Source organism: Streptomyces sp. JL2001 (genome assembly GCF_050917515.1).
Classification (GTDB): domain Bacteria; phylum Actinomycetota; class Actinomycetes; order Streptomycetales; family Streptomycetaceae; genus Streptomyces.
In genome coordinates, this window is the sequence record NZ_CP169421.1 from 2,954,161 (window position 1) to 3,402,858 (window position 448,698).

The 448,698-nt window shown below is 72.3% G+C and carries 425 protein-coding genes, 4 tRNA genes, 2 pseudogenes and 1 riboswitch (1 of these 432 only partly in view); of the genes and pseudogenes, 168 read left to right on the forward strand and 263 right to left on the reverse strand.

Annotated elements, in window-relative coordinates; all coding sequences use genetic code 11:
• The 14 genes from ACE1OA_RS12865 to ACE1OA_RS12930 all read right to left on the reverse strand — a co-directional run.
• On the reverse strand, window positions 1-129 hold the 5' portion of the coding sequence (locus tag ACE1OA_RS12865; RefSeq protein ID WP_384870733.1) for an OmpA family protein. Its footprint begins 489 nt before the window's first position; 129 of the gene's 618 nt are visible here — the first part of the coding sequence; its start codon is at window positions 127-129; its stop codon lies off the left edge, out of view.
• 12 nt (window positions 130-141) lie between these two features.
• On the reverse strand, window positions 142-720 hold the full coding sequence (locus ACE1OA_RS12870) for a hypothetical protein (RefSeq protein ID WP_384870735.1): 579 nt from the start codon (window positions 718-720) through the stop codon (window positions 142-144).
• A 21-nt stretch (window positions 721-741) separates the two neighbouring features.
• Window positions 742-1,350: a pilus assembly protein TadG-related protein gene (locus ACE1OA_RS12875; RefSeq protein ID WP_432752799.1), complete on the reverse strand. Its 609-nt coding sequence runs from the start codon at window positions 1,348-1,350 to the stop codon at window positions 742-744.
• A gap of 47 nt (window positions 1,351-1,397) precedes the next feature.
• On the reverse strand, window positions 1,398-1,643 hold the full coding sequence (locus ACE1OA_RS12880) for a Flp family type IVb pilin (RefSeq protein ID WP_356780705.1): 246 nt from the start codon (window positions 1,641-1,643) through the stop codon (window positions 1,398-1,400).
• Between the two features lie 111 nt (window positions 1,644-1,754).
• Window positions 1,755-2,453, reverse strand: a complete 699-nt coding sequence (locus ACE1OA_RS12885; RefSeq protein WP_356606735.1) for a response regulator transcription factor — start codon at window positions 2,451-2,453, stop codon at window positions 1,755-1,757.
• Complete coding sequence (locus ACE1OA_RS12890; protein ID WP_432752800.1) at window positions 2,450-3,682, reverse strand: sensor histidine kinase; 1,233 nt, start codon at window positions 3,680-3,682, stop codon at window positions 2,450-2,452. The genes ACE1OA_RS12885 and ACE1OA_RS12890 overlap by 4 nt, the downstream gene beginning before the upstream one ends.
• 5 nt (window positions 3,683-3,687) lie before the next feature.
• Window positions 3,688-4,575 carry a DUF5936 domain-containing protein gene (locus ACE1OA_RS12895; protein WP_356606731.1) on the reverse strand — a complete coding sequence of 296 codons (888 nt, stop codon included), beginning with the start codon at window positions 4,573-4,575 and terminating at the stop codon, window positions 3,688-3,690.
• A 13-nt stretch (window positions 4,576-4,588) separates the two neighbouring features.
• Window positions 4,589-5,527, reverse strand: coding sequence for a type II secretion system F family protein (locus ACE1OA_RS12900; protein WP_432752801.1), 939 nt, complete (start codon window positions 5,525-5,527; stop codon window positions 4,589-4,591).
• A 9-nt stretch (window positions 5,528-5,536) separates the two neighbouring features.
• Complete coding sequence (locus tag ACE1OA_RS12905; protein ID WP_432752802.1) at window positions 5,537-6,877, reverse strand: CpaF family protein; 1,341 nt, start codon at window positions 6,875-6,877, stop codon at window positions 5,537-5,539.
• A complete protein-coding gene (locus ACE1OA_RS12910; protein WP_432752803.1) occupies window positions 6,874-7,422 on the reverse strand; it encodes a TadE/TadG family type IV pilus assembly protein in 549 nt (182 codons plus the stop codon). The genes ACE1OA_RS12905 and ACE1OA_RS12910 overlap by 4 nt, the downstream gene beginning before the upstream one ends.
• Window positions 7,419-7,790, reverse strand: coding sequence for a TadE/TadG family type IV pilus assembly protein (locus ACE1OA_RS12915; RefSeq protein WP_384870748.1), 372 nt, complete (start codon window positions 7,788-7,790; stop codon window positions 7,419-7,421). The genes ACE1OA_RS12910 and ACE1OA_RS12915 overlap by 4 nt, the downstream gene beginning before the upstream one ends.
• Entirely contained in the window at window positions 7,787-9,064 is a 1,278-nt protein-coding gene (locus ACE1OA_RS12920; RefSeq protein ID WP_356606723.1) for an AAA family ATPase, read from the reverse strand. Before ACE1OA_RS12920 ends, ACE1OA_RS12915 begins: the two co-directional genes overlap by 4 nt.
• 7 nt (window positions 9,065-9,071) lie before the next feature.
• A complete protein-coding gene (cpaB, locus tag ACE1OA_RS12925; RefSeq protein WP_432752804.1) occupies window positions 9,072-9,779 on the reverse strand; it encodes a Flp pilus assembly protein CpaB in 708 nt (235 codons plus the stop codon).
• Between the two features lie 87 nt (window positions 9,780-9,866).
• Window positions 9,867-10,748: a hypothetical protein gene (locus ACE1OA_RS12930; RefSeq protein WP_356780717.1), complete on the reverse strand. Its 882-nt coding sequence runs from the start codon at window positions 10,746-10,748 to the stop codon at window positions 9,867-9,869.
• A gap of 402 nt (window positions 10,749-11,150) precedes the next feature.
• Here ACE1OA_RS12930 and ACE1OA_RS12935 point away from each other — a divergent pair, with 402 nt between their 5' ends.
• Entirely contained in the window at window positions 11,151-12,866 is a 1,716-nt protein-coding gene (locus ACE1OA_RS12935) for a chitinase (RefSeq protein ID WP_356606717.1), read from the forward strand.
• A 131-nt stretch (window positions 12,867-12,997) separates the two neighbouring features.
• On the opposite strand, the gene ACE1OA_RS12940 is transcribed toward ACE1OA_RS12935, so the two are convergent.
• Entirely contained in the window at window positions 12,998-14,407 is a 1,410-nt protein-coding gene (locus ACE1OA_RS12940; RefSeq protein WP_432752805.1) for a protein kinase domain-containing protein, read from the reverse strand.
• 117 nt (window positions 14,408-14,524) lie between these two features.
• On the opposite strand from ACE1OA_RS12940, the gene ACE1OA_RS12945 reads away from it, so the two are divergent.
• Complete coding sequence (locus ACE1OA_RS12945) at window positions 14,525-15,862, forward strand: M14 family metallopeptidase (RefSeq protein ID WP_384870752.1); 1,338 nt, start codon at window positions 14,525-14,527, stop codon at window positions 15,860-15,862.
• A 188-nt stretch (window positions 15,863-16,050) separates the two neighbouring features.
• Window positions 16,051-17,889, forward strand: a complete 1,839-nt coding sequence (locus ACE1OA_RS12950; protein ID WP_432752806.1) for a serine/threonine-protein kinase — start codon at window positions 16,051-16,053, stop codon at window positions 17,887-17,889.
• Window positions 17,890-17,993: 104 nt separating this feature from the next.
• On the opposite strand, the gene ACE1OA_RS12955 is transcribed toward ACE1OA_RS12950, so the two are convergent.
• The 4 genes from ACE1OA_RS12955 to ACE1OA_RS12970 form a co-directional block, all read right to left on the reverse strand.
• Entirely contained in the window at window positions 17,994-19,439 is a 1,446-nt protein-coding gene (locus ACE1OA_RS12955; protein ID WP_432752807.1) for a GntP family permease, read from the reverse strand.
• A gap of 111 nt (window positions 19,440-19,550) precedes the next feature.
• Window positions 19,551-19,961: a RidA family protein gene (locus ACE1OA_RS12960; RefSeq protein WP_356599206.1), complete on the reverse strand. Its 411-nt coding sequence runs from the start codon at window positions 19,959-19,961 to the stop codon at window positions 19,551-19,553.
• Window positions 19,958-20,725 carry an IclR family transcriptional regulator gene (locus ACE1OA_RS12965; RefSeq protein WP_432752808.1) on the reverse strand — a complete coding sequence of 256 codons (768 nt, stop codon included), beginning with the start codon at window positions 20,723-20,725 and terminating at the stop codon, window positions 19,958-19,960. The genes ACE1OA_RS12960 and ACE1OA_RS12965 overlap by 4 nt, the downstream gene beginning before the upstream one ends.
• Window positions 20,722-21,804 (reverse strand): sugar kinase, encoded by a 1,083-nt coding sequence (locus ACE1OA_RS12970; protein WP_432752809.1) that lies wholly within the window; start codon window positions 21,802-21,804, stop codon window positions 20,722-20,724. Before ACE1OA_RS12970 ends, ACE1OA_RS12965 begins: the two co-directional genes overlap by 4 nt.
• A gap of 308 nt (window positions 21,805-22,112) precedes the next feature.
• Between ACE1OA_RS12970 and ACE1OA_RS12975 the strand changes: the two genes are divergently transcribed.
• Together ACE1OA_RS12975 and ACE1OA_RS12980 are read left to right on the forward strand one after the other, a co-directional pair.
• On the forward strand, window positions 22,113-23,333 hold the full coding sequence (locus ACE1OA_RS12975) for an alanine racemase (protein WP_432754060.1): 1,221 nt from the start codon (window positions 22,113-22,115) through the stop codon (window positions 23,331-23,333).
• 16 nt (window positions 23,334-23,349) lie between these two features.
• On the forward strand, window positions 23,350-24,975 hold the full coding sequence (locus tag ACE1OA_RS12980) for an N-acyl-D-amino-acid deacylase family protein (RefSeq protein ID WP_384875521.1): 1,626 nt from the start codon (window positions 23,350-23,352) through the stop codon (window positions 24,973-24,975).
• A gap of 95 nt (window positions 24,976-25,070) precedes the next feature.
• Here ACE1OA_RS12980 and mptB read toward each other — a convergent pair whose 3' ends face one another.
• Window positions 25,071-26,564 (reverse strand): polyprenol phosphomannose-dependent alpha 1,6 mannosyltransferase MptB, encoded by a 1,494-nt coding sequence (mptB, locus tag ACE1OA_RS12985; RefSeq protein ID WP_432752810.1) that lies wholly within the window; start codon window positions 26,562-26,564, stop codon window positions 25,071-25,073.
• Window positions 26,565-26,716: 152 nt separating this feature from the next.
• Window positions 26,717-27,184, reverse strand: coding sequence for a hypothetical protein (locus tag ACE1OA_RS12990; protein ID WP_432752811.1), 468 nt, complete (start codon window positions 27,182-27,184; stop codon window positions 26,717-26,719).
• 138 nt (window positions 27,185-27,322) lie between these two features.
• Between ACE1OA_RS12990 and ACE1OA_RS12995 the strand changes: the two genes are divergently transcribed.
• Together ACE1OA_RS12995 and ACE1OA_RS13000 are read left to right on the forward strand one after the other, a co-directional pair.
• Window positions 27,323-28,534 carry a pyridoxal phosphate-dependent aminotransferase gene (locus ACE1OA_RS12995; RefSeq protein ID WP_356599218.1) on the forward strand — a complete coding sequence of 404 codons (1,212 nt, stop codon included), beginning with the start codon at window positions 27,323-27,325 and terminating at the stop codon, window positions 28,532-28,534.
• 80 nt (window positions 28,535-28,614) lie between these two features.
• Window positions 28,615-29,007 carry a hypothetical protein gene (locus ACE1OA_RS13000; protein ID WP_356778046.1) on the forward strand — a complete coding sequence of 131 codons (393 nt, stop codon included), beginning with the start codon at window positions 28,615-28,617 and terminating at the stop codon, window positions 29,005-29,007.
• Between the two features lie 196 nt (window positions 29,008-29,203).
• Here the strand turns inward: ACE1OA_RS13000 and ACE1OA_RS13005 are convergent, their stop codons facing one another.
• Complete coding sequence (locus ACE1OA_RS13005) at window positions 29,204-31,027, reverse strand: phosphoenolpyruvate carboxykinase (GTP) (RefSeq protein ID WP_356778044.1); 1,824 nt, start codon at window positions 31,025-31,027, stop codon at window positions 29,204-29,206.
• Window positions 31,028-31,244: 217 nt separating this feature from the next.
• On the opposite strand from ACE1OA_RS13005, the gene trhA reads away from it, so the two are divergent.
• Both trhA and ACE1OA_RS13015 read left to right on the forward strand, forming a co-directional pair.
• On the forward strand, window positions 31,245-31,940 hold the full coding sequence (gene trhA, locus ACE1OA_RS13010; protein ID WP_432752812.1) for a PAQR family membrane homeostasis protein TrhA: 696 nt from the start codon (window positions 31,245-31,247) through the stop codon (window positions 31,938-31,940).
• A gap of 35 nt (window positions 31,941-31,975) precedes the next feature.
• A complete protein-coding gene (locus tag ACE1OA_RS13015; RefSeq protein ID WP_432752813.1) occupies window positions 31,976-32,584 on the forward strand; it encodes a TetR family transcriptional regulator in 609 nt (202 codons plus the stop codon).
• 42 nt (window positions 32,585-32,626) lie between these two features.
• On the opposite strand, the gene ACE1OA_RS13020 is transcribed toward ACE1OA_RS13015, so the two are convergent.
• The 3 genes from ACE1OA_RS13020 to ACE1OA_RS13030 form a co-directional block, all read right to left on the reverse strand.
• Window positions 32,627-33,625: a glycoside hydrolase family 26 protein gene (locus ACE1OA_RS13020; RefSeq protein WP_432752814.1), complete on the reverse strand. Its 999-nt coding sequence runs from the start codon at window positions 33,623-33,625 to the stop codon at window positions 32,627-32,629.
• Between the two features lies 1 nt (window position 33,626).
• Window positions 33,627-34,181: a vitamin K epoxide reductase family protein gene (locus ACE1OA_RS13025; protein ID WP_432754061.1), complete on the reverse strand. Its 555-nt coding sequence runs from the start codon at window positions 34,179-34,181 to the stop codon at window positions 33,627-33,629.
• 106 nt (window positions 34,182-34,287) lie between these two features.
• A complete protein-coding gene (locus ACE1OA_RS13030; RefSeq protein ID WP_356599228.1) occupies window positions 34,288-34,791 on the reverse strand; it encodes a DUF5949 family protein in 504 nt (167 codons plus the stop codon).
• A 248-nt stretch (window positions 34,792-35,039) separates the two neighbouring features.
• On the opposite strand from ACE1OA_RS13030, the gene ACE1OA_RS13035 reads away from it, so the two are divergent.
• A complete protein-coding gene (locus ACE1OA_RS13035) occupies window positions 35,040-35,525 on the forward strand; it encodes a tyrosinase family oxidase copper chaperone (protein ID WP_356599230.1) in 486 nt (161 codons plus the stop codon).
• Window positions 35,509-36,375: a tyrosinase family protein gene (locus ACE1OA_RS13040; protein WP_384868338.1), complete on the forward strand. Its 867-nt coding sequence runs from the start codon at window positions 35,509-35,511 to the stop codon at window positions 36,373-36,375. The genes ACE1OA_RS13035 and ACE1OA_RS13040 overlap by 17 nt, the downstream gene beginning before the upstream one ends.
• A gap of 55 nt (window positions 36,376-36,430) precedes the next feature.
• On the opposite strand, the gene ACE1OA_RS13045 is transcribed toward ACE1OA_RS13040, so the two are convergent.
• The 5 genes from ACE1OA_RS13045 to ACE1OA_RS13065 form a co-directional block, all read right to left on the reverse strand.
• A complete protein-coding gene (locus tag ACE1OA_RS13045; protein ID WP_356599234.1) occupies window positions 36,431-36,697 on the reverse strand; it encodes a chaplin in 267 nt (88 codons plus the stop codon).
• 315 nt (window positions 36,698-37,012) lie between these two features.
• Window positions 37,013-37,477: a hypothetical protein gene (locus ACE1OA_RS13050; protein ID WP_356599236.1), complete on the reverse strand. Its 465-nt coding sequence runs from the start codon at window positions 37,475-37,477 to the stop codon at window positions 37,013-37,015.
• Window positions 37,478-37,693: 216 nt separating this feature from the next.
• Window positions 37,694-37,960 carry a hypothetical protein gene (locus tag ACE1OA_RS13055; RefSeq protein WP_356599238.1) on the reverse strand — a complete coding sequence of 89 codons (267 nt, stop codon included), beginning with the start codon at window positions 37,958-37,960 and terminating at the stop codon, window positions 37,694-37,696.
• A gap of 252 nt (window positions 37,961-38,212) precedes the next feature.
• A complete protein-coding gene (locus tag ACE1OA_RS13060; RefSeq protein ID WP_432752815.1) occupies window positions 38,213-38,749 on the reverse strand; it encodes a hypothetical protein in 537 nt (178 codons plus the stop codon).
• Window positions 38,750-39,006: 257 nt separating this feature from the next.
• Window positions 39,007-39,246 (reverse strand): chaplin, encoded by a 240-nt coding sequence (locus ACE1OA_RS13065; protein ID WP_356599242.1) that lies wholly within the window; start codon window positions 39,244-39,246, stop codon window positions 39,007-39,009.
• A gap of 397 nt (window positions 39,247-39,643) precedes the next feature.
• Here ACE1OA_RS13065 and ACE1OA_RS13070 point away from each other — a divergent pair, with 397 nt between their 5' ends.
• The 9 genes from ACE1OA_RS13070 (at window position 39,644) to ACE1OA_RS13110 (ending at window position 50,975) form a co-directional block, all read left to right on the forward strand.
• The gene (locus tag ACE1OA_RS13070; protein WP_432752816.1) at window positions 39,644-40,711 is read left to right on the forward strand and encodes a DUF3344 domain-containing protein; all 1,068 of its coding nucleotides are present in this window, start codon (window positions 39,644-39,646) and stop codon (window positions 40,709-40,711) included.
• A gap of 49 nt (window positions 40,712-40,760) precedes the next feature.
• Window positions 40,761-41,873 (forward strand): glycosyltransferase, encoded by a 1,113-nt coding sequence (locus ACE1OA_RS13075; RefSeq protein ID WP_393558522.1) that lies wholly within the window; start codon window positions 40,761-40,763, stop codon window positions 41,871-41,873.
• Window positions 41,870-43,330, forward strand: coding sequence for a sugar transferase (locus ACE1OA_RS13080; RefSeq protein WP_356599248.1), 1,461 nt, complete (start codon window positions 41,870-41,872; stop codon window positions 43,328-43,330). Before ACE1OA_RS13075 ends, ACE1OA_RS13080 begins: the two co-directional genes overlap by 4 nt.
• Window position 43,331: 1 nt before the next feature.
• Window positions 43,332-44,690, forward strand: coding sequence for an O-antigen ligase family protein (locus ACE1OA_RS13085; RefSeq protein WP_384868330.1), 1,359 nt, complete (start codon window positions 43,332-43,334; stop codon window positions 44,688-44,690).
• 895 nt (window positions 44,691-45,585) lie between these two features.
• The gene (locus ACE1OA_RS13090; protein ID WP_384868351.1) at window positions 45,586-47,304 is read left to right on the forward strand and encodes a lipid II flippase MurJ; all 1,719 of its coding nucleotides are present in this window, start codon (window positions 45,586-45,588) and stop codon (window positions 47,302-47,304) included.
• Window positions 47,201-47,995 (forward strand): polysaccharide deacetylase family protein, encoded by a 795-nt coding sequence (locus ACE1OA_RS13095; protein ID WP_432752817.1) that lies wholly within the window; start codon window positions 47,201-47,203, stop codon window positions 47,993-47,995. Before ACE1OA_RS13090 ends, ACE1OA_RS13095 begins: the two co-directional genes overlap by 104 nt.
• On the forward strand, window positions 47,992-49,125 hold the full coding sequence (locus ACE1OA_RS13100) for a glycosyltransferase (RefSeq protein ID WP_432752818.1): 1,134 nt from the start codon (window positions 47,992-47,994) through the stop codon (window positions 49,123-49,125). The genes ACE1OA_RS13095 and ACE1OA_RS13100 overlap by 4 nt, the downstream gene beginning before the upstream one ends.
• A 15-nt stretch (window positions 49,126-49,140) precedes the next feature.
• A complete protein-coding gene (locus ACE1OA_RS13105; protein WP_356599955.1) occupies window positions 49,141-49,830 on the forward strand; it encodes a lipopolysaccharide biosynthesis protein in 690 nt (229 codons plus the stop codon).
• On the forward strand, window positions 49,827-50,975 hold the full coding sequence (locus tag ACE1OA_RS13110) for a GNAT family N-acetyltransferase (RefSeq protein ID WP_356778038.1): 1,149 nt from the start codon (window positions 49,827-49,829) through the stop codon (window positions 50,973-50,975). Before ACE1OA_RS13105 ends, ACE1OA_RS13110 begins: the two co-directional genes overlap by 4 nt.
• A gap of 658 nt (window positions 50,976-51,633) precedes the next feature.
• Here ACE1OA_RS13110 and ACE1OA_RS13115 read toward each other — a convergent pair.
• Window positions 51,634-52,833: pseudogene (locus ACE1OA_RS13115) on the reverse strand (glycosyl hydrolase); the annotation flags it as partial.
• A 156-nt stretch (window positions 52,834-52,989) separates the two neighbouring features.
• On the opposite strand from ACE1OA_RS13115, the gene ACE1OA_RS13120 reads away from it, so the two are divergent.
• Window positions 52,990-54,276: an ATP-grasp domain-containing protein gene (locus ACE1OA_RS13120; protein WP_356599256.1), complete on the forward strand. Its 1,287-nt coding sequence runs from the start codon at window positions 52,990-52,992 to the stop codon at window positions 54,274-54,276.
• A 14-nt stretch (window positions 54,277-54,290) separates the two neighbouring features.
• On the forward strand, window positions 54,291-55,547 hold the full coding sequence (locus tag ACE1OA_RS13125; protein WP_356599959.1) for an FAD-dependent oxidoreductase: 1,257 nt from the start codon (window positions 54,291-54,293) through the stop codon (window positions 55,545-55,547).
• An 83-nt stretch (window positions 55,548-55,630) separates the two neighbouring features.
• On the opposite strand, the gene ACE1OA_RS13130 is transcribed toward ACE1OA_RS13125, so the two are convergent.
• From ACE1OA_RS13130 to ACE1OA_RS13140, 3 genes are all read right to left on the reverse strand, one after another.
• Complete coding sequence (locus tag ACE1OA_RS13130; protein ID WP_356599258.1) at window positions 55,631-55,864, reverse strand: chaplin; 234 nt, start codon at window positions 55,862-55,864, stop codon at window positions 55,631-55,633.
• Window positions 55,865-56,452: 588 nt separating this feature from the next.
• Complete coding sequence (locus ACE1OA_RS13135) at window positions 56,453-58,480, reverse strand: thioredoxin domain-containing protein (protein ID WP_356599262.1); 2,028 nt, start codon at window positions 58,478-58,480, stop codon at window positions 56,453-56,455.
• Window positions 58,481-58,624: 144 nt separating this feature from the next.
• Window positions 58,625-59,017 (reverse strand): rodlin, encoded by a 393-nt coding sequence (locus ACE1OA_RS13140; RefSeq protein WP_356599264.1) that lies wholly within the window; start codon window positions 59,015-59,017, stop codon window positions 58,625-58,627.
• A gap of 279 nt (window positions 59,018-59,296) precedes the next feature.
• Here ACE1OA_RS13140 and ACE1OA_RS13145 point away from each other — a divergent pair, with 279 nt between their 5' ends.
• On the forward strand, window positions 59,297-62,527 hold the full coding sequence (locus ACE1OA_RS13145) for a tetratricopeptide repeat protein (protein WP_432752819.1): 3,231 nt from the start codon (window positions 59,297-59,299) through the stop codon (window positions 62,525-62,527).
• A gap of 67 nt (window positions 62,528-62,594) precedes the next feature.
• Here ACE1OA_RS13145 and ACE1OA_RS13150 read toward each other — a convergent pair whose 3' ends face one another.
• Both ACE1OA_RS13150 and mca read right to left on the reverse strand, forming a co-directional pair.
• On the reverse strand, window positions 62,595-62,843 hold the full coding sequence (locus tag ACE1OA_RS13150; RefSeq protein ID WP_356778032.1) for a hypothetical protein: 249 nt from the start codon (window positions 62,841-62,843) through the stop codon (window positions 62,595-62,597).
• A complete protein-coding gene (gene mca, locus ACE1OA_RS13155) occupies window positions 62,836-63,717 on the reverse strand; it encodes a mycothiol conjugate amidase Mca (protein WP_356599270.1) in 882 nt (293 codons plus the stop codon). The genes ACE1OA_RS13150 and mca overlap by 8 nt, the downstream gene beginning before the upstream one ends.
• Window positions 63,718-63,816: 99 nt before the next feature.
• Between mca and ACE1OA_RS13160 the strand changes: the two genes are divergently transcribed.
• The 4 genes from ACE1OA_RS13160 to ACE1OA_RS13175 all read left to right on the forward strand — a co-directional run bounded on the left by ACE1OA_RS13160 (window position 63,817) and on the right by ACE1OA_RS13175 (window position 69,903).
• Window positions 63,817-64,218 carry a DUF4307 domain-containing protein gene (locus tag ACE1OA_RS13160; RefSeq protein ID WP_356599272.1) on the forward strand — a complete coding sequence of 134 codons (402 nt, stop codon included), beginning with the start codon at window positions 63,817-63,819 and terminating at the stop codon, window positions 64,216-64,218.
• 190 nt (window positions 64,219-64,408) lie between these two features.
• A complete protein-coding gene (gene greA, locus ACE1OA_RS13165) occupies window positions 64,409-64,906 on the forward strand; it encodes a transcription elongation factor GreA (protein ID WP_147980950.1) in 498 nt (165 codons plus the stop codon).
• 106 nt (window positions 64,907-65,012) lie between these two features.
• On the forward strand, window positions 65,013-67,400 hold the full coding sequence (locus ACE1OA_RS13170; protein WP_432752820.1) for a protein kinase domain-containing protein: 2,388 nt from the start codon (window positions 65,013-65,015) through the stop codon (window positions 67,398-67,400).
• 121 nt (window positions 67,401-67,521) lie between these two features.
• The gene (locus ACE1OA_RS13175; protein ID WP_432752821.1) at window positions 67,522-69,903 is read left to right on the forward strand and encodes a protein kinase domain-containing protein; all 2,382 of its coding nucleotides are present in this window, start codon (window positions 67,522-67,524) and stop codon (window positions 69,901-69,903) included.
• Here ACE1OA_RS13175 and ACE1OA_RS13180 read toward each other — a convergent pair.
• The 3 genes from ACE1OA_RS13180 to ilvA form a co-directional block, all read right to left on the reverse strand.
• Window positions 69,875-70,720 carry an ABC transporter permease gene (locus ACE1OA_RS13180; protein ID WP_356599278.1) on the reverse strand — a complete coding sequence of 282 codons (846 nt, stop codon included), beginning with the start codon at window positions 70,718-70,720 and terminating at the stop codon, window positions 69,875-69,877. The two genes, ACE1OA_RS13175 and ACE1OA_RS13180, sit on opposite strands and share 29 nt — an antisense overlap.
• Window positions 70,717-71,742 carry an ATP-binding cassette domain-containing protein gene (locus ACE1OA_RS13185; protein ID WP_356599280.1) on the reverse strand — a complete coding sequence of 342 codons (1,026 nt, stop codon included), beginning with the start codon at window positions 71,740-71,742 and terminating at the stop codon, window positions 70,717-70,719. The genes ACE1OA_RS13180 and ACE1OA_RS13185 overlap by 4 nt, the downstream gene beginning before the upstream one ends.
• Before the next feature lie 249 nt (window positions 71,743-71,991).
• The gene (ilvA, locus tag ACE1OA_RS13190) at window positions 71,992-73,221 is read right to left on the reverse strand and encodes a threonine ammonia-lyase (RefSeq protein WP_356599282.1); all 1,230 of its coding nucleotides are present in this window, start codon (window positions 73,219-73,221) and stop codon (window positions 71,992-71,994) included.
• A 146-nt stretch (window positions 73,222-73,367) separates the two neighbouring features.
• On the opposite strand from ilvA, the gene ACE1OA_RS13195 reads away from it, so the two are divergent.
• Genes ACE1OA_RS13195 through ACE1OA_RS13205 form a run of 3 tightly spaced genes read left to right on the forward strand, consistent with a single transcriptional unit; the run spans window position 73,368 to window position 74,624 of the window.
• Complete coding sequence (locus ACE1OA_RS13195; RefSeq protein WP_147980945.1) at window positions 73,368-73,883, forward strand: MarR family winged helix-turn-helix transcriptional regulator; 516 nt, start codon at window positions 73,368-73,370, stop codon at window positions 73,881-73,883.
• A 31-nt stretch (window positions 73,884-73,914) separates the two neighbouring features.
• Window positions 73,915-74,376, forward strand: a complete 462-nt coding sequence (locus ACE1OA_RS13200) for a sigma factor-like helix-turn-helix DNA-binding protein (RefSeq protein WP_356599285.1) — start codon at window positions 73,915-73,917, stop codon at window positions 74,374-74,376.
• A complete protein-coding gene (locus tag ACE1OA_RS13205) occupies window positions 74,373-74,624 on the forward strand; it encodes a hypothetical protein (protein WP_432752822.1) in 252 nt (83 codons plus the stop codon). Before ACE1OA_RS13200 ends, ACE1OA_RS13205 begins: the two co-directional genes overlap by 4 nt.
• A 204-nt stretch (window positions 74,625-74,828) precedes the next feature.
• Here the strand turns inward: ACE1OA_RS13205 and ACE1OA_RS13210 are convergent, their stop codons facing one another.
• Window positions 74,829-75,983, reverse strand: a complete 1,155-nt coding sequence (locus ACE1OA_RS13210) for a cystathionine gamma-synthase (protein ID WP_356599289.1) — start codon at window positions 75,981-75,983, stop codon at window positions 74,829-74,831.
• A 144-nt stretch (window positions 75,984-76,127) separates the two neighbouring features.
• Here ACE1OA_RS13210 and ACE1OA_RS13215 point away from each other — a divergent pair, with 144 nt between their 5' ends.
• Window positions 76,128-77,234 carry a hypothetical protein gene (locus ACE1OA_RS13215; RefSeq protein ID WP_356599291.1) on the forward strand — a complete coding sequence of 369 codons (1,107 nt, stop codon included), beginning with the start codon at window positions 76,128-76,130 and terminating at the stop codon, window positions 77,232-77,234.
• A gap of 94 nt (window positions 77,235-77,328) precedes the next feature.
• The gene (gene msrA, locus ACE1OA_RS13220) at window positions 77,329-77,997 is read left to right on the forward strand and encodes a peptide-methionine (S)-S-oxide reductase MsrA (RefSeq protein WP_356599293.1); all 669 of its coding nucleotides are present in this window, start codon (window positions 77,329-77,331) and stop codon (window positions 77,995-77,997) included.
• Between the two features lie 118 nt (window positions 77,998-78,115).
• Here the strand turns inward: msrA and ACE1OA_RS13225 are convergent, their stop codons facing one another.
• Window positions 78,116-78,466: a DUF1330 domain-containing protein gene (locus ACE1OA_RS13225; protein WP_432752823.1), complete on the reverse strand. Its 351-nt coding sequence runs from the start codon at window positions 78,464-78,466 to the stop codon at window positions 78,116-78,118.
• 122 nt (window positions 78,467-78,588) lie between these two features.
• On the reverse strand, window positions 78,589-79,632 hold the full coding sequence (locus tag ACE1OA_RS13230) for an NAD(P)-dependent alcohol dehydrogenase (protein WP_356599297.1): 1,044 nt from the start codon (window positions 79,630-79,632) through the stop codon (window positions 78,589-78,591).
• A 129-nt stretch (window positions 79,633-79,761) separates the two neighbouring features.
• Here ACE1OA_RS13230 and ACE1OA_RS13235 point away from each other — a divergent pair, with 129 nt between their 5' ends.
• Window positions 79,762-80,619, forward strand: a complete 858-nt coding sequence (locus tag ACE1OA_RS13235) for a helix-turn-helix domain-containing protein (protein WP_432752824.1) — start codon at window positions 79,762-79,764, stop codon at window positions 80,617-80,619.
• An 86-nt stretch (window positions 80,620-80,705) separates the two neighbouring features.
• Here ACE1OA_RS13235 and ACE1OA_RS13240 read toward each other — a convergent pair whose 3' ends face one another.
• Window positions 80,706-81,971, reverse strand: a complete 1,266-nt coding sequence (locus ACE1OA_RS13240; protein ID WP_356599301.1) for a L,D-transpeptidase — start codon at window positions 81,969-81,971, stop codon at window positions 80,706-80,708.
• 249 nt (window positions 81,972-82,220) lie between these two features.
• On the reverse strand, window positions 82,221-82,562 hold the full coding sequence (locus ACE1OA_RS13245; protein WP_356599303.1) for a hypothetical protein: 342 nt from the start codon (window positions 82,560-82,562) through the stop codon (window positions 82,221-82,223).
• 109 nt (window positions 82,563-82,671) lie between these two features.
• Between ACE1OA_RS13245 and ACE1OA_RS13250 the strand changes: the two genes are divergently transcribed.
• The gene (locus tag ACE1OA_RS13250) at window positions 82,672-82,959 is read left to right on the forward strand and encodes a hypothetical protein (protein WP_356599305.1); all 288 of its coding nucleotides are present in this window, start codon (window positions 82,672-82,674) and stop codon (window positions 82,957-82,959) included.
• Between the two features lie 126 nt (window positions 82,960-83,085).
• Here ACE1OA_RS13250 and hutH read toward each other — a convergent pair whose 3' ends face one another.
• The 5 genes from hutH to ACE1OA_RS13275 all read right to left on the reverse strand — a co-directional run bounded on the left by hutH (window position 83,086) and on the right by ACE1OA_RS13275 (window position 89,195).
• A complete protein-coding gene (gene hutH, locus ACE1OA_RS13255; protein WP_147981332.1) occupies window positions 83,086-84,627 on the reverse strand; it encodes a histidine ammonia-lyase in 1,542 nt (513 codons plus the stop codon).
• A 121-nt stretch (window positions 84,628-84,748) separates the two neighbouring features.
• Window positions 84,749-85,864 carry a GGDEF domain-containing protein gene (locus tag ACE1OA_RS13260; protein ID WP_356599307.1) on the reverse strand — a complete coding sequence of 372 codons (1,116 nt, stop codon included), beginning with the start codon at window positions 85,862-85,864 and terminating at the stop codon, window positions 84,749-84,751.
• 153 nt (window positions 85,865-86,017) lie between these two features.
• Entirely contained in the window at window positions 86,018-86,815 is a 798-nt protein-coding gene (locus ACE1OA_RS13265) for an enoyl-CoA hydratase/isomerase family protein (protein ID WP_356778012.1), read from the reverse strand.
• Window positions 86,816-87,024: 209 nt separating this feature from the next.
• Window positions 87,025-88,164 carry an adenylate/guanylate cyclase domain-containing protein gene (locus ACE1OA_RS13270; RefSeq protein ID WP_356599311.1) on the reverse strand — a complete coding sequence of 380 codons (1,140 nt, stop codon included), beginning with the start codon at window positions 88,162-88,164 and terminating at the stop codon, window positions 87,025-87,027.
• A 179-nt stretch (window positions 88,165-88,343) separates the two neighbouring features.
• Window positions 88,344-89,195, reverse strand: coding sequence for a biotin--[acetyl-CoA-carboxylase] ligase (locus ACE1OA_RS13275; protein ID WP_386544153.1), 852 nt, complete (start codon window positions 89,193-89,195; stop codon window positions 88,344-88,346).
• Window positions 89,196-89,329: 134 nt separating this feature from the next.
• Here ACE1OA_RS13275 and ACE1OA_RS13280 point away from each other — a divergent pair, with 134 nt between their 5' ends.
• Window positions 89,330-90,922: an acyl-CoA carboxylase subunit beta gene (locus ACE1OA_RS13280; RefSeq protein ID WP_356599315.1), complete on the forward strand. Its 1,593-nt coding sequence runs from the start codon at window positions 89,330-89,332 to the stop codon at window positions 90,920-90,922.
• 18 nt (window positions 90,923-90,940) lie between these two features.
• The gene (locus tag ACE1OA_RS13285) at window positions 90,941-91,153 is read left to right on the forward strand and encodes an acyl-CoA carboxylase subunit epsilon (RefSeq protein ID WP_147980928.1); all 213 of its coding nucleotides are present in this window, start codon (window positions 90,941-90,943) and stop codon (window positions 91,151-91,153) included.
• A 76-nt stretch (window positions 91,154-91,229) separates the two neighbouring features.
• On the opposite strand, the gene ACE1OA_RS13290 is transcribed toward ACE1OA_RS13285, so the two are convergent.
• Complete coding sequence (locus ACE1OA_RS13290) at window positions 91,230-92,618, reverse strand: MFS transporter (RefSeq protein WP_432752825.1); 1,389 nt, start codon at window positions 92,616-92,618, stop codon at window positions 91,230-91,232.
• 37 nt (window positions 92,619-92,655) lie between these two features.
• On the opposite strand from ACE1OA_RS13290, the gene ACE1OA_RS13295 reads away from it, so the two are divergent.
• The 3 genes from ACE1OA_RS13295 (at window position 92,656) to ACE1OA_RS13305 (ending at window position 94,321) form a co-directional block, all read left to right on the forward strand.
• The gene (locus ACE1OA_RS13295; protein ID WP_386544159.1) at window positions 92,656-93,324 is read left to right on the forward strand and encodes a TetR/AcrR family transcriptional regulator; all 669 of its coding nucleotides are present in this window, start codon (window positions 92,656-92,658) and stop codon (window positions 93,322-93,324) included.
• Between the two features lie 138 nt (window positions 93,325-93,462).
• Window positions 93,463-93,591, forward strand: a complete 129-nt coding sequence (gene mmpB / locus ACE1OA_RS13300) for a morphogenic membrane protein MmpB (protein WP_356599322.1) — start codon at window positions 93,463-93,465, stop codon at window positions 93,589-93,591.
• Between the two features lie 124 nt (window positions 93,592-93,715).
• Entirely contained in the window at window positions 93,716-94,321 is a 606-nt protein-coding gene (locus ACE1OA_RS13305) for a Maf family protein (RefSeq protein WP_356599324.1), read from the forward strand.
• A 57-nt stretch (window positions 94,322-94,378) separates the two neighbouring features.
• Here the strand turns inward: ACE1OA_RS13305 and ACE1OA_RS13310 are convergent, their stop codons facing one another.
• Window positions 94,379-94,792, reverse strand: coding sequence for a hypothetical protein (locus ACE1OA_RS13310; protein ID WP_384868301.1), 414 nt, complete (start codon window positions 94,790-94,792; stop codon window positions 94,379-94,381).
• 386 nt (window positions 94,793-95,178) lie between these two features.
• Here ACE1OA_RS13310 and ACE1OA_RS13315 point away from each other — a divergent pair, with 386 nt between their 5' ends.
• A complete protein-coding gene (locus ACE1OA_RS13315; protein WP_432752826.1) occupies window positions 95,179-96,933 on the forward strand; it encodes an acetyl/propionyl/methylcrotonyl-CoA carboxylase subunit alpha in 1,755 nt (584 codons plus the stop codon).
• A 125-nt stretch (window positions 96,934-97,058) separates the two neighbouring features.
• The gene (locus ACE1OA_RS13320; RefSeq protein ID WP_356599330.1) at window positions 97,059-97,604 is read left to right on the forward strand and encodes a TetR/AcrR family transcriptional regulator; all 546 of its coding nucleotides are present in this window, start codon (window positions 97,059-97,061) and stop codon (window positions 97,602-97,604) included.
• 19 nt (window positions 97,605-97,623) lie between these two features.
• On the opposite strand, the gene ACE1OA_RS13325 is transcribed toward ACE1OA_RS13320, so the two are convergent.
• The gene (locus ACE1OA_RS13325) at window positions 97,624-98,547 is read right to left on the reverse strand and encodes a DeoR/GlpR family DNA-binding transcription regulator (protein ID WP_384868348.1); all 924 of its coding nucleotides are present in this window, start codon (window positions 98,545-98,547) and stop codon (window positions 97,624-97,626) included.
• Between the two features lie 213 nt (window positions 98,548-98,760).
• Window positions 98,761-100,200, reverse strand: a complete 1,440-nt coding sequence (locus ACE1OA_RS13330; RefSeq protein WP_356599332.1) for an NAD(P)H-quinone dehydrogenase — start codon at window positions 100,198-100,200, stop codon at window positions 98,761-98,763.
• A gap of 193 nt (window positions 100,201-100,393) precedes the next feature.
• Between ACE1OA_RS13330 and ACE1OA_RS13335 the strand changes: the two genes are divergently transcribed.
• From ACE1OA_RS13335 to ACE1OA_RS13350, 4 genes are all read left to right on the forward strand, one after another.
• Entirely contained in the window at window positions 100,394-100,831 is a 438-nt protein-coding gene (locus ACE1OA_RS13335; RefSeq protein ID WP_147980919.1) for a gamma-glutamylcyclotransferase, read from the forward strand.
• A 260-nt stretch (window positions 100,832-101,091) separates the two neighbouring features.
• Window positions 101,092-101,895, forward strand: coding sequence for a purine-nucleoside phosphorylase (locus tag ACE1OA_RS13340; RefSeq protein ID WP_356599334.1), 804 nt, complete (start codon window positions 101,092-101,094; stop codon window positions 101,893-101,895).
• A gap of 176 nt (window positions 101,896-102,071) precedes the next feature.
• Entirely contained in the window at window positions 102,072-103,724 is a 1,653-nt protein-coding gene (locus ACE1OA_RS13345; protein WP_386544164.1) for a phospho-sugar mutase, read from the forward strand.
• Window positions 103,725-103,895: 171 nt separating this feature from the next.
• On the forward strand, window positions 103,896-105,086 hold the full coding sequence (locus ACE1OA_RS13350) for a hypothetical protein (protein ID WP_386544166.1): 1,191 nt from the start codon (window positions 103,896-103,898) through the stop codon (window positions 105,084-105,086).
• A gap of 145 nt (window positions 105,087-105,231) precedes the next feature.
• Here ACE1OA_RS13350 and ACE1OA_RS13355 read toward each other — a convergent pair whose 3' ends face one another.
• The gene (locus ACE1OA_RS13355) at window positions 105,232-105,867 is read right to left on the reverse strand and encodes a PH domain-containing protein (protein WP_356599340.1); all 636 of its coding nucleotides are present in this window, start codon (window positions 105,865-105,867) and stop codon (window positions 105,232-105,234) included.
• Between the two features lie 136 nt (window positions 105,868-106,003).
• On the opposite strand from ACE1OA_RS13355, the gene deoC reads away from it, so the two are divergent.
• Genes deoC through ACE1OA_RS13370 form a run of 3 tightly spaced genes read left to right on the forward strand, consistent with a single transcriptional unit; the run spans window position 106,004 to window position 109,288 of the window.
• A complete protein-coding gene (gene deoC / locus ACE1OA_RS13360; protein ID WP_432752827.1) occupies window positions 106,004-106,963 on the forward strand; it encodes a deoxyribose-phosphate aldolase in 960 nt (319 codons plus the stop codon).
• Window positions 106,964-106,968: 5 nt separating this feature from the next.
• On the forward strand, window positions 106,969-108,405 hold the full coding sequence (locus tag ACE1OA_RS13365; protein ID WP_356599344.1) for an aldehyde dehydrogenase family protein: 1,437 nt from the start codon (window positions 106,969-106,971) through the stop codon (window positions 108,403-108,405).
• Complete coding sequence (locus tag ACE1OA_RS13370; RefSeq protein WP_356599346.1) at window positions 108,398-109,288, forward strand: aldehyde dehydrogenase family protein; 891 nt, start codon at window positions 108,398-108,400, stop codon at window positions 109,286-109,288. The genes ACE1OA_RS13365 and ACE1OA_RS13370 overlap by 8 nt, the downstream gene beginning before the upstream one ends.
• Before the next feature lie 141 nt (window positions 109,289-109,429).
• Here the strand turns inward: ACE1OA_RS13370 and ACE1OA_RS13375 are convergent, their stop codons facing one another.
• Window positions 109,430-109,828 (reverse strand): hypothetical protein, encoded by a 399-nt coding sequence (locus ACE1OA_RS13375; RefSeq protein ID WP_356599348.1) that lies wholly within the window; start codon window positions 109,826-109,828, stop codon window positions 109,430-109,432.
• A gap of 61 nt (window positions 109,829-109,889) precedes the next feature.
• Here ACE1OA_RS13375 and ACE1OA_RS13380 point away from each other — a divergent pair, with 61 nt between their 5' ends.
• Window positions 109,890-110,585 (forward strand): hypothetical protein, encoded by a 696-nt coding sequence (locus ACE1OA_RS13380; RefSeq protein WP_356599350.1) that lies wholly within the window; start codon window positions 109,890-109,892, stop codon window positions 110,583-110,585.
• 132 nt (window positions 110,586-110,717) lie between these two features.
• Here the strand turns inward: ACE1OA_RS13380 and ACE1OA_RS13385 are convergent, their stop codons facing one another.
• On the reverse strand, window positions 110,718-111,455 hold the full coding sequence (locus ACE1OA_RS13385) for a SigE family RNA polymerase sigma factor (protein ID WP_356599352.1): 738 nt from the start codon (window positions 111,453-111,455) through the stop codon (window positions 110,718-110,720).
• 160 nt (window positions 111,456-111,615) lie between these two features.
• Between ACE1OA_RS13385 and afsQ1 the strand changes: the two genes are divergently transcribed.
• From afsQ1 to ACE1OA_RS13410, 5 genes are all read left to right on the forward strand, one after another.
• Entirely contained in the window at window positions 111,616-112,293 is a 678-nt protein-coding gene (gene afsQ1, locus ACE1OA_RS13390; RefSeq protein ID WP_175439295.1) for a two-component system response regulator AfsQ1, read from the forward strand.
• The gene (locus tag ACE1OA_RS13395; protein ID WP_356599354.1) at window positions 112,290-113,774 is read left to right on the forward strand and encodes a HAMP domain-containing sensor histidine kinase; all 1,485 of its coding nucleotides are present in this window, start codon (window positions 112,290-112,292) and stop codon (window positions 113,772-113,774) included. The genes afsQ1 and ACE1OA_RS13395 overlap by 4 nt, the downstream gene beginning before the upstream one ends.
• Window positions 113,771-114,451: a hypothetical protein gene (locus ACE1OA_RS13400; RefSeq protein ID WP_356777996.1), complete on the forward strand. Its 681-nt coding sequence runs from the start codon at window positions 113,771-113,773 to the stop codon at window positions 114,449-114,451. The genes ACE1OA_RS13395 and ACE1OA_RS13400 overlap by 4 nt, the downstream gene beginning before the upstream one ends.
• A gap of 58 nt (window positions 114,452-114,509) precedes the next feature.
• Window positions 114,510-115,091 carry a VanZ family protein gene (locus ACE1OA_RS13405; RefSeq protein ID WP_356599358.1) on the forward strand — a complete coding sequence of 194 codons (582 nt, stop codon included), beginning with the start codon at window positions 114,510-114,512 and terminating at the stop codon, window positions 115,089-115,091.
• Window positions 115,092-115,183: 92 nt separating this feature from the next.
• Entirely contained in the window at window positions 115,184-115,384 is a 201-nt protein-coding gene (locus ACE1OA_RS13410) for a PspC domain-containing protein (RefSeq protein ID WP_356599360.1), read from the forward strand.
• Between the two features lie 83 nt (window positions 115,385-115,467).
• Here the strand turns inward: ACE1OA_RS13410 and ACE1OA_RS13415 are convergent, their stop codons facing one another.
• Both ACE1OA_RS13415 and ACE1OA_RS13420 read right to left on the reverse strand, forming a co-directional pair.
• Window positions 115,468-115,836 carry a hypothetical protein gene (locus ACE1OA_RS13415; protein WP_147980905.1) on the reverse strand — a complete coding sequence of 123 codons (369 nt, stop codon included), beginning with the start codon at window positions 115,834-115,836 and terminating at the stop codon, window positions 115,468-115,470.
• Between the two features lie 162 nt (window positions 115,837-115,998).
• The gene (locus ACE1OA_RS13420) at window positions 115,999-117,153 is read right to left on the reverse strand and encodes an adenosine deaminase (RefSeq protein WP_356599363.1); all 1,155 of its coding nucleotides are present in this window, start codon (window positions 117,151-117,153) and stop codon (window positions 115,999-116,001) included.
• A 128-nt stretch (window positions 117,154-117,281) separates the two neighbouring features.
• On the opposite strand from ACE1OA_RS13420, the gene ACE1OA_RS13425 reads away from it, so the two are divergent.
• Complete coding sequence (locus ACE1OA_RS13425) at window positions 117,282-118,067, forward strand: dienelactone hydrolase family protein (protein WP_356599365.1); 786 nt, start codon at window positions 117,282-117,284, stop codon at window positions 118,065-118,067.
• An 83-nt stretch (window positions 118,068-118,150) separates the two neighbouring features.
• On the opposite strand, the gene ACE1OA_RS13430 is transcribed toward ACE1OA_RS13425, so the two are convergent.
• Window positions 118,151-119,104 carry a LysR family transcriptional regulator gene (locus tag ACE1OA_RS13430; RefSeq protein WP_147980903.1) on the reverse strand — a complete coding sequence of 318 codons (954 nt, stop codon included), beginning with the start codon at window positions 119,102-119,104 and terminating at the stop codon, window positions 118,151-118,153.
• Between the two features lie 62 nt (window positions 119,105-119,166).
• On the opposite strand from ACE1OA_RS13430, the gene ACE1OA_RS13435 reads away from it, so the two are divergent.
• From ACE1OA_RS13435 to ACE1OA_RS13445, 3 genes are all read left to right on the forward strand, one after another.
• The gene (locus ACE1OA_RS13435) at window positions 119,167-120,441 is read left to right on the forward strand and encodes an MFS transporter (RefSeq protein ID WP_432752828.1); all 1,275 of its coding nucleotides are present in this window, start codon (window positions 119,167-119,169) and stop codon (window positions 120,439-120,441) included.
• Window positions 120,442-120,518: 77 nt separating this feature from the next.
• Window positions 120,519-121,214 (forward strand): L,D-transpeptidase family protein, encoded by a 696-nt coding sequence (locus ACE1OA_RS13440; RefSeq protein ID WP_384868287.1) that lies wholly within the window; start codon window positions 120,519-120,521, stop codon window positions 121,212-121,214.
• 80 nt (window positions 121,215-121,294) lie between these two features.
• Complete coding sequence (locus ACE1OA_RS13445) at window positions 121,295-122,281, forward strand: sigma-70 family RNA polymerase sigma factor (protein ID WP_356599371.1); 987 nt, start codon at window positions 121,295-121,297, stop codon at window positions 122,279-122,281.
• Here ACE1OA_RS13445 and ACE1OA_RS13450 read toward each other — a convergent pair whose 3' ends face one another.
• The 12 genes from ACE1OA_RS13450 to ACE1OA_RS13505 form a co-directional block, all read right to left on the reverse strand.
• Complete coding sequence (locus ACE1OA_RS13450) at window positions 122,282-122,557, reverse strand: STAS domain-containing protein (RefSeq protein ID WP_356599373.1); 276 nt, start codon at window positions 122,555-122,557, stop codon at window positions 122,282-122,284. It lies immediately after the preceding gene.
• 100 nt (window positions 122,558-122,657) lie between these two features.
• On the reverse strand, window positions 122,658-123,935 hold the full coding sequence (locus ACE1OA_RS13455) for a thymidine phosphorylase (protein WP_432752829.1): 1,278 nt from the start codon (window positions 123,933-123,935) through the stop codon (window positions 122,658-122,660).
• 81 nt (window positions 123,936-124,016) lie between these two features.
• A complete protein-coding gene (locus tag ACE1OA_RS13460) occupies window positions 124,017-124,421 on the reverse strand; it encodes a cytidine deaminase (RefSeq protein ID WP_356599377.1) in 405 nt (134 codons plus the stop codon).
• Window positions 124,418-125,707, reverse strand: a complete 1,290-nt coding sequence (locus ACE1OA_RS13465) for an ABC transporter permease (protein WP_356599379.1) — start codon at window positions 125,705-125,707, stop codon at window positions 124,418-124,420. The genes ACE1OA_RS13460 and ACE1OA_RS13465 overlap by 4 nt, the downstream gene beginning before the upstream one ends.
• Window positions 125,704-126,816: an ABC transporter permease gene (locus ACE1OA_RS13470; RefSeq protein ID WP_356599381.1), complete on the reverse strand. Its 1,113-nt coding sequence runs from the start codon at window positions 126,814-126,816 to the stop codon at window positions 125,704-125,706. Before ACE1OA_RS13470 ends, ACE1OA_RS13465 begins: the two co-directional genes overlap by 4 nt.
• Window positions 126,813-128,456, reverse strand: a complete 1,644-nt coding sequence (locus ACE1OA_RS13475; protein ID WP_386544631.1) for an ABC transporter ATP-binding protein — start codon at window positions 128,454-128,456, stop codon at window positions 126,813-126,815. The genes ACE1OA_RS13470 and ACE1OA_RS13475 overlap by 4 nt, the downstream gene beginning before the upstream one ends.
• A gap of 145 nt (window positions 128,457-128,601) precedes the next feature.
• Entirely contained in the window at window positions 128,602-129,639 is a 1,038-nt protein-coding gene (locus tag ACE1OA_RS13480) for a BMP family lipoprotein (RefSeq protein WP_356599383.1), read from the reverse strand.
• Window positions 129,640-129,963: 324 nt separating this feature from the next.
• Window positions 129,964-131,184: an amidohydrolase gene (locus ACE1OA_RS13485; protein WP_432752830.1), complete on the reverse strand. Its 1,221-nt coding sequence runs from the start codon at window positions 131,182-131,184 to the stop codon at window positions 129,964-129,966.
• Window positions 131,185-131,300: 116 nt separating this feature from the next.
• Entirely contained in the window at window positions 131,301-132,521 is a 1,221-nt protein-coding gene (locus ACE1OA_RS13490; protein ID WP_432752831.1) for a hypothetical protein, read from the reverse strand.
• The gene (locus tag ACE1OA_RS13495; RefSeq protein ID WP_432752832.1) at window positions 132,518-133,411 is read right to left on the reverse strand and encodes an N-acetylneuraminate synthase family protein; all 894 of its coding nucleotides are present in this window, start codon (window positions 133,409-133,411) and stop codon (window positions 132,518-132,520) included. The genes ACE1OA_RS13490 and ACE1OA_RS13495 overlap by 4 nt, the downstream gene beginning before the upstream one ends.
• A gap of 14 nt (window positions 133,412-133,425) precedes the next feature.
• Window positions 133,426-134,613, reverse strand: a complete 1,188-nt coding sequence (locus ACE1OA_RS13500) for a cytidylyltransferase domain-containing protein (RefSeq protein ID WP_432752833.1) — start codon at window positions 134,611-134,613, stop codon at window positions 133,426-133,428.
• Window positions 134,613-135,899 (reverse strand): DUF6716 putative glycosyltransferase, encoded by a 1,287-nt coding sequence (locus ACE1OA_RS13505; RefSeq protein ID WP_356777982.1) that lies wholly within the window; start codon window positions 135,897-135,899, stop codon window positions 134,613-134,615. Before ACE1OA_RS13505 ends, ACE1OA_RS13500 begins: the two co-directional genes overlap by 1 nt.
• Window positions 135,900-136,086: 187 nt before the next feature.
• Here ACE1OA_RS13505 and ACE1OA_RS13510 point away from each other — a divergent pair, with 187 nt between their 5' ends.
• Together ACE1OA_RS13510 and ACE1OA_RS13515 are read left to right on the forward strand one after the other, a co-directional pair.
• On the forward strand, window positions 136,087-137,100 hold the full coding sequence (locus ACE1OA_RS13510) for a glycosyltransferase family 2 protein (RefSeq protein WP_384868277.1): 1,014 nt from the start codon (window positions 136,087-136,089) through the stop codon (window positions 137,098-137,100).
• Complete coding sequence (locus ACE1OA_RS13515) at window positions 137,097-138,455, forward strand: alpha-2,8-polysialyltransferase family protein (protein ID WP_432752834.1); 1,359 nt, start codon at window positions 137,097-137,099, stop codon at window positions 138,453-138,455. Before ACE1OA_RS13510 ends, ACE1OA_RS13515 begins: the two co-directional genes overlap by 4 nt.
• A 22-nt stretch (window positions 138,456-138,477) precedes the next feature.
• Here the strand turns inward: ACE1OA_RS13515 and ACE1OA_RS13520 are convergent, their stop codons facing one another.
• The gene (locus ACE1OA_RS13520) at window positions 138,478-139,299 is read right to left on the reverse strand and encodes a MerR family transcriptional regulator (RefSeq protein WP_432752835.1); all 822 of its coding nucleotides are present in this window, start codon (window positions 139,297-139,299) and stop codon (window positions 138,478-138,480) included.
• Window positions 139,300-139,389: 90 nt separating this feature from the next.
• Entirely contained in the window at window positions 139,390-140,040 is a 651-nt protein-coding gene (leuE, locus tag ACE1OA_RS13525) for a leucine efflux protein LeuE (protein WP_356599401.1), read from the reverse strand.
• Window positions 140,041-140,263: 223 nt separating this feature from the next.
• On the opposite strand from leuE, the gene ACE1OA_RS13530 reads away from it, so the two are divergent.
• On the forward strand, window positions 140,264-141,217 hold the full coding sequence (locus tag ACE1OA_RS13530; RefSeq protein WP_432752836.1) for an IS481 family transposase: 954 nt from the start codon (window positions 140,264-140,266) through the stop codon (window positions 141,215-141,217).
• Window positions 141,218-141,378: 161 nt separating this feature from the next.
• Here the strand turns inward: ACE1OA_RS13530 and ACE1OA_RS13535 are convergent, their stop codons facing one another.
• Window positions 141,379-142,959, reverse strand: a complete 1,581-nt coding sequence (locus ACE1OA_RS13535; protein WP_356599403.1) for an acyl-CoA mutase large subunit family protein — start codon at window positions 142,957-142,959, stop codon at window positions 141,379-141,381.
• A 195-nt stretch (window positions 142,960-143,154) separates the two neighbouring features.
• Here ACE1OA_RS13535 and ACE1OA_RS13540 point away from each other — a divergent pair, with 195 nt between their 5' ends.
• Complete coding sequence (locus tag ACE1OA_RS13540; RefSeq protein WP_356777974.1) at window positions 143,155-144,015, forward strand: L,D-transpeptidase family protein; 861 nt, start codon at window positions 143,155-143,157, stop codon at window positions 144,013-144,015.
• A 178-nt stretch (window positions 144,016-144,193) separates the two neighbouring features.
• Here ACE1OA_RS13540 and ACE1OA_RS13545 read toward each other — a convergent pair whose 3' ends face one another.
• From ACE1OA_RS13545 to ACE1OA_RS13555, 3 genes are all read right to left on the reverse strand, one after another.
• Window positions 144,194-145,249: a hypothetical protein gene (locus tag ACE1OA_RS13545; RefSeq protein WP_432752837.1), complete on the reverse strand. Its 1,056-nt coding sequence runs from the start codon at window positions 145,247-145,249 to the stop codon at window positions 144,194-144,196.
• Complete coding sequence (locus ACE1OA_RS13550) at window positions 145,249-145,911, reverse strand: RNA polymerase sigma factor (protein ID WP_361311172.1); 663 nt, start codon at window positions 145,909-145,911, stop codon at window positions 145,249-145,251. Before ACE1OA_RS13550 ends, ACE1OA_RS13545 begins: the two co-directional genes overlap by 1 nt.
• Window positions 145,912-146,182: 271 nt before the next feature.
• Window positions 146,183-146,878, reverse strand: a complete 696-nt coding sequence (locus tag ACE1OA_RS13555) for a DinB family protein (protein WP_356599409.1) — start codon at window positions 146,876-146,878, stop codon at window positions 146,183-146,185.
• 74 nt (window positions 146,879-146,952) lie between these two features.
• Here ACE1OA_RS13555 and ACE1OA_RS13560 point away from each other — a divergent pair, with 74 nt between their 5' ends.
• Complete coding sequence (locus tag ACE1OA_RS13560; protein ID WP_386544628.1) at window positions 146,953-147,690, forward strand: Clp protease N-terminal domain-containing protein; 738 nt, start codon at window positions 146,953-146,955, stop codon at window positions 147,688-147,690.
• A 171-nt stretch (window positions 147,691-147,861) separates the two neighbouring features.
• Here the strand turns inward: ACE1OA_RS13560 and ACE1OA_RS13565 are convergent, their stop codons facing one another.
• The 3 genes from ACE1OA_RS13565 to ACE1OA_RS13575 form a co-directional block, all read right to left on the reverse strand.
• Entirely contained in the window at window positions 147,862-148,437 is a 576-nt protein-coding gene (locus ACE1OA_RS13565; protein WP_356599413.1) for a hypothetical protein, read from the reverse strand.
• Window positions 148,438-148,496: 59 nt separating this feature from the next.
• The gene (locus ACE1OA_RS13570) at window positions 148,497-149,144 is read right to left on the reverse strand and encodes a DUF4328 domain-containing protein (RefSeq protein WP_384868270.1); all 648 of its coding nucleotides are present in this window, start codon (window positions 149,142-149,144) and stop codon (window positions 148,497-148,499) included.
• A gap of 140 nt (window positions 149,145-149,284) precedes the next feature.
• The gene (locus ACE1OA_RS13575) at window positions 149,285-150,904 is read right to left on the reverse strand and encodes a beta-N-acetylhexosaminidase (protein ID WP_356599415.1); all 1,620 of its coding nucleotides are present in this window, start codon (window positions 150,902-150,904) and stop codon (window positions 149,285-149,287) included.
• A 174-nt stretch (window positions 150,905-151,078) separates the two neighbouring features.
• On the opposite strand from ACE1OA_RS13575, the gene ACE1OA_RS13580 reads away from it, so the two are divergent.
• The 6 genes from ACE1OA_RS13580 to ACE1OA_RS13605 all read left to right on the forward strand — a co-directional run bounded on the left by ACE1OA_RS13580 (window position 151,079) and on the right by ACE1OA_RS13605 (window position 155,914).
• A complete protein-coding gene (locus ACE1OA_RS13580) occupies window positions 151,079-151,657 on the forward strand; it encodes a 2-oxo-4-hydroxy-4-carboxy-5-ureidoimidazoline decarboxylase (RefSeq protein WP_432754062.1) in 579 nt (192 codons plus the stop codon).
• 172 nt (window positions 151,658-151,829) lie between these two features.
• The gene (gene sdhC / locus ACE1OA_RS13585) at window positions 151,830-152,210 is read left to right on the forward strand and encodes a succinate dehydrogenase, cytochrome b556 subunit (RefSeq protein WP_123954581.1); all 381 of its coding nucleotides are present in this window, start codon (window positions 151,830-151,832) and stop codon (window positions 152,208-152,210) included.
• Between the two features lie 8 nt (window positions 152,211-152,218).
• Entirely contained in the window at window positions 152,219-152,695 is a 477-nt protein-coding gene (locus ACE1OA_RS13590) for a succinate dehydrogenase hydrophobic membrane anchor subunit (protein WP_147980874.1), read from the forward strand.
• Window positions 152,696-152,719: 24 nt separating this feature from the next.
• Window positions 152,720-154,474, forward strand: a complete 1,755-nt coding sequence (gene sdhA, locus ACE1OA_RS13595) for a succinate dehydrogenase flavoprotein subunit (RefSeq protein WP_356599418.1) — start codon at window positions 152,720-152,722, stop codon at window positions 154,472-154,474.
• A complete protein-coding gene (locus ACE1OA_RS13600; protein ID WP_030318427.1) occupies window positions 154,474-155,232 on the forward strand; it encodes a succinate dehydrogenase iron-sulfur subunit in 759 nt (252 codons plus the stop codon). Before sdhA ends, ACE1OA_RS13600 begins: the two co-directional genes overlap by 1 nt.
• A 139-nt stretch (window positions 155,233-155,371) precedes the next feature.
• Entirely contained in the window at window positions 155,372-155,914 is a 543-nt protein-coding gene (locus tag ACE1OA_RS13605) for a hypothetical protein (protein ID WP_356777968.1), read from the forward strand.
• 44 nt (window positions 155,915-155,958) lie between these two features.
• On the opposite strand, the gene ACE1OA_RS13610 is transcribed toward ACE1OA_RS13605, so the two are convergent.
• On the reverse strand, window positions 155,959-156,255 hold the full coding sequence (locus tag ACE1OA_RS13610) for a hypothetical protein (RefSeq protein ID WP_384868267.1): 297 nt from the start codon (window positions 156,253-156,255) through the stop codon (window positions 155,959-155,961).
• Window positions 156,256-156,327: 72 nt separating this feature from the next.
• A complete protein-coding gene (locus tag ACE1OA_RS13615; protein WP_384868265.1) occupies window positions 156,328-156,867 on the reverse strand; it encodes a MarR family winged helix-turn-helix transcriptional regulator in 540 nt (179 codons plus the stop codon).
• Window positions 156,868-156,953: 86 nt separating this feature from the next.
• Between ACE1OA_RS13615 and ACE1OA_RS13620 the strand changes: the two genes are divergently transcribed.
• Window positions 156,954-158,195, forward strand: coding sequence for an MFS transporter (locus ACE1OA_RS13620; protein WP_356599425.1), 1,242 nt, complete (start codon window positions 156,954-156,956; stop codon window positions 158,193-158,195).
• 45 nt (window positions 158,196-158,240) lie between these two features.
• Window positions 158,241-160,724 (forward strand): DUF4132 domain-containing protein, encoded by a 2,484-nt coding sequence (locus ACE1OA_RS13625; RefSeq protein WP_432752838.1) that lies wholly within the window; start codon window positions 158,241-158,243, stop codon window positions 160,722-160,724.
• Here ACE1OA_RS13625 and ACE1OA_RS13630 read toward each other — a convergent pair.
• Complete coding sequence (locus ACE1OA_RS13630) at window positions 160,696-161,517, reverse strand: alpha/beta fold hydrolase (RefSeq protein ID WP_432752839.1); 822 nt, start codon at window positions 161,515-161,517, stop codon at window positions 160,696-160,698. The two genes, ACE1OA_RS13625 and ACE1OA_RS13630, sit on opposite strands and share 29 nt — an antisense overlap.
• A gap of 135 nt (window positions 161,518-161,652) precedes the next feature.
• Here ACE1OA_RS13630 and ACE1OA_RS13635 point away from each other — a divergent pair, with 135 nt between their 5' ends.
• From ACE1OA_RS13635 to ACE1OA_RS13645, 3 genes are read left to right on the forward strand one after another with little or no spacing between them, the layout of a single operon-like run.
• Window positions 161,653-162,090, forward strand: coding sequence for a hypothetical protein (locus ACE1OA_RS13635; protein ID WP_147980858.1), 438 nt, complete (start codon window positions 161,653-161,655; stop codon window positions 162,088-162,090).
• A gap of 7 nt (window positions 162,091-162,097) precedes the next feature.
• Window positions 162,098-162,529, forward strand: a complete 432-nt coding sequence (locus ACE1OA_RS13640; protein ID WP_356599432.1) for a thiol-disulfide oxidoreductase DCC family protein — start codon at window positions 162,098-162,100, stop codon at window positions 162,527-162,529.
• An 11-nt stretch (window positions 162,530-162,540) separates the two neighbouring features.
• The gene (locus ACE1OA_RS13645; RefSeq protein ID WP_356599434.1) at window positions 162,541-163,356 is read left to right on the forward strand and encodes a TetR/AcrR family transcriptional regulator; all 816 of its coding nucleotides are present in this window, start codon (window positions 162,541-162,543) and stop codon (window positions 163,354-163,356) included.
• Between the two features lie 141 nt (window positions 163,357-163,497).
• Here ACE1OA_RS13645 and ACE1OA_RS13650 read toward each other — a convergent pair whose 3' ends face one another.
• The 3 genes from ACE1OA_RS13650 to ACE1OA_RS13660 form a co-directional block, all read right to left on the reverse strand.
• The gene (locus ACE1OA_RS13650; RefSeq protein WP_356599436.1) at window positions 163,498-165,054 is read right to left on the reverse strand and encodes an ABC transporter substrate-binding protein; all 1,557 of its coding nucleotides are present in this window, start codon (window positions 165,052-165,054) and stop codon (window positions 163,498-163,500) included.
• 193 nt (window positions 165,055-165,247) lie between these two features.
• Complete coding sequence (locus tag ACE1OA_RS13655; protein ID WP_432752840.1) at window positions 165,248-166,768, reverse strand: metallophosphoesterase; 1,521 nt, start codon at window positions 166,766-166,768, stop codon at window positions 165,248-165,250.
• Window positions 166,769-166,780: 12 nt separating this feature from the next.
• Window positions 166,781-167,026: an SCO4848 family membrane protein gene (locus tag ACE1OA_RS13660; protein WP_356599440.1), complete on the reverse strand. Its 246-nt coding sequence runs from the start codon at window positions 167,024-167,026 to the stop codon at window positions 166,781-166,783.
• Between the two features lie 109 nt (window positions 167,027-167,135).
• Here ACE1OA_RS13660 and ACE1OA_RS13665 point away from each other — a divergent pair, with 109 nt between their 5' ends.
• Window positions 167,136-168,404, forward strand: a complete 1,269-nt coding sequence (locus tag ACE1OA_RS13665) for a D-alanyl-D-alanine carboxypeptidase family protein (RefSeq protein WP_356599442.1) — start codon at window positions 167,136-167,138, stop codon at window positions 168,402-168,404.
• On the opposite strand, the gene ACE1OA_RS13670 is transcribed toward ACE1OA_RS13665, so the two are convergent.
• The 3 genes from ACE1OA_RS13670 to ACE1OA_RS13680 form a co-directional block, all read right to left on the reverse strand.
• On the reverse strand, window positions 168,334-169,236 hold the full coding sequence (locus ACE1OA_RS13670; RefSeq protein WP_356599444.1) for a YihY/virulence factor BrkB family protein: 903 nt from the start codon (window positions 169,234-169,236) through the stop codon (window positions 168,334-168,336). The genes ACE1OA_RS13665 and ACE1OA_RS13670 overlap by 71 nt on opposite strands.
• A 169-nt stretch (window positions 169,237-169,405) precedes the next feature.
• Window positions 169,406-170,368 (reverse strand): decaprenyl-phosphate phosphoribosyltransferase, encoded by a 963-nt coding sequence (locus tag ACE1OA_RS13675; RefSeq protein WP_384868251.1) that lies wholly within the window; start codon window positions 170,366-170,368, stop codon window positions 169,406-169,408.
• A complete protein-coding gene (locus tag ACE1OA_RS13680; RefSeq protein WP_432752841.1) occupies window positions 170,361-170,915 on the reverse strand; it encodes a phosphatase PAP2 family protein in 555 nt (184 codons plus the stop codon). The genes ACE1OA_RS13675 and ACE1OA_RS13680 overlap by 8 nt, the downstream gene beginning before the upstream one ends.
• Window positions 170,916-171,074: 159 nt before the next feature.
• Between ACE1OA_RS13680 and ACE1OA_RS13685 the strand changes: the two genes are divergently transcribed.
• Complete coding sequence (locus tag ACE1OA_RS13685) at window positions 171,075-172,499, forward strand: FAD-binding protein (protein ID WP_432752842.1); 1,425 nt, start codon at window positions 171,075-171,077, stop codon at window positions 172,497-172,499.
• A 22-nt stretch (window positions 172,500-172,521) separates the two neighbouring features.
• On the forward strand, window positions 172,522-173,277 hold the full coding sequence (locus ACE1OA_RS13690) for a decaprenylphospho-beta-D-erythro-pentofuranosid-2-ulose 2-reductase (protein WP_432752843.1): 756 nt from the start codon (window positions 172,522-172,524) through the stop codon (window positions 173,275-173,277).
• A 14-nt stretch (window positions 173,278-173,291) separates the two neighbouring features.
• Here ACE1OA_RS13690 and ACE1OA_RS13695 read toward each other — a convergent pair whose 3' ends face one another.
• The 3 genes from ACE1OA_RS13695 to glyA all read right to left on the reverse strand — a co-directional run bounded on the left by ACE1OA_RS13695 (window position 173,292) and on the right by glyA (window position 176,545).
• Window positions 173,292-173,882 (reverse strand): 2'-5' RNA ligase family protein, encoded by a 591-nt coding sequence (locus ACE1OA_RS13695; protein WP_356780591.1) that lies wholly within the window; start codon window positions 173,880-173,882, stop codon window positions 173,292-173,294.
• Between the two features lie 116 nt (window positions 173,883-173,998).
• Window positions 173,999-175,012, reverse strand: coding sequence for a tryptophan--tRNA ligase (trpS, locus tag ACE1OA_RS13700; protein ID WP_356599454.1), 1,014 nt, complete (start codon window positions 175,010-175,012; stop codon window positions 173,999-174,001).
• Between the two features lie 246 nt (window positions 175,013-175,258).
• Entirely contained in the window at window positions 175,259-176,545 is a 1,287-nt protein-coding gene (gene glyA, locus ACE1OA_RS13705) for a serine hydroxymethyltransferase (protein WP_432752844.1), read from the reverse strand.
• Between the two features lie 145 nt (window positions 176,546-176,690).
• Window positions 176,691-176,779: riboswitch (ZMP/ZTP riboswitch) on the reverse strand.
• A 273-nt stretch (window positions 176,780-177,052) separates the two neighbouring features.
• Between glyA and rocD the strand changes: the two genes are divergently transcribed.
• Complete coding sequence (gene rocD / locus ACE1OA_RS13710; RefSeq protein ID WP_432752845.1) at window positions 177,053-178,258, forward strand: ornithine--oxo-acid transaminase; 1,206 nt, start codon at window positions 177,053-177,055, stop codon at window positions 178,256-178,258.
• Window positions 178,259-178,328: 70 nt separating this feature from the next.
• On the opposite strand, the gene ACE1OA_RS13715 is transcribed toward rocD, so the two are convergent.
• A complete protein-coding gene (locus ACE1OA_RS13715; protein WP_384868242.1) occupies window positions 178,329-179,513 on the reverse strand; it encodes a glutathionylspermidine synthase family protein in 1,185 nt (394 codons plus the stop codon).
• 7 nt (window positions 179,514-179,520) lie between these two features.
• On the reverse strand, window positions 179,521-179,808 hold the full coding sequence (locus tag ACE1OA_RS13720; protein ID WP_147980841.1) for a hypothetical protein: 288 nt from the start codon (window positions 179,806-179,808) through the stop codon (window positions 179,521-179,523).
• Between the two features lie 179 nt (window positions 179,809-179,987).
• Between ACE1OA_RS13720 and ACE1OA_RS13725 the strand changes: the two genes are divergently transcribed.
• Window positions 179,988-180,851, forward strand: coding sequence for a hypothetical protein (locus ACE1OA_RS13725; RefSeq protein ID WP_356599463.1), 864 nt, complete (start codon window positions 179,988-179,990; stop codon window positions 180,849-180,851).
• An 87-nt stretch (window positions 180,852-180,938) separates the two neighbouring features.
• On the opposite strand, the gene ACE1OA_RS13730 is transcribed toward ACE1OA_RS13725, so the two are convergent.
• On the reverse strand, window positions 180,939-182,348 hold the full coding sequence (locus ACE1OA_RS13730; RefSeq protein WP_432752846.1) for a PLP-dependent aminotransferase family protein: 1,410 nt from the start codon (window positions 182,346-182,348) through the stop codon (window positions 180,939-180,941).
• Window positions 182,349-182,394: 46 nt separating this feature from the next.
• Between ACE1OA_RS13730 and ACE1OA_RS13735 the strand changes: the two genes are divergently transcribed.
• A complete protein-coding gene (locus ACE1OA_RS13735) occupies window positions 182,395-182,943 on the forward strand; it encodes a carboxymuconolactone decarboxylase family protein (RefSeq protein WP_432752847.1) in 549 nt (182 codons plus the stop codon).
• The gene (locus tag ACE1OA_RS13740) at window positions 182,940-183,668 is read left to right on the forward strand and encodes an isocitrate lyase/PEP mutase family protein (RefSeq protein ID WP_432752848.1); all 729 of its coding nucleotides are present in this window, start codon (window positions 182,940-182,942) and stop codon (window positions 183,666-183,668) included. Before ACE1OA_RS13735 ends, ACE1OA_RS13740 begins: the two co-directional genes overlap by 4 nt.
• 93 nt (window positions 183,669-183,761) lie before the next feature.
• Here the strand turns inward: ACE1OA_RS13740 and ACE1OA_RS13745 are convergent, their stop codons facing one another.
• The 6 genes from ACE1OA_RS13745 to ACE1OA_RS13770 form a co-directional block, all read right to left on the reverse strand.
• Window positions 183,762-184,682, reverse strand: coding sequence for a serine/arginine repetitive matrix protein 2 (locus ACE1OA_RS13745; RefSeq protein WP_384868238.1), 921 nt, complete (start codon window positions 184,680-184,682; stop codon window positions 183,762-183,764).
• A 1-nt stretch (window position 184,683) separates the two neighbouring features.
• Window positions 184,684-185,064, reverse strand: a complete 381-nt coding sequence (locus ACE1OA_RS13750; protein ID WP_356780602.1) for a hypothetical protein — start codon at window positions 185,062-185,064, stop codon at window positions 184,684-184,686.
• Entirely contained in the window at window positions 185,057-186,772 is a 1,716-nt protein-coding gene (locus ACE1OA_RS13755; RefSeq protein WP_432752849.1) for a hypothetical protein, read from the reverse strand. Before ACE1OA_RS13755 ends, ACE1OA_RS13750 begins: the two co-directional genes overlap by 8 nt.
• Before the next feature lie 222 nt (window positions 186,773-186,994).
• Window positions 186,995-187,984 carry a malate dehydrogenase gene (locus tag ACE1OA_RS13760; RefSeq protein WP_356599477.1) on the reverse strand — a complete coding sequence of 330 codons (990 nt, stop codon included), beginning with the start codon at window positions 187,982-187,984 and terminating at the stop codon, window positions 186,995-186,997.
• Between the two features lie 451 nt (window positions 187,985-188,435).
• Complete coding sequence (locus ACE1OA_RS13765; protein ID WP_432752850.1) at window positions 188,436-189,149, reverse strand: DUF3017 domain-containing protein; 714 nt, start codon at window positions 189,147-189,149, stop codon at window positions 188,436-188,438.
• Between the two features lie 2 nt (window positions 189,150-189,151).
• Window positions 189,152-190,012: a bifunctional methylenetetrahydrofolate dehydrogenase/methenyltetrahydrofolate cyclohydrolase gene (locus ACE1OA_RS13770; RefSeq protein WP_356599481.1), complete on the reverse strand. Its 861-nt coding sequence runs from the start codon at window positions 190,010-190,012 to the stop codon at window positions 189,152-189,154.
• 246 nt (window positions 190,013-190,258) lie between these two features.
• Here ACE1OA_RS13770 and ACE1OA_RS13775 point away from each other — a divergent pair, with 246 nt between their 5' ends.
• Window positions 190,259-190,849, forward strand: a complete 591-nt coding sequence (locus ACE1OA_RS13775) for a DUF4064 domain-containing protein (RefSeq protein ID WP_356599483.1) — start codon at window positions 190,259-190,261, stop codon at window positions 190,847-190,849.
• A 98-nt stretch (window positions 190,850-190,947) separates the two neighbouring features.
• Here ACE1OA_RS13775 and ACE1OA_RS13780 read toward each other — a convergent pair whose 3' ends face one another.
• The 3 genes from ACE1OA_RS13780 to purN all read right to left on the reverse strand — a co-directional run bounded on the left by ACE1OA_RS13780 (window position 190,948) and on the right by purN (window position 194,759).
• Window positions 190,948-192,408 carry a DUF2079 domain-containing protein gene (locus ACE1OA_RS13780; protein WP_356775971.1) on the reverse strand — a complete coding sequence of 487 codons (1,461 nt, stop codon included), beginning with the start codon at window positions 192,406-192,408 and terminating at the stop codon, window positions 190,948-190,950.
• Window positions 192,409-192,585: 177 nt separating this feature from the next.
• The gene (purH, locus tag ACE1OA_RS13785) at window positions 192,586-194,148 is read right to left on the reverse strand and encodes a bifunctional phosphoribosylaminoimidazolecarboxamide formyltransferase/IMP cyclohydrolase (RefSeq protein ID WP_356599487.1); all 1,563 of its coding nucleotides are present in this window, start codon (window positions 194,146-194,148) and stop codon (window positions 192,586-192,588) included.
• The gene (gene purN, locus ACE1OA_RS13790; RefSeq protein WP_356599489.1) at window positions 194,145-194,759 is read right to left on the reverse strand and encodes a phosphoribosylglycinamide formyltransferase; all 615 of its coding nucleotides are present in this window, start codon (window positions 194,757-194,759) and stop codon (window positions 194,145-194,147) included. Before purN ends, purH begins: the two co-directional genes overlap by 4 nt.
• A gap of 264 nt (window positions 194,760-195,023) precedes the next feature.
• Here purN and ACE1OA_RS13795 point away from each other — a divergent pair, with 264 nt between their 5' ends.
• A complete protein-coding gene (locus tag ACE1OA_RS13795; RefSeq protein ID WP_356599491.1) occupies window positions 195,024-195,740 on the forward strand; it encodes a hypothetical protein in 717 nt (238 codons plus the stop codon).
• On the opposite strand, the gene ACE1OA_RS13800 is transcribed toward ACE1OA_RS13795, so the two are convergent.
• Window positions 195,737-197,233: a cell division protein PerM gene (locus ACE1OA_RS13800; protein WP_432752851.1), complete on the reverse strand. Its 1,497-nt coding sequence runs from the start codon at window positions 197,231-197,233 to the stop codon at window positions 195,737-195,739. The two genes, ACE1OA_RS13795 and ACE1OA_RS13800, sit on opposite strands and share 4 nt — an antisense overlap.
• 128 nt (window positions 197,234-197,361) lie before the next feature.
• Between ACE1OA_RS13800 and ACE1OA_RS13805 the strand changes: the two genes are divergently transcribed.
• The gene (locus tag ACE1OA_RS13805) at window positions 197,362-198,735 is read left to right on the forward strand and encodes a helix-turn-helix domain-containing protein (protein WP_432752852.1); all 1,374 of its coding nucleotides are present in this window, start codon (window positions 197,362-197,364) and stop codon (window positions 198,733-198,735) included.
• 124 nt (window positions 198,736-198,859) lie between these two features.
• Here ACE1OA_RS13805 and sucD read toward each other — a convergent pair whose 3' ends face one another.
• From sucD to ACE1OA_RS13840, 7 genes are all read right to left on the reverse strand, one after another.
• Window positions 198,860-199,744 (reverse strand): succinate--CoA ligase subunit alpha, encoded by an 885-nt coding sequence (sucD, locus tag ACE1OA_RS13810; protein WP_147980828.1) that lies wholly within the window; start codon window positions 199,742-199,744, stop codon window positions 198,860-198,862.
• 20 nt (window positions 199,745-199,764) lie between these two features.
• Complete coding sequence (gene sucC, locus ACE1OA_RS13815) at window positions 199,765-200,943, reverse strand: ADP-forming succinate--CoA ligase subunit beta (RefSeq protein ID WP_147980827.1); 1,179 nt, start codon at window positions 200,941-200,943, stop codon at window positions 199,765-199,767.
• A 568-nt stretch (window positions 200,944-201,511) separates the two neighbouring features.
• A complete protein-coding gene (locus ACE1OA_RS13820) occupies window positions 201,512-202,444 on the reverse strand; it encodes a hypothetical protein (protein WP_432752853.1) in 933 nt (310 codons plus the stop codon).
• 61 nt (window positions 202,445-202,505) lie between these two features.
• Entirely contained in the window at window positions 202,506-203,522 is a 1,017-nt protein-coding gene (locus tag ACE1OA_RS13825) for a hypothetical protein (protein ID WP_384868222.1), read from the reverse strand.
• Between the two features lie 97 nt (window positions 203,523-203,619).
• Entirely contained in the window at window positions 203,620-204,783 is a 1,164-nt protein-coding gene (locus tag ACE1OA_RS13830) for a VWA domain-containing protein (RefSeq protein ID WP_386545650.1), read from the reverse strand.
• Window positions 204,780-207,116 carry a DUF5682 family protein gene (locus ACE1OA_RS13835; RefSeq protein WP_384868218.1) on the reverse strand — a complete coding sequence of 779 codons (2,337 nt, stop codon included), beginning with the start codon at window positions 207,114-207,116 and terminating at the stop codon, window positions 204,780-204,782. Before ACE1OA_RS13835 ends, ACE1OA_RS13830 begins: the two co-directional genes overlap by 4 nt.
• Window positions 207,113-208,273: an ATP-binding protein gene (locus ACE1OA_RS13840; protein ID WP_356599502.1), complete on the reverse strand. Its 1,161-nt coding sequence runs from the start codon at window positions 208,271-208,273 to the stop codon at window positions 207,113-207,115. Before ACE1OA_RS13840 ends, ACE1OA_RS13835 begins: the two co-directional genes overlap by 4 nt.
• 127 nt (window positions 208,274-208,400) lie before the next feature.
• Between ACE1OA_RS13840 and ACE1OA_RS13845 the strand changes: the two genes are divergently transcribed.
• Together ACE1OA_RS13845 and ACE1OA_RS13850 are read left to right on the forward strand one after the other, a co-directional pair.
• Window positions 208,401-209,771 carry an SWIM zinc finger family protein gene (locus tag ACE1OA_RS13845; protein WP_386545658.1) on the forward strand — a complete coding sequence of 457 codons (1,371 nt, stop codon included), beginning with the start codon at window positions 208,401-208,403 and terminating at the stop codon, window positions 209,769-209,771.
• A gap of 58 nt (window positions 209,772-209,829) precedes the next feature.
• The gene (locus ACE1OA_RS13850) at window positions 209,830-211,455 is read left to right on the forward strand and encodes a DUF5691 domain-containing protein (protein ID WP_356775993.1); all 1,626 of its coding nucleotides are present in this window, start codon (window positions 209,830-209,832) and stop codon (window positions 211,453-211,455) included.
• A 149-nt stretch (window positions 211,456-211,604) separates the two neighbouring features.
• On the opposite strand, the gene ACE1OA_RS13855 is transcribed toward ACE1OA_RS13850, so the two are convergent.
• The gene (locus tag ACE1OA_RS13855; protein ID WP_147980822.1) at window positions 211,605-212,012 is read right to left on the reverse strand and encodes a cobalamin B12-binding domain-containing protein; all 408 of its coding nucleotides are present in this window, start codon (window positions 212,010-212,012) and stop codon (window positions 211,605-211,607) included.
• 305 nt (window positions 212,013-212,317) lie between these two features.
• Here ACE1OA_RS13855 and ACE1OA_RS13860 point away from each other — a divergent pair, with 305 nt between their 5' ends.
• Together ACE1OA_RS13860 and ACE1OA_RS13865 are read left to right on the forward strand one after the other, a co-directional pair.
• Window positions 212,318-213,133, forward strand: a complete 816-nt coding sequence (locus ACE1OA_RS13860; RefSeq protein ID WP_356775995.1) for a lipase family alpha/beta hydrolase — start codon at window positions 212,318-212,320, stop codon at window positions 213,131-213,133.
• Between the two features lie 303 nt (window positions 213,134-213,436).
• Window positions 213,437-214,999, forward strand: coding sequence for a M23 family metallopeptidase (locus ACE1OA_RS13865; protein ID WP_384868211.1), 1,563 nt, complete (start codon window positions 213,437-213,439; stop codon window positions 214,997-214,999).
• Between the two features lie 95 nt (window positions 215,000-215,094).
• Here ACE1OA_RS13865 and pcrA read toward each other — a convergent pair whose 3' ends face one another.
• Window positions 215,095-217,575 (reverse strand): DNA helicase PcrA, encoded by a 2,481-nt coding sequence (gene pcrA / locus ACE1OA_RS13870; RefSeq protein ID WP_432752854.1) that lies wholly within the window; start codon window positions 217,573-217,575, stop codon window positions 215,095-215,097.
• Between the two features lie 277 nt (window positions 217,576-217,852).
• Here pcrA and ACE1OA_RS13875 point away from each other — a divergent pair, with 277 nt between their 5' ends.
• Window positions 217,853-219,007 carry a C40 family peptidase gene (locus tag ACE1OA_RS13875; RefSeq protein WP_356599514.1) on the forward strand — a complete coding sequence of 385 codons (1,155 nt, stop codon included), beginning with the start codon at window positions 217,853-217,855 and terminating at the stop codon, window positions 219,005-219,007.
• A 172-nt stretch (window positions 219,008-219,179) separates the two neighbouring features.
• On the opposite strand, the gene ACE1OA_RS13880 is transcribed toward ACE1OA_RS13875, so the two are convergent.
• Complete coding sequence (locus ACE1OA_RS13880) at window positions 219,180-219,533, reverse strand: hypothetical protein (RefSeq protein ID WP_356599516.1); 354 nt, start codon at window positions 219,531-219,533, stop codon at window positions 219,180-219,182.
• A 348-nt stretch (window positions 219,534-219,881) separates the two neighbouring features.
• Here ACE1OA_RS13880 and ACE1OA_RS13885 point away from each other — a divergent pair, with 348 nt between their 5' ends.
• Window positions 219,882-220,961, forward strand: a complete 1,080-nt coding sequence (locus ACE1OA_RS13885; protein WP_432752855.1) for an NlpC/P60 family protein — start codon at window positions 219,882-219,884, stop codon at window positions 220,959-220,961.
• A gap of 84 nt (window positions 220,962-221,045) precedes the next feature.
• On the forward strand, window positions 221,046-221,450 hold the full coding sequence (locus ACE1OA_RS13890) for a DUF3291 domain-containing protein (RefSeq protein ID WP_356599520.1): 405 nt from the start codon (window positions 221,046-221,048) through the stop codon (window positions 221,448-221,450).
• A gap of 49 nt (window positions 221,451-221,499) precedes the next feature.
• On the opposite strand, the gene ACE1OA_RS13895 is transcribed toward ACE1OA_RS13890, so the two are convergent.
• Both ACE1OA_RS13895 and ACE1OA_RS13900 read right to left on the reverse strand, forming a co-directional pair.
• Window positions 221,500-222,207 carry a LuxR C-terminal-related transcriptional regulator gene (locus tag ACE1OA_RS13895; protein ID WP_147980814.1) on the reverse strand — a complete coding sequence of 236 codons (708 nt, stop codon included), beginning with the start codon at window positions 222,205-222,207 and terminating at the stop codon, window positions 221,500-221,502.
• Complete coding sequence (locus ACE1OA_RS13900; RefSeq protein WP_384868204.1) at window positions 222,204-223,472, reverse strand: PspC domain-containing protein; 1,269 nt, start codon at window positions 223,470-223,472, stop codon at window positions 222,204-222,206. Before ACE1OA_RS13900 ends, ACE1OA_RS13895 begins: the two co-directional genes overlap by 4 nt.
• 156 nt (window positions 223,473-223,628) lie before the next feature.
• Between ACE1OA_RS13900 and ACE1OA_RS13905 the strand changes: the two genes are divergently transcribed.
• Window positions 223,629-224,981, forward strand: coding sequence for a PspC domain-containing protein (locus ACE1OA_RS13905; protein ID WP_384868202.1), 1,353 nt, complete (start codon window positions 223,629-223,631; stop codon window positions 224,979-224,981).
• Complete coding sequence (locus ACE1OA_RS13910; RefSeq protein WP_356599526.1) at window positions 224,968-225,228, forward strand: hypothetical protein; 261 nt, start codon at window positions 224,968-224,970, stop codon at window positions 225,226-225,228. The genes ACE1OA_RS13905 and ACE1OA_RS13910 overlap by 14 nt, the downstream gene beginning before the upstream one ends.
• Here ACE1OA_RS13910 and ACE1OA_RS13915 read toward each other — a convergent pair.
• From ACE1OA_RS13915 to guaA, 4 genes are all read right to left on the reverse strand, one after another.
• On the reverse strand, window positions 225,138-225,623 hold the full coding sequence (locus ACE1OA_RS13915) for a DoxX family protein (RefSeq protein WP_384868343.1): 486 nt from the start codon (window positions 225,621-225,623) through the stop codon (window positions 225,138-225,140). The genes ACE1OA_RS13910 and ACE1OA_RS13915 overlap by 91 nt on opposite strands.
• A 144-nt stretch (window positions 225,624-225,767) precedes the next feature.
• Window positions 225,768-226,997 carry a hypothetical protein gene (locus ACE1OA_RS13920; protein ID WP_361317254.1) on the reverse strand — a complete coding sequence of 410 codons (1,230 nt, stop codon included), beginning with the start codon at window positions 226,995-226,997 and terminating at the stop codon, window positions 225,768-225,770.
• A 134-nt stretch (window positions 226,998-227,131) separates the two neighbouring features.
• Entirely contained in the window at window positions 227,132-227,920 is a 789-nt protein-coding gene (locus ACE1OA_RS13925) for a class II aldolase/adducin family protein (protein WP_356599532.1), read from the reverse strand.
• A 104-nt stretch (window positions 227,921-228,024) separates the two neighbouring features.
• Window positions 228,025-229,626, reverse strand: coding sequence for a glutamine-hydrolyzing GMP synthase (gene guaA / locus ACE1OA_RS13930; protein WP_356599534.1), 1,602 nt, complete (start codon window positions 229,624-229,626; stop codon window positions 228,025-228,027).
• A gap of 327 nt (window positions 229,627-229,953) precedes the next feature.
• On the opposite strand from guaA, the gene ACE1OA_RS13935 reads away from it, so the two are divergent.
• Window positions 229,954-230,244, forward strand: coding sequence for a chorismate mutase (locus ACE1OA_RS13935; RefSeq protein ID WP_356599536.1), 291 nt, complete (start codon window positions 229,954-229,956; stop codon window positions 230,242-230,244).
• 653 nt (window positions 230,245-230,897) lie between these two features.
• Here the strand turns inward: ACE1OA_RS13935 and ACE1OA_RS13940 are convergent.
• The 6 genes from ACE1OA_RS13940 to ACE1OA_RS13965 all read right to left on the reverse strand — a co-directional run bounded on the left by ACE1OA_RS13940 (window position 230,898) and on the right by ACE1OA_RS13965 (window position 244,233).
• Window positions 230,898-232,742, reverse strand: coding sequence for a GMC oxidoreductase (locus tag ACE1OA_RS13940; protein WP_432752856.1), 1,845 nt, complete (start codon window positions 232,740-232,742; stop codon window positions 230,898-230,900).
• Between the two features lie 51 nt (window positions 232,743-232,793).
• A complete protein-coding gene (locus ACE1OA_RS13945) occupies window positions 232,794-234,422 on the reverse strand; it encodes a succinic semialdehyde dehydrogenase (RefSeq protein WP_386545739.1) in 1,629 nt (542 codons plus the stop codon).
• Between the two features lie 210 nt (window positions 234,423-234,632).
• Window positions 234,633-236,276, reverse strand: coding sequence for a serine/threonine-protein kinase (locus ACE1OA_RS13950; RefSeq protein WP_432752857.1), 1,644 nt, complete (start codon window positions 236,274-236,276; stop codon window positions 234,633-234,635).
• 270 nt (window positions 236,277-236,546) lie between these two features.
• Complete coding sequence (locus tag ACE1OA_RS13955) at window positions 236,547-239,345, reverse strand: protein kinase (protein WP_432752858.1); 2,799 nt, start codon at window positions 239,343-239,345, stop codon at window positions 236,547-236,549.
• Window positions 239,346-239,508: 163 nt separating this feature from the next.
• Window positions 239,509-241,938, reverse strand: a complete 2,430-nt coding sequence (locus ACE1OA_RS13960; protein ID WP_432752859.1) for a serine/threonine-protein kinase — start codon at window positions 241,936-241,938, stop codon at window positions 239,509-239,511.
• Between the two features lie 588 nt (window positions 241,939-242,526).
• A complete protein-coding gene (locus tag ACE1OA_RS13965; protein ID WP_356599548.1) occupies window positions 242,527-244,233 on the reverse strand; it encodes a glycerol-3-phosphate dehydrogenase/oxidase in 1,707 nt (568 codons plus the stop codon).
• Window positions 244,234-244,458: 225 nt separating this feature from the next.
• Here ACE1OA_RS13965 and ACE1OA_RS13970 point away from each other — a divergent pair, with 225 nt between their 5' ends.
• On the forward strand, window positions 244,459-245,700 hold the full coding sequence (locus ACE1OA_RS13970) for a nucleotide sugar dehydrogenase (RefSeq protein WP_384874897.1): 1,242 nt from the start codon (window positions 244,459-244,461) through the stop codon (window positions 245,698-245,700).
• 93 nt (window positions 245,701-245,793) lie between these two features.
• Window positions 245,794-246,291: a hypothetical protein gene (locus ACE1OA_RS13975; protein ID WP_432752860.1), complete on the forward strand. Its 498-nt coding sequence runs from the start codon at window positions 245,794-245,796 to the stop codon at window positions 246,289-246,291.
• 67 nt (window positions 246,292-246,358) lie between these two features.
• Here the strand turns inward: ACE1OA_RS13975 and ACE1OA_RS13980 are convergent, their stop codons facing one another.
• The 4 genes from ACE1OA_RS13980 to ACE1OA_RS13995 form a co-directional block, all read right to left on the reverse strand.
• Complete coding sequence (locus ACE1OA_RS13980; protein ID WP_147980800.1) at window positions 246,359-247,483, reverse strand: GuaB3 family IMP dehydrogenase-related protein; 1,125 nt, start codon at window positions 247,481-247,483, stop codon at window positions 246,359-246,361.
• 106 nt (window positions 247,484-247,589) lie between these two features.
• The gene (guaB, locus tag ACE1OA_RS13985; protein WP_356599554.1) at window positions 247,590-249,092 is read right to left on the reverse strand and encodes an IMP dehydrogenase; all 1,503 of its coding nucleotides are present in this window, start codon (window positions 249,090-249,092) and stop codon (window positions 247,590-247,592) included.
• Window positions 249,093-249,257: 165 nt separating this feature from the next.
• On the reverse strand, window positions 249,258-249,860 hold the full coding sequence (locus tag ACE1OA_RS13990) for a sigma-70 family RNA polymerase sigma factor (RefSeq protein ID WP_315986617.1): 603 nt from the start codon (window positions 249,858-249,860) through the stop codon (window positions 249,258-249,260).
• Between the two features lie 488 nt (window positions 249,861-250,348).
• The gene (locus ACE1OA_RS13995) at window positions 250,349-250,960 is read right to left on the reverse strand and encodes a response regulator transcription factor (protein WP_003948568.1); all 612 of its coding nucleotides are present in this window, start codon (window positions 250,958-250,960) and stop codon (window positions 250,349-250,351) included.
• A 451-nt stretch (window positions 250,961-251,411) separates the two neighbouring features.
• Between ACE1OA_RS13995 and ACE1OA_RS14000 the strand changes: the two genes are divergently transcribed.
• The gene (locus tag ACE1OA_RS14000; RefSeq protein ID WP_356599557.1) at window positions 251,412-251,753 is read left to right on the forward strand and encodes a WhiB family transcriptional regulator; all 342 of its coding nucleotides are present in this window, start codon (window positions 251,412-251,414) and stop codon (window positions 251,751-251,753) included.
• Window positions 251,754-251,985: 232 nt separating this feature from the next.
• Here the strand turns inward: ACE1OA_RS14000 and ACE1OA_RS14005 are convergent, their stop codons facing one another.
• Window positions 251,986-252,879 carry a LysR family transcriptional regulator gene (locus ACE1OA_RS14005; RefSeq protein ID WP_356599559.1) on the reverse strand — a complete coding sequence of 298 codons (894 nt, stop codon included), beginning with the start codon at window positions 252,877-252,879 and terminating at the stop codon, window positions 251,986-251,988.
• Between the two features lie 79 nt (window positions 252,880-252,958).
• Here ACE1OA_RS14005 and ACE1OA_RS14010 point away from each other — a divergent pair, with 79 nt between their 5' ends.
• The 3 genes from ACE1OA_RS14010 to ACE1OA_RS14020 all read left to right on the forward strand — a co-directional run bounded on the left by ACE1OA_RS14010 (window position 252,959) and on the right by ACE1OA_RS14020 (window position 256,054).
• Window positions 252,959-253,639: an MOSC domain-containing protein gene (locus tag ACE1OA_RS14010; protein ID WP_386545474.1), complete on the forward strand. Its 681-nt coding sequence runs from the start codon at window positions 252,959-252,961 to the stop codon at window positions 253,637-253,639.
• A 116-nt stretch (window positions 253,640-253,755) separates the two neighbouring features.
• Window positions 253,756-255,270 carry a multicopper oxidase family protein gene (locus ACE1OA_RS14015; protein ID WP_432752861.1) on the forward strand — a complete coding sequence of 505 codons (1,515 nt, stop codon included), beginning with the start codon at window positions 253,756-253,758 and terminating at the stop codon, window positions 255,268-255,270.
• 10 nt (window positions 255,271-255,280) lie between these two features.
• Window positions 255,281-256,054 (forward strand): SDR family NAD(P)-dependent oxidoreductase, encoded by a 774-nt coding sequence (locus tag ACE1OA_RS14020; RefSeq protein WP_147980794.1) that lies wholly within the window; start codon window positions 255,281-255,283, stop codon window positions 256,052-256,054.
• A gap of 243 nt (window positions 256,055-256,297) precedes the next feature.
• Here ACE1OA_RS14020 and ACE1OA_RS14025 read toward each other — a convergent pair whose 3' ends face one another.
• On the reverse strand, window positions 256,298-258,136 hold the full coding sequence (locus ACE1OA_RS14025) for a DUF2264 domain-containing protein (protein ID WP_386545480.1): 1,839 nt from the start codon (window positions 258,134-258,136) through the stop codon (window positions 256,298-256,300).
• A gap of 177 nt (window positions 258,137-258,313) precedes the next feature.
• On the opposite strand from ACE1OA_RS14025, the gene ACE1OA_RS14030 reads away from it, so the two are divergent.
• The 6 genes from ACE1OA_RS14030 (at window position 258,314) to ACE1OA_RS14055 (ending at window position 264,483) form a co-directional block, all read left to right on the forward strand.
• Complete coding sequence (locus ACE1OA_RS14030) at window positions 258,314-259,414, forward strand: substrate-binding domain-containing protein (protein WP_384874910.1); 1,101 nt, start codon at window positions 258,314-258,316, stop codon at window positions 259,412-259,414.
• Window positions 259,415-259,524: 110 nt separating this feature from the next.
• Window positions 259,525-260,856 (forward strand): ABC transporter substrate-binding protein, encoded by a 1,332-nt coding sequence (locus ACE1OA_RS14035; protein WP_386545484.1) that lies wholly within the window; start codon window positions 259,525-259,527, stop codon window positions 260,854-260,856.
• A gap of 4 nt (window positions 260,857-260,860) precedes the next feature.
• Window positions 260,861-261,757 carry a carbohydrate ABC transporter permease gene (locus ACE1OA_RS14040; protein WP_361309069.1) on the forward strand — a complete coding sequence of 299 codons (897 nt, stop codon included), beginning with the start codon at window positions 260,861-260,863 and terminating at the stop codon, window positions 261,755-261,757.
• On the forward strand, window positions 261,754-262,608 hold the full coding sequence (locus tag ACE1OA_RS14045) for a carbohydrate ABC transporter permease (protein WP_384874917.1): 855 nt from the start codon (window positions 261,754-261,756) through the stop codon (window positions 262,606-262,608). The genes ACE1OA_RS14040 and ACE1OA_RS14045 overlap by 4 nt, the downstream gene beginning before the upstream one ends.
• 17 nt (window positions 262,609-262,625) lie before the next feature.
• Window positions 262,626-263,696, forward strand: a complete 1,071-nt coding sequence (locus ACE1OA_RS14050; protein WP_356599577.1) for a hydroxyacid dehydrogenase — start codon at window positions 262,626-262,628, stop codon at window positions 263,694-263,696.
• Between the two features lie 88 nt (window positions 263,697-263,784).
• On the forward strand, window positions 263,785-264,483 hold the full coding sequence (locus ACE1OA_RS14055; RefSeq protein ID WP_356599579.1) for an ester cyclase: 699 nt from the start codon (window positions 263,785-263,787) through the stop codon (window positions 264,481-264,483).
• 240 nt (window positions 264,484-264,723) lie between these two features.
• Here ACE1OA_RS14055 and groL read toward each other — a convergent pair whose 3' ends face one another.
• The 3 genes from groL to ACE1OA_RS14070 all read right to left on the reverse strand — a co-directional run bounded on the left by groL (window position 264,724) and on the right by ACE1OA_RS14070 (window position 268,354).
• Complete coding sequence (gene groL / locus ACE1OA_RS14060; protein WP_356599581.1) at window positions 264,724-266,352, reverse strand: chaperonin GroEL; 1,629 nt, start codon at window positions 266,350-266,352, stop codon at window positions 264,724-264,726.
• Window positions 266,353-266,471: 119 nt separating this feature from the next.
• Window positions 266,472-266,780, reverse strand: coding sequence for a co-chaperone GroES (groES, locus tag ACE1OA_RS14065; RefSeq protein ID WP_010471835.1), 309 nt, complete (start codon window positions 266,778-266,780; stop codon window positions 266,472-266,474).
• Between the two features lie 650 nt (window positions 266,781-267,430).
• The gene (locus ACE1OA_RS14070) at window positions 267,431-268,354 is read right to left on the reverse strand and encodes a polysaccharide deacetylase family protein (RefSeq protein ID WP_384869536.1); all 924 of its coding nucleotides are present in this window, start codon (window positions 268,352-268,354) and stop codon (window positions 267,431-267,433) included.
• A 127-nt stretch (window positions 268,355-268,481) separates the two neighbouring features.
• Between ACE1OA_RS14070 and ACE1OA_RS14075 the strand changes: the two genes are divergently transcribed.
• On the forward strand, window positions 268,482-269,666 hold the full coding sequence (locus ACE1OA_RS14075; protein ID WP_384869538.1) for a THUMP-like domain-containing protein: 1,185 nt from the start codon (window positions 268,482-268,484) through the stop codon (window positions 269,664-269,666).
• Here the strand turns inward: ACE1OA_RS14075 and ACE1OA_RS14080 are convergent.
• The 8 genes from ACE1OA_RS14080 to tsaB form a co-directional block, all read right to left on the reverse strand.
• Window positions 269,611-270,273, reverse strand: a complete 663-nt coding sequence (locus ACE1OA_RS14080) for a hypothetical protein (protein WP_356599588.1) — start codon at window positions 270,271-270,273, stop codon at window positions 269,611-269,613. The two genes, ACE1OA_RS14075 and ACE1OA_RS14080, sit on opposite strands and share 56 nt — an antisense overlap.
• 62 nt (window positions 270,274-270,335) lie before the next feature.
• Complete coding sequence (locus ACE1OA_RS14085) at window positions 270,336-271,589, reverse strand: RNA polymerase sigma factor (protein ID WP_432752862.1); 1,254 nt, start codon at window positions 271,587-271,589, stop codon at window positions 270,336-270,338.
• Between the two features lie 38 nt (window positions 271,590-271,627).
• Entirely contained in the window at window positions 271,628-271,984 is a 357-nt protein-coding gene (locus ACE1OA_RS14090; RefSeq protein ID WP_356599592.1) for a YciI family protein, read from the reverse strand.
• Between the two features lie 99 nt (window positions 271,985-272,083).
• Window positions 272,084-272,890, reverse strand: a complete 807-nt coding sequence (locus ACE1OA_RS14095) for a polysaccharide deacetylase family protein (RefSeq protein ID WP_432754063.1) — start codon at window positions 272,888-272,890, stop codon at window positions 272,084-272,086.
• 118 nt (window positions 272,891-273,008) lie between these two features.
• The gene (locus ACE1OA_RS14100; RefSeq protein ID WP_356599596.1) at window positions 273,009-273,278 is read right to left on the reverse strand and encodes a hypothetical protein; all 270 of its coding nucleotides are present in this window, start codon (window positions 273,276-273,278) and stop codon (window positions 273,009-273,011) included.
• On the reverse strand, window positions 273,275-274,381 hold the full coding sequence (tsaD, locus tag ACE1OA_RS14105) for a tRNA (adenosine(37)-N6)-threonylcarbamoyltransferase complex transferase subunit TsaD (protein ID WP_356599598.1): 1,107 nt from the start codon (window positions 274,379-274,381) through the stop codon (window positions 273,275-273,277). Before tsaD ends, ACE1OA_RS14100 begins: the two co-directional genes overlap by 4 nt.
• The gene (gene rimI / locus ACE1OA_RS14110) at window positions 274,381-274,845 is read right to left on the reverse strand and encodes a ribosomal protein S18-alanine N-acetyltransferase (protein ID WP_147981313.1); all 465 of its coding nucleotides are present in this window, start codon (window positions 274,843-274,845) and stop codon (window positions 274,381-274,383) included. Before rimI ends, tsaD begins: the two co-directional genes overlap by 1 nt.
• 50 nt (window positions 274,846-274,895) lie before the next feature.
• Complete coding sequence (gene tsaB, locus ACE1OA_RS14115) at window positions 274,896-275,549, reverse strand: tRNA (adenosine(37)-N6)-threonylcarbamoyltransferase complex dimerization subunit type 1 TsaB (protein ID WP_432752863.1); 654 nt, start codon at window positions 275,547-275,549, stop codon at window positions 274,896-274,898.
• Window positions 275,550-275,793: 244 nt separating this feature from the next.
• Here tsaB and ACE1OA_RS14120 point away from each other — a divergent pair, with 244 nt between their 5' ends.
• Window positions 275,794-276,333, forward strand: coding sequence for a hypothetical protein (locus ACE1OA_RS14120; RefSeq protein WP_386545993.1), 540 nt, complete (start codon window positions 275,794-275,796; stop codon window positions 276,331-276,333).
• 95 nt (window positions 276,334-276,428) lie between these two features.
• Here ACE1OA_RS14120 and ACE1OA_RS14125 read toward each other — a convergent pair whose 3' ends face one another.
• The 8 genes from ACE1OA_RS14125 to ACE1OA_RS14160 all read right to left on the reverse strand — a co-directional run bounded on the left by ACE1OA_RS14125 (window position 276,429) and on the right by ACE1OA_RS14160 (window position 284,710).
• Window positions 276,429-276,587, reverse strand: coding sequence for a hypothetical protein (locus tag ACE1OA_RS14125; RefSeq protein WP_356599602.1), 159 nt, complete (start codon window positions 276,585-276,587; stop codon window positions 276,429-276,431).
• A 122-nt stretch (window positions 276,588-276,709) separates the two neighbouring features.
• The gene (tsaE, locus tag ACE1OA_RS14130; protein ID WP_356776049.1) at window positions 276,710-277,210 is read right to left on the reverse strand and encodes a tRNA (adenosine(37)-N6)-threonylcarbamoyltransferase complex ATPase subunit type 1 TsaE; all 501 of its coding nucleotides are present in this window, start codon (window positions 277,208-277,210) and stop codon (window positions 276,710-276,712) included.
• A 10-nt stretch (window positions 277,211-277,220) separates the two neighbouring features.
• A complete protein-coding gene (locus ACE1OA_RS14135; RefSeq protein ID WP_356599974.1) occupies window positions 277,221-278,450 on the reverse strand; it encodes an alpha/beta fold hydrolase in 1,230 nt (409 codons plus the stop codon).
• A gap of 145 nt (window positions 278,451-278,595) precedes the next feature.
• Window positions 278,596-279,774, reverse strand: a complete 1,179-nt coding sequence (alr, locus tag ACE1OA_RS14140) for an alanine racemase (protein WP_386542729.1) — start codon at window positions 279,772-279,774, stop codon at window positions 278,596-278,598.
• Window positions 279,775-279,959: 185 nt separating this feature from the next.
• Complete coding sequence (locus ACE1OA_RS14145) at window positions 279,960-281,393, reverse strand: NAD(P)H-hydrate dehydratase (protein ID WP_432752864.1); 1,434 nt, start codon at window positions 281,391-281,393, stop codon at window positions 279,960-279,962.
• Window positions 281,394-281,461: 68 nt separating this feature from the next.
• Window positions 281,462-281,830, reverse strand: coding sequence for a holo-ACP synthase (locus ACE1OA_RS14150; protein ID WP_356599610.1), 369 nt, complete (start codon window positions 281,828-281,830; stop codon window positions 281,462-281,464).
• Window positions 281,831-281,908: 78 nt separating this feature from the next.
• Complete coding sequence (gene glmS, locus ACE1OA_RS14155; protein ID WP_356599612.1) at window positions 281,909-283,756, reverse strand: glutamine--fructose-6-phosphate transaminase (isomerizing); 1,848 nt, start codon at window positions 283,754-283,756, stop codon at window positions 281,909-281,911.
• 201 nt (window positions 283,757-283,957) lie between these two features.
• The gene (locus tag ACE1OA_RS14160) at window positions 283,958-284,710 is read right to left on the reverse strand and encodes a hypothetical protein (protein ID WP_356599614.1); all 753 of its coding nucleotides are present in this window, start codon (window positions 284,708-284,710) and stop codon (window positions 283,958-283,960) included.
• 602 nt (window positions 284,711-285,312) lie between these two features.
• On the opposite strand from ACE1OA_RS14160, the gene ACE1OA_RS14165 reads away from it, so the two are divergent.
• From ACE1OA_RS14165 to ACE1OA_RS14175, 3 genes are all read left to right on the forward strand, one after another.
• The gene (locus ACE1OA_RS14165) at window positions 285,313-286,380 is read left to right on the forward strand and encodes an acyltransferase family protein (protein WP_432752865.1); all 1,068 of its coding nucleotides are present in this window, start codon (window positions 285,313-285,315) and stop codon (window positions 286,378-286,380) included.
• A 131-nt stretch (window positions 286,381-286,511) separates the two neighbouring features.
• Window positions 286,512-287,513 carry a type I pantothenate kinase gene (coaA, locus tag ACE1OA_RS14170; RefSeq protein ID WP_356599618.1) on the forward strand — a complete coding sequence of 334 codons (1,002 nt, stop codon included), beginning with the start codon at window positions 286,512-286,514 and terminating at the stop codon, window positions 287,511-287,513.
• Between the two features lie 21 nt (window positions 287,514-287,534).
• Window positions 287,535-288,494, forward strand: coding sequence for a DUF389 domain-containing protein (locus ACE1OA_RS14175; protein ID WP_384869550.1), 960 nt, complete (start codon window positions 287,535-287,537; stop codon window positions 288,492-288,494).
• Between the two features lie 19 nt (window positions 288,495-288,513).
• On the opposite strand, the gene glmM is transcribed toward ACE1OA_RS14175, so the two are convergent.
• The 4 genes from glmM to ACE1OA_RS14195 all read right to left on the reverse strand — a co-directional run bounded on the left by glmM (window position 288,514) and on the right by ACE1OA_RS14195 (window position 292,902).
• Window positions 288,514-289,872 (reverse strand): phosphoglucosamine mutase, encoded by a 1,359-nt coding sequence (glmM, locus tag ACE1OA_RS14180; RefSeq protein WP_356599622.1) that lies wholly within the window; start codon window positions 289,870-289,872, stop codon window positions 288,514-288,516.
• Window positions 289,873-290,035: 163 nt separating this feature from the next.
• Window positions 290,036-290,563: a 30S ribosomal protein S9 gene (gene rpsI / locus ACE1OA_RS14185; RefSeq protein WP_147980767.1), complete on the reverse strand. Its 528-nt coding sequence runs from the start codon at window positions 290,561-290,563 to the stop codon at window positions 290,036-290,038.
• Window positions 290,564-290,607: 44 nt separating this feature from the next.
• A complete protein-coding gene (gene rplM, locus ACE1OA_RS14190) occupies window positions 290,608-291,051 on the reverse strand; it encodes a 50S ribosomal protein L13 (RefSeq protein WP_356599625.1) in 444 nt (147 codons plus the stop codon).
• A 219-nt stretch (window positions 291,052-291,270) separates the two neighbouring features.
• The gene (locus ACE1OA_RS14195) at window positions 291,271-292,902 is read right to left on the reverse strand and encodes an ATP-binding cassette domain-containing protein (RefSeq protein WP_356599627.1); all 1,632 of its coding nucleotides are present in this window, start codon (window positions 292,900-292,902) and stop codon (window positions 291,271-291,273) included.
• A 47-nt stretch (window positions 292,903-292,949) separates the two neighbouring features.
• On the opposite strand from ACE1OA_RS14195, the gene ACE1OA_RS14200 reads away from it, so the two are divergent.
• Window positions 292,950-293,855: a hypothetical protein gene (locus ACE1OA_RS14200; protein ID WP_356599629.1), complete on the forward strand. Its 906-nt coding sequence runs from the start codon at window positions 292,950-292,952 to the stop codon at window positions 293,853-293,855.
• On the opposite strand, the gene truA is transcribed toward ACE1OA_RS14200, so the two are convergent.
• The 32 genes from truA to ACE1OA_RS14360 all read right to left on the reverse strand — a co-directional run bounded on the left by truA (window position 293,826) and on the right by ACE1OA_RS14360 (window position 312,668).
• On the reverse strand, window positions 293,826-294,683 hold the full coding sequence (gene truA, locus ACE1OA_RS14205) for a tRNA pseudouridine(38-40) synthase TruA (protein WP_384869556.1): 858 nt from the start codon (window positions 294,681-294,683) through the stop codon (window positions 293,826-293,828). The genes ACE1OA_RS14200 and truA overlap by 30 nt on opposite strands.
• Before the next feature lie 88 nt (window positions 294,684-294,771).
• Entirely contained in the window at window positions 294,772-295,257 is a 486-nt protein-coding gene (gene rplQ / locus ACE1OA_RS14210; RefSeq protein WP_147980763.1) for a 50S ribosomal protein L17, read from the reverse strand.
• 209 nt (window positions 295,258-295,466) lie between these two features.
• A complete protein-coding gene (locus ACE1OA_RS14215) occupies window positions 295,467-296,489 on the reverse strand; it encodes a DNA-directed RNA polymerase subunit alpha (protein ID WP_003956430.1) in 1,023 nt (340 codons plus the stop codon).
• 127 nt (window positions 296,490-296,616) lie between these two features.
• A complete protein-coding gene (gene rpsK / locus ACE1OA_RS14220) occupies window positions 296,617-297,021 on the reverse strand; it encodes a 30S ribosomal protein S11 (protein WP_003956432.1) in 405 nt (134 codons plus the stop codon).
• Window positions 297,022-297,087: 66 nt separating this feature from the next.
• Window positions 297,088-297,468, reverse strand: coding sequence for a 30S ribosomal protein S13 (gene rpsM / locus ACE1OA_RS14225; RefSeq protein ID WP_005313488.1), 381 nt, complete (start codon window positions 297,466-297,468; stop codon window positions 297,088-297,090).
• Between the two features lie 186 nt (window positions 297,469-297,654).
• Entirely contained in the window at window positions 297,655-297,768 is a 114-nt protein-coding gene (rpmJ, locus tag ACE1OA_RS14230; RefSeq protein WP_003956441.1) for a 50S ribosomal protein L36, read from the reverse strand.
• A gap of 62 nt (window positions 297,769-297,830) precedes the next feature.
• Window positions 297,831-298,052, reverse strand: a complete 222-nt coding sequence (gene infA / locus ACE1OA_RS14235) for a translation initiation factor IF-1 (RefSeq protein ID WP_003956442.1) — start codon at window positions 298,050-298,052, stop codon at window positions 297,831-297,833.
• Between the two features lie 183 nt (window positions 298,053-298,235).
• Window positions 298,236-299,072 carry a type I methionyl aminopeptidase gene (map, locus tag ACE1OA_RS14240; protein WP_147981311.1) on the reverse strand — a complete coding sequence of 279 codons (837 nt, stop codon included), beginning with the start codon at window positions 299,070-299,072 and terminating at the stop codon, window positions 298,236-298,238.
• A 96-nt stretch (window positions 299,073-299,168) separates the two neighbouring features.
• Complete coding sequence (locus tag ACE1OA_RS14245; RefSeq protein WP_356599634.1) at window positions 299,169-299,819, reverse strand: adenylate kinase; 651 nt, start codon at window positions 299,817-299,819, stop codon at window positions 299,169-299,171.
• Window positions 299,819-301,138: a preprotein translocase subunit SecY gene (gene secY, locus ACE1OA_RS14250; RefSeq protein WP_356599636.1), complete on the reverse strand. Its 1,320-nt coding sequence runs from the start codon at window positions 301,136-301,138 to the stop codon at window positions 299,819-299,821. Before secY ends, ACE1OA_RS14245 begins: the two co-directional genes overlap by 1 nt.
• Window positions 301,139-301,350: 212 nt before the next feature.
• Complete coding sequence (gene rplO, locus ACE1OA_RS14255; protein ID WP_147980760.1) at window positions 301,351-301,806, reverse strand: 50S ribosomal protein L15; 456 nt, start codon at window positions 301,804-301,806, stop codon at window positions 301,351-301,353.
• 1 nt (window position 301,807) lies between these two features.
• Window positions 301,808-301,990, reverse strand: a complete 183-nt coding sequence (gene rpmD / locus ACE1OA_RS14260) for a 50S ribosomal protein L30 (RefSeq protein ID WP_015035589.1) — start codon at window positions 301,988-301,990, stop codon at window positions 301,808-301,810.
• On the reverse strand, window positions 301,990-302,592 hold the full coding sequence (gene rpsE / locus ACE1OA_RS14265) for a 30S ribosomal protein S5 (protein WP_015035588.1): 603 nt from the start codon (window positions 302,590-302,592) through the stop codon (window positions 301,990-301,992). The genes rpmD and rpsE overlap by 1 nt, the downstream gene beginning before the upstream one ends.
• A gap of 45 nt (window positions 302,593-302,637) precedes the next feature.
• Complete coding sequence (gene rplR / locus ACE1OA_RS14270) at window positions 302,638-303,021, reverse strand: 50S ribosomal protein L18 (protein WP_147980759.1); 384 nt, start codon at window positions 303,019-303,021, stop codon at window positions 302,638-302,640.
• A 3-nt stretch (window positions 303,022-303,024) separates the two neighbouring features.
• Window positions 303,025-303,564: a 50S ribosomal protein L6 gene (gene rplF, locus ACE1OA_RS14275; RefSeq protein ID WP_147980758.1), complete on the reverse strand. Its 540-nt coding sequence runs from the start codon at window positions 303,562-303,564 to the stop codon at window positions 303,025-303,027.
• A gap of 21 nt (window positions 303,565-303,585) precedes the next feature.
• Complete coding sequence (gene rpsH / locus ACE1OA_RS14280) at window positions 303,586-303,984, reverse strand: 30S ribosomal protein S8 (protein WP_015035585.1); 399 nt, start codon at window positions 303,982-303,984, stop codon at window positions 303,586-303,588.
• A gap of 222 nt (window positions 303,985-304,206) precedes the next feature.
• Window positions 304,207-304,392, reverse strand: a complete 186-nt coding sequence (locus tag ACE1OA_RS14285; protein WP_003948630.1) for a type Z 30S ribosomal protein S14 — start codon at window positions 304,390-304,392, stop codon at window positions 304,207-304,209.
• Window positions 304,393-304,397: 5 nt separating this feature from the next.
• Window positions 304,398-304,955, reverse strand: coding sequence for a 50S ribosomal protein L5 (gene rplE, locus ACE1OA_RS14290; RefSeq protein WP_147980756.1), 558 nt, complete (start codon window positions 304,953-304,955; stop codon window positions 304,398-304,400).
• Window positions 304,952-305,263, reverse strand: coding sequence for a 50S ribosomal protein L24 (gene rplX, locus ACE1OA_RS14295; RefSeq protein ID WP_015035583.1), 312 nt, complete (start codon window positions 305,261-305,263; stop codon window positions 304,952-304,954). Before rplX ends, rplE begins: the two co-directional genes overlap by 4 nt.
• Before the next feature lie 2 nt (window positions 305,264-305,265).
• A complete protein-coding gene (gene rplN / locus ACE1OA_RS14300; protein WP_003956455.1) occupies window positions 305,266-305,634 on the reverse strand; it encodes a 50S ribosomal protein L14 in 369 nt (122 codons plus the stop codon).
• 97 nt (window positions 305,635-305,731) lie between these two features.
• Entirely contained in the window at window positions 305,732-306,013 is a 282-nt protein-coding gene (gene rpsQ / locus ACE1OA_RS14305; RefSeq protein WP_147980755.1) for a 30S ribosomal protein S17, read from the reverse strand.
• Window positions 306,013-306,237 (reverse strand): 50S ribosomal protein L29, encoded by a 225-nt coding sequence (gene rpmC, locus ACE1OA_RS14310; protein ID WP_147980754.1) that lies wholly within the window; start codon window positions 306,235-306,237, stop codon window positions 306,013-306,015. Before rpmC ends, rpsQ begins: the two co-directional genes overlap by 1 nt.
• On the reverse strand, window positions 306,237-306,656 hold the full coding sequence (gene rplP, locus ACE1OA_RS14315; RefSeq protein WP_015035580.1) for a 50S ribosomal protein L16: 420 nt from the start codon (window positions 306,654-306,656) through the stop codon (window positions 306,237-306,239). Before rplP ends, rpmC begins: the two co-directional genes overlap by 1 nt.
• A gap of 5 nt (window positions 306,657-306,661) precedes the next feature.
• Window positions 306,662-307,510, reverse strand: a complete 849-nt coding sequence (gene rpsC, locus ACE1OA_RS14320) for a 30S ribosomal protein S3 (RefSeq protein WP_017239578.1) — start codon at window positions 307,508-307,510, stop codon at window positions 306,662-306,664.
• A complete protein-coding gene (gene rplV / locus ACE1OA_RS14325) occupies window positions 307,510-307,857 on the reverse strand; it encodes a 50S ribosomal protein L22 (protein ID WP_004571827.1) in 348 nt (115 codons plus the stop codon). Before rplV ends, rpsC begins: the two co-directional genes overlap by 1 nt.
• 42 nt (window positions 307,858-307,899) lie before the next feature.
• Complete coding sequence (gene rpsS, locus ACE1OA_RS14330; RefSeq protein ID WP_015035577.1) at window positions 307,900-308,181, reverse strand: 30S ribosomal protein S19; 282 nt, start codon at window positions 308,179-308,181, stop codon at window positions 307,900-307,902.
• A gap of 12 nt (window positions 308,182-308,193) precedes the next feature.
• A complete protein-coding gene (gene rplB, locus ACE1OA_RS14335) occupies window positions 308,194-309,030 on the reverse strand; it encodes a 50S ribosomal protein L2 (protein WP_147980753.1) in 837 nt (278 codons plus the stop codon).
• A 40-nt stretch (window positions 309,031-309,070) separates the two neighbouring features.
• Window positions 309,071-309,394, reverse strand: coding sequence for a 50S ribosomal protein L23 (rplW, locus tag ACE1OA_RS14340; RefSeq protein ID WP_147980752.1), 324 nt, complete (start codon window positions 309,392-309,394; stop codon window positions 309,071-309,073).
• Complete coding sequence (rplD, locus tag ACE1OA_RS14345) at window positions 309,394-310,044, reverse strand: 50S ribosomal protein L4 (protein ID WP_147980751.1); 651 nt, start codon at window positions 310,042-310,044, stop codon at window positions 309,394-309,396. The genes rplW and rplD overlap by 1 nt, the downstream gene beginning before the upstream one ends.
• A gap of 7 nt (window positions 310,045-310,051) precedes the next feature.
• Window positions 310,052-310,696, reverse strand: coding sequence for a 50S ribosomal protein L3 (gene rplC / locus ACE1OA_RS14350; protein ID WP_147980750.1), 645 nt, complete (start codon window positions 310,694-310,696; stop codon window positions 310,052-310,054).
• A 13-nt stretch (window positions 310,697-310,709) separates the two neighbouring features.
• Window positions 310,710-311,018: a 30S ribosomal protein S10 gene (gene rpsJ, locus ACE1OA_RS14355; RefSeq protein ID WP_003948644.1), complete on the reverse strand. Its 309-nt coding sequence runs from the start codon at window positions 311,016-311,018 to the stop codon at window positions 310,710-310,712.
• Between the two features lie 492 nt (window positions 311,019-311,510).
• Window positions 311,511-312,668 carry a hypothetical protein gene (locus ACE1OA_RS14360; RefSeq protein WP_384869563.1) on the reverse strand — a complete coding sequence of 386 codons (1,158 nt, stop codon included), beginning with the start codon at window positions 312,666-312,668 and terminating at the stop codon, window positions 311,511-311,513.
• A gap of 187 nt (window positions 312,669-312,855) precedes the next feature.
• Here ACE1OA_RS14360 and ACE1OA_RS14365 point away from each other — a divergent pair.
• A pseudogene (locus ACE1OA_RS14365) lies at window positions 312,856-313,692 on the forward strand (RNA repair domain-containing protein); the annotation flags it as partial.
• A 141-nt stretch (window positions 313,693-313,833) separates the two neighbouring features.
• A complete protein-coding gene (locus ACE1OA_RS14370; protein ID WP_432752866.1) occupies window positions 313,834-315,903 on the forward strand; it encodes a PIG-L family deacetylase in 2,070 nt (689 codons plus the stop codon).
• 34 nt (window positions 315,904-315,937) lie between these two features.
• Here the strand turns inward: ACE1OA_RS14370 and ACE1OA_RS14375 are convergent, their stop codons facing one another.
• The 6 genes from ACE1OA_RS14375 to ACE1OA_RS14400 all read right to left on the reverse strand — a co-directional run bounded on the left by ACE1OA_RS14375 (window position 315,938) and on the right by ACE1OA_RS14400 (window position 324,026).
• Window positions 315,938-318,583, reverse strand: coding sequence for an N-acetylmuramoyl-L-alanine amidase (locus ACE1OA_RS14375; protein ID WP_386542749.1), 2,646 nt, complete (start codon window positions 318,581-318,583; stop codon window positions 315,938-315,940).
• A gap of 245 nt (window positions 318,584-318,828) precedes the next feature.
• Window positions 318,829-320,022, reverse strand: a complete 1,194-nt coding sequence (tuf, locus tag ACE1OA_RS14380) for an elongation factor Tu (protein ID WP_147980746.1) — start codon at window positions 320,020-320,022, stop codon at window positions 318,829-318,831.
• 151 nt (window positions 320,023-320,173) lie between these two features.
• Entirely contained in the window at window positions 320,174-322,303 is a 2,130-nt protein-coding gene (gene fusA / locus ACE1OA_RS14385) for an elongation factor G (protein WP_356599648.1), read from the reverse strand.
• Window positions 322,304-322,341: 38 nt separating this feature from the next.
• Window positions 322,342-322,812, reverse strand: coding sequence for a 30S ribosomal protein S7 (gene rpsG / locus ACE1OA_RS14390; protein ID WP_003966970.1), 471 nt, complete (start codon window positions 322,810-322,812; stop codon window positions 322,342-322,344).
• 2 nt (window positions 322,813-322,814) lie between these two features.
• On the reverse strand, window positions 322,815-323,186 hold the full coding sequence (gene rpsL / locus ACE1OA_RS14395) for a 30S ribosomal protein S12 (protein WP_003948652.1): 372 nt from the start codon (window positions 323,184-323,186) through the stop codon (window positions 322,815-322,817).
• A 390-nt stretch (window positions 323,187-323,576) separates the two neighbouring features.
• Window positions 323,577-324,026 (reverse strand): helix-turn-helix domain-containing protein, encoded by a 450-nt coding sequence (locus ACE1OA_RS14400; protein WP_356599650.1) that lies wholly within the window; start codon window positions 324,024-324,026, stop codon window positions 323,577-323,579.
• A gap of 238 nt (window positions 324,027-324,264) precedes the next feature.
• Here ACE1OA_RS14400 and ACE1OA_RS14405 point away from each other — a divergent pair, with 238 nt between their 5' ends.
• The 7 genes from ACE1OA_RS14405 (at window position 324,265) to ACE1OA_RS14435 (ending at window position 328,011) form a co-directional block, all read left to right on the forward strand.
• Entirely contained in the window at window positions 324,265-324,669 is a 405-nt protein-coding gene (locus ACE1OA_RS14405; RefSeq protein ID WP_432752867.1) for a WhiB family transcriptional regulator, read from the forward strand.
• Window positions 324,662-325,429 (forward strand): hypothetical protein, encoded by a 768-nt coding sequence (locus ACE1OA_RS14410; RefSeq protein ID WP_356599654.1) that lies wholly within the window; start codon window positions 324,662-324,664, stop codon window positions 325,427-325,429. Before ACE1OA_RS14405 ends, ACE1OA_RS14410 begins: the two co-directional genes overlap by 8 nt.
• Entirely contained in the window at window positions 325,423-325,626 is a 204-nt protein-coding gene (locus tag ACE1OA_RS14415) for a hypothetical protein (protein WP_356599656.1), read from the forward strand. Before ACE1OA_RS14410 ends, ACE1OA_RS14415 begins: the two co-directional genes overlap by 7 nt.
• Before the next feature lie 449 nt (window positions 325,627-326,075).
• Window positions 326,076-326,483 (forward strand): hypothetical protein, encoded by a 408-nt coding sequence (locus tag ACE1OA_RS14420; RefSeq protein ID WP_147976236.1) that lies wholly within the window; start codon window positions 326,076-326,078, stop codon window positions 326,481-326,483.
• A 132-nt stretch (window positions 326,484-326,615) separates the two neighbouring features.
• Window positions 326,616-327,227 carry a phage tail protein gene (locus ACE1OA_RS14425; protein WP_356599659.1) on the forward strand — a complete coding sequence of 204 codons (612 nt, stop codon included), beginning with the start codon at window positions 326,616-326,618 and terminating at the stop codon, window positions 327,225-327,227.
• An 86-nt stretch (window positions 327,228-327,313) separates the two neighbouring features.
• Window positions 327,314-327,604, forward strand: a complete 291-nt coding sequence (locus tag ACE1OA_RS14430; protein ID WP_432752868.1) for a hypothetical protein — start codon at window positions 327,314-327,316, stop codon at window positions 327,602-327,604.
• A 113-nt stretch (window positions 327,605-327,717) separates the two neighbouring features.
• Window positions 327,718-328,011, forward strand: a complete 294-nt coding sequence (locus ACE1OA_RS14435; protein WP_356599663.1) for a hypothetical protein — start codon at window positions 327,718-327,720, stop codon at window positions 328,009-328,011.
• Window positions 328,012-328,049: 38 nt separating this feature from the next.
• Here ACE1OA_RS14435 and ACE1OA_RS14440 read toward each other — a convergent pair whose 3' ends face one another.
• Complete coding sequence (locus ACE1OA_RS14440; RefSeq protein ID WP_432752869.1) at window positions 328,050-328,907, reverse strand: hypothetical protein; 858 nt, start codon at window positions 328,905-328,907, stop codon at window positions 328,050-328,052.
• Between the two features lie 304 nt (window positions 328,908-329,211).
• Here ACE1OA_RS14440 and ACE1OA_RS14445 point away from each other — a divergent pair, with 304 nt between their 5' ends.
• The 14 genes from ACE1OA_RS14445 to ACE1OA_RS14510 all read left to right on the forward strand — a co-directional run bounded on the left by ACE1OA_RS14445 (window position 329,212) and on the right by ACE1OA_RS14510 (window position 341,173).
• Complete coding sequence (locus ACE1OA_RS14445; protein WP_147976231.1) at window positions 329,212-329,424, forward strand: hypothetical protein; 213 nt, start codon at window positions 329,212-329,214, stop codon at window positions 329,422-329,424.
• An 82-nt stretch (window positions 329,425-329,506) separates the two neighbouring features.
• Window positions 329,507-330,322 (forward strand): hypothetical protein, encoded by an 816-nt coding sequence (locus ACE1OA_RS14450; RefSeq protein ID WP_386544864.1) that lies wholly within the window; start codon window positions 329,507-329,509, stop codon window positions 330,320-330,322.
• A gap of 29 nt (window positions 330,323-330,351) precedes the next feature.
• Window positions 330,352-331,554, forward strand: a complete 1,203-nt coding sequence (locus ACE1OA_RS14455; protein WP_356599669.1) for a phage tail protein — start codon at window positions 330,352-330,354, stop codon at window positions 331,552-331,554.
• Window positions 331,551-332,804: a tape-measure protein gene (locus tag ACE1OA_RS14460; RefSeq protein WP_432752870.1), complete on the forward strand. Its 1,254-nt coding sequence runs from the start codon at window positions 331,551-331,553 to the stop codon at window positions 332,802-332,804. Before ACE1OA_RS14455 ends, ACE1OA_RS14460 begins: the two co-directional genes overlap by 4 nt.
• A gap of 43 nt (window positions 332,805-332,847) precedes the next feature.
• Window positions 332,848-333,771, forward strand: coding sequence for a phage distal tail protein (locus ACE1OA_RS14465; protein ID WP_356599673.1), 924 nt, complete (start codon window positions 332,848-332,850; stop codon window positions 333,769-333,771).
• Between the two features lie 73 nt (window positions 333,772-333,844).
• Window positions 333,845-335,032 (forward strand): hypothetical protein, encoded by a 1,188-nt coding sequence (locus tag ACE1OA_RS14470; RefSeq protein ID WP_356599675.1) that lies wholly within the window; start codon window positions 333,845-333,847, stop codon window positions 335,030-335,032.
• 37 nt (window positions 335,033-335,069) lie between these two features.
• A complete protein-coding gene (locus ACE1OA_RS14475; RefSeq protein WP_356599677.1) occupies window positions 335,070-336,284 on the forward strand; it encodes a hypothetical protein in 1,215 nt (404 codons plus the stop codon).
• A 52-nt stretch (window positions 336,285-336,336) separates the two neighbouring features.
• Window positions 336,337-337,479, forward strand: a complete 1,143-nt coding sequence (locus ACE1OA_RS14480) for a hypothetical protein (RefSeq protein WP_384869581.1) — start codon at window positions 336,337-336,339, stop codon at window positions 337,477-337,479.
• 11 nt (window positions 337,480-337,490) lie between these two features.
• Window positions 337,491-338,591: a hypothetical protein gene (locus ACE1OA_RS14485; protein ID WP_356599681.1), complete on the forward strand. Its 1,101-nt coding sequence runs from the start codon at window positions 337,491-337,493 to the stop codon at window positions 338,589-338,591.
• Window positions 338,591-339,220 carry a hypothetical protein gene (locus ACE1OA_RS14490; RefSeq protein WP_356776089.1) on the forward strand — a complete coding sequence of 210 codons (630 nt, stop codon included), beginning with the start codon at window positions 338,591-338,593 and terminating at the stop codon, window positions 339,218-339,220. The genes ACE1OA_RS14485 and ACE1OA_RS14490 overlap by 1 nt, the downstream gene beginning before the upstream one ends.
• Window positions 339,221-339,243: 23 nt before the next feature.
• Window positions 339,244-339,645, forward strand: a complete 402-nt coding sequence (locus ACE1OA_RS14495) for an ATP-binding protein (RefSeq protein WP_356599685.1) — start codon at window positions 339,244-339,246, stop codon at window positions 339,643-339,645.
• A 95-nt stretch (window positions 339,646-339,740) separates the two neighbouring features.
• Window positions 339,741-340,661, forward strand: coding sequence for a peptidoglycan-binding protein (locus ACE1OA_RS14500; RefSeq protein WP_356599687.1), 921 nt, complete (start codon window positions 339,741-339,743; stop codon window positions 340,659-340,661).
• A 28-nt stretch (window positions 340,662-340,689) separates the two neighbouring features.
• A complete protein-coding gene (locus tag ACE1OA_RS14505) occupies window positions 340,690-340,923 on the forward strand; it encodes a hypothetical protein (RefSeq protein ID WP_356776095.1) in 234 nt (77 codons plus the stop codon).
• The gene (locus ACE1OA_RS14510) at window positions 340,910-341,173 is read left to right on the forward strand and encodes a hypothetical protein (protein WP_356599691.1); all 264 of its coding nucleotides are present in this window, start codon (window positions 340,910-340,912) and stop codon (window positions 341,171-341,173) included. The genes ACE1OA_RS14505 and ACE1OA_RS14510 overlap by 14 nt, the downstream gene beginning before the upstream one ends.
• Before the next feature lie 78 nt (window positions 341,174-341,251).
• Here ACE1OA_RS14510 and ACE1OA_RS14515 read toward each other — a convergent pair whose 3' ends face one another.
• From ACE1OA_RS14515 to ACE1OA_RS14555, 9 genes are all read right to left on the reverse strand, one after another.
• Window positions 341,252-345,151 (reverse strand): DNA-directed RNA polymerase subunit beta', encoded by a 3,900-nt coding sequence (locus tag ACE1OA_RS14515; RefSeq protein ID WP_147980741.1) that lies wholly within the window; start codon window positions 345,149-345,151, stop codon window positions 341,252-341,254.
• Between the two features lie 100 nt (window positions 345,152-345,251).
• Window positions 345,252-348,734 carry a DNA-directed RNA polymerase subunit beta gene (rpoB, locus tag ACE1OA_RS14520; RefSeq protein ID WP_356599693.1) on the reverse strand — a complete coding sequence of 1,161 codons (3,483 nt, stop codon included), beginning with the start codon at window positions 348,732-348,734 and terminating at the stop codon, window positions 345,252-345,254.
• A 542-nt stretch (window positions 348,735-349,276) separates the two neighbouring features.
• Entirely contained in the window at window positions 349,277-349,660 is a 384-nt protein-coding gene (rplL, locus tag ACE1OA_RS14525) for a 50S ribosomal protein L7/L12 (RefSeq protein WP_384869586.1), read from the reverse strand.
• 114 nt (window positions 349,661-349,774) lie between these two features.
• The gene (rplJ, locus tag ACE1OA_RS14530) at window positions 349,775-350,305 is read right to left on the reverse strand and encodes a 50S ribosomal protein L10 (RefSeq protein ID WP_147980740.1); all 531 of its coding nucleotides are present in this window, start codon (window positions 350,303-350,305) and stop codon (window positions 349,775-349,777) included.
• 597 nt (window positions 350,306-350,902) lie between these two features.
• Complete coding sequence (rplA, locus tag ACE1OA_RS14535; protein ID WP_147980739.1) at window positions 350,903-351,631, reverse strand: 50S ribosomal protein L1; 729 nt, start codon at window positions 351,629-351,631, stop codon at window positions 350,903-350,905.
• Window positions 351,632-351,709: 78 nt separating this feature from the next.
• Entirely contained in the window at window positions 351,710-352,144 is a 435-nt protein-coding gene (gene rplK / locus ACE1OA_RS14540) for a 50S ribosomal protein L11 (protein WP_030318720.1), read from the reverse strand.
• A 158-nt stretch (window positions 352,145-352,302) separates the two neighbouring features.
• The gene (gene nusG, locus ACE1OA_RS14545) at window positions 352,303-353,220 is read right to left on the reverse strand and encodes a transcription termination/antitermination protein NusG (RefSeq protein WP_384869588.1); all 918 of its coding nucleotides are present in this window, start codon (window positions 353,218-353,220) and stop codon (window positions 352,303-352,305) included.
• 42 nt (window positions 353,221-353,262) lie between these two features.
• Window positions 353,263-353,550 carry a preprotein translocase subunit SecE gene (gene secE, locus ACE1OA_RS14550; protein WP_187282868.1) on the reverse strand — a complete coding sequence of 96 codons (288 nt, stop codon included), beginning with the start codon at window positions 353,548-353,550 and terminating at the stop codon, window positions 353,263-353,265.
• Between the two features lie 103 nt (window positions 353,551-353,653).
• Window positions 353,654-353,726 (reverse strand) — tRNA-Trp (locus ACE1OA_RS14555).
• 203 nt (window positions 353,727-353,929) lie between these two features.
• Here ACE1OA_RS14555 and ACE1OA_RS14560 point away from each other — a divergent pair.
• A complete protein-coding gene (locus tag ACE1OA_RS14560) occupies window positions 353,930-355,156 on the forward strand; it encodes a pyridoxal phosphate-dependent aminotransferase (RefSeq protein ID WP_356599700.1) in 1,227 nt (408 codons plus the stop codon).
• Between the two features lie 128 nt (window positions 355,157-355,284).
• Window positions 355,285-356,328 carry an adenosine deaminase gene (locus ACE1OA_RS14565; RefSeq protein ID WP_356599702.1) on the forward strand — a complete coding sequence of 348 codons (1,044 nt, stop codon included), beginning with the start codon at window positions 355,285-355,287 and terminating at the stop codon, window positions 356,326-356,328.
• Window positions 356,329-356,347: 19 nt separating this feature from the next.
• Here the strand turns inward: ACE1OA_RS14565 and ACE1OA_RS14570 are convergent, their stop codons facing one another.
• Entirely contained in the window at window positions 356,348-356,950 is a 603-nt protein-coding gene (locus tag ACE1OA_RS14570) for a TetR/AcrR family transcriptional regulator (RefSeq protein ID WP_356599704.1), read from the reverse strand.
• Window positions 356,951-357,036: 86 nt separating this feature from the next.
• On the opposite strand from ACE1OA_RS14570, the gene ACE1OA_RS14575 reads away from it, so the two are divergent.
• Window positions 357,037-357,669 carry an NAD(P)-dependent oxidoreductase gene (locus ACE1OA_RS14575; RefSeq protein ID WP_356599706.1) on the forward strand — a complete coding sequence of 211 codons (633 nt, stop codon included), beginning with the start codon at window positions 357,037-357,039 and terminating at the stop codon, window positions 357,667-357,669.
• A gap of 31 nt (window positions 357,670-357,700) precedes the next feature.
• Here ACE1OA_RS14575 and ACE1OA_RS14580 read toward each other — a convergent pair whose 3' ends face one another.
• The 10 genes from ACE1OA_RS14580 to ACE1OA_RS14625 all read right to left on the reverse strand — a co-directional run bounded on the left by ACE1OA_RS14580 (window position 357,701) and on the right by ACE1OA_RS14625 (window position 364,052).
• The gene (locus tag ACE1OA_RS14580) at window positions 357,701-358,627 is read right to left on the reverse strand and encodes a hypothetical protein (protein WP_432752871.1); all 927 of its coding nucleotides are present in this window, start codon (window positions 358,625-358,627) and stop codon (window positions 357,701-357,703) included.
• The gene (locus tag ACE1OA_RS14585; RefSeq protein ID WP_147980731.1) at window positions 358,627-359,145 is read right to left on the reverse strand and encodes a SigE family RNA polymerase sigma factor; all 519 of its coding nucleotides are present in this window, start codon (window positions 359,143-359,145) and stop codon (window positions 358,627-358,629) included. The genes ACE1OA_RS14580 and ACE1OA_RS14585 overlap by 1 nt, the downstream gene beginning before the upstream one ends.
• A 137-nt stretch (window positions 359,146-359,282) precedes the next feature.
• Entirely contained in the window at window positions 359,283-360,341 is a 1,059-nt protein-coding gene (locus ACE1OA_RS14590) for a UDP-N-acetylmuramate dehydrogenase (RefSeq protein WP_356599710.1), read from the reverse strand.
• Between the two features lie 92 nt (window positions 360,342-360,433).
• The gene (locus ACE1OA_RS14595; RefSeq protein WP_356599712.1) at window positions 360,434-361,879 is read right to left on the reverse strand and encodes an MFS transporter; all 1,446 of its coding nucleotides are present in this window, start codon (window positions 361,877-361,879) and stop codon (window positions 360,434-360,436) included.
• A 103-nt stretch (window positions 361,880-361,982) separates the two neighbouring features.
• Window positions 361,983-362,552: a TetR/AcrR family transcriptional regulator gene (locus tag ACE1OA_RS14600; RefSeq protein WP_356776108.1), complete on the reverse strand. Its 570-nt coding sequence runs from the start codon at window positions 362,550-362,552 to the stop codon at window positions 361,983-361,985.
• Between the two features lie 91 nt (window positions 362,553-362,643).
• A complete protein-coding gene (locus tag ACE1OA_RS14605; RefSeq protein WP_356776110.1) occupies window positions 362,644-363,072 on the reverse strand; it encodes a MaoC family dehydratase in 429 nt (142 codons plus the stop codon).
• Window positions 363,073-363,074: 2 nt separating this feature from the next.
• Complete coding sequence (locus tag ACE1OA_RS14610) at window positions 363,075-363,527, reverse strand: MaoC family dehydratase N-terminal domain-containing protein (protein ID WP_147980726.1); 453 nt, start codon at window positions 363,525-363,527, stop codon at window positions 363,075-363,077.
• Window positions 363,528-363,609: 82 nt separating this feature from the next.
• Window positions 363,610-363,774, reverse strand: a complete 165-nt coding sequence (gene rpmG, locus ACE1OA_RS14615; RefSeq protein WP_003956487.1) for a 50S ribosomal protein L33 — start codon at window positions 363,772-363,774, stop codon at window positions 363,610-363,612.
• A gap of 89 nt (window positions 363,775-363,863) precedes the next feature.
• Window positions 363,864-363,936, reverse strand: a tRNA-Met gene (locus tag ACE1OA_RS14620).
• A gap of 43 nt (window positions 363,937-363,979) precedes the next feature.
• A tRNA-Thr gene (locus tag ACE1OA_RS14625) sits at window positions 363,980-364,052 on the reverse strand.
• Between the two features lie 205 nt (window positions 364,053-364,257).
• Between ACE1OA_RS14625 and ACE1OA_RS14630 the strand changes: the two genes are divergently transcribed.
• Both ACE1OA_RS14630 and ACE1OA_RS14635 read left to right on the forward strand, forming a co-directional pair.
• On the forward strand, window positions 364,258-365,538 hold the full coding sequence (locus tag ACE1OA_RS14630) for an amidohydrolase family protein (protein ID WP_432752872.1): 1,281 nt from the start codon (window positions 364,258-364,260) through the stop codon (window positions 365,536-365,538).
• 2 nt (window positions 365,539-365,540) lie between these two features.
• Window positions 365,541-366,197, forward strand: coding sequence for an NAD(P)H-binding protein (locus ACE1OA_RS14635; RefSeq protein ID WP_356776116.1), 657 nt, complete (start codon window positions 365,541-365,543; stop codon window positions 366,195-366,197).
• A 162-nt stretch (window positions 366,198-366,359) separates the two neighbouring features.
• Here the strand turns inward: ACE1OA_RS14635 and ACE1OA_RS14640 are convergent.
• Window positions 366,360-366,441: transfer RNA gene (locus tag ACE1OA_RS14640), tRNA-Tyr, on the reverse strand.
• A 180-nt stretch (window positions 366,442-366,621) separates the two neighbouring features.
• Between ACE1OA_RS14640 and ACE1OA_RS14645 the strand changes: the two genes are divergently transcribed.
• The 3 genes from ACE1OA_RS14645 to ACE1OA_RS14655 all read left to right on the forward strand — a co-directional run bounded on the left by ACE1OA_RS14645 (window position 366,622) and on the right by ACE1OA_RS14655 (window position 368,355).
• Complete coding sequence (locus tag ACE1OA_RS14645; RefSeq protein WP_147980723.1) at window positions 366,622-367,110, forward strand: YajQ family cyclic di-GMP-binding protein; 489 nt, start codon at window positions 366,622-366,624, stop codon at window positions 367,108-367,110.
• Window positions 367,111-367,217: 107 nt separating this feature from the next.
• Window positions 367,218-367,724 (forward strand): methylated-DNA--[protein]-cysteine S-methyltransferase, encoded by a 507-nt coding sequence (locus ACE1OA_RS14650; RefSeq protein WP_356599722.1) that lies wholly within the window; start codon window positions 367,218-367,220, stop codon window positions 367,722-367,724.
• Between the two features lie 7 nt (window positions 367,725-367,731).
• Window positions 367,732-368,355 carry an alpha-ketoglutarate-dependent dioxygenase AlkB family protein gene (locus ACE1OA_RS14655; RefSeq protein ID WP_356599724.1) on the forward strand — a complete coding sequence of 208 codons (624 nt, stop codon included), beginning with the start codon at window positions 367,732-367,734 and terminating at the stop codon, window positions 368,353-368,355.
• A gap of 28 nt (window positions 368,356-368,383) precedes the next feature.
• On the opposite strand, the gene ACE1OA_RS14660 is transcribed toward ACE1OA_RS14655, so the two are convergent.
• On the reverse strand, window positions 368,384-368,653 hold the full coding sequence (locus tag ACE1OA_RS14660) for a GlsB/YeaQ/YmgE family stress response membrane protein (protein ID WP_147980720.1): 270 nt from the start codon (window positions 368,651-368,653) through the stop codon (window positions 368,384-368,386).
• An 82-nt stretch (window positions 368,654-368,735) separates the two neighbouring features.
• On the opposite strand from ACE1OA_RS14660, the gene ACE1OA_RS14665 reads away from it, so the two are divergent.
• The gene (locus tag ACE1OA_RS14665) at window positions 368,736-369,971 is read left to right on the forward strand and encodes an APC family permease (protein ID WP_361308953.1); all 1,236 of its coding nucleotides are present in this window, start codon (window positions 368,736-368,738) and stop codon (window positions 369,969-369,971) included.
• A 33-nt stretch (window positions 369,972-370,004) separates the two neighbouring features.
• Here ACE1OA_RS14665 and ACE1OA_RS14670 read toward each other — a convergent pair whose 3' ends face one another.
• The 13 genes from ACE1OA_RS14670 to ACE1OA_RS14730 form a co-directional block, all read right to left on the reverse strand.
• On the reverse strand, window positions 370,005-370,397 hold the full coding sequence (locus ACE1OA_RS14670) for a YccF domain-containing protein (RefSeq protein ID WP_356599728.1): 393 nt from the start codon (window positions 370,395-370,397) through the stop codon (window positions 370,005-370,007).
• Window positions 370,394-371,257 carry a zinc metalloprotease HtpX gene (gene htpX, locus ACE1OA_RS14675; protein ID WP_432752873.1) on the reverse strand — a complete coding sequence of 288 codons (864 nt, stop codon included), beginning with the start codon at window positions 371,255-371,257 and terminating at the stop codon, window positions 370,394-370,396. The genes ACE1OA_RS14670 and htpX overlap by 4 nt, the downstream gene beginning before the upstream one ends.
• A gap of 189 nt (window positions 371,258-371,446) precedes the next feature.
• The gene (gene mscL, locus ACE1OA_RS14680; RefSeq protein WP_356776124.1) at window positions 371,447-371,899 is read right to left on the reverse strand and encodes a large conductance mechanosensitive channel protein MscL; all 453 of its coding nucleotides are present in this window, start codon (window positions 371,897-371,899) and stop codon (window positions 371,447-371,449) included.
• Window positions 371,900-371,933: 34 nt separating this feature from the next.
• Window positions 371,934-373,484, reverse strand: a complete 1,551-nt coding sequence (locus tag ACE1OA_RS14685; RefSeq protein WP_432752874.1) for an NADH-quinone oxidoreductase subunit N — start codon at window positions 373,482-373,484, stop codon at window positions 371,934-371,936.
• Window positions 373,481-375,034, reverse strand: coding sequence for a complex I subunit 4 family protein (locus tag ACE1OA_RS14690; protein ID WP_432754064.1), 1,554 nt, complete (start codon window positions 375,032-375,034; stop codon window positions 373,481-373,483). The genes ACE1OA_RS14685 and ACE1OA_RS14690 overlap by 4 nt, the downstream gene beginning before the upstream one ends.
• Before the next feature lie 27 nt (window positions 375,035-375,061).
• On the reverse strand, window positions 375,062-377,050 hold the full coding sequence (locus ACE1OA_RS14695; RefSeq protein WP_356599736.1) for an NADH-quinone oxidoreductase subunit 5 family protein: 1,989 nt from the start codon (window positions 377,048-377,050) through the stop codon (window positions 375,062-375,064).
• Window positions 377,047-377,421, reverse strand: coding sequence for an NADH-quinone oxidoreductase subunit NuoK (gene nuoK, locus ACE1OA_RS14700; protein ID WP_356599738.1), 375 nt, complete (start codon window positions 377,419-377,421; stop codon window positions 377,047-377,049). Before nuoK (ACE1OA_RS14700) ends, ACE1OA_RS14695 begins: the two co-directional genes overlap by 4 nt.
• Entirely contained in the window at window positions 377,421-377,975 is a 555-nt protein-coding gene (locus ACE1OA_RS14705) for an NADH-quinone oxidoreductase subunit J family protein (RefSeq protein WP_147980712.1), read from the reverse strand. The genes nuoK (ACE1OA_RS14700) and ACE1OA_RS14705 overlap by 1 nt, the downstream gene beginning before the upstream one ends.
• The gene (locus ACE1OA_RS14710; protein WP_356599740.1) at window positions 377,975-378,562 is read right to left on the reverse strand and encodes a NuoI/complex I 23 kDa subunit family protein; all 588 of its coding nucleotides are present in this window, start codon (window positions 378,560-378,562) and stop codon (window positions 377,975-377,977) included. The genes ACE1OA_RS14705 and ACE1OA_RS14710 overlap by 1 nt, the downstream gene beginning before the upstream one ends.
• A complete protein-coding gene (locus ACE1OA_RS14715) occupies window positions 378,562-379,530 on the reverse strand; it encodes a complex I subunit 1/NuoH family protein (RefSeq protein ID WP_356599742.1) in 969 nt (322 codons plus the stop codon). Before ACE1OA_RS14715 ends, ACE1OA_RS14710 begins: the two co-directional genes overlap by 1 nt.
• A complete protein-coding gene (locus ACE1OA_RS14720; protein WP_432754065.1) occupies window positions 379,527-380,978 on the reverse strand; it encodes an NADH-quinone oxidoreductase subunit C in 1,452 nt (483 codons plus the stop codon). The genes ACE1OA_RS14715 and ACE1OA_RS14720 overlap by 4 nt, the downstream gene beginning before the upstream one ends.
• Before the next feature lie 68 nt (window positions 380,979-381,046).
• The gene (locus ACE1OA_RS14725; RefSeq protein WP_356599744.1) at window positions 381,047-381,640 is read right to left on the reverse strand and encodes an NADH-quinone oxidoreductase subunit B; all 594 of its coding nucleotides are present in this window, start codon (window positions 381,638-381,640) and stop codon (window positions 381,047-381,049) included.
• Window positions 381,631-382,032 (reverse strand): NADH-quinone oxidoreductase subunit A, encoded by a 402-nt coding sequence (locus tag ACE1OA_RS14730; RefSeq protein ID WP_384869610.1) that lies wholly within the window; start codon window positions 382,030-382,032, stop codon window positions 381,631-381,633. The genes ACE1OA_RS14725 and ACE1OA_RS14730 overlap by 10 nt, the downstream gene beginning before the upstream one ends.
• Before the next feature lie 236 nt (window positions 382,033-382,268).
• Here ACE1OA_RS14730 and ACE1OA_RS14735 point away from each other — a divergent pair, with 236 nt between their 5' ends.
• From ACE1OA_RS14735 to ACE1OA_RS14755, 5 genes are all read left to right on the forward strand, one after another.
• A complete protein-coding gene (locus ACE1OA_RS14735) occupies window positions 382,269-383,435 on the forward strand; it encodes a sensor histidine kinase (RefSeq protein WP_356599746.1) in 1,167 nt (388 codons plus the stop codon).
• Between the two features lie 238 nt (window positions 383,436-383,673).
• Window positions 383,674-384,960 carry a sensor histidine kinase gene (locus ACE1OA_RS14740; protein ID WP_432752875.1) on the forward strand — a complete coding sequence of 429 codons (1,287 nt, stop codon included), beginning with the start codon at window positions 383,674-383,676 and terminating at the stop codon, window positions 384,958-384,960.
• A 265-nt stretch (window positions 384,961-385,225) separates the two neighbouring features.
• Window positions 385,226-385,885, forward strand: a complete 660-nt coding sequence (locus ACE1OA_RS14745; protein WP_187282906.1) for a response regulator transcription factor — start codon at window positions 385,226-385,228, stop codon at window positions 385,883-385,885.
• Window positions 385,886-386,158: 273 nt separating this feature from the next.
• Window positions 386,159-388,111 carry a 2-oxoacid:acceptor oxidoreductase subunit alpha gene (locus ACE1OA_RS14750; protein ID WP_356599750.1) on the forward strand — a complete coding sequence of 651 codons (1,953 nt, stop codon included), beginning with the start codon at window positions 386,159-386,161 and terminating at the stop codon, window positions 388,109-388,111.
• Window positions 388,104-389,156, forward strand: a complete 1,053-nt coding sequence (locus tag ACE1OA_RS14755; RefSeq protein WP_384869613.1) for a 2-oxoacid:ferredoxin oxidoreductase subunit beta — start codon at window positions 388,104-388,106, stop codon at window positions 389,154-389,156. The genes ACE1OA_RS14750 and ACE1OA_RS14755 overlap by 8 nt, the downstream gene beginning before the upstream one ends.
• Window positions 389,157-389,226: 70 nt before the next feature.
• Here the strand turns inward: ACE1OA_RS14755 and ACE1OA_RS14760 are convergent, their stop codons facing one another.
• The 4 genes from ACE1OA_RS14760 to ACE1OA_RS14775 all read right to left on the reverse strand — a co-directional run bounded on the left by ACE1OA_RS14760 (window position 389,227) and on the right by ACE1OA_RS14775 (window position 394,982).
• Entirely contained in the window at window positions 389,227-391,410 is a 2,184-nt protein-coding gene (locus tag ACE1OA_RS14760; protein ID WP_432752876.1) for a bifunctional serine/threonine-protein kinase/ABC transporter substrate-binding protein, read from the reverse strand.
• A 4-nt stretch (window positions 391,411-391,414) separates the two neighbouring features.
• The gene (locus tag ACE1OA_RS14765; protein WP_432752877.1) at window positions 391,415-393,676 is read right to left on the reverse strand and encodes a bifunctional serine/threonine-protein kinase/ABC transporter substrate-binding protein; all 2,262 of its coding nucleotides are present in this window, start codon (window positions 393,674-393,676) and stop codon (window positions 391,415-391,417) included.
• Window positions 393,673-394,491: a hypothetical protein gene (locus ACE1OA_RS14770; protein ID WP_386542772.1), complete on the reverse strand. Its 819-nt coding sequence runs from the start codon at window positions 394,489-394,491 to the stop codon at window positions 393,673-393,675. The genes ACE1OA_RS14765 and ACE1OA_RS14770 overlap by 4 nt, the downstream gene beginning before the upstream one ends.
• A gap of 83 nt (window positions 394,492-394,574) precedes the next feature.
• Complete coding sequence (locus ACE1OA_RS14775; RefSeq protein ID WP_384869619.1) at window positions 394,575-394,982, reverse strand: winged helix-turn-helix transcriptional regulator; 408 nt, start codon at window positions 394,980-394,982, stop codon at window positions 394,575-394,577.
• A gap of 107 nt (window positions 394,983-395,089) precedes the next feature.
• On the opposite strand from ACE1OA_RS14775, the gene ACE1OA_RS14780 reads away from it, so the two are divergent.
• Both ACE1OA_RS14780 and rarD read left to right on the forward strand, forming a co-directional pair.
• Complete coding sequence (locus ACE1OA_RS14780) at window positions 395,090-395,956, forward strand: NmrA family NAD(P)-binding protein (RefSeq protein ID WP_356599762.1); 867 nt, start codon at window positions 395,090-395,092, stop codon at window positions 395,954-395,956.
• A gap of 93 nt (window positions 395,957-396,049) precedes the next feature.
• Window positions 396,050-397,075, forward strand: coding sequence for an EamA family transporter RarD (gene rarD / locus ACE1OA_RS14785; RefSeq protein ID WP_356776142.1), 1,026 nt, complete (start codon window positions 396,050-396,052; stop codon window positions 397,073-397,075).
• Between the two features lie 135 nt (window positions 397,076-397,210).
• On the opposite strand, the gene ACE1OA_RS14790 is transcribed toward rarD, so the two are convergent.
• Window positions 397,211-398,671, reverse strand: coding sequence for an MFS transporter (locus tag ACE1OA_RS14790; RefSeq protein ID WP_432752878.1), 1,461 nt, complete (start codon window positions 398,669-398,671; stop codon window positions 397,211-397,213).
• Window positions 398,672-398,764: 93 nt separating this feature from the next.
• On the opposite strand from ACE1OA_RS14790, the gene ACE1OA_RS14795 reads away from it, so the two are divergent.
• Window positions 398,765-399,229: a winged helix-turn-helix transcriptional regulator gene (locus ACE1OA_RS14795; protein ID WP_432752879.1), complete on the forward strand. Its 465-nt coding sequence runs from the start codon at window positions 398,765-398,767 to the stop codon at window positions 399,227-399,229.
• A gap of 154 nt (window positions 399,230-399,383) precedes the next feature.
• On the opposite strand, the gene ACE1OA_RS14800 is transcribed toward ACE1OA_RS14795, so the two are convergent.
• Both ACE1OA_RS14800 and ACE1OA_RS14805 read right to left on the reverse strand, forming a co-directional pair.
• Entirely contained in the window at window positions 399,384-399,743 is a 360-nt protein-coding gene (locus ACE1OA_RS14800) for an SRPBCC domain-containing protein (RefSeq protein ID WP_432752880.1), read from the reverse strand.
• Window positions 399,743-400,360 carry a CGNR zinc finger domain-containing protein gene (locus tag ACE1OA_RS14805; protein ID WP_432752881.1) on the reverse strand — a complete coding sequence of 206 codons (618 nt, stop codon included), beginning with the start codon at window positions 400,358-400,360 and terminating at the stop codon, window positions 399,743-399,745. Before ACE1OA_RS14805 ends, ACE1OA_RS14800 begins: the two co-directional genes overlap by 1 nt.
• Window positions 400,361-400,381: 21 nt before the next feature.
• Between ACE1OA_RS14805 and ACE1OA_RS14810 the strand changes: the two genes are divergently transcribed.
• Window positions 400,382-400,834, forward strand: coding sequence for a VOC family protein (locus ACE1OA_RS14810; protein WP_356599774.1), 453 nt, complete (start codon window positions 400,382-400,384; stop codon window positions 400,832-400,834).
• A gap of 1,413 nt (window positions 400,835-402,247) precedes the next feature.
• A complete protein-coding gene (locus tag ACE1OA_RS14815; RefSeq protein WP_356599776.1) occupies window positions 402,248-403,549 on the forward strand; it encodes a M28 family metallopeptidase in 1,302 nt (433 codons plus the stop codon).
• A 121-nt stretch (window positions 403,550-403,670) separates the two neighbouring features.
• Here ACE1OA_RS14815 and ACE1OA_RS14820 read toward each other — a convergent pair whose 3' ends face one another.
• Together ACE1OA_RS14820 and ACE1OA_RS14825 are read right to left on the reverse strand one after the other, a co-directional pair.
• Window positions 403,671-404,807: a LolA family protein gene (locus ACE1OA_RS14820; RefSeq protein ID WP_384875586.1), complete on the reverse strand. Its 1,137-nt coding sequence runs from the start codon at window positions 404,805-404,807 to the stop codon at window positions 403,671-403,673.
• 117 nt (window positions 404,808-404,924) lie between these two features.
• Complete coding sequence (locus ACE1OA_RS14825; protein ID WP_147976039.1) at window positions 404,925-405,935, reverse strand: polyprenyl synthetase family protein; 1,011 nt, start codon at window positions 405,933-405,935, stop codon at window positions 404,925-404,927.
• Between the two features lie 588 nt (window positions 405,936-406,523).
• On the opposite strand from ACE1OA_RS14825, the gene ACE1OA_RS14830 reads away from it, so the two are divergent.
• The gene (locus ACE1OA_RS14830) at window positions 406,524-408,524 is read left to right on the forward strand and encodes a CocE/NonD family hydrolase (protein WP_356599780.1); all 2,001 of its coding nucleotides are present in this window, start codon (window positions 406,524-406,526) and stop codon (window positions 408,522-408,524) included.
• Between the two features lie 76 nt (window positions 408,525-408,600).
• Here the strand turns inward: ACE1OA_RS14830 and ACE1OA_RS14835 are convergent, their stop codons facing one another.
• Entirely contained in the window at window positions 408,601-409,869 is a 1,269-nt protein-coding gene (locus ACE1OA_RS14835; protein WP_356599782.1) for a peptidase, read from the reverse strand.
• 288 nt (window positions 409,870-410,157) lie between these two features.
• Between ACE1OA_RS14835 and fahA the strand changes: the two genes are divergently transcribed.
• Window positions 410,158-411,393, forward strand: coding sequence for a fumarylacetoacetase (gene fahA, locus ACE1OA_RS14840; protein WP_384875577.1), 1,236 nt, complete (start codon window positions 410,158-410,160; stop codon window positions 411,391-411,393).
• A 67-nt stretch (window positions 411,394-411,460) separates the two neighbouring features.
• On the opposite strand, the gene ACE1OA_RS14845 is transcribed toward fahA, so the two are convergent.
• Together ACE1OA_RS14845 and ACE1OA_RS14850 are read right to left on the reverse strand one after the other, a co-directional pair.
• The gene (locus tag ACE1OA_RS14845) at window positions 411,461-412,285 is read right to left on the reverse strand and encodes a carbohydrate-binding protein (protein ID WP_386545454.1); all 825 of its coding nucleotides are present in this window, start codon (window positions 412,283-412,285) and stop codon (window positions 411,461-411,463) included.
• Between the two features lie 39 nt (window positions 412,286-412,324).
• Entirely contained in the window at window positions 412,325-413,254 is a 930-nt protein-coding gene (locus tag ACE1OA_RS14850) for an AraC family transcriptional regulator (RefSeq protein WP_432752882.1), read from the reverse strand.
• A 260-nt stretch (window positions 413,255-413,514) separates the two neighbouring features.
• Between ACE1OA_RS14850 and ACE1OA_RS14855 the strand changes: the two genes are divergently transcribed.
• The 6 genes from ACE1OA_RS14855 (at window position 413,515) to ACE1OA_RS14880 (ending at window position 420,214) form a co-directional block, all read left to right on the forward strand.
• Window positions 413,515-414,285, forward strand: a complete 771-nt coding sequence (locus tag ACE1OA_RS14855) for a GntR family transcriptional regulator (protein WP_432752883.1) — start codon at window positions 413,515-413,517, stop codon at window positions 414,283-414,285.
• 68 nt (window positions 414,286-414,353) lie between these two features.
• Complete coding sequence (locus ACE1OA_RS14860) at window positions 414,354-414,581, forward strand: 4Fe-4S dicluster domain-containing protein (protein ID WP_356599791.1); 228 nt, start codon at window positions 414,354-414,356, stop codon at window positions 414,579-414,581.
• Window positions 414,582-414,596: 15 nt separating this feature from the next.
• Window positions 414,597-415,952 carry an ABC transporter substrate-binding protein gene (locus ACE1OA_RS14865; RefSeq protein ID WP_432752884.1) on the forward strand — a complete coding sequence of 452 codons (1,356 nt, stop codon included), beginning with the start codon at window positions 414,597-414,599 and terminating at the stop codon, window positions 415,950-415,952.
• Entirely contained in the window at window positions 415,949-416,794 is an 846-nt protein-coding gene (locus ACE1OA_RS14870) for an ABC transporter permease (RefSeq protein ID WP_384875569.1), read from the forward strand. The genes ACE1OA_RS14865 and ACE1OA_RS14870 overlap by 4 nt, the downstream gene beginning before the upstream one ends.
• Window positions 416,791-417,477: an ABC transporter ATP-binding protein gene (locus ACE1OA_RS14875; protein ID WP_384875567.1), complete on the forward strand. Its 687-nt coding sequence runs from the start codon at window positions 416,791-416,793 to the stop codon at window positions 417,475-417,477. The genes ACE1OA_RS14870 and ACE1OA_RS14875 overlap by 4 nt, the downstream gene beginning before the upstream one ends.
• A gap of 22 nt (window positions 417,478-417,499) precedes the next feature.
• The gene (locus ACE1OA_RS14880) at window positions 417,500-420,214 is read left to right on the forward strand and encodes a fumarate reductase/succinate dehydrogenase flavoprotein subunit (RefSeq protein ID WP_432752885.1); all 2,715 of its coding nucleotides are present in this window, start codon (window positions 417,500-417,502) and stop codon (window positions 420,212-420,214) included.
• Window positions 420,215-420,303: 89 nt separating this feature from the next.
• Here ACE1OA_RS14880 and nuoN read toward each other — a convergent pair whose 3' ends face one another.
• The 14 genes from nuoN to ACE1OA_RS14950 form a co-directional block, all read right to left on the reverse strand.
• The gene (nuoN, locus tag ACE1OA_RS14885; protein WP_356779330.1) at window positions 420,304-421,953 is read right to left on the reverse strand and encodes an NADH-quinone oxidoreductase subunit NuoN; all 1,650 of its coding nucleotides are present in this window, start codon (window positions 421,951-421,953) and stop codon (window positions 420,304-420,306) included.
• Entirely contained in the window at window positions 421,950-423,536 is a 1,587-nt protein-coding gene (locus ACE1OA_RS14890; protein ID WP_356599803.1) for an NADH-quinone oxidoreductase subunit M, read from the reverse strand. Before ACE1OA_RS14890 ends, nuoN begins: the two co-directional genes overlap by 4 nt.
• A 3-nt stretch (window positions 423,537-423,539) precedes the next feature.
• Window positions 423,540-425,435, reverse strand: a complete 1,896-nt coding sequence (gene nuoL, locus ACE1OA_RS14895) for an NADH-quinone oxidoreductase subunit L (RefSeq protein WP_356599805.1) — start codon at window positions 425,433-425,435, stop codon at window positions 423,540-423,542.
• 11 nt (window positions 425,436-425,446) lie between these two features.
• A complete protein-coding gene (gene nuoK / locus ACE1OA_RS14900) occupies window positions 425,447-425,746 on the reverse strand; it encodes an NADH-quinone oxidoreductase subunit NuoK (protein ID WP_030214504.1) in 300 nt (99 codons plus the stop codon).
• The gene (locus tag ACE1OA_RS14905; RefSeq protein ID WP_356599807.1) at window positions 425,743-426,570 is read right to left on the reverse strand and encodes an NADH-quinone oxidoreductase subunit J; all 828 of its coding nucleotides are present in this window, start codon (window positions 426,568-426,570) and stop codon (window positions 425,743-425,745) included. Before ACE1OA_RS14905 ends, nuoK (ACE1OA_RS14900) begins: the two co-directional genes overlap by 4 nt.
• The gene (gene nuoI, locus ACE1OA_RS14910) at window positions 426,567-427,163 is read right to left on the reverse strand and encodes an NADH-quinone oxidoreductase subunit NuoI (protein ID WP_356599809.1); all 597 of its coding nucleotides are present in this window, start codon (window positions 427,161-427,163) and stop codon (window positions 426,567-426,569) included. The genes ACE1OA_RS14905 and nuoI overlap by 4 nt, the downstream gene beginning before the upstream one ends.
• Window positions 427,138-428,535 (reverse strand): NADH-quinone oxidoreductase subunit NuoH, encoded by a 1,398-nt coding sequence (gene nuoH, locus ACE1OA_RS14915; protein WP_356599811.1) that lies wholly within the window; start codon window positions 428,533-428,535, stop codon window positions 427,138-427,140. Before nuoH ends, nuoI begins: the two co-directional genes overlap by 26 nt.
• 112 nt (window positions 428,536-428,647) lie before the next feature.
• The gene (locus tag ACE1OA_RS14920; protein ID WP_356599813.1) at window positions 428,648-431,146 is read right to left on the reverse strand and encodes an NADH-quinone oxidoreductase subunit G; all 2,499 of its coding nucleotides are present in this window, start codon (window positions 431,144-431,146) and stop codon (window positions 428,648-428,650) included.
• Window positions 431,143-432,495 (reverse strand): NADH-quinone oxidoreductase subunit NuoF, encoded by a 1,353-nt coding sequence (gene nuoF, locus ACE1OA_RS14925; protein ID WP_356599815.1) that lies wholly within the window; start codon window positions 432,493-432,495, stop codon window positions 431,143-431,145. Before nuoF ends, ACE1OA_RS14920 begins: the two co-directional genes overlap by 4 nt.
• Entirely contained in the window at window positions 432,492-433,241 is a 750-nt protein-coding gene (gene nuoE, locus ACE1OA_RS14930; RefSeq protein WP_356599817.1) for an NADH-quinone oxidoreductase subunit NuoE, read from the reverse strand. The genes nuoF and nuoE overlap by 4 nt, the downstream gene beginning before the upstream one ends.
• The gene (locus tag ACE1OA_RS14935) at window positions 433,238-434,560 is read right to left on the reverse strand and encodes an NADH-quinone oxidoreductase subunit D (protein WP_147976060.1); all 1,323 of its coding nucleotides are present in this window, start codon (window positions 434,558-434,560) and stop codon (window positions 433,238-433,240) included. Before ACE1OA_RS14935 ends, nuoE begins: the two co-directional genes overlap by 4 nt.
• Window positions 434,557-435,288 carry an NADH-quinone oxidoreductase subunit C gene (locus ACE1OA_RS14940; protein WP_356599819.1) on the reverse strand — a complete coding sequence of 244 codons (732 nt, stop codon included), beginning with the start codon at window positions 435,286-435,288 and terminating at the stop codon, window positions 434,557-434,559. Before ACE1OA_RS14940 ends, ACE1OA_RS14935 begins: the two co-directional genes overlap by 4 nt.
• Window positions 435,285-435,839, reverse strand: coding sequence for a NuoB/complex I 20 kDa subunit family protein (locus ACE1OA_RS14945; RefSeq protein WP_356599821.1), 555 nt, complete (start codon window positions 435,837-435,839; stop codon window positions 435,285-435,287). Before ACE1OA_RS14945 ends, ACE1OA_RS14940 begins: the two co-directional genes overlap by 4 nt.
• A gap of 17 nt (window positions 435,840-435,856) precedes the next feature.
• Complete coding sequence (locus ACE1OA_RS14950) at window positions 435,857-436,216, reverse strand: NADH-quinone oxidoreductase subunit A (protein ID WP_147976063.1); 360 nt, start codon at window positions 436,214-436,216, stop codon at window positions 435,857-435,859.
• A gap of 708 nt (window positions 436,217-436,924) precedes the next feature.
• On the opposite strand from ACE1OA_RS14950, the gene ACE1OA_RS14955 reads away from it, so the two are divergent.
• From ACE1OA_RS14955 to ACE1OA_RS14965, 3 genes are all read left to right on the forward strand, one after another.
• Entirely contained in the window at window positions 436,925-437,734 is an 810-nt protein-coding gene (locus ACE1OA_RS14955) for a C40 family peptidase (RefSeq protein ID WP_356599823.1), read from the forward strand.
• Window positions 437,735-438,010: 276 nt separating this feature from the next.
• Complete coding sequence (locus tag ACE1OA_RS14960) at window positions 438,011-438,253, forward strand: hypothetical protein (protein ID WP_432752886.1); 243 nt, start codon at window positions 438,011-438,013, stop codon at window positions 438,251-438,253.
• Window positions 438,250-438,696 (forward strand): DNA-binding protein, encoded by a 447-nt coding sequence (locus ACE1OA_RS14965; protein ID WP_432752887.1) that lies wholly within the window; start codon window positions 438,250-438,252, stop codon window positions 438,694-438,696. Before ACE1OA_RS14960 ends, ACE1OA_RS14965 begins: the two co-directional genes overlap by 4 nt.
• Before the next feature lie 60 nt (window positions 438,697-438,756).
• On the opposite strand, the gene ACE1OA_RS14970 is transcribed toward ACE1OA_RS14965, so the two are convergent.
• The 5 genes from ACE1OA_RS14970 to ACE1OA_RS14990 all read right to left on the reverse strand — a co-directional run bounded on the left by ACE1OA_RS14970 (window position 438,757) and on the right by ACE1OA_RS14990 (window position 444,541).
• Window positions 438,757-440,040: a geranylgeranyl reductase family protein gene (locus ACE1OA_RS14970; protein ID WP_384871322.1), complete on the reverse strand. Its 1,284-nt coding sequence runs from the start codon at window positions 440,038-440,040 to the stop codon at window positions 438,757-438,759.
• A 134-nt stretch (window positions 440,041-440,174) separates the two neighbouring features.
• Window positions 440,175-440,870 carry a demethylmenaquinone methyltransferase gene (locus ACE1OA_RS14975; RefSeq protein WP_147976065.1) on the reverse strand — a complete coding sequence of 232 codons (696 nt, stop codon included), beginning with the start codon at window positions 440,868-440,870 and terminating at the stop codon, window positions 440,175-440,177.
• Window positions 440,871-440,956: 86 nt separating this feature from the next.
• A complete protein-coding gene (locus ACE1OA_RS14980; protein WP_384871318.1) occupies window positions 440,957-441,604 on the reverse strand; it encodes an amidohydrolase family protein in 648 nt (215 codons plus the stop codon).
• A 7-nt stretch (window positions 441,605-441,611) separates the two neighbouring features.
• The gene (mqnC, locus tag ACE1OA_RS14985; RefSeq protein ID WP_147976067.1) at window positions 441,612-442,811 is read right to left on the reverse strand and encodes a cyclic dehypoxanthinyl futalosine synthase; all 1,200 of its coding nucleotides are present in this window, start codon (window positions 442,809-442,811) and stop codon (window positions 441,612-441,614) included.
• A 59-nt stretch (window positions 442,812-442,870) separates the two neighbouring features.
• Window positions 442,871-444,541, reverse strand: a complete 1,671-nt coding sequence (locus ACE1OA_RS14990) for a serine/threonine-protein kinase (RefSeq protein ID WP_432752888.1) — start codon at window positions 444,539-444,541, stop codon at window positions 442,871-442,873.
• A gap of 150 nt (window positions 444,542-444,691) precedes the next feature.
• Here ACE1OA_RS14990 and ACE1OA_RS14995 point away from each other — a divergent pair, with 150 nt between their 5' ends.
• Window positions 444,692-445,735, forward strand: a complete 1,044-nt coding sequence (locus tag ACE1OA_RS14995) for an alpha/beta hydrolase (protein ID WP_356599834.1) — start codon at window positions 444,692-444,694, stop codon at window positions 445,733-445,735.
• 44 nt (window positions 445,736-445,779) lie between these two features.
• Here ACE1OA_RS14995 and ACE1OA_RS15000 read toward each other — a convergent pair whose 3' ends face one another.
• Window positions 445,780-446,646 carry a menaquinone biosynthetic enzyme MqnA/MqnD family protein gene (locus ACE1OA_RS15000; RefSeq protein WP_356599836.1) on the reverse strand — a complete coding sequence of 289 codons (867 nt, stop codon included), beginning with the start codon at window positions 446,644-446,646 and terminating at the stop codon, window positions 445,780-445,782.
• A gap of 258 nt (window positions 446,647-446,904) precedes the next feature.
• Here ACE1OA_RS15000 and ACE1OA_RS15005 point away from each other — a divergent pair, with 258 nt between their 5' ends.
• Window positions 446,905-447,108 carry a cold-shock protein gene (locus ACE1OA_RS15005; RefSeq protein ID WP_003967102.1) on the forward strand — a complete coding sequence of 68 codons (204 nt, stop codon included), beginning with the start codon at window positions 446,905-446,907 and terminating at the stop codon, window positions 447,106-447,108.
• Between the two features lie 109 nt (window positions 447,109-447,217).
• Here the strand turns inward: ACE1OA_RS15005 and ACE1OA_RS15010 are convergent, their stop codons facing one another.
• The gene (locus ACE1OA_RS15010) at window positions 447,218-448,060 is read right to left on the reverse strand and encodes a M23 family metallopeptidase (protein ID WP_432752889.1); all 843 of its coding nucleotides are present in this window, start codon (window positions 448,058-448,060) and stop codon (window positions 447,218-447,220) included.
• A gap of 203 nt (window positions 448,061-448,263) precedes the next feature.
• Between ACE1OA_RS15010 and ACE1OA_RS15015 the strand changes: the two genes are divergently transcribed.
• Window positions 448,264-448,692 (forward strand): DUF1992 domain-containing protein, encoded by a 429-nt coding sequence (locus tag ACE1OA_RS15015; RefSeq protein ID WP_356599840.1) that lies wholly within the window; start codon window positions 448,264-448,266, stop codon window positions 448,690-448,692.
• The last annotated feature ends 6 nt before the right edge of the window (window positions 448,693-448,698 follow it).

The window sequence follows — 448,698 nt, forward strand, 5'->3', positions numbered from 1 at the left end:
GGGCGGCGATGCGGAGGAGGTGGACCCGGGGGGATCGTCGGCGAGGGCGGGGCCGACGGTGAGGGTGGACACCGTGACGAGGGTGGCGGCGGCGAGGACCGCGAGGCGGTGGGGAGTGGTGGTGGTCATGGCGGCAGCACCTCAGGAGAGTTTGATGGTGCCGGGGTCGAAGGTGGGTAGCTGGAGGGAGACTTGAGTGGTGCTGGCAGGTGGCGCGGGGAACTGCATGAAGACGGCGGCGGACTCCCCGGCTCCGATGATGCTCAGTCCGGTGGTCGTGAGGGGGCGTCCGTCTGTGTCACGTAGGACGTAGTAGCGCTTCTTCTCGGCGGAGTCCACGAGGGTCGCTCCACCGAGGGAGTTGCCGTGCTTCAGGACTTCCGTCTCGTTGCCCTGGACTGCCACAGGAACAGCACGGCTCTTGTCCGAGGCGTTCTTGAGCGATCCCTTGACGGTGACGAAGCCACCCGGATCACGCTGGGCCGAGTTGATGGTCAGCTCGAATCCCTCCGGCCCCTTGATGACGGCCAGCACTTCGGCCGGCTCCTCGGTCTGGGCTCCCTTGCCCTCTTCCGTGGGCTTCGGGGCGCTCTTACTCGCGGAAACCTTGTCCTTCGGGGGCTCGTCCTCGCTGCCGCAGCCGGCGACGCCGAGGACGAGAGCCGCAAGGACGACGGCGATCGTCCCCCTGCGGGTCTGCGTTGCGTACCGAGCGCTCATGAGTCGGGGTTCCTTCGCTTGTCAGTCGGCCAGTCGAACGGTGAAGAGATCGGCGGCGCTCGGCAGTCTCGGGTCCTCCGGGTCGATCTCCCAGGCGACGCCGTGACAGGTGAGTCCGAGAATGGGGCTGGGCTCTGTCGGGGTCGGCGTGGGTGTCGGATCCGGATCGGTGGGGTCCGGCGACGGTTCTTCCGGCTCCGGTGTGGGCTCGGGCGCCTCGAAGGTACAGCGGGGTTCGATGACCGCCGAAGCCGTTGCGATGGCGTGTTGCTTCTCCGTGCCGGGGACGACGGACGCACCGACGGTGTTCAGGGTGCGGACTTCCACGCTGAAGCCTTCTTGGTCGGGAAGGGGCCCGCAGCCTTCGCCCGAGAGCGTTGCCCGGTTCTTGGTCGCGAAGGTGGCCGCCTGTTGGCAGGCGGCCGTTCCGTCGTAGCTTCTGCCGTCGATGAAGTCGTCCCACTGTGCGGGGTCGAGGATGACGTCGAGCCAGCCGTCCCTGAGCTGGTCACGCGCGTCCTGGGCCGCTGCGAGAGCCGCGGCGTCGGCGGCTGTCTGGGCGCCGTTGCGGGTAGAGGCGGCCTGGCCGACGACGAAGTAGGCGAGCGCGAGGAAGAGCAGGCCCGCCACCACCGTGATGTAGATGGGGAACGCCTGCCCTGAGTCCCCGCAGATCGTTACTTGCTGGTCAACTCCGCAATCTTGTTGGTGATCGCGCCCTTGATCGTCTGCCCGATGTCCGTACCGGTGATCGCCACCACGATCGCCACCACCACCACGATGATCCCCAGGTACTCGACCGCCGTCTGTCCCCGGTCGGCGCCCTGTGCCCGTCGTCGTCCCCCGTGCCGCGCCGTGTCGCGCGCCCAGCTCGACAGGTGAACCTTGGCCTTGGTCACGGCCCTCAGTAGCGTGTCGTTCATCCTGACCTCCTCTGGGTTCCTGCTTGTCGGTGCCGTTGTCGGCTCCGGCACGGTATGCCCGGGGTCGCGGGGGCGAACAGGGTCCAGGGGCCCAAAGGTGGTGGGGGGTGGTCATGTTGCCGTCCTTGTGCCGAGCCAGGCTGCTATGGCTTCGCTGCGGGTGCGGCTGTGGAGTTTGGCGAAGATGCGGTTGATGTGGTTCTTGACCGTCTTCTCGCTGATGAAGCAGGTGTCGGCGATCTGGCGGTTGCTCATGCCCGATGCGATCAGGTCCATCACTTCCGCCTCCCTCACACTCAGTCCAAACTGTGCCACATTCCGTTGCGCTTGCGAAGATGGAATCCCAAAACGCAATGAATTCGCGATGCTTGGCAAGGGCAAACCGTGTGCAGTCGCACCCCTGACCACTCCCAGCAGGGCGTTGGCTGCCGTCGGGGTGAAGTGGGCGCGGCCGGCTCGGACGTCGCGGACGGCGGTCACCAGTTCCTCGGCGGTGAACTCGCCGTGGACCAGGTAGCCGCCCGCCCCCAGGCGCAGTGCCTCGCGGACCACGGCGCTCTCGCCGGTGTAGGTCAGCATCATCACGGGGGCGAGGCGGACCAGTCCGGGCAGGGCGGCGAGGCCGTCGAGTTCGGGCATGCGGACGTCGAGGAGGACGACGTCCGGGCGGAGGCGTTCGGTCTCGGTGACCGCGGTGCGGCCGTTGGTGGCCTCGGCGACGACCTCGATGTCGGGGCGGCCGCCGAGGAGGGCTGTCAGGCCCGCGCGGACGACCGGGTTGTCGTCCGCGACCAGCACTCTGAGTGTCATACGCCGACCGTCCTCCCTACCGGGAGCTCCAGGCGGACCTCCGTGCCCGTCGCGGCGGCGCCGCGTCCGATCCTGATGCGGGCTCCGACGCCGGCGGCTCGTTCCACCATGCCGACGAGGCCGAAGTGGCCGGTTCTGCGCAGTTCGTCGAGGGTGGTGCCGGGTGGGAGGCCGGGGCCGTCGTCGCGGACGCTGATGCGCAGCAGGCCGTCGTGGACGCCGGCGGTGACGTCGATGCGGGTGGGGTGGGCGTGCCGGCCGGCGTTCTCCATCGCTTCGGTGGCGATGGTGAGCAGTTGTCGTGCCACGGGGTACGGGACGGGTGGCGCGGTCTCGTGGCCGCTGCCGCGGTAGGCGGCGGTGATGCCGGAGCGGCGGGTGAAGTCGCGTACGCGGTCGGCGAGTTCCGCGGTGACGTCGACGTCGCCGGTGCCGTGGCCGGTGTAGGTCTGGCGGCGGAGGTCGGCGAGGAGTTCGCGGGTTTCGGCGGCGGCGCGGCGGGCGGAGCGGGCGACGAGGCCGGCTTGGTCGCGGAGGGCGGGGGGGCCGTCGGTGGCGGCGAGGCCGTCGGCGGCGAGGGCGAGGCCGTGGAGGGTGGTGGCCACGGAGTCGTGCATCTCGCGGGCGAGGCGGGCGCGTTCCTCTTCGACGGCCTGGGCGGCGGCGAGGCGGGTGCGGACGTCGGTGAGGGCCTGGCCGGCGGCGCCGAAGCGGAGGAGGAGGTTGCCGAGGGTGACGCCGAGGGCGCCGGTGATGACGCAGAGGCCGGGGAGGAGGGTGGCTTCGCCGAGGCCGACGTCGGTGTGGTGGGGGTCGGCGGCGTGGATGGCGAGCAGGATCAGGGACTGGAGGCTGGCGAAGACGGCGGCTCCTCGCCAGCCGTAGCCGAGGCCGGCGAGGAGGGGGGTGCAGACGCTGACGTAGCCGAGGGTGCTCTGGGGTCCTGCGGTGACGAGGAGCAGGGAGCCGAGGAGGGTGTCGGCGGCGAGCAGGGTGGGGTGGCGCAGGAGGAGGGGGCCGAAGCGTTCCCAGTCCCGGAAGAGGGCGTAGGAGGCCATGAAGGTGATGAGGACGGCGGTGCCGACGAGTTTCTGGGGGAGGCCGGGGGCGGCGTTGAGGAGGGCGGCGGGGGTGGCGAGGGCGATCATGGCGAGGCGGAAGCCGAAGACCTGGCGGCAGAGCGCCTGGAGGGCGTTGACCTGGATGTCGGGGGTGGGTGCCGGTCCCATGGGTGTCATTCCCCGGTGAGGGAGCCGAAGTCGGTGCCTGTTCCGAGGAACAGGCCGGCGCCGAGCAGGATCATCGTGGCGGGGACCATCAGGGTGGTGATGACCATGGTGGCCTTGGGTACGGCTTTGGCGGCCTTCCTGCGGGCGTTCTGGGCGTCGGTGCGTCGCATGTCGTTGGCGATCTGTATGAGGGTCTCGACGATGGGGGCGCCGAGTTCCTCGCCTTGCTGGAGTGCGGTGACGAACTGGGCGACCTGTTCGCTGTCGTTGCGGCGGCGGAGTTCGTCGAAGGCCTGGCGGCGGCTGACGCCCATGTCCATCTGGCGCAGGGTGATGCGGAGTTCGTCGGCCCAGGGGCCTTCGTACTTGTCGGCGACGCGGTCGAGGGCCTGGCGGAAGCCGAGTCCGGCGGAGACGACGACGGCGAGGACGTCGAGGAAGTCGGGGAGGGTGCGTTCGATCTGGTCCTTGCGGATGCGGATGGCGGACCAGATGCCGACTTCGGTCCAGAAGGCGGCGAAGGCGAAGAGGAGGAGGGCGACGAGGATGTCGCCGTTGGAGAGCATGACGAGGCCGCCGAGGCCGCCGAGGAAGCCGTAGACGGCGCGGCGGGCGCCGTAGCGGTCGATGGTCAGGCCGCCGGGGTTTCCGGCGAGGTCGATGCGGCGTCGGACGGCGTTGACTCGTTTGGGGCCCATGAGGCGGAGCACGGTGGCGGAGTAGCGCATGCCGAGGCGGTCGACGGCGGAGTCGACGGCGCCGGTGCGGGTGGCGCCGACTTCGAGGGCGAGTCGGAGGTCGCCGGGGAGTCTGGCGTCCGCGCGGTAGAGGCGGATGCCGTGGAAGATGCCGGCGACGGCGAGGCCGGCGGTGAGGGCGAGCAGCAGGTCCACGTCGTCCTCCTCCTCAGACGTCGATCTTCGAGAAGCGGCGGATGACGGCGAAGCCGACGACGTACAGGGCGAAGGCGATGACGACGGCGAACTGTCCGAGGCCGGAGCCGGTCATCCGGTCGAGGGCGCCGGGTTGCATGTTGTCGATGAGCAGGAGGGAGCCGATGCCGATCACGGGGACGGCGTAGGCGGTCATGCTGACCTGGGACAGCTGGGTGCGGACTTCGCGCCGGGTCTCCTTGCGTTCCTCCAGGGTCTCGGTGAGGTTGCGCAGGGAGGAGACGACGGTGCCGCCGGCCTTGTTGGCGAGGACGAGGGTGGTGACGAGGACGACGAGTTCGCGGGAGGGGAGGCGTTCGGCGAGTTCGCCGAGGGCGTCGTCGAGGGAGGTGCCGACGGCGAGTTGCTGGGCGACCTTCTCGAGTTCGTCTCCGGCGGGGGCTTCCATCTCGTCGGCGGCCATGCTGAGGGCCATGCGCAGGGCGAGTCCGGCCTGGGTGGCGTTGGCGAGGATGCGGGAGAGTTCGGGGAGTTGGTTGATGAACTTCTCGATGCGTTTCTGTCTCTGCCAGCCGAGGAATCCGAGGGCGGCCCAGATGCCGAGGAGGCCGCACAGGGGGCCGAAGAAGGGGGACAGGGCTGCCTGTCCGATGGCCCACAGGGCGGCGACGGCGGCGGTCATGGCGGCGACGAACTCGCCGGGGGTGAGGTCGAGGCCGGTGGCGGAGATCCGCAGTTCGAGGCGGCGGCCGAACCGGGTGCGGCGGAGGCGTCTGTCGAGGGTGCGGAAGCGGCGGCGGCGTCCGGTGGTGTGCGGGGTTCCGGTGTCGCTGAGGCGGGCGACCAGGGCGGCGCGTTGGGCGGCGCCGTCGGCGTACAGGCGCAGGCCGGTCACGCCGAGGAGGCAGGCGAGCAGCGTGACGCCGATCGTGAGCAGGGCCGGATCGTTCATCGTCGCTTCCTACTTCGCTTCTCGGGTGGCGAGCTGGTCGTCGGTCGCGGCGACGCCGAATGCCTGGGGGATGGGCTGACCCGCCATGTAGAGCCGGTCGGCGACGCGGCGCGGGAGGGGGTGGTAGCGGAACTCGCCGTGGACCCGGCCGTCGGCGGTGAGCGGCTGGGCGAGGAAGCGGCAGACGGTGGCGATGGTGAACCGTTCGCGTCCGTGGGAGGCGAGGATGGCGATCTCGGTGATCCGGCGGGTGCCGTCGGGGTGGCGGGTGAGCTGGACGAGGACGTCGACGGCGCTGTTGATCTGGTCGCGGAGTGCTTCGAAGGGGACTTTCACCTCGGACATCGAGGCGAGGGTCTGGAGGCGGGTGAGGGCGTCCTCGGCGGAGTTGGCGTGGACGGTGGCGAGGGAGCCGTCGTGGCCGGTGGACATGGCCTGGAGCATGTCGAGGGTCTCGCCGCCGCGGACCTCGCCGACGATGATGCGGTCGGGGCGCATGCGCAGGGAGTTGCGGACGAGGTCGCGGATGGTGACCTGGCCGCGGCCTTCGATGTTCGGGGGGCGGCTTTCGAGGCGGATGACGTGGGACTGCTGGAGCTGGAGTTCGGCGGAGTCCTCGATGGTGATGACCCGTTCGCCTTCCGGGATGAGTCCGGAGAGGGCGTTGAGGAGGGTGGTCTTCCCGGTGCCGGTGGCGCCGGAGACGATGATGTTGAACTTGGCCTGGACGAGTCCGGCGAGCAGGAACAGCATCTGGTCGTCGAGGGAGCCGAGCGTGATCATCTCGTGGAGGGTGTACGCGCGGGGGAAGCGGCGGATGGTGAGGGTCGCGCCGGTGAGGGACAGCGGCGGGATGACGACGTTGACGCGCTCGCCGGAGGGGAGCCGGGCGTCGACCATGGGGTTGGACTCGTCGACGCGGCGGTTGACGGTGGAGACGATGCGTTCGATGGTCTGCATGAGCTGGTCGTGGGAGGCGAAGCGCAGCGGCAGCAGTTCGACGCGGCCGGCTCGTTCGATGAAGATCTGGTCGGGGCCGTTGACCATGATCTCGGTGATGGAGGCGTCTTCGAGGAGGGGTTCGAGGACGCCGAGGCCGAGGGCCTCGTCGACGACGCGGCGGATGAGCTGGGCGCGTTCGGCGGTGGAGAGGACGGGTCCCTCGCGGCTGATGATGTGGCCGAGGACGCGTTCGAGGCGGGCCCGGCGCTCGGCGGCGGCGAGCGCGGACATCTCGGTGAGGTCGATCTCCTCGAGGAGTTTGGCGCGGAAGGTGGCGACGAGGTGGCCGTCCTCGCGGCCGCCGGGGCCGGTCTCCTCGGGGGCGCTGATGCGGGACCGCAGACTCATGACGCGTCCTCCTCGGTCAGTGGCATGGTCGCGGACTTGCGTACGTCGCCGAAGGTCCAGAAGGGGACGACGGACGGGATGCGGACGGTGACGGAGGCGACGGCCTCGGTCGTCCCGGGGTCGACGGAGACGCGGCTGCGGTCGGCGATCCAGCCGCTCATGGCGGACCGGCCGGCGGTTTCCGGGTCGAGGGGGGAGTCGTCCTGGGTGGCGGCGCGGGCGGCGGCGCGGGCGCCGGTGCCGGCCTGCTGGGCGGCGTAGGCGGCGAGTCCGAGCTGGATGCCGGCGAGGGCGACGAGGAGCAGGACGGGCAGGAAGCCGAGGTACTCGATCGCGACCTGGCCGCGGTCGCGGCGGCGGCCGGTACGGGTCGGGCCGCCGGGCGTGGGGGTTCGGCGGGCGTGGGTACGCCCCGGGGCGGCGGGCGTACGGGTCCCCCCGCGGGCGGCGGGCGTACGGGTCCCCCCGCGGGCGGCGGGCGTACGGGTCCCCCCGCGGGCGGTCTCGGTCCCGGCCCCGGCACCGGGGCCCCTGTCGTGTGTCACGGCCGCTCCCTGTCCTCCCGTACGGCTCCGGCGTCGGCCTCGACGTCGAAGGGGAAGCTGATCGCGCCGGGGAAGAGCACCGGGACGCGCAGGGTGACCGTCGCGTGGGCCATGCCGCCTTCCGGGGCGCACGTGACCTTCGCGCCGCTCGCCCATGCCCCGTCGAGATTCCGTGTACCGGCCTCGTGGCAGTCGTCCCCGACCGCGTACGCCCGTGCCGCCTCGTCCGCCGCGTTCCCGGCGAGCGAGAAGGTGTAGCCGACCAGGACGCACTGCCACAGCAGCACCAGGGTGAGCAGGATGAGCGGCACCATGCCGAGGAACTCGATCGCCACCTGTCCTTCGTCGTCCCGGTACCGTCCGGTCATCGCTCCCGCCCTCCCGCGCGTCGGCGGAGCCCCAGCGAGCCGCGGTCGTTGCCCCGGGTGACGCGGGCGAGCTGCCCGCCCGGCCGGGTTCCGGTGCCGTCGGGGGCTTTGACCAGGCCGAGTTCCCCCGCGAGCGACCACAGCGCCTGCTTCACCGAGGAGCGGGCGTCGAGGTCGTGCAGCCGGCCCGCGTCGACGACGCCCTGGAGTTCCTTGAAGTTGGCCGGTACGGCGACGCCGGCCATCCGGGTGCCGGTGATCTTCTGGATGAGCGCGGGCTGGATCTCGGTGGAGCGGTGGTAGCGGTTCACGAGCGTGGTGCTCTCCTCGGCCTTGCGGATCTGGAGGCGGTCCCACATGCGGACGGTCCGCTTGGCCGCGCGGACCGCGACGACGTCGGGGGTGGTGACGAGGAGGGCGGTGTCGGCCGTCTCGACGGCGGCGGCGTTGGCGCCGGTGAGGTAGGTGCCGCAGTCGACGACGACGACGTCGTACCGGGTGCGCAGGGCGCCGATGATCTGGCGGGCGGAGCGGTCGGCGACCTCCTCGCCGCGTTCGCCGTCGCCGGGGGCGAGGAGGAGCGCGAGGCCGGTCTCGTGGGTGTAGACGGCGTCCTGGAGGACGCGGGGCGAGATGTCGTCGACGGCGGCGAGGTCGGCGAGGGAGCGGCGGAACTGGACGTCGAGGTAGGAGGCGACGTCGCCGCCCTGGAGGTCCATGTCGACGAGGGCGACGCTGCGGCCGGAGGCGCGGGCCGCGAGGGCGAGCTGGACGGCGGTGACGGTGGTGCCGACGCCGCCCTTGGCGCCGCTGACGGTGACGACGGTGCCGCCGGGGCCGGCGAGGGTCTCGGCGCCGCTGCCGAGGTGGCGGCGGACGCCGGCGGACCACTGGGCGGCGGCCTGGACGCGGCTGGCGAGTTCCTCGTAGTGGAGCGGGAGGGTGACGAGTCCGCGGGCACCGGAGTCCATGGCGGCGGAGAACAGGACGGGGCTGGCGTCGGAGGTGATGAGGACGACGCCGACGGCGGGGAAGCGGAGGGCGACCTCGCGGATGAGTTCGAGGGCGGGTACGGGCCCGATGCGTTCGTGGACGAGGACGACCTCGGGGAGTTCGTCGAGGGAGGTGGCGGCGAGCCGGGCGAGGGTGTCGACGAGGTGGGTGGAGTCGGCGACGGGCGGGGCGGGTTCGGCGTCGGGGAGCTGGCTGAGCAGGCTGATGACGGACCGGGCGGCGTCGGGGTCGCCCACGGCCGGCAGGATCCTGGTGGTCATACCGGCCTCACTTGTCCTTGTCGAGCGTGTAGGTGCGGTCGCCGGGGGTGAGGGTGTCCTCGCTGCCGGGTGCGACGAGCGCGAGGCGTACGTGCTCGGCGAAGGACTCGGCGTAGGCGACGCGCTGGGTGTCGAGGGTGGAGAGGGCGAAGGTGATCGGGACGGCTTCGGTGGCGCGGTTGCCGCGGTCGTCGCCCTTGGCGTCGATCGGGGTGAGCGTGCCGACGTCCAGGACGCGGGCGTTGCTGACGATGACCTTGGACTGGGCGGGTGTGCCGCCGCGTTCGGCGGCGAACGTGGCGTAGATGTTGACGGTCGCGCCGGGGGTGATCTTGCCGGCGACGCCGGTGGCGGCGTCGATCATGATGGCGATCTCCTGCTGGCCGGGGCGGAGCGCGGGCCGCTTGACGATCATGTCGGTCTGCAGGAGGGAGCCGCCCTGGAGGGTGGTGACGGCGATCTTGCCGCGGATCTGGGAGAGGTCGGTGACGGCGTTGGCCGAGAGCCATCGCCGGGGCATCGAGATCTTCTCGAACTGGCCCTCGTCCAGGGCGGTGTAGGGCGGGACGTCCTTCCTGATCCGGTACGCCGTGACCTCGGGTCCGACCTTGGCGTTGGCGTCGCTGATCACGGAGAGGACTCCGGCGAACGCGCCGAGGGCGCACAGGACGGACAGCAGGAGCAGGAGGACGCCGCGGCGCTGGCGGGAGTTCATGGCCGTACAACCTCGATCGGATGGGTGTGACGCGGCGGACGGGGGACGCGGGGCGGGGACGGCTGGGGCGGCGGGGTGGTCGCGCGGTTACGGGACACGGCTCGCGGGGCCGTGGCGTCCGGCCGGCGGGGCGGTGGCCGTGGCGGGCGCCGTGGGCACGGGTGCGGAGCAGAAGCCGCAGCGGTCGCCGATGAGTTCCATCCGGCACCAGTGGCAGGTCTCGCGCCGTACGGAGGAGACCAGTTGGTGGAGGATGGCGATGTCCGGCAGGTAGGCGGCGAACTCCACGAGGCGCCCGGTGCCCCACCAGCGGGGCGATTCGGCGGGCAGGGGGGCTTCCTGGACGCCCTGGACCTGCCAGCGGGGTACGAGGCTGCCGGCCGGCCAGTCGGTCTGCAGTTGGCCGCGGGCCAGGACGAGTTGGGTCACGAACTCGGGTCCGGCCGGTGGTTCGGCGCCGGGGCCGATCCGGATGAGCTGGGGTACGGGTCCGGCGAGGACGGCGAACTGCGCCCCGGGCATCCAGCCTTTGACGTGGGATTTCAGGGTGACGGGGACGCGGTCGAGCTTGGCGACCGAGCCGAGGACGGCGCCGGCGTAGATGTAGTGGGCGAGCAGCCGGGCCGCGGTGGCGACGACGCCGGGGCTGAAGTCGCAGGCGGACAACTGGCGCAGTTGCCGGGCCAGTACGGCGACTCCCAGCGGTGGCAGGTCGGACTTCACCAGGGCGATCCGGTCGCTCTCCAGGAGGGAGCGGACGGCGTGCAGACGGCGGGCGGTGGCGGTCGGCACCGAGGAGGGGCAGACCACGATCACATGGCCGTAGCGGTCGAGGAGGAGTTGCAGGTCGGCGACGGCGGAGGCGAGTGGCTGGGTCTCCGGGGCGGGGAGGACGACGGCGTCGGGTGTCTGCTGGTCGGTCGGTGGCAGCACCAGGTCGGCGCTGGTGACCGCGATCGCTGTCGGCACGTCAGGCTCCCCGTCGACGTCACTCTGCGTTCACCGCGCCATCGCGCAGCGCGGTTGCCTCTGCACTTTATCCACGAGGCCCGGGGTGGTGAACAGACAATCCGCTAAGCGAGGGGGAGTTTCTTGGGTCCGCGGTGGGCCCGTCCTGGGTCTTCGGTGGGTCCGGGTGTGGGCCCGCATGGGCCCGGCGGTGGGCCCGGTGCTGGGTCCGCGCGTGGGTCCGGGGGCCCATGCGTCAACTCCCATTCCTTCCAGAGGTCTTGACAACTCAATTGGTCTGGACCAACTTGTTCCCTCAGCGGTGGCCACCGTTCCGTACACCTCCCGTACGACCTCCCCGGACGACGACGTACGACGACGTACGAACCTCCACATCCCCGACTCCCCCACCGGAGGCTCCCAGTGGACCGCACCACCACACGCTCCCGCGCTCGCCGGCGCCGAGGGATCGGCGGCGTCCTCGCGCTCGCCGTCGGATCCGGTCTCGTACTCGTCGGCGGGGCGGGCACCGCCCAGGCCGCGGACGTCAACGTGGCCAAGAACGCGGGCTTCGAGTCAGGGCTCACCAACTGGACCTGTTCCGCCGGCAGCGGCGCCGCGGTCTCCTCGCCCGTACGGACCGGCGCCGGCGCCCTGCGCGCCACCCCGGCCGGCCTCGACAACGCCAAGTGCACCCAGACCGTGGCCGTGAAGCCCAACTCCACCTACACGCTGAGCGCCTGGGTGCAGGGCGGCTACGCCTACCTCGGCGCGAGCGGCACCGGAACCACGGACGTGTCCACCTGGACGCCCGACAGCGGCTCATGGAAGCAGCTGACCACCACCTTCACCACCGGCGCGAGCACCACGTCCGTGCAGGTCTACACGCACGGCTGGTACGGCACCGCCGCCTACTCCGTGGACGACGTGAGCGTCTTCGGCCCGGACGGGGGCGGCGGCCAGGACCCCGACCCGGTCGTCCCGGCCACCCCGGCCGGCCTCGCCGCGGGCACGGTCACCTCCTCCTCCGTGGCCCTCAACTGGGGCGCGGTCTCCGGTGCCACCGGCTACAACGTCTACCGCAACGGCACCAAGGTCCTCTCCGTCGGCGGGGCCTCGGCGACCGTCACCGGACTCGCCGCCAACACCACCTACCAGTTCCAGGTCACCGCGACGAACTCCGCGGGCGAGTCCGCGAAGTCGGCCACCGTCTCCGCGAAGACCGGCACCGTCACCGACCCGGGCCCCGGCCCGGCCGTGCCCAAGCACGCGCTGACCGGCTACTGGCAGAACTTCAACAACGGCGCGACCGTCCAGAAGCTGCGCGACGTGCAGTCCCAGTACGACATCATCGCCGTCTCCTTCGCCGACTCGACCGCCACGCCGGGCCAGATCACCTTCAACCTCGACCCGGCCGTCGGCTACGCCTCGGCCGCCGACTTCAAGGCGGACGTCGCGGCCAAGAAGGCGGCCGGCAAGTCCGTGATCATCTCGATCGGCGGCGAGAAGGGGAACGTCACCATCAACAGTGACGCCTCCGCGACCGCCTTCGCCGACAGCGCCTACGCCCTCATGCAGGAGTACGGCTTCAACGGCGTCGACATCGACCTCGAGCACGGCATCAACTCCACCTACCTGACGAAGGCGCTGCGCCAGCTGTCGGCCAAGGCCGGCTCGTCCATGGTCCTGACGATGGCCCCGCAGACCATCGACATGCAGTCGACCGGCACCGAGTACTTCAAGACGGCGCTCGCCGTGAAGGACATCCTCACCGTCGTCAACATGCAGTACTACAACAGCGGTTCGATGCTCGGCTGCGACGGCAAGGTCTACAGCCAGGGCTCGGTGGACTTCCTCACCGCGCTCGCCTGCATCCAGCTCCAGGGCGGCCTCGACGCCTCCCAGGTCGGCCTCGGCGTCCCCGCCTCCACCCGCGGCGCGGGCAGCGGCTACGTCGACCCGACCATCGTGAAGAACGCCCTGGACTGCCTGGCCCGCGGCACCGGCTGCGGCACCTTCAAGCCGGCGCAGACCTGGCCGAACCTGCGCGGCGCGATGACCTGGTCGACGAACTGGGACGCGACGGCCGGCAACGCCTGGTCCAACGCGGTCGGCCCGCACGTGCACAACCTCCCGTAGGGACGACCACCCCCGGGCGACCGGGCCGGCCGGACGCCTGACGCCCGGCCCGGTCGCCGGACCCCCTCAGGGGGCGTCCCCCGCAGCGCCGCCGTTCCCCCGGCGGCGCTGCGCGCGTTTCCGGCCCCGCGTCAGCGGGACCCGTTCGGGCCGGACCCCGCCGGCCCCGGCATGCAGCGGTCGAGCACGCGCTCCAGCTGGGCGATCCACTCGGTCACCCGCGCCGCCCGGCCGTTGATCTCGCAGGTGTAGGAACTGCCGTCGTACAGGGCGACGTGCACGGCCAGCTGCCGACCCCGGTGGGCGGTCTCGTAGACCAGCGAGCCGATCTCGGCCCAGTCGAACTCGGCCTCCTCGCCGAACAGCTCGAAGACGACCCCGTCGGCGTCGGCGACCATCCCGCACTCCCCGTCGGAGGCGACCACGGCCGGCACCGGAAGCGGCGGCTCCGCGGGCATCGGCGGCGGGACCACGTCCCGTACGGGCGGCGCGGAGACGGGGGCCACGGGGGCGGGCAGCGCGGGGGCGGGCAGCGGCGGCACCGCGTCGCGCACGGACGGCTCCGCACCCGGCGGCACCGCGTCGCGCACGTCGCCGGGTGCCTCGCCGGCGCGGGCACGGGCGATCCGCGGGTCGGCGGTCACCGTGGGGGCCAGGGAGTCGGCCGGGGCCGTCGGTGTCGGTACGTCCGCCGCGACCGGCGGGACGGCCGGCGAAGCCGCCTCGCGTCCGGCCGGCGCTCCCCGCGGCACGTGCGGCCGGGCCGGCTGCGCGGCCAGCGCGTCCAGGATCGCGCCCGGCGTCGGCCGCCGGGCGGGGTCCTTCGCCAGACAGGCGCCCACCAGTTCCCGCAGCCCGGCCGGGACCGTCGCCAGGTCCGCCGACTCGTGCACGGAGCGGTACATGAGCCCCATCGGGGTGCCGTCGCCGAAGGCGCGCCCACCGGCCGCCGCCACCAGCACGGCGCCGAGCGCGAACACGTCGGCGGCGCCCGTGACCTCCTGGCCGAGGGCCTGTTCGGGCGCGAGGTAGCCGGGGGTGCCGAAGGCCGTACCGGTGGCCGTGAGCCGCGTCGACTCCAGGGCGCGGGCGATGCCGAAGTCGAGGACGCGGGGCCCGTCGGCGGCCATGACGATGTTGCCGGGCTTGAGGTCCCGGTGGACGAGACCGCAGGCGTGGATGGCCTCCAGCGCCTCCGCGAGCGCGGCGCCGAGCGCGCGCAGCCGGGGCTCGGGCAGCGGCCCCTCGGCGGCGAGCAGCCCGGAGAGCGTGGGGCCGGGGATGTAGGCGGTGGCGAGCCAGGGAGCCTCGGCGTCCGGGTCGGCGTCCACCACCTGGGCGGTGTGGAAGCCGCCGACCCTGCGGGCGGCCTCGACCTCGGCGCGGAAGCGCTCCCGGAAGGCCGGATCGGTGGCGAGTTCCGGCCGTGCGACCTTGACCGCGACCGCGCGTCCGCCGCGCGAGCGCGCCAAATACACGGTGCCCATGCCGCCTTCGCCTAGCTTGTGCTCGACCTCGTACGTGCCGATCAGCGTCCCCACGCGGACAGTATGGCCGAAGTCCGCTTCTTGACCGGTGCATGCCACGGCTTCACCATGTGGCCGGACACCCGCACCAGTTTCGTCGCACACCCCCACACTCCCCACCCAGGAGACAGCATGCGACTTCGCATTCGCGGAAGAAGGTCCGCCACCCTCGCGGCCTTGCTGGCGCTCGCCGTGGCGGCGCCGCTCTCCGTCAACGCGACACCCGCCGGGGCCGACCCGGCGCCGACCGCCGCCGCCGAGGAGGTGATCCGGCAGTACGAGATCGCCGGACCCTCCACCCCCGCCGCCCGCACCGCGCTGGCGGCCACCGGGGTCTCGGTGGACGAGGTCGACGCCCGCTCGGTCGTGGTCAGCGCCAACGCGGAGCAGCTGCGGCGGCTCAAGGCCCTCGGCTACACCCCGAAGGCGCTGCCGGGCCCGCCCGCCCGCACCCTCGACGGTCTCGTCGCCGGGCCCCTCGACTTCCCGTCCGCCGACGCCCGCTACCACAACTTCGCCGAGATGAACGCGGAGATCGACCAGCGCATCGCCCAGTACCCGGGCATCATGAGCAAGCGGGTCATCGGCCGGACCTACCAGGGCCGGGACATCATCGCCGTCAAGGTCAGCGACAACGTCGGCACGGACGAGGCCGAACCCGAGGTCCTCTTCACCCACCACCAGCACGCGCGCGAGCACCTCACCGTGGAGATGGCGCTCTACCTGCTGCGCGAGCTCGGCGCGGGCTACGGCTCCGACTCCCGGATCACCAACGCGGTCAACGGCCGCGAGATCTGGATCGTGCCTGACCTCAACCCGGACGGCGGCGAGTACGACATCGCGACCGGCTCCTACCGCAGCTGGCGCAAGAACCGGCAGCCCAACTCCGGATCCAGCTACGTGGGCACCGACATGAACCGCAACTGGGACTACAAGTGGGGCTGCTGCGGCGGCTCCTCGGGCTCCAAGAGCTCCGAGACCTACCGGGGCACGGCACCCGAGTCCGCGCCCGAGGTGAAGGTCGTCGCCGACTTCGTCCGCTCCCGGGTCGTGGGCGGCAAGCAGCAGATCAAGGCCGGCATCGACTTCCACACGTACAGCGAGCTGGTGCTCTGGCCGTTCGGCTGGACCAACGCGGACACCGCCCCGGGCATGACCCAGGACGACCGCAACGCCTTCGCCGCGGTGGGCCAGAAGATGGCCGCGAGCAACGGCTACACCGCCGAGCAGTCCAGTGACCTGTACATCACGGACGGCTCGATCGACGACTACCTGTGGGGTGCGCAGAAGATCTTCGCGTACACCTTCGAGATGTACCCGACCTCGTCCTGGAACGGCGGCTTCTACCCGCCCGACGAGGTGATCGAGCGCGAGACGAGCCGCAACCGGGACGCCGTGCTCCAGCTCCTGGAGAACGCCGACTGCATGTACCGCTCGATCGGCAAGCAGAGCCAGTACTGCACCGCCTGACCCCCAGGAGGCATGGACGCGCCGCGGACCGTACCGGTACGGTCCGCGGCGCGTCCATGCCCGCGGGCGGGTATCGATTCCGTGAAGGCCCTGTCCCGGTCGTGTCCGGGACGGGAAGGGCCATGGCCAGTGCGTCCGCGGCATGCCACTGTGGGTGACGGGACGGGTACCCACGGGGGAGGTACGGGATGACGGGGGCACGCCTTCAGCCGCTGAGCGGGGACGATCCGCGGCAGCTCGGCCGCTACCGGCTGCTCGGCCGGCTCGGATCGGGCGGCATGGGCCGGGTGTACCTCGGCCGCACCAGCGGCGGACGGCTGGTCGCCGTGAAGACCCTGCTCGCCGAGGGCGTCGTCGCCGAGACCGACCGCCGGCGCTTCGCGCGCGAGGTGGCGCTCGCCCAGCGGGTCGACAGCGTCTACACCGCGCGGGTCCTGGACGCGGACGCCGGCGCCGACCGGCCGTGGATGGCGATCGAGTACATCGCGGCGCCCGCGCTGTCCGAACTGGTCCGCGCCAAGGGCGTGCTGCAGGCGTCCGCCGTCCGGTGGGTGGCGGCGGGGACGGCCGAGGCGCTGGTCGCCCTGCACGGCATGGGCATCGTCCACCGCGACGTGAAGCCGCACAACATCCTGCTGCCGCTGGACGGGCCCCGGCTGATCGACTTCGGCATCTCGCACGCCAGCGACCTGACGCGGACCCAGCTCACCCTGGGCACGATCGCGTTCACCTCCCCCGAACAGGCCCGGGGCGAGGTGTCCACGGCCGCGGCCGACGTGTACTCGCTGGGTGCCACCCTCTTCCACCTGGCGGTGGGCCGGCCCCCGTACCCGGAGGACGGCGACACCCTGCGGCTGCTCTCCCGGGTCCAGCGCGGTGATCTGGACCTGGGCGGCCTGCCCAAGGAGCTGACCCCGCTGATCCGGCCGTGTCTGGCCGCGGATCCCGGCCGGCGGCCCGCGCCCGCCGACGTGCTGGCGCAGTTCACGGCGTCGACGGCCGGGCTGCCGCACTCGCCGAGCGGCACCCGGTGGCTGCCGCCGCGCTGGACCGAGCTGATCGGCGCGTACGAGAGCCAGGGCCGTCTGTTCCGGGAGGCGGAGGTCCGGGACGCCGAGGCCCCGACCGCGGACCAGCGGACCGGTCCCGTGCCGCCGCCTCCCCCGACCCGGGTGATCCCGGAGAACCGGCCGCCCGAGCCGCCGCCGGAGAGACCCCGGGCACCCCAGCCGCCTCCCGTGAGACCGCGGGCCGCCTCACCGCAGCCCGCCCCCCGGCAGGCCCCGCCGCCCCGGCCCGCGCCCCCGCCGCAGGCGCCGCCGCCCCGCACCCCGTCCACGGGCGGTGGCGGCGGCGGTACGGCCGGCTGGATCGGTGCGGCCGTCCTCCTGGTCGTCGCCTTCCTGCTCTACCAGAACACCCTCGACGACGGCGGATCGGGCAGTGGCGGTACGAGCGGCTCCCGCACCGGGGCGAGCTCCTCATACTCCCCTCCGACGACTCCCCCGACCCCCACACCCGACGCGCGGGACCAGGCCTTCCGCGCCGTCGACAGCGGCGACTGCCTCACCGCGTACGACGACGGCTACGGCTCCTGGTCGACGACCACCCCGCAGACCGTCGGCTGCTCCGCCGCCAACGCCCACCTGCGGGTGACCTCGGCGAGCCGGGGCATCGACTTCGCCGACTGCCCCTCGGGCAACGGGCGCAGCTACTGGTACCACTCCGGATCGCGCTACGACTTCGCCACGACGCTCTGCGTGGAGCGCCAGTACCGCAAGGGCGAGTGCTTCGTCGCCAAGCGCAGCGGACGGACCATCACGTCCTCGCGGACCATGAACCTCTGGAGCTGCGAGGCGGACGAGGTGCCCCGCGGCTACGACACGATCCTCCAGATCACCGGCTACTACCGGGCCGAGAAGTCCTATCCGGCGGGCTACTGCTCGCGCGGCAGCGGGGACCGGAACGTGTACTGGACGTACGAGGTCGACGGCGGGCGGAACGTGCTGTGCACGGCGGCGGTCTGAGACCGCCGGCACCGGGTCCGGGCCGGCGCGGCCCCGCCGCGTGCGCCGGCGCGGGGGAAGGCCGGGCCCGTCCGCGGGGACGGGCCCGGCCGGACCGCGGGCCGTCAGACGGCGAGGCTGAGCGCCGCCGCGACGGCGAAGCCGGCCAGCGAGAGCACCGATTCCAGGACCGTCCAGGACTTCAGGGTGTCGCGCTCCGAGATGCCGAAGTACTTCGACACGATCCAGAAGCCGCCGTCGTTGACGTGCGAGGCGAAGATCGAGCCGGCCGAGATCGCCATGATGACCAGGGCGAGGAATGCCTGGGAGTGGCCGGCGCCCTCGACCAGCGGGACGACGATGCCGGCCGTGGTGACGATGGCGACCGTGGCCGAGCCCTGGGCGACCCGCAGGACCAGGGAGATCAGGTAGGCGAGGACGATGACCGGCAGGCCGACGTCGCTGAAGGTGTCGGAGAGCGCCTGGGCCACTCCGCTGGCCTTGAGGATCGCGCCGAACACGCCGCCGGCGCCGACGACGAGCAGGATGTTGCCGACCGGCTTCAGCGACGAGGTGGACACCTGCTCCAGGGACTTGCGGGTCCAGCCGCGCCGGATGCCGAGGAGGTAGTAGGCGAGGAGCAGCGCGAGGGTCAGCGCGACGAACGGGCTACCGAAGAACTCGACGACGGAGCGGGGCGTCGAGGGGTCGAGCGCGATGGAGGAGAACGTCGCGGCCAGGATGAGGATCAGCGGGGTGCCGATGATGAGGAGCACGGTGGACAGGGCGACCGGTGCCTCGGGGGCGCCCTGCCGTTCGGACTCCACCTGCGCCCGGGCGTCCTCGGCGGCCTCCACCATGTCCTGCGGGACCTCGACGAAGAGGCGCTTGCCGATCCAGGCGGCGTAGCCCCAGGCCGCGAGGACGGCGGGGATGCCGACGGCGAGGCCCATGAGGATGACCCAGCCGAGGGAGACGTGGAACAGGCCGGCGGCGGCGACCGGGCCGGGGTGGGGCGGCAGGAACGCGTGGGTCATGGAGAGACCCGCGAGGAGCGGCATGCAGTAGAGCAGGATCGATTTTCCGGACCGCTTGGCGGCGGCGTAGACGATCGGCGCGAGGACGAAGATGCCGACGTCGAAGAAGACCGGGATGCCGAAGACGAGTCCGGTGAGGCCCATGGCGAGCGGGGCGCGCCTCTCGCCGAAGAGGGCGAGCAGACGGCTGCTCAGCACCTGGGCGCCGCCGGAGACTTCGAGGATCGCGCCGAGCATGGTGCCCAGCCCGATGATGATGGCGACGTGTCCGAGGATGCCGCCCATGCCGGTCTCGATGACGGAGGTCGCGGCCGACTTCTGGACGGTGCCGAAGAGTTCGGTGACGGACAGGCCGGCGGCGAGGCCGACGGTGATGGAGACGGCGAGCAGGGCGACGAACGGCTGCAGCCGGACCTTGATGATCAGCAGGAGCAGCAGGGCGATGCCGAGGGCGGCGACGGTCAGGAGTCCGGCGGTGCCGGGTATGAGGAGCAGCAGGCCACCGGTGTGGGGTGGCGGAGCGGTCGGGGGCATGGCAGGCGGACCTCGCGAAGGGTAGGGGGGAGCGCGGCACGGCGCTCCGGGGGTGGGCGCCGTGCCGTGAAGCGGCGGTCGGGGTGGTGACAGCGTGATCAGTCCGGCAGGTCAGTCGAGGACCGCGAGCGCGTCGATCTCGATGAGGAGGCCCTGGGGCAGGCCGACGTAGACGGTGGTGCGGGCCGAGGCGGGGGCCTTGAGGCCCTGCTCCTCGAAGTAGGCGTTGTAGATCTCGTTCATCTCGGCGAAGTGGTCGACGTCGGTGAGGTAGACGCGCATCATCATCACGTCGTCCCAGCTCGCGCCGCCTTCCTCGAGGATCGCCTTGACGTTGGCGAAGGTCTGGAGGGTCTGCTCGCGCAGGGTGGGGCCGGCCGGGGTGGGGGCCTGGCCCTCGACGGCGGGCAGGAAGCCGACCTGGCCGGCGACCTGGAGGATGTTGCCCTTCCTGACGCCGTGCGAGAACTTCGCGGGCGGGGCGGTGTGGGTGGCGGGGGTGATCGCGGTCTTCTCGCTCATGAGGTGCTTCCTTGTGAGGGGTGCGGCTGGCCGGAGTACTCCCGGCTGATGGCGTCGGCGGTGCGGCGCACCAGGGGGAGCAGGGTGAGGAGTTCCTCGGCCGTCACGACCACGTTGGGCGCCGAGACCGACATGGCGGCGACGACACGGCCGTCCGCGCCGCGGACGGGGGCGCCGATGCAGTTGATGGACTCCTCGTGGCCACCGAGGTCGGTGGCCCAGCCCTGTTCGCGTACGGTCGCCAGTTCCTTGAGGAAGGCGGCGGCGTTGGGGGTCGAACGGGGCGTGTACATGGGGTAGTCGAGCTTGGCGGCGAGGGCGCGGCGCTCGGGCTCGGGGAGGTCGGCGAGGAGGAGTTTGGCGACGGCGGCGACGGTGATGGCGACGGGCTTGCCGATGCGGGAGTACATCCGGACCGGGTAGCGGCTCTCGACCTTGTCGATGTAGAGGACCTCGCCGTCCTCGTGGACCGCGAGGTGGATGGTGTGGCCGATCTGCTCGCCGAGGGCGATGAGGTGGGGGTGGGCGATCTCGCGGATGTCGAGGTTCTCGACGGCCTCCTGGGCGAGGGCGAAGAGGCGGGCGCCGAGGCGGTAGCGCTGGTCCTGCTGGCGGTAGACGAGTCCGTGCTCGTGCAGGGTGCGCAGCAGGCGCAGGGCCGTGGACTTGTGGACCCCGAGCCGGTCGGCGACCTGTCCGAGGTCGGCGGGGCCCTGTGCGAGCAGCGGCAGGATGCTCAGCGCGCGGTCGACGGTCTGGCTCATGGCGTACGTACCTCCTGGTCCTCCCCCGTCCAGCCGGGGCCGAGGTGCAGTCTCCCCCAGGCGTCGTCGTCGAGGGCGACGAGGCGGTCGGCGTGTGCGCGGCGGGGCGGGGCGGCGAGGTCGCCGGGTGCGGTGAGGGCGGCGGCGGCCATGAGGTGGCCGTGCCGGGCGCGTTCCCGGGCGCCGAGTCCGCGGAGGGTCGCCGACAGGAATCCGGCGGCGAAGGCGTCGCCGGCGCCGACGGGGGCGACGATGTCGACGGTGGGGGCGGGAGCGGCGGTGACCGTGTCGCGGCCGACCGGGGCGGGGGCGTCGTGCGGGGCGGGGGCGGTCCGCGCCGGGCCGCCTCGTTCGAGGACGACCGCGCCACCGCCGCCGCGCTTGACCACCAGCACGGCCGGCTCCGGCAGGGCCGCCCGGACGGCGGCCGGGCCGCTCAGGCCCCAGGCGTCCTCCGCCTCGTCCTCGCCGACGAAGACGAGGTCCGCGCGGCGCGCGAGTTCCAGGAGGACTCCGGCGCCGTTCCCGTCGCGCCAGAGTCCGGGACGGTGGTTGACGTCGAACGACACGAGCGGCCGGTTCGCGCGGGGCGCGGTGAGGGTGCGCATCAGGGCGAGGCAGTCCGCGGAGAGGGCGGCGGTGATGCCGGAGAGGTGCAGGATCCGGCCGTCGGCGACGGAGTCGTAGGGCACGTTCGCCGGTGACATCGCCGAGGCCGCGGAGCCCGCCCGGTAGTAGACGACCTCGTGGGCGTCGGTGGCGCGGTCCGTCGCGGTGCGGAAGTAGACGCCGGTCGGCCGCGCGGGGTCCCGGCCGACCCCGGAGACGTCGACGCCGTAGCCGGCGATGGCGTCGACGAGGTGGTCGCCGAAGCCGTCGCGGCCGACCCGGCCGACCCATTTCGTGCGGTGTCCGGCGGCGGCGAGGGCGCAGGCCACGTTGGACTCGGCGCCGCCGATGGTGCGGGTGAAGGACGGGACGTCGGCGAGGCTGCCCGGCCGGGAGGGCAGGAAGGTGACCATGGACTCGCCGAGGCAGACGACGTCAACGGGAGCGTCCTCGGGCGGGGTTCCGGTCACGCTCGCGCTCCTCGTGGGTCGTGCGGGTCCATTGACCCGCCGTCGGCCCGGATGTTAGACAGCATCAAGCGATATACGCAATGACTGTTGCGCATGATGCAACACGCAAGCCCAACGCCACTGATGGAGGAGGCCCCGTGCCCGCCGACCAGACCGCCGACCCGGCCGCCGACGACGCAGGCCGGGAGGCCGCGGCAGACGTCGCCGGAGCGCCGGCCGCCGATCCGGCCCTCGCCCGGGCCGTCGCCCGGGCCGTCCGCGCCGCCGAGACGCTCGCCGACGAGCGCGTCGACCACCGCTTCAAGGCCCTGCCGCCGGACGCCGAGGGTCTGACCGTCCGTGAGCTGGCCGCGCAGCGCCGCAACCTCTTCAGCGGCGGCTTCACCACGCCCGTCCTCGCCCTGTCGGCCGAGTCCCTGGAGCACAACCTCCGCCTCCTGGAGACCTACGCCGAGCGCCACGGACTCGCGTTCGCCCCGCACGGCAAGACCTCGATGGCCCCCCAGCTCTTCGCCCGCCAGCTGGTCCACGGCGCCTGGGGCATCACCGCCGCCGTCCCCCACCAGGCCCGCGTCTGCCGGGCGCACGGCATCGCCCGGATCTTCCTCGCCAACGAACTCGTCGACGCCGCCGCGCTGCGCTGGCTCGCCGCCGAACTCGACGCCGACCCGGACTTCCGCTTCCTCTGCTACGTCGACTCCGTACGCGGGGTCGAGCTCATGGACGCGGCGCTCACCGAGGCCGGGGCCCGCCGCCCCGTCGACGTCGTCGTCGAGCTCGGCGCCGGGGACGGAGCCCGGACCGGGGCCCGTACGGAGGCCGACTGCACCGCCGTCGCCGACGCGGTCGCCGCCACCCGCACCCTGCGCCTGGCGGGCGTCGCCGGCTACGAGGGCGAGGTCCCCGACGCCACCGCCGCCCGCGTCCGCGCCTGGCTGGACCGGCTCGTCGCGCTCGCCGCCGCCTTCGACAAGGCCGGCCGCTTCGCCCCCGAGCTCGGCGAGATCGTGATCAGCGCGGGCGGCAGCGCCTGGTTCGACACCGTCGCCGACGCCTTCGCCGGGATCCCCGCCCTCTCGCTCCCCGTCCTCAGGCTGCTGCGCTCGGGCGCGTACGTCTCGCACGACGACGGCCACTACCGCCACCTCACCCCCTTCAACCGGATCCCCGAGGAGGGGGCGCTCCAGCCCGCCTTCCGGCTCTGGGCCCAGGTCGTGTCCCGGCCCACGCCCGAGCAGGCCTTCACCAACGCGGGCAAGCGGGACGCGGCCTACGACCTGGACCTGCCCGAGGCCCAGGTGGTCCGCTCCGGACGGGACGGATCCCGGCGCCCCGCCACCGGTATCACCGTCACCGGGCTGTCGGACCAGCACGGCTGGTTGCGGACCGGACCGGAGGCCGAGCTGGAGGTCGGCGACTGGCTCGGCATGGGCCTGTCCCACCCGTGCACGTCGTTCGACAAGTGGCAGCTGATCCCGCTGGTCGAGGCGGACGGCACCGTCGTCGACTACATCCGCACCTTCTTCTAGGACCCAGGAGCCCGTCATGGATCTCGTCTTCCGCGACGCGGAGGTCGTCGACGGCAGCGGAGGCCCGTCCTACCGCGCCGACGTCGCCGTCGAGGGCGGCCGGATCGCCGCGATCGTCAAGGAGGGCGCGGCGGCCGGCTGCCAGCGCCCCACCGCCCGGCGGGTGGTGGACGCCGAGGGCCTCGCCCTGTCACCGGGGTTCATCGACATGCACGCCCACAGCGACCTCGCGCTGCTGCGCGACCCCGACCACAGCGCCAAGGTCGCGCAGGGCGTGACGCTCGAGGTGCTGGGCCAGGACGGCCTGTCGTACGCGCCGGTGGACGACCGGACGCTCGACGAGGTCCGCCGGACGATCGCGGGCTGGAACGGCGACGGCTCCGACGTCGACTTCGACTGGCGCACGGTCGGCGAGTACCTGGACCGGCTCGACCGCTCCCACGGCGGACAGGGCATCGCGGTGAACGCCGCCTACCTCGTCCCGCAGGGCACGGTCCGGATGCACGTGGTCGGCTGGGAGGACCGCCCGGCCACCGACGCCGAACTGGACCGGATGCGGCGGCTCGTCGCGGAGGGCCTGGAGCAGGGCGCCGTCGGCATGTCGTCCGGCCTCACCTACACCCCGGGCATGTACGCGGCGGACTCCGAACTGACCGAACTGTGCCGGGTGGTGGCCCGGTACGACGGCTACTACTGCCCGCACCACCGCTCGTACGGGGCCGGGGCGCTCCGGGCGTACGAGGAGATGGTCGCCCTCACCCGCGACGCCGGCTGCGCGCTCCACCTGGCCCACGCCACGATGAACTTCGGCGTGAACAAGGGGAAGGCGCCCGACCTGCTGGCGCTCCTCGACGAGGCGCTGGACGGCGGAGCGGACATCAGCCTCGACACCTACCCGTACACCCCCGGCTGCACCACACTCGCCGCGATGCTGCCGAGCTGGGCGAACGAGGGCGGCCCGGCGGCGGTGCTGGCGCGGCTGCGGGACGACGGGACGGCGGAGCGGATCCGCCACCACCTGGAGGAGACAGGCTCCGACGGCTGCCACGGCGTGCCGATCGAGTGGGACACGATCGAGATCTCCGGCGTGGGCGATCCCGGCTTCGCGTCGTTCGTGGGCAGGACGGTCCGGGAGTCGGCGGACGCCCTGGGCGAGGCCCCGTGGACGACGGCCCGCCGGCTGCTGCTCGGCGACCGGCTGGCCACGTCGATCCTCCAGCACGTCGGCCACGAGGAGAACGTCCGCGCGATCATGCGGCACCGGGTGCACACGGGCGGCTCCGACGGCATCCTCCAGGGTTCCAAGCCGCACCCGCGGGCGTACGGCACCTTCCCGCAGTACCTGGGCCGGTACGTGCGCGAGCTGGGCGTGCTGTCGCTGGAGGAGTGCGTGGCCCATCTGACCTCGCGCCCGGCGGCCCGGCTGCGGCTGCCGGACCGGGGTCTGGTCCGCGAGGGCCACCGCGCGGACCTGGTGCTCTTCGACCCGTCGACGGTCGCGGCGGGCTCGACCTACGCGGACCCGCGGACGCTCCCGGTGGGGATTCCGCACGTGCTCGTCGACGGCAGGTTCGTCGTCGAGGACGGCCGGCGCACCGACGTGCTCGCCGGGCGCGCGATACGGCGCACGCCGACGGCCTGATCGTCGGAAGACGGCGTTCCGCCGGCCCGTCCGCGGCGGCGGTCCTGGCCGGACGCGGCGCGGCCCCGGCCGGGTCCCGTCCGGGCGGACGGGACCTACGCGGTCCGCCGCTCCGGGACCCCGGTCGGGACGGGCGTCGCCGGTTCCGGCCCGGGGGCCGCGGGCCAGGGCTCGCGCCGCATCCACAGCAGGCCGAGGGTCAGCACGGCACCCGCGAGGACGAAACCGTAGGCGGGCGTGTGCCCCGAGGGCTGGGTCTCGTACGTCAGGGCCGCCGACAGCACGGCGAGGAACTGTCCCAGGCGGCTGTGCCAGGCGACGGCGGCCACGACGGCCGTGCCCCACAGCAGGTACCAGGGCTGCACCATCGGGGAGAGCGCGACCAGGGCGAGCAGCGAGATCCCGAGCCCGCGGACCGGGTCGGTCCGCCCCTGCCAGGCCCGGCGGGCCAGGACGGCGATGACGGCCAGGGCGGCGGCCAGACCCAGCTTCTGCACCGCGCCCTTGACCGGTTCCGGGTCGTCCGCGACGAGCAGGCCGAGACCGAGACCCAGGTCGCTGGTCACCGAGAGCGCGGTGTGGATGGTCCCGGCGACGCTCTGGGTGCGCAGCCAGCCGAACCCGGTGCCGGCCGCGAGCGTCGCCGCGGCGGCCACCCCGGCCGCCGTCAGGCCCGGCAGGACGAGGCCCTTGAACAGCCCGCGCGCGCCGTGGCCGCGGGCCGTCGTCGCGCCGACGAAGAGCAGGGCCACCGCGGCCGGCGATTTGATCATCATGGCGAGTCCGACGAGCACGCTGCCGAGCACCCAGCGGCCCCGCGTCGCGAGGACGACGCCGCCGAGCATCAGGCCGATCATGAGGCCGTCGTTGTGGAGGCCGCCCACGACATGGATCAGGAGCAGCGGGTTGAGCACGGCCAGCCACAGGGCCCCGGAACCGTGGTCGCCGGCGCTCTCGTCGGCGCGTTCCGCGGGGCGGCCGTCGGCGGCGGCGCGCCCGGCCGCCGTCACGGCCCAGGCGATCAGCGCCACCGCGCCGAGCGCGAGCAGCCGCATGCCGAGGACCGCGGGGACGACGGCTCCGCCCGTCAGCCGCACCACGGCCTGGGCGAGGACCAGGAAGACCGGGCCGTACGGGGCCGGTGTGTCGGTCCAGTGGCCGCCGACGCTCGCCGCCGCGTCCGCGCCGAGGTCACCGGGTCCGAGGACGGAGGGGCCGGCGCCGTAGACGTCGTGGCCTTCGAGGACCATCGCGCCCTGGGCGATGTAGCTGTACACGTCGGCGCTGTGGAGCGGTGGTGCGAGGAGGAGCGGTGCGGTCCAGGCGCCCAGGGTGCCCAGGGTCCGCCGGGTGCCGGGCACCTCGCCCGCGGCGAGGAGGCGGCCGTACCGCCACCAGGCGGCGAGCAGCAGCGTCAGGCCGAGGTACGCGAGGACGGCGCCGGCCACGGTGGGCAGGGATCCGCGCGGTTCCCACAGTCCCGCCCCGCCGCGTGCGGGCAGGGTCCCGGCCGTCCATCCTCCGACGGCTACGGCGAGCGACCCGACGGCTCCGAGCCATCGGGTTCCGGTCGCGCTGAAAGCCCACATGACGGGTCAACCTATCCTGGCGGCCGCCTCCGGGCCGGAGCCGAGGGGCCGCGGGACGGCTCCCGGTCCGGCGTGGTGCCGGTCGCGGCCGGCGGGGCGCGACAGGTCGGGACGCGTGTCCCGGTCCGGCCGGGTGCGGGGCGCGGGAGCCGCTACCTCGGCCGCTTCGTGGCGCCCGGCGCCGCGCCCGACTTGCCGGGCCGCCCGTCGGAGTCGGCCGTCGCCGTGGCCGTCGTGGATCCGCCCGTGGCCCCGGACCCGGCCGGGGCGGAGGCCGTCGCGCTCGGCGTGGTGGCAGCCGGCGCCGAGGAGCTCGGCGTGCCCGGCGTCCCGGGGGTGCCCGTGCCCGCCTCGTCCGCGGAGCCGGAGTCCGAGCCGTCGTCGCCGGCACCCGAGACGTCCGGCTGGATCAGCGCCGGCGCTCCGCCGCGGTCCCCGTCCGGGATCGCCGTGCCGTCGGCGGGCGCGGAGCGGAAGGCGCCCGAGACGAAGGCGCCGAGGAGGCCGAGGCCCACGACGGCCCCGCCGCCGAGCACCCACGGCAGGCCCGGCCCCCGTCGCGTGGAGGCGTGCCGGCCCCGGGGTCTTCGCGCGCCGTCGACGCCGTTGTCCTGACTCATGAGGGCGGATTCTAGGGAGAGGGGAGCCCGCGGTGCGAGCCGCGTCACATTCCGGACAAAGGGCCGACGCCCGCCCGCACCGCCCGACGTGTCCCAAAACACGAGGCGCCCCGCCCCACCCGGCCGTAAGCTCTCGACATGCAGGTGATCCAGTCCACGAAGCTCGCCAACGTCTGTTACGAGATCCGGGGCCCGGTGCTCGAAGAGGCGATGCGGCTGGAGGCTGCCGGTCATCGCATCCTCAAGCTGAACACGGGCAATCCCGCGGCCTTCGGTTTCGAGTGCCCGCCCGCGATCCTCGAGGACGTCCTGCGCAACCTCGCCGACGCCCACGGCTACGGGGACGCGAAGGGCCTGCTCGCGGCCCGGCGCGCCGTGATGAGCCACTACGAGACCAAGGGCATCCCGCTCTCCGTCGAGGACATCTACCTCGGCAACGGCGTCTCCGAGCTGATCCAGATGTCGATGCAGGCGCTGCTCGACGACGGTGACGAGGTGCTCGTCCCGGCGCCGGACTACCCGCTGTGGACCGCCTCCGTCTCGCTCGCCGGCGGCACGGCCGTGCACTACCGCTGCGACGAGCAGGCGGACTGGATGCCGGACCTGGCCGACATCGAGCGGAAGATCACCGACCGCACCAAGGCGATCGTGATCATCAACCCGAACAACCCCACGGGCGCCGTCTACGACGACGAGATGCTGCGGTCGCTGACCGAGATCGCCAGGCGCCACAACCTGGTGGTCTGCTCCGACGAGATCTACGACAAGATCCTCTACGACGGCACGACGCACACCCCGACCGCCGCCATCGCCCCGGACCTGCTCGTCCTCACCTTCAACGGCATGAGCAAGAACTACCGGGTGGCCGGCTTCCGGTCCGGCTGGCTCGCGGTCTGCGGCCCCAAGGCCCACGCGTCCTCGTACATCGAGGGGCTGACGATCCTCGCCAACATGCGGCTGTGCGCCAACATGCCGGCGCAGCACGCGGTGGCGGCGGCCCTGCAGGGCCGGCAGTCCATCGAGGACCTGGTCCTGCCCGGCGGGCGGCTGCTGGAGCAGCGGGACACGGCGTACGAGCTGCTGACGCGGATTCCGGGCGTGACCTGCGTGAAGCCGAAGGGCGCGCTGTACCTCTTCCCGCGTCTGGACCCGAGCGTCTACAAGATCAAGGACGACCGCCAGATGGTGCTCGACCTGCTGCGGGCCGAGAAGATCATGGTGGTCCACGGGACCGGCTTCAACTGGCCCGAGCCGGACCACTTCCGGATCGTCACGCTGCCCAGCGCCCCGGACCTGGCGGACGCGGTGACCCGGATCGGGAGCTTCCTCGACGGTTACGGGCAGCCGTGACCGCCCACCATTCGGACCCGGCTCAACTTTAGACTGAATCCAAGCTAGGATGGCTCCAGAGCTACTCAGGAGGCCGTCCCATGTACGAACCGATCCGCACCAAGTCGGTCCACCGGATGGCCGACGACGCCCCCGACGCGTACCCGCACCGCTCCCGCGAGGAGGAGCTGGACATCCAGCTCGCCGGACACCTGGCCGCCCTGCTCGCCGTCACGGACGAGCTGGGGGACGCCGAGGCCGGCGACCTCGTCGCCGCGCAGGTGGCCCGGCTGCGCGGGGCGCCGCCGGCCCGCCACGCGGGCCTGACCGGCTCCTCCACCGCGGCCCTGCACCGCCGCGCGCACGCGCTGGCGGGCCGCGCCCTGGTCGTCGCCGCCTCCCGGGCGGACACGGCCGCCGCGATCCTCGCCGCCGAGCGCATGGACGCGCACACCGCGGCGCTGGCCTCCACCCCGCTGGTCGGCGCCCCCTGACGGCCCCGGTCCGCGCGCCCCGGAGGCCCGCGGACCGGGCGCCACCCACCCCGCCGGCGGTGCCGTCCCGGAAAGGTCACCGGCCCCCGAAGCCGTGAGGGGGCTTCGGGGGCCGGTATGCATCGTGACGAGCCGTTCGTGACCCCACTGGTCAGGGCGGTGTTCGGGGCGACCCGCCACGAGTCTGTGCGGGGATCTAGCCCAGGCGCTCGACCAGCGCGCGGTACTCGTCCCACAGTTCCTTCGGCGTGTGGTCACCGAAGGTGTTCAGGTGCTCGGGGACCAGGGCGGCCTCCTCGCGCCAGACCTCGCGGTCGACCTTGAGCAGGAACTCCAGGTCCTCGTCCGCCAGGTCCAGGCCCTCGGTGTCGAGGGACTCCTTGGTCGGCAGGATGCCGATCGGGGTCTCGACGCCCTCGGCCTTGCCCTCCAGGCGCTCCACGATCCACTTCAGGACGCGGCTGTTCTCGCCGAAGCCCGGCCACACGAACTTGCCCGCGTCGTTCTTGCGGAACCAGTTCACGTAGTAGATCTTCGGGAGCTTGGCCGCGTCGGCGCCGGCGCCGACCTTGACCCAGTGGGCCATGTAGTCGCCCATGTTGTAGCCGCAGAACGGCAGCATGGCGAAGGGGTCGCGGCGCAGCTCGCCGACCTTGCCCTCGGCCGCGGCGGTCTTCTCGGAGGCGACGTTCGCGCCGAGGAAGACGCCGTGGTTCCAGTCGAAGGACTCGGTCACGAGCGGGACGGCGGAGGCGCGGCGGCCGCCGAAGAGGATCGCCGAGATCGGCACGCCCTTCGGGTCCTCCCACTCCGGCGCGGCGATCGGGCACTGCGCGGCGGGGACGGTGAAGCGGGCGTTCGGGTGGGCGGCCGGGGTCTCGGACTCCGGCGTCCAGTCGTTGCCCTTCCAGTCCGTGAGGTGCTTGGGCGCCTCTTCGGTCATGCCCTCCCACCACACGTCGCCGTCGTCGGTGAGCGCGACGTTCGTGAAGACGGCGTTGCCCCAGAGGGTCTTCATGGCGTTGGCGTTGGTGTGCTCGCCGGTGCCGGGCGCGACGCCGAAGAAGCCGGCCTCGGGGTTGATCGCGTAGAGGCGGCCGTCCTCGCCGAAGCGCATCCAGGCGATGTCGTCGCCGATGGTCTCGACGGTCCAGCCGGAGATCGTGGGCTCCAGCATGGCGAGGTTGGTCTTGCCACAGGCGGACGGGAAGGCGGCCGCGACGTACTTCGCCTCGCCCTGCGGCGGGGTGAGCTTGAGGATCAGCATGTGCTCGGCCAGCCAGCCCTCGTCACGCGCCATGACGGAGGCGATGCGCAGGGCGTAGCACTTCTTGCCGAGCAGGGCGTTGCCGCCGTAGCCGGAGCCGTAGGACCAGATCTCGCGGGTCTCGGGGAAGTGCGAGATGTACTTGGTGCTGTTGCAGGGCCACGGCACGTCGGCCTCGCCCTCGGCGAGCGGCGCGCCGAGGGTGTGGACGGCCTTGACGAAGAAGCCGTCGGTGCCGAGCTCGTCGAGGACGGCCTGTCCCATGCGGGTCATGGTGCGCATGGAGACGGCGACGTAGGCGGAGTCGGTGATCTCGACGCCGATCGCGGAGAGCGGAGAGCCGACCGGGCCCATGCAGAAGGGCACGACGTACATCGTGCGGCCCTTCATGGAGCCGCGGAAGATGCCCTTCTCACCGGCGAAGATCTCCTTCATCTCGGCCGGGGCCTTCCAGTGGTTGGTCGGCCCGGCGTCCTCCTCCTTCTCGGAGCAGATGAAGGTCCGGTCCTCGACGCGCGCGACGTCGGTGGGGTCGGAGGCGGCGTAGTACGAGTTCGGGCGCTTGACCGGGTCGAGCTTCTTGAAGGTCCCCTTGGCGACGAGTTCCTCGGACAGACGCTCGTACTCGGCCTCGGATCCGTCGCACCAGACGATGTCGTCCGGCTGCGTGATCGCCGCGATCTCGTTGACCCAGGAGACGAGCTCCTGGTGCTGGGTGGGGACGGTGGTGGGAGCCGCGTTGTCGCGCGCCACGATTGCTCCTTGATGAGGGGTTTTTAGATATATGCCCCTTGGGGGCTGCGACCCGGATGCTTCAGGGGATGACCCTTTTGCCACGCGTCCGCTCATCCGGTGCCGACCGCACTCATTTGATCATCCGATGGAAGTGCCCATATGTCCAGAGGGCCGCACACGTGAGCATCGCCACTCTCATCCGGGACCTACGGGGCCGTAGGTAGCATTCGGTCTCATGACTGCAGCGACGCCGGAAGCGAACCGGACAGAGCAAGCGGAGCTGACCGCGCCCTTCCCGCTGAAGCCCCGGCTCAGGGGCTGGCTGCACGCGGGGATGTTCCCCGCCGTGGTCGTCGCCGGGCTCATCCTGGTCGCCCTGTCGGACACCCCCCGCGCCCGGCTCGCCTGCGGCGTCTACGTCCTCACGGCCTGCCTGCTCTTCGGCATCAGCGCGATCTACCACCGTGGCACCTGGGGCCCGCGCGGGGAGGCGATCCTCCGCCGGCTCGACCACGCGAACATCTTCCTGATCATCGCGGGCACCTACACCCCGCTCACGCTGCTGCTCCTGCCGGACTCCACCGGGCGGCCCCTGATGTGGGCGGTCTGGGCCGCGGCGACGGCGGGCATCGCCTTCCGGGTCTTCTGGGTGGGCGCGCCCCGCTGGCTGTACACGCCCTGCTACATCGCGATGGGCTGGGCGGCCGTCTTCTTCCTGCCGGACTTCATGCGGGCCGGCGGCGTCGCGGTACTGGTCCTCGTCGTCGTCGGCGGACTGCTCTACAGCGCGGGCGGCGTGATCTACGGGATCAAGCGGCCCAACCCGTCCCCGCGGTGGTTCGGCTTCCACGAGGTCTTCCACTCGCTGACCCTGGCGGCCTTCATCGTGCACTACGTCGGCATCTCGCTGGTGGCCTACCAGCACGCGTAGCGACGTCCGGTGGATCATGGCCCACAATGACGGCCATGGCCGCCGAACCCGCCCCCACACGACCGCTCAACCTGCGCGAACGCAAGAAACTGCGCACCCGCGCGGAGATCCGGAAGGTCACCTACCGGCTCGCCGCCGAGCAGGGCTGGGACGCCGTCACGATCGAGCGGATCGCCACGGCCGCCGAGGTCTCGCCCTCGACGGTCGTGCGGTACTTCCCGGTCCGGGAGGACATCGTCCTCACCGACGAGAAGGACGCCGTCCTCGCCGCCCGGCTGCTGGCCCGCCCCGCCGCCGAGCCTCCCCTGGAGTCGCTGCGCGCCATCCTCCTCGACGCGGTCCGCACGGCACTGACCGAGGAACCGGCGGAGACCCGGCTGCGGGCCCGGCTCATGGTGGAGATCCCGGCCGTACGCGCCCGGCTCACCGAGACCACCGCCGAGACCGCGCAGATGCTCGCCCGCGCCCTCGCCGAGCGCACCGGCCGCGACGCCGACGACCTGGAGGTACGGGTCTTCACGGCGGCGGTCCTGGGCGCGCTGCGCGAGGCGACCGTCTTCTGGGCCGAGCGCGGCCAGGCGGACGACCTGGTCCCGCTGCTCGACCGCACCGTCGACACCCTCCGGGACGGCCTGTCCCTCTGACCGCCCGCCGGACCCCGCCGCCCCGCGCCGGGAACGGCGTCCTCAGAGTCCGGCCCGGACCACCTCGGCCGACGCCGGGTTGTCCGGACAGCCCCACACGCCGTGCGGGCAGTAGTCCGTGAACGTCTGGTAGACGGGCCGGTGCCGGGCGAACCAGTCGAGCATGCCCCGGACGTACGCCGGGTTGTCGCCGTTGCGGAAGAGCCCCCACTCCGGATACGACACGGGCTTGCCGTGGGCCGCCGCGAACCGCACGTGGTCCGCGAGCCCGAGGTCCTCCGACACCTGCCCGGCGAAGCTCAGCCCCTCCGGCTGGTCGTAGGCGTCCATCCCGATGATGTCGACGTGGGAGTCGCCCGGGTAGCACCGCGTCCAGTCCACCGCGTCCCGCCCGCGGCTCACCGTGAAGTCGAAACGGAACCGCTGCCCCGGCACGGCCCGCAGCACGTCCACGACCCGCCGCCAGTACGTCCGCCAGGTCTCCGGGTCGGGTCCGCAGCGGTGGCTGTACGTAGTGCCGTTCATCTCCCAGCCGAGCACCAGGATCGCGTCGCCCAGCCGGTGCGCGACGAGCCGCTCCCCCAGGGCGCCGAAGTGACCGTCGTACTCCCCGGCCGCCCCGCGGCCCAGCCCCGCCTTCACCTCCTCGTCCGGCAGGCCCTCCTCGCTGCGGTCGAGCAGAGGGACGTTCAGCACGAACAACCGCCCCGGCCGCTCCTCCTTCCAGCGCGCCCACGGCTCGAACAGGGCCGGGTGGCCCTCGATGTTGGACCAGCGGTCGCCCGGCAGGTAGGTGTGCCCCACGGTCAGGGGCTCACCGCCGAGCCAGGTCTGCAGCTCGTCGAGGCGACGTATGCCGGCCTCGTCGGAGCCGGTGAAGAAGCCGGAGGGGACGTTCACCGGCCCCCGGACGGCGGGTCCGTCCGGTGTGTCCGAGGCCCGCCTGTCGTGGACCAGCACCAGGAGCGCCGCCACGAGCGCGAGAACGACCGCGAGCAGCACCATGGCCGGTGCCGCCCGCGGCCGGGAGAAGGGGGTCACGTCAGCTGGTCCAGAAGTCCCACCAGCGGGTCAGGATGAGCATCCCGATCACCCCGGCGTGCAGGACGGGCAGCGCGAAGGTGAAGTCCTCGAAGAACCCCTTCAGCGCGGCCGGGGCGGGCAGCACGCCGGAGCGGACGTTGTGCGACGTCACGTACCAGAACATGACGAGAGTGGCGGTCCAGGCCAGGCAGCACCACAGGCACAGCGAGTTGATCTCGTACAGCGACTGGTACATCAGCCAGGTGCAGAAGCCGACGCCGAAGAGCATCCCGGCGTTCAGCCCCAGCCAGAACCAGCCCCGGTAGCGGGCGCCGGCCAGCAGCCCGGCGCCCACGGCGACGACCACCGCGTACGTGGCGAGGCCGAGCATCGGGTTCGGGAAGCCGAACACCGCCGCCTGCTCGCTCTTCATGATGTTGCCGCAGGAGACGACCGGGTTCAGGCTGCAGCCCGGCGTGAAGTTCGGGTCCTCCAGCAGCTTGAACTTGTCGATCGTGATGACCCACCCGGCCAGCACGCCCGCCGCGCCGGTGACCATCAGCAGCCAGGCCATGCCCCGGCCGGCGCCGACGCCTCCGTCGCCCTCCCGGGCCCGTTCCCGCCGCCGGAGCGGTGCCTCCCGTACGTTCGCCGTCGCCATGACGCCGCCCCCTGTCCGCTCAGCCCTGCAGTCGTCGCACCGGGAGCTGGATGTGCGCCGCGGAGGCCACGACCTCGTCGTCCGTGACGAAGGCCCGCAGCCGCTCCGGCGAGACGGGCTCACCCGGCGTCGCGTCCGGCCAGGGGCGCACGGGAAGGATCAGGTAGACGTACCCGTGGTCGTGGGCGGCCGCCTCCCACTCCGCCGGAACGGGGCACTGCGCCTTCATGAAGGGCAGCGTGAGCACGGCCCGCCGGGCCTCGACGAGCAGGTGCGCGCCGGTCCCCCGCTCCTCCGAGGCGTCGACCACCCGGTCCCCGAGCGGCAGGCCCATGCCCGCCAGGGCCGCCCGCAGCGCCTCCTCGCCGGCCGCGGGTCCGTCACTGCCGTCCCCGAGCGAATACACCATCAGGAAAGGGGTGACGGGCGCGTCGTCGGTGGGCCCGGTGGTCCACGGAACGACGGTGAGCGTCCCGAACGGAGAGGCACTGCGCGCCGGGGAAACGACATTGGGTGTGGTCATGAATCCGGATGCTAATGGCCCACGAGCCCTTCTCCGCAGCGGCGTTCACTCGATCGGCCGACACCAGAGCAGGAGAATTTCGGTGCGCCCCCTCCAGAACACGTGTGCACGGAAACCAATCGCCGGCGGAGTCGTTGAGCCCACAGGGCATTCGCTGCCCTTCGCCGATTCCGTCGATTCAGTCGATTCCGTCGATTCCGTCGATTTCGTCGATTCCGTCGATTCCGTAGACACCAGGGAGTTCACCCGTGATCGCCGACGAGCCGGTCAGCCGCCTCTCTCGCCGTACCGCACTGCGCGCCCTGTTCACCGTGGCCGTCGCCGCCTTCACCGGCGGGGCGCTCGCGCGGATCGCCGGGACGCCCTCGTCACCGCGCGGCGGGCGCGCCCCGGCCGGTGCGGCGGGATCCGTCGCCGCCACCGGGGACGCCGGTGCGAGGGGCGACGCCGTCGGGGCCCTCGCCTTCGACGAGATGTACCGGGGGCGCCGCATCCAGGCGCGCCGGATCCCCCGGATCGGCCCCGTCGAGGTCCTGGTCGACGGCCGGCCGCTCCACCTGATGCGGCGCGCCGACGGCAGCTACCTCAGCGCCGTCGACCACTACGAGTCATGTCCGACGCCCCTGGCGGCCACCCGGGCGGCCGTGGACCAGCTGGGTTCCGCCCCGCTGTCCCGGTACGCCGCCGGCCACGGCGTCCACCCGGGAGGGAGCCCGCGTGACCTACACGCGTAAGAACCAGCGCGATCTGACCGGCGCCGAGCGGCGGAAGTTCGTCGCCGCCGTCCTGGAACTCAAGCGCCGGGGAACGTACGACGACTTCGTCCGCACGCACATCGACTACTACTCCACCGACGGCGACAACCGGCTCCGCCTGGCCCACATGGCCCCGAGCTTCCTGCCCTGGCACCGCCGGTTCCTGCTGGATTTCGAGCGGGCGCTGCGCCGGATCGACCCGACGGTGACCGTGCCGTACTGGGACTGGACCCGGGACAACACCCCGGCGGCGTCGCTCTGGGGCGAGGACTTCCTGGGCGGCAACGGCCGCCGTGGCGACCTCCAGGTGACGACCGGACCGTTCGCCTACTCCGGCGGGCGCTGGACGGTGACGCACGCGATGACCGAAGGCAGGTTCCTGACCCGGGACTTCGGGCGCCCGCAGAGCCCGATCGCACTGCCCACCCGCGCCGAACTGGACGCGGTCATGCGGGAGACGGTGTACGACGTGGCGCCGTGGAACTCCACGAGCCGCTCGGGATTCCGCAACGCCCTGGAGGGCTGGGGGCAGGGGCGCGGCAACGACCGCTTCCGCATCCACAACCGGGTGCACCGCTGGGTCGGCGGCCTGATGCTGGGCGGCGCCTCGGTCAACGACCCGGTCTTCTGGCTGCACCACTCGTTCGTCGACCTGCTCTGGTCCCGCTGGCAGGCGCGCAACCCGCGGGCCGGCTACCTGCCGGCGGAGCCGCCGAAGCTGGGCGATCCCCAGTACCGGCGCGTCGCCGCCCGCGACGAGCCGATGGGGCCGTGGAACGTCACCCCGGCCTCGATGCTCGACCACAGCGCGCTGTACCGCTACGCATGACGAGAGCGTCCCCCCGGCCGGTGGCCGGGGGGACGCTCCGAGGGTGCGGGCCGGCTCAGCCGCCGTAGCCACCGTCGTGGTGGTCGATGTTCGCGCAGCTGTTGCCGAACGTCGGGTTGAGCAGCCCGATCACGTTCACGGTGTTGCCGCAGAGGTTGACCGGCACGTGGACCGGAACCTGCACGACGTTGCCGGACGCGACACCGGGCGAGTGGGCGGCGGCGGCCTGGGCACCCGAGTCGGCGACGGCCATGCCGGCTCCGCTGAGGGCAACGGCACCCGTGCCGGCGAGGACAGCGGCAGCCTTCGCGATGCGAGACATCAAGAACTCCTTGGACGTGGAAAGCCGACCGCGAGTACCACGGCCGTCATTCCCCTTCAACGCCTCACTTGCGCCCGAGTCACGGCCGTTACGCCGGATGATGAAGAGGCGCAAGTGAAAGCCCGCAGAATCGTTGTCCGCCCACCGTCGGATACGGCGGAGCGAGCATGCGATTCTGCGGGCCGCGGCCATGCGACAAGCCTTCCGGTGTAACGAGCAACGACCCCTCGGGTGGCGGGGAAGAATCGTGCCTTCACCCGCCGGGTCATTGGTCGTACAAAAGACCACACCGCCGGAGGACGTTCCGGACGGCTCTCAGGACTGCGCCAGGCCCAGCCGGGAGTCCAGTGCGCCGGTCGCCGCGGGGGCCAGGACGCCGATCTCCGGGACGGCGAGGTCCGGCAGCCCGAGGCGGTCACCGCGGGGCGCGACGACGGGGTTGCCCACGGTGGCACCCGGGGTGGCCGCGGCCATCTCGGAGCGCGGGGTGGTGAACAGCGCCTTCCCCGGCTCGCTGCCTTCGAGGACCTCGGGCAGCGGGGCGGCCACGACGGTCTCCGGCAGCGTGCTGCCGACCGGCAGGCGCGGCAGGGTGACGTCCGGCAGGCCGGCGCCCTGCTGGAAGCCGGTGGGTGCGCCCGGCACCGGCAGCGGGACGCCGGTCGCCACCGTGGGGGCGTCCATCGGGATCACCGGCTCCAGACCCTGGAGCGGGACGACCACGGGTGCGTCCGCGGCCACGGCCGGGGCGGCCATGGCGGCGGAGGCGAGAGCGGTCATGAGGATTCCCAAGCCGGCATGAGATCGCAGGTTCATTACTGCGTACGCCCTTCAGAGCAGGTGGAGACGGAGCGGTGGAGCTGTGGATCGGTCAACGAGGCCCATGGAGGCCACGTCGCGGGGATTCGCCTGAGTGCAGCAACGTCAAGGGCCCCCGACGGTGAGAGCGAGGGGCCCTGGTTGACACTGCGTCAGCACGGCTTGCCGTGGCAGGTGTCAGCCGCCGAGCGGGAGGCCGCCGAGGAGCGGCGCGGCCTTGCCGGTCTCGTTCAGCTGGTTCGCGGTGTCCTGCACGGTCTTGACCACGGAGCCGTCGGTGGTGCTGCTCAGCGAGTCGGTCTTCAGCCCGTGGCTGGTGAGCGCCCCGAGACCGCCGTCGAGGCTGGTGGGGGTCGCCATCGTCTCGGCGGCCATGGCGGGGGCACCGGCGCCCAGGGCCATCACGGAACCGGCGACGATCGCGGCAACCTTCGTGGGCTTCATGGGGAGTCCTTCCTGATCTTGCGTCACAGAGCGAACAAGTCACGTGCCGTGCAGGCCTCTTGGCCGATTCCTGCACGTCGTTCCGCTTTCTGTAACGAGAGGTGTGCTCCCCGGAAACTCCGGGAGGAGGGTTTTCTCGACACTGCACCCGAATGACGGGAGTCGGTGTGATGTCCCGATCGGACGTACGGCCGCGCCGCGCCGGCCCAGCGGGACTGGGACCGGCGCGGCGCGGGACCGCGGGCGGGACGGCTACCCGACGGGCAGCGGCGGCGGTGTGACGGGCAACTGCGGAGGCGCCACCGGGGGCGCGGCCGGCAGTTCGGGAGTCGTGACCGGAGGCGTCGCGGGCAGCTCCGGGACCGTGACGGGCGGCGCGGCCGGCAGCTCGGGAGCCGTGACCGGAGGCGTCGTCGGCAGCTCCGGGGTGGTCACCGGGAGCGTGGGGAGCGTCGGCAGGCCGGGCAGGTCCGGCGCGGGCAGCCCGCCGAGCACCGTGGCCACGACCGAGTCGACCAGCGAGGTCAGGGTCGCCGTGACCTGCGGCACGAGGCCGCCGGAGCCGACCGCGGCCAGCAGTGCGGCGACCGCCTTCTGGACGGTGGCCAGGGCGTCGGCGACGGCGTCCGCCGGCGCCGCGGCGGCAGGGGTGACCGGCGCGGCGCGACCGGTGACGACGGCCGAGGGGGACGTGTGGTGTGTGTCGGCGAAGGCGGGTCCCGCCGTACCGAGGGTGATCGCGGCGGATATCGCCAGGGCAGTGATGTGGCGTGATGCCAGGGGACGCATATGTGTTCCTTTTCCGCATGCGTCGGACAACTTCCCCCTCACCGTGCCTGCGGCGATAGCGCTCCGCAACGGGAGAACTACGGAACGACATCCCTCCGTTCGGGTGAATCCGCCTCCCCGACCTGCTCCTCCGGGGGGCGTACGCCGTTGCACCGAACGGCGCACGAGGGTGCGTCCGAACGAGCAGAAGGCCGGCGCGCCACACCCGGGAAGGGGGGCGCGCCGGCCTCGGAAGGACCGCGATCCGGCGTGCGAGGTCAGGCGTTGACGCAGGTGTTGCCGAAGGTCGGGTTCAGGGCGCCGATGACGCTGACGGTGTTGCCGCAGAGGTTGACCGGCACGTGGACCGGAACCTGCACGACGTTGCCGGACAGGACGCCCGGGGACTTCACGGCCGCGCCCTCGGCGAGGGAGTCGGCGGAGGCGACACCGGTCGCACCGGCCACGGACGCGGCGACACCGACGGTCAGGACGACAGCCTTCGTGATACGGGACATGGAGAAACACTCCTCGATTGGTTTCAGACCACTTGGAACGGTTGACCCGGACGGTCGGTGCGGGCGGATTCACCCGACTCCCTCAACAACGCGCCCCCAATTCATTGGTTGCTCTCCCGAACGGGTGACGTTCAGCCGATCTTTGGGTCGGCACTGGGCCATCGGAGCGAGTGGACGCGGAAAGGCGCAACACGCCCAACGAGGAACCTGCCTCATGGATACGGAAGTTAGCGTTCGCGAGCATCTAATGCTTAGTATCGCCCGGCATCGGGGTTATAACGTTCCCGAACGTCGCTTCCGGTACGACCGCGCGGACATCATTTTCGCGAGGCCGAATCCTCACTCTTCCCCGGTCTTCACGGGTGTCTTGCTTCTCTCATCAAAGCGGAGAACCTGTATGCGGAATTCAGCGGTTCGTGCTGTACGCCGCGGCCTGATGTGCGCGCTGACGTGCGCGGCCCTGTCCGCCGCGCTGCCGGCCGCCTCCGCCGTGGCACCCCGGCCGCGGGAAGCCTCCGAACTCCCCTTCACCGCGCGGTACCGGGCGGTCCAGCACGGCGGGATCGTCCGCGCCGCGAACTCCTCGGCCGCGGCGGGCAAGGGCGCCAAGGGCCCCGCGAACGCCAACGACGGCTACGACATCGGGTACGTGGACGTCGACGACAACCCGGACACGTACAACTCCAGCCGCGCCGCGGTGCCCCTGCCCGCCGGGGCCCAGGTCACCTACGCGCGCCTCTACTGGGGCGGCAACCTGCGGGTCGGCGAGCAGAAGCCGCCCGCGGACAACGGCCGCGTGCTGGTCGCCGAGCCGGGCGGCTCGTACAAGGCCGTGCTCGCGGACACCACGGTCGGCCATCGCACGGCGGACGGCGCGGACGCCTTCCAGGCGTCCGCCGACGTCACCGACCTGGTCCGCTCGGCCGGGCCGGGACTGTGGACGGTCGCCCAGGTCAATGTGGCCATGGGCCGTTCCCCGGTGGGCGGATGGGGCGGCTGGACGCTGGTCGTCGCGTACGAGAACACCGTCGAGCCGCTGCGGCGGCTGACGATCTGGGACGGCTTCGAAACGCTCGGACCCGGCGACACGACTCTCCGGGTGCCTCTCGACGACTCGTCATTCGCGAAGGGCTCGGGCGGAAAACTCGGCGTGCTCGCCTATGACGGTGACCGGGGAACTCCGGGCGATTACCTGGCGGTGGAAACGGGCTCGTCGAAGGGTGTTCCGCTCTCCGATCACGCCAATTCCGCGGACGACGTGATGAACTCCAGCATCACCGATTTCGGAACCAGTCGGATCGAACGACTTCCCGCTCATCAGAACACCCTGGGGTACGACTCCGACGTCTTCGATCTGGGGGGTCCGCTGCGCCATGGAGCCGACCGAATCCACGTCCGTTTCGGCACCCGGCGGGACACCGTCTGGCTCGGGGCACTCTTCCTCCAGGCGGACGCCCGGGGCTGACGTGCGGACTTCACGGGGACCCGTCCTGCCCCCCTCCACCGTGCTGCACGTGGTCCAGCCCGGCGACGGCGGCGTGGCCCGGGTCGTCACCGACCTGGTGCGGGCCCAGCTCGGCGCGGGACTCCGGGTCGCCGTCGCCTGCCCTCCCGGGACGCCGCTCGACGCGGCCGTCCGGGCCGAGGGCGCCCCGGTGCACGCCTGGCGGGCGGGACGCGATCCCGGCCCGGGGCTGGTCCGGGAGTCCCGCGACCTGGCCCGGCTGATCCGCGCCGCCCGCCCCGCGCTCGTGCACGCGCACAGCGCGAAGGCCGGGCTGTGCGCCCGGCTGGTCCTGCGGGGGCGCGTCCCGACGGTGTACCAGCCGCACGCCTGGTCCTTCGAGGCGGCCGACGGCGCGGTGGGCGCGCTGGCCCGCCGCTGGGAGCGGTGGGCGTCCCGCTGGACGGCGCGGATCGTCTGCGTCAGCGAGGCCGAACGGGATACCGGGGAGCGCGCCGGTGTCCGGGCGCCCTGGTCGATCGTTCACAACGGTGTGGACGTCGCCCGGTTCGCGTCCGGAGATCCCGGCCGGACCGAGGTACCCGCGCCCCGGGAGACCCCCGGGCCGACCGTCGTCTGCGTCGGCCGGCTCTGCCGCCAGAAGGGACAGGACACGCTGCTCGCCGCCTGGCCAGCCGTGCTGGCCCAGGCGCCGACGGCGCGGCTGGTGCTGGTCGGTGACGGTCCGGACGCCGCCCGGCTGCGGGCCGCCGCGCCCCCGTCGGTGCGCTTCACCGGAGCCGTCGAGGACACGGCGCCCTGGTACCGGGCCGCCGACCTGGTCGTCCTGCCCTCCCGCTGGGAGGGCATGGCCCTGGCGCCGCTGGAGGCCATGGCGAGCGGGCGGCCGGTCGTGGTCAGCGATGTGGACGGGGCACGCGAGAGCCTGCCGCCCGGCCATGCCCCCGTGTGCCTGGTCCCGCCCGAGGACCCGGCCGCGCTCGCCGCCGCCGTCGGCCGCCTTCTGGGCCGGCCGGGGCTGCGGGAGTCCCTGGGCCGGGAGGCCCAGGAGCACGTACTCAGCAGATTCGATGTGCGGCGCACCGGCGCGGCCGTCGCGGACGTGTACCGCGAGCTGGCCGGAGTGCGGTGCACCGAGCACAGAGAGCCGATGTCGCAGTGACCACGGAAAGCACCAGCATCCCCTCCTCGCCGGGCCCCTGGCCCTCGGCGGGTCAGGGCTCCGCCCCCTCTCTCGCCTCCCTCGCGCCGCAGCGCGGCGCCCCGGGCCGCACGGCGACGCGCCCGCGCCGCCGGGTCCCCCGGCGGCGGTTCACCGCGCTGCCGCTGGTCGCGGCCGACGTGATGGCCGTCCTGGTCGCCGCCGGGCTGCTGCCCGACACGCGGAACGGGACCAGGCTGCTCCTGCTGGTCACCGGCTGCGTTCTCGTCCTCCACGGCCACGCGGGGATGTACCGGCCCGGCACCCTGGCCGTGGCTCTCGACGAGCTGCCGGCGCTGGCCGCCCGCGCCGGGTTCGCCTGGTGCCTGGCCGCGGCCGCCGTCGCCGCGTACTCCCCCGCCACGGCGATCGGCCCGGTGCCGCTCGCCACCGCGTTCGCCGCGCATCTGACCGTGGTGTGCCTGCTCCGCGGCCTGGTGCACGCCCGCAGGCGGCGGACGTACCGGGCGCATCCCCGGTCGGCGCTGGTGATCGGCGGGGCGGCCGCCGCGCGCCGGTTCGCGGCGGCGGTCGGCCAGCATCCGGAGTACGGCATGCGGCCGGTCGGGATCGTCGGCACCCGGCCCGACATCGGGGCGCCCCAGTCGGGCGCGGAGCCCGGGCTGCCGGTCCTGAGCACCACGGAGGAGGTCCACCGGGCCGTCATCCAGAACGCGGTCCGCGACGCGGTCTTCCTCACCGACGACCCCGGTCTCGTCACGCTCTTCCAGCAGTACGGGTGCACGACCTGGCGGGTGGGCGGGGACCGGCACGGCGGCCCGATGAGCGACCATCTGTGGGGCTACGGCTGCCGGCGGCTGGTCCCGACGTCCGAGCGGCGCGGGCGGGCCGCGAAGCGCGCGCTCGACCTGGCCGTGGCGGTCCCGGCGTCGACGCTGGTGCTGCCCGTGCTGCTGGTGTGCGCGCTGGCCGTGCGGCTCTCCGACGGTCCGGGGGTGCTCTTCCGGCAGGAGCGGGTGGGGCAGAACGGCCGGCTGTTCACGCTGCTGAAGTTCCGCACCCTGCGCCCGTCCGACGAGACGGAGTCGGCCACCCGGTGGAGCGTCGCCAACGACCGGCGGATGAGCGCGGTGGGCAACTTCCTGCGGCGTTCCTCGTTGGACGAGCTGCCCCAGCTGTGGAACGTGCTGCGGGGTGACATGAGCCTGGTCGGGCCGCGGCCCGAACGGCCCTACTTCGTCGCCCAGTTCAGCCGTATCCACGCCGGCTACGCGGCCCGGCACCGGATGCCCGTCGGGCTCACCGGTCTGGCGCAGGTGCACGGCCTGCGCGGCGACACCTCGATCGAGGACCGCTGCCGCTTCGACAACCACTACATCGATCACTGGTCGCTCTGGCAGGACGTCCGCATCCTCCTGCGGACCGCGGCCGGGCTCGTCCGACCGGCGGGGAGCTGACATGGCGACGGTGACGACCACCGCGACCGGGCCCACGGGCCCGGTGACGCGGCAGGCGACGGCCCGGCACGCGGCACCCGCGCCGACGGTGCGCGACTGGGCGCACCGGACCGGCCGGCTGTCCCCGGTCCTCGCGGTGCTGGCCCTGCTGCTGGTGCCGGGCGGGGGCGGTGCGGAGGGCGGCACGGGCGGTACGGGCACGCTCGCGGACGCGGCCTCGGGACTCCTCGTCCTGATCTGCCTGGTCCGGGTCATACGCGAGGGCGCGCGGCCGCTGACCCGCGCGGCCGCGGTGGTGCTCGGGCTGCCGGTCCTCGGGATCTGCCTGGCCGCGATCACCTCGAACGACCCGGCCGCCAGCCTGCCCGGCGTCCCCCGCTACGTACAGATCTTCGTCCTCGTCCCGGCGGCCGTGCTCCTGATGATCCGCGACCGCCGGGACTTCGCCGTGGTGGCCTGGTCGCTGGTCGGCCTGGCGCTGCTGCAGGGCGCGGTCGGGGTCGTGCAGTTCCTGACGGGCACGGGCGCCTCCTACATGGGCGAGGACATCCGCGCGGTGGGCACCTTCGGGCCGACCGACGTGATGGGCATGGCGACCGTCGTGTCGTACGGGCTCGTGATCGCCACCGGGATCGCGCTCGGCAGCGCGGGCGGACGGGTAAGGACGGCCGCGCTGGTCTGCGCCGGGCTGCTCTTCGTCCCGCTCGTGGTGTCGTTCAGCCGGGGCGCGTGGATCGCGACGGTCCTCACCTGCGCGGTCCAGCTGCTGCTCTCCGGGCTGCGGCGGGCCGGCCGGGTGGCGCTCGTGGTGGGCGCCCTGGCCGTGGTCCTGGTGGGCGGCTTCGGGATCGGCTCGGCGATGGTGCAGGAGCGGCTCTCCAGCATCACGCAGGTGACGGCCGCGCCGGACCAGTCGGTGACGGACCGGTACACGATGTGGGCGGCGGCCGGGCGGATGTGGCGGGCGGATCCGGTGACGGGCGTGGGCCTGAAGGGCTTCCCGCAGTACCGCGACGCGAACGCCTCGCTCGCACTGTCCTCGGGCAGCGACACGGCGGGGGCGGGGGCCGGGTTCCAGCGCCAGCCGCTGCTCTCCCCGCACAACATGTACCTGCTGGTGCTGAGCGAGCAGGGGCTGGTGGGGCTGCTGGCCCTGGCGGGCAGCTGGGTGGCGCTCCTGGTCGGCGCGCTGCGCCGGCGCGGGCGGGGCACGGACTGCGCGCTGGTGGCGGTCGGTCTGCTGGGCTGGCAGCTCGTCGACTTCTTCTACGCGGACATCGGCGGCCCGTCCACGGTCCTGATGTCGGTCGTCCTCGGTCTCGCGGCCTGGTGGTCGCTGGCGGAGGTGAAGCGTGCGTGATCCCTGGGGTGGGGAGCCGGAGTCCACGGACGGCGGGCCGGGCCGGGACGCCGCCGGCGCGGGGGCGGGCACGGGGCGCGGCGCGGCGGAGGACCTCGTACGGGTCGACGCGCGCGACCCGTGGACGGCGCAGGAGCAGTCGGGCGGGGCACCCGGTCCGGTCCGGGACCCGGCGTGGGACGCCGGCCGCGCCGCGTGGCGGTGGGCCGGCACGGCGTCGGCCGCGCCGGGCGACGCGCCGCCGGCTCCGGAGACACGCCGGGCTGAGCCGGAACCGTACGGGGGCTGGCGGCCGTCGGGGGGCCCTCCGTCCCCGGCGGGTGCGCGCCCCTCGGCGGGTCCGGTGCCGCCGGCCACCCCCCCGCCCGGGGCGGGGGCGCGCCGGGCGGACGGACCGCCGTCGTTCTCGACGGGCCGTCGGCAGCCGGGCGCGGCGCCGTACGGGGCCGACGCGCCGTACGGCACGGGCACCCGGTCCGCGCCCCCGTACCCCGGCGCGGCGCCGTACGTCTCCGGGCCGCAGCCGTCCCCCGGACCGCCCTACGCGCCCGGCGCGCCGTCCGGCGCGGGTGCGCAGGGCGAGCGGTCGTACGGGGCGCCGGCGCACCAGCCCGTCGCCGAGCACCGGGCGGCGGCCGCCTCGACGGGTGGCGGCCGGGCCGTCGCCGTGCCGCCGCACGCGCCGTGCGGGGGCACGGGGGCGGCCGGGGCCGAACCGGCGGGCCCCTGCGGGGACCGGTGCGCCACCCACGGGGTCCGGCACCGGGCGGTCCCCCTCGACACCGTCGCCGCGCCGGACGCGCCGCGTCCCGGGCCGGTGGCCCCCGGGCCGGAGCGTCGGCACCGGGCCGCCACCCGCACGTGCGGGCTCGGTCGCGGGCGGCCGCACCGCAGAGTGTCCTCCGGGGCACCCCGGCACCGGGCGGGCCGAGCCGCGCACGCCCGGCAGACCGGCCCGCGGACGGCCTCGGGACGGTTCCTGGCGCGGGCCGCCGCCGTCACCGCCGCGCTGACCGCCGCCGGTGCCCTGCTCGGTCTGGTGCGCGACCAGATCCTGGCCCGCTTCTTCGGTGCCGGGGCGGAGACCGACGCGTTCCTGGTCGCCTGGACCGTGCCGGAGTTCGCGTCGACGCTGCTCATCGAGGACGCGATGGCGCTGATCCTGGTGCCGGCGTTCAGCCGGGCCCTCGCGCGGCGCGGCGGCCTGCTGTCCGGGGACCCGGTCCGCGCCCTCGTCCGCTCCACCCTGCCCCGGCTCGCGCTCACCGTCAGCGCCGTCTCCGTCCTGCTGATCGTCGCCGCGCCGCTGCTCGTCGGCGCGCTGGCACCGGGTCTGCCCGACCCCGGGCCGGCGATCGACTGCACCCGGCTGACCGCGACCTGCGTGCTCACCTTCGCGCTCGCGGGCTACTGCTCCGCCGCGCTGCGCGCCCACGGCTCCTTCCTGCCGCCGGCCGCCATCTACGTCGCGTACAACGTCGGGATCATCGGCACGATCCTCGTGCTGCGCGAGCCCTTCGGCGTGCGTTCCGCCGCCGCCGGGGTCGCCGTCGGCGGGGTCCTGATGGTGCTGGTCCAGGCGCCCTCCCTGCTCCGCGAGCTGCGCACCAGGCCGCTGCCCAAGGAGGCTCCCGCGGCGACGGCCGGCGGCGACGGCCGGCTGCTCGTCCTCGGCCTCATCGCCCCCGTGGTGGCCTTCGCGCTCACCCGCCAGTCACAGATCCTGATCGAGCGGTTCCTCGCCTCGCCGCTGCCCGCCGGCGCCATCTCGCATCTGAACTACGCGCAGAAGGTGGCGCAGATGCCGATGATCCTCTCCCTGATGCTGTGCACGGTCAGCTTCCCCGTCGTCGCGCGGGCGATGGCCGCGGGCGACGTCGAGGAGGCCAGGCGCCGGGTCGAGCGCGATCTGCTGCTCGCCGCCGTCGTCGTCCTCGTCGGCGCGTCGGTCGTCGTCGCCGCGGCCCCGCAGATCGTCGAGATCCTCTTCCAGCGCGGCGCCTTCGACCGCGCGGACACCGCCGCGACCGCCGCCGTCATGCGGGTCTACGCCCTCGGGCTGCTCGGCCAGACCATGGTCGGCACGCTGGTCCGCTGCTACTTCTCCGCCGCGCGGCCGCTCTGGTACCCGGCCGCCGCGATGGCCACCGGCCTCCTCGCCACCGCCGTCGCCGGTGTCCCCGGCGCCCGTCTGTGGGGGGCCGTCGGCATCGCCGTCGCCAACGCCCTGGGCATCACGCTGACCGCCGTCCTGCTGCTGTGCGGCGCGCGCCGCCAGTCCATCCCGGTCCGCATCCGCCGGCTCGGCGAGGGGCTGCTGCGACTGGCCGCCGCGGCCGCCGTCGCGACCGGGGCCGGCTGGCTCGCCGCGCTCCCCGTCGGACCGGCCGTCGGCTCCCTGGCCGTCACGGGCCTCGTCGCCACCACCGTCTTCCTGCTCCTCCTGGCCTGCGCGCCCCAAGCGCCGGACATCCCACCCCTCACCCGCACCGCTTCCCGAAGGCTCGCCCATGACCGTTGCCACGGCGCCCCGCAACGCCGCGATCCGTCGTCTGCTGCCGAAGCCGCCCCCGTGGGTGGCGATGTACCACTCGATCGCGGACACCCCGGATGATCCGTACCGGGTGACCGTCTCCCCCGTGCGCTTCGCCCGGCAGCTGCACTGGCTGAACGACCGCGGGCTGCGCGGCGTCTCGGTGCGCGAACTGCTCGCCGCCACCGCCGCCGGCCGGGCGAAGGGCCTGGTGGGGCTGACCTTCGACGACGGATACGCCGACTTCGTCGAGTCGGCCGTGCCGCTGCTGCGCCGGCACGGATTCACCGCGACCGTCTACGTGCTGCCCGGTCGCCTCGGCGGCGAGAACGCCTGGGACGCGGACGGCCCCCGCAAGCCGCTGCTGACCGAGGACGGCGTCCTGCGCGCGGCCGAGGCCGGCATGGAGATCGGCTCGCACGGTCTGCACCACGTCACGCTGACGACCGCCGACGACCGCACCCTCGCCGAGGAGACCCGGCGCAGCCGCGCCGTCCTCGAGGAGATCACCGGTACGCCGGTGGAGGGCTTCTGCTACCCGTACGGCCAGATCGACACCCGCACCGTCCGGGCCGTACGGGAGGCGGGCTACCAGCACGCCTGCGCCATCGACCCGGGCCCGCTCACCAGCAGGTACGCGCTGCCGCGCATCCACATCGGCGAGCAGGACACGTCCTGGCGGCTGACCGCGAAACGCGCCCTGCACCCGCTGCGCCGGCGCGGGCCCGTCGATCTCCCGGGGACGCGGCGGGCGGAGGCGGGTGTCTCGTGAGGGTCCTGCACGTCATCACCGGGCTCGGGATCGGCGGGGCCGAGCAGCAGCTCCGGCTGCTGCTGCGCCACCTGCCGGTGCGCGGCGAGGTCGTCACGCTCACCAACCCGGGCGCGGTGGCGCGCGGCATCGTGTCCGACGGCACTCCGGTCACCCCGCTGGGCATGGCCGGCAACCGGGACCTGGGCGCGCTGCCGCGGCTGGCCGGCCTCGTCCGCCGTGGCGGCTACGACATCGTCCACACCCACCTGTACCGGGCCTGCCTGTACGGCAGGATCGCCGCACGGCTCGCCGGGGTCCGGGCGGTCGTCGCCACCGAGCACTCGCTCGGCGAGCACCAGATCGAGGGCCGCCGGCTGTCGGCCGGCACCCGCGCCCTCTACCTCGCGGGCGAGCGCCTGGGCACCACGACCGTCGCCGTGTCGCCCAGCGTCGCGCACCGCCTGGAGCGGTGGGGCGTCGCCCCGTCCCGGATCCGGGTGATCCCGAACGGCATCGAGACGGGACGGTTCACGTTCACCGAGGACGCGCGGCGCATGACGCGGAAGGTGCTCGGCCTGCCCGACGACGCGTTCGTCGTCGGCGGGGTGGGACGGCTCACGCCGGGGAAACGCTTCGACCGTCTCGTCCGGGCGGTGGCGTCCGTGCCCCGGGCCCGGCTGTTCCTCGTCGGGGAGGGCACGGAACGCGCGGCGTTGCTGCGGGCGGCCGAGGAGTGCGGGGCCGCCGGCCGCGTCCTGCTCCACGGCGCCTGCGGCGACCCGCCGGGCGCGGAGGACACGGGGCCGGATCTGCCGTCGCTGCTGGCCGCCATGGACGTCTTCGTCTCCACCTCCCCCGACGAGACCTTCGGGCTCGCGGTCGTCGAGGCGCTCGCCGCCGGTCTGCCGGTGCTGTACGTGGCCTGCCCCGCGATCGACGACCTGCCGCCGGAGTCGGCCCCCGGTGCCCGGCGGATCGGCGGGTCGGTGTCCGAACTGGCCGCGGCGCTACGGGACGTCGAGGCGGCCCGGCCCGGGCGGCTGCCGCAGCCCGAAGCCGCCCGGCACTACGACATCGCCCACAGCGCGCGGCAGCTGATGTCCCTCTACGAACAGACCGTCCACGGCACCCCTCTTCGCACGAAGTGAGACCCCATGAGTCAGATGAGCAAGTCGAGCCCACGCGCCCTGCCCCCGCAACGCTCCCGCGCGCTGACGGCGCTGCACACACGCCGCCGCTGGTGGGTGCTGCCCGCCTCGGTCCTGCTCGGCGCGGCCCTCGGCGGCGGCTACGGGGCGCTGAAGACCCCGCAGTACGCGGCCACCAGCTACGTCATCGTGGTCCCCGCCGCGAAGTCCGACCCGGCCGCCGCGCTCGGCTTCGCCCAGGCGTACGGCAGGGTCGCCACGGACATCGCGGTGACCGGCGACGCCCAGGTGTGGGCCGGCGTCTCCGCCGCCACCCTGCGCGCCGGGGTGGAGACCGCGACCTCCCCCGACGCGCCGATGATCTCGATCACCGCCCGCTCGGCGAAGCCGGCCAAGGCCGTCTCCATGGCCGACGGGGTCGCCCGGGCGCTGGTCCTCAACAGCTCGCAGGTCTCGGGCAGCACGGGCGTGAAGGTCGTCCAGTTCTCCCGGGCGACCAAGCCCTCCGCCCCCGTCTCGCCCTCCGCCCCGCTCTCCGCGCTGGTGGGCGGCTGCGCGGGCGGTCTGCTCGGTGGGCTCGGGCTGCTGGTCCGACCGCGGCGGGCCGCCGCTCCGGCGGAGTCGCGTGGCGCGCGTCAGCCGTCCGGCGCCGTGCCCGGGCCGTCGGCCGGGGCCGCGCACCAGCCGGAACCGGAGTCGGTGTGACGGCGGGCCGCCCCGAGGTGCTGCGGACCGAGATCTGCCGCGACGGCGCGGAGTTCGGACGTCTCGGCGCCCGCTGGGCCTCGCTGTACGCGCGCTGTTCGACGGCGACGCCGTTCCAGTCCCATTCCTGGCTGCACTCCTGGTGGGTGTCGTACGGCAGGCCGGGCGCGCTGCGCGTGGTCCTGGTGCGCCGGGAGGACGGCGAACTGGTCGCGGCGGCGCCGCTGATGCGCGCCCGCGGTCCGCTTCCGGTGCTCACCCCGCTGGGCGGCTCGATCACCGACTTCACGGACGTCCTGCTCGACGACGCGTGCCCGCAGGCGGCGCCCGCGCTGGCCCGGGCGCTGGCCCGGGCGGCCCGCGGCGCGGTGGTAGACCTGCGCGAGGTACGCCCCGGCGCGGCGGCCGAACGGGTCCACGCCTGCTGGCGCGGTCCGCGGCGGCGGCTCGCCGACTCCCTGTGCCTGGAGCTGCCGGCAGTCCCGATGGACGCCCTCCTGGAGCGGATCCCCTCGGGGAAGGCCCAGCGGGTGCGGGCCAAGCTGCGCAAGCTGGACGCGCTCGGCATCGACGAGCGCGTCGTGTCGGGCGAGGAGGTGCCGGCCGCCCTCGACCGGCTGCTGAAGCTCCATCAGCTCCAGTGGCAGGGGCGGGGGGTGACCGTCGAGCACACCAGCGCGCGGTTCGCCCAGCACCTCGCCCGGGCCGTGCGGCCGATGGTGGAGTGCGGGGACGCGCGGGTCACGGAGTTCCGGCTCGGCGGCGATGTCGTGGCGGCCGATCTGACCCTGATGTCGCCCCGGCTCGCGGGCGGGTACCTGTACGGCGCCGATCCCGTCCTGCGGGCCCGGAAGGTCGACGTGGCGACGATGCTGCTGCGGCACGGGGCGCGCGAGACGAGCGCGAGCGGACGGGCGACGCTGAGCATGCTGCGGGGCACCGAGCCGTACAAGCAGCACTGGCGGCCCGAGACCGTACCCAACCAGCGGCTGATGCTGGCGGGTCCGGCGGCGGCGCCGCTGCTGTGGCTGCGGGCGGGGGCGGCGGACGGACGGCGCTGGGCGGCGCGCCAGGCGCGGGAGCGGGCCTGGGCGGGCCGGTTGCTCGAACGGCTGCGGGGACGGACGAACGGCGGCGGAGGCTGATCTCCTCCGCCGCCGTGGCGGGCCGTCGCTCCGGTCAGAACGGCCAGGCGCCGTCCAGGACGTCCTTCCAGTCGTCGTCGCGGTCTTCCTTCCCGATGTCCTTCGGGACGCAGACCGGACCGCCGATCCAGCTCTCCACCCACGAACCGAGGTTCACGGTCCAGCACGCGGGCTTCGGCTCAGGCTTCGGGACCGGAACCGTCGGGACCTCGGGCTTCGGCTCAGGCTTCGGGACCGGAACCGTCGGGACCTCGGGCTTCGGCTCAGGCTTCGGCACCGGAACCGTCGGGACCTCGGGCTTCGGCTCAGGCTTCGGCACCGGAACCGTCGGGTCCTCCGGCTTCGGCACCGGAACGGTCGGGACCTCCGGCTTCGGCTCAGGCTTCGGCACCGGGACCGTCGGGTCCTCCGGCTTCGGTACCGGAACGGTCGGGTCCTCCGGCTTCGGGACCGGAACCGTCGGGTCCTCCGGCTTCGGGACCGGAACCGTCGGGTCCTCCGGCTTGGGCTCAGGCTTCGGCACCGGAACGGTCGGGTCCTCCGGCTTGGGCACCGGGACCGTCGGGTCCTCCGGCTTGGGCACCGGGACCGTCGGGTCCTCCGGCTTCGGTACCGGGACCGTCGGGTCCTCCGGCTTCGGCACCGGAACGGTGGGCACTTCGGGCAGGCCCGGTACCTCCGGCTCCTCCGGCAGCTCCGGCTCCTCCGGCAGCTCCGGTTCGGTCGGGACCTCGGGCAGCTCGGGTGCCGTGCCGTACAGCGTCTGCCGGAACACCTGCGCCGCGTTCGGATTGTCGTCGCACTGCCAGACGCCGTGCGGGCAGTAGTCGGTGATCGTGTGGTACAGCGGTTTGTGCTGTTCGATCCATGCGAGCATCCGCCGCATGTACTCGGCGTTGTCCCCGTTCCGGAAGAGACCCCATTCCGGATAGGAGATCTGCTTGCCGTGCTCGGCCGCGAAATCCACCTGCTTCTGCAGCCCGTACGGCTCACTGACGTGGCGGTCGAAGGACGCCCCCGACGGCTGGTCGTAGGAATCCATTCCGATGATGTCGACGACATCGTCACCCGGATAGCATTCCGTCCACGGAATGGCGTCCGTGCCCCGGCTCGGGTTGAAGTCGAAGCGGAAGTTCTGGCCGGGTACCGACCGCATGGCGGCGACGATCCGCTTCCAGTAGAGCTTCCACGAGGCCGGATCCGGCGCGCACCGGTGCGTGTAGGTGGTCCCGTTCATCTCCCAGCCGAGGACGATGACGGTGTCGGTCGCCTCCAGATCGACCAGCCGCTCGGCCAGCCGCCGGAAGTGGTGGTCGTAGTTCCCCGCGGCGCCGAGCCGGAGCTGCCGGCGGACCTCGGCGTCGGAGACCCCGGCCTCGTTGCGTTCCAGCATCGGTACGTTCAGGACGAACAGCCTGTCCTCGCGCTCGTTGCGCCAGTCCGCCCAGGCGTCCAGGAAGCCCGGAGGGCTCTCGATGTTCGACCAGCGGTCCCCCGGGAGGTACGTGTGGCCGACGCGGAGCTCGCGGCCGCCCAGCCACTGCTGCAGCTGGGCGATCCGGCCCACACCGGTGGGGCCGGACTCGAGGAAGGCGCCCAGGGCGGTGGCCGCGGCGGGCTTCGGGGTCGGAGTCGGTGCCGCGGCGGACTCCGTCACGGGAAGCGCCGCCACGGCGGGCTTCGTGATCGGAGTCGGCGCCACGGCGGGCTTCGTGGTCGGAGTCGGTGCCGGGTCCCGTGTCGTCACGGAATCGGCGGCGTGAGCAGGAGAGGACAGCACGACGGAACCTGAGGCAAGGAGCCCTGCGGTGAACACCCCCAGCCACGCCCTCGACACCTTTCGCTTTCGATCGGTCATGACCACTCCTTCTCCGCTCGCGCCACATGATGGGTCGTCAGTCTGATACTCCGAAAGTATTCCTAATGACCCGACCGTGAACTCCACGCCATCTGATCAGTAGTCCGTTCGTGTAATTCATCGCCCAGTTGGGGCACTCGAAATGAAGGATCTGCCGTGCCGAGCTTCGACACCCGCGTTCCCGCGCTTCTCGTGCGGCTCGACCGAAACCCCTTTCATCACGGCACACTCGGCGCCGCCCGCTCCCTGGGACGGGCCGGAATCCCGGTCCACGCGCTGATCGAGTCGCCGGACAGTCCGGTCGCCCGCTCCCGCTACGTCCGCGACGTACGCGTGCGGCCCGCGGATCCCTCCCCCGAGGCACTGGTCCGGGAGCTCGGCGAGCTCGCCGCGACGTTGTCCGCGCCTGCCGTGCTCGTGCCCCTCGACGACGTAAGCGCCCTCGTCCTCGCCCGGCACCGGAGCGAACTGACGGACCGCTACCTCCTGCCCGAGCAGCCCGTCCGGGAGCTGGACCGGGTCGCCGACAAGGCCGCCCTCGTGGAGACCTGCCGGGCCCTGGCGCTTCCCCATCCGCGGACCGGGATCCCCGGCAGCGCCGACGAGGCGGCCACCATGGCCTGGTCGCTGGGGCTGCCGGTCGTCGCCAAGTGGAGCCGCCCCTGGCTCCTGCCGCCCGGCGCCGGTCTGCGCAGCACGTCGATCGTCCGCTCGCTCGCCGAGGTGCGCGCCCTCTTCGCCCGCTCCCCCCAGGCCGGCAGCCGGCTGCTGCTCCAGGAACTCCTGCCCCCGGGGCGGGATCTGGACTGGTTCTTCCACGCCTACGTGGACACCGCCGGCCGTTGCCGGGCCGGGGCGACAGGACGCAAGGAGCGGTCCTGGCCGGACGGAGCCGGGCTCACGGCGGTCGGCCGCTGGGTGCGGAACGCGGAGGTCGAGCGGACGGCGCACGCCCTCCTCGACGCGCTCGGCTACCGGGGCGTGTGCGATCTCGACTTCCGGCTCGACCGGTCGACCGGGGCGTACCACCTGCTCGACTTCAACCCGCGGCCCGGGGCGCAGTTCCGGCTCTTCGCGGACTCCGGCGGTCTCGACGTGGTCCGGGCGCTGCACCTCGACCTGACCGGGCGTCCGGTCCCGGACCACGCCCCCGCGTACGGCCGCCGGTTCGTGGTCGAGAACTACGCGGCGCTCTCCGTTCTCGCCTCCCCGCGCCGGCGGGGCCCGGGTCCCTGCCGCTCCGGGCGGCGGGGGACCGAGACGGCCTGGTTCGCCGCCGACGACCCCGTGCCCGCGCTCGCGATGGGACGCGCCTGGTTCTCCCACGCCCTGCGCAAGGGGTCGGTGACGCTCCGTCGGATCCTCGGGTCCGGCCCCCGTCGGATGTCCTCCGCGGCCCCGCCCGCGCCACGGACCTCCGCGCAGCACATGTCCCGACGATGAAGGCGGAAGTGACGATGTACGACCTGGTGATCGTGGGAGCAGGGCCCTACGGGCTGTCCGTGGCCGCCCACGCGGCGGCGCACGGGCTGCGCGCCCGGACCTTCGGCCGCTCCATGGCGTCCTGGCACGCGATGCCCTCGGGCATGTTCCTGAAGTCGGAGCCCTGGGCCTCCCATCTCTCGGATCCCGCCGGGGCGTACGGGCTGGACGCCTACGCCGCCGGCCTGGGGGTCCGCGCCGAGCACGGCGTCCCGCTCCCGGTCGGTCTCTTCGCCTCGTACGGCGACTGGTTCGCCCGCCGGGCGGTCCCCTCGCTCGACGAGCGCCTGGTCGCCTCGGTCGCCCCGGCCGCCGGAGGGTTCGCCGTGGTCACGGAGGACGGCGAGACGCTGCGCGCCCGCACCGTGGCGCTCGCGGTCGGCGTCCTGCCGTTCATGGAGGTCCCCGCCCCGCTGCGGGGTCTCCCCCGCCGGTTCGTCACCCACAGCAGCCACCACGGCGAGCTCGACGGCTTCGCCGGCCGGGACGTCACGGTGGTCGGCGCGGGCCAGGCGGCGCTCGAGACGGCCGCGCTGCTGACCGAGCAGGGAGCGAAGGCCCGGATCGTCGCCCGCGCGGACCGGCTGAACTGGAACACCCTGCCGCCGGCCCTGCACCGCGGCCCGTGGCAGTCCTTCCGCGCCCCGCACACGGGCCTGGGCTGCGGCTGGCAGAACCGCCTGTACGCGGACACCCCCGGTGTCTTCCGGCGGCTGCCCGCGCCCACCCGTGAGCGGCTCTTCGGCTCGGCCCTCGGCCCGGCGGGCGCCTGGTGGCTGCGGGACCGGTTCGCCGCCGTCACGGACGTACGGCTCGGCTCGCGCGTCGTCGCGGCGGCGCCGACCCCGGACGACCGGCTGCGGATCGACGTGGCGGGGGCGGACGGGACGGAGACGTGGGAGACCGACCACGTGATCGCGGCGACCGGGTTCACGCCGAGCCTGGACCGGACGGAGGTCCTCGCACCCGGGCTGCGGGGGTCGCTGCGCCGGACCGGTGCCTCGGGCGCGCCGGAGGTGGGGGCGCTGTTCGAGTCGTCCCACCCGGGCCTGTTCCTCGCGGGGCTGCTGACGGCGCCCTCGTACGGCCCGTCGATGCGGTTCGTCTTCGGCGCCGGCTACACGGCCGGGCGGCTGGTGCGGGGCGTGCGGCAGCGGCTGCGGGCTTCGGCGCGCGGCGGGATCGGCCGGCCGCGTACCGGGGGCGGGCGGCCGGCTGCGGTCCAGGCGTGACGAAGGCCGGTCCCCGGGCGCCGGCGACGCCGTACGGGACCGGCCCTGTCAGTGGCGCGCCCGTGCGGGGCGCGCGGGCCGCGTCAGTAGTTGGCGCAGTAGTTGCCGACCGCCGGGTTCAGCACGCCGATCACGTTGACGCTGTTGCCGCAGACGTTGATCGGGGCGTGGATCGGGATCTGGACCACGTTGCCGGACAGGACGCCCGGGGAGCCGATGGCCGCACCGTAGGCGTCGGCGTCCGCCATCGCGGGAGATGCGGCGCCCAGGGCCATGACCAGTCCGGCGAAGACGACCGCAGCCTTCTTGCACTTCATTTCGTCTGGATCCTTTCTGCGGCGGAAGACTATTCACGGATTTCGTGATGCGCGGGCGCACTTCATGCCCCGGCCTCCGCTGCACACATCACAACGACCATGCCGCGAAAAGGAAACCGACTGATCGTCCGACCGACGGTAATCACTCCATTGCGCCAGTCGAATTGCGCCGGACGGCCGGTATTCCGACACGAAAGAGGGGCCGTCCGCCCGGACGGCCCCTCTTTCGCGCTCGATGCCGCGGATGGCGGCCGGCCCGCTCAACGCGGCCAGATCGGCGTCTTGGTCAGGCGTTCCCACTCCAGGTCCGGGACTCCCGGCACCGTGCGCCCGGCGCTGGCCCAGCGCTGGGCGAGTGAGGAATAGACGGGGAATGCCCCTCGGTCGGCAGGTGGCGGCGGCGGGTCCGCCACATAACGGCTCTTCGGAATGAAGGCCATCCGCTCCCATTTACCGGGATCGGGCGCCATCGCTTCCCTCCCATCCGCTGCGGTTCCCGCATCATTCCACAGTCGGCGCGGCGGCGGGATTCACTCCGCCCACGTCGCACCCCGTACTGGTGTGCGACGGGCGGGGTTTTCGTGCGGGTCAGCGGGAGAGTTTCCGGGCGAGTTCCGCCGGGTCCGTCGTCGGCGCGTCGCAGGTGAACCGGCGGCACACGTAGGCGGCCGCGCCGCCGTCGACGAGCGGCCGGTCGCGCAGCAGGGGGAACTCCTCGCCGCCCGGCGCGCCGAAGGCGAGGACCGCGCCGGGAGCGGTGCCGAGCAGCGCCGCGCGGCGCAGTTCGCTCGTGGCGGCGTCGTCCGGCTCTCCGACGACGGCGACCTCGCGCGGTCCGTCGAGCAGCGCCTCCGCGGTGGCCAGGCCCCAGCCGATGAAGCGGGGAGCGCGCGGTCCGAGTGCCTTGACCACGCCGAGCGCGCCCTCGGCGGCCTCGCGGTGGGCGGTGGAGCCGGTGTGGGCGGCGTACGAGAGCAGGGCTCCCGCGGCGGCCGACCAGCCGGACGGGGTGGCGTTGTCGGTGGGGTCCTGCGGGCGGCGGATCAGCGCCTCGGCGTCGTGGGCGGTGTCGTACAGCGCCCCGCCCTCGGCGACGAACTGGTCGAGGACGATGTCGAGCAGGAATCCGGCGAACTCCAGCCAGACGCCCTCGCCCGTGACGCCCGCGAGCGCGAGGAAGCCCTCGGCGACGTCGGCGTAGTCCTCCAGGACGCCGGCGTTGGCTCCGGCCCGGCCGTCCCGTGAGGTGCGGGTGAGCCGGGCACCGGCGTCCATGTGCAGCCGTACGAGCAGGTCGGCGGCCTCCGTAGCGCGCTCGACCAGGTCGGGGCGGTCGAAGAACGCGCCGGTCTCGGCCAGCGCGGCGATCGCGAGCCCGTTCCAGGCGGCGACGACCTTGTCGTCGCGGCCGGGGCGCTCCCGCAGGTCACGGGCGGCGAGCAGGCGCGCCTTGATGGAGGCGATCCGCTCCGCGTCCGCCACTCCGGCGTCCTGCGGCAGCTGGAGCACGGAGGCGCCCTCCTCGAAGGTGCCCTCCTCCGTCACGCCGTAGTGGCGTGCCGCGTACCGGGCGTCCTCCTCGCCGAGGACCTCCGCGAGCCGGGCCGGGGTCCAGACGTAGTACGCGCCCTCGACGTGGCGGCCGGTGCCGTCGTCGGAGTCGGCGTCCAGCGCGGAGGCGAACCCGCCCTCGGAGGTGCGCAGTTCGCGGACCATGAAGTCCGCGGTCTCCAGCGCGACCCGGCGGGCCAGGTCGCTGCCGGTGGTCCGCCACAGACGGGCGTACACCCGGCACAGCAGGGCGTTGTCGTACAGCATCTTCTCGAAGTGCGGCACGACCCAGTCGCGGTCCACCGCGTAGCGGGCGAAGCCGCCGCCGAGCTGGTCGTAGATGCCGCCGCGGGCCATCGCCTCGCAGGTGTCGGCGGCCATCTGGAGGGCGCCCTCGGCGCCGGTGCGCGCGTGGTGCCGCAGCAGGAACTCCAGCGCCATCGACGGCGGGAACTTCGGCGCGCCGCCGAAGCCGCCACGGGTCGCGTCGTACTCCCGGGTCAGGCCGAGGAGCGCCTGGGCCAGCTCCTCCTCGCCGGGGACGCCGTCGCCTCCGTACGCCAGGGAGCGGGCCGCCAGGTCCGTCACGATCTTTCCGGCGACCTCGCCGACCTCGTGGCGGCGCTCGGTCCAGGCCCGGGCGACGCCGTCGAGGACGTCGCCGAAGGAGGGCATGCCGTGCTTGGCCTCGGGCGGGAAGTACGTGCCGAAGTAGAACGGCTCGGCGTCCGGGGTGAGGAAGACCGTCATGGGCCAGCCGCCCTGGCCGGTCGCCGCCTGGACGGCCTCCATGTAGACGGCGTCGACGTCGGGGCGCTCCTCGCGGTCGACCTTCACGGCGACGAAGTGCTCGTTGACGTAGGCGGCGGTGGTGTCGTCCTCGAAGGACTCGTGGGCCATCACGTGGCACCAGTGACAGCTGCTGTAGCCGACGCTGAGCAGCACGGGAACGTCGCGCCGGCGCGCCTCGTCGAAGGCCTCGGCCGACCACGGCCACCAGTCGACCGGGTTGTCCGCGTGCTGGAGGAGATAGGGGGACGTCTCATGGGCCAGTCTGTTCGGCATGCTTCCCATCCTCGCCCACTCGGCGGACCCCCGGCCATGCGCCACGGGTGAGCGGCCGGCGAACGGGGCAGTGATGCGGGAAGCGGCCCCGTTCCTCGCACTGGCTCTGCGAGGAACGGGGCCGCTTCAGTGGAGCGGGTGGCTTCAGCCGCCGACGTTCCCGTTCTGGGAGAGGACCTCGCCCAGGATGTGCGACAGGGCGTCGTCGCCCTTCTGCTGCACGGAGTTCTGGGTGCAGGTCTGGTTCGAGATCGGGTTGCCGAGCACGTCCTGGACGGCGACCGGGACGGCGATGACGCCGATCGGCACCTGGGCCTGGACCTTCTGGATGTCGAAGCAGTGCAGGACGCCACCGTTGATGAGACCGAAGTTCGGGCTCATGTAGCCACCGGTGTGGTTGCTGCCGATCGACTGGTGCGACGTGTTGCCGATGATGTTGGCGCTGCCACCGTCGTTGCCGGCCGCCATCGCGGTCGTCGCAGACATACCGGCGACCGAGGCCGCGACTGCCGCCGTAGCAAGAACCTTCTTGATCACGAGTCTTCCTTCTTGAGCTCGAGGGCCCTGTAACGCTCCGTTACCCGAAGCACGCTGATCAACTGCGGGCGGGAGGATTGGTTCCGGGGGGTCACTCGGACGCGGTATTCGGCAGATGAACGCCATCGGACGGGAGGTCTACGGCCGCCCGTTCGGCCCGGTCCGGAGTGCCGTACGGGGCCCGGCAGCGCCCGGCCGATCGCGTCGCTCCCTCGCGCCGACGCGCGTCACGCAGGACACTTGTTCCCGGAAAGCGGAAGCTCTCGGAGGGGGACGCACATGCGGGACAGCCACCGGGCCGATGCCGAACGGCTGCTGGCGCGCGCCGTGGAGGAGGAGGTGCGCCGCTCCGGGGGCCGCACCGACTCGGCGGCACTGCTGGCGCGCGGCCGGGCCGCGCTGGACACCATGGCGGCGGGTGCGGGCGAGGAGTACGGGGCCTATCTGCGGGCCCTCGAGGAGACGGAGGCGGAGATCCCGCCGGCCGCCGGGCGGCCGGCGGCGGGAACTCCCGCGCTGGTCGCGGCCGTCGCGGCGGTCGCGGCCGTCGGCGCGGACCTGGCCCTGGGCACACCGGCAGGTACGGCGCTGGGCGCCGGGGCGGTGGTGGCGGTGGCGGGCGCGGCGGCGACCGTCCTGAAGGTGACGGCCGCTCAGTGGCCGGCCGCGCGCCGCCGCGCCGGGGCGCTCGGCCGGCCCGGCGGGCCCGAGCAGCTCCGGCTGCAGTGGCTGACCGCCCTGGAGGTGCGGGGCGTCCGGCCGTTCCTGGAGCAGCAGCGGGTGCTGCTCGCGACCGCCGCGCAGCCGCCGCAGAAGGTGGTCGCGCAGCTGCGCGGCGCGGACCGGAGCGCGGCGGCCCGCCGACGCACGGTGCTGGAGCAGTCGTTCGGCCATCTGCCGGACCCGGGCGGGCCGTTCGCGGGCCGGCGGGCGGAGCTGGCGCAGATCACCCAGTGGGTGCAGGCCGGCCGGGTGGCCACGACGTCCCGGCCGACGGTCGTGGTGCTGCACGGCGAGCCGGGTTCGGGCCGCACCACGCTGGCGGTGCGGGCGGCGCACGCGCTGCGGGACCAGTTCCGCGGTGCGTGCGTGGTGGACCTGCGGGGCGGCGGGACGCGCGGCGAGAAGCCGTTGTCGACGCGGGAGGCGCTGCTGCACCTGCTGAACCGGCTGGGCGCCCCGCGCGAGCAGCTGCTGTTCCGCGAGCGCACCTCGGCCGAGCAACAGGTGCGCAGGCTGGCGGAGTTGTACCACCAGCATCTGACGGGTCTGCCGGTGACGGTGATCCTGGACGACGCGGTGGACGCCGAGCAGGTCCGCACGCTGCTGCCGGAGCGCTCGGACAGCCTGGTCCTGGTCACCTGCCGGGAGCCGCTGGACCTCGGCGAGGGGGTGCCCGCCGCCCTGCACCAGCTGCCGGTGGCGGCGCTCGACGCGGCGGGGGCGGAGGAACTCCTGCGGGAGGCGGCCGAGACGCCCGACCCGGGACCGTACGACTCCGAGGCCTTCGAGCGGATCCGGGACCTGTGCGGGGGACTGCCGCTGGCACTGCGGGTGGCGGGCTCCTCGCTGGGCCGCCGCTCGATGAGCGACCTGGCACACCTGCTGGAGCGCCCCGGCTGGGGCGGGCATCCGCTCGACCGGTCGCTGTCGGTGCGGTACTTCACCGACCTCGACGACGACGGGCGGCGGCTGCTGCGCCGGCTCGCGCTCGCCGGGCGGGCCTCGCTGGGCGCGGCCGCGGCGGCCGCGCTGCTCGGCGGGAACGGGCCGGACGGGGCCCGGCTGCTGCGGGAGCTGGCCCGGACCGGGCTCCTCGACCACGTGCGCGGCGAGCGGTACCGGCTGCACGACGCGGTGCGCGGCTTCGCCGCGGCCCGGCTCCTCGACGAGGAGGACGCTGCGGAGATCGCGGCGGCCCAGGAGCGGCTGATCCAGAACTACGCGGAGCTGGCCGACGCGGTGATCCGGATGGTCGACGGCAAGATGTCGACCCGCGCCGACCGGTTCGGCGGCCACGGCTTCGGTTCACTGGACGCGGCGCTGCGCTGGCTGGACGACGAGTCCAGCTTCATCACGGCCGCGCTGCGGCACGCCGAGGGCGTCGACCAGCAGACGGTGCTGAACCTGCTGGGCGCCCTCTGCGACTACTGCCTGCTGCGCGGCGACCTCTACCGTCTCGGCGAGATCAACGAGCTGACCGACGCGGTCGGGCAGGGCCTGCTGTCCCGTTCGGTGCAGTGGCGGACCGGCATCGCGGCCCGCCAGCTCGGCGAGCTCGACAAGGCCCGCACCACGCTGACCTCGGTGGTCTCCCTCTACCAGGAGGCGCACCAGGACGCGGGGGCGGCGCTCGCGCTCTGCTCGCTCGGCATCACGCTGCACCACCAGGGCAACCTGACCGAGGCCGCGGCGAAGCTGCGCGAGGCGCTCGCGCTGCAGGAGCCGGCCTCGCTCGCGGCGGACCGGGGCTGGACGCTGCACGCGCTGGCCGCCGTCGAACGGGACCGGGCGAACCTGGCGGAGGCGCTCGTGCTGCTCGGCAGGGCGCTGGAGCTGCACCGGGAGAACGAGTCGCTGCACGGCGAGGCCTGGGCCCACTTCCAGCTGGGCCAGGTCTGCCTGCGCATGGGCGACGTGGAGCGTGCCGACTCCGAACTGCGCCAGGCCCTCGAACAGTACGGCCGCACCCACGACGGGCGCGGCGAGGCGTGGGCGCTCACCCAGCTCGCCCGGGCCCGGCTCGTCGAGGGGGACGCCTCGCCCGCGGTCGACGGGCTGCGGCAGGCGCTGTCCCGCCACCGGGAGCAGGAGGACGCCCGGGGCGAGGCCTGGACGCTGTACTACCTGGGGCAGGCGCTGGAGGAGCGGGGTGACCGGAACCAGGCGGTCCGGGAGCTGGAGCGGGCGCGCACGATGTTCTCCCGGATGCGGGACGTGTACGGGCTGGCCTGCGCCCGCCACCACTCGGGCCGGGTGACCCGGGACCAGCGGGCGGCCCAGACCGGGAACCTGCGCAACTCCGGGTTCGCCCGGCAGCTCCTGGTGGACGCCCGGGCGGACTTCCACCGCATCGGGGTCGCGCACGGCGAGGCGTGGACGTGCCTGGAGCTGGCGATCGTGGACGCCGGGAACGGCAAGGCCGTGCAGGCCCTGGAACTGTGCGAGGAGGCGAGCCGGCTCTTCCTGTCGTACGGGGACCGGCGGGGCTCCGACTGGGCGCGGTTCCTGCGCTGCACGCTGCTCCCGTACGCGTCGCCGGGGGACGTGGAGGCGGCGACGGCGCTGGCCCGGGAGGAACTGGCCCGGCTCGTCGAGGAGCGCCATCCGAGCCGTGACGGGAAGCTGGAGGACTGCGCGGAGGCGTACGCCCTGGTGCTGGAGCGCGGGGTCCACGCGTCGGCCGGCTGGCAGGCGTGGACGCTGGGGATGGTCCCGAACCGTCACGCCCGCGAGGTGATGGGCGTGCCGGTGCCCGGGCGGGAGCCGGAGCCGGACCAGACGGGCTGACCGGGTACGCCCGGGCGCGGGCTCCGCCGTCTCCGAGGAGGCGGGAGCCCGCGCCGGGCGGCCGCGGTCACTTCTCCGGGGTGCCCGTGCCCTGCTGCGGGGACGCCGCCGGGCCGCCCGAGGGGCCGGGGGCCTCCTCGAAGGAGACCTTGCCCATGTGGCGGTTCATCGACTTCATCAGCAGCCAGACGGCGACGGCCATCACGGCGAAGACGACGAACCCGAGGACGCCGGGGGTCACCTTGTTCTTGTCCAGCTCTTCGGCGGCGAAGGGGACAAGCTGGGTCAGTGCCAGGTGTGCGCTCATGTCAGGCATTGTCGCGGATGCCCGCGAAGAGGTCGCTCTCGGGGAGGGAGGTGTCGACCAGCGCCTTGCTGAGCTCGTACTCCTCCGTCGGCCAGACCTCCTTCTGGATCTCCATCGGGACGCGGAACCAGCCGCCGTCCGGGTCGATCTGGGTGCGGTGGGCGATCAGCGCCTTGTCGCGGGTCTCGAAGAAGTCCGCGCAGGGCACGAAGGTGGTCAGCGTGCGCTCGGCGCGCTGGAACTCCTTCCAGCGCTCCAGCCACTCGCCGTACGGGGACTCCATGCCGCGTTCGAGCAGCGCCTCGTGCAGGGCGAGGGTGCGGGGACGGTTGAAGCCCTGGTTGTAGTAGAGCTTCTGCGGCTGGAAGGCCGGGCCGTACTCCGCCTCCGGGTACTTCTCGGTGTCCGCCGCGGCGTCGAACGCCACCATCGTGATCTTGTGGGTCATGATGTGGTCGGGGTGCGGGTAGCCGCCGTTCTCGTCGTAGGTCGTCACGACCTGCGGACGGAACGCCCGGATCTTGCGGACGAGCTCGCCCGCCGCCACGTCGACGTCCTCCAGGGCGAAACAGCCCTCGGGCAGCGGCGGCAGCGGGTCGCCCTCCGGCAGGCCGGAGTCGACGAAGCCCAGCCACTCCTGCGAGACGCCCAGGATCTCGCGGGCCTCGTCCATCTCCTTGCGGCGCACCTCGTGGATGTTCGCCTCGATGTAGGCGTCGCCCTGGAGCTGGGGATTGAGGACGGAGCCGCGCTCGCCGCCCGTGCAGGTCACCACAAGGACCTCCACCCCCTCGGACACGTACTTGGCCATCGTGGCCGCGCCCTTGCTCGACTCGTCGTCGGGGTGGGCGTGAACGGCCATCAGTCGCAGCTGCTCAGTCAAGACTCGATCCTCAGTGATTGGTCGCGGAGGGAGGTCTCTATAGTGACGGAACCGGGGGGCCGAATATTCCGGGCACCCCCGGCGTCGAGAGGAACGATCATGAGCGCGGTCCAGGGCCGGCTGCCCGACGGGCGCTACGGCCGCTCCGCGGACGAGCGCGCCGACCGGAAGCTCAGGATCGCCGGCGCCGTGCTCGGCGTGATGTTCCTCGGCCTGATGAGCTGGTTCGGCTGGCACTACGTCGTCGACAGCAGGATCAGCGCCGAGATGATCAAGTTCGACGTCGTCAGCGACACCGAGGTCCAGGTGCACCTCGAGGTGCGCAAGGACGGCGACGCCCACGGCGTCTGCACCCTGCGCACCCGCTCCGAGGACGGGGCCGAGGTCGGCCGCAAGGACGTCCGCGTCGACGACGCCGCCGACCGGGTCGACCGCGTCTGGTCGGTCCGCACGACGGCCCGGGCGACCAGCGCCGAGCTCCTGGGGTGTACCGCACGGTAGCGGCGGGTAGTGACCGGGCGGCGCGTCGATCTCCGATTCACGGGCTCACCTGGGACGACGACATCCTGATGGTTTTTGTCCTCCCCCTTTTCGCCACAAATTGTTAGGCTCGTGGTTTCGCCCACCCAGGAAGGACGATCCTTCAGGGTAGGGCGATGCTTTGTATTCCCAGTACCTACGAGGAGCACCTGTGACCCAGACCAGCGACAACGTCACCTGGCTCACCCAGGAGGCGTACAACCAGCTCAAGGCCGAGCTGGAGTACCTGTCTGGTCCCGCGCGAACCGAGATCGCCGCCAAGATCGCCGCGGCGCGCGAGGAGGGCGACCTGCGCGAGAACGGCGGGTACCACGCGGCCAAGGAGGAGCAGGGCAAGCAGGAACTCCGCGTGCGCCAGCTCACCCAGCTCCTGGAGCACGCCAAGGTCGGCGAGTCCCCGGCGGACGACGGTGTCGTCGAGCCCGGCATGGTCGTCACCATCGCCTTCGACGGCGACGAGGACGACACGATGACCTTCCTCCTGGCCTCCCGCGAGTACGCCAGCGGCGACATCGAGACCTACTCGCCGCAGTCCCCGCTCGGCGTCGGCGTCAACGGCAAGAAGGCCGGGGACGACGCCGAGTACGAGCTGCCGAACGGCAAGAAGGCCGCGGTGAAGATCCTCAGCGCCAAGCCGTACACCGGCTGAGCCGCCGTCCGCACGTCCGGGCCGGACCCCTCGGGGTCCGGCCCTTCGTCTTGCATGCACATGCAATGATGCGATGCTGACGACGTGTCACAGGGGGGACGACAGCGTGCTGGGACCGCTGCGCGAGGGCGCGCCACGGCAGATCGGACCGTACGAGGTCCTGGCGCGGCTCGGCGCCGGAGGCATGGGCGAGGTCTTCCTGGCCCGGGACACCCGGGAGGGCGCCGCGGACGGCGTCCACGTCGCCCTGAAGACGGTACGGCGGGACTTCGCCGGCGACCCGGGCTTCCGGGACCGCTTCCGGCGCGAGATCAAGGTCGCGGGCGTGGTGCGGAGCGCGTACGCCGCCGCACCCGTCGGCGGGGACGCCGACGCCGAGGTGCCCTGGCTCGCCACCGCGTACGTGCCCGGCCCCAGCCTCTCCCAGGCCGTGCGGCGGGAGGGCCCGCTGCCCGTGGCGACGGTGCGGGAGCTGGGCGCGGGAGTGGCCCGCGCACTCGCCGACCTGCACGCGGCCGGGGTCCTGCACCGTGACCTCAAGCCGGGCAACGTGATGCTCGACGTCACCGGGCCGCGCCTGATCGACTTCGGGATCGCCCGCAGCAGCGGGGCCACCACCATGACCGCGACCGGGATGATGGTCGGCACCCCGGCCTTCATGTCGCCCGAGCACGTGGCGGGCGCCCGGAAGGTGACCGCCGCCTCGGACGTCTTCTGCCTCGGCTCCCTGCTCTGCTACGCGGCGACCGGCGAGGACCCCTTCGGCGACGGCCCGCTGGCCGCCGTCCTCTACCGGGTCTCGCAGGCCGAGGCGGACCTGGGGCGGGTCCCGGAGGAGCTGCGCGAGGTGATCGGCGCGTGCCTGGCCCTCGACCCCGCGGCCCGGCCGACCCCCGAGCGGCTGGTGGAGCTGCTCGGCGGGGAGCGGGCGCCGTCCTGGCCGCAGGGCGTACGGGAGCACATCGGGGAGTACGGGGCGGAGCTGGCGCGGCTGGTGGCCTCGGGAGGGCCGCTGCTGCCGCTGCCGGGCGGGCCCGTGGTGACGTCCGGGCCGCCCGGACCGCACTCCGTACCGACCCAGGCACCGGTGGCTCCGGCGCCTGCCGCCGCCCCGCGCCGGGGACGCCGGGCGCTGATCGCGGCCGTGGTGGCGCTCGCGGTGGCCGCCGGCGGGATCGGCGCCTACCTGCTGTGGCCCGAGGGCGCCGGGCCGAAGCGGACGCCGCCGCCGAAGGCGGCGCCGCCGGCGCCCGCCGGGCTGCGGATCCCGGGCGTGGACGACCGCGGCCTGGCGGACGCGTCGGGGGTGGTGCCGCAGAACGCGGCGCAGCGGCCGGCGGGCTGGAAGCCCTGGCGGACGAGGCTGGGCGCCCCGGCGTTCGGATGCTCGGCCGGGGAGCGGGTGCTCGTGTGCCGGAGGACGGACGGACGCTTCGAGGCGCTGGATCCGGCGACGGGCAGGAAGCTGTGGGAGGCGGCCGGCACCGAGGGCAACCGGAACGGCTTCAGTTACATCACCGCGAACGGCGAGACGTGGATCGCCGGCGGGGCGACCCGGCCGACGGTTCACGACACGTCCGTCGTCCTCGCCTCCTCGGACGGGCTGGAGGTCCGGGACGCCGTCACCGGCGCCGTCCGCTGGAAGAAGGACGCGTGGGACGCGCAGGGGACCGGCACGCGCCCGATCGTCGCGGACGGCGTGGTCTTCGCGACGACGGCCGAGGGCGAGGACGCCGGGTCGAGCCGGGTGGGCATGACCGCCTTCTCCCTGGCCGACGGCCGGGTGCTGTGGAGGAAGGCGTTGACGAACAACACGCTCGCCGACTCCGAGAAGCGGCCGTACGAGCCGGTGGCCTACGCGAAGGGCCTGGTGTACGCGCTCACCGACGGCGGTCTCACCGCCTTCGACGCGAAGACCGGCGCCGTGCACGGCCAGGTCGACCCGAGCGCCCAGCAGTGCTGGGAGCTGATGGTCCTCGGCCCTTCGGCCTACTGCGCGGACGTCTCGCGGCCGAAGGGGCGGCTGCACGCCCTCGACTCCGCCACCCTGGCCGAGAAGGGCAGCGTCCCCGCCGCCGTGGCGGAGCCGGCCCCCTCCGTGATCGGCCCGAACGCCGTCGTCGTCCTGGACGGCAGGCTCACGATCCGCGATCCGCGCGACGGCCGCGTCCTCGGGTCGTACCCGACCGGGGCCGCCCCCGCGGGGCTGAAGCAGGGCCTGTCCCGTCCGCTCCTCGCCGGCGACCAGGTGGTGTGGGCCGACTACTCCGCTCTCCACACCGTGCGCCTCGGCGCGGACGGCAGGCCCGCGGGCCTGCGGACGACGCCCGTGCCCGGCGCTCCCGGCCCGCGGGCCGAGGAGGACGCCTACGACCTGAACTGGGGCGTCCTCTTCCACAAGCAGATCCGGCAGCCCGAGGTGCTCCCGGTCGGCGGGATCGCCTACGTCGTCTTCGACCGCGGCGTCGTGTCCGCGGTGGAACTTCCCCGTTAAGGGCTGTCCCGCCGGGGATTGCGGGACAGCCCTCAGGGGGTGTCCCGCCGATCCGGGCTGATCGGCAGGACACCGCAAGATCGGCAAGCCACCCTTGGCACCCCCCGAAAGGACGTGTTCGGTGCTGGAAGCACTGCCCCCCGGCCCGCCCCGGCTGGTCGGCCCCTACCGGCTGCTCGCCCGCCTCGGCGCGGGCGGCATGGGCGAGGTCCACCTGGCCTGCCGGGCGGACGAGCCGACGGCCGATCCGCACCGGATGGTCGCGGTGAAGACGGTCCGCGGGGACCTGGAGGTCGACGGGGACTTCCGGACCCGGTTCCGCCGCGAGATCACGGCGGCCCGGGCGGTGAGCAGCCCGTACGCGGCGCGCCTGGTCGACGCCGACGCGGACGCGCCGGCGCCCTGGCTCGCGACCGAGTACGTGCCCGGGCCCTCGCTCGCCGAGGCCGTCGTGCGGTCCGGTGCGCTGCCGGCCGGGGCGGTACGGGCGCTCGGCGCGGCGCTCGCGCGGGCGCTGCGGGCGGTCCACGAGGCGAAGGTGCTGCACCGGGACCTGAAGCCGGCGAACGTGCTCCTGGGACCGGGCGGGCCGAAGCTGATCGACTTCGGCATCGCGCAGGCCTTCGAGGCGACCGCGCTGACCTCGACCGGCCTGGTGGTGGGCTCGCCCGGGTTCATGTCGCCGGAGCACCTGACGGGCAGCCGGGCGGTCGTCCCGGCGTCGGACGTGTTCTGCCTGGGCGCGGTGCTGGCCTTCGCCGCGAGCGGGCGCGGGCCGTTCCACGACGACGAGATGGCCGCCGTGATCTTCCGGATCAGCCGGGCGGAGGCCGACCTGTCCGGTGTGCCGGAGGAGCTGCGGCCGGTCGTGGAGCGCTGCCTGCGGCCGGATCCGGCGGACCGGCCGACCGCGGCGGAGCTGGTCGGCCTGCTCGGCGCCGAGGCACCGGAGGTGTTCCCGTGGCCGGGCGGGGTGCTGTCCCTGCTCGCCGAGCACGGGGAGGCGGCCCGTGGCATCGGGGAGGCGGCCGCCTCGGGCGCGGGCGTGGCGGACCTGCCGACGCTCGCGCCGGTGGTGCCGTACTCCCCCACGGCTCTCGGGCAGCGGCCCGCCGCCGCCGCCGTGCCGGAGCCGCGACGGCGGCCCTGGGGCCGGTGGGTGGCCGCCGCCGTCGCGGTGGCGGTCGTGGCCACGGTCGGTGCGGTGCTGGTCGACCGGCAGGGCGGGCGGGGGAACACGGCGGGCGGGACGGCCGGAGGGGCGGGCGCCACGGCCGGGCCGGCCGGCGGATCCTCGCCGAGCGCCGGCTCCCCGGCGCCGAGCACGCCGAGGACCCTGAGCCAGGTCGTGCAGCCGTACGGCGGCGAGGGCCGCTCCGGTGACTTCGGCACGGTGGGTACCGACCGCGCGTACCGACCGGCGGGCTGGTCTCCCTGGACGACCAAGGTCGACACCGATGTCACCGGCTGCGCCCTCTCCCCCGAGGTGCTCCTCTGCCCGGGCACGGCCGGCTCGGCCGTCGCGCTGAGGGCGGCGGACGGCGAGAAGCTGTGGTCGGTGCCCGGGCGGGAGCTGACCGACGCCGAGGGCATCCGGTCGCCGGCCGGCTATCCGGCCGTCGTCGGCGACACGGCGTACGTCACCGGCCCGGACGGTGTGGTCGCCTACGGCCTGAAGGACGGCAGGCAGCGGGGCAGGATCGCGGCGCCGGGCGGGCGCTGGGCCCTGAAGAGCACCGACCTCGTCGACGGCGTCCTCTACTCCGGCTACCTCGACCCGGGCGACGAGACGAAGGGTCTGGTCACGGCCGTGAAGCTCGCCGACGGGGGCAGGGAGCTGTGGAGGGCGCGGCTGGACGGCGTTCCGGAGCAGCTGGTCGCGGGCGGGGGCCGGGTGATCGTCCCGCTCGGGGTCAGGCCGGTGGCCCTCGACGCCGCGACGGGCAGGGAGACGGCCCGCGGCGCCGCCGACCTCGTCTGCGGAGAGGTCGTCGTGCACGGGGAGAGCGTGCTCTGCGGTGCGGGACCGGACGACGGCGTCACGGTCCTCGACGCGGGGACCCTGCGCCCCCGGCGCACCCTGGGAGCGGATCTGACGATCACCGCGGGGCCGGCGGTCAACGCGGACGGCGTGGTGGCGCTGGTCGACGGCGGGAGCCGGGTGGTCACCTACGACCTGGACAGCGGGCGGGAGCGCTGGCGCGCGCAGAAATGGGTGACCCAGGCCGGTGCCCCTCTCGGGCGGGTCTGGTTCGCCGGGGACCAGGTGCTGGCGGGAGGGAGGCAGGAGGTCCTGGCCGTCCCGGTGTCCGGGCCGCCCGCGAGGCCGCAGGACATCCCGGTCCTCAGTCCCCCCGTGCCGGACGGTGTCTCCCTGACCGGCGACGCCGAGGCCGTGGCCGCCGGAGGGGCGGTCTTCCTCTCCCTCTCCGACGGCCTGGTCGTCTCGGGTTACCTCCCCCGCGCGGGTGGCGTCACGCCGTCGCCGACCGGTACTTCCTGACCGCCAGCGTCCGGAACACCACGATGATCAGCACCGACCAGAGGATCGAGGCCCACACCGGGTGCTGCATCGGCCAGGCGTCGGACGTCGAGACGCCCGGGTTGCCGAACAGGACGCGGCACGCCTGGACGGTGGCGCTGAAGGGGTTCCACTCGGCGATGGGCTGGAGCCAGGACGCCATCTGGCTGGAGTCGACGAAGGCGATCGAGATGAACGTGACCGGGAAGAGCCAGATCAGTCCGCCCGAGGTGGCGGCCTCCGGGGTGCGCACGGACAGGCCGATGAGGGCGCCGATCCAGGAGAAGGCGTAGCCGAGGAGCAACAGGAGGGCGAAGGCGCCGAGGGCCTTCGGGATGCCCTCGTGGATCCGCCAGCCGACCAGCAGGGCGACGACCGCGAGGACGACGACGGTGAGGGCGGTCTGCACGAGGTCGGCCAGGGTCCTGCCGGTGAGGACCGCGCCGCGGGCCATGGGCAGCGAGCGGAAGCGGTCGATCAGGCCCTTGTGCATGTCGTCGGCGATGCCGGCGCCCGCACCCGCCGTGGCGAAGGTGACGGTCTGGGCGAAGATGCCGGCCATCAGGAACTCGCGGTAGACGGCCGGGGAGTTCGTGCCGCCGATGGTCATCGAGCCGCCGAAGACGTAGCTGAACAGCACCACGAACATGATCGGCTGGATGAGGCCGAAGATGACCATCTCCGGGATGCGGGTCATCCGGATCAGGTTGCGTTTGGCGACGACGAGCGAGTCGCTGACGGACTGTGTGAGGGCGCCGCGCTGCTTCGGGGCGGCGGCCGCGTCGGTCAAGGTGGTCACCTGGCCGTCTCCTTCCGGTGCTGCTTGCGGCCCTCGGCCGCGACGCCGTTCTCCTCTTCCTCCGCGAGCTCGGCCGCGTGGCCGGTCAGCGAGATGAAGACGTCGTCCAGGGTGGGCCGGCGCAGACCGATGTCGTCGATCTCGACGCCGCGGGTGTCCAGTTCGCGGATGACCTCGGCGAGCAGCTTGGCGCCGCCGCTGACCGGCACGGTCAGCCGCCGGATGTGGTGCTCGACGGAGACCTCGGCCTGACCGCGGCCGGACACGCCGTAGTGGGCGAGGACCTCCCGGGCGTCCGGGATCATCTCCGGCTCGTGCACGACGACCTCGACCCGTTCGCCGCCGGTCTGGGCCTTGAGCTGGTCGGAGGTGCCGCGGGCGATCACCTTGCCGTGGTCGACGACGCAGATGTCGTGGGCCAGGTGGTCGGCCTCCTCCAGGTACTGGGTCGTCAGGAGCAGGGTCGTGCCGCCCGCGACGAGTTCCTGGATGACCTCCCAGAGCGACTGGCGGTTGCGGGGGTCGAGGCCGGTCGTGGGCTCGTCCATGAACATCACGGGCGGCGAGACGACCAGGGCCGCGGCGAGGTCGAGCCGGCGGCGCATGCCGCCGGAGTACGTCTTGGCGGTGCGGTCCGCGGCGTCGGCGAGGTGGAAGCGTTCGAGCAGCTCGTCGGCGCGGACCTTCGCCCGCTTGCCGTCCATCTGGTAGAGCCGGCCGACCATCTGGAGGTTCTCCCGGCCGGTCAGGTACTCGTCGACGGCCGCGAACTGACCGGAGAGGCCGATCGCGCGCCGGACCCGGTCGGGGTGCTCGACGACGTCGATCCCCGCGACCAGGGCCCTGCCGCTGTCCGGCTTCAGGAGGGTCGTCAGCACGCGCACGGCGGTCGTCTTCCCCGCGCCGTTCGGGCCGAGCAGGCCCAGGACCGTGCCCTCGGGTACGTCGAGATCGACGCCGTCCAGAGCTCGTACGTCGCCGAAGGTCCTCACCAGACCTTCGGCGTAGATCGCGCCTGGCATGTGGGTTCTCCCAGGGGATTCGGGCGTTTTCCACCCAAGTTTAGGTTTGAAGGGCCGGCCGCGCCCAGCGAATGTGTGACTCGGGCCACACCGTAACGCGATACATCGCGACACACAAGACACCCCTCCGGGAAAGCGCGAACGGCGGGCGCCGAAGACCTGGAGGGTCTTCAGCGCCCGCCGCTCGGAGCGTGCCCGGCGTGAGCCGTTCGGACCGGGCCGTCGCCCGCCGCTCGGCACGTGCCGGTGTCAGCCCAGCACCACGTACCCCGCGTCCCGCAGCGCGTCCCGCACCTCCACGCAGTGCTCCGGCCCCTTCGTCTCCAGGTGCAGCTCGACCTCCGCCTCCGTCAGACCCAGCCGGGGGTCGGTCCGCACGTGGCCCACGTCCAGCACGTTCGCGTCGACCACCGTCAGCACCGCGAGCAGCGTCGCCAGCGCCCCCGGCCGGTCCGTGACCCGCAGCCGCAGGCTCAGGTAGCGGCCCCCGGCCGCCATGCCGTGCCGGAGGATCCGCTGCATCAGCAGCGGGTCCACGTTCCCGCCGGACAGCACCGCCACCACCGGCCCCTGGAACGCCTTCGGATCACTCAGCAGCGCCGCCACCGGACTCGCGCCGGCCGGCTCCACCACCAGCTTCGCCCGCTCCAGGCAGAGCAGCAGCGCCGAGGAGAGGGCGTCCTCGGAGACGGTCCGCACCTCGTCGACGAACTCGCGGACGAGCGCGAACGGCACGTCGCCGGGACGCCCCACCCGGATCCCGTCCGCCATCGTCGACGGCGCCTCGATCGCCACCGGATGCCCGGCCGCCAGCGACGGCGGGTACGCGGCCGCGCCCTCCGCCTGGACACCGACCACCCGCACGTCCGGGCGCACCGACTTCACCGCCAGCCCCACACCCGCCGCGAGCCCGCCACCACCCACGCCGACCAGGATCGTGCGCACCTCCGGGCACTGCTCCAGGATCTCCAGGCCCACCGTGCCCTGCCCGGCGATGATGTCGGGGTGGTCGAAGGGGTGGATGAACACCGCGCCGGTCTCCGCCGCGTACCGCTCCGCCGCCGCCAGCGTCTCGTCCACGACATGACCGTGCAGCCGGACGTCCGCCCCGTACTCCCGGGTCGCGGCGACCTTCGGCAGCGGGGCGCCGACCGGCATGAAGACGGTGGAGCGCACCCCGAGCAGCGAGGAGGCCAGCGCGACGCCCTGCGCGTGGTTGCCGGCGGAGGCCGCCACCACCCCGGCCGCGCGCTGCTCGGGCCGCAGCCCGGAGATCCGCACGTACGCGCCGCGCAGCTTGAACGATCCGGTCCGCTGGAGGTTCTCGCACTTGAGGTGCACCGGCGCCCCCACCAGGGAGGACAGGTGGCGGCTGCCCTCCATCGCGGTGACCCGGGCCACCCCGGAGAGCATCTTCTGCGCCCCACGCACGTCGTCGAGGATCAGGGAGTGCAAGGGGCGAGTGACACGGAAGCTCATGACACCAAGTCTCGCAGCTCACCGGCACCGTGGCCGCCCGGAACCCGGGCCGTCCATCGGGTTTGCGCAGCGCCGGTACGCACCAGCGCCCGTCCGCGTACTCTGTCCCCCACCAACCGACCACCGGACGAGAGATCCCCACAGCCATGCCCACATCTCAGGACATGACGACTGAGCTTGACCCCGGTCTCCTCGATGCCCTCCAGCACCAGGTGGCCGTCTTCGCCCGCCGGGCCGAACAGACCCGGCTGGGCGGCACCGGCCAGCTCCGCAACTCCATGGACCGCGCCGCCTACCTGCTGCTGAACCGCCTGGACCAGGAGGGTCCGATGGGCGTCAAGGCACTCGCCGCGGGCATGGGCATCGACTCGTCCACCGTCACCCGCCAGGTCGCCCCGCTCGTGGACACCGGCCTGGTCAAGCGCACCTCCCACCCGGAGGACGGGCGCGCGGTCGTGCTCCAGCTCTCCCCCCGCGGCCTGACCCGCCTGGAAGAGGTCCGCTCCTCCCGCCGCCAGCTGATGGCCGAGGTCACGGACGGCTGGACCGAGGACGAGCGCGACTCCTTCTGCACGCTGCTCACCCGCTTCAACTCGGCGCTGTCCGCGCGCCAGTCGGGTCTCCCGCCCGCCTCCGACACGGAGTCCGCCACCACCTCTTGACCTGGGGCGCGCCCTGTCCTCATATGAGGACGTGGCAGATCGGCAGGAGGGTCACAGAGGCGAACAGCACCGTCGCACCCGGCAGTTCGAGGCATTCGTCGCGGGAGCCGCGGGGCGGCTGCTGCATGCCGCGACCCTGCTCACCGCCGAGACCCGCACCCGCAACCCGTACGCCCAGGCCCTGCTGACCGCGTCCCTGGCGCACACCTACGCCCAGTGGGACCGGATGCGCGGCGAGGACCCCTACGACCGCACCCGCGCCGACCTGGCCGCCCGCTTCGCCCGGGCCGCCTGGCGTCATCACCGGGGCCGGGGCGGTGTCCTGGCCGCGCTCACCCCGCAGGAACGCCTCGTCGTGGTGCTCCGCCTCTACGAGGGCGTGGCCGAGGAACAGACGGCGGCGCTGCTCGGACTGCCGGAGGAACGGGTCCGGGCCGTCTGCGCCCGCTCCGTCTCCGCGCTGCGCGCCGGGACCGGGAGGATCGCGTCATGACCCGGCACGAACAGAAGGAGGACGAGGTCCGGCGGATGCTGGAGACCCCGCACCCGCAGGTCCCCGGCGACCTGGCGGCGCAGGCCGTCGAGCGCGGGACCCGGCTGCTGCGCCGGGACCGGGCGGTACGCCGGACCCTGTGGGCGCTGCTGGCCGCGGCCGTCGTCGTGTTCGTGGTGTGGGCCTCGGTCGTACGGCCCTGGGAGGTCCCGCCCGCAGGGACGACACCGCCCCTCGAAGGCTGGTGACGCCCACTCCCCGGCCGCGGGCGGTCGCGTACGGGGGACGGACCAACGGACCCGTACAGGGACCGTCGCGTTCGCGCACGGGCCGTCCGGGGACGGGCGCCGGCGCCGGAAGCGCGCGGTGCGCGGCCCGGAACCCCTCGACGGGGGTCCCGCACCGCGCACCGTGACGCGCGTGCCCCGGACAGCGCCCCGGGGCCGGGTCGGCTAGCCCAGCGCCTGGCGCAGGTCGGCCAGCAGGTCGTCGACGTTCTCGATGCCCACGGAGATCCGGACCAGGTCCGCCGGGACCTCCAGGGCGGAGCCCGCCACGCTCGCGTGGGTCATCCGGCCCGGGTGCTCGATCAGCGACTCGACGCCGCCCAGGGACTCGCCCAGGGTGAAGAGCTCGGCGCGGTTGCAGACCTCGACGGCCGCCTCCTCGCCGCCCTCGACGCGGAACGACACCATGCCGCCGAACGCCTTCATCTGCTTGGCGGCGATCTCGTGCCCCGGGTGCTCGGGCAGCCCCGGGTAGAGGACCTGGGTGACCTTCGGGTGCTGGACCAGCATCTCGACGATCTTGCCGGCGTTCTCGCTGTGCCGGTCCATGCGGACGGCGAGCGTCTTGATGCCGCGGAGCACGATCCACGAGTCGAAGGGACCGGCGACCGCGCCCATCGCGTTCTGGTGGTAGGCCAGTTCCTCGCCGAGCGCCTCGTCCGCCGTCACCAGCGCGCCGCCGACGACGTCCGAGTGCCCGCCCATGTACTTGGTCAGCGAGTGGACGACCACGTCGGCGCCGAGCGAGAGCGGCTGCTGGAGGTACGGGCTCGCGAAGGTGTTGTCGACGACCAGCTTCGCGCCGGCCGTGCGGGCCACGTCCGCGACCGCGGCGATGTCGGTGATGCCGAGCAGCGGGTTGGACGGGGTCTCGACCCAGATCACCTTCGTGCGGTCGTTGACCGCCGAACGCACCGACTCCAGGTCGGAGGTGTCCGCCACGGAGAAGTCCACGCCCCAGCGCTGCACGACCTTGGCGAACAGCCGGAAGGTGCCGCCGTAGGCGTCGTTCGGGATGACCACGTGGTCGCCGGGGGCCAGCAGCGTGCGCAGCAGGCAGTCCTCGGCGGCGAGACCGGAGGCGAAGGCGAGACCGCGCCGGCCGCCCTCCAGGGCCGCCAGGTTCTCCTCCAGCGCGGTACGGGTCGGGTTGGCGCTGCGGCTGTACTCGTAGCCGCCGCGGAGCCCACCGACGCCGTCCTGCTTGTAGGTGGACACCTGGTAGATGGGCGGCACGACCGCGCCGGTCAGCGGGTCGGCGGTGTTGCCCGCATGGATGGCGCGGGTCTCGAAGCTCTGATGGGAGTGCTGGTCGCTCATGAGGCAGGAGCGTAGTCCTGCGGACGGCCCCGCGCCGCACGCGTCTCACCCGGTGTCTCACCCTCCGTACCGCGGGGCGCGTCCCGCACGGCGGCGGCCTCCCGGGGCACGGGCTCCCACGGGACGTACGGGACAATGGGACGTATGGAGATTCTCTGGTTCCTGCTCGCGATGGGCCTGCTGTTCGCGGTCGTCGCCCCGTACGTGAGGCGCCGGCGCGGCGCCGGCATCCGGCAGGTGGCCCCCGGCTCACCGGACGCCGCGGACCCGGCGGCGTACGGCTTCGTCCTCCAGGAGGAGCAGGACGTACGGATGCCCGGCCCGGACCACGACCTCCTCGACGTCCTCGACGTGGTGCAGGCGACCCGGGACTGGCGGGCGGCCTCGCAGCTCCTCGCCGGCACCGAGAAGGAGGGCGAGGTCCGCTGGCAGCGGATCCAGGCCTTCGCCGGCGCGGCCTCGCTGGAACTCCAGCAGCAGCCCGGTGTCGGCGGCGCCTGGCTGCGGGCCTGGCGCGCCGAGGCGCCCAAGGACGCGGGCGGCGCGGCCGTGCACGCCGAGTTCCTGGTGCAGCAGGCGTGGCGCTCGTCCACGACGGGCAGCGACGAGTTCCGGATCATCCTCGAAGAGGCCCGCAAGGTCTGCGAGGAGGCGGCTCTGCTCGCCCCCGGCGACCCGGTGCCGTACATCGTCGAACTCGCGGTCGCGCGCGGTCTGGGCGACAGCCACGAACAGTTCGACCGGATCTGGGCCAAGATCATCGACCGGGCTCCGCAGCACATGGGCGCGCACCTGGCGGCACTGCACTACTGGTGCGAGAAGTGGCACGGTTCGCGCGCCGACGCGGACCGTTTCGCCACCACCGCCGCCGCACGCGCGCCGCAGGGTTCGCTGCTCGCCGCGCTGCCGCTGTTCGCGGTGTACGAGCACCTTCCCGAGATCGCGCTCGTCCAGGACTTCTACCGGACCGCGGTGGTCTCCAAGGCGATGGACGGCGCCCTGTACGCGGTCCACTCGGCCCGCCCGGACGACCCGATGCTCGCCCACGTCCGCCACCTGCTGGTCCTCTTCCTGATCCGCGCGGAGCGGTGGACGGAGGCGATGCGTCAGCTGGTGCACGTGGACGGCCACGTGGGTGCGCTGCCGTGGACGATGAGCGGGGACCCGGCGGCGGAGTACACGGTGTACCGGAACCTCGCGGTGGCGGCCTTCGAGGCGAACGGCGGCAGCCCGGCGACGCTCGCGCACTGACCGCGCGCCGACCGCGCGGGGACGGGGGCCGGGAGGGGAATCCCTCCCGGCCCCCGCGCGTTGTGGAGAGGGCCGACCGTCGAGGAGATGCTTCATGTTCCTGTCACGCACCCCCGTCCTCCCCACGCCCGAGCAGGCGCTGAAGGGCCGCCCGACGCCCGAGTTCGCCGTTCCGGAACGCCACACCGTCCTCGGCAACCCGCTGCTCGGCCCGTACCCCGAGGGGTTCGAGGTCGCGGACTTCGGGCTGGGCTGTTTCTGGGGCGCCGAGCGCAAGTTCTGGCAGACCGAGGGCGTCTGGACGACCCTGGTGGGCTACCAGGGCGGCCTGACGCCGAACCCGGTCTACGAGGAGGTCTGCTCGGGCCTCACCGGCCACACCGAGGCCGTCCGCGTCGTCTTCGACCCGGCCAAGGTGTCGTACGAGCGGCTGCTGAAGCTGTTCTGGGAGTCGCACGACCCGACCCAGGGCTTCCGCCAGGGCAACGACGTGGGCACCCAGTACCGCTCGGCGGTCTACACCCACTCCCCCGCCCAGGCGGAGGCGGCCGAGGCCTCCCGGGCCACGTACCAGAAGGTGCTGACCGGGTCGGGCCACGGCACGATCACCACGGAGATCCTCCCGGTCGAGGGACGCACCTTCTTCCCCGCCGAGGGATATCACCAGCAGTATCTGGACAAGAACCCGGCCGGCTACTGCGGCATCGGCGGTACGGGCGTCTCCTGCCCGATCGGCGTCGCCGAGGCTCCCGGGGTCGCGTAACTCCGGGCGGGCGGGGCGCGTCGCCCCGGGAGGCCGGACCCCCGGCAGCACGTCATCGCACGAGGACCCGCCCGGCTCGGAAGCCGGGCGGGTCCTCGTCGTCCGTCCCCTCGGCCGCTCAGCGGTTCCGGGCCTCGCGCAGGCCGCGCGCGGTGGCGGCGGCCTCGTAGCCGGGGGCGACCCCGTCGATCAGGAGCACGTCGCCCGGGATGTGCCGGGTGCGCAGCGGGATCAGCTCCCGGTAGGCCGGGGAGTCGTACCAGGCGCGCGCCCGGTCCATGGACGGGAAGCCGATGACGACGACGGCTCCGGGCCACTGCCCCTCGCGCACCTCGCGCTCGGGCGCGCCGTGGACCAGGAAGCGCCCGTCGTAGGGGTCCAGGGTCTCCTGGATCCGCTCCATGTAGGTGAGGACCTCGTCGTCGAGGACGGGACCGGGGTGCAGGTTGCCTATCGCGTATGCGGTCATGACCCCAGCGTGCCGGGGCACGGCCCGGGGGTCGATTACCCCGCGGGTCATGCCCCGGCGTCCGGCGTCCGGCGTCCCGGTTCGGCCGTCCGGTCGGATCGTCCGGTCGTCCGGTCGTCCGGTCAGATCGTCGACGCGTCGATGACGAAGCGGTAGCGGACGTCGCTGGCGAGCACCCGCTCGTACGCCTCGTTCACCTGGTCCGCGCGGATCAGCTCGATCTCTGCGCCCAGCCCGTGCTCGGCGCAGAAGTCGAGCATCTCCTGGGTCTCGGCGATACCGCCGATCATCGAGCCGGCCAGCGTCTTGCGGCCTCCGATGAGGGAGAAGAGGTTGAGCGAGACGGGCTCCTCGGGGGCGCCGACGTTGACCAGCGCGCCGTCGGTCTTCACCAGGCTCAGGTAGGCCCCGAAGTCGAGCGGCGCCGAGACCGTCGAGACGATCAGGTCGAAGGAGCCGGCGAGCGCGGTGAAGGTCTCCGGGTCGCTGGTGGCGTGGTAGTGGTCGGCGCCGAGCTTGAGGCCGTCCTCCTGCTTCTTCAGGGACTGGCTGAGCACGGTCACCTCCGCGCCCAGGGCGTGGGCGATCTTGACGCCCATGTGTCCCAGACCGCCGAGGCCGACGATCGCGACCTTCTTGCCGGGGCCCGCGTTCCAGTGCTTGAGCGGGGAGTACAGCGTGATGCCGGCGCAGAGCAGCGGGGCGGCCTCGTCGAGGGCGAGCCCCTCCGGGATCCGCAGGGTGAAGTGCTCGTCGACGACGATGTGGGTGGAGTAGCCGCCGTAGGTCGGCTCGCCGTTCTTGTCGAGGGCGTTGTACGTGCCGGTGCCGCCCTTGAGGCAGAACTGCTCCTGGCCGCGCAGGCAGGACTCGCACTCCCGGCAGGAGTCGACGAAGCAGCCGACGCCGACGCGGTCGCCGACCTGGTGCCGGGTGACCCCCGGGCCGACCTCGGTGACGATTCCGGCGATCTCGTGACCGGGCACCATCGGGAAGATGCCCTCGCCCCAGCCGTCACGGGCCTGGTGGATGTCGGAGTGGCAGATGCCGGCGTACTTGATCTCGATGAGGACGTCGTGCTCGCCGACCGCGCGGCGCGGCACGGTGGTGCGCTCCAGCGGTGCGTGGGCGGCGGGTGCGGCGTAGGCGGAAACGTTCGTGGTCATGGCGTCCAGCCTGCCCGAAGGCCGCCGGGTCACCCAGGCCCCTGTCCTGCCTATGTCCACCGTGCCTACCACTGGCAGGGACAGGAACATCCGTCCGTCCGGTCGTACGACCTGGGATAATCGGTCCGCATGGACCTCAGTGCCGAACTCAGCGAATTCCTGCGCTCGCGCCGGGCCCGGCTGAAGCCCGAGGACGTGGGCCTGCCCTCGTTCGGGCGTCATCGGCGGGTCCCCGGGCTGCGCCGCGAGGAGCTGGCGCAGCTGGCGGGGGTGTCCGTGGCCTACTACACCCGGCTCGAACAGGGCAACGGCCGCAACGTGTCACTGGAGGTGCTGGACTCGATCGCGCGGGCGCTGCGGCTGAGCGAAACGGAGCGGGCCCATCTGACGCACCTGGCGAAGCCGACCACGAAGAAGAAGCAGCGGGCGTCGATCACGCGGCCGCAGCAGGTGCGGCCGGGACTGCAGCACCTGATCGACGCGATGGACACGGTGCCCGCGTTCGTGCTGGGGCGGCGGGGCGACATCCTGGCGTGGAACCGGATGGCCCGGGCGCTGCTCGGGGACCTCGCGGCGATGGATCCGCAGGAGCGGAACATGGCGCGGATGGTTTTCCTCGACCCCAACACACGCGATCTCTACCTCGACTGGGAGTGCAAGGCGACCGAGGTGGTGAGCGTGCTCCGGCTGTACGCGGGCTGCTACCCGGACGACCAGCAGCTGCTCGCCCTGGTCGGCGAACTGTCGGTCAGGAGCGAGGAGTTCCGCTCGTTGTGGGCGGCACACACGGTGACCGACAAGGGGCACGGGACCAAGCGGCTGCGGCATCCGCTGGTGGGCGAGATGACGCTGGGCTACGAGACGATGAAGGTGTCCGGCGGGGATCCGGACCTGGTCCTCGTGACGTACCAGGCGGAGCCGGGCACGGCCTCGGCGGACGCGCTGCGGCTGCCCGCCCACTGGGGCGTGGAGGAAGTCGTACGGTGACGCACGACGGCGGCCCCCCTCGGACATCGAGGGGGGCCGCCGTCGTGTGCGGGTGGCGCGCCGTCAGGGGTGGCGCCGCGGTCCGGTCAGACGGCCGAGCCGGCCTTCCAGGCCGACCAGCTCAGGTTCCAGCCGTTGAGGCCGTTGTCGGGCGCGATCGTCTTGTCCTTGGAGTTCTTGACGATGACGACGTCGCCGACGAGGGAGTGGTCGTAGAGCCAGGCGGCCATCTGGTTCGGGTCGCCGGCGCCCTTGACGTCGTTCAGGCCCACGCAGCCGTGGCTGGTGTTGACGTTGCCGAAGACCGAGTCGGAGCCCCAGTAGTTGCCGTGGATGAACGTGCCCGAGGTGGACAGCCGCATGGCGTGCGGGACGTCCTTGATGTCGTACTCGCCCTTGCCGTCGTCGTCCGTGAAGCCGACGGTGGCGCCGTTCATCCGGGTCTCCTTGAACTTCTCGGAGATCACCATCTGACCGTTGTAGGTCGGGTTCTCCGGGGAGCCGGCGGAGATCGGGATCGTCTTGATCGTCTTGCCGTCCTGCTTCACCGTCATGGTCTTGGTGGCGACGTCGACGGTGGAGACCTGGTTGCGGCCGATCTTGAAGGTGACGGTCTTCTGCTGGACGCCGAAGACGCCGTCGGCGCCCTCGACGCCGTCGAGCTCCAGCTTCAGCGTGACGGTCGAGCCCTCGGTCCAGTACGTCTCGGGCCGGAAGTCCAGGCGCTGGGAGTTGAACCAGTGGCCGACGACCTCCTGGCCGCTGCTGGAGGTCACCTTGATGCCGCCCTGGACGGCCTGCTTCTTGGTGATCGCCTTGTTGAAGCTGATCGAGACCGGCATGCCCACGCCGACGGTCGAACCGTCCTCGGGGGTGAAGTTGCCGATGAAGCTGTTGGCCGCGGAGACGGTGGTGAAGGAGGAGTTCTCGTGCGCCTCCAGGCCGTCCGCGTCCTTGGCGGTCGCGGCGATCTTGTAGACCGTGGCGCGGTCGAGGCGCTCGGTGGGCGCCCAGCTGAGCTTGTCGGCCGAGATCTCGCCCTGGACGCTCTTGCCGTCCTGGGTGGTCATGGTCACCTCGGTCAGGGTGCCGTCGGTGACGGTGACCTTGGTGTCCTTGTTGATCGACGCGTTGGTGGCGCCGTTCTTGGGCGAGATGGCTATCTGGGCCTTGGACGTCTTCTGCGCCGCGGCCTCGTCGACCTGAGCCTGTGACTGTGGCGTCTTGGCGCCGGCGCCGTCCTTGTCGCCCCCACCGCACGCCGAGAGCACCAACACGCCACCGAGCACCGCGGCCGCGGCCGCCAGGCTCTTGCGGCGGCGCCTGCTGTCCGTCATCACACGCTTCTCCATCGTCGCCGGTTCCCCTGCCAACTTCTCAACTCAACAAGAACAACTCTGCCGGGTCCGCGGTTCCGGAACCGACCCCTATGTGGGCAACGCCACTGATCGACACGCACACGCGGAGCGTCCGGTTCCCGCTCCTGCCCCGCTCTGCGGCCGTCATTCCCCCCGTACGCCCCCGGGCACGGAAGAGCCCCGGGACGCGTCACCTGTGACGACGCGGGCCCCGGGGCTCGGGAGGCGGCCTGCCGCCCCCTCCTACTCCGGTTCCTCGTCGTCGGTGTCCGCCTCATCTTCCTCGTCGAGGTCCCACTCCTGTGCATCGGGGTCGAAGTCGACCTCCTCGCTGCTCCAGGACGCCTGGACGAGTTCGATCCCCGGCACCTCCTTGACCAGGTCGAAGGGCTCGACGAGGTAGGCCAGGGCCTCGGCGCTGTCCTCGTGGACCGCGGACCGGGCGTGGACCCGCTCGTCCTCGGGCAGGAACTCGTCGGCGTCGATCCGGCCGACCGCGGCGCGGGTCAGCTCCTCGGGGTCGTCGATCTCCAGGACGACTTCCACCCGGAGCCGCACAAAGCGTGATGTCTCGGAAGTGCTCATACGACGGAGCGTAGGCTCCGCGGGGGTCTCGGCTTTCCTGCGACCCGCTGTGTTCATTAGCATCGGCGCACACACCAATTCGCGGTTGCCGCAAGGGGGATCGAAATCTGTGTCCGTCGCACGCCGCCCGCTGCTGACCGCCACCGCTGCCGGAACGCTGCTGTGTGCCCTGTGGTTCGTGCCGTCCGCGAACGCCACCGATGAACAGCGGCCGAACGGCCCGCGGACGTCCCTGACCCAGGAGGGCGGGACGGACGCCGGGACCGGCGGGGACCGCCTGGCGGACACCGGCGCCGGCCTGGACACCACGCCGTACCTGATCGGTGCGACGGGCTTCCTCGGGGTCGGCGCGGGGTTCGTGACGCTGGCGATGAGACGCGGCGGCCGGGCCTCCTGACGCGACGGGGAGCGGCCCGCGGTCACCCCCCGCCGGACGACTCCCCCACCCTGCGGCGAAGGGCCGCCCCCGTGACGGGGGCGGCCCTTCGTGCCGTCCCGGGCGCGGAGGGCCCGGGACGCGCGGTCAGGCGAGCGGGCCGGTGACCGGCTCGACGGCGGCGACGAGCGCGCCCTCGCGGACGAAGGCGTCGGCGGCCTCCAGGTCGGGGGCCAGGAAGCGGTCCGGGCCCGGGCCCTGGACGCCGGCCTCGCGCAGCGCGGTGATGGCGGCCTGCGAGGCGGGGGCCGGGGTCAGGCCGCGGCGGAGCTCGATGCCGCGGGTGGCGGCGTACAGCTCGACGGCGATGATCCGGTTGAGGTTGCCGATCGCGGTGCGCAGCTTGCGGGCGGCGGACCAGCCCATCGAGACGTGGTCCTCCTGCATGGCGGAGGACGGGATCGAGTCGGCGGAGGCCGGGACGGCGAGCCGCTTCATCTCGCTGACCAGGGCGGCCTGGGTGTACTGGGCGATCATCAGGCCCGAGTCCACGCCGGCGTCGTCGGCGAGGAACGGCGGCAGCCCGTGGGAGCGGTTCTTGTCGAGGAGCCGGTCGGTGCGGCGCTCGGCGATGGAGCCGAGGTCGGCGGCGGCGATGGCCAGGAAGTCCAGGACGTAGGCGACGGGCGCGCCGTGGAAGTTGCCGTTGGAGGCGACCCGGCCGTCGGGGAGCACCACCGGGTTGTCGACGGCGGCGGCCAGCTCGCGCTCGGCGACCAGGCGGGCGTGGGCCATGGTGTCGCGGCCGGCGCCGGCGACCTGGGGGGCGCAGCGGACGGAGTAGGCGTCCTGGACGCGGGGGGCCTCCTCCTCCTGGAAGTGGCCGGTGAGCCCGGAGTCCTTGAGGACGGCGAGCATGTTGGCGGCGGAGGCGCCCTGGCCCGGGTGGGGGCGGATGGCGTGCAGCTCGGGTTCGAGGACCTTCTCGGTGCCGAGGAGGGCTTCGAGGGAGAGCGCCGCGGTGATGTCGGCGGACTTGTACAGGTTGTCGAGGTCGGCGAGGGCCATGACCAGCATGCCGAGCATGCCGTCGGTGCCGTTGAGGAGGGCGAGGCCCTCCTTCTCGCGCAGCTCGACGGGCTCGATGCCGGCGGCGGCCAGCAGCTCGCCGGCGGGCCGGACGGTGCCGTCCGGGCCTTCCGCGTCGCCCTCGCCCATCAGCGCGAGCGCGCAGTGGGAGAGCGGGGCGAGGTCGCCGGAGCAGCCGAGGGAGCCGTACTCGTGGACCACCGGGGTGATGCCGGCGTTGAGGAGGTCGGCCATGGTCTGGGCGACCTCGGGGCGGACGCCGGTGTGCCCGGAGGCGAGGGTCTTGAGCCGCAGGAACATCAGCGCGCGGACGACCTCGCGCTCGACGCGGGGGCCCATGCCCGCCGCGTGCGAGCGGACGATGTTGCGCTGGAGCTGGGCGCGCAGCTCGGGGCTGATGTGCCGGGTGGCGAGCGCGCCGAATCCGGTCGAGACGCCGTAGACGGGCTCGGGCTTGGCGGCGAGGGCGTCTACGACGGCCCGCGCGGCGGCCAGGGCCTGCACGGCCTCGGGCGACAGCTCGACGCGGGCGCCGTGCCGGGCGACGTCGACGACGTCCTGCGCGGTGGTGCCGGACGTCCCCAGAACGACGGTGTGCATATCCATATTCAGCAGCCTACGGACTGAATCCCAACGTGTCACTAGGGGGCGGCCGGACGGGCCGGCAGGGCCACGCAGCGCCCCGGCGGCGGGCGCCCGCCGCCGGGGGTCCGCCGGCCCCTCACCGAGGCGGCGCGTCGCGGAAGCGCCGGCGGTCCCGGCCGCCGGGGGGCGCGTCCGCGAGCTGGATGACCGTGCCGTCCCGGCCCGCCACCACCGGTTTCGCCGACCTCGCCGCCTTGGCCTGGTACTGCGCCGCGTCCGCCAGGCGGAAGAGCCGGCGCGCCGACTTCAGCGGCCCGATCGGGTCGCCGGTGGACGCGACCCCGCAGGCCACGCCCTCGCCGAGCTCCAGCTCCCCGGCCCGTACGCAGAGCTCGTCGGCGACCGCCACCACCTCGTCGGCGGTCGGCCCGACCGAGAGCAGGCAGAACTCGTCCCCGCCGAGCCGCGCCGAGAGCGCTCCGGGGAGCATCGCGCCGCAGCGCGAGAGCACCGAGCCGAACCGTTCCAGCAGCCGGTCGCCGACGGCGTGACCGTGGGTGTCGTTCACCCGCTTCAGGCCGTTGAGGTCACAGACCACCAGGCTCACCACGGATCCGTCCACGCGGTAGCGCTCGATGGCCTCGTCGAGCCGGGTGTCGACCGCCCGCCGGTTGGCGAGGCCGGTCAGGGGATCCGTGAAGGCCAGCTTGCGCACCTCCTCCAGGCGCTCCGCCTGGGCGATGCCCGCCGCCACGACGGCCGCGAGGACGGCCGCGAAGTCCGCGTCGTCGCGACCGAAGACAGGTGCCCCGGTCGGCCGGGCCACGTAGAGCTCGCCCCAGGCGCGCCCGTGGAGCACGATCGGCGCGACCACGCAGCAGCCGCGGCCGCGCCGGCGGAGGCCGGCGACGCGGCCGGTGGAGACGGGGTCGTCCGCGGTCTCCACCCAGGCGTCCGGCTCGCCGCCGCCGGCCCAGCGCTCGTGCAGGAACTCCGTGATCTCGGGGAACTGGTGCACGGGGTAGGTCTCGGCGTCGGGGAACTCCTCCTCCCCGGGCGCCCGCTCCCCCGCGTTCACCAGCACCCTGAGGCGTCCGCGGTCACGCTCCCAGACCGACAGGGCGGCGAAGGCTCCGTCGAGAGCCCGGCAGGCGCCGAGCGCCGCCGCCCGCCAGAACTCGCGTGGTGTGTGGGCCGCCGCCATCGCCTGCGCCAGCGCCACCACGGCCCGAAGCCGCGCATCCTCTCCCATTCCTCCAGCTTAGGGAGGTTTGGTCCATTTTCACTGGTGAGGCATCACGGAAAGTGACATGACCGGACATATGGGCGAATTCCCAAGGCGCCCTCGGTGGCGCGCCCGGGCACCCTCGGACGGCGCCCCTACGGGGTCCCGGGCGCGGCCCGGTCACTCACCGGGCCACTCGGGCTTCCGCTTCTCGTTGAAGGCCGCGACACCCTCCGCCCGGTCCCCGGAGAAGGCCACCGCACGCCAGGCCGCGTCCTCGACCTCCAGGCCCGCCCGCAGGTCCAGGCCCTGGCCGAGACGCATGGCCCGCTTCGCTGCGCGCAGGCCGACGGGCGAGTTCGCCGCGATGCGCCCGGCGAGCTCCAGCGCGGCCGTCCGGGCGTCCTCCTCCAGGAGGTCGACCAGCCCGAGGGCGTGCGCCTCGGCGGCCTCGACCCGGCGGGCCGTGAAGACCAGCTCGGCCGCGCGGGCGGCGCCCACCCGGCGCGGCAGCAGCTGCGTGCCGCCACCGCCCGGGATCACGCCCACGGAGACCTCGGGCAGACCGACCACGGCCGTGGCGTCGGCCACGATCACGTCGCAGGCGAGCGCCAGCTCGAAACCGCCGCCGAGCGCGAAGCCGTGCACCGCGGCGATCGTCGGCATCGGCAGCTCCAGGACGCCGGTGTAGCCGGCGCGCGAGGTGGGGCGCTGGCGGAGCATGTCGGCGTCGGTGAAGGAGTTGCGCTCCTTGAGGTCGGCACCGACGCAGAACGCCCGGTCGTTGGACGAGGTCAGCACGGTCACCCGGACCGACGCGTCCTCCGCGAGCGCCGCGCAGGCGGCGGTGATGGAGCGGGCCATCTCCAGGGAGACCGCGTTCATCGCCTTGGGCCGGTCGAGGACGAACTCCGCGACGTGCCCCTGCCTGCGTACCGCCACGAACTCGCCAAAGCGCTGCTCGGCCTGCTCGGTCATGATCGCTCCCTCCCGGTTAACGAGTGTTCACCGGGGATCCTAGGCGGTGTCCCGCCGATCGCGCCGGGGCCCGGTCCGACCGGGCCGGATACCGCGCACGGCGGCCCGGACGGGAAGGGCTCAGGACGGCAGGCGGCCCCGCCGAGGGGCGTCGGCGCGCCGGCTCGGGGCGGTCGGCGCCGTGGCCGAGTACGGCCGTCGGCGCCGGCTCAGGACGGCCGGCGGCTGAGCTGCCAGGGCTCCACGACCCCGAGACCACGCACCGGCCGCTGCCACATCGGCTGCAGCGCGAAGCGGTAGGTGGGCGGTTCCTCGCCCTCCTTCTCGGCCCGGGCGGCCTCCTCGGCGGCCCCGGTCTCGGAGACCGGGGCGTCCCCGGTCCGGGTGAGCTCCTCGGCGAGCGCGCCGTCGACCAGCACGGCGTCCTTGGGCGCTATCGACGTGAGCCGGCTGGCCAGGTTCACGGTCGTGCCGAAGACGTCGCCCATCCGCGTCGTCACGGTGCCGAAGGCGATGCCGACGCGGAGGGAGGGCATGGTGTCGTCGTGGCCGAGCGTCTCGATCAGCCGCAGGGCGATCTCGGCGGCGGTGCCGGCGTCGTCGGCGCAGTACAGCACCTCGTCACCGAGCGTCTTGATCAGGCGTCCGCCGTGCGCGGCGACCAGGTCGGCGCAGGTGGTCTCGAAGGCCTCGACCAGCTCGCCGAGCTCCTCCTCCTCCAGGCGGCGGGTCAGCCGGGTGAAGCCGACGAGGTCGGCGAAGCCCACGGCGAGCCGGCGGTCGACCATCTCCTCGTCGTCCGCGGCCTGCACGACCCGGCCGGTGGCGGCGGCGAGCTGCCGGCGCCAGACGTAGATGAGGAACTCCTCCAGCTCCGGCAGGAGCAGCTCGACCAGGGGGTACGTGACCTCGGTCCGGGTCATGCCGGGCTCGGGCGGCTCGGTCAGGCCCTCCAGGAACGAGTCGATCTGCCATTCGGCCAGCCGGGCGGTGGTCTGCCCGGTGGACCGGGCGACTTGCACGGCCATCGGCTCGCTCAGCAGCCCGGCCTCGACGAGGCCGGCCAGCCGCCGCAGGGCGAGCACGTCGGCCTCGGTGAGGGCCTTGGCCTGTCCGATGTCGGCGAAGCCCATGGCCCGCCAGAATCGGGAGGCCAGCTCCATGGAGACGCCGGCCGTGCGGGCGGCCTGGAAGGGGGTGTAGCGCCGGTCGGCGCCGAGGATCAGCTGTTCGAGGCGGATCGCCAGGGGGTCGTCGCTCGGCTCGGCGGTGTGGTCGACGACATGGTGAGGAGTGGGGTACGTGGGTGGCTCGACCGTGCCGCCGTCGCCCGCGTCGTCGACGGTCACCGGCCGCCTCCTGCCCGTTCCCTGCCCACTGCCCTGCCGATCTGTCGCCTGGATCGCGCTCCACGATACGACAGGTGTGTGCTGGCTCACGCCCGAACCGTCCCCGGACGTCGCATCCTGGCGTCGGGGACACGTGTTCCACGGAAGCGGACACCCGTCCCCGACGTCCTGCCGGGAGGCTACGACTCCGCGCGGACGTGCACGATGTCGCCGGCGGAGACGGCTTCCGTTCCGCCGCCCTCCGTGGCCACCACCAGACGGCCGTCGCCGTCCAGCGTCACCGCCTCCCCTTCCAGCATCCGCTCTCCGGGCAGCTCCGCGCGAACGCGGCGGCCCAGGGTCGCGCAGCCCGCGGTGTACGCGGCCTGGAGTCCGGAGGCGACCGGGTCGCCGCCGGCCCGCACCCACTGGCCGTACCACTGCTCCAGGGACCGGAGGACGGCCCTCAGCAGCGGGTCACGGTCCGTGGAGACGGCGTCCGCCAGCAGCAGCGAGCCGGCGGCGGGTACCGGGAGTTCGGCCTCACTCAGGGTGACGTTGATGCCGAGGCCGACGACGATCCCGTCCTCGCCGGCCCGCTCGGCGAGGATCCCGCCGGCCTTGCGCTCCTCGCCTCCGACGGAAATCAGCAGGTCGTTCGGCCATTTGAGGGAGATGTCCACGCCGGCCGCCTTCGTGAGCCCGGTCGCCGCCGCCACGCCGGTGAGCAGCGGCAGCCAGCCCCAGCGGTGCACCGGCACCGCGGGCTTGAGCAGGACGGAGACGAAGATCCCGGACCGCGCGGGGGCGACCCAGCTGCGGTCGAGCCGGCCGCGCCCGGAGGACTGCTCCTCGGCGACGAGCACCGCGCCTTCGGGGAGGTCACCGGCGCGGGCCGCGAGGTCGGAGTTGGTGGAGCCGGTCGTGGGGACCACGTCGAGAGAGGTCCACAGACCGTCGGGGGTCACGAGCGCGCGGCGCAGGGCTGCGGCGTTGAGCGGGGGCCTGTCCAGGTCGGACCAGGGCCCTCCTGAGCCATGAGAGGACGTCATGCAAGTCAGCCTAGGTGTGGCAAACACCGCAGTGCCGAACCGTATCGGCGTCGATACGCTACGGGTCAGTAGGCAGGCAGTAGCCCATTGGTAGTCAACGAACCCCCCGTGACCAGGCAGGGAGCCGCATCCCGATGTCCGAGTCGGTACAGCCACAAGAAATCGACATTCACACGACCGCGGGCAAGATCGCGGATCTGCAGCGCCGTATTGACGAGGCGACCCATGCCGGTTCCGAGCGCGCCGTGGAGAAGCAGCACGCGAAGGGCAAGCTGACTGCGCGTGAGCGGATCGCCCTGCTGCTCGACGAGGGCTCCTTCGTCGAGCTCGACGAGCTGGCCCGGCACCGCTCGACCAACTTCGGCCTGGAGAAGAACCGTCCGTACGGCGACGGTGTCGTCACCGGCTACGGCACGGTCGACGGCCGCCCCGTCGCCGTCTTCTCGCAGGACTTCACGGTCTTCGGCGGCGCCCTCGGCGAGACCTTCGGCCAGAAGATCATCAAGGTGATGGACTTCGCGCTGAAGACCGGTTGTCCGGTCATCGGCATCAACGACTCCGGCGGCGCGCGCATCCAGGAGGGTGTCAACGCGCTGGGCATGTACGGCGAGATCTTCCGCCGCAACACCCACGCCTCGGGCGTCATCCCGCAGATCTCGCTGGTCGTCGGCCCGTGCGCGGGCGGCGCGGTCTACTCCCCCGCGATCACCGACTTCACGGTGATGGTGGACCAGACCTCGCACATGTTCATCACCGGTCCCGACGTCATCAAGACGGTGACCGGCGAGGACGTCGGCTTCGAGGAGCTGGGCGGCGCGCGGACGCACAACACCACGTCCGGGGTCGCCCACCACATGGCGGGCGACGAGAAGGACGCGATCGAGTACGTCAAGTCGCTGCTGTCGTACCTTCCTTCGAACAACCTGTCCGAGCCGCCCGCGTTCCCCGAGGTCGCCGACACCGAGGTGACGGACGAGGACCGCGAGCTGGACGTCCTGATCCCGGACTCAGCGAACCAGCCGTACGACATGCACACGGTCATCGAGCACGTCGTCGACGACGGCGAGTTCCTGGAGACCCAGGCGATGTTCGCCCCGAACATCCTCACCGGCTTCGGCCGGGTCGAGGGCTTCCCGGTCGGCGTCGTCGCCAACCAGCCGATGCAGTTCGCCGGCTGCCTGGACATCGACGCGAGCGAGAAGGCCGCGCGTTTCGTCCGCACCTGCGACGCCTTCAACATCCCGGTGCTGACCTTCGTCGACGTGCCCGGCTTCCTGCCGGGCGTCGACCAGGAGTACGGCGGCATCATCCGCCGCGGCGCCAAGCTGATCTACGCCTACGCCGAGGCGACCGTCCCGCTCATCACGGTCATCACGCGCAAGGCCTTCGGCGGCGCCTACGACGTCATGGGCTCCAAGCACCTGGGCGCCGACCTCAACCTGGCGTGGCCCACCGCGCAGATCGCGGTCATGGGCGCGCAGGGCGCGGTCAACATCCTGCACCGCAGGACCATCGCCGCCGCGGACGACCAGGACGCCGAGCGCGCCCGGCTCATCCAGGAGTACGAGGACACCCTGCTCAACCCGTACACGGCGGCCGAGCGCGGCTACATCGACGGCGTGGTCATGCCGTCGGACACCCGCCCGCAGATCGTGAAGGGCTTGCGTCAGCTGCGCTCGAAGCGGGAAAGCCTGCCTCCGAAGAAGCACGGCAACATCCCTCTCTAGGCCTGCAGGAGGGTCGCCATGATCAAGGTCGTACGAGGAAACCCGACCCCGGAGGAGCTGGCCGCCGCCCTGGCGGTGGTCCAGGCCCGGGCCGCGGCGACGGCGGCGGCGTCCGCCGCCGGCAGCGGCCCGGAGGTCCCCGAGGGCTGGTCCGACCCGTCGCGGATCGCCCGCGGGGTGCGCCACCGGCCCGGGCCGCGCTCCTGGGCGCGGTCCTACTGGCCCGCGTAGCGGACGAGAAGACGAACGAGCGGGAGGGAAGGCCGGACCCCATGTGCGGGGGGTCCGGCCTTCTCGTCGTCCCGGGTCACGCGCGGCGCAGGAAGAACCCGGCCAGGACCGCGCCGGTGAGCACGATCGCCGCGTTGACCAGGACCGCGAGGCCGATGCCGTCGAGAACCGTGGTCGAGGTGACGACGACGGCGCTCATGATCGGCGTGCCCATGGTGATGCCGATCTGCTGGGTCATGGTGGCCAGGCCGGTCGCCATGCCCTGCTCGGAGTCCGGCAGCCCCGAGGTGGCCGTGACCATGAAGCCGACGATGGCGAGCATGTTGCCGACCCCGCCGAGGAAGGTGGCGGTGAGCAGCAGCCAGAGCCCGCTCCGGTCGTCGCCGAGGGCGTAGAGGGCGACGGTCGCGGCGGCCTGGAGGAGTCCGCCGGCGACGAGGGCCGTACGGGCGCCGTGGCGGCCGATGAAGCGCGGCGCGAGGACTCCGCCGACGATGGTTCCCGCGCCCAGGACGCCGAAGGAGAGCCCGGCGGCGAGCGGCGAGAAGCCGAGGACGTCCTGGAGGTAGAGCGTCATCAGGAAGACCAGCGAGGTCTCGGTGACGAAGGCGACGAGCCCGGCGAGGTTGCCCCAGACGACCGTGCGGCGCCCCAGGATGCGCAGGGGCACGAGCGGGGAGGCGGCGCGCTTCTCGACGGCCCGGAAGGCGGTCAGCAGCACGGCGCCGGCACCGAGGGCGGTCAGGGCGACGGGGTCGGTCCAGCCGCGCTCGCCGGCCGCGGTGAGGCCGGAGACGAGGGCGAGCAGGCCGCCGGTGACGGTGATCGCGCCGGGGACGTCGAGCCGCGGCCGGACCTGGGGACGGCTCTCCCGGAGGACGGCGGGGGCGACGAGGAGGACGGCGAGCGCGACCGGCACGTTGATGAAGAAGGCCCAGCGCCAGGAGAGCAGATCGGTCAGGACGCCGCCGAGGACGGCGCCGGTGGTGAACCCGGCCGACATCAGGGCGCCGTTGAGCCCCAGCGCCTTGTCGCGCAGCGGGCCCTCGGGGAAGGACGAGGTGAGCAGGGACAGGCCGGCCGGGGTGACCGCGGCGGTGGCCAGGCCCTGGGCGACCCGGGCGGCCATGAGCATCTCGGGGCCGGTGGCCAGGCCGCCCACCAGGGAGGAGAGGCCGAGGACGCTCATGCCGCCGAGGAAGAGCCGGCGGCGGCCGACGATGTCGGCGACGCGCCCGAACAGCAGGGTGAATCCGGCGGCCGCGAGGGCGAAGGCGGTGGCGATCCACTGCAGGTGGGCGAGGGAGAAGCCGAGTCCTTCGCCGATGACGGGCAAGGCGACGTTCAGGATCGAGAAGTCGACGGCCAGCATGAACTGGGCGACGAGCAGGACGAGGAGGACGAGCCGCATCCGCCCGTCCATGCGGGTGGACGCGGGTGCGGCGCTGACATCGAGGGCAACCATCGGCGGGACCCCTTAATGGGATTCTGGTTCCGTTAGGATGTCCAGGACCGTAGCAGACTGGAGAGCATTAATGGAACAGGAGACCCGTTTGAGCGAGAGCCGACCGGCCGTGCCCGGCACCGTGCGCCCCGGCGGCCGCACCGCGAAGGTGCGGCAGGCCGTACTCGAAGCCACCGAGGACGCCCTGGCCGCCGCGGGCTTCCACGCGCTGAACATGGACCACATCGCCGCCAGCGCCGGCGTCGGCAAGACCACCGTCTACCGGCGCTGGGGCTCGCCCGTCGGGCTCGTCACGGACCTGCTGCGCGACATGGCGGACCGCTCCCTGCCCGCCTCGGACACCGGCAGCCTGGCCGGGGACCTGCGGGCCAACGCCACGCTCGTGCTCAGGACGCTCACCGACAGCCGGATGGGCGCGGTCTTCCGCGCCGTCATCGCGGCGGCCGCCTGCGACGAGGAGTGCGCCGCGGCACTGAACGGCTTCTACCGGGCCCGCCTGGAGGAATGGGCCCCGGTCGCCGGCCGGGGCGCCGCGCGCGGCGAGATCTCCCCGGACACGGACGGCACGGAGCTGCTGCGCGCGGTCTCGGCCCCGCTCTACTACCGCTTCATGATCACGCGCGAGCCGCTGGGCCCGGCGGACGCGGAACGGGCGGTGGCGGCCGCCCTGGCGGCGGCGGAGGCCGGGGCGTTCGCCGCGCACTGACCGGCGGCGGGGGACGGGGCGGCCGGCCGGGCAGCGGCGAACCGGCGGCCCGCGGGCGCGGAAATGGTCCGTCGGCACCGGCGCGCCTGAGTACGGGTACTCAGGCGCGCCCGCCCTCGCGCGCGCAGGATCGACCTCATGCTGTGGTCCGACCCGGAGAACGAGCCGCCGAAGGAGATGCGGGACATGCAGGCGATGCTCCGGCGCGCCTCCATCCTGCTGGCGCTGGCGATGCTGGTCGCCATGCTCGCGGCCGGCCTGCACTGACACGCGCGCCGCGTCCCGGCCCGCCCGGACACGCGCCGCGCCCCCGCCCGCACGGACACGCGCCGCGTCCCGGCCCGGCCGGACACGCCCCGCACCGGGGGCCCGTACTGGCTACGCTGCCCCCATGACTGCTGATCGCCGCCGTGTCGTGCTCGCCTCCGCCTCCCCCGCCCGTCTCGGACTGCTGCGGCAGGCCGGACTCGCCCCCGAGGTCATCGTGAGCGGCGTCGACGAGGACAAGGTGCACGCCCCCACCCCGGCCGAACTCGCACTCTCGCTCGCCGAGGCCAAGGCCGCCCACGTGGCCGCCCGCCCGGAGGCCTTCGGCGCCCTCGTCATCGGCTGCGACTCGGTCCTCGAACTGGACAAGCAGGCCCTCGGCAAGCCCGCGGACGCCGAGGAGGCGACGGCCCGCTGGCACGCGATGCGCGGCCGGGTGGGCATCCTGCAGACGGGGCACTGCGTCTACGACACCGCCGCCAAGCGCTACGAGTCGGCGACCGCCTCGACCGTCGTCCGCTTCGGCGATCCGACGGACGCCGAGATCGCGGCCTACGTGGCCAGCGGCGAGCCGCTGCACGTGGCGGGCGCGTTCACCCTCGACGGACGCTCGGCGCCGTTCATCCAGGGGATCGACGGGGACCCGGGCAACGTGATCGGCCTGTCCCTGCCCCTGCTGCGCACCCTGCTCGGGAAGCTGGGCGTCTCCATCACCGACCTCTGGGAGTGACGGGCGGTCCCCGCCGGAGGCCGGGCCCGGCCGGGACTCCGCCGCGCCCGGAGGGACCTACGCGGGCGTCGGCGACGCCCCGGGCTCCCGCTCCGGCGCCTCGGTGTCCTTCCCGTAGGCCACCAGGGTCAGCACGATCAGCCCGAGCACGAGCACCATGAACGCGAACGCGCCCCACCCGATCAGACCCACCGTCACGGCGCCGAGCACACCGTGCACGACCGCGCAGCCGACGAGCAGGATCCGGCCCGCCCGGCCGGGACGCCGGTCCCGTACGCCCGCGAGCAGGGCGACGAGCGCGCACAGGGCGAGCAGGACGCCCGAGACGATGCCGAGCGCCCACGTGCCGGTGACCATCGCGTCCGGGTCCATCCCGTCCAGGGACATGGACTGGACCTCCAGGAAGCGCGCCATGACCGCGTTGAGGGCGACGATGCCGGGTGCCTCCAGAAGGAGCACCGCCGCCGTCACGAGTGCTATCGGTCTCCGGGCCACCTGGGCCACCCCCTGTTGACGGCTGTTACCTGCAGTACGGACGACAGCGCGAAGGCTACTGACTGGTAAACCCGGGGACAAGGGTTCGTGCGGCGGAACGGAACGGCAAAGAATCACTAGGCCATTCGTAGGGACTCCACAAAGAAACCCGTTCGGCGACTGGCTCCAGGAACAGAGACCTGCGCCACACCTCGGAGCTACTGTGCCGTAAAGGAACCCTGCGTACCGTGGTACGACAAGGGATTTCACGACCCGAGCAGGCCTCGTATCACGCTCCGTGTGGGCAAGCTCACCACTGGGGACGGGTCGAAAGGCCGTGTCGGCAGTCCCTAAACTCAGCTTGTTTCAAGGAGGGAGCCATCGTGCGCAAGGTGCTCATCGCCAACCGTGGCGAAATCGCTGTCCGCGTAGCCCGGGCCTGCCGGGACGCCGGGATCGCCAGCGTAGCCGTCTACGCCGACCCGGACCGGGACGCTCTGCACGTCCGCGCGGCCGACGAGGCGTTCGCTCTGGGCGGTGACACCCCGGCCGCCAGCTATCTGGACATGGCCAAGGTGCTGCAGGCGGCGAAGGACTCGGGGGCGGACGCGATCCACCCCGGTTACGGCTTCCTGTCCGAGAACGCCGAATTCGCCCAGGCCGTTCTCGACGCCGGTCTGACCTGGATCGGCCCGCCGCCGCAGGCCATCCGCGACCTCGGCGACAAGGTGGCGGCCCGTCACATCGCCCAGCGCGCGGGCGCCCCGCTCGTCGCGGGCACGCCCGACCCGGTCTCCGGCGCCGACGAGGTCGTCGAGTTCGCCAAGGAGAACGGCCTGCCGATCGCCATCAAGGCGGCGTTCGGCGGCGGCGGTCGCGGCCTCAAGGTCGCCCGCACGCTCGAAGAGGTCCCCGAGCTCTACGACTCCGCCGTCCGCGAGGCGGTCGCCGCCTTCGGTCGCGGCGAGTGCTTCGTCGAGCGCTACCTCGACAAGCCGCGCCACGTCGAGACCCAGTGCCTCGCCGACTCGCACGGCAACGTCGTCGTCGTCTCCACCCGTGACTGCTCGCTGCAGCGCCGCCACCAGAAGCTCGTCGAGGAGGCGCCCGCGCCGTTCCTGACCGAGGAGCAGAACGCGGAGCTGTACGCCGCCTCGAAGGCGATCCTGAAGGAGGCCGGCTACGTCGGCGCCGGCACGGTCGAGTTCCTGGTCGGCCTCGACGGCACGATCTCCTTCCTGGAGGTCAACACCCGTCTGCAGGTCGAGCACCCGGTCACCGAAGAGGTCACCGGCATCGACCTGGTCCGCGAGATGTTCCGGATCGCCGACGGCGAGGAGCTCGGCTACGACGACCCGGCCATAAGGGGTCACTCGTTCGAGTTCCGGATCAACGGCGAGGACCCGGGCCGCAACTTCCTGCCCGCCCCGGGCACCGTCACCACCTTCGCCGCGCCGTCCGGCCCCGGTGTCCGTCTGGACGCGGGCGTCGAGTCCGGTTCGGTCATCGGCCCGGCCTGGGACTCGCTCCTGGCCAAGCTGATCGTCACCGGCGCCACCCGCGAGCAGGCGCTGCAGCGCGCCGCCCGCGCGCTGGCGGAGTTCCAGGTGGAGGGCATGGCCACGGCCATCCCGTTCCACCGCGCCGTGGTCGTCGACCCGGACTTCACCGCGGACCCGTTCCGGGTCCACACCCGGTGGATCGAGACCGAGTTCGTCAACGAGATCAAGCCGTTCGCGCCGGCCGGTGCCGACGCGGACGAGGACGAGGCCGGTCGCGAGACCATCGTCGTCGAGGTCGGCGGCAAGCGTCTCGAGGTCTCCCTGCCGTCCTCGCTCGGCATGACGCTGGCCCGTACGGGTCTGGCCGCGGGCGCCAAGCCGAAGCGCCGTGCCGCGAAGAGGTCCGGCCCGACGGCCTCCGGTGACACCCTCGCCTCCCCGATGCAGGGCACCATCGTGAAGGTGGCCGTCGAGGAGGGCCAGGAGGTCAAGGAGGGCGACCTCATCGTGGTCCTGGAGGCCATGAAGATGGAGCAGCCGCTCAACGCGCACCGCGCGGGCACCGTGAAGGGCCTGTCCGCCGAGGTCGGCGCGTCGATCACCTCCGGCGCCGCGATCTGCGAGATCAAGGACTGATCCGCACCCGGATCCGGTCCGAAGGGCCCGCAGGCGCATCCGCCTGCGGGCCCTTCGCCGATCCGCCCCGGCCGGCACCCGGCCCGGCCGTCCCGCCCGATCCACGCGCCGACCCGAGGAGTCCCATGCGTGCCGACGCGCGCCGCAACCACGAGCGCCTGCTCGCCGAGGCCCGCGCCGCCTTCGCGGAGCACGGCACCGACGCCTCCCTGGAGGACGTCGCCCGACGCGCGGGCGTCGGGATCGGCACGCTCTACCGGCACTTCCCGAACCGGGACGCGTTGATGAGTGCGGTGTTCCAGGAGGCCCTGGCGGCCCTCCTGCAGCGCTCGCACGACCTGGCGGAGGCCGAGGACCCGTGCCGGGCGCTCGTGGAGTGGCTGCGGGCCCTGATCACCCACGCGGGTGAGTACCGGGGGCTCGCGCGTGCCCTGATGTCGGCTTCGTACGACGGGAGCTCGGCGCTCTCCCGGTGCAGCGTGCCGTTGCGCGCGGCCGGCGAGCGGCTGCTCGCCCGGGCCCGGGCGGCGGGCACGGTCCAGGACGACGTGTCGATCGGCGATCTGATGCAGCTCACCAACGCGATCGCGCTGGCGGCCGAACAGACCCCGGAGGACCCGGACCTGGCGGACCGTCTGCTCATGCTGACCCTGCGAGGGCTCAGCAGGTGAGGCGGCGGCCGGACCCGCCTCAGCGCCGGCGCATGTCCGCGACCCGTGCCGTGCGCTCCGGTACGAGCGCCTCGGCGGCCAACGCGGCCGTCGGACCGCGGAACTGACCGCCCGGATGCCTGGCGCGCTGCCCCGGGAGCGGGACGTCACGACGGGGCCGGCCGCCCGGGGGGACCGTGTCACCCGCGGGTCCCGTCCCCGTACCGGCCACCGCGATCTGGACGCCCTGGTCGGCCAGGGCCTGCAGTTCGGTGGCGGCCCGGTCGTCGTGCGCCGGGGGTTCGTCGGTCACCAGTCGCGTGATCACGTCCGTCGGCACCGTCTGGAACATGGTGTCGGTGCCGAGCTTGGTGTGGTCGGCCAGCACCACGACCTCCGCCGCCGCCTGCACCAGCGCCCGGTCCACGCTCGCGGAGAGCATGTTGGAGGTGGACAGGCCGCGCTCGGCGGTCAGGCCGCTGCCGGAGAGGAAGGCACGGGAGACCCGCAGGCCCTGCAGGGACTGTTCGGCCCCGCTGCCCACGAGCGCGTAGTTCGAGCCACGCAGCGTGCCGCCGGTCATGACGACCTCGACGCGGTTGGCATGGGCGAGCGCCTGGGCGACGAGCAGCGAGTTGGTGACGACGGTCAGGCCCGGCACACGGGCGAGCCGTCGGGCCAGCTCCTGAGTGGTCGTCCCCGCGCCGACGACGATGGCCTCGCCCTCTTCGACGAGGCTCGCGGCGACGTCGGCGATGGCCGTCTTCTCGGCCGTGGCCAGATGGGATTTCTGCGGGAAGCCGGATTCCCGGGTGAAACCGCCCGGCAATACGGCACCGCCGTGCCGGCGGTCGAGGAGTCCTTCTGCCTCCAGCGCCCGCACGTCCCGCCGTACGGTCACTTCTGAGGTCTGGACGACGCGGGCGAGCTCACGGAGCGACACGGCCCCGTTGGCGCGCACCATTTCGAGGATCAACTGACGACGTTCTGCAGCGAACACGAAACTGACAGTAACCTGACCGGCCGATACTTTTCAGCACTATGCGCCGAATTGCAGAAGATGCACACAGACGGGGCCTCCAGGTGGTATGGGAGGCCCCGTCGTCGATCGTCGCGCGCGGCGACTTGCCCGGGGGTGCCGGGGGTTGTCCGGATCGGTGCAGGCCGGGGGGCCGTACTAGCCCTCGCCGCCCGCCTTTCGGGTGTGCAACTGCCGTGCCACTTCCGCGATCGAGCCCGACAGGGAGGGGTACACGGTGAAAGCCTTTGCGATCTGTTCCACCGTCAGATTGTTGTCGACCGCGATCGAGATGGGATGGATCAGCTCGCTCGCGCGGGGGGCGACGACACAGCCGCCCACCACGATGCCCGTACCCGGCCGGCAGAAGATCTTGACGAAGCCGTCCCGGATGCCCTGCATCTTCGCGCGCGGGTTGCGCAGCAGCGGCAGCTTGACGACCCGGGCGTCGATCTTGCCCGCGTCCACGTCGGCCTGGGTGTAACCGACGGTGGCGATCTCGGGGTCGGTGAAGACGTTCGAGGAGACCGTCTTCAGGTTCAGCGGGGCCACCGCGTCGCCGAGGAAGTGGTACATCGCGATCCGGCCCTGCATGGCGGCGACCGAGGCGAGCGCGAAGACTCCGGTGACGTCGCCGGCCGCGTAGACGCCGGGGGCGGAGGTGCGCGAGACCTTGTCGGTCCAGATGTGACCCGAGTCCTTGAGCCGGACGCCGGCCTCCTCCAGACCCATTCCGGCCGAGTTGGGGATCGCGCCGACGGCCATCAGGCAGTGGGTGCCGGAGATGACCCGGCCGTCGGCCAGCGTGACCTCGACCCGGTCGCCGACCCGCTTGGCGGACTCGGCGCGCGAGCGGGCCATGACGTTCATGCCGCGGCGGCGGAAGACGTCCTCGAGGACGGCCGCGGCGTCCGGGTCCTCGCCGGGCAGCACGCGGTCGCGGGAGGAGACGAGGGTGACCCGGGACCCGAGGGCCTGGTAGGCACCGGCGAACTCGGCGCCCGTCACACCGGAACCGACCACGATGAGCTCCTCGGGGAGCTCCTTGAGGTCGTAGACCTGCGTCCAGTTCAGGATCCGCTCGCCGTCGGGCTGCGCGTCGGGCAGCTCGCGCGGGTGGCCGCCGGTCGCGATCAGCACGGCGTCGGCGGTCAGCGACTCCTCGGTGCCGTCGGCGGCGGTCACGATCACCTGTCGCGAGCCGTCCACGGCCTGCCGGCCGGAGAGCCGGCCGCGGCCGCGCAGGACCCGGGCGCCGGCCCGGGTGACGGAGGCGGTGATGTCGTGCGACTGGGCGAGCGCGAGGCGCTTCACCCGTCGGTTGACCTTCCCGAGGTCGACGCCGACGACGCGGGCGGCCTGGTCGATGTGCGGGGTGTCGTCGGCGACGATGATGCCCAGCTCCTCGTACGAGGAGTCGAAGGTGGTCATCACCTCGGCCGTCGCGATGAGGGTCTTGGAGGGGACACAGTCGGTCAGGACGGACGCGCCGCCGAGGCCGTCGCAGTCGACGACGGTCACCTCCGCGCCGAGTTGGGCGCCCACCAGGGCCGCCTCGTATCCGCCGGGTCCGCCGCCGATGATCACGATCCGGGTCACGTGGGTTACGCCTCGCGCTCTCGTTCTGCCGGGGGGTCCCCCGCTGGGCTGCAGTGCGTACGCCATTGTCCCGCACGCTTCAAGTGCGTACCCCATTGTCCCGCACGCCGCGGGTGTCCTCGCGCCGGGGCCTCCATACGGCCCCACCACGGACTTCCGCGACCACCCCTCCCCCTCCCGTACCCTCGACCTCATGTCGCTCTACGCCGCGTACGCCGGCAACCTCGACGCGCGGCTCATGACCCGCCGCGCCCCGCACTCCCCGCTGCGCGGCACCGGCTGGCTCAACGGCTGGCGGCTGACCTTCGGCGGCGAGCAGATGGGCTGGGAGGGGGCGCTGGCCACGATCGTGGAGGCGCCGCGCTCCCAGGTCCTCGTGGCCCTCTACGACATCGCGCCGATGGACGAGGACTCGATGGACCGCTGGGAGGGCGTCGGACTCGACATCTACCGGCGGATGCGGGTGCGGGTGCACACCCTGGACGGCGAGGAGCCGGCCTGGGTCTACGTGCTCAACGCCTATGAGGGCGGACTGCCCTCGGCCCGCTACCTCGGCGAGATCGCGGACGCGGCGGAGTCGGCGGGCGCGCCGCACGACTACGTGATGGAGCTGCGCAAGCGCCCCTGCTAGGGAGTGGACCGGCCCCGGCGAGGCGCCCCGCCCGATTGCGCCCGTGACGGGCGTCACGCGCCGGCTCGTGGCGGTATCGGTGTGGCGGAAGGCATCGACCCGTCACCACCTCGACGTTCGTCGGAAACGACAAGACAACGATCGCATGTCCGTCAGCATCGTCATCTACGCGCGTAGGAATTCTCGGGCTACGCTTCTGCGCGTAGGAAATCCGTCCGGGGCTCCCCCCTCGGACCCCCCTCCCCGAGGCGAGAGAGTCAGTGAACGCAACTGCCACCCCGTACGAGGCCGCCGAGGCCGCTGCCACGCGCCTTCGCGAGCTGACCGGCACCGAGACCCACGACGTCGCACTGGTGATGGGCTCCGGCTGGGCCCCCGCCGTCGACGCGCTCGGCGCCCCGGAGGCCGAGTTCCCGGTCACCGAGCTCCCCGGCTTCCCGCCGCCGGCCGTCGAGGGACACGGCGGCAAGGTCCGCTCGTACAAGATCGGTGAGAAGCGGGTCCTGGTCTTCCTGGGCCGTACGCACTTCTACGAGGGCCGGGGCGTCGCCTCCGTCGCCCACGGTGTGCGCACCGCCGTCGCCGCCGGCTGCAAGACCGTCGTGCTGACCAACGGCTGCGGCGGCCTGCGCGAGGGCATGCGCCCCGGTCAGCCCGTGCTGATCAGCGACCACATCAACCTGACGGCCGCCTCCCCGATCGTCGGCGCCAATTTCGTGGACCTCACCGACCTCTACTCGCCGCGGCTGCGCACGCTGTGCAAGGAGATCGACGAGACCCTCGAAGAGGGCGTCTACGTGCAGTTCCCCGGGCCGCACTACGAGACCCCGGCCGAGATCAACATGGTCCGCGTCCTGGGCGGCGACCTGGTCGGCATGTCCACCGTCCTGGAGGCCATCGCGGCCCGCGAGGCCGGCGCCGAGGTCCTGGGCATCTCGCTCGTCACCAACCTGGCCGCGGGCCTGTCGGGCGAGCCGCTGAACCACGAGGAGGTCCTCCAGGCCGGCCGCGACTCCGCGGCCCGGATGGGCGAGCTGCTCACCCGGGTGCTCGACCGCATCTGATCACCGGCGCAGGCCGCCGCGCGGGACTCCTCCCCCGCCCCTTCCCGAACCGGCCCCGACGGCGCCCGAGACGCGGGGGCCGGGACGGAGCACCCGGTTACGGGAGGGGCCGGGGCGGGGAAGAGAAACTCCCGCCCCACCCGTCGCACCCGCCCGTACCCCGAAAGGCACCCACCGTGACGCAGGACGACCTCATCGCCCGGGCCCAGGCCTGGCTCGCCGAGGACCCCGACAGCGAGACCCGCGACGAGCTCGCCAGGCTCATCGAGTCCGGTGACCGCGCCGAGCTCGCCGACCGGTTCGCCGGCACCCTCCAGTTCGGCACCGCCGGCCTGCGCGGCGAACTGGGCGCGGGCCCGATGCGGATGAACCGCTCCGTGGTGATCCGCGCCGCGGCCGGCCTCGCCGCGTACCTCAAGGCGAAGGGCCAGGAGGGGGGCCTCGTCGTCGTCGGCTACGACGCCCGCTACAAGTCGGCCGACTTCGCCCGTGACACGGCCGCCGTCATGACCGGCGCCGGGCTGCGCGCGGCCGTGCTGCCGCGCCCGCTGCCGACGCCCGTGCTCGCGTTCGCCATAAGGCACCTGGGCGCCGTGGCCGGCGTCGAGGTGACCGCCAGCCACAACCCGCCGCGGGACAACGGCTACAAGGTCTACCTCGGCGACGGCTCGCAGATCGTGCCGCCGGCCGACGCGGAGATCGCCGCCGAGATCGCCGCCGTGCGCGCGCTCGCCGACGTGGCCCGCCCGGAGGAGGGCTGGGAGACTTTGGGCGACGAGGTCCTGGACGCCTACCTGGCCCGTACGGACGCCGTGCTGACCCCCGGCTCGCCCCGCACCGTGCGGACCGTCTACACGGCGATGCACGGCGTCGGCAAGGAGGTCCTGGCGGCCGCCTTCGCCCGGGCCGGGTTCCCGCCGCCGGCGCTCGTCGCCGAGCAGGCCGACCCGGACCCGGCGTTCCCCACGGTGGCGTTCCCGAACCCGGAGGAGCCGGGCGCCATGGACCTCGCCTTCGAGGCGGCCCGTGCCGTGGACCCCGACATCGTGATCGCCAACGACCCCGACGCCGACCGGTGCGCGGTGGCCGTCCCGGACGCCTCCGTCGAGGGCGGCTGGCGGATGCTGCGCGGTGACGAGGTGGGCGCGCTGCTCGCCGCGCACCTCGTGCACAAGGGTGCCCGGGGCGTGTTCGCCGAGTCGATCGTGTCGTCCTCGCTGCTCGGCCGGATCGCCGAGGCCGCGGGCGTCGGCCACGAGGAGACCTTGACGGGCTTCAAGTGGATCGCCCGGGTGGAGGGTCTGCGGTACGGCTACGAGGAGGCGCTCGGCTACTGCGTCGACCCCGAGGGCGTCCGCGACAAGGACGGGATCACGGCCGCGCTGCTGGTCGCCGAGCTGGCCTCGGTCCTCAAGGAGCAGGGCCGGACCCTGACGGGTCTGCTCGACGACCTGGCCGTGGCCCACGGACTGCACGCCACCGACCAGCTGTCGGTGCGGGTCGACGACCTGAGCGTCATCTCCGACGCGATGAGCGCGCTGCGCGAGCGCCCGCCGGCCTCGCTGGCGGGCCTGACCGTGACGACGGCGGAGGACCTGACGAAGGGCACGGAGTCGCTGCCCCCGACCGACGGTCTGCGCTACTACCTGGAGGGCGAGTTCCGCGCCCGGGTCATCGTCCGGCCCAGCGGCACGGAGCCGAAGCTCAAGTGCTACCTGGAGGTCGTGATCCCGGTGGCCGACGCCGGCGAGCTGACGACCGCCCGCGCGAAGGGCGCCGAGGTCCTCGCCGCGATCAAGCAGGACCTGGCGGCCGCGGCCGGGCTCTGAGCCCGGGACCCGCCCGAGGGGCCCGTACGGAGACGCCTCCGTACGGGCCCCTCGTGGCGTTCCCGTGCGGGTGAATTCGGTACGGCAACGGACCTAAGGCGCGTCGCGCGGCCACGGGGTCCGCGCCAGGGTGACCCCGGTATCCCACCGCGCATCCCTGGAGCCGCCGCCGTGCCCCCGGTCCTGACCGCCCGACCGACCGTCCCCGCCTCGCGGCGGCCCCTCCCGTCGCGCGCGCCCCGGGTTCCCCCGCAGGTGCGCGGCACCCTGCGGCACGCGGCCCCGGCGCTGCTCGGCTACGTCGCCGTGCGGCTGGTGGGCCTGATCGTGCTGGCACGCTGGTCGCACCTCCAGGGGCACGGCGTCTGGCCCGTGCTCGCCTCCTCCTGGGACTCCCACTGGTACCTCGGGATCGCCGACCACGGCTACACGCACGAGTCCGGCGACCCCGCGGGCACTCCGCCGCGCAGCCTGGCCTTCTTCCCGCTCTACCCGTTCCTGGTGAAGGCCGTCGCGGCCGTCACCCCCGGTTCGCGCGCCTCCGTCGGCCTGGTGATCGCCGTGGTCTGCTCGCTGGCCGCCGCCTGGGGCGTGTTCGCGGTCGGCGACCGGCTGCACGGGCGCCGGGCGGGCGTGGTCCTGGCGGTGCTGTGGGGCGCGCTGCCAGTGGGCGTCGTCCAGTGGATGGGGTACACGGAGTCGCTGTTCACCGCGCTGGCGGCGTGGGCGCTGTACGCGGTCCTGGACGGGCGCTGGGCGTGGGCCGCGGGTCTGTGCGTGGCGGCGGGGCTGACCCGGCCGACCGGTGTGGCGGTCGCGGCGGCGGTGGTCGCCGCCGCCCTGCCGGCCGCGCGCCGGGGCGACCGCGGGGCCCTGGCGGCGGCCGCCGCCGCGCCGCTGGGCTGGCTCGGCTACGTGGGCTGGGTGGCGTGGCGGGAGGGCCGCGCGGACGGCTATTTCGCCGTCCAGCGGGTGTGGGGCAACGAGTGGGACGGCGGCGCGGTGACCCGCCGGGAGCTGCGCGACCACCTGGTCTACAACAAGGACCCGCAGTTCTTCCTGGCGGTCGTGTCGGTGGTGCTCCTCGTCTCGGCCGGCCTGTACCTGCTGTGCCTGGCCGACCGCCAGCCGGCCGCGCTGCTGGTGTTCACGGGCGTCCTGCTGCTGGTGGTGCTCGGCAGCGGCGGCGTCTACTTCCCGCGCGCCCGGTTCCTGGTCCCGGCGTTCCCGCTGCTGCTCCCGATCGCCCTGGCGGTCTCCCGCGCCCGCCGCCCGGTGGCGGTCCTGACGCTGACCGCGGCGGCGCTGTCGTCGGCGTGGCTGGGCGGCCACATGCTGCTGGTGTGGCCGGGACCGCCGTGACGGGTGCGCGCGGTCCGGTGGCCGGGTCCGACGGCCGGGTCCGAGCGGCGCGTCCCGAGGGGCGGGAGGAACGGCGGAAACAACGGCGAAGGGGCCGGGCGACACCCGAGGGTGTCGCCCGGCCCCTTCGTCCGTACGGGAGGGGTCAGCCCGTCGCCAGCAGGATCACCAGCAGCACCAGGCCCGCCGCGGCCGGGGCGATGACCTCGTAGGCCCAGCGCACCCGGGGCTCGCCCTGGGCACCGGGGCGGCCGGCGCAGCGTTCGGCGAGTTCGCGGAGGTCGGCGATCGTCTGGTCGGCCGGGGCCACCCGCGACTGGGAGTCCCGTACGTCCGCGGTGACGGAGGTGCGGCGGTGCGGGTCGTCCTGCGAGGCGCGGGCCTGGCGGCGGGCCGCCGCCTTGCGCTGGCGCAGCGAGACCGGGATCGACCAGAGCTGGTACTTGGCGCCGGACTGGGTGAAGACCTCGCTGGAGTAGCCGGCGCGGACGTCGGCGACGGCCGCCCACGGCAGCGTGATGTTGCGGAAGGGGTTGCGGATCCGGAGCCGGTCCTCGTTCGCGTAGACCGCGGGCCGGATCGTGAAGGCCACGACCAGCGGCACCACGAGCAGCAGCCCCGCCAGCGCCACCCACGGCGTCCTGCCCTCGCCCCGCACCATCGCGTCGATGCAGAACCAGGCGGCGAGGCCGATCAGCAGGACACCGCCCGCGATCCCGAGGGGCGAACGGAAGACGCGGTCGGCGTAGGCCGGCTCGGCGGGCGGCTGGGGGGTCGTCATAGGGCCGATTCTGCCTCACGCGCGCGCGGGCGCCTCGGCGGTCGCTCCGGCCTCCGGGGACAGCTCGGACGAGCGGGTCGGAATCGACCGGGGCTGTACAGGTCGCTACGCGCGTAGATATGCTCGACTGGTGACCATGCCCACCACTGCATCCGCAGCACCCGCATTCGCCGACGTGACCACGTCCGAGAGTGCGCTGCGCCGCTTCCTCCACGGGCTGCCCGGCGTCGACGCCGTCGGCCTGGAGGCGCGCGCCGCGTCCCTCGGCACCCGCTCGATCAAGACCACGGCCAAGGCGTACGCCATCGACCTGGCCATCTCGATGATCGACCTGACGACGCTCGAAGGCGCGGACACCCCGGGCAAGGTCCGGGCGCTCGCCGCCAAGGCCGTCAACCCCGATCCGACCGACCGTACGACCCCGACGACCGCCGCGGTCTGCGTCTACCCCGACATGGTGGCGACCGCCAAGGCCGCCCTCGCGGGCTCCGGCGTCAAGGTCGCCTCCGTCGCCACCGCCTTCCCGGCCGGCCGCGCCGCGCTCCCCGTGAAGCTCGCGGACACGGCCGACGCCATCGCGGCGGGCGCCGACGAGATCGACATGGTGATCGACCGCGGGGCCTTCCTCGCCGGCCACTACCTGGAGGTCTTCGAGCAGATCTCCGCGGTCAAGGCGGCGTGCGGCGACCGTGCCCGCCTCAAGGTGATCTTCGAGACCGGCGAGCTGTCCACGTACGACAACATCCGCCGCGCCTCCTGGCTCGGCATGATGGCGGCCGCCGACTTCATCAAGACCTCGACCGGCAAGGTCGCGGTCAACGCCACCCCGGCCAACACGCTCCTCATGCTGGAGGCGGTCCGCGACTTCCGCGCGCAGACCGGCGTCCAGATCGGCGTGAAGCCGGCCGGCGGCATCCGCAACACCAAGGAAGCCATCAAGTTCCTGGTCCTGGTCAACGAGACCGTAGGCGAGGACTGGCTGGACAACCACTGGTTCCGCTTCGGTGCCTCCAGCCTGCTGAACGACCTGCTCATGCAGCGTCAGAAGCTGGCGACCGGCCGCTACTCCGGCCCCGATTACGTGACGGTGGACTGATCAACATGGCATCTGCATTCGAGTACGCGCCGGCTCCCGAGTCCCGGTCCGTCGTCGACATCGCCCCCTCCTACGGCCTGTTCATCGACGGCGAGTTCGTCGACGCGGCCGACGGCAAGGTCTTCAAGACCGTCTCCCCCTCCTCCGAGGAGGTCCTCGCCGAGGTCGCCCAGGCGGGCGCCGAGGACGTCGACCGCGCGGTGAAGGCGGCCCGCAAGGCCTTCGCGAAGTGGTCCGCGCTGCCGGGCTCCGAGCGCGCGAAGTACCTCTTCCGCATCGCCCGGATCATCCAGGAGCGCAGCCGCGAGCTGGCCGTCCTGGAGACCCTGGACAACGGCAAGCCGATCAAGGAGACCCGCGACGCGGACCTCCCGCTGGTCGCCGCGCACTTCTTCTACTACGCGGGCTGGGCCGACAAGCTCGACCACGCGGGCTACGGCGCGGACCCGCGCCCGCTGGGCGTGGCCGGTCAGGTCATCCCGTGGAACTTCCCCCTGCTCATGCTGGCGTGGAAGATCGCCCCGGCCCTCGCGACCGGCAACACGGTCGTCCTGAAGCCGGCCGAGACGACCCCGCTGTCCGCGCTGTTCTTCGCGGACATCTGCCGCCAGGCCGGCCTGCCCCGGGGTGTCGTCAACATCCTGCCCGGTTACGGGGAGACCGGCGCCGCGCTGGTCGAGCACCCGGACGTGAACAAGGTCGCCTTCACCGGCTCCACCGCCGTCGGCAAGGCCATCGCGCGCTCGATCGCCGGCACGGACAAGAAGGTGACCCTGGAGCTGGGCGGCAAGGGCGCCAACATCGTCTTCGACGACGCCCCGATCGACCAGGCCGTCGAGGGCATCGTCAACGGCATCTTCTTCAACCAGGGCCAGGTCTGCTGCGCCGGCTCCCGCCTGCTGGTGCAGGAGTCGGTCCAGGACGAGCTGCTCGACTCGCTCAAGCGCCGGCTGTCGACGCTGCGGCTGGGCGACCCGCTGGACAAGAACACCGACATCGGCGCCATCAACTCGGCCGAGCAGCTGTCCCGGATCACCGCCCTGGTGGAGCGGGGCGAGGCCGAGGGCGGCGAGCGCTGGTCCCCGGCCTGCGAGATCCCGTCCGCCGGCTACTGGTTCGCCCCGACGCTCTTCACGAACGTCACCCAGGCGCACACCATCGCCCGCGACGAGATCTTCGGCCCGGTCCTCTCCGTGCTGACGTTCCGCACGCCGGACGAGGCGGTCGCCAAGGCGAACAACAGCCAGTACGGCCTGTCGGCCGGCATCTGGACGGAGAAGGGCTCGCGCATCCTCGCGGTCGCGTCCAAGCTCCGGGCGGGCGTCGTCTGGGCCAACACGTTCAACAAGTTCGACCCGACCTCGCCCTTCGGCGGCTACAAGGAGTCGGGCTTCGGCCGCGAAGGCGGCCGTCACGGTCTGGAGGCCTACCTCGATGTCTGACGCGACCCGTCTGAGCGTCTTCAAGACCTACAAGCTGTACGTCGGGGGCAAGTTCCCCCGCTCCGAGAGCGGCCGGGTGTACGAGGTGACCGACTCCAAGGGCAAGTGGCTGGCCAACGCGCCGCTCTCCTCCCGCAAGGACGCCCGTGACGCGGTCGTCGCGGCCCGCAAGGCGTTCGGCGGCTGGTCGGGCGCGACGGCGTACAACCGCGGTCAGATCCTCTACCGCATCGCCGAGATGCTGGAGGGCCGGCGGGACCAGTTCGTCGCCGAGGTGGCGGACGCCGAGGGCCTGTCGAAGTCCAAGGCGGGCGCCGTCGTGGACGCGGCGATCGACCGCTGGGTCTGGTACGCGGGCTGGACGGACAAGATCGGCCAGATCGTGGGCGGGGCGAACCCGGTCGCGGGGCCGTACTTCAACCTGTCGACGCCCGAGCCCACCGGTGTGGTGACGGTCATCGCCCCGCAGGACTCGTCCTTCCTCGGTCTCGTCTCGGTGATCGCCCCGGTGATCGCGACCGGCAACACCGCGGTCGTGATCGCCAGCGAGAAGGCACCGCTGCCGGCGCTGTCCCTGGGCGAGGTGCTCGCCACCTCCGACCTGCCGGGCGGTGTGGTCAACATCCTGTCCGGCAGGGCCGCGGAGATGGGCCCGCACCTGGCGAGCCACCAGGACGTCAACGCGATCGACCTGACGGGCGCGGACGCCGGTCTCGCCCGGGATCTGGAGATCGCCGCGGCGGACAACCTCAAGCGCGTGCTGCGCCCGCGTCCGGTGGACTTCACCCGGGACCCGGGCACGGACCGCATGACGGCCTTCCTGGAGACGAAGACGGTCTGGCACCCGACGGGTTCGCTGGGCGCCGGCGGCTCGACGTACTGAGGCGCGTCGGGCGGGTGCTCCCCGCCCGGCGACGGAACCCCCACGAGCGACGGCCCCCGGGTGACCCCGGGGGCCGTCGCTCATTCCCTCCCGCGTTCCACGAGGCCCGCGAGATCCCGCTGGGGTCGTCGCCCGGCTCCGTCAGCCCGGCAGAAGACCCTGCGACAGCGGGCCGGCCACCGGAAGATCGGCCAGCGCCCCGCCCTTCGTGACGTGGTCCGTGACGAGGTTCGTGCCCACCGGCTTGAAGTCGGCGACCTGGGTGCCCAGGCCGTTGTCCAGGGGGTCGACTCCGGTGTTGGCCAGCGGGTCGAGCTGCAGCCGCGTCAGCGGGCCCACGCCGTGGCCGACGGCGTCGACCAGGCCCGACCCCGCCGCGGTGGCGTCCGTGCGGCTGAGCCCGTCCAGCGGCAGCTGCGGTGCAGCGGCCTGCGCCGCCGCCGCTCCCGCGCCGAGCACGGCGCCGGCCGCGGTGAGGGTCAGGCCGGCCTTCAGCAGCGCGCTGCGGCGGGGGGTCCGGGTATCTGCGTGACGCGCCATGAGGGTCCTTGTCGCTCGCACTTCGGGTGATCGGATGGGCACCGACAGTAGTGGAGGTGTGATGCTCGATACCAACGCCCTCCCTCGGGGGTCCCCTGCGCGGGGGAATGCTTCACACTGGTGTCCCGTGAGTTCCCAAGCGATCCCGACACGCGTCGTCCTGCTCGCGGGCCCCTCCGGCTCCGGCAAGTCGTCCCTCGCCGCCGTCACCGGCCTCCCGGTGCTGCGCCTCGACGACTTCTACAAGGAGGCCGACGACCCGACACTCCCGCTCGTCCCGGACAGTGCCGACATCGACTGGGACTCCCCCGGCTCCTGGGACGCGGACGCCGCCGTCGCGGCGATCGTCGAACTGTGCCGCACGGGCCGGACCGCCGTCCCGGTGTACGACCTCGCCACCAGCTCCCGCGTGGACCGCGAGACGCTGGACATCGAGCGCACCCCGCTCTTCGTGGCCGAGGGGATCTTCGCGGCGGAGATCGTGGCGCGCTGCCAGGAGCTGGACGTCCTGGCCGACGCGCTGTGCCTGCGGGGCCGCCCCTCGACGACCTTCCGCCGCAGGCTCCTGCGGGACCTCAGGGAGGGCCGCAAGTCGGTCCCCTTCCTGCTGCGCCGAGGCTGGCGCCTGATGCGTGCCGAGCGAGCCATCGTCGCCCGCCAGACCGCCCTCGGCGCCCACCCGTGCGCCAAGCAGGAGGCACTCGGCCGCCTCGCCTCCGCGGCGGCCGGCCGGCACCGCGCCCCCGCGGGCCTCTGACCGCGCCACGGCGGACGGTCGCGCACACGAGAAACGCGGGTCGGACAAGCCCCCCCGGCTTGTGCGACCCGCGCCTTTTCCCCGTACCCCCGTACGTTCCCCCGTGGTACTTCCCCCGTGTTCCCCCTGCCTTCAGGCCACCAGCTCGCCGAAGGACTCCTCCTCGTCACGGCCGAAGCTCAGGACCTCGTCCTCGCGCAGCCGGCGCAGGGAGCGCCAGATGCTCGACTTCACCGTGCCGACACTGATGTCCAGGATCTCCGCGATCTCCGGATCCGTACGGCCCTCGTAGTAGCGCAGCACCAGCATCGTGCGCTGGAGCTCGGGCAGACGGGCCAGCGCCTGCCACAGCACCGCGCGCAGCTCGGTGCCCCGCATGGCGTCCGTGTCGCCCGCCGTCTCCGGCAGTTCCTCGGTCGGGTACTCGTTGAGCTTCCGCCGGCGCCACGCGCTGATGTGCAGGTTGGTCATGGTGCGACGCAGATAGCCGCCCACGGCCGCCTTGTCGCTGATCCGGTCCCAGGCGCGGTACGTCGAGAACAGCGCGCTCTGGAGCAGGTCCTCCGCCTCGAAGCGGTCACCGGTCAGGTGGTAGGCGGTGGCGTACAGGGAGGCACGACGCTCCTGCACGTAGGCGGTGAACGCCGCTTCGGCGTCCCCCGTCTCCGGCGTCGTCCGTCGCTCCCCCGAGACCTCCCCGTACGCCGCTCCCCCGTCAGCCACGGCCACCATGTACGGCGCCTTGTGCTGACGCCCGACGCTGCGAACGCACCCCCGCCCGTTCACCGCGCCGGACTTCTCCGTGCTCCGTACGACGTCGTGGAGACGCGTGACAACTGCGCTTGAAGTGGTGCTGTGCAGTGCGTTCATCTCGCGCCCCCCGTCGGTTGGAGTCTGCTTCGTTCGGTATGACGAGAAGCTTGCCCGGCCCACTTCATCGCGGTGTCCGCCGACTGTCACAGCCGTGTCACAGGGGGAGGTGTCACCGCACAGTCGAACTCCGACGGCCGCATGCGACAGAATGACGTCCGTGCCTTTCCTGTTGCTGATCGAGGACGACGACGCCATCCGCACGGCCCTCGAACTCTCCCTGTCACGCCAGGGCCACCGTGTGGCCACCGCGGCGACGGGCGAGGACGGCCTGAAGCTGCTGCGCGAGCAGCGCCCCGACCTGGTCGTGCTGGACGTGATGCTGCCCGGGATCGACGGTTTCGAGGTGTGCCGGCGCATCCGGCGCACCGACCAGCTGCCGATCATCCTGCTGACCGCGCGCAGCGACGACATCGACGTGGTCGTCGGCCTGGAGTCCGGGGCCGACGACTACGTCGTGAAGCCCGTGCAGGGCCGGGTGCTCGACGCCCGCATCCGGGCCGTACTGCGGCGCGGCGAGCGGGAGTCGACGGACTCGGCGACCTTCGGCTCGCTCGTCATCGACCGTTCGGCGATGACGGTGACGAAGAACGGGGAGGACCTGCAGCTCACGCCGACCGAGCTGCGGCTCCTCCTGGAGCTGAGCCGGCGGCCCGGACAGGCCCTGTCGCGCCAGCAGTTGCTGCGCCTGGTGTGGGAGCACGACTACCTCGGCGACTCGCGCCTGGTCGACGCCTGCGTCCAGCGGCTGCGCGCCAAGGTGGAGGACGTGCCGTCCTCGCCGACCCTGATCCGTACCGTGCGCGGCGTCGGCTACCGGCTGGACGTCCCTGCGTGAGAAAGGGGATATTCGCGGGGCTGCGCTTCACCAGCCTGCGGTTGCGTCTGGTCGTCGTGTTCGCCCTGGTGGCGCTCACCGCCGCCGTGTCCGCCTCCGGCATCGCCTACTGGCTGAACCGCGAGGCGGTCCTGACCCGTACCCAGGACGGTGCGCTGAACGACTTCCGGCAGGAGATGCAGAACCGGGCGGCGACGCTGCCGCTGCATCCCACCCAGGACGACCTGCGGCGGACCGCCGAGCAGATGGCGGGCGGCAGCGCCGGGTACAGCGTGCTGCTGCTCGGCGAGCGGGAGGCGGGCAAGCCGATCGTCGGGGCCTCCGACCCGGACACCTTCACGCTGGCGGACGTGCCGCGCGAGCTCCAGGTGGCCGTGGAGACCAGGCGGCCGGTGACGGACGGCAACGCGCACCCGTACCACCTGTTCTGGCAGCGGACGCAGCGCGGGCAGACGCCGTTCCTGGTCGGCGGGACGAACATCGACGGCGGCGGTCCGACCGGCTACATGTTCAAGTCGCTGGACGCCGAGCGGCAGGACCTGAACTCGCTCGCCTGGTCGCTGGGCATCGCCACCGCGCTCGCGCTGATCGGCTCGGCTCTGCTCGCGCAGGCCGCCGCCACCACCGTCCTGCGGCCGGTGCACCGGCTCGGCGAGGCGGCCCGGCAGCTGGGCGAGGGCAAGCTCGACACCCGGCTGCGGGTCTCCGGCACCGACGAACTGGCCGATCTGTCACGGACGTTCAACAGCGCGGCCGAGTCCCTGCAGAAGAAGGTCGCGGACATGAGCTCCCGGGAGGAGTCCAGCCGGCGCTTCGTCGCCGACATGTCGCACGAGCTGCGGACCCCGCTGACCGCGCTGACGGCCGTCACCGAGGTGCTGGAGGACGAGCAGGACTCGCTCGACCCGATGATCGCGCCCGCGGTGGCGCTGGTGGTGAGCGAGACGCGCCGCCTGAACGACCTGGTGGAGAACCTGATGGAGGTGACCCGCTTCGACGCGGGCACCGCCCGGCTGGTCCTGGACGACGTCGACGTCGCCGACCAGGTCACCGCGTGCATCGACGCGCGGGCCTGGCTGGACGCGGTCGAGCTGGACGCCGAGCGCGGGACCGTGGCGCGCCTCGATCCGCGCCGGCTGGACGTGATCCTGGCGAACCTCATCGGCAACGCGCTCAAGCACGGCGGTTCGCCGGTGCGGGTGTCGATCCGCGACGAGGGGGACGAGCTGGTCATCGCCGTGCGGGACCACGGTCCCGGCATCCCCGAGGACGTCCTGCCGCACGTCTTCGACCGCTTCTACAAGGCGAGCGCGTCCCGGCCCCGGTCGGAGGGCTCCGGTCTGGGTCTGTCGATCGCCATGGAGAACGCGCTGATCCACGGCGGTTCGATCACGGCGGCGAACTCGCCGGACGGTGACGGCGCGGTGTTCGTGCTGCGGCTGCCGCACCAGAGCGAGCCGGGAGAGGGGTCGGAGAAGTGAGCCGGTTTCGCCGGACGGACCGCGCGGGCGGCCGGGAGCGCACGGGACGCACGCGTCGTGCCGGGCGTACGGGTGTGACGGCGGCGGCCCTCGTGGGGATCGCGTTCGCCTCGGGCTGCGGGATCAGGACGACCTCGGTGCCCGTCGACGCGGGGGCGGCCCCGACGCGGGTGGCGTGCAGCGTCGACGGCGAGGACGTGGCCGCGCAGGCCGCGGGGGTGCCGGTCCGGGTCTTCCTGGTCTGCGGTTCGCAGCTGGAGGCCGTGGAGCGCAGCGCGCCGCTGCCGGACGAGAAGACCGGCGGGGATCCGGTGCGCACCGCGTCGGCGCTGCTCGCCCAGTTGCAGGGCGAGACGTCGGAGAGCGAGCAGCAGGCCGGCTTCTCCACCGCCGTGAAGGGGCCGCTGGTGGTCACCGGCGGGCACCGGGGCGACCCGGTGGGCACCCTGCGGCTCAGCCGGCAGCCGGAGGACCTGACGACGACCGCGCTGTCGCAGATCGTCTGCACCTTCGCCGGGAGCTCGGCGGGAGCGGGCGGCGACACGGTCGTCCTCGGCGGTCCCGGTGCCTACCCACCGCGGCGCTACCACTGCACGGCGGAGTTGCGGGAGCGCCCCGACTCGGCGCCGCCGACGGTGTCCCCGTCGGCCGCCGCGGCGTCCCCGTCGGGCACCTGACGGGGACGTCCGGCGAAGCGGCGGAACCGATTCCCTCCGATGACGCGTCTTGGGGGGCGTGCAGCGTCAAGGTTCGGGCGGCAGCGCCGCCGTGGTCGTACGCGTGGCGGGGTTCGCCCTCCTCCTCGCGCATCTGCTGCTCGTCGCCTGGGTGGCGCTCCGCCCACTCGACGTGGCCTGGGTGACGGCGCCGAACCTGACACCCCTGGCCGGCATCAAGGCGGATCTGGCCCTGGGCCCGGCCGAGGCGGCCCGGCGGATCGGCGAGGGACTGCTGCTCCTGGCCCCGCTCGGGGTGCTCCTGCCGATGGCCGACGGGCGGCTCCACGTGTCGCCGTGGGCCTCGCTGGCCCGGACCGCGGCGGCGGGGGCGCTGGTGTCCCTGGCGGTCGAACTGCTGCAGACCGCCGTACCGGGACAGGTCGTCGACATCGACTCGCTGCTGCTGAACACCGCCGGGGTGGCGCTGGCCCATCTGTTCGTGGTGCCCGCCGGGCGGGCCCGGCTGCGCCGCCGGCGGGACGCGGGCGTCGGCCGCTCCTCCTCGGGGACCAGGCGGGGCAGGGGTTCCGCCCTGCTGCGGGACGAGCACTCTCAGGGACCTACCCCGACGATTCCCAGGGTCGGGATCGCCCCGTAGACCGACGCTTTGTCCCCCGGTGCGCGGCGAGCATGGAGTCATCGGGAGCCCGACGGAGCGGCTCCCGGAGACACCTTCCGAAGGAGCCCACCATGGCCGCACTTGCCCGCCCCCGTGACGGACGCATGATCGGCGGAGTGTGCGCAGCGCTGGCACGGCGCTTCGGCACCTCGGCCACCACCATGCGGGTCATCTTCCTCGTCTCGTGCCTGCTGCCCGGGCCGCAGTTCCTGCTGTACCTGGCGCTGTGGCTGCTGCTGCCGGCGGAGAAGCCGGTGAGCGCGGCCTGGTAGCCGGACCGTACGGCGGACGAGACGCGAGGGGGCGCCCACCCGGTGCGGGTGGGCGCCCCCTCGGGCATGCCGGGGGGCCGTGCTCAGCCGCCGAGCGGAAGGCCGTTCAGCGGCAGGCCACCGAGCAGGCCGCCGACCGGGGTGCTGGCGAGGGGGCCGGAGGCGGCGTCGAGGGGGAGGCTCTGGGTGGCCTGGCCGGCGGCGGCCGGGAGGGTCTTGACGCCCTGGTCGACGCTGGTGCCGACGGCGCCCTGGCCGGCGAGGACGGACTCGGCCGCACCGTCGGGGAGCTCGGTGAGGCCGTCGCCCAGCGGCACGGTCTGGGTGACCAGGCCGAGCGCGTCGGGGGCGGCGGGCAGGGCCGGGGCCGCGGAGGCCGTGCCGGCGGCGGCGGCGGCGAAAGCGGCACCGAGAGCGGCGACACCGAGCTTCTTGGCGGCAGTCTGCTTCATCAGAAAATCATCCTTGGGATCTCGGGAATCGAGCGGGGCGGGGACGCGGGGAATGCAGAGGGGCTCTGCAGACCGGCCGGCGAATGACACTTCCGCAAACACTGCAAAGCGGCCGGGGGTTACGCTCCCCGGCCGCCCCGTTTTCCGCGAAGATCCCTCGGATCAGCCCGCCCGGCGGGAGGAATCGCTGGTCGTGGCGGTCTGCTGGAACAGCCATTCGGACTTCAACTCGGCATATCCGGGCTTGATCACGTCGTTGATCATGGCCAGCCGTTCATCGAAAGGAATGAACGCCGACTTCATCGCATTGACGGTGAACCACGCCATGTCGTCGAGCGTGTAGTCGAACGTCTCGACCAGCAGCTCGAATTCGCGGCTCATGCTGGTCCCGCTCATCAGCCGGTTGTCGGTGTTGACGGTGGCCCGGAAGTGCAGCTTGCGCAGCAGGCCGATGGGGTGCTCGGCATAGGAGGCGGCGGCACCGGTCTGGAGGTTGGAGGTCGGGCACATCTCCAGCGGGATGCGCTTGTCCCGGACGTACGCGGCGAGCCGGCCCAGCTGCACCGACCCGTCGTCCGCCACCTCGATGTCGTCGATGATGCGGACACCGTGGCCGAGCCGGTCGGCGCCGCACCACTGGAGCGCCTGCCAGATCGACGGAAGCCCGAAGGCCTCGCCGGCGTGGATCGTGAAGTGGTTGTTCTCCCGCTTGAGGTACTCGAAGGCGTCGAGGTGGCGGGTGGGCGGGTAGCCGGCCTCGGCGCCCGCGATGTCGAAGCCGACGACTCCGGAGTCACGGTAGGAGTTGGCGAGTTCGGCGATCTCCAGCGCCCGGGCCGCGTGCCGCATCGCGGTCAGCAGGGCGCCGACGCGGATGCGGTGGCCGTTGGCCCTGGCCCGGCGCTCGCCCTCCCGGAAGCCCTCGTTGACGGCCTCGACGACCTCTTCGAGGGTGAGTCCGCCCTCCAGGTGCTGCTCGGGGGCGTAGCGCACCTCCGCGTAGACGACACCGTCCTCGGCGAGGTCGACCGCGCACTCGGCGGCGACGCGGACGAGCGCCTCGCGCGTCTGCATGACGGCGCACGTGTGCGCGAAGGTCTCCAGGTAGCGCTCCAGCGAGCCGGAGTCCGCGGCTTCGCGGAACCAGATGCCGAGCTTGTCGGGCTCGGTCTCGGGGAGTTGGTCGTAGCCCTGGGCGGCCGCGAGTTCGACGATCGTGCCGGGGCGCAGTCCGCCGTCGAGGTGGTCGTGCAGGAGCACCTTCGGGGCACGGCGGATCTGGTCCGCGGTGGGGGCGTTCGGGATCTGGCTCGTCATTTCGGCACTCTAGCGCCTACGCGCGTAGATCGCCCCCTCTCCCTCCACTTGTCGGCAGGGGACGTCGATACGTAACAGTGACCGCACGTACGGATGGCGTACACCTCGGCTTCTGAGACTGTTCCGTCATGGCGTACTACGCACTCGTGGGGACGGCCGGCATCCGGAGATCCCGGACACCCCGGCTCGGACGGCCCGTCGGAATCTCTCCTTCGGTCACGGCGGTGGGCGGGGTGGTGCTGCTGCTGCCGGACGGCGAGGCGGTGTCGGGGCGAGGCCCCTCGGCCCGCGCCCACGCGGCGGCGCTGTCCCTGGGACGGCGGCTGGCCAGGGCCGGGCACACGGAGGGACTGGTCGCCCACGTGGTGCACTACCGCGGGCGGGGCTGGAACGGTGCGGACGCCCAGCCGGCCGCGGACGCCTCCTGGGCGGTGACGGAGGCGGTACGGCGCTACGGCGACGTGCCGATCTGCCTGGTGGGCCACGGGATGGGCGCCCGCGCGGCCCTGCGGGCGGCGGAGGACCCGGCGGTCGACGCCGTCCTCGCCCTGGCCCCCTGGCTGCCGGAGGAGGACGTGGCGGCCGAGCCGGAGCCGGTGCGGCACCTGCTGGGGCGCCGGGTGCTGATCGTGCACGGCACCAACGACGCCCGGACGGATCCGGAGCTGTCGTACCGCCTGGCGGAGCGGGCCAAGAAGTCCAACCGCGACGTCTGCCGCTTCGAGGTCCACTCGGACGGCCACGCGCTGCGCCAGTACCGCGACGAAGTCCACGCGCTGGCCGCCGACTTCGTCCTCGGCTCGCTCTTCGCCCGCCCCTACGCCCGCCCCGTCGCCGACGCCCTGGCGGCCCCTCCGCCGCTCGGGCTGCGGATGCCCCTGGCGGCGGGCTTCGGCAGCGCGCCGGGCCGCTGACGGGGCCGCGCCGGGCCGACCGGACCGGGACGCCCGGGCGGCCGGCGGGGCGGCCCCGGGCCCCGTACGGGGAGTCCGGCGGGTCAGTCCGGCAGCAGGCTGCCCCGCTTGCTCAGCAGGAACTTCTTGAAGGCCGCCACCGGCGCCGTGTCCGGGTGGCCGTCCAGCCAGGCGACGCCGATCTCGCGGACGGCGCGCGGGGCCGTGACGCCGAGTTCCACGACGCCCGGGCGCGGGACGGCCGGCGGGGGCAGCAGGGCGACCCCGAGACCGGCCGCCACCAGGCCGCGCAGGGTCTCGGCCTCCTCGCCCTCGAAGGCGACGCGCGGGGTGAAGCCGGCCTCGGCGCACAGGTCGTCGGTGATGCGGCGCAGACCGTAGCCGGGCTCCAGGGTCACGAAGGTCTCCTCGGCCGCCTCCGCCAGCCGGACGCGCTTGCGCCCGGCGAGCCGGTGGTCGTCCGGGACGACCAGGCGCAGCCGCTGCTCGTCGATGCGGCGGGCCACCAGGTCGGGGGCGTCGGGGACCGGCGAGGTCAGGCAGAGGTCGAGGTCACCGGCCCGCAGTCGCTCGATCATCGCCTCGCCGTAGTTCTGCACGAGGGTGAACCTGACCCGCGGGTGGTCGACCCGGAAGGCGCGGATGAGCCCGGGGACGGTCTCCGAGCCCATGGTGTGCAGGAAGCCGAAGGCGACCCGCCCGGCCGCCGGGTCCGCGTCGGCCCGGACGGAGTCGGCGGCCCGCTCCACCTCCGCGAGCGCCCGCTCCGCCGAACGCAGGAAGGTCCGTCCGGCGGGGGTGAGCGAGACGGTGCGCCCCCGGCGGGCGAAGAGGGAGACGCCCAGGTCCTGTTCGAGCCGGACCATCGCCCGGGAGAGCGTCGACTGCGGCACCCCCATCTCGGCGGCGGCCCTGGTCACGTGTTCGTGGCGGGCCACCGCCGCGAAGTACGCGAGCCGCGGCGCGAGCAGCAGTCCCATGTCTTCTTCGTTACTGTTCGGTGACAGGCGAGCCTGTGACCTGTACTCATGCACCATGGGAACGATTACAGCAGTTCCGTGCATTGGACGCATGAAAGCCGGCGGCCTACGTTCGAGGCATGCCTTCCGCCAGTACCAAGGCGGCCGACACGCACCCGGCCGCCGACACCCGCCTCGCCCCCGGCGCACCCGGCCACCGCCGCATGAGCTTCGCGCTCTTCGCCGCCGGACTGGCCGCCTTCGCCCTCCTCTACTCCACCCAGGCCCTGCTTCCCGCCATCTCGGCGGAGTTCGGCGCCACCGCCTCCGCCGCCTCCTGGACGGTCTCCGCCGCCACCGGCGCGCTGGCGCTGTGCGTGCTGCCGCTGAGCGCGTTCTCGGAGCGTTTCGGCCGACGCACGATGATGACCGCCTCCCTCGCGGTCGCCGTCGCCGTCGGACTGCTCGTTCCGTTCGCGCCGAACCTGGAGTGGCTGGTCGCGCTGCGCGCGGTGCAGGGCGCGGCGCTCGCCGGTCTGCCGGCCTCGGCGATGGCGTTCCTGGCCGAGGAGGTCCGGCCGAAGGCGCTGATCGCCGCGATCGGGCTGTTCGTGGCGGGCAACTCCATCGGCGGCATGAGCGGCCGGATCGTGACCGGCTGGGCGGCGCAGGCATGGGGCTGGCGCGCGGGGCTCCTCGCGGTCGGTCTGACGGCGGCCGTCAGCGCGGTGGTCTTCCGCATGCTGATCCCCAAGGCCCGGCACTTCACGCCCGGTTCGCTCAACCCCAAGGCGCTGGCCTCGGCCGTCCGCACCCATCTCGCCGACCCGCTGCTGCTGCGCCTGTACGTGATCGGCGCGCTGTTCATGACGGTCTTCGGCGCGGTCTACACCGTGATCGGCTACCGGCTCGCCGAGGCGCCGTTCTCCCTCCCGCAGGGCGTGATCGGCTCGGTCTTCCTGGTCTACCTCGTCGGCACGGTCTCCTCCGCCGCCGCGGGCCGGCTGGTCGGCCGGCTCGGCCGCCGCGGGGCGCTCTACCTGGCCGTCGGGACGACGGCGGCCGGACTGTGCCTCTCCCTGGCCGACGCCCTGGTCGCCGTCCTGCTCGGCCTGGTCCTGATCACGGCCGGCTTCTTCGCCGGACACGCGGTCGCCTCCTCCTCGGTGAGCCGCACCGCCAAGACCGGCCGCGCGCAGGCCTCGGCGCTCTACCAGTCCGCGTACTACCTGGGCAGCAGCGCGGGCGGCACGCTCGGCGCGATCGCCTTCCACGCGGGCGGCTGGGCCGGGACGGTCCTGCTGGGTCTGGTGGCGGTCCTCGGCGTCGTGTCGGTCACCCTCTACGGCAGCCACAGCGCGCGGACGGCGGCCCGCGCCGAGGCGGTCCGGCTCCGGGTCCGCGCCTCCTGCTGATTTCCTTCGGGACCCGTACAACCGCACCGCTCCCCCGCTCGTCCTAAGCGATAGGAATCGACGGGGAGTTGGTGATCATGAGAGCCATACGCAAGCGGGCCGGGATCGTCCTCGGCATCACCTCGATGGTGGTGCCGCTGACGGTCGCCCTGGGCGCCGCACCGGCGCAGGCGGCGTCCTGCAACGTGACGACCGGGCCGTACCAGAAGCAGGTCGAGAAGTTCCTCGGCCGCCCGGTGGACGGCCGGCAGTCACGGGCGGACTGTCTGGCCATCCAGTCCTTCCAGCGCAAGCACGGCATCACCCCCACCCAGGGGTTCGCCGGGCCGCTGACCTGGCGGACGATGAACACGATGCTGGCGCAGAAGGCGGCCGGCACGAACCCCAACCGGGCGGGCAAGTGCCCCACCAACCGGGGGCGGATCGCCTGTGTGGACCTGACGCGGCAGCTGAGCTGGATCCAGGACGGCTCCCGCCTCAAGTACGGGCCGGTGCCGGTGCGTACGGGCAAGAACGGCACCGAGACGCGCACGGGGTCGAAGAAGATCTACTGGCGCAGCATCAACCACTGGTCGACGCTCTACCACGTGAGCATGCCGTACTCGCAGTTCTTCGACGGCGGACAGGCCTTCCACTCCACGACCAAGTCCATGTGGAACCCGCCGGGTTCGGGCGGCTGCGTCAACATGCGGCAGGCCGACGCCAAGGCGTACTGGAACCTGCTGCGCAACGGTGACGACGTGTACATCTACGGGCGCAAGCCGGGAACCTGACCCGGACTGTCGGTCCCCTGCGATAGCTTCCCCTCACCGGCACCGGACGGGTGCCGGTGAGGGGCGAGTGGGGTGGACGGATGAGTGACGTCGTGGCGACCAACGACACCGAGGCGCTGGACTCCCGGCTGGAGAAGTACCGCACGGAGCTGACCGGTTACTGCTACCGGATGCTCGGCTCCGCCTTCGAGGCGGAGGACGCCGTCCAGGACACGATGGTGCGGGCCTGGCGGTCCATCGACTCCTTCGAGGGACGCTCGTCCCTGCGCTCCTGGCTCTACCGCATCGCGACCAACGTCTGCCTGGACTCGCTCAACGCGGGCAACCGCAGGGCCCGCCCGATGGACCTGACGGCCGCCACCCCGGTCGCCCAGGCCCAGCTGAACGCGCGGCCGGAGATCACCTGGCTGGAGCCGGTGCCGGACGGGCGGGTCCTGCCGTCCGTCGCCGACCCGGCGGAGACGGCGGTGTCCCGCGAGACCGTGCGGCTGGCGTTCGTGGCGGCGCTGCAGCACCTCCCGCCCAAGCAGCGGGCGGTACTGATCCTGCGCGAGGTGCTGGCCTGGAAGGCGAGCGAGGTGGCCGAACTGCTCGGCTCCACCGTCGCCTCGGTCAACAGCGCGCTCCAGCGCGCGCGGGCGACGCTCGCCGAGAACGAACCGACGGCCTCGGACACCGTGGACCCGCTGGACGAGGACCAGAAGGAGCTCCTGGAGCGCTACGTCGCCGCCTTCGAGGGCTACGACATGAAGGCGCTGACCGCCCTCCTCCACGAGGACGCGACGATGTCCATGCCGCCGTACGACCTGTGGCTGCGCGGCCACGACGACATCGTCGGATGGATGCTCGGCGTCGGCGAGGTCTGCTCGGGCTCGAAGCTGGTGCCGACCGTGGCGAACGGCTCGCCGGCCTTCGCGCAGTACCACCCGGACCCGGACGGCGGGTACTCCCCGTGGGCGCTGATCGTCCTGGAGCTGTCGGACGGGAGGATCGGCGAGATGACGTTCTTCCTGGACACCAAGCGCTGGTTCCCGCTGTTCGGCCTGCCGGAGCGGCTGGAGGCCTGATCAGAGCAGCTCCTCCGCCAGCCCGACCAGGTCGAGGAGGCGCGTCAGCTCCGGTCCGGCGCCCTGGTACCGGAGCCGGTGGCCGAGGCGTCCGGCGGCCAGTCTCAGACGGGCCAGGGCGTCGACGGCGGCGAGGTCGGCGGACGTGAGGGCGCCGACCTCGCAGACGACGTCCCGCCCGGGCGGGACGTCCGCCAGCTCGGCGCAGAGCCGGGGCACGTCGTCTGGGGTGACGCGTCCGGCGAGGGTGAGAACGATCGGTCGAGTGGTGTCCACGTCAGGAAGACCCCCACCGCGGCCGGAACTCATCGCGCCGCGCCCGCGGCCGTGCGGGGCCGGTGGGATCCACCGCCCCCGCACGGCCGCGGGGCCGCCCTTACGCGATGCGGTCGAGGACGATCGGGTTCGCCGTGAACGCCGTGCCCGCGGGGGACACGTCCCACGCGCCCTCCAGGGACTTCAGCGCGTAGTCGAACTTCTCCGGGGTGTCCGTGTGCAGGGTCAGCAGCGGCTGGCCCGCGGTGACCGTGTCGCCGGGCTTGGCGTGCAGCTCGACGCCCGCGCCCGCCTGGACCGGGTCCTCCTTGCGGGCGCGGCCGGCGCCGAGGCGCCAGGCGGCGATGCCGATGTCGTACGCGTCCAGGCGGGTGAGGACGCCCGAGGACGTGGCCGTCACGACGTGCTGCTCGCGGGCGACCGGGAGGGTCGCGTCCGGGTCGCCGCCCTGGGCCGCGATCATGCGGCGCCACACGTCCATCGCCGAGCCGTCGGCCAGCGCCTTCGCCGGGTCCGCGTCCTTGATGCCGGCCGCGTCGAGCATCTCGCGCGCGAGCGCGACGGTCAGCTCGACGACGTCCGCCGGGCCGCCGCCCGCCAGCACCTCGACGGACTCCCGCACCTCGAGCGCGTTGCCCGCCGTGAGGCCGAGCGGGGTCGACATGTCGGTGAGCAGGGCCACGGTCCGCACGCCGCTGTCGGTGCCGAGGCCGACCATGGTGGAGGCGAGCTCGCGCGCGTCCTCGACGGTCTTCATGAACGCGCCGGTGCCGACCTTCACGTCCAGGACGAGCGAGCCGGTGCCCTCGGCGATCTTCTTCGACATGATCGAGGAGGCGATCAGCGGGATCGCCTCGACCGTGCCGGTGACGTCGCGCAGCGCGTAGAGCTTCTTGTCCGCCGGGGCGAGTCCGTCACCCGCCGCGCAGATCACCGCGCCGGTGGTGTCCAGCACGTGCAGCATCTCCTCGTTGGAGAGCAGCGCCCGCCAGCCGGGGATCGACTCCAGCTTGTCCAGCGTGCCGCCGGTGTGGCCGAGACCCCGGCCGGACAGCTGCGGCACGGCCGCGCCGCAGGCGGCGACGAGCGGGGCCAGCGGGAGGGTGATCTTGTCGCCGACGCCACCGGTGGAGTGCTTGTCCGCGGTGGGACGGGACAGCGAGGAGAAGTCCATCCGCTCGCCCGACGCGATCATCGCGGCGGTCCAGCGGGCGATCTCGCCGCGGTTCATGCCGTTCAGCAGGATCGCCATGGCCAGGGCCGACATCTGCTCGTCGGCGACCTCGCCGCGGGTGTAGGCGTCGATGACCCAGTCGATCTGCTCCGGGCTCAGCTCACCCTTGTCCCGCTTGGTACGGATGACGGAGATGACGTCCATGTGGTGCCTCTTTCTACGCGCATAGAAGGGGGGAAAGGAGGAGCGGCCCTCCCATCGTGCCGGAAGGGCCGCTCTCGGGTCTTACCTGGCGAGGTGTCCGGGGCCGAACGCCTGCGGGAGCATCTCGGCCAGCGTCAGCCGCCCGGCCGGGGTCTCCAGGACGAGCGCGGGGCCGCCGAACTCGTACAGCAGCTGCCGGCAGCGCCCGCAGGGCACCAGCGTCTCGCCCTTGCCGTCCACGCACACGAAGTGCGTCAGCCGGCCGCCACCGGTCGCATGGAGCTGCGAGACCAGCCCGCACTCCGCGCACAGGCCGAGGCCGTACGAGGCGTTCTCGACGTTGCAGCCGGTGACGGTGCGCCCGTCGTCCACCCGCGCGGCCACGCCGACCGGGTAGCCCGAGTACGGGGCGTACGCCCGGGACATCGCGTCCCGGGCCGCCTCGCGCAGGGCGTCCCAGTCCGCCTCGGTCACGGGCGTGGTCACTTGCCCTCGCCCTTGCGGTAGCGCATGCCGTCCGCCTTGGGCATCCGCAGACGCTGCGCGGAGAGCGACAGCACCAGCAGGGTCACCACGTACGGGGTCGCGCTGACGAACTCGACCGGGACCGTCTCGGTACCGAGGTACCAGATGAAGACGCCGACGCCGATGACGATGGCGATCGAGGAGGTGATCCAGCGCTTCTTGTACGCCTTCCACGCGGCGATGGCCACGAGCGCGGCGAACAGCAGCAGGAGCAGCGCGTGCACGGAGTCACCGCCGCTGCGCAGCTGGAGCGCGTCGGCGAAGCCGAACAGGCCCGCGCCCATCGCCAGACCGCCCGGCCGCCAGTTGCCGAAGATCATCGCCGCGAGGCCGATGTAGCCGCGGCCACCGGTCTGGCCCTCGTTGTAGATGTGCGAGGTGACCAGCGACAGGAAGGCGCCGCCGAGACCGGCCAGGCCGCCGGAGACGATCACGGCGATGTACTTGTACTTGTAGACGTTGACGCCGAGGGACTCGGCGGCGATCGGGTTCTCGCCGCACGAGCGCAGGCGCAGACCGAACGCGGTCTTCCACAGCACGAAGAACGTACCGATCACCAGCAGGACGGCGATGATCGTGACCACCGAGACGTTGGTGACCAGGCCGCCGAGGATGCCGGCGATGTCCGAGACCAGGAACCAGTGGTGCTTCTCGATGTCGGCCAGCCAGTCGGACAGGCCCGGGACCGTGACCGAGGTGATCTCCTCGGCCGGCGGTGACTGCTTGGGGCTGCCGCCCTTCGCCGCCGCCTCACCGCTGTTGAACCACAGCTTGGCGAAGTAGGTGGTGAAGCCGACCGCCAGGATGTTGATCGCGATACCGGAGATGATGTGGTCGACACCGAAGGTGACGGTGGCGACCGCGTGCAGCAGACCGCCGAGCATGCCGCCCAGGACGCCGGCGAGGATGCCGAGCCACGGGCTGGTCTGCCAGCCGGCCCAGGCACCGAAGAAGGTGCCCAGGATCATCATGCCTTCGAGGCCGATGTTGACCACGCCCGCGCGCTCGGCCCACAGACCGCCGAGACCGGCGAGGCCGATCGGCACGGCGAGCGAGAGCGCGGCGCCGATCTGGCCGGCCGAGGTGAGGTCCTGCGCGCCGGTGATGGCGCGGACGGCGGAGAGGGCGAGGAGCCCGCCCGCCACGATCAGCAGGATCCAGGGCAGGGAGAGGCGGGTGCGGCCGCCCTTGCCGCCGGCCGCACCGGGCGCGGCGGGCGGCGGGGTGGAAGTCGCCGTGGCGCTCACGCCGACACCTCCGTCGTGTTGTTGGAACGGGCCTGGGCCGCGAGCTTCTCGCCGACCTGACGCTGCTGACGCTTGAGGCCGTAGCGCCGGACGACTTCGTAGGCGATGACGACGCAGAGGACGATGACGCCCTGCATGACGCCGACGATCTCCCGGTCGTAGTCCTCGAACTCCAGCTGCTGGCCGCCACGCTCCAGGAAGGCCCAGAGGATCGCGGAGAGCGCGATGCCGATCGGGTGGTTGCGGCCGAGCAGGGCGATCGCGATACCGGTGAATCCGATGCCGACGGGGAAGCCGCCGCCGTACTCGTACGATTCGTTGAGCAGCGTCGGCATACCGATCAGACCGGCCATGCCGCCGGAGATCAGCATGGAGGTGACGACCATCTTCTTGACGTTGACACCGCTGGCCGCGGCGGCCGTGTCGGACTGGCCGACGGTGCGCAGGTCGAAGCCGAAGCGGGTGCGGGAGAGCGTGAACCAGTACGCGACGCCCGCGATGGCCGCGACGACGACGAAGCCGTAGATCGGGGTCGGCGTGGTCGGGAACTCGAAGAAGTGCGAGGACTCCGGGAGCGCGCTCGTGGCGACCTCGGTGCCGGCCGCGTCCAGGTGGCCGAGGCGGCCGGGCTGCAGCAGGTAGCCGATGATCGCGGTCGCGATGAAGTTCAGCATGATCGTGGAGACGACCTCGCTGACACCGCGGGTGGTCTTCAGGACACCGGCGATGCCCGCCCACATGGCGCCGACGATCATCGCGGTGATGATGATCAGCGGGATCTGGACGATGCCCGGCAGGGTCAGCGCGCCACCGACGGCGGCGGCGAAGAAGGCCGCGAGACGGTACTGGCCGTCGACACCGATGTTGAACAGGTTCATGCGGAAGCCGATGGCCACCGCGATGCCCGCCAGGTAGTACGTCGTCGCCTTGTTGATGATGTAGACCTGGCTGTCCGACTTGATGCCGTAGTCGAACATGATGCCGAAGGCGCTGAACGGCTCCTTGCCGGTGGCCGCGAGCACCAGGGCGGTGATCAGGAAGGCGGCGACGATCGCGAGCAGCGGTGCCGCGATGCCGAGGAGCAGCCGCTCCTTGTCGAACTTCTTCATCGGGCCTCGTCCTCCGGGCCGTCGGTGCCCTCAGGGCTCTCGGGGTGCTCAAGGTGGCCGGCGGCGGCGCCGGTCATGGCCGAGCCCAGCTCCTCCGGGGTGATGGTCGCCGGGTCGGCGTCCGCGACGAGCCGGCCGCGGTACATGACGCGCAGGGTGTCGGAGAGGCCGATCAGCTCGTCCAGGTCGGCGGAGATCAGCAGGACCGCCAGGCCCTCCCGTCGCGCCGTGCGGATCTGGTCCCAGATCTGCGCCTGCGCGCCGACGTCCACGCCACGGGTGGGGTGCGCGGCGATCAGCAGCTTGGGGTCGTGGCTCATCTCGCGGCCGACGATCAGCTTCTGCTGGTTTCCGCCGGAGAGGGAGGCCGCGGTGACCTCGATGCCCGGGGTACGGACGTCGTACTCGCGGACGATCCGCTCGGTGTCCTTGCGGGCGGCCTTGAGGTCGAGGACGGCGCCCTTGGAGTTGGGCTTCTCGGTGACGTGGCCGAGGATGCGGTTCTCCCAGAGGGGGGCCTCCAGGAGCAGACCGTGCCGGTGGCGGTCCTCGGGGATGCAGCCGATGCCGCCCTCGCGCCGCTTGCGCGTCGGGGCGGACGAGATGTCGGCGCCGTCGAGGGTCACGACACCCCGGTCGGCGTTGCGCATGCCCATGATCGTGTCGACGAGCTCGGACTGGCCGTTGCCCTCGACACCGGCGATGCCGAGCACCTCGCCCTTGTGGATGGTGAAGGTGATGCCGCCGAGGACCGCGCGGACCACGCCGTCGGGGTCGACGGCGCTGAGCGACAGGTCCTGGACCGTCAGCATCGGCACGTCCGTGACCGTCGACTCGCGGGTCTCCGGCGAGGGCAGCTCGGCGCCCACCATCAGCTCGGCGAGCTGCTTGGTGGTGGTGTGCTTCGGGTCGGCGGTGCCGACCGTGGTGCCGCGCCGGATGACGGTGATCTCGTCGGCGACCGAAAGGACCTCACCCAGCTTGTGCGAGATGAAGATGACGGTCAGGCCCTCGGCCTTGAGCTCGCGCAGGTTGTCGAAGAGCGCGTCGACCTCCTGCGGGACGAGCACGGCGGTCGGCTCGTCGAGGATCAGGGTGCGGGCACCGCGGTAGAGGACCTTGAGGATCTCCACGCGCTGACGGTCGGCCACACCGAGGTCCTCCATGAGGGCGTTCGGGCGGATACCGAGGCCGTAGGCGTCGGAGATCTCCTTGATCTTGGCGCGGGCCTTGTCGCCGATCCCGTACAGCTTCTCGGAGCCGAGGACGACGTTCTCGAGGACCGTGAGGTTGTCCGCCAGCATGAAGTGCTGGTGCACCATGCCGACACCGCGGGTGATGGCATCGCCCGGGCTGTTGAACGTCACCAGCTCGCCGTCGACCGTGATGGTGCCCTCGTCCGGCTTCTGCATGCCGTACAGGATCTTCATCAGGGTCGACTTGCCCGCGCCGTTCTCGCCCACGAGGGCGTGCACGGTGCCGCGGCGCACGGTGATGTCGATGTCGTGATTGGCCACGACTCCGGGGAAACGCTTGGTGATGCCGCGGAGTTCTACGGCGTTGGGACTGCTGGGGCTGGAGGCTTTGATGACGCACTCTCCTAGGCAGGGAGCGTGAGGAGGGGATGAGGCGGTGCGCAGGCGCTGTCGGTGGCGAAAAATACCCTGTACGGCGCACGCTACGCGCGTAGCATTTCGAAAATCGTTCAACTGCCCGCGGGCAGACGCGTGAAGGGGGCCCGGAGTGTCGGCCGAAGCCGCTCTCCGGGCCCCTGTCCGACGGAGGTCAGAGGGTCGTGTTGACCTTGATCTGGCCGTCGATGATCTTCTTCTTGGCCTCGTCCAGCTTGGCCTGGATGTCGTCGAGGTGGCCACCGGTGGTGGTCAGGGAGACACCGTTCTCAGCCAGCGAGTAGACGTGCGTGCCGGTCGCCGGCTTGCCGTCCTCGACGGACTTGATGAGCTCGAAGACACCCGTGTCGACGTTCTTGACCATCGAGGTCAGGATCGAGCCGGCGTACTTGGACAGGGCCGGGTCCTTGGCCTGGTCCGAGTCGACGCCGATCGCCCAGGTGCCCGGCTTGGCGGCGACGGCCTCGATGGCACCGGCACCGGAGCCGCCCGCGGCGGCGTAGATGACGTCGATGCCCTTGTCGAGCATGCCCTTGGCGGCGGCCTTGCCCTTGTCCGGGGCGCCGAAGCCGGAGAAGTCCGTGCCGGTGGACAGGTACTGGACGGTGACCGAGGCGTCCGGCTTGGTGTCCTTGACGCCCTGCTGGAAGCCGGCGGCGAACTTCTTGATCAGCGGGGTGTCGACACCGCCGATGAAGCCGATCTTGCCGTCCTTGGACTTCAGCGCGGCGGCGACACCGGCGAGGTACGAGCCCTGCTCCTCGGTGAAGACGATCGAGTCGACGTTCTTCACGTCGGAGACCGAGTCGACGAGGCCGAAGGTGGTCTTCGGGAACTTCGCGGCGACCTTGTCGATGGCGTCCTTGTAGGCGAAGCCGACACCGATGACCGGGTTGAAGCCACCCTCGGCGAGGGAGGTGAGGCGCTGCTCACGGTCGGCCGGGGTCTCACCGGTCTTGGCGGTGAGCTCCTTGGTCTCGACACCGAGGTCGGCCTTGGCCTTGTCGAGGCCACGGGCGGCGGAGTCGTTGAACGAGTTGTCGCCACGGCCACCGACGTCGTACGCCATGCCGACCTTGATGTTGTCCGAGTCGGATCCGGACTCGGTGGACGACTCACCACAAGCGGTGGCGGTGAGCGCGAGGGCCGCGGTCGCGATGGACGCGGAAACGATCTTGGATACCCGGCGCAAGAGGAGGGTCCCTTCGAGACTGACCGAAAGCGCCTCTTCCGGCGCTGGTTTCGCGGCGATCGTAACGCGCGTAGATGTCAGTTAAAGACCCGTTCATGAGTCGTTATCGGATCGTCGCGAACCAGCCAGAGCGACGATCCGCGGCGTCCGGCCCCGCAGAGCCGGTTATACACCCGCGCACGGGCGTTCGAGGGCGGTACGGGCGGGGACACGCGGACCGCTGGTCCGGACGGGCGACCCCGCCCCGCGGCGGTCACGGGGCGGCCCCGGAACCCGACACGGGCCCGTCGCGGACCCGGGCTCGGCTTTCCGGGGCCGTCCTGCTCAGCGTGTCGGCGCGGCGTCCAGCAGGGCCGCGGCGGTGAAGAGCTCCACTCCGACCTCGATGGCGTGCTCGTCGACGTCGAAGTCCCCGCAGTGCAGGTCCCGGCGCGTCGTGTCGCCCGGGACCCGGACGCCCAGGCGGGCCATGGCGCCCGGGACGTGCTCGAGGTACCAGGAGAAGTCCTCGCCGCCCAGGCTCTGCTCGGTGTCCTCGATCGCATACGGTCCGCGCCGGGCCGTCATCGCGTCGCGGAGCAGTTCGGTGATCACCGGGTCGTTGACGACCGGCGGCACCCCGCGGACGTAGTTGACCGTCGACTTGGCGTGGTGCAGGGCCGCGACCTCGTCGATCGCGGCGTGCACCAGGTCGGGGGCGTCCCGCCAGCCGGGCAGGTCGAGGCAGCGGACCGTGCCGGACAGCTCGGCGTGCTGGGGGATGACGTTGCAGGCGTGGCCCGCCTCGATCCGGCCCCAGGTGACGGCGAGGCCGGAGCGGGCGTCCACCCGGCGGGCGAGGAGGGCGGGGACGTCGACGGCCACCCGGGCGGCGGCCGTGACCAGGTCCGTGGTCAGGTGCGGGCGGGCCGTGTGGCCGCCGGGCCCGTCCAGGGTGACCTCCAGCCGGTCGCAGGCGGAGGTGATGGGACCGGGGCGCAGCCCGATCCGCCCGGCGTCCACCTTCGGGTCGCAGTGCACGGCGATGATCCGGCCGACACCGTCCAGCACGCCGGACTCGATGGCGTCGGTGGCGCCACCGGGCAGCACCTCCTCGGCGGGCTGGAAGATCAGCCGCACCGCGTTGGGGAGCAGGCCCTGACGGTCGAGTGCGGCGAGGACCAGGCCGGCACCCAGGACGGTCGTGGTGTGGACGTCGTGGCCGCAGGCGTGCGCGCGGTTGGGCACGGTGGAGCGGTACGCGACGGTCTTGACGTCGGGAATGGGCAGGGCGTCGATGTCGGCCCGGATCGCCAGCATGGGCCGCAGGCCGTCCCAGGTGCCGATGTCACAGAGAAGTCCGGTGCCCGTCGCGAGTACCTCGGGCGCGAGTCCGGCCGCCTCCAGGCGGGCCTTGAGCGCTGCGGTGGTACGGAACTCCTGGTTGCCGAGCTCGGGGTGCATGTGCATGTCCCTGCGGAACGCGATCAGTTCGGCACGCAGGGTCGTGGACAGCTTTCCGGGCAGGACGACGGAGTCGGGCTCGCGGGACTTCAACTGGTTCACCTTTTGAAGGGTAGGCCCCCAGAGAGATCAACTGCCCGTTGATCACGAAAAGTTCAGCCCGATAGGGGAAAGAAAGTCGGTTCACGAGGCATGACGACCATCCCTTGTGGGTAAGCTCACCCGAATTCGAGCCGTTCGACCGAGGGCCCGGCACACGCCGTGAGCCGGTCGACCTCGTGGGCCGCCGTGCCCGCGACGCCCGACAGGAAGCCCTGCGCGCGCGCCGAGACGTTCTCCCGCAGCCACTCCGGCGCGATCGCGCACACGGCCACCTTCACGCCCGTGTCCGCGAGGGCGAGCGGCAGGGTGTGCACGACGGTGGAGGGGAAGCTCACGACGGTACGGCCGATCGGGCCGCGCCGGGCGATCAGCTCCAGCGGCAGGTCCGGGCGCACGATCTCCAGGCCCGTCTCGACGGCGATCCGGTGCAGCTTGTCGGTGCTCTCCCGGCGGTGGGCGAAGTAGCGGGTGGCGCCGTGGGCACCGGCCAGGCCGGCGACCGCCCGGACGTACCGGTCGGGGTCGACGACACCCGTCTCGACCAGCGAGGTCCCCACCAGGTCGGCGCCGCGCGTCAGGCGGGGCGGACCGAAGCGGGCCCGGGTCCAGGCGAAGGTGTGCGGGGTGACGGTGGTGCCCTCGGGCGGGTCGACCGGCAGCGAGGTGAAGATCTCGACCGTGCGGCGGCGGCCGGGGGCGAGCCTGCGCCGGGCGAGGGCGGAGACCGGGGCGAGCACGAGCTCGCGCGGGCCGAGGCCGCCGCGCCGGTGCCAGCGCACCAGGCGCTCGCCCCGGGCCAGCTGGGCGGCGAACTCCATGGTGGCGGTGCCGTCGTCCACGACCGTCAGGTGCTTCGGGCCGAACAGGGTCAGCAGCAGCTGCACGTAGCGGGAGAACGGGTCCCCCACGATGATCCGCTCGGCCGCCCGCAGCAGCGGCGCGAGGTCACGCAGGGTCCGCGGCAGCGAGCCGCGTCCGCCCCGCGCCTCCTGCCAGCGCACGGTGAGGCCCTCGTCCCGGGCCAGCTGCGCCATCCGGCGCAGCTGGCCGCGCGACATGGGGTCGGTCGGCGAGAGCACGACGACGGTGAGGTCCCCGGCGGCCGGGGAGCCGCCGGCCGTACGGCCCGGGTCGCCGGACCGCTCCGGCCCCGGCCGGCCGGCCGCGGTACGGGACGGGGTGCGCGGCCCCGGCACCGCGGCGAGCACGCCCGGGGCGGCGCCGGACGGTCCCGGGGCGACGGAGGTGCCGGCGGCACCCGTGACCTGGGCGTGGGCCCATTCCAGGACGTTCAGGAGCTGGACCGGGCTCTCGACGAACGCCAGCCGGCCGGTCATGCGGCGACGAGGCCCTGGACCCGGCGGAGCTTCTTCATCGGGCCGAGCTCGGAGTCGTAGACCTTCTTGACCCCGTCGCCGAGCGCGGCCTCGATCGTGCGGATGTCGCGGACCAGACGCTGCAGGCCCTGCGGCTCGACGGAGGCGGCCTGGTCGGAGCCCCACATCGCGCGGTCGAGGGTGATGTGCCGCTCGACGAAGGTGGCGCCCAGGGCGACCGCGGCCAGCGTGGTCTGGAGGCCGGTCTCGTGGCCGGAGTAGCCGATCGGGACGTTCGGGTACTCCTCCTTGAGCGTGTCGATCACCCGGAGGTTGAGCTCCTCGGCCTTGGCGGGGTAGGTCGACGTGGCGTGGCACAGCAGGATGTTGTCGCTGCCCAGCACCTCGACGGCGTGCCGGATCTGCTTCGGGGTCGACATGCCCGTCGACAGGATCACCGTGCGGCCGGTGGCGCGCAGCGCGCGGAGCAGCTCGTCGTCGGTCAGCGAGGCCGAGGCGACCTTGTGGGCCGGCACGTCGAACTTCTCCAGGAAGGCGACGGCCTCGGTGTCCCACGGGGAGGCGAACCAGTCGATGCCGCGCTCGCGGCAGTGCTCGTCGATGGCGCGGTACTCGTCCTCGCCGAACTCGACGCGGTGGCGGTAGTCGATGTACGTCATGCGGCCCCACGGGGTGTCCCGCTCGACGTCCCACTGGTCGCGCGGGGTGCAGATCTCCGGCGTGCGCTTCTGGAACTTCACCGCGTCGCAGCCGGCGTCGGCGGCGACGTCGACGAGCGCGAGGGCGTTGTCCAGGTCGCCGTTGTGGTTGATCCCGATCTCGCCGGTGACGTAGACGGAGTGGCCGGGGCCGGCGGTCTTGTTGCCGAGGGTGCGGATGCGGGTGCTCATGGGGGTGCCGTTCCTTAGGAGTCGGTGGTGTGGAGTTCGGGGCCGAGAAGCCAGGCGGCGATCTCGCGGATGGCTCCGGAGCCGCCGGGGGTGACGGTGACCGCACGGGCGGCGGCCCGTACGGAGTCGTGGGCGCTGCCCACCGCGACGGGCCAGCCGACGAGGTGGAAGCAGGGCAGGTCGTTGACGTCGTTGCCGGCGTAGAGAACGCGCTGGGGGTCGATCCGCTGCTCCTCGCACCACTGCTTGAGGGCGAGGTCCTTGCGGTCGACGCCGTGCAGGACGGGGATCCGGAGCTTGCGCGCGCGGGCGGCGACGACCGGGTTCTGCTCGGTGGACAGGATCAGGAGCGGGACACCGGCGCGGCGCAGGGCGGCGATGCCGAGGCCGTCGCCGCGGTGGACGGAGACGAACTCGCGTCCGTCGGCGTCGATGTGGACCCGGTCGTCGGTCTGGGTGCCGTCGAAGTCCAGGACGATCGCGTCGACGTCGTCGAGGCGGGGCGTGGCCGGGGTGTCGAGCAGGGGCGCGAGCGCCCGGGCGCGGGCGAGGTCGTGCGGGTCGTCGACCTCCAGGACCCGGGCGGGGTCCGTGACGACGAGCGCGGTGCGCCCGAAGAACCGGTGCCGGTGGGTGCGGAAGCCCTCGGCGTCCATCGCGTAGACGGCGCCGGTCTCCAGGTACTCGGGCTCCCGGTCCTGGCGGCGGGGGCGGTGCGCCCTGTCGTGGTTGACGCCGGTGGCGCCGCCCTCGGCCTCCCGCCAGAGGAAGCCGTGGCTCGGGGCGACGGTGAGGGCCGTGGCGGCCTCGCCCGAGAGGATGCGCCCGACGGCGCCGTTCACCTCGTCCGGGGTGAGGAAGGGGCTGGTGCACTGGACCAGGAGGACCACGTCGACCGTGCGGCCGTGGGTGGCCTCGAAGGCGTCCATCGCGTGCAGCACCGCCGACTCGCTGGTGGCGGTGTCGCCGGCGAGGGCGGCCGGCCGGCGCACGGCCTCGGCGCCGGCCGCGCGGGCGGCCGTCGCGATCTCCGCGTCGTCCGTGGAGACGACGACGTCGGTGACCAGCCGGGCACCGCGGCAGGCGTGCACGGTGCGGGCGACGAGCGGGAGCCCGGCCACCGGGGCCAGGTTCTTGGCGGGCACGCCCTTGGAGCCTCCCCTGGCGGGGATCACGGCGAGCACGGTGGGGGCGGCGGTCATCAGAGTTCTCCCAGGCGGCGGATGACGGGGGCGACGCGCTGCACGCCGTGGCGGTAGGCGCCCCGGGCCGCCTCGCGGACGATCCGCCGCAGTCCGCCGGGGCGGGTTTCCGGCGCGTCGACGTCGAGGCGGTGGCGGGCGAGGATCCCGGGCAGGTAGCCGGGGGCCGTGTCCGCCGTGTAGTAGGGCGAGACCGGGGGCAGCACCGGGCGGGCGAGCAGTTCGGCGACCCGCTCCCGGGCGGCGTCGAAGGCGGACGCGTACGCGTCTCCCCCCGCGGCGACGCCCTGGCGGTCGAGCCACTCCTCGTCCGGCTTCGGGCGGACGTCGGCGTCGAGCCGCTCGAAGGAGGTCAGCAGCCCCGAGCCGACGAAGTGGTGGTTGCCGAGCACCTCGCGTACCCCGAGGTCGGTGAGGACGGCGGTGGGGACGCGCCGGTGCAGCGCTTCGAGCGCGGCCGTCGAGGAGACGGTGACCAGCAGGTCCGTACGGTCCAGGACCTCGCCCATGTGTCCGTACACGAGGCGGAAGTTGGGCGGGGCGGCGAGATCGCGCACCAGCCGCTGGTACGGCAGCTCCTCCAGGTGCGTGGTGTGCTCGCCGGGCTTGGAGCGGAGCTTGAGGAGCACCTCGCGCCCCGGGTGCTGCCGGGCGTGGCCGATGAGGCGGCGCAGCAGGTAGACGCGCTCGGCGCGGGTCGCCGGGACCGAGGGCTGGGCGGCGAAGACGAGGGTGTCCCGGCCCTCCTCGGGGGCGTAGGGGGCACCGCCGAGGAAGGGCAGCGCGGCCTCGACGACGGCGGAGGCGTCGGCGCCCACCCCCTCGTACACCGCGCGGAACCGCTCCGCGTCGTGCCGGGAGTTGGCGAGGACGACGTCCGCGCCGTGGCGCAGCAGCAGCCCGTCGGCGAGCTTCTCGTAGACGACGCCGACGTAACCGGTGACGACCACCGGCCTTCTTTCCAGGGCGAGTTCGGACAGGCCCTGCAGGACGGCGCGGACGGTGCCGCCGACGAGGGCGAGGACGACGACGTCGTATCCCTCCCCGCGGGCCGCCGCGTCGCGCACCTCGCGGAGGAACTCCGCCCCGGTCACCTCGCGCGGGGGCGTCGTGGACACCCCGGTCTCGGCGAGCTGGCGTGCGGTGGGGGTGGCGCGGCCCCGCAGGACGAATCCCGCGGGCTCGGCGGCCACGATGCGGCGAGCGGTGAGCGCGCCCCATTTCCACCGGGTGTCGGAATCGGCGAGTACGGCGACGCGCACCGCCTGTTCGGTACTTGCTGGCACGTCGAGGACGCTAGAGAGGCATTCCGGTTCTCGGCCCAACTGCTCCGCAACAAAGGGTGAACAGCGCTGTGACGACTTCTGAAAAAGGCCGGGATCGGGGGTGCTTAAGCACTCCGCCGCCTCGTGTTCACCGGACATCCCTCTGCCGGCCAGAACGAATGCCGGGGCGGCGCCTAGCGTCGGCCGCGTGGTCAAGCTCTCCGTCGTCGTGCCGTTCTTCAACGTGCAGACATACGCCCCTGACACCCTCACCAGCCTGCGTGCCAACGCCCGCGAGGACTTCGAGTTCCTGCTCGTCGACGACTGCTCGACGGACGGCACCTCGGCGCTCCTCGAACGGGCGGCCCGCGAGATCCCGGGGGCCGTCCTGATCGGACACGCCCGCAACGAGGGTCTGGCCACCGCCCGCAACACGGGACTGGACGCGGCACGCGGCCGCTATCTCGCCTTCCTGGACGGCGACGACTGGCTGGCCCCCGGGTTCTACGACCGGCTGGTCGCCGCCATGGAGGCGCTGGACTGCGACTTCCTGCGCACCGACCACGTCCGCTGCACGGGCCGGACCCGCACCGTCCGCCGCGCGCCGATCGGGCGGCGCGGCGAGGTCCTGCGCCCGCGGGACGCGATCCTGCCGGCCGACCGGACCACGTCGGTGGACTACCCGTACGCCTGGGCCGGGATCTACCACCGGCGGCTGCTGGACCGCGGGCTGCTGCACTTCACGCCGGGGCTGAGGACGGCCGAGGACCGGCCGTGGATCTGGCGGCTGCACCGGGAGGCGGAGTCCTTCGCGGCGGTGAGCACACTGGGCCTCTTCTACCGGCGCGGAGTGTCCACGTCACTGACGCAGATCGGCGACGTGCGGCAGCTGGATTTCATTCGCGCATTCGACCGGGTGATCGACGAAACCGCGAACGACCGTGATGCCGAACGACTCCTCCCGAAAGCCGTCCGCACCTATTGCGCGCTCATTTCCCATCACGTCGGCAATATCTCGCGATTCGAACCGGCGGTGGCGAGGGAATTGCGGGCGAGGAGTGCTGCGGCGCTGCGGCGGATGCCGCAGGACGTGCTCGGTGGGGCGCTGTCCTCGATGGACGAGGAGCGGGCCGCCGTCCTGCGCCGGCTGCGCCGCCGGGGCACCGGGGTCCTCGTCCCGGCGCGCGCCGTCCGCACGGCGGGAGCGGGGGCCGCCGCGTGAGGACCACCCAGATCTTCTACGCGTCCACCCTGTACGGCGCCTCGACGCTGGCCGCCGCGCTGGACAGCGGCCTGTTCGAACCGGCCGACCGCCGGCTGCTGCTGGTGGCCAACAACGCGGCCGTGCCGGAGACCACGCCGTCCCTGGACCGGATGCCGGGCTTCGAGGCGCTGCGCGGGCGTTTCGACTCCGTGCTGTCCTGGAACGAGGCCGTCTCCCCCCTCCATCCCTCCGGCTGGACGCCGCGGCCGGACGACCTGCCCCTGCTGGAGCGGCATCTGCGGCGGCTGTGGGGGCTCGGCGACGACCGGATCGAACTGGCCGTGGAATCGGTGCAGGTGACGCCCGCCCTGACGATCGCCCGGCTGTTCCCGGACGCGGCCCTGGACGTGTACGCGGACGGGCTGATGAGCTACGGCCCCACCCGCGACAGGCTCGATCCGCTGGTGGGCGAGCGGGTCCGGCGCCTGCTCCATCTCGACCTGGTGCCGGGGCTCACGCCGCTGCTGCTCGCGGAGTTCGGGGCGGAGCCGGTGGTGGTGCCGACGGAGGCGTTCACCAAGGTGCTCGACGAGTCGGCGGGCGGCGCGCCCGGCGAGCGGGACGCGGCGCGGGACGACGGCACGGGGCAGGAGGCGCCGGCGCTGCTGCTCGGCCAGTACCTGGCGGCCCTGTCCCTGCTCACACCCGCCGAGGAGGAGGAGCTGCATCTGCGGATGGTGCGCGGCGCGGTGGCCCGCGGGCACCGGCGGCTCGTCTTCAAGCCGCATCCGACGGCGCCCGACGCCTGGACCCGGACCCTGGCCCGGGAGGCCGAGCGGCTCGGCGCCGCGCTGACCGTGGACGACCGGCCCGTGCTCGCCGAGGTGCTCTACCGGGAACCGCGGCCGGCGCTGGTCGTCGGCTGCTTCTCGACGGCCCTGATGACCGCCCGCGCCTTCTACGGGATCCCGGTGGCCCGGGTGGGCACGCGGACCCTGCTGGACCGGCTGACCCCGTTCCAGAACAGCAACCGCGTGCCGCTCGTCCTCGTCGACGCGCTGGTGCCGGACCTGGAGGAGGCCGACGGGAACGGCGTCACCGCCCCGCCGGCCCCCGGCCCGCCGGCCGGCCTGATCGCGGCGGTCGGTTTCGCGATGCAGCCGAGGATCAGGCCGGACCTGCGAGAGGCGGCGGTGCGTCAGCTGTCGGGCCCGCTCGGCGAGCGGACCCGGGCCTACGTCACGCGCCGCCGCCTCACCGTCCTGGGCCTGCCGGGCGGCCTCCCGGTCCCCCGGCACCCCCGGGTCCGCCGGCTGGCCCGGCGCGCGCTCCGGCTGAAGCGCGCGCTGCGCCGCCGGCTCCTGTCCGGGTGATCCCCGAGGACCGGCCCGCGGATCAGGCGCGGGCGACCGGCTCCTGGAGTTCCGTCACCCAGCCGGCGCGGTCCTCGGGGCACTCCAGGTACAGCTCACGGGCGTAGCCCGTCGATCGGTAGCCGTTGGCGTCGATCCAGGTGGCCAGAGTCTGGACGGTCGGCAGGAGGGCGTCCATCGGACCCCGGTGCACCACGGTCGCCGCCTCCTCCAGACCGGGCAGGAGGACGAAGTCGACCCCGTCCGCCGTCGCGTCGGCCGGGACGGTCATCCCGGCGTGCACGACGATCGAGCCGTCGCCCGAGCCCGCGTCCTCGTAGTACGCGATCCCCGGGCCGACCCCGGTGACGCCGGCGCGCTCCAGCAGGCCGCACAGCTTCTCGTACAGGGGCTGGATGACCGGGCCGATGTCCTCGGGGCCGAACCCCGCGGCCGGCGCGCTCAGCTCGGCCAGGCGGACCGGCGGAACCTTCTTGATGACGACGTCCTGCGTGGACATGTGTCCCTCGCTCTCGATGGCTCGGAGCCGCGCGCCGACCTGGGCCAGCCGTCCCGCCGCCTCCGCCAGGGCCGTCTCCAGCTCGGCCTGGCGCAGCCTCAGCATCCCGCGCAGCTCGTCCGCTCCGAGCTGCTCGTCGAGGATCGACCCCACCTGTTCGAGGGTGAAGCCGAGTTCCTTGAGCGCGATGACGCGGTTGAGCCGGGCGAGCTGGTCCGCCTCGTACTGGCGGTAGCCGCTGTGCGGGTCGACGTGGGCCGGGCGCAGCAGTCCGATGGCGTCGTAGTGGCGCAGCATGCGGACCGACACCCGCCCGTGCCGGGCGAAGTCTCCGATGGTGAACATGACGACTCCTACGGAACGGCCTCACACGGTGTCAGGGTCAAGCCGTGACGGGCGCCGGGACAGGGGACGCCGTCCCCGGCGCCGGGTCGGTCAGGCGCTGCTGAGCGAGAGCTTCGCCGCGAAGCCGAGGAACAGCGCGCCGGCCGCGGAGGTCGCCCCCGCGGACAGCCTGCGGCGCCGGCGGAAGGCGGCGGCGAGACGCGTGCCGCCGAATATCAGCGTCGTCAGGTACAGGAAGCTGCCGATCTGGAGCAGGCCGCCGAGCACCAGGAAGGACAGCGCCGGGTAGGCGTATCCGGGATCGACGAACTGCACGAAGAAGGAGATCAGGAAGAGGATGGCCTTCGGGTTGAAGAGGCTGATGATCAGCGCCCGCCGGTACGGGTTCTCCCCCGCGACCGGTTCCCGGTCCGGCTCGTCGGCCCGCACCTCGCCGCGGGAGCGCCACATGGCCCAGGCCGCCCGCAGCATGCCGATCGCCATCCAGGTCAGATAGCCGGCGCCCGCGTACTTCACGATCATGAAGAGGAGCGGCGTGGTCTGGAGCAGCGAGGCGGCGCCGAGCGCGGCCAGGGTCATCAGGACCGCGTCGCCGGTGAAGACGCCGGCCGCGGCCCGGTAGCCGGTCCGGGTGCCCTTGCGGGCGGCGACGGACAGCACGTAGAGCGAGTTCGGCCCCGGCAGGAGGATGATGAGGACGAGGCCCGCGAGATAGGTCGGCAGATCGATGACACCCAGCATGAAGCGGAGTGTCGCACACCGGTGCGACACTCCGCTTTCGGGTTTCGCGGGGCGGACGGCGACATTCCGCATCGGCGCCGCCGGGGGGCCCGGCCGGGCCGAACGGCCCTGACAGGACCTAGGTGTATTGATCACGGACGTTGTTGACACGGTTGGGTCTTGAACATGGCGAAGGCCCCCGTGTGTGGTGGAGGTGTCGAATCTTCACCGCACGGAGGCCTTCGTGTCCCACCGTAATGCCCGACTGACCGTCTTCGGGAGACGACTGCTGGTCGAACGTGTCGAATCGGGCCGTCCGGTCGCTCATGTCGCGGCCGAGATGGGCATCTCCCGGGCCACCGCCCACAAATGGATCCGCCGTTGGCGAGCCGAGGGACAGGCCGGGCTGCACGACCGTTCCAGCCGCCCGCACTCGACACCGCACCGGACCCCGCCGGCGATCGAGGCCCGGGTCTGCGACCTGCGCCGGGACCGCAAACTCGGACCCGCCCGGATCGGCCCGATCCTGGGCCTGCCCGCCTCCACCGTCCACCGCATCCTCACCCGCCACCACCTGCACCGGCTCACATGGCTGGACCGGCCGACCGGCACGGTGATCCGCCGATACGAACGCGACCGGCCCGGCGAACTGATCCACGTGGACGTGAAGAAACTCGGCCGGATCCCCGACGGCGGCGGCCACAAGACCAACGGCCGCGAGGCCGGCCGGCCGATCCGCGGCATGGGCTTCGACTACGTGCACTCCGCCGTCGACGACCACTCCCGCCTCGCCTACAGCGAGATCCACGCCGACGAGAAGGTCGCGACCTGCGCAGGCTTCCTGACCCGCGCGGCCGCCTTCTTCCACAGCCACGGCATCGACCACATCGAGCGGGTCCTGACCGACAACGCCTGGGCCTACCGCAAGGGCCTGGCCTGGAAAAACGCCCTCGCCGAGCTCGGTGCGACCGGAAAGCTGACCCGTGCCTACCGGCCGCAGACCAACGGCAAGGTCGAACGCTTCAACCGCACCCTGCTCGACGAATGGGCCTACCTGAAGCCCTACACCTCAAACAACGAGCGCACCGAAGCCCTGGCAGACTTCCTCCACACCTACAACCACCACCGCTGCCACACCGCACTCGGCGGCAAACCGCCCATCACCCGTGTGAACAACCCTGCGAGTCAATACACCTAGGTCCTGTCAGGGCGATCTTCGAGGATCGGCCCGCGGCGTCGGATGTGGTGTATCGCAAGGCGGAGGATCGCCCTCGTACTGGGCGTACTCGGGCGACTCCGACAACGCCGCGAGACGCCGCAGCCGTCGTCGCGGGCCCGAGAAGATCGCCCGGACAGGACCTAGAAGGCGTCGGTGGGGACGTAGGTGCCCCAGACCTCCCGCAGTGCGTTGCAGACCTCGCCGACCGTCGCCCGCGCCCGCAGCGCGTCCTTCATCGGGTAGAGCACGTTGTCCGTGCCCTCCGCGGCCTTCTTCAGCTCGGTCAGCGCCGCGTCCACGGCCGCCTGGTCGCGCTCGGCGCGCAGCTTGGCGAGCCGGTCGGCCTGCTGGGCCTCGATCGCCGGGTCGACGCGCAGCGGCTCGTAGGGCTCCTCGACGTCGACCGTGTAGCGGTTGACGCCCACGACGACCCGCTCGCCGCTGTCGGTCTCCTGCGCGATGCGGTAGGCGGAGCGCTCGATCTCGTTCTTCTGGAAGCCGCGCTCGATCGCGCTGACCGCGCCGCCCATGTCCTCGACCTTGGCCATCAGTTCCAGGGCGGCGGCCTCGACGTCGTCGGTCATCTTCTCGACGACGTAGGAACCGGCGAAGGGGTCGACGGTCGCGGTGACGTCCGTCTCGTACGCGAGGACCTGCTGGGTCCGCAGCGCGAGGCGGGCGCTCTTGTCCGTCGGCAGGGCGATGGCCTCGTCGAAGGAGTTCGTGTGCAGCGACTGCGTGCCGCCGAGGACCGCGGCCAGACCCTGGACGGCCACGCGCACCAGGTTGACCTCGGGCTGCTGGGCGGTCAGCTGGACACCGGCGGTCTGGGTGTGGAAGCGGAGCATCAGCGACTTGGGGTTCTTCGCGCCGAACTCCTCCTTCATCACCCTCGCCCAGATCCGGCGGGCGGCACGGAACTTGGCGACCTCCTCGAGGATCGTGGTGCGGGCCACGAAGAAGAAGGAGAGGCGGGGCGCGAAGTCGTCCACGTCCATGCCCGCGGCGACGGCGGTACGGACGTACTCGATGCCGTCGGCCAGGGTGAACGCGATCTCCTGCGCGGGCGAGGCACCGGCCTCCGCCATGTGGTAGCCGGAGATCGAGATCGTGTTCCACTTCGGGATCTCGGTCCGGCAGTACTTGAAGATGTCCGCGATCAGCCGCAGCGACGGCTTGGGCGGGAAGATGTACGTCCCGCGCGCGATGTACTCCTTGAGCACGTCGTTCTGGATCGTGCCGGTCAGCTTGTCCGCCGCGACGCCCTGCTCCTCGCCCACGAGCTGGTACAGCAGGAGCAGCAGCGCGCCGGGGGCGTTGATGGTCATCGACGTCGAGACCTTGTCCAGCGGGATCCCGTCGAAGAGCACGCGCATGTCGTCGAGGGAGTCGATGGCCACGCCGACCTTGCCGACCTCGCCGTGGGCGATCGGGGCGTCGGAGTCGTGGCCCATCTGGGTCGGCAGGTCGAAGGCGACCGACAGGCCCATCGTGCCGTTGTCGATCAGCTGCTTGTAGCGGGCGTTGGACTCGACGGCGGTGCCGAAGCCGGCGTACTGCCGCATGGTCCAGGGCCGGCCGGTGTACATCGAGGGGTACACACCGCGGGTGAAGGGGTACGCACCCGGCTCGCCCAGCTTCCCGGCCGGATCCCACCCGTCGAGCGCGTCCGGTCCGTAGACCGGCTCAATGGGCAGCCCGGATTCCGACTCGCGCGCCATCTGCTGTGCCTCCCGATAGACCTACTGGTGGGTACCGACCCCCGCGACGGACTGTAGCCGTGGCCGTGCGGCGGGTGGAGAGCCGCTCGCTGGGACCTTCCTCACAGCATGCTCCGTACTTTGCGGGGGTGCGCAACCAAGCGGCCCCGGTAAGCATCCAATAAGTACACACACACGTCTCGGGGGGCATGTCCGATGCAACGTTCGTCCGTCATTCGCAGAGCACTCGTGGCCGCGGTCGCCGTGGCCGTCGTCACCGGCTGCAAGGCACAGGCAGCCGGTCCGGAGGAGACGGCGCGTCCGTCGGCGCCCTCCTCCTCGGCCTCGGCCCCCGCCTCGCCGTCCGGCGAGGCGTCGACCCCGTCGGACGACAAGCCGTCCGACGCACCCACGACCGCCTCCCCCAGTTCCTCGGCGCCCGCCGCCAAGGTGCTGATGAAGGACGGCGACGAGAACAAGCAGGTACGCGAACTCCAGGCGCGACTGCGCCAGATCGGGTACTTCGACCGTGCCCCCACCGGCTTCTACGGCACGATGACCGGCGGCGCGGTGAAGGGCTTCCAGAAGAAGCGGGAGCTGCCGGAGACCGGCTCGGTGGACGAGACGACCTGGCAGAAGCTGGTCGCCATGACCCACGAGCCGACGGCGGACGAGCTGAAGCCGTCCACCACCAACAAGCTGGACAAGCCGGACGCCCGCTGCATGACCGGCCGGGTGCTGTGCATCAGCAAGGAGAGCAGGACGCTCGCCTGGATGATCGACGGCAAGGTCGTCTCGTCGATGGACGTCCGCTTCGGTTCGGAGAACACCCCCACCCGTGAGGGCACCTTCCAGGTGAACTCCAAGAGCCGCAACCACGTCTCGACGATCTACCACACGCCGATGCCGTTCGCGATGTTCTTCAGCGGCGGCCAGGCCGTGCACTACTCGGCCGACTTCGCGGCCCGGGGCTACAACGGCGCCTCGCACGGCTGCGTCAACGTCCGGGACCGGGGCAAGGTCTCCTCGCTCTTCGACCAGGTGAAGGTCGGCGACAAGGTCGTCGTCCACTGGTAGGACGCGACCCGCGACAGCGGGGAGGAGAGGGCGCGGGTGGGACCGGGGGAACGTGTCCCACCCGCGCCGTGCGCGGAGCCGAAGGTACGGGGGGAACCCCGGCTCACTCGCGCGGCCGATGACCAGTCGGCTCACTCAGTACTGCGCCGGGCGGCCGAAAAGTGTCACACCCCGCGTCTCACACGGGCGCGGAGGCGAGCGTGAGGACCGGCGCGGGGGCCGTCCGGAGGGTCTCAGCCGAGAGGGAACCGCCGTCCGGGGCACCGGCCGCGGTGCGGCTCACCCCGCCGACGCGCCCGGTGGTTCCGCCCGACTCCCGGGAGTCGCCCCGGTCGCCGCTCCCCGTGGAGCCGTCGCCGCCCGTACCGCCGGACGCGCGTCCCGAACCTCCCTCGGCGGTGCCCGGGGAACCGCCGGCCAGGATGCGGTCGCAGTAGCGGCGCACGGTCTCGCCCGTCTCCGCGGAGTCCGTGAGCCGGCGCCGGTCGCTGTCGGAGATGCGTCCGTCCTTGAGGTCCTGACAGGCCTTGAGGATCCGGGTGCGCAGGACGCCGGCGTCCCACTCCGCGCCCTTGCTGCTCGCCCCGGGCTCCGGGGTGTCCCGGCTCGGCGTGCCGCTCACCCCGGGGGTCTCGGTCACGCCGGGCGCGGCCGGCGAGGAGGAGGGGCCGGGCCGCAGGTCGTCGGTCGAGGGCGGCGCGGACGGGGTGACCGTGCCGAAGCCGTCGTCCGGGCCGCCGGAGACCAGCGGCTCGGGGCTGTCCGCGACCGTGACCGAGCCGGCGGGCGCGGGGGCCTCGTCGAAGGGCGTCGGGATGAGGCCCGTACCGGACGCGACGGCGACACCGCCGACCGCGACGGCCGCCACCGCGGCGGCCAGCCCGTAGCGGACCGAGCGTCCCCACCGCCGGGCGGCGGGCAGCCGCCCGATCCGCACCCCGTGCAGCTCGGCGGCGCCGGACGCGGGCAGCGGCCCCGCGAGGTCCGCCGCGGCGGGGAGGGAGGCGGCGGCGCGTGCCGCCGTCGCCCGGCGGAAGGCGGCCAGGGCCGCCGCCTCGCCGGGGAGCTCCTCCCGCGCCGCGGGGTCGACGGCCGGCTGCCGGGCCGCGTCGAGGGCGTGGGCGAGTCGTTCGGCCTGGTCGCGGGCGTCACCGTCGAGGGGGTCGACCGGCAGGCCGCGGAGCAGCCGCTCCGCGGCCTCCTGGTCGAGCCACTGGTACCGCTCGTCGGCCATCACATGTCCTTCTGCGTCCGCGCGCGCGATTGCGTCACACCGCCGGGGGCCGGGGCCTCCGGCCTGCGACCGCGCTGCGGAGGTACGCCACCCAGCTGACCTGCGGCCGGATCGTCGGCGCCCAGGAGTTCGGCGAGTCTCTTCAGACCGCGGTGCGCCGCGGTCCGTACGGCTCCGGGGCGCTTCCCCAGCGTGTCGGCGGCGCTCTTGGCGTCCAGGCCGACGACGACCCGCAGCACCACGGCCTCGGCCTGGTCCTGCGGCAGTTGTGCGATCAGGTTCATGGTGTGGCCGGTGGCCAGCGCTTCCATGGCCTCGTCCGCCGTGTCGGACAGGGCCGGCTTGTCGGTGAGTTCGGTCTCGTCGCCCCCCACGGCGGGCCGCCTGCCCCTCATCCGGAGGTGGTCGAGCGCCCGGTTGCGGGCGATGCGCGCCGCCCAGCCGCGGAAGCGGTCCGCGTCGCCGCTGAAGCGGTCCAGGTCACGGGCGATCTGGAGCCAGGACTCGGAGGCGACGTCCTCGACGTCGGTGTCACCGACGAGCGTCCGTATGTAGCCGAGCAACCGGGGATGCACGGCGCGGTACACAGTACGGAACGCGTCCTCGTCCCCGTTCTGCGCAGCGAGCACAGCGGCCGTCAGCTCCGCGTCGTCCCCCAGCACTCCCCACAACCTGTTCGTCATCGCGGCTGGTCACCACCGCCACGCCGCCCGGCGCGCAGCAGCACGCTACGTCCTACCCGGTCATCCCGTCCATGTGCGTCCGGTCCATGTTCGTCCGGTCTTCGTACAACCTGCAACCTTCTGCGGTTGCCGTGCGGTGTGACAGAAAACGCATGCGCGGCGCTGATAGGAGTACGGGGCCGTGCTGCGGCCCCGGCGGACGGCGACCGGGGCCTCTCCTGTGGGGGGTGGCGGCCCCGGTCGTCCTCCTTCACGACCCGGGACGCGTGTCCCTGACCTCGCCGTACCAGCGCCAGGACGTGAGTCGCTCCCGGCCCGGCAGCTCGCCGCGCCCCGTCGCCCACAGCAGGGTGGCCCAACGGTCGGTGTCCGCGGGAGCGTCGGGGAAGAGCCGGGTCAGGACCCGGCCGCACAGCCCGGCGGGCGGCGTCCAGGCGATTTCGAGTCCGGTCGCGATGTCGTGGGTGTGCACGAGGGTCTCCACGATGCCCATGGCCGCGAACCCCTCCGCGTCCGAGATCCCGAACCCGTGGTACGAGCGCCGGTCCGCCGGCGTCGTGCGGACCAGGGCGGTCAGCATCGCCCCGCACGCCTCGAGGACCTGGAGCAGACCCGGGAGCCCGGCGGCGGGGTCGGCGAACGTGACGTTGGCGGGTCCGCCCTCGCGCCGGCGCTCCCAGCGGAAGGGCACCTCCCCGTCGAGCGGCGGGCTCTCGGGGCCGAGCTGCGCCGCGTAGGCGAAGAGGTCGTCGGCGAGGTGCTCGACCGTCTCCCAGCAGCTCCAGGTCAGCGGTCCGGCCGGCCGGTCCCAGCCGGCGGTGGTGCCGGCGGCGGCAGCGGCCCGGAGGGTGGTGAGGGAGAGACGGACGGCGTGCTGGAGGTCGTCGGCGGTGATGGCCGGCGCGGTGGCGCCCTCTGCGTACTCGGCGTTCTCGGTCGTCGTCATGGTGATCATCATGGCGGGCGATCCACTGTCAACCGAAGGTTGACACCCCTCTACTGTCAACCTAGGGTTGCATCATGACGAAACCAGTCGGCATGAGCCACCCCGTCCGCCTCGACGACCTCATCGAGGCGATCAAGAAGGTCCACACGGACGCGCTGGACCAGCTCTCGGACGCCGTCATCGCGGCGGACCACCTCGGAGACGTGGCCGACCATCTGATCGGCCACTTCGTGGACCAGGCCCGGCGCTCGGGCGCCTCCTGGACCGACATCGGCAGGAGCATGGGCGTCACCCGGCAGGCGGCCCAGAAGCGGTTCGTCCCGAAGGACACGGACGCGGCCAGGATGGACCCCGACGCGGGGTTCAGCCGGTTCACCCCGCGGGCCAGGAACGTCGTCGTGGCCGCGCACAACGAGGCCCGGGCCGCGGGAGGCACCGAGACCCTCACCGGCCACCTCGCCCTCGGCCTGCTCGCCGAGCCCCAGGGCCTCGCCGCACGCTGGATCGACGGACGCGGCGTCACCCCGGAGCGGCTGCGCGAGGCCGTCGAGGCCACGCTGCCGGCGGCCGCCGAGGAGGTGCCCGAGCTCATCCCGTACGACGCGGGCGCGAAGAAGGTCCTGGAGCTGACGTTCCGCGAGGCGCTGCGCCTGGGCCACAACTACGTCGGCACCGAGCACATCCTGCTGGCGCTCCTGGAGTTCGAGGACGGCAAGGGGGTCCTCTCCGGACTGGGCCTCGACAAGGGGCAGGCGGAGCGGGACGTCGCGGAGACGATCGCCTCGATCGAGGCGAAGGGTCCGGAGGCGTAGCAGCCCGGAGGCGCAGGGTTCGGAGGCGTAGCAGCCGGGAAGTGCGGGAGCCCGGAAGTGCGGCGGCCCTCCGCGGAGGATGTCCGGGGAGGGCCGCCGCCTCGGGCGTTCGGGCCGTTCGGGCCGTTCGAGCGGGGCTCCGTGCCGGAAGACGTGCGCCCGGGAACTCCGTCAGGAGGTGCGGGCCCGGCGGGAGACCACCGCGCGGAGCACGCGGCCGCCCTCGGTGGAGAGCTCGCGGGCCCGACGCAGACCGGTCGGGCCGTGGGCGACGGATTCGAGGACGGTGTGCTGGCGGCGCAGTTCGCCGGCGAGCAGCGGGCCCGCCCCGTCCGCGTCGCCGGCCCGGCAGCGGTCGACCAGTTCGGTCGCGCCGCCCGCGCCGTCGTACCGCCCGTGCAGCGCGAGGGCCGCGTGGGAGCAGGAGGAGGCCCACTCGCGCAGCGGCTCGGCCGACCACTCGGCGGGAGCCTCGGCCAGCATCTCCCGGACACCCTGGGCCGCCTCGTCGCCCGCGGGGACCTCGTCCAGTTCTCCCCGGGCCTTGGCGAGCGACTCGCACCAGGCGCCGCCGTCGCCGCGGGCCACCGCCGCCCAGACGGGCCGCAGCACCTCCGCCCCCTCGGGGGCGAGCAGGGGCAGACACCGGTCCAGGCAGGCGAGTCCGGCCGCGGCCAGACTCCGTTCATCGGCCCGGTCGATCAGTTCCAGCACGCTTCGGCTCGTGGCCGAGGTTGCCGACGCCATGGACGCCTCCCGTTGCGGACGCAGTACTGACTCTTACTGCGCCACCTGGCGCGATTACGTCACTGCGAGGCCGGAATCATGCCAGTCGCCTTGACGTGCTGCATAGAGGTCAGACGCCGCACGAAGAGAATCGCCAGGACGGCGGCGGCGAGGTTCGTCGCGTCGCTCGCCAGGAGCCATCCCGTGGCGTCCACGAGCCCGTCCACGGTCTCGGCCATGTCGAACATCCGCGCCGCGACCCTGCCCATGACCGCGTCGACGGCGAACAGGGTCCACCAGGCGTTGAGCAGCACGAACTCGCCGCTGCGGTCGGGGCCGTACGGGTCCGGGCGGCTGGCACGCCAGATGTCGGCCGCGATCCCCCGCGGGATCCACAGGTTGGCGACCGGGACGAACCAGGCGCCGATCGCCCAGCCCGGCCCCCTGCCCTGGAGGTCCGGGGTCCACACGTCGGCGTTCCGCCTCAGCCGGTGGAACCAGACGATGAAGACAATTGCCGTGGCCACGAGCAGCAGGCCCTGCGCGAACCACGCCGCCGCGAGGGCCAGGGAGCCTTCGTAGCCGGCCGGGTCGGGGTGGTCGGCGAGGCCGCCTCGGAGGTCGGACCGGACGCCGAAGGTCGCGACCAGGGCGAAGACGTCTGCGGCGGCGGTCACGCCGAGCAGGGACATGACGGCGTACGACAGGCCGTTGGGATTGCGGAGCAAGGTGAGCGGATCCCCCCAGGGACGAACGGGGCACCTCCCCCGAGGCCCCGGCGCGGCCGGGCGGCCGCAGCGAGTGGAACCTAAGGGGAGGGCGCCCACGACGTCCACGGAAATAGCACCGGGCCCGGCCGCCGGCCGGGTCAGCGCACCTGCGCGGCGAGCGTCCGGAACTGCTCCCAGGTCAGCGTCGGCTTCCGCGCGTCCCAGAGCTTCTGCGCGGTCGCCGTCAGCGGCATCCGGATCCCGGTCGCCACCTGGGCCTGTGTCTGCGCCCCCGCCAGGTCGCACCAGACGGCGAACCGGCCGCCCAGGATCTGGGCGTCGTAGCGCGCGGGCACCGCCGTCGTGCCGCGCAGGACGCGCGGGGTCCACTGCTCGTAGATGCGGCGGCCGGTCGGGTACACGAAGTCGTTCGGCTGGCCGAGGACGTAGTAGAGGTACTCGTCGTTCAGGTTCACGACCTTGCGGCCCTCGGCCAGGTACTCGGCGGGCGGCCGGGCCCCGATCTCCTTGCCGGTCCAGTACTCGACCTCGATGTCCTTGTCGGCGGTGACGATCCCGCCCCGGAAGAAGCCGTCGTTCCATGCCTTCGCGGTCTTGCCCGCGTCGCGGACCACGGCCGCCCGGTCGTCGAGCCAGCCCTCCGCGAGGTCCTGGACCCGGGCCTGCGGGCCGTACTTCTGCCGTGCGGCGGTCGCCAGCTGCGGATAGGAGGTCTCCGGCGAGCGGACCGTCAGCGCCTGGTACTCGTCGGCGCCGACGTGGAACCAGCCGCCGGGGAAGAGGCCGGCGTACTCGCGCAGCAGCTCGTCGACGAGCCGCGCGGAGCCGGGCTTGGAGATGTCGATGGCTCCCTGGCGCGGGACGCCCTGCACGTTGAGCAGCCGCAGGTCCGGGTGGGCGCGCAGGACGGCGCCGAGGTGCCCGGGCGAGTCGATCTCGGGCACGACCGTGATGTGCAGGCTCTTCGCGAGGGCGAGGATCCGGCGCACCTCGGCCTTGCTGAGGTGCTGCGCCGAGACGACCTCGGGGTGGGTGTCGGACTCGATCCGGAAGCCCTGGTCGTCGGAGAAGTGGAGCCCGAACTGGTTGAGCTTGAGGTCGGCCATCTCGCGGAGCCGGCCCTCGATCCAGCTCGCGGTGAAGAACTTGCGGGCGATGTCGACGTTCAGCCCTCGCTGCGGCTTGGCGGGCGCGTCGTCGACGACGCCCTCGGGCATCGCGCCGGTGCCGCGCACGGACTGCTTGAGGGTGCGGGTGCCGTAGAAGACCCCGGCCTCGTCGGGGCCGGTGATCCGCACCCGGTTGTCGCGGGTGGTCAGCCGGTACGACTCGGCGGCACCCGCGCCGCCGAGGGCGAGCTCGACGTCGCCGGGGCGGGCGCCGACGGCGCCGCGGTACTGGATCTTCAGCTCGCCGGCGAGCAGGCGGCCCTCGTCGGCGAGGGCCTCGCTGCCCTTGGCGACGACGACGCCGGCGGCGGGCACGGGACGCCAGCCGGGACCGCGGGCCGGCTCGTGGGCGCGGACGGCGGGCACCGTGCGCGGGGCCGTGGAGAGGGGATAGGTCCGGGTGGGCGTGGGGGTGGGCGTAGGGGTGGGGCTCGGCGGCGCCGAGGTGGCCGGAGCCGCGTCGGCCGAGGAGGGTGCGCCGCTCGTGGCGGAGCCGGACGGGGAGGAACAGGCGGTCACGACGACCAGGGTCGCCGCTGCCGCCAGCAGGGTCGGGCCCCGGTGGGGCCCACGTATGGAGTACCGCATCACCCGAAATACTCCCTCATACGAACGAACAGGTCCATTCGGGCACGGTCAATGACGTCCATCAGGTGTTCCGAAACTCTCCCTTCCGGGTGAAATTCGCGCATCCTTCGGACACTTCTTTCCTCCCGTCGATAGCGTGGCGACACAGCCACCCCACCCTTCACGGAGCCCACGCTGACCCGCGAGACCCCTGCCCCCTCCCGTTCCCCGGGCTCCCCCGCCATACCCGCCCAGAACACGGGCCCCACCCCACTCACCGCGCCGACCGGGCTGGCCCGGTTCAACACGGCGACGCCGGGCGCGGCCGTGGCACTCCTGCTGACCTGCTGCGGGAGCCATCGCTGGGCCGAGCGAATGGCCGCCCATCGCCCGTACCCGACCCTCGACGCGCTGCTCGCCGCGGCGGACGAGGCCGGCTACGACCTGTCCGTCGCCGACGTCGAGGAGGCCCTGGCGGGCGAGTCCTCCGCGGCCCCCCACCCCGACGCGCCGCAGGCCGCGCACACCGCGCTGCGGGCCGCCCACGCCGCGTACGAGAGCAGGTTCGGGCACGCGTTCGTGATCAGCCTCGACGGCGTGCGGCCGGCGGAACGGCTCGACCGGGTCCTGGCCGGCATCCGGTCACGGCTCGGCAACGAACCGGACGAGGAGCGCGCGACGGCCGCCGACGAACTGCGCCGGTTGACCCGCTCCCGGCTCGCGCACCGGGTCGGCGCGCCTCCGACCCCCGTACGGGCGTCCGGAATGCGGTGATTCGGGCGTACGCGATAGCCCGTCCGTGCCTCTTTGATCACACCTATGGACCCCGCGCGAGCGAACCGACGAGTCGTCGCTACGATGACCAGGGCCGGTGGACCGTACCCGGCCGGGTCAGACCGACACTGAAGCCGGCCGACCCTGATCCCCGCTCCCGGAGGGTTTTTCCGTGCCGGCTGGAACGCTGTACCGCGGCCGGGAAGGAATGTGGTCCTGGGTGGCTCATCGAGTCACCGGCGTCCTCATCTTCTTCTTCCTGTTCGTACACGTGCTGGACACCGCTCTCGTCCGCGTCTCCCCCGAGGCGTACGACGATGTCGTCGCCACGTACAAGACGCCGATCGTCGCACTCCTCGAGTACGGCCTCGTCGCCGCCATCCTCTTCCACGCGCTGAACGGCCTCCGGGTCATCGCCGTGGACTTCTGGTCCAAGGGCCCGCGCTACCAGAAGCAGATGCTCTGGACCGTCGTGGGCATCTGGGTCGTGCTGATGGCGGGCTCGCTGTACCCCGTCCTCGGCCACGCCGCACGTGAACTGTTCGGGAGCTGAGGCCGCACATGTCCGCTGACACCCAGTCCGCGATCGGTCCCGTCGAGGGCGCGCCCCACTACGACGTGGACAACCCGGCCCCGTTCATCGAGGCCCCCCGCAAGCGCACCGGCAAGACGCCGCGGGCGACCCGGGGCAACTTCGAGATGATCGCATGGCTCTTCATGCGCCTCTCGGGCGTCGTCCTGGTCGTCCTGGTCCTCGGCCACCTGCTGATCCAGCTCTTCCTGGACGGCGGCGTCTCCAAGATCGGCTTCGCCTTCGTGGCCGGCCGTTGGGCGTCCCCGTTCTGGCAGGTCTGGGACCTGCTGATGCTCTGGCTGGCCATGCTGCACGGCGCCAACGGCCTCCGCACGGTCGTCAACGACTACGCGGAGCGCGCGAACACGCGCCTGTGGCTCAAGGGCCTGCTGTACACCGCCACGGTGTTCACCATCCTTCTGGGCACGCTGGTGATCTTCACCTTCGACCCGAACATCCGCTAGGCACGGGGCTGAGGTAACCACGTCATGAAGATCCACAAGTACGACACCGTCATCGTCGGCGCCGGTGGCGCGGGCATGCGCGCCGCCATCGAGGCGACGAAGCGCAGCCGCACCGCCGTGCTGACGAAGCTCTACCCCACCCGCTCCCACACGGGCGCCGCGCAGGGCGGCATGGCCGCCGCGCTGGCCAACGTGGAGGAGGACAACTGGGAGTGGCACACCTTCGACACGGTCAAGGGCGGTGACTACCTGGTCGACCAGGACGCCGCCGAGATCCTGGCGAAGGAGGCCATCGACGCCGTCCTCGACCTGGAGAAGATGGGCCTGCCGTTCAACCGGACCCCGGACGGCACCATCGACCAGCGCCGCTTCGGCGGTCACTCCCGCAACCACGGCGAGGCCCCGGTCCGCCGGTCCTGCTACGCCGCGGACCGCACCGGCCACATGATCCTCCAGACGCTGTACCAGAACTGCGTCAAGGAGGGCGTGGAGTTCTTCAACGAGTTCTACGTCCTGGACCAGCTGATCACCGAGGTCGACGGCGTCAAGAAGTCCGCCGGTGTGGTGGCCTACGAGCTGGCCACCGGCGAGATCCACATCTTCCAGGCCAAGGCCGTGATCTACGCGTCCGGCGGCACCGGCAAGTTCTTCAAGGTGACCTCCAACGCGCACACCCTGACCGGTGACGGCCAGGCGGCCTGCTACCGCCGCGGCCTGCCGCTGGAGGACATGGAGTTCTTCCAGTTCCACCCGACGGGCATCTGGCGCATGGGCATCCTGCTGACGGAGGGCGCCCGTGGTGAGGGCGGCATCCTCCGCAACAAGGACGGCGAGCGCTTCATGGAGAAGTACGCGCCGGTCATGAAGGACCTCGCGTCCCGTGACGTCGTCTCGCGCTCCATCTACACGGAGATCCGCGAGGGCCGCGGCTGCGGCCCCGAGGGCGACCACGTCTACCTCGACCTGACGCACCTCCCGCCGGAGCAGCTCGACGCCAAGCTGCCGGACATCACCGAGTTCGCCCGCACGTACCTCGGCATCGAGCCCTACACGGACCCGATCCCGATCCAGCCCACCGCGCACTACGCCATGGGCGGCATCCCGACCAACGTCGAGGGTGAGGTCCTCAGCGACAACACCACCGTCGTGCCGGGTCTGTACGCGGCCGGCGAGGTCGCCTGTGTCTCCGTGCACGGCGCCAACCGCCTGGGCACGAACTCGCTGCTCGACATCAACGTCTTCGGGCGCCGTTCGGGCATCGCCGCCGCCGAGTACTCCGCCAAGGCCGACTACGTCGAGCTGCCGGAGAACCCGGAGGCCCTCGTCGTCTCCATGATCGAGAAGCTCCGCAACTCCACGGGCAGCGAGCGGGTCGCCGACCTGCGCCGCGAGCTCCAGGAGACGATGGACGCCAACGTGATGGTGTTCCGCACCGAGCAGACGATCAAGACGGCCGTCGAGAAGATCGCCGAGCTCCGCGAGCGCTACGAGAACGTGTCCATCCAGGACAAGGGCAAGCGCTTCAACACGGACCTCCTGGAGGCCATCGAGCTGGGCAACCTGCTCGAACTGGCCGAGGTCATGGCCGTCTCGGCCCTGGCGCGCAAGGAGTCCCGCGGCGGTCACTACCGCGAGGACTACCCGAACCGCGACGACGTCAACTTCATGCGTCACACCATGGCGTACCGCGAGGTCGGCGAGGACGGCTCCGAGACCGTCCGTCTCGACTACAAGCCGGTCGTCCAGACCCGCTACCAGCCGATGGAGCGTAAGTACTGATGGCTACCCCCGTACTGGACAAGGTCGAGGCGGAGTCCGCCGCCTCCCCGTACATCACGGTCACGATGCGCATCCGCCGCTTCAACCCCGAGGTGTCGGACGCGTCGGTCTGGGAGGACTTCCAGATCGAGATCGACCCGAAGGAGCGCGTGCTCGACGCCCTTCACAAGATCAAGTGGGACGTCGACGGCACGCTGACCTTCCGCCGCTCGTGCGCGCACGGCATCTGCGGCTCGGACGCGATGCGGATCAACGGCAAGAACAGGCTCGCCTGCAAGACGCTGATCAAGGACATCAACCCCGAGAAGCCGATCACGGTCGAGGCCATCAAGGGCCTGACGGTGCTCAAGGACCTCGTGGTCGACATGGAGCCCTTCTTCCAGGCGTACCGGGACGTCATGCCGTTCCTGGTCACCAAGGGCAACGAGCCGACGCGCGAGCGCCTGCAGAGCGCCGAGGACCGCGAGCGCTTCGACGACACCACCAAGTGCATCCTGTGCGCCGCGTGCACGTCGTCCTGCCCGGTCTTCTGGAACGACGGCCAGTACTTCGGTCCGGCCGCGATCGTCAACGCGCACCGCTTCATCTTCGACTCGCGCGACGAGGCGGGCGAGCAGCGCCTGGAGATCCTGAACGACAAGGACGGCGTGTGGCGTTGCCGCACGACGTTCAACTGCACGGACGCCTGCCCTCGTGGCATCGAGGTCACGAAGGCGATCCAGGAGGTCAAGCGCGCGCTGATCACGCGTCGCTTCTGACCCGCTGACCCGGCCGCGCGCCGCGTCCGCTCGCGCAGGGAAGGCCCCGACTCCCCCGAGGAGTCGGGGCCTTCCGCGTACGCGGTGCTCATGTGCCAGGATCTGAGGCAGCGTTGGCGGCCCAGGAGAGCGGGGATTGATGAGCGAGCCGAACCCTTATGCGGACGGGGAGTACCAGTGGGGGCCCGACGGACGGTCGGGGACGCCTCCCTACGGCTATCCGCAGGCGGGAACGCCCGGTTACGGGTACCCGCAGCCGGTCTCGGGCGCCGGCTACCAGCCGACCCTGCCGGGCGGTGTCCCCGTGCCGCCGCAGCACGCGCCGATGGGGCAGGGCGGCGGTGCGCAGCTGAGCCTCGGCGACATCACCGTGGTCGGGGACCAGATCATCACTCCGGCCGGGTCGATGCCGCTCAAGGGCGCGGTGTGGAACGCGATGGACATGTCGCGGACCGAGGAGAAGATCCCGACGGTCGCGATCGTGCTGGCCATCATCTTCGCGCTGCTGTGCCTGGTGGGTCTGCTCTTCCTCCTGATGAAGGAGAAGAAGACGACCGGCTTCATCCAGGTCACGGTGACCAGCGGCGGCCGACACCACGCCACGATGATCCCGGCCACCGGACCGGACACCATCCACTGGGTGATGGGCCAGCTCAACTTCGCCCGTTCGCTGAGCGTCTGACGGCCACCCCTCGCCGGCGGCGGCAGGCGTACCGGTCGCCTTCCTCAACCCCCGGCCAGGGGAACGAGCCTGAGGAAGGTGACCTCCGTGTCCCGGCCCAGCTCCACCGTCTCGTCCAGCTCCTCGACCTGACGGTCCCCCACCAGCACCAGGAAGCCGTTGCGCCCGAAGGCCGCGACGGCCCGGGCGTACGCGCCCTCCGCCTCGCCCGGCGCGACCTCGCAGGCGACCCGACGGCGGATCAGTTCGCGCAGGGTGAGCCGCTGTTCGGTGGCGTGGAGGCCGCCGGCCTCGCGCCGCTCCCCCGAGGTCGCCTCGTCGACGAAGGTCACCTTTCCCATGCCCGCACGGTAGGGGGCGCCACCGACATCCGCTGGTCCGGCCGTGCCTCCGCCGCCGGCGGCGGCCGGGGATCAGCCGTGCCAGGGCTTCGGGCCGCCCGGCTCCTCCGCGACGAGCATGATCCTGCGGAGCATGTCGTTGAGCAGGGTCCGCTCGCCCTCGTCGAGGACGCCGAGCAGCCGGTACTCCTCGTGACCGAGGACGTCCATCGCCCCCCGCCAGGTCTGGCGGCCGGTGTCCGTGAGCTCGACGACCACCCGGCGCCGGTCGGTCGTGGACTGCGTGCGGCGCACCAGTCCGCGCTTTTCCAGCGCGTCGAGGCGGCCGGTGACCGAGGCGGGCGCCAGGTCGAGGTCCTGGGCGAGTTCCGAGGGGGCGGCGCTGCCGCCGCGCCCGGCGAGCTTGTGGAGCGTGTCGAACTCGTGGCGTTCCAGGTCGAAGTCGACGAGGGACTGCTCGCGCACGCGGCGCAGGTGGACCGAGAGCTTCTTCATGCGCGTGACCGCGCCCTCCACGACCGGGTCGAGGTCCGGCAGGACGGGCTGCCAGCGGTCCACGTGCTCGTCGGTCCAGTCCCGCTGCGTCGGCCCGGTGGGCTCGGTCGGCTCCATGGGGCGATCGTACGTCCCCGCCGTTGATTCTTCGGTTCCAAATATTTCGTTGACGAATTATTCGGAACCGAAATACCTTCCCTCCCATGTCTGCCGCCCCTTCCGACACCGCTCCCGCGTCCCCGCCCGCGCCCGTCCCGCACCCCCTGCGCACCCGCCCCTTCCGGCTGCTGTTCACCGGCCGCACACTCTCCCTGCTCGGCGACTCCGTCATCCCGGCGGCGCTCGCCATCGCCGTCTGGGAGGCGACCGGTTCGGCCTCCGCGCTCGCCCTCGTGCTGGCCTGCGCGATGGTCCCCAAGCTGCTCCTGCTGCCCCTGGGCGGTGTCGTGGGCGACCGCTTCGACGCCCGGACGATCGCCCTCACCACGGACCTCGTCCGCTGCGCCACCCAGCTCCTCGTCGGAATCCAGCTGCTCGGCGGCGAACCCACCCTGTGGCTCATCGCCACCGTCGAGTTCGTCGGCGGCGCGGCCGGCGCCTTCGCCATGCCGACCGGCGCGCCCCTGGTGACGGGGACCGTCGCGCCCGGGGCCCTCCGGCGGGCCAACGCCGCGATGGGCATCGCCCGCAGCGCCACCCGCCTCGGCGGCCCCGCCCTCGCCGGCGCGCTGATCCTGACCGTCGGACCCGGCTGGGCCTTCGTCCTGGACGCGGCCACCTTCGCCGCGAGCGCCGCCCTGCTGTCGGCCGTACGCGTCCGGCGCGTCCCGATCCCCCGCCGCTCGCTGCGCGCCGACCTCAAGGAGGGATGGCGGGAGGTCCGCACCCGCGACTGGTACTGGACCAGCCTCGTCGGGCACAGCGCCTGGAACGGCGCCGCGGCCGTCCTGATGACCCTCGGCCCGGCCCTCGCCCTCTCCCAGCCCGGCGGCCGGGGCACCTGGGTGGCCTTCCTCCAGGCCGGCGCGATCGGGCTGCTGGCCGGCTCGCTGCTGGCCCACCGCGCCCGCCCCCGGCGGCCCGTCCTCACCGCCAACCTCGGCCTCGCCGTCTACGCGCTGCCGCTGGTGCTGCTCGCCGCCTCCGCGCCCGCCCCGCTGACGATCGCCTCCTACGGGGTCGCCCAGGCCGGCCTCGGATTCCTCTCCCCCGTCTGGGAGACCGCCGTCCAGCAGGCCGTGCCCGCCCACGCCCTGGCCCGGGTGACGTCCTACGACTGGCTCCTCTCGCTCGCCGCCATGCCGCTCGGCTACGTCCTGGCACCGCTCGCCGCCTCGGCCTGGGGCCCGGAGGTCCCGCTCGTCGTCGCCGCGGTGGCCGTGAGCGGCTGCTGCCTGGGCACGGCGCTGGTACCCGGCGTCCGGCGGTTCGGCACCGAACGCTGAACCCGCGCGCGGACGTTGTCGGCGCCGTCGCCTACCTTCGTACCCATGGTGGGGACGACGGGCCTGGCGAACAGGCTGGACGAGGCCGTGCGCGACGGGCGAGCCGGGGAGCTGGTGGACTCCCTGGACGCGGCGGGGCGGCGGGAGTGCGCGCTGCTGCTGCAGGCGAGGATCTGCCGGCGGGGGGACCGGGACGCCGCGGCGGTCCTGACGGAACTGGCCGGGCAGCGGCTCGGCTGGTCCACGGCCGAGTCGGATGTGCTGCTCGCCCGGCTGGTGGGCCCGGACGCCGCCGTCGCCCCCCACGAGCTGCGCGAGGGCTTCCTCGCCCTGGTGCCGATCGCCCTGTCGGCGGCGGAACAGTCCGAGGAACCCGACCGGGCACGGCTGCGCGCGCTGCACCGGTGCGCGACGGACCTCGTCACGTACCAGGGTGACGCCCACCGGCCGGTCCGCGACCGGCTGGCCGCCCTGCTGGCCCGCGAGGTGCCGCTCGTCGACGGCAGGCTGCCGCGCCATCTGCTGGACTCCCTCGACGCGTTCGGCCCGGCGATGCGGTCCGCGCACGCGGACCTGCTCGACGGCGAGGGTGTGGCCGCCTTCCTCGGGCACTGCGTGCTCATGGACCGGCCCCGGGCCACCCGGGCCTGGCGGAGGACGGCCGCCGTCCTCCTGGCGCGGACCGAGTCCGGCCCGGAGCTGGTGCGTCGGCTGCTGGAGGGGATCGCCGTCCAGCCCGAGCACCGGGTGTCCGACCTGAACCCCTGGGGGATGAGCCTCACGGGCATCGCGGGCGACACCAACACCTGCCTGGTCCGCGGACTGCTGTGGGCGGCCCTGGACGCGGACGCCGACCGGGCCGTCCCGCTGGCCGGCGCGATCGCGCTGCACGCGGGGACGGGCATCGGAGGCTCCGGAGGCATGTGCCGCAACCAGCCGCTGGCCACCACCGCCGTCGCCGTCCTCGGCGCCTGCGAGGGGCGGGCCGGCGAGCAGGCCGTGCAGTGGCTCGGCCGGCTGCCGAAGCAGGTCCGCAACCGGACGGTGCTCAAGGGGATCGCCACGGCCCTGGAGGCCGTCGCGGCACGCTCCGGCCTCACCCCGTCGATGCTGCGGGAGCGGGGCGTGCCGACGCACGGCCTGGACGGGCGCGGGATGCGCGAGGAGCAGCTCGGCGCCTACACCGCGGTGCTGTCGGTACGGGAGCCGGGCACGGCCGTGCTGTCGTTCCTCGGCCCCGGCGGCCGGGTCCTGAAGTCCCCGCCCAGGACGGTCCGGGACGAGCACGGCGAGCGGCTGGCGCCGCTCCGGGCGGCCCTGAAGGGGCTGCGGGCCGAGCTGACCGCCGAGCGCACCCGGCTGGAGGAGCACCTGGCGGCCGGCACCACCTGGGCCGCGGAGGACTGGGAACGGTACTGCGTCGACCACCCGGTCACCGGCGCCGTCGCCCGCGCCCTGCTCTGGGAGGTCGCCGCGGACGGCGAGCCCTGGAGCGCGGGGCTCGTGGAACGCACCGGCGGCGGCTGGGCGCTGGCCGGGGCGGGCGGCACGGCCACCCCGGTGGGGCCCGGCTCGCGGCTGCGGCTGTGGCATCCGGTCCGCGCCGCGGGCGAGGACGTGTCCGAGTGGCGGGACGAACTGACCGGGCGCGAACTGCGCCAGCCGTTCAAGCAGGTGTTCCGGGAGGTCTATCCGCTCACCCCGGCCGAGGTGGCGACGGGCGCCTACTCCAACCGGTTCGCCGGGCACGTCCTGCGCTACGGCCAGGCGCGGGCGCTGATGACGGAGCGGGGCTGGCGGGGGAACCACCTGGGGTACTTCGGGGAGGGGTACTCCTCCGAGATGGTCCGGGAACTGCCCCGGCCCGGCGGGCTCCCGGCGGCCGAGGGCGCCCACTGGCGGGCCCGGTTCTCCGTCGAGCTGGTCGACGAGGGCGCGCGGGGCGACGGCGTCGCCCGGCTGTGCTCGACCGACCAGGTCCGCTTCGAGCGCCGTGCCGCGGCGGGCCGGGGCGCCTGGGAGCGGGCCGCGCTGCCCGACGTGCCCCGGCTCGTGCTGTCCGAGGCGCTGCGGGACGTCGACCTGTTCACCGCGGTGGCGTCGATCGGCGCCGATCCGCGGTGGCGGGACCGCGGCGAGGAGCGGGCGTACGACGGGTACTGGGAGAGCTGGTCGTTCGGGGAGCTCACGGAGTCGGCACGGATCCGGCGGGAGACCCTGGCGCGGCTGCTGCCCCGCACCCGGATCGCGGACCGGGTGGAGCTGACCGACCGCTTCCTCCGGGTCCGGGGCGAACTGCGCGCGTACCGGATCCATCTGGGCTCGGGCAACGTCCTGATGGAGCCGGAGGACGCCTATCTGTGCATCGTGGCCGACCGGGGCGCGGCGGGCGGCCACGACAAGGTGTTCCTGCCGTTCGAGGAGGACGGCGGACCGCTGTCGGTGATCCTGTCGAAGGCGTTCCTGCTCGCCGCGGACACGGGGATCACCGACCGGACGATCACCGACCAGATACGCCGGGGGCTGTGAACCCCTCCGTCATGTAGGGCGGCCGCGCCCCCGCCGGAGCGGCCAGGAAGGCGGCGAGCAGCGCGGCCGTCTCCTCCGGGCGCTCCAGGGCGGGGAGATGGCCGGCCCAGTCCAGCTCGACGTGCCGGGCGCGCGGCAGCAGGCCGGCGAGCCGGACGGCGATCTGCCGGAAGTCGGCCACGTCGTGGGCGCCGGAGACGACCAGGCACGGCACGTCGACGCGGGCCAGGGCGGCGGCGTCGGCCTCCGGACCGTCCGGGAAGTACGCGTCGGGCGCGGCGAGCTGGAGGTCGAAGGCACGCCGCTGCATCTCCCGCACCCGCTCGCGGGTCTCGGTCCCGGCCTCCGGGCCCAGCCAGGTGTCGACGTTGAGCGCGACGGCGCCGTCGATGTCACCGCTCTCCAGGAGCGCGTCCTCCCGTCCGCCCCAGGCCCGCAGGTCCGCGCTCGGCTCGTGCCCGGGCATGCCGGCGCACAGGAGCGCGAGCGCGGAGACGCGCCGGGGGTGACGGGCGGCGAGGTCCAGGGCGACCCGGCCGCCGAAGGACGAACCGACGAACGCCGCGCGCTCGATGCCGAGCGCGTCGAGGAGGGCCAGGACGTCCTCGCCGTGGTGGTGGGGCGCGTCGACCGGGGACTCGCCGAACCCGCGGAGGTCGCAGCGCACCACCCGGTGGCCGGCTTCCGCCAGGCGCGCGAACTGCCCGTCCCACATGCGCCGGTCACAGACCCCGGAGTGGAGCAGGACGACTGCGGAGGGGCCGTCGCCGGCCACGTCGTGAAGGAGCGTCATCCGGACGACTGTAGGCGGCGGGCCCGGCGGCCGCCCGCGGTTTTCCGGACCCCCGACACAGGACTTGAACATGTTCAGTCGAAGCCCTACAGTCAGGATCGCCAGCTTTTGAACATGTTCAAGGGAGGGTGGGGCATGGACCTCACTGTCGTCGCCTACATCGTCTACCTGCTGATCAGCGTGGCCCTGACCGTCTGGGTCGCCCGCACGCTCAGCCGCAACGGAAAGATCTTCCTGGCAGACGTCCTGCACGGGAACGAGAAGCTCGCCGACGCCGTCAACCACCTCCTGGTGGTCGGCTTCTACCTGGTCAACTTCGGCTTCGTGGCCCTCTACCTGAGCCAGGACGACGCCGTCCTCGACGCCCGGGCCCTCTTCGAGGCCCTGTCGGTCAAGCTCGGCGTGGTCCTCCTGGTCCTCGGCGTGATGCACCTCGGCAACGTCTACGTCCTCAACAAGATCCGCCGCCGGGGTGTCATGGAGCGCGAGCAGATCCCGCCGGTGCCGCCGCAGGGCTGGACCGCGCCGGCCAAGGGTCCCTGGGCCCCGCCCGCGCCGGGCGCCGGGGCGTGAGGCGGCCGTGACGACGCCCGCCGTCCGGCCGACCACCCCCGTACACCGCCTCACGGTGCTGTACGACGCCCAGTGCTCGCTCTGCGTCCACCTGCGGCACTGGCTGACGCGCCAGCGGCAGCTCGTCCCGCTCGACCTGGTGCCGGCCTCCTCCCAGGAGGCCCGGCGCCGCTTCCCGGACCTCGACCACGCCTCCACCCTGCGGGAGATCACCGTGATCGGGGACCGGGGACAGGTCTACCGCGGCGCCGCCGCCTGGATCGTCTGCCTCTGGGCCCTGGCCGAGCACCGGCCCCGCGCCCACTGGCTGGCAACCCCGGCCGGGCAGCCCCTCGCCCGCGCCACGGTCCTCGCCGCCGCCCGCTGGCGCGAGGCGGTCAGGGCCCACGGACCGGCCTGTGAGGACGGACGGTGCGAGACACCGGGCACACCCGGCTAGGCTCGGGCACTGTGAAGGACGTGAAGGAAGAGCAGCCCGCCGAGCCCGCCGCGACCGGTCCGGCCAAGGCCCCGGCCAAGCAGCCCAAGAGCGAGCAGACCCGCACCCTCATCCTCGAGACCGCCCTCCGGCTCTTCAAGGACCGCGGCTACGACAAGACGACGATGCGGGCGATCGCCCAGGAGGCCGGGGTCTCGGTCGGGAACGCGTACTACTACTTCTCGTCCAAGGAACACCTCGTCCAGGGCTTCTACGACCGGATCGCCGAGGAGCACCAGGCGGCCGTCGCGGACATCCTCGACAGCGACGAGAAGGACCTCACGGCCCGTATCCGCGGGGTCCTCCTCGGCTGGCTCGACATCGCCGAGCCGTACCACGAGTTCGCGGCCCAGTTCTTCAAGAACGCCGCCGACCCGGACAGCCCGCTCAGCCCCTTCTCCCCCGAGTCCGAGGGTCCGCGCGAGGCCGCCATCGAGGTCCACCGCCGCGTGATCTCGGGCGCCTCGGTGAAGATCGATCCCGAACTCGCGGAGCCGCTGCCGCAGTTGCTCTGGCTCCAGCAGATGGGCCTGGTGCTGTTCTGGGTGTACGACCGCTCCGAGGGCTGCGCCAACAGCCGGCGGCTGGTGGACCGGCTGGCCCCGGTCACCGCGCGGGCGATCCAGCTCTCCCGTTTCCGGCTGCTGCGCCCGCTGGTGCGGGAGACCCACGACCTGCTCGCCGACTTCATGCCGACGGCGGCGGGAATGGCGGCCTCGGGCATGCCCGAGCCCAAGTCGGAGAAGGCGCCCAGGGCGTCGAGGAAGGCGCGGCAGCCGGAGGAGTAGGCCCGCGGGGCGTCCCCGGCGGGCATCGGGGCGGAATGCCCCCGCGAACGGCGAGGGGCCCGGTCCGTGCGATGCACGGACCGGGCCCCTCGGAGCGTCCGGAGCGCCTTCCCCGGCACGGTGGCCGGGAAGGCGGGCGGCTCAGATCCAGCCGAGCTCCCACAGGCGCCAGATGCCGGTGCCGTCGGTGAGGTACTGCGAACCGGCCACGTCGTCCGTCGCCAGCACGTAGTCCTTCTTCTGCCACAGCGGCACCAGCGGGACGTCGGTGGCGACCTCCGACTGGATCGCCTCGAAGTCACTGGCGGCGGCGGCACGGTCGCTGTACTGCTGCGTGGCGAAGATCAGCGAGTCGATCTTCCGGCTCGCGAACCCGTTGTGCATGGCGTTGTCCGTGCCGACGAGCGGAGCGGTGAAGCTGTCGGAGTCGGGGAAGTCGGGGAGCCAGCCGACCGGGTACGCGTCGTAGTCGCCCTTCGCGTACGCCTTCTGGAAGTCCTTCCACTCCGCCGCCACGAGCTTGACCTTGAAGAGCCCGGTCTTCTCCAGCTGCCGCTTCAGCTCGGCCGCCTCGGCGCCGTAGGTGGCGTCCTTGCGGTAGCCCAGCGTGAAGGACACCGGCGTCTCGACGTCGGCCTTCGCGAGGAGGCTCACGGCCTTCGCCCGGGACGGCTCGGGGTAGAGGTCGTAGAACGACGTGCTGTGCCCGTTGAAGCCCTGGGGGATGAGCGAGTACAGCGGCTCGACCGTGCCGTGGTAGGCACCGGTGACGATCGCCGGGCGGTCGATGACGGCGGCGACGGCCTGCCGGACCGCCTTCTTCGCCATCGGGGAGCCGGACTTCACGTTGAAGTAGAGGTTGCGGATCTCGGCGGTCTGCGCCTCGGTGATCCGCGCGGTCTCCTTGCCGCTGCCCAGCTGGGACAGGAACTCCGGAGGCATCTGCCGGTGCGTGACGTCGACCTGCTTGGTGTTCCACGCGGAGGCGAGCTGCTCGGACTCGGTGAAGTACTTGACGACGACCGCGGAGCCCTTCCTGGCGATCGCACCGCGGTAGTTCGGGTTGGGCTCCAGCCGGGCGCTCTCGCCGGGCTTGAACTCCTTGAGCACGTACGGCCCCGAGCCGTCGACCGCGTTGCCCTGGCGCAGCTGCTTCGCCGGGTACTGGTTGCGGTCGACGATCGAGCCGGCGCCCGTGGCGAGCTTCAGCGGGAAGGTCGCGTCCCGGCCGCCGAGGTTGAACGTGACGGTCTGGCCGTCGGCCACGACGTTCTTCAGGGTCGGGAAGAGCGGGGCCGGACCGACGTCCGCCTTGATGGCGAGCATCCGCTCGAAGGAGTACTTGACGTCCTCGGCCGTGACCTTGCGCCCGTTGGAGAACGTGAGGTCGTCCCGCAGCTTGCACTGGTACGTGGTCAGCTTCGCGCCCACGAACTTGCAGTTGTCGGCGGCGTCCGGGACCGGCGTGGTGAAGCCCGGCTTGAAGGTCAGCAGCGACTGGTAGACGTTGCTGTACATCGCCCATGAGCCGGCGTCGTACGCGCCGGCCGGGTCGAGGGAGGTCACTTCGTCGGTCGTGCCGACGGTGATCGGGTCGGTCCGGACGTCGTCGGACGGCAGCAGCTGCCAACCTCCGACCCCGGCGGCCACGAGAACTCCACAAGTGATGAGGATCCGTAGACGGACCTTCGACCGCATCGCCGTGCTTCCTTTTTTAGAGCCCACCCCTGCCGCGGCGGCACCCTGGCCATGCCGCGATGGCGTCACCCAATCACACGCAATTCACAAGTGGAAGAGTAAACCTTCACACCGCAGGTATATGTCCGGGATATGGGACTTCAGGGGACTGAGCAGCATGTATCGGCCTCTGTGCGTTGAGTGACACGTTCCGCTACGTCTGCGTCGATGCGAGCTGGACGAGGGTGATGTCGGAGGGCGCCCCCACGCGGACGGGGGGTCCCCAGGCGCCGGCGCCCCGGGAGACGTAGAGCTGGGTGTCCCCGTACCGCTCCAGACCGGCCACGGTCGGATTGGCCAGCTCGGCGATGTGGTTTCCGGGCCAGAGCTGCCCGCCGTGGGTGTGACCGGAGAGCTGGAGGTCGACGCCGTGGCGGACGGCGTCGTGGATCACGATCGGCTGGTGCGCGAGCAGGACCGCCGCCCGCGCGCGGTCCCGGTCGCCGAGGGCGCGCCCGAAGTCGGGCCCCTGGCCCTCGCTCTCGCCGGCGACGTCGTCGACGCCTGCGAGGTCGAAGCCGGCAGCGATCTCGACGCGCTGGTTGCGCAGGGGGTGCAGCCCGAGTTCGCGGACGTGGTCGACCCAGGCGTCCGCACCCGAGAAGTACTCGTGGTTGCCGGTGACGAAGAAGGAGCCGTGGCGGGCGGTGAGCCGGGCGAGCGGCTCGGCGGCCGGTCCGAGGTTCTCCACGCTGCCGTCGACGAGGTCGCCGACGACGGCGACGAGGTCGGGCTGGGCGGCGTTGATGGAGTCGACGATGCGCTGGGTGTGGGCGCGCCCGAGGATCGGCCCGAGGTGGATGTCGGAGACGACGGCGATCCGGTAGCCGTGGGCGGCGCGCGGCAGCTTGGCCAGCGGCACGACCACCCGCTTCACCCGCGGCCCGCGGAGCACGCCGTACGTCCCGAGGCCCACGGTCCCGACGGCGGCCGCGGCCGCCGCCCCGCCGACGACCCGCGACACGAACAGCCGCCGCGACACGGCCGTGGCGCCGGCCGGGGACTCCTCGGTGCCGCCGGCCGGGACGTCGGGCGTGCCGGGGCCGCCGGGCGCGTCGGCGGCAGCGGGGGAACGGCCGTCCGCGTCCGCCCCGGCAGGCGCGGACGACGGGCCGTCGGACACGTCACGGGCGGAGGCCCCGCCGCCCGCCGACGGGGCGTCGGGGTGGTCCGTGAGGAGGTTGCCGTCGGCCGGCACGGCAGCCGTGCCCGGCACGGCACCGCGCCGGTCGGCGGGAGCCGGGGAGACGGGCTTCCCGCCGCTCCCGGAGGGCGCGGCCGGGCCGGCCCCGGTCGCGCCGGGCGCCTCGGCCGCGGGGCCCGCCGCGGCCGTGCGCGCGGCCTCGGCGGACGCCGCGCGACTGTCCAGCACGCGGCGCAGCAGCGGGCGGACGGCCTCACCGACGACGAGGGCCAGCGTCAGGTACAGCAGCAGAGCCAGCCACAGGAAGCCGGGCCAGGCCACCGCCTGCTGGAGCACGAAGGGGGCCCCGGCCCGCGCGGAGACCAGGGCGGCGAGCGAGAGCAGCGGCAGCACGAAGGCCGCGGCCGTACCCAGGCGGCGCGCCACGCTCCCGCGCACCGTCACATCGCGCACCAGGCGCCGCCACACGTACCAGTGGACGCCGCCCAGCAGGGCGAGCACCACGATGAGCACCAGCAGGAAGACCAGCACGCGCCGTGACTCCTATCCGTGTGCGCGGCGCAATGCGCGCACCCCACGCAACCCGATCACGCCGACCACCGTCCCCAGGACAAAGGACGTGATGGCGAGCAGCAGATGAACCCAGAAGTAGGCCGTCGGGTCGCCCGCGTCGTCGAAGGCGAGACCGCTCCCGTCGTTCCAGAGGTTCTTAGCGAAAGTGATCCAGATGAACCAAGACCACACCCCGAACGCGAGCAGGAACCAGGAGACCGGCCGGCTGAGCTTCATGCCCCCAGTATCACCAGGCGCCCCGCAGACCCCGCGTCCGGGTGGACGACCCCGGACGAACAGCCTGGCGGGGTTCGGTTCGCTGATCGGTACCTGTACGTTCTCGACCGTGTCTGCTTCAAAGAAGACCGCTTGGGCGGTCACCACTGCCGCACTGCTCCCCGTCCTCGTCGCCTCCCCTGCGCACGCGGACGACAAAGAGGAGCAGCAGCCCAAGCCGCCCGCCGTCATGTCCACCGTCGGCGGCTCCCTGCTCGGGCGGCCCGGTACCCAGGTCCAGCTCGGCCCGGGCGCCCCGGTCCTGCCCAAGGAGCTGAGCGGCCGGTCCTGGATCGTCGCGGACGCGGAGACCGGCGACATCCTGGCGGCGCACAACTCCCACTGGCGCCTCCCGCCCGCCTCCACCCTCAAGATGCTCTTCGCGGACACGGTCCTGCCGAAGTTCCCGAAGACGACGAACCACACCGTCACCCCCGAGGACCTCAAGGACCTCGGTGCCGGCTCCAGCCTCGTCGGCGTCAAGGAGAAGCAGACCTACACGGCGCACGACCTCTGGCTCGGCGTCTTCCTTCGCTCGGGCAACGACGCCGTGCGGGTGCTGTCCGCCATGAACGGCGGCATCCCGAAGACCGTGGCGGACATGAACGACCACGCCGCCGAACTCCAGGCGCTCGACACGTACGCCGTCTCCCCGGACGGCTACGACGCCCCCCGCCAGGTCTCCTCCGCGTACGACCTCACCCTGATCGCCCGCAGCGGCATGCAGAAGGCGGACTTCCGGGAGTACTGCTCCACGGCCCGCGCCGCCTTCCCCGGCGAGCTGAAGCCGGGGAAGAAGCGCGAGACCTTCGAGATCCAGAACACCAACCGGCTGCTCACCGGCGACTTCGGCGTCGCGCCCTACCAGGGCATCGCCGGCGTCAAGAACGGCAACACCACGCATGCCGGCGCCACGTTCACAGGCGTCGCGGAACGCAACGGCAAAGTGCTGCTCGTGACGGTGATGAACCCGTCGTCCAAGGAGCAGCACGCGGTCTACAAGGAGACCGCCCGGCTCCTCGACTGGGGCTTCGCGGCCTCCGGCAAGGTGACCCCGGTCGGCGAGCTGGTGCCGCCGAAGTCGGCCGGCACCGGGACGGGCGGGGACGCCGGCGCCGGCTCGGACGGGACGGCGCCCGCCCCCGGCAAGAACGCACCTGACCCGGGCACCGCCCAGACCGTCGCCCAGGAGAAGTCGGGCGGGGTCGGGGTCGCGCTCGGCGTGGCCGGCGGGGTCCTGGTGCTGCTCGCGGGCGCGGCCTTCCTCGTCAATCGCCGCTGGCCGCTGCCGGAGCTGGTGCGTCGTCGTCAGTCGCGGGACGAGAGCGTGAACCCGTAGCGGTCCAGGAGGCGCAGAACAGCAGCAGCTTCGCGGTGAAGTTGATCCACAGGAGCAGGGCGACCGGAACGCCGAACGCCCCGTACATCGACTTCGCCGCGACGCCGCGCATGTAGCCGCCCAGGAGCAGTTTCAGCAGCTCGAACCCGATGGCGCCGATCACCGCCGCCACCACCAGGCGGCGGCGCGGGGGATGGACGCCCGGCAGCAGCGTCAGCAGGTACAGCAGCATGAGGAAGTCGGCGAGCGCGGCCACGGCGACGGCCGCGGCCTGGAGCAGGATCCCGCCGGCCCCGCCGTGCGAGATGCCCAGCCGGTCCGCGCTCCAGTCGACGGCGGTGGAGCCGAGCCAGGACGCGGCGAGCGAGCAGAGCCCGACGGCTCCGAGCCCGAGCAGCACGATCGCGTCCTTGCCCTTGCGCGCGACGGGGTTGCCTTCCAGGTCGTCGAGCCCCCACACCGCGCGCAGGCACTCCCGCATCGAGCCGATCCAGCCGACGCCGGTGACCAGCAGCAGGGCGCCGGCCACCAGACCGATGGTGCCCGCGTTGGCCACGAGACCGTCGATGTTCAGCTGGTCGGAGATACCCGGGACCTGCTCGGCGACCTTGTCCTGGATCTTGTCGAGCTGCTCGGTGCTGAGCAGGGCGGCGCCGACGGCCGCGGCCACCGTGATCAGCGGGAAGAGCGCGACGAAGCTGATGAAGGTGATGGCGGCGGCGAGCCGGGTCCAGTGGGCCTCGTCGAGGGTCTCGTAGGAACGCCAGGCATGCGTCCGCATGAGCCTGGTGACCCAGGGGCCGATGACGGGGAGCTTGGTCAGCCAGTCCATGTCGTACGCGTACCCCTTGAACCGTCGTTTGAGCGGAAGGCGAGGGTCCGGGTTCCTCGGAACCTCGGACGGGTGGCGACCGCCCTGCCGGCACCGCGTCCTGACAGGGTGTCGGAGCGCGCGGAGGCGAACCCGAGGGCCGGCCGGAGTCCCAGGGCGGGCAGGCGGCTCACAGGTCGGTGACCGCCATCCCGTACATCGCCGCCCACACCAGGCCGATGACCGCGAGCGGCCGGTCGCGCAGGACGACGTCCTCCGGGGCGCCGGCGGCGCCGCGGTCGGCGAAGACGGCGTAGCGCAGCACGGCGAGGATGAAGGCGACCATCGAGAGCTGGCGCCAGGGCAGCAGTGCGCCGTCGGCGACGCCGCCGCTCTCCAGCGCCCACAGGCAGTAGCCGAGGACCGCCACGCCCGCGGCCAGCTGCCACACGAAGCGCAGGTAGCCGGTCGTGTACTGGGTGAGCAGGGCCCGGGTCGCGCCCCCCGCGCCCTCCGGCTGGACGGCCTCGGAGTACCGCTTGGCGGCGACCATGAAGAGCGCGCCGAAGCCGGTGGTGATCAGGAACCAGCGCGACAGCGGGATGCCGAGCGCGACTCCGCCGATCATGGCCCGCATCAGGAATCCGGTGGTGACGACCGCGAGGTCGACCACCAGGACGTGCTTGAGGCGCACGCAGTACGCGACCTGCATGGCGAGGTAGGCGATGAGGAGGACGGCCGTCATGGGGTTGCACAGGACCGCGCTCGCGAGGGCGGCACCCAGGCCGAGGAGCGTGCCCGCCGCGTAGGCGAGCGGCACGGGCACGAGTCCGGCGGCGACCGGCCGGCGGCGCTTCACGGGGTGGGCGCGGTCCGCGGCGGCGTCGCGGGCGTCGTTGACGAGGTAGACGGCGGAGGCGGAGGCCGTGAACAGGGCGAAGACCAGGGCGAGCCGGGTGGCCGAGTGCCAGGACACGAGCTGTCCGGCGGCCGCGGGCGCGGCGACGACGAGGACGTTCTTCACCCACTGGCGGGGGCGTGCGGTCCGTACGAGTCCCCCCACGAGTGCCAACCCGGTCCGTCTCGGGGGCCGTTGCCGCTGCCGCGCGACACCGGGCTTGTCCAGCAGTGCGGTTCCCGCGCGCTCAGCCACGGACGCCGCCCCCACCGGTGCGGGCGGGCTCGGCGCGCAGCCAGCGGCGGCCGAGGGTGGCGGTGGCCGCGCCCAGGGCGGCGCCCGCCGCGACGTCCGTCGGGTAGTGGACGCCGACGACCAGGCGGGAGAGGCACATCGCCGTGGCCGCCGGGGCGGCGAGCCGGTGGGCCGCCGGGTGCAGGGCGCCGAAGACGACGGCCGCGGCCGCGGCGGAGCTCGCGTGGGAGCTGGGGAAGGAGTGCCGGCCGGCCGTACGGACCAGGGGCGCGAACCGGTCGGCACCGGGCCGCGGTCGGCGCACCACCCGCTTGACGCCCATGCTGGCCAGATGGGCCGCGCCGACGAGGGCCGTGGCTCGCAGCCATCCGGTTCGCCGCGCCGGGTCCACGGCCGCGCCGGCCAGTCCGGCCGCGAGCCACACGGCGCCGTGTTCGCCGCCGAAGGACATGGCGCGGGCGAGCGCGGCCACCGACGGCCTTCGCCCGCAGCCCCGCAGCAGGACCAGCAGCCGCTGATCGGCGCGGGTCCAGTCCCCGTATCGCATGGGCTCGCCTCCCCGGTTCTCGGTCGACCCGGGGCGACTCTGGCCCGGCGGGCCGCCGACCGCACGGCAATCTTTCCTGACACTCCTTTAATCACCCATTTCGACGAGCCGAACGGCAATCCCGGCAAAGCAGACAGGTAGGGCGATACGGTCGCCTCCATGGCCGCCGAGACCGACGTCGAGCCCCGTATCGCCGCCGTCGCACCCCCCACCGCCGTCGCACCCGTCACCATCCCCGACGAGCCCGACGAACCCCTCACGGGCTGGGGCCGCACCGCGCCGACCCTCGCGCGCGTGCACCGTCCCCGCACGCCCGAGGAGGCCACCGAGGCGGTCCGCTCCTGCGGCGCCCGCGGCTCCATCGCCCGGGGCCTCGGCCGGGCCTACGGCGACGCCGCGCAGAACGCCGGCGGCTCCGTCCTCGACATGACCGGCCTGGACCGCATCCGCGCCGTGGACGCCGACGCCGGAGTCGTCGTCTGCGACGCCGGAGTGAGCCTGCACCGCCTGATGGAGGTGCTGCTGCCGCTCGGCTGGTTCGTGCCCGTGACGCCGGGCACCCGGTACGTCACCGTCGGCGGCGCCATCGGCGCCGACATCCACGGCAAGAACCACCACGTCTCGGGCTCCTTCGCCCGCCACGTGGCCTCGCTCGACCTCCTCACCGCCGACGGACGGATCCGCACCGTCCTGCCCGGCACCGACCTCTTCGACGCCACCGCGGGCGGCATGGGCCTGACCGGGGTGATCCTCTCCGCCACCCTGCGCCTGCTCCCCGTCGAGACGTCGCTCGTCCTGGTCGACACCGAACGCGCCCACGACCTCGACGACCTGCTGGCCCGGCTCACCACCGGCGACCACCGCTACCGCTACTCCGTCGCCTGGATCGACCTGCTCGCCCGCGGCCCCGCGACCGGCCGCTCCGTGCTGACCCGCGGGGACCACGCCCCGTACGACGCGCTCCCCCGCCGGGCCCGCCGCGCGCCCCTCGCCTTCCGCCCGGGACGGCTGCCCGCCGCGCCCGCGTTCCTGCCCGAGGGGCTCCTCGGGCGCACCACCGTCGGCCTCTTCAACGAGCTCTGGTACCGCCGGGCCCCGAGTCGGCGCACCGGCGAGCTCCAGCGGATCCCCGCCTTCTTCCACCCGCTGGACGGCGTCCCGCACTGGAACCGCGTCTACGGCCGGGGCGGCTTCGTCCAGTACCAGTTCGTGGTCGGCCACGGCCACGAGGAGACCCTGCGCCGGATCGTGCGGCGGATCGCGCGCCGCGGCTGCCCCTCGTTCCTCGCCGTCCTCAAGCGCTTCGGGGAGGGCGACCCCGGCTGGCTGTCCTTCCCCATGCCCGGCTGGACGCTCGCGCTCGACATCCCGGCCGGCATCTCGGGGCTCGGCGCGTTCCTCGACGAACTGGACGAGGAGGTGGCGCAGGCCGGCGGCCGGGTCTACCTCGCGAAGGACTCCCGGCTGCGGCCGGACGTGCTGCAGGCGATGTACCCGCGGCTCGCCGACTTCCGGGCGCTGCGGGCGGCCCTCGACCCGCGTTCCGTCTTCACCTCGGACCTCGCGCGCCGTCTGGCGCTGTGATCCCGCACCAAGGAGACCCTCCATGAAGGACGCCTTCGGCATCCCGCAGTCCCTGCTCCTCCTCGGCGGCACCTCCGAGATCGGTCTCGCCACCGCCCGCCGGCTGATCACCCGCCGGGTCCGTACGGTCTGGCTGGCCGGACGCCCCTCCCCCGCGCTCACGGCCTCGGCCGACTCGCTGCGCCGGCTCGGCGCGGACGTGCACACCGTGCCCTTCGACGCGCTGGACACCGCCTCGCACGCCGAACGGCTCGGGAAGATCTTCGCGGAGGGCGACATCGACCTGGTGCTGCTCGCCTTCGGGATCCTGGGCGACCAGGCCCACGACGAGGCCGATCCGACGGCCGCCGTCCGGGTCGCCCAGACCAACTACACGGGCGCGGTCTCCGCCGGCCTGGTCTGCGCGCAGGCCCTGCAGGCCCAGGGTCACGGCTCGCTGGTGGTGCTCTCGTCGGTGGCCGGCGAACGGGCCCGGCGCGCGAACTTCATCTACGGCTCGTCCAAGGCCGGGCTCGACGCCTTCGCGCAGGGACTCGGGGACGCGATGCACGGGACCGGGGTGCACGTGATGGTCGTACGGCCCGGCTTCGTCCGGTCGAGGATGACCGAGGGGCTCGACGAGGCGCCGCTCGCGACCACCCCGGAGGCGGTCGCGACGGCGATCGAGCTCGGTCTGCGGCGCAGGACGGAGACCGTGTGGGTGCCGGGCACGCTGCGGGTGGTGATGTCCGCGCTGCGGCACGTGCCGAGGGCGGTGTTCCGGCGGCTGCCGGTGTGACGGGCGGAGGGGGGTCAGCCCGCCGCGGGCGTCGGGGTGTCGACCGGGGAGCCTTGGACCGGGACGCCGGCGACCGGGCGGCCCCGGCCGAACTCGTACGCGTGCAGCTTGCGCCACACCGCGTCCGCGCCCTGCTCGTAGAGCGCGAAGGAGCGGCAGGTCCAGGCGGCCTCGTAGCCGGACAGCTCCTGGAACGCCCGGTCCATCGCCTCCTCGGAGATGCCGTGGGCGACGGTGACGTGCGGGTGGTACGGGAACTGGAGCTCGCGCACCAGCGGCCCGGCCTCGTCCCGGATCCGCTGCTGCAGCGCGTTGCAGCCGGAGACGCCCTGGGTGAGCTTGACGAAGACCACCGGGGACAGCGGGCGGAACGTTCCGGTACCGCGCAGCCGCATGGCGAAGGGGGTGCAGTCGGCGGCGACGGCGGCGAGGTGCGCCTCGATCAGCGGGAGGCGCTCCGCGTCCACCGCGGTCGGCGGGACCAGGGTCACGTGCGTGGGGATGCCGTGCGCGGCCGGATCCCCGAAGCCGGCGCGCCGCTCCTGGAGCAGGCTGCCGTAGGGCTCCGGGACCGCGATCGAAACGCCGAGCGTTACGGTCCCCACGTCGTTCTCCTCCGTCGTCGAGCTGCGGGTGTCGGATGGTGGTGCAGCCGCCAGTGTGCGGCCTGCACCACCCCTGTGGCCAGGGTCCTCGGACCCGGCCTTCGACCGGTCCTCGGTCAGTGCTTCGCGGGCAGGAACCCCACCCGCTCGTACGTCTGCGCCAGGGTCTCCGCGGCGACCGCGCGGGCCTTCTCGGCTCCCTTGGCCAGGAGAGAGTCCAGCGTCTCCGGGTCGTCCAGGTATTCCTGCGTCCGGGTCCGGAAGGGCGTGACGAAGTCCACCATGACCTCGGCCAGGTCCGTCTTCAGCGCGCCGTACATCTTGCCCTCGTACGACTGTTCCAGCGCGGCGACGGAGGTCCCCGTGAGGGTGGACAGGATGGAGAGCAGGTTGGAGACGCCCGGCTTGTTCTCGGGGTCGAAGCGGATGACCGTGTCGGTGTCGGTGACCGCGCTCTTGACCTTCTTGCCCGTGGTCTTCGGGTCGTCGAGCAGGTTGATCAGGCCCTTGGGCGTCGACGCCGACTTGCTCATCTTGATCGTCGGGTCCTGCAGGTCGTAGATCTTCGCCGTCTCCTTGAGGATGTACGGCGACGGGATCGTGAACGTCTCGCCGAAGCGGCCGTTGAACCGCTCCGCGAGGTCGCGGGTCAGCTCGATGTGCTGCCGCTGGTCCTCGCCGACCGGCACCTCGTTGGCCTGGTACAGCAGGATGTCGGCGACCTGCAGGATCGGGTACGTGAAGAGGCCGACGGTGGCCCGGTCGGCACCCTGCTTGGCCGACTTGTCCTTGAACTGGGTCATGCGGGACGCCTCGCCGAAGCCGGTGAGGCAGTTCATGACCCAGCCGAGCTGCGCGTGCTCGGGGACGTGGCTCTGGACGAACAGCGTGCAGCGCTCGGGGTCGAGTCCGGCGGCGAGCAGCTGGGCGGCGGCGAGCCGGGTGTTCGCCCGCAGCTCGGCGGGGTCCTGCGGAACCGTGATCGCGTGCAGGTCGACGACCATGTAGAAGGCGTCGTGGGTCTCCTGCAGGGCGACCCACTGGCGGACGGCGCCGAGGTAGTTGCCGAGGTGGAACGAGCCTGCGGTGGGCTGGATTCCGGAGAGCACACGGGGACTGTCAGAGGCCATGCTCACCATTCTCTCAGGTGTGGGACCCGATCCCGGACTGCCGGTGTACCAGAGGGGCGAGGACCCCGGAGACGTGGTGCGGCCGGCGTTCTCGGGGGTCTGCGGCCCGCCCGGCCGGTCCGGGCCGGGGCAGCGCCGCCCTGCCGTGACGGCCGGGAGGCGCGGCCGATGAGACGAGGAACACAGTGCGCCCCGCCGGGTCCCGGCCGGGGACGCCCCCGGCCGGGACACCTCCAGGGCCGGCCCTCAGACCGGCAGGCCCGGCGCGGGGAAGGCCGACATCAGTTCGGCGACCTCGGCCCGGACCGCGAGGAGGGTGTCCTCGTCCCCGGCGCCCGCCGCCTTGACGGCCCGGTCGATCCAGTCGGCGACCTGGGCCATGTGCGCGGTGCCCAGGCCGCGCGAGGTGAGCGACGGCGTACCGATCCGGATGCCGGAGGGGTCGAAGGGCTTCCGGGTGTCGTAGGGGACGGTGTTGTGGTTGACGACGATCCCGGCCCGGTCCAGGGCCTTGGCGGCGATCCTGCCCGGGACGTCCTTCGGCGTGAGGTCGATCAGGATCAGGTGGTTGTCGGTGCCGCCGGAGACCAGGTCGAAGCCGCGGGCGAGGAGCGCCTCGGCCAGCGCCCGGGCGTTGGCGACGACCGCGTGGGCGTAGTCGCGGAAGGAGGGCCGGCCCGCCTCGCGCAGGGCGACGGCGATCGCGGCGGTGGTCTGGTTGTGCGGGCCGCCCTGGAGACCGGGGAAGACGGCCCTGTCGAGGACCTTGGCGTGCTCGTCGCGTGACATCAGCATGGCGCCGCGCGGGCCGCGCAGGGTCTTGTGGGTGGTCGTGGAGATCACGTCCACGTGCGGCACAGGTGAGGGGTGGGCGCCGCCGGCGACGAGGCCGGCGATGTGGGCGATGTCGGCGACGAGCACGGCCCCGGCCTCGCGGGCGATCTCGCCGAAGGCGGCGAAGTCGATCGTGCGGGGCAGCGCCGTCCCCCCGCAGAAGATCACCTTCGGGCGTTCCTTCAGGGCGAGTTCGCGGACCTGGTCGAGGTCGACGAGCCCGGTGTCCGGGCGGACGCCGTACTGCACGCCGCGGAACCACCGGCCGGTCGCCGAGACGCCCCAGCCGTGCGTGAGGTGGCCGCCCATCGGCAGGGCCATGCCCATCACGGTGTCGCCGGGCTCGGCGAAGGCCAGATGGACGGCGAGGTTGGCCGGGGAGCCCGAGTAGGGCTGGACGTTGGCGTGCTCCACGCCGAAGACGGCCTTGGCGCGCTCGACGGCGAGGGTCTCGACCAGGTCGATGTTCTGCTGGCCCTCGTAGTAGCGGCGGCCGGGGTACCCCTCGCTGTACTTGTTCTGCAGGACGGTGCCCGAGGCTTCGAGCACCGCCGTCGAGACGTAGTTCTCACTGGGGATCAGGCGCAGGGTCTCGGCCTGCAGCCGCTCCTCGGCGCCGACGAGCGCGGCGAGTTCGGGGTCGGTGGCGGCCAGGGCCGGGTGGCGGACGGGAAGCTGCTCGGCGTTCGGGATCGTCACGGCGGTTCCTCCGGGCGTTCGGCGGGTCCCGGGCGCGGCCCCGGCGGGGCGCACGACACGGGACGGATCGGGTCCCGTGCTGCGGACGAGGGCTCACCCGCCGAAGGCGGGAGGCGGGCGGCATCCACACGGGGACTTGTCGGTCCCGTGATGCCCAGGCGGGCGGCATCGCGTGTACAGCCGCGCGCGGCTCCCCCGGGGTCGCTTCCCCGTACGCCAGTCGCCGCGCGTGTTCTCAGACTACGGGCTGTCCGGGCGATCTCCGAGGATCGGCCCGCGGCGTCGGATGCGGTGCAGCGCACGGCGGAGGGTCGTCCTCGTACCGGGCGTACCCGGGCAACTCCGACCACGCCGCGAGACGCCGCGGCCGTCGTCGCGGGCCCGGGAAGATCACCCGGACATGACCCGGCTGGCGCGTCGTCATCGAGGTTTCCCCGTCCGGCATCCGAGCGACGATAAGAAAGGGGCGCCACACCCGCCCCAGGCCGCAGGACGAACGGAGACCCCGTGTCGAGGACGCAAGACGCGATCGCTTCCGCGGAGGCGCACAGCGCTCACAACTACCACCCCCTGCCCGTCGTCGTCGCCTCGGCGGACGGCGCCTGGATGACGGATGTCGAGGGCCACCGCTACCTCGACATGCTCGCCGGGTACTCGGCCCTCAACTTCGGGCACGGCAACCGGCGGCTGATCGACGCCGCGCGGGCCCAGCTGGAGCGGGTGACGCTCACGTCGCGGGCGTTCCACCACGACCGCTTCGCGGAGTTCTGCGCACGCCTCGCGGAACTGTGCGGCAAGGAGGCCGTGCTGCCGATGAACACGGGCGCGGAGGCGGTCGAGACGGCAGTGAAGACCGCCCGGAAGTGGGGGTACGAGGTCAAGGGCGTGCCGGACGGGCACGCGAAGATCGTGGTGGCGGCGAACAACTTCCACGGCCGTACGACGACGATCGTCAGCTTCTCCACGGACCACGAGGCACGGGACCACTTCGGCCCGTACACCCCGGGGTTCGAGATCGTCCCGTACGGCGACGCGACCGCGCTGGAGGCGGCGGTCACGGAGAACACGGTGGCGGTGCTCCTGGAGCCGATCCAGGGCGAGGCCGGGGTGCTGGTGCCGCCCGCCGGGTACCTGCGCGAGGTGCGGGAGCTGACCCGCGCGCGGAACGTGCTGTTCATGGCGGACGAGATCCAGTCGGGCCTCGGCCGGACCGGGAGGACCTTCGCGTGCGAGCACGAGGGCGTGGTGCCGGACGTGTACATCCTGGGCAAGGCGCTGGGGGGTGGTGTCGTCCCCGTCTCGGCGGTGGTGGCGGACCGCGACGTGCTCGGGGTGTTCCGGCCCGGTGAGCACGGTTCGACCTTCGGCGGGAACCCGCTCGCGTGCGCGGTGGCCCTGGAGGTGATCGCGATGCTGCGGTCCGGCGAGTACCAGCAGCGCGCGACCGAGCTGGGCGAGCACCTGCACGCCGAGCTGGGGCTGCTGGTGGGCGGCGGCGCCGTGGAGGCGGTCCGCGGGCGCGGGCTGTGGGCGGGCGTGGACATCGCGCCGTCCCTGGGCACGGGCCGGGAGATCTCGGAGAAGCTCATGGAGCGCGGTGTCCTGGTGAAGGACACGCACGGGTCGACGATCCGGATCGCTCCCCCGCTGGTGATCACCAAGGAGGACCTGGACTGGGGCCTGGAGCAACTGCGGGCGGTGCTCTCGGCCTGACCCCCCCCCGTCCGGCGTCGGCGCCGGCCCCACCGGGCCGGCGCCGTCACCGGAGCCGTCACCGGAGCCGTCAGAGGATGACGTGGGGCAGGAAGCGGGCGTACTCGTCGGTGATCAGGCCGGCCGACTCGCGGATGCCGAGCCCCGCCGCCTCGTCCTCGACGACCCACGCGCCGAGCACCACCCGGTTGCCGTCGAAGTCGGGCAGCGGGGCCAGTTCCTGGTAGCAGCACGGCTCCTCCCGCACCGCGGCGGGGGCGCCCGGCTCGTGGACGGTGACCCCGGCCCCCTCGCGGCCGAGCAGCGGCTTGGCCACGTAGCCGGCCGCCGAGGCCAGCTCGCGAGGGCCGTCGAGGTAGGCGGGCAGCAGGTTCGGGTGCCCCGGGTGGAGCTCCCACAGGACGGCGAGCAGCGCCTTGTTGGACAGCAGCATCTTCCAGGCGGGTTCGATCCAGCAGGTCGTGCCGGTGCCACCGCCGTTGTCGAGCGTGTCCAGCACGTGCGGGCCGAAGCGGTCGGTGGTCAGCCACTCCCACGGGTAGAGCTTGAAGCAGCTCCGGATGAAGCGCAGCCGGTCGTCCACGAACCGGCCCGACAGCCGGTCCCAGCCGATCCGTTCGACGGACAGCGCCTCGGTGTCGAGCCCGGCCTGCTCGGCGGTCTCGCGCAGGTACGCGACCGTCATCAGGTCCTCGCCGAGCTCGTCCCCGTCCGAGTGGACGAAGTGGACCGGGCTGCCCGGCGGCAGCAGCCGCGCCTGCCGGCGCCAGGCCTCGACCAGCCGCTCGTGGAGCGAGTTCCACTGGTCGGCGCCGGGGAACCGGTCCTCCATCCAGAACCACTGCGGACTCGCGGCCTCGACGAGGGAGGTGGGCGTGTCGGCGTTGTACTCCAGCATCTTCGCCGGCCCCGTGCCGTCGTAGCGAAGGTCGAAGCGGCCGTAGAGGGTGGGGAGTTCGTCCCGGCGCCGCCAGGACTCGGCGACGAGGGAGGCGAGCCGGGGGTCGGTGAGGCCGAGATCGGCGAAACGATCCTTCGCCACGATGTGGGCGGCGGCCTCCAGACACATGGCGTGCAGCTCCTCGACCACCTCCTCCAGGGCCTCGACCTCGGGCAGCGTGAAGGAGTAGTAGGCGCTCTCGTCCCAGTACGGGCGCAGTGAGCCGTCGGGGTAGCGGGTCAGGGGGTAGACGAGCCCCTGCTCCTCGACGGTCCGCTGCCAGCCGGGCCGGGGGTCGATGGTGTGCCGTCGCATGGCGTGATCAGCCGCCGCCCGAGCCCGAGCAGCCGAAGCCGCCGGTGTCCACGGCGGACTTGTCGAAACTGCCGCCGCTGAGCCGGCCGTCACGCACCGTGCCGCCGTAGTAGTACGAGCCGCGGGCGGTGGTGCTGCTGCCGCCCGTGCCGCTGTCGCACTCGTAGCTCGGCAGCTTCTCGCGGGTCAGCGGGTCCACGCACCGCTTGTCCGGCTCGGAGCCGCACGCCGTGATCGTCGCCGCGAGCACACCCATCCCGCCGAGTATCACCGTGCTCGACCTCAGTCTGCGCATCTGCGCCGCCCTCCCCGATCTCCCTAGCCTGGTGCGACCGCACAGTGTAGGCCGGTCCTTTTCGGCCGCCGCACGAGGTCCTGTACGGGGAGCTCCGGGGATCGGGCCACGGCGCCGGACGCGGTACGCCGCCAGGAGCTTCCGGAGACACCCCCTAAAGTCGTTTCGTGCTCTTCGGGATGGTTTGCGCGCTCGGTTCCGCCCTCTGCTACGGCACGGCCTCGGTCCTGCAGGCGCTCGCCGCGCGGGCGACGGAGCCCGGCTCGGGCAGCGGGGTCGACGTCGCCCTGCTGTGGCGGGCGTTGCGGCAGTGGCGCTACGCGGCGGGACTCGCCCTGGACGGCCTCGGCTTCGTCCTCCAGGTGGTCGCGCTGCGCACGCTGCCGATCTACACGGTGGGCGCGGCCCTCGCGTCGAGTCTGGCGGTCACCGCGGTGGTCGCCTCACGACTCCTCGAGGTCCGGCTGAGCCGGGTGGAGTGGACGGCGGTGGCGGTGGTCTGCGGGGGACTCGCGACGCTGGCGCTCGCCTCGGGCCGGGAGGGGGACGAGGGCGGCCCGCCGGCGCTCGGCTGGGCGATGCTCGGCACCGCGTGCGCGGTGCTCGCGCTGGGTGCGGCCGTCGGCCGGCTGCCCGACCGGCCGCGGGCGCTGGCGCTGGGACTGGGCTCGGGGTTCGGCTTCGGCGTGGTGGAGGTGTCGGTCCGGCTGATCGACGGCGTGGACTTCGCGAACCCCGCCCTCTACGCGCTCCTCGTCGGGGGCGGGGCGGGCTTCCTGCTGCTGACCTCGGCGCTGCAACGCGGCTCGGTGACGACCGCGACCGCGGGCATGGTCGTCGGGGAGACCGTCGGCCCCGCCCTGGTGGGGGTGGTCTGGCTGGGCGACCGCACCCGTGAGGGGCTGGGCTGGCTCGCGATTCTGGGCTTCACGGTGGCCGTCGCCGGCGCGCTGGCGCTGGCCCGTTTCGGTGAGGCACCCGCTCCCGCGGAGGCCGGGGCGGAGGCGGCGAGGCCGGCGCCGCCACCGGATCCCGCGGCCTGACCTCCGTCCGGCCGGGCATCACGCCGGGGCGCGGTCCCGGCCCCGGCCCGAACGACGCCCCGGACCCCGGGACCCCGGACCCGGGCCTTAGGGCAGCACCCGGCACAGGGCCTGCAGTGCTCCGTTCCATCCGCTGTCCGGCGGAGTCGCGTAGCCGACGACCAGACCGTCGAGCGTCGGGGGCACCTCGGGGTGGCGGAAGCGGTTCAGGCCCAGCAGGGCGAGTCCCTGCCAGGCCGCCGAGCGCAGCACCTCGGGTTCCGTGCCCGACGGGAGCTCCAGCACCGCGTGGAGGCCGGCGGCGATCCCGCTCACCCGGGTCTGCGGCGAGTGCGCGGCGACGGCCTCCACCAACTGGTCGCGCCGCCTCCGGTAGCGCAGCCGCATGGCCCGGACATGGCGGTCGTACGCCCCCGAGGCCAGGAACTCCGCGAAGGTCAGCTGGTCGAGCGCGCTGGACACCCAGTCGACCGTGCCCTTGGCCGCCGTGACCTCGTCCACCAGGTCCTCCGGCAGCACCATCCACGCCAGCCGCAGCCCGGGCGCCAGCGACTTGCTCGACGTGCCCAGGTACACCACCCGTTCGGGGTCGAGTCCCTGGAGCGCGCCGACGGGCTGGCGGTCGTAGCGGAACTCGCCGTCGTAGTCGTCCTCCAGGACCAGACCGCCCGACGCCCGCGCCCAGTCGACGACGGCAGCGCGCCGGTCGGGCGGCAGCGCGCCGCCGAGCGGGAACTGGTGGGCGGCGGTCAGCAGCACGGCGCCCACGCCGCCCCGCATGTCCTCCAGGGCCTCGGTCCGGGTGCCCCGGGCGTCCAGCGGCAGCGCCGGCAGCCGCAGTCCCGCGCGCGTCAGCAGGTCCCAGTGGACGTCGAGCCCGTACGACTCGACCGCCACCTCCCGCGCCCGGCGTGCCCGCAGCACCTGTCCCATCAGCATCAGCCCGTGCACGAACCCGGAACAGATCACGATCCGCTCCGGACGGGCGTACACGCCCCGCGCCCGGGCCAGGTACTCCGCGAGCGCCGTGCGCAGCTCGATCCGGCCGCGCGGGTCGCCGTAGCCGAAGGCCTCGTGCGGCGCGGCCGTCAGCGCCCGCCGGGACGCCTTGAGCCACTCGGCGCGCGGGAAGGACGCGAGGTCGGGCACGCCCGCCTTCAGGCTGTACGTCGGCCGGCCGGACACCGCGCGGGCCGGGGCGCCGCCCCTCGGCGCGGGCCCGCGGCGTGGGGCGGCCCGGCGGGCGACCCGGGTGCCCGATCCCTGGCGCGCCGTCAGCCAGCCCTCGGCGACCAGTTCGGCGTAGGCGTCGGCGACGGTGTTGCGGGCCACCCCCAGGTCCACGGCGAGCGAGCGCGAGGACGGCAGCCGGGTGCCCGCCTCCAGGCGCCCGCTGCGCACCGCCTCGCGCAGGGCGTCCATCAGGCCCGTACGCAATGTCGCGCCGCGCAGTTCGAGGTGCAGGTCGGCGCCGAAAGTGGCCCAGTCGTTCGCCATGAAAATGGACCATACTCCCCAGCCACCCGGACCGTACGGTGAAACCATGACGACGACGAAAGCCCCGGCCCCCACGACCGCGGCCCCGCATCCGACCGGCGACGACGCGACGACCGGGTACGCGCACGAGCACGCACCCCGGCTCCCCTTCGCGGAGCGACTCCCCGAGTTCTACCGGGCCATGCTCCGGCTGGAGACGGCCGCCGCCCAGGGCGTCGACCCGACCCTCTACCACCTGATCAAGATCCGCGCCTCGCAGGTCAACCACTGCGCCTTCTGCATCGACATGCACACCAAGGACGCGCTCGCGGAGGGCGAGTCGGTCGAGCGGATCGTCCAGCTCTCCGCCTGGGAGGAGTCCCGGCACTTCTACACCGAGCGGGAGCTCGCCGCCCTCGCGCTGACCGAGGCGGTCACCGTCCTCACCGACGGCTTCGTCCCCGACGCGGTGTACGCCCGGGCCGCCGCCGTCTTCGACGAGACCGAACTGGCCCGCGTCATCGCCGCGATCACCGTCATCAACGCCTGGAACCGGATCGCCGTCTCCACCCGTATGACGCCCGGTCACTACACCCCCGGGATGTACAAGAAGTGACCGCCGGGGCGCTCCGCGCGCTGCACCGCGACCGGGCCGCGGAGGATCCGCTGGTGGTGCCCGGCCCCTGGGACGCGGCCTCGGCGCGGGTGTTCGAGGAGGCAGGCTTCGCCACGCTCGCGACGCCGAGCGCGGGGATCGCCGCCGCCCTCGGACACGCGGACGGGCAGACCCCGGCGGAGGAGATGTTCGCCGCCGTGGCCAGGATCGTGCGGGCCGTGTCCGTACCGGTCACCGCGGACCTGGAGGACGGCTACGGCCTGTCGCCGCGTGAACTGGTGGCACGGGTCCTGGAGACCGGCGCGGTGGGCGTCAACCTGGAGGACTCCGTCCGGTCCGGCGGGCTCGGGGATCCGCGGGCCCAGGCCGACCGGCTCGCGCAGGTGCGGGAGGCCGCGGGCGGGGAGCTCTTCGTCAACGCGCGCACGGACACCTACCTCGCCGCGTCCGCGTCCGGGGATCCGGCCGCCGACGCGATCGAGCGCGGCCGGCTCTACGTGGCGGCCGGGGCGGACTGCGTCTATCCGATCGCCGCCCCCGCGTCGGATCTGCCCCGGCTGAGCGCCGGGATCGGCGCACCGCTCAACTTCCTGTCCCGGCCGGGCGGTCCGTCCGCCGCCGACGCCGGACGGCTCGGCGCGACCCGGATCACCTTCGGCCACGGCCTCCTGCTGCGCACCCTGCACGGCGTCGCGGACCTGGCCCGGGAGCTGAGGACGGCCTGAGGACGGCCCGCGGGCGGCCCGGGCCCCGGGTCGCCCGGAGCTCGCGCGTCCGGGGCCGGCCGCCCCGGACGCGCGGACGGCCTCGCGCCGGAGTCAGGGCGGCCCGGGCCGGAAGAAGTCCAGCGCGATGCGCAGGGTCTCCTTCTGCTGGGGCCAGTCGGCCACCGGGCCGGCGACCAGGATCGCGTACTGGCGGCCGTCCGTGGCCGTGAAGGCCCGGTCGACGACCTGCCGGCGTCCGCCCTCCCGGTCGTAGGCGTACACCAGCTCGGCGGCGTCGGCCGGAGCGCCGGCCTCGCCGGAGACCGGGCCGAGGCTGATCTCGCGATAGCCCGGGTTCTTCCCGGCCAGGTCCCGGGACGCCTGCTGCAGTGCCGTGTACGGCGTGACGTCGGCCCCTTCGAGCAGGAAGATCTGCACCAGGCTCGTGTCGTCGGGCGAGTGGTAGAAGATCCCACCGGCGCCCTCGTCGGTACGGGTCCAGTTCACCGGGACGGCGATGGTGAAGCCCCGCGCGTCCTCGACCGCGTGGTAGCCCGGCGGAGGCAGGTCGTCCATCGGGGCGCCGCCTGCCGAGGGTGAGCCCGACGACGGGCCGGGGTCCGTCGGGGAGCCGGGGTCCGTCGGGGCGCCGGAGGCCGACGCCGGGTCCGTCGCGGTCACCGTGGCGCCCGGGGCGCCGCCCTGGGCCCCGCGCCCCTCGTCATCGCCGCCCCAGACCAGCAGGCCGCCGACGGAGCCGGCCGCCAGTACGGCCACGACGACACCCGCCACCAGCGCGTTGCGCGAGCGGGAGGCAGCGGGCCCGGGTTCGTGCGGAGGCGGGCCGGGGGCGTACCCGGGGGGAGGCGGGACGAGCGGGCCGCCGGCCGGCCGGCCGGTTCCGCCGCCGGGCCCCGGCGCGGCGGGGCCGGGCACACCGGCACCGCCGCCGGGGTCCGCCGTGCCGCCCGGACCCGTCTCCCAGCTCTGCGTCTCGTCGTTCCAGCGGGCTCTGTCCCCGATACCGCCCACCTCACCCTCCGAGGAGCGCGGCGACAGCCTGGCCGACGGCGACGCCCGAGGCCAGGATCCCGGTCACGGCGCCCGCGTCGCCGAGGGCCTGGCGCAGTCGCGCCAGCCGCCCCCGGCCCGCCTCGCCGGTGCCCTCGATCTCGTCCTCGGCGTCGGACAGTTCGGCGTCGAGCGCGGCCGTCTGCTCCGAGGCGACCACGTTCCCCAGATCCGCGCGGAGCCGGCGGATGGCCTGGAGCAGTTCCTCCTGCGCGGGGTCGCGCACCGGCTCGCCCGCACCGCCCTCGTGCTGCGTCACGGTGTTGTTGTCGCCGATGGCGAACGCGCCGTGCACACTGCCGATGTGGATGCCGCCGGCACGGTCGTTGTTCGGGTCAGCCACGGTCGCCTCCGGCCTTGGACGTGAAGGTCTTCTGGGTGATGGTGTTGTGGTTGCCGACGCCGACGGCTCCCTTGGCGGTCTCGATGAAGACGCCGCCCTCGGCCACGTTGACGATCTTCTGCTCGAACTCGCCGGTCTCGTAGCCGGCTTCGCGCAGCGCGACGGTCACGCCGCCCGCCACCCGGTCCTGGATGCTCTTCAGATAGCGGCTGACGTCCATCTCCTGGAAGAGCGAGGCCTCGTCGTCCGAGCCGAGTTCGCGTACGGAGTGCAGCGGCCCCTCCGGCAGCGCGCCGGCGTGTCCGCCGGTGGCCAGTCGCCACAGGTGGCCGGCGGCCCTCCAGAGCGTGGCCAGGGCGTGTCCCGCGGAGCCCGGCACCTGGGCCAGTGCCCAGACGGCCTTGCCGAAGTGGTGGTTGTGGCGGTAGCGGTGGGCGATCCGGTCGGCGTGCCGGAAGAGCGGCTTCACCGGACGCAGGACGTGCGGGGCGACCTCCAGCATCAGCATGCCGCCCTGCGTGTGCACCCGGACGAAGACGGTGGTGACGATCTCCTCGCCCCAGCCTCCGACCCGGATGCGCAGGAAGTGCCGGCGGGCCTCGCCGCCCTCCTCGATGGCGCCCGAGCGGTGCTGCTCGAACTCCTCGGCGGTGGAGGGCGCGTGGGCTCGGCTCGGCAGTCCGTCGACCGGCAGGAAGACGGTCTCGTCGAGTTCCAGATCGCGCAGCCGGTCGCGCACCGCCGCCTGGAGCTGCGGAGATCCGTGGGCGGAGGGGACCCGCAGCGCCTCGACGAGCGGGACGATGTGCCGCATGATCGCGCTGTTGTCCAGCGGCTCGGGGGTGCGGTCCTTGCGCGGGCGCAGTTCGACCGAGAGCGACCACGGCTCGTACGGGCTGCCGGCACCGCAGAAGGGGTTGTCGGAGCGGTACAGGACGAGCCGGGAGTGCTGCTCGGTCCTGATGCGTTCGCGCAGCCGGCGGAAGCGGACGCCTTCGGCCCGCTCGGCCGGGTCGGACGAGGTGTCGGCGAAGCGTCCCCTGGACAGCTCACCGGTGAGCGCGCGGGCGAACTGGCCGCGCTGCACCGCCACCGCCCAGGCGAGGAGGAGCGGGATCGCGATCGTGATCCAGACCTCCAGCGCGCCGATGCCCCAGATCTCGGACGACGCCAGGTCGAGCGCGAAGCCCAGCAGATCGCCCACGTCGCCGAGTTCTCCGAACAGATCCCACCGGGTCTCCTCGTCGCCGAAGGCGAGGACGAGCAGGACGACGGCGGTCTGGAGGAGGCTGAGGCGGCCGTACCAGCGGAGCAGGAAGGCGGCGACGAGCCGGTGGACGGGCGGGTGGGCGGATCGTCCGCGGACCCAGCGGGCGATGCCGAGGATCAGGAAGGGCGCGATCAGCAGGGCGGCCAGGCCCTTGGTGAGCGGTACGGCGACGATCCAGAGGCCGAGGATCGCGGCGGACCAGCCGATCTCGACCCGGCGGGCGCGCAGGGCGTGGGCGAGGACGCGGGTGGCGTCCACACCGAGCGAGGGCGCGGCGACGCGCTCCTCGTGAACGTAGAGCTCGTCGATGACGGCGTCCCGGAAGGCGTCGTCGAGGTAGGTACCGGCACAGAGCAGTCGGGTCGCCTCACTGGCGGAGGGTAATCCGCGTGGATCGACGACCGGCGGACCGCCGGTGGGCCCCGGCTGACGGGGCACGAACGACTGAGTCAAAACTCCCCCGAAATACTCAACTGTCCGTATTCTCGCCCGACTTGTGCGTCGAGACGGAGTGGACAGCATAAGGGAGCGGAGGCGGTGCCGTCGGCCCCACGAAGACGGCGCCCCCGGCCGTGCAGGCCGGGGGCGCCGTCGTGTCGGTGCGGGGGCGGGTGCCGGACGGGATGCGTCCGGTCACCGGCCCGGGGGCACGCGGTGGGCTCAGATGAGGCCCAGCTCGCGGACCGCGTCGCGCTCCTCGGCCAGCTCCTGGACCGAGGCGTCGATGCGGGTGCGGGAGAACTCGTTGACGTCCAGACCCTGGACGATCTCGTACGCGCCGTCCTTGCAGGTGACGGGGAAGGAGGAGATCAGGCCCTCCGGGACGCCGTAGGAGCCGTCCGACGGGATGCCCATGGAGGTCCAGTCGCCCGCGGCGGTGCCGTTGACCCACGTGTGGACGTGGTCGATGGCGGCGTTGGCGGCGGAGGCGGCGGAGGACGCGCCACGGGCCTCGATGATCGCGGCGCCGCGCTTGGCGACGGTCGGGATGAAGGTGTCGGCCAGCCACGCCTCGTCGTTGACGACCTCGGCGGCGTTCTTGCCGGCGATCTCCGCGTGGAAGATGTCGGGGTACTGGGTCGCCGAGTGGTTGCCCCAGATGGTGAGGCGCTTGATGTCCTCGACGGAGGCGCCGGTCTTGGCGGCCAGCTGGGAGAGCGCGCGGTTGTGGTCCAGGCGGGTCATCGCGGTGAAGCGCTCGGCCGGGACGTCCGGGGCGGCGGCTTGGGCGATCAGGGCGTTGGTGTTGGCCGGGTTGCCGACGACGAGGACCTTGATGTCGTCCGCGGCGTGGTCGTTGATGGCCTTGCCCTGCGGCTTGAAGATGCCGCCGTTGGCGGCGAGCAGGTCGCCGCGCTCCATGCCCTTGGTGCGGGGGCGGGCGCCGACGAGCAGCGCGACGTTCGCACCCTCGAAGCCCTGGTTCGGGTCGTCGAAGATGTCGATGCCCTTGAGCAGCGGGAACGCGCAGTCGTCGAGCTCCATGGCGGTGCCCTCGGCGGCCTTCACGCCCTGCGGGATCTCGAGGAGGCGCAGTTTGACCGGCACGTCCGCGCCGAGCAGGTGGCCGGAGGCGATGCGGAAGAGCAGCGCGTAGCCGATCTGGCCGGCCGCGCCGGTCACGGTGACATTCACGGGAGTGCGGGTCATGGCGATCTCCGTAAGACAGCTGGCGGTGGGGGTCCCTGCCCCTGGTGCGGGATACCCCTCTTGATCGATCGGTGTCTCGACATGAAGAGATATCCAGCGGTCAGGCTATCCGACCCGGGACCCCTCCAATCTCCACCCCCTTGTGGTGCGGCTCACTGCCACCCGGTCGCACCCGGTCCGCGACCACCCGCCGCCGGGGCGGACCGCGGCCGTCGCCCCGCGCCGCGCGCACCCCGGCAGGCAGCCGTACGGAGGTGCCGGAATGGTCACTTCCGTGCCACAAGCAGCGGGCGGCCCTTGAACCTCATTGGCACGTACATGACGCTGAAATGCAGGCGGCGCCCGTCCTCCCACGGGGGAGAGGACGGGCGCCGTCGCACCGGTGACTCCGACAACGCCGCGAGACGCCGCAGCCGTCGTCGCGGGCCCGAGAAGAGCGCCCGGACAGGACCTAGGTCACCGTGAGATGGAGGATGTCCTCCAGGAACGGGATCCGCAGCCAGGGGTCCGGCTGCACCATCAGCGCGAGCAGCACGATCAACGCGCCCATCAGGCCGTACGTGACGAGGTCGGTGAAGCGCGACCGCACGGCGAGCATCCCCACGGACGGCAGCGCCCGCCGCAACGCGGCACCGGTCAGCAGGGCGACCCCGACGAGGATCGTGCCGACCCGGAACGACTGCGGGAAGAGGTCCGCCCCCACCACGAGCAGCCCCAGCCCGGCCAGGCCGAGCACGGTGAGCAGGGGCCACTGGCGCGCCGGAGCGGGCGCGTCCCCGGGGGCCGCCCGGCCGCCGCCCTCGGGACGGACGGTGCCGGTGGTCATCGCCGGGGGGCGCCGCGACCTGCCGCGGGCACCGGCCTCGTCCTCCGTACCGTCGGCACCGTCCGCCGGAGCGTCGGAGTCGGCGGAGTCGGTGGGGTCGCCGGAGCCGCCGGAGGCATCGGGGGCGTCGGAGGCGGTGGAGGCATCGGGGGCGGCCGGGGCCGTCACGTCCGCTCCGGCCTCCGCGTCCGACGCCGCGCCGCGCCCGGAGGCGTCCGCCGGTGCCGCCTCCCGCTCGTTGGCCGGACGGCCCGGGACGTCGGCCGGCCCGCCGGCGCCCTCGCCCGGGGCCCGGTCCGCCGTCGGCCTCTCGGCGCCGGAGGCGCCCACCGTGGTCACGGTCAGAGCGCCGCGGCCGCGCGCTCCGCGGCCTCGACGACGTTGACCAGGAGCTGCGCCCGGGTCATCGGGCCCACGCCGCCGGGGTTCGGCGAGATCCAGCCGGCCACCTCGGCGACGTCGGGGTCGACGTCGCCCAGGATCTTGCCCTCGCCGTTGCGGGAGACACCGACGTCCAGCACCGCGGCGCCCGGCTTCACGTCCTCCGCCTTGATCAGGTGGGGCACACCGGCCGCGGCCACGATGATGTCGGCACGCCGCAGGTGGGCGGAGAGGTCGCGGGTGCCGGTGTGGCACTGCGTGACCGTCGCGTTCTCCGAGCGGCGGGTGAGCAGCAGCGGCATCGGACGGCCGATGGTGACGCCGCGGCCGACGACCACGACCTCCGCGCCGTTGATCTCCACGCCGTGCTCGCGCAGCAGCTGGATGATGCCGTAGGGGGTGCAGGGCAGCGGCGCCGGCTCGTTCAGGACGAGGCGCCCGAGGTTCATCGGGTGCAGGCCGTCCGCGTCCTTGGCCGGGTCCATCAGCTCCAGGATGCGGTTCTCGTCGATGCCCTTGGGAAGCGGCAGCTGCACGATGTACCCCGTGCACGCGGGGTCCTCGTTGAGCTCCCGTACGACCGCCTCGATCTCCTCCTGCGTGGCGGTGGCGGGCAGCTCGCGCTGGATCGAGGCGAGCCCGACCTGCGCGCAGTCGCGGTGCTTGCCCGCCACGTACTTCTGGCTGCCCGGGTCGTCGCCGACCAGGATCGTGCCGAGACCGGGGGTCAGGCCCTTCTCCTTCAGGGCCGCCACACGGACGGTCAGATCGGACTTGATCGCGGCTGCGGTGGCCTTGCCATCGAGAATCTGGGCGCTCATGGCTCCATCCTCCCGGATGACCCCCGCGTTGTTCCAATTCGTCGGCACGGGGACGTCCACCGGCCGGAACAAGGCATTGCATGTGCACAACTCCCCCGCATACCGACTGGACAAGGAGTCGACGCTCCGACGACGATGGCCGCGCAGAACCGCGGGCAGTGCCGGGGGGCAAAACCGCACATAAGCTGTGAAAATCCTCCGCTCGGGCCGCGTCGTCCCCGCACAACCCCACGGAGGAATCCCGCGATGAGCTTCGGCGAACCGAACAACCCCTACGGACAGCAGCCCCAGGGCGGCCAGCAGCCCGGCTACGGCTACCCGCAGCAGGCTCCGCAGGGCGTCCCGTCGCAGTACGGCTACCCGCAGGCTCCGCCGGTCCAGCAGCCCTACGGCGGCGGCTACCCGGGCGCCGCCATGGAGATGCCGGGCGGCGTGAAGGCGGCCCGCGTGATGCTGTGGATCATCGGCGGCCTCAACCTGATCGGCGCGCTCGCGATCATCGTGATGGCCCTCGTCGCCTTCGACGAGCTCGACACCTCCGGCGCCTCCAGCGCCGACGCGCAGGCGTTCCAGGACTTCGGCCAGGGCGTGCTCGTCGGCATCGGCGTCTTCGCGCTGATCTTCGCCGTCCTCGGCATGGTGCTGGCCGCCAAGTTCAAGTCTGGTGGCAACGGCGTGCGCATCTGCTCCATCGTCTACGCCGCCTTCATCGTGCTGTTCGCCCTGTTCTCGCTGCCCCTGGGCATCATCAGCCTCGCCCTCGGCGTCCTGATCATCGTCTTCTGCGCGAAGGCGGACGGCTCGGCCTGGTTCAACCGGTACAAGCAGCAGTACTGATCCGGTCACGCCGAAGGGGCCCGGTTCCGTCTCGGAACCGGGCCCCTTCGGCGTGACGGGGGCCCGGACGGGAACCGGGCCCCTCGCGTGTGCACACGTCAGGCTCGCCGCATCACCACGAACTGGCCGGCCCGCGCCGAGACCTCGTAGCGCGCCTCCGGATGGAGCTGGGACGCCAGCTGCACCGGGTCGGTGATCGGCTGGGACCAGCCCGAGTCGAGGTCGAGCGCGAGGTAGTCGGGGCTGACGCCCTTGGCGCCACCCACCCAGTACACCGTGTGGTCGGCGGTGAGGTGGGCCATGAGCGTCACGTTGGTCTCGACGCTCGTCCCCTCCGGGACCGCGTCGACCGCCCGCCGGGCGTCGAGCGTGCGGACGTCCGTCCGGTACGTCTCCGAGCGCAGCAGTTCGCGCAGCGGCAGGTCCAGGGCCAGCACGATCGCGACCGCCGTGACGACGGGGACGACGACCTTCCCGTACGACACCAGCCAGGCCTGCGGGGAGGTGCGCACGGAGCGGACGCCGTCCACCAGGGCGAGGAAGACGACGGGCATCAGGATCGCGCTGTAGTGCCAGAGCATCCCCCAGTGGTTGGGGTCCTGGGACAGGAAGCGCCAGCCGAGCGTCGGCAGGACCAGCAGCAGCAGCGGGGAGCGCAGCGCGAGGAATCCGGTGATGCCGACGAGGAAGAGGAGCATCTCCCACTTCACGTCGGAGCCGAGCGAGTTCAGCAGGACGTCCGTGAACGAGACCTGCGTGCCGGCGCTCGACTTCTCGATCTTGGCCCAGTAGTCGTACTGGCCGACCCGGCTCGCGGTCGGGATCAGCACCAGGACCGTCAGGGCGAAGGCGCCGACGCCGAAGCCGGCCAGGGCGCCGCCGAGGCGCTTGCGCCCCCGCAGGAAGAGGACGGCGCCGACCATGGCGACCGTGAGCCCCATGTCCTCCTTGACCAGGACGAGGGGGGCGGCCCAGGCGGCCGCGGCGGTCCAGCGCGAGAGCAGCAGGGCCCGGCAGGTCAGGGCGAGCAGCGGGACGGCGAAGGCGATCTCGTGGAAGTCGGACTTGACCGCCTCCTGCAGACCCCAGGACAGCCCGTAGGCGACCGTGATCCCGAGTCCCGCGGCACGGCTGCCGAGGACCTGCTGGGCGGTGTGGCCGACGACGACGGCGGAGGCGGCGAACAGCGCGGCCTGGGCGAAGAGGAGGGCGAGGGGGGAGGACCAGATCCAGTACAGCGGCGCGAGCAGGGCGGTGACCGGACTGAAGTGGTCCCCGAGTATCAGGAATCCGGGGCCCTTGATGTCGACGATCGGCGCGCGGAGCTCGGAGTAGGCGCGGACGGACTGCTCGAAGATCCCCAGGTCCCAGGACGGCGTACGGAAGCGCTCGTACTGGACGTAGGAGTAGAGGAAGTACAGCCCGCAGAGCACGGCCGCCACGGCGACGTACGGGCGCAGCGGTGTCCCGGGTCCGGCCTCCGGGCGGCCCTTCTCCGTGTCGACGACGGCGTCGGCGGCGACGGTGGTCTCCGCCGCCCCGCTCTGTACATCCAACACCGCGCCCCCACTACCAGCCGCCGACGAAAGAGCAACCCATTAGACCAGAGACCACCCGAACGGCGGGATGGCCGGCGAGGGCGGGCTCCCGTGCCGGCCGAGCGCCGCCCGCCCCCGGGAGGGAGTACGGCGAAGGCCCGCCGGTCGGGTGACCGGCGGGCCTCCGCCCCGTGCCCGTCAGTGGAAGAAGTGGCGCGTACCCGTGAAGTACATGGTCACGCCCGCCTTCTTCGCGGCCTCGACGACCAGCTCGTCGCGGACCGAGCCACCCGGCTGCACGACCGCCCTGACGCCGGCCTCCAGCAGGATCTCCAGGCCGTCGGGGAAGGGGAAGAACGCGTCGGAGGCGGCGAAGGAGCCGCGCGCCCGCTCCTCGCCCGCCCGCTCGACGGCGAGCTTCGCGGAGTCGACGCGGTTGACCTGGCCCATGCCGACGCCGACCGAGGCGCCGCCCTTGGCGAGCAGGATGGCGTTGGACTTGACCGCGCGGCAGGCCTTCCAGGCGAAGCCGAGCTCGGCCAGCTCCTCGGCGGACAGCGCCTCGCCGGTCGCCAGGGTCCAGTTCCCCGGCTCGTCGCCGTCGGCCTGGAGGCGGTCGGTGACCTGGAGGAGCGCGCCGCCGTCGATGGGCTTGACCTCGACCGGGTTGGCCGGGGCGCCCTCGGCGCGCAGCACGCGGATGTTCTTCTTCTTGGCGAGGACCTCGACGGCGCCGTCCTCGTAGCCGGGGGCGACGATGACCTCGGTGAAGATCTCGGCGACCTGCTCGGCCATCGCGACCGACACCGGGCGGTTGACCGCGATCACGCCGCCGAACGCGGACAGCGGGTCGCACGCGTGCGCCTTGCGGTGGGCCTCGGCCACGTCCGCGCCGACGGCGATGCCGCACGGGTTGGCGTGCTTGATGATCGCGACACACGGCTCGGCGTGGTCGTAGGCGGCGCGGCGGGCGGCGTCGGTGTCCGTGTAGTTGTTGTAGGACATCTCCTTGCCGTGCAGCTGCTCCGCCTCGGCCAGGCCGCCGGTGCCGTCGACGTACAGCGCGGCGCCCTGGTGCGGGTTCTCGCCGTAGCGCAGCACGTTCGAGCGCTCGTAGGTGTGGCCCAGGAAGTCGGGGAAGCCGGAGTCGTCGGCGGCGGCGTAGTCGTCGGCGAACCAGGAGGCGACGGCGACGTCGTACGCGGCGGTGTGCTGGAAGGCCTCGGCGGCCAGCCGCTTGCGGGCGGCGAGCTCGAAGCCGCCCTCACGCGCCGCGGTGAGCACGTCGGCGTAGCGCGCCGGGCTGGTGACGACCGCGACGGAGGGGTGGTTCTTGGCGGCGGCGCGGACCATGGAGGGGCCGCCGATGTCGATCTGCTCGACGCACTCGTCGGGGGTGGCGCCGGAGGCGACGGTCTCCCGGAACGGGTAGAGGTTCACGATCACCAGGTCGAAGGGCTCGACGCCCAGCTCGGCGAGCTGCCGCCGGTGGTCCTCCAGGCGGAGGTCGGCGAGGATGCCGGCGTGCACGCGCGGGTGGAGGGTCTTGACCCGGCCGTCCAGGCACTCGGGGAAGCCGGTGAGCTCCTCGACCTTGGTCACCGGGACACCGGCCGCGGCGATCTTCGAGGCGGTGGAGCCGGTGGAGACGAGGGAGACACCCGCCTCGTGCAGGCCGCGGGCCAGCTCCTCCAGGCCGGTCTTGTCGTAGACGCTGACGAGTGCGCGGCGGATGGGGCGCTTCGTACCTTCGGCGGTCACGGGATTGTTACCTTTCGTCCCTCAATGCGGTAGCCGTGCCGGGCCAGACGCCCCACGACCTCGACGAGCAGCGAACGCTCGACTTCCTTGATGCGCTCATGGAGAGCGGCTTCGTCGTCCTCGTCCCGGATCGCGACCACGCCCTGGGCGATGATCGGGCCGGTGTCGACGCCGTCGTCGACGAAGTGGACGGTGCATCCGGTGACCTTCGCGCCGTACGCGAGTGCGTCCCGCACGCCGTGGGCACCGGGAAAGCTGGGCAGCAGCGCCGGGTGGGTGTTGACGAACCGGCCACCGAAGCGGGCGAGGAACTCCTTGCCGACGATCTTCATGAAGCCGGCCGAGACGACCAGGTCCGGCTCGTGCGCGGCGGTGGCCTCGGTCAGCGCGCGGTCCCACTCCTCGCGGGTGGCGAAGTCCTTCACCCGGCATACGAAGGTGGGAAGCCCGGCGCGCTCGGCGCGCTCCAGTCCGGCGATGTCCCCGCGGTCGGCGCCGACGGCGACGATCTCGGCGCCGTACCCGTCGGGGTCGGCGGCGATGGCGTCGAGCAGGGCCTGGAGGTTGGTGCCGGACCCTGAGACCAGGACGACGAGGCGGGCGGCGGCCACGGTGGGGACTCTTTTCGCGTTGCGGCGGAGGCGGCTTGGTCGACGGGCTGCGTCTTTGTGCGGTCGTACGAATGAATCGTGTCCCCGGATACGGGGAACCCTACGAAGGGCTCGACCGTCAGCAACGATACCGGCACACCGGACGGCCCCCACGGGACGGGGGCGTGACCGGGGGGTAGCGTCGGGGTTCGACGGCCGCCTCCAGCGCGGCCGGTACAACGGTCGACACCGCAGTCGCGACGACAGAGGGAAGACGTTCAGCAGATGCCGGAACGCCAGTCCACGGACGACAACAACCCGTTCGCGCCGCCGCCCGAGGGGCAGCCGGACCAGCCGTGGCAGCCACGGCGGCCGGAGGGCTCGGACGACGACGCGTCGTCCGGCCCGCCCTCGGACTCCGGATCCTCGGGCGGCTCCGAGGGGCGCTGGAGCAGCCGCCAGCCGGGCCGCTCCTCCGACGGCTTCGGCCGCCGCCCCGAGCGCCCCTCCGGCCAGGGCGGCCCCGACGGCGGCCAGGGCCCCGGCCTGAAGTGGGACCCGACGGACCCGGCCCAGCGGCGGGCGCGGTACGCGCTCCTCTCCGGCATGTGGGCGTTCTTCTTCGCGATCTTCGAGATCCAGGAGCTCGCCCTGCTCCTGGGCGCGCTCGCCCTGTACTGGGCCGTCAGCGCCCTGCGTGCCAAGCCGAAGCCCGCGACCGCGGACCTGACCGCTCCGCCCGCGCCCGTCCCCGCCCCCGCCGCGGCGGCGGGACCCCCCGGCGCGCGGCCCGGAGCGGCCCGCTCGCAGCGCACGGCGGCCGTCAGCGGGCTGGTCGCCGGGGCCCTGGCCCTGCTGATCGTCGCGGGCAGCTTCACCATGCAGCTGGTCTACCGCGACTTCTACACCTGCGTCGACGACTCCCTGACCAAGTCCGGCCAGATGGCATGCAACGACCTGCTGCCCAAGCAGCTGCGGGACGTCTTCGGGGTGCGCGACTAGGTCCTGTCCGGCTCTTTCCAGGCCGGATCCCGGTCCGGATCCGGTTTCGGCGCCGGGGGCTGCGCGGACGTGGCGGACCGTGCGGATCCGAGGGAGCCCGCCGGCGGCGCCGGCTCCCAGGCCGCCGGCAGGAGGCCGTAGGCCTCGAACCCGAGCTCGTCCCCTTCCCCGTCCCCGTCCTCGTCGCGAACCGGCTCGGGCCCCGGCGTACGGGCCGCCTCCTCCGGCATCCCGGCGCGGTCCGGCGCCGCCACCGCGGCCGGTTCCGGCGCACCGGCCGCCGCGGGCGTCCGGTCACGCCGGGCCCAGGCCCGTACCCCCAGCGCCGTGGGAACGCCCACCACCGCGCACCACAGCACCGCCGCCGCCCCCGTCTGCCACCACACCGGGCCGAACGCGGACAGTCGGCCCGAGCCGAGCGGACCGCCCGCGAGCGCCGCGAGCACGGCCAGCGCCGCCCCGCACGCCCACGACGCCACCAGGGCCGTCAGCACCGTCTCCTTGGCCGTCCACCGCCGCGCCGACCGGCCCGCACACCACCCCAGCAGCAGCGCCGCCACGGCCGGGACCACCGCCGCGGTCCAGTGCGGCCAGGAGCCCCGGCCCGCGGCCGGCAGCGCGGCCAGCAGCGGGAAGGGCGGCACGGCCGCCGCCCCGGGGAGCCCCAGCGGGGTCGCCCACGCGCCGCTGCCGAGCGCGAAGCCGGGGCCGAGCCCGTACGACGCGGCCCACACCGCCGCGTTCGGCACCAGCGTCAGGGCCAGCAGCAGCACCGACACCCGGCCGGACCAGTCGTCGGCCAGCCCGTCGAAGGACGCGTGCGCCGCGCCCGCGTGCCAGGCCAGCGAGACCGTGACCAGCAGGGCCCCGCCGGCGAGCAGGGCCACCACCGCGAGCACGGCCGCACGCAGCCCCACCGCCGCGTGCTCCTGCCGGGGCAGCGGCCGCCCGGCAGCCGTCCAGACCCCCAGACCGGCCGAGGCGACCACCGTCACGGGCAGCCACAGCGCCGCCGCGAGCGGGTCGGCAGGCAGCGGACCGTTCGCCGCCGAGGCCACCACACCCACCGCGACCAGCAGGTATCCCCCGGAGACCGCGCCCACCGCACCGGCCGCCGTGAGCCTGGGCCGGCCCTCCTCCGCATCGGAGGTGTCCCGGGCGGCCCGGTGCGCCAGCCAGCCCGGCAGGGCCATGAGCAGCATCGGGGCCACTCCGAGCGGGGCGGCCACGCCGGACAGGGTGTCCGTGCGGACCAGGTCCACCCCGTGGGCCAGCAGCCACAGGCCGGCGGCCAGGTGGAGCGCCCCGCCGGGCCCGCCGTCGGGGTACGGGGAGGTGATCCACGCGGCGGTCACCAGGACCGCCAGTCCGCCGATACCGAGGCCCGCGGCGGCACCTCCGCGCACGCACGCGTCGACCAGCGTGGCGGAACGGCCGCCCCTGACCAGCGGATCGGGCGACAACGGCGGGGTGTGCTCGGTCACTTGGCTCACGCGCCCATGCTGCCCCCGACACGCGCTTTTCTCGCGTAACAGGCAAACCGCCGTTGTGTCGCTCAAGATACGTTTATGTACTTTTCCGCCCGGAGTAGCTCTGCGGGAGGTCGTCGCCGATGAGTCCGATGAGCCGGAGTGCCGCCGATTCCGCGTCCGCAGCCCCGCTGCCCTCCCCCAAGGAGCGCCGCCGACTGCGCGAGGCCAGGGCCCTCAGCGAGGCCCAGGTCGCGGAGGCCGTGGGCGTCACGCGGGCCACCGTCCGGTCCTGGGAGACCGGTCGCACCGATCCGCGGGGACGCAAGCTGGAGGCGTACGTGAAGCTGCTCGGTGCGCTCGACGAGGGTCCCGACGAGGAGCCGGGCGACGGGCAGCGGCCCGGCGCGGAAGGACCGTGTCACCCGTCCGGCGGTACGGCTCCGGCCGGGACCGCGACCACCCCGGACACCCCGGCACGTGGCCGGCCGGCCGGGCCCCCGCCCGCGACCACCCCCGCCGCGGGCACCCGGCCCAGGACGGCGGCCAAGCGCGCGGCCAAGCCGCCCCGGAGTCCCGCGGCTGCCCCCGTCGGCCGCAGGGGCCTCCAGCAGCCGCAGGAGCGGCTGAAACCGGTCGACGCGGCCCGGCAGGCCCGTACGACGGCCCTCGCCGACGCGCCGCCCCGGCCCGCGGGCGAGCCCGGCACCCGGGACACGGAGCCCGCCCTCACCCCCGAGGAGGCCTTCGACGCGCTGTACGCCCACGCCGCCGCCGGCCTCGTCCACCAGGCGTACCTGCTCACCGGACGCCGTCGGCTCTCCCGGGAGTCCGTGGAGCACGCCTTCCTGCTCGCCTGGCAGCGCTGGCCCGAGGTCGCGGTCGACCGCGACCCGGTGGGCTGGGTCCGGGCGGCGGCGTACGAGTACGCGCTCTCCCCCTGGCACCGGCTGCGCCGGGCCCACCGGCATCCGGACGGCCCGCCCGCCGAGCCCGACCGAAGGGCCCTGCTGGGCGCCCTGCTGGAGCTGCCGCCGCCGCACCGGCGCACGGTGCTGCTCTACGACGGACTCGGTCTCGACCTGCCGGAGACCGCCGCCGAGACCGAGGCGAGCACCCCCGCCGCCGCCAACCGGCTGCTGCACGCCCGTACGGTCATCGGGACGCACGTCCCCGAGCTCGCCCATCCCGACGACCTGCACCACCGGCTGGGCCGGCTGGTCGCGGACGCGCCGGCGGCCACGCTCGCGGAGCCCGCGGCGGTCCGCACGCTGGGCGAGCGGCGCGGCCGGATGTGGACCCGTACGGCCTTCGGCGTGACGGCGGCGCTCATCGCCATGACCGCCTTCACGGTCGCCACGGCGCCGACGGAGTACATCCCGGTGAACGCTCCCGGCCAGACCGTCGAGGGCGTCCCGGTCCGCGGCGGCTCGCCGCAGCTCACCCCGGGGGACAAGCAGCTGCAGGAGCTGCTGCGCAATCAGCCGCACCACGGGCCGGAGCGGCTCGTCCCCGACTCGCACTGACCCGCCGGGACGGCCCCGGGCGGTACGCACGAGGGCCCGGGCCCGTGAAGGGCCCGGGCACATGAGAGGGCCCCGCCCCCGGTCTCCCGGGTGCGGGGCCCTCTCAGCTGCGGAGATCCGCTGGTCAGCCCGCGAGGATGGCGCGCGCCAGCTTGGCCGTCTCGGTCGGCGTCTTGCCGACCTTGACGCCGGCGGCCTCGAGGGCCTCCTTCTTCGCCTGGGCGGTGCCGGAGGAGCCGGAGACGATGGCGCCGGCGTGGCCCATGGTCTTGCCCTCGGGCGCGGTGAAGCCCGCGACGTAGCCGACGACCGGCTTGGTGACGTTGGCCTTGATGAAGTCGGCCGCACGCTCCTCGGCGTCGCCGCCGATCTCGCCGATCATGACGATCAGGTCGGTGTCGGGGTCGGCCTCGAACGCCGCGAGGGCGTCGATGTGCGTCGTGCCGATGACCGGGTCGCCACCGATGCCGACGGCGGACGAGAAGCCGATGTCACGGAGCTCGTACATCATCTGGTACGTCAGCGTGCCGGACTTCGAGACCAGGCCGATGCGGCCCGGCTTCGTGATGTCGCCCGGGATGATGCCGGCGTTGGACTGGCCGGGGGTGATCAGACCCGGGCAGTTCGGGCCGATGATCCGGGTCTTGTTGCCCTTCGACTGCGCGTACGCCCAGAAGGCGGCGGAGTCGTGGACGGCGATGCCCTCGGTGATGACGACGGCGAGGGGGATCTCGGCGTCGATCGCCTCGATCACGGCGGCCTTGGCGAAGGCCGGCGGGACGAAGAGGACCGAGACGTTGGCGCCGGTCTCCTTCATCGCCTCGGCGACGGAGCCGAAGACCGGGACCTCGGTGCCGTCGAAGTCGACGGACGTGCCGGCCTTGCGGGGGTTCACGCCACCGACGATGTTGGTGCCGTCACCCAGCATGAGCTTGGTGTGCTTCATGCCCGTGGCACCGGTCATGCCCTGGACGATGACCTTGCTGTCCTTGGTGAGGAAGATAGCCATGGTGTGCTTGACCTCGTCCCTTACTTCGCAGCCGCGAGCTCGGCGGCCTTGTCGGCCGCGCCGTCCATGGTGTCCACGCGCTGCACGAGCGGGTGGTTCGCGTCCGACAGGATCTTGCGACCCAGCTCCGCGTTGTTGCCGTCGAGGCGCACGACCAGCGGCTTGGTGACCTCTTCGCCCTTCGAGGCGAGGAGCTCCAGCGCCTGGACGATGCCGTTGGCGACCTCGTCACAGGCGGTGATGCCACCGAAGACGTTGACGAACACGGACTTGACGTCCGGGTCGCCCAGGATGATCTCCAGGCCGTTCGCCATGACCTCGGCGGAGGCGCCGCCACCGATGTCGAGGAAGTTGGCGGGCTTCACGCCACCGTGGTTCTCACCGGCGTACGCGACGACGTCCAGGGTCGACATGACCAGGCCGGCGCCGTTGCCGATGATGCCGACCTCGCCGTCGAGCTTGACGTAGTTGAGGTTCTTGGCCTTGGCGGCAGCCTCGAGCGGGTTGGCTGCGGCCTTGTCCTCGAGCGCCTCGTGGTCGGGCTGACGGAAGTCGGCGTTCTCGTCGAGAGACACCTTGCCGTCCAAGGCCAGGATGTCGCCGGAGGCGACCTTGGCCAGCGGGTTGACCTCGACGAGGAGCGCGTCCTCGGCGACGAAGGTGTCCCACAGGGTCACGAGGACCTCGGCGACCTTCTCGGCCACCTCGGCCGGGAACTTCGCCAGGGCGACGATCTCGCGGGCCTTCTCGATGTCGACGCCCTCGACGGCGTTGACGGGCACCTTCGCGAGCTTCTCGGGGGTCGTCGCGGCGACCTCCTCGATGTCCATGCCACCGGCCACGGAGGCCATGGCGAGGAAGGTGCGGTTGGTGCGGTCGAGGAGGTACGAGACGTAGTACTCCTCGAGGATCTCCGGAGCGGTCTCCGCGATCATCACCTTGTGGACCGTGTGGCCCTTGATGTCCATCCCGAGGATGTCCGTCGCGCGGGCGACGGCCTCGTCCGGGGTCGCGGCCAGCTTCACGCCGCCGGCCTTGCCGCGGCCGCCGACCTTCACCTGCGCCTTGACGACCGACTTGCCGCCAAGACGCTCGGTGGCCTCGCGCGCCGCCTCAGGCGTGTCGATGACTTCACCGGCCAGCACCGGTACACCGTGCTTGGCGAAGAGGTCCCTCGCCTGGTACTCGAACAGGTCCACGCGCGTCCGTCCCTTTTCTGATGATCGCGGTTCGTTGTCTGCGTGGGCGTGCCGCGAAGGGCAACGTGACTGCGCTGTCACAAGGGAGGCGTACACGGTGTCCGTGGACGCGGCATGTCCGTCTCGCAGGTTATCCCCGAGGGGCGTGGGTCCCTAAATCGCAGGTCACAACCGAGCGGTGATACGGGTCACAGATCGTAGGGGACACGGGGCGTTCCGTAGGGGTGGGGGCGGGCGGCCCCGTGGCCCGGGAGGCAGGCGGGAGCAGGGCTCCGCGCCCCTCACGACGCGCCCGGCCGCGAGGTGAGGGGCACGCGGGCGGGTGTGTGATATGGACCTCAGTCTCCCCCGGGGCACCCGGCCGGGTGGCGGCCGGGCGACGGAATCCGCACCTGAGCGGGCGAGGGGGAGGGGCCGACGGGCGCGGGGAGACGCGGAGCGATCGGGCTCGGGAAGGGGTGGCCGGGGCGGGGGCGGCGCGGGTGGGTGGGTGCGCGCCGTGGGGCGGGGGAAAGGGGGCGCCCCCGGGCCGAGGTCGGACCGGGGGCGCCTGGTGGGTCGGGTGTGGTCAGCCCGCGTAGTTCGGGACGTAGTCCGGGGTGACCGTGCCGGCCGCGCCCTGGACACCGGTCACGGCGTTGCCCGCGAGCGGGCGGACGCCGTCGGTGACGGATCCGGCCAGGCCCGCGGCGCTGCCGCCGACGCCCTGGACGACCGGCTGGACCTGGTCGACGACCGCGCCGACGAGCGGCTCCACGGAGTCGGTGACGCCGTGGGCGAACTGCGGCACCTCGGTGACGACCCCGCCGCCCAGCAGTCCGGCGTCGCCGACGACCTGGCCGACGACCGGCAGCACCGCCTCGACCGCGGTGGCGGCGAGGGGCGGCAGCACGTCCTGGGAAGCGCCGGTCACGACCGGGGTGACCTGGGCCTCGGCCCCGGTGACGTACCCGGGCGTCCGCTCCAGCTCGGGCGCGAACGCCGAGAGCGGACCGAAGAGGTAGTCCACCTCCGTGTCCGGCGCCTGGACCTCGGGGGCCTGGAAGGCAGGAGCCCGGAGGTCGAGCGCGTGGAGGTCGGGAGCCTGCGGGGCGGCGGGCGCCGTGAGGTCCGGGGCCTGGAGGTCGAGGGCCTGGAGGTCGGGGGCCTGGAGGTCGGGAGCCTGGAGGTCGGGAGCCTGGAGGTCGGGGGCCTGCGGGGCGGCGGGCGCCGTCAGGTCCGGGGCCTGGAGGTCGAGGGCCTGCGGAACCGTCGGGGCCTCCAGGTCCGGGGTCTGCGGCGCCGACGGGGCCTGGAGCTTGCCCTGGACGGCGTCCCTGACGGTGTCCTCGGCGCCCGTGGCCGCGCCCTGGACGTCGTCCACGGCGTCGACGACCTGGTCCGGCGTGGACAGCGGGACGGGGAGGGGCTGCTCGTCCGCGCTCGCGACGGCGGTGCCCAGGGCCCACACACCGGTGGCGGTGGCGGCGACGGCGAGGGAACGGCGGAGGTTCTTGTTCATGGGTGGATCGATTCCTTCGAATGCTTCGGCGTGAGAGGAAAGGCGGGGACGACCGCCCGGCCTAGCCGGGGAATTCGAGGACTTCGAGAGCTCTGTCGAGCGGTACGGCGACGGTCGCGGGCAGCGTCGCGCCCCGCACGGACCCGCCGTGGGGCGCGGCCGGGTGCACCGCCGCCTCGTGCTGGTCGGCGCCACGGGGCGCCTGGACCTGTCCCGTGCCGGATCCCCCGCAGGGCAGCGAAGGGGCGTGCGCCGGTACCGGGAGGCCGGCGGCCCGTCCGGGTCCGGCCGAGTCGTGCCGCTGCGCCGCCACGTGGCCGGAGCCGCGGAGCGGAGCGTCGGCGGGTGCCGCCTCGGCGGCGCCGCGCGTCGGCGCGCCGGGGTCCTGGGCCGCCGGCTCGGCGGGGGGTGCGGGCCGCGGTGCCGGTTCCTGCGGCGCCGGGACCGGATCCGGGTTCGGCAGGGGCAGCGGGAGCGGGAAGGCGCCGACGACGGGCCGGACGAGTTCGCCCACGAGCGGGGTCTCCGCGGCCCTGCGCACGACTTCCCGGACCGTGTCCCGCACGGTCCCGGCCACCTGCTCGACCGGACGCTCGGCGACGCGCCCGACCTGACGCGCGGCCGCCGTGGCGGACGCGCCTCCCGCTGCCGCCCGGTCGACCGGGCGCTCGGCGGCCGGCGCGGACACGCGCTCGCCCACCCGTCCGGCCGGGCCGGTCGACGATCCGGTCACGCCCCGCGTCAGCCGCTCGCCCGACCCCTCGGCCACGCCCGGCTCGGGCGCCACAGGCGCCTCGGGCACGTCACGCACCGCGGGCACCAGGTTCGCCTCGGGGACGACGGGCAGCTCGGGCACGGCCTTCGGCTCGGACTGCCCGACCCCGTCGGTGCCCGGGGTCGCCGGAGACGTCGTCCCGGGCAGTGGCAGGCTCTCCGCCGCCTGTGCCCGGTCGCCGAGGATCACCCCGAGGGCCAGCAGGCCCCCGAGGAACACCAGCACGCCCAGCGCGCGCCGGACCGCCGTGCCGCGCGAGGAGCGCGGGACGGCGACGGGCTGCACGAGGGCGGCTGTGGTCACGAGGGAGGAGCCTCCGGAGGGGGCGGGCGGAACTATGGCTTCCGCGTACGTCGCCCCGATGCTTGCACGATCCTCCCCCCGTGACGCAAGTCCCCTGTTACTGATGAGTCGCCATGTCCGGTATGGGCAGTGGTCGTTTCTCGATGGCGGCCGCCATCACGTCGGGGAAGAGGTCGGGCGTGCAGGCGAACGCCGGTGCCCCCAGCGCCGCGAGGGCCGCCGCGTGCTCCCGGTCGTACGCGGGGGCGCCCTCGTCGGAGAGTGCGAGCAGGGCGACGAACTGCACACCGGAGGCCTTCATCGCGGCGACCCGCTTCAGCATCTCGTCCCGGATGCCCCCTTCGTAGAGGTCGCTGATGAGGACGACGACGGTCTCGGTGGGCCGGCTGATCTGCGACTGGCAGTAGGCCAGGGCGCGGTTGATGTCGGTGCCGCCGCCGAGTTGTGTGCCGAAGAGGACGTCGACGGGATCGTCGAGCTGGTCGGTCAGGTCCACCACCGCCGTGTCGAAGACGACGAGCCGGGTCGCGATCGACCGCATCGAGGCGAGGACCGCCCCGAACACCGAGGCGTACACCACCGAGGCGGCCATCGAGCCGGACTGGTCGATGCACAGGACGACGTCCTTCTTGACCGACTGCGCCGCGCGGCCGTGGCCGACGAGCCGCTCGGGCACGACCGTGCGGTGCTCCGGCAGGTAGTTCTTGAGGTTCGCCCGGATCGTGCGGTCCCAGTCGATGTCCCGGTGCCGGGGGCGGCTGACCCGGGCCGAGCGGTCGAGCGCGCCGGTGAGGGTGGCCCGGGTACGGGTCGCCAGACGCTTCTCCAGGTCCTCCACGACCTTGCGCACGACGGCGCGGGCCGTCTCCCTGGTGGTGTCGGGCATCGCCTTGTTCAGCGAGAGCAGCGTCCCGACGAGGTGGACGTCCGCCTCCACCGCCTCCAGCATCTCGGGCTCCAGGAGCAGCGTGGACAGCCCGAGCCGGTCGATGGCGTCGCGCTGCATGACCTGGACGACGGAACTCGGGAAGTACGTGCGGATGTCGCCGAGCCAGCGGGCCACGGAGGGGGCCGAGGCGCCCAGGCCCGCGGAGCGCTCGCGGCCGGCCGGCCGGCCCGGTCCGCGGCCGTAGAGCGCGGTCAGGGCGCCGTCCATCGCCGCGTCCGTGCCCGCGAGGGAGCAGCCCGTGCCGTCCGCCTCGCCGCCGCCGAGGACCATGCGCCAGCGGCGCAGCCGCTCGTCGTGTCCGGTGTCGTTCATCGGCCCGCCTTCTCCGGCTCGTCGTGTCCCAGGAGCAGCCGCAGGAGCGGCAGCACCCCGTCCGCCCGCGCCTCGTCGAGGTCGGGGGCGAAGCCCGGCGTGCCCGCCCCCGGCCGGGCCCCTCCCCCGCCCGACGGGCCGCGTGCGACCAGTTCGCCGAGCGTGCGGCGCACGCCGGGTTCGTACGCCGAGAACGTGCGGCGCAGCAGCGGCAGGACGTCGGTGAACGCCCCCGCGGGCACCGACGTCAGCCAGTCGTCGACCAGGGCGAGGAGGCGCTCGTCGTGGACGAGGAGCATGCCTCCGCCCGAGGCGCCGCCCACGAAGCCCTCGATCCAGGCGGCCGCGTCGGCGGGTGGGGTGCCGGGCGAGAGTGCGAGGCCCATGAGCCGGGCGGCCTCGTCCTCGCCGAGCCGCCCCTCGTCGAGGAGGAGCCGGGCCGCCCGGCCGCGGATCACACCGGGGACGCCGTCGCGGTCGGCGAGTCGGCGCAGGACCCCGCTCCAGCGATCGGTGAGCCCTTCGGTGTCGGGCAGCAGGCCGAGTGCGGTGTGGACGCCGTCGAGATGGCCGCGCATCTCCGCGGCGGCGTCGGCGTCCAGCCCGGTGCAGGCGGGTGGCAGCCCGACGCAGATCCGTTCGGCGATCCCGGCGGCGACCTCGCCGAGGGCGGCCGTGTCGGTGGCCCGCACGTCCCCGTAGCGCAGGGAGCGGGCGAGTGCGGGCAGCGCCTGGGCGAGGTGGCCGACGTCGGCGTCGAGGGCGGCCCGGTCGGCGAGTGCCGTCATGACGACGGGCAGGGCCTCGGAGAGGCCGGCGAGCAGGCACTGCTCGGCGAGCGCGGTGACCTCCGCGAGGGCGTTCGCCTCCAGGGCCCGGCTCTCGGCCTTGGCCGTGGCGGCGGAGGCCACGGTGGTGCCCCAGACTCCGGCTTCGGCAATGCGGACGTGCAGCTCGGGCTCCCAGCGCAGCCGCCAGGTCTCGCGGAAGGTGCCGGTGCTGCCGCGTCCGGCGACCGCCTCCCCCCAGCCGACGGAGAGCAGCCGCAGCCGGTGCAGCAGCCGGCTGCGGGCCGCGTCGTTCTCCTTGCGCAGGTCGAGCTCCAGCTCCCGCTCCAGCGCCTCCGGCTTGAGGCGCAGACTGCGCTGGAGCCGGGTCAGGTCGCGCTGGAGCGGGACGGCGGGGGCACCGGCCGGGACCTCGCCGAGGACGTCGCCGACGACCAGCCGGTCGCGCACGAGGTCGATCGGGACGTCCGAGCCGTCGCACATCACGGCACGCACCGCGTCGGTGGTCTCGCCGAGTCCGGCGAGCGGGCGGCCCCGCATCGCCGCGAGGGTCTCCGCGAGCCGCACGGCCTCGATGACGTGGGCGGAGGACACCAACCGGTCCTCCGCCCTGAGAAGACCGGCGACCTTCGTCATCCAGCGCTCGACGGGCCGGTCGGGGGCGGCGAAGAGGTGCCCGTACCAGCCCGGGGCGTCGATGCCGGCGCCGTAGCCCGAGCGGCGGGCGAGCCGGCGGTGGGTCCAGGGGACCCAGGTCGCCTCGGTCTTCACCTTGGGCAGGCCCTTGAGCAGGGCCCGGTCGGCGGCGACCGTGGTCTTCAGGGACAGCGCGGGCACGTGCCAGGCACCGCAGACGACGGCCACGTCGTCCGCGAACTCCCTCCGGGCCGCCCTCAGTTGCAGTCTCATGTACGCCTCGCGGACGAGGTCGCGCGGGTGGCCGCCGTGCCCGTGTGCCTCGCGCAGCACGCCCATGGCCTCGGCGAGCGCCTCGAAGGGGGCGTGCGGATCCGCGGCCCCGCGCAGTTCGACGGCGTCCTCCCACCAGCGCTCGGGGTCCTCGTGGCCGGCGGCCCGGGCGAGTTCGGCGATCGGGTCGACGCGCGTGTCCCGGTCCGCTCCGTCCACCTCCTCCCCGTCGTCCCAGGTGGGGTCGCCGGCGGCGAGGGTGTGGGCGGCGGGCAGGTCGATGAACCGCACGGCGGCGCCCGCGGCCAGCGCCCACCGGATCGCCACCCACTCGGGGGAGAAGGCCGCGAAGGGCCAGAAGGCGGCCCGGCCGGGATCGTCCACGGCGTGCGCGAGGAGCGCGACCGGCGGGCGCATGTCCTCGTCGCCGGCCAGCGACAGGAGCTTGTCCGCCTCGGGCGGTCCCTCGATCAGCACCACCGCCGGCCGCGCAGCCTCCAGGGCCGCCCGCACGGCGCGGGCCGAGCCGGGGCCGTGGTGGCGCACACCGAGGACGAGCGGCCGGGGGCCCGGCGCACGGGCCTCCGCGGCCGGGGCCTCGTCCGGGGCGGCGGGGGCCGCTCGCAGCGCCGTCACGCGCTCGCCTCGCGGCAGGCGCGGTAGAAGTCCTTCCAGCCGTCGCGCTCGCGGACGACCGTCTCCAGGTACTCCTGCCAGATGACACGGTCCGCGGCCGGGTCGCGGACGACCGCGCCGAGGACGCCCGCCGCGACGTCGGCGGGGCGCAGCACGCCGTCACCGAAGTGGGCGGCGAGGGCCAGGCCACCGGTGACGACGGAGATGGCCTCCGCCGTCGACAGCGTCCCCGACGGGGTCTTGAGCTTGGTCCGGCCGTCCGCCGTGACGCCGTCGCGCAGCTCGCGGAAGACGGTGACGACCCGGCGGATCTCCTCGACACCCTCCGGGACGGCGGGCAGGTCGAGGGAGCGGCCGATCTGGTCGACCCGGCGCGCGACGATGTCGACCTCGGCCTCCGGTGTGGCGGGCAGCGGCAGCACCACGGTGTTGAACCGGCGGCGCAGCGCGCTGGAGAGGTCGTTGACCCCGCGGTCCCGGTCGTTGGCGGTGGCGATCAGGTTGAAGCCGCGTACGGCCTGCACCTCCTGCCCCAGCTCCGGAATCGGCAGCGTCTTCTCGGACAGGATCGTGATGAGCGTGTCCTGCACGTCGGCGGGGATGCGGGTGAGCTCCTCGACGCGGGCCGTCATGCCCTGGGACATCGCCCGCATGACGGGGCCCGCCACGAGCGCTTCCCGGCTGGGGCCGTGGGCGAGCAGCCGCGCGTAGTTCCAGCCGTAGCGGATGGCCTCCTCGGGCGTTCCCGCGGTGCCCTGGACGAGCAGGGTCGAGTCCCCGCTGACGGCGGCGGCGAGGTGTTCGGACACCCAGGTCTTGGCGGTGCCGGGCACTCCGAGCAGCAGCAGCGCCCGGTCGGTGGCGAGCGTGGTGACGGCGACCTCGACGATGCGGCGCGGTCCCACGTACTTGGGTGTGATCACCGTCCCGTCGGGGAGCGTGCCGCCGAGCAGATAGGTGGCGACGGCCCACGGCGAGAGTTGCCAGCGGGCGGGCCGCGGCCGGTCGTCCGCGGCCGCGAGCGCCTTGAGTTCGTCGGCGAAGGCGTGCTCGGCGTGCGGCCTCAGCACCTCGGGCGCGGAGCCGGCTCCGACGCCGGGAACGGTGCTCCCGGCGGCCTCGGACACGGCACTCGTCGTGCTTTCGGGCACGGTCATGGATCCCCCTCCAGATCGTTCGACCTGATGTGTGATCCACCGTGCACCACGCCACTGACAATCCATCGACTCCCCTGCTCAGCAGGGTTTCAGAGGCGTTGTCAGTGGCTCCGCCTACCTTCGGGGCATGGACACACAGGGGGTGCGCTGGACGGCGGACCAGGTGCTGGCACTGGCTCCTGACGACGCCTCGCGCAGGGCGGGGAGCAAGCTCGGCACGGCCGGTCCGTGGTCCGGCGCGGGCAGCAGCGGCGACGGGGCCGTCTGGGGCCTGTGCCGCGGCAGCGGCAGCAAGCCGTACCGGACGGTGGTCGACGTCACGGGCCCGGCGTACAGGTGCAGTTGCCCCAGCCGGAAGTTCCCGTGCAAGCACGCGCTGGGGCTGCTGCTGCTCTGGTCGGCGGACGAGGAGGCCGTCGGGGTGGCCGAGGTCCCCGACTGGGCGGCGGAGTGGCTGGAGGGGAGACGGGAACGCGCCGCGGCGGCCGCCGCCCGCGGCAGCGACGGCGGTTCGGACGCCCCGGCCGACCCGGAGGCGGCGCGCCGCCGGGCCGAGCGCCGGGCGGCACGGATCACCGCGGGCACACAGGAGTTGGAGCAGCGTCTCGCCGACCTGGTGCGCGGCGGACTGGCCGCGGCGGAGCAGTCCGGGTACGCCCTCTGGGAGGAGACCGCGGCCCGGATGGTCGACGCCCAGGCGCCGGGACTCGCGGGCCGGGTGCGGGAGCTGGGGGCGATTCCCGGCTCGGGCCCCGGCTGGCCGGTACGGCTCCTGGAGGAGTGCGCGCTGACCCATCTGCTCGACCGGGCCTGGCTGTCGGTCGACCGGCTGCCGGACCCGCTCGCGGCGACCGTCCGCACCCGGGTCGGACTGCCCGCGGCGGTGGACGGGCCTTCGATCCGGGACCACTGGCTGGTCCTCGCCCAGTACGACTCCTCCGACGGCAGACTGACGACGCGGCGGATCTGGCTGCACGGCCGGCGGACCGGGCGCGCGGCCCTCCTGCTCTCCTTCGGAGCGGCGGGCCGGGCGCCGCGCCTGGCGCTGCCCGTGGGCGTCGTCCTCGACGCCGCGCTCACGCCGCACGCCGGCGCGGGTGCGCTGCGGGCCGAGCTGGACACGCAGTTCTCCGCCCCGGTCCCGCTCGACACCCCGCCTCCGGGCGGCACGGTCGGCGAGGCACTCGCGGCCTACGGCCGGGCCCTGCGGGACGATCCGTGGCTGGACGCGTGGCCCGTGACCCTGACCGGGGTCGTGCCGATACCGACGGAGTACGGCTGGCAGCTGGCGGACGCCGGAGCCGGGCACGGCCCGGACGGGCCGGGGGAGGCTCTGCCGCTCAGCGCCCCGGCGCTCGCGCGGCCCGGCCTGTGGCGGCTCGCCGCGCTCTCCGGGGGCCGGCCCGTGACGGTGTTCGGCGAGTGCGGGCACCGGGGCTTCACCCCGCTCGCCGCCTGGTCCCCGGACGCGCCGGGCGAGACCGTCCCGCTCCACTGACGCCCCCCATGAACCGACACGTGACGAGAACGGCCCGACGAGAGCCTGGAGGACTGTGATGGATGCCTGGGAAGAGCTCGTCACCACCGCGCTGCTCGGCACCGACCGCCGACCGCCCGCACCACGCGGCGCCGACTCCGGATCCCGGGCCGGAACCGGGCCCGCCGGGGATCCGCCGGTCGCGCTGCTGGACGCGGCCGCGCTGCACACCGTGCGGCGCAGGGCGGGGCTGCGGCCGGGGCCCGCCGCCCCGGTGCCCGACCCCGCACCGGAGGACGGCCGCCGCCCGCTGCCCGAGGCCGCCCGCCACCGGCTCGGCCTGCTGCTCGCGGGCCGTGCCGCCCCCGCGCCGTCCGGGGGGCGGCGCGGGGCGACCCCCGATCTCGCCGAACTCCTCCCGCAGTGGCTCGCCGTCGCCAACGAGCACGGCTACCGGGCGCCCGCCTCCGCGCTTCCCGCTCTCCTCGACGCCGCCCGCGCCCGCACGGACCTGCGCCCGCAGGCACTCGCCCTGGCCGGGCCGCGCGGCCTCTGGCTCGCCGGGCTCAACCCGGAATGGCGGTTCGCGCTGCGCGGCACCGGCGGCGCGGGGGTCGCGCTGCCGGACGCCGGGGACGACGAGGGCGTGCGGACGCTCTGGGACGAGGGCCTCTTCGCCGAGCGGGTGGCGCTGCTGGCCTCCGTACGGGCGAAGGATCCCGCGAGGGGCCTGGAGCTGCTGCGTTCGACCTGGGCGGCGGAGCGGGCCGAGGACCGGCTGATGTTCCTGGACTCGCTGCGGGCCGGGCTGTCCGACGCGGACGAGGAGTTCCTGGAGGCGGCGCTGGCCGACCGCAGCCGTAACGTCCGCTCCACGGCCGCCGAGCTGCTCTCCGCCCTGCCGGCGTCGGCCCTGGCCCGCCGGATGGCCGAGCGGGCGGTGTCCTGCGTGAGTCTCGACCGGACGGTAGGTGCCGCGGCCGTGGTCGTGGAGGCACCGCACGAATGCGACGCGGGGATGCTGCGGGACGGCGTGGTCCCGAACCCGCCCGCGGGCCGCGGGCAGCGGTCCTGGTGGCTGGGCCAGCTCGTCGAGGCGGCGCCGCTGTCCTGCTGGACGGCGCGGCTCGGCGGCCGGCCGGCCGAGGAGATCGTGGCTCTGCCGGTGGCCGACGACTGGCGCGGCGAACTGCACGCGGCCTGGTGCCGGGCGGCGGTGCGCCAGCGGGACGCCGCCTGGTCCCGGGCCCTGCTGGGGTCTCCGGCGGCCCCGCCCGCGACGGGCCCGGGCACCTCCTCCCTGGCGGAACGGGCGAAGCTGCTCTCGACGCTCACCGACGCGGAGCGGGCCGACTGGGTCGCCGCGTTCATCGCGGCCCACGGCCTGTCCGAGGCGTTCCAGCTGCTCGGTGTCTGCGCGGTGCCGTGGGCGGAGCCGCTGGGGGCGGCGGTGATCGACGCCCTGGACATCGCGCGGGACGCCGGCAGTTATCCGTGGAGCTTCAGCGGGGTGATGGGGCTGGCGGAGCGCTGTCTCGCGCCGGAGGCCACGCCGCAGTTGGAGTCCCTGACCACGCAGGCCGCCGAACCCGAGGACGCGTCCCCGGGAGCCGGCGGCTACTGGTCGGAGGCGTTCCAGCGGCTGGTGTCGACGCTGCGGCTGCGGGCGCGGATGCACGCGGAGCTCGCCGGGCTCGCCCCGTAGGGCGTGCACCGTCGATCGGGCCGGGCTCGCCCCGTAGCCCGTCCGGGGTACGGCGGGTCGCTCGCACCGCCGGGCGGTGCGGAGACGGACGGGACACGGCGGACGGGGGGACGGACTGCTCCCTCACCGCCGCTCTCGTCGGACGGGCCTCAGGCGGCCACGCGGACGTTCGCGTTCACCCACTGCACGATCGACGCGGTCGTCGCGCCGGGCGTGAAGATCTCCGCGACGCCCTTCTCCTTCAGCGGGGGGATGTCGGCGTCCGGGATGATCCCGCCGCCGAACACCTTGATGTCCTCGGCGTCGCGCTCCCGCAGCAGGTCCAGGACCTTGACGAACAGCGTGTTGTGGGCGCCGGAGAGGATCGACAGGCCGATCGCGTCGGCGTCCTCCTGGATCGCGGTGTCCACGATCTGCTCGGGCGTCTGGTGAAGCCCGGTGTAGATGACCTCCATGCCGGCGTCGCGCAGTGCACGCGCGATCACCTTGGCCCCGCGATCGTGGCCGTCGAGACCCGGCTTGGCCACCACCACGCGGATCGGACCGGTCACACCCATCACTGCCTCCACATGCGACCCCCAGCGCGTAGATGCCGGGGAGGTGAACGAACGTTATCGCCAGCATCCCGCAAGCGGCCGTTTCGCGGTGGACGGGGAGGGGGAAATCACACGGTGGGACATTGTTCGCTCTGCGCCGCACCCTCCTCGGGTCCCCTCCAGGGGCTCACCAGCCGCCAGACCGGGTCGTGCGCAAGGGAGCCGCCACGGGGCCGCCGGACGCCCCGGCCGTGAGCCGCACGGCCGTGGACATCCGGCCATCGCCCCTGCCGTACGGCGCCCGCGTGCCGTGACGGGAGGCCGCGATGGAGCTCACCGGGCTGACGAGGCTCGCCAAGGTCACCACCTCGCTGAGGGCCACCGCCCTGGAGCTGGCCATCCTCACCGGCCATCTCCTCCTCTACCCCTCGGGCATCGTGGCCGAGCGTGTCGGCCCACCCGCGACCGAGCCGGAGGCCGGGGCCGCGCCGGGCTCCGGGCGTCCGGTCGTCCTGCTCCACGGCTTCGTGGACAACCGCTCCGTCTTCGTCCTGCTGCGCCGCTCCCTCGCCCGGCACGGCCGTCACCGCCTCGAGTCGCTCAACTACTCACCGCTCATGTGCGACCTGCGCAACGCCGCCGATCTGCTCGGCCGCCGCGTGGAGGAGATCTGCGCCCGCACCGGCCACCAGGAGGTCGACCTCGTCGGGCACAGCCTGGGGGGCCTGATCGCCCGTTATTACGTACAGCGCCTCGGCGGTGACGCACGGGTGCGGACGCTGGTCACGCTCGGGACCCCGCACGCCGGCACCACCGTCGCGCCGCTGGCCAGCGCCCACCCCCTGGTGCGCCAGATGCGACCCGGTTCCGAGGTGCTGCGGGAGCTGGCCGAACCCGCGCCGGGCTGCCGGACCCGCTTCGTCAGCTTCTGGAGCGATCTCGACCAGGTGATGGTGCCCGTCGAGACGGCCCGTCTCGACCACCCCGACCTGGTCGTGCACAACGTCAGGGTGAGCGGGATCGGCCACCTCGCCCTGCCCGTGCACCCGACCGTGGCCGCCGGGATCCGGCAGGCCCTCGACGCGGAGCAGCCCGGGGGCGCCGCGTCGGACGCCGCGTCCGGGGCCGCGTCCGTCGCCTGACGCCCGGCCCGGGCACGGCGACGCTCGCGGGCGGGGCGAGAGAGGCTCGGCCGCCACCGGAACGGCCGCCCGAGAGGTCGCTGTCACGGGCCTGTTCTTCGAACGTTCCTCGAACACAGAGCCAAAGCTCTCCCCCGGGACCGCCGAAACACGGCCGATTGCCCGTTTCCTGCGGACCGGAAACCCTCCGAAGATTGTCGCCTGTGCATACCGCCGGGTACAGTCGCGCCACTGCTTCACCCCGGGACACCCCTGTGCGGGCCCGCCCGGACTGGTCCTGCCGCCGAGGCGAGAGAGAAGTTGGTGAACGACCAGCACCCCCACGCCGGGTACGTCGGAAACGACGCCCACGAAACCGGCGGCTTCGCCACGGACCCGTTGTTCGGCTCCCTGCCGGGCGGTTACGACGCAGGTCACAGCGGCCAGTACGACACCACGCAGTGGAACGGCAGCCACCAGTGGGACGCCGGCGCGTACGACACCTACGTCGCACCGCAGCCGATGACGCAGCACTACGACACCACCGGCCAGTACGAGGCCACGGGTCACTACGACGCCACCGGCCAGTACGACACCTCGGGTCAGTACGACACCACCGGGCACTACGACACCACCGGCCAGTGGGACGCCACCGCCTGGACCGAGGCGCAGCAGACCGGCCAGTACCAGGCCGCGCAGTTCGCCTCGTACGACACCACCGGCCAGTGGACGACGCCCGCGTACGAGACCGGCGCGTACGACGCCACCGCCTGGAACCACACCGGGCAGGAGCAGGGGCACGAGGCCGCCGAACCCCAGACGTACTCGGTGCCGCAGCAGTACACCCCCGACTACGAGTACGCCCCCGAGACCGCCGAATACGCCGCGGCCACCGAGTACGTCGAGCACTCCTCGCCCGCCGAGGAGCAGCTCGCGGAGGTCGTCGACGAGGTACTCGCCGACCACACCGCGCAGTTCGAGTCCCTCGACGCGGACGCCTACCCGTACGAGTACGCCTACGACCACGAGGACGCGGCGGAGTACGAGGAGTCGGCGCCCGCCGAGGAGCCGGCCGTCGAGATCCGTACGGACGCCCCGGTCGCGGCCCGCCCCGTGCGCCGTTCCTCCGGCGGCAGCCGCGGCCGACGCCGTACGCCCGCCAAGCGCTCCGCGCTGCTGACCGTCGCCGTGCCCTCCGCCTGCGTGATGGGGGTCGCCGGCATCGCCGCGGCGTCCGTCGGCGGGCTCGCCGACGCGGGAGCCGACGGCAAGGGCGACACGACGTCGCTCGCCGCCGCCGACCCCTCCTCGGTCAAGCCGGTGGCCGCCAACAACGAGCTGGACACCCAGCTCGCCGCGCTCAGCGCCGACGCCCGTGACTTCGGCGACCGCGCCAGCCGCACCCAGGAGCGCATCGACCTGAAGCTGCGCCAGGAGGCGGAGAAGAAGAAGCGCGAGGAGGAGGCGGCCCGCAAGGAGGCGCTGCGTCCGAAGTTCGCGCTGCCGGTGAAGCTGCACCAGCTGAGCGCCCGTTACGGGCAGTCCGGCGTCAACTGGATGTCCCTGCACACCGGTATCGACTTCCCGGTCCAGACCGGCACCCCGGTGATGGCCGCGACCGACGGGACCGTGCGCACCCAGCTGAACAGCGCCTACGGCAACATGGTCATCGTGACCGCCCCCGACGGCACCGAGACCTGGTACTGCCACCTCAGCAGCGCCAAGATCCGCTCCGGCAAGGTCAAGGCCGGCGACGTCATCGCGTACTCGGGCGACTCCGGCAACTCCACCGGTCCGCACCTCCACTTCGAGGTCCGGCCGAACGGCAGCTCGCCGATCGACCCGCTGCCGTGGCTCCGCAGCCACGGTCTGGACCCGACCAGCTGAGCCGGACTCCGCACGCGTTCACGAGGAAGGGCCCCGGCCGAAGCCGGGGCCCTTCCTCGTGTGCCTGAACAGGTGCGGCGCGCCGCCTCCGGCCGTCAGAGCTTCTCGACGGGCGCGTACCGCAGGAGCAGCCGCTTGGGCTTCTCGTCGCCGAAGTCGATCGTCGCCTGCGCGTCCGAGCCCACGCCCGTCACCTGCACCACCGTGCCGAGGCCGAACTGGTCGTGCGTGACCCGGTCCCCCGGCTGGAGCGCGACGACGGGCTTGTCGCCCGCACGACGCGTGGCGAAGCCGGAGGGGCCCGAGCGCGAACGCGAGGAGGACAGCGAGGAGGTGATCCCCGACGTCGGCCCGGCGGGCTTGACCATGGGCCCGGTCCGCTTCCACTCCAGGTACGTGGGCGGGATCTCCTCCAGGAAGCGCGAGGCGGGGTTGTACGAGGGCTGGCCCCAGGCACTGCGCATCGAGCTGCGGGTCAGGTACAGCCGCTCGCGGGCACGGGTGATGCCCACGTACGCCAGGCGTCGCTCCTCCTCCAGCTCCTTGGTCTGGCCGAGTGCCCGCATGTGCGGGAAGACGCCGTCCTCCATGCCGGTCAGGAACACCACCGGGAACTCCAGTCCCTTGGCGGTGTGCAGGGTCATCAGCGTGATGACGCCGGAACCCTCCTCGTCCTCGTCGGGGATCTGGTCGGAGTCGGCGACGAGCGCGACCTTCTCCAGGAACTCCGCGAGGGTCGCGGGCTCTTCGCCGCGCTCCTGCTCGAACTCCAGTGCCACGGCGGCGAGTTCCTGGAGGTTCTCGATTCGGGTCTCGTCCTGCGGGTCCGTGGAGGCCTGGAGTTCGGCGAGGTAGCCCGTCCGCTCCAGGACGGCCTCCAGCACGACGGCGGGGCCGGCGCCGGAGTCCGCGATGGTACGGAGCTCCTCCATCAGCTGGTTGAAGCGCTTGACGGCGTTGGCCGAGCGCGCCGCCATGCCGTACGCCTCGTCGACCCGCTTCAGCGCCTGCGGGAAGGTGATCTTCTCGCGCAGGGAGAGGGCGTCGATCATGGCCTCGGCGCGCTCGCCGATCCCGCGCTTGGGGACGTTGAGGATGCGGCGCAGCGGGACGTTGTCCTCGGGGTTGGCGAGGACGCGCAGGTAGGCCAGGACGTCCCGGACCTCCTTGCGCTCGTAGAAGCGCACACCGCCGACGACCTTGTAGGGCAGGCCGACGCGGATGAAGATCTCCTCGAACACCCGGGACTGCGCGTTCGTCCGGTAGAAGACGGCGACGTCGCCGGCCTTCGCGTCCCCGGCGTCCGTGAGCCGGTCGATCTCGTCGGCGACGAACTGGGCCTCGTCGTGCTCGGTGTCGGCGACGTAGCCGGTGATCCGGGCGCCCGCGTCGGCGTTCGTCCACAGGTTCTTGGGACGGCGGCTCTCGTTGCGCTCGATGACGGCGTTGGCGGCCGAGAGGATCGTCTGCGTGGAGCGGTAGTTCTGCTCCAGCAGGATCGTGGTCGCGTCCGGGTAGTCCTCCTCGAACTGGAGGATGTTGCGGATCGTCGCGCCGCGGAAGGCGTAGATCGACTGGTCCGCGTCGCCGACGACGCACAGCTCGGCCGGCCCGAGGTCCTCGTAGCCGGTGCCGACCAGCTCCCGTACCAGCGTGTACTGGGCGTGGTTGGTGTCCTGGTACTCGTCGACGAGGACGTGGCGGAAGCGGCGACGGTAGTGCTCGGCGACGTCGGGGAACGCCTGGAGCAGGTGGACCGTCGTCATGATGATGTCGTCGAAGTCCAGGGCGTTGGCCTCGCGCAGCCGTCCCTGGTACATCCGGTACGCCTCGGCGAGCGTCTTCTCGAAGCCGTCGGCGGCCTGGTCGGCGAAGGTCTCCTCGTCGATCAGCTCGTTCTTCAGGTTCGAGATCTTGGCGCTGAACGCCTTCGGCGGGAACTTCTTGGGATCGAGGTCCAGGTCGCGGCAGACCAGCGCCATCAGGCGCTTGGAGTCGGCCGCGTCGTAGATCGAGAAAGACGAGGTGAAGCCGAGCCGCTTCGACTCGCGACGCAGGATGCGGACGCACGCGCTGTGGAAGGTCATGACCCACATGGCGTTGGCGCGCGGGCCGACGAGCTGCTCGACGCGCTCCTTCATCTCGCCGGCGGCCTTGTTGGTGAAGGTGATCGCCAGTATCTGGCCGGGATGGGCGTGCCGGGTACCCAGGAGATGGGCGATCCGGTGGGTCAGCACCCGGGTCTTGCCGGAACCGGCGCCCGCGACGATGAGCAGCGGGGTGTCGGTGTGGACGACGGCGGCGCGCTGCTGCTCGTTGAGCCCCTCCAGGAGGGCGGCGGGGTCCACGACGGGGCGCGGGGCGCCGTCGCGGTAGTACGCGTCACGGGACGAGGGCTCGCCGAAGCCGCCCTCGGGCGTTGCCGCCCGGGGCAGTCCCCACTCCCCGAAGAGGTCGTGCGGCACCTCCTCCGCGGCCGGGGCGCCGTGGTCGTGGTCCTCGGGCGGCGGCGGGTGCTCCTCCGAGGAGTGGTTCTGGAGGTTCGCCAGGAAGCTGTCGTCGAAAAGGCTGCTCATCGCCTCACGAGTCTAGGCCGCCGCACCGACAACCCGCCCCCACCTTCCGAAGTCACCACTCAAACACGGAGGGTGGCGATCCGGATCAGGTCACGAAAATGTATCGGACAAATCGAGCATCGGGCTTCCCAGCCGCCCCGGCGGTTGGCTAGCGTGCTCGCCCAAGCAGCCCGTCCCCTCCGACGGCGAATCGCGCCGAGCGGGCCGCTCACGCCGAACCCGGTTTCGCCACAAGGCGGTTGTATCCGGGCGTCCCTCTCGGCGGTCACGGAAGGAGATGCCGGTCTTGGCGTCCCATCGCAAGCCGCGCAGCACTCGCACGCACTCCCCCGCCGTCGGGGTCACGACGGCCGCGGCCCTCGCCTCGGTCACCCTGCTGTCCACGCAGAGTGCCGAGGCCGCGCCCGTCACGCCGTCGGCACCGTCCGCGCCCACGGTGGAGGAGATCCAGAAGAAGGTCGACGATCTCTACCGGCAGGCCGGCACGGCGACGCAGGAGTACAACCGGGCCAAGGAGGCCACCGACCAGCAGCGCACCAAGGTCGACGGGATCCTGGACGACGTGGCCCGTCGCACGGACGCGGTCAACGAGTCGCGCCGCGCCCTCGGCTCGTACGCGGCGGCGCAGTACCGCGGCGGAGCCGTCGGGCCCACCGCGGCGCTGATCTTCGCGGACAGCCCGCAGGCGTACTTCGACCAGACCCACCTGATGGACCGGCTCACCGAGCGGGAGCGGGGTGCGGTCGCGGACTACGAGAGCAAGCGGGCCGCGGCGGCGAAGCAGCGCGCGGAGGCCACGAAGAGCCTGGAGAGCCTCACCGACTCCCAGGCGGCGCTGCGGACGAAGAAGCGGACCGTCCAGAGCAAGCTGGCCGAGGCCCGCACCCTGCTGGCCAGGCTGACCGCCGAGGAGAAGGCCCGGCTCGCCGAGCTGGAGCGCAAGCGTGAGGCCGAGGCCCGGCGCCAGGCCGAGGAGAAGGCCAAGGCCGAGGCGGCGGAGGCCGAGCGGCGCCGGCAGGCCGAGACCCCGGCGACGACCACGCCGACCACACCGGCGACCGGCGGCTCGGGCTCGACGTACGCGGCCAAGGCGGAGAAGGCGCTGGAGTTCGCCCGGAGCCAGATCGGCAAGCCGTACGTGTGGGGGGCGACGGGCCCGAGCTCGTACGACTGCTCGGGACTCACCCAGGCCGCCTGGAAGGCGGCGGGCGTCGACCTGCCGCGCACCACCTGGGACCAGGTGGAGGTGGGCACCCGGGTCGCGACGGCGGACCTGCTCCCCGGTGACCTGGTCTTCTTCTACGACGACATCAGCCACGTCGGCCTGTACATCGGCGACGGGATGATGATCCACGCGCCGAAGCCGGGAGCGAACGTGCGCGAGGAGTCGATCTACTACATGCCGATCTACGGGAGCGTGCGCCCGGCCTGAGCCCCGGGGCCCCGGCCCGGCCCGGCCCGTCCCTGCCGTGCCGGGCCGCTCACGGCGGGGGCCGCGCGTCCCGCGCCGGGCCGGATCCGGCCCGGCGGACGCCTGCCCCGCGCCCTGCCGCCAGGTCCGTCGGAGGGGCAGCCCGGCCCGTCGGACGCGCCGGGCGGTCCCGTCACGTCCAGAGCGTCGCGATGAAGATGTTCGCCACGGTCAGACCACCGACCGCCGCGAAGACGCCCTTGTCGACCTTCTCCTCGTCCCGCTTCACGTAGACGAGGGCCAGGATCACGACGAGCACCGCGAGCTTGACGCCTATCTTCACGTTGTCGACCGGCTGGTCGTCGGCCTGGTTGAGGCCGACCAGCGCGATGCCGGTGACCAGCATGGTCAGCGCGCCGTGCAGCATCGCGGGCACGAAGCGGGCCGTACCGGCGCCCATCGCCTTCATCTGGGTCAGGAAGCCGCCGAGCAGGGAGGCGATTCCGATGATGTGCAGGGCGACGAAGACATTGATGAGTACGTCCATGGGGCGGAGCCTAGCCCGGCCATACCACCGGCCCTCCGGTCGGGTCCACCTTGTCCGGCGCTTCGGTCACGCCCGCTCCGCAATGCGGCACCCCTGGGACGCCGGGGCCGGATGGGAACGGTCCGGGAGCGCCAACTGACGCCAATAACGGTCATCTCGACACCACCCCGTGACGTCCAGGTTTAGCGTCCTCCTCCAGGTGGCCGGCACCCCACCACCGTCGGTCCTTCCGGCGGCAGCCGGTCACCCCCGCCGGGGAATCCGGCGGTGGGCCGTCTCCCCTGTGCGGTCCGCCGCCGGGCCCGGTCGGGCAACGACCCCCACAGGGAGAGGATGTGACCCGCCCTCGTGGCAGCACACCGAAAGCCCCGGCAGTTCCCCCTCGGCGGCCAGGCGGTCAGGACCGCCGCCACGCTCGCCCTCGCCTCCGCTGCGACGGCGACGCTCTTCGAGGGCTCCGGGCACGCCGAGCCGGCGCTCACCCCGGCTCAGGTGAAGGCCAAGGTCGACCAGCTCTACCAGGAGGCCGAGGCGGCCACCGAGAAGTACAACGGCGCGAAGGAGAAGGCGGATCGGGCACGCGGCTCGCTCGACCGGCTGCGCGACGAGGCCGCCCGCCGCACCGACCGCCTCAACGAGGCGCGCGACGGGCTCGGCTCGATCGCCACGGCGCAGTACCGTGCGGGCGGCCTGGACCCCGCCGTGCAGCTCGCCCTGACCTCCGACCCGGAGCAGTACCTGGAGCGGGCCGCGCTGGCCGAGAAGGCCGGCGAGCGGCAGGCGGCGGCCGTCGCCTCCGTGCACCGCGAGCTCACCGGCCTCCGGCAGCTGCACAGCGAGTCGGCGGAGCGGCTGACCGAGCTCCAGGGGCACGAGGCCGACCTGCGCCGGCAGAAGGCGGCGGTCCAGGGCAAGCTCACCGAGGCCCGTACGCTGCTGGCCAGGCTGACCGCCGAGGAGCGGGCGCGCTACGAGGCCGCCACGGCGGGGCCCGGCCGGGCGGGCAGCGGGAGTTCGGGGGACGCCGCCGTCCGGGCGGACCGCGGATCGCTGCCGCGCGGTCCGGTGTCGGCGCCCAACTCCCGCGCCGCGCAGGCCATCGCCTTCGCCCAGGCGCAGATCGGCAAGCCGTACGTCTGGGGCGCGACCGGGCCGTCGGCGTACGACTGCTCGGGACTGACGCAGGCGTCGTGGCGGGCGGCGGGCGTCTCGCTCCCGCGCACCACGTACACGCAGATCAACGCGGGGCAGCGGGTGTCGCGCTCCGAACTGGCGCCGGGTGACCTGGTGTTCTTCTACTCGGGCATCACCCACGTCGGCCTGTACATCGGCGGCGGCCAGATGATCCACGCGCCGCGGCCGGGCGCTCCGGTGCGGATCGCGCCGATCGACGAGATGCCGTTCGCGGGGGCCACCCGGGTGACCTGAACGGCGGGAACTCCCTTGACGCTTGGATAGTGGCGCTATCTACTATGGGTAGTGCCACTATCCGAATGTGGAGAGGACCGCGCGATGCCCACGCTCCCCTGGACCGTCCCGAACCAGGCCCGCCCCGGAACGCGGGCACAGGTGATGGCGTCCCGATTCGAGGTGCGCTCCCTCAAGGACGTGCCCCGCTTCTTCCTCAAGTCCCTCGCCGCCTGGCGCCAGGTGAAGTCCGCGCCCGGCGCGCTGGGCGCCTCGCTGATCGCCCAGCCGCTGAAACGCACCTTCTATACCCTCTCCGCCTGGGAGGACCGCGACGCGCTCTACGCGTACGCGCGCGCCGAACCGCACCGTTCGATCATGCGCGGCCTGCGCTCCACCATGCGGGACTCGACCTTCACCTTCTGGGAGGTCCCGGTCGAGCAACTCCCGCTCGACTGGGACGAGGCCCGGCGCAGGCTCGCGGCGGAGGAGGCGAAACCGGCGAGCTGACGGCGGCGCTGCGGGCCGGCCGCCGCGCCCGGGCGGCCGCGCCCACGGGTCAGACCAGCCGGCGGGCGGTCGCCCAGCGGGTCAGCTCGTGGCGGTTGGACAGCTGGAGCTTGCGCAGCACCGCCGAGACGTGCGACTCGACCGTCTTCACCGAGATGTAGAGCTGCTTGGCGATCTCCTTGTACGCGTATCCGCGGGCGATGAGCCGCAGCACCTCCCGCTCCCGCTGGGTGAGGCGGTCCAGGTCCTCGTCCACCGGCGGGGCGTCGGTCGAGGCGAAGGCGTCCAGGACGAAGCCCGCCAGCCGCGGCGAGAACACTGCGTCGCCCTCCTGGACCCGGAAGATCGAATCGACCAGGTCGGTGCCGGTGATCGTCTTGGTCACGTATCCGCGGGCACCGCCGCGGATCACCCCGATGACATCCTCGGCCGCGTCCGAGACCGACAGCGCGAGGAAGCGGACCGGCTGCTCGGCGGCCGCCATCAGGCTCGCGCAGCGACGCAGCACCTCGACGCCGCCTCCTCCCGGCAGGTGGACGTCCAGCAGGACGACCTCGGGCCGCGTCGCGGTGATGACCGCGACCGCCTGCTCGACGTCGGCGGCCTCGCCGACCACCTCCACGCCGGTGACGTCGGTCCGGCCGATCTCGGCCTGCACACCCGTGCGGAACATCCGGTGGTCGTCGACGAGCACGACCCGTACACGGCGCTCCGGGGTCTCCTCCGCGGTCGTCCCGGTCCCGGTCTCGTCGCTCATGCGTCCGCCCTCTCCATCTCAAGCTCCACTTCGGTGCCTCCACCCGGCACGGACCGCAGCCGGGCGGAACCGCCGTTGCGCTGCATCCGGCCGATGATCGATTCTCGTACGCCCATCCGGTCGCCGGGTACCGAATCCAGATCGAAGCCCGGCCCCCGGTCCCGGACGGAGACGAAGACCGTACGGCCCTCCACCTCGGCGTAGACCTGCACCGCCCCTCCCTGGCCACCGTACTTCGCGGCGTTGACCATCGCCTCACGCGCGGCCTGCATCTGTGCGGCCAGTTTCTCGTCGAGGGGACAGTCGCCGACGACCACGACCTCCAACGGCACGCCGTGCTTGTCCTCCACCTCGGCCGCGGCCTTCTTCACGGCCTCGGCGAGGGTGTCGGGCTCCTCGCCCTCGTCCTTGCCGGTGCCCTCCGGCTTGTACAGCCAGTTCCGCAGCTCCCGCTCCTGGGCACGGGCGAGGCGTCGCACCTCGCCCGGGTCCTCGGCGTTGCGCTGGATCAGGGTCAGGGTGTGCAGCACGGAGTCGTGGACGTGGGCGGCGACCTCGGCCCGCTCCTGGGCACGGATGCGCATGGTCCGCTCCTCGGAGAGGTCCTGCGACATCCGCACCAGCCAGGGCCCGGCGAGCAGCGCGATGCCGGTGAGCACGGCTATCGCGGCGGTGAACGCCGTGCCCAGCTGGGCGGCCGAGCCGCGGACGACCATGAAGGCGGTCAGCCCGAGACCGACCAGGGCGACGCCCGCGAGCCCGCGGACGAGTTGGAGGGTGCGCCGGCGGCGGCCCGCGTCGGTCCAGCTGGCCCGGCGGGCGTTGTCCGCCTGGCGCCAGACGAGCACCACGCCGACGCCGATCAGCAGGGTCGGCCAGACGTAACGGTCGGCCTGGTTGCCGAAGTCGATGTTGCCGACGAAGACGGCGGCGCCGATGGCCAGGGCGATGAGCGCGAAGACCTGGCCACGGTCCGGCTTGCGCAGCCGGCGCCGGCCGTCGGCGGTGGTCTCGAAGACGGGGCGTGGCGCGCTGCGACCCCCGACGCCGAGCGGGACGACGATCCAGAACACGGCGTACAGCAGGGCGCCGAGGCCGTCCGCGAGGAGCAGCGCCGCGAACAGGGCGCGGACCCAGACGACTGGCAGCCCGAGATGTCCCGCGAGACCGCGCGCGACACCGCCGAGCCACCGTCCGTCGGCGCTCCGGTAGAGCTTGCGCACGGGCGGTTCGTCGGTCTCGGCGACGCGGGCGGTGGTGGGCATGCACCGATCGTCACACGGACGCCCGTACGGGAACATCAGGGTCGGCCCTGAGATCGCCCCTGACTCGGTCTCGGGGTGGCGCGCCGCGCGAAGATCAGGGTCGGGCCAGGGTCGGTCCCGGTGCCGCACGAGGTCACGGGCCGTCACCATGGAGCCATGACGAGTTCGACGCCTTCCTCGCACGAGGCACCGCCACCGGCGGAGGCCCCGTCCCTCGCGTCGCTGCGGCGCTCGCAGCGGCACAAGGTGGTGGCCGGAGTCTGCGGTGGCCTCGGGCGCCACTTCGACCTGGACCCGGTGATCTTCCGGATCTCGGTCGGCGTGCTGTCGGTCACCGGAGGCATCGGGCTGATCTTCTACGGCTTCGCGTGGCTGCTGATACCGCTCGCGGGCGAGGAGGAGAACGAAGGGCGCAGGCTGCTGGGCGGCCGGGTCGACGGTGCCTCGCTGGCGGCCGTGCTGATGGCGCTGGCCGGCTGCGGCGTGTTCCTGTCGATGCTGGGGAACGGCGGGACGCTCGCGTTCGGGATGATGCTGTCGATAGCGGTGTGCGGCGCGGCCGCCTGGTCGAGACAGCGACGCCAGGCCGTCGGCGGCGAACCGGAGAGCCGGCTGGACGCGGCCACCGCCGCCGCGGTCGCCGAGGCGCCGCCGGAGACGAAGGCCCCGCCACTGGTGGAGTTCCCGTCCTGGTGGAAGGACCCGATCGTCAAGGACGGGTCGACCGGCAGGATCGCCGTCGGCTACCTCTGGGGGCCGCACGGTGTCATGGAGGACGGCGAGTTCCCCGGCGGCGAGGTGCCGGTGCCCGGCAGCCAGTGGGGTCGCAGCACGCCGGAGGCGGGGGGCCGGCCGGCCGCGTCCACGGTCCGGCGCGGGCCGCGCTCGATCGGCGGACTGGTCTTCCTGCTGGCGTTGCTGGCGGGTGGCCTCGGCACCGGCCTGTCGTGGGAGACCCATCCGCTGGGCACGAGCCTGCAGATCGGTCTGGTCGCCGCCCTGGCGGTCTTCGGCCTGGGCCTGGTCCTCTCCAGCTTCCTCGGCCGGACCGGCTTCGGCACGATCTTCCTGACGATCGTCACGGCGGGACTGCTCGCGGTGGCGGTCGCCCTCCCGAAGGAGATCTCCACCGACTGGGCCCGGACGACATGGAAGCCGGCGACGGTCGCCGCCGTGCAGTCCCGGTACGAACTGGGCACGGGGGCCGGCACCCTCGACCTGTCCGGACTCGCCGTGCCCGCGGGCACGACGGTCACGACCGAGGCGGAGGTCGGCGCCGGAAAGCTGGAGGTGATCGTCCCGAAGAACGTCACGGTGAGACTGCGGGCCCAGGTCGGCCTGGGCGATCTCCAGCTCCCCCAGCAGCACCCCGGGGACATCGACATCGCCCCCGACCGGGACGTGACCCGGACGCTCACCCCGCCGGCGGGCACCACCCCGGCCGGCACGCTGGACCTCTCCCTGGAGGTCGGTCTCGGACAGGTGGAGGTCACCCGTGCTGCTTCATGAGTTCCGTCCCGGGCGGCTGATCGCCGGCGGGACCGCCCTCGCCCTCGCCGTCCTCTACGCGGGGGACGCGGCCGACGCCTGGGTCACCCCCTGGTACGCGGTCGTGCCCGTGCTCTGCGGCGGCCTGGGCACGGCCGCCCTGGTCACCTGGGTGACCTACCGGATACGCCGGCGTTCGGCGAAGAGCGCGTCGAGCGAGAACACCGAGGCCCCGGCCAGCACCAGCGGCAGCCAGGACATCAGGTAGGCCAGGTCGTTCCCGTAGTAGTACGGGTCGGTCTGCCAGCTGACGGTCAGCCACAGGCTCAGCGAGATCAGCGCGCCGCCGAGGGCGGCCAGCCGGCCGAAGAGCCCCACCAGGGTCCCGATGCCGACGGCCAGCTCTCCGAGGGCGATGGCGTACGCGAAGCCGACGGGGTTGTGGAGTGCGAGGTCGACCAGGGCCGGGATGGCCGAGCTGTCCCGGACACCCCGCATCATCTCGCCGATCGAGCCCGTGCCGGAGTCGGACAGGAAGGCGGAGTCGGTGAGTTTGTCGATCCCCGCGTAGATGAAGGTGACGCCGAGGAAGAGCCGCAGCGGCACCAGTGCGTACCGCGACGCGGTCGCCTTCCACCCGGTGGCGGCGCCGCCGCCCGACATGCCGTGCGCCCCGCTCGTCCGCTGCCTTCGTGCCATCGTCGGCCTGCCTCTCCGCGCCACTGTCCGCAGGACCGATTGTCCCCGGACCCCCTGTATCTGGATACGCGGGGAGCGCGTCGGGGGTTCAGGCCGCCCGGCCCGGGCTCAGTCGACGACGTCGATCGTGACCCGATCGGTCTCCACGCCGGCCGCCGTCACGACCCACACCTCGACCCGGCCGGGCTCCACGTCCGCCGGGAGCGGGACGGTGAGGGCGGTGTCCGTCGGGTTGGCGAATCCGCCGGCCACCGGGACCAGCGGCACGTGGGCGTGCACGGATCCGATCCGCACGACCAGTCGGGTCAACGCGTCCGGGCCGGAGGCCCCCGGCGGGACGAACCCCATGCCGCGGATCTCGATGTCGTCGCCGGTGCGGATCGGGGCGTCCAGGTCGCCCGCCTCGCGGGACCGGACCACGGAGAGAATCGTCGGACGGCCGCCCTCGGCGCCCTTCGCGGCGAGGTACCAGGCCGCCGAGACCGCGACCAGGAGCACCAGGGTCCAGGGCGGCCCGGGCAGCCGGTCGGGTTCCCGCCCGAGCCGGACCCCGCACAGCACCAGGGCGGCGGCAGACACCACGACGTACTGGACGTCGGCGAGGGAGGCCCGGCCGTCGTCGTCGCAGAGCAGGTCGGCGGCGCGCGGCCGGTCGGCCCGGATCTTCTGCAGGCGCTGACCCGTGATCCGGACCCGGACGAGCGCGGACACGGCGACGGAGACGGCCGCCGTCAGCGCGGACACGGCCGGCAGCCCGGCGCCGTGGGCGAGTCCGAGGCCGATCCCGTCGGCGCCCGTGACCAGGCGCAGGGCGAGGAAGAGCACGGTGTACGCGACGAGGAGCAGCCAGCCGGCGGCGACCGCGCGGGAGGTGGAGAGCCGGTTGTCCGGTCCGATCAGCGGCGCGAGGAGCCCGCCGCGCGCCCGGTGCGCCTGTGCCGCGACGGTCAGCGGCACCGCCAGGAGGAGCGCCGCGACCAGCGCGGCGGTGCGAGGTCCCGTCCATCCCGTGCCGGTCGCGGTGAGCGCCTGCCCGAGGAGCAGGGCGAGGACCGCGCCCCAGACGGCGCCGAAGGTGGCGCCGCGCACCCGCCGGAACCAGGCGTCGCCCGCGGCGGTCCCGCCTGCGGCGACGTTCCGGGCCGACTGGGCCAGTGCGTCGGACACCCACTGCCGGGAGGCGACGGGCGAGTGGGCGACCGCCGCGGGCACGCCCCGACCCTGGGCCAGCTCGTCCCGTCGGGCGAGGAACGCGGCGACCGCGCGCCGGTGCCCCGCCGGGCCTCTCTCGGCGCACCGTGCGTGGTCTCCGCACTGTCCGGCTTCCTGTACCGCCACGACAGCCCCACTCCCGATGCTCAACTTGCCTTCGAATAAAAGGAATTGTGCCGCATCCCGCAGCTCTCCGGAGTGCTTCGAGCGCCCTGCGCAAGAGTGATTGAAACGTCATCACATTGACGGATGGGCATGCTCTAGGACAGGAGTTCGGGCTCCGTGCGGCTGATCCCCCGCCACAGCGGCTGGTAGTTGATCCAGGCGGCCAGATCGGAGCCGAGCTGTTCCCGGGTGGCCATCGCCTCGCGGTGGCCGATCGGCACGGTCTTCCCCGCGGCCCGCGCCTTCAGCTGCACCTCGGCGCAGCGCTCCATGGCGATGAACCACCAGGCCGCGGCGTCCACCGAGCCCCCGACGGTCAGCAGTCCGTGGTTGCGCAGGACGATCGCCTTGTAGGAACCGAGGGCGGTGGCGATCCGCTTCCCCTCCTCCGGGTCCACGGCGACACCGGTGTACGCGTCGTAGAGCGCGTGGTCGCGGTAGAAGGCGCAGGCCTCCTGGGTGATCGGCTCGATCAGCTCCCCGAGGGCGGCGAGCGCGCGCCCGTGGACGGAGTGGCCGTGCGCGACGGCGACGACCTCCGGCCTCGCCCGGTGGATCTGCGCGTGCACGGCGAACGCGGCCTGGTTGACGGGGTGGCCGCCCTGCAGCACCTGCCCGTCACCGTCGACCAGGATCAGCCCGCTCGCGCTCAGTTCGGCGAACGGCACACCGAAGGGGTTGGCCCAGAAGCAGTCGGGGAGTTCGGGGTCGCGCACGGTCACATGGGCCGACACGCCTTCCTCGTATCCGAGCCGGCCGAAGAGCCGGAGCGCGCCCGCGAGTCTGCCCTTGCGATGGGCGCGCTCCTCCTCGGCGGTCTCGTGCACGGGAGGCAGGGCGAAGTGGAGCCGCTCGACGGGCACGGGGGCCGGTATCTCGCTCATGCGCGGGAAGGTAACGCCGGTCCTCACAACTGGCCAGAGAGATCACACGACGAAGCCGCCGCCCCGTCCTGCGGGGCGGCGGCTTCACCGGCGTACGGGAGGGACTACTCCCACTCGATGGTGCCCGGCGGCTTGCTCGTCACGTCGAGCACCACGCGGTTCACATCGGCGACCTCGTTGGTGATGCGGGTCGAGATCCGGGCCAGCACGTCGTAGGGCATGCGGGTCCAGTCCGCCGTCATCGCGTCCTCGGAGGAGACGGGGCGCAGCACGATCGGGTGGCCGTAGGTGCGGCCGTCGCCCTGCACGCCCACGGAGCGCACGTCGGCGAGCAGGACCACCGGGCACTGCCAGATCTCGCGGTCGAGACCGGCGGCCGTCAGCTCCTCGCGGGCGATGGCGTCCGCGTCGCGCAGCAGGTCGAGACGGTCCTTGGTGACCTCTCCGACGATGCGGATGCCGAGGCCCGGGCCCGGGAAGGGCTGGCGCTGCACGATCTCCTCGGGCAGGCCGAGCTCCTGGCCGACCATGCGGACCTCGTCCTTGAACAGCTGGCGCAGCGGCTCGACGAGCTCGAACTCCAGGTCCTCGGGGAGACCGCCCACGTTGTGGTGCGACTTGATGTTCGCGGTGCCGGTGCCGCCGCCGGACTCGACGATGTCCGGGTAGAGGGTGCCCTGGACGAGGAACGCGACGTCCTCGCCGACGCCCGCCGACTCCTCGATGATCTCGATCTGCGCCTGCTCGAAGACGCGGATGAACTCACGGCCGATGATCTTCCGCTTCTGCTCGGGGTCGGAGACCCCGGCGAGCGCGGTGAGGAAGCGCTCCTGCGCGTCGACGACCTTCAGCTGGACGCCGGTGGCGGCCACGAAGTCCTTCTCGACCTGCTCGGTCTCGCCCTTGCGCATCAGGCCGTGATCGACGTACACGCAGGTCAGCTGCGAGCCGATGGCCTTCTGGACGAGCGCCGCGGCCACGGCCGAGTCGACGCCGCCGGACAGGCCGCAGATAGCGCGCTTGCTGCCGACCTGCTCGCGGATGGCCGCGACCTGCTCCTCGATGACGTTGCCGGTGGTCCAGGTCGGCTCGATGCCGGCGCCCCGGTAGAGGAAGTGCTCCAGGATCTGCTGGCCGTGCGTGGAGTGCAGCACCTCGGGGTGGTACTGGACGCCGTACAGCTTCTTCTCGTCGTTCTCGAAGGCCGCGACCGGCACGACGTCCGTGGACGCGGTGACGGAGAAGCCCTCGGGGGCGGCGGAGCAGGCGTCGCCGTGCGACATCCACACGGACTGCTCGGTCGGGGTGCCCTCGAAGAGGGTCGAACCGGCCTTGGACACGTGCAGCGGCGTGCGGCCGTACTCGCGGGCACCGGTGTTGTCGACGGTGCCGCCGAGGGTGGTCGCCATCAGCTGGAAGCCGTAGCACATGCCGAAGACGGGGACACCCGCCTCGAAGAGGGCACGGTCGAGGCGCGGGGCGCCCTCCGCGTAGACGGACGACGGGCCGCCGGAGAGGATGATCGCCTTGGGGTTCTTGGCCAGCATCTCGGCCACCGGCATGGTGGACGGGACGATCTCGCTGTAGACCCGGGCCTCACGGACACGGCGGGCGATGAGCTGGGCGTACTGGGCCCCGAAGTCGACAACGAGGACTACGTCCGGGTTGGAGACGTCGGGCGCGGCAGCGGGAGTCGCTGATGACACTACGGCGGCCTTCCGGCGGTAGGAGAGGTTCCCCCGAGAGGGGGGCTATTTGTCGATTCTACCGGCGCGCCGGTAGTCGCTTTTCGTCTCACCATCCGAACCCGGTTTGGCCGGGGGCGCCGGCCGGGGTCCATACTGTCCGCATGCGCAAGCTCACGACGTACGTCTTTACCTATGGCAACCGGCCCACCGGCTGCCATGGTCGTGCTGCTTGAGCAACTGACAAGCGACTTCCCAGGCGCCCCGGGCCGACAAGGCCCGGGGCGTCTGTCGTGTCCGGGCCGTGCCGCCCCGGGGCTCCCCACCGACATCACGAGGAGCCCCACCATGACCGCCATGCCCACCACCGAGAAGACCGGCGCCCGCACCGACGAGGCCGCGGCCCTGATCGGCGACGCCCGCGACCGGATCGACGCGCTCGACGACCGGATCATCGGCCTGATCCAGGAACGCATGGCCGTCTCGGCCGTCATCCAGGAGGCCCGGATCGGCTCGGGCGGGCGGCGGGTGAACCTGGCGCGCGAGATGGAGGTGCTCGGCCACTTCCGGGACGCGCTGGGCAAGCCGGGCACGGCGCTCGCGATGACGATGCTGGAGCTGTGCCGGGGCCGCATCTGAGTGGGCCTCCGCATCTGCGTTCGGGTCCGCTCTCACCCGTACGGCGCGTGACCGGCTCGCGTGCCCCTTCGTTGGTCCCGTTGTCCGTGCCACCCAGGGGCGGGCCCGAGAAAACCACGCGTGGCTTCGCTGGAGCGTGTGACGTACCTCAGGTACGTCGTGGGACCTCGCTCCAGCGCGTGTGACCGGACGGCAGGGGACAGCAGCCCGGTCACCCAGAAAAGGCGGTCGGCCCCGGGGACGCCCGGGGCCGACCGCAATCGGTCCAGACGGATGCGCCGGCCGCACCCGTCGAGCACGAGGCGAGACACCCCCGGTCCCTCACCCACAGCTCCCACCCACCGCGGCGCAACCCCCCGGCGCCGCGTCCCCTCGGCGCCGCGACTGCCCTGACTCCGGTGCCGACCCCGGGGCCCCGCGCCCGCGACCGGAATCGCGGCGCGGGGCCCTGCCGCGGATTCCGGCCCGGGCCCCTCCCCGCGCACGGCACCCGGGCCGTTTCGATAAGTGACGCGTGTCACACGAGGATTCCGTCCTCCGCATACAACCAACCCCCCTGGTCACAGGTCATCTATGCAGCACCACCCAGAAACTGGAGAGGCGCTGCACTCGGAGGGGGGTGCAGCGCCTCTTCCACGTTCCGGGGCCGGCCCCTACGGCTTCGACTCCTTCGCCGCCTTCTTCGGCGGCACGACCGGAATCCCCAGGAACGGCAGCTTCAGCGCCCCGAACGCGTCCGCGGGGACCACCGGGGACTTCGGGGCGACCGCCGCGAGACGGACGTACTCCTCGCCCTGACGCGGCCGGAGGTCCTCCTCGCCCTTGTTCGGCCAGAACGACATCGCCCGCTCCGCCTGCGCCGTGATCGTCAGCGAGGGGTTGACCCCGAGATTGGCGGAGACCGCCGCTCCGTCGACGACGGAGATGCCCGGGTGACCGTAGAGCCGGTGGTACGGATCGATGACACCGGACTCGGCGTCGGCCCCGATCGGGCAGCCGCCCAGGAAGTGGGCGGTCAGCGGGGTGCCCATGAGCTCGCCGATGTTGGAGCCGGCGAAGCCGTTGATCTCCTCGGCGAGCAGGGCGGCGGCGCGGGTCGCCTCGGGGATCTGGTTGGGGTTGGGCGCGCCGTGCCCCTGGCGGGCGGTGAGCAGGCCCTTCCCGATGCCGCCGGGCTTGCGGTAGGTGGTCAGCGAGTTGTCCAGGGACTGCATGACCAGCCCGATGATGGTCCGCTCGGACCAGCGGCGGTTGGAGAGCGAGCGGAGGGCGAGCGTGGGGTGCTTGACGATCTCCAGGAGCCAGTTCCGCACCCGGTGCGCGCCGTAGGGCACCTGGAGGATCGTCATGCCGCCCATGGCGTTCGAGCCCTTGCCGTACCGCACCGGTTCGATGTGGGTGTTCTCGTCCGGGTGGATCGAGGACGTGATCGCGACGCCGCGCGTGAAGTCGACCTTCGGCTTCCCGTGGCGCTTCCGGTAGCGCCGGTCGGTGGTCTGCGAGCCGACCAGGGCCTCGGAGTTGGTCCGGGTCAGCTCCCCGAGCCGGGCCGGGATGCGGGGCAGCAGGCCGGTGTCCTTCATCCGGTGCAGCAGGGTCTGCGTGCCGTACGTGCCGGCCGCGACGACGACGTGGCGGGCCGTGAACGTCCGGCCCTTCCCCTTCTTCCGGTCGTCGGTGGGGAGGGTCTTCACGGCGAAGCCGCCCCGGGCGTCCTCGGTGAGGGCCACGACCGAGGTCATGGGATGGACGACGGCGCCGGCCTTCTCGGCGAGGTAGAGGTAGTTCTCGTTGAGGGTGTTCTTGGCGCCGTGCCGGCAGCCGGTCATGCACTCGCCGCACTCGGTGCACGCCCTGCGGGACGGCCCGGCCCCGCCGAAGTACGGGTCGGCCACCTCGCCGCCCGGCTTCGCCCGCGTCGCGGCGCCCCCCTCGCCGCCGCCCGCGTCCTCGCCGTCCCCGAAGAAAACGCCGACCGGCGCCATGTGGAAGGTGTCGCCGATGCCCATGGCCTGCGCCGTCGCCTTCAGATGGACGTCGGAGGGGGTCATCGTCGGGTTGATCCGGACACCCAGCATCCGCTTGGCCTGGTCGTAGTAGGGCGCCAGCTCCTCCTGCCAGTCCGTGATGTCCTTCCACTGCGGGTCGTCGAAGAACGGCGCCGGCGGCACGTACAGCGTGTTCGCGTAGTTGAGGGAGCCGCCGCCCACGCCCGCGCCGGCCAGCACCATGACGTTGCCCAGCAGGTGGATCCGCTGGATGCCGTAGAGGCCGAGGGCGGGCGCCCAGAGGAAGTTCTTCACGTCCCAGGAGTTCTTCGGCAGGGTCGCCCGGGTGAAGCGGCGGCCGGCCTCCAGGACGCCGACCCGGTAGCCCTTCTCGGTCAGGCGCAGGGCCGTGACCGAACCCCCGAAGCCGGAGCCGACCACGATGACGTCGTAGTCGTACGCCGAGTCCAGGTCGTCGTCCTGATTCCGGGCAGGGGGTACCGCGGTCATGGCTCTCCTCGTGCGGAAAGGGGCTGGGAAGGAACGTCGGGAGGGGACGGGTCAGCGCAGGCGCAGGGCCTTCATGACCTTCAGGGAGGTGCTCATGAACGCGGCGTACTTCTCGTCGTCCATCCCGAAGGAGGGCGCGAGGGGCATCAGCCGCTGGTGGGCGACGGTCTGGGCCTCGGTGAACTTCAGGATGCCCTCGGAGCCGTGGCGGCGGCCGAGCCCGGAGTCCTTCATGCCGCCCATCGGCGCCTGGACACTGCCGTACGCGGGGGCGTAGCCCTCGTTGATGTTGACGGTGCCGGTGCGCAGCCGGGCGGCGACGGCGTGGCCGCGCTTCGCGTCCTTGGTCCAGACGGAGGAGTTGAGGCCGTACGGGGTGCCGTTGGCCTGCTCGACGACCTCGTCCTCGTCGGTGAACCGGTAGATCGAGACGACCGGGCCGAAGGTCTCCTCCGAGCACACGGCCATCGGGGCCTCGACGCCGTCGAGGATGGTGGGCTCGTAGAACAGCGGCCCGATGTCGGGACGGGCCACGCCGCCCGCGACGAGCCGGGCGCCCTTCTCGACGGCCTCCTCGACGTGCCGGGTGACGGTCTCCAGCTGCCGGTCGCTGACCAGGGAGCCCATGTCGGCGCCATACGCGAGCGCGTTGCCGAGGCGCATCGCCTTCGTCCGGGCCGCGAAGCGCTCCAGGAAGGCGCCGGCGACGGACTCGTGCACGTACAGCCGCTCGATGGAGATGCAGAGCTGGCCCGCGGAGGAGAAGCAGGCGCGGACGGCGCCGGCGGCGGCCTTCTCGATGTCGGCGTCCTTGAGGACGATCATCGCGTTCTTGCCGCCGAGTTCGAGGGTGACGCCGACGAGGCGGGCGGCGGCGCCCTGCGCGACCTCGCGGCCGGTGCGGGTGGAGCCGGTGAAGGAGACGTAGTCGGCGTGCTTCACGACCTCGGGGCCCACCACCGGCCCGTCGCCGAGGACGACCTGGAAGACGCCGGCCGGCAGACCGGCCTCGACGAGCAGGTCGCGCGCCCACAGCGCCGTCAGCGCGGTCTCGGTGTCCGGCTTCATGACGACGGCGTTGCCCGCGACGAAGGCCGGCAGGGCGTCGCCGACCGACAGCTCCAGCGGGTAGTTCCAGGGCGCGATCTGCCCGACGACCCCGCGCGGCTGGCGCAGCTCGGTGACCTTGGTCAGGGTCGGGACGACGCCGGTGTGGTGCTTCGGGCGCAGGTACGCGGGGGCCTTGCGGCCGTAGTGGCGGGCGGCGACGGCGACCGCCTGCACCTCCTCGTGGGCGTGCAGCCGCGCCTTGCCCGTCTCCAGCTGGATGAGGTCGAGGACCTCGGCCTGGCGCTCGAGGACCAGGTCGTGGAAGCGCAGCAGGACGGCCGCGCGGGCCTTGACCGGGGTGGCGGCCCACGCGGTCTGGGCCGTACGCGCACGGGCGAAGGCCTCGGCGACGTCCTCGGGGGTGGACTCGGGCAGCTCCGCCAGCCGCTCACCGGTGAACGGGGTGTGGTTCGCGGTCCGGCCGGAGCCTACGACTCCGCGGGTGAGCTGGGCGACCACCTCGGGCGTGACCACGTCGGCGGCGGTCCGGGCGCCGGCGGGCGAGGGCGCGAGGGGGTTCGTGCCGTGGGCGGCGGTGGCCGTGGCGGTGAGTGCCTGCGAGTCCGTCATGAGGGCGAGAGTAGGCCGCATTCAGGTCTTTGGGTACCCGTCGGTAACGCGTTTTCACCGGGTGCGCACATCACGCCAGCGATCGCTGGCACATAAGCCCTGATCAGCGGCTTACGGTCGGCCGGGAGGGCGATCTCACGTTCCGGCGGCCCGCCCCTCCGGCCCGTTCCCTCGGCCGGTCCGCCGAACCGGACCCCTCGGCCGGTCCCGTCAGTCCGTCCCCTCGCCGGGCGCCCGCCAGTGCCGGAGGACGATGTCGAACTGCTCCCGGGTGGTCTCCCAGCTCGACTCCGGTGACGCCATGAACACGGCGTACTCGGTGCCGTCGTCCGCGAAGTACAACTGGTCGATGGCGTGTCTCGGGCCCGGGAAGTTCTGCTTCTCCTGCCAGGTGAACTCCCACCGGGCGGAACGGACCTGGTCGCGGTAGGTGTTCTGGTTGAGCCAGACACGCCGGTACTCGGAACGCCTCTTCAGCGTCTTCTCCAGGTCCAGCACGTGCACGTACGGGTTCTCGAAGTCGGGCGTGGGGTCGATGCTGATCCGCAGCCGGTGACGTCCGTTGTCCGGCGTGTAGTCGATGTTGTCGCCGTCCGTCTGCCGCTTCCACCCCTCGGGCACCACCAGGCTGAACCCCTCGGGGTCCTCGACGCGGCGCCAGCCGGCCGGAACGACCTGCTGCTCGTTCTGCGTCGTGGTGGGCTGCGTGCCCTTGCCGCCCTGCGTGCCCTTGTCGCCGCCGGAGTAGTGCATCGCCGTGAAGACGGCTCCACCGGCGACCAGGCCGGCGAGGACGGCCGCCAGGACCGCCGTACGCCAGCGGCCGCGGCCCTTCCCGGAGGCGGGCGGGGCCGGCGGGGCGGTCGGGGCCGGCACCGTGGCGGACGTGGCCGAGGGCCGCTCCGGCGCGGGCAGTTCGGCGGTGGCGGAGGTCAGCTGCTCCTGCTGCACCCGCTGCGTGGGTACGTACGCCTGTGCCGAGGCCGGGCTCCGGCCCTCCATGGCGTCGAGCAGCATCCGGCCCGCCTCGTCCGCGCGCGGGCGCTGCTCCGGGTCCTTGCGCAGCAGCGCGACGATGACCGGGGCGAGCGCCCCCGCCTTCTCCGGGTGCGGCGGCTCCTCCGTCACCACCGCCTGCATGGTGCTGATCGGGGAGCTCCGGCGGAACGGGGAGGTCCCCTCCACCGCGGTGTACAGCGTCGCGCCGAGGGACCAGAGGTCGGAGGCCGGGCCGGGGTCGCCGCCCCGTACCCGTTCGGGCGCCAGGTAGTCGATGGATCCGACCAGTTCACCGGTCCGCGTGATGGTCGAGTCGCCCTCGATGGCGGCGATCCCGAAGTCGGTGAGCAGGACCCGCCCGTCGCGGGCCAGCAGCACGTTGCCGGGCTTGACGTCCCGGTGCAGCACTCCGGCCGCGTGCGCGGCGCGCAGCGCGCCGAGGACGTGCAGCCCGATCCGGGCGGCCTCCCTCGGCTCGATCGTGCCGGACTCCTTGGCCGCGTCGGCGAGCGAGGGGCCGTCGACGTACTGCATGACGATCCAGGGCCGGTCGTCGTGCTCCAGCACGTCGTGCACGGTGACCACGCCCGGGTGGGTGATCCGCGCCGCGGCGCGGGCCTCCTTCTGGGTGCGGGCGTGCAGAACCAGCCGGTCGGCCTCGGCGACGAAGCGACCCGCCGTCAACTCCTTGACCGCCACGATCCGGTGCAGGACTTCGTCATGGGCTCGCCACACCTTGCCCATGCCGCCGCGACCGATGGTCTCGCCCAGCCGGTAGCGTCCGGCGAGCACCAGTCCGGCCGCCGTGTCCGCTCCGGTTCCGGACTCCGCGCCTGCGCTCTGAGAATGTTCCACTTGCCCCCGCCCGTTCCTTCGGATGACAGGTTACGGAGAGAGATACGGACGGCGGAACCTCAGGGCGCGCAAAGGAACAGCACTGTGACCGGGCCAACTCCAGCCGCGCCTTTTCGGCCACTCTCAGGGGCGGTTCGACGGATTTCGCGCCCTGAACGGTTCGCCTTTCAACGAGAGTCGGCGGAGCGAGCCGCGGCCCGGAGCGACCAGCGGGTGGCGTGCGAACGGACGGTGCGCGAGCGGACGGTGCGCGAACGGGTGCGCGCCGCGTCACCGGGTCGCGCGGTAGGCCTTCACCGCCTGGTCGTAGATCTCGGACACCTTGTCCCGTTCGTTCTCCGGTCCGATCACCTGGACGACGTGGTACCGGCCGCGCTCGATCAGGGCGAGGTTGCGGACGAACACCTCACGTCCCGTGCTGTCCTGCCAGGTGAACTGCCCGACGGCCATGGCCTGGCGGCCGACGTCGATCCGACGCAGCCCGGAGGCGCTGGACCAGGACGAATCCCGCCAGGGCTGCAGCTCGCGCTCCCTGGTCCGCTGGTAGGCCATCGGATCGGAACCATTGGCCTGCACCGTGTCCCTGCCCGGCACCACGATCAGTGTGAACTCACCACCGGTATAGCGGACTTGCCCGGCATCGTTGATCGGACTCCGCCGCCAGCCGGAGGCCACCCCGACCTGGAAGCCTTCGGGGTCCTTGCGCAGTGTGTAACCGGCGGCGAGGTCGGCGGCCGGCGTCCCGGACGTGGGCGTCGCCTTGGTCGGGGCGGTCTTCCCCGGGGAGGGCTTCGCCGAGGTGCCGGCCGACGGGGGCGCGGACTGCCCGGTGGAGCCGCCGCCGGGCGCCTGGGAGCCCTGACCGGCGGGACGGTCGCCCTCCGTGCCCTGCCGGGGCATGAACAGGACGGCGTACGCGACGGCGCCCACGAGCAGCAGGAGGATCAGCAGCAGGAGGTTGCGGCCGAGGGAGCGCGGGGCCCGGGTGTCCCGGCCCGCCCGCGGGGCCCGCGAGGCGCGCTGGGGCAGTTCCTCGTGGAACTCCTCCTGCCGGAACGAATGACGCTCGTCATGGCGCCGGCCGCCGCCGCGCGCGTTCTCGTGACGTGCACTCCCGCGGCCGGTGTTCTCGTGCGCCCGGCGGGGCTCCTTGCCCTTCCGGTGGCGATGGCGCCCGCCGGCCGCGGTTCCGCGCCGTCGACGGACCAGTTCGCCGCGGCGGCGCACGATGGGAAGCCGCGCGGCGTCCTCGGACGGGAGCGGCACCATGCCGGTGCCCGCCTCCGGCTCCGGGGCCGACCGGACGAGGGAGCGCAGCCAGCCGCGCAGCTCCTCGAAGTCGGGGCGCTCCGTGGGGTCCTGTCGCAGCAGGGACTCGACGACCGGCCGCAGCGCTCCGCACTCCTCGGCGAAGGCCGGTGGCTCGGCGCAGACCAGCTGGACCAGTTCGGCGGCGCTGTCCTCGGGGTACGGGGCGTGGCCCTGGACGGCCCGGTACAGCAGCGCGCCGAGCGCCCACAGGTCGGTGGCGGGGCCGATGGGCGGGGCGAGCCGCCAGTTCTCGTGGACCGGCCCGGCCTGTTCGGGTGCCCATCGCTCGGTCACGGCGCCGACGACGGCGATCCGGGCCTGGCGGGCGCGCTCGGCGGCGAGCCGGGTGGTGGGACCGCGGTATTCCGCTGGGCCGACGCCCTCGCCGTACCCGTCCCGGCCCCCGCCGGCCGGTACGGGCACCGGCTCCGGCTCACGGGGGGCCGGCGGACGGGACGCGGCGGTGTAGCCCGCCGGCAGGGCGGGGCGGCCGGAACCGGGCAGGACCGGTCCGCCGCCCGCGGAGATCGGGCCGGCGCCGTCGCGCGAGGCGTGCGGACCGTCGCTCCAGCTGCCGGTGAGCAGCGCGCGCGGCGGACCGTCGGTGCCGCGCCGGGGCGGGTAGTCGTCGTCCGCGTCGTCGCCGTCGTCCTCGTCCTCCAGGGCCTGGGACCACCACTGCGGCTCGGGCCCGAGCCGCTGGGCGGGCGCCGGAGGCGGCGGGGACACCGGCGGGGGCGAGGACGCGGGCGGGGCCGGGGGGAGTTCGGCGGGCGGGGCCGGGGGTTCGCCGGGCAGGTGGCGCTGCACGGGCAGCTGACCGGTCTCCCCGATGCGGGCCGCGGCGCGGGCGCCGGCCCGGTAGGCGGCGATGGCGCCCGCACGGGCCGCCCGGACGTCCACGGCCGGGCTGAGGCTCGCGGCTCCGGAAGCACCGGCGACGCCCGGCGATCCCGGTGACCCCGGGGCCTGGGAGGTCTCCGAGGGTGCTCCGGGCAGCGCGGGCCGGGCGGACGGGGCCGGGTCGATCCCCTCCGGCGCGCGTGCGCCGGGGACGGTGACCTCGGGGACGTCCGCTCCGGGTGCGGTGCCGTGCCGCGATCCGGGACCGCCGGCGTCCGCGGGCAGGTAGGCGGCTTCGCCGCCGTACGCCTGCTCCTCCTCGGGCACCGGCACCGGGGCGTATCCGCACAGCGCTTCCTCGGCCGCGCCCGCCGCGAGCCCGGTGAGCACCACCCGTCCGTCGTCGCAGACGAGCACCGTGCGGGTGGTGATGTTGCGGTGGGTCCAGCCGTGGGCGTGCAGGGCGCGCAGGGCCGTGAGCACGTCGGAACCGATCTCCGCGGCCCGGTAGGGGCTCAGCGGACGCTCGGCGAGCAGTGCGGCGAGCGGCCGGGCCGCCACGAGTTCACTGACTATCCACAGCGAACCGGCTTCGGCGAAGACGTCGAAGACCTGGTCGAGGCGCGGATGGTCGGGGATCTGGGCGGCGGCCTGCGCGGCCTCGACGGCCCGCCGGACGGCGGGGTCGGCCGGTCGCCGGGTCGCCCGGCCCTGGGACCGCTGCGGGGTGAAGCCGCGGCCGTCGTCGTCGAGGAACTCCGCGTCGACGACCTCGGGCAACGGCACCTGCCGGACCAGCACTTCCTGGCCGCTGTAGGTGTCGAAGGCGCGCGTCTGGACGAGTTCGTGCGCGTCCGAGGGTGGCAGCGGCAGGCGGTAGCGGTCGGCGAGCACCCTTCCCGCGTAGTCCTCCACGACGCCTCCCACCGAGCGCGCTGTCCCCCGTACCTCACGCGTCCCCGGGATCGCAGGGATCCCGACGACCGCGCAAAGCCGTCAATTCCGGTCCGGACCGTTGCAGTTGACGGCTCTGTACGACTGCGTACGGTCCAAGACCTCTCACGATACGTGGCGTCGGTCAGTCCTTGGGGCTGAACGTGGCGAACGCCGTCTCCCGCAGCGTCCTGCACTCCGCCGCGTCCCACTGGTCGGCCTTGCAGCTGATCATGATCGAGTAGCCGTGCTTCGCGTCGACCTTGAAACCGCGGTTCAGGACCCGGACGCGCATGTCGCTCTGGTTCCGCTCGAACTCCCAGTCGGCGACCGTCGGATAACCCTTGTACGAGACGGACTTGATGCCGATGTGCCGGTAGCCGCTGCTGGTCGCGGCGACTCCGAGCTGGGCGGCCCGCCAGGCGCTTGCCGCGTCGTCCTTGGGGCTGGCGTTGAAGTCCACCTGGACGCGCGGGAAGCCGCCGCTCGCGCTGAATATCCCGCCGGAGTCCTGGCCCGCTATGCCCGTCATCCGGAAGGAGGCGGGCATCGCCATCGTGAAGTGGAAGCGGTCGTTCGTCACCATGGTGTACCCGGCGGGCAGCTGCGTGCCGCCCGCCCCGGGCCCGCCGGTGCTGGGCTTGCCGGACGGCGTGCCGCTCTGCCCGGCGCTGCCGCCCGGCTGCTCGCCGCCCTGCCGGCCGGGGTCGTTCGCACCCTGCCCCTTGTCCTGGCCGTCACCGCTGCCGTCGCCGCCGTCGGTGTTCCCGGCCGTCGTGCCGGCGGAGGTCACCTTGTCCCCGGTGCCCTTGCCGCCGCCCTGGTTCGCCTTGCCGTCGCCGTTCAGCGAGACCGCCAGGATGGTGCCGAGCAGAGCGAGGACCACGACCGCGGCGATGATGATCAGCGTGCGGCGGGGTACGACATCGGTGATCGACGCCTTCGCGGGCGTGGGCCTGTTCCCGCCCTGCGCGGACGCGGTGCGGGGCCCCTGTTCGGACCTGGCCGTCGCGGCGGCCGCCGCGTCGCGCACGGACTTCAGGGCGCCGCGCATCCGCTCGGCCGCCGCGTCCGCGGTCTCCTTCGCCTTCGGCTTCGACGTGGACCTCGCGGGGCGGACCGCCGGTGTCGGGGGCAGCGGCGGCAGCGGTACGACGCGGGTGGCCTCGGGCGACGGCTCCGGTTCGACGGCCGTCACGGGCGCGTCGAGTACCGCCCGCAGCAGCACCCGCGCGCCCGCGTCGTCGAGACGCTGGTCGGGGTCCTTCGCGAGCAGGCCGTAGATGACCTGCTCCAGCAGGGGGCCGGCGTTCTTCGGCGGCTCGACCGGCTCGGTCATCACCGCGGTGAGGGTCGCGATCGCGGAACCCTTGTCGTACGGCGGGCTTCCCTCGACGCTCGCGTACAGCAGTCCGCCCAGCGACCACATGTCGGCGGCCGGCCCGGGCTTGTGGCCACGGGCCCGCTCGGGCGAGATGTACGAGGGGGCGCCGACGAGCATGCCGGTGGACGTGATCGAGGGGTCACCCTCCACCTGGGCGATGCCGAAGTCGGTGAGCACCACCCGGCCGTCCTCGGCGATGAGCACGTTGGACGGCTTCACGTCGCGGTGCAGGATGCCCTCACGGTGCGCGGAGCGCAGCACGTCGAGGATCGCCAGGCCCACCTCGGCCGCGCGGTGCGGGGTCAGGGTGCCGTCCTCGCGCACGGCGTCGGCGAGGGACTTGCCCTCGATGAGCTCCATGACGATCCACGGCCGGTCGTCCTCGTCGACGACGTCGTAGACCGTCACCGCGCCGTTGTTGCGGATCCTGGCGATGGCCTTCGCCTCGCGCAGGGTCCGGGTGATGAGGCGTCGCTTCTCGTCCTCGTCGATGCTGTTGGGGAAGCGGAGCTCCTTGACGGCGACGGTCCGCCCGAGCGTCTCGTCGACGGCGCGCCACACGGTGCCCATGCCGCCGCGGCCGAGCACGGGTCCGATCCGGTACCGCCCGGCGAGGAGGCTTCCCTCGGCGGTGACGGCCGCACCGGAACGCGCCGGCTTCGTGGCACGGCCGGCGGCCGGGGGCTTCCGGAGCCCGGGGGCCCCGGCTCCGCCCGCCGCGTCGCCTTCCGGCGCCGCGGAGGAACCGCCCTGGCCCGCCCTGCTCGCGGCGGACCCGGAGACCGCCTTGCCGTCGGCACCGTCGGCAACCTTCGCCCCGACCGAACCGGACCCGGCCGGAGCCTTGTCCGCGGGCGCCTCGTCCGCGGGCATTGTGCCGGCCGGCTCGGCTCCCACCGCTCCGGCGGCCTTGCCCGACGCGGCGTCAGCCGACGTCCCGTCCTTCGGCGTCGACGCGTCGCCGGCCGCCGCCGGTCCTGGCGCCTCGGCCTGCCGGGCGTCCATCCGCCGACCGCCTTCCGACGCACCGTCCGTACCGGCACCGGTCCTCGCCCGTGCGTCGGACCCCACATCCTCCCGCGCGTCACGCGCGGCCGGAATCACACCCCGGTCGCCGTCGGTTCCGGCACCCACACCGGCGTCCCGCCGAGGGTCCCGCGCCGTGTCCCGCGACTGCTCCGCCTCCGACATGCGTCCCCTCTGCGATCCCTGATCTTCGCCCGCGTCGGCCGCTTCCCGCGCGATGCGGTAACCCGCCCTGGAAGAGAGCCCATTGTCTCTCACCCCGGGACCCGTGCTGCTCCCGGGTCCGCACTCCGAGAGGACGGCCTCGGCGGAAAAGCACTCCCACCATGCCACCCGACGCCAGACCACCCCCTTCAGGTTCCCCACCTGCCTCCACGGGATCGCACGACTGTCCGCCCACAGGGCACTTCAGCGACCGATTTCCCCTGCTTCTACCCGAAGAATCCTCGGAGCAACGTCCCCGAAGCCTTCGGACAGCCGCCCCGCCCCCTCACCCGTACAACCGCCGGCAACCCTTCCCTCGACCCGCGTCGGGTGGCCGAAAACGATCGACGCTGACGCGGTGACCGATCGCCCTGACGGAATCCCCGGCTCCTGCCGGCCGGAAGCCCCGGGGCGGCACCGCCTGCCGGCCGAGCCCCCCGCCGGAGACCGGTCCGGGTTTTCCGGAGTGCGCCGAGGTGCCTCCGGAGCCGGCCGGAGGTGCGGCCGCGGCCGCCAAGGACGGCCTCCGGCACGCCCCCGGACGTACGGTCAGATCGGCACGATGTCCGGCGCACCCAGCCGCGCCGCGTCGGCCGTCAGGTCGTCGGGCTGCCGCTGCGACTCGCGCTCCGCCTCCACCCGCTTCTCGTAGTGCTCGACCTCCTTCTCGATCTGGTGCGCGTCCCAGCCCAGGACGGGTGCCATCAGTTCCGCGCACTCCCGTGCGCTGCGCGTGCCCCGGTCGAAGGTCTCGATCGAGATCCGGGTCCGCCGGGTCAGCACGTCGTCCAGATGCCTGGCCCCTTCGTGGGAGGCGGCGTAGACGATCTCGGCCCGCAGGTAGTCGTCGGCGGCCACCAGCGGCTCGCCGAGTCCCGGATCGGCGGCGATCAGCTCGAGGACCTCCTCGGCCATCGATCCGTACCGGTTGAGCAGGTGCTCGACGCGCACGACGTGGAGTCCGGTGCGCGCGGCGGTCCTCGCCCGCGCGTTCCACAGAGCCCGGTACCCCTCGGCGCCGAGGAGCGGGACGTCCTCGGTGACGCAGGGCGCGACGCGCTGGTCGAGCCCGTGCACGGCCTCGTCCACGGCGTCCTTGGCCATCACGCGATAGGTGGTGTACTTGCCGCCGGCCACGACGACCAGGCCGGGTGCCGGGTGGGCGACGGTGTGTTCCCGCGAGAGCTTGCTGGTGGCGTCGGACTCGCCGGCCAGCAGCGGCCGCAGTCCTGCGTAGACCCCCTGGACGTCGTCCCGGCCGAGCGGGACGGCCAGCACGCTGTTCACATGCTCCAGCAGGTAGTCGATGTCCGCGCTGGACGCGGCCGGATGGGCCTTGTCCAGGTCCCAGTCGGTGTCCGTGGTGCCCACGATCCAGTGCCTGCCCCACGGGATCACGAACAGGACGGACTTCTCGGTCCGCAGGATCAGTCCGGTGGTGGAGTGGATCCGGTCCTTCGGCACCACCAGGTGGATGCCCTTCGACGCCCTGACGTGGAACTGCCCCCTCTCCCCGATGAGCGCCTGGGTGTCGTCCGTCCACACCCCGGTCGCGTTCACGATCTGCTTGGCACGGATCTCGTACTCGCCGCCGGTCTCCACGTCCCGGACCCGGGCCCCCACCACCCGCTCCCCCTCGCGCAGGAAGCCGACGACCCGCGCCCGGCTGGCGACCTTCGCCCCGTAGGCCGCCGCGGTGCGCACCAGCGTGGCGACGAACCGGGCGTCGTCCATCTGGGCGTCGTAGTACTGCATCGCCCCGACCAGGGCGTCCTTCCGAAGGCAGGGCGCCACGCGCAGGGCGCCCTTACGGGAGAGATGCCGGTGCACGGGAAGCCCGCGGCCGTGGCCCGACGACACCGACATCGCGTCGTAGAGCGCGACGCCGGCACCGGCGTAGAAGCGCTCCCAGCCCTTGTGCTGCAGGGGATAGAGGAAGGCCACCGGCTTCACCAGATGGGGTGCGAGCCGCTCCAGCAGCAGCCCGCGCTCCTTCAGCGCCTCCCGGACCAGCGCGAAGTCCAGCATCTCCAGATAGCGCAGCCCGCCGTGGATGAGCTTGCTCGACCGGCTGGACGTGCCCGACGCCCAGTCCCGGGCCTCGACCAGGCCGGTCGACAGTCCTCTCGTGACCGCGTCGAGGGCCGTGCCGGCGCCGACCACGCCGGCTCCCACGACGAGCACGTCGAGTTCGCGCTCGGTCATCGTCACGAGCGCTTCGGTGCGCTCGGCGGGTCCCAGTGTCGCTGTCCTCACTGCTGCCTCCCGTCATCCCCCCGTGTGGTCGGGCTCACAGACTCGATTCTGTCCCGCCCCTCCGACTTCAGCCACTGCCTGTGGATAACACTCGGCGACCTTCGACCCGACAATGCCGCATATCGGTCATATTTACGCCTAGTCTGACATTGCATTCGCCCCGTTCTGTCCACAGGGCTTGCGCACCTCGTCCCCTCCGGCTACTGGGAAGGACGGCCCACCCTCATGCCCGCTGATCTCGCCGTCATCGGCCTCGGCCACCTCGGACTGCCCCTCGCCCAGGCCGCCGTCGCCGCCGGCGTCGACACCATCGGCTACGACACCGATCCCCGCCCCGTCGCCGAACTCGCAGCCGGCCGGCCGCCGGTCGACGGTTCGCTCACGGCCTCGGAGATCCGTCGGATGCTCTCGGGGGGCTTCCGCCCCACCACCAACCCCGCCGAACTCGGCCGGGTCCGTACGGCCGTCATCTGCGCCCCCACCCCGCTCGGCCCCGACCGCACCCTCGACCTGACCGCCGTCACGGACGCCGCCCGCGCCCTCGCCGCCCGGCTGCGCCCGCACACCACGGTCCTGCTGGAGTCCCCCGTTCACCCGGGCACCACCGAGGGCCTGCTCCGCGACCTGCTCGAAGAGGGCTCCGGCCTGCGCGCCGGCCAGGACTTCCACCTCGCGTACTCCCCCGGCCGGCTCGACCCCGGAAACCGCACCCACGGATTCACCGGCACGCCCAAGGTCATCGGCGGCCTCACCCCCGCCTGTACCGAGTCCGCCGCCGCCTTCTACGGCCGTCTCACCGACAAGGTGGTCCGCGCGCGCGGCCCGCGCGAGGCGGAGACCGTCAAACTCCTGGAGACCAACTTCCGCCACGTCAACATCGCCCTGGTCAACGAGATGTCGGTGCTCTGCCACGAGCTCGGCGTCGACCTGTGGGACGTCATCCGCTGCGCCGAGACCAAGCCCTTCGGCTTCCACGCCTTCCGCCCCGGCCCGGGCGTCGGCGGTCACGGAGTCGCCGTCGACACCATCGGCACCCACCGGCCGCTGCGCATGGTCGAACTGGCCGGCCAGGTCAACGAACGCATGCCCCAGTACGTCGTCCAGCGCTGCGCCACCCTGCTCAACGAGCACGGGAAGTCCGCGCGCGGCGCACGGGTGCTCCTCCTGGGAACCACCTACAAGCCCGACCTCGCCGACCGCGAGGGCTCCCCGGCCGACGAGATCGCCCGCCGGCTGATGGACCTCGGCGCCGTGGTCAGCTACCACGACCCGCACGTCCCGGACTGGCGCGTGCGCGACCTGCCGGTCCCGCGCGCCGACTCCCTCTACGAGGCGGCGGCCCACGCCGACCTGACCGTGCTGCTCCAGCACCACCGCACGTACGACCTCCAGGGGCTCGCGGTGAAGGCTCAACTCCTCCTGGACACCCGGGGAGCGACGCCCGCGGGTGCGGCACACCGCCTCTGAGAATCCCGCCGCCGGCTGTCGGAACGGGCTGCTAGTCTCCGGTCCTCTTTGGTCGCACGTCCGTGCGCAACCATCCCTGGGGGGATCCAGCAGATGAGCCAGTCCGTTCCGCCGTCCGGCAACCCGTTCGCCGAGGGTGCGCCGCAGCCCCCGTACCCGGCCGCCCCCGCGCCGGCGCCGGCGCCGGCCCGCAACAACCTGGGGCTCGGCCTGGTGGCCGCCCTCGTGGCCGCCCTGGTCGCGGGCGGCGTCTACGGCGGCATCGCCGGCGCCATCGACCGGCAGATCGGCTGGGCCGCCATCGGCGTCGGCTTCCTCGTCGGCTACGCGTCCGGCAAGGTCGGCGGCTCCAACCCGGTCCTGCCCGTCGCCAGCGCGGCGCTCTCGCTCGGCGCCGTCTACCTCGGCCAGCTGCTGGCCATCGCGATCATCGTCGGCAAGGAGCTCAACGTCTCCGCGACGGACGTCCTCTTCGAGAACTTCGACGTGGTGACCAAGGTCTGGGGTGAGAGCAAGGACCTCATGACCTTCCTGTTCTTCGCTCTGGCCGCCTTCGCGGCCTTCTCGGGGGCCAAGAAGTCCGCGGAGTAGCAGCCCACGCGCACGGAAGGGGCCCCGCACCGGTCGGTGCGGGGCCCCTCCTGTGTACGGAACCGGGTCAGCGCTTGTGCTGGGAGTCCGCGACGGTGACCTCGACGCGCTGGAACTCCTTGAGCTCGCTGTAGCCCGTCGTCGCCATCGCCCGGCGGAGCGCGCCGAAGAAGTTCATCGAGCCGTCCGGGATGTGCGAGGGACCCGCGAGGATCTCCTCCGTCGTCCCGACGATGCCCAGGTCCACCAGCTTGCCGCGCGGCACGTCCTCGTGGACGGCCTCCATGCCCCAGTGGTGTCCCTTGCCCGGCGCGTCCGTCGCGCGGGCCAGCGGGGAACCGATCATGACGGCGTCGGCACCGCAGGCGATCGCCTTCGGCAGGTCGCCGGACCAGCCCACGCCGCCGTCGGCGATGACGTGCACGTACCGGCCGCCGGACTCGTCCATGTAGTCGCGGCGGGCCGCGGCGACGTCGGCGACCGCGGTCGCCATCGGGACCTGGATGCCGAGGACGTTGCGCGTGGTGTGCGCCGCGCCGCCGCCGAAGCCGACCAGGACACCCGCGGCGCCGGTGCGCATCAGGTGCAGGGCCGCGGTGTACGTGGCGCAGCCGCCGACGATGACCGGGACGTCGAGTTCGTAGATGAACTGCTTGAGGTTCAGCGGCTCGGCCGCGCCCGAGACGTGCTCGGCGGAGACGGTCGTGCCGCGGATGACGAAGATGTCCACGCCCGCGTCGACGACGGCCTTGGAGAACTGCGCGGTGCGCTGCGGGGAGAGTGCCGCGGCGGTGACCACACCGGAGTCGCGCACCTCCTTGATGCGCTGGCCGATCAGCTCTTCCTTGATCGGGGCCGCGTAGATCTCCTGCAGACGGCGGGTGGCGGTCTCCTCGTCCATCTCCGCGATCTCGTCGAGGAGCGGCTGCGGGTCCTCGTACCGGGTCCACAGGCCCTCGAGGTTGAGGACGCCCAGTCCGCCCAGCTCGCCGATACGGATGGCGGTCTGCGGCGAGACGACCGAGTCCATCGGGGCGGCCAGGAAGGGGAGCTCGAAGCGGTAGGCGTCGATCTGCCAGGCGATCGAGACCTCCTTCGGGTCCCGGGTGCGTCGGCTCGGTACGACGGCGATGTCGTCGAACGCGTACGCCCTGCGGCCGCGCTTGCCGCGCCCGATCTCGATCTCAGTCACGATGTGTGGCCTTTCCCTCTACGTCTGCGCGTACCAGTATCCCCGACACAAGCGTGGGGGGCGGTTCCGGTCACATGCCGGAACCGCCCCCACGCGTCGCGCTCTGTTACTTCCTGCTGTAGTTCGGCGCCTCGACCGTCATCTGGATGTCGTGCGGGTGGCTCTCCTTGAGACCCGCCGACGTGATCCGGACGAATCGGCCGTTCGCCTGAAGGTCCGGCACCGTGCGGCCGCCGACGTAGAACATCGACTGGCGCAGACCGCCCACCAGCTGGTGGACGACGGCGGACAGCGGACCGCGGTAGGGCACCTGGCCCTCGATGCCCTCGGGCACGAGCTTCTCGTCGGAGGCGACGCCCTCCTGGAAGTAGCGGTCCTTGGAGAAGGAGCGCTGCTCGCCGCGGGACTGCATGGCGCCCAGCGAGCCCATGCCCCGGTACGACTTGAACTGCTTGCCGTTGATGAAGAGCAGCTCGCCCGGGGACTCCTCGCAGCCGGCCAGCAGCGAACCGAGCATCACCGTGTCCGCGCCGGCGACGAGCGCCTTGGCGATGTCGCCGGAGTACTGGAGGCCGCCGTCGCCGATGACCGGGACGCCGGCCGCCTTGGCGGCGAGGGAGGCCTCGTAGATCGCGGTGACCTGCGGGACGCCGATGCCGGCCACGACACGGGTGGTGCAGATGGAGCCGGGGCCGACGCCGACCTTGATGCCGTCGACACCGGCGTCGATCAGCGCCTGGGCGCCGTCGCGGGTCGCGATGTTGCCGCCGATGACGTCGACGGCGGAGTTCGACTTGATCTTGGCGACCATGTCGCCGACCAGGCGGGAGTGACCGTGCGCGGTGTCGACGACGATGAAGTCGACGCCCGCCTCGATCAGGGCCTGGGCGCGCTCGTACGCGTCACCGGCGACACCGACGGCCGCGCCGACGAGCAGGCGGCCTTCCTTGTCCTTGGCGGCGTTCGGGTACTTCTCGGCCTTGACGAAGTCCTTGACCGTGATGAGGCCCTTGAGCAGACCGGCCTCGTCGACGAGCGGGAGCTTCTCGATCTTGTGGCGGCGCAGCAGCTCCATGGCGTCCACGCCGGAGATGCCGACCTTGCCCGTGACCAGCGGCATCGGGGTCATGACCTCGCGCACCTGGCGGCTGCGGTCCGACTCGAAGGCCATGTCGCGGTTGGTGACGATGCCGAGCAGCTTGCCCGCCGGGTCGGTCACCGGGACACCGCTGATGCGGAACTTGGCGCAGATCGCGTCGGCCTCGCCCAGCGTCGCGTCCGGGTGCACCGTGATCGGGTCCGTGACCATGCCGGACTCGGAGCGCTTCACCAGGTCGACCTGGTTGGCCTGGTCGGCGATGGAGAGGTTGCGGTGCAGGACACCCACGCCACCCTGCCGCGCCATGGCGATCGCCATGCGGGCCTCGGTGACCTTGTCCATCGCCGCGGACAGCAGCGGGATGTTCACCCGCACGTTCCGGGAGATGTACGAGGAGGTGTCGATCTGGTCGGGCGCCATGTCGGACGCGCCGGGCAGCAGCAGCACGTCGTCGTAGGTCAGCCCGAGTGTCGCGAATTTCTCGGGCACTCCGTCGACGTTGACAGTCATGACACCTTCCCCAAACGGCCTTGATCGGTGCGGATGTCCATGCTAACGGGCTCGGACGGTGTCTCATTCCACGATCAAGATCACCGCGAAGCTTTGTACGTTCATACGTGTACGTGAGGGCCACGCGTCCTCGGCAACCCTTACGCCCCGGCAGGGCGGGTCGGCCTACTGCTCGGCCAGGGCCCTCAGCCTGCTGAGCGCCCGGTGCTGGGCCACCCGCACCGCTCCGGGCGACATCCCGAGCATCTGCCCGGTCTCCTCGGCCGTCAGGCCGACCGCCACCCGCAGCACCAGGAGCTCGCGCTGGTTCTCCGGCAGGTTGGCGAGGAGCTTCTTGGCCCACTCGGCGTCGTCGCTGAGGAGCGCACGCTCCTCGGGGCCGAGCGAGTCGTCGGGGCGTTCCGGCATCTCGTCGGAGGGCACTGCCGTCGACCCCGGGTGCCGCATCGCGGCCCGCTGCAGGTCGGCGACCTTGTGCCCGGCGATGGCGAAGACGAAGGCCTCGAACGGCCTGCCGGTGTCCTTGTAGCGAGGAAGCGCCATGAGGACGGCGACACAGACCTCCTGCGCGAGGTCCTCGACGAAGTGGCGGGCGTCACCGGGCAACCGGTTCAGCCGCGTGCGGCAGTAGCGCAGGGCGAGCGGGTGCACGCGCGCGAGAAGGTCGTGCGTGGCCTGCTGGTCACCCTCGACGGCACGGTGGACGAGCGCACCGATCTCCCCTGGCCCTACGGGCATGGGGGACCCCATGGTCTCGTCGTCGCGCATCGCTCCATGGTGCCTTGACGCCTCGGCGTCCGTGGCACCGCGTCCGTAGTTGTGCACCGAAGCGTTATGAGTAGGTGCGCCGGAACTCATCTCCTGCGCCCTCCCCTCCCGCTCGATCGACTCGTCCCCGAGGAACTCCACATCTCAAGGATGCGTCATCCCGCGCGTTAGTGACACAAGCTGCTCCGCCGCCGAGGCGAAAGTCGGCGCGAGCGGGGTCCTCGGACTCCGCCCCGCCCGCCGGAGCGGACGGGGATGCGACCGGCGTTCACCGCTTGGCCCTGGCGTCGGAGTCACGCCTGGCTCCACCGTGACGACGGGGTCTAGGTCCTGTCCGGGCGATCTTCGAGGACCGGCCCGCGGCGTCGGATGGGGTGTATCGCAAGGCGGAGGATCGCCCTCGTACTGGGCGTACTCGGGCGACTCCGACAACGCCGCGAGACGCCGCAGCCGTCGTCGCGGGCCCGAGAAGATCGCCCGGACAGGACCTAGCGGACGAGACCCCAGCGGAAGCCGAGCGCCACCGCGTGCGCCCTGTCCGACGCGCCGAGCTTCTTGAACAGGCGCCGCGCGTGGGTCTTGACGGTGTCCTCGGAGAGGAAGAGCTCGCGCCCGATCTCCGCGTTGGACCGCCCGTGGCTCATGCCTTCGAGCACCTGGATCTCACGCGCGGTGAGGGTGGGCGCCGCGCCCATCTCGGCCGAACGCAGCCGGCGCGGGGCGAGTCGCCACGTCGGGTCGGCGAGGGCCTGGGTGACCGTGGCCCGCAGCTCGGCGCGCGAGGCGTCCTTGTGCAGGTAGCCACGGGCACCGGCGGCGACCGCGAGCGCGACGCCGTCCAGGTCCTCGGCGACGGTGAGCATGATGATGCGGGCGCCGGGGTCCGCGGAGAGCAGCCGGCGGACGGTCTCCACGCCGCCCAGACCGGGCATGCGTACGTCCATCAGAATCAGGTCCGAGCGATCCGCACCCCAGCGGCGGAGGACTTCCTCGCCGTTGGCCGCGGTGGTCACGCGCTCCACGCCGGGCACGGTCGCGACCGCGCGGCGAAGCGCCTCTCGGGCAAGCGGGGAGTCGTCGCAGACGAGGACGGATGTCATGGCCGCCCTCCGCAGCTGATGCGCGTCACCTAGAGCCTCCAGGGCTGGTACGTATCGTCACCTGTGCGGTTGACGCTCTCGGACATTTGCCCGAGCGCTTGTTCCTTCAACCGCCTCCGCACTCTCAACGACGGTCACTCGAAAGAGTTACGGGTCGGACGGTCGCCTTCGGCACTCTACGTGAGGGAGCGATCGCAGAGGAGAGCCTCGCAGGTCAACCCGCCCTTCACTGGAAGCTATGCCCCATTTAGCGGGTTTTCTTCCCTTTTGGTGGTGTCTGTGGCTAGATTCGCAATGAGTCATATTTACATCTACTTAGACAGTAGTTGTACGGTCGGGTCGAACCCACGGTCGTGGGTACGCGCGACCCGTGGGGGGAGAAGGGCCCCCGCGCACCAGCCGCAACCCGCCCACCTATCCGTTCGACAACGGTTTCAAGGGGACAAGCGCAATGGCAGATTTCTCCCGCCTTCCCGGACCCAACGCCGATCTGTGGGACTGGCAGCTGCTCGCGGCCTGCCGCGGAGTCGACAGTTCTCTGTTCTTCCACCCCGAGGGAGAGCGCGGCGCGGCACGGAGTGCGCGTGAGAACTCGGCGAAAGAGGTCTGCATGCGGTGCCCGGTACGCGCCGAGTGCGCGGCACACGCATTGGCCGTACGCGAGCCCTACGGCGTATGGGGCGGCCTCACCGAGGATGAACGCGAAGAACTCATGGGTCGAGCGCGCAATCGCCTGATCACGGCGTCCAGCACGGCATCGGCAGCACGTTCGGCAGGTGTGGGGCCCACCTGAAGGAACGTTTCTTCAGTCGAGTGGACCCCAGCGAGGGGGCCGGGCCCGCACCCCGCCCGGCCCCGCGGAGCCGCACCGCACGCGGCCCGGGGGCGTGCGGCGCGCCGGGGACCGGTGCGTGCCGGCCAGGTGAGCGCGGTCCGATGAGCGCGGTCAGGTGTGCGGTCCGGTTCGATCGCCCTGCTTGAGGTCTCGACTCTTCGGGGTCTCGACTCTCCGAGGCCCTCGGCGCTCAGGGGCGGGCGGACGCGCGGGTGAGCTCGGCCAGGGTCGCGGCGACCGCCGGGACCTGCGCCAGGTCGGGCAGGGTCAGGGCCACGATCTCCCGCTGCACGGCCGGCTCCACCGACACCACCTTCGCCCCTCGGGGGCGCACCGACTCGATCGCGAGCGTCGGCAGGACCGCCACCCCCAGACCGGCGCCGACCAGGCCCACCACGGCGGGGTAGTCATCGGTGGCGAAGTCGATGCGCGGAGTGAAGCCCGCCTCCTCGCAGACGTCGACCAACTGCCTGCGACAGCGGGGGCAGCCCGCGATCCAGGACTCGTCGGCCAGCTCCGCGATGCCCACCGACTCCGCCTCGGCCAGCCGGTGCCCCTCCGGCACCAGACCCACCAACCGGTCGGCGAGCAGCGGACGGACCACCAGGTCGTCCCACTCGCCCGGGCCCGCTCCGTAACGGAAGGCGAGGGCCACGTCGCAGTCGCCCTCCCGCAGCATCTCGACCGAGCGCGGCGGCTCGGCCTCCACCAGGGAGACCCGGGTGCCGGGGTGCGCCGCGCGCAGGGCGGCGAGGGCGGTGGGCACGAGGGTGGAGCTGCCGCTGGGGAAGGAGACCAGCCGGACGCGGCCGGCGCGCAGGCCGGCGATCGCTGCCACCTCCTCCTCCGCCGCGGTGAGGCCCGCCAGGATGCCCGAGGCGTGCCGGACGAGGGCCTCGCCGGCCTGGGTGAGGCGCATCTCGCGGCCGGTGCGGATCAGCAGCGGGGTGCCGGAGGAGGATTCGAGCGCCTTCATCTGCTGGCTCACCGCGGGCTGGGTGCAGCCGAGTTCGCGGGCGGCGGCGGAGAAGGAGCCGGTCGCGGCGACGGCGCGCAGGACGCGGAGATGACGAGCCTCGATCATCCGTCGAGCATAAGGGAGTCTTGGGCTCTGTGCCGCATATTGATTCATCACTTTGAGTTCTGTCGCCTAGGGTGCCCTCATGAAGCTGCTGAGCGTGAACGCCGGACGGGCCAGGGCCGCGGACTACACCGACTCCCCCACCGGGATGACCGGCATCGACAAGCGCCCCGTCGAGGGACCGGTGCGGATCTCGGCGCCGGGGGCGGACGGGGCCGGTGCGAGCGGTGTCGCCGGGGACGCCGTGTGCGACCTGCGGTTCCACGGCGGTGCCGACCGCGCCGTCTACGCCTTCGCCCGTGAGGACATGGACCGTTGGGAGCGCGATCTGGAGCGCCCCCTGGCGAACGGGTGCTTCGGCGAGAACCTCACCACCGTCGGTCTCGACGTGAACGGGGCGCTGATCGGCGAGCGCTGGCAGGTCGGCCCGCAGGTGGTCCTCGAGGTGACCGGCGGCCGCATCCCCTGCCGTACCTTCGCGGGCTTCCTCGGCGAGCGGGGCTGGGTGCGGCGCTTCACGCAGTCGACGGCCGGGCCGGGCGCGCTGCTGCGGGTGATCGAACCCGGTGAACTGACGGCCGGCGACCCGGTGAAGGTCGTCCACCGGCCCGCGCACGACATCACCGTCTCGCTGCTGCACCGCGCCGCGACGACCGAGCGGTCGCTGCTGCCCGGGACGCTGGTGGCGGCGGAATGGATGGAGTCGGGGTTGCTGGACCTCGCCCGCACGTACACGGAGAAGTACGGCACCACCGGAGGCTGACGCTCCGCGGTCCGCGCCTCGGGGAGACCCCTGAGGCGCGGATCGGGGTCGGTTCGGGGGCGGTCCAGGGATCTCCCCCGATGTGTGCGCCCACCGCCGGACGGGACGCTGTCCGCATGTCTCGGCTCAAGCGGGTCCTCATCGTGCTCGGGTCGTCCGCCGCGGTCTTCGCCGCGGCGGTCGGCGGTCTCTTCCTGTGGCTGTACACGGACGCCAAGGCGTCCACGGCCGGCTCGACGGAGTTCACGAACGAGCTCGCCATACCCCCGCTCGCGAAGTCGGTCGTGCGGGCGGACGGGACCCGGGTCTTCGACCTCACGATGCGGGCGGGCGAGAAGGAGTTCCGGCCCGGGAAGCGGACGCCCACGTGGGGCTTCGACGGGGACCACCTGGGGCCGACGCTCCGTGCCGAGCGCGGGGAGAAGGTCGCCGTGCGGGTCGCGAACAGGCTCGACGAGGCGTCGACCGTCCACTGGCGCGGGATGCACCTGCCCGCGCGGATGGACGGCGGCCCGCACCAGATGGTGGCGCCGGGCGCCACGTGGACCCCGAACTGGACGGTGGACCAGCCCGCCGCCACGCTCTGGTACCACCCGCATCCGCACGGGGCGACCGAGAAGCACGTCCAGCGCGGCCTGGCCGGGATGTTCCTGCTCGACGACGCCCGTTCGAAGACGCTGGCGCTGCCCAGCCGTTACGGCGTCGACGACCTGCCGGTCGTCGTCCAGGACGTGAAGTTCGACGGGGCGGCCTTCGACCACGGGCACGGACTGATGGCGAGCGTCGGCTTCCTCGGAGACCGGACCATGGTCAACGGGACGCTCGCGCCCTACAAGGAGACGGCGGACGAGCGGGTACGGCTGCGCCTCCTCAACGCCTCCACGGCCCGTGTCTACACCTTCGGCTTCGACGACGACCGGCGGTTCGCCCTGGTGGGGACCGACGGAGGTCTCCTCGGGAAGCCCGCGGAGCTGAACCGGACACGGCTCTCGCCGGGCGAGCGGGCGGAGATCGTGGTGACCATGCGTCCGGGCGAACGGACGGTGCTGCGGTCCTACCCCCTCGACGCCGGACTGGACTTCTGGAACCAGCGGTTCAGCGGTGGCGACGACTCCTTCGACGTGCTGCAGCTGCGGGCGGCGAAGACCCTGCGGCCCTCGCCCGAGGTGCCGGTACGGCTGGGACTGCCGGAGGTACCGGACGGGGAGGACGCGGTGCGCGGGCGCCACTTCGATCTCCGGCGCTCGGGGATCAACGGCCGCCCGATGGCGATGGACCGAATAGACGAGACCGTCACCCGGGGGACGACGGAGACCTGGACGGTGCGCAACGTGGACGGGATGCCGCACAACTTCCACGTGCACGACGTGCAGTTCCGGATCCTGGAGGTGAACGGCGAGCAGCCGCCTCCTGCGCTGCGCGGCGCCAAGGACACGGTGTTCGTCCCCTCGGGTACGACGGTGAGGCTCGCGATGCGCTTCGACGGTCCGGCCGATCCCGATACGCCGTACATGTACCACTGCCATCTGCTCTCCCATGAGGACGACGGGATGATGGGGCAGTTCGTGGTGGTGGAGAAGGGCCGGGGGGCGGGCAAGGTGCGTACGCCGGGCGTCCACGCGGGGCACTAACGTGCCGCGTATGACGACTGCACTGATTACGGGCGCGACGGCGGGCATCGGCGCCGCCTTCGCGCGGAAGCTGGCGGCCGAGGGCCACGACGTGGTGCTCGTGGCCCGCGATGTGAAGAGGCTGCGGGAGCAGGCGACCGAGCTGCACGACCGGCACGGCGTCGAGGCCGAGGTCCTGGCGGCGGACCTGGCGGAGGAGAAGGGGATCGCGGCGGTGGAGGCCCGGCTCTCCGATCCGCGGCAGCCGGTGGACCTGCTGGTGAACAACGCCGGCTTCGGCAACAAGGGCCGGTTCCTGGAAGTGTCCATGGCCGACGAGCTGAAGATGCTCACGGTGCACTGCGAGGCGGTGCTGCGGCTGACGTCGGCGGCGGCCGAGTCGATGCGCGCCAGGGGCCGGGGTGGGGTGGTGAACGTGGCGTCGGTGGCCGCGTTCGTACCGCGGGGCACGTACGGCGCCTCGAAGGCGTGGGTGGTGCAGTTCACCCAGGGCGCCGCACGGGATCTGGCGGGCAGCGGGGTGCGGCTGATGGCGCTGTGCCCGGGGTTCGTCCGGACGGAGTTCCACGAGCGGGCCGGGATGGGGACGGACAACATCCCCGGCTGGATGTGGCTCGACGCGGACAAGCTGGTGGCCACCGCGCTGGCGGATCTGGCGCGCGGGAAGACGCTGTCCATCCCCGATCCCCGCTACAAGGCGCTGATGGGTGTGGTGAAGCTGGCCCCTCGCGGCCTGCTCGGAGGGGTCTCCTCCAAGGCGGGCCGCAAGTACGGACCGAAGTGAGCCGGTGACCCGGTCGGTCGAGACCCTCCGGGGTGATGCCCGGCCCTTCGTAGGCCCCGATGGTGGGGGCGACGTCGCCGACACGTCGTTCCCGAACCGGTCCCTGCCGCCGTTTTCGGTGATCACGGCACCGGCGGACCGGGTGGGCGGGCCCGCGGCGAGCCGGTTGGCGGCCCGGGGCGGGGGACGCGAGCGGGAGGGCCAGGACACCTCCCAGGGCGGGGGCGGGCGCACTGCGGTGTCTCAGGGATCCTCCGGATCGAGGGAGAGACGGGCGGTGGTTCCGTTCTGCCAGGTCACGTGCACGGTGCGGCCGGTGACGCGGACGGTCGCGAGGGTGCTGACGGGCGCGGGGGCGGCTTCGGCGGTCAGGGAGGCCAGGGCGACGAAGAGGGTCTCGGTGCCGCGGGTGGTGCCGTGCAGGGCCTCGGTGCCGCTGACCGGTCCCTGGAGGGTGGCCCCGCCGTCGAGGGCGGTGGGGACGGCGGCGGGCGGATAGCCGTGGACCGGGTGGAGTTGGGCGGTCGGCCCGCCCGGAGGGGTGGCCCAGCCGGTCTGGCGGACGGGGGTGTCCTCGGGGGCGCCCAGGACGAGGTGGGCGCGGACCTCGGCGCGGCCGTGCGCAAGGGTCGCGGAGACGATCCGGATGCCGGGGAGGGGGGTGTGCAGGGAGGCGGCCCAGCCGGGACCGGTGCCTCGGGGGGCGGCCGGACCGCGCGGGGTGAGCCGGCCCTCGACGACCAGGCCGAAGTGGTTGTCCGCGGGTGCCGGAGCGGCGGTGGGGCCGGTGCGGGTGGAGTAGGCGGAGCGGGCGTAGCCGGCGTCGTCGTTTCCGGCAGCGTCGCCGGACACGTGGTTGCTGCCGTGGTTGTGGAGGCGGACGAGCCCGTCGGTCGCGGTCGACTGGATGAGCAGGCCGGCCGGGGCGACGGCACGGACGGTGTCGGTCCGTTCGGCGGGGAGCGGTTCCTCGGGGTCGGTCCACGCGGGGTGGCCGTCGGGAAGGAGGAGGCCGAGGAAGCCCTTGGACGCCCAATAGGGCGATCCGGGGCCGGAGTAGTCCTGGACGATCGGCGGATGGGGGCCGTGCCAGCCGAGGGTGAGCAGCCCGTTGTCGTCGGTGGCTCCGCGGTCGAGGAAGTAGCGCAGGGCGCCGGAGGCGAGGCGGCGGGTGGCGCCGGGGCGGAGCGGGGTGTGACCGGTCAGCGCGCCGAGCCAGGGGGCGGCGGCCGCGGCGAAGCGGTAGGTCAGGGAACGGCCGTGGGGAAGGGGGGCACCGTTGGCGTCGAAGAGGTGCACGTAGTCGTCGAGTTGGGCGCGCAGTCGGGGGCCGTAGCGGTCGAGGAGGTCCCGGTCGCCGGAGAGGTGGGCGTGCAGGACGGGGTAGAAGTGCAGGGCCCAGGCGTTGTAGTGGTCGAAGGCGCGGTTGTCGCCGTCGCTGTACCAGCCCTGGCCGAGGTACCACCGGTCGATGCGGGCGAGGGAGCGCTCGATGGTGGCGGCGGCGCGTTCGGTCTCGATCCCCGCGTCCTGGAGGAAGCCGGCGACGGTGAGGCCGAAGAGCCACCAGTTGTTGTCGACGGGCGACGGTTCGAGGGCGGGCAGCAGCCAGTCGACCGTGCGCTGCCTGGTGCGGTCGTCGAGGGTGTCCCAGAGCCAGGGGCGGGTGAGCCGTAGCCCGAGGGCGACGGAGGCGGATTCGACGATCGCCTGGCGCACGTCGGTCGTCAGGGGCCAGGCGTCGGGGCCGTCGACGGCCTCCGGGCCCGAGCGGCCCGTGTCGGCGGCCTCGGTGCCGGCGGCGAGGCCTTCGGCGTAGCGGGCCAGATGGCCGTGCGGGTCGCCGCCGCGGGCACCGGCGACGCGGAAGGCGGCGAGGAGGAAGGTTCGGGCGTACCCCTCCAGGCCGTCGGAGCGGACGCCGGACCAGCTGGGGCGGGGGCCGGGGAGGTCGATCAGGCCGCCGCGGGGCGAGGCGTAGGGGCGCACGGCCAGCAGGAGTCGGTCGGCCGTCGTCTCCCAGTGCGCACGGGTCCAGCCGGTGTACGGGCTGAGCTCACGGTTCTCGGGCGGCGTGGGCATGATGCTCCCTGAGGCGGACTGCGGCGTCGCCCGGAATCATGAACACGCTTCGATCGAACGTCAATGAGTTCGGAGCGAATGATCGAAACTCCTACCGTTCGATCATGCCGCATGAGAAGGTCTGGCCACGGGAACGGCATCCCGCCGGACCGCCACACCGCGAGGGGGATCCACACCGTGCGCGAGAGTGCTGCCGAACGACACGACCGACTCCTGGCCCTGGTGCGGGAGCGCGGCACGGCCCGCGTCTCCGAGCTGGCCGACCGGCTCGGGGTCTCCCCCGTCACCGCCCGCCGCGACGTCGAGGCACTGGCGGCCCAGGGGCTGCTCGACCGCGTCCACGGCCAGGTGTCCTGGCCCGAGCGCCAGGGAGCTGCGGCGGGCGGACGGACCGGCGAGGGCCTGGTGCTCGGCCTGCTCGCCCCCTCGGCCACGTACTACTTCGCCGAGGTCATCCGGGGTGCGCACGAGGCGGCCGCGCGGGCCGGCGCCCGGCTCGTCCTGCGGATCTCCGACTACCGGCCGGAGGACGACCGCGCCCGCACCGAGGGTCTGCTGACCGCCGGGGCGGAGGGGGTGCTCGTCGCTCCGGGCTGGCGGGGCCCCGAGGACCGGCTCGCGTACGGCGACTGGCTGGCCGAACTCCCCGTGCCCGCCGTCCTCCTGGAGCGCAGCGCCGACCCGGGCTCCTCGCTCGACAGCCTGGACCGGGTCGTCTCCGACCACGGTCACGGCGTGCTGCTCGCCCTGCGCCACCTGCTCGGACTCGGCCACGGGACCCCGTTGCTCGTGGCCCGCGGCGACAGCCCGACGGCGCTCGCGGTGCGCACCGGGTACGCCGAGGCCCTGGTCGCGCTGGACGTGGCGGCACCCGGACCGGTGATCGACTCCGTACCGGCCGACCAGGACCCGGAGGGCTTCGAGCGCGCCGTACGGACCCTGCACGAGGCGGTGACCTCGGGCCGGGCGACCGCCGCCCTGGTCCACAACGACGTGGACGCGATCCAGATCGTGCAACGCCTGGCCGAGCTGGGCGTCAGGGTGCCGCAGGACCTGGCCCTGATCGCCTACGACGACGAGGTCGCCGCACTCGCCGACACCCCCCTGACGGCCGTCGCCCCGCCCAAGCGCCAGGTGGGCCGCCACGCCACGGAACTGCTGGTGGAGCGGCTGACGGAGGCGCAGGACGAGGAGGCGCCCCGCCGCCATCTGAGCCTGCTCCCCCGGCTCCGGGTGCGGGCCTCGTGCGGGGCTCCGCGCCCTGGTCGAGCCTTCTGATCGATCTGAGCTTTTTTCGATCAATCAATCTTTCGCTCTTGACTTCGGTCACGAACGGTCCAAGGATCACGGCCACACCTTCCAAGCCGCCCGCCTTCAGGAGCCGCGCCGTGAGCCGCAGTTGGAGCAGAACCTCTCGTGTCATAGCCGGCACCGCGACCGCCCTCGCCGTTCTCACGGCCTGCGGCGGCAGCGGTGACGACTCGTCGGCCGCGGGATCCAAGGGATCCGACGGCAAGCCCGTGACCATCACCTTCTGGGGCTGGGCCAAGGGCTCCAAGGACGTCGTGGACGCGTTCAACGCCTCCCACAAGAACATCCGGGTGAAGTTCGAGGAGATCCCGTCCGGCACCGCCGGCGGCTACGCCAAGATCTCCAACGCCGTGAAGGCCGGCAACGCGCCCGACCTGGTCTCCATCGAGTACTCCTCGCTCCCGGAGTTCGTCAGCTCCGGAGCCCTGCAGGACATCGGCGGCGAGTTCACCGAGGCCGACCGCGGCAAGCTGCTGCCGCAGGCCGTGGAGCTCACCACCCTCGGCGGCAAGACCTGGGCCGTCCCGTTCGACGCCTCCCCGCAGGCGTTCTTCTACCGCAAGGACCTCTTCGACCGGTACCGGGTCGAGGTCCCCACGACCTGGGACGCGTTCAGGACCGCGGCGGAGAAGGTGAAGAAGGCCGACGCCAAGGCCCGCATCGCCACCTTCTTCCCCGACGACCCGACCACCTTCGAGGCGATGGCCTGGCAGGCCGGCGCGCAGTGGTTCAAGGCCGAGAACGACACCTGGAAGATCGACACCACGGACGCGGCCACCACCAAGGTCGCGACCTACTGGCAGGGCCTGATCGACGCGGACCTGGTCCACAAGAACGCCTCGTTCAGCCCCGAGTGGACCGGCTCGCTCAAGAACGGCACCACCATCGGCTACCTCGGCGCCTCCTGGGGCGCGGGCGTCCTCAAGGGCACCCTGCCCGAGCAGAGCGGCAAGTGGGCCGTCGCCCCGATGCCCAGCTGGGACGGCAAGCCCGCCAGCGGCATGCTCGGCGGCACCTCCTTCGCGGTGACCAAGGACAGCAGGCAGAAGGCGGCGGCCGTCGAGTTCGCCGAGTGGATGTCCACCACGGAGGCGGGCGTCAAGGCCCGGATCGCCTCCGGCACCTCCAGCGCCTTCCCGGCCACCACCGCACTGCGCCCGGTCGCCAGGCAGGTCTTCGACGCGAGCTTCTACGGGGGCCAGGACATCTACGCGCTCTTCGAGCAGTCCGGCGCCGCCATCAGCCCGAACTGGGCGTGGGGTCCGACCACCGGCACCACCAACACCGCCATCAAGGACCAGTTCGGCAAGATCACCAAGGGTGGGCCGACGATCGCCGACGCCATCCGCACCGGCCACGACGCGACCGTCGCCGAGCTGACCAAGCGCGGCCTGAAGGTCGAGGGCTGACCGGATGAAGGCCCGCACCCGTGCCGCAGCCGTTCTGCTGACACCCTTCTTCGTCCTGTTCACCGCGGTGATGGTGGTGCCGATCGGATACGCGGTCTGGCTCAGCCTGTTCACCGAGAAGCAGTCGGGACTGGGCTTCGGCGGCACCGAGACCGTCTTCACCGGCCTCGACAACTACACCGCGGCACTGGGTGACCGGGCCTTCCGCGAGGGCTTCGGCGTACTGCTCGGATACTGCCTGTTCTACATTCCGCTGCTGGTCGCCGGGGCCCTCGGCCTCGCCCTGCTGCTCGACTCGGCCCTCGCCCGCGCCCGCCGGTTCTTCCAGCTCGCGCTCTTCCTGCCGCACGCCGTCCCGGGCATCATCGCCGCGCTGATCTGGGTCTACCTCTACACGCCCCAACTCAGCCCGGTCGTCGAGGCCATGGAGGCCGGCGGCGTCGGCTTCGACTTCTTCTCCCCCGAGGGCGCACTGCCCTCCGTGGTCAACATCGCGCTGTGGGAGTGGCTCGGCTACAACATGGTGATCTTCTACGCCGCCCTCCAGGCCATCGACCGGTCGGTGCTCGAAGCGGCCACCGTCGACGGCGCGAACTCGTGGCGCGTCGCGTTCAGCATCAAGGTCCCGCTGATCCGGGCCTCGCTCGCCATGGTCGGCCTGTTCACCGTCATCGGATCCCTGCAGCTGTTCACCGAGCCGCTGATCCTCAACAAGGGCACGGGCTCCGCCGTCACCTCGACCTGGACGCCGAACATGTACGCGTACACCGCGGCCTTCGACCGCAACGACTACGGACTGGCCGCCGCCGCCTCCGTCCTGCTCGCGCTCACCGCCGCACTGCTGTCCTTCGGCGTCACCCGCCTGACGGGCCGCGCGAACCGCAAGGAGAAGCGCGCATGAGCAAGCCCCGCCCCCAGAACGCCTGGCTCTCCAGGACCGCCGTCAACGGCGCGCTCGTCCTCGCCGTCGTCTACATGCTCTTCCCGCTCGTCTGGCTGCTGACCGCGGCCACCAAGGACGCGGGCGGCCTGCTCGCCGGGAACGCCTTCTCCTTCGAGGGCTTCGACCTCGGCGGCAACCTCTCGCGCCTGGCCGACTACAACGACGGCATCTACTTCCACTGGTACCTCAACAGCCTGCTGTACGCGGGCGTCGGCGCCCTCGCCTGCTCGCTGGTCAGCGTCGCCGCCGGCTACGCCTTCGACAAGTACGACTTCCCCGGCAAGGAGAAGCTGTTCGGCGTCGTCCTGCTCGGCGTGCTCGTCCCCACGACGGCCCTCGCCCTGCCGATGTACCTGCTCGCCAGCGAGGTGGGCGTCGTCAACACCTACTGGGCCGTGCTCGTCCCCGTCCTGGTCAACCCCTTCGGGGTCTACCTGGCCCGGGTGTTCAGCTCCGGCTACATACCCGACGAGGCGCTCGAGGCCGCCCGCATCGACGGTGCCGGCGAACTGCGCACCTTCTGGTCGATCGGCCTGCGCATGGTGATGCCGGGCTTCGTGACCGTCTTCCTCTTCCAGTTCACCGCGATCTGGAACAACTTCTTCCTCCCCCTGGTGATGCTTTCGGACCAGAAGCTCTTCCCGCTGAGCCTCGGCCTGTACGCATGGAACAGCAACGCCCACGCGGAACCCGACTTCTACCCCCTCGTCGTCACCGGATCCCTGCTCGCCGTCGTCCCCCTCGTCGTCGCCTTCGTCTCCCTCCAGCGCCACTGGAAGGCGGGTCTGACCGCCGGCAGCGTCAAATGAGGAGCTCTCGTCCCACGATGCACGACACCACCGACATCCCGACGCCTGCCGGCGGCCCGGAGACGGCGGCCGGACGGCCGGCGCTGCTGCTCGCCATGGGCCCCGGCATCGCCGACCGGCTGCTGACCGACGCCCATCGCGCCCGCCTCGCGGACCTCTCCCGTACCGACCCCCGCCTCGTCGCCCACGACCTGGCCGCCCCCACCCCGGCGGTCGCGGCGGCCCTGGCCGAGGCCGAGATCCTCTTCACGGGCTGGGGCGCGCCCCTGCTGACGGCCGAGGTCCTCGACCGGGCACCGCGGCTGCGGGCGGTCGTCCACGCCGCCGGCTCGGTCAAGCACCATGTCACCGACGCCTGCTGGGACCGCGGCCTCGCCGTCACCTCGGCGGCGGCGGCCAACGCCCTTCCCGTCGCCGAGTACACGCTCGCCGCGATCCTCTTCGCCGGCAAGCGGGTCCTCCACTCGGCCCTGCGCTACGGACAGGTCCGCTCCGAGCACGCCTGGCTGGCCGAGGCCGATGCGGAGGCATGGGGCAACTACCGCCGGACGGTGGGCATCGTGGGGGCGTCCCGGATCGGCCGCCGCGTGATCGAACTGCTGCGCCCCTTCGACTTCGAGGTGCTCCTCCACGACCCGTACGTGGACGAAGCCGATGCCCGGGCCCTGGGGGTCGGCCTCGTCGGGCTCGACGAGCTCTGCGCCCGCAGCTCGATCGTCTCCGTGCACGCGCCCCAACTCCCCGCCACACACCGGATGATCGGCGCGGCACAGCTGGCCGCGATGCCCGACGGCGGGACGCTCGTGAACACCTCGCGCGGTTCCCTCGTCGACGAGGACGCGCTCCTGACCCATCTGCGGACCGGCCGGCTGCGCGCGGTCCTCGACGTCACGGACCCGGAGGTCCCCGCCGCGGACTCGCCCCTGTACGGGCTGCCGAACGTCCTGCTCACCCCGCACGTCGCCGGCTCGCTCGGCAACGAGCTGCACCGCATGGCGGACCAGGCGCTGGAGGAGGTGGCGCGGTACGGGCGGGGGGAGCCGTTCCGCGAGCCGGTACGCGCCTCGGACCTGACCCGGTCCGCGTAGGCCGGTCCCGGCCGGGCCCACCGGAGGCCCGGCCCGATCCCGGCGACCGACCTAGACTGGAGAGGTCCCACCCGGTCCGGGAGGCGCCATGACATTCGTACAGATAATCGATTGCAAGACGAGTCGGATCGACGACATGAACCGGCTCATGGACCTGTGGGTCGAGCAGACCAAGGGCAAGCGCACCGCGACCCACAGTCTCATCGGCAAGGACCGCTCCGACACCTCCCACTTCGTGGAGATCGTCGAATTCCCCTCGTACGACGTGGCGATGAGGAACTCGCAGCTCCCCGAGACCGACCGGATCTTCCGGGAGATGGTCGCCCTCTGTGACGAGATGCCGACGTTCACCGACCTCGACGTCGTCAAGGACATCCAGCTCTACAAGGCGACCGCCCGCCGGTTCTTCGAGCTGATCAGCGCCGAGGGAGAGCTCGCGCCGCTGGACGAGGTCTTCGCCGAGGGGTACCACGACCACGACCCGACCAACGTGCAGGACGTCTTCGGCATGGACGCGGTCCGGCGCGAGGTGGAGATGTGGCGGGGCGGCTTCGACTTCGACTTCGTGGTCGACGACCAGATCGCCGAGGGCGACAGGGTCTGCACCCGCTGGACCTGGAGCGCCACGCACACGGGCGATTTCATGGGCCTCGAGGCCACCGGCCGGAAGGTCTCCATGACCGGCACCGTCATCCATCGCTTCCGCGACGACGGCAAGGCCGTGGAGGGCTGGTGGCAGTACGACCTGCTGGGCCTCATGGGGCAGCTCGGAGCCGTCGAGACCTGACCGGAGGACGGGCGACCGGAGGACGGACCACCCGAGAACGGGCGAGGCCCGGCGTCCCCGCGACGGGGACGCCGGGCCTCGGCTGCGTGACGGGCGGGCCGGCCACGCGGGGCGTTCCGGGCTGCGCGGCCTCGGGCGGGTTGCGAAAGTCCCGCCTGCCTCGGCGCTACTTTCGCAACACGCCCTACGCGCCGCACGGGATCCGTGCGGCGCGTCGGCGTGCTGCCGTGGAGCGGTGGGTCAGTGCGAGTGGCCGTGACCGTGGCCGTGGCCCGCGTCCGCCGACTCCTCTTCCTTCTTCTCCACCACGAGGGTCTCGGTGGTGAGGAGGAGGGAGGCGATCGAGGCGGCGTTCTCCAGCGCGGAGCGCGTCACCTTCACCGGGTCGATGACGCCGGCCTTGACCAGGTCGCCGTACTCGCCGGTCGCGGCGTTGAAGCCCTGGCCCTTGTCGAGCTCCGCCACCTTGGAGGTGATGACGTAGCCCTCGAGGCCGGCGTTCTCGGCGATCCAGCGCAGCGGCTCGACGGCGGCGCGGCGGACGACCGCGACACCCGTGGCCTCGTCGCCGGTCTTGCCGAGGTTGCCCTCGAGGACCTTGACGGCGTGGACCAGAGCGGAGCCACCACCGGAGACGATGCCCTCCTCGACCGCGGCGCGGGTCGCGGAGATGGCGTCCTCCAGACGGTGCTTCTTCTCCTTCAGCTCCACCTCGGTGGCGGCGCCGACCTTGATCACGCACACGCCGCCGGCCAGCTTCGCGAGGCGCTCCTGGAGCTTCTCGCGGTCCCAGTCGGAGTCGGTGGACTCGATCTCGGCCTTGATCTGGTTGACGCGGCCCTGCACGTCCTCGGACTTGCCGCCACCGTCGACGATGGTGGTGTCGTCCTTGGAGATGGTCACGCGGCGGGCGGTGCCCAGCACGTCCAGACCGGCCTGGTCGAGCTTGAGGCCGACCTCCTCGGCGATGACGGTGGCACCGGTGAGGGTGGCCATGTCGCCGAGCATCGCCTTGCGGCGGTCGCCGAAGCCCGGGGCCTTGACGGCCACGGCGTTGAAGGTGCCACGGATCTTGTTGACGACCAGGGTCGACAGGGCCTCGCCCTCGACGTCCTCGGCGATGATCAGCAGCGGCTTGCTGGAGCCGGCCTGGATGACCTTCTCGAGGAGCGGCAGCAGGTCCTGGATCGAGGAGATCTTGCCCTGGTGGATCAGGATGTACGGGTCGTCGAGGACGGCCTCCATACGCTCCTGGTCGGTGACCATGTACGGGGACAGGTAGCCCTTGTCGAAGGCCATGCCCTCGGTGAAGTCGAGCTCCAGGCCGAAGGTGTTGGACTCCTCGACGGTGATGACACCGTCCTTGCCGACCTTGTCCATCGCCTCGGCGATGAGCTCGCCGACCTGCTGGTCCTGCGCGGAGAGCGCGGCCACGGCGGCGATGTCGGACTTGTCCTCGATCGGACGCGCGGTCGCGAGCAGCTCGTCGGAGACGGCCTTGACGGCGGCGTCGATGCCCTTCTTCAGGGCGGCCGGGGAGGCGCCGGCGGCGACGTTGCGCAGACCCTCGCGGACCAGGGCCTGGGCGAGCACGGTGGCGGTGGTGGTGCCGTCACCCGCGATGTCGTTGGTCTTGGTCGCCACCTCCTTCACCAGCTGGGCGCCGAGGTTCTCGTACGGGTCGTCGATCTCGACCTCGCGGGCGATCGTGACACCGTCGTTGGTGATGGTGGGGGCGCCGAACTTCTTGTCGATGACGACGTTGCGGCCCTTGGGGCCGATCGTCACCTTCACCGTGTCGGCAAGCTTGTTGACGCCGCGCTCAAGGGCGCGACGGGCGTCCTCGTCGAACTTCAGGATCTTCGCCATGGGAGCGGTTCAGCCCTCTCGGAAATCGGGTGGAACGAACCGCGCCCCGGGGCGCCTGGAAGGGGCCTCGGGGCGCAGCTCAAAGCATCTGCTTCAGGTACTTCGGGTACTTCGGTGAATTACTTCTCGACGATCGCGAGCACGTCGCGAGCCGAGAGGACGAGGTACTCCTCGCCGCTGTACTTCACCTCGGTGCCGCCGTACTTGCTGTACAGCACGATGTCGCCGGTCTTGACGTCGAGCGGCAGACGCTCGCCGTTCTCGAAGCGGCCCGGGCCCACGGCCAGGACGACGCCCTCCTGGGGCTTCTCCTTGGCGGTGTCCGGGATGACCAGGCCAGAGGCCGTGGTCTGCTCGGCGTCGAGCGGCTGGACCACGATGCGGTCCTCGAGCGGCTTGATGGCAACCTTGGAGCTGGTGGTCGTCACGATCCGACCTCCCCCTTCGGAGATCTCACGGGGTTAACTGTCTGAGGTGGCGACCAGGTGGATCCGTCGTCGCGGGTGCCGGACCTGCCCGTCGCTGTGTTGGCACTCTCCAGTGGGGAGTGCCAGACCCGAGACTATGACTGCGATTAGCACTCGGTCAAGCGGAGTGCCAATTCAGTGCCGTGTGGCGATTCTGTCCCGCTCCGGGAAACGGTCTGACGGACCCTTTGGTTCCGCATATCCGCCGGCCCTCGCGTGCCGGCCGGCCCCCTCGTGGTCCCGGGCATCCGGGTGCCGCTCCGCCGCCGCGTGCGGCCTCCCGTGCGGCCGGGCGGGCGCGTGGGGCCACGACCGCGCGGCCGTGCGGAACATCCGGGCGGCCGTCTCGGTGAGGGTCGCTTCCCCGGCGCCGTCCCGGGCGGCGACACGGGGGGCGCCGGCGCTCCCGCGGACCGGCCGTCCGGCGTGCGCCGCGTGCCGGGCCTCCCCCACCGGGCCCCGCGCCGCCGGCACCGCGGCCGCCGACGGCCCCACGCCTTCCGCGGCCCTCCGGCCCAGGCGCTCGATCGGGTCCACGGACTGCGCGCAGCCCGTCGCCGCCAGGAGCGCGCCGGCCAGCAGCAGTCCGGCCAGCGGCCGGCGCGCCCGGGTCACACGTAGTCCTCGAGCTTCGCGACCGCGTAGCCCTTGGCCGTGATCGTCTTCATCACGCGGCGGATCATGTCGGGCATGGTGCCCTTCCAGTCCGCCTTGCCCCGGAAGTGCGTGAGCACGATGTCGCCGGGGTGCAGGTCCCGGTCCCACTCACGCCACTCCATGCGGTCCGGGAACGCCTCCGAGGCCCACAGCGGCACCGCCTTGACCCCGCACGACTTGGCCGCGGTCAGCGTGTTCCGGTTGTAGTTGCCGTACGGCGGGCGGAAGAGCGGCGGCCGCTTGCCGAACCGCTTCTCGATCGTGTCCTGCATCCCGCAGATCTCCCGCTTCTGCTCGGCGTACGAGAGCCCGGGCAGATAGCGGTGGTTGAGGGTGTGGTTGTGCAGGGAGACGCCGGCCTTCTGCATCTTCGCGAAGTAGCCGTAGTCCTCCTTGACCAGGTAGTCGCTCAGGAAGGCGCTGTACGGGATGCCCAGCTCGGTCATCATCCGCAGCAGCTCCGGATCCTTCTCCGCCCCGTCGTCGATCGTCAGGAAGACGACCTTGTCCTTGGTCGGCACGGTGGTGAAGACGGGCGGCAGGCCCTCGCCGGACGTCTCGAAGCCCTTGCGGGTGGTGATCGTCGGCTTCACCCGGGGCGGCGCGGGCGCCTCCAGCGGCGGCTTGTCGAGGCCCCACTTCTTGGCGGCCAGCACCCGCGCGGCACGCTGCTTGCGGACCCTCTCCACGTACGCCTCCAGGGCGCCGGCCGCCCCCTCCGCGCGCGGCTGTCCCGCGGCGGGACTCGCGGGCCCCTTGGGTGCGCCGCCCGCGCCCCCGCCGTCCGCGGAGGGCCCGGCGCAGGCGGATCCGAGGGCGGCGACGAGCAGGACGGCACCCACCGACCGCCGCGTGCGGCGACCTCGCTTTGTAAGCATTCGTTCCTTTTGTCGTACTAGCTGCATGGCGCCGCATCCTGTCAGCGCGGAGGCCCTCCGGCGCCCACGCCGTCGGCGCGCCGCGCGTACCGTCCCCCGGCCGGCCCACTCGGCGGCAGGGCCCACAATGGGACGGGTGACCGACCTCGCCTCCTTCGCCGCCCTGCTCACGCCCGAGGGCCAGACCCTGCTCGCCGGCCTGCGCGACTACGACCCCGCGCAGGAGCTGGCGGTCGCCTCCCGGCTGCGCCGCGAGCACCCGGCCGAACTGGTCACGGCGGCCCTCGGGCAGGCGCGCCTGCGCCAGCGGGCGGTGGCGAAGTTCGGCGCCGAGGACGCCCACCGGATGTACTTCACGCCCAACGGCGTCGAGCAGTCGACCCGGGCGACGGTCGGCGCGTACCGCGCCGAGCGCTTCCGGGAGCTGGGCGTGCGCAGCGTCGCCGACCTGTGCGGCGGGATCGGCGGGGACGCGATCGCGTTCGCCCGTGCGGGCATCTCGGTGCTCGCCGTCGACCGCGACCCGCTGACCGCGGAGGCGGCCCGCGCGAACGCGGCGGCCCTCGGGCTCGACGGGCTGATCGAGGTCCGGTGCGCGGACGTGACGGAGATCGACACCGCGCCGTACGACGCGGTCTTCGTGGACCCGGCGCGGCGCGGCGGGCGCGGCCGGATCTTCGATCCGGAGGCCTACTCGCCGCCGCTCTCCTGGGCGACGGAGGCGGCCCGCAAGGCCCGGCACGCGGCGTTGAAGATCGCCCCGGGCGTCCCGCACGAGGCGGTGCCGGACGAGGCCGAGGCCGAGTGGATCTCGGACGGCGGTGACGTGAAGGAGGCCGTGCTCTGGTTCGGCACGACGCCCGGCGCCCGGCGCGCCACGCTGCTGCCCGCCGGTACGAGCCTGGTGGGCCGCGGCCTGCCCGATCCCGCGGTCCGGGCGGTCGGCCGGTACCTCTACGAGCCCGACGGCGCCGTCATCCGCGCCCATCTGGTCGCCGAGGTCGCCGAGGAGCTGGCCGGCGGCCTGGTCGACGAGACGATCGCCTACGTCACGGCGGACGAGCTGCGCGCGACCCCGTACGCCACCGCGTACGAGATCACCGACAGCCTGCCCTTCAACCTCAAGAAGGTGAAGGCCCTGCTGCGCGAACGCGAGGTCGGCACCCTGACGGTGAAGAAGCGCGGCTCGGCGGTCGAACCCGAGGAGATGCGCCGCAGGATCAAGCCCAAGGGCCCGAACTCCGCGACGCTGTTCCTCACTCGGGTCGCGGGTGCCCCGACGATGCTGATCGGGCACCCGGCCGGCCGGTGAGCCGGACCGCGAAACGGTAGTGGCCGGCGGCCTTGGCCAGTCCGATGAGGCCGTTCACCCACAGGACGAGGCCGGCACCCATCCCGTACGCGACGAGTCCGTAGCCGCCGTTCTCGCGGGTCGTGCCCGCCGGGACGGCGAACGAGATCCACAGGCCGACGGCGCACAGCAGGAAGGACCCCAGCAGCCAGCAGACGCTCCACACCGGGGCGCGCAGCCGGGCGTCGGTGGCCGCGTGGCGGTCCAGCGCGGCCCACTCGCCCAGCCGGACGCGGGCCACCCCGTCGGCCCGGACCCCGCGGACGGTCAGCCAGACGCCCGGGACGAGAGCCCCGAAGCCCAGGCACGCGGCGACCACGGCGGGCAGGAGCGTGATCGGGTCGAGCGCGTCCTGGTCGAAGGCGGTCAGCAGGACGCCGACGAGGCCCCAGCCCAGCTCCACGAGCACGAGGCCGGCCAGGAAGAGCATCAGCCGCTTCCCGCCCAGCAGTCGGCGCCCGAGCTCGTCCAGCGCGAGGGCCCGGTCGGCGAGCAGCGTCTCGCGGTCGGGCCAGTTCCGTATCTCGGGTGGCGGCGGGGGCGGGGGCAGCGGAGTACGACGGGGCATGACGGCAGCCTATGTTCCGGGCCGGCCGGTGGGCGGACCGGGCGCGTTGGGGCCGTCGCCCGTCACTCCTCCGACGGGAGCGATCGCGCCCGTGCGCGCAGGAGTTCGCGCTCCCGCTCGTTGCGGGTCAGGTCGGCCGCCCGCTCGAACTCGCTCCGCGCCTCCGCCGTCCGGCCCAGCTTGGCCAGCAGGTCGCCTCGCACGCTCGGCAGCAAGTGGTAGCGGTCCAGGGCGGGTTCGCCGGCGAGGGTGTCGGCGATCGCCAGACCGGCCGCGGGGCCCTCGGCCATCGAGACGGCGACCGCACGGTTCAACTCGACCACCGGGGACGGGGCGACGGCGGCCAGCCGGCCGTAGAGCGCGGCGATGGTGCGCCAGTCGGTCTCCTCGTAGGTCGCGGCCCGGGCGTGGCAGGCGGCGATCGCCGCCTGGAGCGCGTACGGGCCGAAGGAGCCGCCCTCCCCGGCGCGTTGCAGGGCCGCGAAACCGCGCCGGATCAGCAGCCGGTTCCAGCGGCTCCGGTTCTGGTCGGCGAGGAGCACGGGCTGCCCGTCGGGTCCGGTCCTGGCCGTCGTCCGCGATGCCTGGATCTCCAGCAGGGCCGCGAGGCCGTGCACCTCCCCCTCGTGCGGCATGAGCCCGGCGAGCACGCGTGCCAGCCGCAGCGCGTCCTCGCACAGCGCGGGACGCAGCAGGTCGTCGCCCGCCGTGGCCGCGTACCCCTCGTTGAAGATCAGGTAGATGACCTCCAGGACGGAGCCGAGCCGGGCCGCCCGGTCCTGCCCGTACGGCACCTCGAACTCCACGCCCGCCCTGGCCAGCGTCCGCTTGGCGCGCACGATCCGCTGCGCGACCGTCGGTTCCGGCACGAGGAAGGCGCGGGCGATCTCGTCCGTGCGCAGTCCGCCGACCAGCCGCAGCGTCAGCGCGGTGCGGGCCTCGGCGGACAGGACCGGATGGCAGGCGGTGAACACCAGCCGCAGCAGATCGTCGTCGATGTCGTCCGGGCCGGACGGTTCGGGGTCGTTCGTCTCCTCCGTGAGGTCGCGGCCCACCTCGGCGAGCTTGCGCGCGTACGTCTCACGGCGTCGTACGAGGTCGACGGCGCGGTGTTTGGCCGCGGCCGTCAGCCAGGCGCCCGGCCGGTCCGGGACCCCGGTCCGCGGCCACTGCTCCAGAGCGGCGACGAGCGCGTCCTGGGCGATCTCCTCGGCGATGCCGACGTCGCGGACGATCCTCGCCGCGGCGGCGATCACCCGTGCCGACTCCATCCGGAAGACCGTCTCGACGCTCTCGGCCGCGTGGTGTGCTGTCACGGCTCACCATGACAGCACACCGCCCGTGGCGCGGTCCGTCACATCTCTTCGATCTCACGCACCTCGCAGGTGACCTTCCACTCCGGCGGGTGCACCTCCAGGAAGCGCTTGGACCACTCGATCGCCTCGGCCATGTCCCGGCACTGGGTGATGGAGTAGCCGCCGACGACCTCCTTGGTCTCGGTGTACGGGCCGTCCGTGTAGCTGATCTTCCCGTCGGCCCAGGTGACACGGGTGGACTCGGAGGTGGGCTTGAGTCCGGCGGTCTCCAGCATGACCCCGGCCTTGGTGATCTCCTCGAACAGCGCGCCCATCCGCGCCTCGAAGCCGGCGTCGGCGTCCTCCAGCCGGAAGCTGCCCTCTTCGAGGCGGATCATGGTCAGGTAGCGGGGCATCGTCTTCTCCTCGGTGGTGCGGTGGCGGGTGCGTTCTCCCGCCTCTCACTCATACGTCGAACGGCCGGGGCCCGCATCGACACCACGCGAGAAGTTTTCTCAGAGGTAGTCCTCCAGGCGGGCCACGGTGAAGCCCTGCTCCTGGATGTGGCGCAGCAGGTTCGCCGTCATCCGCGTCATCGTCGTGCCCTTGAGCTCGGCGGGCCCGCGGAAGTGGGCGAGGATGACGTCGCCGGGACGCAGCTTCCGGTCCCCGCGCTGGTACTGCATGTTCGTGATCTGCATCGACTCGCGCCACAGCACGATCGCCTCGACGCCGCAGGTGCCGGCGGCGGCGCGGGTGTCCTCGTTCCAGTTGCCGTACGGCGGGCGGAAGAGGCGCGGGGTCGTCCCGTACTCCTTCGCGAGCTTCGCCTGCTGGCCGCAGATCTCCCGGCGCTGGGCCTCGCGGCCGAGGTTGCGCAGGTTCGGGTGCGTGAGGGTGTGGTTGGCGACGCCGTTGCCGAGGGCGGCGAGCGGGGCGAAGTACCGGTAGTCGTCGCGTATCGCCGCGTCGGTGAGGAACATGGTGACCGGGATCCCGAGGTCCCTGATCATCGTCGTGAACTCGGGGTCCTTCTCGGCGCCGTCGTCGACGGTGATGAAGACGATCTTCTCGTTCGTCGGTATCTCGCTGACGACCGGAACGGGGGCGCCGGGCACCCGCCGGATCGGCTTCGTGCCGGGCGGCGCGGGCGGGGCAGGCAGCGGCCGGAGGCCCCACTTGCGGTACGCGGCGGCCCTCTCCGCGGCCGAGCGCGGGGCGTCGGGGGCGGAGTCCCCGGCGGCCGGCGGCGTCGTCGTGGGGGCGGTGGAGGCCGCCCGTGGCGGGGTGTCCGCGTCCGCCGGCTGGGTGCACCCCGTCATGAGCAGGGCGGCGACGGTCAGCGCCGCCCACACCACGATCTTCTTGTCCACCCCGGCCCACCCGCCCCACACCCGAACACACGACCTACGTCATGGTGTCTGATGCCGGGACGGGCTGTCAGGTTGCCTCGGTGTCCACGGATTCGAAACGCCACCGGTGCACCGGGCGCGTGATCAGGCCCGCGTCCGGCTCGGGCAGCTCGGGCAGCTCGGCGTAGACCGAGTCGGCCTCCCACCAGGTCAGCACCAGCACCCGGTCCTGCGGCGCGCGGAAGGTCTCCCGCCGCGCCGGCTCGTACGGCAGCTGCTGCGCCCGCGCCCACTCCAGGAGTTCGGCTCCGCGGTCCTGGACCGCCCGTGCCTCCCACATGAGCGTCACCGTCGTCACGAGTACAGGTTCTCCTTGCTGATCTCGTGCACGTGGTCGTGGGAGTGCCCGTGGCCGGCGCCCGGCACGTGCGGGTCCGTCACCGGCAGCGAGGAGTCCGCGGACAGCTCCAGGTCGGAGGCCGGCCGGTTGCGCGCCACCATCTCGGCGCCCAGCGCCGCGACCATCGCGCCGTTGTCCGTGCACAGCCCCGGACGCGGCACCCGCAGCCGGATGCCGGCCCGCTCGCACCGCTCCTGCGCCAGCGCCCGCAGCCGCGAGTTGGCGGCCACGCCGCCGCCGATCATCAGGTGGTCGACGCCCTCGTCCTTGCAGGCCCGGACGGCTTTGCGGGTCAGTACGTCGACGACCGCCTCCTGGAAGGACGCCGCCACGTCGCGCACCGGCACCTCCTCGCCCGCCGCGCGCTTGGCCTCGATCCACCGGGCCACGGCGGTCTTGAGACCGGAGAACGAGAAGTCGTAGGCGGGGTCCTTCGCGCCCGACAGGCCGCGCGGGAAGGCGATCGCCTTCGGGTCGCCCTCCTTCGCGAGCCGGTCGATCACCGGTCCGCCGGGGAAGCCGAGGTCGAGCACGCGCGCGATCTTGTCGAAGGCCTCACCGGCCGCGTCGTCGATGGTGGCGCCCATCGGGCGGACGTCGGCCGTGATGTCGGGGGCGAGCAGCAGCGAGGAGTGACCGCCGGACACGAGCAGCGCCATCGTCGGCTCGGGCAGCGGACCGTGCTCCAGCTGGTCGACGCAGATGTGGGAGGCCAGGTGGTTCACGCCGTACAGCGGCTTGTTCAGCGCGTAGGCGTACGCCTTCGCCGCCGACACGCCGACGAGCAACGCGCCCGCCAGGCCGGGCCCGGCCGTGACGGCGATGCCGTCCAGGTCGCGCGCGGAGATCCCGGCCTCCTTCAGGGCGCGCTCGATCGTCGGGACCATCGCCTCCAGATGGGCCCGGGAGGCGATCTCGGGAACCACGCCGCCGAAGCGGGCATGGGTGTCGACGCTCGACGCGATGGCGTCGGCGAGCAGGGTCGTGCCCCGGACGATGCCGACACCGGTCTCGTCGCAGGAGGTCTCGATGCCGAGTACGAGCGGTTCGTCAGCAGCCATCAGTCAGTCGTCTCTGTTCCTTGAACGGTCAGTCGCATCACGAGCGCGTCCACATTGCCGGGCTGGTAGTAGCCGCGCCGGAAGCCGATCGGCTCGAAGCCGAAGCGCTCGTACAGCTTCTGGGCCCGGGTGTTGTCCACCCGTACCTCCAGCAGCACCTCCTCGCACTCGAAGGCGGTGGCGTGCTGGAGCAGGTCGGTGAGCAGGCGGGCGCCGAGGCCGCTGCCCCACTGGTCACGGGCGACGGCGATCGTCTGGACGTCGCCGAGTCCGCCGGCGGCGGCCAGTCCGGCGTAGCCGACGACCCGCCCGTCGGCCGGGTCCTCCGCGACCACGTAGTGGCGGGTGGCGCGGGGACCCCGGGCATGGGCGAGCTCGGACCAGAACATGCCCTCGGACCAGGCGTCCTCGGGGAACAGCTCGTGTTCCAGGACGAGCACGGGTGCGATGTCCCACCAGCGCATCCCGCGCAGCACGGCTGCGGCGGTCGTGGCGGTGCCCTCGGTCGCGGCGGTCACTGGGGGGTGACCACCTTGTAGTTCTTCGGCACCTGCGCGTCGGGGCGGCGCAGGTACATCGGCAGCGGGTCGAGGAAGTCCGCGCCGGCCGCGAGCCGCTCGGCGGCCAGGGCGGCCAGGGCGGCGGCGGACTGGTGCTCGGGGTCGCGGGCGTCGGGGAACGCCTCGGGGTAGAGCCGCGCGCCGGCACCGACCACGGGAAGGCCGGCGAGCCGCTCGGCGATCTCGGCGGGGCGGTCGACGGCCGCGTCGGTGGTCCGGGTGCGGAAGTCGTCGTACCGCGCCCAGTAGACCTCCTTGCGGCGGGCGTCCGTCGCGACCACGAACGGCTCCTCGATCCCGGAGGCGTAGGCGAGTCCGTCGAGGGTGCACAGCCCGTGGACGGGCACGCCGAGGGCGGAGGCGAAGGTGGCGGCGGTCACCAGTCCGACCCGCAGCCCTGTGTAGGGACCGGGTCCGACCCCGACGACGAGGCCCGTGACCTCGCCGAGCGCGCGCCCGGCCTCCTTCGTCACCCGGTCGACGGCGGGCAGCAGCAGCTCCCCGTGGCGGCGGGCGTCGACCTGCCGGGCCTCCGCGAGGACGGACTCGCCGTCGTGGAGGGCGACGGTGACGGCGGGCGTGGCGGTATCCATGGCGAGCAAGAGCACGCAAACAGCCTACGGCTCCGGACAGGTCCCGGCCGACGACGGTCGCCGCGCCGACGGCGGAGGGGCCCGGCACGGCAGGAGCGAGGTCCGTACGGCGCGGCGCGGCGGGCCTCACCGCACGGCGCCCCGTGTCACCGGGCCGCTGCTGCTACCGTCACCACCGATACGTTCGTGGGGGTACCTCCCGGGCCGACGGCCCCGGAGCGGAGAGGTGGGCACGGTGGCTAGGAGCAGCTCGGGATTCGTGGCCGGGCTCACCGCCGCGGCGGTCGCGGCGGTCGTGTTCCTCGCCTACCAGGCGTCGGCGAACGTGCCCGCCGACCTGGCGGCGAAGCCGAGGACACCGGACTCGGCCCCGTCGGCCACCGCGACCGGCGGGCCGCGGAAGCCGGCCAAGGACCCCCTCGCCGTCCCGGCGGACTCCGGCAGCGGCGCGCGCGTGGTCTACGCGCTGCGCGAGAAGCGGGTCTGGCTGGTGGACGCGAAGGGCCAGGCCACGCACACCTTCTCGGTCGCGCCGAGCACCGTGAACCCGGCGCCGGGGACGTATTCCGTCTCCTCCCGCTCCGGCGCCGTGCGCGGGTCGGACGGGGTGCAGATCGAGCACGTCGTGCGGTTCGCGACCGTCCAGGACGTCTCGGTCGGCTTCAGCGCCGCGGTCGACAACTCGCTGCCGAAGCCCGACCCGTCGCGCAAGACCGGCGGCATCCGGATGAAGCGGGCGGACGGCGACGCGATGTGGACCTTCGCCTCGATCGGCGCCAAGGTCGTCGTCGTCCCCTGAGGCACCGGCCCCCGGGCACCCGCACGCGGCGGACCCGGCCGGTGTGCCGTCGAGCGCCCTTGCATGGCACGGTCCCGGCTGCCGCACCTCCGGGATCAGGCGGCTTCCGGCCGTTCCCGCTCGTGGTCGCTCTCGCGCGCGTCCTGCTCGGGTTCGGTGGGGCGCGGCGGGGTCGAGACCGCGCTCGCCGCGGCACAGGACGCGAGCAGCTCGCTCATCGAGATGCGGTCCTCCGCGCGCTCTGGCGTCGCCATGCATGCCTCCCGTAGGTTAGGTACACCTAACCAAGCTCGTGAGTCCATGTGACCACGGCTCGTGGGACCGACGCAACATCTTCCCGACACCTTGTCGGAACATACGTACGTTCAGCTGTATGTCATTCCATCCGCAGGTCCTGATCGGCCCACCGGGCCCCGATCCCGCGCAGCACGACCGTGCGCCGGTCGTCGTCGGTGTCGCCGGCGACCCGGTGGATCAGCACGTGCAGCCGGTCGTCGGTGAGCTCCTCGACCTTGCCGTCGCCCCACTCCACGACCACCACGGACTCGGGCAGCGAGACGTCGAGGTCGAGATCCTCCATCTCGTCGAGGCCGCCGCCGAGGCGGTACGCGTCGACGTGCACGAGGGCGGGGCCGCCGACCAGCGACGGATGCACGCGGGCGATGACGAAGGTCGGGGAGGTGACGGCGCCGCGCACGCCGAGGCCCTCGCCCAGACCGCGGGTCAGGGTCGTCTTCCCGGCGCCGAGTTCACCGGTCAGCATGACGAGGTCGCCGGGGCGCAGGAGTTTCGCGAGGCGGCGGCCGATCTCCTGCATCCGCTCGGGCGAGTCGACGGAGAGGGTGGCCCCGGAGGACGGATTGAGCGCTGCTTCCATAGCGGCCAACCTATCCGTTGCCCGGGCCCGCCTTCGTCGCCCGCGCGCGCGGGGCCTTCGCCCTCGGCGCCGTCCTGCCGCCCGCGGCCGCCCCGTCCGCGGACCTCGCGGGTCCCGGTACCGCGCCGACCCGGGCCAGCAGGTCCGCCAGCCGGTCGGTGACCGCCTCGGGGTGCTCCAGCATCACGAGATGGCCGGCGTCGGGCACGATGACCAGCTCGCTCTCCGGCAGCAGGTCGGCGATCGTCTCGGTGTGCGAGCTGGGGGTCACGAGGTCCCGGTCGCCGGCCAGCGCGAGCACCGGCACCTCGCCGAAGACCTGGAGGGCCGCCGCCTTGTCGTGCTCCACGAAGGCCGGATAGAACTCGGCGACCACGTCGATCGGCGTGGACTCGATCATCCGCTCGGCGAAGCGGGCGACCGCCGGATCCACGTCCCGCGACGAGAACGAGTACTTCTTGATCAGGCCGGCGAAGAGGTCGGCGGTGGCCCGGCGGCCCCGCTCGACGAGCTCCGCCTGTGAACCGAGCGCCTTCAGCACGCCCGGCAGGATCCGCCGGACCGCGTTGACGCCCGCCACCGGGAGCCCGTAGTTCACCTCGCCCAGCCGCCCGGTGGAGGTGCCCACGAAGGCGACCCCGACGACCCGCTCACGGATCAGCTCGGGGTACTGCTCGGCCAGCGCCATGATCGTCATGCCGCCCATCGAGTGCCCCACCAGGACGAGCGGCCCCTCGGGGGCGGCGGCGTCGAGGACGGCCTTCAGGTCGCGGCCGAGCTGGTCGATCGAGACGGGTACGCCGTCGGGTCCGGACTGGGCGACCCCGCGGGCCGAACGGCCGTGACTGCGCTGGTCCCAGTGGACCGTGCGGACCAGGCCGCGCAGCGCCGCCCGCTGGAAGTGCCAGGAGTCCTGGCTCAGGCAGTAGCCGTGGCTGAAGACGACGGTGACGGGCGCGGGCGCCTTGCGGCCGAAGAGCCGGCGGCGGCGCGGGGCCGGGGCGTCGGACTCGACCTCGTCGATCTCGTAGTGGAGCGCGGTGGAGTCGTCGGCGAGCGCCTTGCCGGAGACGCCCCGCAGGGACCCGTAGGGGGCGGAGGCGTCCAGGGCGAGGCGGGCCTTCTGCCGCATGCCCCGGCCCACCGTGAGCCGCTCGACGGCGACGCCGGCCGCCGCACCGGCGGCCAGGACGCCTATCGCGGCGCCGGCGAACCCGGCACGTCGCCAGTTGTCGGGCATGGACTCGCTCACTTTCCGCTCCCTGTTCCTCGTTCCGGTCGCTGTTCGCTCACGCGTCGCTCGGGTCGTTCGGGTGCTGCGCGGGCTCCGGGACGGCCCGGGCCGTGGCCGGGAGGACCGCCCGGCTCGCGCCGGGCGGTCGACGCTACTCCCCGGGCACGGCCGCGGGGTCGTCCCGCTCGTTCAGGTAGACGCGCGGGACGCGCGCGCCGATGCGGGTCACGATCTCGTACGCGATGGTGTCGGCGGCGACGGCCCAGTCCTCGGCCGTCGGCTCGCCGCGGTCGCCCGGGCCGAACAGGACCGCCTCCGCGCCCGGCAGCACCGCGTCCCCGTCGAGGTCGACCACGAACTGGTCCATGGCGACCCGCCCGGCGACCGTACGGACCCGGTCCCCGACGAGGACGGGGCCGCGCCCGGAGGCGTGCCGCGGGATGCCGTCCGCGTAGCCCAGCGGCACGAGACCGAGCCGGGTCTCGCGCGCGGTGACGTAGTGGTGCCCGTAGCTGACGCCGTGGCCGGCGGGGACCTGCTTCACGAGCGCGATGCCGGCCTTGAGGGACATCACGGGGCGCAGCCCGAAGTCGGCGGACGAGCCGATCTCGGGGCTGGGCGACACGCCGTACATCGCGATGCCCGGTCGGACGAGGTCGAAGTGGGTCTCGGGGAGGGTCAGCGTGGCGGGCGAGTTGGCGAGGTGCCGGACCTCGGGCTCCGCGCCGGCCTTCTCGGCGTGCTCCAGCAGCATGCGGAAGAGGTCGAGCTGCGCGCCGATGGACGGGTGCCCCGGCTCGTCGGCGCAGGCGAAGTGCGACCAGAGGCCGGTGACCTTCACCAGCCCGTCGCTCTCCGCCTTCAGCGCCCGGTCGACGAGCTGCGGCCAGTCGGCGGGCTGGCAGCCGTTGCGGCCGAGGCCGGTGTCGGCCTTGAGCTGGATACGGGCGGTGCGGCCCGTGACGCGCGCCGCCTCGACGACCTCCTCCAGCGCCCACATGTCGCTGACGGACATGTCGAGGTCCGCCTCGATGCCCTCGGCCCAGGGGTCGCCGGGCGTCCAGAGCCAGCACATGATCCGCGGTCCGGTGATCCCGGCGGCGCGCAGGGCGAGCGCCTCGTGCGGGGTGGCCGTACCGAGCCAGGTGGCCCCGGCGTCCAGGGCGGCGCGGGCGCAGCGGAGCGCGCCGTGTCCGTACGCGTCCGCCTTGACCACGGCCATCACCTGGGTGTGGGGCGAGACGCGGGCACGCAGCGTGCGCACGTTCGCACGCAGCGCACCGAGGTCGATCTCGGCGCGGGCTCGGCGGGGCGGCGGTGTCTCAGTCATCGCGCCCAGTGTCTCAGGTACGGGCCACCGGGCCCGTCGGCACCGGCTGTCGCCCCGGTCACCCCACCGCTCTCGATCCCGGGTTTCCGGGGCGCCGGGACGCCGGATCCCGCCGAAGGCACGGCCACGCGTGGGCGTGGCGGGGCGCGGGTGCGCCGCCCCGACGGCTCACGGGCGCCCCCGGTCTACGACGTGACGTCGCGCCAGGCGTCCGGCACGGCGTGGGCCACGTCCGCCGCGGCGATCGGGGTGCCCTGGGCGGCGCGGCGGCCCGCCAGGCCGTGCAGGTAGGCCGCGGCCGATCCCGCGTCCGGCGCCGAGAGGCCCGCGGCCAGCAGCGAGCCGGCCAGGCCCGACAGGACGTCGCCGCTGCCCGCCGTGGCCAGCCACGACGTGCCCGTCGGATTGACCCGGACCGGACTCGTCCCGTCCGCCGGGGCCACCAGCGTCGTCGAGCCCTTCAGGAGGACGGTCGCGCCGAAGCGTTCCGCCAGTTCCCGTACCGCCGCGAGCCGGCCCGACTCGACCGACTCCCGCGAGACGCCCAGCAGCGCCGCGGCCTCGCCCGCGTGCGGGGTGAGCAGGGTGGGAGCCGTACGCGCCCGCACCGCCTGCGCCGGCAGGTCGCGAAGCCCGTCCGCGTCGACCAGCACCGGCACGTCGGAGGCGAGGACGTCCTCGACGCCGGGCCCGTCGCCGAGCCCCGGTCCCACCACCCACGCCTGGACCCGTCCCGCCTTCGACGGGGGGCCGGCGTGCACGAGCGTCTCGGGGAAGCGGGCGATCACGGCCTCCGCCGCCGGACCGACGTACCGCACGGCGCCCGCCCCGCCGCGCAGCGCGCCCGCCACCGCCAGTACGGCCGCGCCCGGGTAGCGCGCGGACCCGGCGACGACGCCGACCACGCCCCGGCGGTACTTGTCGCTCTCCGCGCCCGGCACCGGAAGCATCCGGGCCACGTCCTCGTGCTGCAGGGCCTGGAGCTCCGGCACCGACGGCAGGACGTCGCCGAGCCCGATGTCCACCAGCCGCACCGCCCCCGCGTACGCGCGCGCCGGATCGATCAGCAGGCCCGGCTTGTACGTCCCGAACGTCACCGTCGCGTCGGCCCGCAGCGCCTCCCCCGCGACCTCTCCCGTGTCCGCGTCCACGCCGCTGGGCAGGTCGACGGCCACCACCACGGCGTCGGAACCGCGCGCCGCGCGCGCCACCGGCACGGCGTCGGGCCGCAGCCCTCCACGGCCCCCGATCCCGGTGATCCCGTCCAGGACGAGATCGGCCGTGGCCAGCGGTTCGAAGGGGTCGTCCGCCACCCGCCCGCCGGCCGCCCGCAGCGCCGCGAGTCCGCCCTCGTGGGCGCGCGCGCCCAGGAGGACGGCCGTCACGCCCGCACCGCGCCGGGCCAGCCGCGCCCCCGCGTACAGGGCGTCGCCGCCGTTGTCCCCGCCGCCGACGAGCAGGACGACCCTGGCCCCGTACACCCGGCCGCGGCCGAGGAGCGAGAAGCAGGCGGCGGCCAGGCCCGCCGCGGCCCGCTGCATCAGCGCGCCCTCCGGCAGCCGCGCCATCAACTCGGCCTCGGCGGCCCGTACGGTCTCCACGCGGTAAGCGGTACGCATGGACAGGAGTCTGCCCCAGACCGGCCACGGCCGCCGGGCCGACGCGGGACGGCGCCCGGCCGCGCCGCTCACCCCTCCGCGATCACCACCGCCGAGGCCACGCCCGCGTCGTGGCTGAGCGAGACGTGCCAGTTCTTCACACCGAGTTCCGCCGCCCGGGCCGCGACCGTCCCACGGACCCGGAGCCGTGGCTGCCCGGTGCCCTCGACGTACACCTCGGCGTCCGTCCAGTGCAGGCCGGCCGGCGCGCCGAGCGCCTTCGCCAGCGCCTCCTTGGCGGCGAAGCGGGCCGCGAGCGAGGCGGGCCCGCGGCGCTCCCCGCTCGGCAGGAGCATCTCCGCCTCCACGAAGAGGCGTTGCAACAGCCCGGGAGTGCGCTCCAGCGACGCGGCGAAGCGGTCGATCTCCGCCACGTCGATCCCCACCCCGATGATCATTCGTCCACCCCACGGTCCTCGGCCGGTCTTCCGTCCGCGACGGCCGGGCGACGGCCCACGGCCCTCACCGCCCGGTCCTCACTCCACCGTCACGGACTTCGCGAGGTTACGCGGTTGGTCCACCTCGTTGCCGCGCGCGGTCGCCAGCTCGCAGGCGAAGACCTGCAGGGGCACGGTCGACACCAGCGGCTGGAGCAGCGTCGGCGTCGCGGGGATCCGGATGAGGTGGTCCGCGTACGGGACGACCGCCTCGTCGCCCTCCTCCGCGATCACGATCGTGCGGGCCCCGCGGGCCCGGATCTCCTGGATGTTGGAGACGATCTTGTCGTGGAGGACGGACCGCCCCTTCGGCGACGGGACGACCACGACGACCGGCAGGTCCTCCTCGATGAGCGCGATCGGCCCGTGCTTGAGCTCGCCGGCCGCGAAGCCCTCCGCGTGCATGTACGCGAGCTCCTTGAGCTTCAGCGCGCCCTCCAGGGCCACCGGGTAGCCGACGTGCCGGCCGAGGAAGAGCACGGTGTTCTTGTGGGCGAGCGAGCGGGCCAGCTCGCGCACCGGCTCCATGGTCTCCAGGACCCGTTCGACCTCGTCGGCGATCCGCGAGAGCTCCCGGATCAGCGCGTGGATCTCGTCGCCCCACTTCGTCCCGCGCACCTGGCCGAGGTAGAGCGCGACGAGGTAGCAGGCCACGAGCTGGGTCAGGAACGCCTTGGTGGAGGCGACGGCGACCTCGGGGCCGGCGTGCGTGTAGAGCACGGCGTCCGACTCCCGCGGGATGGTCGAACCGTTCGTGTTGCAGATGGCGAGCACCTTCGCGCCCTGTTCGCGTGCGTGGCGCAGCGCCATCAGGGTGTCCATCGTCTCGCCGGACTGGGAGATCGCGATGACGAGGGTGCGCTGGCCGAGGATCGGGTCGCGGTAGCGGAACTCGCTGGCCAGCTCCACCTCGCACGGGATCCTCGTCCAGTGCTCGATGGCGTACTTGGCGATCATGCCGGCGTGGAAGGCCGTGCCGCAGGCGATGATCACGACCTTGTCGGCCTCCCGCAGCACCGCGTCCGGGATCCGCAGCTCGTCGAGGCGCAGATGCCCCTCGACGTCGATGCGGCCGAGGAGGGTGTCGGCGACGGCCTTCGGCTGCTCGGCGATCTCCTTGAGCATGAAGTAGTCGTAGCCGCCCTTCTCGGCGGCCGAGGCGTCCCAGTCGACGTGGTACGCCCGGACCTCCGCGGGGGCCCCCTCGAAGTCGGTGACGACGACGCCGTCGCGGGCGAGCCGTACGACCTGGTCCTGGCCGAGCTCGATCGCCGACCGGGTGTGGGCGATGAACGCGGCCACGTCGGAGGCGAGGAAGAACTCGTCCTCGCCGACGCCGACGACGAGGGGCGAGTTCCGGCGGGCGCCGACGACCACGTCGGGCTCGTCGGCGTGCACCGCCACCAGCGTGAACGCGCCGTCGAGGCGCCGGCACACCAGCCGCATCGACTCGGCCAGGTCGCCGCAGGAGGAGAACTCCTCGGCGAGGAGGTGGGCCACGACCTCGGTGTCCGTGTCGGACGCCAGGTCGTGGCCGCGCTCCGTCAGCTCGGCGCGCAGGGCGGCGAAGTTCTCGATGATGCCGTTGTGGACGACGGCGACACGCCCGGCGTTGTCGAGATGCGGGTGCGCGTTGGCGTCCGTCGGCCCGCCGTGGGTGGCCCAGCGGGTGTGTCCGATGCCGGTGGAGCCGCTCGGCAGCGGCCGGTCCACCAGTTCCTTCTCCAGGTTGACGAGCTTGCCCGCCTTCTTGGCGGCGGCGAGCCCCCCGTCCGAGAGCACCGCGACACCGGCCGAGTCGTAGCCCCGGTACTCGAGCCGCTTCAGGCCCGCGATCACCACATCAAGCGCCGACTGCCCGCCGACGTATCCCACGATTCCGCACATGGCGGCAGCCTAGGGGGTGTCCTGCCCATCGGGCCGGATCAGTGAGCGGTGTCCTGGGGCTTCGGATCCAAGGCGGAGGAGAGAGGCATGGCGGAGCCACGGCGACCGACGACAACGCCGGAGACGGAGTCGCAGCACACCGCGAGCCCGGCAGGACCGGCAGGACGCCCCCTGAGGGGTGTCCTGCCCATCGGGCCGGACTCAGCCCAGCTTCGCCGCCTGCGCGTCGACCACGACCTTCGGCAGGGCCTTGACGGTGCCGGAGAAGCTGATGGTGGAGAAGGACGCGAGCGTGTTGCCCTTGCGGAAGACGACCAGCTTGCTGACGAAGGGCTCCCCCTCCAGGTCGCTGGTGACGGTCCAGGCCAGGGCCTCCTCGCCGGCGGTCACGGACTCGGGGGCGATCTTGGAGACCTTGGTCTTCGTGCCGCTCGACGTGACCTGGAAGCCGCCCGCGCACGCGGTGCCGGCCTCCTTCAGCGCGGCGAAGGTCTTCACGGCGCCCTCACCGCCGTACGAACCGAGCGTCACGGAGGTCACCGGCGCGCCCAGCGCGCCCATGATGTCGTCCGGCGAGGCGGAGGTGTCCTTGCGGACCTCGATCGCCTTGCGCTGCGCGGAGGAGCCGGGGTCGCCGGCCGCGGCCGAGGACATGATCTCGGCGAGCGGCTCGCACGCGGGCTTGTCGGCGCCGACGTCGCCGGCGGTGACGACGTCCGCGGCCTTCGCCTTCTGCACCTGGTAGCCCTTGAGGTCCGCCTGCTCGACGACGAGCTTCTCCAGCTGCGCGGCGGGCAGCGCCTTCACGTCGGGGGCCGCGGACGCGGAGGCGGAGGCGGGGTCCTCGCCCTTCGGCTTGGCGTCGCCGTCCGAGCTGCAGGCCGTGAGGGCCAGGGCGAGCGAGGCGGCCGCGGCGGTGGCGGCGACGGTACGGCGGAGGACGGTGGCTCTCATGGGTCAACTCTCTTCTGGGGCCCGCGAATCTGTGTGAACCCTATGCAGCGGGCGGAGCCGCCGGTGACGGGGTGCCGCTTCGGCACCCGATCGCGACCGGCCGGTGCCGCGGACCGGACCGCGGACGGGCGGCGGACGGCCCGCCGGGCACCGCCGCACCGCCCGTCGCGCCCCCGTATGTCCGCGAATCGTCCCGCTCACCCCCGAGGGGCCGTGGGGTACGTCACATGTCGCGGCGCGGCGGCTCCGCCGGGAGGCCGCCGGGCAGCCGCCTGACCAGGCAGGCAGGCTCGTACGGCGGACGGAGGGGCGATCGGGCCGGCGGTCCGACGGCGGTCCGACGGCGGAATACCCGGAGCGATGCCGGGCAGGCGGGCCATTTCCGGAGGGATGGCCGTCGGCCGTCCGAGCGGGAAGTCACGAACGCCGCCGCACATCCTGCCGCGCCGAGGGCATGAGGGGTCAGGGACATTTCCACCACCACGTCCACCACGTACGGGAGCCTGCCCGCATCGGGCGCAGCCGCGACGACCACCACCACGCGGGCCTCGGCCCGCACCGAAGCCGAGCCGAGACCCGTACCGACGCTCGGCGGCACCCGGGTGGACTCGCTGACGGGACTGCGCTGGTTCGCGGCGCTCGGGGTGTTCCTCTTCCACACCAAGCGGTACGTCAGCGAGTCCGCGGCGCTCACCCAGCTCTCCTGGATCGGATACGAGGGCGTCCCCTTCTTCTTCGTCCTGTCCGGCTTCGTCATGGCGTGGGTCGCGCGCCCCGACGACACCACGACGGGGTACTACTGGCGCCGGTTCGCCCGGATCTGGCCGCTGCTCGCGGTGACCACCGCGGGGGTCGCGGCACTGCGCGTCTGGTGGTGGCACCAGCCGGTGTCGGCGGCGGACGTCCTGTGGACGCTGACCTTCGCCCAGTCGTGGAGCAGCGAGCACTTCTTCACGCTGAACGTGGTGACCTGGACGCTGTCCGTGGAGGCCTTCTTCTATCTGGCCTTCCCGCTGCTCCACAGGCTGCTCTCGCGCTGCCCCTCCCGGCTGCTTGCGGTCCTGGCCGGGCTGTCCGTGGCCGCGACCGCCGCCACCCGGATCCTGGGCCCCCGGTACGGCTTCGCGCCCGACGTGGAGCGTCTCGTCGTGGCCTCGCCGCTCTCGCTGACGCCGATGTTCGTTCTCGGCGTGTGCACGGCGATGCTCGTACGGCGCGGATGGCGTCCGCCCTTCGGGTCGGGCGTCGCGCTGGTACTCACCGCGGGCACGGTGCTGCTGTGCTGGCTCTGGTTCCGCCATCCGGACGCCGTTCCGTACGTCGAGGTGCGGACGGGCACGTTCGACGCGGTCCTCATGCCGGCGTTCGCCCTGCTGATCGCGACGGCCGCGCTGCGCGACGTGCGCGGAGAACGGTCGCTGCTGCGCTCCCGGCCGCTGGTGAGGCTCGGCGAGTGGTCCTTCGCCTTCTACATCTGCCACGTGATCGTGCTGAAGGTGTTCGAGCACCTGGGCACGGCGCCGGGGCCCGGGCTGGGCAGGGACCTCGTCCAGATCGCCGTGGTCGCCGTCGGGACGGTGGCGGTCGCCGGCTGTCTGCACGAATGGGTCGAGAAGCCCGCCGAGCGACGGCTCAGGCCGCTCCTGGGCGCCCGCAGGGCCGCCGTGTGAGCGCGCCGGAGGCGGCCCGGCTCCCGTCGGCCGCGAAGCCGGCCGCGACGGACGGCAGGGCCGGCGCAAGGGCTCTCCCACGTGACCGAGCCCACCACCCACAAGAGGCCCGCAGCCCCGACAATGGCGGTGTGATCACTTCGCCGCCACGAAGCCCGAACCCCAAGGGGAACGGCAACGGCCATCGCCGGGTCGAGGCCACGCCGTACGTCGACCTCACCCGGGCCGAGTGGAGCGCCCTGCGGGACAAGACGCCCCTGCCGCTGTCCGCCGACGAGGTCGAGCGGCTGCGCGGCCTCGGCGACGTCATCGACCTCGACGAGGTCCGGGACATCTACCTGCCGCTCTCGCGCCTGCTGAACCTGTACGTCCAGGCCACCAGCGGGCTGCGCGGCGCGCTCAACACCTTCCTCGGCGAGCGGGCCGAGCAGCGCGGCACCCCCTTCGTGATAGGCGTCGCCGGCTCGGTGGCCGTCGGCAAGTCGACCGTGGCCCGTCTGCTCCAGGCGCTGCTGGCCCGCTGGCCCGAGCACCCGCGGGTGGAGCTGGTCACCACCGACGGGTTCCTGTACCCCATGGAGGAGCTCAAGGCCCGCGGGCTGATGTCGCGGAAGGGCTTCCCCGAGTCGTACGACCGGCGGGCGCTGACCCGGTTCGTCGCCGACATCAAGGCGGGCAAGGACGAGGTCACCGCGCCCGTCTACTCCCACCTCATCTACGACATCGTGCCCGGCGAGCGGCTCGTGGTGCGCCGCCCCGACATCCTGATCGTGGAGGGGCTCAACGTCCTCCAGCCGGCCCTGCCCGGCAAGGACGGCCGCACCCGCGTCGGTCTCGCCGACTACTTCGACTTCTCGGTGTACGTGGACGCGCGCCCCGAGGACATCGAGAGCTGGTACCTCAACCGCTTCCGCCGGCTGCGCGAGACCGCCTTCCAGAACCCCTTCTCGTACTTCCAGAAGTACACCCAGGTCTCCGAGGAGGAGGCCCTGGACTACGCCCGCACGATGTGGCGGACCATCAACAAGGTGAACCTGCTGGAGAACGTGGCGCCCACGCGGGGACGGGCCACCCTCGTCGTCCGCAAGGGGCCGGACCACAAGGTGCAGCGCCTGTCCCTGCGCAAACTCTGAGACCACGGTTAGGGTGCGCCCATGCTGCATCTGCGGATGATCACGCCTGCCGAGCGCACCGAGGCGGTGCTCGCCCTGATCGGCCGGACCGTCGGCACCACGCACCTGGTGGTCCTTCCCGGGGCCGCCCGCGACCCCGCCGGGGATCTCGTGACCTGCGACGTGGCCCGCGAGGCCGGAGACGAACTCCTGCACGGGCTGCGGAAGCTGGGCATCGACCAGGACGGCTCGATCGCGGTCGAGGACATCGACCTCTCCCTGTCCCGGCGTGCCGACGCGGCGGAGGAGGAGGCCCCGGGCGAGGCCGCGGACGCGGTGATCTGGGAGCAGCTGTCCGAGGTGACCCAGGAGGACTCCACCCTCACCATCACCTACGCCGCGTTCATGATCGTGGCGACCATGATCGCGGCTTGCGGTGTGGTGCTGGACAACGCGGTCCTGATCGTGGGCGCGATGGCCGTCGGACCGGAGTTCGGTCCGCTCGCCGGCATCTGCACGGGCCTGGTGCGGCGGTCGGCGCGGCAGGCCCGCCGCTCGCTGGTCGCGCTGCTCGTCGGCTTCGCCGCGGCGATCGTGGCCACCACGGCGTTCAGTCTGGGGATGAACGCCCTGGGGCTGTTCGAGGTGTCCATGCTCGACAGTCCGCGGCCCAACACCAGCTTCATCTGGCAGCCCGACCCGTTCTCCTTCGTCGTGGCGCTGCTCGCGGGGGTGGCCGGCGTCCTGTCGCTCACCTCCGCCAAGTCGGGGGCGCTGGTGGGCGTGGCGATCTCCGTGACCACCGTCCCGGCCGCCGCGAACGCCGCCGTGGCGCTGAGCTACGGCGATCTGGGTCAGATGTGGGGCTCCACCGAGCAGTTGCTGCTGAACCTGGGCGGCATCGTGCTCGCCGGGGTCCTCACCCTGCTCGGCTGGAAGCTGGTGTGGCGCACCCAGGCGGGGCGGATGATCCGCCGCCCGCCGGGTACGCCACGTCGCTGACCGGCCGAAGCCCGGGGGCTCAGCCCAGCGCGGACTTCACCACGTCGGCGAGGCGTCCGGCCACCGCGCGCGCCTGCTCGATGTCGGCGGCCTCCACCATCACGCGGACCAGCGGCTCGGTGCCCGAGGGGCGCAGCAGGACCCGTCCGGTGGCGCCGAGTTCCCGCTCGGCGTCGGAGACGGCGGCGGCCAGGTCGCCCGAGGTGGCGACGCGCGACTTGTCCACGTCCGGCACGTTGACGAGCACCTGCGGCAGCCGGTCCATGACGGCGGCGAGCTCGGCGAGCGACCGGCCGGTGGCGACGACGCGGGCCGCGAGCATGAGGCCCGTCAGCGTGCCGTCGCCGGTGGTCGCGTGGTCGAGCACGATCACGTGGCCGGACTGCTCGCCGCCCAGCGCGTAGCCGTGCTCCTTCATGGCCTCCAGGACGTACCGGTCGCCCACGGCCGTCTGCACGAGTTCGAGACCCTCGCGCTCCATCGCCAGCTTGAAGCCGAGGTTGGACATCACGGTGCCGACAACGGTGTCACCGCGCAGCGTCCCGGCCTCGCGCATGGCGAGCGCGAGTACGGCGAGGATCTGGTCGCCGTCGACCTCGTTCCCGTCGGCGTCGACCGCGAGGCAGCGGTCGGCGTCGCCGTCGTGCGCGATGCCGAGGTGGGCGCCGTGCTCGACGACGGCCGCCTTCAGCAGGCCGAGGTGGGTGGAGCCGCAGCCGTCGTTGATGTTGAGGCCGTCCGGGCTCGCGCCGATGGTGACGATCTCGGCGCCGGCCCGCGAGAACGCCTCGGGGGAGACCCGGGCGGCGGCGCCGTGCGCCTCGTCGAGCACGACCTTCAGGCCGTCGAGGCGGTTCGGCAGGACGGCGATCAGGTGGGCGACGTACTTGTCGAAGCCCTCGTCGTAGTCGCGGACCCGGCCGACGCCCGCGCCGGTGGGCCGCTCCCAGGGCGCGCCGGTGCGGTGCTCGTCGTAGACGGCCTCGATACGGTCCTCCAGCTCGTCGGCGAGCTTGTGACCGCCCCGGGCGAAGAACTTGATGCCGTTGTCGGGCATGGCGTTGTGGCTCGCGGAGAGCATGACGCCGAGGTCGGCGCCGAGGGCGCCGGTGAGATAGGCCACGGCCGGCGTCGGCAGGACACCGACCCGCAGGACGTCCACCCCGGCGCTGGCCAGGCCGGCCACGACGGCGGCCTCCAGGAACTCTCCCGACGCGCGCGGGTCACGACCGACCACCGCGGTCGGCCGGTGGCCTTCAAAGGTCCCCGCCTCGGCGAGCACATGCGCCGCGGCGACCGACAGGCCGAGCGCGAGCTCCGCTGTCAGATCCGCGTTGGCAACACCACGCACGCCGTCCGTGCCGAAGAGTCGTCCCACAGCTGTCCTCCGAAACTGCTTCGAAAATGCGATCCCCTGAGCGGCTCATGCCCGATTCTCGACGCAAGTCGCTCAGAACGTGCCCAAGGTTATGAAAAGACGTACGCCCCGGCAGCACGGGCAGTGCCGCCGGGGCGTACGTACAAGCAGGCGAGCAGGCGATTTAGCGCTTGCTGTACTGCGGGGCCTTACGGGCCTTCTTGAGACCGGCCTTCTTGCGCTCGACCGCACGGTCGTCGCGGGAGAGGAAGCCGGCCTTCTTCAGCGCCGGGCGGTTGTTCTCGACGTCCGCCTCGTTCAGCGCACGGGCCACGCCGAGACGCAGGGCGCCGGCCTGACCCGAGACGCCGCCACCCGAGATGCGGGCGATGACGTCGTAGCGGTTGTCGAGCTCGAGCACCTTGAAGGGCTCGTTGACTTCCTGCTGGTGCACCTTGTTCGGGAAGTAGTCCTCGAGGGTGCGACCGTTGATCTTCCACTTGCCGGTGCCCGGGACGATCCGGACGCGGGCGATGGCGTTCTTGCGACGGCCCAGGCCGGCGGCCGGCTGCGGGTCACCGAAGCGGGAAGCCAGGGACTCGGTGGTGTACTCGCCCTCGACGGGAACCTCGGACTCGAAGGTGGTGACCTCGGCGTAGGTCTCCTCGCCCTCGGTGCCCTCGACGGGGTTCTCAACAGTGGTCTCGGCCACGATTCTCCTCAGATTTCTTTCGTTCTTAGGGGGTGTGGCCGGAACTACTGCGCGACCTGGGTGATCTCGAACGGGACCGGCTGCTGAGCAGCGTGCGGGTGGTTCTCGCCCGCGTAGACCTTCAGCTTCGAGAGCATCTGACGGCCCAGGGAGTTCTTGGGGATCATGCCCTTGATGGCCTTCTCGACGGCCTTCTCGGGGTTCTTGGCCAGAAGCTCGTCGTAACGGACGGAGCGCAGACCACCCGGGAACCCGGAGTGGCGGTACGCCAGCTTCTGGGTCTTCTTGTTGCCGGACAGGTGCACCTTGTCAGCGTTGATGATGATGACAAAGTCGCCCATGTCCATGTGGGGGGCGTAGATCGGCTTGTGCTTGCCCCGCAGGAGGTTCGCTGCCGTGGTCGCCAGACGGCCCAGGACGATGTCCTGCGCGTCGATGATGTGCCACTGGCGAGTGACATCGCCGGGCTTGGGGCTGTACGTACGCACTTCGTAGCCTTCGCTTCTTCAGTGGATGGAGTCCAGACACACCTGAAGCGATCATGCAGCTGGGGCCTGCACTGCCGGGACACCGCCCGTATGCGAGCCACTGGTAACTGCTCCAGGGAACCTGCGCAAGGGCCCCTCGCGTGAGAACGACGAGGCCACTACGCATAACAAACCGCAACAGTACCCGCGCCACCCCGGACGGGTCAAAACGCGCCGACGCTACCGCGCCCGCTCGACCCGGCGCTCGTCCCAGACCGGCTCGCTCGTCTCCCGTACGACCCCGTCCGAGCCGAAGACCAGGTAGCGGTCGAAGGTCTTCGCGAACCAGCGGTCGTGGGTGACCGCCAGGACCGTGCCCTCGTAGGACTCCAGGCCGTCCTGGAGCGCCTCCGCGGACTCCAGGTCCAGGTTGTCGGTCGGCTCGTCGAGCAGCAGCGCCGTGGTGCCCGAGAGCTCCAGGAGCAGGATCTGAAAGCGGGCCTGCTGGCCGCCGGAGAGCTTCTCGAAGGGCTGGTCGCCCTGCGCCTCCAGCTCGTAGCGCCGCAGCACCGACATCGCCCCGCCCCGGTCCTTGGCGTGCTCCGACCACAGGATGTCCACCAGGGAGCGGCCCTGCAGCTCCGGGTGGGCGTGGGTCTGGGCGAAGTGGCCGGGGACGACCCGCGCGCCCGTCTTCCACAGGCCCGTGTGCGCGACCGACGGGTCGCCCGCGAGCAGCCGCAGGAAGTGCGACTTCCCGGAGCCGTTCGAGCCGAGGACCGCCACCCGCTCACCGTAGAAGATCTCCAGCGAGAACGGCTTCATCAGCCCCGTCAGCTCAAGGTTCTCGCAGGTCACGGCGCGCACGCCGGTACGTCCGCCGCGCAGCCGCATCCGGATGTCCTGCTCGCGCGGCGGCTCCGGGGGCGGGCCCGCCTCCTCGAACTTCCGCAGCCGGGTCTGGGCCGCCGCGTACCGGGACGCCATCTCGTGGCTCACCGCCGCCGCCTGGCGCAGGTTGACCACCAGCTTCTTCAGCTGCGCGTGCTTCTCCTCCCAGCGCCGCTTCAGCTCCTCGAAGCGCGCGAACCGCTCGCGCCGCGCCTCGTGGAAGGTGTCGAAGCCGCCGCCGTGCACCCACACGTCCGAGCCGGCGGGGCCGGGCTCGACCGCGACGATCTTCTCCGCGGCCCGGGCCAGCAGCTCCCGGTCGTGGGAGATGAAGAGCACGGTCTTGCGGGTCTCCCGCAGCCGCTCCTCCAGCCACCGCTTGCCGGGGACGTCCAGGTAGTTGTCCGGCTCGTCGAGCAGCAGCACCTCGTCCGTGCCCCTCAGCAGGGACTCCAGGACCAGCCGCTTCTGCTCGCCGCCGCTGAGCGTGCGCACCTCGCGGAACTGCGCCTTCTCGTAAGGGACGCCGAGCGCCGCCATGGTGCACATGTCCCAGACGGTCTCGGCCTCGTAGCCCTGGACCTCCGCCCAGTCGCTGAGGGCCTGCGCGTACCTCATCTGCGCGGCCTCGTCGTCGACGGTCATGATCAGGTGCTCGGCCTCGTCGACCGCCTTCGCCGCCTCCCGGATCCGCGGCTGCGCCACGGAGACCAGCAGGTCGCGGACGGTGCGGTCGTCCCGCACCGAGCCGACGAACTGCGGCATCACGCCGAGACCGCCGCCGACGGTGACGGTGCCGCCGTGCGGCTGGAGCTCACCGGAGATCATCCGGAGCAGCGTGGTCTTCCCGGCGCCGTTGGCGCCGACCAGGGCGACCACCGCCCCCTCCCCCACCCGGAAGGAGGCGTCGGCGAGAAGCACCCTCCCGTCCGGAAGGTAGTACTCCAGATGCGCGACCTCGACATGTCCCATGAGGGGCATTGTCGCCGCCGACCGCGCTCTCCCCCAACCGGTTTAGGATGCGCGGCATGAGCTTTGGGGGACCGCAGTGGCCGCAGCAGCCGCAGCAGCCGAACGGACAGCAGCGCGAGAGCTGGCAGCAGCCCGACCCCTTCCCGGGGGCCCAGGCGCCGCAGACACCGGACTGGGGCGCTCTCGCCGACGCCTCGGCCGCCCGTAGCCGCCGCAAGCGCTGGCTGACGATCGGCGGCGGCGCGCTGGCGACCCTCGCCGTCGGCGCGATCGTCGCGACCGCCGTGGTCAGCAGCGGCGGCACGGACGACGAGGCCGGCAAGAACGGCTCGCCCACCCCCACCGGGTCCGCCGCCCCGAGCGGCTCCCCCACGCCCGGCCCGACCTTCTCCTCGGTCGCTCCGCCGCCCCCGCCCAACCCCAGGGACTTCATCGCCAGCGAGGCGAAGGACAAGGCCCCGCTCAGCGCCGAGGGCCTCTTCCCGGGCAAGAAGCTGACGATGAGCGGGCGCGAGTACAAGAAGGGCGCGACCTCCTCCACGACGAACTGCGCGAGCGTCACGACGGGCGCGCTGGGCGGGGTGCTGAAGCGCAACGGCTGCGACCGGGTGATCCGCGCCACCTACGTGAAGGACGGGGTCGCGATCACCGTCGGCGTGGCCGTCTTCTCCACCGAGGCGGAGGCCCTGAAGGCGAAGAACCAGGCCGGCGGAGGCATCGCCCCGCTGGCCGGCGCGGGCGTCGGCGACTTCTGCCGCGCCACCGTCTGCCTGCGCCGCGCGAACTCGATCGGCCGGTACGCCTACTTCACCCAGGCGGGCTTCACCGACGGCAGGAAGGTCACGATGGCCGACAAGCCGATCTTCCAGACCAGCGACGACGTGAACTCCTTCGCCTTCAACCAGATCTACGCCCGCGGCCGGGCGCAGGCCTCAGCAGCAGCCGGCGCTCCCGGGGAGTGACCGCTTGTTCCTGGCCTCCAGGTTCCGGGCGGCCAGGAACTCGTCGGCGGGGTAGCCGACCTCTTCGAGCGTGAGGCCGTGCGGCCGTACGACGTGCACGGCGGAGTCCCGCACACCGGCGGCCAGCACCTTGCCCGGCCAGTCGACCGGGCGGTGCCCGTCGCCCACGAAGAGCAGCGCGCCGACCAGCGAGCGGACCATGTTGTGGCAGAAGGCGTCGGCCTTCACGGTGGCTTCGAGGACGCCGTCCGCGCGCCGCTCCCAGCGCAGCTCCTGGAGGGTGCGGATGGTGGTCGCGCCCTCGCGCTTCCTGCAGTAGGCGGCGAAGTCGTGCTCGCCGACGAGGCGCTCGGCGGCGGCGTTCATCGCGTCCATGTCTAGGGCCCAGTCGTGCCACAGGACGTGCCCGCGCAGCAGCGGGTCGACACCGCCGGGGGCGTCGGTGACGCGGTAGGCGTAGCGGCGCCAGACTGCGGAGAAGCGGGCGTTGAAGCCGCTGGGGGCCTCGCTCACCCGCCGGATCCGCACGTCGTGGGACAACCGCCCGGCGAGCCGGCGCAGCAGCTTGTCGTGGTGCTCGGCCCACAGCTCCACCGGCAGGTCGACGTGCGCGACCTGACCGCGGGCGTGCACACCGGCGTCGGTACGGCCGGCGACGGTCAGCTCGTACGTCTCCTGGGACCGGGTCACCGTGCGCAGGGCGTCCTCGATGTCGCCCTGGACGGTCCGCCGCCCGTGGGCCTGCTTGGCCCATCCGGAGAAGTCCCTGCCGTCGTAGGACAGGTCGAGCCGGACTCGTACGAAACCGGGCTGCACGTCATCGCTCACGCGGAAAATCCTCTCAGAACCCTGTGCACGCGGAAGCGGGCCCGTACCCCCAGGGGTACGGGCCCGCCCACGAGAAACGTCGGAACGCTTACGCGTCCTTCGACTCCTCGGCCGGAGCGTCCTCGGCCTTGGTCTCCTCGACCTTGGCCTCGTCGGCCTCCTTGACCGCGCGCTTGGCGGCGGCCTCGGCCTCGGCGACGGTCGCCTTCTTGGCGATCTCGCCCTCGACCAGCTCGATCACGGCCATCGGGGCGTTGTCGCCACGACGGTTGCCGATCTTGGTGATGCGGGTGTAGCCACCCGGGCGCTCGGAGTAGCGCGGCGCGATCTCGGTGAAGAGGGTGTGGACGATGCCCTTGTCGGTGATCGTCTGCAGCACCAGGCGACGGTTGTGGATGTCGCCCTTCTTCGCCTTGGTGATCAGGCGCTCGGCGACCGGACGCAGGCGGCGGGCCTTGGCCTCGGTCGTGGTGATGCGGCCGTGCTCGAAGAGCGACTTCGCCAGGTTGGCAAGCAGCAGACGCTCGTGAGCGGCGCTGCCGCCGAGGCGGGCACCCTTGGTGGGACGCGGCATGGTGTTTCTCCTTGTGATCTGCACCGGCCGTGTGAGGTACCGGTGTCAGTGTCCGCGCGGGCGGTCTGCCCGACGGAGATCCGGGCGCAACCCGGAAACCCGGGGCCGTGAGGCCCCGGAGGTCTGTCGTCCCGGCCGGAGCCGGGTGAGCCGTCCGTCGCACCGGGGGCCGGAACCCCGAAGGGTCCCGGTCCCCGGCGACGGAGCGACTAGTACTGCTCGGTCTCGACGAAGCCCGCGTCCGCGTCGTCGTCGGCGCCGAAGGCGTCGGCGGCGGCGGTCGGGTCGAATCCGGGCGGGCTGTCCTTGAGGGCCAGGCCCATGCCGGCCAGCTTCGCCTTGACCTCGTCGATCGACTTCGCACCGAAGTTGCGGATGTCGAGCAGGTCGGCCTCGGAACGCGCCACGAGCTCACCCACGGAGTGGATGCCCTCGCGCTTGAGGCAGTTGTACGAACGAACGGTGAGCTCGAGCTCCTCGATCGGCAGCGCCAGGTCGGCGGCCAGGGCGGCGTCCGTCGGGGACGGGCCCATGTCGATGCCCTCGGCGTCGATGTTGAGCTCGCGCGCCAGACCGAACAGCTCGACCAGGGTCTTGCCGGCGGACGCCATGGCGTCACGCGGGCGCATGGCCTGCTTGGTCTCGACGTCGACGATCAGCTTGTCGAAGTCGGTGCGCTGCTCGACACGGGTCGCCTCGACCTTGTACGTGACCTTGAGCACCGGCGAGTAGATGGAGTCGACCGGGATACGGCCGATCTCCTGGCCCACCTGCTTGTTCTGGACGGCGGAGACGTAGCCGCGACCGCGCTCGACGGTCAGCTCCATCTCCAGCTTGCCCTTGCCGTTGAGCGTGGCGAGGACCAGGTCCGGGTTGTGCACCTCGACACCGGCCGGCGGGGCGATGTCGGCAGCGGTGACCAGGCCGGGACCCTGCTTGCGCAGGTACATCACGACCGGCTCGTCGTGCTCGGAGGAGACGACCAGCTGCTTGATGTTGAGGATGAGGTCGGTGACGTCCTCCTTGACGCCCGGCACGGTGGTGAACTCGTGCAGGACACCGTCGATGCGGATGGACGTGACGGCCGCACCCGGGATCGAGGAGAGGAGCGTACGACGGAGGCTGTTGCCGAGCGTGTAGCCGAAGCCCGGCTCCAGCGGCTCGATGACGAACCGCGAGCGGTATTCGTCGACGACCTCTTCGGTCAGCGAGGGACGCTGAGCGATCAGCATGTTGTGAATCCTTCAGTCATGGACACCCACTATTTGATGCCCTGAGGTACTGCTGGTACTGCAAGGGTACGGGCGGCACGCCCCCGAAGAGCCGTACCGCCCGAAGCCTGTGTCAAGCAGCCGTGCGTCAGACGCGGCGGCGCTTGGGGGGACGGCAACCGTTGTGCGGCGTGGGGGTGACGTCCTGGATCGAACCGACCTCGAGGCCCGTGGCCTGGAGGGAACGGATCGCGGTCTCGCGGCCGGAGCCCGGACCCTTCACGAAGACGTCGACCTTGCGCATGCCGTGCTCCTGCGCGCGGCGGGCGGCCGACTCGGCGGCCATCTGCGCGGCGAACGGAGTCGACTTACGCGAGCCCTTGAAGCCGACGTGGCCGGCGGAGGCCCAGGAGATCACGTTGCCGGACGGGTCCGTGATCGAGACGATCGTGTTGTTGAACGTGCTCTTGATGTGCGCGTGGCCGTGAGCGACGTTCTTCTTTTCCTTGCGGCGCACCTTCTTGGCAGCGCCCTGACGACCCTTGGGGGGCATCTATTACTCCTACGGGAGGTGGTCGGTCCTACAGCGAAGACCGCATGGTCAAGCGTCCGCTGAGGACTACTTCTTGCCCGGCTTCTTCTTGCCGGCGATGGCGCGACGCGGGCCCTTACGGGTACGGGCGTTCGTGCTGGTGCGCTGACCGTGTACCGGCAGGCCACGACGGTGGCGGATGCCCTGGTAGCACTGGATCTCGATCTTGCGGCGGATGTCGCCCTGGATCTCGCGGCGGAGGTCGCCCTCGGTCTGGAGGTTGGCGTCCACGTACTCGCGGATCTTGACCAGGTCCTCTTCGGCCAGGTCACGAACGCGGGTGTTCGGGTTCACACCGGTGGAGGCGAGGATCTCCTTGGACCGGGTACGCCCGATACCGAAGACGTAGGTGAGTGCGATCTCCACACGCTTTTCGCGCGGGATGTCAACACCGGAAACGCGTGCCATTCAATGGCTCCTGTGTGTTCGGGGGTCTTCCGCAAAGCCACTCCCGACCGCCGTATGAGGTACGAATCGGGTCCCCGGCCCCCGCCGGAGGTGCCGCCGACCCTTGCGGGCTGGGCGGGCTCTGCTTATGTACGAATTGCTTGCGTCGCGCGAAGAACTGCGGAGGTGCAGGTCGGTCGGCGTGCGTCAGCCCTGGCGCTGCTTGTGGCGCAGGTTGTCGCAGATGACCATGACCCGGCCGTGACGGCGGATCACCTTGCACTTGTCGCAGATCTTCTTGACGCTCGGCTTGACCTTCATGGGATGTGAGGTTCTCCGGGTCAGTGCCACCACCCGCGCCGGAGGCGGGGTGCGGGCAAGATCTACTTGTACCGGTAGACGATCCGGCCACGCGTCAGGTCATAGGGAGAGAGCTCCACCACGACCCGGTCGTCCGGAAGGATTCGGATGTAGTGCATCCGCATCTTGCCGGAGATGTGCGCGAGGACCTTGTGACCGTTCTGGAGCTCCACCTTGAACATGGCGTTCGGGAGGGACTCGATCACGGTGCCCTCGATTTCGATGGCACCTTGCTTCTTGGCCACGCTTCGCCTTTCGAATCGGCTACCTTGATCGACTCTCGCCGCCGTATGCGGACACACGGGTACACGAGAGCCGACGCATCAGTCTACGTCAGCCCCTTGGAAAAGACGAATCCGGGAAGTTTGCCCACCTCGGAAGATCCTTACGCAAGGAGCCGCACCGTAGAAACCAGGGGTGCGGCGGGGCTACGCCAGCGGGTCGGGCGCCGCGGTGACGCCCAGCTCCGCGAGCTTCGCCTTGCCGCCGTCGGGGGCCGTGAGCACCAGCGGTCCGGCCTCCGTCACGGCGACCGAGTGCTCCCAGTGGGAGGACCAGGTCCCGTCCGTGGTGATGACCGTCCAGTCGTCCGAGAGGACCTCGGTGCGCGGCGTGCCCAGGGACACCATGGGCTCGATCGCCAGGCAGAAGCCGGGGACCAGCCTGGGGCCCTTGCCCCGCTTGCGCGAGACGTAGTTCAGCAGGTGCGGGTCCATGTGCATCTCGGTGCCGATGCCGTGGCCGCCGTAGTCCTCGACGATGCCGTACTTGCCGCCGCCGGGCTTGGGCTGGCGCCGGATGTACGTCTCGATGGCGCGCGAGATGTCCACCAGGCGGTTGCCGTTCTTCATGGCGGCGATACCGGCCCACATCGACTCCTCGGTCACCCGGGAGAGCTCGATGAGCTCCGGAGCGTGACCCGAGCCGACGAACGCGGTGTAGGCCGCGTCACCGTGCCAGCCGTCGATGATCGCGCCGCAGTCGATGGAGATGATGTCGCCGTCCTTGAGGACGGTCTTCTCGTCCGGGATGCCGTGCACGACGACCTCGTTCACCGAGGTGCAGATCGTCGCGGGAAAGCCGCCGTACCCCAGGAAGTTCGATTTCGCGCCGTGGTCCGCGATCACCTTGCGCGCGACCTCGTCCAGGTCCTTCGTCGTCGACCCGGGCACAGCCGCCTCGCGGGTCGCCGCGTGGATGGCGGCGACGACCAGCCCCGCCTCACGCATCTTCGCGATCTGCTCGGGGGTCTTGATCTGCACCATCGTGGCGGGGGCCTTTCCATACGAGTACACGAGACATAACAACGATACGGCCGCGGCGCCCCGAGGGGCACCGCGGCCGTATCCGTGGTGTGTGGGTCAGCTCTTCTTCAGCGCGGCCATCGCCCGCGCCGTGACCTCGTCCACCTTGCCGAGCGCCGAGATCGTCACGACCAGGTTCTGCGCCCGGTAGTAGTCGATGATCGGCTCGGTCTGGGTGTGGTAGACCTCCAGGCGACGGCGGACCGTCGTCTCGGAGTCGTCGTCACGCTGGTAGAGCTCGCCGCCGCACACGTCACAGACGCCCTCCGCCTTCGGCGGGGTGTAGGTGACGTGGAAGACGTGCGCGCTGTCGTTGCGGCAGATGCGGCGACCCGCGATCCGCTTCACGACCTCGTCCTCGGGGACCTCCAGGTCCAGGACCGCGTCCAGCTGCATGTCCTCTGCCTTGAGGACCACATCCAGAGCCTCGGCCTGGGCCACGTTGCGCGGGAACCCGTCCAGCAGGAAGCCGTTGGCGGCGTCCGCCTGCTCCATGCGGTCCTTGGCCATCCCGATGGTTACCTCGTCCGGGACAAGGTCGCCGGCGTCCATGTACGCCTTGGCCTTGAGTCCCAGCTCCGTGCCCTGACTGATGTTGGCGCGGAACAGGTCACCCGTGGAGATGTGCGGGATGTCCAGGTTCTTGGCAAGGAACGCGGCCTGCGTACCCTTGCCGGCCCCGGGCGGTCCGACGAGGACGATTCGCATCAGCGGAGGAACCCTTCGTAATTGCGCTGCTGGAGCTGGCTCTCGATCTGCTTCACGGTCTCCAGCCCCACACCCACGATGATGAGGATGCTCGTCCCACCGAAGGGGAAGTTGGCATTGGCGCCACCGAAGCCTGCCAACGCCATCGTCGGCACAAGAGCGATCAGACCCAGATACAGCGAGCCCGGCCAAGTGATCCGGTTGAGCACGTAGCTCAGGTACTCGGCAGTAGGTCGACCAGCCCGGATACCCGGGATGAAGCCACCATACTTCTTCATGTTGTCGGCGACTTCCTCGGGGTTGAACGAGATCGCCACGTAGAAGAAGGCGAAGAACACGATCAGGAGGAAGTACGTCGCGATGTAGTAGGGGTGGTCACCCTTGACGAAGTGGGCTTCGATCCAGGTTTTCCAGCCCGCGGTGGAGTTCGAGAACTGCGCGATCAAGGCCGGGATGTAGAGCAGCGACGAGGCGAAGATGACAGGAATCACACCTGCCTGGTTCACCTTGAGAGGGATATAAGTGGACGTTCCGCCGTAGGACCTGCGGCCGATCATCCGCTTCGCGTACTGCACGGGGATGCGTCGCTGCGCCTGCTCGACGAAGACGACGAGCGCCACCATCACGAAGCCGATCAGGATGACGGTGCCGAACTCGATCCAGCCCTTGGCGAGCTTGCCGCTCTCCTTGATGGCCCACAGGGCGCCCGGGAAGCCGGCGGCGATCGAGATGAACATCAGGATCGACATGCCGTTGCCGATGCCGCGGTCGGTGACGAGCTCACCGAGCCACATGACCACCGCGGTGCCGGCGGTCATCGTGATGACCATCGTGGCGGTGATGAAGATGGACTGGTCGGGCACGACCTGGTTGGCGACCGTGCAGCCGCTGAACAGCGCGCCGGTGCGCGCGGTCGCGACGAGGCCGGTGCCCTGGAGGATGGCGAGGGCGATCGTCAGGTAGCGCGTGTACTGCGTGATCTTTGCCGTGCCGGACTGCCCCTCCTTCTTGAGGGCTTCCAGGCGCGGGATCACGACGGTCAGCAGCTGCAGGATGATGCTCGCCGTGATGTACGGCATGATGCCGAGCGCGAAGATGGTGATCTGCAGCAGCGCGCCGCCACTGAACATGTTCACCAGGCCGAACAGGGAGTTGTTGCCCTGACTCGCCTGGTCCACGCACTGCTGGACGGCCTTGTAGCTGACGCCCGGCACGGGGATGTGTGCCCCGAGGCGGTACAGCACGATGATGCCGAGTGTGAAGAGCAGCTTCTTGCGCAGGTCGGGCGTCTTGAACGCCCGGGCGAACGCGGTGAGCACGGTGCCTCCTGCGACCCCCGCGCTATGCGTCAGAGGTGACGGTCTTGAGGTTCGACGAGTAGATACGAGTCACGAAAACCGCGCGGGCATACCGCACGGAGCCTAGACATGCACGCCACCTTACCGGCGACCATGCCCCCCTAGGAACGACCAACCGGGGATGCCCCATTTGAGAGGCATCCCCGGTCGGATGTTCAGGCCATCGAGTCGTCTCAGACGAGCTCGGTGACGGTGCCGCCGGCGGCGGCGATCTTCTCCTTGGCGGAGCCGGAGACGGCGTCGACCGTCACCTGCAGCGCCACGGAGACCTCACCGGTGCCGAGCACCTTGACGAGGCTGTTCTTGCGCACCGCGCCCTTGGCGACCAGGTCGGCCACCGTGACCTCTCCACCCTCGGGGTAGAGAGCGCCGAGCTTGTCCAGGTTCACGACCTGGTACTCGGTGCGGAACGGGTTCTTGAAGCCCTTGAGCTTCGGAAGACGCATGTGGAGGGGCATCTGCCCACCCTCGAAGCGCTCCGGAACCTGGTAACGGGCCTTCGTACCCTTGGTACCACGACCAGCGGTCTTACCCTTGGACGCCTCACCACGACCCACACGGGTCTTGGCGGTCTTGGCGCCCGGGGCAGGCCGGAGGTTGTGGGCCTTCAGCGGGCTGTTCTCCGCCATGTCAGTCAACCTCCTCAACCGTCACGAGGTGGCGGACGGTGTGCACCATGCCGCGGAACTCGGGGCGGTCCTCCTTGACAACCACGTCGTTGACCTTCTTCAGGCCGAGCGAACGCAGGGTGTCGCGGTGGTTCTGCTTGCTGCCGATGTACGACTTCGTCTGCGTGACCTTGAGGCGAGCCATTACGCACCCGCCCCGGCACGCGCACGAAGCAGAGCCGCGGGAGCGACGTCCTCGAGGGGCAGACCACGGCGAGCCGCGATCTCCTCGGGACGCTGCAGGCCCTTCAGGGCCTCCACGGTCGCGTGCACGATGTTGATGGCGTTGTCGGAGCCGAGCGACTTCGACAGGATGTCGTGAACGCCGGCGCACTCGAGCACGGCACGCACCGGGCCACCGGCGATGACGCCGGTACCGGGGGAAGCCGGCTTGAGCAGGACGACGCCCGCGGCCTTCTCGCCCTGGATCGGGTGAGGGATGGTGCCCTGGATGCGCGGAACCTTGAAGAAGTTCTTCTTGGCTTCCTCGACACCCTTGGCGATGGCCGCGGGAACTTCCTTGGCCTTGCCGTAACCGACACCTACGGTGCCGTCACCGTCGCCCACCACGACCAGCGCGGTGAAGCTGAAGCGGCGACCGCCCTTGACAACCTTGGCGACGCGGTTGATCGCGACAACGCGCTCAACGTACGCGGTCTTCTCGGCGGCAGCGCCACCGTCGCGACCCTTCCGGTCCCGCCGCTCGCCGCCACCGGCACCGCTTCCGCGGCGCTGGGGTCCAGCCATTGGATTACCTCTCTCTGTTACGTCCGTTAGTCCCGGAACCGGGGCTTAGAACTTCAGCCCGGCTTCGCGGGCGGCGTCAGCCAGAGCGGCAATGCGCCCGGCGTACCTGTTGCCACCACGGTCGAACACGACGGCATCGACACCGGCGGCCTTGGCGCGCTCGGCGACGAGAGCGCCGACCTGCTTGGCCTGCGCGGACTTGTCACCCTCGCCGCCACGGATCGACGCGTCCAGGTTCGACGCGGACGCAAGGGTGTGACCCTTGAGGTCGTCGATGACCTGAGCGGTGATACCGCGGTTGGAACGCGTCACGACGAGGCGCGGACGCTCCGCCGTACCCGACACGTTCTTGCGGATGCGGATGTGGCGGCGCGCCTTGGCGGCACGCTTGTAAGCGTCGCCCTTGGCGATCTTCACACCGTATGCCATGGCTTACTTACCAGCCTTTCCGACCTTGCGGCGGATGACCTCGCCGGCGTACTTGACGCCCTTGGCCTTGTACGGGTCGGGCTTCCGCAGCTTGCGGATGTTCGCCGCGACCTCGCCGACCTTCTGCTTGTCGATGCCCTCGACCGAGAACTTCGTCGGCGACTCGACCTTGAACGCGATGCCCTCGGGCGCCTCGATCAGGATCGGGTGGCTGTAGCCGAGCTGGAACTCCAGACCGGAGCCCTTCGCGGCCACGCGGTAACCGACACCGCTGATCTCGAGCGCCTTCACGTACCCCTGGGTCACACCGGTGATCATGTTGGCCACCAGCGTGCGGGACAGGCCGTGAAGGGCCTTGTTCTGACGCTCGTCGTTCGGGCGGGTGACGGACAGAACGCCGTCCTCGCCCTTAGCGACCTCGATCGGCGCGGCGACGGTGTGGGTCAGGGTGCCCTTGGAACCCTTGACCGTGACCGTGCGGCCATCGATGGTGACGTCCACGCCGGCGGGAACCTGGATAGGCAGCTTGCCAATACGCGACATTAGCTATTCCTCCGTTCCCGACTACCAGACGTAGGCGAGGACTTCCCCACCTACGCCCTTCTTGCCTGCCTGCTGGCCGGTCAGGAGACCGTGGGACGTGGAGATGATCGCCACGCCCAGGCCGCCGAGGACCTTCGGCAGGTTGGTGGACTTCGCGTAAACCCGGAGGCCCGGCTTCGAGATCCGCTTGATGCCCGCGATGGAGCGCTCACGGTTCGGACCGAACTTGAGCTCGAGGACGAGGTTCTTGCCGACCTCGGCGTCCTCTACCTTCCAGCCCGTGATGAAGCCCTCCTGCTGGAGGATTTCCGCGATGTGAGACTTGATCTTGCTGTGCGGCATCGTCACGGAGTCGTGGTACGCCGAGTTCGCGTTACGCAGACGCGTGAGCATGTCTGCGATCGGATCAGTCATGGTCATGAATTGGCCTTCGGCCTCTCTCGCCGGGGTTTCCTGTATGCGCCATCCCTCTCCCCACACAGGGGCGGGACGGGTGCGGCGCGGGGACCTACGGCGTAGTAAGTCGTACGGGCGGCGGACGCCCAACCCCACTAGCCTAAGGCATGCGGGGGTGGGCTTCCGCCGACCCAATGCTTACCGAGAGACTCCTGTTGCCCCTAACGTCCAGTGGACGGAAGGGAGTTACCAGGAGCTCTTGGTCACGCCCGGCAGCTCGCCACGGTGAGCCATCTCACGAAGGCACACGCGGCACAGGCCGAACTTGCGGTACACGGAGTGGGGACGACCACAGCGCTGGCAGCGCGTGTAGCCGCGCACGCCGAACTTGGGCTTGCGGGCAGCCTTCGCGATGAGAGCCTTCTTCGCCATCTCGCTTACGCCTCCTTGAACGGGAAGCCGAGGTGACGCAGAAGGGCACGGCCCTCGTCGTCGTTGGTCGCCGTGGTCACCACGGTGATGTCCATACCCCGGACACGGTCGATCTTGTCCTGGTCGATCTCGTGGAACATGACCTGCTCCGTGAGACCGAAGGTGTAGTTGCCACGGCCGTCGAACTGCTTGGGGGACAGACCACGGAAGTCGCGGATGCGCGGAAGCGCGAGCGACAGGGTGCGGTCCAGGAACTCCCACATGCGGTCGCCACGGAGGGTGACGTGCGCACCGATCGGCTGACCCTCACGCAGCTTGAACTGCGCGATGGACTTCCGAGCCTTGGTGATGGCCGGCTTCTGACCGGTGATCGTGGTGAGGTCACGGACGGCACCGTCCATGAGCTTCGAGTCACGGGCGGCGTCGCCGACACCCATGTTGACCACGATCTTCACGAGGCCGGGAACCTGCATGACGTTCTCGTAGGAGAACTCCTCACGCAGCTTGCCCGCGATCTCCTCGCGGTACTTCGTCTTGAGACGCGGAGTGGTGGTAGCCATCAGATGTCCTCACCCGTCCGCTTGGCAACGCGGATCTTGTTGCCCTCGTCGTCGAAGCGGTAACCGACGCGCGTGACGACCTTCTTGCCGTCCTTCTCCACGACGAGCTGAACGTTGCTCACGTGGACAGGGGCCTCGGTCGTGACGATGCCACCGGCCTGCGAGGGGCCGGCCTTGGTGTGCTTCTTGACCCGGTTGACACCCTCGACGAGGACGCGGTTCTCGCGGGGGAAGGCCGTGATGACCTTGCCCTGCTTGCCCTTGTCCTTACCGGTGATGACCTGGACCAGGTCGCCCTTCTTGATCTTCATGCTTACAGCACCTCCGGCGCGAGCGAGATGATCTTCATGAACTTCTTCTCGCGCAGCTCACGGCCGACCGGGCCGAAGATACGGGTGCCACGAGGGTCGCCGTCGTTCTTGAGAATGACAGCGGCGTTCTCGTCGAAGCGGATGTACGAGCCGTCCTGGCGGCGGCGCTCCTTCACGGTGCGAACGATGACCGCCTTGACGACGTCACCCTTCTTCACGTTGCCACCGGGGATCGCGTCCTTGACGGTGGCGACGATGACGTCACCGATGCCCGCGTAGCGGCGACCGGAACCACCGAGAACACGGATGCAAAGGATCTCCTTGGCACCAGTGTTGTCGGCGACACGCAGTCGCGACTCCTGCTGGATCACGTCTATCTCCTGATTGTCTGCCGGTTCCCGGCCGGGGCTTCAGAGGAAGCCCCGGCCGAGCCTGGCGGAACTGACCCGAGGGAAACCCCTCGAGTAATTACTTGGCCTTCTCGAGGATCTCGACGACGCGCCAGTGCTTCGAGGCGGACAGCTTGCGCGTCTCCATCAGGAGGACGCGGTCGCCGACGCCGGCAGCGTTCTGCTCGTCGTGAGCCTTGAGCTTGTTGGTACGGCGGATCACCTTGCCGTACAGCGCGTGCTTGACGCGGTCCTCGACAGCGACGACGACGGTCTTGTCCATCTTGTCGCTGACGACGAGGCCCTCACGGACCTTGCGGGCGTTGCGCTCGGTCTTCTCAGTCACGTTGTTCTCGCTCATCAGGCGTTCTCCACCGTCTCGATGCCCAGCTCGCGCTCGCGCATCAGGGTGTAGATCCGGGCGATGTCCTTACGGACGGACTTGAGCCGACCGTGGTTCTCGAGCTGGCCCGTCGCCGCCTGGAAGCGGAGGTTGAACAGCTCTTCCTTGGCCTCGCGGAGCTTGTTGAGAAGCTCCTCGTTGCCCAGCTCGCGCAGCTCGGACGCCTTGGTACCGGCAGTCATCACAGCTCACCTGCTTCGCGCTTAACGATCTTGCACTTCATCGGCAGCTTGTGAGCCGCACGGGTCAGGGCCTCGCGCGCGATCTTCTCGTTCGGGTAGGACAGCTCGAACATGACCCGACCGGGCTTGACGTTCGCGATCCACCACTCGGGCGAACCCTTACCGGAACCCATGCGGGTCTCGGCGGGCTTCTTGGTGAGGGGGCGGTCCGGGTAGATGTTGATCCAGACCTTGCCGCCACGCTTGATGTGGCGGGTCATCGCGATACGGGCCGCCTCGATCTGGCGGTTGGTCACGTACGCCGGAGTGAGGGCCTGAATGCCGTACTCGCCGAACGCGACCTGCGTACCACCCTTGGACATACCGCTGCGCTTCGGGTGGTGCTGCTTACGGTGCTTGACCCTACGGGGGATCAGCATTTCGGTCAGGCCTCCGTTCCGGTGCTCTCAGCCGGAGCGGCAGCGGCGGCGGGAGCGTCGGCCTTGGGGGCCTCGGCAGCCGGCGCGGACTGCTGCTGCGGCTTGCGGCCGCGGCCGCCACGCTCGCCACCACGGCCACCACGGCCGGCGGGACGGTCGCCAGCGCCGGCACCACGGGCCGGGCGGTTACCCGCACGGGCCGCAGCGTTCTCGGCGCGGACCTCGGCGATGTTCTTGACATCGCCCTTGTAGATCCAGACCTTCACGCCGATGCGGCCGAAGGTCGTCTTGGCCTCGAAGAAGCCGTAGTCGACGTTCGCGCGGAGCGTGTGCAGGGGCACGCGGCCCTCGCGGTAGAACTCCGAGCGGGACATCTCGGCGCCGCCGAGACGACCGCCGCACTGGATCTTGATGCCCTTGGCGCCGGCCTTCATCGTGCCCTGCATGCTCTTACGCATGGCGCGACGGAAGGAGACGCGGGAGGAGAGCTGCTCGGCAACGGCCTGGGCGACCAGCTGAGCGTCCATCTCGGGGTTCTTGACCTCGAGGATGTTCAGCTGGACCTGCTTGCCCGTGAGCTTCTCGAGGTCGCCGCGGATGCGGTCGGCCTCGGCGCCACGGCGGCCGATGACGATGCCGGGACGCGCGGTGTGGATGTCCACCCGCACGCGGTCACGGGTGCGCTCGATCTCAACCTTCGAGATGCCGGCGCGCTCCATGCCGGACGTCATCATCCGACGGATGGCGACGTCTTCCTTGACGTAGTCCTTGTACAGCTTGTCGGCGTACCAGCGGGACTTGAAGTCCGTGGTGATGCCGAGCCGGAACCCATGCGGGTTAACCTTCTGGCCCATTACCGGGTTCCTTCCTTGCTGCTGACGACCACGGTGATGTGGCTGGTCCGCTTACGGATCCGGTAGGCACGGCCCTGGGCACGCGGACGGAACCGCTTCAGGGTCGGGCCCTCATCCACGTACGCCTCGCTGATGACCAGCGAAGAGGCGTCCGTGTGGTCGTAGTTGTGTGCAGCGTTGGCGATGGCGCTGTCCAGCACCTTGCCAACCGGCACGCTCGCGGCCTGCGGGGCGAAACGCAGGACCGCCTGAGCCTCCGTGGCGTCCATGCCACGGATAAGGTCCACCACGCGGCGGGCCTTCATGGGCGTGACGCGGATGTACCGCGCCTGGGCCCTGGCTTCCATGGTTGTCCTTCCGATGTCTGTCATGGTCATTCCACCCCGCTACTAGCGGCGCTTCGACTTCCGGTCGTCCTTCACGTGACCCCGGAAGGTGCGCGTCGGCGAGAACTCGCCGAGCTTGTGGCCGACCATCGACTCGGTGACGAACACCGGAATGTGGGTCTTGCCGTTGTGCACCGCGATCGTGTGGCCGAGCATGGCCGGGATGATCATCGAGCGACGGGACCAGGTCTTGATGACGTTCTTGGTACCGGCTTCGTTCTGAGCGTCCACCTTCTTTACGAGGTGTCCGTCGACGAAGGGTCCCTTCTTGAGACTGCGCGGCATCTAAACCCGCTCCTAGCGCTTCTTGTTCGTCTTGCGGCGGCGGACGATGTACTTGCTCGATGCCTTCTTCGGCGAGCGAGTACGACCCTCCTTCTGACCCCACGGGGAGACCGGGTGGCGACCACCGGAGGTCTTGCCCTCACCACCACCGTGCGGGTGGTCAACCGGGTTCATCGCCACACCGCGGACGGTCGGGCGAACGCCCAGCCAGCGCTTGCGGCCGGCCTTACCCCAGTTGATGTTGCTCTGCTCGGCGTTGCCGACCTCGCCGACGGTGGCGCGGCAGCGCACGTCGACCAGGCGGATCTCACCGGAAGGCATGCGGAGGTGGGCCATCTGGCCCTCCTTCGCGAGCAGCTGCACGGAGGCACCGGCGGAGCGGGCGAACTTCGCGCCGCCACCGGGACGGAGCTCGATCGCGTGGATCGTGGTACCGACCGGGATGTTGCGCAGCGCCAGGTTGTTGCCCGGCTTGATGTCGGCGCCGGGGCCGTTCTCCACGCGGTCGCCCTGCGAGAGACCCTTCGGCGCGATGATGTAGCGCTTCTCGCCGTCCACGTAGTGGAGCAGCGCGATGCGCGCGGTGCGGTTGGGGTCGTACTCGATGTGAGCGACCTTCGCCGGCACGCCGTCCTTGTCATGACGACGGAAGTCGATCAGACGGTAGGCGCGCTTGTGGCCACCGCCCTGGTGACGGACGGTCACACGACCGGTGTTGTTACGGCCGCCCTTGCTGTGCAGGGGGCGGACCAGCGACTTCTCCGGCGTGGACCGCGTGATCTCGACAAAGTCGGCGACGCTGGAGCCACGACGGCCCGGGGTCGTCGGCTTGTACTTGCGGATACCCATTTCTCAGTCCTCGTCCGATTCCGGACGATCCAGACCGCCCTTAGGCGGTCGGACCGCCGAAGATGTCGATACGGTCGCCCTCGGCGAGGGTCACGATGGCGCGCTTGGTGTCCTTGCGCTTGCCGAAACCGGCCTTGGTGCGCTTGCGCTTGCCCTGGCGGTTGATCGTGTTGACCCCGGTGACCTTGACCGAGAAGACCGCCTCGACGGCCTGCTTGATCTGGGTCTTGTTGGAGCCAGGCGCGACGATGAACGTGTACTTGTTCTCGTCCAGCAGGGCGTAGCTCTTCTCCGAGACAACCGGCTTGACGAGAACGTCGCGCGGGTCCGAGAAGGTCTTGCTGGTGACGACGGCCTCAGTCATCAGGCGTCGCTCCCTTCGGTCTCAGCGGTCTGGGGGCCAGACACGAAGGACTCGAAGGCGGCCTTGGTGAAGACCACGTCGTCGGAGACGATCACGTCGTACGTGTTGAGCTGGCCCGGCTCCAGGATGTGAACCTGGGGCAGGTTGCGGGCGGACAGCCACGCGGCCTCGTCGGCGCGGTCGACGACCAGGAGCAGGTTCTTGCGCTCCGAGATCTTGCCGAACAGCGTCTTGGCGGCCTTGGTGGAGACCTCGCCCTCGACCACGCCGGTGACGACGTGGATACGGGAGTGGTTCGCCCGGTCCGAGAGGGCACCGCGCAGGGCGGCGGCCTTCATCTTCTTCGGGGTCCGCTGCGAGTAGTCACGCGGCACGGGGCCGTGCACGACGCCACCGCCGGCGAACTGCGGCGCACGGGTCGAACCCTGACGGGCGCGGCCGGTGCCCTTCTGGCGGTAAGGCTTCTTGCCACCACCGCGGACTTCGCCACGGGTCTTGGTCTTGTGCGTGCCCTGACGGGCCGCGGCCAGCTGCGCGACGACGACCTGGTGGATCAGCGGGATGCTGATCTTGGCGCCGAAGATCTCCGCGGGGAGCTCGACGGTCCCGGCCTTGTCGCCTGCCGGCGAAAGGATGTCAATGGTGCTCATCGGTTCCTCAAACCCCCTTGGCCGCAGTACGGACCAGGACGAGGCCACCGTTCGGACCGGGGACCGCGCCCTTGATGAGCAGCAGACCCTTCTCCGCGTCAACGGCGTGGACGGTCAGGTTCTGGGTGGTGACCCGCTCGTTGCCCATACGGCCCGCCATGCGGAGGCCCTTGAACACACGGCCCGGGGTGGCGCAGCCACCGATGGAACCGGGGGAGCGGTGCTTGCGCTGGGTGCCGTGACCGGCGCCGAGGCCCTTGAAGTTGTGACGCTTCATGACACCGGCGAAGCCCTTGCCCTTGCTCTTGCCGGTGACGTCGACCTTGACGCCCGACTCGAACACGGCGGCGGTGATCTCCTGGCCGAGCGTGTACTCGCTGGCGTCAGCGGTACGCAGCTCCACCAGGTGGCGGCGCGGGGTGACGTCGGCCTTGGCGAAGTGACCCTTGAGGGGCTTGTTCACCTTGCGAGGGTCGATCTCGCCGAAGGCGATCTGGACCGACTCGTAGCCGTCGATGTCGTTGGTGCGGACCTGGGTGACGACGCAGGGCCCAGCCTTGACGACGGTGACCGGGACAACCCGGTTGTTCTCGTCCCAGACCTGGGTCATGCCGAGCTTCTCGCCCAGGACGCCCTTAATGTTCTTTGCCATCTCGCGCGTCACCTCAGAGCTTGATCTCGATGTCGACGCCCGCCGGCAGGTCGAGACGCATGAGCGAGTCAACCGTCTTCGGCGTGGGGTCGAGGATGTCGATGAGGCGCTTGTGCGTGCGCATCTCGAAGTGCTCGCGCGAGTCCTTGTACTTGTGCGGCGACTTGATGACGCAGTACACGTTCTTCTCAGTGGGCAGCGGCACCGGGCCTGCGACCGACGCACCAGTGCGGGTCACCGTCTCGACGATCTTCTTCGCCGAGGAGTCGATGACCTCGTGGTCGTAGGCCTTGAGCCGGATGCGGATCTTCTGTCCCGCCATGGCTACTCAGTAGTCCTGTCTCTCGTAACGCTCTGGAACTCGGGGGTTCTCCAGTCCTCCGCCTCCGACCCACGCGGTCGGGCGTGTCGCACTCCCTCTACGCAGAGATCCCTACAGATCTCCCAACCAAGGGGGCGCGGTACCAGAACCGCGAGCCGGGGGCAGAACACCCACCGAGTGCCTGGCCGGCACCCCGCTGACGCTTCCCAGAAGATTCCCGTACGTCCGACCCGAGGGGTCGACGAGTACTGTGGGACTCGCTTCCGGTCCTCCCGACGGGAGGCGCGCAGCATCGGCACTCAACCGAGCAACCCCGACAGTCTGCCATACGGGGCCATCCGGCCGCCAATCGGGGCGGAAGACTGTACCCCACGTCACGTCGCGGTACACGCAGGGCCACCTCCGCCCCCTCTCCGACTCCCCCGCACCTCCAGGGAGCGTCCTCGCCCCGGGCCCGGCCCGCGCGGCAGGTCAGCGCGCGGGCCCCGCCGGTCAGGTACGGGTGACCGTGCCGCACCCGCCCCGCTGCCGGTCCCGGCGCAGGTCCTTGCTGCGGTCGTACGGGTCGACGGCCGGGCCGGAGCCCTGCGGCGAGGCGGCCAGGTCCTCGGTGAACTCCGGATGGAGGAACCCGTCCTCCTTCTCCTCGCAGGAGTCGTTGCCGAAGCTCATGTCGTAGCCGACCACCATCACGCGGCCCTCGGTCACCCGGTACCTGGTGGGGTCGAACACGCCGAAGGTGACCTGGCGGCGCACGATCGTCCGCGCCACCTCGTCGAAGCCCGGCCGGGTCTTCACGACGGGGTAGACGAAGGTGTAGTCGGCGACGATCTCCACCTCGCCGGCGCGCTTCCCCTTCCGGACGGTCATCCGCCCCCGGGTCTTGACGACGTCGCCGACCGGGCGCACCCGCTGCGGGTCGAAGCGGCTGAACAGCGCGAGCGGGTCGTCCTTCTCCGTGGGCCGCTCCACGGCCCGCGTCATCGCGTCGCGCAGCTCCTTCCCCTGGGGGTCCATGAGTGCCAGCGCCGCCGCCGGCCGGTCACCGCGGACCGTGGCGGGATCGATGTTGGCCGCGACGAGGAAGGCCTTCACCTTCTTCAGCGCGGCGGCGATCCGCGCCTCGGACAGCCCGTTCGTCGCCTTCGCCCGGGGCAGCTCGATGCCCGCGGCTCCGTCGGCCCAGCGCAGCGCCGGGGAGCCCTTGAAGGGCTCCTTCAGCGTGGGCGTGTCAGGGAGCACCTCGTGGGAGGGCGCCGCCGTCGGACGCTCCGTCTCGGCGGCGAGCGGAGTGCTGTCCCCGCCCCTCAGACCGTCCGGCAGCGCGGCCGTGAGCTCGTCGGGCAGGCGGTCGGTCAGCAACTGGGGCCGTACGGCGACCAGCGCGAGCAGCACCACCAGCGCCATGCCGAGGACCGCCTTGGTCCGGCGCCTGCGGGCGGCCCGGCCGTTCATCTCCTGCCACGCCGGCCCGGTGCGCCAGCCCTTCGGCTGTCCGGCCGGCGCGCCGCCCGCCCGCCCCTTCCGGATCCGCCACCCCCGGGACTTCGGCGGAGCCGTGACCCCGACCCCGTCGCGCCGCGCCGCCTCGACCAGCGCGGCCCATTCCTCGTCGGACACCGACCGTCCCTCGTCCTGCACGATCCCCACCCCTCGCACTCCGTTGCGGACGGAGGATGTCACAGCGGTCCGGGGCCCGAAGCAGCAGGTCAGAGGTGTTGATCAGGTCGTGATGCGAGCCCTCGCCACGGGGTCATGATGGAAGGGAACCCGCACGGCGGGAGGCGCCGGCCCCTCCCCCGCGGGACCGACGTCGGACACGGCAGGTGCCGGGCGCATGCGCACGAGCGACGAGATCTACCACCGGGTGCTGTGGGATCCCCGCTTCGACCCGGAGCGCTTCGTGATGGGGATCGCCGAGCGCGGCGCCGCACCGCAGCGGACGGCCCTGCCCGACTTCGTGCCCGGCGGGGAGATCCCCTGGCACCGGGTGCTGTTCTTCGAGGCGGACGGCGAGCTCGTCTGGGACCGGGTCTCGGGCGTGGACCGGATCGACGAGTCGGTCGCCGGGAGGGTCCGGGGGCCGCGCGCCGGGGACAGGTCACGTCCGGCGGCCGCGGCCGCGTCCGGTGCGGCCGTCCTGGCCGTGCCGCCGACACCCCGCACCGCACTGGCATGGATCCCGCCGCACCGGCTCTGGCCGCCGATCCAGCACATACGGCGCGCGCACGACCGCCAGATCCACCGCTGGCCCCCGCACGTCAACGTCGTCTTCGGCTTCGTCCCCGAGCCCGACTTCGCCCGGGCCGCGCCGCTGCTGTCCGCCGCGGCGGCCGAGGCGGTGCCGTTCACGGCCCGGCTGGAGGGCGTGCACTGGTTCGGCCACCGGGAGGACGCCACGGTCTGGCTCGACCCCGCGGCGGCGGGCGAGGAGCCGTGGGCGCTGCTGCGGCGCGCCCTGGAGACCCGCTTCCCGCTGTGCGGCGACGACTCCCGGGGCTACACCCCGCACCTGTCCCTCGGCCGCACCCGCGACCCGCACGCGCTGGCGTCCGCGTCCGAGGCGCTGCTCGTGCCGATGACGGCCCGGGTGGCCGAGCTCGTGGTCCTCTCGCGCCGCGCCGACGGCCCGATGCGCGTCCGGGCGACCGTCCGGCTGGGCAGCGGAGAGCTGCACCGGACAGCCGACTGAGCCCCGCCGACGGGAATGCAACCCCGATGGTCGAAAATCCGTCTGACAGGGCGCGGACCACGGCTCCGGCCAGGACCTCCGCCGCTTCCAGGGACCAGCACGCAGCGCGGGGGAACGACACACGTGGACGCCAGAGACGCCGGACCCGTGCCGGATCCCGCCTTCCCCCGCCCTGGGCCCCGCCGCCGCAGCGTCGTCGCCGCCGCCCTCGGGGGTGCCGCCCTGGCGACCCCGGCGCTCGCCGGCTGCTCCCTCCCCGCGCCCCGCCGGACCGGACCGATCGCCGACCCCGCGCCCGGGATGCCGATCTCCGCCTCGCGGCGCGCACAGCTGCTGCAGATCGCCGCGCACCCGGACGACGACCTGTACTTCATGAACCCCGACACCCAGCGCCTGCTCGACGCCGGTGTCCCGCTGGTCTCCGTGTACGTCACCGCGGGCGAGCACACCGGCCGGAACCGGATCGCCGGGATGCCGAGCCGCCCGGACGACAAGGCCGCCTACTCCTCCGCGCGCCACCAGGGCCTGCGGCAGGCCTACGCCACGCTGCTGGGTCTCGACCGGTTCGCGCCCTGGCGGAAGGACGTCGTCACCCTCCGGGGCGGCCGGCGCGCCGAGATCGACACCCTCACCCATCGCGGCCGCCGGGTGGAACTGGTCTTCCTGAACCTGCCCATGCACACCCCGCGCCGGTACATGGCCCTGCCCGCCCTGTGGCACGACCGCGCCCTGGACCTGCGGACCCAGCTCTCGGCGGACTCCCCCGTCGACCGCGCGGAGGTCTACGACCACGAGGGGCTGACCGACGTGCTCGTCGGCCTCCTGGAGCGGTACCGGCCGACGATCGTGCACACCCTGGACCCGGACCCGGACATCCAGCACAGCGACGAGGCGACCCGCCGGCAGGACAGCGAGCAGCCGGGCTACTCCGACCACGGCGACCACACCGCGACGGCCTGCTTCTCCTGGGCCGCGCTGATCCGCTGGGTCGCGGAGGGGACCGGCCGGCCGGCCGCGGACGGCGGGGCCGTGCCGGCGTTCGCCGTGACCGCCTTCCGCGGCTACTACAACCGCCACTGGCCCAAGAACCTCCCGCCGCAGGTCCTGAAGGAGAAGGCCGGGCACCTCGTCCCGTACGGCGGCGATCCCGACTGGGAGTGCGGCAACCCCTCCGGCTGCGGCGACTACGGCGTCGGCGGCGACCGGCCCCTCACCAACAAGAAGGGCTGGGTCCGGTCCACCCACCACCGCTACCCCGGACCGGGCCCGGCCGTGGCCGAACGGCCCGACGGCCGGCTCGACGCGTACGGGGTGCTCGGGCTGCGCGCGGTCCGCTGGCGGGAGACCGGGCGGGGCACCGGGCAGTGGGGTGCGCCGGAGGACCTCGGCGGCGGCCCGCTGGCGCCCGTGCTCGGCTCGACGACGCTCGCCGACGGCCGGGTCCTCCTCTTCGGCCTGCGGTTCGCCGCCCTCGGCGGCCACGGCGGCCCCAACCGGCGGGAGGTCGTCCTCCTGGAACAGCGCTCACCCGACGGTCCGTTCCTCGCCTGGCGCGGGCTCGGAGGGCCGGAGCGCGGTGACGACCGCGGGCGCCGGATCGGGGTCCCGGTGGCCGTGACGGCGCCCGACGGCCGGGTGCACCTGTTCGTGCGCGACGCGGACCGGGGGGTGTCGACGCGGGTGCGGGACACCGGCGGCGGCTGGGGCCCCTGGCGGACCCTCCCCGGTGACGAGGAGGTGCAGGACGGCCTCACCGCGCTGGTGGACGCCGCCGGGCGCGTACGGGTCCTCGCGGCCGGCCGTACGGCCGTCCGTCAGTGGGTCGACGGCGTGCCGGGCGACCCGTTGCCGCTCGCGGCGGATCCGGTGGCCGCGCTGCCGGTCCCGGGCGCGGCCGGCATCGAGGTGTTCCACCGCGGCCCCGCCGCCGGCCGGCTGCTGTCGACGGCCGGCTCCGACCCGGACTTCGAGGGGTACGGCGCGGTCGCCCTCGCCCCGGGCCCGACGTTCCTCGGCCGCGACCTGCGCGGGCGGATGCAACTGCGGCACGGCGGGCGCCTGCACGTCCGTACGCAGGGCGTCGCGCCGGTCGGGAACGCGACGCTGCGGGGCACGACGGCCGTCGGTCTGGGCGCGGACGCGCACCCGTGGCTGTGGCGACCGGCGGGAACGGCGGAGGCCCGCCTCCCCTGAGGGGAGACGGGCCCCGACGTGGCCTGGTATCAGGTCACTTGACGTAGTAGCCGGTGATGTCGGCGAGCAGGTCGACCGTGCCGGCCCGGTTGTAGAACGTCACCTTGCCGTCCGCACCGACGGGGACGACCACCAGGTTCGGGATCGTCAGACCGGCGGTGAAGTTCAGGTTCGAGGCGCTCGACCGGGTCGTGCCGCTCGGGTAGACCGACACGAAGCTGGTCGCCGTCGGGGCGGTCGCCGTCACATTGAGGACGACGGCCGTGACACCGCTGGCCGGGACGCCGTTGGCGCCCGTCACCTGGAGCGTCACGGTGCCGCTCGCGCCGACCTTGGCCTTCGGGACACCGAGCCCGGAGCGGGTGTCCATCAGCCGCAGCGGGCCGAGGTTGATGTGGGACGCGCCCGCCGTGTCGGAGGTGAAGTACCCCGTCACGTCGGCGAGCAGGTCGACCGTGCCGGCCCGGTTGTAGAAGCTGACCTTGCCGTTCGCGCCGACCGGGACGACCACCAGGTTCGGGATCGTCTGACCCGCGGTGAAGTTCAGGTTCGAGGCGCTCGACCGGGTCGTGCCGCTCGGGTAGACCGACACGAAGCTGGTCGCCGTCGGAGCGGTCGCCGTCACATTGAGGACGACGGCCGTGACACCGCTGGCCGGGACGCCGTTGGCGCCCGTGACCTGGAGGTCGACCACACCGGAGGCGCCGACCTTGCCCTTGGCCACACCGGTGCCGTCGCGGGTGTCCATCAGACGCAGCGGACCGAGGTTGCTGTGGGTGGAGCCGCTGGTGTCCTTGACGTAGTAGCCCGTGATGTCGGCGAGCAGGTCGACCGTGCCGGCGTGGTTGTAGAAGCGGACCTTGCCGTCCACCACCGGGACGACCACCAGGTTCGGGATCGTCTTGCCGGCCGTGAAGTTCAGGTTCGAGGCCGCCGTGCGGTCGGTGCCGTTGGGGTACGCGGAGACGTAGCTGGTCGCCGTCGCGTTCGTCGCGGTCACGTTGAGGACGACCGCGCCGACGCCGGTCGCCGGGACGCCGTTGGCGCCGGTGACCTGGAGGACCACCTCACCGCCGGCGCCGACCTTGGCCTTCGGCACGCCGAAGCCGGAGCGGGTGTCCATCAGCCGGGTGGGCGTGACCGGCTTGAAGGTCTTCGGGCCCGGGACGGTCACGGCGACCGACGCCGAGGTCGACACCTTGCCGGAGGTGTGCGTGGCGCGGACGGCCACGGTGTGGGCGCCGTAGCCGGTCACCGTCGTGGCGGCGCTGCGGGCAGCGGGGCCCGGGGTCGCGACGACCTGGCCGTCGACGAGGACCTCGAACTTGTTGATCAGCGAGTTCGTGGTGCTGGTGGACCAGTTCACGGTGACCGGACCGGGCGTCTCGTAGCCGGTGCCGGCCCTGGTCGCCCCGCCGCCGAGCGAGTCGACCTTCAGACCGGCGACGGAGCCGGTGGCGTAGGAGCGGATGGTCGGCAGCTGCGGGTACAGCATGTTGCCGGGGCACTGGGTGTTGAAGCCGTTGCGGTGACCCGAGATCGCCGCGAAGGGGTACACCTGGTTCAGGGTGAACGTCTGCCCGAAGAAGTTCGTCTGGGTGACGCCCGCGGTCAGCTGCGCGGTGCCGTTGGGGTCCACGCCGTACTGGCCGAGCTTGTACGCGGCCACGCGCGAGGCGGAGACCAGCGCGGCGCTCGACGCGGCCTGGTTCGTGTAGTCACCGAGGACCGCGACGCTCGTCGACTCGGAGTTCCAGCCGTAGGTGTGCGCGCCCAGGACGGGCTGGTCGATGCCGCCCTTGCGGCCCTCGAAGATCGTGCCGCACTTGTCGACGAGGAAGTTGTAGCCGATGTCGCGCCACTCCTCGACGTCCACGTGGTAGTCGAGGATGCTGCGGACGACACTGGCCGAGGCCGAGCACTCGTACGCGGCGCTCGTCGTGTGGTGGACGAAGATCGCCTTGATCTTGCCGCCGATGAGGTACTGGGCCGGCTCGGGCGTCTTGTCCTCGATCGCCTGCCCGCCCCACTGGGCACGGGTGACGATGGTGGGCTTCGGAGCGGTCGAGGCCGGACCGGGCACGCTCGGCGGAGTGGTCGGCGGGTCGACGGCCACGAAGGCCGCCGGCTCGGCGTTCAGCTCGCCGCTGTCCTTGGCCGCGGAGCCCGCGCCGCCCGGGTCGATCATGTTGAGCTTGAGACCCGCGGGCAGCACGCCGGCCGCGGCGCCGTCGCTGACGCGCACCTCGGCACCGTCGGAGGCACCGACCCACACCGGCTCGGTGGAGCCGGGGGCACCGGCACGCCGGCCGTCCATGCCGGCCGGGTGCGGCTCCAGCTCGACCCAGTCGGACCACTCGCCGGTCTCGATGCTGCGGGTGCGCGCCTCGATCGTGCCCTTGACCTTCTCGTCAGGGTCCGTCCAGGTGACGCCGAGCAGGCCGAACGGCTCGGTGGTCCGCTGCGTGAGGACGGCTTCGCCCTTGCCCTTGTCGGTCAGCGCGAGCTTGTGCAGCTCGCTCCTGCCCTTGCCGCCGTGTGCGGCCTTGCTGCTGTACACCCCCGGCGTCGCGGCCTTCGCCCCGTCGTCCCCGGTGCCGAACACGGCACCGTTCGCCGCGGCCTGGAACCCCAGGACCGCGAGGACGCCCACGGCGGTCCCCAGCGCAGTACGACGCACCCGCGTCGCCGTCGTCGTACGTCGTGCTCGACGTCCCGATCTCAAGTTGTCTCCACCCCTTGATGGACATGACACAGCCAACCGGATGGATGCTACTGGCAGCTACTGTCACGGGCGCCACTGGGGTCACAACTGTCACACAAGATCACCGGAACAGACGAGGGCCCCCGTCCCGCCGCGAACGGCGGGCCGGGGGCCCTCTGATGACGCTCCGTCAGGAGCGGCACAGGTCAGACGATCGACAATTACTTGTTGATCTTGACGACCTGGCCGGCGCCCACGGTCCGGCCACCCTCACGGATGGCGAACTTGAGGCCCTCCTCCATGGCGACGGGCTGGATCAGCTCGACGGTCATGGAGGTGTTGTCGCCCGGCATGACCATCTCGGTGCCCTCGGGGAGGGTCACGACGCCGGTCACGTCCGTGGTACGGAAGTAGAACTGCGGGCGGTAGTTGTTGAAGAAGGGGGTGTGACGGCCACCCTCGTCCTTCGACAGGATGTAGGCCTGGGCCTCGAAGCTCGTGTGCGGCGTGACCGAACCCGGCTTGATGATGACCTGGCCGCGCTCGACGTCCTCGCGCTTGATGCCACGGAGGAGCAGACCGACGTTCTCACCGGCCTGGCCCTCGTCGAGCAGCTTGCGGAACATCTCGATGCCGGTGACCGTGGTGGTGACCTTCTCGGTCTTGATACCGACGATGTCGACGGTCTCGTTGACCTTGAGGACACCACGCTCGATACGACCGGTGACGACGGTGCCACGACCGGTGATCGTGAAGACGTCCTCGATCGGCATCAGGAACGGCTTGTCGACGTCACGCTCGGGCTGCGGGATCGCCTCGTCGACGGCGGCCATCAGGTTCAGGACCGACTGGCCCCACTCCTTGTCGCCCTCGAGCGCCTTGAGCGCCGAGACCTTGACGACCGGCAGGTCGTCGCCCGGGAACTCGTACTCGGAGAGGAGCTCACGGACCTCGAGCTCGACGAGCTCCAGGATCTCCTCGTCGTCCACCATGTCGGCCTTGTTCAGGGCGACGACGATGTACGGAACGCCGACCTGGCGGGCCAGGAGCACGTGCTCCTTGGTCTGCGGCATCGGGCCGTCGGTGGCGGCGACCACGAGGATGGCGCCGTCCATCTGCGCCGCACCCGTGATCATGTTCTTGATGTAGTCCGCGTGACCGGGGCAGTCGACGTGGGCGTAGTGACGCGACTCGGTCTGGTACTCGACGTGCGCGATCGAGATCGTGATACCGCGCTGGCGCTCCTCGGGAGCCTTGTCGATCTGGTCGAAGGCCGAGGCCTCGTTCAGGTCCGGGTACGCGTCGTGCAGCACCTTGGTAATGGCGGCCGTGAGGGTCGTCTTACCGTGGTCAATGTGACCGATGGTGCCGATGTTGACGTGCGGCTTAGTCCGCTCGAACTTCGCCTTCGCCACTGGGGTCCTCCTGGAGTGGTTCTGAACGCCTTGCTTCATCGGCGCCAGGTGATCTTTGCTGGGATGCCATCCGCCGGGGCCCGATCCCTCGGGTTTCGTGGGGCTGAGCCCCGGCGACTGGTGTCAAGCCTAAAGCGTGCACTCGGGAGAGTTACTCGCCCTTGGCCTTCGCGATGATCTCCTCGGCGACGTTCCGCGGAACCTCGGCGTAGGAGTCGAACTGCATCGAGTAGCTTGCGCGACCCGAGGTCTTGCTGCGGAGGTCTCCGACGTAGCCGAACATCTCCGAAAGGGGCACGAGGCCCTTCACGACGCGAGCGCCGCTGCGCTCCTCCATGGCCTGAATCTGACCACGGCGGGAGTTGATGTCGCCGATGACCTCACCCATGTAGTCCTCGGGCGTGACGACCTCAACGGCCATCATCGGCTCAAGGATGACGGGGGAAGCCTTGCGCGCGGCCTCCTTGAAGGCCTGCGAACCGGCGATCTTGAACGCGAGCTCGGAGGAGTCGACCTCGTGGTAGGCACCGTCGAGAAGGATGACGCGGACGCCAGTCATCTCGTAGCCGGCCAGGATGCCGAACTGCATGGCCTCCTGCGCACCCGCGTCGACCGAAGGGATGTACTCCTTCGGGATGCGGCCACCGGTGACCTTGTTCACGAACTCGTACGAGGCGTCGCCGCCCTCGATGGGCTCGATCGCGATCTGCACCTTGGCGAACTGACCGGTACCACCGGTCTGCTTCTTGTGGGTGAAGTCCACGCGCTCGACGGCCTTGCGGATCGTCTCGCGGTACGCGACCTGCGGCTTGCCGACGTTCGCCTCGACCTTGAACTCGCGACGCATACGGTCGACGAGGATGTCGAGGTGAAGCTCGCCCATACCACCGATGATGGTCTGGCCGGTCTCCTCGTCAGAGTGAACCTGGAAGGAGGGGTCCTCCTCCGCGAGACGCTGGATGGCGACACCCAGCTTCTCCTGGTCACCCTTGGACTTGGGCTCGATGGCGACCTGGATGACCGGCGCCGGGAAGTCCATGGACTCCAGGATGACCGGGTTCTTGTCGTCGCACAGCGTCTCACCGGTGGTGGTCTGCTTGAGGCCCATGACGGCGACGATGTCGCCGGCGCCCACCGAGTCGATCTCCTCACGCTTGTTCGCGTGCATGCGGTAGATCTTGCCGATGCGCTCCTTCTTGCCCTTGACGGAGTTCAGCACCGCGGTGCCGGCCTCCAGGCGACCGGAGTAGATCCGGACGAAGGTGAGCTTGCCGAGGTGCGGGTCGCTCGCGATCTTGAACGCGAGGGCCGACAGCGGCTCGTCGTCGGACGGCTTGCGCTTGACGACCAGCTCCGCGTCCTTGACGTCGTGGCCCTCGATGGCCTCGACGTCCAGGGGGGAGGGGAGGTAGCGCACGACCGCGTCGAGCAGGGGCTGGACACCCTTGTTCTTGAACGCGGTGCCACAGAAGACGGGGGTGATCGTCTTCTCGCCGCCACCCTTGCCGGAGGCAATGGTGATACGACGGATCGCGGCGTACAGCTGCTCCTCGGTGGGCTCCTGGCCCTCGAGGAAGAGCTCCATGATCTCTTCGTCGTTCTCGGCGACGGTCTCGACGAGCTTGCCGCGCCATTCCTCGGCGGTCTCGGTGTGCGAGGCCGGGATGTCGACGACGTCGTACATCTCGCCCTTGGTCGCTTCCGCGGACCACACCAGGGCCTTCATGCGGACGAGGTCCACGACACCCTGGAAGTCGGCCTCGGCACCGATCGGCAGCTGCATGACGATCGGGACGGCGCCGAGGCGGTCCACGATCATGTCCACGCAGCGGTGGAACTCGGCGCCCGTACGGTCGAGCTTGTTGACGAAGCAGATGCGCGGCACGCCGTAGCGGTCCGCCTGACGCCAGACGGTCTCGGACTGCGGCTCGACACCGGCGACACCGTCGAACACCGTGACGGCACCGTCGAGCACGCGGAGCGAACGCTCCACCTCGACCGTGAAGTCGACGTGACCCGGGGTGTCGATGATGTTGATGGTGTGATCAACGTCCTCGAGCGGCCAGTGACAGGTCGTCGCGGCAGACGTGATGGTGATGCCGCGCTCCTGCTCCTGCTCCATCCAGTCCATCGTGGCAGCGCCGTCGTGGACTTCACCGATCTTGTAAGACACACCGGTGTAGAACAGGATGCGCTCGGTGGTCGTCGTCTTGCCCGCGTCGATGTGGGCCATGATCCCGATGTTGCGGACCTTGGCCAGGTCAAGCGAAGTGGTGGCCATAAGGCTCAATCTTCTCTCGGTCTCGATGTGGGTAGCGACTACCAGCGGTAGTGCGCGAAGGCCTTGTTGGACTCGGCCATCTTGTGCGTGTCCTCACGCTTCTTGACCGAAGCACCGAGGCCGTTGGAGGCGTCGAGGAGCTCGTTCATGAGGCGCTCGGTCATGGTCTTCTCGCGACGGGCGCGGGAGTAACCGACGAGCCAGCGGAGCGCGAGGGTGGAGGCGCGACCGGGCTTGACCTCGATCGGCACCTGGTAGGTGGCGCCACCGACACGGCGGGACTTGACCTCGAGGGACGGCTTCACGTTCTCGAGGGCGCGCTTCAGCGTGATGACCGGGTCGTTGCCGGTCTTCTCGCGGAGGCCTTCCATGGCACCGTAGACGATGCGCTCGGCGGTGGAACGCTTGCCGTCCAGCAGGATCTTGTTGATCAGCGAGGTGACAAGAGGAGAGCTGTAGACCGGGTCGATGATGACCGGGCGCTTCGGGGCGGGGCCCTTACGAGGCATTCTTACTTCTCCTTCTTGGCGCCGTAGCGGCTGCGAGCCTGCTTACGGTTCTTGACGCCCTGCGTGTCGAGGGAACCGCGGATGATCTTGTAACGAACACCCGGCAGGTCCTTCACACGGCCACCACGCACGAGCACGATGGAGTGCTCCTGCAGGTTGTGACCCTCACCCGGGATGTAGGCCGTGACCTCGATGCCCGAGGTCAGACGCACACGCGCGACCTTACGGAGGGCCGAGTTCGGCTTCTTCGGGGTGGTCGTGAACACACGCGTGCAGACGCCACGACGCTGAGGGGAACCCTCGAGTGCGGGCGTCTTGTTCTTCTCGACCTTGTCCTGCCGGCCCTTCCGGACCAGCTGCTGGATCGTAGGCACTACTTCTCCGGTTTCTGTGTGCCGTCGGTGAAACTAACCTGGAACACCGCCGACCCACGCGGTCGGGTGTGTCGAATGCTGCGGACTTCCGCCAGGGCGGAAAAGGCGCAGATTGCGGTGGCCGTTCGCGGACTCACTGTGCGGTTGAGGACACGCACGCAAGCCCAGGCACACCCCAGGCACAAGGTCTGAGCGTACCTACCGCATGGACTCCGGTCAAAACAAATGCCCACGCGCACCGGGACCCGGCCGACGTGGGAGAACGAATCCCGGGCACCCCCGGCCCGCGGCCGGCGCGGCGGGCCCGCGGACCCGCCGCGGACCGCGCGCCGGGCGGGACGTTCCGGGCGGGCCCGGGGGCGGGTGCGGGCCCGGCGGCGCGGGGAGGGGTCAGTCCCGGGCGGCGCGGCGCGGCTCGCCCGGCGCGCGGGTCTCCGGGTCCTCCTCGCCGGGCTCCAGGAACTGGTTGACGACCTTGACGAACACGCCCATCCGCTCGTCGGGGACCCCGAGCCAGCGCGCGAAGTCCTCCATGGTGGGCTGCCAGTCGTCGGGCGGCAGCAGGTCCTCGGCCAGGGGCAGTTCCTCGGGGGTGACCCGGCCGGACCGGATCAGCATGTCGCGGACGGAGACCCCGAGCAGGGGGGCGATCCGGCGCATCGTCTCCAGGTCGGGCATGCTCTGCCGCTGGAGCAGCCGGGTCACGGCGGCACGGTGGACGCCGGCCTCGTCGGCGATCCGGGACTTGCCTCCGCCGCGCGGACTGTCGATGTCGTAGCCGCGCGCTCTCATCAGGCTTTCCACCCAGCCTGCGAATGCGTCGAGCCCTTGAGTGCTCATGTGTACCGCTCCCTTACTCCCCACCCTCCGGGCTCCCACTCTAGCGTGCTTGCGCGCACAGAATTACGTGCTTTCGGGCACGCAACCGTGTCGAAACGGTGAAGGATCCTCCCGATCGTTGTTGCGCGCCCGCACGCAACATGTCACTCTCTGAGTCGCCGCCGCACTCGTCGGCCTCACGAGTCCCAGGAGCCCCTCCGGCCCCAGGACTCGGTGGCCCGGACCGTGGAGATGAACCTTGCTCCTGCCCGACTCGACCCCCTGGCAGGCCGCCGCCGCGTGCGTCGGCCTCTCCCCGTCCGTCGTCTTCGCCCGCCGCGCCCAGCAGGCCGCCCCGGCGCTGCGCGCCTGCGCCGTCTGCCTCGTCAGCCGTGAGTGCGAGACGGCCGTGGCGCCCGCGGAGAGCTACTTCGACGGCGTCTGCGCGGGCCGCCTGTGGCGCAACGGCCGCCCCGTCGTCGCGCGCCGCGGCCGGCTCTCCGCCGACACCGCGCGACGGACCGGCACGGTCGACCTGCCCCGCGCGGTCGCCCCGGCCGGCGTACGCGACGCCCAAGCCGGCCCCCACGGTGTCACCCGCCCCGAAGAGCCCGCCGCCCCCGCCGCCGCGAGTACCCCGCACCCGGGCGGCACGCGTGACTGAGAGCCGCCTCCTCGCCGCCGACCAGGTCGTCCGGGACATCGCGCTCTGGACCGCCGCCCTCGTACGCCAGTTCCCCGAGCTCGCCTCGGAGCTGGCCCCCGGCCGCCGCTCCCCCGCCGGGGCCGCGCCCGCCGCGCCGCACCCGGGCCGCGACGAGCTCATCCGCGAGGAGCGGCGCGAGGCGCTGCTCCTCCAGCAGCGGCACGGACTCTCCGTCCCCGGCCACGGCGCCGCCCCGATCCGGCTCCACGTGTCCGACGCCATCCGGGACATCACCGACGGCGTCGTGGAACTGGAGGAGGCCGTCTGCGCCCGCCTCGGCCTGCCGCGGCCGCGCCGGGCCGGGGTCGTCGAACGCCTCCGCCGCGTCGCCGGACTGCTCGACGCCGTCGCCGGCCATCCCGTGCTCGCCCGCCACGTCCGGGACGAACTGCGCCGGATGGCCCGCCGGTGCGCGCGCACGCTGGGCGACACCGAGACGGTCGTCCGGGTCTCCGGTCGCTGCCCGTGGTGCGACTCGGTGTCGCTGCGGGCGTTCACGGACCGCCGCGCGGTGCTCTGCGTGAATCCGGCCTGCCTCTGCACGGACGAGGTGTGCGGCTGCCAGGACGACCCCGCGTACCGGCACCTGTGGCCGGAGGCGGAGTGGCACGAGCTGGCCGAGGCGTCCGGGGCCCGTACGGACGAGATCGAGGCGGCGATGGACACCACCACCGCCGTGGACACCATCCCGAACCCGACGGAGGAGAGCCCGTGCTGACGTCCCCCGCCCCGCCGGCCCTGATCCCCGGCCCGCTGGCCGCCTCGGAGGCCGGGGTCGCCCCGGCGACGATCCGCAAGTGGGTCCAGCTGGGCCACCTGCGCGCGGCCGGCAAGGCGGGCCGGGCCCAGCTGTTCCGCCTGGAGGACGTCTTCGCCGCGGAACGCCTGGCGAGCCGCCGCACCCGCACCGCGTAGTCCGCCACGAAGAAGCGCCCCGCCCGGCGCCCGTCCCACAGCCCCCGCTTCGAAGCGCCCCGCGTCCCTGGAGGACGCGGGGCGCTTCGTCGTCGCGGGGCCCGGCCGTCGGCCGGGGCAGGCGCGTCACGCGGGCGGGCCGCCGCCGGAGGAAAGGCGGCCCCGGCCGGGTGCGCCGCGGGCCCCGGCGGCCTGACGGCCGGCCCGCCGCCGCTCTCCCCAGCGGCCGCGCCGTCCCCGCCGCGGACGGTCCGGCGCACCCGATCCCCGAACTAGTTGCGTGCGCGCACGCTCTCTGTCACAGTTGGTGCAGCGGCGGAGCTGTGCCCGACACCGGGTCACGGTCTCCGCCGTCCGCCGTCCGGGCGCGCTTCCGCGCCCTGCGCGCCCCCTCCCCGCCGGAGCGCCCCGGACGGCCCCTCCCGCCATCCCTCCCGAGGAGCACCGTCATGACCACTCCCCCGAGTGCGTTCCCGGACGTCGAGAAGCTGGTCGTCGACGTCCTCAAGGCCGATCCGGCCCTGGCCGGCGCCGTGATCGCCGTCAACCCGCCCGCCGGCTTCGACGGCACGCAGAGCGCCGTACTCGTGAACCGCCGCGGCGGCGCCTGGGTCGGCGACCTGCACGTCGACATGCCGCTGATCGAGTTCGAGGTGTACGGGCCGAGCAAGAACGCCGCCCACACCCTCGCGAACGCCGCCCGGCGCGCGCTGCTCGCCACGATCGGCAAGCAGGTCGGCACCAACGTCTTCCAGGACGTCGAGGAGCAGGACGGCCCGCGCTGGCTGCCCGACTACCTCTACCGCGGCGCCAACCGCTACCTGTGCGTCATCCGCCTCTCCCTGAGCGTCTTCTGAGCCCTTCCGGCTCCCTGACGGACGCTCACCCACAGACCAGGCCCCGCTCTCCGGCGGGGCCTTTGCCGTACCCGGGCCCGACGCCCGGGAGCGGTGCGCCACCCACCCCTCTCATCAAGGAGAAATCCCACCATGGCAGGAAACAACTCCGCCGAGATCCGCGTCGCAGGCACCGGCAAGCTCTACGTCGCCGACGCCGGCACCTCCGCTCCGGCCACCTTCGGCACCGACTCGGCCGCCGACTGGTCCGGTGCGGGCTGGAAGGACCTCGGTTTCACCTCCGGCGACGGCGTCACGTTCTCGAAGAAGGACAAGCTGGAGGCCATCGACTCGTGGCAGTCGGTCTCCCCGGTCCACTACATCTACTCGAGCCGTGACCTGTCGCTGAAGTTCTCGCTGCTCCAGTTCAACGAGGACACGCTGCCGTTCTTCATGGGCGGCGACGCGGTCAAGGCCGAGCCGACGCCGGCCGTGGACACCTACCGCTACGAGATCGCGGAGCGTCCGTTCGCCGACGTGCGCGCCCTCGGCCTGGAGTTCACGGACGTCAAGGCCGGTGGCACCACCGCCGTCCGGTACCGCTTCATCATCCCGCGGGGCCAGGTCACCGCGACCGACGACATCAAGCTGGCCCGCAAGGCGGCGGCGCAGCTGGGTGTCACCTTCTCCGCCATGTCGAAGGGCGACGGCAAGCCGCTGGCGACCTTCCTCATGAAGGACAGCCAGTACTCCGCGACCGTCTGATCCCTTCCCCCCAGGGGCGGGACGGATCCTCCGTCCCGCCCCGCCCCTCTCCTCTTCACTCACTCGAACAAGGAGTACGCCCCACCATGGCCCGTTTCGACGTCAACGCCGCCCGCGCCCAGCGTCTGGAGGCCAGCGGCCGCAGCTGGTCCTTCGAACTGGACGGCCAGAGCTACACCCTGCCCACCGAACTCAGCCGCGCGACCGCCAAGGCGCTGCGCACGCTCGACGACAACGACGTGGACGGCCTGCTCGCGCTCCTGATGGGTGAGAAGCAGTTCAACCGCTTCGAACAGCACGACATCACGATGCAGGACATCGCCGCCATCCTGGAGGCCTACGGCAAGGAGACCGGGCTCGGCCTGGGGGAAGGCTGAGCCTCGTCGAGTTCGTCGATGAACACGCCGAGGCCCTCGAAGCGGACCTCCTCCGCTACTACGGCACCGACCTCCTCGACTGGCATCGCGGGGAGCTCTCCAGCCGACGGGTGATGACGCTGATCAGGCACCTGCCGCACGACAGCGCCGTGCAGCGGGAGCTGCACGGCGAGGCCGCGGAGTGGTCGATCACCGACCATCTCCTCGCGGCGGCGGTGGACCATCTGGCCGTCTCCAACTGGATGTTCTCGTGCGTCAACTCCGGCGAGGACGACGATCAGCCGGAGCCCCCGAAGCCCGTCCCGCGTCCGGGTGCCCAGGACGAGGACGCCGAGGAACAGGACGAGGAGTCCGGGAGCGCCGCCGAGGCGATCTCGCCCGGCGCCCTCGTCCGGTTCTTCGGCTGACGCCCCATCCCCCCCGCGGCCCCCGGAGCCCGTTCCCGTCAGGGACCGGGCTCCGGGGGCGCTTCCTGTGCTCGCTCGGCGGCCAGGTCCTCCTCCAGGGCCCGGGCCCGTTCGGACAGCCGGCGTCCCCTGCCGCGGCCGTCCGGGTCGCCGGACTCGTGGCCGCGGCGCTCGGAGGCGGCCCCGCCCGGGGCGGGCGCACCGGCGAGCGGCGGCACGATCGGCCGCCCGCCCTTGCCGCGGACGACCTTGCGCACCGGCTGTGCGGACCGGCGCGTACGGCTCTCCTGGGCGGACGGCAGGACGTCCTGTTCGAGGCCCTGCACGGGTTCGCGGTACGGCGCGGAGGCCACCTCGGACCCCGGTCCGGGCTCCGGCGCGGATTCGTCGTCCTGCCCGGACCGCGGTGCGGGCACCGTCGGCTGCGCGGGTTCGGACGGCGGTTCGGGCCGCCGCTCGAACAGCTCCCGCTCCCTGCGGACGCGCTCCTCGGCCTGGATCACGGCGGCCGGCGGTTCGAGGAGCCGGGCGAAGGGCAGCGGGATGACCCGGGCGCCGTCGCCGCCGACGCCGACGCCGACGTCCGAACGTCGCAGGGGGCGCCGGATTCCACGCGCGTCACTCTGACCCTGCGCGTAGGCGTCGGCGACGCGCTTCTCGTACTCCCTGCGGATGCGCGGCAGTTCGTCCGACACGGCCTCGGCCCAGCCGGAGGTGAAGGCGGCCGTCTCGCGCCGGTCGACCTCGGACCGGGGAAGCACCACCAGGTCCTCGGGGGCGAATCCCGCGACGTGGACGAGCTCGGAGATCCGTGCGAAGAGATGGGGCAGGTCGGGATGGGTTTCCAGCCAGTCGACCATCTGCTCCCGGCGACTGCCGCCCGGCTCCCTGCTCATCGCAAGCACTGCCTTCCAAGCCCCCTGAGGTCCCCTCGCGCTCCACGCGCACCTCACGCCCCGTGGTGGTCCGGCCCAGGAACGCCCATTCAGCGTACCCGGTCGAACACACGCACCCGATCCGGCATCAACCCGACTCAGGTAAACGACACAAGACACCCCGTCAGATGTTTCCGGCTCGACAAACACCGAACAGGTGTTCCATAGTTCTATTCGCACAGCAGTTCGAACATGTGGTGCCCCCGCTCCTCACTCCGCGGCGCCGCCACGCACGCACGGGCAAGCAATCGGAAGGCAGGCGTCCATGACTCAGCAGGCCGAGGCATCGCGACCGCAGACACCGCTCCACGACTGCCTCCGCCGGCTTCTCGACGGACCCGTCGCCCTCGACAAGAGAGCGTTGCTCGGCACGTTGTACGCCGAGGTCACCCGCCGCGAGACCCTCGCGTACACGGCGGGCTGGAACGACGCCCTCGGCTCGGCGCGACGCGCGTCCCGCCGGGACGGCGACGCCTGACCCAGCCGCACGAGAAAGCCCCTGCCGGTTCCGGCAGGGGCTTTCTCGGCTTGCCCTCCCCACCACACCAGCGGAGGAAGACATGGCAGGAGCCACACCCCCGTCGGGCGGGCAGCCCCCGGCCGCAGGCGGCAACCCGGAGGAACCCAAGCCCGAGTGGGAACAGACGATGGAGGACCTGAACCTCGGCATCGTCCCCAAGTTGTACAACCTGTTCACCGAGGGCGGCTGGGTCGCGCTGGCGACGGCGGGCGCCGTCGCCGCGGGCGGCGCGCTCGTGCTGATGGTGCAGGAGTCCGCCAAGATCGCGGCCAGGAACATCACGCGCCAGGCGCTCAGCTTCGCGACCCCTCGGGGCGAGAACGGCGAGCGCATGACCTACCAGCGCGACCCCGCGAGCGACTACGGCCGCCCGCAGCGCAGGCCCATCGCGGACGTCATGCGCGAAGAACGGGAAGCTCGCATCGAGGCCGCGGGCCGCACCCCGGCCGGCGGTGGTGCGGGCGACGGCGGCGGTGGAGGCGCGAACCACCCCAGTCCGGAGGCGCTGGAGAGCCTCCGCTCGAAGCTCGCCGAGGTCAACCCGAAGCTCGATGTGTTCAACCGGGAGATCCGCAAGGTTCCCAAGGCGCGCGAGCTCACCAAGACCGCGTCCGCCGTCGAGAAGGTCAACACGGCCATCGCCGCCTCCGACGCCCCGCAGATCACGGCCGTCGCCAAGGCGACCGGCAAGCTCGCGAGCGCCCAGCGGCACTTCGACCCGAGGAAGCTCCCCAAGGCCAGGAGCCTGTCGTCCGCCGCCCAGGCCGCCGAGCGGCTCGCCAACGCGGGCAGGGACGTGGCCCAGGCCTTCAACACCCTCAAGCTCAGGGCCCGGGAAGCCGCCGCGGAGATCTGACCCCACCCCACCACGAAAGGAGGTGACCCATGTCTCTCACCAGCTCCATGAAGAAGGCGTCCGACTCCCTGCGCAATCTCAAGACGCAGGCGTCCGGTGCCGCGACCTCGGTCAAGAAGGTCGGGGACGCCGGCAACTCGGCGTCCGGTCAGCTCAGGAACCTGAAGAGCAACGCCCAGGGCTCCAGCACCCAGCTCAAGAGCCTGAAGACCGCCTCGGACCAGGCCGAGAGGTCCATGGCGAAGGCCGGTCAGACCGGCCAGTCCGCCGGCGGCAAGCTCGGAAAGTTCGAGTCCGGCGCCGGCAAGGCCGCCAAGGGCCAGGACAAGCTCAACAAGTCCATGAAGGGCAACTTCCTCGCCCGTCTGCTCGAACTCTTCATGCCGCTCATCGAGAAGATCGTCGAGATGGCGATGCGCTCGAAGACCATGCAGACGGTCATGAAGAAGGCGTTCAGCGCCATCAAGACCGTGATCAGCTCGGTCATGAAGGCCATCGGCCCGATCATGAAGAAGGCCGGCGACCTGATCAAGACGGTCTGGAACGGCATCAAGAAGGCCATCACCACGGTCGTCAAGGCCGTCGCCACCGTCATCAAGACCTACGTGAAGATCTGGAAGACGGTCATCACCACGGTCATGAACGCGATCAAGACGGTCGTCAGGACCGCCTGGAACGGCATCAAGGCCGTGATCACCCCGGTGGTCAACTGGATCAAGACGACGATCCCGAACGCCTTCAGGGCCGTCAAGGACAAGATGTCGAGCATCTGGAACGGCCTCAAGGACATCGCGTCCCGGGCGTTCAACGGCATCAAGAGCGGGGTGTCCGGCCCGATCAACGCCGTGATCGGCCTGATCAACCGCATGATCGGGAGCCTGAACCGGGTCAAGGTCAGCGTCCCCGGCTGGGTGCCGATCGTCGGCGGCAAGACCTTCGGCGTCAACATCCCGACCATCCCCATGCTCGCCACCGGCGGTGTCGTCATGCCCCGCCACGGCGGTGTCCCGGCGATCCTCGCCGAGGCCGGCGAGGCCGAGGCCGTCCTCCCGCTCTCCAAGCTGGACCGGCTGCTCGCCGTCACGGCACGGCGCGCCCGCATGGCGCAGAGCCTGCAGAGCGGCGGCGGCGCCGGGGCCGGTCTGCACATCGAGCACTACCACGCGGCCCGCAACAGCGATCCGCAGAGCACCGCGGACGCCCTCATGTACCTGGCGAAGGCACGCGGATGAGCGCCGTCGCAGCCATGCCGAACCCGTTCCAGGGTGTCGCTCCGGTGATGACCTCCCTGCGGCGGGGTCTCGGACAGGCGGGCGACTCACTGCGGGGAATCAAGCAGGGCGCCCAGCGGGCCGCCGGCGGCATGGACCGGTTCGCCGCCGGTCTCCGCTCCGCCGGCACGTCCGTACGCACCATCGGCGGCAACGCCTCCGGCGCGTCGACGTCCCTCGGCCGGCTGCGCCGGTCCCAGGGCCCCGCCGGCGTCCGGCGGTTCGGCACCGCCGCGGGCAGGACGCGGACCGCCGCCGGCAGGCTCGGCGCCGGCGTCGGCGCCCTGCTCGCGATCCTGGGACCCCTGCTGCCCGTCACCGACGTCATCACCAGGCTGATGGACACCTTCGGCACCGTCATGACCGTCGCCTCGATCGCGATGACCGCCGTCAACGTCGCCATGCGGGCCAACCCGCTCGGCTTCCTCGTCGGCATCGTCGTGCCCGTCGCCGCGTATCTCATCGAACTCGCGGTGAACTCCGAGACCGGACAGCGGATCATCAAGCAGGTCTTCCAGCAGGCCCTCAAGGGCTTCCAGTCGGTCTGGAAGTTCCTCCAGCCGATCATGAAGCTCCTCGGCAAGGCCGTCGGGACCTACTTCAAGGCGTACCTGACCCTGTTCACCACCGCCCTGAAGGTCATCGGCTCCGGCATCGGCGGGATCTCCAAGGTCGGCTCTTCCGTCTCCTCCGCCTCCAACGCCCTGCGCGGCATCGCCTCCGGCGCCATGGGCGGGATCAAGAACGCCGTCGCACCGGTCCTGTCCTTCGTCACCGACAAGATCCCCGGGTTCTTCCGTACCGCCAAAGACGCCGTCGGCGGCGCCCTGCGCGGGATCGGCGACCTGGTCAAGGGCGCGCTCAGCGCCGTCGTCGGCGTCGTCAAGGGGCCCGTCAACGGCCTCATCGCCTTCGCCAACTGGATCATCGACGGGCTCGACAAGCTGAGCTTCAAAGTCCCCCTCACCGACAAGAAGTTCGGCGTCGACCTCGACAAGATCCCGATGCTCGCCGACGGCGGTGTCGTCTTCCCCGGCGGCGCGGACGCCTACCGCATCGATCCCCTCTCCGCGCTGGACAACCGTCGCGTCCCGGCCCTCACCGAGCCGCCCCGACCGCCGCACCGCATCCGGGACTTCCACGAGGAGCCCGGCGCCGGCCCCCGGTCGACCGCGGAGGACCTGCTCTTCCTCGCGGCGGCACGCGCCTGAGCCGTCCGCCCTTGGCCCCCTTCAGAAACGAGGTGACGGCCCCATGGCCGAGACCACGACCGCCTACGCCGGAAACAGCTACACCGCCGACCTCGCGCCCGGCTCACTCATCACCCAGGACGGGCAGATGCAGTGGGCCGGGCTTCTCATCGGCCCCGGCACCCCCTTCTCCGTCGACCGTTCCGGACTGACCGGCTGGGAGGACCTGCCCGAGTACGACTCCTCCGACGCCGACCGCCCCACCTCGCACGGCGCCTGGCCCGGCTCCCGCTACGCCAAGCCGCGCAAGATAGGCGGCACCATCGTGCTGATGCCGGAGTGGAACGGCGCCACCGAGGCCATCCGCGCCCTGCGGCAGTCGCTCGCCCTGCTCGACGAGGAGCGCTGGCTCACCGTCCGGCTGCACGGCGAACTGCTCGCCGTGCGCGCCCGGATCGCCCAGCGGGTGGTCCCCGCCGACCAGGGCTTCGCCACGCAGGGCAGCTCGAAGATGTCGATCCAGTGGCTCGCGGCCGACCCGCGTCGCTACGTCGTGAACGAGCAGGCCGCCGTCACGACCGCGCCGCAGCCCGAGTCCGGCCTCACCTGGCCGCTGGTCTGGCCGCTCAACTGGGGTCAGGCCAAGTCCACCGGCGACGCCGTGGCCGAGAACACCGGCTCCGCGCCGACCCACCCGGTGATCGTCTTCCGCGGACCCTGCTCCATGCCCACCGTCACCGAGCGCGTCAGCAAGCGCCGGCTGCGGTACGCGATCGACCTGGCCGCCGGCGACGAGCTCGTCGTCGACACCGCCGCCGGCACGGTCACCCTCAACAACACCGCGTCCCGCCGCCACACCGCGATGGCCGACTCCAGCCCCGAGGAGCTGTTCCTCCTCGAACCGGGCCGGACGGAGCTGGCCTTCCGGCCCGACAGCGCCACCCCGGACGCCCTGATGACGATCCGCTGGCGCAGCGCCGAGTGGTGACCCGGGGCCCCGGCCCGCGGTCCGCCGCCCCGCACGTCCCCCGAAAGCCCCTCCCGATCCCCAGAGGTGAACCATGACCGTACGGGCCGCCTGGCTCCAGCCCACGGGCCAGACCCGCGAGGACACCCGGATCGCCCTTTCCGTGCTGCTCACGCCCAACGGGCAGAGCCCGTCGGAGACTCCGCTGCGCTCCCGCCCCGGCATCGTCCCCGGCGGCCTCGTGCTGACCGGGACCTCCCCCATGCAGTGTTCGATCGGCACCGGCCGGGCCGTCGTCCAGGGCGGCGACACCGCCCAGGGCGCGTACATGGTCGCGGTGACCGCACCCGAGACGCTGACCATCGCCGACGGCGACCCGCAGAACGCCCGGATCGACCTCGTCGAACTGGCCGTCCTCGACGACGCCTACGACCGCACCGGCGCCACCGAAGCGGTGATCCGGCTGGTCAAGGGCGCGCCCTCGGCCACCCCGGTCGCCCCCAACTCGGGCCCCGGAAGCGCCTTCCCGCTCTACACCGTCACCGTGCCGGCCGGCACGTCGGCCGGCACCGGCGGCATCGCCTGGAACACCGCCGTCACCACCCTGCACTACCCGATGACGGCGCTCGGCGGGATCATGCCGACCAGCGGATTCAAGGGCGCCTACGTCGGCCAGTACCGCGACGTCGCCGGCCTGCTCCAGCGCTGGGACGGCACGACCTGGGTCTCCTACCCGAAGCCGATCGGCGGCATCGCCCCGCACGGCACCATGACGACCGGCGCCTACACCGGCCAGTACCGCGACAACGCCGGCATCCTCCAGCGCTGGGACGGCACGGCCTGGCAGTACGCCGAGGGCAGGGCGACGATCCTCTTCAGCGCCTCCCAGACCGCCATGCAGAGCATCCCGGCCAACGACTGGACGACCGTCACCCTCCAGGGCGTCGACATCGACGACTCCGGGGGCTGGAGCGGCGGCAACACCTACACCGTGCCGCGCACGGGCTGGTGGCGGGTCTCCGGGCACGTCTGCTGGTCGGGCGACTCCGCCAGCAACATGCGCGGCGCCCGCATCCTCTCCGGTGGTGTCGGCATCCCCCGGATGACCTGGCTCACCCCCGCGGGCGGCGGCGCCGTCGTCGTCGGCGGCCAGGGCCTGATCAAGCTCACGGCGGGCAGCACCCTGCAGCTGGCCGCCTTCCAGAACCACACGGCGGCGGTCCGCACCCTCGGCGGCTCCGGCTACTACAGCAACCTCTCCGCCCAGTGGATCCGGTCCTGACCCCGCCCCCGCAGCACCTTCCCGATTGGAGAACCCCATGAACCTGCGCAGCAGCTGGGTCGCCGAGACCGGCCAGACCCGCGAGGACACCCGTCTCACCCAGATCGGTGCGACCAACGCGCTCAACCCCGTCCAGGTCCGCTCCGGCATCCTGCCGGGGTCCTACGACGGCAAGTACCGGCTGTCCGGCTTCTGGATGACCGGCTCCTCCGCCATGTCGGCGGTCGTCTCCGAGGGCCGGGCGATCGTCCAGGGCGAGATCTCCCAGGGCGCCTACCCGGTGACCCTGCCGGCCTCGGAGGTCGTCACCTTCTCCCCCGGCAACGCCCAGTACGGCCGGGTCGACCTGGTCGTCCTGCGGATCTACGACAAGCTCTACGAGGGCAGCACCCGCAACGAGGCCGTCGTCGAGATCATCGAGGGCGTACCGGAGCAGACCCCGAAGGCCCTGCCCGCCCCGGCGCGCAGCCTCCCGCTGTACGAGGTCACCGTGCCGGCCGGCGCCAGCGCGGGCAACGGTGGCATCCCGTGGGCCACCTCGCTCAAGGACCTGCGCACCGCCGTGGTCTCCGCGGGCGGCATCCTGCCCGTTGAGGGCCCCGTCGCCCCGGGCGCCTACCCGGGGCAGTACCAGGACACCGGCAGCGCGATCCAGCGCTGGGACGGCGGCGCCTGGATCTCCTACCCCTCGGCGATCGGCGGCATCGTCCCGAACTCCGCCTCCTCCACCCCGGCCAGCTACACCGGCCAGTACCGGGACGGCACGGGCGGGCAGCTCCAGCGCTGGAACGGCGCGGCGTGGGCGGCCGCCTACCCGGGTCCGTACTTCAACGACTCCCTGGACGGGGGCTACACCACGTCGACGACGTACGTGAACACGCTGATCGACCGGGCCGACAACCCGCTGAGCGTGACCTTCACGGCGCCGCCGTCGCGGGCCGCGATCCTCACCTTCGGGTCCCGGATGGAACTCTCCCTGGCCACCGGCACCACGGGCATCGCCAGCTCCGCCTACATGGGCGTGCGCGTCACCCAGGGCGCCACGGTCGTACGGGAGCCGGACGACGAACTGGCCGCGGTGGCCTCCAAGTCGGCCGATCCCACGGACGCCTACTCGGTCGCGACGACGCAGCGCCTGCACAGCCTGACGGCCGGCGCCACGTACACCGTCACCGCGTACTACCGGAGCACGAACACCAACGTGCGGGCCTGGTTCGACAACACCTTCCTCCAGATCACCCCGCAGTACTGAGCCGCGCGCCGTCCGGCAGCCGCCCGACCGCCCCGTCCCACAGGAGATCCCCATGCCCGTACGCTCCGGCTGGCTGATGCCCACCGGCCAGACCCGTCAGAACACCCGCATCACCTCGATCGGCGCCACCACCCCCGCCAACCCGCTCGGCGTCCGCTCCGGCGTCCTGCCCGGCACGTACGACGGCAAGTTCCGCGTCGGCGGACTGTGGATGAGCGGCACCGCCCCGATGACGGCCACCGTCTACCACGGCAGGGCCGTCATCCAGGGCGGCACCACCGACGGCGCGTACCCGGTCGCCCTCGACGAGGACATCACCCTCACCTTCGGCGACGGCGACCCGCTCAACCCGCGCATCGACCTGGTCGTCGTCCGCGTCTACGACAGCGACGTCGACGTCAACGCCCTCGGCAGGTACGAGGCCGTCGTCGAGATCGTCAAGGGCACCGCGGCGGCCAACCCGGTGGCCCCGAACGCCCCCGCCCGCTCGCTCGTCCTCTTCTCGGTCAAGGTCAAGGCCGGGGCGTCCGCCGGCACGGGCGGCATCGACTGGGCGAACGCCGTCACCGACCTGCGCACCACGATCGTCTCCGCCGGCGGCATCCTGCCCGTCTACAACAACGCGGGCATCGCCGGCTCCTACCCCGGCCAGTACCAGGACAACGACAACGCCCACTTCCTGCAGCGCTGGGACGGCACCGCCTGGGTCGCCTACCCGAAGGAGATCGGCGGCATCGCCCCCACGGGCACCGTGTCCGCCGGCAGCTACGCCGGCCAGTACCGCGACAACGCCGGCACGCTCCAGCGCTGGAACGGCACCTCGTGGGTGAACCACCAGCCGCCGGTCGAGGTCGAGACCACCACCAGCGGCGCGACCGCGCTCGCCAACTGGGGCATGGTCTCGTTCGCCGGCCGCAGGACCAAGGGCGGGCTGTGCAGCATCACGGTCACCGTCACCCGTACCGGAGCCCAGGTCAACGCCGACAGCGCCGGCAACATCGCCGACGAACCGCTGTGCACCCTCCCCGCCGGCTGGCGGCCGGGCATGGACTTCGAGGCGTCGGCCTGCGACGGCTACGGCGACGGCGGCGCCAACATCTACACCAACGGACAGGTCAACCTGCGCACCTGGTCCTCCAACGGCGCCCTGGCCGCCGGGCGGAACATCCGCGTCTCCGCGACCTACGTCCTGTAAGGGAGCCCGCGATGGCCATCGACACGCCCTACCGGGCGATCTTCTGCGACCTCATCACCGACCAGACCCTCGACATCCTGCCGCTGCGGGACGTCCAGTTCGACGACTACATAGGCAAGGCCGGCTCCCTGTCCGGCACCATCCCCATCCCGAACCGGGCCATCGCCGACCGGGTACGGCAGATCCAGGAGGGCCGTACCGCGGTCTACCTGGAACGCGGCGGCGACCTGTGGTGGGGCGGCATCGTCTGGACCAGCACCCTGCAGTCCACCGACCGCGGCGTGCTGACCCTCTCCGTCCAGGCGGCGACGTTCGACTCGTACGCGGCACGCCGCCGCATCCGTACGGAGATCAAGTACACCGAGCCGACCGACCAGCTGGCCATCGCGCGCCGGCTGTGGACGGAGCTCCAGGCCGGGGCCCGCTGCTTCAAGGTCACCGTCGGGGAGGAGACCTCCGACGTCCGGCGGACGGTCACCTGGCGCCTCGGCGACGAGACCGTGTACCTGGAGGCGCTCGACCAGCTCGCCGCGATGGAGGACGGCTTCGAGCACCAGATCCTGGTCTACCGCGACCCGGTCACCGGCGAACGGATCCGGCAGCTCCGCCTCGGCGCCCCCAAGATCCGCAACGGCGCCACCGACCTGCTCTTCGACCGGCCCGGCGTGATCCTCGCGTACTCCTTCCCGCGCGACGCGACCCGCGGCGGCACCACCGCCCTGGCCCGCGGCGCGTCCACCAACTCCAACGCGGCGGCCGAGTCCCGGCCGCTGTTCTCCACCGAGCAGGTCGACTCGGCCCTGCTCGCCGACGGCTGGCCGCTGATCGACCTGTCCTCGGACCACAACGAGATCAGCGACCAGCTCACCCTGGACTCGCTGGCCGCCGCCGAACTCGCCCAGGCACGGGGCGCCGTCGTCATCCCCGAGATCAGCATCCACCTCGGCGGCATCGTCCCGCCGGCCCTGCTCGGGCGGGTCGCCCGCATCCGCATCACCGACGAATGGCACCCCACGGGCCTCGACGCGCGCTTCCGCATCATCGGCGTCAAGGTCCGGCCCCCGGAGCGGGGCCGCCCCGACACCGCCGAGCTCTATCTCGAGGAGGCCTGATGCCCCAGCTGCCCGAGGACATCATCGACCGGCTCAACCAGATGGAGCGCCGGATCAAGGCGCTGTCCACCGCGGTCAACACCCGCCCCGCCCTCAACGAGGTCGCCAACGGCCAGCTGACGGTGAAGCGGACCAACGCCGACGGCTCGACGGCCGCCGTCCTGCAGATGGGCGGCAGCTCGCCGACGGCCACCCGGCCCGTCATCCGGATCTTCGACGGCTACAACCACGAGATCTTCGCCGACGACATCCTGACCGGCGGCCTCGCCCGGCCCTGGCTCCAGCTGCTCCCCCCGGTGGACCTCAACTCGGCCCGCTGGCCGTCCACCAGCAGCACCACCTTCACCGCCGTCGCCCAGTCCTTCAACCCCGTCTGGCAGCCGAAGATGCGCCTGTCGATCTACACGAAGGCGTCCAGCGGCGCGACCGGCCAGGTGAAGGTGCTCGTCGACGGCCAGCAGTTCGGACCCACCGTCACGGCCGGCACCACCTTCGACTACACCGGCCTGCTGCCCGTCGACATGCCGACCAAGTTCGGCAAGGTCATGACCATCGAGGTCCACGCCCTGGCGAGCAGCGGCGGGACGGTCTACGCCCAGCCCGTCCTGATGTACGGCACCCAGACCTGATCCGCCCACCGAGGAGCACACCCATGAACATCGACCCCACCCAGCCGTGGGGCGTGGCCATCGACTACGCGGGCCGCGCCACCGTCACCGAGAACGGCCACGCACTCGACGTCCGCGTCTACGACAACACCCTCGGCGGCTCCCTGGAACGCGACCCGATGACCGGCGAGTACCCGTCGGTGTACGTCAGCGCCCAGGTCACCGAGTCCGACGGCCCGGACACCACGCTGCGCGGCGCCGGACTGGTCGTGGTCAACGCCCAGGGCGGCGCGCCGGTGGTGCCCGACCCGACCGCCGTCCAGCGGGCCGTGACGGCCGCCCTCGACGACTTCGAGCGCCGGCGCGCCGCCTGCGCCGCCCTCTGCGCCGCCTGGGACCCGGCCCCGCCCGCCCCGCCGACGCCGCCCGTCACACCCGTCCCGTAACCGGGGCACCACCCCACCTGTTCGCCCGCCCGAGTGCGGGCCTTTTTCATGCCCGCTTCCTGGCATCCCCGCCCTTCCCGCCGGAGGAACCCACCATGGCCACTCCCCTCTCCGCCGACCGGCTCCTCGCCGCGCTGCGCGCCGAGGGCGTCAAGGTCGTCGAGCACGACGGCTGGCGCACCCACAACCGCAATCAGGCCGGCCCCTGGGGCCCCGTGAGCGGCGTGATGATCCACCACACCGTCTCCAGCGGCACCGCCTCGTCCGTCGAGCTCTGCTACCACGGCTACGACGGCCTGCCGGGCCCGCTGTGCCACGGCGTCATCGCCAAGGACGGCTCCGTCCACCTCGTCGGCAACGGCCGCGCCAACCACGCCGGCGGCGGCGACCCCTCCGTCCTGCAGGCCGTGGTCACCGAGACCTACGGCGACCGGCCGCCCACCCCGCGCGCGCACCAGGGCAGCGCCGGCGCCGTCGACGGCAACACCCGCTTCTACGGCTTCGAGTGCGTCAACCTCGGCGACGGCAACGACCCGTGGCCGGCGGCCCAGCTCGACGCCGTCGAACGGGTCTCCGCGGCCCTCTGCCGGGCCCACGGCTGGGGCGCCAAGTCGGTCATCGGGCACCTGGAGTGGTCCGACTGGAAGAGCGACCCGCGCGGCTTCGGCATGCCGGGCATGCGGGACCGCGTCCAGAAGCGGCTGGGGTCCGCACCGTCCAGGACCCCCTCCGGCGCCACCTCCCCGGCCCGCCCGAGCACCCCGCGCTACCAGCCCTTCCCCGGCACCTCGTTCTTCAGGAAGAACCCGAGCTCGCCGATCGTCACCGCGATGGGCCGCCGGCTGATGGCCGAGGGCTGCTCCGCCTACACCGTCGGTCCCTCCCCCCGCTGGGGCGAGGCCGACCGGCGCAGCTACGCCAAGTGGCAGCGCAAGCTCGGCTTCCACGGCTCCGACGCCGACGGCTGGCCGGGCCCCGCCTCCTGGAACGCGTTGAAGGTCCCCTACTGCGGGTGAGTCCCGCCCTACCCGAGGAGTTCCACCGATGTCCGATGCCGCCAAGCGCACGGCCCGCACCGTCCTCCAGTCCGCCGTCGGCATCGCCGTCGTCCTGCCCGCGATCGTCGACGCCTCCGGCATCCCCGAGACCCTCCCCTGGGTCGCCGGGGCCCTGGCCGTCGCCGGTGCCCTGACCCGCGTCATGGCCCTGCCGACGGTCCAGACCCTGCTGCCGTCCTGGCTCCGCAGCGCTGCGGGAGGCGCCGATGACCGAGTCTGAGCCGAACGACCCCGTCGCCGTGGCCGTGGAGCTGGAACGGCTCCGCGGCACGCTGGAGGCAGGCTTCGCCCGGGTCGACGGCGCGCTGGCGCTGCTCGTCCAGCGCAGCGACCAGACCGACAAGCAGCTCGCCGACATGGAGACCCGTCTCGACGCCCTGGAACGCGCCCGCTGGCCTCTGACCAGCATCGCCGCGCTCACGGCGAGCGCGGGCCTGATGATCGCGATCTGGGAACTCGCCGGCCGCTGACCCTCCTGGGCCCGCGGCCCGGGAACGCCGAAGGGCGGCCACCCCACGGGGTGACCGCCCTTCGCACGTCGTACTCGCTTACTGGTTGTACGGACCGTAGTCGTAGTCCTCCAGCGGAACGGCCTGGCCGGAGCCGGTGCCGAACGGCGAGTAGTCGATGTCGTCGTAGCCGACGGCCGAGTACATCGCGGCCTTGGCCTCCTCGGTCGGCTCGACCCGGATGTTGCGGTAGCGGGACAGACCCGTACCGGCCGGGATGAGCTTACCGATGATGACGTTCTCCTTGAGGCCGATCAGGGAGTCCGACTTGGCGTTGATCGCCGCGTCGGTCAGAACCCGGGTCGTCTCCTGGAAGGACGCCGCCGACAGCCACGACTCGGTGGCGAGCGAGGCCTTGGTGATACCCATCAGCTGCGGACGGCCGGAGGCGGGGTGACCGCCCTCGGTGACCACACGACGGTTCTCGGTCTCGAACTTCGAGCGCTCGACGAGCTCGCCCGGCAGCAGCTCCGCGTCGCCGGACTCGATGATCGTCACGCGGCGCAGCATCTGCCGGATGATGATCTCGATGTGCTTGTCGTGGATCGACACGCCCTGCGAGTTGTAGACCTTCTGGACTTCGCCGACCAGGTGGACCTGGACCGCGCGCTGACCGAGGATCCGCAGCACGTCGTGCGGGTTGGTGGCACCCACGGTGAGCTTCTGGCCCACCTCGACGTGGTCGCCCTCGCCCACGAGCAGACGGGCACGCTTCGAGATCGGGAACGCCGTCTCGTCGCTGCCGTCGTCCGGGGTGACGACGATCTTCTTGGTCTTCTCGGTCTCCTCGATACGGACGCGGCCGGCCGCCTCCGAGATCGGGGCGACACCCTTGGGCTGACGCGCCTCGAAGAGCTCGACGACACGCGGCAGACCCTGGGTGATGTCGTCACCGGCCACACCACCGGTGTGGAAGGTACGCATCGTCAGCTGGGTACCGGGCTCACCGATGGACTGGGCGGCGATGATGCCGACCGCCTCACCGATGTCGACCAGCTTGCCGGTGGCCAGGGAGCGGCCGTAGCAGAAGGCACAGGTGCCGACCGCCGACTCACAGGTCAGGACCGAGCGGGTCTTGACCTCCTCCACGCCCGCGCCGACGAGCGCGTCGATGAGCACGTCACCCAGGTCGACGTTGGCCGGCGCGATGACCTTGCCGTCCACGACGACGTCCTCGGCGAGCATCCGCGCGTACACGGAGGTCTCGACGTCGTCCGTCTTGCGCAGGACGCCGTCGGCACCCCGCTCGGCGATCTTCAGCTTCAGACCGCGCTCGGTGCCGCAGTCCTCCTCGCGGATGATCACGTCCTGCGAGACGTCCACCAGACGACGGGTCAGGTAACCCGAGTCGGCGGTACGCAGGGCGGTGTCGGCGAGACCCTTACGGGCACCGTGCGTGGAGATGAAGTACTCGAGGACGGTGAGGCCCTCGCGGAAGGACGCCTTGATGGGACGCGGGATCGTCTCGTTCTTGGCGTTCGACACCAGACCACGCATACCCGCGATCTGACGCATCTGCATCATGTTTCCTCGGGCACCCGAGTCGACCATCATGAAGATGGGGTTCGTCTTCGGGAAGTTCGCGTTCATCGCCTCGGCGACCTCGTTGGTCGCCTTGGTCCAGATCGCGATGAGCTCCTGAGTGCGCTCTTCCTTGGTGATCAGACCGCGCTCGTACTGCTTCTGGACCTTCTCGTCCTGCGCCTCGTAGCCCGCGACGATGGCCTTCTTGGCCTCGGGCACGACGACGTCGGAGATGGCCACGGTGACACCGGAACGGGTCGCCCAGTAGAAGCCCGACGCCTTCAGGTTGTCGAGCGTCGCCGCCACGATGACCTTGGGGTAGCGCTCGGCCAGGTCGTTGACGATCTCGGAGAGCTGCTTCTTGCCCACCGAGTAGTCGACGAACGGGTAGTCCTCGGGCAGCAGCTCGTTGAAGAGCGCGCGACCCAGCGAGGTGCGCAGGCGGAAGGAGTCGCCCGTCTGCCACTCCGGCTCGCCCTCCTCGGCGACCGGGGGAACCCAGCCGCGCGGCGGAACGCTGCCGATGGGGAAGCGGATGTCGACCTGCGCCTGGAGCGAGAGCTCGCGGGCGTCGAAGGCCATGATCGCCTCGGCGGTGGAGCCGAAGGAACGACCGGCGCCGACGACCTCGCGCTCGTCCTCGTCCGTGGTGAGGAAGAACAGACCCAGCACCATGTCCTGGGTCGGCATGGTGACGGGACGACCGTCGGCCGGCTTCAGGATGTTGTTCGAGGACAGCATCAGGATGCGGGCCTCGGCCTGCGCCTCCGCGGAGAGCGGCAGGTGCACGGCCATCTGGTCACCGTCGAAGTCCGCGTTGAACGCGGTGCAGACGAGCGGGTGGATCTGGATGGCCTTGCCCTCGACCAGCTGGGGCTCGAAGGCCTGGATGCCGAGGCGGTGCAGCGTGGGCGCACGGTTCAGCAGGACCGGGTGCTCGGCGATGACCTCTTCGAGGACGTCGTACACGACCGTGCGGCCGCGCTCGACCATCCGCTTGGCGCTCTTGATGTTCTGCGCGTGGTTCAGGTCGACCAGGCGCTTCATCACGAACGGCTTGAAGAGCTCCAGCGCCATGGCCTTGGGCAGACCGCACTGGTGCAGCTTCAGCTGCGGACCGACGACGATGACGGAACGCGCGGAGTAGTCCACACGCTTGCCGAGCAGGTTCTGACGGAATCGACCCTGCTTGCCCTTCAGCATGTCGCTGAGGGACTTCAGCGGACGGTTGCCGGGGCCCGTGACCGGGCGACCGCGACGGCCGTTGTCGAAGAGGGCGTCGACCGCCTCCTGGAGCATCCGCTTCTCGTTGTTCACGATGATCTCGGGGGCACCGAGGTCGAGCAGACGCTTCAGACGGTTGTTGCGGTTGATCACGCGGCGGTACAGGTCGTTCAGGTCGGAGGTCGCGAAGCGGCCACCGTCCAGCTGCACCATCGGACGCAGGTCCGGCGGGATCACCGGCACGCAGTCGAGAACCATGCCCTTGGGGCTGTTCGCGGTCTGCAGGAACGCGGAGACGACCTTGAGGCGCTTGAGCGCACGGGTCTTCTTCTGGCCCTTGCCGGTACGGATGATCTCGCGGAGGCGCTCGGCCTCCTCGTCCAGGTCGAAGGACTCCAGGCGCTTCTGCAGCGCCGCGGCACCCATCGAGCCGTCGAAGTACGTGCCGAAGCGGTCACGCAGCTCGCGGTAGAGGAGCTCGTCGCCCTCCAGGTCCTGGACCTTGAGGTTCTTGAAGCGGTTCCAGACCTCGTCGAGACGGTCGATCTCGCGCTGCGCACGGTCGCGCAGCTGCTTCATCTCACGCTCGGCACCCTCGCGCACCTTGCGGCGCACGTCGGCCTTGGCACCCTCGGCCTCGAGCTCGGCCAGGTCGGTCTCGAGCTTCTTGGCGCGGGCCTCCAGGTCGGAGTCGCGACGGTTCTCGATCTGCTGACGCTCGACGGAGACGTGGGCCTCCAGCGACGGCAGGTCACGCGTACGGCGCTCGTCGTCGACGAACGTGATCATGTACGCCGCGAAGTAGATGACCTTCTCGAGGTCCTTCGGGGCGAGGTCGAGCAGGTAGCCCAGGCGCGACGGGACACCCTTGAAGTACCAGATGTGGGTGACGGGAGCGGCCAGTTCGATGTGGCCCATCCGCTCACGGCGCACCTTGGCGCGGGTGACCTCGACGCCACACCGCTCACAGATGATGCCCTTGAAGCGGACACGCTTGTACTTGCCGCAGTAGCACTCCCAGTCCCGGGTCGGACCGAAGATCTTCTCGCAGAAGAGTCCGTCCTTCTCGGGCTTCAGGGTGCGGTAGTTGATGGTCTCCGGCTTCTTGACCTCGCCGTGGGACCACTGACGGATGTCGTCCGCGGTGGCAAGGCCAATCCGCAGCTCGTCGAAGAAGTTGACGTCGAGCACTATGCGTCAATCCCTCTCAGGGTTGAGTCTCAATTTGGTCTGATGGGGGTCCCGGGGTCGGTGGGGGGCTCGTGGGTACGAGCCCCTCACCGGACTCCCGTCAGACCTCTTCGACGCTGCTCGGCTCGCGCCGGGACAGGTCGATACCGAGCTCCTCCGCCGCGCGGAAGACGTCCTCGTCGGTGTCGCGCATCTCGATGGACATGCCGTCCGAGGACAGCACCTCCACGTTGAGGCACAGGGACTGCATCTCCTTGATGAGCACCTTGAAGGACTCGGGGATGCCGGGCTCAGGGATGTTCTCGCCCTTGACGATGGCCTCGTAGACCTTCACGCGGCCGGTCACGTCGTCGGACTTGATCGTCAGCAGCTCCTGGAGGGCGTAAGCGGCGCCGTACGCCTCCAGCGCCCACACCTCCATCTCACCGAAGCGCTGGCCACCGAACTGGGCCTTACCACCCAGCGGCTGCTGGGTGATCATCGAGTACGGACCGGTCGACCGGGCGTGCAGCTTGTCGTCGACCAGGTGGTGCAGCTTGAGGATGTACATGTACCCGACCGAGATCGGGTCCGGGAACGGCTCGCCGGAGCGGCCGTCGAACAGACGCGCCTTGCCGGACGGCAGGACCAGACGGTCGCCGTCGCGGTTCGGGATGGTGTGCTCGAAGAGACCGGAGATCTCGTCCTCGCGGGCACCGTCGAACACCGGGGTGGCGACGTTCGTGCCGGGCTTGACCTCGTCGGCGCCGATCACCTGGAGGCGCTGCGCCCACTCGTCCGCGAGGCCGGAGACGTCCCAGCCGCGGCTGGCGAGCCAGCCGAGGTGGATCTCCAGGACCTGTCCCGGGTTCATTCGGGACGGGACACCCAGCGGGTTCAGGATGATGTCGACCGGGGTGCCGTCCTCCAGGAACGGCATGTCCTCGATCGGCAGGATCTTGGAGATGACGCCCTTGTTGCCGTGACGGCCGGCGAGCTTGTCACCATCGGTGATCTTGCGCTTCTGGGCGACGTAGACGCGGACCAGCTGGTTCACGCCCGGGGGAAGCTCGTCGCCCTCCTCGCGGTCGAAGACGCGGACGCCGATGACCTTGCCGGTCTCGCCGTGCGGCACCTTCAGCGAGGTGTCACGGACCTCACGGGCCTTCTCACCGAAGATCGCGCGGAGCAGGCGCTCCTCCGGGGTCAGCTCGGTCTCGCCCTTGGGCGTGACCTTGCCGACGAGGATGTCGCCGGCGACGACCTCGGCACCGATCCGGATGATGCCGCGCTCGTCGAGGTCCGCGAGGACCTCCTCGGAGACGTTCGGGATGTCCCGGGTGATCTCCTCGGGGCCCAGCTTGGTGTCACGGGCGTCGACCTCGTGCTCCTCGATGTGGATCGAGGAGAGGACGTCGTCCTGCACGAGGCGCTGCGACAGGATGATCGCGTCCTCGTAGTTGTGGCCCTCCCACGGCATGAACGCCACGAGCAGGTTCTTGCCGAGCGCCATCTCACCGTTCTCGGTGGCCGGGCCGTCGGCGAGGACCTGGCCCTCGATGACCCGGTCGCCCTCGGAGACGACGACCTTCTGGTTGACCGAGGTGCCCTGGTTCGAGCGGGAGAACTTGGCGATGCGGTACGTGGTGTACGTGCCGTCGTCGTTCGTGACGGTGATGTAGTCGGCCGAGACCTCCTGGATCACACCGTCCTTCTCCGCCTTGATGACGTCGCCGGCGTCGGTGGCACAGCGGTACTCCATGCCGGTGCCGACGAGCGGGGCCTCGGACTTAATCAGCGGCACCGCCTGACGCATCATGTTCGCGCCCATGAGGGCACGGTTGGCGTCGTCGTGCTCGAGGAAGGGGATCATCGCCGTCGCGACCGACACCATCTGGCGCGGCGAGACGTCCATGTAGTCGACCTCGGTCGGCGGGACGTAGTCGACCTCGCCACCACGGCGGCGGACCAGGACGCGAGCCTCGGTGAACTGCAGCTCGTCGTTCAGGGTCGCGTTCGCCTGGGCGATGACGAAGCGGTCCTCCTCGTCGGCGGTGATGTAGTCGACCTCGTCGGTGACCTGACCGTCGACGACCTTGCGGTACGGCGTCTCGATGAAGCCGAACGCGTTGACGCGGCCGTACGAGGCGAGCGAACCGATCAGACCGATGTTCGGGCCTTCGGGGGTCTCGATCGGGCACATGCGTCCGTAGTGGGACGGGTGCACGTCTCGGACCTCGAAGCCGGCCCGCTCACGGGACAGACCACCCGGGCCGAGCGCCGAGAGACGGCGCTTGTGGGTGAGACCCGACAGCGGGTTGTTCTGGTCCATGAACTGCGACAGCTGGCTGGTGCCGAAGAACTCCTTGATGGAGGCGACGACCGGCCGGATGTTGATCAGGGTCTGCGGCGTGATCGCCTCGACGTCCTGGGTGGTCATGCGCTCGCGCACGACGCGCTCCATACGAGCCAGACCCGTGCGGACCTGGTTCTGGATGAGCTCGCCGACGTTGCGCAGACGACGGTTGCCGAAGTGGTCGATGTCGTCGGTCTCGACGACGATCTCCCGGCCCGACTCGCCGATCGTCTCGGTCTCGCCCGCGTGGAGCTTCACCAGGTACTTGATCGTCGCGATGACGTCGTCCGTGGTGAGCACGCCGGCGTCCAGCGGCTCGTCCGCGCCGAGCTTCTTGTTCACCTTGTAGCGGCCGACCTTCGCGAGGTCGTAGCGCTTCGGGTTGAAGTAGAGGTTCTCGAGCAGCGTCTGAGCGGCCTCGCGCGTCGGCGGCTCGCCCGGGCGGAGCTTGCGGTAGATGTCGAGCAGCGCGTCGTCCTGGCCCTGGGTGTGGTCCTTCTCCAGGGTGGCGCGCATGGACTCGTACTCGCCGAACTCCTGCAGGATCTGCTCGGTGGTCCAGCCGAGAGCCTTGAGCAGGACGGTGACGGACTGCTTGCGCTTGCGGTCGATGCGGACACCGACCATGTCGCGCTTGTCGATCTCCATCTCCAGCCAGGCACCCCGGGACGGGATGATCTTGGCGGAGAAGATGTCCTTGTCGGACGTCTTGTCGATGGAGGAGTCGAAGTAGACACCCGGCGAGCGGACGAGCTGCGACACGACGACACGCTCGGTGCCGTTGATGACGAAGGTGCCCTTGTTGGTCATGAGCGGGAAGTCGCCCATGAAGACCGTCTGGGACTTGATCTCGCCGGTCTCGTTGTTGGTGAACTCGGCGGTGACGAAGAGCGGGGCGCCGTACGTGAAGTCACGGTCCTTGCACTCGTCGATCGAGTTCTTCGGCGGCTCGAAACGGTGGTCGCGGAAGGTCAGCGACATCGACCCGGAGAAGTCCTCGATCGGGGAGATCTCCTCGAAGATCTCCTCCAGACCGGACTTCCTGGGGACGTCCTGTCCCGACTCAAGGGCTGCCTCGACGCGAGCCTTCCAGGCCGCGTTGCCGAGAAGCCAGTCAAAGCTCTCGGTCTGCAGCGCGAGGAGGTTCGGAACCTCGAGGGGCTCCTTGATCTTTGCAAAGGAGATGCGCAGCGGGGCGGTGCTGGCGCCGTTGTTCGTATTGGTCGAGGCGTTGCGCGAGGCGGCCAAGAGGGGGTCCTTCCGAGGGCTCGGACTCACTACGCGCGTACCGGTCCCTTGCGAAACACTGGGACGAACACTCCCGAAACGGGCTGAAAAGCCAGGTCAGGCGGGTCTGTCGACGGTGCTCTCGCGAGAGTATGCCCCAGGTGACGGGCAGGGGGCAGCTAACAGGCAGCGCAAAGGGACAGTGTAGCCACTTGGCCCACTGATGTCCAGGGCGAGTAATTCGCGACCCTCGTTGTTCTCAACTCCGCGGTACCTCGCGCCGTGTGGCGCACCTCGATACTGCCCGTTCCGCCGTCGATCCATGCCTCGGATACGGATCGTTGTGACGACGCGTCCTGAGAATTGCGCGCTGCGTGCGGTTCGTCAAGGCCCCCCGGTCGGCGGGGCGCACGGCGAAGATCACCATACTCCGCCCTCCGGGGGTCCCACGACCCCCGCCACGCCCTGTTCCGGGTACGCCGAAGGGCGACCACCCGGATGGGTGATCGCCCTTCGCAAGGCGCCTGGAGGGCGCCTGAGCGAGTCAGGAGACTCGCGAGGTGTTACTTGACCTCGACGGAGGCGCCGGCGGCCTTGAGGGACTCGGCAGCCTTCTCCGCGGCCTCCTTGGCGACCTTCTCGAGGACCGGCTTCGGGGTGCCGTCGACGAGGTCCTTGGCCTCCTTCAGGCCGAGGGAGGTCAGCTCACGCACGACCTTGATGACCTGGATCTTCTTCTCGCCGGCACCCGTGAGGATGACGTCGAACTCGTCCTGCTCCTCGGCCTGCTCGGCCGGGGCGCCCGGGCCGGCCGGACCGGCGACGGCGACGGCCGCGGCGGCGGTGACGTCGAACTTCTCCTCGAAGGCCTTCACGAACTCGGAGAGCTCGATGAGGGTCATCTCCTCGAACTGGGCGAGGAGGTCGTCCTGAGAGAGCTTCGCCATGATGGGCGATCCTTCCACTAATTCGGCTGGTGCCGATGTACATGTAGGCGGGCGTACTGTCGGCCCGCTGCGACCGTCCCCCCTGGTGGGGTGGCGGTCATTGCGCGAGCCGAGTTACTCGGCACCGCCCTGCTCGGCGAGCTTGACGCGAAGCGCCTCCGCGGTGCGGACGAACTTCGACGGCAGCGCCTGGAGGAGCGAGGCAGTCTGGGACTGCTTGCCCTTGAACGCGCCGGCCAGCTTGCTGAGCAGAACCTCGCGGGACTCGAGGTCCGCAAGCTTCTTGATCTCGTCGGCGGACAGCGCCTTGCCGTCAAGGACACCGCCCTTGATGACGAGGTTCGGGTTGTCCTTGGCGAAGTCACGCAGACCCTTGGCCGACTCCACCGGGTCACCGGTGATGAAGGCAGCGCCCGTCGGACCGGTGAACTGGTCGTCGAGCGAGGTGATCCCGGCCTCGTTGGCCGCAATCTTGGTCAGCGTGTTCTTCACCACGGCGTACTGGGCGTTCTCACCGAGCGAACGACGCAGCGTCTTCAGCTGCGCCACGGTGAGACCCCGGTACTCGGTCAGCACGACGGCGTTCGAGCTCTGGAACTTGTCCTTGAGCTCGGCTACCGCGGCAGCCTTGTCGGGCCTTGCCATGAGCGTCGGCCTCCTTCCGGGTGATGAGGACCGCTCAGAAGGGGCTGATACAAAACAAAACGCCCCGGCGCAGGCGCACGGGGCACAGCTCGACCGGATTCGAGAATCCGGGAACTCTTCCACGATCACCTACGCGGGCCGTCCGCATCTCAGCGAACCTTCGGCCACTGCGCCCTCTTGCGAGTGCACAGCAACGACCAGCGGTCTTTGGCTTCCTCGGAAGAGTACGTGAAGGTGTCGGCAACGAGCAAATCCGCCCGTACGGCTCAGCTCCGGCCGGTGCCGGAGGGGTCGCCGCCGAGGCCCTTCGGCACGGCGAGGAGGTCCACGGCGTCCTCGGCCGGCGGGGCCTGGACGGCGGCCCCGGTGCCGTGGTCCGAGGAGTGCGCGGTGATGCCGAGCGGCCTTGTTCACGCCCGCGACGACGGTCTCGCGGTCTTCCGCGGAGCTGAGGCCGTTCATGGGCCTCGTCGGCGTCGAGCAGGTCCTCGAAGGCCCGTGACGGCGCCGCACGCACGGAACCGGCCCCCCGCTCCTCCGAAGAGGGGCGGGGGGCCGGTTCTGGTCGCACTGCACGAGCCGCAAGGCTCAGCCCGGTCAGACAGCTGCCGGGTCCTCCTCGACGAGGAGGTTGCGGGTGCGGTTGGAGTCCAGCGGGATGCCGGGGCCCATCGTCGTCGTCAGGGTCGCCTTCTTGATGTAGCGGCCCTTGGCGGCGGACGGCTTCAGACGGAGGATCTCCTCCAGAGCCGCGGCGTAGTTCTCGACCAGCTTCGTCTCGTCGAAGGAGACCTTGCCGATGATGAAGTGCAGGTTCGAGTGCTTGTCGACGCGGAACTCGATCTTGCCGCCCTTGATGTCGTTGACAGCCTTCACGACGTCGGGGGTGACGGTTCCGGTCTTCGGGTTCGGCATGAGACCACGCGGGCCGAGGACGCGGCCGAGGCGGCCGACCTTGCCCATGAGGTCCGGGGTGGCCACCACGGCGTCGAACTCGTTCAGGCGGTTGCCCTTGGAGATCTCGTCGATGAGCTCGTCGGAGCCGACGATGTCGGCGCCCGCGGCGATCGCGGCCTCGGCACGGTCACCGGTCGCGAAGACCAGGACCCGGGCGGTCTTACCGGTGCCGTGCGGGAGGTTCACGGTGCCACGGACCATCTGGTCGGCCTTGCGCGGGTCGACGCCCAGGCGGAAGGCGACCTCGACGGTGCCGTCGAACTTGGTGGCGGCGGTGTCCTTGGCGAGACGGACGGCCTCGAGGGGGGCGTAGTTCCGCTCCCGGTCGATCTTGGCGTCCGCGCTGCGGAGAGCCTTGCTGCGCTTCACTTCTGCTCCTGTTGGTTCAGGTATGGAGTCGTGGTGCGGGCCGCGCCGGCCCTACCACTGAGGTCACGAAGGGGCTGATCAGCCTTCGACCGTGATGCCCATGGAACGGGCGGTGCCGGCGATGATCTTCGACGCGGCGTCGAGGTCGTTGGCGTTCAGGTCGGGGAGCTTGACCGTGGCGATCTCGCGGACCTGGGCGGCCGTGAGCTTGGCGACCTTGGTCTTGTGCGGCTCGCCGGAGCCCTTGTCCACACCCGCGGCCTTGAGGATCAGCTTGGCGGCCGGCGGAGTCTTGGTGATGAAGGTGAAGGAGCGGTCCTCGTAGACCGTGATCTCCACCGGCACGACCATGCCACGCTGCGACTCGGTCGCGGCGTTGTAGGCCTTGCAGAACTCCATGATGTTGACGCCGTGCTGGCCCAGCGCGGGACCGACCGGCGGGGCCGGGTTGGCCGCACCAGCGTTGATCTGGAGCTTGATAAGCCCCGTGACCTTCTTCTTCTTGGGAGGCATTGCTCTCTCCGGGTCCTAGTGAGAGTGTTCAGCCCGCCATCCGGTCATCCGGATGCAGGCATACCGCACAACGATAACGGGTATACACGCGCGGCTAAAAACCGAGCAGGTCAGAGCGGCTACGAGAGCCACTCTGACCTGGTCGGAAACCTGTGGGACTAGTTCTTCTGGATCTGGTCGAAGCTGAGCTCGACCGGGGTCTCGCGACCGAAGATCTCGACGAGGCCCTTGACCTTCTTCGAGTCGGCGTTGATCTCGTTGATCGTGGCCTGAAGGGTGGCGAAGGGGCCGTCGGTGACGGTGACCGAGTCGCCGACCTCGAAGTCCAGGACCTCGACGGTGACCTTGCGGGCCGGCGCCGGCTTGCCCTCGGCCTCGGCGGCCTCGCGGGCGGCCTTCTCCTCGGCCTCCGGGGCGAGCATCTTGACGATCTCGTCCAGGGTCAGCGGGTACGGGTCGTAGGCGTTGCCCACGAAGCCGGTGACGCCGGGGGTGTTGCGGACGACGCCCCAGGACTCGTTCGTCAGATCCATGCGGACGAGAACGTAACCGGGCAGCTTGTTCTGCCGGACGTTCTTGCGCTCGCCGTTCTTGATCTGGACGATCTCTTCCTCGGGCACCTCGGCCTGGTAGATGAACTCCTCGACGTTCAGCGAGACGGCACGCTGTTCGAGGTTGGCCTTCACGCGCTTCTCGTAGCCCGCGTAGGTGTGGATCACGTACCACTCGCCGGGCAGCACACGCAGCTCGTCGCGGAGGGCCTGGATCGGGTCGACCGGAGCGGCGGGCTCGGCGGCCTCGTCCTCTTCCTCGTCGCCCTCGGCGGACTCGGTCTCGGACTCGTCGTCCTCGACGCCGTCCTCGTCCTCGGCCTCGGCGTCCTCGTCGGACTCCTCGGCGTCGGCGTCCTCAGCCTCTTCGGTGTCCTCGACGTGCAGGGCAGCGGCTTCGGCCGCCTCGCCCGCAGCGGCGTCAGCAGCCTCGGCCTGGTCCTCGTCGGCCGCCTCGACGATGTCGAGCTCGTCCTCAACGGACTCGACAGAATCGACGGCGTCGTTCAGGTTCGGGTCAGACACGGTGGCTGCTTCTTCCTGGATACAGATGGGTGGAACAAGAAATCAGCCGAAGACGTACTTGACTGCTTCCTGGAAGCCATAGTCAATCACGGTCACAAGGCCGATCATGATGACAACGAAGACAATCACTACCGTGGTGTACGTCGTCAGCTGGCTGCGAGTGGGCCAGACGACCTTGCGGAGTTCCGCGATGATCTGGCGGTAGAAGAGCGCGAGGCGGCCCAGAGGGCCCTTCTTCCCGCGCTTGCCGCCCTTGCGCGGCCTCTTCTTCGAGTCCGGCGCCTCGTCCTCGGCATCAGGCATGTCGATGGAGCCCACGGCGTCCGTCACGCTTCTCACCTGATCCCGGGTCATGGCAGTGCCGTGCCCGAATGAGCCGCACGGCGGTGCATTGAAGTACGTACATGCGCACACATCCTGGCGGTGTGTGTAGCAGGGCCGGAGGGACTTGAACCCCCAACCGCCGGTTTTGGAGACCGGTGCTCTACCAATTGAGCTACGACCCTTTGTGGCTCCCCCAACCTACCGCATCGTGAGATGTGGTCGGTGCGGGCCAACGAGCAGTGAGTGTACGTGGTGATGGGGCCCCACGTCGAACAGAAAGCGCCCCGACCTGCCACCGGACGCGCGTACGACCGGGAATGACCGTTCCTGTCCGCTCCTCGAAACCTGTGTACCGGGTCCCGAGGCCGTCTGGGACCATGGCCGCATGAGCGCTGCTACCCCTCCGACCGAGCGCCGGGTCTCCGCCCGCATCGGTGCGATCTCCGAGTCCGCCACCCTCGCCGTCGACGCCAAGGCCAAGGCCCTCAAGGCCGCCGGGCGTCCGGTGATCGGCTTCGGCGCGGGTGAGCCCGACTTCCCGACGCCGGACTACATCGTCGAAGCCGCCGTGGAGGCGTGCAAGAACCCGAAGTACCACCGCTACACGCCGGCCGGCGGTCTGCCGGAGCTGAAGGCCGCGATCGCCGCCAAGACGCTGCGCGACTCCGGCTACGAGGTCGACCCCTCCCAGATCCTGGTGACCAACGGCGGCAAGCAGGCGATCTACGAGGCGTTCGCCGCGATCCTCGACCCGGGCGACGAGGTCATCGTCCCGGCCCCGTACTGGACCACCTACCCCGAGTCGATCCGGCTCGCGGGCGGTGTCCCGGTCGAGGTCGTCGCCGACGAGACCACCGGCTACCGCGTCTCGGTGGAGCAGCTGGAGGCCGCGCGCACGGAGAAGACCAAGGTCGTCCTCTTCGTCTCCCCGTCCAACCCGACCGGCGCCGTCTACAGCGAGGCCGAGACCGAGGCGATCGGCCGCTGGGCCGTCGAGCACGGCCTGTGGGTGCTGACGGACGAGATCTACGAGCACCTGGTCTACGGCGGGGCGAGCGCCGTCTCCCTGCCGGCCGTCATGCCCGCGCTGCGCGACAAGTGCATCGTCGTCAACGGCGTCGCCAAGACGTACGCGATGACCGGCTGGCGCGTGGGGTGGATCATCGGCCCGAAGGACGTCGTGAAGGCCGCGACCAACCTGCAGTCGCACGCCACCTCCAACGTCAGCAACGTGGCGCAGGTGGCCGCGCTCGCCGCCGTCTCGGGTGACCTGGAGGCCGTCGCGGAGATGGGCCGCGCCTTCGACCGGCGCCGCCAGACGATCGTGCGGATGCTCAACGAGATCGAGGGCGTCCTGTGCCCGACCCCGGAGGGCGCGTTCTACGTGTACCCCTCGGTGAAGTCCCTGCTCGGCAGGGAGATCCGCGGCAAGCGCCCGCAGACCTCGGTCGAGCTGGCCGCCCTGATCCTGGACGAGGCCGAGGTCGCGGTCGTCCCGGGCGAGGCCTTCGGGACGCCCGGCTACCTGCGCCTCTCCTACGCGCTGGGTGACGAGGACCTGGTCGAGGGCGTGTCCCGGATGCAGAAGCTCCTCGCCGAGGCCCGCGACTGACGCGCCTCCCGCCCCGTGCGAACGGGCCCCCGGTTCCTGGGAACCGGGGGCCCGTTTTCACGTTCGAGCAAGGTCCCGATCGGGGAAAGGGGCTGTATTCGTCCATTCGAGTGCGGCAAGATCCTTCAATGGAGCACGTTTCCGAGCACCCTTCCCGTGACATCAACCTGCTGCCCAAGGCCCATCTGCACCTGCACTTCACCGGCTCGATGCGCCCCACGACGCTCATCGAGCTCGCCGACAAGTACGGCGTGCACCTGCCCGAGGCGCTGAGCAGCGGCACCCCGCCCAGGCTGCGGGCGACCGACGAGCGCGGCTGGTTCCGCTTCCAGCGGCTCTACGATCTCGCCCGGTCCTGCCTGCGGGAGCCCGAGGACATCCGGCGGCTGGTCCGCGAGGCGGCCCAGGAGGACGTGCGGGACGGCTCGGGGTGGCTGGAGATCCAGGTCGATCCGACTTCGTACGCACCCCTGCTCGGCGGGCTGATCCCAGCCATGGAGATCATCCTGGACGCCGTCGACGAGGCGGCGCGCGAGACCGGTCTCGGCATGCGGGTCCTGGTCGCGGCGAACCGGATGAAGCACCCCCTGGAGGCCAGGACCCTGGCGCGGCTCGCGGTGCGGTACGCGGACCGGGGCGTGGTCGGCTTCGGGCTGTCCAACGACGAGCGCCGGGGCATGGCCCGCGATTTCGACCGTGCCTTCGCGATCGCCCGGGAGGGCGGGCTGCTGGCCGCGCCGCACGGCGGCGAGCTGACCGGTCCGGCGTCGGTCCGGGACTGCCTGGACGACCTGCGGGCGTCGCGGGTGGGGCACGGGGTGCGGGCGGCGGAGGACCCCCGGGTGCTGCGCAAGCTGGCCGAGCGGGGCGTGACCTGCGAGGTCTGCCCGGCCTCCAACGTCGCCCTCGGCGTGTACGAGAAGCCCGAGGACGTCCCCCTGCGGACGCTCTTCGAGGCCGGGGTGCCGATGGCCCTGGGTGCGGACGACCCGCTGCTCTTCGGCTCGCGGCTCGCGGCCCAGTACGAGATCGCGCGCCGGCACCATGCCTTCACGGACGTCGAACTGGCCGAGCTGGCCCGCCAGTCGGTGCGCGGTTCGGCGGCTCCGGAGGACGTCCGGAGCAAGCTGCTGTCCGGTATCGACGACTGGCTGGCGACCCCGGCGGTGTGACCCCGGGGCGCGGCCGGCCCTACGCGGCGGCGATCCCGGCCGTGAGCGTGCGGGCGAGGCTCGCGGCGAACGCGTCCAGCGGGGTCGGTGGCCTGCGGTCCTCGGTCATCTCGTAGGCGAAGGCCCGCTGCACGCAGGCCCCGAGCAGCAGGGACGCGGCGGCGTGGGGGTCGGCGTCCGGGGCGACCCGTCCGAGCCGCTGCTCGGCGCGGAGGTAGTCCGCGAGTCCCTCGATCGGCTTGTGGGGGCCGACGCCCAGTTCGCGCATGGCCTCTTCGTGGCGGCGCCTGAGCTGGGGTTCGGCGTAGAGCGAGGCGGCCATCGGGAAGGTCTGCTCGTAGAAGAGCGCGGCCTGGCGGGCCACCTCGGTGAGGTTCTCCTCGACGGAGCGTCCGCCGGGGTCGGCGGCGAGGGTGCCGAGGAGGCTGCCGAGTCCGGGCAGCCGCTCGTTCAGCACGGTCACGAACAGCTCCTCCTTGCTCGTGAAGTACTTGTAGAGCGCGGCCTCCGAGCAGCCGGCGGCCTTGGCGATCTCCTTGGTGGTGGTGCGGGCCAGGCCGGCCGTCCGCATGAGCCGGCGTGCCGCGTCGATGATCCGTACACGGGTCGGCTGCTGGTCCATGCGTCCTCCGGAACACTTGACGAGGGGGTGAGCGCACACTCACTCTAGGGGTGAGTGAATACTTACCCACCCCAGGAGGGTGCGACATGAGGCTCACCGTCTTCGGCGCGACCGGCGGCATCGGCCGGGAGATCGTCCGGCAGGCACTGACCGCCGGGCACGAGGTGACCGCGGTCGTCCGGGACCCGGCGCGGTTCACGGTCGACGGCCCCGGCCTGGAGGTGTTCCGGTCCGATCTGGCGGACCCCGAGTCGCTGCGCGCCGCCGTCGCCGGCCGGGACGCGGTGCTCTCCGGGCTCGGCGCCCGCCGCCGCGCGGACGCCGGGGTCGCCGCCCGGCTGACCCGCTCGGTGCTGGCGGCGATGCACGCGGAGGGGGTCCGGCGCCTCCTGGTGGTCAGCGCCGCGCCGCTCGGCCCGGTCCCCGCGGACCAGGGCGTCCTCGACCGGGCCGTGCTCGCGCTCGTCAACGCGGCCCTCAAGGACGTGTACGCCGATCTGCGCGCGATGGAGGACGAGCTGGCGGCCAGCGCCACGGACTGGACCTCCGTGCGCCCGCCCAGGCTGACGGACAAGCCGGTCTCCGGCAGGTACCGCTCGGTCGTCGGCGGCACCCCCGGCCGGGGCCGCACCCTCGCGCGGGCGGACGTGGCCCACGCGATGCTGGCGATGATCGGCGACCCGGCGACGGTGCGGCAGGGCGTGGGGGTCGCTCACTGAGCCCGGGGCGGGCGCGGGCCCACGAGCGGCGTCATCGGGCGCAGTCGGTGCCGGGTCCCGCCGCCGGCCGGTACGTGGTCGTCCTGGGCTCCTGCCCCGGCGGGCTCGGCCACTCCAGGACCGCGGTCGACGGCGAGGTCAGGGTCATGTGGGCGGCCAGGGGCAGGTCGTCCACCCAGTCGATCGCCGTGTGCGCCGCCTCGTCGCCCTCGGCCCGCCAGAGCCGGCCGCCGAAGACCGCGTAGCGCAGCGCGCACTCCTTGGGCATGTCGTAGACGTACCGCCGCCCCGGGCTCGGGCGGTCCGGGCCGCGCGTCGCGGCGGGCGCGTCCCCGTGGCGCCGCCGGGGCTCCCGCGCCAGGCACGCCGGCGGCCTCCCGGTCAGCGTGCGGAAGGTGAGGGGCGGCCGGGCGGCCTCGTCCGTCTCGAAGACGGCCGTGTCCCGCTCGGCCCGGTCGAAGCGGCCGTCGGTCCAGCTCATGTAGCCGCGCACCCGGTCCGTCGCCCCGTGCCCGGCGAACGGTCCGCCGCCGTCGGCGCGCTCCCACACCCGGCCGCCGAAGACGGCGTACCGCAGGGCGCACACGGCGGACAGGTCGTAGCGGTAGCGCACGTTCTCCCGCGGCCGGGTGGGCCCGCCGTCCAGCGGGTCGCCGGGCCGGGACGGCGGTTGGGGCGGGTACTTCCCGACGAAGAGGTACGCCGGCGGGGGCGTCGCGGTGGTGCGACCGGCCGGCGGCGTGTCCGCCTCCGGGCCGCCGCTCCAGCGCGCCCCGAGGGTGACGCCTCCGGCGACCAGCAGGGTCGCCGTCCCCACCGCCAGCGAGCGCCGCAGCCGGCGGATCCGGCGCCCGCGGGCCACGACGGCGGCGACCGGCGCCGGACCCGCGTCGAGCGGCCCGGCGCCCGCCAGGTCGCGCAGTCCGCGCCTGAGCGGTTCCTCCTCTGTCCCGGCCATCACGCGCCCCTTCCCGTTCCGGCGTAACCGGCCAGCGCGCCCGTGGCGCGCAGCCGCTCCAGGGCCCGGTTCGTACGGCTCTTGACCGTGCCGGGCGAGCAGCCGAGCAGCTCGGCCGTCTGCTCCACGGACAGGTCCTCGTAGAAACGCAACACCACCACCGCGCGCTGGGCACGGGGCAGGACGGTCAGCGCGCGGGCCAGCTCGAGGCGCGCGTCGGCGCCCCCGGCCATGTCGTGACCGTCGGGGGCGGTGTCGCTCGCGGGGCGGACGACCTCGGTGTGCCAGCGGCGGCGGCGCCAGGTCGCGTAGAGGTTGACGACGACCCTGCGGGTGTACGCCTGGGGCGAGTCCCAGGCGGCCGAGCCGCCCCAGCGCAGGTAGACCTTGACCAGCGCGGCCTGGACGAGGTCCTCGGCGGCGTGCGGGTCGCCGGTCAGCAGCCGCGCGGTGCGCAGCAGCGAGGCGTACGCCGACTCCGCGAACTGCGCGAAGTCGGGCGGGCCGGTCCCCTCCACCGATCCCCCTCGCCGGGCGTGCGGTCCCCGCGTCCCGGGAGCCTGTCACCCACTCGACGACCTGGGGAGCGCGCAGGGTTCCACCGGATTCCCGGCCCGGGTCCGGTGGTCCGGCCGTCGCGGGCCGGGGGGCGGTCTCAGAGGCTGACGCCGACCGTCACCGGTTCGTTCACCAGCGTGACCCCGAAGGCGTCCCGCACCCCGGCCACGACCTCGCGGGCGAGCGCGAGGAGGTCCTCGGTGGTGGCCTCGCCGCGGTTGGTGAGGGCGAGGGTGTGCTTGCCGGAGATGCGGGCCGGGCCGGAGCCGTACCCCTTGGTGAAGCCGGCCTTGTCGATCAGCCAGGCCGCCGAGGTCTTGATCCGGCCGTCGTCGCCGGCGGGGAAGGCGGGCGGCGCCACGTCGGGGCCGAGCCGCTCGGCCACGCGGGCGAGGAAGGTCTCGAACGCGGCGGCGGTCAGGATCGGGTTGGTGAAGAAGGAGCCCGCGGACCACGTGTCGTGGTCCTCCGGGTCCAGCACCATGCCCTTGCCGGCCCGGAGCCTCAGGACGGTCTCGCGGGCGTGCGCGAGCGGCACGCGGTCGCCGACCCGGACGCCGAGGGCGCGGGCCGTCTCCGGGTACCGGACCGGGGCCGACTGCCCGCCGGCGTCCTCCAGGCGGAAGCGGACGCGCAGCACGACGTAGCGGTCCGGGTCGTCCTTGAAGCGGCTGTGCCGGTAGGAGAAGGAGCACGCGGCGTTGTCGAGGGTGACCGTCTCGTCGGCGCGGCGGTCGTACGCCACGACCTCGGTGAGGGTGGCGGAGACGTCCTGGCCGTAGGCGCCGACGTTCTGGATCGGGGTCGCGCCGGCCGAGCCGGGGATGCCGGCCAGGCACTCGATCCCGGCGAGCCCGGCCTCGACGGCGCGCGCCACGGCGTCCGTCCAGACCTCCCCCGCGGCCAGCTCCAGCTCGGTCCCGTCGAGGACGAAGCCACGGGTGGCGATGCGCAGGGCGGTGCCGTCGAAACCCTTGTCCCCGATGACCAGGTTGGATCCGCCGCCGATGATCAGCAGCGGGGTGCCGGCGGCGTCCGCCGCGCGGACGGTGGCGACCACCTCGTCGTCGGTGGTGGCCGTGACGAGGCGGTTCGCGGGGCCGCCGAGCCGGAAGGTGGTCAGGGGGGCGAGGGGGGCGTCGTGGAGTTCCTGCACGGGCTCAAGAGTACGGGGACGGCCCCGCCGGCTGGGGCGGGGCCGTTCCCGGCGTGGCCGGAGGGGCCGCTCACGCGGCCCGGGTGCGCCGCTCACGCGGGGATCAGCCGGTGCTCCTCGCTCTCCGCGGCCTCGGCGGAGCCGCCGTCCGGCCGCTCCCCCGCCTTGCGCCCGGGGATGAAGAGGGACGCCACCGCGCCGAGCGCGACCATCCCGGCGCCGACCCACAGCGCGGGCTCCAGGCCGTCCACGAACTGCCGGGCGGAGCCGTAGCCGCCCTGGGCGGCGAAGATCGAGGCCATCACCGCGACGCCGAGGGCGCCGCCGACCTCACGCAGGGCGTTGTTGGCACCGGAGGCGATGCCCTGCTCGGAGGGCCGGACGCTGGACATGACCAGGTTGGCGGCGGGGGCGAAGTAGAGGGCCATGCCGATGCCGCTGACGATCAGGGCCGGGAGCTGGGCCGCGTACGAGACGTCGGGGGTCACGACGAGCGCGAACCAGGCGAGGCCGAGGGCCTGGAGGGCGAGTCCGGCGGCGACGACGGGACGGCCGCCGATCCGGTCGGACAGGTAGCCCGCGATCGGGGCGACGATCATCGGCATGCCGGTCCAGGGCAGCATCCGCAGCCCCGCCTCGGTCGGCGAGTAGCCGAGGACGCCCTGCATGTACTGGCTGAGCAGGAAGATCGAGCCGAACATGCCGAGGAACATCAGCAGGCTCGCCGCGTTGATCCCGCTGAAGGCCCGGCTGCGGAAGAGCCGCATCGGGAGCATCGGGGCCTTGGCGCGGATGCCGTGGTGGACGAAGCCGGCCAGCAGCGCACCGCCCGCGATCAGGCCGGTGAGGACGGTGGCGCCGGTCCAGCCGTCGATCGGGCCGCGGATGAGTCCGTAGACGATGCCGAACAGGCCGCCGCTGGCGAGCAGGGTGCCGACGGCGTCGAGCCGGGCGCCGGTGCCGAACGACTCGGCGAGGCGGAGCCGGGCGAGCGGGAGCAGGGCGAGGCCGAGCGGCACGTTGAGCCAGAAGATCCACTGCCAGGAGACGTGCTCGGTGAGACTGCCGCCGATGAGGGGCCCGGAGGCCACGGCGAGGCCGTTCACGGCGCCCCAGATGCCGTACGCCATCCCGCGCCGCGCGGCCGGCACCGCGGCGGTGAGCAGGGTGAGGGTGAGCGGCATCATGATCGCGGCGCCGACGCCCTGGACGGCACGGGCGGCGATGAGGGCGTCGATGCCGGGGGCGAGCGCGGCGGCGGCGGACGCGCCGGTGAAGACGGCGAGTCCGGCGAGGAAGAGCCGTCGCCTGCCGAACCGGTCGCCGAGGGCCGCGCCGAACATCAGCAGGACGGCGAAGGTGAGGGTGTAGGCGCTCACCGTCCACTCCAGGTCGTGCAGGGCGCCGCCGAGGTCCTCGCGGATGGAGGGCAGCGCGGTGGTGACGACGAGGTTGTCGAGGGCCGCCATGAATCCGGCGACGCTGGTGATCACGAGGGCCCAGGCGGCGGAGCCGCGGCGGGCTGCGGGCTGGTTCATTGCTGCTCACCCTTCGGGTTAGTTATTGATGACTAACTTCTACGAGCAGAGGTCGGCCAGGACGCGTGGCGACCGACCCCCCGGGCCGGGGCCCGGGCGTGCGCTACTTCTCCAGTCGGCCGAGCCGCCGGGCCGAGGGATAGAAGCCCTCCCAGACCCGGTGCTCCGGCGGAAATCCCATGGCGACGAGGGTGTTGACGAGCATGCCGTACGCCAGGAAGGTCGTGGTCTCGTTGACGTCCGCGCCGAGCGGCAGGTGGACGGTCTCCCAGAGCTCCATCCAGCCGGCCCGGACGGCCTCGCCGAACTCGTGGTCGCCGGCCTCCTCCGCGGCGGCCACCGCGACGTACACCTGCATCTGCATCAGGAGCCGGTCGGGCTGCTCGGCGATGAGCCGGGTGTAGGCATTGGCCATGGCATGCAGGGCCTCCTCCCCCGTCAGCCCCTCGGCGGCCTCCCGGAACACCCGCCGGGTGTCCTCCAGGCAGCGCTCGGACGCCGCCAGGAAGATCGCCTTCTTGCCGGGGAAGAGACGGAAGAGATACGGCTGCGAGACGCCGACACGACGGGCGATCGCCTCCGTGGAGGTGCCGTAGTAGCCACCGCGGGCGAACTCCCGCATCGCCGCGCGGATCACGCTCTCGCGCCGTTCCTCTGCGCTCATCCTGACCATGCATCTGAAGTTAGTACTCAATCACTAACTTCGTCAACCCGGGAAAAGGGGCGGCCTCGTCGGGACGGCCGCCCCCACCCGCGATACGGGGTCAGACCAGCTGCACCACGGCGCGGGACATGCCCAGGACCTTCTGGCCCGCCGCGACCGCGGTCAGGTCCACGCGGACCCGGCCGTCGTCCAGCTTCGCGCCGACCTTGGCGCTCACCTCGATCAGGGCGCCCTCGTCGTCGTTCGGCACGACCACCGGCTTCGTGAAGCGGACGCCGTACTCGACGACGGCCGCCGGGTCGCCGGCCCAGTCGGTGACGACGCGGATCGCCTCGGCCATGGTGAACATGCCGTGGGCGATGACGTCCGGCAGGCCGACCCCGACGGCGAACTTCTCGTTCCAGTGGATCGGGTTGAAGTCCCCGGAGGCGCCGGCGTACCGCACCAGCGTGGCGCGCGTCACCGGGAAGGACTGCGCCGGCAGCTCCGTGCCGACCTCGACCTCGTCGTAAGCGATCTTCGCAGCCACGGTCAGACCTCCTCGGGGGCGCGCGAGACGAGCTTGGTCCACGCGGTCACGACGTGCTCGCCGGACGCGTCGTGCACCTCGCCGCGGATGTCCAGGATGTCGTTGCCCGCCAGCGACTTGATCGCCTCGATGGTCGAGGTGACCGAGAGCCGGTCGCCCGCCCGCACGGGGCGGGTGTACGCGAACTTCTGGTCGCCGTGCACCACCCGGCTGTAGTCCAGGCCCAGCTGCGGGTCCTCGATGACCTGGCCCGCGGCGGCGAATGTGATCGCGAACACGAAAGTCGGCGGAGCGATCACATCGGGGTGACCGAGCGCCTTCGCGGCTTCCTGATCGGTGTACGCGGGATTCTCGTCCCCGACCGCCGTGGCGAACTCGCGGATCTTCTCGCGGCCGACCTCGTACGGCGCGGTGGGCGGATAGGTCCGGCCCACGAAGGACTGGTCGAGCGCCATGGGCTCGCTACCTCCTGGATTTGTTGCCGACAAACGACGCGAGGCCGCCCCCTGGTGGGGACGGCCTCGTGTACGAGCCTGATTAGCGCGTCTCGCGGTGCGCAGTGTGAGAGTTGCAGCGAGGGCAGTGCTTCTTCATCTCAAGACGGTCCGGGTTGTTACGCCGGTTCTTCTTGGTGATGTAGTTCCGCTCCTTGCACTCCACGCAGGCCAGCGTGATCTTCGGGCGGACGTCGGTGGCAGCCACGTGAGTGCTCCTTGGACGGACGGATGGACGGATGAACGCATAAAAGAGTAGCCGATCGAAGGACCGACCCCACAATCGGCTACCGTGTGTAGCGGTGACCGGACTTGAACCGGTGACACAGCGATTATGAGCCGCTTGCTCTACCGACTGAGCTACACCGCTTTGATGTTCCGGATCCCGCCCGAAGGCGGGTCCTTCACACCAGAGCCCCAATACGGAATCGAACCGTAGACCTTCTCCTTACCATGGAGACGCTCTGCCGACTGAGCTATTGGGGCGAGCGATGAAGACATTACACGGTCCTCCGCCGATCGCCCAAATCCGTTTCCCACCCCCTGCGCACGGTCTCGCTCCGGCCGTCCCGTACGCCACTCGTGGCCTCATCAGTACGACTATTGCGCTCCTCCGCGAAGGCCGGCCGGACCGCCCCTAGGCTCGGCACACGCTGCGTGATCTTGAGCCTGAGGAGCCTTGAGGAGCCCGATGTCAGCCGACAGCAAGCAGCCCCAGCCGCCCGACGACCGGGCCGCCGCCACCGCGGACTCCACCGCCACGCTCCTGCTCTCCAACGCCCGCCTGACGGACGGCCGGACCGTCGACGTGCGGCTCGGCGCCGGCCGGATCGAGGCCGTCGGCACGGCCGGCAGCCTCACCGCCACCGGCCCCCGCGTCGACCTCGCCGGATACCTGCTGCTCCCGGCGCCCGCCGAGCCGCACGCCCACGGCGACACCGCGCTCGGCGCCGACTCCCCCGGCCCCGTCTCCTGTGCCGGCGACGAGGTGCAGCGGCGGGCCACCGAGGCCGCCCTGCTCCAGCTGGGCCACGGCGCGACCGCGCTGCGCACGCACGTCCGGGTCGGGGACCTGCAGGGCCTCGGCCCGCTCGAAGCCGTCCTGCAGGCCCGGCGTTCGCTGCGCGGCCTGGCCGACCTGACGGCGGTCGCGATGCCCCGGCTGCTGACCGGGGTGGCGGGCGCGGACGGCCTCGCCATGCTGCGGGACGCGGTGAAGATGGGCGCCGGTGTGGTCGGCGGCTGTCCGGATCTCGACCCCGACCCGGCCGGCTACGTCGAAGCGGTCCTCGGCCTGGCCGCGGAGCACGGCTGCCCGGTGGACCTGCACACCGACGCCGACGATCCGGCGCGCCTCGCCCGGCTGGCGGCGATGGCCGGCGGGCTGCGGCCGGGGGTGACGATCGGGCCCTGCGCGGGTCTCGCCCGGCTGCCCGCGGACCAGGCCCGGCGGACCGCGGACCGGCTGGCCGCGGCCGGCGTGACCGTGGTGTGCCTGCCGCAGGGCGGCTGCGGGGCGACCGGGACCCGCGGCACGGCACCGGTCCGGCTGCTGCGGGCGGCGGGCGTCCGGCTCGCCGCGGGCAGCGGCGCGCTGCGCGACACCGCCAATCCGGTGGGCCGCGGCGACCCGTTGGAGGCCGCGTACCTGCTGGCCTCCCTGGGCGGTCTGCCGGCCACGGAGGCGTACGGGGCGGTGAGCGCGGAGGCCCGGGCGGCGATGGGGCTTCCGGAGGTGCGGGTCGAGGCGGGGTTCCCCGCGGAACTGCTCGCGGTGCGCGGCGAGCGGCTGACGGGCGTGCTGTCCCTCGCGTACAGCCGGATCGTGGTGCACCGCGGCCGGGTGGTCGCCCGGACGAGCGCGGTGCGGGAGTACTGCGACTCGGCGGCGGCGCTCGACCTGCCGCGTCAGTCCCGCCCCGAGCGGCCCGAGCCGGGAAGCCCTCCCGCCGGACCCGACGTACGGTCGTGAGTATGCGCATCGTCATCGCTGGAGGACACGGCCGGATCGCCCTGCGTCTGGAGCGGCTGCTCGCCGCGCGCGGACACCAACCGGTGGGCATCATCCGCAAGCCGGAGCAGGCCGAGGACCTGCGCGGCGCCGGCGCCGAACCCGCCGTGCTGGACCTGGAGTCGGCGTCCCCGGAGCAGGTCGCGGACGTCCTGCGCGGCGCCGACGCGGCGGTCTTCGCCGCGGGCGCCGGGCCGGGCAGCGGCGTGGACCGCAAGGAGACCGTGGACCGCGCGGCGGCGGTCCTGTTCGCGGAGGCGGCGGAACGGGAGGGCGTACGCCGCTTCCTCGTCGTCTCGTCCATGGGCGCGGACGCGGAGCACCCGGGTGACGAGGTGTTCGACGCCTACCTGCGGGCCAAGGGGGCGGCGGACGACGCCGTACGCGCCCGGGCCGGCCTGGACTGGACGATCCTGCGCCCCGGGATGCTCACCGACGACGCCGGGACCGGGCTGATCCGGCTGGAGGCGTCCACCGGGCGCGGCCCGATCCCCCGCGACGACGTGGCGGCGACCCTGGCCGAGCTGATCGAGACCCCGGCCACGGCGGGCCTCACGCTCGAACTGGTCGCTGGCTCGACGCCGGTGTCGGTCGCGGTGAAGGCCGTCGCGGGCAACTGAGGTCCGTCCGGTGGCCGGACGGCCTGGCGGAGAGTGGCGGCGGGGTCGTCCACGGGGTGCCTCGCGCACCCTATGAATCTCGTCACTCCCCCCGAACCCCGGTCCGCACACGCAGAACGGCCCCTGATCGCGTTTCCGCAGATCAGGGGCCGTTCTTCCATGTGGCGGCGCCAGGATTCGAACCTGGGTAGGCAGAGCCGACGGATTTACAGTCCGTTCCCATTGGCCACTCGGGCACACCGCCATGGGATGCGCTGCTCGGAGCCGCTTTTCGGCGGTGCTCCGTGGCAACGACGTAAACGATACCTGATCCGAGGGGGTGCTTCGCCACCGGATTGATCAGCGGTTCGGGAGGTCCCGGTTGACTAGGCTTGCGTCGTACGCCACAGCAACCGCAGGCATTCGACGCAAGGAGCCACACGTCATGGCCGACTCCAGTTTCGACATCGTCTCCAAGGTCGAGCGGCAGGAGGTCGACAACGCCCTCAACCAGGCCGCGAAGGAGATCTCGCAGCGCTACGACTTCAAGGGCACAGACGCCTCGATCTCCTGGTCCGGCGAGAAGATCCTGATGCAGGCCAACGGCGAGGAGCGCGTGAAGGCGATCCTCGACATCTTCGAGACCAAGCTGATCAAGCGCGGGATCTCCCTGAAGTCGCTGGACGCGGGCGAGCCGCAGCTGTCCGGCAAGGAGTACAAGATCTTCGCCACGATCGAGGAGGGCATCTCCCAGGAGAACGCCAAGAAGGTCGCGAAGGCCATCCGTGACGAGGGCCCCAAGGGCGTCAAGGCGCAGGTCCAGGGCGACGAGCTGCGCGTCAGCTCCAAGAGCCGGGACGACCTGCAGGCCGTGCAGGCGCTGCTCAAGGGCAAGGACTTCGACTTCGCCATCCAGTTCGTGAACTACCGGTAGTCCACCGGCCCACCGGCCCGGAGCGTCGCGTCCGAAAACCGCCGGCCCCCGGGGCGGGGGCCTCGCACACTGGACGGAGATCGAGGGTGCGAGGAGAGGAACCAGCCATGACCGTGCAGAGCGTGTACGCGTACGTCGACGGACCGCTGGGCGAGATGCTGCTGGTCGGACGGGTCACCGAGGCCGGTGCCACGGAGCTCGCCTCGCTCTCGCTGCCCGGGCAGAAGGGCGCCGCGACCGTGCGGGACGACTGGCGGCTCGCGCCCGAGGCCTTCGGGGACGTCGCCCGGCAGCTGGACGAGTACTTCGCCGGCCGCCGGGACGTCTTCGACATCCCGTACGCGGCGAGCGGCACGGACTTCCAGCGCAGGGTCTGGCAGGCCCTGGAGGAGATCCCCTACGGCGCGACCGTCTCGTACGGGGACGTCGCCCGCCGGGTGGGGTCCTCCGGGGCCGGCGTGCGGGCCGTGGGGACCGCCATCGGCCGCAATCCGCTGCTCGTGGTGCGGCCCTGTCACCGGGTGATCGGGGCGGACGGCGGTCTGCGCGGCTACGCGGCCGGTCTGGAGCGCAAGGAGCGGCTCCTCGGCCTCGAAGGCGCCCTGGTGGTGTGAGGCCACGGTGACGGACGGGCTGTTCCCCCGCGAGCGGGCGGTCGTCGCCCCGGGCGCGGTGCACGTGCCCGGGTGGCTTCCGTCCGGCCGGCAGCGGGAGTTGGTCGCGGCCTGCCGGGCATGGGGGCGGGGGCCGTTCCCGTACCGGCACACCGTGCTGCCGGGCGGGGGCGTGATGTCGGTGCGGTCGCTGTGCCTCGGGCGGCGCTGGGAGCCGTACCGCTACCTCGACGCGGTCGGCGCCGAACTCCCGGACTGGCTCGCCGAGCTGGGCCGCGAGGCCCTCGTCGAGGCGTACGGGCACCACGACGGCTTCGCCCCCGACACCGCGCTGGTGAACTTCTACGAGGCCGGCGCGCACATGGGCATGCACCAGGACAAGGAGGAGCGGTCCGGTGCGCCGGTGGTCTCGCTGAGCCTCGGCGACCGCTGCGTGTTCCGGTTCGGGAACACCGAGACCCGCGGCCGGCCCTACCGCGACGTCGAGTTGGAGTCCGGGGACCTGTTCGTCTTCGGCGGGCCGTCGCGCCTCGCGTACCACGGGGTGCCGAAGGTGTGGGCGGGCACGGCCGACCCCGCGCTCGGACTGACCGGGCGCCTCAACATCACCCTCCGTCAGACCGGTCTGTGAACCGGCGGACGGGCCGCGGCCGGTGGCCTCAGCGTGAACGCGAGTGGCCGAAGAGGATCCGGTAGCCGATCAGGAGGACCAGCGCGCCGCCGATGGCCGAGAGCCAGGTCGCGCCGTCGTAGAACTCCGTGCTGATCGGGCGGTCCAGGAAGCGTGCCGAGATCCAGCCCCCGACGAAGGCGCCCGCGACGCCGATCAGCGTCGTGCCGACGAGGCCGCCCGGGTCCCTGCCGGGCAGCAGGACCTTGGCGATGACGCCCGCGAGGAGGCCGAGAACGATCCAGCTGATGATGCTCATGCCAGGAAGGACGCCGCACGCCGCCGGGCGGTTGCCGGACCGGCCACGCGGGACGTCCCGGACAGCCCTTAGGGTGCGGCCCATGACACAACTGCGCCGCACCCTCGGGGTCTTCGACGCCGTCGTCATCGGGCTCGGCTCGATGGTGGGCGCGGGGATCTTCGCCGCCCTCGGCCCGGCGGCGGGCGCGGCCGGATCGGGGTTGCTGCCGGCGCTCGGCGTGGCCGCGGCCGTCGCCTACTGCAACGCGACCGCGTCCGCCCGGCTCGCGGCCCGGTACCCGGCCTCGGGCGGCACCTACGTGTACGGGCGCGAACGCCTGGGCGTCTTCTGGGGGTACCTGGCGGGGTGGTCGTTCGTCGTCGGCAAGACGGCCTCCTGCGCGGCGATGGCGCTGACGGCCGGCGCGTACCTCTGGCCGGAGCAGGCGCACGCCGTCGCGGTCGCGGCCGTGGTCGCGCTGACGGCGGTGAACTACCGCGGGATCCAGAAGTCGGCCCTCCTGACCCGGGTGATCGTGGCGCTGGTCCTCGCGGTCCTGGCGGCCGTGGTGACCGTTCTGGTGTCCTCCGGCAGCGGGGACCCCGGGCGGCTCGCACCGGGCGCGGACGTCACGGCCGGCGGAGTGCTGCAGGCGGCCGGGCTGCTGTTCTTCGCCTTCGCCGGGTACGCGCGGATCGCCACGCTCGGCGAGGAGGTGCGGGATCCCGCCCGGACCATCCCGCGGGCGGTCCCGCTGGCGCTGGGCATCACCCTGCTCGTCTACACCGCGGTGGCCGGGTCCGTGCTGGCCGTCCTGGGGCCCGGGGCGCTGGCGGCCTCACCCGCCCCGTTGGCGGACGCGGCCCGGGCGGCGGGCGCCGCGTGGCTGGTGCCGGTGGTGACCGTGGGCGCGGCGGTGGCGGCGCTGGGGTCGCTGCTCTCGCTGATCCTCGGGGTGTCCCGGACGACCCTGGCGATGGCCCGGGACGGTCATCTGCCCGCCCCGCTCGCCGCCGTGCACCCCCGGTTCCAGGTGCCGCACCACGCCGAGGCGGCGGTCGGCGCGGTGGTGGCGCTGGTGGCGGCGACGGCGGACCTCCGGGGCGCGATCGGCTTCTCGTCCTTCGGGGTGCTGGCCTACTACGGGATCGCCAACGCCGCGGCCTGGACCCTGGGGCCGCGCGAGCGCCCGCTCGCCGCGTGCGGGCTCGCGGGCTGCGGCGTGCTGGCTTTCGCGCTGCCGCTCGCCTCGGTCCTCGCGGGGCTCGGGGTGCTGGCGGCCGGCGTCGTCGCGTACGCGGTCACCCGGGGACGGCCCGGGCACCCGCGGGAGTGACACGGCGCCGGGGGCCGTCGGCGGCCGGGTCCGTCAGTAGCCCGCGAACTGCTGGTCCGTCCGGACGATCTCCTTGCCGAGGGGGAGCAGCGAGACCGGGATCAGCTTGAAGTTCGCGATGCCCAGCGGGATGCCGATGATCGTGATGCACAGGACGATGCCGGTGGTGATGTGGCCGAGCGCCAGCCACCAGCCCGCGAGGATCAGCCACAGCACGTTGCCGACGCAGGAGGGGGCGCCCGCGTCGTGGCGGTCCACGACGGTGTAGCCGAAGGGCCAGAGGGCGTAGATGCCGATACGGAAGGCGGCGAGTCCGAAGGGGATGCCGATGATCGTGATGCACAGCAGGACGCCGGCCAGCATGTAGCCGAGGAACATCCAGAAGCCGCACAGGATGAGCCAAATGACGTTGAGGATTGTCTTCACGGTCGACGACCTGCCATCTGTTCGAGTCGGGAGATGCGCTCCGCCATCGGCGGGTGCGTCGAGAACATCTTGGACAGCCCCTGACCTGGACGGAAGGGGTTCGCGATCATCATGTGACTGGCGGTCTCGATCCGGGGCTCGGGAGGCAGCGGCAGCTGCTTCGTGCCCGCTTCGAGCTTGCGCAGGGCGCTGGCCAGAGCGAGCGGGTCGCCCGTGAGCTGGGCGCCCGAGGCGTCCGCCTCGTACTCCCTCGAACGGCTGATGGCCAGCTGGATGACGGAGGCGGCGATCGGGCCGAGGATCATGACCAGCAGCATGCCGAGCAGGCCGGGGCCGTCGTCGTCGTTGGACCGGCCGACCGGGATCAGCCAGGCGAAGTTGACCAGGAACATGATCACGGAGGCGAGCGCACCGGCGACCGAGGAGATCAGGATGTCCCGGTTGTAGACGTGGCTCAGCTCGTGGCCGATGACCCCGCGCAGCTCGCGCTCGTCGAGGATCTGCAGGATGCCCTCCGTGCAGCACACGGCGGCGTTGCGCGGGTTGCGGCCGGTGGCGAAGGCGTTCGGGGCCTGCGTGGGCGAGATGTAGAGCCGGGGCATGGGCTGGCGGGCCTGGGTGGAGAGCTCGCGGACCATCCGGTACAGCGCGGGTGCCTCGAACTCGCTGACCGGGCGGGCGCGCATGGCCCGCAGAGCCAGCTTGTCGCTGTTCCAGTACGCGCACGCGTTGGTGCCGAGCGCCACGAGGAGCGCGACGATCAGACCCGTACGGCCGAAGAAGCTGCCGATGACGATGATGAGGGCCGAGAGCCCTCCGAGGAGCACGGCGGTCCTCAGCCCGTTGTGCCGGCGGTGCACGGTACGCCCTCCAAGTGGTGCGGCAGGGGAACCCTTTGCTTGCTGGTCACTGGTTCCGTTGTTCCAGTGGACCCTCCCGTACTGGTCAACGCCAGGCGGGAGGCGCGGGTTCCCTGGCCGCGCGGGGGGCGACGCGACGGCGGTGTGGGCCGTACGGGTGAGCAGACGGCGCCGCGGAGGAGCCGGGGGTCAGCGCTGGGCGGGGAAGCCGGCCTTCTCCAGGGCCGCGGCGACCGGCTCGACCTCACTGGTGCAGTGGGCGCAGCGGGAGGCGATGGCGGGGATCTCGGCGTAGCAGCGGGGGCAGTCGCGCTTCTCGGACTTGATGTCGAGCTCCTCCTTCGCGAACCTCGCCTGGATCTTCGCCATGGGGACGACGACCAGGAAGTAGAGCACCGCTGCGGTGATCACGAACGCTATCGACGCGGCGATCAGCAGGCCGTACGGGAAGACGGTGCCGCGCAGGTGGAAGCTGGCTTCGCTGAAGTCGCCGACCGTGCCGGTGGCCAGGCCGATGAGCGGGGTGATGAACGCCTTGCTGAAACCCGTGACGACGGCCGTGAAAGACGATCCGACGGCCAGGCCGATGGCCAGCGAGATCACGTTCCCGCGAAGAATGAAGTCCTTGAAGCCGTTGAGCACGGGTGAAGCTCCTCGATGCTTTCTCTGTGGGGGGTCAGAACAGGCTGGTGGCCGCGAAGCGGAGGGCGAACTGCGGATAGCCCGACAGGACGACGCCCGCGACGGCCGTCAGCGCCACCGCGAGGGTCACCGGGGCGGGGACGCGGTGCCGGACCGCCGTCTCGCCCTCGGGAGCGTCCTGGGGCCCGCGGAACAGGAGCGCCGTCCACCGCAGGTAGTAGTAGAGGGCGATCACGACGTTGACGCCCATGATCACGGCCAGCCAGCCGAGGCCCGCGTCGACCGCCGCCGAGAAGACGGTGACCTTCGCGAAGAGACCGATGATACCGGGGGGCAGGCCGGCCAGGTTGAGCAGGAAGAAGCCCATGACGAGCGCCACGACCGGGCGGCTCGCGTACAGGCCCCGGTAGTCCGAGATCCGGTTCTCCGGGTGCGTGCGGGACACCAGCACCGCGACCGCGAAGGCGCCGAGGTTCACGACGGCGTACATCAGGGCGTACGCGACGGTGGAGCCGATCTGGTCGTCGCTGGAGTACGCGGCGGCGGCGATCGGCACCAGGAGGTAACCGGCCTGGGCGACGGAGGACCAGGCGAGCAGCCGGACCGCGCTCCACTTCCGGGTGGCGGCCTGGCGCAGGGCGGCCACGTTGCCGATGGTCATGGTGAGCGCGGCGAGGACGGCGAGCGCGGGGCCCCAGACGTCCGCGTACGAGGGGAACGCGACGACGGTCACCAGGATGAGGCCGGTGAAGCCGACCGCCTTGCCGACGACGGAGAGGTAGCCGGCGACGGGCAGCGGGGCGCCGACGTAGGTGTCGGGGACCCAGAAGTGGAAGGGGGCGGCGGCGGTCTTGAAGGCGAAGCCGACCAGGGTGAGCGCCACTCCGGTCTGGGCGAGGACGTGCAACGGGCCGGGGACGTCGTCGAGGCGCTGGGCGATCTCGGTGAGGTGCAGGGTGCCGGTCGCCCCGTAGACGAAGCTGACGCCGAGCAGGGTGACGGCCGTCGCGGTCACCGAGGACAGGAAGAACTTCAGCGCGGCCTCGCTGGACATCCGGTCCCCGCGGCGCAGGCCGACGAGCGCGAACGCGGGCAGCGAGGCCACTTCGAGGGCGACGACGAGCGTGGCCAGGTCACGGGAGGCGGGCAGCAGCGCGGCGCCGGCGGCCGAGGACAGCAGCAGGAACCAGTACTCCCCCGCGGGCAGCTTCTCCTCGGTGTCGGAGAGCGAGAGCAGCGCGGTGAGCAGCGCCCCGCCGAGCACCAGGAACTGGATGACCAGGGTGAAGTGGTCGGCGGTGTAACTGCAGGCCGCGGTGCCGGTGGCGTCGCGGGCGGCGCCGGCCGCCTCGGCCGCCGCCGGGGTGAGGCAGAACGTCGAACGGTCGCCCGCACGCAGGGGGACCAGCAGCGCGAGCCCGGCGACGAGTCCGGCGATCGCCGTCCAGCCCAGAAGCCGCTTGTGCGCCACGGGGACGAAGAGGTCGGCGACGAGGACGACCAGGGCGACCACCGCGGTCACGGTGGGCGGCGCGATCGTGAGCCAGTCGACGGACTGGACGAGGCTCGCGGCTGTCTCGGTCACTGCTTTCCTCCCGCGAGGAGCTTCTGGACGGCCGGGTCGGTGAGGCCGAGGAGGACCGCGGGCCAGAGGCCGGCGAGGACGGTGAGGGCGACGAGCGGCGTCCAGGCGGCGTACTCGTAGCCCTGGACGTCGGCGATCGCGAGCTCGCCGGCGGGGCGGGGACCGCCCATGCAGACGCGCCGGACGACGACGAGCAGGTAGGCGGCGGTCAGCAGGGTGCCGAAGCCGCCGATCGCCATGAAGACGAGGAAGGCGGGGCGGCTCAGGCCCTCGGCCGGGTCGAAGGCGCCGAACAGGGCCAGCATCTCGCCCCAGAACCCGGCCAGGCCGGGCAGGCCGAGGGAGGCGACGGCCGCGAACGCCAGCAGCCCCCCGAGGCGCGGGGCACGGCCGTACAGGGCCGCGCCGGTGGCGCCCGCGAGGGTGTCGAGGTCGGCGGTGCCGTACCGGTCCTTGAGCGCGCCGACCAGGAAGAAGAGAAGGCCGGTGATGAGGCCGTGGGCGATGTTGGCGAAGAGCGCGCCGTTGACGCCGGTGGGGGTCATGGTCGCGATGCCGAGCAGGACGAAGCCCATGTGGCCGACGGACGAGTACGCGATCAGCCGCTTGAGGTCCCCCTTGTTGCCGGGCCTGGCGAGCGCCAGGCAGGCGAGGGACCCGTAGACGATCCCGGCGACGGCGAAGGCGGCCAGGTAGGGCGCGAAGACCCGCATGCCGTCGGGGGTGATCGGCAGGACGATCCGTACGAAGCCGTACGTGCCCATCTTCAGCAGGACGCCCGCGAGGAGGACGGAGCCGACCGTGGGGGCGGCGGTGTGGGCGTCCGGCAGCCAGCTGTGCAGCGGCCACATCGGCGTCTTGACCGCGAGCCCGATCCCGATCGCGAGGACGGCGATGACCTGCACGGACGTGGTCAGGCCGCGGCCGTTGGCGGCGGCGAGCGCCACCATGTCGAACGTGCCCGCCTGCAGGCCGACGAGCAGCAGGCCGAGCAGCATGACGACCGAGCCGAGCAGCGTGAAGAGGATGAACTTCCAGGCGGCGGCCTGCCGTCCCGCACCGCCCCAGCGGGCGATCAGGAAGTACATCGGGATGAGGACCATCTCGAAGGCCAGGAAGAACAGGACCAGGTCGAGCACGGCGAAGGTCGCCAGCGTGCCGGACTCGAGGACCAGGATCAGCGCGACGAACGCCTTCGGGGACGGGCCCGCGGGCATCCGGAAGTAGCTGTACAGCGCGCAGAGGAAGGTCAGCAGGGCGGTCAGCACCAGCAGCGGGAGCGAGATGCCGTCGACACCGAGATGGATGCGCACGTCGAGGGCGGGGATCCACGGGACGTCGGTCGTCGCCTGCATCCGCGACGGCTGGTCGTGGTCGAAGCCGAGCGCGAGGACCAGGGCGGCTGCCAGCACGACGCCGGTGACGACCACACCGTGGCGGAGCACGGCCTGGTCGGGCGACTTCCCCCGCAGCCCGGGCGGCGCCGGGAGCAGGGCGGCGGCGCCGCCGACGAGCGGCCCGACGACGATCAACGCGAGAAGGGCCTGCATCACGGATTCGCTGATATCGATCACGGCTCACGATCCGGCGTTGACGTTGACAAGGACGACGGCGGCGATCGTCAGGACGACGGAGCCGGCGAGCAGGGCGCTGAGATAGGTCTGCACGTTGCCGGTCTGGGCGCGGCGCACGAGCCACCCCAGCCCGTTGGTGCCGGTGGCCGCGCCGCGGACGTACGTGTCGACGACCTCGCGGTCCAGGAAGCGGACCAGGGAGGCCGCGGCCACCACGGGCCGCACGAACAGCCGCCGGTACACGGCGTCCAGGTGGAACCCGGTGGCCGCGTGACGGTGCAGCGGGCCGAGCAGGAGGCGGCCGGGGTCGGCCGGGTCGTCGGCCGGGTGCGGCAGCCGGAGCGCCTCGGCCTCCACCTGGCCCGCCTCGGCGTCCGGGTGCGCGACGTGGGCGGGGACGGTGCCGGGCGCCGGGGCGGCGGTCCGCACCGAGAGCGCCCGCCAGGTCGCGTAGGTCATCAGACCGCCGACGAGGGCGAGGCCCGTGCCCAGGACCGCGGTGGTGATCGTCGGGGTCAGGGCGTTGCCGTCGAACCAGTCGTCCAGGTACGTGACGGTGAGGCCGAAGCCGACGGACGGGATCGTGAGCACCCACAGGACGGTGGTCATGGCGAGCGGCTGGCGGCCGTGGTCCGGGGCCTCGGCGCCCCGGCCGCGGAAGGCGAGCAGCCAGAGGCGGGCCGCGTAGGCGGCGGTGAGCAGCGCGGTGAGCAGGCCCGCGAGGAGAACGGTCCAGCCGGCCCCGGCGGGGGCGACGGTCCGCTCGCCGAGTGCGGTGTGCTCGGCGGCCACGAGGACGGCTTCCTTGGAGAAGAAGCCGGCGAAGGGCGGGAGGGCGGCCAGCGCGAGCAGGGCGACGGTCATCGTCCAGTACGCGTCCGGGATCCGCTTGGTCAGTCCGCTCATCCGGGACATCGCGGAGAGCGAGTTGGTGCCGGCGGCGTGGATGACCGCGCCGGCGGCCAGGAAGAGCAGCGCCTTGAAGGCGCCGTGCGCCATCAGGTGGAAGACGGCGGCGCCGCGGTCGCCGACGGCCAGGGCGCCCGCCATGTAACCGAGCTGGCCGATCGTCGAGTAGGCGAGGACCCGCTTGATGTCGTCCTGGGCGAGCGCGGCGAGCGCCGAGCCGACCATCGTGACCGCGGCCATCACGGCGAGGACGGTCATGGCCGCGGCGGACTCGGCGAAGACGGGGAGCAGCCGGGCCACGAAGTAGATGCCGGCGGCGACCATCGTCGCGGCGTGGATGAGCGCCGACACCGGGGTGGGGCCGGCCATCGCGTCGGGGAGCCAGGTGTGCAGCGGGAACTGCGCCGACTTGCCCGCCACGCCGGCGAGCAGGAGCAGGGCGATCAGCGTGGGGTGGTCGATGCCGCCGACGGCGACGGCGCCGAGGATCCCGCCGATCTGGAAGGTGCCCGCGTCCACGGCGAGCGCGAACAGGCCGAACAGGAAGGGCACGTCGCCGAGCTTGGTGACCAGGAACGCCTTCAGGGACGCGGCGCGTGCCTCCGGGGTCTCCCAGTAGTGGCCGACGAGGAAGTACGAGCAGATGCCCATGACCTCCCAGCCGACCAGCAGCACCATCAGGTCGCCGGAGTAGACGACGAGCAGCATCGCGGAGGTGAAGAGGGAGACGAGCGCGGCGTACGACGGGTAGCGCGGGTCGTCGCGCAGGTAGCCCGTCGAGTAGACCTGCACGCAGGTCGCGACCACGCCGACGAGGACGGCGACGAGGGCGGCGAAGCCGTCGATGCGCAGGGCCAGGTCGATGGGGACGGATCCGGTGGGCGTGAGCTCGGTGGCGGCCTCGATCGTCTTCCCGCCGCCCTGCCGGACGGCGACGAGCGCGGCGAGCACGGCCGCGGCCAGCGTCGGCAGCACCGCGAGCGGGCGCACGAACCCGGGGGCGGTGCGGCCGAGGAGGAGGCCGGCGACGGAGCCGAGGAAGGGGAGCAGGGGGACGAGGACGGCGAGGGTGGTCGTGGTCACGCGGTGGCCTCGGTCTTCTCGTCGGACACCGCTCGGGTCGGGTCGGCGGGCCGGTCGGCGGTGCCGTTCTCCGCGGTGTCGCGGAGCCGGTCGACGTCCGAGGTGCCGCGGTTGCGGTAGACCATCAGGACGATCGCGAGGCCGATGCCGATCTCCGCGGCGGCGATGGCGATGGTGAACAGGGTGAGCGCCTGGCCGGCGTGCAGGGTGTCGCGGAGCCAGACGTCGAAGGCGACCAGGTTGAGGTTGACGGCGTTGAGCATCAGCTCGACGGACATCAGGACCAGGATCGCGTTGCGGCGGGCGAGGACGCCGTAGACGCCGACGCAGAAGAGCAGGACGGCGAGGACGGCGGGGTAGGCGAGATGCATCAGTGCGGCCCCTCCGGGGTCTGCGGGTCCTTGCGGGACAGCACGATCGCGCCGACCAGGGCCGCGAGCAGGAGGACGGAGAGCGCCTCGAAGGGCAGCACCCAGTGCCGGAAGAGGATCTCGCCGGACACCGCGGTGGAGCCCTGGGCCGGCCCGTCCAGCTCGATCCAGGTCGTGCGGAACGCGTCGACGACGACCCAGACGAGCGCGGCCGCGGCGGCCAGGGCGACGGCGAGCGCGACCGGGCGGTTGCCGGAGTCGGCGTCCGGGGAGCGGCCGATGGGCGCCTTGGTGAGCATGAGGCCGAACAACAGCAGCACGACGACGGAACCGACGTAGATCAGCACCTGCACCCAGGCGATGAACTCGGCGGTCAGCAGCAGGTACTCGACGGCGATGCCGCCGAGCGCCACGACCAGCCACAGGGCGGCGTGCACGAGCTGCCGGGTGGTGACGCTGACGAGGGCCGCCCCCAGGGTGACGAGGCCGACGAGGACGAACGCGATCTCGACGCCGGAGGGCGAGAGGAAGCCGGGGTTCTGGGCCGCGAGCATCACTGCTGCTCCCCCTTCCGGTCCTCGTCCACGGCGGCGGTGCGCGCCGCCTCCGCTGCCGCTTCCGCCTGGGCGGCGGCCTTCTCGGCCGCCTTGCGGGCCGCGGCGATCTCCTTCGGCTCCTCGGCCCCCGGGTCGAGCGCGGGGGGCTCGGGGACCGTCCACATCCATTCGCGGAGCCTGTCGCGTTCGTGGGTCAGCTCGTGGATGTCGGTCTCCGCGTACTCGAACTCGGGCGACCAGAACAATGCGTCGAACGGGCAGACCTCGATGCAGATGCCGCAGTACATGCAGAGCGAGAAGTCGATGGCGAAGCGGTCGAGGACGTTCCGGCTGCGCTCGCGGCCACCGGGGGCGGCGGCCGGGACCGTCTCCTTGTGGGAGTCGATGTAGATGCACCAGTCGGGGCACTCGCGGGCGCACAGCATGCAGACCGTGCAGTTCTCCTCGAACAGCCCGATGACGCCGCGCGTCCGCGGCGGCAGCTCGGGCTGGGCGTCCGGGTACTGCGCGGTGACGGTCCTCTTCGTCATCGTGCGGAGCGTGACGGCGAGGCCCTTGGCGAGGCCGGAGCCGGGGATGGGCATTACTGGATCGCCACCTTCACGATGCCGGTGAGCGCGATCTGCGCGAGGGCGAGCGGGACGAGGGTGGTCCAGGCGAGCTTCTGCAGCTGGTCCTCGCGCAGGCGCGGGTAGCTCACGCGGAGCCAGATGACGACGAAGGCGAGGACCGCGACCTTGAGCAGGGTCCAGACCCAGCCGAGGCCGTCGGCACCGAAGGGGCCGTGCCAGCCGCCGAGGAAGAGGACGGTGGTGAGGCCGCACAGGACGACGATGCCGGCGTACTCGGCCAGCAGGAAGAGCGCGAAGCGCAGGCCGGTGTACTCGGTGTACGCGCCGAAGATGATCTCCGAGTCGGCGACGGGCATGTCGAACGGCGGGCGCTGGAGCTCGGCGAGGCCGGCGACGAAGAAGACGAGGGCGCCGACGATCTGCCACGGCAGCCACCACCACTCGAAGGCGTTCAGGATGCCGGGGAGGGAGACGGTGCCGGCGGCCATCGCGACGGACGCGGCGGCGAGCAGCATCGGGAGCTCGTAGGCCAGCAGCTGGGCGGCGGTACGCAACCCTCCCAGCAGGGAGAACTTGTTGGCGGACGCCCAGCCGGCCATGAGGCTGCCGAGGACTCCGACGCCCATCACGGCCAGCACGAAGAAGATGCCGGCGTCGACGACCTGCCCGACGGCGCCCTCGCTCGGCCCGAAGGGGATCGCGACGAGGACGAGCAGGTACGGGATCAGGGCGACGGCGGGCGCGAGCTGGAAGACGCGGCGGTCGGCGGCCGCCGGCACCACGTCCTCCTTCTGCGCGAACTTCACGCCGTCGGCGACGAGCTGCGCCCAGCCGTGGAAGCCGCCGGCGTACATGGGGCCGAGGCGGCCCTGCATGTGGGCCATGACCTTGTGCTCGGTCTGCCCGACCACGAGCGGCAGCACGAGGAACACCGCGAGGATGACGAGCAGCCGGAGGGCGACGTCGAGTGCGTCGTTCACGCGGAATCGCCTCCGGCGGGGTCTTCGGTGGTGGGCGGGGTACGGGGTGCGCCGTCCGGCGGGGAGGAGGCGTCGGCCTCGGGCGCGGCGTCCGGCTCGGGTGCGGTGTCCGGGCCCGGCTCGGGTGCTGGTGCGGTGCCCGGCTCCGGAGCGGGGGCCGCTCCGGGTGCCGGTGCGGTGCCCGGGCCCGGCTCGGCGTCCGCTCCCGGCTCCGGTGCCGCGTCCGGCTCGCGGGCCGGCCCGGCGTCCGCGTCGGGCGGGGACTCTCCGGAGGTCTTCTCCTCGAAGGCCGGGCGGGCGTGGTGCCAGGGGGCGTCCGTGCTGCGGGTGCGCGGCGGGGTGGGAGAGGAGGCGGGCGCCTCGGACTGGCTCGCCGAACCGTCCGCGGCGGACCGCGACCGGCGCGGGCCCGACGGTGTCCGCGGCGGCGCCTCGGCCCCGGTCTGCTCCTCGGCACGCTGCGTCGCCGAACCCTCGCCGGCGGAACGGGACCGCCGGGCCGGACGCGGCGCCGTGTCCTCGCCGGCCGGGGCGGGAGCCGCCTGGCTCGCGGAACCGTCGGCCGCGGACCGCGACCTGCGCGGACCGGCCGCCGGCTGCGGAGCCTCGGCCGCCCCTTCCGAACCGGCTGCCCCTTCCGAACCGGCCGCCTCGGCCGCCTCGGTCGTCTGACTCGCCGAGCCCTCGCTCACGCTGCGGGTACGGCGCGGCGGCCTCGCCGCGGGCGCCTCGCCCGCGGCGGGCGCCGCCGGCGTGGTCCCGGGCGTCTCGGGCGTGCCGGCCGAGCCCTCGGCCGTCGTACCGGTACGCCGCACCGGACGGTCGCCCGCGGCCCGCGGAGTGCGCGCCGGGGCCGGCGGGAGCTGGCCCTTCATCGGGCCCCAGTCGTTCGGGTCGGGCACGCCGGGCGGCAGCATCTGGCGGCGCTTCGGGCCGCCGTGCTCGGACTCGCCCGGTTCCTTGGCCCCCGGCCACGCCTTCGCGACGCGTGCCGCGAGCACGAAGTCCTTGCGGAGCGGGTGGCCCTCGAAGTTCTCCGGGAGGAGCAGCGGGACCAGGTGCGGGTGGCCGGTGAACTCCACGCCGAACATCTCGTGCGTCTCGCGCTCGTGCCAGGCCGCGCCCGCGTACACCTCCACCGCCGTCGGCAGGGCGGCCGCCGCGTGCGGGACGGTCGTGCGCAGCAGCAGGCGCCGGACCGTGCCCGGGCCCAGCGCCACCACGTGCGCGCAGACCCGGAAGCCCGTACCCGGCTCGTCGACCGCGCTCAGCCAGTCGAAGAAGGTGCAGCCCAGCTCGTCGCGGGCGGTCCGCAGGGCGGTGATCCAGCCGTCGGCGGGCACGTCGACCGTCAGCAGGTCGTACGCCCGCTCGGCCGTGGCCTCCGCGCCGAAGACCTCGGTCACCCCGTCCGGGAGCGTGTCGTACGGATGCCCCCCGCCGGTCACGTCCGCGGTCCGGTCCGCGCCGTCGTGCGCGTCGCCGTTCGTGCCGTCGTCCACGGTCTCGTCCGCGTTCACCCGGCACCCCCGGACGGCGCCGGCGGGGCGACGAGGCCGCTGGTCAGCTGGCCGACCGACGGCGTCTGCGCGGCGGACCCGTAGCGCTCGGCCAGCGACTCCCGGGCGATCTTCTCCTGGAGCTTGAGGATCCCCTGCAGCAGCGCCTCCGGCCGCGGCGGGCATCCCGGCACGTACACGTCGACCGGGATGATCTGGTCCACGCCCTTGGTGACCGAGTACGAGTCCCAGTACGGGCCGCCGCAGTTCGAGCAGGCGCCGAACGAGATGACGTACTTGGGCTCGGGCATCTGCTCGTAGAGCCGCTTCACCGCCGGCGCCATCTTGTCCGTCACCGTGCCGGAGACGATCATGAGGTCGGCCTGGCGCGGTCCGGGCGCGAAGGGGATCACGCCGAGCCGGATGAAGTCGTGGCGGGCCATCGACGCGGCGATGAACTCGATCGCGCAGCAGGCGAGGCCGAAGTTGAAGACCCACAGGCTGTAGCGGCGGCCCCAGTTCAGGACGACCTTCATCGGCTCGGGGGCGAGGCGCGCGAGCGGGCCCAGCGTGGGAGCCGGCAGCGGGGTGGGCAGCGGGGTCACGTCCATGTCAGGACGCCCTTCCTGTACGCGTAGAGCAGACCCACGGCGAGGAAGCCGAGGAAGATGAACATCTCGACGAGCGTCGTCGCGCCGTAGCCGGGCGCAGCGAAGATCGTCGCCCAGGGGAAGAGGAAGATCGAGTCGACGGCGAAGATCACGTAGAGGAAGGCGTAGACGTAGTAGCGGACCTGGGTGTGGGCCCAGCCCTCTCCCACCGGGTCGACGCCGCACTCGTACGTCAGCAGCTTCTCCGGGGTCGGCACGACGGGCCGCAGCAGGCGCCCCGCGCCGAAGGCCACGGCGACGAAGAGCACGCCCAGGACGGCGAGCAGTCCGACGACGGAGTACGTCTGGAAGTAATCCGCCGCAAGTCCCGTCCGTACGGTCGGTTCCGGCACGTCCGCCCCTCGCTCCGTATCGACGATCTGTACGGACGGGAGTCTAGGCCCTGCTAAAGAGAGCGTAAGAGGTCGTGTCACCCAATGAACCACCTGCCGGGCCGCCCGGCGGGCGAGGCCGTCACGCCCCGCGCACGGCGACGCCGGGACCGACCCCCACGGTGGGGATATCCCCACTCCCGCTCCCCCACGAACCCCATGGCGTGACGAGCCCGCCGACCGGCAGGCTTGGGCCCATGAGCGTCGACACCGATACCGCTGACCACGACAGGCTGCCGCCCGCACGGGTGACCTACGGAGGGCAGACCTGGAAGGAGGTCTCCTTCCTCCTCGCCAACCTGCCGACCGCCCTGGTCGGGTTCGTGTACACGGTGGTCTCGGTCGCCGTCGGCGTGGGCCTGTCCGTCACCGTGATCGGCCTGCCGCTGCTCGCCCTCGGGCTGGCCGGGGCGCGCGGGCTGGGCCGGGCCGAGCGCGCCCGGGCCCGCTCGCTCCTCGGCGTGCGGGTGGACGAGCCGAGTCCGCTGCCCCGCCGGCACGGCTTCTTCCCCTGGCTGTGGACCTCCCTGAAGGACCCGGTGGCGTGGCGGACGCTGCTGTACGGCTTCATCCGGCTGCCGTGGGGGATCGTCACCTTCGTCGTCACCCTGGTCTCGCTGATCGTGCTGTGGCCGGTCCTGCCGTGGATCGCCCGCGGTCTGTCCCACGCCGACCGCGCCATGGTGCGCGGGCTGCTGTCGCCCTCGGACGAACTGGAGCGGCGGATCGCCGAGCTGGAGAGCGACCGCGGGGTCGTCGTGGACACGGCCGCCGCCGACCTCCGCCGCATCGAGCGCGACCTGCACGACGGCGCCCAGGCCCGGCTCGTCGCCCTCGCCATGGGCCTCGGCCTCGCCAAGGAGAAGCTGCTCGAAGACCCGGAGGCCGCGGCGGCGATGGTCGACGAGGCCCACGGCGAGGTGAAGCTTGCCCTCCAGGAACTGCGCGACCTGGCCCGCGGCATCCACCCGGCGGTCCTCACCGACCGCGGACTGGACGCCGCGCTCTCCTCGATCGCCGCGCGCTGCACCGTGCCGGTGAAGGTGACCGTCGATCTTTCGGAGCGGCCGGCGGAGGCGATCGAGGGCATCGCCTACTTCACCGTGTCCGAGCTGCTCCAGAACGTGTCGAAGCACTCCCGGGCGCGCACCGCCTCGGTGGAGGCGTGGCGCCGGGACGACCGGCTGCTGCTGCAGGTGCGGGACGACGGGCGCGGCGGGGCGCGCCTGGACGGCGGGACCGGGATGGCGGGGCTGGCGGAGCGGCTGGGCGCGGTGGACGGGCTCTTCGTCCTCGACTCGCCGGAGGGCGGCCCGACGACGGTCACGGCCGAGCTGCCGTGGCGGTCCCGCCCGGCGTCCTGACCTCCGCGCCGGGACCCCGGTGCCACGAAGCACCCGAACCCGGCCGACCGGACGACGCACACCCGGCACGGCGCCGCGTACGCCCCCGACCGCCGCGCCCGGCCGCCCCTGCCCTCCCCGCCCGCCTCATGGTGGGGAAAACCCCCCGCCGCAGACGCCCACCTCCCTCATGGTCCGGGCCGCCCGGGGGCGGAAGTCTTGAGGACATCACCCCTTCGCAGAGAAACGGACACCAGCGATGGCCGACCACCGCCTCCCCGCCGCGATCCGCGCGCCGTTCGAGGCCCGCACCTGGCGCGAGTTCGGCTACCTGGTGCTCGGGCTGCCGATCGGCGTCCTCACCTTCGGGCTCGCCGTCTCCCTGGTCTCGGCGGGTGCGGGCCTGCTGATCACCTTCCTCGGCATCCCGGTGCTGGCCGGCTGCCTCGCGATGTGCCGGGGCTTGGGCGCCGTGGAGCGCGCGCGGGCGCGTGGCCTGCTCGGCCTGGACGTGGCCGCTCCCGCGCCGGTCCGGGGCCGCACGGGCGGGGCGCTCTCGTGGATGGGGGCGATGCTGAAGAGCGGAGCGTCCTGGCGGCACCTGCTGTACGCGTTGATCCACATGCCGTGGGCGATCTTCGCCTTCTCGGTGGCCGTGCCCTTCATGGCCTGGGGCTGGTCCCTCTTCACCTATCCGCTGTGGCAGTGGGTCTTCCCGATGTACGCGGGGCAGGACGGGCTCCAGCTGTACGGCGACGGGTCCCACGACTTCTACCTGGACTCGCCCTTCGAGATCGCGGTGACCAGCCTCGTCGGCCTGCTCTTCGTCCTGTGCACGCCGTGGGTCGTCCGCTCCCTGACGGTGGTGGACCGGCTCCTGGTCGCCGGGCTGCTGGGCCCCTCGCGGATGGCGAACCGGGTGACCGAGCTGGAGAAGGACCGCGGGGTCGTCGTGGACACGGCCGCTTCCGACCTCCGCCGCATCGAGCGCGACCTGCACGACGGCGCCCAGGCCCGGCTCGTCGCCCTCGCCATGGATCTCGGCCTCGCCAAGGAGAAGCTGAACGAGGACCCGCGGGCGGCGGCCCGGATGGTCGAGGAGGCGCACGGCGAGGTGAAGACGGCGCTCCAGGAGCTGCGGGACCTGGCCCGCGGCATCCACCCGGCGGTCCTCACGGACCGCGGACTGGACGCGGCGCTGTCGGCGGTCGCGTCGCGTTGCACGGTGCCGGTCTCCGTCGAGGTGGACCTACCGGCCCGCCCGGTGCCGGCGATCGAGGGCATCGCCTACTTCACCGTGTCCGAGCTGCTGCAGAACGTGTCCAAGCACTCCGGTGCGCGGCGCGCGTGGGTCGACGTGTGGCGGTCCGGCAGCCGGCTGATGCTCCAGGTGCGGGACGACGGCCGGGGCGGCGCGGACGCGGCCGTCGGCAGCGGCCTCGCCGGACTCACGGAGCGGCTGGACGCGGTCGACGGCGTCCTGGCGGTGGATTCCCCGGCGGGCGGCCCGACGACCGTCACGGCCGAGCTCCCCTGGCGCGTCTGACCCCGACCGGCCCGCGCCCGTCTCGGCTCCCGCCCGCGCCACCGCCCCGGCCGTCCCACGGCACGGGGCGGTCCGCCGCGCCCTCCCGCGGGCTCGCGCCCCGCGCTGGGCGGGCTCCGTACGGCCGGCCCCCGGCACGCCTGAACCTCATCCGGCCCCGCCGCGTCCTTCTTGCTGCGATGCTTGGGACCGCTCGCCGGACCAGGCGGGACCGGTATCGGACGGGGGCTGCGGGGACGTGGGCGTAAGAGACGTGGTGGACAGGGTGCGGGTGGTCATCGCCGAGGATTCGGTGCTGCTCCGTGAGGGCCTGACACGGCTGCTGACCGACCGGGGGCACGAGGTCGTCGCCGGGGTCGGTGACGGGGAGGCCCTGGTCAAGACCGTCGCCGAGCTCGCCGGAGAGGGTGCGCTGCCGGACGTGGTGGTCGCGGACGTGCGGATGCCGCCCACCCACACGGACGAGGGCGTACGGGCCGCGGTGCGGCTGCGCAAGGAGTACCCCGGGGTCGGCGTCCTGGTCCTCTCCCAGTACGTGGAGGAGCAGTACGCCACCGAACTCCTGGCCGGCTCCAGCCGGGGTGTGGGGTACCTGCTCAAGGACCGGGTGGCGGAGGTCCGGGAGTTCGTGGACGCCGTGGTGCGGGTCGCCCGGGGCGGTACGGCCCTGGACCCGGAGGTCGTGCAGCAGCTGCTCGGTCGCAGCCGCAAGCAGGACGTGCTGGCGAACCTCACCCCGCGCGAGCGGGAGGTGCTGGGGCTCATGGCCGAGGGCCGCACGAACTCCGCGGTCGCCAGGCAGCTGGTCGTGAGCGACGGCGCCGTGGAGAAGCACGTCAGCAACATCTTCCTGAAGCTGGGGCTGTCTCCGAGTGACGGGGATCACCGACGGGTACTCGCGGTGTTGACCTACCTGAACTCCTGATTACCTGACACTCTGTCAGATAAGGATCCATGACGGGTCCGCCAACCGAAGGACTGACAAGGCACCATATTCCGGACTTACCGGGGGGCGACAGAACGTGACATTGTCGATCGAAAAGGCGTCTCAAAATGAGGTCCACGATGCGAGAAGTCCCGGGAAGGGCCCCCTTGCCGTCGTAGGGTGGGCCACGGGACGGCCGGTCGCCCGGTCGTCTCCCGAGCCTTCTCCCGCCTCGGGCGGAGAAGACCCTTGCCGCGAGGGAGGTCCAGTTCAGTGACCAGCCAGGTCAGCAGCCCGGCCGAGCAGGCCGACGAGGCCAACGAGGCAGTCGTCGGGGAACAGCGCAGCTCTTCGGCGCCGTCGGAAGGCCCCGAGAAGGAAGTCCGCCGCCTGGACCGAGTGATCATCCGGTTCGCCGGTGACTCCGGTGACGGCATGCAGTTGACGGGTGACCGCTTCACGTCCGAGACGGCGTCCTTCGGGAACGACCTCTCGACGCTGCCGAACTTCCCCGCCGAGATCCGCGCCCCCGCCGGCACCCTCCCCGGTGTCTCCTCGTTCCAGCTGCACTTCGCCGACCACGACATCCTGACCCCGGGCGACGCCCCGAACGTGCTGGTCGCGATGAACCCCGCCGCCCTCAAGGCGAACATCGGCGACGTGCCGCGCGGCGGCGAGATCATCGTCAACACGGACGAGTTCGCCAAGCGCGCGATGGCCAAGGTCGGTTACACCACCTCCCCGCTGGAGGACGGCTCGCTGGCCGGCTACCGGGTCCACCCGGTCCCGCTGACGACGCTGACGATCGAGGCGCTCAAGGAGTTCGGCCTGTCCCGGAAGGAGGCCGAACGCAGCAAGAACATGTTCGCGCTCGGACTGCTCTCCTGGATGTACCACCGGCCGACCGAGGGCACCGAGAAGTTCCTGCGCGCCAAGTTCGCCAAGAAGCCGCAGATCGCCGAGGCGAACGTGGCCGCGTTCCGGGCCGGCTGGAACTTCGGCGAGACGACCGAGGACTTCGCCGTCTCCTACGAGGTCGCCCCGGCGACCAAGGCGTTCCCGCCGGGGACCTACCGGAACATCTCCGGGAACCTGGCCCTGTCGTACGGCCTGATCGCCGCCGCCCGGCAGGCCGACCTTCCCCTCTACCTGGGCTCGTACCCGATCACCCCGGCCTCGGACATCCTGCACGAGCTGTCCCGGCACAAGAACTTCGGCGTCCGCACCTTCCAGGCGGAGGACGAGATCGCGGGCATCGGAGCCGCGCTCGGCGCCGCCTTCGGCGGCTCGCTCGCCGTCACCACCACGTCCGGCCCGGGTGTCGCCCTGAAGTCCGAGACGATCGGCCTGGCGGTCTCGCTGGAACTGCCGCTGCTGATCGTCGACATCCAGCGCGGCGGCCCCTCCACCGGCCTGCCCACCAAGACCGAGCAGGCCGACCTCCTCCAGGCCATGTACGGCCGCAACGGCGAGGCGCCGGTGCCGGTCGTGGCCCCCAGGACCCCGGCCGACTGCTTCGACGCCGCGCTCGACGCGGCCCGGATCGCCCTCGCCTACCGCACCCCGGTCTTCCTGCTCTCCGACGGCTACCTGGCCAACGGCTCCGAGCCCTGGCGGGTCCCGGACATCGACGAACTCCCCGACCTGCGGGTCCAGTTCACCACCGGGCCGAACCACGAGCTGGCGGACGGCACCGAGGTCTTCTGGCCCTACAAGCGCGACCCGCACACCCTCGCCCGTCCGTGGGCCGTGCCCGGCACGCCCGGACTCGAACACCGCATCGGCGGAATCGAGAAGCAGGACGGCACCGGCAACATCTCCTACGACCCGGCGAACCACGACTTCATGGTCCGCACCCGCCAGGCCAAGATCGACGGCATCGAGGTGCCCGACCTCGCCGTCGACGACCCGGACGGTGCCCGGACCCTGGTCCTCGGCTGGGGTTCCACCTACGGCCCCGTCACCGCCGCCGTGCGCCGGCTGCGGAACGCCGGCAAGCCGATCGCCCAGGCGCACCTGCGCCACCTCAACCCCTTCCCGAAGAACCTCGGGGAGGTCCTCAAGCAGTACGAGAAGGTGGTGATCCCGGAGATGAATCTGGGCCAGCTCGCCACGCTCGTCCGGGCGACGTACCTGGTCGACGCCCGCAGCCACACCCAGGTCAACGGCATGCCGTTCAAGGCGGAGCAGCTCGCCGCGGTACTCGAGGAGGCCATCGATGAGTGACTCGCTCCTGAACCTCGTGCCCAAGGCCGAAGCCGCCCAGTCCATGAAGGACTTCAAGTCCGACCAGGAGGTGCGCTGGTGCCCCGGGTGCGGCGACTACGCCGTCCTGGCCGCCGTCCAGGGCTTCATGCCCGAACTGGGCCTGGCGAAGGAGAACATCGTCTTCGTCTCGGGCATCGGCTGCTCCTCCCGCTTCCCGTACTACATGAACACCTACGGGATGCACTCCATCCACGGCCGCGCCCCGGCCATCGCCACCGGCCTGGCCACCTCCCGCCGCGACCTGTCCGTCTGGGTCGTCACGGGCGACGGCGACGCGCTCTCCATCGGCGGCAACCACCTGATCCACGCCCTGCGCCGCAACGTCAACCTGAAGATCCTGCTCTTCAACAACCGGATCTACGGCCTGACCAAGGGGCAGTACAGCCCGACCAGCGAGGTCGGCAAGATCACCAAGTCCACGCCGATGGGCTCGCTCGACGCGCCCTTCAACCCGGTGTCCCTGGCGATCGGCGCGGAGGCCTCGTTCGTGGCCCGGACCGTCGACTCGGACCGCAAGCACCTCACCGAGGTGCTGCGCCAGGCGGCCGACCACCCCGGCACCGCGCTGGTGGAGATCTACCAGAACTGCAACATCTTCAACGACGGCGCCTTCGAGGTCCTCAAGGACAACGAGCAGGCGCAGGAGGCCGTGATCCGGCTGGAGCACGGCAAGCCGATCCGCTTCGGCACCGACCTCGCCAAGGGCGTGGTCCGGGACGCGGTGACCGGCGATCTGAAGGTGGTCGCGGTGACACCGGAGAACGAGCACACCGTCCTCGTCCACGACGCGCACTCGGCGTCCCCGACGACCGCGTTCGCCCTCTCCCGCCTCGCGGACCCGGACACCTTGCACCAGACGCCGATCGGCGTCTTCCGGTCGGTGGACCGGCCGGTGTACGACACGCTGATGGCGGACCAGCTGGAGGCGGCGATCGAGCAGCACGGCAAGGGAGACATGGGCCAGCTGCTGGCCGGCAGCGACACCTGGACGGTCGTGGGCTGACCCGGCCTCGTGCACTGCCCGAGGGGCCCGGTCCGGTGCCGGACCGGGCCCCTCGGACGTCCGCACCGCGTCACTTCGCCAGCGCGGCCTTCTCGAAGTGGCCGAGGAACCGGGGCACGCCCTTCTGCACCCGCCACAGGAAGAGCCCCGCGAGGTGGACGAAGGAGTTGTCGTTGCGGCTGACGGAGTAGGGCTTGGCGAGGCCCTGGTACGGGGCGGCGTGGGAGCCCACCAGCTTCGTCCGCACCCCGGTCCGCTTGATCTCCGTCTGTTCCTTCTCGACCTGCTCCAGGGCCCGCACCACGCAGTTGGCGACGTCGAACGCCTCCGTGGCGTACCGGTGCACGGGAGCCGTACGGGCCAGCCCCCACCGCTTGCGGTAGGCGGCGGTGAAGTCGGCGGCGGCCGGCAGGCCGTCGGGGTCGACGAAGCTCGTGCCGAAGAACCAGCCCTCGGCGGCCGGCCCGGCCAGGGTGAGGAACTCCGGCTGCAACGGCTGCTCGACGCTGCCGCACAGGCCCCGGTACCCCTGGCGCGCCAGCTCCTTGGCGCACAGCGCGGCCCGGCGCGGTGAGGTCCCCGCGTACATCACGCCCTGCGGGCCGGTGGCGAGCGCCTCGCGGACGGCGCCCGCGAAGTCCTCACCCGCCGCGGCGACGGGATGGGAGGACACCGTGCCGGCCCCCGGCGGGTTGTCCTTCAGCGACTTGACGGCGAGCCAGCTGAACCGGCCGGCTTCCTGGTCCTCGATGACGGCGGTCCGGCGGACGCCGTGCTCGGAGAGGTAGCGGGCGAAGGGCACGATCAGGGTGTCGGGACTGGCCCGCATCTCGAAGTAGGTCGCGCCGGCGGTCTGTCCCTTGACCGTGCCGCTGGGAACGGACGCCACCAGGCTCACCATCGGCACGATGCGGGTGACGAGTTCGTCCGCGGCGGCGACGGCGGTCTCGGTCGTGGTCGGCCCCATCACCGCGAAGACCGCGGGGTCGCCGCCGAGGGTACGGGCCGCCTTCGCCGCCCGGGCGGGGTCCCCGCCGTCGTCGTGCACCCGGAGCGTCAGGGTGAGCAACCGGTCCGGGCGGGCGTTGTGGCGTTCCACCGCCACCCGCGCGCCGTGCTCCTGGGCGAGACCGTCCGCCTTGTGGGGGCCGCTCAGGTCGGAGACCAGGCCCAGCGCGTACGTCGGCCGGGATCCGCCGGCGCCCGTCCCGGTCCCGGCGCCCGCGTCGAACGGGCCGAGGCCGGCCAGCCAGGCGGCCAGGCCGCCCGCGCCCGCGACACCCACCACCGAGCCGGCCACCAGGAAACCGCGCCGGGAGATGCCCTTCGGCTCCTCCGGGCTCACCAGCAGGGTCGGTTCGGCCACCGGCAGGTCGAGCACCCGCGCGGAGCGGGACGCGATGAGCTTGGGCAGACCGGGCGGCAGCCAGTCGCCGGCGGGACCGTCCGCCGCGCCCAGCACCGCCCGCGCCTCCCGGGCGGTGGGCCGGTCCGCGGGGTCCTTGGCGAGACACGAGGCGACCAGCGGCAGCAGGGTGTCGGGAACGTCGTCGAGGTCGGGCTCCTCGTGCACGGTGCGGTAGACGACCGCGGCCACCGTTCCCGTACCGAAGGGCCGCTGTCCGGTGAGGGCGTAGGCGAGGACGCAGCCCAGCGAGAAGACGTCGCTCGCCGGGCCGACGGCGCCCGCGCCGGCGGCCCGGGCCTGCTCGGGGGCGAGGAATCCGGGGGTGCCGATCATCGCGTCGGTGGCGGTGAGGGCCGTGGCTCCGGCGGACCGGGCGATCCCGAAGTCGATCAGGCGCGGCCCGTCGAGCGCGAGCAGCACGTTGCCCGGCTTCACGTCCCGGTGGACGAGCCCGGCCGCGTGCATGTCGGAGAGCGCGTCCGCGAGCCGGGCGCCGAGGGCCCGGACGGACGGCTCGGGCAGCGGGCCGTGCGCGCCGACGGCCTCGGCGAGCGACGGCCCCGGGACGAACTCGGTGGCCAGCCAGGGTTCGCGGGTCTCCGGGTCGGCGCCGAGGACCCGCACGACCCACTGGCCGGTGATGCTCTCGGCGATCCGCGCCTCGCGCCGGAACCGTTCCCGGAAGCCCGGGTCGGCGGCGTGTTCGGCGCGGATCAGCTTGAGCGCGGCGAGCGCCCCGCCGCCGGAGCGGGCGAGGTAGACGACGCCCATGCCGCCCGCCCCGAGCCGGCCGAGGAGCCGGTAGCCGGCGATCGACGACGGGTCGGCCGGACGCAGCGGCTCCACGTGGTCAGCCCTTCTTCTTTCTGGTCGGCGTGGCCGGTGCGGAACCGATCAGCTTGTAGGCGCCGTTCTGCACCGCGTACAGGAAGGTGCCGCCGTTCGTCAGGTCGCCGCTCTCGCCGAACGTGTACCCGCCCATGGCGCCCTGGTACTTCTGCTTGCTCAGGTCGGCCCAGAGCCCCTTGCGGGCGGGGGTTCGGCCCGCCTCGGCCGCGGCGGCCAGCCGTCCGAGCGTCATGGCGACGACGTCGTACGCCTCGCCCGCGTAGGGGGGCGGGTTCGTCCCGTAGCGCTTCTTGTACGCGGCGACGAACACGGCGCCCCGCTCCTTCGTCTTGGCGGGGGTGTCGGGGGCGGGAGCGACGGCATCACTGACGGGGGCGGTGACGAACCAGCCCTCGGCCGCCTCCCCGGCCCCCTTGAGGAACTTCGTACCGAAGACGTGCTGCCCGCCGAACCGCGGGCCGGTGAAACCAAGGTCGCGCAGGGCGCGGGCCGCGAGGACGGCCGTCTCGGCCACCCCGCAGTGGATGTAGCAGTCGATGCCGGAGTCGATCATGCCGCGCAGGATCGAGCGGTAGTCCGTCGCGCGACCGGGGACCACGCGGTAGCGGCGCTCGACGCCGGAGACGCCCAGGCCGTAGTCGACGCCCCGGACGTACTGCCAGCTGTAGTGGTCGTCGGTGCGCTCCTGGAGGACTCCGGGCCGCTTCACCCCGTCGAGGAGCAGGGCCGCGTAGGCGAGGTGCATGCCGGCGAAGAGATGGTGCGGGATCGCGCGCAGGACGGTGACGTTCGGCGGGGTCGTCCGGTCCCGCATGGTGAGCAGGTTGTGGCCCGCCGAGACGGTGACGAGCGGCAGACCCGCCTCCTCGAACGAGGGCAGGACGGCCTGCCCGGTGTAGTCGGAGGTGGGGCCGAGGACGGCGAGCACCGTCGGGTCGGAGGTGAGCGTCCGGGCGACGGCGGGCGCCTTCGCCTTGTCCCCCTGGTCGTCGGCGACCTTGAGCCCGATCCTGGAGAGCTTCTTCAGCGGGTCGCCGCTCTTCGCCGCGGCGATCCGGGCGTTGAACTCCTCGACGGCGAGCCGGGCGCCGCGCTCCTGGGCGCGGCCGATCTCCTGCGCGGGCCCGGACAGGTCGGCGAGGACCCCGATCGCCAGGTTCCCGGCCGCGGCCGTGGGCGACTTCCCGTCGTCGCCGTCCTCGTCCCCGGCACGCAGGGCCGCCCACGCGCCGAAGCCGCCGGCCGCGACGAGGACCGCGCCGCCCGCGGCGAGGAGGAATCCGCGCCTGCCGGGCGGCTGTGGCGGGGCGACGGGCTCACCGGCCTGGGTGCGGTCGATGTCGGGCAGCGCGAGCATCCGCGACGACCGCTCGGCGATGGTCCGGACGACGGGGGCCGGCAGCCAGTCGGCGGCCTCGCCCGGGGTGTCCTCGGTCAGCTCGCCGGTGATCTCCTCGGCGGTCGGCCGCTCGGCGGGGGCCTTGGCGAGGCAGCGGCGCAGCAGGTCCAGGAGGCCCGGCGGCACGCCGTCGAGATCGGGTTCGTCGTGGACGGTCCGGTAGAGCAGGGCGTCGACGGTCCCGCTGCCGAACGGCGGTCTGCCGGTGGCCGCGTAGACGAGGAGGCAGCCGAGCGCGAAGACGTCGGCGGGAGGCCCGAGTTCGTCGGTGCGGGCCTCGGCCTGCTCGGGGGCGAGGAATCCGGGAGTGCCGACGACCATGTCGGTGGAGGTGAGGGCGGTCTCGCCGGTCGCCCGGGCGATGCCGAAGTCGATCAGCCGCGGTCCGTCGACGGCGAGCAGCACGTTGCCCGGCTTCACGTCCCGGTGGACGAGCCCGGCCGCATGGACGGCGGCGAGGGCGCGGGAGACGGCGCCGCCGAGGATCCGTACGCTCCGCTCGGGCAGGGCGCCGTGCGCGACGACCGCCTCGCCGAGCGAGGGCCCCGGCACGAAGGCGGTGGCCATCCAGGGCTCGGGGGCGTCCGGGTCGGCGCCGGTGACGGGGACGGCCCAGGGGCTGGAGACCCGGCGGGCGGCCTCGACCTCGCGACGGAACCGGGCCCGGAAGTCGGGCTGGTCGGCATGGTCGGCGAGGGTGACCTTCACGGCGGCGAGCTCGCCGTTGTCCGTCCGGCCGAGGTAGACGACGCCCATGCCGCCGGCGCCGAGCCGGCCGAGGAGCCGGTAGCCGGCGATCGAGGACGGGTCGGAGGGCAGCAGCGGCTGGATCGCGCCGGGGGCGGGCGGGGTGGGCTGGTTCACGACTGCACTCCCAGCTGCGCCTTGACGCGCTCGATCATGGTGACGAGTGCCTGGACCTGGGCGCTGTTGGTGTCGTTCTCGACGTAGCCGGGCGCGCCCTTCACCACGGTGGCGACGGTGACCTGGCCGATCCGGGACTGGTACCAGCTGTAGAACTGCTTGCCCTTGACCGTGGACAGCTCGTACGTGCCGCGCTCACCGAGCGAGTCGGCGGCGGTGTAGTTCCCGCCGACTCCGAACGGGTTGCCGATCGAGTTGAGTTCGGAGAGCGTCTCGCCCTCGCGGAGCGTCTGGTTCGGGCACCGGAGCGCCTCTTCCAGGGTCTCGGCCATCTCCCAGTCGCCGTCCGCCTCGGTGCGGTGGACGGTGACGGTGGCGGACACGCGCAGCAGGCCCTTGCCGCCGGCGGCGGGGATCTCGCTGGAGGCGGTCACGCTGTACAGCACGGAGGCGGGCAGGCTGCCCCCCTCCCAGGTGCATTCGTCCCCGAGGACGGGCCACCGGTCCGGATCGCTGAGGTACTGCGCGCGCTTCACGTAGCCGGGACCCCAGGTGTCCGGGCCCGCGACGACGAAGAGGGCCAACCGCTGGGCGTCGGCACGGTTCTTGGGCACGCGCCGGGGGTCGGGGGTGAAGTCGAGGCTGGTCGGGGCGGCGGACGGGGTCGCCGAGCTCGTCGCGCCCGAGCTCGTCGGCGTCCCACCGGGCCGTTTGCCGTCGGTCTTCGTCCCGTCGCTCGAACAGCCGGTCAGGATCAGTCCGCCTGCCAGTAAGGCACAGCAGGCGCGCAGCACTCTTCCGTCCCCGTACGCCACAGCTCCCCCACGGTCCTTCGCATACTCCCCGAATGGTGAGCAGATCGTACGACGTGGATGGTCAACTGCGGCTGTTTACAACATCATTGGGGCGAAATGATGACGCTCTCGCGACGCGTCTCGTCGTACCTCTCGCGCGCCTCCTCCACGGCCCGCACGCGCCGCTCCGTCCAGCGGGCCAGCTCCCAGACCTGACGGGCCGCCTCCTCCCCGAGAGCGGTGAGGCTGTAGTCGACGCGGGGCGGGATGACCGGCTTGGCGTCACGGTGGACGAACCCGTCGCGCTCCAGCGTCTGGAGGGTCTGCGCGAGCATCTTCTCGCTCACCCCGCCGATCTCCCGGCGCAGCTCGCTGAAGCGGTACGAGCGCTCCAGGAGCGCCGCCAGGATCAGCACACCCCAGCGGCTGGTGACGTGCTCCAGGACGAGCCGCGAGGGGCACATCGTGTCGTTGACGTCCGCCTTCTTGCCGACTCCCTCACTTACTCCCATGCCAGTACCTTACTTCAAAGTGGGTACTTTCCACTAGTTAGCGCCTGTCGTACGGTGAGTGCACACCCCGAAACGCACACCTCACCGACCCCACAGGAGAGAACGCCATGGGCATCGTCGTCACCGGAGCCACCGGACAGCTCGGCCGCCTCGTCATCGACGCGCTGCTGACCCGGGTCCCCGCCGAGTCCGTCGCCGCCGTCGTCCGCGACAAGGAGAAGGCCGCCGACCTCGCCGAGCGCGGCGTCGAGCTGCGGATCGCCGACTACGACGCGCCCCGGACCCTGGCCGGCGCCTTCGGATCCGGCGACCGGGTGCTCCTGATCTCCGGCAGCGAGGTCGGGCAGCGCGTCGCGCAGCACGCCGCCGTGATCGACGCGGCCAAGGCCGCGGGCGTCGCCCAGCTCGCCTACACCGGCGTCCTCGGCGGCCCGGAGGCCGACTTCGACCTTGCCGCCGAGCACAAGGCGACCGAACAGCTGATCCTCGACGCCGGGCTCCCCCACACCTTCCTGCGCAACGGCTGGTACACCGAGAACTACACCGGCAACCTCGCGCCCGTCCTGGCGCACGGCGCGGTCGTCGGCAGCGCCGGCGACGGCCGGATCGCCTCCGCCTCCCGCGCCGACTACGCCGCCGCCGCGGCGGCCGTCCTGACCGGCCCGGCCGAGGAGCACCTGAACAAGGCGTACGAGCTGAGCGGCGACGTGGCCTGGTCCCTCGCCGAGTACGCGGCGGAGGTCGCCCGCCAGACCGGCCAGGAGATCGCGTACAACGACGTCCCCGCCGGGACGCACCTGGCCATCCTGACCGGGGCGGGCGTCCCGCAGCCCTTCGCCGAGATCCTCGTCGACGTGGACCGGGCCGTCGCGCTCGGCGCCCTGGCCCGGCGGACCGGGGACCTGTCCCGGCTGATCGGCCGCCCGACCACCCCGATCGCCGAGACCATCGGGGACGCGCTCGCCCGCGCCTGAAGGTCATGACCGTATCGCGGTACGGACATGACAGCGTGCCCTGTGCGGCGCTACCGTCATCAGGACGGCGCGCGGCACAGGGCAGGAGGTTCGGTGAAGACGGACAACGAGGGGCGAGCAGGGCTCCTGTACGGGATCGGCGCCTACGGCATGTGGGGACTGGTCCCGCTCTTCTGGCCGCTCCTGAAGCCGTCCGGGGCGATCGAGATCCTCGCCCACCGGATGGTCTGGTCACTGGCCGTCGTCGGCATCGCCCTGCTGGCCCTGCGCCGCTGGAGCTGGATCGGCGAGCTGGTGCGCAGCCCCCGCAAGCTCGGCATGATCACCCTGGCCGCGGCCGTGATCACCGTGAACTGGGGCCTCTACATCTGGGCCGTGAACTCCGGCCAGGTCGTCGAGGCCTCGCTCGGCTACTTCATCAACCCGCTCGTCACCATCGCCATGGGCGTCCTGCTCCTGAAGGAGCGCCTGCGGCCCGCCCAGTGGGCGGCCGTCGGGGTCGGCTTCGCCGCCGTGCTCGTCCTGGCCGTCGGATACGGACGGCCGCCCTGGATCTCGCTGACCCTGGCGTTCTCCTTCGCCACCTACGGCCTGGTGAAGAAGAAGGTCAACATCGGCGGCCTGGAGTCGCTGGCCGCCGAGACGGCGATCCAGTTCCTGCCCGCCCTCGCCTACCTGATGTGGCTGAGCGGGACCGGCACCTCCACCTTCACCGGGCAGGGCGCCGGGCACGCCGCGCTGCTCGCGGCGACCGGCGTCGTGACCGCCGTACCGCTGGTCTGCTTCGGAGCCGCGGCGATCCGGGTGCCGCTGTCCACGCTGGGCCTGCTCCAGTACCTGGCGCCGGTCTTCCAGTTCGGGCTGGGCGTCCTCTACTTCCACGAGGCGATGCCGCCGGAGCGGTGGGCGGGCTTCTCCCTGGTGTGGCTCGCGCTGTCGATCCTCACCTGGGACGCCATCCGCACGGCGCGGCGCAGCAGGGCCGCCGTCGAGGTGGCGAGCAAGGCCGCGGCGGCACAGGCCGTGGTGGCCGCGGCGGCCGGCGCGGAGGCGGTGGCGCACGAGGCCGTGGTGCACGGAACCGAGGCCGCGATGGCCGCCGACACCGACGGCCGGTGACGGCGGCGGCTCGGGCGGGCGAACCCGCGTGACGGACCTACCGGACCCCCGGCGCGATCGGCGCCGGGGGTCCGGTACGTCAGGGACCGGCCGTACGGGAGGACGGAGCGGCGGCAGGACGGCGGGTCCGCCCGCTCAGACCGGGAGCCCGGCCCCCGCCTCCGGCGCCTCCGCCGCGGCGACCTGAGGCCGGCCCTGGACCGCGGCCCGGGGGTCCACCCGGCCGACCCGCGCCCGGACCCCGAACGCCGAGACCAGCGCACCCAGCAGCACCATGACCACCGGCACCAGCAACGCCGCCCGGAACCCGTCGAGGCCCCCGCCGGCGATCCCGTGGACCGCCGTCACCGAAGAGATGCCCACCGCCGAACCGAACTGCGTCGCCGTCGTGAGCAGCCCGCTCGCGAGCCCCTGCTCCTCCTCCGCGACGCCGTCGGTCGCGGCGATGGTCAGCGGCCCGTACGCGAGGGCGAAGGCGAGCCCCGTCAGCAGCAGCGTCGGGAACATCGCCGCGTACGACCAGCCCGGGCCGACCGGCAGGAACAGCACGTACGAGACGACCGCCAGCACGAACCCGCCGAGGATCACCCGCGCGTTGCCGAACCGCGCGACCAGCCGCGGTGTCAGCGTCGGCGCCAGGACCGCGTCCACGCCCATGACCAGCAGCGCGAGCGCGGTCTGCAGCGACGACCAGCCGCGGAGCTCCTGCAGGTAGAGCGTGGCGACGAACTGGAAGCCGAAGAAGGACCCGACGAACAGCAGCGCTCCCAGGTCGGCGCGGACCATGGACGCCTTGCGGAGCAGGGCCAGGCGGACGAGCGGGGTGGCGGCCCGCCGCTCCACCGCGACGAAGACGCCGGCGAGGACGAGCCCGGCGGCGAAGGCGGCCGCCGTGACCGCCCAGCCGTCGAAGCCGTGCTCCAGCCGCACGATCCCGAACGCCGACAGCAGCATCGCCCCGGCGGCGGTCAGGGCCCCGGCCAGGTCGAAGCCGCCCGCACCCCTGGCGGGGCGCGCCTCGGCGGGGATCAGGCGCAGCGCGGCCACCAGCACGACCGCCGCGAGCAGGACCGGCGCGAAGAACACCCAGCGCCAGCCGAGCTGGGTCAGCAGCCCACCGATGACGAGACCGAGGGAGAAGCCGCCGGCCGCGGTGCCCGCGAAGACCAGCAGGGCCTGGTTCCGCCGCGGCCCCTCCGCGTAGGAGGTGGTGATGATCGACAGCGCGGCCGGGGTCATGAAGGCGGCGGCGACACCGGTCACGAAGCGGGCCACGATCAGCGTCCAGCCCTCCTGGGCGAAGCCGCCGAGGCCGGAGAAGAGCAGGAAGACGGTGAGCCAGCCGAGGAACATCCGGCGGCGGCCGAGCAGGTCGGCGGCCCGGCCGCCGAGCAGGGTGAATCCGGCGTAGCCGAGCACGTACGCCGACATCACCCAGGCGGCGGTGGCCGTGGACAACTCCAGATCGGATCTGATGGAGGGCACCGCGACGGCGAGCATGGCGACGTCGATGCCTTCGAGGAAGATCGTGCCGCAGAGGACGAGGAGCAGGGCCCAGGCGCGTACGGGCAGGGTGGCGGACCGGGATGCGGGCATGGCTGACTCCAGGCAGGGGAAGGGGGGCGGTTACCGGCCAGAGGGTCGGTTCCCTCTTGTAACCACCTGCATCCTGCGGCAGCATCGCGTGCCATGGAAGAAGGCACTTCGAAGTCACCGAGTCACTGCGAAGTCACCGCCCGGGACGCGGAATACGGCGACACCGACCCCTTCCAGTGGGACACGCGGGAGGACTGCGAGGTGCGGCAGATCCTCGACCGGGTCGCCGACAAGTGGTCGCTGCTGGTGATCGCCCTGCTCGACCGCCGCAGGCTGCGCTTCACCGAACTGCGGCGCGAGATCGACGGGATCAGCCAGCGCATGCTGACGGTCACCCTGCGCCAGCTGGAACGGGACGGCCTGGTGAAGCGCACGGTGCACCCGGTCGTGCCACCCCGGGTGGACTACGAACTGACGCCGCTGGGCGGCACGTTGCACACGACGATCCGTTCCCTGGTGCGGTGGACGGAACTCCACCAGAACGAGATCGCGGCGGCCCGCGAGGCGTACGACGCGAAGGAGGCGGCGGAGGCGGCGGAGGCGGCGCGCGGGGCGTGAACCCGCGGGCCCACGGCGAGATGCCCGGAGGGGGGCGAGACAGGCTGGGCGGGCTGGGCGGGTTCGGCACGCGGCACGCGAGGCGTCCGGGGCGCACGAGGGCGAGGACGGGCGCGAGGGATCAGGGCACGAGGGCGAGGACGGGCGCGAGAGCTCAGGGCACGAGGGCGCTCTCGACCCGTGTCATCACGCCCTTCCAGTGGGCCCGTTGACGCTCACGCTGCTCGGCGCTCGCCATGTGCTCCTGGTGGAAGCGGAGCACGGTCCGGCCGTCCCCGGTCGCGGAGACGGCGACCTGGAGGACGGTCTCGCCGTAGCCGAGCCGGATCCGGTCGCCGGGACGGAGGCTGCGCAGCACCCCGTCGCCCTTCACGGGGAGCTCGGCCCCGGGGCCGAGCCAGAAGGCGACACCTTCGGGGCTCACGAGGAAGTCCCAGACGGTCCCGACGGGCAGGGGCAGGGTCCTGGAGACGCCGACCTCCCAGCCGGCGTCACGGGTGAGTCCCACGGGCATCACGCTTCTCCCTCCGGATGGGTCCGTGCCCGGTGGGCCCGGACCTTGTGGCGGTTGCCGCAGCGGTCCATGGAGCACCAGCGGCGGCGGCCCGGCCGCGAGGTGTCGACGAAGAGCAGGGCGCAGTTGTCGGAACCGCAGACGCGGATCCGGTCGGCATGGGGGCCGGTGAGCAGGTCCACCGCGTCCCGGGCGAGCGTCGCCAGGAGGCCGGTGCCGGTGGCCCCCGGAGCCCAGGCGCGGGTGCCGTCGGCGGCGATCCGGGCGACGAGCGGCGGGTGAGCCGCGGCCGCGTTGACGATCCCGAGGTCCCGGGGGTCACAGCGGTCCCAGGCGGCGCCGGACGCGCGGGCCCCGGCCAGGCGCCACAGCGCGTCACGCACGTCCCGGACCGCCGCCAGCTCGGGTGCGGTGACCGTGACGTCGAGCCCGGGGGCGAGGCGGCACTCCCGTATCCAGTCCAGCAGCCCCTCGACGCGATCCAGCACCTCGTAGTGGGCGGCGACCGGGCCGGGTCCACCGGTGAGCAGCAGCTCCAGGCAGAGCGCCCCGGCGTCGAAGCGGAAGCGCTGTCCGTCGCGGTGCCGGAGCGTCATTCCGGTGGCGGGTTCGGTCATGTAACCAGTATAAGTGGTTACATGACTCCACTCCACTGGAAGCTTGTGATCGACGCCGCCGACCCGCACGCCCAGTCGGCCTTCTGGGCGGCCGCCCTCGGCTACCGGGAGGAGGACCACAGCGCGCTCATCACCCGCCTGCTCGACACGGGCGCCGCGCCGGCCGAGGCGACGCTCACTGTCCACGACCGCCTCGCATGGCGAGATCTGGCCGCCGTCCGCCATCCGGACGACCCGCACGACCCGGCCTCGGACACGGGCCTGGGGCGCCGGATCCTCTTCCAGCGGGTCCCGGAGGAGAAGTCGGTGAAGAACCGCCTCCACCTCGACCTCCACCCGGCCCCGGACACCCGCGACGCGGAGGTGGGGCGCCTGGAGAACCTGGGCGCGTCGACCCTGCGCCGGGTGAACGAACAGGGCGGCTCATGGGTGGTGATGACGGACCCGGAGGGCAACGAGTTCTGCGTGCACTGAGGGGGGTGGGGGCGCTTGGGGGCGAGCCCTTTGGGGTCTTCGGGTGGGCCGGTCTCCGTTTGTTTCTGGCGGTTGGCCGCCCTCTCTCCGAGTGTGGCGGGTTACGGCGCCGCATCAAGGGCGCTCCTTCGTCGCGTCGGCTTCGCCGATTTCGCTTCGCTCCACCCTTGACCCGTCGCCTTCACCCGCCTTTTCACACTCGGAGGGCGGCCCGGGGAGGGGGCATCCGCTCCGGGGCCCGGTGGGCTCCGGGCGCCGTCGGCGTCCGTCGGGCCCGGGGGTGGTTCAGCGCGGCCATTGAATGGGGCGGTCGGGCATGGCTTAGCGAGTGCTGCTCGATTCCTGGCTGGGATTCATGCCCCGCTGGTCACTCTCCGGTGGAGGTGAAGCCGAATCCGAGGAGGCCTTGGAAGGGGTGACGTCTCAAGCCGGCCGCTCTCCGGTCCGGTCTCGATCCTTCGCCAGCAGTGGGACTCCCGAATGACGCTACCGCGTACATTACTTGCGGTAACCCGGACGGGATAAGGGACTTCACGGGCATATCGGACTCTCGGGCGGCTTAATGTACGCCGTAGCGTCATTGAGCAGCCGATCCCGGACTGGCGATGGGATGGGTGGGATGGATGGGATCCGTGCGACCGCCGCCCCACGCGCCCCGCGCCCCCTGACCCCTGGCCCCCTGGCCCCTGGCCCCCGACCCGAACTGGCGATGGCGGCTGCGGATTTGGCTTCACCCACCACCGGACATTGACCAGCGGGGCATGAATCCCAGCCGAGAAACGAGCAGCACCCGCTAAGCCAAGCCCAGCCGCCCCATTCAATGGGTGCGGGAAGCCACCCCGAAAGCCGATGGCCGCCGACGGCGCCCGAGAGGCACCGGTCCCCGGAGCGGATGCCCCTCCCCCGGGCCGCCCTCCGAGTGTGAAAAGGCAGCCGGGGCCGGGCGGTCAAGGGTGGGCGCAGCCCATCGCGCAGCGACGCGACGAAGGAGCGCCCTTGAGGGCACGGACCCGGCTGCCACACTCGGAGAGAGGGCGGCCAACCACCAGAAACAAAGGGAGACCGGACGACACCAAGCGCCCTCGCCAAGTCCCCGCCCCCCTCTCAGGCCCCCAGCGCAAAGACCCCTCCCCCGCCCACCCCAAGCCCCCTCCCTTCCCCGCCCCTCCGGCAGTTGCACCCCATCCGGGCTCCCAGGCGGAGAAGGCCGTGGCGGATGTGGGCGTCCGGTGAGCGAACCCGCGTGACCGGTTTCCGCTCTTGACGGGAAGTCAAACCCTCGCTGAACATTCAGCACGCACAGCCGTACGCCGCACAAACGCACCATGCACAGCTCCAGCGCCTCGTGGCACCCATGCCGCGGGGCGTCTCGCACGTTCCGTCCCATCCCCGTTCGGAATCCGGAGCCCCCACATGAAGTTCTCCGTGCCCAGACGCGTCGGCGCCGTCGCCGCGCTCGCACTCGCCGGGTTGCTCGGCACCTCGGCCCCCTCCGCCACCGCGCAGCCGGACGCCGTGCTCGCCGCACCCGACATCTCGGTGGCCAACGTCAAGCAGCACCTCGCGGACCTCCAGTCGATCGCCACCGCCAACGGCGGCAACCGCGCCCACGGCCGTACCGGCTACAAGGCGTCGATCGACTTCGTGAAGGCCAAGCTGGACGCGGCCGGATACACCACCACCGTCCAGCAGTTCACCTCCAGCGGCGCCACCGGCTACAACCTGATAGCCGACTGGCCGGGGGGCGACCCCAACCAGGTCCTGATGGCCGGCTCCCACCTGGACTCGGTCACCTCCGGTCCCGGCATCAACGACAACGGCTCCGGTTCGGCCGCCGTCCTGGAGACCGCGCTCGCCGTCTCCCGGGCCGGCCTCCAGCCCACCAAGCACCTGCGCTTCGGTTGGTGGGGCGCCGAGGAACTCGGTCTCGTCGGGTCGAAGTACTACGTCAGCCAGCTGCCCACCACCGAGCGCTCGAAGCTCTCCGGGTACCTGAACTTCGACATGATCGGGTCGCCGAACCCGGGCTACTTCGTCTACGACGACGACCCCACCATCGAGCAGACCTTCAAGAGCTACTTCGCGGGTCTCGGCGTCCCCACCGAGATCGAGACCGAGGGTGACGGCCGCTCCGACCACGCGTCGTTCAAGAACGTCGGCGTCCCCGTCGGTGGCCTGTTCACCGGTGCCAGCCGCGTGAAGAGCAGCGCGCAGGTCCAGAAGTGGGGCGGCACGGCCACGGCCTTCGACCGCTGCTACCACTCGTCGTGCGACACGACGTCGAACATCAACGACACCGCCCTCGACCGCAACAGCGACGCGATCGCCCACGCGATCTGGACGCTGTCGGCCGGCACGACCCAGCCGCCCGGCACGGTCTTCGAGAACACCGCCGACGTGTCCATCCCGGACAACGGCGCCGCGGTGACCTCGACGGTCAACGTCACCGGTGTCACCGGCAACGCCCCGAGCAACCTCGCGGTCGGCGTGGACATCGTCCACACCTACCGCGGTGACCTCATCGTCGACCTGGTCGCGCCGGACGGATCGGTCTACAGCCTGAGCAACCGCTCCGGCGGCAGCGCCGACAACATCAACCAGACCTTCACCGTGAACGCCTCCAGCGAGGTCGCCAACGGCGCCTGGAAGCTCCGCGTCCAGGACAAGGCGTCGGTCGACACCGGCTACATCAACAACTTCAAGCTCACCTTCTGAGCCGTTCGTCGCCGCACACGTCCGTGCCGTCCGGCCCCTGGCCGGACGGCACGCACACTCTCCCGGGTGGGTCGGTGAAGGACTGCCCCCGACCCACCCGGGCAACCAGTCCCGCGGTGTCCTACCGGCCCGCGTTCGCCGCGTCCACCAGGGCGTCCTGGGTGACCGCGCCGACGTAGACCTTGCCGTCGTCCGTCATCAGGGCGTTGACGAGCTTGGTCTTGAAGACCGTGCCCGAACCGAACTTCCCGGTGACCTTGTCGCCGAGGGCGTCGAGGAAGCCCTTGGCCTCCGCCGGGACCTCGGAGTCCTTGGGCGCCGGGGCGCCCGTGTCGAGCTTCGCGATGGTCGTCCAGCCCTCGCCGATGACGTTCGCGCCGTCGAAGTCCCCCAGGCCCGTGAGGTCCCCGAGGCCCTGCGGACCCTTGTCCTCGCCCTCCGGGAAGCCTTCCGTCACCTTGGCGCCCTTGGGCGCGGCGAAGGCGGAGGCGGCCGGCCTGCCGAAGTCGATCTTCGTGAAGCCGGCGTCGACGACGGGCTTGCCGCCCTCGGTCGAGGAGAGCGTGAACTTGAGGGGGGTGCCCGTGGCGGCGTCGACGGCCACCTTCACCGACTCGACCGTCGAGCCGCTCTGCTTCGGCTTGACGACGAGCTGGTAGGCGTCGCGGCCGGCCACCTTGGCCGTCCCGCCGACCGTGATCGACGTGGTGCCCTCGGCGGCCTTCAGGATCTCGTCCGCGAGCTCCTTGGGCGTGCTGGGCAGGGTCTCCGGCTTCTCCCCCGCCTTGGGGCCGCCCTTCCCCGGGCCGTCGCCCTTCTCGTGGTACGCCTCGTTCGACTTGCTGTCGTACGCCCAGACGTCGTCGCCGTCGTGGATCAGGCTGTACTCGTCCGAGCCGTCGAGCAGCGTCACCTTCTGCCGGTCCGGGCCGTCCGCCGCGAGGCGCAGCGTGTGCGTACCGGAGAACAGCTCGGTGAGCCGTTCCTGCGGGTCGGCCGAGGAGGAGCCCCCGGCGCCGCCGGCCAGGCCGGCGAAGGACGGCAGGCCGAGGTCCGTGCTGATCTTGAACGTGCCGGACAGCGCCTGGGTGTCCGACGCGGCGATCTTCTCGACGAGTTCCTGCGCCGTGATCTCCGGCAGGTCGGGGTCACCCGACGCGGCCAGCGCCGGGACGAGGCCGATGGTCGCCGCGGCCACTGCGGCCACCGCGACCGGGACGATGTAGCGGCTCGCCCTGCGGTTTTCGTTCGGTGCCATGGTCTGTCCTACCTCCGTGGTCGATGACATCCATCTGACCAAATCGGGGGTGGGGAATCGTCAGACTCCGGGCTCAACCTCACGTACTGCTACGGGATGACGGGACCCTGAGAGTCCCTAGCCCGCGCGGTGGACCACCGCGTCGCACAGCTCCTCCAGGGCGGCCTTCGCGTACCCCTCGGGCAGCGGCGCCAGCATGGCCCGTGCCTCCTCAGCGAACCGCACGGTGTCGCGGCGGGCCTGCTCCAGGGCGGGGTGGACCCGCAGCCGGCGCAGGGCCTCGGCGTGCCGTACGTCGTCGGTGAGGTCGCTGTCGAGGAGCTCGACGAGTTCCACGTCGTCCGGGCGCCCGTGCGCGGCGGCGGCGGCCCGTACGTGGAGCACGGGGAGGGTCGGGACGCCTTCCCTGAGGTCGGTGCCGGGGGTCTTGCCGGACTCGTGGGAGTCCGACGCGATGTCGAGGACGTCGTCGGCGAGCTGGAAGGCGACGCCGAGCCGCTCGCCGTACTGGGTGAGGATGTCGACGATGCCCTCGTCGGCGCCGGACATCATCGCGCCGAAGCGGCAGGAGACGGCGACCAGGGAGCCGGTCTTGCCGCCGAGGACGTCGAGGTAGTGGTCGACGGGGTCGCGGTCGCCCTGCGGTCCGGCCGTCTCCAGGATCTGGCCGGTGACGAGCCGTTCGAACGCCTCGGCCTGGATGCGTACGGCCTCGGGTCCGAGGTCCGCCAGGGTGTGCGAGGCGCGGGCGAAGAGGAAGTCACCCGTGAGGACGGCGATCGAGTTGCCCCAGCGGCTGTTCGCGCTGTCGACGCCGCGGCGCACGTCCGCCTCGTCCATCACGTCGTCGTGGTACAGCGTGGCGAGGTGGGTGAGCTCGACGACGACGGCCGAGGGCACGACACCCGGCGCGTAGGGGTCGCCGAACTGGGCGGCGAGCATCACGAGCAGCGGCCTGAAGCGCTTGCCCCCGGCCAGGACGAGGTGCTGCGCGGCCTCCGTGATGAAGGGGATCTCGCTCTTGGTGGCGTCGAGGAGACCCGCCTCCACAGCCGCGAGTCCGGTCTGGACATCGGCTTCGAGAGCCTGGTCCCGCACGCTCAGCCCGAACGGCCCGACGACGGTCACGAGGGGGTCTCCTGTCTGCTGAAGCCTGCTGCCGATCACACGGATTGTCGATGTGTCGCTGGAATCACTCAAGTCAGCGTATCCGGTCGCGTTTCGATCACCATGGGCGCCTTCCCGCCACCCCCGGTATGTTCGTGATCAGTCGATACGACCGGGAGTGGGCGATTTGTCTCGAACAACGATCGGCAGTGGGACGAGCGGCGAGCAGCCGCCCGTAGAAGACGATCATGCCTTCTTCGGCCGGGCGAGGGGGCTGCCCGCGCTTTCGGGCCCCGAGGTCCGGGAGGGGTTCTCCGCGCGCCTTCGCCGGACCGCCGATCACTACCCGGCCCGGCGCGCACCGGGGCCGGCGGCGGGGCTTCCCGGCCGCCGCCGCCGGCCTGGGTTCCGGCCTGATCCGGTACGTCGCCGGGCGCCGTCACCTGGCCGGGCGCAAGCGCGCCGCCGAGTCCGCCCCGGCCCCGGAGCGACGCGCCGGGCGGCCACGGGCTTCCGCGCGAACGGGCACCGTCGCTCTCGCCGAGTCCGCCCCGGCGCCCCGGCTGCGCCGCCACGCACCCCGTCCACCGAGGCAGCCGTGAGGTACCCGTGACGAAGATCCGCACCGAGTTCCCCTACGAGACCGTCCACGAGGACGTCCGCATCCCGCTGCCGGACGGCACCCGCCTCTATGCGCGGATCTGGCGGCCGGTGACCGACGAGCCGGTCCCGGCCCTCCTGGAGTACCTGCCGTACCGCCTGACGGACTGGACCGCGCCCCGGGACTGGCAGCGGCACCCCTGGTACGCCGGGCACGGCTACGCCTCGGTGCGGGTCGACGTGCGCGGCCACGGCAACAGCGAGGGGCTGCCGGGCGACGAGTACGACCCGGTGGAGCTGGCCGACGGCGTGGCCGTGGTGCACTGGCTGGCCGCTCAGGAGTGGTGCACGGGCCGGGTCGGCATGTTCGGGATCTCCTGGGGCGGCTTCAACTCGCTCCAGATCGCCGCGCTCGCCCCCGAGCCGCTGAAGGCGATCGTCACCGTCTGCTCGACCGACGACCGCTACGACAACGACGTCCACTACATGGGCGGCTCGGTCCTCGCCGTGGACATGCACGCCTGGGCCGCGACGATGCTCGCCTTCGTCTGCCGGCCGCCGGACCCGCGCCACGTCGGCGAGGAGTGGCGCGCGCTGTGGCTCCGGCGACTGGCGGCCGTGGAGCCGCTCGTGCACACCTGGCTGTCCCACCAGACCCGCGACGACTACTGGAGGCGCGGCAGCGTCTGCGAGGACTACGGGGCGATCCGCGCGGCCGTCCTCGCCGTGGGCGGCTGGCACGACCCGTACCGGGACACCGTGCTGCGGCTGACCGAGCACCTGCCCCAGGACCGCGTCCGCGGGATCATCGGGCCCTGGTCGCACCAGTACCCCGACCGCGGCCTGCCGCCCGGACCCGCGATCGGCTTCCTGCAGGAGACCCTGCGCTGGTGGGACCACCATCTGAAGGGCGTCGAGAACGACGTGATGGCCGAGCCGATGCTGCGCTCGTGGATCAGCGGGTCCCACCCGCCGGCGACCGTGTACGGGGAGCTGCCCGGCCGCTGGGTCGCCGACCCCGCCTGGCCGTCGCCGAACGTCACCCCGGTCGACTACGCCTTCCAGGGCGCGCCGGTCGTGGTCGACTCCCCGCAGCAGACGGGGCTGGACGCCGGCCGCTTCTTCCCGTTCGGCAACGACGCCGACCTGCCGCCCGACCAGCGCGACGAGGACGCCCGCTCGGCGTGCTTCGACTTCACCGTCCCGCCGGACGGCGGCCCGATCGAGGTCCTGGGCCGGCCGCGGGTGAGTCTGTCGCTGCGCACCACCGCGCCGACCGGGCAGGTGATCGCCCGGCTGTGCGACGTCGCCCCGGACGGCTCCTCGACGCTGGTGACCCGCGGGGTGCTGAACCTGTCCGCCCGCTACGGCCGCGACCGTGCGGTGGAGTCGCGGGTCGACGAGAGCGAGGACGTCGTCTTCGAGCTGAACGGGATCGGCCACGCCTTCCCGCCGGGGCACCGGGTGCGCCTCGCGGTCTCCTCCGCGTACTGGCCGTGGATCTGGCCGCAGCCCGACGCGGCGGGCTTCACCCTCGACCCCGCCGCCTCGCACCTGACGCTGCCGGTCCGGCGCCCCACCGAGGACGCGGTCGAGTGGGAGGAGCCGGAGCAGTCCCCGCCGCTGTGGGTCGGCTTCCCGGCGACGCTGGAGGAGCCCCGGCCGGAGCGGCTGGTGGTGCGGGACGTGGCGAAGGGCGAGTGGCGGCTGGAGGTCGACCCCCGGTACGGCGGTACGCGGGTCTATCCGGACGGTCTCGAATTCACGGAGGACGCGCGGGAGACGTACACGATCGTCGAGGACGACCCGTTGTCGGCGCACAGCCGCTCGGACTGGTCGATCCGGCTGCACCGGCCGGAGTCCGCCTGGAACGTCACGATCGAGACGCGTTCGGAGATCGGCTGCGACGCGGACGCATTCCTGACGTCGAACGAGGTGGTGTGCAAGGACGGTGACGAAGTGGTCTTCCACCGGACGTGGGAGAAGCGCATTCCGCGAACGGCTGGATGAATTCCCTCGGTACGGAAAAAGGGGAGGCCCGCATTCCTCGCGGAAATGCGGGCCTCGTCCATCAGTGTCCGTCGGGTCAGGCCTGCGAACCGGCCTTGCGGCGGCGGACGACGAACATCGCGCCGGCGCCGAGCGCGACGGCCGCGGCGCCCGTGAGGGCGATCTGCGGGACGGCGTCGTTCGAGCCGGTCCTGGCGAGCGAACCGGTGGTGCCGGTGGTGCCCGTGCCGTTGACCGGGGTGGTGGAGGTGCCGCCCTGGCCGGTGGTGTTCGTGTTGCCGCCGCCGGAGGTGCCCGGGGCGGGCTTCTTCGGCTTGGCGGCGACGTCGAACTCGAAGACGGCGGGAGCCGACACGCCGCAGGAGTCGTCCGCGTTGTAGTAGGCGCTGATCGCGAACAGGAGGCCCTGGCCGGCCGGGGCCTTGGCGTCGACCGTCAGCCTGAACTTGAGGTCGGTGCGGGTCCCGGGCTTCAGGGTGCCGAGGTCGATGCCCTCGGACTCGTCGACGGACTGCCACTTCGGGCTGGCGGCCGTGGACCACTTCAGGTCCAGGTACTTGTCCAGCGGGCCGAAGGTCTTGTTGTCGAAGCCGGTGACGAAGGCGTCCACGATCGCCTCGTCCGCGACCTTCTTCGTCCCGTTGGTGACCTTGAGGGTGTAGTCGGCGGAGGTGCCGGCGACGACCTTCTTCGGGCCGGTGAGCACGGCCGTGAAGGCGCGGTCCTCAAGGCACTCGTCGGCGCCCTCCTCGGCGTCGGCGAGCGCCTTCCTGGCCTCGTCGAGGGCCTTGCGGGCGTCCTCCTTGGCCTTCTGGACCTTGGCGAGCTCCTGCGAGCCGGCCACGCGCGCGTCGCTGACCGCGCCGCGGGTCCGCACGACGGTCGCGTCGGCGGTCACCTTGGCGGTGGCGGCGGTCTGGGCGGTCGCCTTGGCCTCGTCGAGGACGAGCTGGGCGGCGGCCTTCTCCTCGTCGGTGGCGGCGGCGTCGAGCTTGGCCTGGGCGTCCACGACGGCCTGGTCGGCCTTCGTCTTGTCCTCGGCGGCCTTCTCGGCGGCCTTCACGGCCGCGTCGTACGCGATCGCGGTGGGGTGCGTGCCGCCGGGCTCCAGCGTCTTCAGCAGCGCCTCGAAGGTCTTCTGGGCCTCGGACTCGGCGATGACGGAGGCGTCGTACGTCTTCTGCGCCGCGGCGACCGCGAGCTTGAGCTGCTCGATGGTCGGCTTCTGGTTCTGGGTCTGCGCGGCCGGCTTCGTGTCGGCGAACGCGGGCGCGGCGGAGAGGAGCACGACCGGCGTGGTCACGGCGGCGGCCACGGCGGTGGCGAGTATGCGACGGATCTTCAAGTCGGACCCTTTTTCTGGTTCTGGGTGAAGAAGAAAGAAATGGGGGGTCGCGCCCGCGGAGATGACACGCGGCACGACGTAGCAGTGATCGTATGACCCGAATATGGCCGCGGAATAGGGGGAATTGCGTGCCGCCGGAGGCACAGTCGCCGCACAGGACGCATAAAGCACCTGAACATGGACAGTTGTGCACGGAGGCCCCACTTTTTGTGTGACCCATGTCATCTGCGTCGCGCCGCCCGACCCGTAACGTGTCCCCCACACCCGTGGAAAGCGAGGCAAGCACCGATGCCCGAGCAGTCCCCGCTCGACCTGGCCGAGGGCGATCCCTTCGGCCCGCACAACCTTCCGTACGGCGTCTTCTCCACCGCCGACGAGCCCAGCCGGCGGAGGGTCGGCGTCCGCATCGGCGGGCATGTCCTCGACGCGGGAGCCGCGGCACACGCGCTCGGCTCCCCCTATGCCGCACTCCTCGCGCAGCCCAGCCTGAACCCGCTGCTCGCCGCCGGGCGGACCGCCTGGCGCGACGTGCGCAGGGCGCTGACCGCCTGGGTGACCGTACCCGCGCACCGGCCGGACATAGAGCCGCTGCTGCACCCACTGGGCGCGGTCACCATGCACCTGCCGTACGAGGTCGCGGACTACGTCGACTTCTACGCGAGCGAGCACCACGCCACGAACGTGGGGCACATCTTCCGCCCGGACGGCGAGCCGCTCACGCCCAACTGGAAGCACCTGCCCATCGGTTACCACGGGCGCGCGGGCACGGTCGTGGTCTCCGGCACCGACGTGGTGCGGCCCTCGGGGCAGCGCAAGGCGCCGACCGACCCGGCACCGGTCTTCGGCCCGTCGGTGAAGCTGGACATCGAGGCGGAGGTCGGCTTCGTCGTCGGCACCCCGTCCACGCTGGGCACGCCGGTGGCGCTCGCGGACTTCCGCGAGCACGTCTTCGGCCTGACCCTGCTCAACGACTGGTCGGCGCGCGACATCCAGGCGTGGGAGTACGTGCCGCTCGGCCCGTTCCTCGGCAAGTCGTTCACCACGTCGGTCTCGGCGTGGGTGACGCCCCTGGAAGCCCTGGACGCGGCCCGGGTCGCCCCGCCGGCGCGCGACTTCGACCTGCTGCCCTACCTGGAGGACGCGGCCGACGAGGAGCCGGGCGGCTTCGACCTGCGGATCACGGTGCGGATCAACGGCGAGGTGGTGTCCGAGCCGCCGTTCTCGACGATGTACTGGACGGCCGCGCAGCAGCTGGCCCACATGACGGTGAACGGCGCCTCGCTGCGGACCGGCGACCTCTACGGCTCCGGCACGGTCTCGGGACCGGAGGTGCACCAGCGGGGCTCCCTGCTGGAGCTGACCTGGAACGGGCGCGACGCGCTCGAACTGTCCACCGGCAAGCGGACGTTCCTGGAGGACGGCGACGAGGTCACCCTGACCGCCTGGGCGCCGGGTCCGGACGGCACCCAGGTCGGCCTGGGCGAGGTCACGGGCCGGATCGTTCCGGCGCCCGCCACCTCCTGACACCCGCCGGAACGGGGAGCCCCGGGCACCGAGAGCCCGGGGCACCGAGGGCCCGGACCGCCGGGCCCTAGACCGCCCGCCACAGGGCGGGGACGGACGGGGGCTCCCAGCCCGGCTGGGCGACGTGGCCCTGGAGGCAGACGTAGCCCCGTCCCGCGTAGCCGACCCGCGCCCCCGCCTGGTAGGCCGTACCGGCCGCCCAGGCACCTCCGGGCGGCGGGGTGGTCGCGGTGGCCGTGGGCGTGGGGCCGGGGTCCTGCGGCACGTTCAGCACGAAGTCGTAGGCCGCCTCCTTCGCGCCGCCCGCGTCGCGTACGGTCATCAGCAGCCGCGGGTCGAAGATCGTGTCGGTGTTGTTGCGGGGCTCGCCCGGGAAGTAGAGCTGGGTCGTCAGGACCGGCCGGCCGGGCGCCTGCACCTTGACGTGGATGTGGCGGGTGCGCCCCGGGTAGAGCCCGGGGACGACGGTCGTCAGGGCGAACGCCCCGGTGGAGTCGGTGAACTGGTGGCCGCGGAACCGGTAGCCGGTGTTGTCGTACGCGCCGTTGACGTCGGCCTGCCAGAAGTCCATCAGCACGCCCCCGATCGGCTTGCAGGCCAGCCCGAAGACGTAGCCGCTGACGGTCAGCCGCGTGCCGGGCGTGCCCGGCTCCAGCAGCGAGGTGCGCAGGGGCGAGGCCGGCTTGAAGTACGGCCCCTCCGTCTGGGCGGGCGTCGGGTCGTCGCCGTCGTCGCACGTGGGGGTGAGCTCGGGCGCGGCGCTCCCGTCGGTGAGGGTGCGCGCGAGGGCCGGTACGCCCATGAGGGCGATCGGCGCCGCCATGCCGGCCGCGAGCGCGGCGCGCAGAACCGTCTTGCGGCTGGGGTGTGCCGGGGTGTTCTCGCCGTCCATGCCTGCTCCTTGTGGGGGGCTGCGGGGTCGGCCACGAACCTACGCAGGGCCGTCGGGCACTTCGATGGACCGGGCGCGGGCGTCATGGTGTTTTCGGAAGTCCCCCGGGGTGCTCCCGGTCTCCCGGCGGAAGAAGCGGCAGAAGTAGGCGGGGTCGGCGAAACCGGTCCGGACCGCGACCTGATGGACCGACAGATCAGTGCGCACCAGCAGGCGTTGGGCCTCCGCGACGCGGGCCTCGCGCAGCAGCGGGCCGGGGGTGCGGCCGGTGGCGGCCCGGACGGACTCGGTGAGGTAACCGGTGGTGACGCCGAGGCGCTCGGCGCACTCCCGTACGGACCACGGGCCCGCCCCGGTGGGGGCGATCAGCCGCGCGAAGCGTGCGGCGAGCGCCGCGGGCCGGCCGGGGGCGGGCGCCGGTGCGCCGGGGCCGGCCAGCCGTCCCGCGCGCACGAGCAGGACGTGCAGCAGGGAACGCAGCACGGACTCGAAGCCGGGGGCCCCGTGCCGGTACTCCTCGGCGAGGTCGGTCATCAGGCGGGCGATCCCGGCGTCCGCGGCGGCGTCGAGGGTCGCCGGGGGGAGTTCGGCCAGGCGGCGCAGCACGTCCCGGTCGCCGGGGTGGTCCAGCAGGAAGTCCTCGGTGAAGAGCGCGACGGAGCCGTCCAGGCCGGCGGCGTCCTCCCAGTGGTGGATCCGGCCGGGGAGGATCACCTCCAGCTGCGGCGGGCGCAGCCGTCTGCGGGCGAGGTCGACGACGTGGGCGCCGGCGCCCTCGGTGACGTGCACGATCTCGTAGAAGGTGTGCCGGTGGGGGAAGGCCGCCCGGGACATCGGGCCGATCGTGTCGAAGGTGCCGGCGGCGAAGGGCGCGGCGCCGGGCAGGAGCAGTTCGAGGCGGTGGAGCGGGGGCTCTCCCGCACGCGGGATGTGGCAGGGCGCTCCGGGTAACACGGTGGTGCCGCGCATCGTCCGTCTCCCTCGACTCCGTGGGCTACAGGTCCAGACCAGTCTCGGGGGTTCAGCCTGGCACGGACGGGCCGCAGCGGGCCACCGTGCGTGCGGTGCGCGGCTGCCCCGGTCGGGCCGTCCACGCAGTGGACGGCGGCCTGGCAGATCTTCCCGCCCGTACGGCGTCTCCCCAGGTCAGAGCCGTTCCGGTGGAGTGTCGAAGTGGCGCAACACTGTGGCAACACCATCCCGCGCACGTCGTCGGTATGGTCCGTCGCATGCCAGCCGAACGCCTTCGTGAGCACACCGTCCCGGTCGCCGCGGCGCGCCGTCGGCGGCTGCGCGCGGACCAGGCGCGACAGCTCGCCGACCTCCTGCGCCACCAGATCCTCGCCGCCCGTTTCCCCCGCGGGGTCCTCCCCCTGGAGGACCGCATCGGCTCCGACTACCGCGTCTCCCGCAACACCGTCCGTCAGGCGCTCGACCTGCTGCGTGCCGAGGGCCTGGTGGAGCGGCAGCCGGGAGTGGGGACGGTCGTGGTGTGCGAGAAGTACCCGCACGGCCTGGACCGGCTCCAGGGGCTCGCGGAGACCCTGCGCGAGCACGGCCCGGTGACCAACGAGGTCCGTACCGCGGGCCCGGTCCCGGCCCCCGCGCCGGTCGCGGGCCGGCTGGGGGTCCCCGAACACTCCGACGTCCTCTACATCGAACGGCTGCGCCGCCTCGGCGGCCTGCCGCTCTCCCTCGACCTCACCTACGTCCCGATGGACGTCGGCGCGGGGCTGCTGGACTGCGACCTGGAGAACACCGACGTCTTCCGGCTCCTCGAGACCCTCACCGGGCAGCCGCTCGGTCACGCCGACATCACCCTGGAGGCCGTCAACGCCGACGCGCACTCCGCCGCCGTCCTGCAGGCGCCGCGCGGCGCCGCCCTGATGATGCTGGACCGGCTCACCCACCTCTCCGACGGCCGTCCCGTGGACCTGGAGTTCATCCGGTTCCGGGGCGACCGGATCACCATGAGCGGCCTGATGCACCGCACGGCCTGACCTCTTCCCCCGGCTTTCCCCTGCTCCGCCCCTTCCCCTCCTTTTCCCGCCACTTCCCGGAGACAGCCATGCCCTTGGCGCCCCAGCGGGCCGACGTGCCCGTGACCATCGACGAGTCGAAGTGCATCGACGGCTGCACGCTGTGCGTCGAGATGTGCCCGCTGGACTCCCTCGCGATCCACCCCGACAGCGGCAAGGCGTACATGCACGTGGACGAGTGCTGGTACTGCGGCCCGTGCGCGGCCCGGTGTCCCACCGGTGCCGTCACGGTCGACATGCCCTATCTGCTCCGCTGAGAGGTCCCGCATCCCATGCCCTCGAACCGCGTCGCCCGCGTCGCGCCGCTCCTCGCCCTGGCCCTGCTCGTCCCGCTCGCCGCGTGCGGCGGACGGGCGGGCGCCGGGGAGGAGGGGACGGTCACCGTGACCGTCGGCTACCAGTCCAAGACCATCAACACCGTCACGGCCGGCACGCTGCTGCGTTCCCTCGGCCACTTCGAACGCGAACTGCGCGCCCAGGGCGCCAAGGACGGCCGGACGTACAAGGTCGTCTGGCAGGACTACGCCACCGGCGCGCCGATCACCGCCCAGATGACCGCCGGGAAGATCGACATCGGCTCGATGGGTGACTTCCCGCTGCTCCTGAACGCGGCCCGCGGGGTCACCGCGAAGCGCCCGACCCGGCTGGTCTCGGTGACCGGGTACAACCTGCGCGGCGCCCTCAACACCGTCGTGACCGCGCCCGGTTCGCGGCTCGGCTCGCTGGCGGACCTGCGCGGGAAGAAGGTGTCGACCAGCGTCGGCTCCGCCGCGGACGGCACCCTCGTCCGCGCCCTGCAGCGTGCCGGTATCGATCCCGGCCGGGACGTCCGCAAGCTCAACCAGCAGCCAGCGGTGGGCGCTTCGGCGCTGACGGCCGGCAGTGTGGACGCCCTCTCGCAGTTCGTCGCGTGGCCGGGACTCCTCGCCTTCCAGGGGAGGGCGCAGGCGCTCTACGACGGGGGCGAGCTGGACCTGCCGACCTTCCACGGGGTGACGGTCCGCGAGGCGTTCACACGCGAACACCCGGAGATCGTCGAGGCGTTCGTGCGGGCCCAGATCTCGGCGACCGCGTATCTGCGCGAGCACCCGGTGGCGGCCAGCGAGAAGGTCGGCAGGGCCACCGGCCTCCCGGCGGAGGTCGTCCACCTCTACAACGGCCCGAACGGCATCGCGACCTTCGACCCGTCGCTCAAGCCGCGGCTGATCGACGCGCTCAAGGAGGACGTGCCGGTGCTGAAGTCGGCCGGGCTGGTGGACGAGGTGGACGTGGACGCCTTCGTCGACGACCGCTTCGTCCGCGGCGCGTACGGCTCCGGCTACGCGCGCCAGGTCGCCACGCCGCCTCCGGCGGCGCGCAGCGAGGTGTGGCTGAAGGAGGCCGAGCGGACCGTCTCCTTCGACACGCCGGCGCAGGCGCTGCGTCACGTGGCGGCGCACCGGGCGGAGGTCCGCGCGGCGTACGTCCCGGACGCGGTGACCGGCACCCTCTGGTTCGCGGACCGGGCGGTGTGGGTGGCGGACGGGGCGGAGCTCAAGCCCTTCGTGACCCCGGCCGGGGCGCGGGCCTACCGGGCCGCGCACCCCGGGGCGCGGCAGGTCACCTACGCCGAGGCGCTGGCGTCATGAGGTACGCGCTGCGGGTGGTGTCCCTGGTGACGGCGCTGGCCGTGTGGCAGGCGCTGACGTCCTACGACGTCACGCTGTGGCTGCGGTTCGAGCAGTTCCCGACCGTGACGGAGGTCGCGGACGCCTTCGCCGACCGCCTGGTGACGGCCGCGTACTGGCAGGACCTCGGCGACAGCCTGACCCGGATCGTCACCGGCTTCACGCTGGCGGCCCTCGCGGGCATCGGCCTGGGCACCGCGATCGCCCGCTCGCGCCTCGTGGAGGACCTGCTGGGCCCGATCCTCGAGGTGCTGCGGCCGATCCCGGCGATCGCGCTGGTGCCGGTGGCGATCCTGCTCTTCCCGAGCAACGAGCAGGGCATCGTGTTCATCACCGGCGCGGCGGCGTTCTTCCCCGTCCTGGTCTCCACCCGGCACGCGGTCCGCGCGCTGCCCCCGCTGTGGGAGGAGGCCGTCGTCACCATGGGCGGCGGCCGGGCGCGCGTGCTGTTGTCGGTGGTGCTGCCCGGGGCCCTGCCCGGCATCTTCAGCGGTCTGTCGGTCGGGATCGGCGTCTCGTGGATCTGCGTGATCTCGGCGGAGATGATCTCCGGCGAGTACGGGGTGGGCTACCGCACCTGGCAGGACTACACGGTCGTGGACTATCCGGCGGTCTTCGTCGGCATGGTGACCATCGGCGCGCTGGGCTGGCTGACGTCCACGGCGGTCGAGTGGCTGGGCCGCCGCGTGGTGGGCCAGCGGTCGGCCCCGGCCGGGGTCCGGGCGCCGGCTCCGGTCGGCCGGGTCCGGCCGTCCCGGGCCGCGACGGCGCCCGCCCCCGCCGGAGCCGAGGCGGCGTCATGACCGCCCTCGTGCTCGACGCCGTCACCCTCGGCCGGCCGCGCCACCCGCTCCCCCACCGCGTCGACCTGCGCGTCGACCCCGGCGAGCTCCTCACCGTCGTCGGTCCGTCCGGCTGCGGCAAGTCCACGCTCCTGCGCACCCTCGCCGGGCTGCTCCCACCGCTGTCCGGGACGGTCACCGCACCGCGTGACCACCGGGCCCTGGTGTTCCAGGAGGACGCGCTGCTGCCCTGGCGCACCGCGCGCGCCAACGTCGAACTGCCGCTGGCGATCGCCCGCACGCCCCGGGCGGAGCGGCGCGCGTTGGCGACGGAGTGGCTCGGCCGCGTCGGGCTCGCCGACGAGGCCCGTCGGCTGCCCCACCAGCTCTCCGGCGGGCAGCGCCAGCGCGTGCAGCTCGCCCGGGCCCTGGCGCCGGGGCCCCGCGCCGTCTTCATGGACGAGCCGTTCGGCGCGCTGGACGTGCGTACCCGGGCCGACATGCAGGACCTGCTCGTCGAGGTCCTGCGCGGCACCGGCGCGACCGTCGTGTTCGTCACGCACGACGTGGACGAGGCGCTGTTCCTCGGGGACCGGGTCGCCGTCCTCGGGACGGGCGTCGTCCTGGAGAACCCCCGGCCGCGCGAGCGCGGGGCGGACCTCTCCGGCCTGCGCCGCCAGGCGCTCAAGGCCCTCGCCTCCTGATCCCCCGAAAGGCCCCCCCCAATTGGACATCCCCTCCCTCACGGACGCGGAGGAGCTCTCCTGCGACGTCCTCGTCGTCGGCGGCGGCACCGCCGGCACGATGGCCGCGCTGACCGCGGCCGAACACGGCGCCGACGTCCTGCTCCTGGAGAAGGCGCACGTCCGGCACTCGGGCGCGCTCGCCATGGGCATGGACGGCGTCAACAACGCCGTGATCCCCGGCCGCGCCGAACCGGACGACTACGTCGCGGAGATCACCCGCGCCAACGACGGGATCGTGGACCAGTCCACGGTCCGCCAGACCGCCACGCGCGGTTTCGCGATGGTCCGGCGCCTGGAGTCGTACGGCGTGAAGTTCGAGAAGGACGAGCACGGCGAGTACGCGGTCCGCCAGGTCCACCGCTCCGGCTCGTACGTGCTGCCCATGCCGGAGGGCAAGGACGTCAAGAAGGTCCTCTACCGGCAGCTGCGCCGCCGCGAGATGCGGGAGCGGATCCGCATCGAGAACCGCGTGATGCCGGTGCGGATCCTGACCGGCGAGGACGGCCGGGCCGTCGGCGCCGCCGGTTTCCACACCCGGACCGGGCGCTTCGTCACCGTGCGGGCCGGCGCCGTGATCCTGGCGACCGGCGCGGCCGGGCGCCTCGGGCTGCCCGCGTCGGGCTATCTGTACGGGACCTACGAGAACCCCACCAACGCGGGGGACGGCTACTCCATGGCGTACCACGCGGGCGCCGAGCTCACCGGGATCGAGTGCTTCCAGATCAACCCGCTCATCAAGGACTACAACGGGCCCGCGTGCGCCTACGTCGCCAACCCCTTCGGCGGCTACCAGGTCAACCGGCACGGCGAGCGCTTCGTCGACTCCGACTACTGGTCGGGCCAGATGATGGCGGAGTTCGCCGAGGAACTGGCCTCGGACCGGGGTCCGGTCTACCTCAAGCTGAGTCATCTGCCCGAGGAGTCCGTGGGCGCGCTCGAGTCGATCCTGCACACCACGGAGCGCCCCACCCGGGGCACCTTCCACGCCAACCGCGGCCACGACTACCGCACCCACGACATCGAGATGCACATCTCCGAGATCGGCCTGTGCGGCGGGCACTCCGCCTCGGGCGTCCGGGTCGACGACCACGCCCGCACCACCGTGCCCCGGCTCTACGCGGCCGGGGACCTGGCGTGCGTCCCCCACAACTACATGATCGGCGCCTTCGTCTTCGGCGACCTGGCGGGCGCGGACGCCGCCCGCTACCGGGCCCCCGAGGGGCCGCTGCCGGCCGACCAGCTGGCCGCCGCCCACGCCCTGGTCTACCGGCCGCTGCGCCATCCGGAGGGGCCGCCGCAGCCGCAGGTCGAGTACAAGCTGCGCCGTTTCGTGAACGACTACGTCGCCCCGCCCAAGTCCGGTGCCCGGCTCTCGCTGGCCGTCGAGCACTTCGAGCGGATGCGGACGGAGATCGACGCGATGGGCGCGACGACCCCGCACGAGCTGATGCGCTGCGCCGAGGTGGGATTCATCCGGGACTGCGCCGAGATGGCGGCCCGCTCCTCGCTGGCGCGGACCGAGTCCCGCTGGGGCCTGTACCACGCGCGGACGGACCATCCGGAGCGCGACGACACGGACTGGCTGCACCATCTCGATCTGCGCAAGTCCCCCTCGGGGGCGATGGAGTTCACGGCCCGGCCGGTGGCTCCCTACCTGGTGCCGGTGGAGGGCTACGCGCCGGTGGGCGGCGCCTCGCGGGAGCTGGGCGAGGTCCGGCCGGAGCAGGTCGCGACGGCGGGTCCGCGCGAGCTGGCACCGGTCGGCTCCGGTGTCCGTACGCCCTCGTCCGCGGCGGGGGAACGGAGCACGGTCGCCGACGCGCCGCGCATCCTGGAGCTGCACGCCCTGGCCGAGACGGAACCCGAACTCGGGGCCCTGCTGCCCTACCTGGGGGATCCGGACCCCGCCGTACGCCGGGCGGCGGTGGCGGCCCTCACCGAGACCGTCCCGGCGGGTACGGGTCCGGCGCTGGCCGGCGCGCTGGTCGACGCGGACCCGGCCGTTCGGGCGGAGGCGGCGGCGGCGCTGCGCGAGCTGGTCGAGACGCTGCCCGCGGCGCCGGAGCTGCGGACGCCGCTGGTCGCCGCGCTGTCGGCCGCCGACCCGGTGGCGCGGTCGGCGGCCCTGACCGTCCTGCGGGTGCTCCGGCTGGGTTCGGAGGCGCTGTTCGCGGGCGCGCTGGGCGACGGCGACCGGGAGGTGCGGGTGGCGGCGGTCGGCGGCCTGGTGTCGGTGGACGCGGTCGGGGCGCTCGCCCGGGCGGCGCAGGACCCGTCGCGGGAGGTCCGGGTGGCGGTGGCGAAGGGGCTCGCGGCGGTGCCCGGCGCGGCGCCGGGCACGCTCGACCCGCTCCTGGCCGACGGGGACGCGCTGGTCCGGGCGGCTGCCCTCGGGGCGCTCGGGACGCTCGGCTGCCCGGCCGGATACGCGGCGGACGCGGTCCGGGCCCTGGACGATCCGGCCTGGCAGGTGCGGGCGGGGGCGGCCGCCGGGCTGGCGGCGGCGGACCGGGAGACCGCGGTACCGGCGCTGGCACGGATTCTCGGCGACCCGAACGCGGACGTCCGCAAGGCGGCGGTCCTGGCCCTGCTGCGCCATCCGGGGACCGCGGCCGTGCTGGCTACGGCCCTGGACGACGCGGACGCCGACGTCCGCGCCTACGCCTCGCGCGCGGCGGCGCCGGCGGCGGGCTGAGCGAGGGGGAGGCGGGTCGCGCGCCGCACGCACCAGGGCCCGGCCCCCGCTCGCGCGGGGGCCGGGCCCTGGTGCGTGGTGTGCGGGTGTCAGCGCACGAACACGCCCGCCTGGCTCGCCAGGTCCAGGAAGTACTGCGGCGCGAAGCCGAGCACCAGCGTGACGGCGACGCCGACCGTGATGGTGGCGGCGGTGAAGCCCGAGGGCACGGCGACCGTGGGGCCGTCGGGCCTGGGCTCGCTGAAGAACATCAGCACGATCACCCGGATGTAGAAGAACGCGGCGATCGCGGACGAGATGACGCCGATCACGACCAGCGTGCCGGCCCCGCCCTCCGCCGCCGCCGTGAAGACGGCGAACTTGCCGGTGAAGCCCGCGGTCAGCGGGATGCCGGCGAAGGCGAGCAGGAACACCGCGAAGACCGCCGCGACGAGCGGCGAACGGCGCCCCAGACCGGCCCACTTGGACAGGTGCGTCGCCTCGCCGCCCGCGTCGCGCACCAGCGTGACGACGGCGAAGGCGCCGATGGTCACGAAGGAGTAGGCGGCCAGGTAGAAGAGGACGGAGGAGACGCCGCTGGGCGTGGCCGCGATGACACCGGCCAGGATGAACCCGGCGTGGGCGATCGAGGAGTAGGCGAGGAGCCGCTTGATGTCGGTCTGGGTGATCGCGACGATCGCGCCGCCCAGCATGGTGACGATGGCGACGCCCCACATGACCGGCCGCCAGTCCCAGGTGAGGCCCGGCAGCACCACGTACAGCAGGCGCAGCAGCGCGCCGAACGCGGCGACCTTCGTCGCGGCGGCCATGAAGCCGGTGACGGGGGTCGGCGCGCCCTGGTAGACGTCCGGGGTCCACATGTGGAACGGCACCGCGCCGACCTTGAAGAGCAGGCCCATGAGGACCAGCGCGAAGCCGATGAGCAGCAGGACGTCGTTGCCCATAGTCTGGGCGAGGGCCGGGTCGACCGATCCGACCGCGCCGTCGACGACGTTCGCGATGGTGGCGTACGAGACGGAGCCCGCGTAGCCGTAGAGCAGGGCGATGCCGAAGAGGAGGAAGGCGGAGGAGAAGGCGCCGAGGAGGAAGTACTTGACCGCGGCCTCCTGCGACATCATCCGCTTGCGGCGGGCGACGGCGCACAGCAGGTAGAGCGGGAGGGAGAAGACCTCCAGCGCCACGAACAGCGTCAGCAGGTCGTTGGCGGCCGGGAAGACCAGCATGCCGGCGACGGCGAACAGCACCAGCGGGAAGACCTCGGTGGTGGTGAACCCGGCCTTGACGGCCGCCTTCTCCTGGTCGCTGCCGGGGACGGCGGCGGCCTCGGCGGCGAAGGAGTCGACCTGGTGGCCGTGGTCGGCCGGGTCGAGCCTGCGCTCGGCGAAGGTGAAGACGGCGACGACGGCGGCCAGCAGGATGGTGCCCTGGAGGAAGAGCGCCGGGCCGTCGACGGCGATGGCGCCCATGGCCGCGATGTGCGCCTTGGTGGAGCCGTAGCCGCCGGCCGCGAGGCCGACGACCGCGGCGAAGGCGGCGGCGAGTGCCAGGACGCTGAGGAACACCTGGCTGTGGTAGCGGCCCTTGCGGGGCACGAACGCCTCGACGAGGACGCTGACGATCGCGGCACCGACCACGATCAGCACGGGTGAGAGCTGGACGTACTCGATGTGGGGTGCGGGGATCTTGGTGATCGGCTCGGCGGCCGTCGTCCACAGGCTGTGGACAGCCGTTGCACTCACTTGGCCGCCTCCGCGTTCTGAATGGGCACCGTGGGCTGGGGGTCCTGCTGCCGGACGTCGGACAGGGTGTGGTTGACGGCCGGGTCGACGATCTCCGTCAGCGGCTTCGGGAACACGCCGAGGAAGATCAGCAGGGCGATGAGCGGGACGACGACCGCGAGTTCACGCGCTCGCAGGTCGGGCATCGTCCGCACCTCCTCCTTCACCGGCCCCGTCATCGTCCGCTGGTAGAGGACGAGGGTGTAGAGCGCGGCGAGGACGATGCCGGTGGTGGCGATGACGCCGGCCACCGGGTAGCGGGCGTACGTGCCGACGAGGACCAGGAACTCGCTGACGAAGGGCGCGAGGCCCGGCAGCGAGAGGGTGGCCAGGCCGCCGATCAGGAAGGTGCCGGCGAGGACCGGGGCGACCTTCTGCACGCCGCCGTAGTCGGCGATGAGCCGGGAACCGCGCCGGGTGATCAGGAAGCCGGCGACCAGCATCAGCGCGGCCGTCGAGATCCCGTGGTTGACCATGTAGAGGGTGGCGCCGCTCTGGCCCTGGGTGGTCATCGCGAAGATGCCCATGATGATGAAGCCGAAGTGCGAGATCGAGGCGTACGCGACCAGCCGCTTGATGTCCCGCTGCCCCACCGCGAGCAGCGCGCCGTAGACGATGCTGATCAGGGCGAGCGCCACGATGACCGGGGTGGCCCACTTCGAGGCCTCCGGGAAGAGCTGGAGGCAGAAGCGGAGCATCGCGAACGTGCCGACCTTGTCGACGACCGCGGTGATGAGCACGGCGACCGGTGCGGTCGCCTCCCCCATCGCGTTCGGCAGCCAGGTGTGCAGCGGCCACAGCGGCGCCTTCACCGCGAAGGCGAAGAAGAAGCCGAGGAACAGCAGCCGTTCGGTGTTGGTGGCCATCTCCAGCTGGCCGCTCGCCCGCGCCTCGGCGATCTCCGTGAGGGAGAAGTTGCCGGCGACGACGTACAGCCCGATGACGGCGGCCAGCATGATGAGCCCGCCGACCAGGTTGTACAGCAGGAACTTGACCGCCGCGTAGGAGCGCTGGGCCGCCGCGTTCTCGTCGGAGCCCGCGTGCGCCCGGTCGCCGAAGCCGCCGATGAGGAAGTACATCGGGATCAGCATGGCTTCGAACAGGATGTAGAAGAGGAAGACGTCGGTGGCCGCGAAGGAGAGGATCACCATCGCCTCGACCATGAGGATCAGGGCGAAGAAGCCCTGGGTCGGGCGCCAGCGGCTGCTCTTGGTCTCCAGAGGGTCGGCGTCGTGCCAGCCCGCCAGGACGACGAAGGGGATGAGCAGCGCGGTGAGCGCGATCAGCGCCACCCCGATGCCGTCCACGCCCAGTTCGTAGCGGACCCCGAAGTCCCTGATCCAGGAGTGGGACTCGACGAGCTGGTAGCGGGCGCCACCGGGCTCGAAGCGGACGAACACGATCGCGGCGAGCACGAGCGTGACCAGGGAGACCAGCAGCGCCAGCCACTTGGCCGCGGTGCGGCGGGCGGCGGGGACGGCGGCGGTGAGGATCGCACCGGCCGCCGGCACCGCTGCCGTCACCGTCAGGAGGGGAAAGGACATCGGTTACACCGCCCTCATCAGCAGGGTCGCGGCGATCAGCACCGCCGTACCTCCGAACATGGAGACCGCGTACGTGCGGGCGTAGCCGTTCTGGAGCTTGCGCAGCCGGCCGGACAGGCCGCCGACCGAGGCGGCGGTCCCGTTGACCACGCCGTCGACCAGGCTGTGGTCGACGTAGACGAGGGAGCGGGTGAGGTGGGTGCCGCCCCGGACGAAGACGACGTTGTTGAAGTCGTCCTGGAGGAGGTCGCGGCGGGCCGCCCGGGTGAGCAGCGACCCGCGCGGCGCGACGACCGGGACCGGCCTGCGGCCGTACTGGACGTAGGCGACGGCGACGCCGATCACCATGACCGCGACGGTGGCGGAGGTGATGGCCCCGGCGCTGATCGGGGGGTGCCCGTGCTCGAAGCTCGTCACCGGCTCCAGCCAGGTCACGAAGCGGTCGCCGATGCTGAAGAAGGCGCCGGCGCACACGGAGCCGACGGCCAGCAGGACCATCGGGACGGTCATCGACTTCGGCGACTCGTGCGGGTGCGGCAGGTCGCCCTTCTCGTCCGCCTGCCAGCGCTTCTCGCCGAAGAAGGTCATCAGCATCACGCGGGTCATGTAGTACGCGGTGATGGCGGCGCCCAGCAGGGTGACCGCGCCGAGGATCCAGCCCTCGGTGCCGCCCTTGGCGAAGGCGGCCTCGATGATCTTGTCCTTGGAGAAGAAGCCGGACAGTCCCGGGAAGCCGATGATGGCGAGGTACCCGAGGCCGAAGGTGACGAAGGTGACCGGCATGTACTTCCGCAGGCCGCCGTAACGGCGCATGTCCACCTCGTCGTTCATGCCGTGCATGACCGAACCGGCACCGAGGAAGAGCCCGGCCTTGAAGAAGCCGTGGGTCACCAGGTGCATGATCGCGAAGACGTAGCCGATGGGGCCGAGACCCGCCGCCAGGATCATGTAGCCGATCTGCGACATCGTGGAGCCGGCCAGCGCCTTCTTGATGTCGTCCTTGGCACAACCGACGATCGCACCGAAGAGGAGCGTGACGGCGCCGACCACGGTGACCACGAGCTGGGCGTCCGGGGAGGCGTTGAAGATGTCGGCCGAGCGGACGATCAGGTAGACGCCGGCGGTGACCATGGTGGCGGCGTGGATCAGGGCCGAGACCGGGGTCGGGCCCTCCATCGCGTCACCGAGCCAGGACTGCAGCGGCACCTGGGCCGACTTGCCGCAGGCCGCGAGGAGCAGCATCAGGGCGATCGCCGTCAGCGTGCCCTCGCTCGCCCCGTCCACCGACCCGAGGACCGGCCCGAAGGCGAAGGTCCCGAAGGTGGTGAACATGATCATGATGGCGATCGAGAGGCCCATGTCGCCGACCCGGTTGACCAGGAAGGCCTTCTTGGCGGCGGTCGCCGCGCTGGGCTTGTGCTGCCAGAAGCCGATCAGGAGGTACGAGGCGAGGCCGACGCCCTCCCAGCCGAAGTACAGGAGCAGGTAGTTGTCGGCGAGGACGAGCAGCAGCATCGCCGCGACGAACAGGTTGAGGTAGCCGAAGAAGCGGCGGCGGCGCTCGTCGTGCTCCATGTACCCGATCGAGTACACGTGGATGAGCGTGCCGACACCGGTGATCAGCAGGACGAAGGTCATCGACAGCTGGTCGAGCTGGAAGGCCATGTCCGCCTGGAAGCTCTCGACCGGGATCCAGGTGTACAGCGTCTGGTGCAGGGCCCGGTCGTCGGCGCTCCGGCCGAGCATGTCGGCGAACAGGACGACGCCGATGACGAAGGAGACGGCCGCGAGCACGGTGCCGAGCCAGTGCCCGGTCTTGTCCAGGCGACGGCCGCCGCACAGCAGGACGGCCGCTCCCAGCAGGGGCGCCGCGATGAGCAGCGCAATCAGGTTCTCCACGGTTCAGCCCCTCACAGCTTCATCAGGCTGGCGTCGTCGACCGAGGCCGAATGGCGCGCCCGGAAGACCGACACGATGATCGCGAGCCCGACCACGACCTCCGCGGCGGCGACGACCATCGTGAAGAACGCGATGATCTGGCCGTCGAGGTTGCCGTGCATCCGGGAGAAGGCGACGAACGCCAGGTTGCAGGCGTTGAGCATCAGCTCCACGCACATGAACACCACGATCGCGTTGCGCCGGATCAGCACCCCGGCCGCGCCGATGGTGAACAGCAGGGCCGCGAGATACAGGTAGTTGACGGGGTTCACCGGGTGGCCTCCTCTTCGTCCCGGTCCCGGCCGAGCCGCTCCTCGGAGCGCTGCTCCAGCGCCTTGAGGTCGGCCAGGGCCTCGGTGGACACGTCCCGGATCTGACCGCGCTTGCGCAGGGTCTGCATGACCGTCAGCTCGGCGGGCGTGCCGTCGGGCAGCAGTCCGGGGACGTCCACGGCGTTGTGCCGGGCGTAGACACCGGGGGCGGGCAGCGGCGGCACGTGCTTGCCCTCGCGCACGCGCTGCTCGGACAGCTCGCGCTGGGTCCTGGCCTTCTCGGTGCGCTCGCGGTGCGTGAGCACCATCGCGCCGACCGCCGCCGTGATCAGCAGCGCGCCGGTGATCTCGAAGGCGAAGACGTACTTGGTGAAGATGAGGGCGGCGAGGCCCTCGACGTTGCCGCCGTACGCGCCGTTGGCCGCGCCGAGTCCGTTGAACTCCGTGAGCGACGCCTGGCCGATGCCCGCGATGAGCAGCACGCCGAAGCCGAGCCCGCAGGCCGCGGCCCACCAGCGCTGCCCCTTGATGGTCTCCTTCAGCGAGTCCGCGGCCGTGACACCGACCAGCATGACGATGAAGAGGAAGAGCATCATGATCGCGCCGGTGTAGACGACGATCTGGACGATGCCGAGGAAGTACGCCCCGTTGGCGAGGTAGAAGACGGCAAGGATGATCATGGTGCCGGCCAGGCACAGCGCGCTGTGCATGGCCTTCTTCATGAGGATCGTGCACAGGGCCCCGATGACGGCGACGGTGCCGAGGACCCAGAACTGGAAGGCCTCACCACCCGAGGTGGTGTACGCCGCGAGGTCGGCGGTCATGCGTCCACCTCCTCCGGCTCGCCGTTCTCCCCCTTGGAGGCGGCGACCTGCCGGACCGTGCCGGGCGCGGCCTCGGTGACCAGCCCCCGGTAGTAGTCCTGCTCGTCCGTCCCGGGGTGGATGGCGTGCGGGGAGTCGACCATGCCCTCCTCCAGGCCCGCGAGGAGCTGCTCCTTGGTGTAGATCAGGTTCTCGCGGGAGGAGTCGGCCAGTTCGAACTCGTTGGTCATCGTGAGCGCCCGCGTGGGGCACGCCTCGATGCACAGTCCGCACAGGATGCAGCGGGCGTAGTTGATCTGGTAGACCGCGCCGTACCGCTCACCCGGGGAGTAGCGCTCCTCGTCGGTGTTGTCGGCGCCCTCCACGTAGATGGCGTCCGCGGGGCAGGCCCAGGCGCACAGTTCGCAGCCCACGCACTTCTCAAGTCCGTCCGGATGACGGTTGAGCTGGTGCCGGCCGTGGAAGCGCGGCGCCGTCGTCTTCTGCTGCTCCGGGTACTGCTCGGTCAGCCGCTTCTTGAACATGGCCTTGAAGGTCACGCCGAAGCCGGCCACCGGATTCTGGAAATCAGACACCGTCCGTCTCCTTTCCATCGCTCGCAGTAGCAGAATCGGGGCCACCGCTGACGACCAGGTCGCGGTCGCGGCGGGACCGGCGCCGCGGGACCGGCGGCAGGGCTTGTCCCGGCTTGGGCGGTACGGGGAATCCGCCGGCCATCGGGTCGAAGGGGCGGGTGTCCTCGGGTGCGGCGCCGGCGGCCTCGCTCCTGGCCTTCCGGTCGCGGAACATGTCCGCGATGAAGGAGAGCAACAGCACGGCGATGACCGCTCCGGCGACGTACAGCACGATCGTCTGGAACCCGTAGTTCTCGTTCCGCAGCGCGCGGACGGTGGCGACCAGCATCAGCCAGAGCACCGAGACCGGGATGAGGACCTTCCAGCCGAGCTTCATCAGCTGGTCGTAGCGGACGCGGGGCAGCGTGCCGCGCAGCCAGATGAAGAAGAAGAGCAGCAGCTGGACCTTGACGACGAACCAGAGGAGCGGCCACCAGCCGTGGTTCGCGCCCTCCCAGAAGGTCGAGATCGGGTACGGGGCCCGCCAGCCGCCCAGGAAGAGGGTCACCGACACGGCCGAGACCGTCACCATGTTCACGTACTCGGCGAGCATGAACATCGCGAACTTGATCGACGAGTACTCGGTGTTGAAGCCGCCGACCAGGTCGCCCTCGGACTCCGGCATGTCGAACGGGGCACGGTTGGTCTCACCGACCATCGTGACCACGTAGATGATGAAGGAGACCGGCAGCAGGACGATGAACCAGCGGTCGGCCTGCGCCTCCACGATCGCCGAGGTCGACATCGACCCCGAGTAGAGGAAGACGGAGGCGAACGCGGCGCCCATCGCGATCTCGTAGGAGATCATCTGCGCGCAGGAGCGCAGACCGCCCAGCAGCGGATAGGTCGAGCCGGAGGACCAGCCGGCGAGCACGATGCCGTAGATGCCGACGGAGGCGATGGCCAGCACGTAGAGCATGGCGATCGGCAGGTCGGTGAGCTGCATCGAGGTGCGGTGGCCGAAGATCGAGACCTCGTTGCCGGCCGGGCCGAAGGGGATCACGGCGATCGCCATGAACGCCGGGGCCGCGGCGATGATCGGCGCGAGGATGTAGACGACCTTGTCGGCCCGCTTGACGATCACGTCCTCCTTCAGCATCAGCTTGATGCCGTCCGCGAGGGACTGGAGGAGGCCCCAGGGGCCGTGCCGGTTCGGGCCGATGCGCAGCTGCATCCAGGCGACGACCTTGCGCTCCCACACGATGGAGAAGAGCACGGTGATCATCAGGAAGGCGAAGCAGAAGACCGCCTTGATCGCGACGAGCCACCAGGGGTCCGTGCCGAACATGGACAGGTCCTCGGCGGCGAGCACGCTGCGCTGTGCCTCCGCGAGTGGAGCGAGGGCGGTCATGCGCGCACCTCCGGAGCGGCTACGGCCCGGGCTGTGCCCGGCCGGACGAGGGGGAAGCGGGGGCGCCGCCCCGCGGGCCCGCGGCCCGCGGCCGGGCGGGCGAGGGGCGCGGTCATGACCGGACCTCCGCCGCGTCGGCGGCACCCGCGGGACCGATGCGGACCAGGTCGCCCGGGTGGGCGCCGGTGTCGGAGAGGACGCCGCCGCCGGTCGAGTTCAGCGGCAGCCACACCACCCGGTCGGGCATCTCGGTGACCTGGAGCGGGAGGTGGACCGAGCCCGCCGGGCCGGTCACCGCGAGGAGGTCGCCGTCCTTGACGCCGGTCTCGGCGGCGGTGGCGGCCGACAGCCGGGCCGGTGCCGCGTGCCGGGTGCCGGCCAGGGCGGTGTCGCCCTCCTGGAGGCGGCCCAGGTCGAGCAGCAGCCGGTGGCCGCCGAGGACGGCCTCGCCGTCGCCCGGCCGGGGCGCGGGCTGCGCGGGCTCGGCGGGCTCGGAGGCCCGCTCCCCCGCCCAGCCGCCCAGCCGGTCCAGCTCCCGCCGGACGGACCGCAGGTCGGGCAGCGCCAGGTGCGCGTCGAGGGCGTCCGCGAGCATGTGGAGCACCCGGGCGTCCGACGGGGCGAGGCGCCGGGTCATCTGCTCGGGCTTGAGCGCGGCCTCGAAGAGCCGTGCCCTGCCCTCCCAGTTGAGGAAGGTGCCGGGCTTCTCGGCGACCGCCGCGACCGGCAGGACCACGTCGGCCCGGTCGGTGACCTCGCTCGGCCGCAGCTCCAGCGAGACCACGAAGGCCGCGTCGAGCGCCTCGCGGGCCCGTGCCGGGTCCGGCAGGTCGCGGACCTCGACGCCTCCGACGAGCAGCGCGCCCAGTTCGCCGACGGCGGCGGCCTCGACGATCTGACCCGTGTCACGGCCGTAGCCGTGCGGGAGTTCGCGTACGCCCCAGGCCGCGGCGACCTCCTCCCGCGCCCGCGGGTCGGTGGCCGGACGGCCGCCGGGCAGCAGTGTCGGGATGGCGCCGGCCTCGAGCGCGCCGCGCTCGCCGGCCCGGCGGGGGATCCACACCAGCTTCGCCCCGGTGGCCGCCGCGCCGCGGACGGCCGCGGTCAGCGCGCCCGGCACGGCGGCGAGCCGCTCGCCGACCACGATGACGGCGCCGTCGAGGCGCAGGGCCTCGGCCGCGTCCGCGCCGGCCTCGTCGAGACCGACCCGGGAGGTGAGCGCGTCGAGCCACTCCGTCTCGGTGCCGGGCGCGGCGGACAGCAGCGTGCCGCCCGCCTTCGTCAGACCGCGGGTGGCGTGCGAGGCGATCGCGTAGGTCCGCTGGCCGTGCTTGCGCCAGGCCTTGCGCAGCCGCAGGAAGACGCCCGGGGCCTCCTCCTCCGCTTCGAGACCGACCAGGAGCACCGCCGGGGCGGCCTCCAGGGAGGTGTAGGTGACGCCCGCGCCGTCCAGGTCCCGTCCGCGTCCGGCGACCTGGGAGGCCAGGAAGTCGGCCTCCTCGCTGGAGTGGACCCGGGCCCGGAAGTCGACGTCGTTGGTGTCGAGGGCGACCCGCGCGAACTTGGCGTACGCGTAGGAGTCCTCGACGGTCAGCCGGCCGCCGGCCAGGACACCGGTGCGGCCGCGGACCAGGCCGCGGGCCGCCGCCTCCAGGGCCTCGGGCCAGGAGGCGGGTTCGAGGACGCCCTCGGCGTTGCGGACGAGGGGGGTCGTCAGCCGGTCGCGCTGCTGCGCGTACCGGAAGCCGAACCGCCCCTTGTCGCACACCCACTCCTCGTTGACCTCCGGGTCCTCGGCCGCCAGACGTCGCACGACCTTGCCGCGCCGGTGGTCGGTCCGGGTCGCGCAGCCGCCGGCGCAGTGCTCGCAGACCCCGGGCGTCGACACCAGGTCGAAGGGCCGGGAGCGGAAGCGGTACGCCGCCGAGGTCAGCGCGCCGACCGGGCAGATCTGGATGGTGTTGCCGGAGAAGTACGACTCGAAGGGGTCGCCCTCGCCGGTGCCGACCTGCTGGAGCGCGCCGCGCTCGATCAGCTCGATCATCGGGTCGCCGGCGATCTGGTTGGAGAAGCGGGTGCACCGTGCGCACAGCACGCAGCGCTCACGGTCGAGCAGCACCTGGGTGGAGATCGGGACCGGCTTCTCGTAGGTCCGCTTCCGCCCCTCGAAGCGGGACTCGGCCTGGCCGTGCGACATCGCCTGGTTCTGCAGCGGGCACTCGCCGCCCTTGTCGCAGACCGGGCAGTCCAGCGGGTGGTTGATGAGCAGCAGCTCCATCACACCGTGCTGGGCCTTCTCGGCGACCGGGCTGGTCAGCTGCGAGCGGACCACCATGCCGTCGGTGCAGGTGATGGTGCAGGAGGCCATCGGCTTGCGCTGTCCCTCCACCTCGACGATGCACTGGCGGCAGGCGCCGGCCGGGTCGAGGAGGGGGTGGTCGCAGAACCGCGGGATCTCGATGCCGAGCTGCTCGGCGGCGCGGATGACCAGCGTCCCCTTGGGGACGGAGATCTCGACGCCGTCGATGGTCAGCGTGACCAGGTCCTGGCCGGCCGCCCCGGACGGCCCCGCCGCGTTGCCGCCGCCGGGGGTGGACGCGATGACGGTCATGCGGTCACCTCCTTGTGGTTGTCCGCCCAGGCGGTCGACTTGGCCGGGTCGAAGGGGCAGCCGCGGCCGGTGATGTGCTGCTCGTACTCCTCGCGGAAGTACTTCAGCGAGGAGAAGATCGGGGAGGCGGCGCCGTCGCCGAGCGCGCAGAACGACTTGCCGTTGATGTTGTCGGCGATGTCGTTCAGCTTGTCGAGGTCGGACATCCGTCCCTTGCCCGCCTCGATGTCGCGCAGCAACTGGACCAGCCAGTAGGTGCCTTCACGGCAGGGCGTGCACTTGCCGCAGGACTCGTGGGCGTAGAACTCCGTCCAGCGGGTGACGGCCCGCACCACACAGGTGGTCTCGTCGAAGCACTGCAGCGCCTTGGTGCCCAGCATCGAGCCGGCCGCGCCGACGCCCTCGTAGTCCAGCGGGACGTCCAGGTGCTCGTCGGTGAACATCGGCGTGGAGGATCCGCCGGGGGTCCAGAACTTGAGCCGGTGGCCGGGCCGCATCCCGCCGCTCATGTCGAGCAGCTGGCGCAGGGTGATCCCGAGCGGGGCCTCGAACTGGCCGGGCGAGGCGACGTGGCCGCTGAGCGAGTAGAGCGTGAAGCCGGGGGACTTCTCGGTGCCCATCGACTTGAACCAGTCCTTGCCGCGGTTCAGGATCGCGGGAACCGACGCGATGGACTCGACGTTGTTCACCACGGTGGGGCAGGCGTACAGACCGGCGACCGCGGGGAACGGGGGACGCAGCCGGGGCTGGCCGCGCCGCCCTTCGAGCGAGTCGAGCAAGGCGGTCTCCTCGCCGCAGATGTACGCGCCGGCGCCCGCGTGCACGGTGAGTTCGACGTCGAGTCCGCTGCCGAGGATGTTCTCGCCCAGATAGCCGGCCTCGTACGCCTCGCGCACGGCCTCGTGCAGCCGGCGCAGTACGGGGACGACCTCGCCGCGCAGGTAGATGAAGGCGTGGCTGGAGCGGATCGCGTAGCAGGCGATCACGATGCCCTCGATGAGGGAGTGCGGGTTGGCGAAGAGGAGCGGGATGTCCTTGCAGGTCCCCGGCTCCGACTCGTCCGCGTTGACCACGAGGTAGTGCGGTTTGCCGTCGCCCTGCGGGATGAACTGCCACTTCATCCCGGTGGGGAAGCCGGCGCCGCCGCGTCCGCGGAGTCCGGAGTCCTTGACGTACGCGATGAGGTCGTCGGGCGACATCGCGAGCGCCTTCTTCAGGCCCTGGTAGCCCTCGTGCCTCTTGTAGGTGTCCAGGGTCCAGGAGTCCGGCTGGTCCCAGAACGCCGACAGGACGGGCGCGAGAAGCTTCTCGGGGCTGCTGTTGTTGATCTCGGCTGCCAAGGTCATCACTCCCCCTCCCCACTGGCTGACTCGCCGCGCGGGTGGACGATCTTGTGGTGCGGGGTCTCGCCCTTGGCCAGGCGCAGCCCGACGAGCGAGGCCGGGCCGGCCCCGCCGGTGGCCTCGACGGCCCCCTCGCGCTCGTCGGGGAAGCCGGCCAGGATGCGGGCGGTCTCCTTGTACGTGCACAGGGGCGCGCCGCGGGTGGGTGACACGGGACGTCCGGCCCGCAGGTCGTCGACGAGCCGCTTGGCGGTCTCGGGCGTCTGGTTGTCGAAGAACTCCCAGTTGACCATCACCACCGGCGCGAAGTCGCAGGCCGCGTTGCACTCGATGTGCTCCAGCGTGACCTTGCCGTCGGCGGTGGTCTCGTCGTTGCCGACGCCGAGGTGCTCCTTGAGCTCCTCGAAGATGGCGTCGCCGCCCATGACCGCGCACAGCGTGTTGGTGCAGACGCCGACCTGGTAGTCGCCCGACGGCTTGCGGCGGTACATGGTGTAGAAGGTCGCCACCGCGGTGACCTCGGCCGTGGTCAGGCCGAGGACGTCCGCGCAGAACTGCATGCCCGTGCGGGTGACGTGACCCTCCTCCGACTGCACCAGGTGCAGCAGCGGCAGGAGCGCGGAGCGGGACCCCGGGTAGCGGGCGACGATCTCCTTGGCGTCCGCCTCCAGCCGGGCCCGGACGTCGGCCGGGTAGGCGGGGGCGGGAAGCTGGGGCATGCCCAGGTTCGTCGACGAAGCGTTGTCCGTCATCGGTCGACGCCTCCCATCACGGGGTCGATGGAGGCGACGGCGACGATGACGTCGGCGACCTGGCCGCCCTCGCACATCGCCGCCATGGCCTGCAGGTTGGTGAAGGACGGGTCGCGGAAGTGGACCCGGTAGGGGCGGGTGCCGCCGTCGCTGACGACGTGCACGCCGAGCTCGCCCTTGGGCGACTCGACGGCCGCGTAGGCCTGTCCGGCCGGCACGCGGAAGCCCTCGGTCACCAGCTTGAAGTGGTGGATCAGGGCCTCCATGGAGGTGCCCATGATCTTCTTGATGTGGTCGAGGGAGTTGCCGAGTCCGTCCGTGCCGAGCGCGAGCTGCGCCGGCCAGGCGATCTTCTTGTCGCCGACCATGACGTCGCCGGGCTCCAGGCGGTCCAGGCACTGCTCGACGATCCGCAGCGACTGCCGCATCTCCTCCAGCCGCACGAGGAAGCGGCCGTAGGAGTCGCAGGTGTCGGCGGTGGGGACCTCGAACTCGTAGTTCTCGTAGCCGCAGTACGGGTCCGTCTTGCGCAGGTCGTGCGGGAGGCCCGCGGAGCGCAGGATCGGGCCGGTGGCGCCGAGCGCCATGCAGCCGGTGAGGTCGAGGTAGCCCACGTCCTGCATGCGGGCCTTGAAGATCGGGTTGCCGGTGGCGAGCTTGTCGTACTCCGGCAGGTTCTTCTTCATGGTCTTCACGAACTCGCGCACGGCGTCGACGGCGCCGGGCGGGAGGTCCTGGGCGAGGCCGCCGGGGCGGATGTACGCGTGGTTCATGCGCAGGCCGGTGATCAGCTCGTACAGGTCCAGGATCATCTCGCGGTCCCGGAAGCCGTAGATCATGATCGTGGTGGCGCCCAGCTCCATGCCGCCGGTGGCGATGCACACCAGGTGGGAGGAGAGCCGGTTGAGCTCCATGAGCAGGACGCGGATGACGCTGGCGCGGTCCGGGATCTGCTCGGTGATGCCGAGCAGCTTCTCCACGCCCAGGCAGTACGCCGTCTCGTTGTAGAACGAGGTGAGGTAGTCCATGCGCGTGACGAAGGTGGTGCCCTGCGTCCACGTCCGGTACTCGAGGTTCTTCTCGATGCCGGTGTGGAGGTAGCCGATGCCGCAGCGGGCCTCGGTGACGGTCTCGCCGTCGATCTCCAGGATCAGCCGGAGCACGCCGTGCGTGGACGGGTGCTGGGGACCCATGTTGACGACGATCCGCTCGTCGTCCGCCTTGGCCGCGGACTGGACGACCTCGTCCCAGTCCCCACCCGTGACCGTGTAGACGGTGCCCTCGGTGGTCTCGCGCGCGCTTGCCGATGGGGTAGTCACGAGTACGACCTCCGCTGGTCGGGAGCCGGGATCTGGGCACCCTTGTACTCGACGGCGATGCCGCCGAGGGGGTAGTCCTTGCGCTGCGGGAAGCCCTGCCAGTCGTCCGGCATCATGATCCGGGTGAGGGCGGGATGGCCGTCGAAGACGATGCCGAAGAAGTCGTACGCCTCGCGCTCGTGCCAGTCGTTCGTCGGATAGACCGCGGTGAGCGACGGGATGCGCCGGTCGGTGTCCGGGGCGGACACCTCCAGACGGATCAGCCGGCCGTGGGTCAGCGACCGCAGGTGGTAGACGGCGTGCAGCTCGCGGCCCGTGTCCCCGGGGTAGTGGACACCGGAGACGCCCGTACACAGCTCGAACCGCAGCGCCGGGTCGTCGCGCAGGGTGCTCGCCACCCGGACGAGGTGCTCGCGCGCGATGTGGAACGTGAGCTCGTCGCGGTCGACGACCGTCTTCTCGATCGCGTTCTCCGGGAGCAGTCCCTGCTCGTCGAGGGCGCCCTCGAGCTCGTCGGCCACCTCGTCGAACCAGCCGCCGTACGGGCGGGTGGCCTCGCCGGGCAGGCGCACCGAGCGGACGAGGCCGCCGTAGCCGGAGGTGTCGCCGCCGTCGTTCGCGCCGAACATCCCGCGCTGGACGCGGACCTCCTCACCGTGCTCCCCACGCTGCCCCGGCAGGTTCTGCGAGGAGAGGTCCTTCTCGGGATTGGGTGTCTCGTCACTCACCGGAGCAGGCCCTTCATCTCGATCGTCGGCAGCGCCTTCAGCGCCGCCTCCTCCGCCTCGCGGGCCGCTTCCTCCGCGTTCACGCCGAGCTTGGAGCCCTGGATCTTCTGGTGGAGCTTGAGAATCGCGTCCATCAGCATCTCGGGGCGCGGGGGGCAGCCCGGCAGGTAGATGTCGACCGGGACGATGTGGTCGACCCCCTGCACGATCGCGTAGTTGTTGAACATCCCGCCCGACGAGGCGCAGACGCCCATGGAGATGACCCACTTGGGGTTCGGCATCTGGTCGTAGACCTGCCGCAGGACGGGCGCCATCTTCTGGCTGACCCGGCCGGCCACGATCATCAGGTCGGCCTGGCGCGGCGAGCCGCGGAAGACCTCCATGCCGAAGCGCGCCAGGTCGTACCGCCCGGCGCCGGTCGTCATCATCTCGATGGCGCAGCAGGCGAGGCCGAAGGTCGCGGGGAAGACGGACGCCTTGCGCACCCAGCCCGCGGCCTGTTCGACCGTCGTCAGCACGAAACCGCTCGGCAGTTTCTCTTCGAGTCCCATAGGTGCCCCTCAGCCCCTCAGTCCCATTCCAGGCCGCCGCGCCGCCACACGTAGGCGTAGGCGACGAAGACGGTGAGCACGAAGAGCAGCATCTCCACGAGCCCGAAAAGCCCCAGGGCGTCGAAGGTGACCGCCCAGGGGTAGAGGAAGACGATCTCGATGTCGAAGACGATGAAGAGCATCGCCGTCAGGTAGTACTTGATGGGGAAGCGACCGCCCGTGACCGGCTTGGGCGTCGGCTCGATACCGCACTCGTACGCCTCAAGCTTCGCCCTGTTGTACCGTTTTGGGCCGATTAGCGTGGCCATGACCACGGAGAAGATCGCAAACCCCGCACCCAGGGCGCCGAGCACGAGGATGGGCGCGTACGCATTCACGCTCCTCGCTCCTTCCAGTCGTCCTTGACCGTTGGACCGCACCGTCGGGGTCTTCCTCGCTCAGCAGCCCACAGCCACGCGAAGATCGCGTACATGTGAGGCAGTTCACAAGCCCGACTGTCCCGCATCCTATGCCCGCCCCTCTGTGATCTGCGACACGGGGTGCACCAAGGACTTTGTGATCTCCACCACCTGACGAACGATCATCAAGTCGGATGAGCGGTGATCTTGGCACGCGAAGCGCCCAGGTGATCACCAGTTGTGACATCCGGACCCGAAACCGCTGGTCGAGGGGGGTGCGCACTATCAAGAGTTGGGCGGTACAGGCAAATTGGCGACAGCAGCCGGCCGAGTGATAAGGGATCCCACCGTCGCCCGGTCGGGGGCCTCCGCGTACCGAAGTGGACGCGTGCGTCCGTTCACGAGGGCCGCCGGCGCCCGGAGGGCGCCCCTATGTGACCTGCGCCACACCAGCACCCACCCCGGGAAAGCGGGGCTTGGCCATCGGCGTGAAGAGGTGGTAAGTGGCGGTCAATTCGGACGTTTCGCGGAAAACCCATGATCAAGGGCTTGATCGCCGATGCCCGATTTGCCCGTTACGGCGTCAATAAGGGCCCCAGGAAAGCGGATTGAGCGGTTCCGGTCGTAACTGTGGCGCAACACACGTTTCTTGATGGGAACCGCGATCGCCTGATAGCGGTTGTTCCTATGTCCCAGACCGCTCATATACCCAGCCACCGGAAGCCCCGCCGCAACGCTTCGAAGCTCGCGTTCCGGGCCGGAGTTGCCGGTGGCGTACTCAGCACCATCGCGGTGGCCGGTGCCGCCGGGCCGGCCAACGCCGAGCCGCTGACCGAGACCATCGAGATGCCCACGCTGGGCTCGCTCGACACCGACCTGGCGAGCGTCGTCTCCGCGTCGGCGGAGGCGTCCCAGCAGGAGGCCCTCGACCAGAGCCTGCGCGCTCAGGAGGACGCCGCCCTCCAGAAGGCCGCCAAGGCGGCCAAGAAGGCCAAGGCGGAGGCCGACCGCAAGGCCGAGGCCGAGAAGGCGGAGAAGGCCCGCGCCGAGGCCCGTGACCGCGCCTCGCGCACCGCGAGCCGCACCTCGCTCTCCGCGTACTCCGCGAGCGACTCCTCCGACAGCACCTCGCAGGTCGCCACCGGCTCCGCCGCGGCGATCGTCGCCTTCGCCAAGGCGCAGCTCGGCGACGCCTACGTGTCCGGCGGCACCGGCCCGAACTCCTGGGACTGCTCGGGCCTCGTGCAGGCCGCGTACCGTCAGGCCGGCATCGACCTGCCCCGCGTCTCCAGCTCGCAGTCCAGCATGGGCACGTCCGTCTCGCTGAGCAGCCTCCAGCCGGGCGACATCCTCTACTGGGGCAGCCGCAGCGGCTCGTACCACGTGGCCGTCTACGTGGGCGGCGGCAAGTACGTCGGCGCGCAGAACCCGTCCACCGGCGTGGTCGAGCGCTCCCTGGACTGGGACATGCCGTCCGGAGCCGTGCGTATCCTCTGATTTCGGGCGCTTCGGGATTCTCCGTCGCTTCCCTTGCCATAACAGTGAAAAGCCGTCACTCCTCGGGGGAGTGACGGCTTTTCGCGGTTCGGGCCCCGACCGGGGCGGAGGGCCCTCGGGGCGGGCGGGGGCCCGGGAGCCGCGCGAGGCTCCCCGGACCCCTCCCCCGACCCTCCGAAGGGCGGGAGGTGCGGCTCAGGCTTTCGGGGCCACCTTGGTTCCACCGAGGTGACCATCGGACGGGAAATTTCCTACCACCGGTGGTACGTTTTAGGCATGAGCAGCCACGTGGCACCCCAGGCCGTCGAGCGGGCCGGCAAGAGATCCGTGTCGCTCGCCCAGTCGCTGATCAAGGAAGTCGAGGAACGCGCGGGCAAGAGCGGGTTCTCCTCCGTCGTGGCCGAAGCCCTGGAGGAATGGCTCGCCGCACAGAAGCTCCGCGAGGTCGTGACCGCCGACCGCAAGGCTTTCGACCCCGTCTCCGCTGAAGCACGGCGGCAGGCGGAACAGGAGTGGTGAGCAAGCGCCTCAAGATCAAGGCAAAGAGCGAGGGCACGCTCGTCCTTGATGCCCAAGGTCTCTCACTGCATGTCGACGGCGACGAGGGGATGCGCGCGCGCATCGAGGTCGCTCAGCAGAGCGGCCGGCGCGTCGCGCTGTCCGCCCTGACTCCCCTGGAGGTGCGCCGAACCGGCGAGGCCGGCAAGCGACTCCAGTTCCTGCTTTCCCGTTTTGATGTGAAACCGGTCAACGACGCGGTGACAGAAGCCGCAGCGAAGCTGCTGGATGCCTCGGGCCTCGACGGGCACGAATGCCTCGTGGACGCACTCGTGGTCGCCACGGCCGCACTCTGCACTCCCCCGGTGCTCCTCGTCACTTCTGACAAGTCGCCCATCCCAGCGCTGTGCAAGGCTGCCGAGGAGCTACCGGGCTCACCGAAAGTGAAGATCGTCAACGTGTGACGGCCGACGGCCGCGAGCCGGGCCGCTCGACTGTCCGACGAGCGGCCCGGCCTTGACCGATCAAGCGCGGGGAGCCACCTTCGAGAGCCCGTTGATGATGCGGTCCATCGCGTCGCCGCCCGTCGGGTCCGTGAGGTTCGCCAGCATCTTCAGCGTGAACTTCATCAGGACCGGGTGGGTCAGGCCCCGCTGCGTCGCGATCTTCATGATCTTCGGATTGCCGATGATCTTCACGAAGGCGCGGCCCAGCGTGTAGTAGCCGCCGTAGGTGTCCTTCAGGATCTTCGGGTAGTTGTGCAGCGCCAGTTCGCGCTGCGCGGGGGTCGCCCGGGCGTGTGCCTGGACGATGACGTCGGCCGCGATCTGGCCCGACTCCATCGCGTAGGCGATGCCCTCTCCGTTGAACGGGTTGACCAGGCCGCCCGCGTCGCCGACGAGCAGCAGGCCCTTGGTGTAGTGCGGCTGGCGGTTGAAGGCCATCGGGAGCGCGGCGCCGCGGATCGGCGTCGTCATGTTGTCCGGGGTGAAGCCCCAGTCCTCGGGCATGGAGGCGCACCAGGCCTTGAGGACCTCGCGCCAGTCCAGCTCCTTGAAGGCCGAGGAGGAGTTGAGGATGCCGAGGCCGACGTTGGACGTGCCGTCGCCCATGCCGAAGATCCAGCCGTAGCCGGGCAGGAGCCGGTCCTGCGGGCCGCGCCGGTCCCAGAGCTCCAGCCAGGACTCCAGGTAGTCGTCTTCGTGGCGGGGCGAGGTGAAGTAGGTGCGGACCGCGACACCCATCGGCCGGTCCTCGCGCCGGTGCAGGCCCATGGCGAGGGACAGCCGGGTGGAGTTGCCGTCGGCCGCCACGACGAGCGGCGCGTGGAAGGTGACTTCGCGCTTGTCCTCGCCGAGCTTGGCGTGGACGCCGGTGATCCGGCCGGTGCGCTCGTCGACGACGGGCGCCCCGACGTTGCAGCGCTCGTACAGCCGGGCGCCGGCCTTCTGCGCCTGCCGGGCGAGCTGCTCGTCGAAGTCGTCGCGCTTGCGGACGAGTCCGTAGTCCGGGTACGAGGCGAGGTCGGGCCAGTCGAGCTGGAGGCGCACGCCGCCGCCGATGATCCGCAGGCCCTTGTTGCGCAGCCAGCCGGCCTCTTCGGAGATGTCGATGCCCATGGCGACCAGCTGCTTGGTGGCGCGCGGGGTGAGGCCGTCGCCGCAGACCTTCTCGCGGGGGAACGCGGTCTTCTCCAGCAGCAGGACGTCGAGTCCGGCCTTGGCGAGGTAGTAAGCGGTCGTGGAGCCGGCCGGGCCTGCCCCGACGACGATCACGTCTGCGCTGTGCTCGGAGAGGGGCTCGGTCACGGCGGGGTCTCCCGAAGACTGGACGGCGTTGATACCGGCCAGTCTATGGGGGCGTCCCGCGGCCCGGGCCGAGGGCCACCCCGCGGACGGGGCGGCCGGCGGCCGCGGGACGCGCGGGCCCGTCGCCGGGGGCGTCAGACGGTCTTGAAGCCCCGGTGCATCGCCACGATGCCGCCGCTCAGGTTGCGCCAGGCGACCTTCGACCAGCCGGCCTTCTGCAGCAGGCCCGCGAGGGTCGGCTGGTCCGGCCAGGACTGGATGGACTCGGCGAGGTACACGTAGGCGTCCGGGTTGGACGAGACCGCGCGGGCCACCGGCGGCAGCGCCCGCATCAGGTACTCCTCGTACACCGTGCGGAACGGCGCCCACGTCGGGTGGGAGAACTCGCAGATCACGACCCGGCCGCCCGGCTTCGTCACGCGGTACAGCTCGCGCAGCGCCGCGTCCGTGTCCTGGATGTTGCGCAGGCCGAAGGAGATCGTGACCGCGTCGAAGACGTCGTCGCGGAAGGGCAGGCGGGTGCCGTCGCCGGCGGTCAGCGGCAGCCAGCCGTGCCGCTTCTTGCCCTCGCGCAGCATGCCGAGCGAGAAGTCGCAGGGCACGACGTACGCGCCGGTCGCCGCGAAGGGCAGCGACGAGGTGCCGGTGCCGGCGGCCAGGTCCAGGATCCGCTGCGCCGGGCGGGCGTCGACCGCCTTGGCGACCTCCTTGCGCCAGCGCCGGTCCTGGCCGAGCGAGAGCACGTCGTTGGTCAGGTCGTAGTTCGCCGCCACGTCGTCGAACATCGAGGCGACTTCGTGCGGCTGCTTGTCCAGGGTTGCTCGCGTCACGCGGCCATTGTCGCAGCCCTGTGAATCCGTTCTCGAACCGCTTCGGCCTTTCGGGCACGGCACGGGTCGGGAGGCGGCCGGAGGGTTCAGCGGCGCCGGAAGACCAGCCGGCCGGAGAGCACGGTCGCGACGCAGGTCCCCGCGCCGCGGGCGGCGAGTTCGGCCTCGTCCCGCACGTCGAAGACGGCGAAGTCGGCTTCGACGCCCACGGGGCCCAGCGGCCTCAGGACCGCGTCCGCGAGCGGGCGGCCGTCCGCCAGCGGATCCAGCGACGGAGGACCCGCGGGTTCGTGGAGGCGCTGCTCCCTGCTCAGGCCCGCGCGCGTCACCGCGTCCACGACCGCGGGTCGCCACAGGTCGCCGGCCACCGCGACCGTCCCGTGCGCGAGCATCCGCTGGACGCCCCGGCGGGCGCTCGCGCCCCAGCGGGCGTCGGTCATGCCCAGGGCGGCGAGGGCGCTCGCGCCCGTGATCGGCTCGGTGCCGAGTTCCGCGGCCTCGCGCGGGTCCGGGTGGTAGGACCGCTCCAGGAGCTCGGGGCCGTGGAGGTTCACCAGCCCCGGGGTCAGCACGCCCGGCCAGCGCCGCACCCGCGCGCCGGGGTGGGCGGCGGCGAGGTCCTCGTACGGGCCGGTCGCGGCGACCAGCGAGCCCCGGACGACGACGGCCCCGCCCGGCACGGGCGCGTGGCGCCCGCCGGGCAGGACCAGGTCCGCCGCGTGGATCGTCAGCACGGCCGCGTCAGGTGGCGGCGATGATCTGGAGCTCCGGGTGGGCCGTGCCGCCCTCCAGCGCCGTCGACGAGATGTGCGAGGCGACCCGCTCGTCGACCGGGTCGTTCGCCGGGTCGTCGTGCACGACCAGGTGCTCGTACGTCGTCGCCCGCTGCGCGGGGACCCGGCCGGCCTTGCGGATCAGGTCGATGATCTCCAGGCGGTTCGAGCGGTGCTTGGCACCCGCCGAGGAGACCACGTTCTCCTCCAGCATGATCGAGCCGAGGTCGTCCGCGCCGTAGTGCAGCGACAGCTGGCCGACCTCCTTGCCGACGGTCAGCCAGGAGCCCTGGATGTGCGCGATGTTGTCCATGAAGAGCCGCGCGATGGCGATCATCCGCAGGTACTCGAAGATCGTCGCCTGGGTCCGGCCCTTGAGGTGGTTGTTCTCGGGCTGGTACGTGTACGGGATGAAGGCCCGGAAGCCGCCCGTCCGGTCCTGCACGTCGCGGATCATCCGCAGGTGCTCGATGCGCTCGGCGTTCGTCTCGCCGGTGCCCATCAGCATCGTGGAGGTGGACTCCACGCCCAGGCCGTGCGCGATCTCCATGATCTCCAGCCACCGCTCGCCGCTCTCCTTGAGCGGGGCGATCGCCTTGCGGGGGCGGGCGGGCAGGAGTTCGGCGCCGGCACCGGCGAAGGAGTCGAGACCGGCCGCGTGGATCCGGGTGATCGCCTCCTCGACGGAGACCCCGCTGATCCGGGCCATGTGCTCGACCTCGGACGCGCCGAGGGAGTGGATGACGAGCTCCGGGAAGTCCTTCTTGATGGCGGAGAAGTGCTTCTCGTAGTACTCGACGCCGTAGTCCGGGTGGTGACCGCCCTGGAACATGATCTGGGTGCCGCCGAGCTCCACCGTCTCCGCGCAGCGCCGCAGGATGTCGTCGAGGTCGCGGGTCCAGCCCTTGGCGGTGTCCTTGGGCGGCGCGTAGAAGGCGCAGAACTTGCACGCCGTGACGCACACGTTCGTGTAGTTGATGTTCCGCTCGACGATGTACGTGGCGATGTGCTCGGTACCCGCGTAGCGGCGGCGGCGCACGGCGTCGGCGGCCGCGCCCAGCGCGTGCAGCGGCGCCGAGCGGTAGAGGTCGAGCGCCTCCTCGGGGGTGATCCGGCCACCCTCTGCGGCGCGGTCGAGGACGGACTGAAGGTCGGCCTTCTCGGTCACCGGGTGAGTCCCTTTCGGAGGGGTTCTGGTCGGACCGAACCAGCCTACGCCAGCGGTTCTCAGGACTTTCGCAGGGTGCCCGTCGGCTTCCCGGCGGCCTCCTCCTCGGAACGGTAGGCGACGGTGCCGTCCTCGCCGAGCGTGAGGGTGAGGGACGAGGTCCCGGTGGTGCACAGGCCGGCCGTGCCGGGGCGGTCGGGGTCGGTCCGTTCGGTGATCCGCAGCTCGGTCGCGGAGGCGGAGGCCAGCTTCCCGATGCCGTGGCAGCGCACGGTGGTGCCGAGAAAAGTGATCTCGTGCGTGGTGCGCACCACGTCCTCGCCGGTCCGGCCCGCGGCGACGACGGCGGTGAAGTCCCCGTGCGGCGAGCCGTTGCGTTCGGTGGTCGGGCCGGTCCACGTGCCGACGAAGGCGGCGGGCACGCCGCCGCTCTCCGCCGAGGCGGAGGGCGCGGCCGTGGTCGGCGCGGTCGCGGCCGGCGGGCTCGACGTCCTCCCGCCGGAGTCGCCGGCGTTCGTGTCGTCACCGCCGCCGGGCATCAGGTCGAAGAGGAATCCGGCGCCCAGGGTGACGGCGGCCAGCGCCCCGGCGACGGCGAGGGCGACCGAGCAGCTGACCCGCCGTCCCGTGGCGACGGACAGGGTGAGGCTCCGGCCCGTGCCGCCCTCGGGCCGCCCGGCGGCGCCCGGGGCCCCGCCGGTTCCGGGGGCGGTCGGCCCGCCGTCCCGGGGCGGGGGGACCTCGCCCATGCCGACCGGTTCGAAGGGCGGCCCGAAGGTCCCGACGGACGGGGAGCTGAAGGGCACCGGGCCGGACAGGCCCGCGTCCCGCGCGGCCGGTTCCAGTTCCAGGAGCCGTACGGCGGTCCTGCTGACCTCCTCGACCAGGGGGCCCGGCAGCCAGCCGCCCGCCACCAGCGACGCGGCGCCGCCCGGCGCGAGGACGGCCGCGGCCCGTGCCGGGGACGGGCGGGCGGCCGGGTCCTTGGCCAGGCAGGCGCCGACCAGTGCGCGCAGCTCGCCGGCCAGCGCGCCCAGTTCGGGCTCCTCGTGGACGACCTTGTAGAGCAGGGCGGCCGAGGTGTCGCCGGGGAAGGGCGGGGCGCCGGTGGCCGCGTAGACGAGGACCGCGCCGAGCGAGAACACGTCGCCGGCGCCGGTGGTGCCCGCGCCGAGGATCTGTTCGGGCGCCATGTAGCCGGGCGAGCCGACGGAGACGCCGGTCGCGGTGAGCGAGGCCGTGCCGTCGGTGGCGCGGGCGATGCCGAAGTCGATGAGCCGGGGCCCGTCGAGGGTGAGGATCAGGTTGGACGGCTTCACGTCGCGGTGCACCAGGCCGAGCGCGTGGACACCGGACAACGCCTCGGCGAGGCCCGCGCCGAGGGTCCTCACGGTGTGCTCGGGCAGCGGGCCGAGCGTCTCGACGGCCCGGGCCAGGGTCGGCCCGGCGACGTAACCGCTGGCCACCCAGGGCACGGCGGCCTCGGTGTCGGCGTCCAGGACCGGCGCGGTCCAGGCTCCGCCGACCCGGCGCGCGGCCTCGACCTCCCGCCGGAACCGCTCCCTGAACTGCTCGTCCAGCGCGAAGTGCGGGTGCACGACCTTCACGGCGACGGTCCGGCCGCCCGCGTTGCGGGCGAGGTAGACGCGCCCCATGCCGCCGGCGCCGAGTCTGCCGAGGAGACGGTAGGCCCCGATGGTCGTCGGTTCCCCTGCTTCGAGCGGCTGCATGGTTCTCCTTCTAGCAGCGTGGAGCTCCCCGTGGGCGGATTCGTGAGGATTCGCGGCCCCGCCGAGCCAACCGAAGGGGCGTCAGGCCCCTCCTCCTTCTCGTCAACCCCCTTGATACCCGTCGTGTCCGAAAGCACCCGGAGTCGCTCCATGAAACGCCTGCCCAGGATCCTCGCCGCCGCTCTCGCGCTCGGCTCCGTCGCCGCGCTGGTCACCGGCTGCTCCGAGGAGGAGGCCCCGCTGACGTTCGACACCCCGAGGGCCTCGTCCGGCAGCGCCGGGCGGGCCGGGGAGACCGGGGGGCGACGGCCCGTGCACGCCCGCGGGCCCGAGACCGTCTTCCCGACGGGCCCCCGGGCGAGCTTCACCACGGCCAACACCCTGGACGACGGCACCAAGGTGGGCGTCACCACGCTCCGGGGCGAGAAGTCCGGTTTCACGGGCAAGGTGTGGGTGTGGGCGCCCCAGCAGTATTTCGACCCGAAGTACGCGGAGAGCGGCTTCCCGGTCCTCGTCGCGCTGCCGGGAGGAAAGGGCTATCCGGTGAATTACTGGATGGGCGGGGACCTCAAACTCCAGCAGCGCATCAGCGCGTGGTCGCGGGAGGGAAAGAGCCTGCCGTTCATCGTCGTGATGCCGGTTCTCAACCCGGACGCCAAGTTCTACTACGACGGCAGCGATATTCCGGGGCAGCCGCGAATGGGCACCTGGCTCACCGAGGACGTGCCGGATTTCGTGCGGGCGAATTTCCGCACCTTCAAGTCCCGTGACGGCTGGGGGTTCATGGGGTCGTCCTCGGGTGCCTTCGTCGGACTCAAGTCGGTGCTCCAGCACCCGGACAAGTTCAAGGCCGTCATCGCCTCGGGGCCCGACACGGTCCCCGATTCACCGCTGTGGGCGGGGCACGAGGCCGAACGCCAGGCGAACAACCCGGAGAAGCTCGCCCAGGCCCTCGGCGCGAAGCCGGACACCCGGGCGAACGAGACCTACCTCGCGTTCCAGATCGGGACCAAGGAGTCGGGGATGGCCCGGCTGAAGGCGTTCATGAGGAAGTACACCAAGGGCCCGGTGAAGTCCCGCCTCCAGGTCATCCAGGACGGCGGGCACGACGCCAGGAGCTACATGCGGGGCATGGACGAGGGCTCGATGGAGTGGATCAGCCGCCACATGCAGGGCCCGGTCGCCGCCCCGTAGGCCGTCCGCGGACGCCCTCGGAGCGGCGGCCGGCCGCCGCCGGGCTACCGGTGGCCCAGCAGCTCGACCTGCACGTTCGCCGGGAAGCCGGTCGTCGGACCGGTCCGGCGGGCGAACTCCCGCACGCCCGCGAGCTGCTCGGGCCCGAAGCGGAAATCGAGCGTCCGGAAGTACCGCTCCAGGAGCTCCGCGTCGAAGGACTCCCAGCGTGCGGCCTGCTCGGCGACCTTGGCGACCTCCACGAGCGACAGGTCGCGCGAGGCCAGGAACGCCTCGTGGACCTCGCGGACGGTCTCCGGCTGCTCCGCCAGGTAGTCCTTGCGCGCCGCCCACACCGCGAAGACGAAGGGGAGCCCCGTCCAGTCCTTCCACATCAGCCCCAGGTCGTGGACCTGGAGGCCGAGCCGCGGGGCGTCGTGCAGCGAGGCCCGCAGGGCCGCGTCGCCGATCAGGACGGCGGCGTCCGCCTCCTGCATCATCAGCCCCAGGTCGGGCGGGCAGGTGTAGTAGTCCGGGCGGACGCCGTACTGCTCGGCCAGCAGCAGCTGGGCCAGCCGTACGGAGGTGCGGGAGGTCGAGCCGAGGGCCACCCGCGCCCCGTCCAGCCGGTCCAGCGGGCGCTGGGAGACGATCACGCAGGACATCACGGGGCCGTCGCAGCCCACCGCGATGTCCGGCAGGGCGACCAGGTCGTCCGCGTTCCGGAGATATTCGACGAGGGTGATGGGGCCGATATCGAGGTCGCCCCGGACCAGCCGCTCGCTGAGCTTCTCCGGGGTGTCCTTGGTCAGCTCCAGATCGAGGAGCGTTCCGGTACGGGCCAGGCCCCAGTAGAGGGGCAGACAGTTCAGGAACTGGATGTGCCCGACGCGGGGTCGGCTGCGCTGGTGGTCATCGGTTGCATTGTCCACATCGCGAGGCTAGACCCGTCTCGTACGGTGGACATCGCCGGGGCGCGCGTCAGCACGCCGTCGCACGTCAAACGTGCGGGTGACGTGATCTTTCCCTCTAGTGCGCCGCACACCCTGCGTGCTACGCTCATCGCAAGTTGCAGTTTGGTTTCCCTTGCAGTACAGAGCCTGCGGAGCATGTGACCCGCAGGCTTTTGTAGTTTTCAGACTTCTTTGCAGGTTCTGGAGCAGGGCAACCCTTTGGCCCAAGGAGGGCTTATGGCTACCGGAACCGTCAAGTGGTTCAACGCTGAAAAGGGCTTCGGCTTCATCGCCCAGGACGGCGGCGGCCCGGATGTCTTCGTCCACTACTCCGCGATCAACGCGTCCGGGTTCCGCTCCCTCGAGGAGAACCAGGTCGTGAACTTCGACGTCACGCAGGGTCCGAAGGGCCCGCAGGCGGAGAACGTCACCCCGGCCTAAGTTGCCCGGGTCGGCGATCGCGCACGGCTAGAGAAGTACCCAAGGAGCCCCGCTCCGTGTCCTCGGGCACGAGCGGGGCTCCTGCCTTCGCGGCGGACGGATCCCGGTGTCAGCAGTTCGGGATCACGGTGCCGCTGTTGTCGCGGGCCTCGTCGTTGCCCCAGCGGGAGAGGTAGTACGCGGAGACGTACGCGCCCCGGCCGTTCTTGCCGGCGTAGACGGTGTCCAGGTCGGTCCGCAGCCACCAGTGGTTGTAGTTGCCGGAGGCGTCCCTGATCTCCTGGCCCCAGACCTTGCAGTAGACGTAGTTCGTGCCCGCGTTCAGCACGCCCTGGGCGTCGGCCGTGTTCGCCTGGGCGTAGCCGGTGGCGTTGGCGAACGTGTCGACCCAGTACGTGCCGCCGCCGCCCGAGCAGCCGTTGTCGCTGGTCAGGTGCTTGGATCCGTACGAGCCCGGATAGGGCGCGAGGGAGACCCCGTTGATCGCGATCGACTGGCCCACGCCGTTGTAGAGCTGCTCGTAGTGGATGTGGGCGCCGGAGCTGTTGCCGGTGGAGCCGGTGGTGCCGACCTGCCCGCCCTGGTTCACCCAGGCCCCGTTCGCGACGGAGTAGGCGCTGAGGTGGAAGTAGTACGTCTTCCAGCCGCCACCGTGGTCGATCACGATGTAGTTGCCCGCGCCGCTGGGCTGCGAGTGGCGGGTGGCCGTGCCGGACGCCGAGGCGAGGACCGGGGTGCCCGCGGGCGTCCCGCCGTCGGACCTGACGAAGTCGAGCGCCTGACGCACCTCGGCGGAGTGGTGGCTGTAGGTCCACTTCTGGCCGCAGGGGAAGGGCGCCTTGAAGACGGGGGCCGCGTGGGCGGTCCCGGCGGTGAGGGCGGTCAGCAGTCCGGCCAGCAGGGTGAGCAGGGTGCCGGCCAGGGTGATCCGTAAGGTGCGAGGGGAACGCATCCGTCCTCCGGGTGTGGGGGGCCTCCGCGGGGGCCCGTGGGTGGGGCCGTGCGTGTGCGGTCGTGGGGTGCGTGCGGGGTCGTGCGGGTGCGCGGACGACAGCGTGCCGGAAGATCACGTTTCGCAGTAGACCCTCGTCTCCCCCTTTCGCAGGGGCCCCTGCCGTCTCCCCTGTTCCGGGGCCGGACTCGTAGGCTGGAGTCATGACCGAACGCAAACCGCCCGGCGTCAGCTTCGAGTCATTCGTGGACAAGCAGATCCGCGAGGCCGCCGAACGCGGTGAGTTCTCGCGACTGTCCGGCTTCGGCAAGCCGCTCGACGACGACCGGGCCCCTTATGACGAGCTGTGGTGGATCAAGGGAAAGATGCACCGCGAGGGCGCGTCCGTCCTGCCGCCGTCACTGACCCTGCGCAAGGAGGCCGAGGACGCCGTCGAGGCGGTCGGCCGGGCGGTCTCCGAGAGCCAGGTGCGGCGGATCCTCGGCGAGATCAACACCAAGATCGCCGAGGCGCTGCGCCGGCCGCCCGCGGGCCCGCCGCTGAACCTCACGCCGTTCGACGTCGAGTCGATGGTGGAGAGGTGGCGGAAGCATCGGGAGTCCGGGCAGGGCACGGGCGCTTCCTCCGGCTGACACCGG

Bases quoted from the DNA above. Each gene is read 5' to 3' on its own strand.
- ACE1OA_RS12870 (WP_384870735.1), bottom strand. From the start codon at position 720: ATGAGCGCTCGGTACGCAACGCAGACCCGCAGGGGGACGATCGCCGTC.
- ACE1OA_RS12880 (WP_356780705.1), bottom strand. From the start codon at position 1,643: ATGAACGACACGCTACTGAGGGCCGTGACCAAGGCCAAGGTTCACCTG.
- ACE1OA_RS12885 (WP_356606735.1), bottom strand. From the start codon at position 2,453: ATGACACTCAGAGTGCTGGTCGCGGACGACAACCCGGTCGTCCGCGCG.
- ACE1OA_RS12890 (WP_432752800.1), bottom strand. From the start codon at position 3,682: ATGGGACCGGCACCCACCCCCGACATCCAGGTCAACGCCCTCCAGGCG.
- ACE1OA_RS12900 (WP_432752801.1), bottom strand. From the start codon at position 5,527: ATGAACGATCCGGCCCTGCTCACGATCGGCGTCACGCTGCTCGCCTGC.
- ACE1OA_RS12905 (WP_432752802.1), bottom strand. From the start codon at position 6,877: ATGAGTCTGCGGTCCCGCATCAGCGCCCCCGAGGAGACCGGCCCCGGC.
- ACE1OA_RS12915 (WP_384870748.1), bottom strand. From the start codon at position 7,790: ATGACCGGACGGTACCGGGACGACGAAGGACAGGTGGCGATCGAGTTC.
- ACE1OA_RS12920 (WP_356606723.1), bottom strand. From the start codon at position 9,064: ATGACCACCAGGATCCTGCCGGCCGTGGGCGACCCCGACGCCGCCCGG.
- cpaB (WP_432752804.1), bottom strand. From the start codon at position 9,779: ATGAACTCCCGCCAGCGCCGCGGCGTCCTCCTGCTCCTGCTGTCCGTC.
- ACE1OA_RS12945 (WP_384870752.1), top strand. From the start codon at position 14,525: ATGCGACTTCGCATTCGCGGAAGAAGGTCCGCCACCCTCGCGGCCTTG.
- ACE1OA_RS12950 (WP_432752806.1), top strand. From the start codon at position 16,051: ATGACGGGGGCACGCCTTCAGCCGCTGAGCGGGGACGATCCGCGGCAG.
- ACE1OA_RS12955 (WP_432752807.1), bottom strand. From the start codon at position 19,439: ATGCCCCCGACCGCTCCGCCACCCCACACCGGTGGCCTGCTGCTCCTC.
- ACE1OA_RS12960 (WP_356599206.1), bottom strand. From the start codon at position 19,961: ATGAGCGAGAAGACCGCGATCACCCCCGCCACCCACACCGCCCCGCCC.
- ACE1OA_RS12965 (WP_432752808.1), bottom strand. From the start codon at position 20,725: ATGAGCCAGACCGTCGACCGCGCGCTGAGCATCCTGCCGCTGCTCGCA.
- ACE1OA_RS12980 (WP_384875521.1), top strand. From the start codon at position 23,350: ATGGATCTCGTCTTCCGCGACGCGGAGGTCGTCGACGGCAGCGGAGGC.
- mptB (WP_432752810.1), bottom strand. From the start codon at position 26,564: ATGTGGGCTTTCAGCGCGACCGGAACCCGATGGCTCGGAGCCGTCGGG.
- ACE1OA_RS12990 (WP_432752811.1), bottom strand. From the start codon at position 27,184: ATGAGTCAGGACAACGGCGTCGACGGCGCGCGAAGACCCCGGGGCCGG.
- ACE1OA_RS12995 (WP_356599218.1), top strand. From the start codon at position 27,323: ATGCAGGTGATCCAGTCCACGAAGCTCGCCAACGTCTGTTACGAGATC.
- ACE1OA_RS13000 (WP_356778046.1), top strand. From the start codon at position 28,615: ATGTACGAACCGATCCGCACCAAGTCGGTCCACCGGATGGCCGACGAC.
- trhA (WP_432752812.1), top strand. From the start codon at position 31,245: ATGACTGCAGCGACGCCGGAAGCGAACCGGACAGAGCAAGCGGAGCTG.
- ACE1OA_RS13015 (WP_432752813.1), top strand. From the start codon at position 31,976: ATGGCCGCCGAACCCGCCCCCACACGACCGCTCAACCTGCGCGAACGC.
- ACE1OA_RS13025 (WP_432754061.1), bottom strand. From the start codon at position 34,181: ATGGCCTGGCTGCTGATGGTCACCGGCGCGGCGGGCGTGCTGGCCGGG.
- ACE1OA_RS13030 (WP_356599228.1), bottom strand. From the start codon at position 34,791: ATGACCACACCCAATGTCGTTTCCCCGGCGCGCAGTGCCTCTCCGTTC.
- ACE1OA_RS13045 (WP_356599234.1), bottom strand. From the start codon at position 36,697: ATGTCTCGCATCGCGAAGGCTGCCGCTGTCCTCGCCGGCACGGGTGCC.
- ACE1OA_RS13050 (WP_356599236.1), bottom strand. From the start codon at position 37,477: ATGACCGCTCTCGCCTCCGCCGCCATGGCCGCCCCGGCCGTGGCCGCG.
- ACE1OA_RS13055 (WP_356599238.1), bottom strand. From the start codon at position 37,960: ATGAAGCCCACGAAGGTTGCCGCGATCGTCGCCGGTTCCGTGATGGCC.
- ACE1OA_RS13060 (WP_432752815.1), bottom strand. From the start codon at position 38,749: ATGCGTCCCCTGGCATCACGCCACATCACTGCCCTGGCGATATCCGCC.
- ACE1OA_RS13065 (WP_356599242.1), bottom strand. From the start codon at position 39,246: ATGTCCCGTATCACGAAGGCTGTCGTCCTGACCGTCGGTGTCGCCGCG.
- ACE1OA_RS13070 (WP_432752816.1), top strand. From the start codon at position 39,644: ATGCGGAATTCAGCGGTTCGTGCTGTACGCCGCGGCCTGATGTGCGCG.
- ACE1OA_RS13085 (WP_384868330.1), top strand. From the start codon at position 43,332: ATGGCGACGGTGACGACCACCGCGACCGGGCCCACGGGCCCGGTGACG.
- ACE1OA_RS13095 (WP_432752817.1), top strand. From the start codon at position 47,201: ATGACCGTTGCCACGGCGCCCCGCAACGCCGCGATCCGTCGTCTGCTG.
- ACE1OA_RS13105 (WP_356599955.1), top strand. From the start codon at position 49,141: ATGAGCAAGTCGAGCCCACGCGCCCTGCCCCCGCAACGCTCCCGCGCG.
- ACE1OA_RS13125 (WP_356599959.1), top strand. From the start codon at position 54,291: ATGTACGACCTGGTGATCGTGGGAGCAGGGCCCTACGGGCTGTCCGTG.
- ACE1OA_RS13130 (WP_356599258.1), bottom strand. From the start codon at position 55,864: ATGAAGTGCAAGAAGGCTGCGGTCGTCTTCGCCGGACTGGTCATGGCC.
- ACE1OA_RS13135 (WP_356599262.1), bottom strand. From the start codon at position 58,480: ATGCCGAACAGACTGGCCCATGAGACGTCCCCCTATCTCCTCCAGCAC.
- ACE1OA_RS13145 (WP_432752819.1), top strand. From the start codon at position 59,297: ATGCGGGACAGCCACCGGGCCGATGCCGAACGGCTGCTGGCGCGCGCC.
- ACE1OA_RS13150 (WP_356778032.1), bottom strand. From the start codon at position 62,843: ATGCCTGACATGAGCGCACACCTGGCACTGACCCAGCTTGTCCCCTTC.
- ACE1OA_RS13160 (WP_356599272.1), top strand. From the start codon at position 63,817: ATGAGCGCGGTCCAGGGCCGGCTGCCCGACGGGCGCTACGGCCGCTCC.
- ACE1OA_RS13185 (WP_356599280.1), bottom strand. From the start codon at position 71,742: ATGCCAGGCGCGATCTACGCCGAAGGTCTGGTGAGGACCTTCGGCGAC.
- ilvA (WP_356599282.1), bottom strand. From the start codon at position 73,221: ATGAGCTTCCGTGTCACTCGCCCCTTGCACTCCCTGATCCTCGACGAC.
- ACE1OA_RS13195 (WP_147980945.1), top strand. From the start codon at position 73,368: ATGCCCACATCTCAGGACATGACGACTGAGCTTGACCCCGGTCTCCTC.
- ACE1OA_RS13205 (WP_432752822.1), top strand. From the start codon at position 74,373: ATGACCCGGCACGAACAGAAGGAGGACGAGGTCCGGCGGATGCTGGAG.
- ACE1OA_RS13210 (WP_356599289.1), bottom strand. From the start codon at position 75,983: ATGAGCGACCAGCACTCCCATCAGAGCTTCGAGACCCGCGCCATCCAT.
- ACE1OA_RS13215 (WP_356599291.1), top strand. From the start codon at position 76,128: ATGGAGATTCTCTGGTTCCTGCTCGCGATGGGCCTGCTGTTCGCGGTC.
- msrA (WP_356599293.1), top strand. From the start codon at position 77,329: ATGTTCCTGTCACGCACCCCCGTCCTCCCCACGCCCGAGCAGGCGCTG.
- ACE1OA_RS13225 (WP_432752823.1), bottom strand. From the start codon at position 78,466: ATGACCGCATACGCGATAGGCAACCTGCACCCCGGTCCCGTCCTCGAC.
- ACE1OA_RS13230 (WP_356599297.1), bottom strand. From the start codon at position 79,632: ATGACCACGAACGTTTCCGCCTACGCCGCACCCGCCGCCCACGCACCG.
- ACE1OA_RS13235 (WP_432752824.1), top strand. From the start codon at position 79,762: ATGGACCTCAGTGCCGAACTCAGCGAATTCCTGCGCTCGCGCCGGGCC.
- ACE1OA_RS13240 (WP_356599301.1), bottom strand. From the start codon at position 81,971: ATGGAGAAGCGTGTGATGACGGACAGCAGGCGCCGCCGCAAGAGCCTG.
- ACE1OA_RS13245 (WP_356599303.1), bottom strand. From the start codon at position 82,562: ATGAGCACTTCCGAGACATCACGCTTTGTGCGGCTCCGGGTGGAAGTC.
- hutH (WP_147981332.1), bottom strand. From the start codon at position 84,627: ATGCACACCGTCGTTCTGGGGACGTCCGGCACCACCGCGCAGGACGTC.
- ACE1OA_RS13260 (WP_356599307.1), bottom strand. From the start codon at position 85,864: ATGGGAGAGGATGCGCGGCTTCGGGCCGTGGTGGCGCTGGCGCAGGCG.
- ACE1OA_RS13265 (WP_356778012.1), bottom strand. From the start codon at position 86,815: ATGACCGAGCAGGCCGAGCAGCGCTTTGGCGAGTTCGTGGCGGTACGC.
- ACE1OA_RS13275 (WP_386544153.1), bottom strand. From the start codon at position 89,195: ATGACGTCCTCTCATGGCTCAGGAGGGCCCTGGTCCGACCTGGACAGG.
- ACE1OA_RS13280 (WP_356599315.1), top strand. From the start codon at position 89,330: ATGTCCGAGTCGGTACAGCCACAAGAAATCGACATTCACACGACCGCG.
- ACE1OA_RS13285 (WP_147980928.1), top strand. From the start codon at position 90,941: ATGATCAAGGTCGTACGAGGAAACCCGACCCCGGAGGAGCTGGCCGCC.
- ACE1OA_RS13290 (WP_432752825.1), bottom strand. From the start codon at position 92,618: ATGGTTGCCCTCGATGTCAGCGCCGCACCCGCGTCCACCCGCATGGAC.
- ACE1OA_RS13295 (WP_386544159.1), top strand. From the start codon at position 92,656: ATGTCCAGGACCGTAGCAGACTGGAGAGCATTAATGGAACAGGAGACC.
- mmpB (WP_356599322.1), top strand. From the start codon at position 93,463: ATGCTGTGGTCCGACCCGGAGAACGAGCCGCCGAAGGAGATGCGGGAC.
- ACE1OA_RS13305 (WP_356599324.1), top strand. From the start codon at position 93,716: ATGACTGCTGATCGCCGCCGTGTCGTGCTCGCCTCCGCCTCCCCCGCC.
- ACE1OA_RS13320 (WP_356599330.1), top strand. From the start codon at position 97,059: ATGCGTGCCGACGCGCGCCGCAACCACGAGCGCCTGCTCGCCGAGGCC.
- ACE1OA_RS13325 (WP_384868348.1), bottom strand. From the start codon at position 98,547: ATGGTGCGCGCCAACGGGGCCGTGTCGCTCCGTGAGCTCGCCCGCGTC.
- ACE1OA_RS13335 (WP_147980919.1), top strand. From the start codon at position 100,394: ATGTCGCTCTACGCCGCGTACGCCGGCAACCTCGACGCGCGGCTCATG.
- ACE1OA_RS13355 (WP_356599340.1), bottom strand. From the start codon at position 105,867: ATGACGACCCCCCAGCCGCCCGCCGAGCCGGCCTACGCCGACCGCGTC.
- deoC (WP_432752827.1), top strand. From the start codon at position 106,004: ATGCCCACCACTGCATCCGCAGCACCCGCATTCGCCGACGTGACCACG.
- ACE1OA_RS13365 (WP_356599344.1), top strand. From the start codon at position 106,969: ATGGCATCTGCATTCGAGTACGCGCCGGCTCCCGAGTCCCGGTCCGTC.
- ACE1OA_RS13370 (WP_356599346.1), top strand. From the start codon at position 108,398: ATGTCTGACGCGACCCGTCTGAGCGTCTTCAAGACCTACAAGCTGTAC.
- ACE1OA_RS13375 (WP_356599348.1), bottom strand. From the start codon at position 109,828: ATGGCGCGTCACGCAGATACCCGGACCCCCCGCCGCAGCGCGCTGCTG.
- ACE1OA_RS13380 (WP_356599350.1), top strand. From the start codon at position 109,890: ATGCTCGATACCAACGCCCTCCCTCGGGGGTCCCCTGCGCGGGGGAAT.
- ACE1OA_RS13385 (WP_356599352.1), bottom strand. From the start codon at position 111,455: ATGAACGCACTGCACAGCACCACTTCAAGCGCAGTTGTCACGCGTCTC.
- ACE1OA_RS13410 (WP_356599360.1), top strand. From the start codon at position 115,184: ATGGCCGCACTTGCCCGCCCCCGTGACGGACGCATGATCGGCGGAGTG.
- ACE1OA_RS13415 (WP_147980905.1), bottom strand. From the start codon at position 115,836: ATGAAGCAGACTGCCGCCAAGAAGCTCGGTGTCGCCGCTCTCGGTGCC.
- ACE1OA_RS13420 (WP_356599363.1), bottom strand. From the start codon at position 117,153: ATGACGAGCCAGATCCCGAACGCCCCCACCGCGGACCAGATCCGCCGT.
- ACE1OA_RS13425 (WP_356599365.1), top strand. From the start codon at position 117,282: ATGGCGTACTACGCACTCGTGGGGACGGCCGGCATCCGGAGATCCCGG.
- ACE1OA_RS13430 (WP_147980903.1), bottom strand. From the start codon at position 119,104: ATGGTGCATGAGTACAGGTCACAGGCTCGCCTGTCACCGAACAGTAAC.
- ACE1OA_RS13435 (WP_432752828.1), top strand. From the start codon at position 119,167: ATGCCTTCCGCCAGTACCAAGGCGGCCGACACGCACCCGGCCGCCGAC.
- ACE1OA_RS13440 (WP_384868287.1), top strand. From the start codon at position 120,519: ATGAGAGCCATACGCAAGCGGGCCGGGATCGTCCTCGGCATCACCTCG.
- ACE1OA_RS13445 (WP_356599371.1), top strand. From the start codon at position 121,295: ATGAGTGACGTCGTGGCGACCAACGACACCGAGGCGCTGGACTCCCGG.
- ACE1OA_RS13455 (WP_432752829.1), bottom strand. From the start codon at position 123,935: ATGGACGTCATCTCCGTCATCCGTACCAAGCGGGACAAGGGTGAGCTG.
- ACE1OA_RS13470 (WP_356599381.1), bottom strand. From the start codon at position 126,816: ATGAAGAAGTTCGACAAGGAGCGGCTGCTCCTCGGCATCGCGGCACCG.
- ACE1OA_RS13490 (WP_432752831.1), bottom strand. From the start codon at position 132,521: ATGACCGGCCGGCTGGCGTTCGTCGAGAGCCCGGTCCAGCTCCTGAAC.
- ACE1OA_RS13495 (WP_432752832.1), bottom strand. From the start codon at position 133,411: ATGAGCACCCGCATCCGCACCCTCGGCAACAAGACCGCCGGCCCCGGC.
- ACE1OA_RS13500 (WP_432752833.1), bottom strand. From the start codon at position 134,613: ATGACCGCCGCCCCCACCGTGCTCGCCGTGATCCCCGCCAGGGGAGGC.
- ACE1OA_RS13520 (WP_432752835.1), bottom strand. From the start codon at position 139,299: ATGTTCACCATCGGAGACTTCGCCCGGCACGGGCGGGTGTCGGTCCGC.
- leuE (WP_356599401.1), bottom strand. From the start codon at position 140,040: ATGCTGGGTGTCATCGATCTGCCGACCTATCTCGCGGGCCTCGTCCTC.
- ACE1OA_RS13535 (WP_356599403.1), bottom strand. From the start codon at position 142,959: ATGGCGCGCGAGTCGGAATCCGGGCTGCCCATTGAGCCGGTCTACGGA.
- ACE1OA_RS13540 (WP_356777974.1), top strand. From the start codon at position 143,155: ATGCAACGTTCGTCCGTCATTCGCAGAGCACTCGTGGCCGCGGTCGCC.
- ACE1OA_RS13545 (WP_432752837.1), bottom strand. From the start codon at position 145,249: ATGGCCGACGAGCGGTACCAGTGGCTCGACCAGGAGGCCGCGGAGCGG.
- ACE1OA_RS13555 (WP_356599409.1), bottom strand. From the start codon at position 146,878: ATGACGACGACCGAGAACGCCGAGTACGCAGAGGGCGCCACCGCGCCG.
- ACE1OA_RS13560 (WP_386544628.1), top strand. From the start codon at position 146,953: ATGACGAAACCAGTCGGCATGAGCCACCCCGTCCGCCTCGACGACCTC.
- ACE1OA_RS13565 (WP_356599413.1), bottom strand. From the start codon at position 148,437: ATGGCGTCGGCAACCTCGGCCACGAGCCGAAGCGTGCTGGAACTGATC.
- ACE1OA_RS13575 (WP_356599415.1), bottom strand. From the start codon at position 150,904: ATGCGGTACTCCATACGTGGGCCCCACCGGGGCCCGACCCTGCTGGCG.
- ACE1OA_RS13590 (WP_147980874.1), top strand. From the start codon at position 152,219: ATGTCCGCTGACACCCAGTCCGCGATCGGTCCCGTCGAGGGCGCGCCC.
- sdhA (WP_356599418.1), top strand. From the start codon at position 152,720: ATGAAGATCCACAAGTACGACACCGTCATCGTCGGCGCCGGTGGCGCG.
- ACE1OA_RS13600 (WP_030318427.1), top strand. From the start codon at position 154,474: ATGGCTACCCCCGTACTGGACAAGGTCGAGGCGGAGTCCGCCGCCTCC.
- ACE1OA_RS13605 (WP_356777968.1), top strand. From the start codon at position 155,372: ATGAGCGAGCCGAACCCTTATGCGGACGGGGAGTACCAGTGGGGGCCC.
- ACE1OA_RS13610 (WP_384868267.1), bottom strand. From the start codon at position 156,255: ATGGGAAAGGTGACCTTCGTCGACGAGGCGACCTCGGGGGAGCGGCGC.
- ACE1OA_RS13615 (WP_384868265.1), bottom strand. From the start codon at position 156,867: ATGGAGCCGACCGAGCCCACCGGGCCGACGCAGCGGGACTGGACCGAC.
- ACE1OA_RS13620 (WP_356599425.1), top strand. From the start codon at position 156,954: ATGTCTGCCGCCCCTTCCGACACCGCTCCCGCGTCCCCGCCCGCGCCC.
- ACE1OA_RS13625 (WP_432752838.1), top strand. From the start codon at position 158,241: ATGGTGGGGACGACGGGCCTGGCGAACAGGCTGGACGAGGCCGTGCGC.
- ACE1OA_RS13630 (WP_432752839.1), bottom strand. From the start codon at position 161,517: ATGACGCTCCTTCACGACGTGGCCGGCGACGGCCCCTCCGCAGTCGTC.
- ACE1OA_RS13635 (WP_147980858.1), top strand. From the start codon at position 161,653: ATGGACCTCACTGTCGTCGCCTACATCGTCTACCTGCTGATCAGCGTG.
- ACE1OA_RS13650 (WP_356599436.1), bottom strand. From the start codon at position 165,054: ATGCGGTCGAAGGTCCGTCTACGGATCCTCATCACTTGTGGAGTTCTC.
- ACE1OA_RS13660 (WP_356599440.1), bottom strand. From the start codon at position 167,026: ATGAAGCTCAGCCGGCCGGTCTCCTGGTTCCTGCTCGCGTTCGGGGTG.
- ACE1OA_RS13670 (WP_356599444.1), bottom strand. From the start codon at position 169,236: ATGGACTGGCTGACCAAGCTCCCCGTCATCGGCCCCTGGGTCACCAGG.
- ACE1OA_RS13680 (WP_432752841.1), bottom strand. From the start codon at position 170,915: ATGCGATACGGGGACTGGACCCGCGCCGATCAGCGGCTGCTGGTCCTG.
- ACE1OA_RS13685 (WP_432752842.1), top strand. From the start codon at position 171,075: ATGGCCGCCGAGACCGACGTCGAGCCCCGTATCGCCGCCGTCGCACCC.
- ACE1OA_RS13690 (WP_432752843.1), top strand. From the start codon at position 172,522: ATGAAGGACGCCTTCGGCATCCCGCAGTCCCTGCTCCTCCTCGGCGGC.
- trpS (WP_356599454.1), bottom strand. From the start codon at position 175,012: ATGGCCTCTGACAGTCCCCGTGTGCTCTCCGGAATCCAGCCCACCGCA.
- ACE1OA_RS13715 (WP_384868242.1), bottom strand. From the start codon at position 179,513: ATGCGACGGCACACCATCGACCCCCGGCCCGGCTGGCAGCGGACCGTC.
- ACE1OA_RS13720 (WP_147980841.1), bottom strand. From the start codon at position 179,808: ATGCGCAGACTGAGGTCGAGCACGGTGATACTCGGCGGGATGGGTGTG.
- ACE1OA_RS13725 (WP_356599463.1), top strand. From the start codon at position 179,988: ATGGTTTGCGCGCTCGGTTCCGCCCTCTGCTACGGCACGGCCTCGGTC.
- ACE1OA_RS13730 (WP_432752846.1), bottom strand. From the start codon at position 182,348: ATGGCGAACGACTGGGCCACTTTCGGCGCCGACCTGCACCTCGAACTG.
- ACE1OA_RS13735 (WP_432752847.1), top strand. From the start codon at position 182,395: ATGACGACGACGAAAGCCCCGGCCCCCACGACCGCGGCCCCGCATCCG.
- ACE1OA_RS13760 (WP_356599477.1), bottom strand. From the start codon at position 187,984: ATGACCCGCACTCCCGTGAATGTCACCGTGACCGGCGCGGCCGGCCAG.
- ACE1OA_RS13770 (WP_356599481.1), bottom strand. From the start codon at position 190,012: ATGAGCGCCCAGATTCTCGATGGCAAGGCCACCGCAGCCGCGATCAAG.
- ACE1OA_RS13775 (WP_356599483.1), top strand. From the start codon at position 190,259: ATGAGCTTCGGCGAACCGAACAACCCCTACGGACAGCAGCCCCAGGGC.
- ACE1OA_RS13795 (WP_356599491.1), top strand. From the start codon at position 195,024: ATGCCGGAACGCCAGTCCACGGACGACAACAACCCGTTCGCGCCGCCG.
- ACE1OA_RS13805 (WP_432752852.1), top strand. From the start codon at position 197,362: ATGAGCCGGAGTGCCGCCGATTCCGCGTCCGCAGCCCCGCTGCCCTCC.
- sucD (WP_147980828.1), bottom strand. From the start codon at position 199,744: ATGGCTATCTTCCTCACCAAGGACAGCAAGGTCATCGTCCAGGGCATG.
- ACE1OA_RS13820 (WP_432752853.1), bottom strand. From the start codon at position 202,444: ATGAACAAGAACCTCCGCCGTTCCCTCGCCGTCGCCGCCACCGCCACC.
- ACE1OA_RS13830 (WP_386545650.1), bottom strand. From the start codon at position 204,783: ATGAACGACACCGGACACGACGAGCGGCTGCGCCGCTGGCGCATGGTC.
- ACE1OA_RS13840 (WP_356599502.1), bottom strand. From the start codon at position 208,273: ATGACCGTGCCCGAAAGCACGACGAGTGCCGTGTCCGAGGCCGCCGGG.
- ACE1OA_RS13845 (WP_386545658.1), top strand. From the start codon at position 208,401: ATGGACACACAGGGGGTGCGCTGGACGGCGGACCAGGTGCTGGCACTG.
- ACE1OA_RS13850 (WP_356775993.1), top strand. From the start codon at position 209,830: ATGGATGCCTGGGAAGAGCTCGTCACCACCGCGCTGCTCGGCACCGAC.
- ACE1OA_RS13855 (WP_147980822.1), bottom strand. From the start codon at position 212,012: ATGGGTGTGACCGGTCCGATCCGCGTGGTGGTGGCCAAGCCGGGTCTC.
- ACE1OA_RS13860 (WP_356775995.1), top strand. From the start codon at position 212,318: ATGGAGCTCACCGGGCTGACGAGGCTCGCCAAGGTCACCACCTCGCTG.
- pcrA (WP_432752854.1), bottom strand. From the start codon at position 217,575: ATGAGCAGCCTTTTCGACGACAGCTTCCTGGCGAACCTCCAGAACCAC.
- ACE1OA_RS13875 (WP_356599514.1), top strand. From the start codon at position 217,853: ATGCCGGTCTTGGCGTCCCATCGCAAGCCGCGCAGCACTCGCACGCAC.
- ACE1OA_RS13880 (WP_356599516.1), bottom strand. From the start codon at position 219,533: ATGGACGTACTCATCAATGTCTTCGTCGCCCTGCACATCATCGGAATC.
- ACE1OA_RS13890 (WP_356599520.1), top strand. From the start codon at position 221,046: ATGCCCACGCTCCCCTGGACCGTCCCGAACCAGGCCCGCCCCGGAACG.
- ACE1OA_RS13895 (WP_147980814.1), bottom strand. From the start codon at position 222,207: ATGAGCGACGAGACCGGGACCGGGACGACCGCGGAGGAGACCCCGGAG.
- ACE1OA_RS13900 (WP_384868204.1), bottom strand. From the start codon at position 223,472: ATGCCCACCACCGCCCGCGTCGCCGAGACCGACGAACCGCCCGTGCGC.
- ACE1OA_RS13905 (WP_384868202.1), top strand. From the start codon at position 223,629: ATGACGAGTTCGACGCCTTCCTCGCACGAGGCACCGCCACCGGCGGAG.
- ACE1OA_RS13915 (WP_384868343.1), bottom strand. From the start codon at position 225,623: ATGTCGGGCGGCGGCGCCGCCACCGGGTGGAAGGCGACCGCGTCGCGG.
- ACE1OA_RS13925 (WP_356599532.1), bottom strand. From the start codon at position 227,920: ATGAGCGAGATACCGGCCCCCGTGCCCGTCGAGCGGCTCCACTTCGCC.
- ACE1OA_RS13935 (WP_356599536.1), top strand. From the start codon at position 229,954: ATGACCGCCATGCCCACCACCGAGAAGACCGGCGCCCGCACCGACGAG.
- ACE1OA_RS13940 (WP_432752856.1), bottom strand. From the start codon at position 232,742: ATGACCGCGGTACCCCCTGCCCGGAATCAGGACGACGACCTGGACTCG.
- ACE1OA_RS13945 (WP_386545739.1), bottom strand. From the start codon at position 234,422: ATGACGGACTCGCAGGCACTCACCGCCACGGCCACCGCCGCCCACGGC.
- ACE1OA_RS13960 (WP_432752859.1), bottom strand. From the start codon at position 241,938: ATGTCGGAGGCGGAGCAGTCGCGGGACACGGCGCGGGACCCTCGGCGG.
- ACE1OA_RS13970 (WP_384874897.1), top strand. From the start codon at position 244,459: ATGCCCGCTGATCTCGCCGTCATCGGCCTCGGCCACCTCGGACTGCCC.
- ACE1OA_RS13975 (WP_432752860.1), top strand. From the start codon at position 245,794: ATGAGCCAGTCCGTTCCGCCGTCCGGCAACCCGTTCGCCGAGGGTGCG.
- guaB (WP_356599554.1), bottom strand. From the start codon at position 249,092: ATGACTGTCAACGTCGACGGAGTGCCCGAGAAATTCGCGACACTCGGG.
- ACE1OA_RS13990 (WP_315986617.1), bottom strand. From the start codon at position 249,860: ATGCGCGACGACGAGACCATGGGGTCCCCCATGCCCGTAGGGCCAGGG.
- ACE1OA_RS13995 (WP_003948568.1), bottom strand. From the start codon at position 250,960: ATGACATCCGTCCTCGTCTGCGACGACTCCCCGCTTGCCCGAGAGGCG.
- ACE1OA_RS14000 (WP_356599557.1), top strand. From the start codon at position 251,412: ATGGCAGATTTCTCCCGCCTTCCCGGACCCAACGCCGATCTGTGGGAC.
- ACE1OA_RS14005 (WP_356599559.1), bottom strand. From the start codon at position 252,879: ATGATCGAGGCTCGTCATCTCCGCGTCCTGCGCGCCGTCGCCGCGACC.
- ACE1OA_RS14010 (WP_386545474.1), top strand. From the start codon at position 252,959: ATGAAGCTGCTGAGCGTGAACGCCGGACGGGCCAGGGCCGCGGACTAC.
- ACE1OA_RS14015 (WP_432752861.1), top strand. From the start codon at position 253,756: ATGTCTCGGCTCAAGCGGGTCCTCATCGTGCTCGGGTCGTCCGCCGCG.
- ACE1OA_RS14020 (WP_147980794.1), top strand. From the start codon at position 255,281: ATGACGACTGCACTGATTACGGGCGCGACGGCGGGCATCGGCGCCGCC.
- ACE1OA_RS14025 (WP_386545480.1), bottom strand. From the start codon at position 258,136: ATGCCCACGCCGCCCGAGAACCGTGAGCTCAGCCCGTACACCGGCTGG.
- ACE1OA_RS14040 (WP_361309069.1), top strand. From the start codon at position 260,861: ATGAAGGCCCGCACCCGTGCCGCAGCCGTTCTGCTGACACCCTTCTTC.
- ACE1OA_RS14045 (WP_384874917.1), top strand. From the start codon at position 261,754: ATGAGCAAGCCCCGCCCCCAGAACGCCTGGCTCTCCAGGACCGCCGTC.
- ACE1OA_RS14050 (WP_356599577.1), top strand. From the start codon at position 262,626: ATGCACGACACCACCGACATCCCGACGCCTGCCGGCGGCCCGGAGACG.
- ACE1OA_RS14055 (WP_356599579.1), top strand. From the start codon at position 263,785: ATGACATTCGTACAGATAATCGATTGCAAGACGAGTCGGATCGACGAC.
- groL (WP_356599581.1), bottom strand. From the start codon at position 266,352: ATGGCGAAGATCCTGAAGTTCGACGAGGACGCCCGTCGCGCCCTTGAG.
- ACE1OA_RS14070 (WP_384869536.1), bottom strand. From the start codon at position 268,354: ATGCTTACAAAGCGAGGTCGCCGCACGCGGCGGTCGGTGGGTGCCGTC.
- ACE1OA_RS14075 (WP_384869538.1), top strand. From the start codon at position 268,482: ATGGGACGGGTGACCGACCTCGCCTCCTTCGCCGCCCTGCTCACGCCC.
- ACE1OA_RS14080 (WP_356599588.1), bottom strand. From the start codon at position 270,273: ATGCCCCGTCGTACTCCGCTGCCCCCGCCCCCGCCGCCACCCGAGATA.
- ACE1OA_RS14090 (WP_356599592.1), bottom strand. From the start codon at position 271,984: ATGCCCCGCTACCTGACCATGATCCGCCTCGAAGAGGGCAGCTTCCGG.
- ACE1OA_RS14095 (WP_432754063.1), bottom strand. From the start codon at position 272,890: ATGACGGGGTGCACCCAGCCGGCGGACGCGGACACCCCGCCACGGGCG.
- tsaD (WP_356599598.1), bottom strand. From the start codon at position 274,381: ATGGCTGCTGACGAACCGCTCGTACTCGGCATCGAGACCTCCTGCGAC.
- rimI (WP_147981313.1), bottom strand. From the start codon at position 274,845: ATGCGCTGGTGGGACATCGCACCCGTGCTCGTCCTGGAACACGAGCTG.
- ACE1OA_RS14125 (WP_356599602.1), bottom strand. From the start codon at position 276,587: ATGGCGACGCCAGAGCGCGCGGAGGACCGCATCTCGATGAGCGAGCTG.
- tsaE (WP_356776049.1), bottom strand. From the start codon at position 277,210: ATGGAAGCAGCGCTCAATCCGTCCTCCGGGGCCACCCTCTCCGTCGAC.
- ACE1OA_RS14135 (WP_356599974.1), bottom strand. From the start codon at position 278,450: ATGCCCGACAACTGGCGACGTGCCGGGTTCGCCGGCGCCGCGATAGGC.
- alr (WP_386542729.1), bottom strand. From the start codon at position 279,774: ATGACTGAGACACCGCCGCCCCGCCGAGCCCGCGCCGAGATCGACCTC.
- ACE1OA_RS14145 (WP_432752864.1), bottom strand. From the start codon at position 281,393: ATGCGTACCGCTTACCGCGTGGAGACCGTACGGGCCGCCGAGGCCGAG.
- ACE1OA_RS14150 (WP_356599610.1), bottom strand. From the start codon at position 281,830: ATGATCATCGGGGTGGGGATCGACGTGGCGGAGATCGACCGCTTCGCC.
- glmS (WP_356599612.1), bottom strand. From the start codon at position 283,756: ATGTGCGGAATCGTGGGATACGTCGGCGGGCAGTCGGCGCTTGATGTG.
- ACE1OA_RS14160 (WP_356599614.1), bottom strand. From the start codon at position 284,710: ATGAGAGCCACCGTCCTCCGCCGTACCGTCGCCGCCACCGCCGCGGCC.
- ACE1OA_RS14175 (WP_384869550.1), top strand. From the start codon at position 287,535: ATGCTGCATCTGCGGATGATCACGCCTGCCGAGCGCACCGAGGCGGTG.
- ACE1OA_RS14195 (WP_356599627.1), bottom strand. From the start codon at position 292,902: ATGCCCCTCATGGGACATGTCGAGGTCGCGCATCTGGAGTACTACCTT.
- ACE1OA_RS14200 (WP_356599629.1), top strand. From the start codon at position 292,950: ATGAGCTTTGGGGGACCGCAGTGGCCGCAGCAGCCGCAGCAGCCGAAC.
- rplQ (WP_147980763.1), bottom strand. From the start codon at position 295,257: ATGCCGCGTCCCACCAAGGGTGCCCGCCTCGGCGGCAGCGCCGCTCAC.
- ACE1OA_RS14215 (WP_003956430.1), bottom strand. From the start codon at position 296,489: ATGCTGATCGCTCAGCGTCCCTCGCTGACCGAAGAGGTCGTCGACGAA.
- rpsK (WP_003956432.1), bottom strand. From the start codon at position 297,021: ATGCCCCCCAAGGGTCGTCAGGGCGCTGCCAAGAAGGTGCGCCGCAAG.
- rpsM (WP_005313488.1), bottom strand. From the start codon at position 297,468: ATGGCACGCGTTTCCGGTGTTGACATCCCGCGCGAAAAGCGTGTGGAG.
- rpmJ (WP_003956441.1), bottom strand. From the start codon at position 297,768: ATGAAGGTCAAGCCGAGCGTCAAGAAGATCTGCGACAAGTGCAAGGTG.
- map (WP_147981311.1), bottom strand. From the start codon at position 299,072: ATGGTGCAGATCAAGACCCCCGAGCAGATCGCGAAGATGCGTGAGGCG.
- ACE1OA_RS14245 (WP_356599634.1), bottom strand. From the start codon at position 299,819: ATGCGAATCGTCCTCGTCGGACCGCCCGGGGCCGGCAAGGGTACGCAG.
- rplO (WP_147980760.1), bottom strand. From the start codon at position 301,806: ATGGCGGAGAACAGCCCGCTGAAGGCCCACAACCTCCGGCCTGCCCCG.
- rpmD (WP_015035589.1), bottom strand. From the start codon at position 301,990: ATGGCTCGCCTCAAGGTCACGCAGACGAAGTCGTACATCGGCAGCAAG.
- rpsE (WP_015035588.1), bottom strand. From the start codon at position 302,592: ATGGCTGGACCCCAGCGCCGCGGAAGCGGTGCCGGTGGCGGCGAGCGG.
- rplR (WP_147980759.1), bottom strand. From the start codon at position 303,021: ATGGCATACGGTGTGAAGATCGCCAAGGGCGACGCTTACAAGCGTGCC.
- rplF (WP_147980758.1), bottom strand. From the start codon at position 303,564: ATGTCGCGTATTGGCAAGCTGCCTATCCAGGTTCCCGCCGGCGTGGAC.
- rpsH (WP_015035585.1), bottom strand. From the start codon at position 303,984: ATGACCATGACTGATCCGATCGCAGACATGCTCACGCGTCTGCGTAAC.
- ACE1OA_RS14285 (WP_003948630.1), bottom strand. From the start codon at position 304,392: ATGGCGAAGAAGGCTCTCATCGCGAAGGCTGCCCGCAAGCCCAAGTTC.
- rplX (WP_015035583.1), bottom strand. From the start codon at position 305,263: ATGAAGATCAAGAAGGGCGACCTGGTCCAGGTCATCACCGGTAAGGAC.
- rpsQ (WP_147980755.1), bottom strand. From the start codon at position 306,013: ATGAGCGAGAACAACGTGACTGAGAAGACCGAGCGCAACGCCCGCAAG.
- rpmC (WP_147980754.1), bottom strand. From the start codon at position 306,237: ATGACTGCCGGTACCAAGGCGTCCGAGCTGCGCGAGCTGGGCAACGAG.
- rplP (WP_015035580.1), bottom strand. From the start codon at position 306,656: ATGCTGATCCCCCGTAGGGTCAAGCACCGTAAGCAGCACCACCCGAAG.
- rpsC (WP_017239578.1), bottom strand. From the start codon at position 307,510: ATGGGCCAGAAGGTTAACCCGCATGGGTTCCGGCTCGGCATCACCACG.
- rplV (WP_004571827.1), bottom strand. From the start codon at position 307,857: ATGGAAGCCAGGGCCCAGGCGCGGTACATCCGCGTCACGCCCATGAAG.
- rpsS (WP_015035577.1), bottom strand. From the start codon at position 308,181: ATGCCGCGCAGTCTCAAGAAGGGACCCTTCGTCGACGGACACCTCGTA.
- rplB (WP_147980753.1), bottom strand. From the start codon at position 309,030: ATGGGTATCCGCAAGTACAAGCCGACGACCCCGGGCCGTCGTGGCTCC.
- rplW (WP_147980752.1), bottom strand. From the start codon at position 309,394: ATGACTGAGGCCGTCGTCACCAGCAAGACCTTCTCGGACCCGCGCGAC.
- rplD (WP_147980751.1), bottom strand. From the start codon at position 310,044: ATGAGCACCATTGACATCCTTTCGCCGGCAGGCGACAAGGCCGGGACC.
- rplC (WP_147980750.1), bottom strand. From the start codon at position 310,696: ATGGCAAAGAACATTAAGGGCGTCCTGGGCGAGAAGCTCGGCATGACC.
- rpsJ (WP_003948644.1), bottom strand. From the start codon at position 311,018: ATGGCGGGACAGAAGATCCGCATCCGGCTCAAGGCCTACGACCACGAG.
- fusA (WP_356599648.1), bottom strand. From the start codon at position 322,303: ATGGCCACCACTTCGCTTGACCTGGCCAAGGTCCGCAACATCGGGATC.
- rpsG (WP_003966970.1), bottom strand. From the start codon at position 322,812: ATGCCTCGTAAGGGCCCCGCCCCGAAGCGCCCGGTCATCATCGACCCG.
- ACE1OA_RS14400 (WP_356599650.1), bottom strand. From the start codon at position 324,026: ATGAGCACTCAAGGGCTCGACGCATTCGCAGGCTGGGTGGAAAGCCTG.
- ACE1OA_RS14420 (WP_147976236.1), top strand. From the start codon at position 326,076: ATGACCACTCCCCCGAGTGCGTTCCCGGACGTCGAGAAGCTGGTCGTC.
- ACE1OA_RS14425 (WP_356599659.1), top strand. From the start codon at position 326,616: ATGGCAGGAAACAACTCCGCCGAGATCCGCGTCGCAGGCACCGGCAAG.
- ACE1OA_RS14430 (WP_432752868.1), top strand. From the start codon at position 327,314: ATGGCCCGTTTCGACGTCAACGCCGCCCGCGCCCAGCGTCTGGAGGCC.
- ACE1OA_RS14435 (WP_356599663.1), top strand. From the start codon at position 327,718: ATGACGCTGATCAGGCACCTGCCGCACGACAGCGCCGTGCAGCGGGAG.
- ACE1OA_RS14440 (WP_432752869.1), bottom strand. From the start codon at position 328,907: ATGAGCAGGGAGCCGGGCGGCAGTCGCCGGGAGCAGATGGTCGACTGG.
- ACE1OA_RS14445 (WP_147976231.1), top strand. From the start codon at position 329,212: ATGACTCAGCAGGCCGAGGCATCGCGACCGCAGACACCGCTCCACGAC.
- ACE1OA_RS14450 (WP_386544864.1), top strand. From the start codon at position 329,507: ATGGCAGGAGCCACACCCCCGTCGGGCGGGCAGCCCCCGGCCGCAGGC.
- ACE1OA_RS14455 (WP_356599669.1), top strand. From the start codon at position 330,352: ATGTCTCTCACCAGCTCCATGAAGAAGGCGTCCGACTCCCTGCGCAAT.
- ACE1OA_RS14460 (WP_432752870.1), top strand. From the start codon at position 331,551: ATGAGCGCCGTCGCAGCCATGCCGAACCCGTTCCAGGGTGTCGCTCCG.
- ACE1OA_RS14465 (WP_356599673.1), top strand. From the start codon at position 332,848: ATGGCCGAGACCACGACCGCCTACGCCGGAAACAGCTACACCGCCGAC.
- ACE1OA_RS14470 (WP_356599675.1), top strand. From the start codon at position 333,845: ATGACCGTACGGGCCGCCTGGCTCCAGCCCACGGGCCAGACCCGCGAG.
- ACE1OA_RS14475 (WP_356599677.1), top strand. From the start codon at position 335,070: ATGAACCTGCGCAGCAGCTGGGTCGCCGAGACCGGCCAGACCCGCGAG.
- ACE1OA_RS14480 (WP_384869581.1), top strand. From the start codon at position 336,337: ATGCCCGTACGCTCCGGCTGGCTGATGCCCACCGGCCAGACCCGTCAG.
- ACE1OA_RS14485 (WP_356599681.1), top strand. From the start codon at position 337,491: ATGGCCATCGACACGCCCTACCGGGCGATCTTCTGCGACCTCATCACC.
- ACE1OA_RS14490 (WP_356776089.1), top strand. From the start codon at position 338,591: ATGCCCCAGCTGCCCGAGGACATCATCGACCGGCTCAACCAGATGGAG.
- ACE1OA_RS14495 (WP_356599685.1), top strand. From the start codon at position 339,244: ATGAACATCGACCCCACCCAGCCGTGGGGCGTGGCCATCGACTACGCG.
- ACE1OA_RS14500 (WP_356599687.1), top strand. From the start codon at position 339,741: ATGGCCACTCCCCTCTCCGCCGACCGGCTCCTCGCCGCGCTGCGCGCC.
- ACE1OA_RS14505 (WP_356776095.1), top strand. From the start codon at position 340,690: ATGTCCGATGCCGCCAAGCGCACGGCCCGCACCGTCCTCCAGTCCGCC.
- ACE1OA_RS14510 (WP_356599691.1), top strand. From the start codon at position 340,910: ATGACCGAGTCTGAGCCGAACGACCCCGTCGCCGTGGCCGTGGAGCTG.
- rplL (WP_384869586.1), bottom strand. From the start codon at position 349,660: ATGGCGAAGCTCTCTCAGGACGACCTCCTCGCCCAGTTCGAGGAGATG.
- rplJ (WP_147980740.1), bottom strand. From the start codon at position 350,305: ATGGCAAGGCCCGACAAGGCTGCCGCGGTAGCCGAGCTCAAGGACAAG.
- rplK (WP_030318720.1), bottom strand. From the start codon at position 352,144: ATGCCTCCCAAGAAGAAGAAGGTCACGGGGCTTATCAAGCTCCAGATC.
- ACE1OA_RS14560 (WP_356599700.1), top strand. From the start codon at position 353,930: ATGAGCGCTGCTACCCCTCCGACCGAGCGCCGGGTCTCCGCCCGCATC.
- ACE1OA_RS14565 (WP_356599702.1), top strand. From the start codon at position 355,285: ATGGAGCACGTTTCCGAGCACCCTTCCCGTGACATCAACCTGCTGCCC.
- ACE1OA_RS14570 (WP_356599704.1), bottom strand. From the start codon at position 356,950: ATGGACCAGCAGCCGACCCGTGTACGGATCATCGACGCGGCACGCCGG.
- ACE1OA_RS14575 (WP_356599706.1), top strand. From the start codon at position 357,037: ATGAGGCTCACCGTCTTCGGCGCGACCGGCGGCATCGGCCGGGAGATC.
- ACE1OA_RS14580 (WP_432752871.1), bottom strand. From the start codon at position 358,627: ATGGCCGGGACAGAGGAGGAACCGCTCAGGCGCGGACTGCGCGACCTG.
- ACE1OA_RS14595 (WP_356599712.1), bottom strand. From the start codon at position 361,879: ATGAACCAGCCCGCAGCCCGCCGCGGCTCCGCCGCCTGGGCCCTCGTG.
- ACE1OA_RS14600 (WP_356776108.1), bottom strand. From the start codon at position 362,552: ATGGTCAGGATGAGCGCAGAGGAACGGCGCGAGAGCGTGATCCGCGCG.
- ACE1OA_RS14610 (WP_147980726.1), bottom strand. From the start codon at position 363,527: ATGGCGCTCGACCAGTCCTTCGTGGGCCGGACCTATCCGCCCACCGCG.
- ACE1OA_RS14630 (WP_432752872.1), top strand. From the start codon at position 364,258: ATGTCAGCCGACAGCAAGCAGCCCCAGCCGCCCGACGACCGGGCCGCC.
- ACE1OA_RS14635 (WP_356776116.1), top strand. From the start codon at position 365,541: ATGCGCATCGTCATCGCTGGAGGACACGGCCGGATCGCCCTGCGTCTG.
- ACE1OA_RS14645 (WP_147980723.1), top strand. From the start codon at position 366,622: ATGGCCGACTCCAGTTTCGACATCGTCTCCAAGGTCGAGCGGCAGGAG.
- ACE1OA_RS14650 (WP_356599722.1), top strand. From the start codon at position 367,218: ATGACCGTGCAGAGCGTGTACGCGTACGTCGACGGACCGCTGGGCGAG.
- ACE1OA_RS14660 (WP_147980720.1), bottom strand. From the start codon at position 368,653: ATGAGCATCATCAGCTGGATCGTTCTCGGCCTCCTCGCGGGCGTCATC.
- ACE1OA_RS14665 (WP_361308953.1), top strand. From the start codon at position 368,736: ATGACACAACTGCGCCGCACCCTCGGGGTCTTCGACGCCGTCGTCATC.
- ACE1OA_RS14690 (WP_432754064.1), bottom strand. From the start codon at position 375,034: ATGCAGGCCCTTCTCGCGTTGATCGTCGTCGGGCCGCTCGTCGGCGGC.
- nuoK (WP_356599738.1), bottom strand. From the start codon at position 377,421: ATGCATCTCGCCTACCCCGCCGTCCTCGCCGTCCTGCTCTTCTGCGTC.
- ACE1OA_RS14705 (WP_147980712.1), bottom strand. From the start codon at position 377,975: ATGCTCGCGGCCCAGAACCCCGGCTTCCTCTCGCCCTCCGGCGTCGAG.
- ACE1OA_RS14710 (WP_356599740.1), bottom strand. From the start codon at position 378,562: ATGCCCATCCCCGGCTCCGGCCTCGCCAAGGGCCTCGCCGTCACGCTC.
- ACE1OA_RS14725 (WP_356599744.1), bottom strand. From the start codon at position 381,640: ATGGACGTGACCCCGCTGCCCACCCCGCTGCCGGCTCCCACGCTGGGC.
- ACE1OA_RS14735 (WP_356599746.1), top strand. From the start codon at position 382,269: ATGAGCGTCGACACCGATACCGCTGACCACGACAGGCTGCCGCCCGCA.
- ACE1OA_RS14740 (WP_432752875.1), top strand. From the start codon at position 383,674: ATGGCCGACCACCGCCTCCCCGCCGCGATCCGCGCGCCGTTCGAGGCC.
- ACE1OA_RS14755 (WP_384869613.1), top strand. From the start codon at position 388,104: ATGAGTGACTCGCTCCTGAACCTCGTGCCCAAGGCCGAAGCCGCCCAG.
- ACE1OA_RS14775 (WP_384869619.1), bottom strand. From the start codon at position 394,982: ATGGGAGTAAGTGAGGGAGTCGGCAAGAAGGCGGACGTCAACGACACG.
- ACE1OA_RS14780 (WP_356599762.1), top strand. From the start codon at position 395,090: ATGGGCATCGTCGTCACCGGAGCCACCGGACAGCTCGGCCGCCTCGTC.
- ACE1OA_RS14790 (WP_432752878.1), bottom strand. From the start codon at position 398,671: ATGCCCGCATCCCGGTCCGCCACCCTGCCCGTACGCGCCTGGGCCCTG.
- ACE1OA_RS14795 (WP_432752879.1), top strand. From the start codon at position 398,765: ATGGAAGAAGGCACTTCGAAGTCACCGAGTCACTGCGAAGTCACCGCC.
- ACE1OA_RS14800 (WP_432752880.1), bottom strand. From the start codon at position 399,743: ATGCCCGTGGGACTCACCCGTGACGCCGGCTGGGAGGTCGGCGTCTCC.
- ACE1OA_RS14805 (WP_432752881.1), bottom strand. From the start codon at position 400,360: ATGACCGAACCCGCCACCGGAATGACGCTCCGGCACCGCGACGGACAG.
- ACE1OA_RS14810 (WP_356599774.1), top strand. From the start codon at position 400,382: ATGACTCCACTCCACTGGAAGCTTGTGATCGACGCCGCCGACCCGCAC.
- ACE1OA_RS14815 (WP_356599776.1), top strand. From the start codon at position 402,248: ATGAAGTTCTCCGTGCCCAGACGCGTCGGCGCCGTCGCCGCGCTCGCA.
- ACE1OA_RS14820 (WP_384875586.1), bottom strand. From the start codon at position 404,807: ATGGCACCGAACGAAAACCGCAGGGCGAGCCGCTACATCGTCCCGGTC.
- fahA (WP_384875577.1), top strand. From the start codon at position 410,158: ATGCCCGAGCAGTCCCCGCTCGACCTGGCCGAGGGCGATCCCTTCGGC.
- ACE1OA_RS14845 (WP_386545454.1), bottom strand. From the start codon at position 412,285: ATGGACGGCGAGAACACCCCGGCACACCCCAGCCGCAAGACGGTTCTG.
- ACE1OA_RS14850 (WP_432752882.1), bottom strand. From the start codon at position 413,254: ATGCGCGGCACCACCGTGTTACCCGGAGCGCCCTGCCACATCCCGCGT.
- ACE1OA_RS14855 (WP_432752883.1), top strand. From the start codon at position 413,515: ATGCCAGCCGAACGCCTTCGTGAGCACACCGTCCCGGTCGCCGCGGCG.
- ACE1OA_RS14860 (WP_356599791.1), top strand. From the start codon at position 414,354: ATGCCCTTGGCGCCCCAGCGGGCCGACGTGCCCGTGACCATCGACGAG.
- ACE1OA_RS14865 (WP_432752884.1), top strand. From the start codon at position 414,597: ATGCCCTCGAACCGCGTCGCCCGCGTCGCGCCGCTCCTCGCCCTGGCC.
- ACE1OA_RS14870 (WP_384875569.1), top strand. From the start codon at position 415,949: ATGAGGTACGCGCTGCGGGTGGTGTCCCTGGTGACGGCGCTGGCCGTG.
- ACE1OA_RS14875 (WP_384875567.1), top strand. From the start codon at position 416,791: ATGACCGCCCTCGTGCTCGACGCCGTCACCCTCGGCCGGCCGCGCCAC.
- ACE1OA_RS14890 (WP_356599803.1), bottom strand. From the start codon at position 423,536: ATGTCCTTTCCCCTCCTGACGGTGACGGCAGCGGTGCCGGCGGCCGGT.
- ACE1OA_RS14905 (WP_356599807.1), bottom strand. From the start codon at position 426,570: ATGACCGCCGACCTCGCGGCGTACACCACCTCGGGTGGTGAGGCCTTC.
- nuoI (WP_356599809.1), bottom strand. From the start codon at position 427,163: ATGGAAAGGAGACGGACGGTGTCTGATTTCCAGAATCCGGTGGCCGGC.
- nuoH (WP_356599811.1), bottom strand. From the start codon at position 428,535: ATGACCGCCCTCGCTCCACTCGCGGAGGCACAGCGCAGCGTGCTCGCC.
- ACE1OA_RS14920 (WP_356599813.1), bottom strand. From the start codon at position 431,146: ATGACCGTCATCGCGTCCACCCCCGGCGGCGGCAACGCGGCGGGGCCG.
- nuoE (WP_356599817.1), bottom strand. From the start codon at position 433,241: ATGACGGACAACGCTTCGTCGACGAACCTGGGCATGCCCCAGCTTCCC.
- ACE1OA_RS14945 (WP_356599821.1), bottom strand. From the start codon at position 435,839: ATGGGACTCGAAGAGAAACTGCCGAGCGGTTTCGTGCTGACGACGGTC.
- ACE1OA_RS14955 (WP_356599823.1), top strand. From the start codon at position 436,925: ATGTCCCAGACCGCTCATATACCCAGCCACCGGAAGCCCCGCCGCAAC.
- ACE1OA_RS14960 (WP_432752886.1), top strand. From the start codon at position 438,011: ATGAGCAGCCACGTGGCACCCCAGGCCGTCGAGCGGGCCGGCAAGAGA.
- ACE1OA_RS14990 (WP_432752888.1), bottom strand. From the start codon at position 444,541: ATGCAGCCGCTCGAAGCAGGGGAACCGACGACCATCGGGGCCTACCGT.
- ACE1OA_RS14995 (WP_356599834.1), top strand. From the start codon at position 444,692: ATGAAACGCCTGCCCAGGATCCTCGCCGCCGCTCTCGCGCTCGGCTCC.
- ACE1OA_RS15005 (WP_003967102.1), top strand. From the start codon at position 446,905: ATGGCTACCGGAACCGTCAAGTGGTTCAACGCTGAAAAGGGCTTCGGC.
- ACE1OA_RS15010 (WP_432752889.1), bottom strand. From the start codon at position 448,060: ATGCGTTCCCCTCGCACCTTACGGATCACCCTGGCCGGCACCCTGCTC.
- ACE1OA_RS15015 (WP_356599840.1), top strand. From the start codon at position 448,264: ATGACCGAACGCAAACCGCCCGGCGTCAGCTTCGAGTCATTCGTGGAC.